The following is a 461373-nucleotide window of genomic DNA, read 5'->3' on the forward strand; positions in this document are numbered from 1 at the left end:
TTCCCGACCTATTTTTCTGGCCCTGATCCCTTCTGCGGTTTCGTCGATCCAGCGCCGGATGGCTTTGGGGTTCAGGCTACCTGCATCTCTGAGTACCGGGACATACAGACCGTGAGGGCTGTCGACCGCGATACCGATATTGACTTTATGGTGTACGCAGCGCGTCATGGTTTCGGCATCAAACCAGGCATTCAACGCCGATTCCTGTTCGCAGGCAGAAACGATGGCCTGAATAATACGGGTGGTGATGTCTTCGTCTTTCGGCCATTTATCCAGCAGCGCTTCTTCTGTGATGGTCACAGCGGCGACTTGCTGGTGGGCTTCTGTCATGCTGCCGACCATCGTCCGGCGAGCGCCCTTTAGCACTTCAGTCCCCGGAAGTTGCTGATCGCAAGCCCGATAGATGTCAGCTTCAACGATGACACCATTCGGGCCGCTTCCGTTGATTTGTTTCAGGTTTACCCCCAGTTTTTGAGCCAGCATGCGGGCGGCAGGTAAGGCGCTGATATGATCAGAGGATGGTTTTACCTGACTACCAACCCAAAACTCATCAACACTGACGCTTTGCGCATGGTGGGAGACGTTGCCCACCACTGTGGCGGCATCGGCACGCTGGTTTTTTTCCGGTTGGTTTGTGTCTTTGGTATTGGCATCGGTCGAATTTGTTTCGTCAATCTCCAGCAGCAAGCTACCAATGGAGATGACATCACCTTCATTACCGTGCCGGCTGACAATGGTGCCACTGTATGGCGCAGGGACTTCAACGGTGGCTTTGGCTGTTTCAACGGTCAGCACGACCTGGTCGACTTCCACGGTATCACCGACACTGACATGCCATTCAATAATCTCAGATTCGGCGAGTCCTTCGCCCAAATCCGGCAAGGAAAACGTCTTCATTTCCACCCCTCCACAAGTTGTTTGGCCGCAATGACAATGTCGTCTTTATTGATCATGAAATACTCTTCATTGCGGTAATAAGGCATGACGGTATCCATACCTGTGACCCGAATCGGTGGCGCTTTTAACAGGCACATTGCCTTCTCAGACACTTGTGCCAGCAATTCTGCACCGACACCGCAGGTCTTACTGGCTTCATGCACCACCAGCAAGCGACCGGTTTTTTCCAGTGAGGCAATAATGGTGTTGATGTCGATCGGTTTAATCGATGCCAGATCAATAACTTCGGCTTCAATGCCCATTTTGGAAAGTTCGTTCACGGCTTCAAGACTTTCGACAACGCAGGCCCCCCAGGTGACTACTGTTAAATCTCGCCCTTTACGCAATGTGAAACAGGTATCCAGCGGAAGCGCTTCACCGTTGTCGATGACATCGGATTTCACTGTCCGGTAGATACGTTTGGGCTCGAAGAACATCACGGGATCGTTGCTGCGGATTGCTGCGAGCAGCAGGCCATAAGCACGTTTTGGCGATGAAGGGATAACCACTTTTAAACCCGGCGTATGGGCAAAAATGGCCTCAACACTTTCTGAGTGGTGCTCCGGGGCATGAATCCCGCCGCCGAAAGGAGCGCGAAAAACGGCCGGGCAGGTAAGGCGGCCACGGGTACGGTTACGCCAGCGAGCCGCATGGCAGATCAGATGTTCAAGCGCAGGAAAAACAAATCCCTGAAACTGGAACTCAGCGACCGGGCGAAGCCCCTGGCTTGCCATCCCGATGGTGACACCACCAATCAGTGACTCAGCAAGCGGGGTGTCAATCACACGCTTTAAACCGAATTCTTTCTTCAGGCCAACAGTGGCACGAAATACACCGCCGTTATCGCCTACATCTTCCCCCAGGATGACCACATTTGGATCCCTGGCCATTTCGTGATGCAGTGCGAGGTTGACGGCTTCCAGCATGGTCATCTCAGCCATGACGGCCTCCCTGCATACGCATTGCTTTATTGATAATCGCATCCCGTTGGGAATGCATGTCATCAGTTGGTTGTTCATAAAGATAATCGAAAGCTGACTCTGGCGGCTGAGGTGCAATGGCAAGATAACGTTCTACGGCATCTTCCACGACTTTACGACAGTGCGTCAGCCATTGTTTTTCATCGTCTTCAGACCAGGCGTTTTGCGACACGAGAAACGCTTTCAGGCGTTTAACTGGCTCATACTGCCAGGCTTGTTGCAGCTCATCTTCATTTCGGTAGCGGCTGGCATCATCAGCGGTCGTGTGATCCCCTAAGCGATAACTGATTGCTTCAATTAAGGTGGCACCTTTTCCTTTTCGTGCATGATCCAGGCTTTTGATCACGATGTCATACATGGCGATGATGTCATTGCCGTCGACGGTGATGCCGGGTATGCCAGCGCCTTTGGCTTTATCGGATAACAACTCGGCGCCGCACTGCAACTTACGGGGCACGGAGATTGCCCACTGGTTATTGTTGATGACAAAGACCAGCGGGATGTTCCAGGCCCCAGCACAATTAATGGATTCTAAGAAATCGCCCTTAGAGGTTGCGCCATCACCACAGGTGACGAGTGCAGCATGATGTCCGCCCTGAATTTTCAGTGCGGCGGCAACGCCAACGGCATGGGTGCATTGCGTGGCAATCGGCACACAAAAGGGAAGATCACGGCAGGGCTGGTCGTTAAACGCAAAATCGCTGCCTCGCTCGTCACCGCCCCAATACTGGAGGTTTTTTTCCATTGCTATTCCGCGCGCCCACATTGCAGGCATGTCGCGGTAGTAAGGTATAAAGACATCGTCTTGTCTGAGGGCGCGGCCAACAGCGATACCTATCGCCTCTGATCCTAAATGGGATGGGTAGGTTCCGAGTTTACCTGTGCGCTGCAGCGCGACAGCTTTGTTGTCGTAAACTCTGGTCAGCACCATGTCCCGGTAAAAGCCTTGCAGCGTTGGGATATCCGCCCATGCCGGAAGCGGCGAGAGCAGTTGTCCCTGATAATCTAAGTAGCGGTGCATGCTTGTGGCTTGAACATTCATATCAAGCTCCTTCTGTCACTGCCCGAAACCATAAGGGCAGAAAAGTCACTGTTGTTAATTGCGTATTGCTAAGCCTGGCTATCCCTTCATCCTCAGCGTTGCAATTAGTTTCGGTGCAACCTGGCATTTTTGGGTATAGTAGGTGCATTACATACATGGAGTGGCGAACACTTCTAATTGTAATCAAAGTGTTAAAAAATGCGTTGGTCGCACATTGCCAACTTAGTAAAGAATTCGGTACAGCAGGTAATTTTCCAGTGTTTAATGCTGTATTTTTATGAGTGTCAGGGAGATGTTTGGATGAAGTTGATTGGAATCGCCAGACGTAAAGCGTCACGTGCTGTTATGGAAGAATTAAATCAAGCCAATGTAAGCTGTGAAAACGGTGTGGAAGGTGACTTTCGTGGGAAACCCGGTAAGCGACAGGTGACAGTATTGTCCCTTGATTCCTGGCAAGATGCCTGTGATGAAGTGGGGGAGACATTGCCCTGGACCCTCCGCCGGGCCAATCTGCTGGTGGAAGGAATGCGCTTTTCGGAACTTAATGTCGGTGATGTGATCTCAATTGGGCGTTTGCAGCTTCAGATTACACGAGAGACGGATCCCTGCCCCCGTATGGATGAACAATTTCAGGGCATGACTCAGGCACTCAGGCCGGAATGGCGCGGTGGAGTATGCTGTCGCGTGTTGTCTGACGGCGATATTCAGCTGGGGGACAGCGTGCAACTTGTTACTCAGGTTGAGTCTTAGTTTTCTCGGGTGTCGGTTTCTGTATCATAGGTTTCACAGACATAGTTTTCACAGACATAGTTTTCTCAATAGATAACAAGATGTCTCAGTGCTAAGAAATCGCGGTCTTTGGCCGTGTTGAACAGGGTATTTCAGGCATACTTTTCTATATATTGAAGGGCAGCAATGTGCTGACGCTGCCCGGATTCTGGAACGGGAAGTGTGTGGAATGAAGTTGTATTTTGTTGTCTTTATTGCCTGCTTTACGGCATCCGCCTGTTCTTCACAACGAGGCAGCGATAATGTCTATGCCCAGCAGGAGAGATATGTGCAGCAGGCATGTTACAGTCATTCAGCGATAGACAGCTACGCAGAGAACTTCAACCTATTCCTGACTGAGCGAAAACAGGAATTGAAAGTTCTTCGCCCTGAGTTAAGTTCGGAGAATTACCGGCAGTTGGATACAGCGTTGAATCATTTTGCCGACTATTGGAAAACGCTGAACGATGAGCGGGATCTTGCTTGTGAAGAGCAGGCGGCCTGCGAGTTCATGCAGCTGAAATCGCCCCAGATAAAAGTAGCCGATTCTGAAATGTGTGATGGCTCAGAGTTCATGTACAGTGTCAGCCGGGCAAAGATCATCTCATTTTTTAGTGATATTGAACGGCTTCAGTTGCAGCGCACTGATTTTTGAGTTTGCTGGCAGAAGCAGCGACTTGTCCCGCTCTGTGATATTGAGTTAAGTTAACGGGGCTGGCACTTGCCGTTATCCTGGTTTTTTATAAGTTGTGGTATACTGGCGAAAATTTGTATCAGATGGCCTGTCTGAACAACAAAGAACAGGCCGGGAAATAGGAAAAACATGCCAAGTTTTACTGTGAGCTGTCCGCATTGTCAGAAGGCAGTGTCTCTGCAGACCACGTCATTATCCAATACCGTTTCTTGTTCGCATTGTTCTAAAGCTGTATTGGATGGCAGCCCGGTAGAGGCAGACAGTAAGAACTTTGCTATGCTGATTCAAAGTCCCAAACCTGTGATAGTGACGTTTTGGGGCAATAATTGCCCTCCTTGTCAGGCATTTAAGCCCGTGGTTGAACAAGTCGCTAAACAGAAAAAGCAATACCGTTTTGTCAGGGTGAATGTGAATCAGCATCCGGACTTGGCAAAACGTTACAGAGTAAGAGGTGTTCCGACTGTTCTGGTTTTCAGAAAAGGGCGCCAGCAGGCTACCTTGAACACCGCATTACGAAAACCTGCGTTTTTGCAATGGCTTGAAGATGCACTTGAATGAGTGCGCACGACCAGAGCGAGTTTCGCCGGTTCATTAAATCGTCATGCTTCAATGGTTGACTGGCAATAGGTCAACCGTTTAAAGCTGATACTGATATCAACACTTTAGGAAAAAATGAGGAGGAATTTATGGCTATCAGCCGTAAAATTAGTAAGGAACGTCTGGCACTGAAAATGTCTCTTGCCGGTACGGTCCTGCTTGCCACTATGGGTATAGGTTATGGGCTGTATGTGGGATCTAGTGCGATTCTGCTCGACGGTATGTTCTCTTTTCTGAGTATGGGTATGACAGGCCTGAGTCTGTATACCGCCTACCTGGTCTCAAGACCGGACGATAACCACTTCCAGTTTGGTTACGCCCACATCGAACCTTTGATCAATGTCGTCAATGGCTTGCTCATCTTGGTAACCTGTTTGTTTGCACTCGTGAGTGGTGTGCAAACCATTGTCAACGGTGGCCATGAAGTTGTGCTGGAACATGCAATGGTATACGCAGTGTTGTCTACCATCAGTTGCTTTGGCATCTATTTCACGGAAACTCACATTGCCCGTAAGGTAGACTCCGAACTTGTTCGGGTCGACTCACAGGAATGGTTGGTCGATGGCATCTTGAGTGCCGCAATTTTAGTTGGTTTTATGCTGGTCATGGTGTTCGACAAAATAGGCTATTCACATTGGAATGCTTATGTCGATCCCATTTTGGTGTCTGCAATGGCGATTGCTGCGTCGGTCCTGCCGATTAAGGTGTTACGCCGTAACCTGCGCGAGGTGCTATTGGTCGCTCCGCATGATCAGGTGCAGAATCGGGTGGATACCGTGATTGAAGATCTGTCTAAACAGTATAACTTCGATGACTATACTCACCATTTCGCTAAAACAGGCCGTCAGTACGATCTGGAAATCAACATCCTTGTCAAAGACGATAAGTACTGGACCACAAAACGCCAGGACAAGATTCGTCAATTATTGTGGGATAAATTGAAAGGCGAACTGGGTGATACATGGCTGTCTGTTACCTTTACCGGTCAAAAACGCTGGTTGTAATGCATCAGGCAGATAGATAAATGAAATGCGGTCCACTCGGGCCGCATTTTTTATTAGTTAAACTTATATCAAAACCAAAGAATCATAAGGCAAATTTTGCTGGAACTTTGTGCAAATTAAGCGCAAAATACGTGTGGCTAAAAATTAGTCGCCGGAATGTTATAGCAAACTTTCAGTTGGAAAGCCGGATTTGAACCTTTTTCTCAGTATGCTATTGATACTGGGTCCCTTTCGGATGTGCTGCCTGAACTGATAACCGCCAAACCGGAGACGGAAGAACTACTTTTGTGTAGGTTTTAGCTGCTCTGTTTATTTTTTCTTGGCTGGTCGTTTAAGACTGCAGTGATTATCTGAATTTGGGGAAAGTTATGTTCGAGACACTACTGGTTATGGCATTTATTGTTGGCGGGATTGTGGTTGTATTAAAAGAAAAGAAAACCTGCAAGAACATTAACTACTCCAGTAAATCACTGTAAGTCGGCACAGAGATTCACGAGCACATGGCGGCATAAGCGCGCCTCCTGACACATCAATCCCTGAGCACTGCTCGGGGATTTTTTTATATTTATCAGGTAAAAAAGCAGGCGATGAATTGTACGGAAATTCACCTGTTTGGTCTCAAATGCCTGCCAGTGATTACCCCCGAGCTGGTAAGTGTGGGCATGCAGACCAAAAGTGAAACACTGGAGTTTATGTAATGAAGTGTTTTCGATATTATTGCCATGAATGCAAACTTTTACTTTTCATAAACATCAAGGATAAGTCGAGATGGCAGCTAGTTCTCGAAAAACGACAAAGGGAGAGCTTACCCGACAAAAAATCATTGAAGCAACATTGGATTTGATTGCGACGACAGGCTTAAACAGCTTGTCACACCGAAATATTGCCAATGCTGCTCAGGTTCGGTTATCACTGACCAGTTATTACTTTGAAAGCATGGATCATTTGATCCTGAGTGCATTTGAAGAATTTGCCAGACGAGAAGTGAAACAGATTCAATGGATTCAGGAGCAGGTGGACACGATTCTCAGAGAATACCTGGCAAAGGGAGTCAACGAGGATCGTGAATCATGTGTTCTGCAGCTAACCGAATTGTTAACACAGTACATTTCGACGGAGTTGACAGATGAGACGCGCCGTAAGCAGCTGACAATTCGCTGCCATTTCCTGTTTGCTCTCGGGCAGTCTGAGATGCTGGTCAAGCGAGTCAGTGAATATAAATTGCAAGTGCTGCGTTTGATCGAAAAAACGGCTGAACTGATAGGCAGTCCGTATCCGGAAATTGATGCCAACCTGGTCATTTTCACCTTCAGGGAATTTGAGTTTGCTTTGGTCAGTGGTGATCAAAACTTCAATCAGGAGATTGTATCTAAAACGTTAAAACGATTATTGTCGACACTTATTGCTACTGAATAACTCTAACTTTAGAACTGACTTTTCTCATTTCCTTTACCTTCTTCTTTTTCGTAGCTTGACCGAAAACAGCCGCTGTGTGTGATGACACAGTGGCTTCTTCACTGTATGCCGCATGTTCACTGACTTCATCAATCTGAATTGTTTGAATCATCGTCACATCTCAGGGCGATGTTTTTGTGATCAACTATCACTTACTCAAAATAATCGGACGTATGACCTATTTATTGTGGACGTTCAGCTTTGATTCAGATAACCTCATTTCGAAACAAAATAATAACGAAGTGTTAACAATCTTGTTGAGAACTTCGAAGATAAAACGACAACGGATGTCTCGTCTCACCGCAAACAGATAGCAGGGGGATTGTTAACCGTGATGGCTCACGACTGTTCTTAGTGCAGTTCAAGCGGGTTAGCAATAGGGGGAGTTACCCTTGTTATCACACTGAGGTGAGCACGGGTTCACATGTAGAGGTATTCGAACAATGAAGCTGAAGTATCAATCATTACTCGTCGCAATTTTGTCAGCAACGAGCTTTTATTCTCATGGTGCGGCCTATGAGTTTGGACGCTATAGCTACAGTAATTTGTACAGTCCCGATGATAAGGTGGCTGTCTCTTATTCCTATTTTAACTACGACATCCAGGGTAACCACCCAAATTTTGGTAACACAGGTGATATCTTCAATGATACGAACTATGTCCAGGGTGCAGTGAATTACTTTTTTACGGATAAGTTCTCAGGAAATGCGCAGTATTATCTTTCAAACAATATTGATACTCAGCACACGGGTGGTTTTTGGCAAGGTTCGAGCGCGAATGTAAAAACCCGCACCGTGGCCTTAACGGGCAAGTACCAGATGACCCCCTCGTTTTCAGCTTTTGCAGGCCCAACTATCAATCAAACTGAAATTAATGCCAACTTTAACACCAACATGAATGGTGGTTTTGGTGGTTTAGATTTGGATCTGGGTGATGATATCGGTTTCGGTTATACAGTGGGCGCGTCTTACCATATTCCTAAAATAGCGTTACGCGCCACTGTAGCGTATCAGTCGGCGGTAGAGCACTCGTTTGATACGACCGAATCCGGTGCTTTAATTGTGAATAAAACCGGGGGCAAGGCAAGCTCAGTATCAAGCCAGTCGGAAATTGAACTACCGGAGACGATAGATTTTGATTTCCAGACCGGGGTTGCAGAGAATACGTTAATGACTTTCTCAGCTCACTGGCGCAGATGGAGCGAGCATGTGATAAAAACCCAGGTGCGTGGTGAAGTTGTGACCTTTGATCGCGACAGTGTCACTTATGCGCTGGGACTGGCTCGCCAGTTTACGCCATCCTTTGGTGGTGGTATTGAACTGAATTATGCCGAAGGAGCCGGTGAGGGTAATCTGAATCCTCTGGCGCCAGGAAACGGTGCAAAGGGTGTGCAGGTCGGAGGCAAGTATTCCTTTGGTAACACCTCGCTGTTTGGGGCCGCTCAGTACAAAATGGTCAAAGACGGTAAAGATATTTCCGGCACTATCTATCAAGATAACAGCCTTTATGGCCTGACAGTCGGGGTTGAACACAAGTTTTAACTCAGCAGCATGTCCTGTCTCGAGAACAACGCCCGGTCTTCCGGGCGTTTGTGTTTAGCCGATTTGAACAGAACACCAGACAGTTAAAAACGATTAGTGCGTTTTTTCCTGCCATTCTTGTTGCAGTCGGCGAATGGCTTCAGAGCGCTGCTTCCATTCTGCCGTTCTTACCATCTCTGCATACCGTGCAAATGGCTTTTTGAGTAAGTTATTCAACACGGGAGTCTGCGTCTGCGGTAATGCTTCCAGCGCCTCAATCGCTCCACTGCGGTTATTACATAACATCACCATATCGCAGCCAGCTTGCAGAGAAGCAACAGCACGGTCGCCGTAGGAGCCCAGTACATCGGCACCTTTCATATTGAGATCATCTGAAAAGACAACCCCTTTAAAGTGAAGCTGTTGCCGAAGCACGTTCTTTAACCAGTATTCAGAGCCGCTGGCGGGTTTATCGTCGTAGGAAGGATAAATCACATGGGCTGGCATCATGGCATCCAGTAATTGTTCTTCAATTAATGCTTTAAATACCGACATATCACGAACGGCAATATCATTGCGCTCATCAACAGGGGTTTCATGATGTGAATCTGCAATAACGCCACCGTGTCCGGGAAAATGTTTACCTGTTGCTGCCATTCCCGCTTCTTTCATGCCGCGGATAAACGCACTGGCAAATTGAATGATTTGTTCGGGCTGATCTGAAAACGCACGGTCTCCAATGGCTTTACAGTCAAAGCCGATATCCAATACAGGTGCCAGGCTGAGATCGATATCCATAGCCAGTAATTCTGCGGCCATTAACCAGCCCCCCTGACGGGCAAGATTAATTCCATTGTCGGCCGTTGCAAATGCCCGGGCAGGAGGCAGTAAAGTAAAACCATCACGAAAGCGTTGGACTCGTCCGCCTTCCTGATCCACCGCAATGATCAAAGGACGCTTTGCTGCCTGACGAATGGATTGTGTCAGAGCAAACAGTTGCTCTCTGTCGTGGTAGTTGCGGGCGAAAAAAATGACTCCGCCTACTGTGGGGTGTTGAAGAATTTCACGCTCTTCGGCATCAAGTTCGAAACCTGACACATCTAGCATTAAAGGCCCCATGGTGGCACTCCGTTTTGACTGCATCTCAGAAGAAACATAGGTTTTAGAAAGCATTAAGTTATCACAAGCTGATCAGAGTCAAAACAGCATTTTTCTGATTGAATCTGGCGTCAGTTAGCTGATTACTGTGTCACTGTTCACTGTATAAAACATTGTGTTTCATTTATTTCATTTGATGTGTGATTTGCGTCAATTTATTGGGCGGGCAGAGTGATTAGACTTCTTCCTTCATCGCATCGAAGATATCAAGTTAGCGTTTTCAGAGGTCTTAACATGTCAGCATTAATCGCTATAGCAATAACAACCGGTTTGTTATCTGGTTTGTGGGGCTGGGTGGCTGTTTCACTTGGCTTATTGAGCTGGGGCGGATTTCTGGGGTGTACCACCTATTTTGCGGCACCTCAGGATGGCTTAAAGGGCGTGGGCATCAGTATGGCGACCAATTTGAGTGGTGTCGCCTGGGCAATGCTGATCATTCACGGCTCAACATGGATAGGCATGGAGCTGTTCGGCTATATTGCAACCGGCATTGTTTCATTTCTGATGTGTGTGCAGGCAAAGCGCGAGTGGCTGAGCTTTATTCCGGGGACATTTATCGGCTGTTGTGCGACATTTGCTGCCGCGGGTAACTGGCAACTGGTGATCCCTTCGCTAATGCTCGGAGTAGTGTTTGGTTATGCGATGAAAACATCGGGTTTGTGGCTGAAGGCGCAAAGTGAAAAACGTGCGCAGAAGGCAGCGTTTAAGTCTGAACTTGCACCCGCTGCTGCCCCTACAAAATAAACAGTTACAATGAGGGAAGGACCTCCCCCTATGCTGCTGACAAAAAGCAGAAAGTGATGCAGAAGTCCTTCCTTTTTTGACCAGAATACAGACGCGGACAGCCTGGCTGAGCAGGGCATCCGCTGTTTGCAACAGATTCTCCTCACTGCAAGCTTCACGATCAGCATCTCTGCGACAAAGATCAATGAAACCAGCCTGACTTGCTTCATCGGTGTAAAGCACCATTTCAGCCTGCTGCATCAGTCTTAATGCTTTCAATGTCAGCATTTCAACATCGGTACCGGTTTCTACAATACAGACTGACCCCGTCGCCTGATTGCCCTGATCCAGTAGCTGGACAAAAGCCGCTTCAAGCACCTCAACAGACTGGGCATTTTCTACCTGAGGCAAGCGGAAGAATTGTTCCCAAAAGTGTCTTCGTTTATCAACGGTATCGTAATGTTGTTTCAGGCGGTTTCTTTGTTTGCCTGCGAAATCGGCCAGCAAGGACAAATTTTGCGCGAGCTGGGTTTCCAGTTTTTCTCTGAGATAACGTACGAGTACAGGTGATGCACCGCCACTGGATATGGCGACCTGGATCGGGGAACGATCGATCATGGATGGAGTAATAAAATCGCAATGGGCAGGATCGTCGACGGCATTGACCCAAATTTTCTTCTGCTGGGCATCCTGAAAGATACGCTTGTTTAGATCGCGATCGTCTGTTGTTGCCCACACCTGATAATACCCTCCCAGACTTCCAGGCTGATAAGATTCCGCTAACCAGCGCAGCTTTTGCTGGCTGGCCAGCTTTTGTAGTACAGGATGTAAACGTGGTGAGATCAGTGTGATAGCTGCTCCGGCCCGTAATAAAAGATCGACTTTACGGCAGGCCACTTCTCCGCCACCAATGACCAGTACCGGTTTGTTGTGTAAATGGGTGAAGACTGGAAAATAGTCCATATTCGCGTCCTTGCAAAATCAGAAAAGTGCGGGCACCGAGTTCAGGGACATTAACCCGATGAACAATCGGATTCAAGCTCGGACTGCTTCTGTTTGCTGCGGCAAGTGGCTGGATTCCAGAGAAAAAGGTTTAGTCTGGTCGTATTACCTGCTATCACTATCACAATACAAAGTTGATAACCAAAGTGACTGTGATGAATATGGTTATTTGGTTTAATACAAACAGCTGAATTTCATAGGGATAGGTGATTAAGGTATGACAAAGAATGCATTACCGTCGTCTGTTGTCAGTGCTGACTGGCTGCTGGAACATGCCGATGCGGAAAATATCGTGATCCTGGATGCGAGCTGGTTCATGCCGGGAACTGGTCGTGATGCCAGGGCTGAGTGGGAGAGTGAGCGCATTCCAGGGGCTGTTTTTTTCGATTTCGATCAAGAGATATGCGATAAAGATTCCAGCCTGCCGCATATGTTGCCCGGTGCAGAGCAGTTTGCCAGTCAAGTGTCGGCATTAGGCATTAGTAATAAAGATACGCTCGTTGTGTATGATTCTCACGGACTGTTCTCTTCACCGCGCGTGTGGTGGATGTTCAAAGTAATGGGACATGACAAGGTCGCGGTGCTGGATGGCGGATTGTCCGCCTGGAAAGCAGCCGGCGGCGCTTTAGAATCAGGGAGCGTCACTGAAGCACCTGAAAACGGGCAATTTTCTGCCAATTTCAGATCCGAATGGGTGACTGATGCGCAGACACTGCTGGCAAAATTAGCCGACCCTCAGGTGGTTGTGCTGGATGCACGTCCGGCAGCGCGGTTTTATGCCCAGCAACCAGAGCCGAGAGAAGGCATTCGCAGTGGTCATATGCCAAATGCCAAAAGCCTCCCGTTTGGTCAGTTGGTGAAAGACGGCAGGTTAGTGCCGCAATCCATACTGAAACAACGTTTTGATGCGTTTTCAGAACAAGAACAGCAGCTGATTTTCAGTTGTGGATCCGGGGTAACGGCGTGCATCCTTGCGCTTGCCGCTGATGTAGCCGGCCGGAAAAATCTGACTGTCTATGACGGTTCCTGGACGGAATGGGGTGCAGGCATGAAATACCCGGTGGTATCCTGATCGAGCTGTGGCTTACCTGAGTGATCAGGTAAGCCAGAGAGAGTGTGTTGGTTAATGCACAACCGGAATGTAACCGCGATCATGCAGTAATTTCTGGCTGTTTTCAGACAGGAGATAATTGAGGAAGTCACGACCATCTGAAGTGAGCTTTTTGCTTTTATAAAGCATGATGAAAGGGCGGGAGATTTGATACTGACCCGACTCCAGGTTTGTCAGGCTGGGTAATACACCTTCGAAAGCCAGGGGTTTTACTGAATCATCAACTGAGCCAAGTGACATATAGCCAATGGCGTGCTTGTTTCTGGCAATCAGACTTTTTACCATGCCGTTGGTGTTCACCACCAGCGCCTTCGCATGGATATCAGAAACGCTTTGATCACCGATGGTGCGTGTCAGGCCCATAAAATCTTCAAAAGAAAATCGTGAGCCGGAAGCGTTCTCTCTGCTGACGACCGCAATGGGGAGGTCATCGCCACCGACTTGTTTCCAGTTGGTAATCTTCCCCTGGTAAATCTCCATCACCTGTTCTTTGCTCAGGGTGTCAATTGGGTTGTTTTTGTTGACGACCAGCGCGATACCATCATGCGCTATTAATGTGGTGGATACATCCGGACGTATCTCGTTCTCATTCAGAAATCGCGAACTCATTCCAAGCTCAGCGGCCTCTTGTTTGACTGCAGAAATACCAGCAGATGACCCTGTCCCTTGCACAGCAATGGAAGCATCGGAATGTTGCTGCTCATATTGCTCTGCTAAAACCTCAAGTATATGACTGACAGATGTAGAACCGGATACAGTCACGGTTTTGGCGTTAGCCTGAATGGGTGACAGGGTAATAATGGCTAATAAAGAAGCCAGGCGAAGCAACATTGCGTCTCTCCAAATTTGAACTACAGGGGTAGCCGCTATGGTATGACGAGGATATGACAGAATTGTGAATCTGAATCGAGGTTACTCGATGCGACTTTTTTGCTCTTTTTCCTGATACATGGCGGTATCTGCTTTAGCGAGCAGTAAGTCCGGATCACTGAGGTTGCCGGGATGAAACGGCACAAGGCCGACACTGATACCCAGTTTGAATGTCTCTCTGAGTTCTTGCGTTTGCTCATAGAGCTGGTCAAGCCATTCCTGGCTTTGACATTGGTCTTCGCTAGGCAGAAGAACAATGAATTCATCACCGCCTATGCGGTAGACCTGACTGCCGGTAGGTGAATGCCTGAAGATAATGTTCGCTATTTCAATCAGTACCAGATCGCCCTGACGATGACCAAGACGGTCATTCACTTGTTTGAAGTTATCTATATCAATGTAAGCCATAATGCCGCGATTAAGGTTAATCGCCATGTGATCAAATCGTCTGAAAAGTGATCGTCTGTTCTGCAATCTGGTCAGATCGTCTTGCAAGGCCTGCCGGCTGAGTTCCAGCTCCAGTTGACGGGATTTAGCAATTTGCTGCTTGAGCTTTTGTATTAACTCGCGGCGTTGATGCAAGAGTTTAATGAAGCAGAAACACAGTAAAAAAACACCAATATTGCTGAACACATCATCGGTGCGTGTCAGCAGCCAATGATTGGCAAGTTCCGGAATGTCATCAAGAAGATCGGCAATTACACCAATCCCGTAGGTACAGGCAGACAGAAGTAATAAAAACTTCATTTCTTTACTGGCGACTTCGCGGACCAGCAGGATAATCAGCACTAGTGTCAGGCTTGAAGTAACAGCATCCAGGTTACCTTGCATGGGGATAAAGGTGGTTATCAGTACCCCAAAACATACAAAAATTGTCAGCCCGACAGGCAATTGAGAGATCTTCTTCATAATTGACTAAAATATTATCACGATGATTTGTGTTGAGATAGCGCTATGTCGTAACAAATCGAGACATAGTCCGCATCCCGAAGCCTGCGGCACAATCCATTACACTCTGTGATCTGGTGCTCATCCTGAATGCATCAAAAATGAAATCAATGATTGACCTATGTTGGTTGGCTACCCAGTTTGATATACCCTGTTTGTAACAATTTATGTATATTAACATACTTGTAACAACGTGTTTTTTACGGCTATTCTGTGGCTAGAATGAGATTTTTAAGCGCCACCCATTTCATTGCTACATCAGACCTTTTTGCCTCGAGGAAATGACCAATATGCTATCTATGGCGGCCAATAGTCTACCCAATAAAGCGCTGCTTGCTGAGCGGGTAGAGAAACTGATTCAGGCTCTGTCAAACGGGGTCTATGAAAGAGAGCATACCATTCGACTCTGTCTGTTGGCGGCACTGTCTGGTGAGAGTGTCTTCCTGCTTGGCCCTCCTGGAATAGCAAAGAGCCTGATTGCTAAGCGACTGATTGAAGCTTTTGATGGCAGCCGCTTCTTTGATTATCTGATGACGCGGTTTTCGACCCCGGAAGAAGTGTTCGGGCCTTTATCGATTCAGGAGCTGAAAGACCACGGTAAATATGTTCGTTTGGTTGATGGCTATTTACCCACGGCCGAAGTTGTTTTCCTGGATGAAATCTGGAAAGCGGGTCCTGCCATTTTGAATACGTTACTGACTGTCGTGAACGAGCGAACGTTTAAAAATGGTCAGGAAACACTGAACGTACCAATGCGTTTGCTGATTACGGCATCTAACGAATTACCGGATGAAGACAGCGGTCTGGAAGCTTTGTACGACCGTATGCTGGTTCGTGTGTTCGTCAATCGCATCCAGGAAAAACAAAATTTCAAAGCCATGTTGCTGGGTGAAGGGCCAGAGATGGCGAGTTTGCCCGCTGAACTGAAAATTAAAGCAGAAGAATATCAGCAATGGCAGGTATTGATCGATCATATCCAGCTTGATGAGGCGACATTCGAAACCATTTATCAGCTGAAATCCATGATCGAGGAGAAAGTCGAGTCGGGCAGCAGCGAGCTTTACATCTCAGACCGGCGATGGAAAAAATCGGTCAGGCTGCTCAAAGCCAGTGCTTTCTTTAATGGTCGTGACAGTATCAACCCGCTTGATTTGCTGTTGCTGCAAGAATGTTTGTGGCACAGCCCGGAATCCAGACAGGATATCCGAGAGATCTTACGTGACTTTGCCGTCAACCAAGTCTTCGGACAGCAAGCCGCCACTCAGCAGGCCGATACTGCGCAACATCAGATAGAGGAAGTCCACCAGGCGGTTGCCAGTAAACTTTGTGTGACATTCGGGCATGACACACTGATGGGCAAGGAAAGATACAAGTACGATTTTTCCGGTGCCAAGCGGTACACGGTCAATAACAATCCGCGCATGATCAAACTGGTGATGCTGCAGCATAACCCTTCTGTTTCTGAACAGGAAACCGGCGATAGCCGCTGGGTGTATGTGGATGGCGATGAATTCGAGAAAAAGATCAAAGCAGGACAATGTGATATCTATGGCTTTGTGAATAAGAATACGCATTTATGCCGGCTGCATTTTGAGATTGATGCCACAGACCGCCTGGTGATCAAAGACATTGCCAACCGGAATGTGCTGGTCGGCATGGCCGGAGATTACGGCGTCAGTCAGGAACAGCTGGTTGGCTGGCAGCAAAAAGTTGAACAAGCCACGGATGCCATCAGTGAGGCGGCTCACTTACTGAAACTGGCACGGAGCCGTTTTCACGGGGCATTGCCGCACAATTTTGTTGATCCTGAATTTCCGGTACTGATTGAACAAAGTCTGGCGACTGCAAGTGATGAAATAGCGACGATCCAACGACATTTGGACAAGAGTGCGATGCGGTTAACCCGTCTGACCGAATATTTCGCATAGCGGGAGGGGAGCATGCCAGTCACCGAAGGGATTAACCTGGCTCTGATGCTGACTGAGTCGGGTATCATTGAAAATGCAGTGAACGAGCTGATGACCCGGCCACAGTTGATGATGGCAGCGGACTCCAGTCCGGGAATTAAATCGTCTATGAAGCTGCAGGTCAGTAAGTGGCGCAGCTATGTGCAGCATCGCATCGCAAAAGTAGATGTGGCCGAGCGGTTCAGCCAGGAGCTGGCTTTATATCAAAAGGTACGGCAATGGTCTGCGGACACGTTTATGGACAATGCAGAGCAGGTCGTCAGTGAGCTTGAAACGACGTCCGGTTTTTATTTTAAAGCGCGCCGATTGCTTGATCATGACCAGAAAAAACATAACCCAATGTTTCACAGCTACTTTTGTCATCAGTGGTATGAACATTTACAAGTAGCACTCAAGAAAGCGCAGGAATCTGAGTTAGAGCATCATAAAGAAGCACTGTTGAAAGACCTGTATCAGCGCATTGAAACCATGCAGCAAATGGAGAAAGTCGATGAAGCGGGCGATGAAAAGCGTGCTGGCCGGCTTTGGGATATGGCGAAAGCCAAACTGACCAAAACGGATGTGGAGCGTTTAAAATCGATCGCAAGATTTCTTCAAAAAAATAATGAAATTCAGGAGATTGCCGACAAATTGGGCCGAATGGCTAACGAGGTTGATGATCCGAGCCAGGCCAGGGTTCAGACGGAAGAGCTGAAAATGGTCGAAGAAAAGAGTGACAACGTCACTGATGACATCGTGGGCGTGCATCCCAGTGATGATCTGGCGCGCTTACTGCCGAACGAGGCAATGTTTCTTGCCTATCCTGAGCTGGAGGTGGTGTTCTACAAGCATCTGGTTGATAAGCGTTTAATGAATTACAGAATGCAGGGTGCCCAGCGCAAACTGCGTAAAGTGAAAGCCTACAGGAAACAGAGTAAGCAGGTAGAACAGGACAAGGGGCCGTTTATCGTGTGTATCGATGCTTCGGGTTCAATGTCCGGTTACCCAGAGCAGTGTGCGAAAGCGCTGGCTTACGGATTGATGCAAATTGCACTTGCTGATGACAGAGACTGTTATGTCATGCTGTTCTCTACCCAGCACATCACCTATGAACTGACCCGTCAGGATGGTTTGAGTGAAGTGCTGAATTTCCTTTCATACTCCTTTCATGGCGGTACGGATCTAACGCCTGTGCTGGATCAGTCACTGATGCTGATGAGCGGCGATCAATACAAGAATGCAGATCTCATCGTGCTGTCCGATTTCATCGCTCCGTCGCAATCGCCGGAAATGCAGGAGCGTGTGGCAAAACTGAAAGCACATAAGAACCGCTTCCATGCCGTTTGTCTGTCACGCTATGGTAATCCGGCTTTGATGGACATGTTTGATACACACTGGTCTCACCATCCCTCGGCGTTTGGCCGACTTTTCTCTCGTCATATTTCCTGAGTTACCAGCCGCTGTGCAGGGTGGCTTGGCTCTGCACGGCGATCAATCCTACACCGAATTCTGTGCGCTATGCTTAAGGTGGTGGAAAACCAACGCTTAAGCGTTCAGGTTTTTCTATCTGGTTCAGTCTGGTACACCTACTGGGAGCATGCGTCATGAAGCTGTTTTCCATTCTGACATTATGGTTGGCTGCGCTTTGGCCAATGTGTTCTCAGGCATCCGATGTATGGATAATTGATATCAACGGCGGAATCGGACCTGCCGTCAGTGATTTTGTATCGCGTGAAATTAATCATGCACAGGAAGAACAGGCTGCACTTATCGTGCTCAAAATGGACACACCGGGCGGTTTAGATACCTCAATGCGGGAAATCATCCGCGCGATCACCACATCTCCGGTTGCAGTGGCCAGTTGGGTTGGCCCCTCAGGCGCCAGAGCGGCCAGCGCCGGAACCTATATTCTGTATGCCAGCCACATTGCTTCGATGGCACCAGGCACAAACCTTGGTGCAGCGACCCCGGTATCACTGACAGGCGGATCGCCAGGCGGCAAAAAAGACAATCCTTTTGATGACTCAGACGAGCAGGAATCGGCTGGGAAAGATGGCGCGGCGAAACAATCAGAGCAAGGAACACAACCAAGTGAAGAAGTAAAAGCTGAAACAGCGATGGAGAAGAAAGTCATTAATGATGCCGCAGCGTATATCACCAGCCTGGCCAAATTGCATGGCAGAAATGAAGTCTGGGCAGAGAAAGCGGTGCGGGAAGCGGCAAGCTTGGATGCCGAAGGGGCATTGAAAGAAAATGTCATCGATTTTATGGCCACAGATCTGGATGATCTGGTTAACCAGATCAATGGCCGTACCGTGCTGATTAACGGGGTACAACAGACATTATCGCTTGAGAATGTCGCGTACGTAGAACGCCAACAGGACTGGCGGTTTAAGTTTCTTGCTGTCATTACCAATCCGAACGTCGCCTACATACTCATGCTGATTGGCATCTATGGTTTACTGTTAGAATTTTACAATCCCGGCGTGGGTTTACCTGGTGTGCTCGGCGGTATTTGCCTGATTCTGGCGATGTATTCGCTGCAACTTTTGCCCGTCAGTTACGCGGGACTGGGATTGATTCTCCTGGGGATCATTCTGATGGTGGCTGAAGCCTTCAGCCCCAGTTTCGGCATATTGGGGCTGGGTGGTATCGTTTCCTTTGTGATTGGGTCTGTCATGTTGATGGATACCGAAGAACCAGGGTATCAAATTGCCGTCCCTTTGATTGTAGGTCTGACAGCCACTTCCGCGCTGTTTACTTTAGTCATTCTTACCTTATTGCTAAAAACCCGCCGTAAGCCTGTTTCAACCGGGGTAGAAATGCTCCTTGGCGATCACGGTAAAGTGGTCAGTGGCTTTCCCGGAGAGGGGCGGGTGTTGGTAGAAGGTGAAATCTGGCAAGCCCGTTGTGATACGCCATTGCGAGTGGGTCAGGAAATTGTCGTTAAGCAAGTCGAAGGCTTGTGTTTGCATGTTGCGGCCAAAGAGAAGGAATAAACCATGATTACGTATTCCCTGGCAACTATCGTTGTGCTGGTGCTCGTGCTGATTATCAGCATGTTCAGAGTGCTGCGTGAGTATGAGCGTGCCGTCGTCTTTCTGTTGGGGCGCTTTTATGAAGTAAAAGGACCTGGGTTGATCATCATTATCCCAATCATTCAACAAATGGTTCGGGTTGACCTGAGAACAATTGTACTGGATGTGCCAACACAGGATCTGATCACTAAAGATAATGTCTCGGTTAAGGTTAACGCTGTGGTTTACTTTCGGGTGATTGACCCCAAAATGGCGATCATCAATGTCGAAAATTATCTTGAAGCCACCAGCCAGCTATCCCAGACAACATTACGTTCAGTGCTTGGTCAGCATGAACTGGACGAATTGTTATCGGCAAGAGATACATTGAATAAAGATTTACAGGGCATTCTTGATATGCACACTGACAACTGGGGCATCAAGATAGCTAATGTTGAAATTAAGCATGTCGATCTGGATGACAGCATGGTGCGTGCATTAGCTCGCCAGGCTGAGGCCGAACGTTCACGTCGTGCAAAAGTTATTCATGCCACGGGTGAGTTGGAAGCCTCTAAAAAGTTGATGGAGGCCGCCGAAGTGCTGAATAAAGCCCCGAATGCGATTCAACTTCGTTATCTGCAGACATTGACTGAGATTGCCAATGACAGGACATCAACCATCGTATTCCCTTTGCCGATTGACTTAGTCGACAAAGTCAAAAATATAGCTAACAGGAATACCGAGTAGGTTTCGGTATAAAAAAACATGATTACGTCAAGCGACTTCGCCCTGATTGGTTGTTTTTAACTCAATTAAAATGGGCGGATTTTTTAAAAAGTGGATTTTGAGCTAAGAAAATGTAAACAAATATCTTTTTGCCGCGTATAAATTGAAATATAGCTTTAAGTTGTTATGATTTTGGACGCATAAAAGTGATGCAAGCAATTTGTGTTAATTAAGTCTAAGGAATAACAATGAAAAAAGTATTTGCAGTGGCAGTTTTCGCGGGCATGATGCCTTTCTCTCAAGCAATGGCTGATCAGGACATCGGTTGTGGTCTGGGCTCTATGGTTTTTGCTGGCCAAGAAGGCAAAGTATTTAAAGTACTGGGTGCGACAACGAACGGTACTTCAGGTAACCAAACTTTCGGTATCACTTTCGGCACACTGGGTTGTGACGGCAACGGCGTGATCACTTCTCAAGAAAAACTGGCTATGTTTATCGATGGCAACATGGACAACCTGGCTCGTGATATCGCACGTGGCGAAGGTGAAACGCTGGCAACTCTGACTGACGTTTGGGGCATGAGCGAAGAAGCAAAAGCGGAATTTAACGCGACTGCTCGTAATAACTATGCGTCTATCTTCGCTTCTGAAAATGTTACTTCTGCAGATGTTCTGGCTAACCTGAACACTATGGTTGCTGATCAGAATACGCTGGCAGCTTACGCTCTGTAATTGATTACAGGTGTGAACCGCTCAGATACAGCGCCAAAGGGCGCTGTATCTTTTTCTAATCTGGTGCCTTGTTCATTCAACGCGCTTGACTGAACCTATTTGATCCCATCGATGTTTTCATGAAGTTCTGGTTATCTCTGCTCCCTCTCAGCGTTTTCAGCAGCACAGCTTTTGCGTATACCCAGCAAGATCTGGTGCAGCTTTCCACCTCTGATTATTGGCATACCTTGGGGCATTATCAGCCCACACTGACGGGCTCATACACAAGCCTGGTCGATTCGCCTTCTTTCTTTGTCAGCCCGCAGGGAAAAGATGATCCTCTGGCCGAGCTTAATGCCACCGTCGAGGGATTTGAACGCGAAGCGAAACAGCCCGATAGCTCACCCAATGATCAGAGCTTGAGCTGCCGGTATCCGGCCCGTTTCCATTGGTTAAAACAAAAATTAAATACAGATTGGCCCGCAGCCGTTTGCCCTGAGCAAACCCTCTGGAAGCAGGCACTGAATCCTAAAGGCCTGACACTGGTTTTCCCGACAGCATTTATGAACAGCCCATCGTCGATGTTCGGGCATACCTTGCTGCGTGTTGATGCCAAAGATCAGAATCGAAACCGCGAATTAGTGGCCTTTGCCATCAATTTTGCCGCCACGCCAGAGAGCAATGACAATGCATTTTTGTACGCGGCAAAAGGGTTGTTCGGGAATTATCCTGGCGCCTTCAGTGTCATGCCTTATTATCGAAAAGTGCGTGAATATAACGATTTAGAATCAAGGGATATTTGGGAATATGCGTTAAATCTGGACGAGGAAGAAGTTCAGCAGGTCCTGCGCCATCTCTGGGAAATGAACGGTGTTGAGTTCGACTACTATTTCATTGATGAGAACTGTTCTTATCAGTTGCTGGCACTTCTCGAAGCGGGCAGGGAAGGGTTGGATCTGACATCCGGTTTTGATTATCGGGCAATTCCATCAGACACAGTTAAGGTGCTCAGAGAAAACGGGCTACTCGACGCTGCCAAATACCGGGCCTCTTTTGGTACACGTTTAATGCATTATGCTGAGCAGCTGGATGATCAGCAGCTCTTGTCAGCACGGGCTGCCATGTCGGGCCAGTACCCGACTGAAGGCTCACTGAGTGAAAGAGCCGCCATTCTGGAAATGGCCTATGAGTGGCTCAACTTTGAATTTTATGATCAGGCGCTCGCCCGGGAAGACATTGCGCCTCAGCTACAGAAATTGTTGATTGCCAGAAGTAAACTCAATACCTCTTCGCCATTTTCTGAACCGGCAAGACCTGCCATGTCCCCCGATGAAGGCCACAATTCAAGCCGGTTTGGACTGGGATACCGTTACAGTAATCACGACGCTGATCAGGCTTTGCTGGAATGGCGCGTGGCCTATCATGATTTATTGGATAACGCAGGCGGTTACATTCCGGGGGCGCAGATCAGCTTTTTTGACCTGCAACTAGGGGTTGACCAGGATGGCGATGTGGATCTGAACCAGCTTTATCTGATCGATGCCATGTCGCTGGCGCCTGATTATCGGGTATTTGATTCTTTATCCTGGAATATCCGTGCCGGCTACGACCGACAGCCAGATACGACCGGTTTGACGGGCCGATACTTCATGCAGGGCGGGTACGGTAAATCCTGGGGAGATGCTAACCGTCTCCACGCTTATACGCTAGTGTCGTCAGAGCTGAACTATTTTGATGCTCAGGGTGAGAATCTGTCGCTGGGTTTGGGGATGGAGTCCGGCTTGGTCTGGCAGGCTAACGAAGCGCATAAGCTGGCTTTGTCGGCACAGGGGTTGTATCAGTGGGATACTATGCGCTGGCGTGCGGAATCTCAGGCAAGTTGGCACTGGGCGCTGAGCCAGCAACTGGGATTACGCACCGAAGTTACCTATCAGCAGTGGCTACGTGATGAGCTGTCCTCCACCTTGCGGCTGTTTATCTATCTGTGATTGCCTGAGTGAGATTGTCTATAGTGATAACACCTTGCGGTTATTTGCCGCACGGTGTTTTTAGTCTAATCAGCTCGTTATTTTTTGATTGATTCACTGCATGCTTCAGCTCTCAGTATGTGCGGAAACGAACTGTGAGATTGATCTGTGTCATGTGATGATTTTGCTACCATAAAATCCGTAAACCCATTATTCTTGGCGCCGCTTGATTCCCGTGTCAGTGAATACGTTCGTACAACCTGTTTTTTACTCATTTTTTGAACGTCATTTTCTGTTAAACATTGGGATGTACATACATATGATCACCGCATCAATCGCCATATTGCTGGGATTTGCTCTTTTAGTCTGGAGTGCAGATAAATTTGTCGACGGGGCTGCGGCCAGTGCCGGCCATCTGGGTATGCCACCATTGCTAATCGGCATGGTTATCGTGGGCTTTGGCACATCAGCACCTGAAATGGTGGTCTCTGCCATGGCATCGATTGACGGTAAACCGGACTTGGCCCTCGGGAATGCCCTCGGTTCCAATATTGTCAATATCGGTCTGATTCTGGGTATTACAGCAATCATTGCACCAATTGCCGTTCAGTCGAACATCATCAGAAAAGAGCTTCCGCTCCTGATCCTTATCGGTGTCCTCGCAGGCATTCTTCTTTGGGATGGCGAGTTAACGCGCATTGAAGCGGTTGTGTTGCTGACTGGGTTTTTTAGCTTGATTGGCTGGTCGATTTATTCTGCGCTGAAAGGGAAAGGTGATGCGCTGGAAGCAGAAACCGAAAGCGAGCTGAAAGCACATGACATGCCTTTAAAGAAAGCCGTGATGTGGCTGCTGATTGGTTTGGTGCTTTTGGTGGTGAGCTCCCGAATTCTGGTTTGGGGTGCGGTGACCATTGCTCAATCACTCGGTGTCAGTGATTTGATCATCGGTCTGACAATTGTGGCGTTGGGGACGTCATTACCTGAACTGGCGGCTTCTGTGGCTGCGGCACGTAAAGGCGAACACGAAATCGCTATTGGTAACGTTGTCGGATCAAATATGTTCAATATACTGGCAGTGATTGGTATCGCTGGGGTTATTTCTCCGATCAGCGGTATTGGCATTGAAGTATTTGCTCGTGACTGGACTGTCATGATGGGTCTGACAATAGCCCTGGTTGTGATGTGCATGGGCTTCCGGGGGCCTGGGCGCATCAACCGCTTTGAAGGCTTGTTGTTACTGATTGCAGTGGTTGCCTATAACTTATTTTTATTCAGCACTGTAACGGGCTGATTATTTCATCTACAGTAAAAAGAAAGGGGTATTTAAGCCCCCTTTGGTAACTCCTTCGCGTTCCTCCTTTCAAAAGTGATCTTTCTTCGGTCTTTCTGCATATGTGTTGTATGTATTCATCATAAAGTGAGAGTCTGCAGAGGATTGTTTTCAATTCTTTTCTGTCTTATTTATCATGACTTAAAAAGTCGTCCATGATTGGTTTGGATAATTTTCTATCTGAACTAAGTAAGTATCTCTTTGGGAAATCTTCATTTGAGAGAATAAGGACGTTAACAATGCGAAAAACCCTCGTTCATACGGCAATTGCATTGGTATTGGCGAGCCCAGTATCGGCCTATGCGATTGACTGTACAGCTTTTCCTGTCTGGGCAAGTGGAACTCCATATAACGGAGGGACACAAGTACAGTATCTAGATCATGCCTATCAGGCGAATTGGTGGAACCAGGATAAGGATCCCGTTCAGTATTCTGATCCCTACGAAGAATGGTCTTTGCTGGGTGTGTGTGATGCACCAGACGGTAATCAGCCCCCGACACTGACTTTGACGTCACCGTTGAATAATGCCCAGTTTGGTGTCAACGAAGCCATTGCTTTGACCGCCAATGCGGCGGACAGTGATGGTCAGGTGATTGACGTTACATTTAAAGTGGACGGCAATACCGTAGGCATTGATGATACCGCCCCATACTCAGTGCTGTGGAATACGGTAGAAGGTAGTCATTCTGTCTCCGTTGTGGCGACCGATGATAAAGGGGCGAGCCGAACTGATTCCGTGACAATCACCGTGGTGGCCGAAGGTAACAACCAACCCCCTAGTGTGGCACTGACGAATCCGACGACCGTTTCACAAATCAAGGAAGGTGACCTTGTCACTCTAAGCGCTGATGCCTCGGATCAGGATGGCGCAGTGACTTCCGTTGAATTTTATGTGGATGATCAACTGGTGGGGACAGCAAGTTCCTCGCCCTTTGAATCTGTCTGGTCTGCAACCGCGGGCAGCCACGAATTTAAATCAAAAGCCACAGACGATCATGGTACTGTGACCTGGAGCTCAGTGGTTACTGTTGCGGTTTCCGGTGCTACCGGTGGCGGCTGTGCTGGCGTACCTGTCTATCAGGCTGGCACCAGTTATCAGGTGGGTGATCTGGTTCAAAGTGCAAATTACAAATATCGCTGTGATGTGGCTGGCTGGTGTTCGTCAGATTCGGCCTGGGCCTACGAACCGGGAACCGGCCTTTATTGGACCGATGCCTGGACAGAGCAGGGAATCTGTGCGGTTGTGCCGACTGTCACCTTTAGCTCTCCGTCCGATAATGCAACCGTGCTAAATGGTGACGTTGTCACACTGACGGTGGACGCAACAGATGCCGATGGCTCGGTGTCGCAAGTGGAATTCTTTGCGGCTGGACAAAGCTTAGGCATCGATACGGCAGCGCCTTACAGTGTTACATGGACAGCAACAGGAACAGGGTCTGTCAGTTTGTCGGCTGTGGCAACAGATAATGAAGACAATCAGGGCAGCGCGGGCGTTTTGGTCAATGTCAGTGACGAGCCATTGGTGGTTACCCTGACAACGCCGGCATCAGGCACTTCTGTTGGCTTAGGTAATTCTGTTGTTGTGTCTGCAGATGCTGCATCACTGAACAGCACGGTGAGCAGTGTTGATTTCCTGGTCAATGGTGCAGTCGTTGCGACGGATACCAGCTCGCCATACAGCACCAACTGGACGCCAGGCGCTGTGGGGAATTACACCGTCTCTGCAAGGGCCACAGATGCAACCGGTTTGGCCGTCACGTCTGCTGCCTCTACCGTCAAGGTGCTTCAGCAGTCAGTGAAAACGCATAAGCTGATTGGTTACTGGCATAACTTTGTCAATGGCGCGGGTTGCCCTATCAATCTCAGTGAGATGTCAGATGCATGGGATATCATTGATATTGCCTTTGCTGAGAACGATCGCAACAGTACGGGCACTGTCCATTTCAATCTGTACAGTGGTGATATGCACAGCAGCTGTCCGGCACTGGATCCTCAGAAATTCAAGCAGGATATGGCCGCACTTCAGGCTCAGGGGAAGAAATTTGTTTTATCTCTGGGTGGCGCCGAAGGAACCATTACCCTCAATACGGATTCTGATGAGCAGCATTTTGTCAGCAGCCTGACTGCGCTGATCAACGAATGGGGATTTGATGGGCTGGACATAGACCTTGAAAGCGGCTCCAATATGGTGCACGGCTCTCAGATTCAGGCTCGTTTGCCTCGTGCGCTGAAGCAGATTGAAGCGAACATGGGTGGCGATATGTACCTGACTATGGCTCCTGAACATCCGTATGTGCAAGGAGGTATGGTGGCGTATTCCGGTATCTGGGGCGCTTACATTCCACTGATTGATGCACTGCGCGATACCTTGGATCTGCTGCATGTGCAGTTATATAACAATGGTGGTTTGCCAAACCCATATCTGTCAGGTGCGGCGCCAGAAGGCTCGGTGGACATGATGGTGGCACAGTCCAAAATGCTGATCGAAGGGTTCACGTTAGCCAATGGCGAGCAGTTTGCGCCACTGCGTGATGATCAGGTCGCCATAGGTCTGCCGTCCGGGCCCAGTTCTGCCAACTCAGGTCAGGCGCCGACTCAGAATATTCTGGATGCACTGGATTGCCTGACTGTCGGTACGCATTGCCAGACTGTGGTTCCTGCGTTTCATTACAGTAATTATGCCGGGGTCATGACCTGGTCAATTAACTGGGATAAACACGACGGTTATAACTTCTCCGGCCCGGTAGGTGCCAAGCTGGATGCGATGAACGCACAGTAACATAGGCCTTATGGCTTTAAATGAAATACGGGCTGCTGTTGGCAGCCCGTATTGTTTGTTGTCATACCTGACTCGTTCTCTATACGGCAATGTTTGTTTAGTAAGCTTTTACGTCCGTCACAAACCCTTTGGGCTTGAGGGCCAGAATGGAACATTTCGTGTTCTGGATAATGTCTTCGGCAGTATTTCCCATAATAAATCCGGGTATGCCCGATCGGGCAACTGTACCCATAATCAACAACTCAATACCTTCGCTTTCAATGATGTCGGGGATACACTTCTGCGGAAGACCTTTGGGGTGGAATTCTTTCACTGGTCCGCCAATGCCAGATAGCGTGATCAGCGCTTTCAGTCCATGAATATGTTTTTGTTCCGCTTCTTGGATGGATTGCTGAAGCTCTTGCTCAGGCACATGAATAAACGGGTTGCCGGCAATTTCTTCGTATGGGAAATCCCAGCAGGAAATGATGTTCAGGCTACCGTCACAGTTGTCTGCCAGTGACCGGGATAACTGGAGCAGCATCAGATCCAGATCTGTTTCTTCCTTGCTATCGTTTTCAGCGTCAATCGCCACGGCGACATGAACTTTCCTCTGTGCATGGGTAATGGGACGGCATAGCCAGACCGGGCAGGGGCACTGCCGGAGTAATTCCATATCAATTGCTTTCAATCCAGCTTCACTCTGATTGAAACTGGCAGATTTGATCACCATGTCATAATTGTCTCTGAGTACATGCTGAATAATTAAGGTGGAAGGTTTTTTGCTGCTTTCCGCCAGAATAATTGGCATCACGGACTGTTCAGACAGAGACAACGCTGATTTTGCCTGCGCAAGCTGCAGTTTCGTGTTCTCAATGAGTGCTTGTTCCCAATTACCCTGGTAATTCTCCAGCGACTCAGGTAATTCAGGATAAATAATCAGCACAGTCAGGGTGCTGTGGTGAGCTTGTGACAGGCTGAGCGCCTGTTTCAATCCATCCAATTCATCCTGCACACCATCACTGATAAAAAGCAAGTTTTCAAATCGACGCATACGCAAGATCTCCGGTGCTTACAAAGGATTACAGAGGTGTATTGTTAGCCTAGACCAAAGTATCGGGATTGATTACATCGGGTTGATAATAACCGACGGTATAAAAACTGTACTTTAACTACTTATGGTTATAACGAAACCTGCTTTCTTAGTGTGATTAGGTATTTTTATCTGCAGTGGTGCTTAAACAATAATGAGCATCAGGAAAGATAAAAGCAGTAATGACTCAGATGGAAAAGACAAAGAAATGGGTAGCACTGGTATTGCTGCTGACATTAGGCGCAACAGTGACAACGGGCGGCTGGAGCGCTTTGCTGAGTCTGATGGCTTTTTCGCTGCTATTTTATCAGGTTGCCACAAGAGCCTGGTCTGGCAAAAGGCGCAGCAGCGAACAAGAATCGGCACCGCAATGGGATACCGACTAAGCCTTTCAAGCCGCCCCGAGCAAAATAGCAAGCAATGAACCCAGGCCAATAATTAACCACAACAGTACACCCAGTAACAGTGGTTTAAAACCGGCCGCACGCAGTTTCTGTACTGTAATTCCTGCCCCAATCATAAATAAGCACACCACCAACAGGCGTTTTGAGAGGGCGAAGATCCCCTGATACAGTTCAGAAAATTGGGGGAGCCAGTGTGCCGTCAGCATAGCGACACAATAGAAGATGATGAACATTGGCACGGTGAGCTTTTTCTCTTTCCCCCGAAACATCAGCGCACTGAGAAATGCGAGCGGGATAATCCACAAGGCTCTGGCTAATTTGAGCGTGGTGGCTGTTTTCAACGCCTCATCGCCATAAGCCCCTGCAGCACCCACCACTGAGGAGGTGTCATGAATGGCAATCGCAGCCCAGACACCAAACTCATGTTGCGTCATATCCAGCAGATGGCCAACCGAGGGAAACAAGAAGAGTGCTGCTGAATTCAGGATGAAAACCGTCGCCAGTGCCAGCGAGGTCTGATGACTGTTAGCGCTGATTGCCGGAGAAACTGCCGCAATTGCGCTACCACCGCAAATTGCTGTGCCTGAAGCAATCAGATGTCCTGTTTTGCTGTCAATCTTCAGCCATCGGGTGAGTAACCATCCCATGGCTAAAGTCACGACAATGGAAGCCACAATGAGTCCTAAACCGGCCTTGCTCGCTGCAATGGCAACATCAAGCTGAATGCCAAAACCCAGGCCGATGATCGCCATCGACAGCAATTTCTTTGTGATGGCAGCGACCGGAATATCTGCAGGGACAAGTCCTAAGGTGGCGAGCGAGAAACCCAGAATCAGTGCCACCGGGGAGTTGATGAATGGCATCAGGCAAATCAGCGCACCGAGCCAGAAAAGGGGATAGCGCGTTAATTGTTGTTTCAGTAAGGCTGGTTGGAACGGCATCTTTCTACAGCACACAGAAAATGAGAGCTGAAGTATACCTCTTTTGATAGTGAATATGACTGAAAATTTCAGTATGAAAGGCGTGTTATCTGTTCGGGGTGACTGAATGGTATGCTGAAACTATGCTTACTTTTTGACCCACAGGCCGCTTGGGCTTTGATAAAAATGGCCGCTTTCGGTTTTTTCTATCGCTTTTTTGTAAGCGAGGCGGCTGACTTCGGGCAAAGTCAGCCCGTGTGAAACGGCGATACGCTGGTAACTTTCTTTTCGTTCACTGTTTACAGTTTGAATCAGCTGGCGTACTTCCGCTGAAGGTGACGGTGCCAAAGCGGCGATGAAGCCATTGTTTGCTTCACCGACTAAGCCTTGTGCTTTCGCTTGTTGTAAATCGAGCGCGAATGCATGTGCGCAAAACAGCAACATTGCCAGATAAGTCAGTATGCGTTTCATAACAGGCGCTCCGCCTTGTCAGAAGACATCATCGTCACTGAAAAGATCATCGATTTCCTTATCCACTTTAATCCTGATTTCATGTTCAATTTTCACGTTCAGATTGACTTCTATCGGCTTGTCAGACGCCGCAACCTGTACTGTAGGTGTGCATCCGACCAAACCAGAAATCATTAATAAGAATATCACTGCGAAACAGCCTGTCATACAGTAATACTTAAACTGAATATCCATGGGCGTCGACCTTTTCAAGTCATTTGCAATAAATTCAGCGCAAAAGTCTAATTTTCAAGACCAAGTTGCTTCACAAAAATCCGCTCAAACTGAGATGTATTGATCGTGTTGAGCGTTTTGATCAGTGCTGGTATATCATCTTCAATGTTCAGATTGATGTTGACCGATCTTCCATTCTGAAAGTGAGGATTCCGGCCTTTGAACCTGGCACTAGCATTTAATTGACCCTCTTTGGAATAGTCTATATCAACCGCAAGAGAGTCGTATTGATAATTTCTGAGAATCCTGGTGATCACTTTGAGGTTGTTTTCGCCTCCGGCGCTGACGTTATCATCGATACTTGCCCCTTCTTTATATCTCAGAACACCACCCGGACTTCTTGAAAATAAAGCACCTTTTTCAATGACGGGATTTCCGTTCACAATGCGGATCGGCAGTAATCCATCCAGTGAACCCGTCAGCTCCACATCTTCAGGGTTAAATAAATCCATTAATTTCTTAAGATTGAGACGTTGGATACGCAAGGGAATCTCGTCAATATTGGTCAAAGAATGGCTCACTACATTGCGGGTACTTAAGTGGCCATCAAGCACGTTGGCGGTTGCTCTGTGCAGTGTATAGAGAGGCTCACCGGTGTTGAAATGAATGCTGGCCGTTACATCGCTAAACAAGGTGCCGAAATGTAACCAACTGGCGTGAACTGTCAGCGGCTGACGGCTCCGGATCGTATTGTTGGTTATCGAACTGGTCAATGACACGTTCAGATCGGCAAAGTGGGTGTCTTTGATATGCCCGCTTAAATGTGTTGTGAAGATATCCAGCGTGCCAGACCAGAGAGCATTCTTATAGTTCAGATCCGCGCGGAGACTCACGCTGCCATTGTGCAGATCTGCACTGACAGGTAACGGCGCGAGATAGTGCTTCTTAAGGCTCTGCTTTGCGGAAAAAACAATGGGCTTTTGTGCTATCTGAATACGGCTGATCTGACTTTTCCATTCCTGAGTAAATGAAAAATCTAACCAGGGCTGACTTTGCGCAGTACTCAGCAGACCAGTTATTGCGAGTGCATCTGAATTGAGGGTCAGTTTTCCCTGGTTGCGGATGACTGGCAGCGCCTGATGATTCAGGCTGAGCGCCAGTTGTGTCGAATAATCGCTGGAGAGCATGCCTGCCTGTGTGTTTTTCTCTGCCCTTAAGCCGTTTAACGTGATCGTGAGATGACCATCAACTTGCTGCGCGGGGAGAGAGCGTTGATCTTTTCTCGATTCAGTGTCTGCAGTCATCGTGCGTAAACTGCTCAATGCCGCATTCAGTGTGGCTGGCGATTCACCGATCATGCGTAACCCAACTTGCGATGAATTCACTGGCGCTGATGAAAAGAGATTGTCCAGCTGAATGACTGTGTCGGGTATATTTAGGCGAACCTGACTTAACTTGTTTTGCTTTTGATCAGCATAGTCAGGCAAAGCGATCGTTTCTGCGCTGATCCGGGTGTTTTCCAGATTCAGTTTGAGTGCGTTGCCAGTGCTTTGTATGTCGATGTGCTGAGATAACTGCAGATGACTGATGTTGAGTGGGTCAAGTTCAAGAAGAGGTGCCTGCGCGGTAAGCGTATTGGTGCCGTGGCATTGAGGCAGGGCGGCCTCTGTCTGCTGCGCCGGAATTGTGAATGACGCATGGCAAGAAAGGGTATTTATCACGAGTTGTCCCTGCGCACCCGGATTGGCGATGTTTATGTCTAACTGTTCCGGGGTTGTTAATCTGAGCTGTGCCTGTTGCTGATCAAACGACAGTGCCCATGTCCAGATACCGTCATGGTTGAACGCAATGGTACTAAAATCGTTTGGCCCGCTGGGCTGATGTGAGCGGGGGAATCTGAATTGCATGCTGCCGGGCGTTTTTATCTCAATCGCATAGTGCCATACCGGCGAGTGCGAATCCGGGACGGAGGCTGAATCCGGCTGGTGATCTTTTTCCTCTGGCTGCTTTTTCTTTGGTTGCTTTTTCTCAGGTTGATTTTTTTGGGGTTGATTCGTTTCTGTTAGCTTTGCCACAAAGGCAGCCTGCTGCAAATTTGGATCAGGCAGTGCAATCGACTGGACAGCGAAATAATTCAGCACTTTAGTCACGTTGTCACTTTTACAGTTAAGCGACTGTGGCATGTCTGACGTCAATTCCCAGCTGGCATGACAGCTCACTAAATCAGCGTCAGAAGAACTTGTTTGCTCTGCATCAGTGAGCTGTACAGTAAAAACAGCCGGTTTGTTTTCAGAAGCCATCAAGTGGCTGGTTACCGGTAAGAACGTATTCTTGGCCGCTTTCACTTTCCCCGTTAATTCAAACCGTGTGTTTTCTGTCTGTCGCTGAAAAATAAATCTGGCCTGCGACAGGTAATCGACGATCGTCATCGATGCGACTTCAACGTGTTTCACCGGAGCAAGAAATAGCAGGCGGGTCATTTGTCCAATGTTGGGAAAGTTGATTGATGCAGGGGCTTGTTGTTGAGATAGCAATAGCGCGGGATTCCAGCGTAACCTTTTGATGGACAGTTCAAGTGAGTGTTGTGGTGATAATAAATCGACAGCCAGGGTTAATTGGCCGATCTCATCCCGGTCAGATTCGTCTGAAGATGCTGCTGCTGACTCGATGTGATCAATGGAGACCGAAAGCGGCAAGCTGTTATCCTCAGCCGGTAACAGCGCAAACGAAAGCGCTTTAAAAGTGACAGGGCGACTCTCTGTCGTTAAAGCAGCCAAAGCAGGTAGCTGAATCTCACCACGCCCGATCGTACCACTGAGCTGAAGTTTCGGGGTCGCTGACACGCCAATGCTGATGTTCTTTAAAGACTGCGGGTAGGTTGTCTGCGATGAAGGCGCAGCCAGTATGGCATTCGCATGATCGGCGGTAATCACGAATTGTCCTTCGGTCAGTGCGCCCTGAGTCGTCAGTTTGACTTTGTCGAAAGTAATGCGGTCAGCGATGAAGCCATTTTCAAGTAACGTTCTGCGAAGTGCCGGCGGAATGACCACGGCCAGCCTGGCAGCTTCAACTCTCCAGCCGGCAGCAAGAGAGTCCTGAGGGGAGTCCGGCATGTTCGGCTGCTGTTCCCCGGTATAGCGGTGCAACAGCAAAACATTGTTCAGCACAAACTCATTCTCTTTGATCTTGAGACTCAGTTTTTTAACCGAGATGCCTTGTTGCGACAGGCTGATGCCAGAGACAGATCCTAATTGAATCCCTTCACCGGCTAACCAGAAAGTCACACCTATGGCTAAAGTGGCTAAGGCGCAGGTGGCGAATACAAAAGCCCATAGCAGACCCCGTCGAATCCGACGCAGCACACTTGAAGAAGAGGGAGCTTGCGTGCTGTCATTGTGTTTAGCTGTTGGCATAAAGGCTCAAGCGACTATGAAAAACTGATGGTGCTTTCTTTACAAGCATAAGTCCTGTCCGGCTGGAATGGGGAATATTTGGTGTAAATCATCGTTTTATGGTGGGTCAGTGCCATGTTTTTTCAGGCTGGATCGCTAGCGTGCCTGGCAAGCAATGTTTTTTTTATCGTTTTTTTATCAAGGTTCATAAAATTTACTGATGCAAATGTTATGAGTGGGGAGTGACATATGCTTTGGATGATGGCTTTTCAGCGCTTATCACTAAATCCCCTCTAAATAGGGGATTGCACAACTTATTTAAACCTGAGACAAAGAAGCTCATTACTATAAAAAACTACACAGGACGTAATTGAATGTCAGACACAGTATCTATCCCGCCGCAATCCAGACAGGGAGGTGGCATCAAGCAGCTAATCAAATCGTTAGGTCCCGGGATCATGATGGCGTCGGCCGCAGTTGGCGGATCACACTTGGTCGCATCAACCAAAGCCGGTGCCATCTACGGCTGGCAACTGGCCGCGATTATTTTGCTGGTCAACCTTTTTAAATACCCATTTTTCAGGGCTGGCATTCAATACACAATGGGAACAGGCAAAAGCCTGGTAGAAGGTTACGATGAATTAGGACGTGGCTATCTTTGGGTCTTTTCAGGGCTGAACCTGTTATCCGGTATTGTGAACACAGCAGCTCTGTTGCTGTTCAGTGCGAGCCTGCTGGGCTATTTTATGCCGGGCAATTTACCTCTGCCGGTTCTCTCTGCCATTGTGCTTGTCGCATGTCTGGCCATATTGATGGCTGGTCACTATAAAGCACTGGACGGACTGTCAAAAGTCATTATGTCGGTGTTGGTTATCGCGACCATTTCTGCGGTTGTGATAGCCGCAGGCAATGGTAGTGCTGCCCCCGCTGAGTATCAGGGCCCTTCCGCCTGGACGTTGGCTTCTTTTGGTTTCATTGTCGTGATGATGGGCTGGATGCCGGCCCCGATAGAAATTTCATGCCTGACATCACTCTGGCTGAAAAGTCAGCGTAAGGAGCAAACAGTGACAACGCGTTCGGCGTTGTTTGACTTCAACGTAGGTTACATTGGCACGGCAATTCTGGCGGTTGTGTTTCTTTCACTAGGTGCCTTGGTGCTCTACGGAACGGGTACTGAACTGAAAGCGTCAGGAATCGGGTTCTCTCATCAGTTAGTGAGCATGTATGCGTCGACGATAGGTGAGTGGTCTCGTTACCTGATCGCGGTGATTGCATTCTTCTGTATTTTTGGCAGTACGATTACCGTTATTGACGGCTATTCTCGCGCGCTTGCTGAAGCACAACTGGTCATTCAGGAAAAACCACTGGAGCAAAACAGTTATATCAATGCCTGGATGATTGTTGTCAGCGTGTGTGCGATGGCGATCATTTTGTTCTTCACCTCTGCACTGATGCCCATGATGGACTTTGCTATGATACTGGCCTTCATGACGACACCGGTCTTTGCTTATTTGAACTATCGCTTGGTGTCTACCGCATCATTGCCAGAAGATTTGAAACTGACGAAATCAATGAAAATTCTGTCATGGGCGGGTTTAACTTATCTTTACGGTTTTCTGGCCATCTTTATCTGGTGGAAATGGTTGATGTAAGCCACATTCTTGGAATCAAGTGTCAAAGCCCTCAACCGAGGGCTTTTTCTTTTGTTATGCTTTTAAAACAATATCTTGTGATCTGGATGTAATTAAATATTTCATTGAAGCTTGTAAAATAGAGTATTTGCTCTAATATGAGCAGTCATTCTTGAGGTCATTAAGGATATATGATGAATGTAAGGCCGACTCTGGCTAAACCCATCACCCTGGCGCTGCTGATAAGTTCCGTGTGTTTTCCTGTGAAAGCAGCGACTGTCAGTTTCGACGATGCGTGGCGAATGGTTCGAAACCATAACGATGAACTTGCGGCAGAAAAAAGCAATGTCGAAAAGGCTGAATACCTGCAAGAGGCGTCTAAAGCACTGTCTTTACCCAGAGTCACGGTGTCCGCCAACTATACCTATCTGGATGGTCCTATTGAAATTGCGCCTTCTGATTTGATTGCGAGCACCCCAGCCGGGCGGAGCCACGCAAACAGTTTAGGAGGTCTTGCCCAGCTCATGGGGATGACCCCGGGGCAGTTCGACAAAATGTTTACCTCACAGCTGACCGACAGAGATATTCTGACCAGTTCAGTGCGCGCGATCTGGCCGGTATTTCTCGGGGGAAGAGTGATGGCGGCTCAGGACATCGCGAAAGGTAAAACCCAGGAAGCCAGGTATATGCTCGAGATGAAAGAGCATGCCAAATTTGAAGATCTGTCGACCTATTATTTTGGTGTGGTGCTCGCGCAACAAGTGCTGGACACGCGTTTGGAAGCAGAGCGTGGGTTGGAAAAGCATTACAACAATGCCCTGAAGCTAGAATCGCAGGGACAGATAGCCAAAGTCGAACGTTTGCAAGCACAGTCGTCTTTTGATAAAGCCCGCGTTGAGCGTCTTAAAGCCCAACGCGATCTGGAAATTGCACAAGTTGCTCTGACACGCTTACTGAAATTACAAACTCCCGCCATACCTTCAACGTCCTTGTTCGTGAATGAAGGGCTACCGGCAATGAATTCCTTTATTGATAAAACCCTGAGTGATTACCCCGGTCTGCATATTCTTGATGCAAAGAAAACACAGGCGAGCGGCGTGTTAGATGCAGAAAAGGGCAAATACTACCCGGAAGTTTTTCTGTACTGGAATTACAACCTTTATGAAGAAGATACGCTGGCAGCGAAAACAACGCCGGACTGGGCTGTAGGTGTAGGTGTCAGTATACCGCTGCTCGACTCTTCAGGCCGCTCAGACAAAGTAAAAGCGGCTCACAGTGCAATGACACAGGTGAATTACCTGCGCGCTCAGGCAGAGCAGGATCTGAGCGTACTGGTTGAGAAAACATACCGGGAAGCTTCTCAGGCACTGGAAGAATATGACGGACTGGCCTCCAGTATTGCACTGGCCGAGGAAAGTGTGGCGTTACGCGAGAAAGCATTCAGTCAGGGCCTGTCGACATCTCTGGATGTTGTCGATGCCGAATTGTATCTGGCGAGTGTAAAAACGCAGCGCTTCGCAGCGGCATATCACTATGTCACAGCATTGTCGCGATTACTGGCTGTCAGTGGTGATATCAATACCTTCGACCAATATGAAAATTACAAAGGACTTAAGGTTAACTGAAATGAGTAAGTTCAAAACTCTTGCCGTGGTATTACCCGCTGCTGCGCTGGCCACTTGGCTGGGATACCGATTCTGGAACGCGTATCAGCCTGCTGCCGAGCGTTTGCAGGGACAGATTGAAGCTCAGCAATACAATATCTCCTCGAAAGTGGCCGGCCGAATTGATCAGGTGCTGGTGCGTAAAGGGGATAAAGTCACCGAAGGGCAATTGATCTTTACCTTACTGAGCCCTGAAATTGACGCCAAACTCGAGCAGGCGAAAGCCAGTCAGCAGGCCGCCGGGGCTCTGGCAGACGAAGCGCAAAACGGCGCACGTGCTCAGGAAATCTCGGCTGCCAGCGACCAGTGGCAAAAAGCCAAAGCGGCTGCAGCGCTTGGTGAGAAAACCTATCGCCGGATCAATAACCTTTATCGTGACGGCGTTGTCGCAGAGCAGAAAAGAGATGAGGCCTACACCCAGTGGCAAGCGGCCCGCTATACAGAGCAAGCCGCTTATCAGATGTTTGAAATGGCCAAAGAAGGGGCACGGGAAGAGACCAAACGCGCCGCGCAGGAAAAGGAGCGTATGGCTGCCGGTGCTGTCGCAGAAGTCGAAGCCTATGCGGCGGATACGAAGATCGCCAGCTGGCATGATGGCGAAGTCAGTCAGATCCTGCTTCATGGTGGCGAATTAGCACCACAAGGCTTTCCGGTGGTCAGTATCATCGATATGGATGACGCTTGGGCGGTATTTCATGTCCGGGAAGACAGGCTGGCCGATTTTTCCAAGGGCACTGAGTTTGAAGCCAAGGTGCCGGCTTTGGGGGATCAAACGATTCGCTTCACTGTGACGCATGTTTCCGTCATGGGAGATTTTGCGACATGGCGGGCAACAGATACCCAACAAGGTTTCGATATGCGCACTTTTGAAGTCGAAGCGCGTCCGCTGCAGCCCGTTGACGGATTGCGTGTCGGTATGAGCGTGTTGGTTGAGCGCTGATATGTGGTTCAACACAATGCAGCGAGAGTGGCAGATCATCCGTCAGGAACCCTGGCTGAAGGCGATGCTGATCTTTTTGCCTTTAAGCCTGTTTGTGCTGATGTGGTGGATATTCTCGCAAGGGATCGCGCGCGATCTGCCTGTCGGTGTCGTTGATCTGGATCATAGCCGTTTGTCTCGCGGATTGATCCGATACTACGATGCCAGCCCGACCTTGTCGGTTGCCCGGCAATTCAGCGAGGTTGAAGCGGGCACAGCGTTCATGCGCAACGGTGAAATTTATGCGCTGGTGGTGATTCCTGATTCTCTGGAAAAGGATACATTACTCGGGCGCTCTCCGTCTGTAACTGTCTTCTATAACGCCCAGTTTATTCTGATTGCCAAGCTGATAAACAGCGCTTTCGTATCGGCGCAGACGACTTATGCTGCCAGTATCGATACGGTAAGCAATATGGTGTCTGGTACGTCAGTACCGCTACAGGCACTGGGGCAGGCATTGCCAGTCCGCAATCAGATCACCCCGTTATTTAACAGTAACTCGCACTATGGGCAGTTTCTGGTCTCGGCCGCGATTCCTGCGATGTGGCAGATCTTCATTATTGCCACAACTGTGATGGCGCTGGCTGCAGAGCAGCGGCGGCAGGGTTTACTGGCCTGGCTGGGACAACATCCGGTTCAGCAGTTAGTCTGCAAGCTGATACCTTATGCGGCTGTTTTTATTCTGCAAGGTGTGTTGTTTCTGTGGGGCATGTATTCGCTGCTGGGCTGGCCTATGCACGGTAGCTGGATCATTTTGCTGGTGGCGCAGTGTTTGATGGTCATTGCTTGTCAGAGTGTGGCCGTGCTGTTCTTTTTCCTTGCGATGGATGTCACCCGGGCAATGAGCTTCGTGGCCGGGTTTTCAGCACCGGCGTTTGCTTTTATGGGAATAACTTTTCCCGCGACAGACATGCCAGCCATTGCGACAGGCTGGCGGGCGCTGTTGCCTGTCAGTCATTACATTGAAATTCAGGTCCAGCAGGTGAACTATGGTACCGGCTTAGTGCAAGCGATGCCTCAGATGATGGCGCTTATGGTATTTCTGCTGGCTATGGGGTTAGGGGTGCTGAAAATGCTTGTCTGGCGTAAGCGCCAACCGGAGGGCGGGGTATGAGCTGGCGTCAATTGTTTCTGAGTGAATTGAAAGCCGTGTTCACCAATCCGGCGATCATTTTCACTGTGTTTGGCGGTGTATTAATGTACTCGCTCATTTATCCTTTGCCTTATTCAAACCAGCTTCCGCGCGAGCAGCAAATTGCGGTTGTTAATCTCGACAACAGTGCGGTGAGCCGTACGCTGATCCGCATGGTGGATGCGACACCTCAAGTCGCTGTGACGAAAACAGCCGCAAGTATCGAAGAAGCAAAACACTGGATTCAGGCACAAGAGGTGAAAGGGATGCTCGTGATCCCTGAGCACTTTTACCGCGATCTCCTGTTAGGCATCAGTCCGACTGTGTCTTTTGCCGGTGATGCGGCGCTGTTTCTGGTTTACGGTACCGTTATTGAAGGGCTGGCAACCGCAACAGGAACGCTCAGTGCGGAAGCAAAAGTGGCCCGTATGATTTTCGAAGGCGATAACCTGTCTTTAGCTTCGCAGCAGTACACGTCGCTCAAACTCAATATGCGGCCGGTCTTCAACCCGACAATGGGCTACATTAATTACGTTGTTCCGGCAGTGTTCGTACTGATACTCCATCAGACACTGCTGATTGGCTCTGCATTGGTTGGTGCGGCTCAGAATGAAATGCATCGTTCTTCGGGGCCGGGTTATTGGCATACCTGTTCACCCTGGCGAATGATTTTTATACGGATCTGCTTGTTTACCTTGATCTATCTGCCTCTGGCTGCTTATTACTTCGGGCTGAGCTTTGAGGGTTACGGTATCAGTCGTCAGGCTTCAATCGGCGATATGGTGATGCTGACCCTGCCGTTTCTGATTTCAGTATCAGCGTTAGGCATCGTCATTGGTGAGCTGATCCCCCGCAAGGAACTGGCAACGGTGATTGTGCTACTCAGCTCACTGCCTTTGGTTTTCTCGGCTGGTTTCGTCTGGCCCGTATCTGCACTGCCAGCACCAGTGTACTGGCTGGCACAATGGGTGCCTTCTACGCCAGCGATCAACGGATTTCTGCGGTTAAATCAGATGGGCGCGAGTTTTAGTCAGATCAGCACCTGGTGGTTTCAGCTTTGGGGGCTGGCTGTTTTGTATTCACTGACCGCTTTGGGTTTGGTGTACCGAAATCGCCGCCGTCGAGGACGGCTGTCTGAGGCGCCGGAAACAGTTTGAACCTGATGCATGGAGCGGTATGCACAAATAGGCATTTTCAGGTGAATGTGTTAAAACAGCCTCATCATAAATGGCTGTATTGGCACAGGGATTGAAAGTGAACCGGTTATTATCCTTTGAAGCATTGATGGTTTTAGATGCGATTGAGCGTCGTGGCAGTTTTGCTGCGGCCTCAGAAGAACTCGGCCGAGCGCCATCTTCCCTGAGTTACCAGGTTCAGAAACTGGAACAGGATCTGGATCTGGTGATCTTCGATCGCTCCGGCCATAAAGCTGCATTTACCAAAGCGGGCCGGCTGTTGCTGGACCGGGGGCGGTTGTTATTATCCGCAGCGGATGAAATGGTCTCTGATGCAACAGCGCTGGCACACGGCTGGGAGTTAGATCTGACCATTGCCTATGACGGCTTGATTCAGCTCGAGCTGATGTTTCCACTTGTAGATGCACTTGCGAAGAAAAGTAAGACCCGTCTGAAATTTCGGGAAGAAATTCTGGCCGGATGCTGGGAAGCGCTTGCGCAGGACAGAGCCGATATTCTGATTGCTCCGCCGCCAAGTGTCGCGCCACCGGAAGTGAAAATTCAGCCTCTTGGCAAAATGGATATCGTCTGGGTTGCTCATCCGGATCACCCGATACATAAACATGATAACCCGCTCGATCCTGTTATTCGTCAGCAATATCGCGGGATAGCAGTTGCCGATACCGCACGGAATCTGCCGCCGATAACCCACAATATTCTTGAAGAGCAGCCGTTACTCACAGTGTCCAGCATGAATGACAAGTTGAATGCCTTACGTGCCGGCCTTGGTGTTGCGACGATTCCCAGTTTTTTCATTCAGGATGATTTAGCGACAGGGAAACTGGCCATGGTGGGAGATAACCCAGTCAGAGAATTTGAACTGGTTCTGGCCTGGAATCGCAGCCGCATGGGTAAGGCAAAAACCTGGGCGATCAAACAACTTGAGCAATTATGGAAAAAGCACCTGAACTGATGCCCGTTTGTGCCAACGTTTTTCAATCAGATCGTGGACTGAACTGATTTTGAAAAAACAGGCTGACCATAAGCCACAGGTCAGCCTGTTTATTGTCACGCCTGAACCCACCCCTATGGCGGTGGTGATGGGTTAACCACCGGCAGAGCTGTCATCCTGTAACGCCAACAGAAGTTCTGCAGTTTTATCTTCAAAATGAATCTCGACCTGAAAGCCGCTCTTTCTGGCGAGTGACAACATTCCCTGGTTATTGGGCATGGTGATTCCGGTCAAGCGCTGTAAACCTCGTTGCTTACAATATTGAATGATGGTGTTAAGCAAGATGCTCCCCAGCCCTTGCCCCTTGAGATCCGAGCGAACCAACACCGCAAACTCTGCTTCTTCGTTGTTGGGGTCAGAAACCGCACGGCTGACACCAATAATGTCGGTTTCGGTGTGTGAATCAGGCGCAAGTCGCACCGCAATAAAGGCCATCTCACGGTCGTAATCAATCTGAGTGAGATTCGCCAATGCTTCGTGATTGAATTCACCGACTTCAGAGAAAAAACGGCTGTACAGGTCATCATGTGAAACCTGTGCAATAAAGGCTTTATGGCCGGGTTCATCTTCCGGACGAATCGGCCGCAGTAAAATCGGTGATCCGTCTTTGAGCGAAGTGAAAATTTCCAGCTCTTTTGGATAAGGCCGAATCGCCAGCCTTTGTTGTGTATCGCCATCAAAGGGGTGAATGGTCATGGAAGCATCAATCACTGTCATGTCTTCACCCGCCGCCAGCAAGGGGTGTATATCCAGCTCAATAATTTCCGGGCAATCAATGATCAGCTGCGACAGTTTCACCAGCAATTTGCAGAGTGCAGGGATATCCAGCCGATCCGGCAAACTGCGCTGTTTTATTTTACCTGTCTTCAGGGCGTTGATGACAAGATACCGCGCCAGCGCCATATTCAGCGGCGGAATAGCGACGGCGGCATCCCGATGAATATCCCACTCTGCAGCTTCATCACCAATTAAAATGACAGGCCCGAACACGGGATCGGTGTGAACGGCAATCCGTAACTCCTGCGCGCCGGAACGGTTAGCCATACGCTGCACCAGTAAGCCATCGATGCGGGCTTTCGGGTAATTGTAGGAAACACGATCCAAAATCGCCTGAGAGGCATTGGCCACCTCTGCGGCCGTTCGCAGATGCAGCATCACACCATGCACTTCAGATTTATGGCGAATATCAGGCGATCGCAACTTAACGGCAACCGGATAGCCGATCTGCTCGGCAATATGCGTGGCTTCTGCGGGATCTGACGCAATCCAGGTCGGCAGGGTATGAAAGCCATAGCTTTCCAATACCGGGCGCACTTCATGTGTTTCCAGATGACAGATGTTTTGATCGAGCAACTGATCCAATAATTGATGAACCAACCCAGGATTACTTTGGGTCTCACCGAAAGAGGACGGGGTTTCCATCAGCTGTTTCTGGTTGCGCCGGTATTCTACCAGGTGCATGAAGGCGGTGACAGCACTTTCCGGTGTTCGGTATGCAGGAAAGCCGGACTGTGTGAAAACTTGCCTGGCTTTCAATGCCTGATTCTCTCCGGCCCAGTTACTGAGAATGTTGAAATGCAGGGTACGGGGGTGTTGCTGTAGCACCCTGACCATGTGATCCGCTGTTTCTTTGCTCGGGGCGATGGCAGAAGGCGAGTGCATAATGAGCAGGGCATCAAAATCGTCGCTGTCTAACAGAATCTTGGTTGCCGCTTCATAACGGGCGATATCGGCATCCCCGACGATATCAATCGGGTTAGATTGAGACCAGCTTGCCGGCAATACTGCCGAAAGTTTAGCGATAGTCTCCTGGCTCAGTGTCGCGAGTTTACCGCCACGTTCACTGAGGGCATCAACGGCCATTATCGCAGGGCCACCACCATTGGTCAGAATCGCTAAACGTTCGCCTCGCAAAGGCACTGCGTGAGCCAGTGTCTCCACAGCCGCAAACAGGTCGTGGGTGTTGTGTACCCGCAGCATCCCCGATCGTTTGATAGCGGCATCATAAACGGCATCCAGGCCGATTTCTCCACCGGTATGAAGGTGAGCAGCGGCACTGCCAATTTTTGTCCGTCCACTTTTCAGCACCAGTATGCGACGGGTCCGTGCTGCCGCTCGTGCGGCGGACATGAAGCGTCGAGCATCACGGATTGAGTCGATATACAGCAAGATGGCTTGTGTTTTACTGTCACGGCATAAGGTATCTAACAGTTCAGCGAAACCAATATCGCAGGTATCTCCCAGCGAAATAAAGGTCGAAAAGCCGATATTCTTGTTCTTGGCCCAGTCCAGAATTGTGGTACAGACCGCCGCAGACTGTGAAATGAAGGCAATATTACCTTTGTTGGCGGATACTGGTGAGAAAGACGCATTGAGATTATGCCAGGGTAATATCATCCCCATACTGTTTGGACCGATAAGTCGCATCCCGTACTGTCTGGCTGTTTCATACATGCGCATGTCTTTTGTGACACCGTCACTATCGGGGTCTATGTTCATTCCAGCCGCTAATACGATGGCCAGTTTGACGCCTTTGCGGCCTAATTGATCGATAATACTGATGTTTCTGTCACTATTGGTGCACAAAATGGCCAGGTCAGGCACGCGAGGCAGACTATCGATGTCTGGATAGGCTAACACCCCTGCAACAGCGTCATATTTTGGGGTTACTGGCATGATGGGCCCATGAAAATTACCGGACAACAGGTTTTTGATAACCACATAACCGGCACGCTTGGGATTATCCGATGCGCCGATAATGGCGACAGAACGTGGCTTCAGTAGTGACTCGAGTCCTTTCATGGCATTTTCTCTCAGTATTTCGTAAAGAAGTAACACTCAGCGGCAGACAATCATTTTTCTCGCTTGGTTGCATGATGGGGTAGCTTTTCATTCACTGCTGTGAGTGTAATGGAACCCATTCGACATTGTTGGAAAAAGAAGAAGGTGCCGTACTCCATTCTGAGTACTTTTATATTGCACAATTTCATTAAAAACTGGAATTTACATAAAAAATCAATCTATTATTGAGATAACTTTGAACCTGTGACGTAACGCCAATTCTATCGCATACAGAGTGATGCAAGCTTGATTGGCATCAGGTCGGGGTGCAGAATCTTTTTAAAGACAAATTTGATCAGGCACGATGATAATGAAAAAAATTGCCTTAATGGTTGCAATTACATCAGCTTTAGCAGGCTGTGCGCTAGATAATGAACGTCAGACAATGAATGGCACTGTGGTTCCAACATTGGATGAGCAGGAACAAGCGGCAATGACCGTAGAACAGGGCGCAACGGCTGAGCCGATGGCGGTTGAGCAATTGAATGAACCCATTCCGCCGCTGAACCCAGTGGATATAGCAATTACAGATGAAGTTGTCCCCCTTGATCAGGAGATTGCCCCCGTAGACGCCCCGGCAGCTTCTCAAGAAAAATCAGTAGCTGCAATCGCACAATCTGAGCCAATGACGGGCTCTGTCGCGGCTGCTGCTCAAACCAACAAGTCACAAACGGAAAAAGTCAGCTATGAATACGTGACGGAACCTGTCTCGGGTTTCACCGTTCAGGTGCTGGGTGTCAGTAAAAACAGTGGTTTTGCTTCATACATTGCCAAGTTGCCAGGGCAGCAACCTGTGTGGGTGAATCAGAAAACCTTCCATGAAAAGCCTTGGTACACGTTACTTTACGGACACTTTGATACCGTTCAGCAAGCCCAGGCTGCCATCAAAGATTTGCCTGCAGAAATCCGTTCATTCGGTCCCTTTGTCCGTAGTCTGGCCAAGATTCATCAGTCACCTGAGCCTAAGCTGACCAAGATAAACTAATACACCCGATAAGCTCTTCCCTGGAAGAGCTTATTTTTTGCATCGTTGACCGCTTTCGCGGCAGGGAATCAGGCCAATCGCTTGATGCCTGCTAGATAAGATGCAATAGTTGATGCCCTGAAGGCTGCCGGGGGCGCTTTGTAATATCATCTTTCAGAACCGATGAAACCCGGTGGTGCAAACAAATTTCGGCCTGCCATGATCGGCAGGTTAAGTTTTACAAGGGATCAAAATGAATCCAATTCACGTTTTACTGCTTTGTGGCGGTGGCAGCGCAGAACACGAAGTGTCTTTGGTTTCTGCCAATTTCATAGAACAAAACTTGCAGGCGATTGATGGCATTCGCTATATCCGTATCGAAATGCAAAAAGACGGCTGGTTTGACAGTGATGGCCAGCGCTGGCAGTTGAACCTGGATCGCAGTATCCAGTCTGAATCTGGCGAGAAACTCCCCGTTGATTATGTCATTCCGTGTGTCCACGGCTACCCCGGCGAAACAGGCGATTTGCAATCTTTACTGGAAATCGCGGGCGTTCCTTATTTCGGATGTGGTCCTCAGGCCAGCACGAATTGTTTTAACAAGATCACGACCAAATTATGGTTTGATGCACTGGGTATTCCGAATACACCTTATGTGTTCCTGAGCGAGCAAGACGAAGAGTCGTTCCGTACAGCCGAAGACGCATTAGCCCGGTGGGGAAGTGTGTTTGTCAAAGCGGCCTGCCAGGGATCATCCGTGGGCTGCTATAAGGCAACCGACAAGGAAAGCCTGGTCGAATCACTGAACAAGGCGTTTACTTTTTCAGAGCAGGTTTTGGTTGAGAAAGCCATCAAGCCCAGAGAATTGGAAGTGGCTGCGTATCAGTATGGCGATGAATTGATTATTACCAAACCAGGGGAAGTGACTTGCCCGGACGGTAAATTCTACACTTACGAAGAAAAATACAGCACAGAAAGCCATTCGACCACAACTGTCGAAGCGTCAGGTATCACAGAAGAGCAGATCGAAGCGATTCGCAGTTATGCCAGAAAAGCGTTTGTGCATATGAAATTAAAAGATCTGTCACGGATCGATTTCTTCCTGAGTGAAGATGGTGAGATTTTGCTGAATGAAATCAATACTTTCCCGGGAATGACGCCGATATCTATGTTTCCTCAGATGCTGGCTCATCATGGACACCGTTTTACCGACTATCTTGAGCATGCGGTCAAAAGTGCTGTTCATCCAGCCAATCAGTGATTTTCCGGTTTCTAAAACGCCAGCCTGACTGGCGTTTTTTTCATTGGCTGCAATACTGACGATGAGACTCGAAAAGAACCCTATGCTGACGAACAAACAGAAAGCTGCGCGTTTTAAAGCGATGCAGAATAAGAACTACAGAGCCAGTTTAAAGCTGGAGGGCTTTGAATTCGACGGGACGCCCGGTACAGAGCCGCTACACGAACCAGCCTTGTCTGAATATGAACAAATCGCTCGGTTAAAGAAGCATTATGCGAGATAAATATGGTGTTCAGCAGGATCCTGATTGCTACCCCGGTTCTGCTGTTCTCATCAACTTACTGAATATCGAAGATGAAGATGAACTCGCTCTGGCTGAGCGGGATTTCACCCGGGTTCGGGCTGAGCATTTTGTTCCTGAGTTTGACCGGTTTGATTTAGCCTATCTGAAGCAAATACATTTCACGCTGTTTCAGGATTTATACCCTTGGGCTGGTGATATACGGCGAGTTGATATCACCAAAGGCCAGAGTCGATTTTGTCATGCCAGGAATATTGAAAGGGAGGCGGAACGTCTTTTTGCTTCACTTGCTGACGAATCGCATCTCTGTGGACTGGACTTTGATCATTTTATCCGCCGCATTGCCCATTATTACTGTGAATTGAATGTCATACACCCATTCAGGGAAGGGAATGGGCGCGTTCAGCGTATTTTCTTTGAAATTCTGGCCCTCAATGCCGGATACGAAATCTGTTGGGAAGGCATTAACCTCAAAGAGTGGGTCGACGCGAATCAGGCCGGTTATTTTGGCATCATGGCGCCTTTGCAAGGCTTGTTCGAACGAATCACACAACCGATTCATGATGTCGTTCAACCTCAGTGGGCCGCCGGGCCTGGCGGTTAAATCTTCACTCACTTCTCCCAGTCTTTTTTCTTTACGTATTTCGCAATTTCCGTATCGTGCTTATCTTTGTGACCCGCATATTGTGCCGGCATCGCTGGACTTTTCCAACGACCCTGGGATTGAATATCCGGAATGGATACGCCCGCATCGGAGAGGTCTTTGGCGGCGCCGACTCTGGGTGACTGGCCTGAAAAAACACTGTCCTGGCTGAGTCCGAGTTCTTCACCTGCGCGGCGAAACACCCTGTAGATGGATGAGTGGTCAAGCGGTTGCTCGCCAATATTGCCATGACGGTCAATTCTTCGAAAGACAACACCTGATTCAATCATGCCTACCGTCAGCCAGCGCTGCATACTACGAGATGCAATGGCACTTAATGCAATTGTGTGCTCCTGGATATGCAGATGAATCAGCCCTGAGGTATCAACCGATATATTTTCAATGGTCAGTGCTGCCAGTTCACTCCGCTTTAACATGGCTTCAAACATAACAGCCCAAATTGCCAGATCACGAATGTCTTTGGGTTTGGCAGAGAGAGAGAAAGCGTCGACCAACTGTTGCAAGTGATCATCCCTAAAGGCGTTCGCATTCTTGTAGTCGTCTTTTTTTCTACGCAATATTTATTCAGTACCAGTCTGACTTCAGTATGACGGCAAGGATCGGGCAGGGCATGACAGCGGTGCACCAGTCCGATTGTGACGATGTAACGTTTAAGACTTGCCAGTTTGCGTTTCTTAGCCATCGTATCAATAAACTGATGTACCGTTTTTACCGTTGCCGGCAAAGGAATGGCATGCTTGTCCAGGCAATATTGAAGGAAGTTATTCCAGTCATTTTTGAAAGCAAGCAACGTGTTTGGTAAATACTGCTTATGTGTTAAAACTTCCCATATTTCAATGTCTTCTATTGGAAGTGTGAAAACATTGATACTGTCTCTTTGCTTATTTTCATCTGAGATGGGTGGGATTTTCTTCATTTAATGCACTATAACTTATTTTCTGATGAGTATAACTATATACGAAGCCGCCTCAGAAACAAGACGGCATACAATAAACATACAATGCTAATCAAAAAGAAGGGGAGGCTAGTCGTCTTCATCTGACTTTTCTACATCAACCAAATAGTCACCCATCAACCAGTTTCTGCCGAGTAACAGTTTGTATTCCAGTTTACTCCGGTTTCGCAAGTTTACAGTGACTTGTTTATGTTCACCGTTCCAGCTCAAATCCATCTTTACTGCATACCGGCGTTCCACACCTTGAGCATTACGGATTTTACTGACTTTAACTATTTTTGCTTTGTGGGTGGTTGTTTCACCTTTCTCATTCTTTGTCTTAAATTCCACCATGTTGCCTAGATTTTCACGCATATCCTCACTTTTATCGCCTAATACACGGATATCGTAAGCATTGATTGAAGACGTGTTCGCGCCAGTATCAATTCGGGCTTTATATTCAAGGTCCAAATCCTTGACGTTGATGGTTTCAACCTGACCTACAATGGATTTTTTTTCGAGAGGTCGACTGTCAGCCAAGGAAGAGGGGCTGTTAAATGCAAATACAACGAACATTAACGGAATCAATGCTTTTTTCACGGAACCTCCAAGAAAAGTGCCAATAGTAAATATGATTACTATAAACATATGTCAGGTCTGTTTGTTCAGCTTAAAGTTAAAGGTCTGATGAGGTAAGCTTAGGTTCAGCTAATCAACCTTTAGTCTCAATGCTGAGCGAATCTGTTGATAACAAGCAGGTGTAGGTGAAAAACGAATGGCCGTAATGCCCAGTTTTCTTGCCGCGAGTACATTTTCCTCATTGTCATCGATAAAATACGTGTCTTCAGGACTAAGCGCGTATTTTAACATAAGTGATTGGAATATTTCAGGTTCTGGCTTCATCAATAGCTCTTTAGCTGAAACCAGACCACCATTGAACAATGCAATGAAATCATGCTTCTCGTAAAGCGTGTCGAAAAAGGCGCTACTCATATTCGTGAGATAGTACAGGTTAAAATCCTGTGCCAGTAAGTCTTCAAGTAACTTTTTCGACGCTTCGATCACAGTCAGGCTGTTTTGAATGTGATCGATGAAATCTTCCATCCTTGCCTCTGGAAAGCCGGTACGAGCAGCAAATTTGGGGATAACTTCGGCCATCAGCATCGTCCCGCGATCCAAAGCCAACCAGTCAGGGTGCTGAAGTACATGCGTCAGCAGTATGTCCTGTTCGTATGTAGACTGAGTGAAAGTAGAGACGATTTTGTGCGGGTTCCAATCAAACAGCACAGCACCAAAGTCAAAAACTACGTTATGAATCATATGCGTTTCCGTTAGAGGCCTATTTATTGATAATATTCGGGCTTAGCCTGGCCGCAAGCCTCTATATTCAACCTGATGGCCAGGTCACACTTTTAAAGCAGTTATTGGGGTCGATTTCATGAGTGATAACAGCCGATTAGTCTATTCAACAGATACAGGCAGAATTAAAGAAGAGAAAACAGCTCCGGAGCGCCAGAAAGGCGATGGCGTGGTACGAATCCAGCGTCAGACGAAAGGCCGTAAAGGAAAGGGAGTCTGTATTGTCACAGGGTTGGATATGAATGATGCTGAACTGAAGCTTGTGGCCGCTGAGTTGAAAAAAGTTTGTGGTTGCGGAGGCTCGGTAAAAGATGGAACCATAGAGATTCAGGGCGATAAGCGCGATCTCATCAAAAATACACTTGAGAAAAAAGGTCACACAGTCAAATTAGCCGGTGGTTGAGAGACTGACATCAGCCTGGTAATCCTGCTTTCAACAGTCAGCCAAGATCTAATCAACCCAATCTTGCAACGGGTGCCAAAAATGTTTGCATGCTGACAAGATTACCAGCGCACTTTTAGGAATCCCGACGAACACATCGGTGTTCGTCGACCTTAGGTAATTTCACCTGACATTGAAGGACCAGGCAAACTGAACATTTGCAGCAGGACTTAAATATAAGTGTGAATTACCTATTTTATGGTAAATCAGCGTTATGGTTAAATGACGCGTCTTAGCCAGCCAGATAGGCAGAGAGAAGGGAGCAGAAGAACTTTAATGCATCGGTTCTTATACCTCCCATACCCATCATTTAACATAATCTATGTTATGCGCACTGAGGTTGTAAGATCTAGTTAGAAATGTCAGTTTGAGCCTGATTGCTATAAATTACTTCCCTTTATCTTTTTTCTTGTTCTTATCATGGCCTTGACCTGGATTGTCATTACCTTGGACACTTCGGTTATCATTGTTTTTATTTATTTTATTTTTTGTATCGCAATCATCAGAACGAATCTTGACGTTATTGCTGTCTATCCGAATGCAGTCTCTGTTGATTTCAATGTTCTCACCTGACACAGTGACTTCTGCAACAGCCACTGAGAATGGTACCAATGCCGAAATAATATAGAGGGAAAACTTCATCGTTGTTGCTCCGAATCAATTCACAATAACAATCATATTAATGTAGACGAAGCTGTACAAAACAAGGGCTTTAACACTTTGCCACTGGTATTTCGTCCAGCATCGTGGTCCATCGGTTTGAGCGGAACGCTTGGCGCATGTGCCAATTGCTGGTTGCGATAACGGATGCTGGTTTAAGGCCATTCTTATAACGCGTATTGAGCCTGTCGGTGATGAGCATGAGATCGCGGCGTTTACTCTCTTGCAGTGCATCTCCGCTAAACATGTCTAACTGCAGTTTATTCTGACTCACTGGACTGAGCTCATTCAGCATGACGCCAATTTTTTGATATGCATAACCCGGACGATACATTTTAGCCAGTTGTGCTTGTGCGGAAATGATCAGCTTTTGTGTATCCTGAGTCGGACAAACCAAGGATTCCATGCTGCTTTTATTGTGTTGAGGTAACTGTTTATAGCGATTTGTGCGTATGTAAACCCCAACAGAGGATGCTTGACTCCCCTGTTTTCGCAGTTTTTCACCGGCACGATGGCAATGGAAAGCAAGCGCAGATTGCAATTCTTGTTGATCCGTAATACCGATACCAAAGCTTCGACTCGAGAGAATTTGCTTTTTAGCGACGTCGATATCTCCTGGATCAATACAACTGATACCCTGAAGCTCTAATACGGTACGAGTCAGGCCTACATTCCAGAGTTGACGCATAAACGCAACATCCTGATTTGCTAATTGCCACGCTGTAGTTATACCACTGGTTTTCAGTCGGGTGGCCAACCGCGCTCCAATCCCCCACACATCCTGAACATCCATTCTTTCCAGCAACCACTGCCTTTGCCGTTCTGTTTGAATATGAAGCACGCCATGCACTCTGTTTTCGTACTGTTTGGCTGCATTGTTTGCAAGTTTCGCCAGTGTCGGTGAAGTACCAATGCCAACACGCACCGCTAGACCCAGTCTCATACTGATGGCTTCAACAATACTTTTACCATAACTTGTCAGTGTTTCAGTTGCTAAACCGTCTAAGCGTATAAAGGCTTCATCAATGGAGTACTGCTCAACCTGAGGAGAAAACTGCCTCAGCTCGTCGATAAAGCGTTGGCTCATATCAGCGTACAGAGTGTAATTTGAACTGCGTACTTCGACACCAGCGCGCTTCGCTTCTCGTTCAATTTTGTACCATACTGCCCCACGTTTTATTCCTGCCGCTTTTGCCTGCGCATTAATCGCAACGCAACAGCCATCATTGTTCGAAAGCACGACAACAGGTTTGTTTGCCAATTTGGGGTCAAATAATTGCTCGCAGGCCGTGTAAAAACTCTGAACATCAACCAGTGCCCAGATCTGATTCTTGTTTCCAGATACTGTTTGAGTCATTAGCGCTCCAGTAAGTTATGAATATTACGTGTAACGACACCAAAAATCTCAGAATCCTCCGGCATCGGAAATGGCTTCATCGCCGGGTTTTCAGCTTTTAACCACCAGGCATTTTTATGCCGAATGAGACGCTTACACGTGAACTCATCGAAAATGCGGGCAATGACAATCCGGCCCGGCAGGACAGCTTCAGCACGGTCCACAACCAATAAATCGCCATCATAAATACCGGCACCTGTCATAGACTCGCCAGACGCTTTCAGTACAAAAGTGGCATTGGGATGGCGAATGAGATAATCCATCAGTTCCAGTGATTCTTCATGCCCATCAGCTGGTGAGGGAAACCCACACCGGACAGATTCAATAAACAAAGGTAATACAGCCATTGTTACCCTCTCAATAAATACTGTATATAAAAACAGTATAAAAGGTAATTGGTGTACTGAACAGAGAAAATACGCGGCATGAATCTGAAAAGTTCAGAGTGATTCTAATGCACTGAAATATTGAGATAAAATGTTCAACACTTTGTCTCACATTGTGGCGAACTTGGTTGGAACTGTTTTTATATACAGTATCGTGGTACGATGGCGACCATAGCAATCATGCTGGTATATATGTGCGAAAAAACGGGCAAGTTTGCTTTAAAAAACAACAAACTCAACGCTAATTTAGGGATTTATCCGATCGTCGGTTTATCTTATTGCTAAACTGGCCGCCTGTTGGTGACAGGGATTGGAATTGGAGAAAGAAAATGCGAAAAATCATCATGATTTTAGCACTGGCCGTGCTCAGTGGCTGTGCTTTACAGCCTGACCCGCAGTATCACACTGGGCAGTGCGTCGGAAAGATGACAACAGAAGAAGCGTACGGGCATCTGGACCCGAATCGTTACACTATTCAGGTGCTGGCTCTGAGTGAAGAACGAGATATTCGCGGCTATCTGCGTGAAATTCCAGGGCAGGATCCCATCTGGGTTAACTGGAAACACAGTTTAGGTAAGAGCTGGTACGCTGTTATTTATGGCGATTTTGCCACTAAACAAGAAGCGAAGCAGCGTATTCAAACATTGTCGCCTCGTATACTGGCGCAAGGTCCATTCGTGCGCAGTTTTGCGGAAGTACAAAGTGATAAACAAACTGACGTTTTTCGTATGCGTTAAAGAAATGCGCTCAGACTATCTGGGCGCACTTCTGACCCTTTCACATTAAAGCTTTTCGATGAGCTCAGGTAAGATCTCAAACAAGTCACCGACTAACCCATAGTCAGCGATATCAAAGATTGGTGCCTCAGGATCTTTGTTGATTGCGACAATCACCTTCGCATCTTTCATCCCAGCCAAATGCTGTATTGCGCCTGAAATACCCACAGCAATATACAGCTCTGGCGCAACAATTTTACCGGTCTGACCCACTTGCAGATCGTTTGACACGAAGCCCGCATCAACAGCAGCTCGGGAAGCCCCAACTGCGCCCCCGAGTTTATCCGCCAGCCTTTCTATCATTGCGAAATGTGCTTTATCTCCAAGACCCCGGCCACCGGAAACGACCACACGTGCAGCGGGTAATTCTGGCCGGCTACTTTGCGTAATTTCACTGGACACATATTCAGAGCTCGGCGATTCGATCACTTTTTCCAGCTCGACAATTGGTGCTGCCTCTGTGCTTGTTGCTGAAGCGGCAAATGCTGAAGCCCGCACAGTAATCAGCTTTTTACTGTCGAGTGACTTCACTTTGGCTAGTGCATTCCCAGCATATACCGGGCGGATTACGGTATCGGCAGACTCGATACTGACGATATCTGCCAGTAACCCAACTTCCAGAAGGCCGGCGACACGCGGTAATACGTTTTTTCCGGTTGTCGTGGCTGCCATCAGTAAGTGAGAATAATCAGCTGCTACCTCAGCGATAAGCGCTGATATATTTTCAGCCAGCCAATGCGTGTACACGGAATGATCAGCCAGAAGCACTTGACTCACCCCCGCAACACCAGCGGCCTGCTCCGCAACAGCCGGGCACTGATAACCTGCCACCAAGACATGACAATCACTGCCCAGTGACTGACTCGCAGTGATCACCTTGGATGTCTCAGGTGACAGCGTATGATTATCGTGTTCTGCAATGATAAGTACACTCATGAGATCACCTTGGCTTCATTTTTTAATTTATCAACCAATTCAGAGACTGACCCTACTTTTGTCCCCCCTGGCGAGCAGGTGGCGGTGACACTGCCAGTATTTCCTGATTTTGTGACAGCGTCACACCCAGGCTATCTAAGCTGATCACTTCCAGCGGTTTTTGTTTCGCCTTCATGATATTGGGCAATGAGGCATATCTGGGCTCATTTAACCGGAGATCTGTACTGACGATCGCAGGCAGACGCAATCTCAGCGTTTCCAAGCCACCATCAATTTCTCGGGTCACCTTGATAAAACCGTTTTCGACTTCAATCTTTGAGGCAAAAGTTCCCTGAGGAAAACCCGATATGGCAGATAACATTTGAGCGACTTGATTGTTATCAGAATCAATGGATTGCTTGCCCAGAATCACCAGATCAGGCGATTCGCTTTTTACAAGGGCATCAAGAATGCGGGCAATATTCAGAGGTTCAGTTTGTGCGGCACTATCAATATGAATCGCTCTGTCTGCACCAAGTGCTAAAGCAGTCCGGAGTTGCTCCTGGCAACTCATGTCACCCACGCTGACGACAACCACCTCACTGGCCGAACCAGCTTCTTTCATTCGAACGGCTTCTTCTACAGCAATTTCGCAAAAAGGATTCATGGCCATTTTTACATTATGTTGCTCAACGCCTGAGCCGTCGGATTTAACACGAATCTTCACATACGGGTCTATCACCCTTTTGATTGCGACTAACACTTTCACTGGCGGCTCCTTTGCAAATCAATATGTTAATGAAGAAATACGACAGGATGACTGATTGACAGGCTCCTAATCGGACATTCATAAGCCGAGAGATGTCTTTTGCATTGAGTGTGGTTCGGGTTTACGTTTACGTCAACTGGACTACAGTTACTTATAGTCTTAGTAAAAGGGACACGGGGCATGGAAAGAGAAAGCATGGCGTTTGATGTGGTCATTGTCGGAGCCGGTCCAGCGGGGTTATCAGCGGCATGCAGGCTGATGCAACTGGCAAAAGAAAGTGAGAAGGCTTTATCGGTTTGTGTAATCGAAAAAGGGGCGGAAGTCGGTTCGCACATTATTTCCGGTGCCCTGTTTGAACCCAGATCTTTAAATGAACTTTTTCCTGATTGGCAAAGTCGTGAGGCACCACTGAATACTCAGGTTCAAGACGATAAGGTGTATTGGCTCTCCAATCAGTACAATCAGTTCTGCCTCCCTTCAATGCTTGTTCCTTCCCCGCTTCAAAATAATGGGAATTTCATTATCAGTCTGGGCGAATTATGCCGCTGGCTGGCGCAACAGGCAGAAGCGCTGGGCGTATCCATTTTCCCGGGATTTGCTGCCGCTGAGTTAGTTTTTAACGATTCTGGTGCAGTGGCTGGGATCACGACGACGGATATGGGGCGCGACAAACAAGGTAATGAAAAACCAGGTTTTCAGCCGGGGATCATCCTTGAAGCAAAATATACCCTGATTGCTGAAGGCTCGCGCGGTCACTTAGGAAAAGCCGTCATCAATCGTTTTGAACTGGATAAAGGCAAAACACCCCAGCATTACGCCATTGGCTTGAAAGAGTTGTGGGAAGTTCCGGCTGAACAGCATCAGAAAGGCCTGGTCGTACATACTGCTGGCTGGCCACTAAGCCAAACTCACAGCTCAGGTGGGGGCTTTATGTACCATCTTGACGATAACCTTGTGTCTGTCGGATTAGTGGTCGATCTGAATTATCAACACCCTTATCTCAGCCCGTTTGATGAGTTTCAGCAAATGAAACACCATCCGGTTTTCGCCTCTGTGTTAAACGGCGGAGAACGACTTTCTTACGGGGCACGCGCTATTACAAAGGGCGGGCTGCATTCTTTGCCGGAGCAAAGCTTTCCTGGCGGAATACTGATTGGATGTGATGCGGGGACCCTTAACAGTGCAAAAATCAAAGGCTCTCATACTGCAATGAAATCTGGCATGCTCGCGGCTGAGGCAGTTTTTTCGGAGTTAGCCGTAAATCACTCGCACGCATCACCCGATTACCAGTCGTTGTTCGAAAATTCATGGCTGAAAGAGGAGCTGTTTGAAGCCAGAAACTTCACTTCGCAAGTGCATCGCCTGGGGACATTCCTTGGTGGGGCCATCGCAGCGTTAGAATACAATGTGCTGAAAAAAAGCCTGTTTTCATTTCGGGATAATAAACAAGACTATCAAACCCTGAAAACGACCAACCAGGCTGAACCGCTTTTATACCCGAAACCAGACGGAAAACTCAGTTTTGACCGGGCATCCTCTGTCTTTTTGTCGACCGTCAAACATGATGAAAACCAGCCCTGCCACTTGGTACTGCAAGATCAAGAGCTGCCAATTAAAATGCACCTGGACAAGTATGCTGAGCCGAGTCAGCGATACTGTCCGGCGGGTGTGTATGAAATTGTAGAAAATAACGGGCAGAAACGATTCCAAATCAATGCCGGAAACTGCATCCATTGCAAAACATGCGATATAAAAGATCCGTCCCAGAATATTGTATGGACCCCACCCGAAGGCGGTAGCGGGCCCAATTATCGTTCAATGTGAATGTCATCAGCTCACGGGTGCGTCTCTGCCCGCACCCAATCAAGATAGGCGTGATAACCGGCTTCAATGGGCAGGCAGATGATTTCCGGCGTTTCATAGTTATGATTCGCCAGGATATCGGCTTCGACTTCTGAATACTTGTCTTGTGTTGTTTTAATAACAACCAGCTTTTCTTTATCAGACTGGATCTTGCCTTTCCAGTGATAATAACTGTCAATACTCTGCACCTGAACGCAGGCAGCCAGATGTTTATTCAACAGAGAATGGATGATTGCCTCACCCACCTTGTCATCTGAAAACGTTGTCAGCACGACACAGTACTCTTTCGCTAACATCTGCCCACCTTAATGTTCAAACGGCTTAACGCTGCGTCAGTGCGACTTTGGCACTGAGCGCAATCAGCAAACCACCAGAGACTCCCTCAATCGCTTTCGCATACCCAGACATCTTCGGGTTACCAAAAACAAAGCTCCCCAACATGGCATACAGTAAGTTGATGCAAGTAGCTAATACACTGAACAGTAAACCAAGGATCAAAAGTTGTGTTGTGACCTGGCCGGCGCTGACATCAATAAACTGAGGCAGAAAGGACAGGAAAAACAACGCAACTTTTGGATTCAGAACACTGACAATTACGCCCTGCATAAACACATTCGATGTTGATTTTACGGTGGCGGTAGCGATCAGCTGGCTCTTCCCGCGAATACTGTTTCTGATTGACGAAATACCCAAATAGAGTAAATACGCTGCGCCTAAATATTTTATGACGCTAAATAAAAAGGCTGAGCTGAGTATAATCGTTGAAAGCCCAAGCACTGCAGCCAGTGTATGGACCAAATACCCTATCCCCAGCCCCAGAGCCGCTTGAATGCCTAATTGCATTTTTCCGCGCATCGCGTTCGACACAATATAGATAACATCTGGACCCGGTACTAAGTTGAGGCTGATTGAGGCCAGAGCAAAAAGTAAAAGCGTTTGAAATTCCATTTTTATCTTCACCTTAACGTTGTGAGTATTTGATTCCCCACACAAAGACCATAACTAAAGAAAGGTTAATGAAGTGATGATTTTTCTGATTAACGACTGAAATCACACCGAGCATAAGTGGATATAAAGCATCAAATTTCATAAAAAATCAAGAATCTCATATCTCATGCTGCAATTAGCAACGAGCCTGAATATTGACACTTCTATTGGTTATTCCTTTTAAGAACAAAAAGAGCAAAATACAAATCATCTAATAACAAATAAGTATACCTTTATGGCAACTTTGTGTTTCCTGTGAATAGATTGTGTAACATCTGTGTGTTAGTGTTTTCTGGTACTGCAATAAAAACACGAAAAAAATAGTTCGCTTGCTCAAACCTTGTAGAGGGGACCAGATATGGATGTCAATACACAGGAAGTAAGTAGCTTTGATACTGATGTTATTCATTTGTATTTGCAGGAAATCTCGCATAAATCACTACTCAGTAAAGAAGAAGAAGTTCAATACAGTCGTAAAAGTCTGGCTGGCGACCCACACGCAAAATCTGTCATGATTGAGAGTAATTTACGTTTGGTGGTCAGCATTGCTAAGAAATATCGTGGCAGCACGATGCAGCTTAGCGATTTAATTGATGAGGGAAATATTGGTTTAATCACTGCTGTGGAAAAATTTGACCCTGAACGTGGGTTCCGTTTTTCGACGTACGCAACATGGTGGATTAAACAAACCATTGAACGTGCGATCCATAATCAGGGAAGAACCATCCGGCTGCCTGTTCATGTATCGAAGGAAATCAATACCATACTTCGTACGCACAAACAGCTGATGAAAAACAGCAATCAGGAACCGACTCACGAGCAGGTTGCTGAAAAAATGCAGAAATCTGTAGATGAAATTTCGGAAGTTCTGTCTTACGACACACCTGTCGTGTCTATTGATCAGTCTTTGTCGGACGACAGCAACTCTAATTCCATTGCAGCTTTCATCGCTGATACCAATATGACAGCTCCGGATGCCTCGATGGATCAGTCAGACATTCATGCCCTCGCCCTGACTATGCTGAAAAGCCTGAATGAAAGAGACAGAGAAATATTGTGTCGCCGCTTCGGGTTACTTGGCTATGAAGCGCAGACTCTTCAGGAAGTGGCGGAAGAAGTCGGTCTTACCCGTGAACGTATTCGTCAACTGCAGGTAAGCTCGCTGAATAAGCTGAAAAATGCCCTTCAGCGTGAGAATTACAGCCTGGAGATGTTGTTTTCTGAAACAGCGTAATTGACTGATTTTACACCAACAAAGCCTGGTAATCTGCCAGGCTTTTCTCTTTTCGCAGTATTTGACAAAACTCTGACACCTTTCTCTAACCATAAAGCAAGAATCCTTACTGTCAAATTGCTTGGCAGACATTTGTATTTTACTCATAATTTGGGTTAACCCATTCAGTTAGCAGTGTAGATATCATGATATTCAGAAAACTGTGTTTCCTCGCTTCCGTCGTGTTACTGACTTCTTGTGTCAGCTATAGTATTACCGAGCAAGAAGTACAGAATTACCTTGATAAACAGGCGCGTGTTGAGCAAAAGGTAGGCTTTGGCGGATTTGTACAGGCTCATGTTTTGTTTAACGATATCAAAGTCGGCATTGGTCGTTCGGCATCGGATCGGATTAATCTCGAAGCAAACTCTAAAGCAGATATCAGTATCAAGGGTCAACCTCAGCAAAAAGTGGCTATCAACGTCAATTTCAGTGCAATCCCCTATTACGATAAAAGTGAAGGGGCGGTTTACCTGAATAATCTGAAAGTAGAATCTCTGGATATTACCCCGAATACGCTTGGTCCTTTCGCCAGCAGCCAGGTGCTTTCGCCTTTAATCGAGATCGTGGGACAATATCTGCTGAAGATACCTGTCTACAAACTACAGGAAGACGACTTTAAGCAATCGCTTCTGAAAACGGCCAGGCCGGAACTCAAAATCAAGAATCATTCTCTGGTGATTCAAATCTGATCAGCCGGTATTGATGTAATGAAAGCACTGCGGAATGTGTGTTGTCTCAGTGCTTTTATTTTGTCTCAACCAAATAAGTTATAGTGCATTAAGGCATGAGACGCCACCATTGGTGACGTCAGACAAAAGTGTTAGATAACAAAGCTGTAGCCAATAAATAGCATCGCCAGGCACCACACAGGGAACTGCCTTTTCAGTAAACCAAAGCCGATAACGATGACCAGAATCTCCCAGCCGTTCGTGATTGAAGATGTGATAACCGGGTCGACCCATGCTGCGGCTAACAAGCCAACAACAGAGGCTGTGATTGTTTTAACCGAAAGACGTAAACGGGGATGTTGTAATAAGGATTGCCAGGCAGGTAAAAAGGCAAAAAGAAGCAAACTACCCGGCAAGAAAATCGCCAGCGTTGCCAGTACACTGCCCCAAACAGCCATTTCAGGTAAAGACGCAGCACCCAGATAACTCGCCATGGTAAACATTGGGCCAGGAACAAGCTGTGCAGAGGCATAAGCGCTCAAAAATGTATTGGCATCGATCCACTGCTGGACTAAAGGTTCCAGCAAGGGAAGAACGACGTGCCCTCCTCCGAAGACAAAACTGCCCGCCTGGTAGAAATTGTTAAATACTGCCCATTCTTTTGAGATAGCAGCCAGATACGGCAGTCCCAGTAAAAGCACCAGGAAGACGGTAAGCATGACGAAATTTGGCTTTCCCGGTGAAGACGGAAGCGTCGTTTTGTCAGCCGGTTCTTTTTGCATGAAAGACAAAATGAAACCTGTGGCTGCAGCCAGGAGAATCGGTAATAACTGACCGCTTAATCCGTGAGTGAAAAAGACACTGATTGCTGTTATAGCAGCAATGCAAACGGTCAGTTTATCTGTCAGGTTTTTCTTTATCATGCTGAACAAAGCATCAGCCACAACCACGACCGCAAGCATTTTTGCTGCCTGAATCACCTGATACACCCATTCTGATTGGTCGCCTCTGCTCTCCAGAATGGCAAGCACAGTTAACAAGGCGGCAGACGGTAACGTAAAACCGATAAATGCCGCCAGTGCGCCAATATAGCCGGCTTTTCGGTACCCAATGAACATACCTAGCTGGCTGCTGGCGGGCCCGGGTAAGAACTGGCATAACGCCGTCGCCTGAGAGAATTCAGAATCTGAAAGCCACTGTTTCTTCTGTACAAATGATCGCTGGAAATAGCCGATATGGGCAATAGGCCCACCAAAGCTGCCTAATCCTAAAACAAGAAATGAGCAGAACACCTGCAATACGGGTTCAAATGAAGAAATTAACCTTCTTTTAACTGAATCTTGGATCATAACTACCGAATCAAATTGTGATTGTTTACACTAGCAAACAGTGAGACTAAGTATGACAATTTTATCTCTTCTTTATGTATGAAGTATTACAGGTAAACCCTTGATGTTAGAAAATTTGCAACAAATGGTGATCCTGGCAACGGTCAGTCACGAACAGAACTTCACGCGTGCCGCTGAACGCCTTGGCATTTCTAAATCACAGGTCAGCAAGCAAATTCGATACCTTGAAGAACGACTGGGTTGTCAATTAGTTCAGCGCAGCACGCGCACAGTTGCGCTCACTGATATTGGCTTGCAATATGCCGAATTTGGACAGCAACTGCTTGATACCGTAAAAGAAGCAGAAGCTTTGGTTGCCGGCTATCGAAATGAAATAAAAGGAGTGCTCAGAATAGGGGTCGCCCAGTCATTTGGAAACACCAATATCACACCGGCAATGGTCGCTTTTCAGCGAGCTCATCCTGAGCTTGAGCTGGAAATCAGTCTTTTTGACCATCGCCCTAACCTGCTGGAAGAAGGCTTTGACTGCTGGCTGGCTATTCACGAACACCCGCCCGAAGGCATGGTTGCGAAAAAACTCGTCGATTGCGAATTCATCGTTGTCGCTTCTCCGGACTACATCGCTCTACATGGCAAACCCAAAATTCCTGCTGATTTACGCAAACACAATTGCATTACCTATGAAAGCCGGGAGCGAAAATATGTTCAGTGGGACTTTTCTAAAGAAGGCGTAAAAGAATCAGTCCGGGTCACAGGCAGTTACCGAATCAATAATGCCCCGGCCGTTTTAGAGGCAACCAAAGCAGGAGCCGGTATCGCCTATCTGGCCACCTACCTGATCCACGATGAATTGGAAACTCAGCAGTTAACCCAAGTGTTGGCAGACTGGAAACCAGAATTAGCACTGCCCATGTACGCTGTCTATCCGCGCCATAAGTACCTGGCCCCCAAAGTAAGAGCCTTTATCGACTTTATGGCGGAATGGATGACCAGCCATCCCTTCCAGCCACATCAGTAGTCACTGTACTGCTACGTCTTAGAACTGCAGTTGAGGAACCTGACTTACTGTTCTACACCTATAGGTAGTTCTTACAGGTGAGCCGCCATGTTAACTCTTTCAGCTTACAGTCGAGATAAATGTCTTCACATCATACTTTTATCAGGGTTGCTGATCATGGCTGGCTGCGCCACTCAGGAAGAAGCTGAACCGTCTCCGGCAGTAACCAGCACACCGGCAACCGTTGAAGAAGTGACTGAGCCGCCACCGCCACCCAAAGCAATCCTAACGGAAATCCCTGAAGTCAAAGACACCGTCTTTTTTGACGAAGGCAGCTTTGAAATTCCGCAACGTGAGCAGCTGAAAATCGATCCTATTGCAGTCAGACTCAGGCAGCATCCTGACAGTAACGTCATCATCATTGGTCACAGTTCAGAGAGTGATAACGAAGAAGATAATATGGCGTTATCGTATGAACGGGCGTTCAGTGTCGCCATTTATATTGCATCTGTGTTTGGGATTGAAGAAGAGCGTATTCAGGTCGTTGCCCAGGGCAACGGTGATCCGGCCGTATCCGGGTCGAACAGCCGGGTTGAAGTCATCTCGCCCGAGACTGTGGTCAGAACATTAAATGCCTCAGATGAGGACGGAAAGTTCTGAACCACAGCTCATTGCGGGAAATGTGTCAATTTATCCCTGTTTTTTCAACGCCGGGAAGGCGTACATTTTCTTGATGATGTCTGCCACGCCTTCCGGCTGAGAAGCCAGCTTGCTGTTAAACTTCGCTTCTTCACTGTCGGTGACTGAATCGTCTTGAATGCCGGCAGCAATGTAATTTGCAGGGAATAAATGATAAATACCCGTTATCTGGCGGTCGATTTCTTCAGCCAGTTGCTCTGGAGTTTCGAACGGTTGATCGATCACATCGCCAAAGCTCACATGAACTCGTCGTTTTTGTCCGACTATGCCCTGTACAATGCTTTCGATATCTTCAAACTCGCCTTTCTCATAGCTCCCCGTTGTCTGCTTGGCATTCAGTTCGATTGCCTTCGCTAAATCGCAGGGATCATTCTCATAAGAAATGGCCACAGGCACAATATTGAGCTGAGTCATGAACTCGGGAAAAGACTGTTTGCGTTTGCGTCCTTCCATGTAAAACATTTTCAGTAACGCAGGATCCGTCTTGTCGTTCCCGTCTTTCGCACGCCCCTCTTTCTGAGCAATCCAGATCGAGTGACCTGTTTCGATAGAGTTGGCAATATAATCTGACAGCAGACCCAGTGCTTTCATCATTTCACGTGGCGCTTTTACCGAACGTTTCACAATAAAGCTTTTGTTTAAACGCATCAGCTCTGTCGCGCAGGGCTTTTTCAGAAGATTGTCGCCAATCGCGATACGGACTGTGTTCAGGTTATTGTGGTAAAGGCACCAGTTCACCATAGCCGGATCCATGGCGATATCTCTGTGATTGGAGATGAACAGATACGCTTTATTGGGATCCAGTTTATCTAAACCTGAATGCGTGACACCGTCACAAGAGTGTTCGATGGTTGCAGCCATATACTTGGCCACTTGTAGCTGAACGTCTTCTACTGTCTTAACACTTGACCATTTGCGGACAAGAAAGCGTTTAATCAATGGACGCAACAGCCAGCCAAACACACCCGATAACTGTGGAAACCGGTAGTTGAGGATAGCGTTGATGAATTCGTCATCATTGATTAAGCGTTGAATCGCACCACTGACTTCATCGTCATTGTAAGGGCGTATATCTTTATAAATATCGTTATCTGTTTGCACTATGTTGCTTCATCTAATGTTAAAATCGCGCCATTCTACGCAGATTTGATTGATTACCCAATGATCGACCCCTAACAGTTTAATGGTTGGAGGTCTGACCAGCAAACTTTCTTCCTACTGACCCGACTCTGACCGCCTTGACCCCGAAGGTAAAACCGAACACTATGTGCGGGCTTTGACTCAGAGGAACAAGATGAACCAGGCAATTGAATATACAAAGGTTGAACAGTCTCTGCTGGCCGTGGGCGCTCGCAGAAAAAATGTTACCGCATACCTGATAACTGTCAATGCAGGTGTCGCCCTGCTACGACTGGGCAAACATGAGTTCGCATTAACCACAGGCAGCGGATTTTGGGTACCCTTTGAGTGCCTTCATGCTTTAACTGTATTACCGGGCTGTCGTTATGACATCATTCATTTCTCTGCCCGCCTCCGGCAACCGTTGTGTCAGCAAGCTGGCTTTGTGACGGTAACACCACTTCTGAACGCTTTGCTGCAGGAGCTGAACCAATTTCAAGAGCAGTCTCCAACCAATGATAGCCCTATGGGAAGGATACTCGCAGTCATCGTTGATCAAACGGCAAAGTTTTCACCTGTAACGCAGCAACTTTGTCCGGCTCTGACTGACAAACAACAATCTGTGCTGAGAAACCTGCTCCAAAGGCGAACACCTGCATTTGATGAAGACCTCTCATCAATCGAAGCGAATCTGGGGATGAGCGCGCGTGAGCTTGAAGCGTGTCTTATCGTCCGTGAAGCGATCAGGCTTTCTCGTTCCGGAAGAAATGCCGAGCAGGTCGCCAGTGAACTTGAGTGCCAATTAGACCATTTACAAGCACTTGGCCAAAGTCTTGCTGACTACCAATTTTAATGCTTCGGCTTAGCTTCACAAAACACAACCAGCTACCTGGTACAGGTAGCTGGTTGCAGATAACCGAGTGAGTATAAAAACGACTGTTACTGAAGTGGAATATCAACCTGCAACATCACACCATCCCGCTCATCTTCATGCCACATGTAATCGATTCGGTATTTAGGCGATTGACCGTCTTCTGACCCAAGCCCAAAACTCATCATAACACCGTGCTTCATGACCCACTCTTTAGCATCTTGCAGCGTCATGATATCCAGGCCTTCATATTTTTTAGGTAGCCACAAGCCCAGGCCATAGAAAGCGGACGATGAGTTATCTTTCAGCATCGGACCACTGGAACCAGATTGCCAGTCATCCCAAAAGGACGCGCCTCTATCATGATGCACTTCTGCTTCATCCCAGCGCATACTGTCTCCGGCTGACGGCAACGTCTGAGTGGAATAAGCCCCCCTTTCCCCACCGTCAGGGGCTGAAAACAGGTCAGCAAGTAGGCCCCTCTGTCGTCTTCAGACAAACTTTTAAGCTGTTTCTGACTATAAAAGTGGCAAGGTAAAGCGGATGCAGAATACGAAAAAGACAACAGCCCGATCTGCAATAGAGCAACATGCAATTTTCGAATAACCCGATTCACGAAACACCCTTAATAATAAAATTTTCGTACTTTATGCTTATAGGCGACAGAAACACCAATTGGTTTATTTTTGACCATCACTCGCAACATAAAAATGCTGTGACGTTATTATTCTAACCACACCCGGGGTGGTTAAATGTGAAATCGGCCTGTTTTTGACAATATTATCACGAACATCAGTACTCCGAATGGGAACCGTTTCAGGGCAACTGAGAACCTGCCAATGACTTAAGATGTCTTTAGCGCGATAAAACTTTGAAAAGCTTAAAAAATTATCAGGTCCGACAACAAAAGTCAGCTCCGCATTCGGATGTTCATTTTGCAGGGAATGCATCACATCATAGGTCGTCACTGGTTTATCATTTTGTGAGATTGCTTCCTCTATTCGACAAAGAGATAAATTGGAAAAATTTAAATCTTCGATAAAAGCAGCAACCATAGTGCAACGAGAGTCATAATTAAGCATGACTTTTCCCCAGGCGTGAGAATAACTGGGAACCAGTAAAACGTGATCAAAATGGGACAGCCGTTCCAGCACAGATTTATGCCCTAAACTGGGCGGATTAAATGCGCTGCCAAATACTGCGATCTTTTTTGTCATACTCCTGTTGCCTCTTTCCCCTCTGTACGAAATAAAAATACCAATTTCTTTCTCAATCAGCATTGATCCTACTTAAGAGTTATCGCATGATTTCGTCAAAGGTTTAATACATTTTACCGCTTTCACCAGTATTCGGTATTGAATGTCCAGAAATTGGTCAAAGCACAGAGGATTCATGTCATGGAACAGCTTATCCGTGCAGAAATGCAGGTACTCCCAGTGATAGACGCTGAGTTTGAAGTTCAGCGTCGCGTTGCTTTTATTCAACACAAGCTAAAACAAGCGCATTGCAAAGCTTTAGTACTGGGTATCAGTGGTGGGGTCGACTCCACTACCTGTGGCCGGTTGGCTCAACTGGCAGTAGACAGCCTGAATGCTGAGTCAGCATCTGAAGACTATCAGTTCATCGCTGTTCGTTTGCCTTATGGCCAGCAACAGGATGAAGATGAAGCCCAGCTTGCCTTACAATTCATCCGCCCTACCCATTCAGTATCGGTTAATATTAAGCCAGGTGTAGATGGCACACATGCAGCCACACTGGATGCACTGAACAGTACTGGCCTGATTCCGCAAGATGATGGCAAAGTCGATTTTGTGAAGGGAAATGTGAAAGCGCGGACCCGTATGGTGGCACAGTATGAGATCGCCGGTCTGGTTGGCGGGCTTGTCCTGGGGACCGACCACTCGGCTGAAAATATTACCGGCTTTTATACCAAATGGGGCGACGGCGCTTGCGATTTAGCGCCACTGTTTGGTCTGAGCAAACGCCAGGTACGACAAATTGCGGATTACCTTGGTGCGCCGCAAGAACTTGTTCACAAAGTGCCAACTGCCGATCTTGAGTGCCTGACACCTCAAAAGACGGACGAAGAGGCGCTACAGCTAACTTACGATGAAATTGATGATTTTCTTGAAGGCAAAGCTGTTAGTGATTCTGTGAAGGAGAAGCTGATCGGTATTTATAAAGCCACGCAGCATAAACGACAGCCAATCCCGACCATCTACGACCAGGACTAAGCGAAGCAACGCTAAAAAACAAATGGGCTTTGCGTGGATGCAAAGCCCATGTTATGAGTCTGACTGTAATGATTACTGACTCTTATCCGCACTCTTACTCTGGCGAATCTGTTCTGCAACTATTTGAATCGCCTCTCCACTGCTGATGCCTTCTGCCATCAGCGCATGAATTCGCTCTGCCGCTTCTTGCTGTTCTTCGTGAGTTAAAGAAATTGACGAATCACCAAACATAACGAATCCTGTACATTGCTTGAAAGGGAGGCCATTCTAACGACTCTTAATCAACCTGTCATTGATAATTCAAAAGCCCTAGCCCGGATGCCCGTCAGCACGAGCCTGAGTGAGTATCGGCCAGAACACAAAGCAAAATATCCCAAAGGCCACCGCCCACAGTAATGCAGAGAGTATGTAAGCGTGTTGCATTAGCCCCGGAAATATCACTATCAGTAACGTTCTGACTAACACAGCCATGATCAAAATCACAAAGGCAGCCAGAATCCGCTTCCCTGTCTGCAGTGATCTTCCTGTATGCCCTAATGACACCCGGACAACCATCGCCAGGATCATGCCTCCTATACCACCGACGGTGATGACATGCAGTGCAATACTGTAAGGCAATTGCTGAGGATAAACCTGACTGACCCCTAACAGAAACACTCCCAGAACCGTAACGTAATAGGCGAAATGAAGCATCCACAACAATGGAATACCAAACGTTTTGCCTGTTCGCCAACGCACCAGCCGCGGAATTTGCGCCAATGCCGCGAACATGCATAAGCCGCCAAACCACATTGAAGGCAGCACTGGTGAGAACAGTAATAATGACAGGAATACAGCCCACATGGGCCATAAGGCTGAATGCTCACGCAAGGGTATACGTGTGATGGGTTCAGTCTGTGTGCCACGCGCCGTAAAAAATGGGATAACACGACCCCCCATGACAGTCATCAGCACAGCAATTAACAAGGTCGTTTGCAATGCCACTGTGCGCAGCGGTACATGACTCCAACCCAATACAGTTCCATGCATAAGAGCATTTAGAAACAACAGCAGAAACAACACTGGCAGAAAAAGCACATTTCGCCATTGGCGATTCCGGACGATAGGTATCGCCAGGAAAAGGATCGCCATAGCCAGCCACAGCAGGTCAAGCATCATCCAGACTGGATGGGGAGCCATAACCAGCAGCGACACTCTCGCTATCAGCCATATAGCAAACACCAGCCCCAGCTTCCAGCCGCTGATACCAGGTATCCCCGTCCAGTTTTGTACTGCAGTCAGCAAAAACCCAACAATCACTGCACCGGTAAATCCAAACAGCATTTCATGGCTGTGCCACCACACTGGGTTGCCATACATAGGGAACAGCATGAAACCAGACCAAAAGCCCGCCCAGATTAACATTGAAATAACGGAGAACAGACCGGCAGCAAGGAAAAAGGGCCGAAACGCCAAACGTAAAAACGGGGGGATCTTCAGCGCGGAAGCTTTATCAACAATTTGCATGTGCTTTCACTACTTAAAGTAAAAAAGACATCATAGACAATGATGAGAAAGACAGGTTGATGTAAAACAATAAACCAAGACACTGGGGTCTTGGTTATAGGTGCTCAAACCTGCGCTATCGTTTCAGGTTCACGCTGCGGGGTTTTACTCGGCTTGCGCTGTTAAAAATCAGGATAATCAACAGGCCGGGTTATTCTCTGAATATCCAAAATAGAGATGTCTCCCTGCCAGCGGCTTTCAACCAGCCCGACACTCAGCCAGTAGCGGCCATCCGGCACATCAATCGCCGGCAAACTTGTCGGTAGCTTGCCATCGACATCCTGAGTCCAAATCGGACTCCAGTTTGTGTCGTTCAAATCAAACAAATTCATCGACAATACAGGCGATGGGCAGGTGGAATTGGGTAAGACTTCACGTTCAATACGCCAGTTTTTACTGTCTTTCCAGCCAATTTTCTGTTTCGGATCCGGCTTGGTCAGTATGACCCAGGAGTTCCAGCTGTGCTCCTTGCCTGCCGTTATTTTCAACTGATAAAGGCCTGCAGCTAAGGGCTCATCTAAACGGCGAGATTCCGAGACAAACTGGCCATTCTCAGAAATTGAAGCCGCTGGCATGCTGAATTGCGTATCTGGCCAGCGGGAAAACGTTACTTCAAGCTGCTTAGCCTGTGTAATTCCCGTAACAGATAATCTCAGTAAGACCTGGTTCAGGTTTTGGATCACTTCACGTCGAACAGCCACTTTAGACAACCACTCAGGTAGGCTTCGCTGTTTCAGACTGAAACCGCAATCTTCTGTAATGGCCAGCTCCAGCAAATCGTTCAGGTTTGCCTGCTGCTCCTCAGAAGGCAGCTGCTGCCAGGCCTGAACCATAGTCTCGAAACTGGCAGCTGTGTTCCCTTCCAGTAAACGCTGGTGCGCGACAGTGTAGAGATCCTTACCCACAAACCATTTAGCCGATGCCTGAGGGACCATGAACAGACATGTCATGATCCCAAAGACAGGCGTTACCCACAGCGATTTCATTCTTGCGGCGCTTTCATCCGATAGCCAACACCGCGCAGCGTTTCTATCTCAATGCCAGGCAGCTTCTGACGTAACTGCAGGATATGGGTATCAACAGTACGGGTTGTCGGATAATGGTTATAGCCCCACACCTGATCAAGCAGCTCGTCTCGGGTGAATACCCGGCCTGAATGTTTTGCAAGGAAAACAAGCAGTTCAAATTCGGTGCGAGTCAGGGTGACAGAGTCCCCTTTTTGCTTCACTTCGCGGCTTTCCAGGTTGATCAGTGTTTCACCAATCGAAATAAGATTCGCGTTTTGCGATTCAGACTCACCATTTCTCAAGTGAACACGGATACGCGCCAGCAGTTCCTCTTCGGCAAAAGGTTTCGTCAGGTAATCTTTGGCGCCTGAGTCCAGCCCGATCACTTTATCATTCACGGACACCATTGCTGTTAGCAAAATAACAGGAACCGATTTCAGCTTTAACCAACCGTCAAGGTAAGTCAGCGAGTCTCCTTCGGGTAGCTGGCGGTCAAGAACAACCAGATCGGCTTGCGCCCACAAAGATTCAACATTGGTTGCACAGTCAGCATACAGGCACTCATAGCCTGCTTCTTTCAAACATTCGAGCAAACCATCAGCAAGGTTGCGGTCATCTTCAACCAGTAGCAGAGTTTGATTCACACGGTATCTCCAAAATAAAAGTGGTTGGCGGACCTATTAATTTCATCCGCCCACCCATTCGACGGATCATCGATTCAACGATTGTCAGTCCCAAACCCAAGCCCTTTTCACTCACAAAGGGTTTTCTCAGTCGGGCCCAATCCTTACTACCTAAATTTCCCTGGTCTTTCACTATGACAATCAGTTTTCCATCTTTGAACGATGATGTTAATTCAATCGGGGCCTGGCCATATTTATGAGCATTGGACAGCAAGTTATCAATACAGGTTCCAAGCCAGTACATATTGACCTTGACGCCACGGTCCTCAGAAAGTGACAAGGTCACATCATAGGGTTCTGCAATAAATTCAATCCATTCATTAAAAGACTCCAGATTCTGAACACTCAATTCTTGATGATTCGCCTGCAGGTAATCTTTACTGGCCTCAGCCAACTGCCTTAATCGGCGTGAATCTTCGGTCAATCGTCTGAACTCATCATATAGGGTTTCAGGCAAAGCATCAAAGTGACGACGAAAACCTTCCACCGTCATACTCAGACTTGCGATAGGTGTCCGCAGCTCGTGAGTCAGGATTTGCAGAACCAGCATTCTTTCCTGCATCGCACGCCGGCGGATTCGCCAGCGATACATCACCCAGCCCATGAGCAAGCCAATATTGATAACCAGCAAGCCTGCAAGCAAATATGTCGTCAGGTACGACTTATCTTCTTCCTGCCAGCAAATGTTGCCACTTTTGACTAAGCAGAAGTCAGTGGCAACCAAACGCGTGAAGTGCAGATCATGCTTTGCCAGTGCCTGCGCCCAGGTCGGCTGATCATAGACATGGTATTCATTGCCATTCCGGATCCAAAGCTCACCATTAGATATAAAGGCTTCCGCACCGGCAATAAACACGCGGATTTCTTCACTGCTCATTCGCTGTAATCGTCCCAGCACTGTACCTGTCGCCGCTAAATCACGTTCCTGAATGTGTAAGTAGCTTTCCAGTTCGTTTTTGCGGTTTGGAAACTTTTCCAGATAACGCGCCGCATAACTCCCACCGCCTGGATGAATATAACCAGAACGTACAAACCAGCCTCTTGGTAACACAACGCTGTTACACATTGCACGTGTAAAAACGACAGGATGTGTTACCAAAGGGCTGACTGGCCAAGGGCCCTTACAGGTTTCCGCATTTTGATACAGGTGCCGCAGCGCCGATAGCGGGTACTTGGCTGATTGCGGCAACAAACTGGATGGCAGCAGCAAGGGTGTCGGGTAACGACTTTGTAACTGTCGAAAATCGTATGTGGCCAAAGGTTTACTGGAAAGCAATTCAGCACGAGCCGCTGACATACGATCAGGTAAACTTTCCGTCTCCGCTTGAAGGGAGCCTGTAAACAGAAGAGAAATAATTAGCACATACTTTTTCATAGCGCGGAAGTTTAACATTCACCGATTCAGTATTGTCAGAAAATTGTCATTAGATCAGATAACTATAAATGGATTACGTATTCTCGCCATCCTAGCAGGTCAATCTGCCCCCAGATTACAGACGATTCATTCGGTTTTCTGTTGAAGCTTTCGCACCAGGCATCAAAAAGAAAAACGCCGCTCAATAAAATCAGCGGCGTTTGATGAGTGGTTTAATGTGCTAGTTACAGAAAACGGGCTATGTTCTCCACACTCTCTTTGGCATCGCCAAACAGCATCTGGGTGTTTTCTTTGAAGAACAAGGGGTTTTGAACACCTGCATAACCGGTATTCATTGAACGCTTAAATACGATTACGTGCTTCGCGTTCCACACTTCCAGAACTGGCATTCCGGCAATCGGGCTACCAGGGTCTTCCATTGCTGCCGGGTTAACCGTATCGTTAGCACCGATCACCAAGACCACGTCTGTCTCTGAGAAGTCTTCATTGATTTCGTCCATTTCCAGAACAATATCGTAGGGTACTCTCGCTTCAGCCAGCAGAACATTCATATGACCAGGTAAACGACCGGCAACCGGGTGAATCCCAAATCTGACCTCCACGCCTTTTGCCCTTAGCTTCTCTGTGATTTCGTGAACCGGGTATTGCGCCTGCGCAACCGCCATACCGTATCCCGGCGTGATGATCACTGAGCGCGCATCTTTCAGCATCTCTGCCACTTCTTCCGCTGAGGATTCATGATACTCGCCCACTTCTTCATCACCGGTAGAAACGGAGCCATCGGTACCAAAGCCACCTGCAATAACACTGACAAATGAACGATTCATTGCTTTACACATGATGTATGACAGTATCGCACCTGAAGATCCGACTAAAGCACCCGTCACAATCAGCAGATCATTCGCCAGCATAAAGCCAGCCGCTGCGGCGGCCCATCCTGAATATGAGTTCAGCATTGACACGACAACCGGCATATCCGCACCACCGATCGATGCAACCAAATGATAACCGAATGCTAAAGCGATAATTGTCACAACAATGAGTGGGAATATCGAAGGATCCGGATCCACAAACAGGGTCAGTAAAACAAGAGATACCAGAACAGCCAGCAAGTTCAGTTTATGGCGATGAGGCAACATCAAAGGCTTAGATGACATCGTGCCGCGAAGTTTACCAAAAGCCACCACTGAGCCTGTAAAGGTCACCGCACCGATGAAGACGCCGATAAAAATTTCAACCAAATGAATGGTTAACATCGCACCAGTCAGTGCTTCACCATGGTCAAGGAAAGTATTGAAACCAACCAGCACGGCAGCCATACCCACAAAACTGTGAAGAATAGCAACCAGCTCTGGCATCTGAGTCATTTCAACTTTCTTGGCGTAGTAAATACCAATCGCCCCCCACAATCATGGCCAGAATAATCCAGCCGGTTCCAGCTGATTCCGGACCAAAAATAGTAGCAATCAGTGCGATGGCCATTCCTGCCATACCAAAGTAGTTACCTGACTTTGCGGATTCCTGTTTAGAGAGTCCTGCCAACGACATGATAAAAAGGACAGCAGCAATAATGTAGGCCGCTTGAACAATTCCTGCAGACATTGATAACAACTCCCTTACTTATCTTTACGGAACATTTCAAGCATCCGCTTAGTGACGGTAAAGCCACCAAAAATATTGATACTTGCAATCAAAACAGCAATAAAGGCAAAGAAGGACACAACGCCAACTCCCTGACCAATCTGCAATAAGGCACCGACAATAATGATACCGGAGATAGCATTGGTCACTGACATCAGTGGTGTGTGCAACGCATGCGTCACGTTCCATACGACGTAGTAACCCACCACGCAGGCCAGTACAAATACCGTAAAGTGGGAAAGGAATTCAGCAGGTGCATAATTCGCGACCCAGCCAAACAATAACGCCCCCGCTGCCATCAACCCATACTTTCTGGCTGGCGACATGGGCTGTTTTTCTGGTTTCGCAACAGGTGCCGCGACGGCTTTTTCTTGCTGCGGAGCAGCAGAGACTTTAATGGGCGGTGCCGGCCAGGTGAGTTCACCTTCTTTAACCACGGTTAAACCGCGCAGCACTTCATCATCAAAGTTGATATTGATGTTGCCGTCTTTTTCTTTACACAACAGCTTCATCAAATTGACCAGGTTGGTCGCGTAGAGCTGAGAGGACTGATTCGGCAGACGGCTGACCATATCGGTGTAACCGATAATTTTGACACCGTTAGGCGTCGTGATCACTTTATCGGCTTCGGTATAGGCACAGTTTCCGCCATTGGCCGCAGCAAGGTCGACGATAACGCTGCCGGGTTTCATGGAATCAACCATTTCCTGGGTAATCAGGCGAGGAGCCGGACGGCCGGGAATCAGCGCGGTCGTAATAATGATGTCGACGTCTTTCGCCTGCTCTGCGTACAAACGCTCAGCGGCCTTGTTAAATTCGTCTGACATTTCTTTCGCGTAGCCATCTCCCGTGCTGGTGTCTTCTTTGAAATCGACTTCAAGGAACTCAGCACCCATAGACTGCACTTGTTCTTTCACTTCAGGGCGTACATCGAAGGCGCGTACAATGGCACCCAGGCTGCCCGCAGCACCAATCGCGGCCAGTCCGGCAACCCCTGCACCTGCAACCAGCACTTTCGCTGGCGGCACTTTACCGGCAGCAGTGATTTGCCCGGTAAAGAAACGACCAAACTCATGGGCAGCTTCAACGACAGCACGATAACCGGCAATGTTTGCCATAGAACTCAATGCGTCCAGAGCCTGTGCCCGTGAAATACGCGGCACCGAATCCATCGCCATGACATTGATATTTTTACTGGAGAGTTTTTTCAGCAATTCTGGATTTTGCGCCGGCCAGATAAAGCTGACCAGGCTGGCCCCTTCTTTCAGAAGAGCAATCTCATCATCACTGGGGGCATTCACTTTAAAGATCAGATCTGACTGCCACACTTCTTCCGTAGACACGACCCGAGCGCCTGCAGCTTCAAAAGCAGCATCATCAAAACTTGCGTGAATACCAGCGTCATGTTCAACAGCGACACTGAATCCCATTTTTAATAGCTGTTCGACCGTTTTCGGCGTCGCAGCCACTCGCGTTTCATTCGCGAGTATTTCTTTAGGCACACCTATCTGCATCGTTATTCCCTGAACAGTAGCAAAAATGTACACATTTAGTATCCAGTTCCCAGTATCGCAACGGCTGAGAATGGCACCAATCCAACACTCTTTACTTGAGATTAAACAACGGATGTTATTGACTTGCTTGAAGTTAATGACACCAACAATTTAGGGCAATCCCAGGATTTGTAACCCGTTTCACTTATCAGCAAAAAAACTGAAAGAGAATGAACTAAACTCCAAGATTTGCCGTTTTCTCCCAACAACAGTCAGGGTTTCCCACCAGCCATGCCAAATAATATAATGAGCAATCACCGGGGTCCGGTTCCCTGATAAATAAGTACCGGTCTCTAAACATTCATTTCAGTGCAGCGTCTTTACTCCTTCAGACAATGCACTCAATTTACCGGAACATGGTATCGCCAGTCTGATCGATGAACATCTTGGCTTTATTCACCATCAATGTTGTCGCATCCGCTTTACTTGCCAGTAGATCTGACCGTATGAAAGTGTGTGTTTTCAACTCACCTTCATATTCTTTGCAAATCCTGCCAGCAATCCGAAACTGCCCGCCTTCGGAAATAGGTTCAGGGTAAATGAGGTACCCTTTATATTCCTCAGGTGTCACTTCAAGCGTTTTCGAATCTGTCGTTTCTCTTCCAAAGAGCTTTGACCAGAAACCCACGAAAGCACTCCTTTCCGATATATTGAATGACACTATCATGCCATATGCCTATGTAAAATAAACCCAAACAGATTAAAAACTGATAATTATGATGAAAATGTTCTAACTCAGTTTTACTCACTGCTGATTTACACCACATTCACATAAGAAAAAATAACAAAAAAACGCCGGCTTTCTGGCCGGCGCTTAGAGTATCTAGCAAGTGATATTGCTTATCGGATCAGACCAATGTCTTTCTGCAGATGAACTGGCAGATGAGAAACCTGATAAGTCTTAACGGATACCTGCTGACGTGGCAGCAAAATATCCAGTGCGTGTGCAATCAATCCTTTGATGTTTAGCGAATAGGCTTTCTTCTCCATAACGTCCTGATTTGTAATGGTGTCGAAGTGCATTGCCTGTGCCATGATTGCCTCATTATTAATTGGTTAGATGTTGTTCTACAGGGCAAATACTAACCGGTTGATTTTTGAACTGAAAATGACATTTCTTTCAGGAATCCATAAAAAAATCTAATCTGTTACACAAAGGTTTCAATTTGATTGGCCGTAAAAAATATATACGCTGAAGAGATGAATAATCTGTCATGAAATGGTATCAATTAATGCCTAAATAGCGCGTTATCAGATCAACCCCGACCATAATTCACAACCAATTAACAATCACACAGGACGTAAGATGTTATCCCTGCTTGCGAGACACTCATCAGTACTTTTATTACTTGCCGCTTTAATCGGGTTTACCTTTCCAGCGATTTCTACTGCAGTTTTCCCTTATTTGCCTTACATTCTTTTCTTTTTAATGTTGTTTACTTTGATTGGGATAAAACAAAACGCTTTAATCAGCCTTTTATTTCAGCCGAAAATCTGGGTGTACGCTTTTTATCATGCTGCACTTCTGTCAATGCTCTCTACCTTCATTGCCTCTGTTTTGGGCGCTTCATCATCACTGATCCTGGCGATTTCAGCGGTTGCGGCAACCGGCTCATTATTTGCCACACCAGCCATAGCACGCTCAGTTGGGCTGGATGTGATGACCGCCATGGCGATGACAATTGCCACCACGCTGCTGATGCCTGTTGTTCTCTGTATCAATCTCTACCTTTTCAGGCATGACAGCTTCAGTCTTGATCTGATGACTTATTTCCAGCGACTGGTCATTTTCATTTTTGGTCCTATGCTGCTATCAGCACTATGTCATCGTTACGTTTCTTCCCACATTATCCAGCGAACTCACAGTAAAATTGCGCAAGTGACTATTTTACTGGTCCCTGCGTTTCCACTGGGCCTGGTGGCTGATTTTCGTGAATTTGTCGATCAGTCATGGCAGCAAGGATTACTTTACTTTGGTTACGGTATCGCAATTTGCCTGCTCTTCTTTACGAGCGGTTTTCTTCTGTTTATGCGGAAAAATATTCAGAATGGTCTTCTTGCGGGGATCACTTCTGCAAACCGGAATGTTTTACTGACTTATACCGTTGCCGGTGCCTCATTAGGCCCTGACTATCTCATTCTTGTTGGTGCGCTTCAGCTTCCGATCTATGCCATGCCTTTAGTAGTAAAGTGGATGAGCAACTTAATCAATAGCAAGAACCCAACGCAAACGTCCTCTGTCAACTGACTTGATGAGCAGAAAACAAGCAGTTGTACCGATTCCAAAGAGAATTATCCTTTAACGTGATGCCAGTCTTGCTCTTTGCGCATTGATTTCATTATTATCGACAGGAATTCTCAGGGCGGGGTGAAATTCCCCACCGGCGGTAACTGACCGAGGCAGGCAAGTAAAGTCTAGCCTGTTTCGGCAGAAGCCCGCGAGCGCTTCATCGCAATCACACTCAGTGTGGATGAAGGTCAGCAGATCTGGTGAAACTGCATGTTCAACTTCATGCAACGAGTCCAGAGCCGACGGTTATAGTCCGGATGGAAGAGAATCAGCGGATTTGTTTCTTGCTTTTACATTCTGTTCAGCGAGCTTTTGGCTTGCCTGTTCACACATACCTGTAAAGCTATTTCAGCCTGGCTGAAACGCTGTTTTTTTGCGCCCTGATTCTGGTAACGTTAATGTTAATAATGGAGTAAATACCATGAATCAGTCTCTGCTTTCCCCTTTTGGTACCGCTTTCGAGCGCGTTGAAACCGGCATCCGCGCGATTCGTGAAGGCCGTGGTGTTTTGGTGGTTGACGACGAAGATCGTGAAAACGAAGGTGATATCATTTTTGCCGCCGATTCACTCACAACAGAGCAAATGGCACTGATGATTCGCAAGTGCTCAGGCATTGTCTGCTTGTGCTTAACCCAAGAGCGCATCGATCAACTCGCGTTACCCATGATGGTCGACAAGAATACCAGCGTCAATCAAACCGGTTTCACGGTAACCATCGAGGCGGCAAAAGGAGTCACCACAGGCGTTTCTGCCGCTGATCGTGTCACCACCATCAAAGCAGCCATTGCCGATGACGCACAGCCGGAAGATTTACACAGACCTGGTCATGTTTTTCCGCTGAAAGCGAATTCTGAAGGCGTGCTGGGTCGCCGGGGTCATACAGAGGCAACCATCGATCTGATGCGCTTAGCAGGCCGCAAGCCATTCGGCGTGCTCTGCGAGCTGACCAACCCCGATGGCACTATGGCCCGTTTACCTGAAGTGATTGCATTTGGTGAACGTCATGAGATGCCGGTTTTAACCATTGAAGATCTTGCTGCCTACCGATTAGCGCATCTGTCAGCGCAGACCGGTGAGGGCCAGACGACTTCCGAAACCGTATTCGCTTAAGCATTCCTGATACGCAAAGAGGTATTCAGCTGAATACCTCTTTTGTTCCTCGCTCAGATCCCCGTCACGGGTACCCAGTATGTCAGGGCACTCCAGGCCACAATCCAAACACCGATTAAAATTGTATCCAGCCAATCCCGATTCATACCCGACTCTTGCTTGATTACCTTATCAGTGATCAGTCGACCGCAGGGTTTGCATCATTAAATAGAAAATTGGCAGATAAAAAAGCCTGACGTATTGTCAGGCCTGATATCAATAATCACGAAGAATACTGCACTTTATGCTGCGCCATGCTCGTGAACGGCATGGTCACATTCACAGGGAATGTAAGTGATCAGATCGTCTTTCGGTGCAGAAAGCTGTTGCTGATAACGCGCATAGTTTTCAAACGCTTCAGCCATTGTACAATCGAGTGATAAAGGCGCCATTTCACAGTCCAGCAACGCCTGATAACCTTCTTTCCCTGTCGCCGTATATCCGGATGACACTGAGGTATAGACAGCATCGTCTTCAAGAGGCAACCAATCCCCATCTTTGAAGTAAGCGAGCTTTTCGATCCGCTGACCTTTCGGCAAACAACAGCGATAAGTAAAACGCAGATGGGCCGTATAGGGGAAGCTGCCCGTTCCTGTGCCTTCAACGCCGTTATCGACAGCGTTGTCTATCGCACCTTCCAGTGCCTCACGCACTTTGACGCCTCTGACTTTATAAACCATCAGCCCAATGGCGAATGGCAATAAACGCCCGGCAATATCGGCAGTACTGATGGGCCCAGGGTTCAGCGAGGTTCTGACACCACCAGCATTGTGAATGCCAAAATCAACCTCAAAGCCCATCTGTCTGCCATGATGAACAAAACTTTCCACCACCAGCGGGGCGATGGCACTGGCACCATGGCTGTCTGGCACTCTGACATGTCGGAGTGATTCAGTCACCTCTGCCACTTTATTGGTCTGGCGTTCACGCACCGCCGGACGATAATCCAGATTCAGAATATGCTCAACCACCAGATCCTTAGCGCACATCGTGATATTTGGCTGTTGCTGAAGATAGTGTTTTACCACTTCGTGGCAATCCGGTTCTAAATGCTCATTGCGTGTGGCATCCAGGGTAAATTGACTGCCAAGCAGCAACTGGTTACCACCAGAGACTTGTTCAACACTGCCATCAGCCGCGAAATCGATTGAGACCTGTCCTAAAGCCAGAGCATTGCAGCCGGCCTGCACCACACAGGTTCCCTTAATCTTGACGGCATACTGATCTTTTTTGCCGTATCCGACATTGGTGAAATCCCCTTGCATGGTATGAGTATGACCGCCAATGATAAGGCCTATCCCTTCCACTTTTTCAGCCAGTTCAAGATCACGTTCATAACCAAGATGACTGAGCAACACGATTTTGTTCACGCCGTGACGGTGTAACTCTGCAATGGTTCTTTCTGCCACAGAAACGACCGACCGGAAAGAGGTATCCGGATCCGGATTGGCAATTTTATCCATATTTTCAATGGTCAGGCCAAAAAAGGCGACTGGCTCGCCCTGCACGTCTTTCAGCAGATAACGTGCACACCCTGTGTCATTGTTATAGGCCAGCAGGTTTGACTTGGGTCTCAGGGGATTACGCTTGCTTTGATCTTCCTGACTCAAATCCCAGTTACCGGCCAGCATTGGAAAGTCGACCTGATCCAGAAAATCGGCAACCAGCGCGTTGCCCATGTCCAGTTCATGATTACCCAGTGCCATCGCTTCTACACCAATCGCATTCAGCAGCCTGGCATTAGCCTGCCCTTTAAACAGAGAGAAATACAATGTGCCCTGAAAGCAATCGCCGGCATGCACAAACATAAACTCACGGCCATTTAAATACGCTTGCTTTCTTGCCTCTTTCACCGCCGTCGATACCCGCGCAAACCCACCACAACTGGCATACACAGTCGTCTCATGCGCATACTCGCCGACAGAAAGTCCTGGTGTTTGGATTAACACATGTTCAGGCAGAGTCAGCTTGATGGCAGAGGGCTCAAAGTGAGAGTGCGTATCGTTGATATGGGCGATGGTAATTCGGGCTTGAGTGTGTCGGGTCATAAAGGCTTAGTGTTCTCCGTGAAACATTTCAATCGGATATGATTCTAATCACATTGTGCATATCATCATACAGGAAAGGGTCGTATCCAGGGATGAATATCTCATCTGTCACAAAAATATCACCATAAACAGTCAAGAAAAAGCCAGAAAAGGCAGCGTTAATGCTGCCTTTTCATACACTTGTCAGTTTATATGTTAAGAATATTACTGATAGTGCCCGTGCCGCTGCAGGACTTCAATTTTGTAGCCATCCGGGTCTAAGACAAAAAAGAAACGTGCCAGTAACTGACCTTCACGAGAAAATTCTTTAATATCCAGTGGCGCATACCCCAAAGACTGTAGCTTTTCGTGTTCTGCATCCAGGTCATCCACTGCCACGGCAATGTGCCCGTATCCGCTGCCGTGAGAATAAGGCTCAGCACCCTTGTTCCAAGTCAGCTCAAGCTCCATATCATTCTCATCGTTACGCAGATAGACCAGGCTGAAGTCATCAAAATCCAGTCGGTGTGCCACATCTAAATCCAGTGCCTGTTTATAAAAAACAAGGGACTTATCCAAATCATGTACCCGCACCATGGTATGAATTATTTTTGCCATCAGCCAACTCCTGATAATTTTGGATTGATTATCCCAATAGGTGTTTGATAATCCTGAGCCATGACTCAGATTTCTGTTTGGTCCGGACTATAACAATCCCATCGATTCATCACAAGCAGCCACCGGGATTCAATTTCAATCACGATGGAAATCAACAGCTTCTGTAAATTTTGTGGGCATATACATGAACACACCGTCTCTTCATGCTATAGGCTTACAGTAAGCAAACACAGCAGGCAGGTAAAAAATGCATTTAAGCAGAATCGAAATTGCAGGTTTCAGAGGGATCAAGCGCTTGTCTCTGACGTTCAATGAGCTGACAGTACTCATCGGTGAAAACACCTGGGGTAAATCTTCCTTGCTGGATGCTCTGAGTATCGCACTCTCACCGGACGCCAAATTTCATAACTTTCATTTTTCAGACTTTCATGTTGACTACTCACTGGGCCATACCCAGGTCTCTCAGATACAAATCGTTCTGAACTGGGTTGAAGATTACCCGGGCGAGCACAAAGCGCGCCGCTACCGCTCCTTCAAACCCGTGTGGGTCAGGAACGGCAAAGACGGTAAGCAGTTTTACTATCAGATAAGCAGCGAACGTGAAGACGACAAAGTGATCACAGAACGTCATTTCCTTGATGCCGGCGGCAATATCATCGACTGCACGGATAGCGACAAGCTTGCTAAACAACTCATGGTTTTACACCCCATCGTGCGAATCCGCGATGCGAGACAGCTGCGGCTTGACACAGAGCAGCTGCAGGAAGATCTGGATCAGGAACAACGAACTGCCCTCAACACCCGAATAGAGCGACGGCTGGATAACACCTGCCGCCGCCTGCTGACCCGCCCCGGCCATGTCAGCAGCGATGAAATCAAAAGCAGTATCCGTGCACTGCGGACGCTGGTTGATCATTATTTTGCGTTTACACCACACCATAAAGCGCCCCACCGGGATCACAGGCATTTCCCTGAACGCAGCCACTTTTCCCCGAACCCCCTGGAAATGCTCGCCCGTCCGGAAATGACCAAGCAAAACAAACTGGTGTTGATGGGCCTCATCAATGCCTACATCCGTGCCCGGGGGCCAGTAGAACTGAAGCGTATATCACGCCCCATCATGATCCTTGAAGACCCGGAAGGCAGGCTTCATCCCATCATTCTTCATCAGGCCTGGGCTTTTGTCGTTAATATGCCGATGCAGAAAATTCTGACCACCAACAGTCCGGAACTGGCCTCTGTTGTCCCGTTGAACAGTATAAAAAAACTCAACAGAGAGCCCGATAAAACCCGGGTCTATAGTTTGGATAACCACAGTCTGAGCCGGGATGAACTGCGCAGAGTCGGCTTTCACGTGCGGTTACATCGCCCCGGCGCACTGTATGCACGGGCCTGGCTGCTTGTGGAAGGGGAAACAGAAGTCTGGCTGTTAAATGAGTTTGCTTACCGGTGCGGGTATAACTTTGCCTCGGAAGGCGTGCAGGTGATTGAATTTGCACAAAGTGGCCTCAAGCCAATTATCAAAATCGCTAAACTGATGGGCATTGAATGGCATGTCGTGACAGACGGCGATGCCGCCGGTAAGAAGTATGCAGAGACGGTGCGTCATATGCTTGGCAGCGAATCGGATAAACACAGGTTAACCGTCTTACCCGATCTTGATATCGAACATTTCCTGTTTCACCACGGATATGAACCGCTGTTCCGTAAGCTGGCCAGAGTGTCAGATGACCACCCGGCTCCCCCAAGAAGATCATACAAAAAGCGCTTAAGCATCATGCCAAACCTGATGTGGCCCTGGCCATGGTGGAATTTACAGACAGCGAGGAAATTGATCATATTCCAACCTTGCTGCGCTGGCTGCTCAAACGCATGGTTGCTCTGGCTCGCGCTTCAACCACCTGAGCCAGAGCATACACAGCACTAAGGTGACGGTGTCACTCAATCGGACTTTGCAAAGAAAAGCGTTACTGTACCGACATGAACGCCCCATTTACTCATTTTGGCAATGTTAAACATGCGGGTATCGTCATGCAGGAACATCCAGTCATCAAAAGCGATGTCATAGGTGGTGTCCCCGACAGGTACCCTCAGCGTGTATTGCCAGTTCAGCGCATTGCCTGAGACCTTGCCGGTGGCATTTCCTACCACATCTCCCGCCGTTCCGGAGTAAACACCTTCGGACTGACGCTGTATTGTCCAGATCCGTTGCTGTTTCTCTCCGTCATCGAACACAAAGTCTTCTTTGAGCGTCAGCGTATTGCCCTGAACGGTTCCGATAATATCAACGGAAAACCGCCGTGTCTGCTTGCCGGATCTGTCCTGAAGCATCCCCCAGGCTGTTACATTGCCATTGAAATAACTGAACAGATCCAGTTCAGGGCGGTGATATTTGTGATCCTCAACGGATGCAGAGCAGCCACTGATGAACAGCACCGCTATCAGCCCGGTCACTTTCAGCCAGTTCACCCATCCGGTGTTGTACATGTTTCTCATCCTGATTCTCCCGTCATCTCAGACCCGCCCAATGAGCCGTTTTCTCAGCTCGGGATACTGGGTTTCAGGTGATAACCAGATCCCCAGAAAAGCGTCAGCCATTTCCCTGTCCCGAACTTCGCCAATCACAGTGTTGTCCCGGTAAAATGTGCCTCCACCAGCGTGAACAACAAATATCAGCCGATCACCTTTACGGACATTCGGCCAGATATTATCGAGCACAATAAGCCATCGCTGACGTTTGGCTGCCGGTACTCCCAGCTTCTGCCATTGATCATCCGTGGCTTCCAGTAAGTCATCTTTATCGATGTCACGCTGATACTTGATCACCAGCGCGGTCGAATCCGCCATGTTGGCATTGTACCGCCCGGACGGCGTACGAAGCTGAGAGTCATAAATGACCCAGGGCCCCCATTTTAACGTGGCCTCTCCGACAACCGGCCAACTTTGCCAGGGGCCGCGGGCCAGAGCCCAGGGCGAGACCAGCAGCAAAACAGCAGTGAAAATCGTTAGCAGACGCATCTCATACCTCCTTATCGATACAGATTCGTATCCACAACAAGAGAAGTCCTGAAAAAACCAGCCAGCACACTGTGACGATCAAAAGGGTCTGTGTGTCGCCAGCAGGCCAGGACACAGCACCCAGTTGTTTTCCCGCCAGATAACTGGCTGCACCACCGATACTGCCCGCCAGCAACACCAGCAAAGTTGGATACCTTGCCAGGTTATGACGCAGGAACCACACAAAGGTGGCAAATCCTAACCAAAGCAGAATCAGCCAGGCTGGCAGGAAACTACTTTCAAACTGATAAAGTCCCGTAAAGGTCAGTAATCCATCCATCAGGCAGCCCGCCAGTGCCATAGCCAGCACCCTTTTGACCGAGGCCGGATAACACCACCAGACGACAGCCAAGATACAGCCCAGCACCGCGATCCAGTCGTTTTGCCCCAGCACCGCCAGCAGCCAGAAGCCGTTAAATATCAGACCGACGACAATTAATGCCTTGGTCGTGAGGGTTCGTGTTCCGTATCCGTCTGGCGCTTTCATGAGGTTGAACCTTCTCGTGAGTAAGCCGATTCGTTAGTGCCAATTTGGTCTGCTGGCTATCAGCTGCACTGTGCTGATCGTTTTTTCTTTGAATCCACCCTCGCAATAGCACAGGTAATAGCGCCACATACGAATGAAACGTGGATCAAAACCCTGCTTGCTGAGCTGATCGGCACTGGCATTGAACAGGCGGTGCCAGTCGGCCAGCGTGCGTGCGTAGTCCAGGCCGATGTCTTTCAGATCCCGGATAACAAAATCGCTGTATTGCGTCAGACTTTGCGCCAGCAGTGTCACAGACGGCAGGAAACCACCCGGAAAAATGTGTTTCTGGATGAAATCAACGCCTTTGCTGTAACTCTCAAACCGCTGATCAGCGATAGTGATTGCCTGAATCGCCAGCAGCCCCCCTTCTTTTAACAGCGACTGACATTGTTTGATGTAGGTCGCCAGATAGCGTTTACCGACCGCTTCGACCATTTCGACAGAAACCAGTTTGTCATATTGTCCGCTCAGATCGCGGTAATCCTTGCGCAGTAAAGTAATCCGGTCCGACAGGCCTTCCTGCTCGACACGAGACTTGGCGTATTCATACTGCGCATCAGAAATGGTTGTGGTAGTCACACGGCATCCGTACTGTCTGGCAGCATGAATCGCCAGCGCCCCCCAGCCCGTACCAATTTCCAGCAGGTGATCATCCGGCTGTAAATCCAGTTGCCGGCACAAACGATCCATTTTGTTGAACTGTGCCTGCGCTAATGATTCTGAAGGATCGTGATAGATCCCGCACGAGTACAGCATTTGCGGGTCCAGAAACGTCCGGTAAAAATCATTGCCCAGGTCATAATGCGCCAGAATATTTTGCTTTGAACCGGCTTTATTATTGCGGCGGGTAAAGTGTTGCCATCCTTCGGCCAGACGGGTCATCCAACTGGTTTTTGACTCCAGCTTATCCAGCATGGCTAAATTTCTCGCCAGCACCTGGACAACGGCAGTGATATCGGGAGAATCCCACCAGCCATCCATATAAGCCTCGCCGGCAGCGATACTGCCGCCTTGTAACAGGCGCTGGTAAAGCCCTGGCTCTCTGACCAGCACATGTGCCTGACAATCCGACGTTTCATCCCCAAACCGATGTGTTTCGCCCTGGCTGTCCACCAATGTCAATCCGGCATGGCGTAATTGCGCCAGCAAAGCAAAGACCAGACGGCGAGCCATTGTTCCTTTTTCAGCTTGAGTGCTATAGCTGCTTTTCGTTTCTGTGTTCGACATCGTCTACCTCAGCGTTCCGGTTGTTTTCTTTTGAAGGCTTGTCAGAAGTGAAGCCCTTGACTGTCTCTGTATGAAAATGCGCGTCCTTCTGGTGATCATTCGGATAACCATGAAACGGCACTTTTTTCCACCATAGCTTGATGGCCTGCCAGTAAATGCCGGTGACCACCTTGAGTGTCTGAACCGGTGTCTGCCGTAACAGACGCCAGAGTACCTGAGTGGTGAAAGCCTGTTTACGCAGTGCCATCGTGGCATCCATGACGGTGTTGCCCGTGTCGTTACCAACAATGTCCAAATGTACATATACCTGACTGACAGGCGGTTTCAGCCGCCAAAGATAATGCTGAGCCATCGGATTGAAGGGTGACACGTGAAAAGCCTTGCCCTGTAACCACGGCTTTTCATGCCAATCCGACACTGCAGGCACAGCATAGTAATGACGCTGGTTCCATGGGGTATTGCTCACTTCCGCCAACAGCCAGCGCCACTCACCCTGTTCATCAAAACAGTAATAAAGATTCAGCGGACTAAAATAGAGCCCAAAATACCGTAACTGGCACAGTTGCTTCACTTTTCCAGCGAGCCGTTCACCGGTCAGCTGAAACAGCTTGTCCTGAACCCTGAGCTTGAGCGGCCCCTCTCCTTCTGCCCGCAGATAATCTTCCCGTCGCCACCGCGCGGGGTGATACCAGCGACAGCCAAAACCCACAACCTGCTCGCTCAGTGAGGTCACTTCATCAAGATCAATCAGGGGCATAAACATGGGATAGCTGAACGCATGTTTCACCGGGGTATAACGACGATGCCTCACCTGTCCGACGCACAGGCCGCTCTGTAAATGAGACAGGGTCATGAGACTAATTCCATTCGCGGATGGCGCTTGTCATTGCCGATTGTCTCAATGGCATTGACGACATCCAGTGCACTGCGCACACCGTCTTCATGGAATCCGTTGTACCAGTAAGCACCACAGAACCAGCAGCCGTGCTGACCGTTAATCAATCCACGCTGCCCCTGTGCGGCTATCGACTGAGTATTAAACACGGGATGTGCGTAGCTGAAACGACGAATGATACTTTGAGGATCGATATCGTCAGTGCGGTTCAGCGTGACGCAAAATGTCTCGGGTGAATCGATCCCCTGCAGAATGTTCATGTTGTAAGTCACACTGGCCAGCTGGCGCTCACGACTGGCATGATCCGGCAGGTGGTAATTCCAGGCCGCCCAGGCGCGCTTAGCTTTGGGCAGCATGTTGCGATCGGTATGTAACACCACTTCATTCTGCTGGTAAGGGATGGCACCTAAGACCTGCGTTTCATTGACCGTCGGGTCAACCAGCATACGGAGCGCCTGATCACTGTGACAAGCAAAAATCACCTGATCAAAATACTGCTGTCCGCGGCCTGTGCTGACTTCTATCTTAGGGCCTAATCGCTGCACACTCAGTACCGGCTCATTGAGGTGAATCTTGTCAGCAAAATCGCGGGTCAGGCTGCGCACGTATTCTCTCGATCCCCCCGGCACCACATACCATTGCGGCCGGTTCGTGACTTCCAGCAAACCATGGTGACGAAAAAACGCACGAAGAAAGGCAACGGAAACGCCCGCATATCTGACAAGGTGGATGACCAGATAGCAGCCCCCATGGGCAAGATGTAGTTCTGACAGAAATACTCACTGAATTTGTGGGCAGCGAGAAACTCCCCTAGCGTTGTTGCTGCCAGTTCATCCAGATCCGCTTCCCTTGCCAGTTTGTTGAATCTCAGAATGTCACGGATAAAGCGGTAAAAGTCAGGACGAAAGAAGTTACGGCGCTGGGCAAACATCGACAGCGCATCATGGCCGTTGTATTCCAGTCCAATTGCGTCATTCTGCACACTGAAGCTCATCTCAGTCGGCTGACGGCCAATGCCTATCTCTTTGAGTAAGGCTTCGAACTGAGGATAGGTTCTGTTGTTAAAGACAATAAACCCGGTATCAATCGCATAACGGCCGCTGGCTGTTTCAACATCCACTGTCGCGGTATGGCCACCGATGTACTCATTGGCTTCAAACACAGTGATGTCATGCTGTTGGTGCAGTTTCCAGGCACAGGTGAGTCCCGCAATGCCGGTGCCGATAATCGCAATTTTCATTTTGTTTTCCCTGTCATTCTTTTTACGATCGCCAGCTGTAACGGCATAGGTAACAGCGACAGTAGTTTGAGGCACCCGCTGAACAGCGGCGGGAAATGCACTTCGGATTGACGCTTGGCGATCCCTTTGCGGATTTTTGTTGAGGCATAGTCCGTGGTGACTCGCATTGGCATCGCAAAATCGTTCTTGTCAGTCAGTGGTGTTTTGACAAAACCCGGCGACACCAAGGTCAATGTGACACCGTCACGGGAAAGATCCATTTTCAGCGTATTGACCAGATAACTCAGTGCGGCTTTTGAGGCACCGTAGGCCTCAGCCCGAGGCAAAGGCACATAGCTGGCCGTTGAACCGACAATGGCCAGATGGGTGGTTTCGGTAAACTTGGGCTGCAAGGCTTCGATGCAGTTCAGTACCCCGAACAGATTCACATCGAACACACGCCTGAACAGAGCCACATCCACTTTGCCCTGTTCGATGTATTCGCAGGTCCCTGCATTTAAAATGATCAGGTTTGGCCGTACCGATGACTCACCCAAAGCGTCCTGGGTTGCCTGATAATCGGTGACATCAAAGGCAAGCGGAATGATTTTCTCACTGGTATCAGCAAGGTGCTGCAGCTTTTCAAGCGAGCGTCCGCATGCAATCACCTGCCAGCCCTCTGCGGCATAATCTTTCGCTAACTGGGCGCCTATGCCAGAACTGGCGCCAGTAATCAGTACTGTCGACATCATTACAAACCTGCCTTTATCTTTTTCACCACATGGCCGAGAACCGGTATTGCTTCGTAAAGCATTTCGCCCAAATCGAAATAGTCCCTGTGTTTCACCACACGATTCTCAAGAAAGGTCAGGTGCGAGCACCCTTTCACCGCGCGAAGTTCACCCTTTGATAATTTCGGATGCGCAAACGTCATGGTCCACACCACATACCCCTGATGCGCATCACTCATGCTCTCTTCAATCGTGAAGGTACACTGGGTGACATTGGTGAACAGACGACGGAAATACGCTTCCAGCGCCGGCCAGCCTTCCACTTTGTGGGCGGGATCCTCAAACACCACACCCGGATGGTAGAGCGATTCAAGACTGGCAAGCTTGTCCTTATCTAACTTGCTGTATACACAGATAAATCTGTCCAAAACCGAGACTTCGTCAACGGGATTGCCGCTTGGTGTCTCAGTCAGTGAAGTATGTTCGCTGTCCTGCTCTTTCATGATGTGGCTTCCTTCCTGTGTGTCGAATTAACCCGCTTCTGCTGTAGCTTTTGCCTGTTTAAATGCCTCAATGGCGTGTAATCTCGCCAACTTGTGATCCACCATAGGCATGGGATACGCAAGGCTGGCTGCCCCGGGCCATTCATGGGGGATGTGAATATATTTGTCAGGCACTTTTTCGAGCTCTTTTACCCATGTACGAATGAACTCGCCGTTTGGATCAAACTTTTTTCCCTGCGTGGTCGGATTGAACACCCGAAAATAAGGCTGAGCATCAGTGCCGGTTGAAGCCGCCCATTGCCAGCCACCGTTATTGGACGCCAAATCCCCGTCGATCAGATGAGACATGAACCACCGCTCACCTGCCTGCCAATGGATCAACAAATCCTTGGTTAAGAAGCTGGCGGTAATCATCCGCAGCCTGTTATGCATCCAGCCTGTTGCATTCAGCTGGCGCATGGCGGCATCAACGATGGGAAACCCGGTTTCGCCCTGTTGCCAGCGTGCCAGTGCGGCTTTGTCTGAATGCCAGGGCACTTGCTTTGTCCAACCGACAAATGGCTGGGCCCGGCTGACCTTCGGGTAGGCTTCAATGAGATGGCGGTAAAACTCGCGCCAGATAATTTCATTGAGCCAGATAAAAGGGCCAGCATCCTGCTTCTCAAGCGCCTGCGGGTGCTCATGTAAGATCGCAGAGACACATTGCCGGGCAGATAAAGCACCAATGGCCAGATAAGGTGATAATTTGCTGGTGCCTTCCACAGCAGGAAAATCCCGCTGCTCACCGTAGTCCGCGACATGCTCGATACAAAAATGCATCAGCGCGTCGCGAATCGTGTCTTCTTCAACAGGCCAGTGACGGCTGTCTGCCAGCGGATAATCCATCCATGACTGACCGGGGTTGGTCTCAATCACAGAGCCAAAACGGTCGGCACATTCACTGGGGGAGACAGGTGGCGGCACAGGTTGTGCCAGCGCCGGGCTTTGCTGGAACTGACGTAACCATTCGCGGCGAAATGGCGTATACACCCTGAAAGGCTCGCCCTGACGGGTCAGAATCGTGCCGGCTGGCAGCACACAGGTATCTTCCAGAGCGCTGAATTTGATCCCCGCTTCTGCCAGCGCATGACCGACAGCCACGTCACGTTGGCGCTCATTCCATTCATACTGCTTGTTACAGAACACATGCTCTGCCTGCCAGTCGCGAGCCAGTGTTGTCAGGCAGTCAGGAACCGCGTTAAAGTCAGCGACTGCCTCAATGCGCAACGGAATATTGAGTTCAGCCAGCTGAGACTGGAGCACAGCTAATCGACGACGAATAAAGTCGATCTGGATGGGCGCAGCTTCGTGACTCGCCCACTGTTCAGGTGTTGCAATGAACACCGCCAGCGCAGATTGATACTTTTGACATGCCTGAATCAGGGCCGTGTTATCAACCGTTCTCAAGTCTGCCCGAAACCACATCAGGCACCGATGTCTGTTATTCGCGGCCATTGCTCAGAGCTCCTTTTAACTGCTGCACCCATTCAGCATGGATAACGGCAATACTGCCTCTCAGCGAGACCGGGCACTGAAACTCGCTGTCTACACGCGCAAGTTGCTTTAAAATCGCCTGAGGAAGCTTGCTCTCTCCAATCACAACCACAGATTCAAATGCCTGCTGCGAGACTGCCGCTTCCAGACCGTGCAATTTGCTGTTAAACGGCAGATTATTTAACAAAGTGACACTGTAACCATCATTACTCAGTGACAACGCCTCAAGCCAGATGTAATGCGTGATACCATCCTGTGCCGGTTCAAAGCTCAGCAGCATGGCTTTGCGGCTGCTCCGCTTACGTGTTTTGGCGACCAGACTGACACATTGCTCTATCAGGGTGGATTGCCACAGTGCTTGCTGAATCGCCCGCAGCGGATTTGCCGGGTCGTTCACCTGCGTGTCTACAGGCACGACCACTTTTTCGATGAACATGGGCAGCGGGTATTCTTTCATCAGCTGACTCAGCAGCTGTTCGAGTTTTTCCGCGCCGGCAATCTGATAAAGCACTCAGTATCGGTGCAATCCCATCACTGTCTTCTTGCTGACTGACGGCGTCACTCACCTGGCCTTCGAGCAAGGGTCTGACCTTGCTGATGGCAACGCCTTTCTCAAGCCAGGACAGGATCAGGCGAATCTTTTCAATGTCCGCCTGGGTGTATAAACGGTGACCTTTTTCTGTGCGCTGTGGCTTAATCAGCCCATAGCGGCGTTGCCATGCGCGTAAAGTGACGGGATTCACGCCCGTCATTTCAGATACTTCTCGGATAGCGAATAACATAACTTCAGAGGCCATAACGTAATTTCAACTCCTCCGGATACGGATTAAGGAAGGTCTGCAACTGCAGATACGGATCCGGGTATTCTTTCAGGTAATGTTTGATCAAAGCCAAAGGGACCAGAATAGGTTGATGACCCAGGCGGTAGCTTTCAATCAGGTCCAGTAATTCCTGCTTTTGTTCGCGGGTCAGGTTACGTTTGAAATAACCCTGCAAGTGCATGAGCACATTGGTGTTGTTGCTTCGACGCGCATGTTTGCTCAGGGCATCCATAAACTGCTGACGGTATTCAACGAAAAACTCAGTCAGATCCCAGTCTTTAATGCCGGCCACTAAGCGCCCCATCTCTCTGTACGCTGTCGGGCTGTGTGCCATCAGGACAAATTTATAGCGTGAATGAAATTTAACGAATGCATCCATACTCAGGCAGCTTCCCACGTTTTGATAAAAATCGTGTAAGGCATGAATACGAAACACGAAGTTTTCACGCAGTACTGGATCTTGCAGCCGCCCGTCCTCTTCGACGGGTAACCAGGGCATGGCCGCCATCAGTTTTTGGGTAAACACACCCACTGTGCCTCCCGGGACCGTGTTACCGTTCGGAATATACAACTTCACCCTTTCCATGCCGCAGGTGGGTGATTTGGCACAGACCACAAAGCCACACAGGGATTGAATGCCGCTGATGTGTTGTTCAGCAAAAGCTTGCATTTTTTCGGTGAAATCCAGCTCACCGCCATTGCTGTCGACAAGACGCTCTCCATTTTCCTGCTGTACCAGCCTGATTGTTGGCCGTGGAACAGGCAAACCGATTGCCATTTCAGGGCAAACCGGGCGGAACTGTACAAATTTTGCCAGTTCGTCCGTCACGAAGCGGTTTCTTTTGTGTCCGCCATCAAAGCGCACTTTCTCGCCAAGTACACATGCACTGATACCTACCGGGATACTCATCTCACACCTGTACAAAAAATTATCTTGTACAATGATGTTAGCTAAGCTCAGCAAGTTGTACAAGAAAATAAAATGTATAAGTTTGTAACTGCCGCGATTTCAGACACAAAAAAAGCTGCCTGATATTCACAGGCAGCTTTTTAAACTTTGAAATAAAAGGGAAATTATTCGGTTTTGGCGTCTGGCTGTTCTGTACCTGTCGAGTCATTTCCTGCTCGCCAGGCTTCATAATCATCCAAATCCTGTTGTACAAGCTTGAGACAGACGGCCAGAATCAGTGCGTCATCCGTCAGCCCCAGGAAAGGAATCACATCCGGCAGAACATCCAATGGGTTAAACACATAGAGCAAGGCCGTGACGATGGCAGCGATGGTAAACCAGGGGATCTCCCGGTACTCTCCTTTCCAGTACGCCTTCACGAGACCATACATGGATTTCACGACATTAAAATACTTCCGCAGCGAGCCACTTTTCTGCACTTTTTCTTCAATGTCCTGCTCTTTTTCCAGGACTCGCTCAATGTCTTTATCGGTCACCTTTTTTGAAGATTTTTCCAGTTTTTCTTTGGCATCCTGTTCATTCATTGACTGACTCATCCTCTTGCCTCAAACAGGCTTTCTCTGCTTCAGTTAACTATGGCTTTTCTGAGAAACATTGTCACCTCATTCCAAAGAGCCAATGACCGCAAAAAACAAGCCGGGAGTTCCCGGCCTGCAATTGTGAATGTTCATCGCGCCTCAGAGCTTTCTGCCCAGACGCTTCTCAACCTGTTTCTTCTCCCAGTCCGTGCTGAAAAAATTAAACCACTCATATGTACTTGCAGCCTGAATGGCGACCCCGATCCCCCACCCCATTGCTGGCCACCAGGCCCAGATATAAGATGGATTTGTGACGAAGTTGATGACAAACAATAAGCCGATCACCAGACAGTAAGTGATCAGATGTGAATAAAATGCCTTGATATCGCGCACATAAGCGAGCGCACGTTCTTCTTCCGTGCTCACCGCGTTTTCCTTGTCCATGCCTGGCTCCTGTTTCAGTTCAGTGATATCGATGTCGAAAACAGCCGCAAAGGACTTCAGGGTCTCCAAGCTGGCATTCCCACCGCGCTCAATTCGCTGAATGGTCCGGACACTGATGCCACTTAATTGTGCCAATTGTTCCTGAGACCAGCCACGTTGTAACCTGAGTTTCCGAATGATCATCATTCAATTCCCTTTTGCTGTTTCACTTCCAATCCTACTGAATCTGACACCTGACAGGCCACGACATGGACCCGACACTAAGCCGACAACCTTTGTTTTTCAATCAGTTAGATCGACATTAAAATTCAACCGCATCGAAATGCGCATTGGGCTGTGTTGCTTCCATGCTTGCCAGTTCATCCAGTACAACAATTTGCAACCCAAGGTTGGTTTGTAATGACAGGCACTCCTGTCTGTCACTGTTTCGGACGGTATCTTTCGCATGTCCTTCCACGAGTTGGCCATTTTTCAGGGTCAGCCTGACCGGCAGCTGATACAAGCAGGCAATTTCGATATAGTCATATTGCTGACAAGAAATCATCTTCACTCCTCCTTCGCGATTCGTCTGGGTCACGATCCGTCACAGTTATCGCATTTTACTTCTTCACCCAGTACATACCTTCCGAATTTGGCCTCGACAGTTTGAAACCAAACTTTTCATACAATTCAGGGACGTCGGCCATCAGCGATACATAAGATCGGGGAAAGGCTGCCTGGTCGAGATAGGCCATGATATGTTCCATGATTTGACGCCCGAGGCCCTTTCCCTGATGGTCGGGATCAACAGCGACATCCACAATATCAAAATTAATGGCGCCGTCACCCACCACTCTTCCCATGGCGACAGGGATGCCGTCATAAAGAATATGGATACCATAAAGGCTGTTTGGCAAGCCTTTCACTGCCGCTTCATAAGAACGGGACGATAATCCGGAGATGTCGCGTAAACGTAAAAAATCATCAGGGCCAACCACTTGCTCAATAACCTGATACATCAATATTCCTTTGTCTCAACAATTAATTTGCAGTCATTCCAAATCACCTGAGTCAGTTCACTCTTTGAGATGATTCGCACGCATCTTACTTTGATATTCAATACATTTGATATGCCATTGAAAGAATCGTGATCGTCTTCAACGGAAATAAAACCTGGTGGTTTGAAGGCAAGCACAGACGTATAAAAAACCCGCAATACTGCGGGTTTCAGGGGATCAGACTTGCTCTTCCTGTATCGGAACCGACTCCGTTTTTTCACGGGTGATCCACCAGCACAGGATAGAGGCGAAAGTCACCATCATCACCCCCTGCCAGAAAGTCGCAGTTAACGTCAGTCCCAGCAACTGCGCAGATAAAAAGGTTGAAAACACAGGAACAAAATATGACAAGGTTGCCAGCAGCACCATGTTGCCACGCAGAATGCCGATATTCCATAACGCATAACCACCGCCCATCGCCAGACCCGCCAGCAGCAGATCCCGGATCACCGGAAGATCAAACGCCATGGGCGGTTCATTCGTGAACATAAACTTCACCCAGAGTGCGACTGCAGTTGCGGCAAAAAACCAGGTGATGGCATTCTTGCCGCTGGCCATGACCCGGGTAACGTTGCAATAAATGGCCCAGATGAACGCCCCGCTCAGCGCCAGCGTATAACTGACCGGGTTACTTTGTACATTTTCGGCTAACCGGGAGACAGACAATCCGCTATCACCCGCGACCGTCCAGGCAACACCAAAGAATGACAGAATTAAGCAGGGATACAGCAGCCAACTGACTGACCGGCGTGAGAAAATAACCGCAAACAGGACCGTCAGACACGGCCAGAGGTAGTTGATCAACCCCATTTCAACCGCTTGCAATCGATCGTTTGCCATCCCCAGAGACAATGCCAGACACATTTCATAGCTGACAAACAGTAAGCCGCCGATCAGAAGGTATTTGCGGGAAAAAGAAGACAACCTGGGTAAACCCACAGTCAGCATAAGAATAAAAGTGCTGACGCTGTAAATCATAGCAGCACCGCCCACAGGGCCAAGCTGCTCGGTCACATTCCGAATCAGGGCAACCACACTGCTGAAAAGACAAATTGCGCCGCACCCGGCCAGGGTAAATTGATGACTGCGTACCACGGTTGACCCTTGAATATAAACACCTGAGAATCCATAACACTGCCTGAGAATTGCAGCGAAAACAATCCCAAACCAACTGGTTTACGGCCCCGGTGCGTACCTCAGCAGCATAACATCCCGATTCAGTCTTCTGGCATCCAGCAACATTAATCTTTGCCATACGTTGGCACCGTCAAACGCTTGCTTTCCCTGTGTGCTGATAAAAGGCTCCAGTAAAAACTGATATTCATTGATCAAATTTGCATCGGCCAGTGAGGCCGCCAAAGCAGGACTGCCAAACAGGACAACATTGCCGTGTATTCCAGACAAGAATTGCCGGGTATTTTCAGTATCCGGCCCTTTCAGAACCTCGGTATTTTGCCAGGGAAGCTCAAGTGGCCGCGTTGTCACCACTCGCTTGGGAATAGACTGTAATTCCATCGCCAGATACTGCATAAACTTGGGTAAATCCTTCCTCGTTGCTGCTTCAGGCCAGAAAGCCGCAAAAAGATCATACGTGTGGCGTCCCAGTATTAATGCTTCTGCACCATGCAGTAATTCAAGGGCGTATTCATGATGCTCCTGATCCACATCAGCATCTTCATGATAGTAGTGGCCGTTCAATGTTATGTTTAAATAATAAATCAGATTTGCCATGGCAAAACCTCTTGTCGTGAAACGCACGCAGAGCCTCTCTGCAAGACTGCTTTCATGAGTATTTGCAGAGAGACCGGGATTTGCCAGTTTTCGTATCAGAAAAAGGGTGAATACGCTTGATTATTTGTTGATAAATCAATAACTACTGTTCAGCTCGTGCTAATAACACACCCATTGAGACAAACAGAGAACCAAAGACCCGGTTCAGCGCTTTCATAGTTGCAGGACTGGCTCCCAAAATTGGCGGTCTCAGTGATAGCCGCTTTTCAGCTCGCTATCACTGTCTTACTTTATTTTTGCTCTTGAAGCGTAAAATAACTGTTCATCAAATTTCGGTAATCAGGAATCTCCCCCTAGATTCACTATGAATCAAGTCCGGGCCCCTTTCCCATAAAAAGAAAGTGGGTTTGAGAGAAGTATCGTTGCCAACTACACTCAACATCATAGCTGCAACCTTTGAGTACTGAAGACAAACAATTTTGCAGTCTGAGTGCTTGAATCTCCGTCTTGAAAAGTGCCTCAGCCACTCATCTTGTTGATCCGGATGAGCGTTAGGATTTGGTCACACCTGTTGAACCAGAGGCGCCTGGTAGTTGATTTGATAAAGGTGCGAATTATGGCTAATGACAAGCGCAATACACCACGAGGTCTCTTTGAGTTTTACGAGAAAAATCCGGAATCAGCAGATAAAAAGGTTTTTGGCCGGGTCAGTTTTCCGGACAGACGCGGATTTTTGAAAGGCGCAGGCTTAGCGACAATGGCTGCTGTGCTTGGCGGTGCGATTCCTTTTCACCGGAACATGCCCGCTGGCTTGATCCCCGCCGCTTTCGCGGAAGGCCTGGATGATGTGGTGATAGAAGGTAAAGACGGCTTAACGGTACTGAACGACAGGCCGATGAACGCAGAGACCCCACCTCACCTGCTCAATGACGACATCACGCCCACCGCGCGGCATTTTATCCGCAACAATGGTATCCCGCCGACGGAAGTGAACCCGGACGCCTGGAAATTAACGGTTGACGGTCTGGTCGACAAACCAATGACACTCACCATTGCTGATCTGAAGAAAAACTTTGAGGTCGTAGAACAGCAACTCGTGCTGGAATGCGGCGGGAATGGCCGCGCATTCTTCGAACCCAAAGCGACTGGGAATCAATGGACCTACGGCGCCGTGGGTTGTTCCGCCTGGACAGGCGTGCGACTCGCCGATGTGCTGAAAGCCGCCGGTGTGAAGGATAACGCCGTTTACACCGCGCATTACGGCGCGGATAAAGACCTGTCCGGCAAGGAAGGTAAAATCCCCATTTCCCGCGGCGTACCGATAGCCAAAGCAATGGGCAGCGAAAACCTGATTGCTTTTGCACAAAACGGCGAAGCACTGCATCCGATGAATGGTGCCCCATTACGGCTGGTTGTGCCCGGCTGGCCCGGCTCCTGCTCGCAAAAATGGCTGACACGGATTCAGATCCGGGATCAAATTCACGACGGTCCCAAAATGACAGGCACGTCGTACCGTGTGCCCAACCGTCCTGTTGCACCGGGTGAGAAAGTGGACGAAAAAGATTTTGAGATCATCGAGCGAATGCCGGTGAAATCGCTGATTACTTCGCCGCAAACCAACGCCACGGTGTCTGGCAGTGAAGTCCCGGTCCGGGGTCATGCATGGTCTGGTGATCGCAAGATAGAGAAAGTACAGGTATCCATCGACTTTGGCGCAACCTGGATGGATGCCGATCTTGCTGCCCCGGCCAATGAAGGCGCCTGGCAAACCTTCACGACCAAGGTGAAATTTCCTCAGCCCGGCTACTACGAAATCTGGGCCAAAGCCACAGACGATCAAGGCATCAGCCAGCCTTTTGCCATTGCCTGGAATCCCAAAGGTTACCTGAACAACACCTTCCACCGTGTTGCGTTAGTCGTGAACGGATAACCGCATGAATCGAGCAAGCTTCATCGAGCGGGTTATCCCGCTCTCATTTTCTCTGCTTCTGTTTGGCAGCCTGCCGCTTTCAGCCAATGAAACCCTGATTGCCGCAGGCGAACAACAAGCTTTGGTATGCAAAGCCTGTCACCAGATGGGACCTGAAGGAGTGGCAGCCATCGGGCCGCCACTCTGGGGTTTAGCCGAACGCAGTATCGCCAGTGTTGAAGGTTTCCAATACAGCGAGGCACTCAAGCAGCTTCAGGGGCAGTGGGATGCCCAAAAACTCGATGCGTTTTTGTCCTCTCCCTCAGACTTCGCACCCGGCACCAAAATGGTTTTTCCGGGCGTGAAAGATCCGGGGGCACGTACTGCGATCATTGCCTGGCTGGCAACCCAAAACCCGACGCCGCCGGATTGGATCACTGAATCGGCTGACGAGCCGGTAAAATCCCCCGGTGAAGGTATTCTTGCACCGGGAAAAGACATGGCGCTGGTGGCATCCGCCTGTTCGGCCTGCCATTCGCTTTATCTCGTTACGCAACAAGGGCTCAGCAAAGAAAGGTGGGATGCGTTACTCACCTGGATGGTTGAGGAGCAAGGCATGGATGAACTGGCGCCTGACGATCGCGAAGCGATCCTTGTGTATCTTTCGACCTATTACGGGATGTAGGTGTGATTGCCCTTCGAGCAATCGGGAGTCCAAACAGGAAGTACAATTTCAGATGTGTTGTTGGTTTGTCGCGCTTTCGTTCAGTCCCAAACTCAGCATTTTCTCATGCGATCAGAAACACCGGACTTAAGCTCAAGATATAAGAACCATCAAGGATGGTTCACAATATCTCTGCCCCGTGAAGCCTCTTCACAACGTGTTCATGCGATGCACTATCTCGCTCCTTGTTGAAGCCAGGTTATGACGAACCGAGGCTTTCCCACTCAGTCAGCAACTGCATAATTTGATAAGAATCTTGCCAGGTCGCACATGGCGCCACCAGCTCCTTTCGCCCGGCTTCTACCGCTTCACGCACTTGACGTACCTGATAGAAGAAGCCGTCGCCTTGAGCACTGACTGCGATATCACGCTTTGACGTTTCATAAATTTCTACGCTGATATGATTGTCTAAAGCCGGTAACCATGGATTCGATGCCATTGTGATACAACCTTTCGTGCCAAGCACAGTGAAATGGTGCTTCAAGCCATGATCTTCGGCGGTATGGACAAACGCCGTATTATTTTCACCAAAACTCATCAGCAGGCTCGATTCGCAGATATTGTGATCCTCTCCCCTTCGGCTCATTGCCTTCATCGTACGATTTTCAAAAGCTTGTTCACCCAACAGGGTTTTCACAACCAGATACATCAAAGATACCGGGTAGCAACCCAGATTATATAATGCCCCTTTGCTGGCAGGATTGACGAATTGCGCAATGGATGCAATATACGAAGTGTGAATAGAGCGCAGTTCACCAATCTCGCCAGATTCGAGTATCGCAACCAGCTCACGAATCAATGGATGATGCAGGTACATCAGCCCTTCGGCAAAAAACACCTGATGTTCTTTTATCGCATGCAGCGCCAGCTCAGTTTTCTCCATGTCAATGGAAAGCGACTTCTCACACAGAATCGCTTTGCCTTGTTGAGCCGCTTTCATTATAAAGTCATGGTGAAGGTGATTCGGCAAAGCAATATAAATAATATCAACCAACTCATCACTGATCAGCGCGTCATAGTCTGAAAATGTTTTCTCAACGGCGTACTGTCTGGCAAACGCCGATACATTGTCCTCTGAACGGCCCGCTACCGCATACAATTCGCTTTTATCATCACCTTTGATCGCTTCCGCCATCACTCCAGAGATAAAGCTGGTTCCGAGAATTCCCCACTTCATGATGACATCCCTCCTTTTTCCTGGGTTTCAAACGCCTGAACCAACTGAGCCACATCCGATGCAATCAACGCTCGGGTATGTGGCATGCAGAAATGTGCTTCAATAGTGACAAAAATCATTTGGCTCATCGTGACTCTCTTGATGATTCAGTCTTCATGTTCAAGGCCAACTTTAATTAACCCCGCTCAATTGATAAACTTTTCTTCAGTTAATTCTTTATGAACTTATAGTGCGCAATGGATAAGTTAACCAGTATGAAAGTGTTCGCGTATGTTGTGGAACACGGCAGCTTTCGTCGCGCAGCGCATCACTTTGCGATTTCACCCACTATGGTTGGTAAGCACGTCAGCTTCTTAGAACAAAGCTTGGGTACACAACTGATTCATCGCACCACAAGAAAACAGTCACTGACCGAGGCTGGCAAACTTTACTATCAAGAGAGCCACCGAATCACTGAAGATATAGCGAATGCAGAAAACCTGATCCAGACACTGATCAACCGCCCGCGAGGCACAGTTAAAGTGAATTGTCCGGTTACTTATGGACAGATAGTACTTGCTCCGATAGTCGCAGCCTTTCTTGCTGAATATCCTGAAATCAATGTGGAATTGATACTCGACAATCGTTTGGTCGACCCATTTCAAACCGATGCCGACGTGATCATCCGGATTGGTGAATTAGTTGATTCTTCCCTGGTCGCGAGATATTTAGGTGATTACGAAATGACATATTGTGCCGCGCCTTCTTATCTGGAAAAGAACGGACCAATTCACTCGCTGGACGATCTCAGCCATCACAGCTGTTTAGGCTTTCAATACCATCAGGGGAGAGCCAACAGGTAATCAACCTGCCATCCAACACGTTGAGTCATAGCAACACCAGGCTGACTTCAAATAATGGCGATGTATTGAAGTTTGCCTCAATTCAAGGCGCAGGCGTACTGCTTCAACCCAAGATGCTGGTAGAACATGAAATCGAATCAGGACGCTTGGTGGAAATACTCAAAGACGCAGTGCCAGAAGCCAGGCCGATCAATCTTCTTTACCGATCAAAGCACCTGTCTTTGAAGAACCGTACCTTTGTTGATTTTCTGCTTGATGCTTCAGGTTTTGAGGTGCCGCACTAAAGGGGAAATTATCAATGCCATGTTTATTGGGATAGCTTCGTCATGAGCGCCACTTCCGTTGGAGCCGCCAACCAGTTCTTGAATTTTTCAGCGACCGTTTGAGTATGTTGTTCTTGATGATGGTTATCCAACGCAGCTTTGTTCTTCCATTCTTCGTACAGATAAATATATCGACCGCAATCTGATTCATGCAATTCGAATTGGATACACCCCGCCTCATTTCTTGTGGCATCAAGCATTCCCAATAACTCACCCTTAGCGTGTTCAAAATATTCTGTCTTGGGAGTAATTTTTGCAATTACGAAAGGATGTTCATTTAACATTTTTATTCCTATATCATCTGATGTGAGCGATAACGAATGACGTGGAGGCCTCATCAGGCTTTGCCAAACATAACATCAGTATCCACGGCAAAGATCATCAAGGCAAGGTGTTGATTCACAAAATAATAACGCACACCAAAGTTCTTGAGTCGCTCGCGAATATCCCACCCGAAATTCTCGGGCTGGAAGCATGAGGTGCCACTCATTACTGGGGTCGAGCGCTGGTTAAACTCGGCCAAGCGACAGAGATCATGTAACTAACTGAAGTGATGAGTCACCCAGTTGTCACCAGAACGAAAGAGATCGGGCAAGACGCTGTGCCCGATCTTTTGGCAATGATGCACCGCCACGGCAGGCCGCAGGATATTACCCCGCAGCCAGCGCATCAATCATTGCATCAAGCTTCACCGTCCCAAGACGGCGCTCAATGCCCGAGCTGTCTTGAAAAGTGATATGACCAGAGTTAAGACCCTGAGTCATTTCGATAAATCCGTCGATGGCCGCCGCTGAAAAGCCTTGGCCAGCAATTGATTGTACCCAGTCTGATTCCGGTATAGAAACAGGCTGTATCGCTTCTCCAAATTTAAGGGATACGTACTCCGCGACATCATTCGGGGAATACTTATCGGGACCTTCCAGGTCAATGACTCGTACGCCGAGCCAGTTTTCACAGAGCGCTTCAGCCGCGATACGGCCAATATCTTCTGTTGCGATCATCGGGAACTTTTGATTCAACGGCGAAAGAAAACTGGGTAATTGGCGCTGGAGTACAGCCATCTTAACGAGCGGCCTCCAGTTTTCCATAAAGTAGGCTGCACGAAGGAATGTTACAGGCAATCCTGTATCGATGAAACTCGTCTCAAGCATACGATTCATGGCGATCCAGCCGGTTCCCTCAGCTTGTTCAGCACCGATTGATGAGAGAGCAACAATCTTGGCTAACTTCGCCTCTTTTGCTGCCGCTGCAATGGTGTGAGCCATCGCTCTAGCCTGTGAAAATAGATCCGCTGATGAATACTGAGGTGGGCTGACGATGTACGCACCGTCCGCACCAGAAAAGGCCCGGCATAGGGCTAAGTAATCTGAGAAATCAGCCACAGCGACTTCCGCTCCGAGCGTGCGCCACACATCCCCTATAGATTCATCTCGCACCACAACCCGCACACGTTTTCCGGCATCGATTAATGTTTTTGCAACAGCAGATCCTGTGCGGCCTGTCGCGCCTGTGACAACATACAATTCGTTAGTGCTCATCAATCCTCTCCTCGTTCAGAACCATAATGGATTCGATGTGAGGAATGCTATACTGCCCACCAACATATGAAAAATGCATGCAGGCTATATTGAGAATGCAAAAAGTGGATATAGGTAGAGTCGATCTCAATCTTCTCAAGTTGTTTGACGCCTTACTGAAAGAAGGCAGTGTGACAGGTGCGGGCGTACGATTAGGGCTGAGCCAGCCTGCGGCAAGTCGAGGTTTAGCACGCTTACGCCGATTATTGAACGATCGGATTTTAGTTCGAACAACCAACGGATGGGAGTTTACACAAAGAGCACTCGCATTATCGGCACCGGTGACCAAGTTATTGGATGATGCTCGCGCAATCGTCGCACCGTCGGAGTTTCATCCAAGCACCGCATCAGGGAAATTTACTGTTGCCACCGCAGATCATTTAGCCCTCTTACTAATGCCTGAGCTGGTCGCTAAACTTGCCTCGTTGGCACCCGGAATTGATCTCGTTATGCCAGCAACAGCGGGCGACAACGTTGATTTGATTGCTCAGGGTAGCGCCGATCTGGCAATTGGCTCTTTTGAAGGGCTTCCTGCAAGGTTTTACAGCAGGCGACTCTATGATGAAGATTTTGTCTGTGTGGTACGCCAAGGTCATCCGATCATCAGCGAAGAGCTGACACTCGAGAAATTTGTCTCGTTGTCGCATCTTTCGGTGATTATCACCGGCCAGGGAAGGAGTGCCGTGGATGAAGCGCTGGCGCAACACGGGCTCACCAGAAGAATTGCGGTACGAACCCCTCACTTCTTGGTTGCTCCCATGATTGTGGCCGAAAGTGATTTGATTCTGTGCATTCCGCGAAGATTGGCCCATCAGCTTGCCAAGTCGGTTGCTATAGAAGTACTTGAACTCCCAGTAGAAATACCGTCATTTACTCCATCAATTATCTGGCATGAAAGGCAACATGATGATCCTGCCCACATATGGCTTCGCAACCTGATTGTAGAAATCGCCCGGAAACTGTGAACAAAAGTCCTCGTTGTGTTTGGCTTGGTTAACATGTATCCATCTTGTTGATTGTTCCAAGAGAAACCGCAACCAGTTTTTCTTCGTTATTTGTTTTGGCGTATACCTTACATTCACAGGTAGCTTGACGCTTTCCTGAGTATAAAACGGTTGACCTTGCAATCAATCTGTCTCCGATGGCTGGCCTGACATAGTTCACTTTATATTCTGAAGTGACGCAGCTTCGCAGTACTGATGCTCCGGCAAAGGTAATACAGTTATCAGCCAGATAGCTAACGACACCACCATGTGCAAAACCATTGTTTTGCTTGAGATCATCTCTCATCTCAAGACTCAATTCAGCAGTGCCGGCCTCAAAAACTTCCAGCTTTGTCCCCAAAAGCAAACTGAAAGACTGCTGTAACAGGATCTCTTTCCCTTTCTCTAACATAGTGCTCAATTTTTATCTCCTTACCGTTCTTCCGAAAATCTCACGCTGCAACCCGCCGCGCATTTGCTTGTTAGACGTCTACCTCGACTTTCCACCATTGAGGTCTTTTGGAGATATAGGAATGACCTTTTGGAGCGAAGGCTTTAAGGTTAGGACTATCAAAGACCCCCAAAACAATAGCAATCGTTGGCGCATCATCAATCGCACCAATCGTACTACCACAGGCAGAACAAAATGCTCTGGAGGAATAGTCAGAAGATCGCCATTTTGAAGGTTCACCATCAATACCCGTCCAAATGATATTTTCTTTAGGAAATTCAACCCATGCCTGGGTTAAAGCCCCTGAATGGCGCTGGCATTGTCGACAGGAACAAGTGTGCGGTTTTAATGCAGGACCTTTGGCAGAAAACCGAATGTTCCCGCAAAGGCAACCTCCCTCATAAATTTTAATTTTCAAAAGTTAAGTCGCTCCTATAGGTTGCAGCAATATAGTCTGACGCCCACGCAAAGCAAACGAGGTAGAAACGTCGCATTTGTTATGCCTGTGCCAAGGTTTTCAATGAACTCGGGACAATCAGTTTGTGAATTGGAGCAACAAAAAACATGTACACTTTGCCAAAAAAATTATGTACATGCACCACAGTGGTTGCATGAACTATCACCTTGTCGCCTTCTACGTCCAGCAAAAACGACACTCTCACATCAAGGTGCTTGTCACTGTCCTCCAGGACGATTTCAGTATCACTGTTACTGTGTAACGTGAAAATACCAATCCGCTCACCAAGGTTCATGTTTGTTGGTTTTTTCGCTGCAACAGCATCCTGAAGCCGGCCTAAATGCTTTAATCCAAGCATTGATACAATACGATTTCTCGTTGCCATTAAGAAAGAAACCCACGCTGGCGTTTGTTTCGCTATTTCAAGATAAACATCAAGTGCGGTCTGATTTTTGTTGGGAATTTCGCGTGAAAAGCTATCAGAGAAATAAGCCCCTTTCGCATAATCAAACAACTTAGAATGTTTTGGAATTGCCATGTATTTCTCCCAAAGGTATAACGAATGACAAACAAGTTGCAGTATCCACGCAGAAGATCACCGAAGCAAGGTGTTGATCCACGAACCACTTTAAAAGAACATCAATTCTTGCGGATCATATGTCGCGCTTGAGTTCGGTGTTTTTCTCAGCACCGCTGGATGCGCGCCAGTTACTCTTTGCGGGCACAAAGCGTAACCAGAAATGCCTTTAGGTTCTCTGGTGCTGTCCGGGGTGGTTGTAGGCGCTCCCAGCGCCGACAACCTAAAAATTCGTCCTGAATTTTTCCCTGTTATTGTGGATAACGCTGGTTTATTACTCGTCATTAGACTGATCTGATCCAATGTTTTTGGACACAGCGAACAGGACAGGGAGAATGGCAACCACACCGCAAGCGGAGAAACGCACTACAACCGCAATAAAAATCATGTAACTCACTGAAGTTTTAGTCATCTAATACATTAGGCAGTTATTCTGCCTGATAAAAACAACCCGCATCACCGCACTACAGTGCTCAACCAAACTATTTCCTGAATAATGCCGCTTCGGGCTTGTCCAACACCCAGATAAAGTATCGGATGCGTGACACTTCTCGTTATTTGTTAGCAGCCTTGGGTCAACCTACATATACACGCTTAAAGTACTCTACTCGATCTAGAGTCATTCTTAGCTTACATTCTTCAACTTGAACCCCTTGCCAAGGTGACGGAGTTGAAGAAATACCTGCAAATTCACACTCGGCATCTCTGTATTTTAACCAAGCCCGTTGAGCTTTTCTGAATGGTGCCACCAGTTCGGTTTTTGACCACGTATTCCGCAATAATGATTCTTCCTCACTGATTCTATCTATTGCTTCCTGATAGGTTTTATTGAGTTCCATATCTGCGGTTTTCATTTTCTCTCCGACACACAGATAACCTGCCGTAACTCCTCCACCTTGTACATTACAGGGGTCTTCAACACTATCAGAAGCCCAAACAAACGTAGATACAAACGCCAATAGCATAATTGATTTGTTCAAATTTACCTCCAAATACCTAACGAATGACATGCCCCCCTCATCAGGCTTTGCCACACTTGGCAAATCTGACTACGAAATTACCGGAGGTCCCCTATCACAATCTATTTATGGCATTGATTTAGCAAAACATAGCTTTAGTATCCACGGTGAAGATCGCCAGGCTGGGTGTTGATTCAAAAAATAATATCAAGCCCAAAAGTTCTCTCGACATTTGACAATATCCCACCCGCCTATATCGTGACTATCAACGACTTCTGGCTGAAAGAAAACCGAAAAACGTAGCCATCATTACATGCGTCAGGAAGATGGTTGTCATCCTCAATGTGTTGCTACGGGATGGCGCCCGCTGGGAAGAAAAAATGGCGTTAATTAAATGATTGACGCCATAGTCGTTTGCTAGCGGAATTTTACTTTCGATATTTTTGGTACAAAGAATCGATAGAGAATTCAAATAGTTCTTTGATTTGGTGTTTGGCCTCTGGTATCGAAACAAACTTAAAATCTACCGAAACAGATTTGCGACCAAATATCCCAATAAAACCAGGCTTAGAAACAACTTGCAAATCCAACATTCCTCTGTCACTTTCGACTGGTGTAAATTGATATGAAGCAAACTTGCCATCCATGTCGCCTAACATGAAAAAGAACCCACCTCCTTCACCAAACTCTTCAAACAACTTCAACTCTTTTTCCCAAGGGTAATTGTCGATAGTTTCACAAGCTTCTCGATGAGATTTTAGATCTCTTTCATGATTAACAAGCTCAGTACCATTTTCTCTATGTTGATAAAAAACTTTAATTAGACTCATTGAATCATCCTTATTCTGCTAACGCCGGTCACAGCGACTGGAAAAGTGGCGCGTAATTGCGCCAGCAATTTAAGTGACACTTTTCCAGTCTGTTGCCGCCCTTGTTAAGCGTCTAGTCATATAAGTACCCTAAATGCGCTTTTTGCATGGACGATTGTGCTTGGCTTTGCTTTGCTATACGCCTTCGCAAATAACTCCCATACAACTTTCGATAGTTTTTGTAGATATGTCTATTTGGCAGTTTTGGCTAACAGCGTTTTCAATCTGAATCATCACTGTTCTGATCTTATCAATTTCAGATTGGGGAGGACGGCGATTGATATCAATGTATGTATGTTGAAACTCAGCGATGCCTTCGTAGTTAGTTCGAAAATAGTAATTTCCGTTTAAACCATTGTAGATGTAGAAAAACCTATCAATAATTTCTGGTTGCTGTACACCACCGAAAGTTAAATCTCGACTGCCTTCCTCTGTCCGGTGCTCCACATCAGAAACACCAGCAACAGATTTTGTCGCCTCTACCATACATTCAATAGGCAGCCTTACAGCGCCAACTGGGGAATATCGAGAAACACCGTATATAATGTCGCAGCCCCCTAAAATAAATAGGCTAAAAAGCTGTAAGTAGTAATTTTGCTTCTCTCATGATCTGAACTCTAAATTCGTATAACGAATGACATGAACTCCCCCTCATCAGACATTGCCACACTTAGTAGTGTCTGATTACCGAATCCCTGGAGACCACCATGTCACAATTTGTCTATGGCATTGATTTAGCCAAACATAGCTTTAGTATCCACGGTGAAGATCATCAAGGCAAGGTGTTGATTCAAAAAATAATATCAAGCTCAAAAGTTCACTCGACATTTGCCAATATCCCACCCGCCATTATCGGGATGTAAGCCTTTGGCGCCACTCATTACTGGACCAGAGATAGCTAAGTTCGGCCATCCTCCAAAGAGGATGTAAGATTCAGGCCTTTTTGCGGGAAAACATGATAATGCGGCGGGCACTTTCGATGCCTTCTAACGAATGAGGAACTTCAACCGCGCAGTGATGGCATCGATGCCAATAAACAGACCATATGTAGAGCGGCATTCCCAAACCTTGCATAATCTGACGCTATTGTTGACCGCCGAGGGAATCCATGTAGCCTCGTTATGTGCAATCCTCGTGAGTAATTCTAATATTGGTTATCGCCTTAACTCCGTTAGCCGTAACATCAATTGAAATCCACTTACCATTCGCTAACCATTCACTCAGCCCTACACTATTGCATATTTTTTCAGGCAGGATTTCCCTCGAGTTCTGGGCGATAGATTCCTTATTTGTTTCATTTATTTCCACATTTGAAATATTAACCTTTAGCGCTATGACCTTCTCTTCCATTCTTATTGAAGTAACTTTGACTTTGTTATCTTTATCAAATAGAAGACTCTGAAACTGTTCTTTTAAATCTTCTAGCTGCTGATTTTCCATAAAGCGAGGGAAATATTCTTTACCTACGATAATAACAGGCAACAAGAATAACAACACCAACTTCAAACCTTTCATTTGAACCCCTTGCGAATAAAAAACATAAATTCCCCCTCATCAGGATTTGCCACACTTGGTAAGTCTAATCCTGTAACTACAGGAGGCCACCAAATTACTTTTTGTCCTAATCACTGCTACACAAGCTCAAATTCTGGGCATGGTGTTCCTTGGTGGTATTTCATTTGCCAATTCTGCCCAGTGAACACCCAGATAGAAGAGCGCTTAGAAAAAGCTCCGATTTCACCTGTTTCTGATACCCAAGCAGATTTATACAAAAGTAACTGAGCGGAAGGCTCTAGCTGAATACAATCGTATTCTTGTGAGTGAATATAGCCACTTGAAGGCTCTTCACTTTGCATCATTTCTACGATAGAAGCATAGCCGAAAGTACGTCCAGAACGACCAACCTCCTTGAAACTCGGATGAAGTAACCTTGTTACTTCATCAAGATTTTGCCTAGTTTCATATTGATGTAAGGCTATTTCCTGCTCAATTAAAACTTCCACAATATCTCCAATCCTGAAAAACATATACGAATGACATGAACTCCCCCTCATCAGGTTTTATCACACTTGGAAAGTCTGACTACGAAATTACCGGAGGCCAACATATCACTATCTGTCTATGTCATTGATTATGCAAATCAAGCTTCAGTATCCACGGTGAGGCTCATCAAGGCAAGGTGTTGATCCATGAACCACTTTAAAAGAACATCAATTCTTGCGGATCATATGTCGCGCTTGAGTTCGGTGTTTTTCTCAGCACCGCTGGATGCACGCCAGTTACTCTTTGCTGGCACAAAGCGTAACCAGAAATGCCATTAGGTTCTCTGGTGCTGGCCGGGTCGGTTGTAGGCGTTCCCAGCGCCGACAACCTAAAAATTCGTCCTGAATTTTTCCCTGGGGGTTGTGGATAACGCTGGTTTATTACTCGTCATTGGACGCTCTGATCCAATACTTTTGGACACAGTAACAGGACAAGGATAATGACTACCACACCGCAAGCGGAGGAACGCACTACAACCGCAGTAAAACCATGTAACTCACTGAAGTTTTAGTCATCTAATACATTAGGCAGCTATTCTGCCTGATAAAAACAACCCGCATCACCGCACTACAGTGCTCACCAAACTATTTCCTGAATAATGCCGCTTCGGGCTTGTCCAACACCCGGATAAAGTATCGGATGCGTGACACTTATCGTTATTTGTTAGGCATCTTGGCATCACAAACTACTTACCCCTTTTTAACCTCACTAACTTCCTCAGTGAAAGCATGAAAATAGCCAGCGATGATACAATGTGAATCATCGGTATAGCCCTCTCGAAGAGGTAAACCTCTCCCAAATGAGAGTCGAATACTTTGCCACACAAATGATGACCTTCAATGGTTGTTTCAATTACCAAAGGTACCCAAAAATAAGTCACCAATATAGCAACTAACAAAGCAATTAAAGGGCTAATCCATATGAATACTGTATATTTACGTCTACGTTGAATCGCGACTACGATAGGTAAGAACAGTAATGAACCATATATTAGCGAAGCATAAAACCGCCCAACATCTCCCTGCGTACAAGTCCCCGCCACTGCACCAAGTGAGACCAAAAGACCATACAATACTATCAATATCGAACTGTACATTTGTAACCTTTGATGCCTAACGAATGACATGGACTGTCCCTCATCAGGCTTTGCCACACTTGGTCAGTCTGACTATGAATTACCGGAGGTAGCCCTATCACAATCTATTTATAGCATTGATTTAACAAAACATAGCTTTAGTATCCACGATAAAGATCACCAGGCAAGGTGTTGATTCAAAAAATAATATCAAGCTCAAAAGTTCACTCGACATTTGCCAATATCCCACCCGCCATTATCGGGATGTAAGCCTTTGGCACCACTCATTACTGGACCAGAGATAGCTAAAAGTTCGGCCATCATCCAAAGAGGATGTAAGATTCAGGCCTTTTTGCGGGAAAACATGATAATGCGGCGGGCACTTTCGATGCCTTCTAACGAATGAGGAACATCAACCGCGCAGTGATGGCATCGATGCCAATAAACAGACCATATGTAGAGCGGCATTCCCAAATCTTGCATAATCTGACGCTATTGTTGACCGCCGGGGGAATTCATGTAGCCTCGTTATGTGCAATCCTCGTGAGTAATTCTAACATTAGTTATCGCCTTAACTCCGTTAGCCGTAACATCAATTGAAATCCACTTACCATTCGCTAACCATTCACTCAGCCCTACACTATTGCATATTTTTTCAGGCAGGATTTTCCTCGAGCTCTGGGCGATAGATTCCTTATTTGTTTCATTTATTTCCACATTTGAAATATTAACCTTTAGCGCTATGACCTTCTCTTCCATTCTTATTGAAGTAACTTTGACTTTGTTATCTTTATCAAATAGAAGACTCTGAAACTGTTCTTTTAAATCTTCTAGCTGCTGATTTTCCATAAAGTGAGGGAAATATTCTTTACCTACGATAATAACAGGAAATAAGAATAACAACACCAACTTAAAACCTTTCATTTGAACCCCTTGCGAATAAAAAACATAAATTCCCCCTCATCAGGATTTGCCACACTTGGTAAGTCTAATCCTGTAACTACAGGAGGCCACCAAATTACTTTTTGTCCTAATCACTGCTACACAAGCTCAAATTCTGGGCATGGTGTTCCTTGGTGGTATTTCATTTGCCAATTCTGCCCAGTGAACACCCAGATAGAAGAGCGCTTAGAAAAAGCTCCGATTTCACCTGTTTCTGATACCCAAGCAGATTTATACAAAAGTAACTGAACGGAAGGCTCTAGCTGAATACAATCGTATTCCTGTGAGTGAATATAGCCACTTGAAGGCTCTTCACTTTGCATCATTTCTACGATAGAAGCATAGCCGAAAGTACGTCCAGAACGACCAACCTCCTTGAAACTCGGATGAAGTAACCTTGTTACTTCATCAAGATTTTGCCTAGTTTCATATAGATGTAAGGCTATTTCCTGCTCAATTAAAACTTCCACAATATCTCCAATCCTGAAAAACATATACGAATGACATGAACTCCCCCTCATCAGGTTTTATCACACTTGGAAAGTCTGACTACGAAATTACCGGAGGCCAACATATCACTATCTGTCTATGTCATTGATTATGCAAATCAAGCTTCAGTATCCACGGTGAGGATCATCAAGGCAAGGTGTTGATCCATGAACCACTTTAAAAGAACATCAATTCTTGCGGATCATATGTCGCGCTTGAGTTCGGTGTTTTTCTCAGCACCGCTGGATGCGCGCCAGTTACTCTTTGCTGGCACAAAGCGTAACCAGAAATGCCTTTAAGGTTCTCTGGTGCTGGCCGGGGCGGTTGTGAATAACGCTGGTTTATTACTCGTAACTGGACTGCTCTGGTCCAATACTTAAGACACCGCGAACAGGCCAAGGATAATGGCTACCACACCGCAAGCTGAAGAACACACTACAACCGACAGCAAAAATCATGTAACACACTGAAGTTATTAGCCATCCCATAGCTTAGGGGCTGACTCTGCCTGATAAAAACAGTCCACATCACCGCCCTCCGACGTTCAACCAAGTTTTTCCTTAATAATGCCGCTTCGGGCTTGTCCAACACCCGGATAAAGTGTCGGCTGCGCGACACTTATCCTTGTTTGTTAACTGCGTATCTCAAAGAGTCCCATAAAACATTCAATACTTGGAGAAATACGCCGCCAATAGACGTCATCCCACCAGATTACGGATGCTTCATGACCGTCACGAAAATCTAAACAGAAGGGCGAACCATCAGATGAATAACCAAAACAGACAATCTTAGAAAAGTCTGTAATATCACTAATTTCGCCAGGGTAACCACTTAGTTCGGAGCTACCATAGAAACCATCAGGCACAAAATTACTCTTGAGAGCGTCGGTGCAGCACTGCACTTCATCTTTAGATGAGCATATATGACCTAACTCTGTCTCTAGATGATTACCATAAGAATCAGACTCCTGCTTAAGCTGAAGACTACCAACTTCTAATTTGTAGATACGAGACCCCATAACTTCAATTAAAAAATCAGGTAGTACTAATCTCATTATTCATCCAAGCAGTCAACGCCGCGTTAAGTAGTGAGCGACGCATACAAATTCCCTAAACCATTGCGCCGTAAACGCAAAAACCAAACAAAACTGAAATTGCCAAGCGTTGCGAATCTGACTTAAACGCTTTGTATGTGTTTACTTCAACGCTCGCCATTTTTCTATAGCCTCAATAGCCAGAGTGGAGAACTGTTTAGTCACATCTCGACCTTTAAACTCAGACTGACTTCCTTTAACGATAGGTACCGAATAATGAATATCTTGAGAAAGTCGGTTGAGATACTCTCTACCTTCGGAATGATATAGATATAATTCAGTCTCGTTGAGTTCAATCATATATGTATAGCCCAAAAAACTATGATTACAGTTGGCATCTAAGTAGAGCATATTTTCATGTTCATATAAGAACCATCGCTGCTCTTCAGCATCAATTACTTTCATTGCTTTTCCTTGAACACATAACGCCGCGTTAAGGGGCGCAGACACGCAATACAAAAGTAACCGCATCACACCTTAACCACTGAACTTACCGCAAACTGAAAATGCCACGCGTGACAAGTCCCTCTTGAACGCATTGTTATGTTTTAACTATCAACCCTTGATTAACTGTCTGCTTGTCAAAGAAAGCAATCCAAGCCAAAACTCTATCCATATTTTGATATATGTTATTACCAACATTTATTTGTTGAATATAGTGAGCAATGGACATCCAAGCTTTAACATGCCGATCGCTTAATTCAGAACAAACCGGAGATAAAGCGAGTATTAGAGGTAACTCTGTCAAACATACTTCAAGCAGGTTTTCTTTAAAGGTGTCACTATGGATCTCATCTACTAGAGCATTTTTAAATTCGTTAATTGTTTCTTGATTCTTCTCATGTTCAGCTGCGTGAAATAAAAAAGTATTACCCATAGTACCATTTGGAAGCTCAACATCATCAAAGATGCGTCGAATCAAGAACCTTAACTGAGCTCTCAATCTCCGTTCTAACATAACTTGTTTGCGTAAACTTTCTAACCTGTCAGCTTCTTATTTACGAGTTCGCTCTTTACCTTGGATTGCATCGACAACAAAAAAGATAACAACTAACTCGATAATCATACCAGTTAGTTCTGGCAATAGATTTCCCGCTGCATATTCTGTTAATGTTGGTTCACTTTCTGAAGAGTATATTGACAAAGTCACGCGCAATAAAAAAACTGAGACTAAAGATACTGCAATATAAACATTCTGCATGTGACGAGTAGCGTTCGCAAAATGTTCTAACAAGGATTTCATATTAAGAACTGGTCAAAAAAAGAAATTCTAACATAAGAAGTTACTTGCTGTGCAAGTAAAACATAACATTTTATTCAACGACACCATGTCGTATAACGCTGTCATAAAACTCTTTCAATCAAAAACAATTTAAGTAATTGATTAAATTGAATTAAATGTACTCATCCGGATAAATCTATCAGTAAGACACACGACATCGGCCACTTACCCAGTTCAAAGAAACCATAGAGTCGCACTCGCTGCATGGATTTCCGACTGCGTGAGATTCAAAATAAACAATTGAATTATAATAAATTATCTAAACTTTAGCGTATATCTTTAAAGCAGGAATGAGAAGTTCGATGCTGGCCTCTCCCCAAGGGAAAAATTCAGGACGAATTTTTAGGTTGTTGGCGCCGGGAGCGCCTACAACCGCCCCGGACCACAACAAAGAACAACAAGGCATTTCTGGGTACTCTTTTTGCCTCAAAAGAGTACCTGGCGCGCATCAAACAATGTCAAATGAGTCACAGAACCCAATGCGCGACAAACCTACAAAGCCACAAGATTTGCACTTGCAGTAAAGGAATTGCACTTAATGTAAGGATCGACAAAGCAAACAGAAATTTGGGTCAGTACCAACCCAGGGAAAAATTCAGGACGAATTTTTAGGTTGTCGGCGACGGGAGCGCCTACAACCGTCCCGAACCACACCAGAGAACAAAAAGGTATTTCTGGGTACTCTTTTTGCTAGAAAAGAGTACCTGGCGCGCTGAGTACACTGCGAATGGATGCTTCAGACTCAAGCGCGACATGCAAACGAATTCAAAAGTGTTAATGCACCACTTACGTGCGATATAAAACCTTAATCACATGATACCCAAACTTGGTCTTCACCGGCCCGATCGGTTCCAGCACTTTGCCGGTGAACACGGCTTTATCGAAAGCCGGCACCATCATGCCTTTGCGAAATTCGCCCAGATCGCCGCCTCGCTTGCCGGATGGGCAAGTCGAGTATTTCTTTGCCAGGGTCTGAAATTTTGCGCCTTTCTTCAGTTGCTGCAAAATATCGTCAGCTTGTTCTTTATGCTTCACCAGAATGTGGAGTGCCGCTGCGGTAGAGGCCATAATACCCGCCTTTTTGTCTGAATCTTGATGGGCGGCAAGTGTGCGACAAATCACATCATCTGGCAAGTTTTCGCTTATTTCTGCGCGCTCAGCGCCACCAAGACTATGGCCAGAAAACCAGATTCACCATTCTGAGGATGATCGCCAGAATGACAGCGGCCACCCCGGAACGGTAAAACTTGAATTCAATAGCTGTCATACTGACGCGCTTATAGAACATCGTCATGACCCCACCCCAGTTGCGGGTGCGTTTTCCGTACTGGAGCATACTGGTTAAGATTAGGATCACGCCGCTGAGCAGCAATAGCCATTCGGCCGATTTTGATGCTATTTCCAACATACTGACTCCTTCAATAGCGTGGCAAGTCTCTTTTCTCACCACAGTGACGAAAACCCGGTACGCGAACAATTAGACTAAGGTTTGAATGCCTGATAAGCGGGAGCTGGATCACCGAATAACATGCACATAACTGCGCTTTGGTGTACACTCCTGCCCCCAATGTTTATTGCCAGTGATATCGAGTGACCATGGACTTACTAGAAGCCAGACTCAAAAAATTGACCGTCGTAATTACCGCAGCTATTCCAGCCTGCGGGGTCAGTACAACTTTGTTGATTACGATTTCTTTATCGATATCCCTCAGTCGGATCCTTTCGCGCCCGCAACCCGTGTTCGTGCACGACGCCAGTGGTCACTCACGGATCTGGCCTGGCTGAAAGACCAGTCGGCAGATTATCAGCGTGCGGCGCGTGATTTTATCGCCCGTCAGTTTGCCGATCTGGCCAAAGAAGTGAATGAGATTCAGATCGACCGTCCGGGACAGGCGGTTTTGGATCGCACTGCTGTCGTTTTCGATGACGATGCCATTGAACTGCGTTTTCGTGTTGACCTGCCTGCAGATGGCCGCACCATCATTGCCAAGAAAGCGCTCAACCTGCTGACCTTCACGCTGCCGAAAATCATCCGTCGTGCGACGATTGCGCGTGAACTGCCGATGGACGATCTGCGCCGCCATTGTGAAACCGTTGAAGATCAGGTGGCACTGCGCGCGCAGCTCAAAGAGAAGAAGCTGATTGCCTTCGTGGCCGATAACAGCGTGCTGCCACGCCTTGCCGGTAACAGCGAGCAGCCGATGCCTGATGCTGTGCCCTTCATCAGCCCGGATAGCCTGGCGGTTGAATTAAACGCACCTCACGCTGGCAAACTGCGTGGTATGGGTATCCCCACCGGCATTACCATGATTGTCGGTGGCGGCTTTCACGGCAAATCGACCCTGCTGAATGCGGTCGAGAATGCTGTGTATGATCATGTCCCGGGTGATGGCCGCGAATATGTGGTCGCCGATGAGACTGCCAGCAAAATTCGTGCAGAAGATGGCCGCTGTGTTCACAGCGTCGATTTGTCGCCCTACATCAATAATCTGCCTATGGGTAAAGACACCACCTGCTTTAGCACGCAAAATGCCTCCGGTTCGACCTCGCAGGCTGCCTGGTTGCAAGAGTCGCTGGAAGCTGGTGCGCAAACCCTGCTGATTGATGAAGACACGTCCGCTTCGAACTTTATGATCCGTGACGAGCGTATGCAGGCGCTGATTGCGAAAGAAGATGAACCGATCACACCGCTGGTCGATCGCATTGCTTTGCTGCGCAATCACCTGAATGTGTCGGTCATGCTGGTGATGGGTGGTTCCGGTGACTATCTGGATGTTGCCGATACCGTGATCCAGATGCACAACTATGAAGCGGTTGATGTCACCGCGAAAGCGAAAATCATCGTGCTGTCGCACCCGACGCAGCGCCAACCGGAAGGCAGCGATACGATTGAGCAACCGCGTGTTCGTCAGCTGAACCGCTCCGGGCTTCAAGCCCAGCTGGAAGAAGGTAAGTTCCGTATTCAGGTCAAAAACAAGCAAAGCCTGCGTTTTGGCCGTGAGTTTGTTGATCTGCAGGCCTTAGAGCAAATTGCCGATGCCAGCCAGTTGCACACCATCGGCTGGTTATGGTGTCAGCTGGCACAAATCAAAGGCTGGGAAAAACAACCCGTCACCGCTTTCCACAAGATGCTGCAAGATGAGTGGTTCCGTAGCATGCCAAACTATGGTGATTTGGCCAAACCGCGCGTTGTCGATGTGATGGCCGTCTTGAACCGGATGCGCAAAGCCGAGTTTAAATAAATCGCGCTTGTTCAACCGCAACACACTGTTTTCATCAGGCATACTCAGGTATGCCTTTTTTATTCAACGCATGCAGCTCTTTCAGTCCACTCTGATGAGCTGTTCTTGCTCCCCTTTTGATGAAAATGATTCTGAGAAAGTTTTCTGTGAGCCGATAAAAGGCGGCTTTTAGGAGAAATCATAATCTTACCCTGAGCGTGTTCATACCGCTGAACCACTAAACCAGAATGAACCGCTTTCCATTCAATCGTCAGGAAGGGTAAATGATGAATAACCAAAATTTAGCTTATATGATTCTCAATGATTCAGCACGAATCACAGAAGCCATTACAACCGGTGCTGCCTGGGAAATATGGATGCAGGTCGAACTGATTCTTCTTTTCCGTCAGGCTGGCATACAAGCCACTCGTGAAGTGCCTTATCCGCCGCCCAATGGAAACTGGCGCTTAGATGCACTGGCTCAGGATAATGACGGAAGGTATGCGATTGAGCTTAAAGTTGAAAGTGCAACGAACGCAGGTGCGGCACTCCTTGCCTCGGCTCAGCAGGACATGAATAAAATCGTACATTATCCTGCGCCGAACCCCGGTTCGAGATGGGTAGTCGCGATCGGATATAGCGCGACTGCAAGGCATGCCCTTCAGGACTATGCCAATAACCCGAATCACCACTCGATTTATCACGAACAAAACGCCATTGGCGTATTAGTGACCAACGTTTGACGGATTCAGTAGCGTGTCTGAATCATCAAAAATAAACCATGAAACTCGGCAGATTCAATTTAAAAAAATAAAGGGCATCACACGTATGCCCTTTTATTTCTTCGCGCAGCTGGCATCCAATGAAACCAGCGCTGAGCCTCGTTTTTAAACCAAGGCAGCCAGTGCTTTTTTCACTTTCTCGATGCCTTCGGCAAGGATCTCGTCTTCAATCGTCAGGGCCGGCAGGAAACGGATCACGTTTCCTTTGACGCCACAAGACAGCAGAATCACACCTTCTTCCCGCGCCTGCGCCACAAGCGATTTGGTCAGATCCGCCATGGGTGCACCTGTTTGCGGGTCGACAAACTCGACGGCGATCATCGCGCCCAGATTTCTTACCTCGCCGATCACCGGGAAATCAGATTGCAGCGAGCGGAAATGGCTGGTCATCACTTCACCAATTTTCAGGGCTTTCTCGCACAACTGCTCTTCATCAATGATTTTCAGCACTTCCAGACCCGCGGCACAGCCAAGTGGTGAACCGGCATAGGTGCCGCCCAGACCACCCGGACCGGCAGCGTCCATGATCTCGGCTTTACCCACCAGGGCTGAGATTGGGAAACCACCGGCAATCCCTTTTGCCATAGTCATCATATCCGGCTCAATACCTAAGTACTCAGTAGCGAACATTTTGCCGGTACGGGCAAAACCGGTTTGAATTTCATCGGCAATCAGCAGAATACCGTGCTTGTCACACAGTTCACGCAGCGCCAGAGCAAACGCAGGCGGCGCCTGATAAAAGCCCCCTTCGCCCTGAACCGGCTCGAAGATAATGGCGGCAACCCGTGACGGTTCGATATCGCAGGCGAACAGATCGTCAATGGCCTGCAGACTATCTTCAATGCTGATGCCATGGAACGCATTCGGATAAGGGGCATGATAAATTTCGCCCGGGAAGGGACCGAAACCCGCTTTATAAGGTGCCACTTTACCGGTTAGGCCCATGGTCATATTGGTCCGCCCGTGGAAACCGCCTTTAAACGCAATCACACCGCTGCGCTTTGTGTGCGCACGAGCCACTTTGATGGCGTTTTCGACAGCTTCCGCCCCTGTGGTCAGAAAGACGGCTTTTTTCGGCGTGTTGCCGGGTGCACGTTCAGTCAGTTGCTCCGCCAGTTCCACGAAGGACGTGTATGGCGTGACCATGGCACAGGTATGGGAAAAATTATCCAGCTGTGCTTTGACTGCTTCGACAATACGCGGGTGCGAATGACCGGTGTTGTTCACCGCGATACCCGAACCAAAATCAATATAACGATTGCCTTCGATATCCCAGATTTCGGCATTCTTTGCAGTTTCTACGTACAGCGGGTTCAGGTTACCCATGCCCTGTGCGATCACTTGTTGCTTACGTACTTGCCATGCTTGATTGCTCATCACTTGCCTTCCTTATGCTTGAATGCCGCCAAAACAGAGGTATTTAATCTCCATGTATTCGTCGATGCCCTGCTTGGCACCTTCACGTCCGATACCGGATTGTTTCACCCCGCCAAACGGGGCAACTTCGGTTGAAATCATGCCTTCGTTAATGCCCACCATGCCGTATTCGAGCGCTTCAGCCACTTTCCAGATCCGGTTGATGTTCTGGCTGTAGAAGTAAGAAGCGAGGCCATAAATGGTGTCATTCGCCATGTTGATCAGCTCGTCATCCGTGCTGAAACGAATCACAGGTGCGATCGGGCCGAAAATCTCTTCCTGCACGATATCCATGTCATGCGTGACCTCAGCCAGAATGGTCGGCTGCACGAACAGGCCGTCCAGTTGCTCTCCGCCTGTGACCAGTTTTGCCCCCTGAGCAACGGTGTGATCCGTTAAGTGCATAATCTTCTCTTTGGCCGACGCATCAATCACAGGGCCGATTGTCACCCCTTCATCCAGACCATTGCCGACTTTCAGTTTCTCAACTTCAGCTTTGAATTTGGCAACGAACGCATCATAAACTCCCTCTTGCACGTAGAAGCGGTTAGCGCACACGCAGGTTTGACCGGCATTACGGAATTTAGAGGTTACCGCGCCTTTGACCGCCAGATCGATATCGGCATCGTCAAACACGATGAAGGGCGCGTTGCCGCCCAGCTCCATCGATGTGCGCTTGATGCTGTCGGCACATTGCGCCATCAGCAGGCGGCCGACACCGGTCGAACCGGTAAAAGACAGCTTACGAATCAGCGGACTGCCGGTGAACACCTTGCCGACCATGCTGGACGAGGCATTGACCACCAACTGAAGCACGTCGCGCGGAATACCGGCCTGATAGCCTAATTCAGCCACCGCATAGGCAGACAAAGGCGTCTGATTGGCCGGTTTACAGATAAAGGTACAGCCTGCCGCCAGCGCGGGTGCGGCCTTACGGGTGATCATCGCAATCGGGAAATTCCAGGGCGTGATCGCACAGGCCACACCGATAGGCTGCTTGATCGTCACGATGCGTTTATCCGTGGTTGGACCCGGAATGGAGTCGCCATAAGTGCGTTTGGCTTCTTCTGAAAACCATTCGATAAAGCTGGCACCGTAGGCGACTTCACCTTTGGCTTCCGCCAGCGGCTTACCTTGCTCCAGCGTCATCAACCGGCCCAGATCGTCCTGGTTTTGCATGATCAGATCAAACCAGCGACGCAGGATCCCGGCACGCTCTTTAGCGCTGGTTTTTGCCCAGCTCTTTTGCGCGGTATTCGCACGTTCAATGGCAGAGACAATTTCCGCTTCATTCTGAGTCGGAATATGGCACAGCACTTCACCATCAGCCGGATTGGTCACAGCCAGTGAGGTGTCGGATGGCTCGCAAACGAATGCGAGCAGAGTACGGTTCTTAATTTGCTGCATAATAAAACCTTTTCATTTGACCAGGCTTTCAGCCTTGTTTGCTGGCAAGTGCGCCGGGGATCTGCTGCGTAATGCAATGGATATTGCCACCGCCCAGCAGCACTTCACGAGTCGGAATGCCGATAATCAGGTAGTCCGGCAAAGCCGCTTGCAGAATATCCATGGCTTGCTGATCACAAGCTGAGTCCAGCAAGGGCAAAAACACCTTTTTGTTACACATCAGGAAGTTGGCGTAGGAGCCGCCCAAGCGTTCACCGGCTTCGCGTTTCATGCCGCCTGAAGGCTCAATGCCCGCCGCTTCCTCCTGTGTTAAATATAGCGGACCCGGGATCGGCAACTTGTGCACCCGAATACGCCGTCCTTTGGCATCGGTGCTGCTCTCCAGTACATCAAGCGCCCGGCGGGAGATCGCATATTGCGGATCCTCAGGATCGTCACACCAGCTCAGGACCACTTCACCCGGCGCAATCACGTGCAGCAAATTATCAACGTGGCCATTGGTCTCATCGTTAAACAAGCCCTCCGGCAACCAGATCACCTTGCTGATGGACAGGTAATCGGCCAGATACGCTTCGATCTCTGTTTTACTGAGATGCGGATTCCGTCCGGCAGACAGCAGGCATTCTTCCGTCGTATACAGGGTGCCTTCGCCATCGGTGTGAATGGCTCCCCCTTCCAGCACGAAAGGTGCGCGATAGTAATCCAGCCCGAGGTGGTCGCAAATGGTCGCTGCCACCTGATCGTCGTCATTCCAGGGCGCATACAGGCCATCCACCTCTCCGCCCCATGCATTGAACTGCCAGCTGATCCCACGTCGCTCACCGTGATGGTTCACCACAACGGTCGGGCCGATGTCTCTCATCCAGGCGTCATTGAGCGGCATTTCAACAATCTCAATGTCTTCCGGCAACATGAGTGCTGCCGTCAGATACTGACTGGGGCTGACTGCCACGCAGACTTTGGTATGTTGGCTGATGGCCGTCGCAACCTGAGTAAAAGCGTGCTGCGCTGGCTTCGCAGACTCACGCCAGTTATCAGACCGCTCCGGCCATGCCAGCCAAACCTGTTCCTGCGGCGCAAACTCCGCAGGGAAATAATAGCCGTGCTCTGAAGGGGTGCCCTGTCGTTCCATGGCAGACTTCCTTTATTGAATCCGTGTGAATTACTTGCCCGTCAGGGAATTGATACGTGTGTACAGATCCGGACGACGGTCACGGAACAGCCCCCAGCTGTAGCGGGCTTTGGCTGTTGCTTCCAGATCGATGGTGGCATAAATGATGGTTTCTTCATCACGCCCCGCTTCGGCCAGTTTCTTGCCGGTATGATCGGTAATAAATGACGAACCATAGAAGGTGGTTTCAATGCCATCGTCGGTTTCCACACCGGTGCGGTTAGCGGCAATCACAGGCACAAGGTTGGCAGCTGAGTGCCCTTGCATGGTGCGCTGCCAGTGATCACGGGAATCCAGCGTCGGATCCTGCGGCTCAGAGCCAATCGCGGTCGGATAGAAAATCGCTTCTGCGCCTGCCAGCGCCAGACAACGTGCCAGCTCCGGGAACCACTGATCCCAGCAGATGCCTACACCGAATTTACCGAACCGGGTTTCCCAGACTTTGAAGCCGGTATCGCCAGGGCTGAAGTAGAATTTCTCGCTGTAACCCGGGCCATCAGGGATGTGTGATTTACGGTAATTGTCCATCACAGTGCCGTCAGCATCGATCATCACCAGAGAGTTAAAAAAGCTGTTACCTGAACGCTCAAAGTAACTCACCGGAATCACAACATTGAATTCACGCGCCAGCTGGCTCATGTGATCAATCAAGGGGCTGTTATCGGTTTCTTCTGCCAGATCGAAATACTTGGCGACCTGCTCTTTACAGAAATAAGGGGCAGCAAAAAGCTCCTGCAGCACCACAACGTTCGCGCCATTGTCAGCGGCTTCTTTCACCGCCTGGCTGATTTTTTTCAGGTTATTATCGATATCCCACGACATCGAAAGCTGCACTGAAGCAAAAGTCACTGTCTTTGACATTGTTCTCTTCCTTTTTCCGATCCTTAGATAGCGAGCTTGTCACGTAAGTTGTAGTAAGCGGCCCCAAGCGCCGTAAACGGCACCTGGAAATGGCGCCCGCCCGGGAAGGCGTAATGACGCAGAGACGCAAAGGCATCAAAACGCTCAGCATGTCCGGTTAACGCTTCGGCCAGCAGTTTGCCGGCAAGATGCGTACAGGTAATGCCATGGCCGCTGTATCCTTGCAGGTAGTAAATGTTGTCAGCAAAACTGCCAAATTGCGGCATCCGTGAATACGTCAGCAGGAAGTTACCGGTCCAGGCGAAATCCAGTTTCACGCCTTTGAGTTGAGGAAACACTTTTTCCATCTTCGGACGGATCAGTTTCTCTACGTTGGCCGGATCACGTGCGCCGTACACCACACCGCCGCCAAACAACATGCGGTTGTCGCCGGTAATGCGGAAGTAATCGAGCAGGTAGTTGCAGTCTTCAACGCAGTAACGTTGCGGCAGCAGCTCGTCACACAGGGCATCAGACAGTGTTTCCGTCGTCACCACCTGTGTGCCGCATGGAATGGCTTTATTACTGATGTTTGGCGCCAGCCCCCCAGATACGCATTGCCGGCCAGTACCATATATTGCGCTTTGACTGAGCCCTGGCTGGTGTGAGCAACGGGCTTGACGCCTTTTTCAATGCGGGTGACGGCTGACTGTTCAAAAATCTGCCCGCCCATCTGAATAATGGCTTCGGCTTCGCCCAGCGCCAGGTTCAGTGAATGAATGTGACCGCCACGCATATCCAGCAAACCGCCTTCGTAGACGTCCGTGCCCACCATGGTTTGCAGCTCGGCTTTATCGAGCAGAGTCAGCTCGTTATTGCCATAACGCTCCCAGTTGGCTTTGTGGTGTTTGAGCCCTTCAAACTGCTTGTTATTCACCGCAGTAAACAAGCCGCCCTGACGATGATCACAGTCAATGTTAAATTCTTCAATCAGGCCGCGAATGATATCGCCACCTTCAAAAATCATGCTGCACAGCGCATCTGAGGTCTTTTTGTCGTAACGTTTCTCGATGACATCGACATCGCGGCTGTAGCTGTTGACGATTTGGCCGCCGTTACGACCTGTTGCGCCAAAGCCCACTTTGGCACTTTCGAGAACCACCACCTTGAAGCCTTTTTTCGCCAGGTGCAGCGCCGATGACAGACCGCTGAACCCCGCCCCCACGATACACACATCGCACTCGATGTTATCGGTCAGGGTTGGAAACTCGCGCGTATAGTTTGCCGTCGCGGCGTAGAAAGAACCGGTATGATTAATCACAGTAAACTCCTTTTAGTACGACTCAAGACGAAGCCAAGTGGTTTTCACCTCTGTGAACTTCTCCAGGGCATGCAGTGATTTATCCCGACCATTGCCGCTTTGTTTAAAGCCGCCAAACGGAACTGTCATGTCACCTTCGTTGTAGTTATTAATCCAGACCGAACCTGCCTGAAGCTGACGGGCAACCCGGTGCGCGCGGTCCAGATCGGACGTCCATAACGCGGCACCCAGCCCATAGGGGGAATCGTTGGCGATCGCAATCGCTTCTTCTTCTGTGCTGAACGGGATCACGCACAACACAGGGCCAAAGATTTCTTCACGGGCCACAGCCATGTCATTGCTGACATCCCCCAGCACCACAGGGGCAACAAAGGCACCGTGTCCTGCAACATCACCGCCACAGAGCACTTTGGCGCCGGCAGCTTGTCCTTTCGCAACATAGTCCAGCACTTTGGCTTTGTGCTCCTGATCGATCAATGCACCCATTGATGAAGCCGGATCGAGCGGATCTTTCGGGGTAAAGGCTTTCGACGCTGCAATCACTTTTTCAACGAATGCATCTTGAATGCTTTCGTGCACCAGCAAGCGGGTTGCAGCAACACAGACTTCACCCTGGTTATAGAAGCAACCTGCGGCAGTTTCCGCTGCGGCCTTGTCCAGATTCTTGTAATCGGCGAACACGATGTTGGCATTTTTACCGCCCGCTTCCGCCCAGACACGTTTCATGTTGGATTCACCGGAACAAATCATCAGTTGACGGGCAACTCTGGTGGAACCTGTGAACGTAATACAATCCACATCTTCATGGCGCGCTAAAGCATCGCCCACTTCATGGCCGAATCCAGGTAACACTTGGAACACGCCATCAGGAATACCTGCTTGTTTCGCCAGTTTGCCAAGATGAATTGCGGTTAACGGCGATTTTTCTGAGGGCTTGAGGATCACGCTGTTTCCAGCCGCCAGTGCTGGTCCCAGTTTCCAGCACGCGAGCCAGAGCGGAAAGTTCCAGGGCACAATAGCCGCCACAACACCGATGGGCTGATGCGTGATATAGGCATGCACATTGACTTCCGTGGGCGCCACTTCGCCGTAAGTTTTGTCAACAGCTTCGGCGTACCAGCGAATGGCTGCGGCAGCGCCGGGAATATCAGTACTGAAACTGTGACTGATCGGTTTACCGGTATCCAGGGTTTCCAGCAGCGCCAGGGTTTCCTGCTCCTGATCAATCAGGTCAGCGAACGCCAGTAACACCTTTTTTCTCTGTGCCGGGCTCTGATCTTGCCAGTCTCCGCGGTTAAAGGCACTTCTGGCCATCTCAACAGCAATTGCTGCATCCTTTGCGTCACAGCGGGCAACATCAACCAGATGCTCATCTGTCGCCGGATTGATCACGGCAAAAGTTTGGCCGCTTTGGGCATCCTGGTATTCACCATGGATGAATGCTCTGGCTTCGATGTCTATCCGCTGCTTGAGTGCTATCCATTGCTGTTGAGTGTTCATACGCCTTCCTTTCGGGGTTGGGACGTTAGAAACTTGCCGGGGTATGTGCGCTGACAATCCGGCAAAGTTTGTCCGTTCTGTTGGTAAACTTATGAGGAATACTGGTATCAAACAGGTAACTTTCGCCTTCGCCGATGACATATGTTTTTTCACCCAGCGTCAGTTCGATTTCACCTTCCAGTACCGTACCGCTTTCCTCACCTTCGTGTTTGATACTAATCAGGCCTGTACTTGAGTGAGGCTGGTAGACCTCAATCAAAAAGCCCATTTGTCTGTCTTTGCGGCCGTCGCAGACCAGTTTCATTGACACTTGTTCGTTGCCCATTTCAATGAGCTGATCAGGTTTAATCACCACCGGACGCTCATCAAATGCCTGATCTTGTGTAAAGAATTCAGACAAGGACATATCGAACACTTTCACTATCTTATGTAACGAACTGACAGACGGACTCACCTTGCTGTTCTCGATCGACGAGATAGCGCTGTGGGTAATGTCGGCTTTTTCTGCCAGTTCACGTTGCGACAGTTTGTATTCTTTTCTTAGCTGTGCGATTTTTTTACCAATTGAGTCAGTTTCCATCATGGAGGCTCCTTCGTTTTGAAGCCGATATCATAAACTGATCAAACAAAATTCGTGAAAAATGGTTTTCAGTCGCTTGCCATTCTGGGTGCCACTGCACACCGATAAAGAATGGATGCGCTTGTAAACTAAAGGCTTCAACCAAACCATCCGGTGCAACCGCTTCCACGGTAAGACCCGGTGCTAATTGATTCACACCCTGACCGTGCAGCGAATTCACCTCAATATTGTCCAGCGGTGCCAGCCAGTCGGCGAAGGTGCCGTTGTCAGAAATATTTACCGGGTGAGCCGGTGAATACTTGATGACCATATCATTGAGCGGGCTTTCCCTGTGGTCGTTCAAGCCTTCCACTTCATGCACTTTCGGGTGCAGTGATCCACCAAGCGCAACATTCATCTCCTGAAATCCGCGGCAAATCCCGAGAATCGGCACGTTCTCTTTGATACAGGTGTCTATCAGTGCAAATGACAAGGCATCACGGCCTTCATCTTTTTTCGGTTCGTCATGTTCTGCACCGTAACGGGCTGGTGCAACGTTCGAATGGCTGCCGGTCAGCAGCACACCGTCGACTAATCCAATCAATTGCTGAATTTCTTCAGCCGTAGAACCCGACGGGAACAGCACAGGGTTGGCACCAAACTGTTTGATTGCATGGAGATAGAACTCATTCACACTTTGAATGCCATAGCCTTCCAGTGATTTTTTACAGCATACAACGCCAATTACCGGTCCAGCTTTTGTTGAGTTCATCATGGTCTCTCCTGCCATCAGTGTTCGATTTATTGAACAAACCTAGCTTAGAGCACTAAGGGAAATCAACCTTAAATTTACAAAAATGTTACTAAAATTTGATCAACGCTCGATATTTCGAACAATTTGAACACAATTATTGCCATTTTGCGTTCATCTGTTAAATATAAGTTACAGGATGTATCCACACGAGGTGTTTCGTGAATGAACGGATTTAAAGAAGAAGTTAAAAATTTTAAACAAAAGTGGCCCGAGATCAGGTTCGTTGATTTGCTCTTTACCGACATCAACGCCACCCCAAGGGGCAAGCGTATTCCAGTCGAAGCCGTTGAAAAAATAGAGAAAGGCGTTTACTTACCTCTCTCGACTATCTCGCTGAGTATTGAAGGGAATGTGGTTGAGGAAGCAGGACTCGGCGAGGCACTGGGTGAACCAGACCATATTTGTTACCCGGTGCCGGGCACACTGACCACCACCTTTAATCCTGAAGTCGGTCAGGTCATGCTGACCATGATGGATGAGTCTGGCAGCCAGCCGACAGACCTTTGTATACGGTCCGTTCTGGTGAACTTGCTTGAGCAGCTTCACCAGCGCGAGCAGTTTCCTGTGGTCGCCATTGAGCTTGAGTTTTATCTGCTGGATAAAAACCGCGGGGTGAATGGGACAATCCAGCCGCCGCTCAATCCAATCCACCATGACAGAGAGTACCGCTCAGACGTCTACAACGTCGAAAACCTGGATGATTATTCCGCGTTTTTACGTGATCTGAATGATGCTGCCGTTGCTCAGGGACTCAATACCTCAGGCGCCCTGTCTGAATCGGCACCAGGTCAGTTCGAGATCAACTTTAACCACCAGCAAGATGTCGTCAATGCCTGCGATCAGGTCATTTTCGCGAAACGCTTAATTCGCCAGGTGGCTCAGGCTCATGATTTTGATGTCACTTTCATGGCCAAGCCCTATGCTGACGAAGCCGGTAACGGCAAACACATGCATCTGAGTGTGGTCGATAAAGACGGCAAGAACCTGTTTTCCGATCAGGCAGGAGAAGCCAGTCCCTTCTATTACCAGACACTGGCCGCCATGCTGGCTATGATGCCGGACTCCATGGCGCTGCTGTGTCCGAACGTGAATTCATACCGCCGGTTCTCGGCCTCTATGTACACGCCCACTCATGCCAACTGGGGGAAAACCACCGCGGCGTTGCACTCAGGATCCCGATGAGCGACAGCCACAACCGCCGGATTGAACATCGTATCGCTGGAGCAGACGTCAACCCGTATGTGCTTGCTTCAGTCCTCTTGGCTGGCTTGCTTGCCAGCGAACGTTTTACTTTTGAGCAATGCCCACCACAACTGGCCGACAATGCGGTAGAGTTACCTCTTCGCATGCCGGACGCACTCATAAAGCTTGCATCAAGCGAGCTAATGTCGATGTACCTACCGCAATCATTTATCTCGCTTTATCTAGCATGCAAGCAACGTGAACTGGCGGACTTTGAAAAATCCGTCACGCCACTGGAAATTGAGTGGATGCTGCATTCAGCGTAACTGAAAGATAGGAAAGGAATTCTTGTATGACAGTGAAAACACCTGCATTAGATGCGCCGCAGAAACCAAATGCGAAAAGCATGTCGGTCATTCTGGCCATTGCCGGCATCATCGGCACTTTTGCCATTATTGGTAACACCCATGAAACAGGGACGCCCTATGGCTGGTACAGTTTATTACCGACCATATTCGTTCTGGCCGTGGCGTTACTGACCCACAGAACCGTCGAGGCCCTGTTCAGTGGCGCGATTGCCGGCCTGATCATGATCGATCCGCAACAGATCGTCGGGAATGTCGTCGATATGTCAATGACCGTCATGATGGATGAAACCATTGCCTGGCTGATTCTGGTCTGCGGTTTAATGGGCGGCTTGATCACCATGCTGGAAAAAGGCGGCAGTATCCTGAGTTTCAGTGAAGCTCTGGTGACTAAAGTCAAAAGCAAACGCCAGTCAATGGTGCTGACTTTCGTGCTGGGTATTCTGGTCTTCATTGATGACTACCTGAATGCAATTGCGATTTCATCATCCATGAAGCGCATTACAGACAGCTACAAAATCTCCCGTGAAAAACTGGCTTATCTGGTCGACTCCACCGCCGCACCGGTTTGTATCCTGCTACCGATTTCCACCTGGGCCATTTTCTTCAGCTCGCTGCTGGAAGATAACGACATTGCCGCATCCGGCAAAGGGATCAGTGCCTATATCGAAGCCATCCCCTATATGGCCTACGGCTGGGTCACACTATTGGTTGTCTTCCTGGTGGCAATGGGAAAAATCCCTGATCTGGGTGCGATGAAAGCGGCAGAAAAACGCGCGCAGAATGGCCAGGTGCAACCCGACGGTGGCGTTGACATTGCGCTGGGTGAAGATGTCAAAGCGCATCCTAACTCAACCATTGGTGTGCTGAACTTTGCTCTGCCGATGATCGTGCTGGTTGCCGCAAGCTGGTATTTCGATATTGATTTGCTGGCTGGTGTCTTCGTTGCCATGATTTTCACCATGTTCCTGTACGGCGTACAACGTCTGATGCCGGTGAACACCATGTTTGAGGCTGTCTATGACGGTATCAAAATCATGATGCTGCCTCTGGCAACGGTGATCGCCGGTTTCATGCTGAAAAACGTCAATGACCAGTTAGGCCTGACTCAATACGTGATCGAAACCGTGTCGCCTTACCTGTCGGCACAGATGTTCCCGGCAATCATCTTCCTTGTGATGGCAGCACTGGTCTTTGCGACCGCCTCATCCTGGGGATTGTTTGCCGTCGCCATGCCGATTGTATTCCCGCTGGGTGCACACTTGGGTGTGCCTGTCTCGATCACCATTGGGGCCCTGCTGTCAGCATCAGCGGCCGGTAGTCACTCATGCTTCTTCAGTGACTCCACGGTACTGTCCGCACAAGGCAGTGGCTGTACCGCGATGCAGCACGCACTGACTCAAATCCCTTATGCACTGATTGGTATTGCTGCAACCGCTCTGTTCTTCCTGGTTATCGCCTGATAACCATGCACGCCTGAAAACAATGCAAAACCCTAGCCCAAGAAAAACCGCCACCTTGCAAAAGGTGGCGGTTCTTTTTATGGTTCAGCGCGGTGCGAAGAACGGTACAGGAAAAGCCGGATCGTTAACTGACTTTTTCCAGCGATTTCACTTCTTCGTCATCATCCATCATTGCATCATCAATCAAATGCGGTGAGTTCTTACTGCGCGATTTTTCTTGCTTACGCTGCTGACGATGAGCACCGAGCGCCAGCATGCAAGGGGTTATCACCAGCGTCAGCACTGTTGCAAACGCCAGTCCCCCCGCCACGGCTGTGGCAAGTTGTGCCCACATTTGTGTGGACGGCGCGCCAAATTCCACTTTGCGCTGTATCAGATCCACATTCACCATCAGTACCATTGGCATCAAGCCTAAAATGGTGGTGACTGTGGTCATCATGACAGGGCGCAAGCGCTGGGCACCGGTGCGAAGAATCGCCTCAATCGGCTCCATGCCCTGGTTTCTGAGGACGTTATAGGTATCAATCAGAACGATATTGTTGTTCACCACTATGCCTGCCAGCGAGATGATCCCAATCCCGGACATCACGATGCCGAACGGCTGATTGAACACCAGCATCCCAAGCAAGACACCGACCGTTGAGAACAACACGGCTGTCAGAATCAAAAACGCCTGATAGAAAGAGTTAAACTGGGTTACCAGAATAATTGCCATCACGGCCATTGCAATCAGGAAGGCTTTACTCAGGAAAGCTGACGCTTTCTCCTGCTCTTCGTTTTCCCCTCGGAGCGTAATCTGGACCCTGGGATCCAGCCCCAATTCGGGTAAACGCGCCATGACTTCAGGAATGACTTTACTCAGATTGTAACCGGGTGCCATGTCAGCCGTTACCGACAGCGCCTGGCGTCCATCCACTTTCTTGATGGTATCCAGCTTGTTGGCGGCCTCTAAGGTACTGAAGTTACTGAGCGGAATCTGTCCCTGCGCCGTTTTCAGCCGGAGTTCTTCAAGGCGGGTAATATGCCGGTACTGTTCAGGGAACCGCACACGGATATCCATTTCATCATCAACATCATCAGCCCGGTATTCGCCGAGCGTTAACCCGGTTGTGACAAACTGGACATTGTTCCCCACCAAAGTGGCATCTGCGCCAAACCGCGCGGCATCGGCCCGATCCACTTTTATCTGCCATTCAATCCCCGGTTTAGGGCCGGTATCATCAATGTTGGTAAAAGCAGGGTTGGATTCCAGTTCCTTACGGACTTTCGCGACTGAGTCTTTCAACAGTGCAGGAAAGCGTGAGCTGATTTGCAGGTTGACATCTTTATCACCGGTTGGTGGGCCAGCCTGATCCTGCCGCACTTCAATTTCCAGCCCGGCAAGCCCGGCGGTGCGCTGCTTAATCTCTTCAATCGTTTCCGCCGCCGGACGTCTGTCTTGCCAGTCGATCAGGTTAACCCTGAGCATACCAATCCGGTCATCGCCTCCCGAGCGCGCATACAGGGTTTCTACCTCAGGCAAGTTCAATAACTGGCGTTCCACCTCTTGAATCAGATGATCTTTCTCTTCAATGGATAAATCGCCCTGAGACCGAACAACGATATTAAACCCTTCCGGCTCCACCTCAGGAAAAAATTCCGTCCCGTTACCGGCTTTGCCGTACAGCAGAATAACCGCCAGCGAGAACACTAACGCGCCGAATAACACCTTCCATGGCCGTTTGACCGCCGCTTTCAGTATCCGGACATAATGACCGGTGAATCCCGGCAGGTGCTCAATATCGCCCTCTTCAGCTTCAATCAGTTGCTGACGTTTTTCGGCAGAAATGGGCCGCGGCTTACCAAACAAGCCCCCTAGTGTCGGCACAAAGATCAGTGCCATGACCAGAGAAGCCACCAGCGTCATGATCAGCGTCAAAGGCAGGAATTTCATGAATTCGCCCATGATACCCGGCCAGAAGAGTAACGGTCCAAACGCTGCCAGCGTCGTTGCTGTGGAAGCAATAATCGGCCAGGCCATGCGCTTCGAGGCTTTTTTGTAAGCTTCATAGCGTGGCGTGCCATCACTCATTTCACGGTCGGCGTATTCAGTGACCACAATGGCACCATCAACCAGCATGCCAACGGCCATGATCAGGGCAAATAGCACCACCATGTTGACCGTATAACCCAGCACGGCCAATGCCAGAATCCCGGTGAGAAACGAGCCGGGAATCGCGATGCCCACCAGCAATGCCGTACGCGCACCCAGAATAGCGATAATCACAATGACCACCAGCAAAATGGCAGACAGCACGTTATTTTGCAGGTCGTTCAACATGGTTTTGACATGTTTGGACTGATCGCCGGTGTAATCCACCGCAATGGTTGGCGGCCAGAATTCGCGCTCTTTTTCAATCAGTGCTTTCACGCCTTCAACGGTCTGGATGATATTTTCACCCGGCCGCTTTTTGACTTCCAGCGATACAGCAGGTTTACCGTTCACCCGGGCATAAGACTCGGCATCCTGAAACGTCCGGCGAACAGTCGCGACATCACCAAAGGTAATCACTTTATCGCCGGACACCTTCACCGGCATTTCCATGACGTCTTTAATATTGTCGAAGACAGAAGGCAGCTTTATCGGGAAACGCCCCTGCCCGCTGTCGAGTGTCCCTGCCGCGACAAGCCGGTTATTACGGGATATCAGGTTATAAATATCTTGTTGATCCAGGTCATAGCTTTCCATCAGCAGTGGATCGACCAGGATCTCAATCATGTCTTCCCGATCACCGCCGATATCCACTTCCAGCACTTCGCGCATGCTTTCCAGCTTATCTTTAAGATCACGGGCGATGGTAATCAGCGCCCTCTCTGGCGCAGTGCCCGACAACATAACTGTAATAGCCGGGTTTTCAGAAGCCATGGTGACTTCATTCACCGTCGGCTCGTCTGTGCCGTCCGGCAATTTCGCCTTTGCCAGACTCACTTTCTCGCGCACATCCGCTAAGGCACTGCTCGTATCGGCCCCGGCCACAAATTCCAGTAACACCGAACCATGACCTTCACTGGCGGTTGAGGTCATTTCTTTCACACCATCGATGCCACGCAATTCCTTTTCCATCGGCCGCAGCAACAAGCGTTCAGCATCTTCCGGTGAAATACCGCTATGGGAAATCGAGACGTAAATAAAAGGAATGGTAATATCCGGTTCCGCTTCTTTAGGAATGCTCTGGTAACTCATGTAGCCGGCAACCAAAAGAAGCAGCAGTATAAGGACAACGGTACGGGTACGATGCAATGCAGCATCTATCATCCCAAGCATTCTCAGTTCTCCATCCTGATCGCTTCAACACGATCACCCGGCCGGACGAAGCCCTGACCAACGGTGATCACATCCACCATGCCTGAAAATCCACCCAGCCAGGTACCGTCACCATCACTTTTCACGACACGCACCGGAGTAAAGACCACATGATCTTTCTCTACGGTTTTCACACCGAGATTCCCGGCCTCATCCAGAGCCAGTACGGCAGGCGTGACTTTAATGGCTTCCGTTTCTTCAATCGGTACCACCAGCTCAGCGCTGGTCCCTGCCAGCAAGTTCAACTGATCATTGTCGAAAGCGACCTCAATACGGAACGTATTCGTGGTTTCATTGGCCACTTTCGAAAGGTAGCGAACCTTGCCTGTGGCAGCATGATTTCCTACCAACCTGGCCTCCGCTTCCTGACCCAAACGAATATGCTGAATATCCGTTTCAGTGACATCCGCCCGGACAATCAGTGGATCGATATCCGCAATATTGCCGACCGGATCGCCCACCTGGACATAATCGCCCACTTCGACCATCCGCTCATTCAAGATACCGCTCAGTGGTGCCCGGATCGTGGTTTTTTCCAGCTTCAGCGTCAGGGTCGCTATAGTCGTTTGCGCATCAACAAGGTCGGCTTCGGTTTGAGCTAACAGGACTCGCCCCTGAAAGCCTTTTTCATTCAGTCGCTTCGCACCGTCGTATTCAATCTGCCGCTGTTTGAGCACGGCTTTCGCCCGCTTGAGTTGCTCCGGCCAGTCATCCTGAGCCAGGCGGGCGATGATCTGTCCTTCTTTCACCAACGAGCCGCGCTGCGCAATCACCTCAACAACCCGCCCAGCCACTTCGGCCTTGATTGTCGCCTGGCGGCTGGGTTCGGTTTTACCGTATAAAGTCAGACTACGAAATACAGGCTCGGCTGCGAAGGTGGTGATTCTGACTTTAGGTACCGGCGCCTTATCCTGAGTCTGAGCCTGAACAGGCACACTGTTTTCATTACCCGACGACTGCATTGCGGCGCTGTCTTTCTGAGACTGACCACCGGACAGCATCCAGCCAAGAATCAGAACGGTAATACCAATGGCATAGATATAAGGCCTGGCCGCCAACCACCGTAACACGGTGTGTAGTCCTCTCATCATATTCTCCTTTTTTATGACGAAACGTCACCAAACGCTACCACTCAAGTCTAATGCAATTTTTCTGGATTCATTTTGTTATTGGCCCATAAAATGAAACTGCAACTGTGAGCTTTAACATTTAAAAGTAACGAATAAATCAAGCTGAATTCTACTGATGTGTGTATGAGATAAAAAGCAGAGCTTACTTGTTTCAACTGTATTGTTCTGAATATGTTAACTCTGATGAAAAACGGGATGATTAACCTGTCAGCATTGAATGAATTAACCCATTTGCAATATACCTTGTTCATAGTCGGTACACGCATATAGCAAGTCACATACCAAAAAATATTTACGCTATCATTCAATAATCTACAGAAAACCCAAACTCAGAGCATGGCGAAAACAACCAATATCTGGCGAATTGTTAACTATTTTATTCACGCGGTTATGCAACTCGCTACATCGGCGGGGGGTTAATTTATCTGCTGTTAACTCTCTATATAAGCTGACTTTTCTCTGATACACTCCGCCGAAAATACAGGTGGTGCTTTAAGGAATAAAGCGATGATCGAATGGAGTAAAGATCGGATCTGGTATCAGGATATGCCGTGGAAGCGTTATGGCGTTTCTGTTGGCTGCCGCATGACAGTGATACGGCTCGAAAACGATAATCTTCTTATTCATTCACCGGTTCAGCTCACGACTGGCATTCAGCTCGAGTTAGCTAAACTCGGCCGTGTCACAGCCATCGTGACCCCTAACCTGAATCATCATCTTTTTTTGTCCGAGTGGTGGCTCGCTTACTCCCAGGCAACCTTTTTGCCCCTCCGGGGCTTCAGCTCAAGCGCACCGATCTGGTTTTTGATGATGCACTGGGTGCGGAAACGCCTGCACTGTGGCGAGGACAATTATTGCAGACGCTGTTAAGAGGCAGCGATCGTGTTGAAGAAGTGGTGTTCTGCGATCCCGAGTCACAAACCCTGATCCTTGGCGATGCCATGGCCTGGCTGCGAAACAGTCACAACCCGGCCACCATGGCCTTAGCACTAGCCAATGGCTGCTATTTTCACCCGGCGATGCCACTTTACTGGCGTCATAGCTTCCATAACAAAACCCGGTTACGCCAGTCCTTGCAGGAAATTCTGACCTGGCCGTTTGACAGAATCCTGTTTGCCCATGGACAAGTGATCCCCGAAAACGGCAAGCATATCTTTTCTCAGGCTTTTCGCTGGGCACTGGCATAGCGCAATAACACCTTCTGTTGCAATAAAGCTGTCAGCTTTTTACGCCACTATGAACCATGATAAGTGTAGACCTCAACTCCTTGATGATGCAGGTAGGCGGCAAGCGAATGAATGTAGCCAACACCGCTGCAGCTTGAAGTAGGACAGGGATAGTGATGATGAAAACAGGGATTGAATGTGACTATTGCTGAGCGCTTGCCTGAACTGATACAACTTGAAGCACTGATTGAAAGTGAAGCGAAAATCAAACACCGCATTCGCCTGCAAGCCAGTGAGTTAATCCGGTTACCTTTCCAAGACCAGCATCTTCCCATTTATGAGTGCCGTTTAGGCAACCCTGCTTCCGGTCTGCCCTGCCTGTTTCTGGTTGGCGGCGTGCATGGCCTTGAGCGTATCGGGACTCAGGTTTTGCTTTCACTGCTGACCAGCCTGTGCCAGCGTCTGGCATGGGACAATAACCTGCAACGCACACTTGAGACGATGCAAATCGTGGCAATCCCGCTGCTGAATCCGGTGGGTATGGCCATGCAACGCCGCTCGAACGCCAGACATGTTGATCTGATGCGCAATGCCCCGGTCGAGAGCACAGAACGAACCGCGTGGCTGGTGGGTGGTCACAGAATCAGCCCCCGTCTGCCCTGGTATCGCGGTCCGGCAGGTCGTCCGATGGAAACGGAAGCTCAGCTGCTGGTTGATCGGGTGCTCAAGCAGACCCGGCAAAGCCCGTTGACCATAGCGCTGGATTGCCATTCTGGCTTCGGGCTCAGAGACAGGATCTGGTTCCCTTACGCCAAAAGTACCCGGCAGCCTGTTTCGCGACTCGGCAGTCTTTTTCGGGTGCGGGAAATGTTTTTTCAAGCCTACCCGCATCAAAACTATGTTTTCGAACCACAGACAAAGCACTACACCTGCCACGGTGACTTGTGGGACTTTTTGTATGATGAAGCGGAAGCCCAGGGAAATACGCTGCTACCACTCACGCTGGAAATGGGTTCCTGGCTTTGGGTGCGAAAAAACCCGTTACAACTCTGGCATCCGCTGGGGTTATTTCATCCCATTAAAAAGCACAGAGTGCAGCGGACACTCCGCAAACATCTCGTTCTGTTAGACTTTTTGATAAATGCGACCGAAGCTTATACCAACTGGTTCAGTCACAGCGAGGATGAGAACGACTGGCACCAGGCGATGTTACTCTGGTATTCATCAAACCATCAGGATAACTGCTCATGACTCACTGCCAACGACCTATTATCCTTTTGCGGGGATTATTGCGCGAGCAAAGACACTGGGGCATTTTCACCCAACAGTTACGTTCACATTTTCCTTTCCGTAAGGTGATCGCTTTGGATTTGGCAGGTAACGGTCAGCGGTTTCTTGAGACCTCACCCTCCACCATCAGTGCCATGGTGGATGACCTCCATCAGCAGTTACATTTTTTACACGCCCGGGAGCTCGAAACGGAAAATAAAATAGAAGCCGGCACCTATGATCTGCTGGCGATTTCTATGGGAGGGATGATTGCGCTTGAGTGGGCAAGATTGTACCCGGAAGAAGTGAAGTCACTGGTGTTGCTCAATACCAGTGATGGCAAACAATCCCCCTTTTATAAGCGATTACGGTGGCGGCAGTACCCCAATATCGCCAGATTGCTGATGAGCAAACCTGAAGAGCAGGAAAAGTACATTCTTCGTATGACCTCAAACATGTACCCCGACGATCCTGAAACACTGAAAACATGGGTTCGATGGCGCAAAGAGTGTCCTATCCAAAGGCGTAATCTGTTCAGGCAACTGAACGCGGCCTTGAGCTTCAGATATAAAGATGTTCCGGATAAACCCGTATTACTGCTTGCTTCACTGCATGACGAGCTGGTCGATGTTTCATGCAGCCGGACGCTTGCCCACCACTGGCAATGCCCGATACACATTCACCCCAGTGCCGGCCATGACTTACCACTGGATGATCCCGACTGGGTTTGCCGTTATTCGCTGGCATTCTGGCAGGATGTGAAATGAAGCCAGGTTAATGAAGCCGCTTGATTGCGAAATTTACTCAACAGCCAAGTTATTCAGCTTATTGTAAAGCCACACACTTATTCGTGGAGACAAGAAGAAGTCTGTGACGTCTCAGTGTTGATACGTCACAAAAGAAGCATTACCGATATTCTCAAAGATGACATTGCATACGTTGAGATTTATGCAGGTGCATTATCATCGTAGGAGAATTTTCATGTCTTACAATCGCAGTATTTTTATCACATCGGTTTCCGTCCTGGGCCTGATTTTACTGCAGGGCTGCAGTTCCGGTGACGATGAAACCAGCACTCAAGCCCCCACAGCTTCGCCCATTGATAAGACGATGAACATTTACTTACCGGCAAGAACGGATAAAAAACCCAACACTAAAAATCCGGTCTTCCAGTTCACGAATGTGGCCTATTTCCGCGAAAATTTAGAGTATGACAACCCTGCTCAGTTTACGATTTTTGATGATGGCACTTGGGAGTTTTATGCCGAGCGTATCATGAACAACAAAGTGACAGGTGGTGAGGACAATTCCGGCGGCGCATGGACCCAGACATTTTATGTGAAGTATTACAGTGACTGGGATCAGTATAAAAAAACCTGTGCCGGTTCGATACTCCACTCCAACAACTATGATTTAGCCACAGCTAAATACAATGTTGAGCTCAGAAATTATAAACAAAGCGGCTTTGATAATGTGCTGAAAGAAAAACTCCCTCAGATACGCTGTATCGATGCTTACCAGCAATGGCATCAATAACACCAATCGTATCCGCAGAGAACGCTAAACTTTGCCCGGCAACCCACCAGGCAAAGTTAGGCTTAAGCGCTGAGCTTACTTTGGTGAAGCGAACACCTGCGTCCAGTAAATACCGTAGGTACTGCCTGAGTTAGTATCAGACGCAGCGCCCATCTGCGTGAAGCTGCCGTTCATGATATTTCGGCAATGCCCTTCACTTTTCAGCCAGCCCTGCATGACCGCAGAGACAGTTTTCTGGCCTGCCGCAATATTCTCACCGACGGTTTTCCAGCTGTAACCCTGTTCGGTGACACGCTGGCTTGGCGACGAACCATCCAGACCTGTGTGGCTGAAATAATCATAATTGGCCATATCACTGGAGTGCAGGTATGCCGTGTGTTCTAACGTGGCATCCCATGTCAGGGGGCCAACGGCTGGCATCCAAGTGCTGCCACAAGTCTGGCCCTGTGCCCGTGCAGCATTCACGGCAGTCAACATTTCATCAGCCATGGATTGATTTGAGCTGCCAGAACCGGCCTGGTCTGAACCACCTGTGTTTGAACCCGTGCCTGAGCCTGTTGAACCTGATCCGGTAGAGCCTGATCCTGTAGAGCCTGAGCCTGAAGAACCGCCTGTCGTCTGACCGCCACCTTCTGTCGTGGGTCGCTCTGAAGAACCACCATTTGAGACTGAAGAGCCGTTATGAGAAGTCGAGCTGTTATCTGAACCACCGTCTGAACCGCCACACCCGACAAGGGCAAACATAGATAGAATCAATACTGTAAGAATTCGCATGGGTACATCCACTTAATAATAATAAGATCCTGATTTATAACGCAGAGGCCAGAGTAATCAGTAGCCAGGGATAAGTCTCTGCAATGTGCAACCTTTACAGCTGCAAAGATAAAATCAGCCAACAACGGGAGAGGAATATACTGACTGCGAACATCTGCTAGCAATAGCTGGCGTTTAAAAAATGCACATCCTGACAATCATTTGACACAAAAATATGCCAGTTTTTGAGCACACATCAGAACTTAATCTTCATGAAACAAGCAGATAAACCACCCGTACATTGTTCAAAATACACACAACTCAGATTGATTATTTTTTGTTCGATCTTAACAAAAAACGCACACAGCAAATTGGTGCAAGCAAGAGATCAACAAGAGGAATGAGAAGAAGGTTAGGACACCAAGGATTTAACTTTTCAGGCCAAATCCTGCTGGCTCAGGCTTACGCCTTTGATTTGCGCATACAGGTTATCGCCGACATGGAGGTTCAGGTCATCTGCCGCCCAGGGCGTGATATTGGCCGTCAGGATTGACGTGCCAACAGCTAACCGGAGCACCACGATATCAGCGTGATATTTATGCTGCTCGATACCTTCAACGGTTGCAGGCAGTACATTCCGTATACTGGTCTGCGCGGGTTTGATTCGGGTGACGGAAATGTCATTCGCGTGAATTCTCACCCTGACCGTTTCCCCGGCAGGCCGGCGTACTCTGCTGACCCACAGCGGAAGATCAGGTCCGATACAAAGCTGAGTCAACGGATAGGAAGGATGATGTTCAGAAACTTTTAGCTGCAACACCGAGCTTTGTTCTCTGGCGCTGAGCCAGGGCCGCATCACAGAGGAGGCCCAGACATCGGTCAGTGCACCATTTCCAATCACCTTCCCCTGATCCAGCACCACCATGTGATCTGCCAGTCGAAGAATCTCATCCAGACTGTGGCTGACATAAAGCACGGGAATGCTGACACTTTTAGCCAACGATTCCAGATAAGGCATCAGCTCCTGCTTTCGCGGTAAATCCAGCGAAGCTAAGGGCTCATCCATCAGCAGCATATCGGGTTTACTCAGTAACGCGCGACCTATAGCAACACGTTGCTTCTCGCCGCCCGATAAACTGGCAGGATAACGACTTAATAAATGCGATATATCCAGCAGTTGAACAACTTCACTGAACAATTCCGGGTCAGGCTTTGCGTGGTTGCCGTAAAGCAGATTCCCTTTCACCTTATAATGCGGAAACAGCCTGGCATCCTGAAAAACATAGCCGATACGGCGCTTTTCCGGTGGCAAATGAATGCCCTGCCAAGTATCACAAAGCACATGCTCGCCAAATGCGATATGGCCTTCATCTGGTTTACTTAAGCCGCTGACGATATTGATAAAAGAGGTTTTTCCTGCACCAGAGCGGCCAAAAATGGCAATGATGCCCGATGCAGGTAAGCGCAAGTCGACATTCAGTCGCATTTGTCCGAGTTGCTTGACAAAATTCAGCTCTAACATCAGTGACCCAGCCTGTTTCGTGCGATACGAGCCAGCCACTCTGCGATCACCAGAGACAGCAAAGCAATCATAATGGCGATCACGCACAAGCGGGCAGCTTCCACTTCGGCTCCCGGTGTCTCTATGAATGAGAACATGGCCAGCGGGATCGTTTGCGTTTCGCCCGGTATATTCGAGACAAAGGTGATGGTGGCGCCGAATTCGCCCAGCGCCCGGGCAAAGGCCAGTACGGTGCCCGTGAGTATGCCGGGTAACATCAGCGGTAATGTGATGGTAAAAAAGACTTTAACCGGGCTGGCCCCGAGCGTGCGTGCCGCCTGCTCTAATTTGGGATCGACATTTTCCAATGCAAGCCTTATTGCTCTTACCATTAAAGGAAAAGCAACCACAGCGACAGCCAGCACAGCCCCACGCCAGCTAAACCCAAACGTGATACCAAACCAATCGTACAGATAAGCGCCAATCATTCCCTGCCGTCCCATCATGACTAACAGCAGGTAGCCCACAACGACAGGAGGAAGGACAAGCGGTAAATGAACCAGGCCATCCAACAGGGATTTTCCCCAGAACTGCCCTCTTGCCAGCAACCAGGCACAGCCAATGCCTGCCGGCAGACTGACAATCACTGCAGTGAGCGCGACTTTCAAACTCAGCTGTAGTGCAGTGACTTCATAGTCAGTTAAGGTAAAGGTATCCATGGGAATACTCAGAATGACACACTTCCCGTTGGTTAATTGACAGAAAATCCATAGCGCTTGAACACCTCAGCCGCATCAGACGATTGCAGGTGCTCATAAAATCCCTGTGCCGCTTTCGATGGTATCTTCTGGGTTAACGCAACCGGATAGGTAATGGGCTGATGACTTTGTTCAGGAAACTGGGCAACAATTTTGACGTCTTGTGCTATCTGCGCATCCGTCTGGTAAACAATACCAAACTTCGCTTCTTGCCTTTCCACCAGCAAGAGCGCAGCACGAACATTGTTCGCTCTCGCCAGCAGTGGTTCGGCTTGCTGCCAAAGTCCCAGAGATTCCAAGGCTTCTTTGGCATAAATGCCTGCCGGGACATGATTGGGATCGCCAACGGCCAGTCGGCTGCCGTTTAATGCCTTAGTGATATCCCATGAGCCATTGAGCGATATTGAGTCCACCGACTCAGACTGATGCGTCACCAAGACTAACCGATTGTGCAGTAAATCTTTGCGTGATTCGCGATTGATCACTTTCTGCTCTGCCGCATAATCCATCCATTTTGTATTCGCTGACAAATACAAATCTGCTGGCGCCCCTTGCGCTAACTGGCGGGCAAGCGTTGACGATGAAGCAAACGACAACACAATCTCATTGCCGCTGGTCTGCTCATAACTTTCCGCCAACTCATTCAGTGCATTCGTGAGCGAGGATGCAGCAAAAACCAACACTTTGTCCTGCGCAATGGCCTGATGCATGGTCAACAGACACAGAGAAAATAACACGAACCAAAGCTTTTTCATTACCAGACTCCATTCCAATCAATGAGTCAGAGATAGTAAATCAGGTGACTATACCTGACAATTATTTTCTGACCAGTGAGTCAGAAAATAAAACTTATCAAAAAAGAGTCCTGGGCAATCCTGCTTACATTAAGCAGCGATTGGCCAGGACTCTCGTCCTCCGTGTTTTGCTTTACGCTGAAAACTGCCTTTGCCTTTTCGGGCTTTTTCAACTCGGCTGCGGAAGACTTTACTGGTGACGACCGCTTTCAGTGCATTGTCCATGATTGTTCCGCGACCATGCTCGGTTTCAAAACCAGTCTGTGTGGCCTGCTCTGTGTGCTGGCAGCACTTTTTCTTTGCCATGATATGCTCCTTGGTTAGTCAGTGATTAACGGCAAATTTCAAGCGAAGTGTACGCCTGACAGTTAAAAATACAAGAGATTGCCAAGATAAATTTCAGACATCAGATTTCAAAAAAGCGCTTTAATTTCCTGATGTTGCTACTTCAGCACCAGAAAGACCAGGGTCAATATACCGTTTATACAAATCCAGGAATTCCAGTACGGCTTCTCTTGCCACATCGGTTTCGCAATTGGTCAAAAAAACCATCCCTGTCTGAGTGGCCGGGTTAAAAACCATTTCTGTTCTTATCCCCTTAACCCAGCCACCGTGATGGACAAACCCGGTAATCCCCTGATAATCAAATGTTCGCCACCCTAGTCCGTAATACACATGACTCAGCTTCGCCCGGTATCGGTATTGATTGGCCCGGATCAACGGCTTATGTAGCAGAGTGAGATTATCTTCACTGAGTACTTCAGGATACTGGCCAAACTGAGCCAGCATCCACTGCGCAAGATCCTGCGCACTGGCATTGACGCCAGCCGCCGCAGGAACGCCGTAATAGTAAGGCGCAGGTTGAACTGCCGCATAGCCTGACTTGGTTCTGACATGCGGGACAACTCTGTCATCCGCATTCAGAAAGCTCTCCAGACCAAAAGTTGCACTGTGCATGTGAAGCGGAATAAAAATATGCTCTGTCACAAACTGGCTGTATTCCATACCAGATGCCAGTGAAATCATGTCAGCACTCAGGTTATAGACAATATTCTGGTATCCGTAACATTCACCGGGATCACAAACAAACTTGACTCGGTTTAATATGGAAAGAATCCGCTGATAGCTCACATCATTTTCAAGCAGATCAGAGTACGCCTGAGGCACCAGCCCTGTGGTATGAGACAGGACATTTCGCAATGTGACGACTTTCCCTAAATCCGGATCGCTGAATTTAACATTTTCAAGGTACGGGACAACGTGTGTATCCCATTCAATCAGGCCACGGTCAACCAGCAGCGCCGTTGCTGCTGAAGCAAAAGTTTTAGAAATGGACGCCAGCGGAAACACGGTTGCAGAATCAATTTTTTTATCGCCGCCCACTTTAGTGACACCGTAACCTCGCAATAAGCGAATTTCTCCATTCACGAGTACAGCCAATGACGCACCAGGGATTGAGCTTGTCACGGCTTGATTCACAAATTTATCCAGCGCAAAAACAATTTCATCACCAGGGGCAGCACATGCGGCCCGAATGCCTAAGATGAAAATACAGCACCACAACCAGGTTCGACAGCACACAACTCCACCTGACACCCTGTCCCCTGCAAAAGCAGGTAATAGGGTAGGTATAATCGAAGAAGTTAAAAACAGGTATCAATCGCACACTATTCACTTCTTTTTCCTGCGACAATCTATACTCACAGGGATGACAAAAGGGCTGTTTGCCATCAGTCAGATTAAGTGTCACTGAGCAATCGGCACCAGAACCTGCAGCCATGAAGCTAGCTGAAGTCAGGACGAATCTTCACATCACAACAAGGTGATAAAGATCACACTTTCATGCTAAAGTATGATTTGACGCACACTTTACAGTGACGGCATCAATTTGATTTATAATAATGAGAACTCATCCGATGAGTTATTTGAGATCAAGGGCACATTTTAATCCCGTTGCTGCTAAGCCAGGATTCAATATGCCGCCTCAATCATACTAAGAAAAAACGATAAAGGTTGGTAAGCATGAAAGTGGTCGACTTTCTCAAACAGAAAAGTGAAATTTTGGCCAAGCACCCATTTGAGCTGAAAGATTGGCTGTCGCCGTCAATTCGTGACTATTGGATTGAATTCCTGAATAAGGCTCATGTCTCGGGTTGGGCTAAAGCTGAGAATATTGCCTCGAATGGTGAATCTGTACAGAAAACGGCAGCGATAGAGATCCATGCTGAAGCCGCCAAGCTCATGGAAGAACTGCTCGCTTCGCTGGGTGAAGAGATTCACGTGGGTAGCTGGCTGACTGTCGATCAGGATCGCATTAATCGATTTGCCGAGGTCACGGATGATCATCAGTGGATCCACACAGATCCGGAACGCGCTGAGCTTGAGTCGCCTTTTAAAACAACAATTGCGCACGGATTTCTTACGCTGTCGCTGCTCTCTGTGCTGACAGATAGTGTCGACCCCGACAACCAGAAATTTCCGACTGCAAAAATGACGGTGAATTACGGTTTAAATCAGGTCCGTTTCCCTTACCCGGTTAAGGAAGGGAGTCGGGTGCGAGCCCGTACAAAAATCCAGTCTGTGACGCCTGTTAAACGTGGCCTGGAAATTGTGCAGGAAATTTCCGTTGAAATCGAAGGTTGCCGCCGCCCTGGCTGCGTAGCTGAATCAGTCGTTCGGCTGTATTTCTGATCACTATCTCATGCCCTACCGCTCAAACTTTCACTCAGTTTGAGCGGCATAGTACAATACCGCTGTTTTCCTTTCAGTCGCCAACGCCAGACAGTGACAAGGCAACAAGGCGGACAACACCCCCTCATTGACACATGCCTATTTCGTATATTCCCTTAATATCAGGTTTTTTTGTTGTTCAAGATCCCAACCTTAAACGCTATCTGTTTAATTTAGGTGTCATTTCCAGTTTGATGTTCGTCAGTTTGTTTGGCCATTCACGTATGAGTGGCATCCCGCATTGGGACTGATTTTTAGGGAGAGTCACCATGATTAAATCCAACCCATTTACTGACAAGGATCGCGCTGCTATCTGGGATATGCTTGTAACGCGTGATATCAAAGCTTACTGCGAGGCAGACTGGTCACAGGTTGCTGAAGACTTCGTTGAAGATGAGTTTTATGCCATCAATGCCAACAAGTCAGAAAACCCGGCAGCGTGGACTTTTGCTTTTTCCTCCCTGGCGGACTACCAGGCAGAGTGGCTGCGTCAGGCAAAGATCGCACAAGACACAGCGTACAGCGAACCATTGGAAGCGGCGGTTCATGCTGCGACCACCTTGAATGAAATTACCATCGAGAATGGACGTGCGATTGCCCGCAAGCAGTTTTTCGGCAGCATCCAACGTGCTGATGGCGGTGTCGATGAACTGTTATGGCAGTCGCTCTACTACCTGAAACACACAGATGCAGGCTGGAAAATCTGTGGCTTTACCGGTTATCTGCCCTATTCCGCATAAATGATCTGCCAGTGTTGTCGCTGCCCGCCGTGAAGCGGGTAGCTTCTCAATTCAATACCGATAATAAAATGCAGGCAAATAAAGGAAATAGACCCGATAAAAAGAAGATAAAACCAAAATGGTAGTTTGCTTTTATTTCTCTTCGCCTGTCTGCTTCTATCTCATGATCCGATAACATGGATACCGCTTTGATGGCAGCGCGATCATCATCCAATGATTGACTCTCTTTGCCGCCATTCCAGACCATGCCGGCCATTGCCCACTGAAGTGCGAACATATAAAACAGAACATCACCACTCACACTGAATGGCTGCTCGAAAAATTTATGGCCAACCCATACGGCACCAGCGGCCAGTAAATTACTCAGCAATACGTATTTCAGAAAATTCAGCATCTTCTCGTTAAATGATTCGACATGGAAAAACGGTTTATTTCGTTGCGAGCCCACTTTAATGCCTTTGTATGAATATGCAAGTGCATCCATTTGTTTACGTGGAAACAAATGCCAGTTGCTCAGCAACAAAAAAACGACGCAATGCGCCGTTTTTATTTCTGCTGCCATGTCTGGAACTTAACTGTCCGTATCACGCAATTGATTCAGATACTTAATCCAACTTTGCGACGCTTTAGTCGATTGTAAATTATCCGCTTTCTTAGCATGCACAATGGCCTGTTCAAGATTTTGTAATTTGTAATAAGCACGCACTTTAGCCAGCTCAATATCCGCTTGCTTATCTTTGATCTGGAGTTTATCCAGTTCATTGAGCGCAAGTTGGTAATGACCTTCCTGTAGCAGGAGCGTAGAAAGCTGCCAGCGATACTGCACATCTAACTCAACGGCTTTTCGCCATGTTGCTATCGCCTGATCCCACTCTTTCGCCATTTGCCAGTAGGTTGCCTGAGAGATCAATAAATCCAGATGACTGTCACTGTTTTCCAGTGATGCATAAATCCGAGCGGCTTTCTCTGGAATTCCCTCCTGGGCGTAAAGCTGGCCCAGAGTTTTCAGATCCTGCTGAGATAAAGCAACGCCCTGGCGCTTTGCCAGCGCCAACGTTTCAATGGCCTGTTTTCTTCTCTCCAACCGCATTTCAATGCCCGCCAGCTGTCGCCACCACATGACTTTTTGCGGCTCCAGCGTAATCAGGCTGCTTAAGGTCGGAAGCGCTGACTGATACTGCTGCAGCTGTAACTGAGCACCCAGCTTGAGCGATAAAGGCTGCACTTCTTTCGCTTTGTGAACACGCTCATACTGCTGAATCGCTGACAGCACCAAACGCCATTCTTCAAGCTGATAATTGGCCTGGGCGATTCTCAGCCAGAGCTCATCGGCTTTTTCCGTTGCAGGAATCGATTGACTGAGTGGATAGTAGTAGTGAAGTGCTTTTTGATATTGCGCCTGGGATAACAATATATCGGCCAGCATACGTTGTGTGGATCTCAGATACTCGTCATCAAGCTGCCCACTTTCAATGGCCTGAGTCAACCGCTGAATCGATAAAGCCGGTTTGCCGTCCTGCCAGTAATACACGCCCAGCATACGGTTAACAAACGCTTGATCATACGCACGGGAAATATCCATCTCCCTGAGCAAGACAATGGCTGCACTGACCTTATCTTCCAATTGAAGCTTCTGTGCCTGCTGCACTTTGCCGGCGGTGTACTGAGACAGTTGTGCCGACAGCGCGACAGGCGCAAACAAGATCGCCACTATAAAAGCTAATGTTTTCATCACTTACTCAGATTAAATTCCACTTTAACTTGCTGACCATGCTGGGATAGCGCTTTACCACCTTCAATCTTTGGTTGGTATTTCCAATTCTTTAAAGCACGTATCGCTTCACGGTCAAATACACGATTCGGCTGCGCGTCAACAATCTTGATATCCGTTGGCCTGCCTTGCGGGTCAATCGTAAACGACAGCACCACATATCCTTCAATGCTTCTTTTTAAGGCTCGGGCAGGATATTTGGGCTCAACGCGATAGAGCGGCATGGCCTGCTGATCCCTTCCCACATCTGAAACGGCCGGCAAGCTGATCGCCAGGCCTTTCACGGAAGCATCCATAGCAATCGACGGCATAGTCGGCGAAACCAAAGGCGTCACTGCACTTGCCTGGGCGCTTTTCGGCATGGCCTGCGGTGGCGGCTCAGGTGTTTCCGGTTTCTCAGGCACTGTGCGTTGCCGACGCTGCGCTTCACGTTCCTGCTCAACCATCACCATATTAAACGCCAGCGATTCTTTTGCTTCCGGTAACTGACGGTTGCCGTCATCAACCATCCAGGCCATAAAAGTAAACAAGCCACCCGTAATCAGCAGTGCTAACGGAGCGGCTACTATGAGCCTGAACATCAGCGTTTCTCCGCCGCCAAGGCAATATTTTTGACTCCGGCACCTTTGGCTGCATCCATAACTTTTACCACAGTACCGCTGTAGGCGTGCTCATCAGCCTGAATCACCAGAGAGGCATCAGGCTGATCAAGCAGCAAGGTTTCCAGTGTTGCCTGAACGCGTTCAACATCAACAACACGCTTATCGATATACACATCATTTGCTGAAGTGATCGCCACAAAGATGCCTGCATCTTTCTGACTGACCACATTACTGGCTTGGGGACGATTCACTTCAACGCCGGATTCACGAACAAAAGAGCTGGTCACGATGAAAAAAATCAACATGATAAACACGATATCCAGCATCGAAGTCAGATCAATCTGAGCTTCTTCCCGAGCGACAGATGGGCGACTTAACCTCATCGTTGACTCCTCATCAATTTTTCTAGTTTTTGCTCACGCATCTTGCACGCTTTTGCAAGACGAGCATGAATAAACATGCCTGCCAGTGCGGCAACCATCCCCGCCATCGTTGGCAAAGTAGCGAGCGAGATCCCCGAGGCCATCAGTTTCGGCTGGCTGCTGCCTTGGTTAGCCATCACATCAAATACTGAAATCATGCCCGTCACGGTTCCCAGCAGTCCCAGCATCGGGCATATAGCCACCAGAACTTTAATCACATTCAGGTTCTGAGATAAGGCAAGATGTGCTTCACTGAGCCAACCGGCTCGTATGGCATGCGCATACCAGGAGGTTTGATCGTCTCTGGCGTACCACATATCCAGCCAGTGTTTTTTGCTTGGGATAGGTAAACGCCAGATACAGCAAGCGCTCAGTGACCAGCAACCAGGAGATCAGCACTACACCGGCCAGCCACCAGAGGATTTGACCGCCCTGTTGCATAAACTGCTGCAGGGAGATCCACCAGGTTTCGGCAAATTCGCTACTGAACAGGGTCACATCCATTACGCCGTGCTTCCTGTTTTTTCTGCTTCAGCAGCGACAAGACTGATTCCCTGCTTCTCAAGGATGCTGCGGATCGCATCTGCCTGCGCGCTCAGCAGATTATGTGCAAGCAGCAAAGGCATTGCTGAGATCAGACCCAACACGGTTGTCACCAGTGCCATAGAGATCCCGCCCGCCATCACTTTCGGATCGCCATTACCAAACTGAGTAATCACCTGAAAGGTTTCAATCATACCGGTCACTGTTCCCAGCAGGCCCAGCATAGGTGCCAACGCCGCGAGAAGTTTCAGCATGGATAAACCACGTTCCAGCCCCTGTTGTTCATCGACAATCGTTTCCAGCAACCGCAGCTCCAACGCTTCAACAGAACGTTTTTTATCGGTGTCGTAAACACTCAGAACACGACCCAGTGGATTGTTGCCTGGGTTTTGCGGTTTCTTCAGCTGGGCATTAATTTGTTGGCGGATCCAGATCAATTTGCAGCCGCGGTACAAGGCGATGATGATGCCGATCGCCAGCAGTCCAAGAATAATTTTACCCACCACCCCGCCTTGGGACAGGCGTTCTGTCAGTGAGGGGGCGTGCGCCAACTGCTCCAGCATTTTGCCGCGAGACGGGTCAACAACAGCCATTTGTAAACCCGATTGCTGCAACGATGCGATTTGACTGGCTACCGGACCATTTTCTGGCTGCTTCAAATACGGAGTCGCCACTTGGCGAAGGCCATTCCAGGCCAGATATCCCTGCTCGCCAATCAAACCAATGCTGCCAAGACGGTAAGCATCCACAGTGGACTGATAGCCTTCTCCATTAATATAAGAGACAGACACTTTGCGCATTTCCGAGCTGGCTGTGATTTGCTCGTTCATTCCCTGCCACAGTCCGTTCAGTTGCTTCAGTGAAGGTAATGCCTTCGCATCAACGATATCGTTCACAACCGCGGTATACTGATGACGATCAGCACTGGTGACTGACGTTTCCAGCTCCGCCTGCAAGTCTTTTGCCGTCTGGCGTACTACGCCAAACAATTCGCCCAAGCTGCCAGACTCAAGCCTTAACTCTTCTTCCAGTTGCGCCAGCGATTTTTCATTTGTACTGAAAGTGCTGGTTAGATTATCAATCTCTGTATTCAGCGATTCACGCTTTGCCAGCAGCGCATCTTTCTGTGCACGTATCTCTGCTTCAGTCTGCTGAAACCCGGCTTCACGGGCTTGATTGTGGGCTTGCTCGGATTTTTGTTCCTGCCGGGTCTTTTCCACCAGGCCATCAACCGCCAGTGCGGAAGTCGACACTGAAACAAGGGTCAGTGCGAGTGCTAACGTTTTAAGTTTCATCTCAGTTCGCCTCCAGGTTGACAGATACAGGAAGAGAAATCAGACCAGGGGCAATTTGTTTTGATGCCATTGCAAAGGCTTTATCCAGCTCAGTACCAGCCTGAGATTCTAATGATTGCCATTGATGAGTACCGTCATTCCATGCCCAGTAGCGCTGACCGTCAAGGCTTCGTGCCACGAAGGCCACACGTCCGAGATACAGCAGATCGGCTTCAATATTTTCCGTGTTACTCAAGGCCAATTTACCCTGATAGACACCCAGCTTAGTGCCGTAGTCCATTTCGATCTGGTAAGCCTCAAGAATACGACGATACTTTTCGGCATCACTGATATCGGCCTGAGCCATCATGAACTCCAGTTTGGCAATCCGTGCCAACCGTTGATCACGTTTGATCGGTTTATCATCTTCTACCACGGATTTCAGGCCATCGATCATCTTATACATCAATGGTACGACACCCTGGCGAGTTTCCTGGATGCCTGAAATCTGTTCATTTAAGCTGCTTTTTTCTGATTCCTGGCTATCAACCAGACGAGCCAGATGATCCCGGTAGACAACGAGGTTTTTCACTTCCTCCTGAAGGGCTTCAATATCAGCCTTCATTGACAGCGTTGCATCTGCACTTTTATCAATCTTATTCTGGCTTTGTTCGGCAGACTGATTGATTTTGCTCTCAATATTGCGGGCCGCATCAAGTGTATTGGCCCCTGCATTTATGCTCAGACCGAGTGCGATCACGGTCAGACTGGATTTCATTATGTTCATCTTGGAGCCGTTACCTTAAGCATCCTGTTCAAAAGCAAGCTCTTGAGCCAACTTCCCATCACTAATCAATGACTCATTAAGCTGAGTGACTGGTCACACATCTTAGTTGAAAACAAATCTCATTTAAACTATAAAATCCGGAAATCTTCCTTCCGCCATTCCTATTGCAGCAGGCTCAGATCAGGCCGAATCACGCATTAAGGACAATACGAATCGAAGACAGTGACCTGAAGAAACGGGGAAGATATAATGCGCCGGATTATCAGTTATTCGGAAAGTAAAGTGTCCAATCTCTCCATTGAATCGATTCAACAACAGCTGTCTGACTTAGGCTTCCGCCCGGAAGGGATCAGAATTGTGACGGTTTCAGCGATGACTCCAGAGTTATTAGAAACTTGCACGACTCAGGAAAACGAATGTTTCTATAACTCTTACATGAATGTCATTTATGGGAAGGGTGAACGCTACGTCCTCGGCTTTCGCTGTGAGGATCCGATCGTCGATCATGCGATCATTCGTTCAGGGGATGTGTATTTCGACCCGACGTTACAGGCAAATGGCGACTTCACTTCCTATCAGTTTGCGATACTCACAGAGTTTACTGTCTTCGACATGATGCTGCATGCAAAGTCTAATAAAGACTTTCCGCCAGATGTCGACTATCTCTTCAGTAAATCAAGCAAGTTCAAAAACGTTATCGCTGCCAAATAGTATCGCGGGTTGGCCTGCTCTGATGCCGATCTCCCCTTTCCCTCTTCAGTGAATATTCAATAAAACTTTGAGCTAATGCTCAAAGTTTTATTATTCACCTGATTTTTTAACGTTAACCCATGAGATTTTGTGCGTTGTGTGGCATAAATGTGCTTTGCGGCTCAGCTGCCTGTCTCTGTGGATAGGCTAGTTTTTAGATATTTATCAACTGTTAACGATTAATAGGAAGGAATAAAGCATGAAGCCTTTGGTATACAGTCTGATCGGCTTGTCCCTGGCTGGATGTAGCAAGGGCGTACTGGTATCTATTCCTGAAAACTTACAGTCAACTGAATTACCGGATACCGGTTTTTTAGTGGGTAGCATTGGTGCATCGACTATCTGGCCATCTACGGGTGAAAACTTAAAAACAACACTGTATTTTAGTCGAGCCGACACAGAGCAAGATATCACTGTTACGAACAGCAATGATTCCAGTGATTTTCGCAGCCCGACGACGACAAGCTCTTTGTTTTCTGTGCCATTGCCGTCAGGAGACTATCTGCTTCATACGATTACCTTTATTGGCACTGACGGCCGAAAAACTGTCCACACCCAAACCGATAAACGACTGGACTTAACGTTCTCTATCCAGCCAGGTGAAGTCACTTATCTGGGTGAGTTTATTGCCAGCAGTAAAGTGTCCAGAAGCTCACTCTGGAACACTGACTACCCCAACGGAAGGGGTTATCTGACACATAGCTATGCGTTAGAAAGAGACCGTAACTTTTTCTACGAACATCACCCCGAACTCTCCGGGAAACATTTCAACACTGCAACTTTACAAGTCAGCCATTCGCAGCTGTTAAAGTTGCAGTCGCAATCCGGGCCTGAAAGCTGACCCTTGCTGAAGAGCTCTTCCCTTTTATAAAAAATTTCTTTAAATACAATGAATTATTTGTAATATCTAGCAAGTAATCAGGACAAAAAATTACCACAAAAATCCCACATTGAATGCTTGACATTGGCCAAGGCGATACAGCTTCTGGGGTCCGGCCATTTCCCACAGAGTTATACACAGCTTTTGTGGATAACGATTAGCAGATGAAGCATCAAAGACTGACAGAGCACACTTCCGAACAGAAAAAACAAAAGGCCAGACACAAGTCTGGCCTAGGACTCACCACAAATGTGGTTTATTCAATTGCTGAGCATTCTGCATCTTCAATGCTCAAATTGGAATTCAGACCAAATTGATCAAGGTACTGCACCGCTGTTGGGTAGAAGCCAGCATTGATTGCATCTTCAATACTGCTTAAATCAATTTTATACGTCTTCAGGCCAATTTCTGTCAGCTCAGTGGGAAGACAGCTGGATGTGTCGCTTTCTTTAAAACAGACTCCCGATGTTTCCGGGATTTTGGCACAACCTGAGTCAGTCACATCTCCAACAGCATTGACCAGATCATCACGAGTGCCAAAAGGCGCATTCGCAGGTAAATCTACATTGAGATCTTGCAGTTCTGCCCATGTGTGGTAACCATCAGGCACCCCAGTCAGGTTTGTCGTGCTGGCACTATGAATCGTAAAAACTTCGACCTTGCCCTCTATCAAATTTTCAATTGTCTCTTCATCACAACCAGCCAGGGCCAGTAATGAGCATAAAAGTACTGCTGCTCTTGTCATTTTATTATCCTTTGTCGTATCAGGTTGTTGCCGGGAGAGTATCTTCTACAGATGAGCGGAAATCCACTTGTAATCGCGAAACTGATAGCTGGCTGCCATTTTTACAAGGCGACTGATTTGTTACCTGAATGGATTTAAATGTTGCCTATAAGTTGTCGCTTTTATTAACCACATGTTGCTAGTACTATACTGCAATGAATATGCAACAGATTTTGTTAAGCATTAAAATCGTTCAATATCCCTGAATACCAATGTGATTTTGCAGAAAATTTGCCCCACTTCTTATGTCCGAATGATAATTTAGCTGAATATATCTCTCATCGACTTGATAAGAGTGAGCAATATTTTATGACGCGCAATAACCACGGTTCACACTGACATCTCAACTACAAGAGACGCCCTGTCGAAACAGCCAATGTCTCCCGCTTCGCTTAAATTACAATCTCCATCACGAATACCTGTTTGTTTTATGTACAGTAAATATGCTTTATTAGGCATCACTGCCAGTTTTACTATATTCTTTTGAATTAAATTCTATTGACATTTTTATCACTCACATCTTGTGGTTAGGCTGAATTTTGTTTATTTCGCTCATCAAAAAAAGGAACCTAAGATGATAAAAACGTCAGTATTAGCACTCGCATTGTCAGCTGTCTTTGCTGCACCTGCGATGGCTATTCCTGCTGCAGACCTGGACCAGCTTGGTCAGGGGTTGGATGTGACTTACACCGTTTTGGATAACACTCAGGATGACTGGGTCACCTTCCGCGCTAAAATCGATTTCACAAACCAAAGCAGTAAAACATTGCCAGCGACGGGTTGGTCAATTTACTTCAGCCATATCCGTATGGTTGAAAGTGTCTTAACCGACCAGGTGAAAATCAGCCATGTCAATGGTGATATGTTCAAGATCGAGCCAACCGCAAACTTTGTCCCTCTGGCTCCCGGACAGTCGCTTGCCATTGAGTTTGACGCTGCAAACTGGCAGGTAGCAAAAACGGACGTAATGCCGAACTGGTATTTTGTGTCTGAAGATCAGGGGCAGACCATCACGTCACTGATCACCAGTACCAGTAACCGCGTGAATGGCCTGGTCCCGACTAAACCATCAGAAGAACTCCCATTCGTGGCTGATTTTTCAACACCACAGCAATGGAAACGTTATGGAAGTGCTGCCATAACCGATTTTTACGATCCTTTTACCGCACAAGACAGATACCAGCGTAATGCGGATCTCAATATCATCAGCAATGCCAGCGGTGTTATCCCTACGCCAGCCGAAATGACGCTTGGCGCCGGTGATGTCACACTGGATTCAACCTGGGTTATCGTCTACGGCAATGGTTACGAAGATCAGGCCATGTTCCTGGCCAATCAGTTAGGTGTAACCGCAGTGCCCTGGTCGCCCACGACACAAAAACGTATCAATATGGGCTGGAGCCAGGTCAACATCAATGGCGTACAAAAATGGGAAGAGGCGTACAATCTTAACGTCGACGCCGCTAACGAGATCATCACCATAGGGGCAGCGGATGCAGCAGGGGCACTGTACGCTTCCCAGTCCTTGTTGCAATTAATTGATGGCAATCAAGTTCCGGCAGTACAGATTGCTGATGCCCCTCGCTTTGCTTACCGTGGTTTCTCGGTCGATGCAGTCCGCAATTTCCGTACTAAAGATGCGATTATCCAGTTGCTCGATCAAATGGCCGCATTCAAGCTAAACAAACTCCATCTGCGTCTGGCTGACGACGAAGGCTGGCGCATAGAAATTCCAGGTCTGCCTGAACTGACAGATGTTGGCGCAACACGCTGCCATGATCCGGAAGAAAAAACCTGTCTGTTACCTTTCCTCGGTGCGGGTCCGGCAGGTTCACCTGAATCAAACGGCTATTACACAACCGCGGACTATCAGGACATTCTTAGCCATGCCGCTGCCCTCAATATTGAAGTCGTACCAGAGATCGATATTCCAGGACACGCACACGCCGCAATCAAGGCGATGGAAGCCCGCTATGATCACTACGCGGCACAAGGAAACATGGCGGAAGCGAACAAATATCTTCTGACCGATTTCAACGATACCACTCAGTACCTGTCGGTTCAGATGTTCACAGACAACGCCATCAATGTGTGTATGGAATCGTCTTATAACTTTGTCGATGCCGTCGTGAGTGGCCTTGTCAGCCTCCATCAGGGCGTTCAGCCACTCAAAACCTTCCACTTCGGCGGTGACGAAATTGCTGGCGCGTGGGTTAACTCGCCTGCGTGTCTGGATTTCATTGCCAATAACACTGATGGTGTCAGCAGCGTCTCGGATCTGAGCCGTTACTTTGTCGAACGTATTTCTGTGATCACTGCCAACTATGGTCTGGATATGGCTGGCTGGGAAGACGGACTGATGCACGATGGTCAGGTTTACCCACGCTCCGAAATGGCAAATAGCCAGCTCTGGGGTAACGCATGGCAGAATATCTGGGAATGGGGTGTCGCTGATCGCGCTTATAACCTGGCCAATAACGACTATAAAGTCGTCTATAACCATGCGAGCCACCTGTACTTTGATCACCCGTATGAGCCCGATCCAAACGAGCGTGGCTACTACTGGGCACCACGCTTTACCGACACCCGTAAAACCTTTGGTTTCATGCCAGATGACGTGTTCGCCAATGCTGACTTCACTCGCGCCGGTGCACCCATCACCAAAGCAGAAGTGGTGGCTTTAGCGGGTGTGAAAAAGCTGCTCAAGCCTGAAAATGTTCTGGGTCTTCAGGGATCGCTCTGGGCCGAAACTGTCCGTACCGAAGACCAGTTTGAAGGGATGATCTTCCCTCGCGTACTGGGTTTGGCTGAACGCGCCTGGCACACGGCGACATGGGAAGCCAATGACAACGCAGGCATTGCGCTGGATGAAACCGGACGTAACGCCGATTACAACCAGTTTGCCAACCTGCTGGGTCAGAATGTGCTGCCCAAACTGGAGCAAGCGGGTATCGCGTTTAACCTGCCGGTTCCAGGCGGTGTGATTGAGAATGGTGTCCTTCAAGCCAATTCGACTTTCCCGGGGCTGACGATTGAGTATTCAACCGATCAAGGCGCGAGCTGGCAGTCGTACGACCATCTCAACCCACCCGCTGTCGCGGCAGGTGTCCAGCTGAGAACCATTTCAGGTCAGCGAACCAGCCGGGTGACAACGGTTCACTAAGACCATACTACCGACTCACAGAGCTCCTGCGGGAGCTCTGTTTTATTTCAATCCTGACTGGCCCTAATCTTATTCTGACCATACCGCCAGTTCATTACCGCTTGGTTCAGTGAAGTGAAAACGTCTGCCGCCCGGAAATGAAAATATCGGCTTCACAATCACCCCGCCCGCGGCGATCACCGCCTGCTCAGTCGCTTCTAAATTGTCGCTGTAAATCACAATCAGCGCGCTGCCTTTCTCAACCTGAGAAGACAATGGCGCGGCATAAAATCCCCCATCCAGCCCCTGCTCTGCAAATGCGGCGTATTCGTCACCATAGTCCATGAATGACCAGCCAAAAACGCGCTCAAAAAATGCCTTTGTCTTGGGTATGTGACTGGCCGGAAACTCAACATAGTTAATTTGATGGTGCTTATTCACTGGCTCTGCTCCTTAATGGCTGATTTCAATATGCATCAACAACAACATCTTAGCTGAGTTTGCGTCTGTCAACTCGTCTGTCATCAAATTCGTGTAATTCTTTTGCTTTCTGCGAAACAACAGGGTTAGAATGACCAGCGCGAAAAAGTGCTTAAGTATATCGCTTCAGTACATCGCATCAGATTAAGAGATACGTTAGTCGGGGAGCCGGAAGGCTGAGACCACAGAGTGGGACCCGTTGAACCTGATCCAGTTAATACTGGCGTAGGGAACTAGCAGAATGCCTGTCACCTTCTCATCCTGACCACAGGATGCTCGCGAAGTGTAACCCGGCGACTGTTCGTCACCCCTGCGCAATCAAACAATGATTTTGATAGCAAGGGATGCCGATGAACACGTCCACAATGACCAAACCTTCTCCGCTAAATCATGCTGTCCGTACCCCAATTACACTGACCATTGCCGGTTCAGACAGCGGTGGCGGCGCGGGCATTCAGGCAGACATTAAAGCGATTTCAGCGACAGGCGGCTATGCCTGTTCCGTCATCACTGCGCTGACGGCGCAAAATACGCTGGGTGTCTCCAACATTTTTCCTGTCAGTCCAGCGTTTGTTGAACAGCAATTGGATGCGGTTTTCAGTGATCTCGACATCCGGGCTGTCAAGATAGGCATGCTGAGTGATGCCGGTATCATACAAGCCGTTGCAAAAAAGCTTCGCCAGTACCAGCCTGAATTTATCGTTCTGGACCCTGTTATGGTGGCCACCAGCGGGGATCTGTTACTGAAAGAAGATGCTATCACTACGCTGAAAAATGAACTGATCCCTTTAGCCACGCTGATAACCCCCAACTTGCCCGAGGCTGTCACGCTCACGCACTCGACTGGCCGGCATATCGATCCATCAACCCTGCAGCAGAGCGATAAAGAAGAGCTTATTGAGCAACTCAAAGCTATCACCACCAATGCTGTATTGCTGAAAGGCGGACACTGGGAACAGGACACATTCAGTACCGATTATCTGATCACAAGTAGTGACACCGTCACTATTTCTGCCAAGCGAATCGCCACCCGAAACACCCATGGAACAGGATGCACCTTATCCGCCGCGATTGCTTCCTACCTCGCACAAGGGTGCCCCCTCACTGAGGCTGTCCATAAAGGTAAAGAGTACCTGACCCAGGCACTGTGTCATGCCGACCAACTCAGCATTGGTCAGGGACACGGGCCAGTCCATCACTTCTATGCACTTCATCCGTCAAGGAATCAACGATGAATACAGTGAAGTCCTCGCCCGACACTCAGCCTCATTGCTTGGGGGTCAGCGTAAAACAGCTCACATTGTCCTTTTCAGGTCAAGCTGACCCTTTATTCAGTCAGCTGGATCTAACACTTCAGGCCGGAAAATGGCATTGCATTCTTGGTCAGAGTGGCTGCGGTAAAACCACGCTGTTGCGGCTTCTCGCCGATTTGTTACCGAAAGATGTGGCATGGCAGGGCGAGCTGTCAACATCCGATGCCCGGCGTATGAGTGATCGTGTCGCCTATATGGCGCAACAGGATCTGCTGCTGCCCTGGTTAAATGTACTGGACAATGTCTGCTTCAGTTTCAGGCTTCAACAAGGGAAAGCCAGTGAAGCCGTGCAGGAGCGCGCAATTCAGCTTCTCCGGCAGGTCGGGTTAGGTGAAAAATTGCACGCCCGCCCATCGCAATTGTCAGGGGGAATGCGACAGCGTGTCGCGCTTGTGCGCACCTTAATTCAGGACAAACCCCTGGTGTTCATGGATGAACCGTTTTCCGCCCTGGACGCCGTGACAAGGTATAAACTCCAGGATCTCGCCGCTGAGTTGCTCGCTCAGCGCACTGTCCTGCTGATTACTCATGATCCTCAGGAAGCATTAAGGCTGGGTCATCACCTGTTTTTAATGCAAGGCAAACCGGCGCGGTTAAAGCATTTGCCCGTTCCCGATGGCGCACCGCCGAGAACCATCAACGCAGAACTGGCCGTCAAACAACAAGCCATTATCGAGCAACTTTCCGGCCAGGGTGAGCGCAATGTCACATGAACTCGCAGAAAAACGGGTTGTCACAACGATGAATTTTCGGCCGTTTTTTCATCATCCCCTGAGTCGTCTGGCGATCAGCTCGGTGTTTCTGATCGGTTTCTGGCAGGGTATTGTCAGCCTGTTTCAGCTTCCCGGCTTTATTCTGCCGGAGCCACTCGCCGTATTTCGTAAATTAATTCAGCGCCATGATGTCCTGCTCAGCCATGCCAGTGTCACTATCAGCGAAATTGTGCTGGGGTTAGTCTTCGGGCTTGGCATTGGTCTTATCTGCGCGCTATTCATGCTGCTTTTTAATCCGGTGAAACGCTGGCTGCTACCAATGCTGATCGCCAGTCAGGCCATTCCCGTTTTTGCGATTGCCCCTATTCTGATGCTCTGGCTGGGCTATGGCATTGCATCCAAAGTGGTGATGGCGGCCATTATCATCTTCTTTCCGGTGACAACCTGCTGCTATGACGGTTTGCGACACACCCCCCAGGGCTATTTAGATCTCGCGAAAACAATGAATGCCACAACATGGCAGATGTTATGGCATATCAGGTTGCCGGCGGCACTGCCCGCCCTGGCCTCAGGAATACGGGTTGCCGTGGTGGTCGCCCCCATTGGTGCTGTTGTCGGAGAATGGGTTGGCGCCAGTGAAGGGCTCGGCTACCTCATGCTGCAAGCCAACGCCCGGATGATGATCGATGAAATGTTTGCCGCCTTGCTGATTTTAGCCGGGCTCTCTGTGTCGCTGTATTTTGCGACAGATTATCTGCTGAAACGTGCTATCCCCTGGATGCCAGAAAATAGCCAGTCCCAATAAAATTCATAATACATAAGGAAAATGACAGATGACTTACTTACCGGCCCGAAGTGCCATTGCCCTTGCCATCGCCAGTGTTGCCAGCCAGGCCCAGGCCAAAGACATGACCTTAATGCTGGACTGGTTTGTTAACCCGAATCACGGCCCGATCATTATTGCGCAGAAAAACGGCTTGTTTGAAGAGCAAGGTTTAAACATTAAGATTCAGGAGCCCGCAGACCCTTCCATGCCGGCCAAACTGGTCGCGGCAGGAAAAGTGGATTTGGCGATCTCTTACCAAACCAGCCTGACGATTGATGTGGCTGCAGGGCTGCCGCTCATCAGGGCGTCAACATTAATCGCAACACCGCTCAACACCTTGATGGTGCTTGATAATAACAAAATCAATACCATGGCTGATTTGAAGGGCAAGACAATCGGTATCGCCATTGCCGGCAATGAAGAGGCAACCGTCGGCACGATGCTGAAAACAGCAGGCGTCAATTTCACTGACGTTAAGATTGTGAATGTCGGATGGGCGCTTTCCTCATCACTCGCCTCCGGTAAAGTTGATGCGATTTGGGGCGGATTACGCAATTTTGAATCGAACCAGCTGGCACTGGAAGGGTATAAAGCAAAATCTTTCTTCCCGGAAGAGCATGGCGTGCCTCCCTACGACGAGCTGGTAGTGGTGGCCAATAAAAACCAGTACAACGCAGACGATCTGAAAAAGTTTAATCTCGCCGTAGAGAAAGCCACACAGTACCTCATCAATCACCCGGATAAAGCCTGGCAAACTTTCATTTCCTATTCTCCCGACACATTGAATAACGAGCTAAACAAACTGGCCTGGCGCGATACGTTACCTCGTTTTGCCCTCCGCCCTGCTGCCGTGGATCAGGAACGCTACAACCAGTTCTCCGCGTTTATGTATCAACACAAAATTATCGACAATGCACCGGCAGCAAAAGACTTCGTGCCCACCTTTTGATTTCAGCACTAACCCCACGTTGACAGGGATGGAATAACAAATGAAACATCACGATTTAATTGATGCCTGCCAGGATGACTGGCAAGCATATACCCATCACCACTTTGTGACACAACTGGCGCAAGGGTCTTTGGATTCAGCAGCCTATCTGCATTACTTAAAACAGGACTTCCTGTTTCTGAAACATTATGCCCGTGCTTATGCCCTGGCCATTTATAAAGCAACAACCCTGGAAGACATGCGCCGCCCGCTGCCCAGTTTACAGGCGCTGATCGGCAGTGAAATGCATCACCATGTGACCTATTGCCAGCAATGGGGGCTAACTGAATCAGACATGGAAGCCGAAGCTGAAGATGTAGGAACCGTGGCCTATACAAGGTATGTCCTGGACACAGGTATGGCCGGTGACCTCACGGACTTATTTACTGCGCTGGCCCCATGCGCGATCGGCTATGCCATGATTGGTGAAAGGCTGATACAAGCCTCAGACACCCGTATTCAGGGCAACCCTTACGCCAGCTGGATTCAGCTCTATGGCGGCGACAGCTTCCAGCACGATGTGCAAGCAAGCATCCGGCACTTGAACGATCTGCTTGAGCCAGTGCAGCTGGCAAGTCCTCGGGGCCAGCAGCTGATCAACATTTTCCGAACGGCTACCCGGATGGAAATTGCTTTCTGGCAGCAGGGGCTGGACGCTGCTTAACCTGGCCTGTGCCGGGGGCCGGTATCGGCCCTCTTCATGCCATCGTTTGAAGGAAATTCGGTTTCGCGACAATTTTTCTTTTAAATTCAGATTACAAGACGGCTGGATTCACAGATCTGGCCTATCTTGTAAACATGCTTTGTTTCCGTAAACACACTATTTGCAGGGCAGCAGCATGGCAACAGAAAGTAAGCAAGTCGCCGTCATCGGGCTCGGTCGGTTTGGTATGGCACTTTGCCTTGAACTCAATCAGCAAGGTGCCGAAGTTCTGGCTATCGACATGAATGAAGATCTGGTGCGTAAAGCCGCAGATCATGTCACGCAGGCTATCGTCGCCGATTGCTCTAATGAAGATACGGTGTCTGAGCTCAAACTGGATGATTACGATATCGCCATGGTGGCTATTGGCGATAACGTGAACGCCAGTATTCTGACCACCCTGATCTTGAAAGAGTCAGGTGTGAAGCAGGTTTGGGTCAAAGCCAAAGACAGGTATCACGCAAAAATACTGCATAAGATTGGCGCAGATCGTGTCGTGATGCCAGAAACGGAAATGGGACAACGCATTGCCCGTATCATGCTTGATACCCGTATTTTCCATTACCTCGAACTGGGCAGCGGACTGGCCGTTGCCGAAGTGGTGGTGCTAACCACCATGATGGGAAACCCGATTTCTTCTCATCCTTGCTGTCAGGGACAACACACCCACCTTTTAGCATTAAAACGAGGACCAGAACTTCGGCCTCAGCCAGCAAAAGACACCAGAATGGAAATCGGCGATATTCTGATCATCGCTGGTCCGGAATCAGAACTCAGCGAATTGTTTAAACGCATATGAAAGGTTTCGTTGGCAAAGGCGGAATATTTCACCTGAAAACACCGCATAAGCAATCACCTTGGTCTGAACCGAAGATCATTATTGTCAGTTTCCTTTCTATTCTGTTACCTGCCTCGGTACTGCTGACCTTGCCTCTCTTTTCTCAGACAGGCTTAAGTTTTGTCGATGCGCTGTTTACCGCCACGTCAGCCATCAGTGTCACAGGGTTAGGCGTTGTCGATACCGGTACGCATTTTACGCACAGTGGAAAAGTGCTGCTGATGATTCTGATGCAGATCGGCGGGCTGGGACAGATGACATTATCAGCCGTGCTGCTTTACCTGTTTGGCGCGCGGCTCAGTCTCAAACAGCAAGCTGTCACGAAAGGTGCTTTAGGACAAGAGAGCTCGATCAATATTCGTCGTCTGGTCATCCTCATCATGCTGTTTACGTTAGTTGCTGAAACATTAGGAACCCTCATTCTTGCTGTCAGGTGGGTGCCTGAATTTGGTTGGTCCGAAGGGCTTTTTACTGCGGTATTTCATGCCATCTCTGCTTTTAACAATGCTGGCTTTTCACTGTTTTCTGACAGTATGACAAGGTATCAGGACGATACCCTGCTTCTGATGACTATCTCTTTGCTGTTTATCTGCGGCGGTCTGGGTTTCACTGTGGTTGCAGATTTGTTCAAGTGGTCAAAAACACAACATCACAAACTGCGTTTGCATTCTAAACTCATGCTGATTGCCACGCCGGTGCTGCTGTTGTCCGGTACTTTGCTGTTCTGGATACTTGAAAAGAATAATCCCGCCACACTTGGGCACTTACCACCCGGTTTGCAGTGGATGAATGCATTCTTCCAGTCCGCGACTGCCAGAACCGCCGGATTTAACTCTGTGGACATCTCGCACTTTTCGCAACCCGCGCTATTGGTCATGATGGCGTTGATGTTGATTGGCGCGGGGTCGACATCAACCGGTGGGGGGATCAAAGTATCCACTTTCGTCGTGGCAGTCCTGGCTACAGTCACCTTTTTGCGTCAGCACAATCATGTTGTGTTGTTTAAACGGACAATCGCCTGGAGCACAGTGCTCAAATGCCTGGCAATTATTGTTGTCAGCGGCTTAATACTCATACTGGCCATGTTTTTATTAATGCTGACTGAGAAGGCATCGTTCGAGCGGGTCATGTTTGAGACAATATCGGCTTTCTCAACCGCAGGGTTAAGTGCAGGACTGAGCGGATCACTGTCGGAGCCAGGTAAAATCATTATGGTGATTGTGATGATCACCGGTCGTATCGGTCCGCTTACACTGGCATATCTGCTTGCGAGACCGACGACGACCCAACTGAAGTACCCTGAAGATAACGTCTATGCTGGTTAGTGGTATTTGTTACCCGCCTGATTCTGCAATGCCAGCAGACTAAGCAGCACATCAACGCCGTTATCCACCAGTTCATACTGACGGGCTTTTCCCAGGACCCTGATACCCTGCATTTGCATGACCAGAAAATGACTGAATTGCTTCGCATCTGTGGTCAGACTCCATTCGCCCTGCTCCTGCGCGTTTTGAATCGCCGTCTGAAACCGGCCGGCCAGTGCGTGAAATAATACGCCGCCCGTCGCCAGTACACTTTCATCGCAGTGTGCGCGTTCAAGTAAAGCATTCTGCATAAAGCACCCGCAAGTCTGTTCACGCTGCAGTGACGCAAACCGTTTCAGATAAGCCACAATGTCCTCGTACCCTGCTTTCTCGTGCAGCAGTTGATGAAGAGGCGGAAATGACACTGTCTTTAAATAATAATCTAACGCTTCGCTGAATAAGCTCGCTTTATCTGTATAGGTGTTATAGAGACTGAAGCGGTTAATACCCAGACACTCCACCAGATCCGAGACCGATGTATCTGCATAACCTTTAAGCCAAAAAAGCTCCATTGCCTGAATCAGCTTTTCTTCTCTGTCAAAATTTTTGGTCCTAGCCATATTCTTATCTCTCAGGGTGCTATTTTTGTTCTGTCACACTTGACGTAAAGCACTTCAATCACTTAGATTTTATTCTAACTGATCATTCCGTTAAAGAGAAAACCATGAAAATCTACGAACTAGCTCCATCGCCAAGTGCTCGCCGTGTCAGTATCTTCCTTGCGGAAATGGGCCTGAACGTTGAACGAATTTCAATTGATATTCGCAGCGGTGAAAACTTATCAGATACTTTTCAGGCTAAAAGCCAGAACGGACTGATACCTGTTCTTGAACTCGATGACGGTACCACGATTAGCGAGTCTGTCGCTATTTGCCGGTACTTCGATGAAACTCATCCCAGTGAAAACTCTTTATTTGGGAGTACACCGCTGGAAAAATCGCAAGTGGAGATGTGGCAAAGAATCGTGGAATTCAAAGGCTTATTCGTTGCCATGCAAGCGTTCAGAAATCTGACAGGCGTCTATAAAGACAGAGAAACCTGTGTGGAATCCTGGGGAGAAGTGTCGCGTCAGCGGCTCATGGCATTTCTGCCGTCGCTGGAGAAACGACTCTCCGAATCAGCGTTTGTCGCCGGCGAGAGATTTACCATTGCTGACATTACCGCATACGTCATGTGTAATTTCATGAAAAATTTAGATATAAACCTGGATGCATCTCTACCGCACCTGCAGGCTTGGTTTGAAAAGGTCAGCCAGCGGCCATCAGTTCGTCAGTAATCCCCCTTTATCATGAGACCTTGTATTGCGATCACACAGAACGGCCACAATTTCAGCCTGTTCCGGGAAGGATGGTAATTGAAGTATGGATTAGACTCTGATCGCATTCAAAGTAATGAGTGGCGGTTTGCCACTCATTGCTCATCCGCAGATCATTCCCCGCGCTGCCACCATTGCGGCACGATTGTACAGTTGGCAGTTTCGCTCGACAGCCAGCAGTGCTCACCTTCGATGGTCAGCTGCAGCTGCATGCTTCTCTCTACCATACCCTCCAGGCATTCGAGTACGGCATCTTCAATGAACACCACGGATACATTTTTTAATTGCGCCGCCTTTGATTTCATCGACTGCCACCAGATAGGGGCAGCATTATCACCATAAGCGTAAATGACGACCTGATCTGCTTTCTGCGAGGCACGGCGAAGCCTTTTTTCATCTGGCAGTCCGAGTTCCAGCCAAAGCTCAATGCCGTCATGCAGGTTTTTTAGCCATAGATCAGGTTCATCGGTGTCACATAAGCCTTTGGTAAAAGTCAACGCCTCGTCGGCATGTAAACCCCACGCCACTAAGCGCAGCATTAAACGTTGCAGGGTTTCTGAAGGATGGCAGGCCAGCGTATGTGAACCGTCCAGATAACGACCCCGGTCGAGATCGGCGACATTGATATGTGCTTTGTAAATGGTGGCTTTCAGAGCCATATTTGGGCTTCTCAGTAAAAATCAAAATGGAATATTCAGTATCGCAATGCTGCAAAGCGTTGATTCATCGCTTCAAGGGCATTGGCAACCTGTTGACATTCCAATGTTACACGTTCATCAGAGAATTCACTAAACCCATTTACATAATATTCTTGTGAATTAGCCAGTTTCGATTGCCAGGCAATCAAATCGACTTTAGGGAGTTGCTTTTTCACCACTAACCGCCCGGCCTGAATATATTCTAAGGCAAGGCGAGAATATTCAATGTATTGATGATTAACCTGCATTCTCGTTTGTTCCATGCTGCGGGTACATGCCTGCAGCACTGCGTCTTTTAACATAAAAGTCGTGTACAAATTGATTAAACGTTGTGCATTTTCGCCCAGTGGCTGACCTGGTACCGGATGTGCTGTGATACCCGCGGCATAGGCAGGAACAGTTATGGTTGCCGTCAGCAGGCTGACGCCCAGCAATCGATGATGAATCCATGATGATTTCACGAAAATCCCCTACTTCTACGCAATGACAATAATCTCGGCACGCGCTTGATCAGAGCGCACCAACAAAGTAGTCGGGGAATAACTCAGCAATGGCGATTTGTTCAGCAGCCAGCGCCTCTTTCGTCGATTTAGGCAGTTGCTTTATTTTATATTCAAGCTGCATCGCATTGCGTTTATCCCCAACCCGTGAGCACCAGGCAAGTGTCAAGGGGCTTTTTCCTTTCAGGAAACGCGCCCCTTTCTTACCGGATTGGTGTTCGGATAAACGACGGAAAACATCCGTCGTTACTCCACAATATAGGCGATTACAGCGTGTACGTATTAAATAGACAGACCAGATTGGTGCAGGATCACGCTTATTCACATAACTCTCTGATTTTATCTTTCAGTGCTGATACTTCATCTCTCAATGCGACAACTTCGCTTTCCAGCAACGCCAGCCTGTCTTCCAAGGCATCACTGTATGAACTGTCTGACACATGATGAACGCTGTCTGCTACATCAGAAGAGATAGCCGAAAAATCATCACCGCTAAACAGATGCATATACCGGCTATCGCGCTTCCCGGCCTCACGTGGCAGCCTGAGTACAAAAGGCCCTTTACCGCCTTCAGCCAGCGCAGTGAGAACATTCTCAGCTTCCTTCACATCAGCAAAATGACATAAGCGATTCGTGCGGGTACGAATTTCTCCTGCCGTCTGCGGGCCTCTCAGCAGCAAAACACAGATAATGCCCTTTTCTTGTTCAGAGAACTGCAGTGTGCTGAATTCAGTGTTGCAAAAGCGGTGCTGGTATTTCGCCACACGGCTGCCAAACCCGGTGATTTCCTGAATGAAGCGCTTTGCTTTCAGACTCTCAAGCGTGTCCATGACCTCTGCCTCATTCAGCGACATGACAGGGTCGCGGTTACTTTTTTGATTGCAGGCAGTCGTCAGTGCATTCAGGGTTAATGGATACTGATCCGGCGTCGTGACTTCTTTTTCCAGCAGACAGCCAATCACTCGGGCTTCAATTTGGGTAAGGGACATATCCATACTTTTTGATCCTTTCTTCTTATCAATATCTGGCAACGATGCCGACAGGCATGATGTGAAGAGAGATTAGCATGGTCATATAATCCGACAAGCGGAAAAGTCCCATCAGGTCAGAAGGTGACCGAGTCAATGCATTAGCCGCTGTGTGCTCAAGTGAATTCAGCGGCAATGTAACAATTTCGGCCTTGTTCTTTTGCCTTATACAGCACCTTATCAACAATTTGATACACGTATTCAGGCGACTCCAACCCGGTTGGCGTCCAGGAAGCCATACCCTGGCTGACAGTAATTATCTTTGCTGTTGGGGAATACTGATGCGGGATTTCCAGACTTTCTATACATTTTTTCAGTCGTTCGCATTCTTTCACTGCCCGAGACTGCTCACAATAACTTAATAAAACAACAAACTCTTCACCGCCATAGCGGGCAACCAGCTCACCGGCGCGGCTAAAGTTATCTTTCAGCGCTTTCGCAACTAACTGCAGACAGCGATCGCCTTCTAAATGACCATAATGATCGTTATAAGATTTGAAATGATCGACATCAATCATAATCATAGTCAGTGGTTGATTTTTACGGCCATGTAATGCAATAAACTCTGCCAGCTTCTGATCCAGATACCGGCGATTCGCTATCTTCGTCAGCCCGTCTTCATTGACTTGTTCAGACAGTTTCTCGTTTGCCAGCTTGAGTTGCTCAGAGGCACTTTTCAGCTGATGGCGCATATTTGCAATTCGTTGCATCGCTTTGAGTTTAGAGACCAGTACCGTTTTATCGACTGGCTTCACCAGATAATCATCGCCCCCCATATCAATGGCTTTTGCAATCATTTCAGGTTCTTCATGACCACTCAAAAAAATTATCGGTACCCACTCGGTATGCTGAATACGAAGCTGCCGGACCACCTCGACACCATCCATATCAGGCATACTGATATCCATCAGTACCAGATCAGGTTCAAAAGCAGAATAACGCGCAATCGCTTCTACGCCAGACCCAACGGCTTCAACGCTATGACCAAGTCGCTGCAGCCGCATTGCCAATTGCAGGCGCTCGACCTGAACATCATCCACCAGCAATATCCGCATTGCATCCATCAGGTTATCCTATTGAATTTATTTATTATTAGCTTAATCCATTTATAGCACACAGTATTGGCTAAGTGACTTATCATTCCCCAACATCGGTCACAACCTCTCAATTTATTTCCAGCTCTCTGCTTGCCGGTTTTGGTCTGAACATCACATTGTCAATACCCCGGTCAGTATCTCTGCCTCCAACGGGGAAAAGTCATCTATATTGACTTTTGGTGCCATGTCATTAGGATTCGCTTCCTTTACTTTTTACATGCTTAGGAATTTGTATGTCTGAGATTGAAAAACAAGACCTGGATCAGGTTGAAAACACAGAATACACGCTGGATGATTGTTCACCTGAACTGCGCCAGGTTGTTGAATTCGAAAAAGTACCTGACGAGCTGCTCAACATGCTGATCAATGTGTATAAAGTCTCAGAGACGACATCACGTGAAGCGTGGGATGAGCTGCCTGGCAGCGCGCAAAACATTTTAGACAACTTTGAGCAATTTCATGCGCTTGTTGCTTTAAGTCAAAGCTATGCCGGCGTTGACTTTCTGACCGAAATGCAAGAAACACAACTGCCGGATCACATGAGTGATGAAGAGCAAAGTGAATACAAAGCAGTGCTGCTTGATAAAGTGCTGCGCAATTGTGTGAAAGACCTGTGCAAGCAATTGAAACAGGCTCGCCGTCACCCGCCAATGAAGAAAGAATTCCAGGCGATCTTTAATCAGTAACATTCAGGGGGCATCATGCTCCCTGTGCTTTCCTGTTTTCCCTGTCAGTACAAACCTGACCGCCATCTCAGCAACTTTCTCAATCGAACATTGTTTATATGAGTTCTTGAGATAACCGACTCTTTGCTTATACTGATTGCTTTTATGGCAGATATTTATCTCACATGACTGTTCATTTATTGAAACTGACTCGACGTCCGTTGTTACTCTTACTGGCATTGATCGTATCCGGTTGTGCAACGTATGCAGGATTTAATCTCGACCAGATATACGGCAAGCCAGTACCGCAGACAAGAATTCTGCCCGCTGAAGCCAGCCTGGCTCAACGGTATCTCAATGAAGTCAAACCTTTGGTGGAAAATCGCTGCGTGGTTTGTCACGCCTGTTACGATGCACCCTGCCAGTTAAAAATGTCGTCTGCCGAAGGGATAGACAGAGGCGCAAACAAAGAAAAAGTCTATCAGGGCACGCGTCTGATTGCCGCGAACACCACGCGCATGTTCGTGGACGCCCACAGCACTGAGGAGTGGCGCCAAAAGGGATTCTCTGCGGTACTGAACGAACGAGTGCAAAGCGCTGAGGCGAATACCCAGCTCAGCGTTATTTCAAGAATGCTCATGCTGAAGCAAAACCATCCTCTGCCCGATGAGAAGGTTTTGTCTGGCAACTGGGATTTCTCTCTGGACAGAAATGAGCAATGTCCGACCATTGAGGAAATGTCGGCTTACGAGCAGAGTTATTCACTATGGGGCATGCCATACGGGTTGCCTCAGCTGGCAGATGATGAAAATCAGCTCCTGATGGACTGGGTTGCCGCCGGTGCGCCGATGGCAACGCAATATGAGATACCTCAAGCCGTCAAACCTCAAATAGCAGAGTGGGAAGCATTTCTCAATGCAGATGATTTCAAACATCAGCTGACCTCCCGCTATCTGTATGAACACTGGTTTGTTTCGCATCTCTATTTTCCTGATGCAGAGCAATCATCTGAGCACACTCCATTTTTCAGGATTGTACGTTCACGCACAGCACCAGGAAAACCAGTCGATCTCATTGCCACCCGTCGTCCTTTTGATGATCCGGGCGTTCAACGGGTTTATTACCGCATTCTGCCGGTTCGGGAATCCATTACAGACAAAACCCATATGCCATTTGCTCTGACCGGCGAACGCATGGCCCGCCTGAAAGCGCACTTCATTGAACCAAATTATACGGTGAGCGCCCTGCCCGGCTATACCCCGGAGCTGGCTGCTAATCCCTTGCTCGCCTTTGAGCAACTGCCTGTTGGTGCCCGTTACCGGTATATGATCGACAATGCTCAGCACACGATTATGGGGTTCATCAAAGGACCTGTCTGCCGTGGCCAATTGGCATTGAATGTGATCAACGACAGATTCTGGGTTGTCTTTGTCGATCCAGATATCGCTGATTCACCGCAAGTGGCAGCCTTTTATGCCACTCAGGCCGATAATCTTCGCTTGCCGGCAGAGAAAAACAGCACCACCTTGCCACTGCATAACTGGGTGACATACTCAAAGCAACAAGGACGGTTTCTGAGGGCAAAAAATGCCTATCTCAATGATGCTTTCAAAAATGGCCAGCATCTGACGACCGATTTAATCTGGGATGGCGACGGCGCCAACGATAACGCTGCCCTGACTATTTTCCGTCATTTTGACAGTGCAACCGTCGTGAAAGGCTTGGTGGGTGAGCACCCCAAAACCGCTTGGGTATTAGACTATTCGTTGATTGAGCGTATCCACTACCTGCTTGTTGCGGGTTTCGATGTGTACGGCAACTTTGGTCACCAGTTGCTGACCAGAATGTATATGGATTTCCTGCGGATGGAAGGTGAGTCAAACTTCCTGTCGCTCCTCCCTCCTGCGACGCGTCATAGTGAACTTGCTAATTGGTATCAGGATTCGAACCAAAGCCTGTTGCACTACCTTGAAGGTGATATCAACGATTTCTCACAGCCGTCCGGCATTGAGTATACGACATCTAACCCCAAAGCCGAGCTGCTGGGAATGCTGCAGTCCAAGCTCAAAGATGTCGATCAGAATAACACCCGTTACTCACTGGACAATGTGCAGCTCAGTAAAGCGAGTCTCAATCAGTTACGTGCTCTAGCCCGGATACAAGGCCGCCAGGCCACGCTGTTTCCCGAATTGACCTTCATCATGATTGAGCCAACAGAGCCAAATACACCACCACAGTTGCTGACTCTGGTGCGTAATAGTGCGCACAAAAACATTTCCAGCCTGTTCGACGAGGAGAAAAACCGCCTACCGTCCAACGATGATCTGACACTGGTCAATGGCTTGCTGGGCAGTTATCCAAGCGCATTCTGGCATATCAGAGAAGCTGAACTGCCGGATGTTGTTTCGCAGGCAAAGCGAATCTACAGTGAAGCGGATTACCGGTCACTGCTGGATAACGTCGCCGTTCGTCGTACCGATCCAGCCTTCTGGGCATTCAGCGATAAGTTAAATCAAATCAATCGCCAGAACAGGCCTATTGAAAGTGGTTTGCTGGACTACAACCGCCTGGAAAACCGCTAGTTCCATACAGTTTCTGAACCGGCCCATGTGAAGCGCCCATTGTTGATAAAAAACGCAACTGGCCCACTTCACCTGGGCCGTTTTTTCTTGTTGAAGACCGAAGTGGTACACTCATACGACAGGGGCAGAGATCCCATCTAAAGCAATGTAAGCAGAGAATTATCATGCAAGGTACATTAAGTAAAATGCGTTCATCGCTTGGCGATGTCGTCAGTTATCAGCTGCTGGTTGGAGACCAAACTCTCGATCTGAACCCGCTGATTGGTCATCACCTGCAACTCACTTTCAGCGGCAATATTTTCTGTGATGCCTGCGGAAGAAAAACCAAAAAGAGCTATTCACAAGGGCATTGCTTTCCGTGTATGAAAAAACTGGCCCGTTGTGACATGTGTGTCATGAAGCCAGAAACCTGTCACTATGCGCAAGGCACATGCCGGGAGCCTGAATGGGGTGACTCACACTGCATGGTGCCCCACTATGTGTACCTGTCCAACACTTCCGGCCTGAAAGTCGGGATCACCCGCCATACCCAAATTCCGACACGCTGGATTGATCAGGGCGCCACGCAGGCTTTACCGATACTCAAAGTGAAAAACCGTCATCTTTCCGGGTTAGTTGAGGTTGCATTAGCTGAATTTATTGCCGATAAAACCAACTGGCGGGCAATGCTGAAAGGAGATGCAGAGGCGATCGATTTAGCCGCGGAAGCAGAAAAGCTGCTGCCCGCGATTGAGGAAAAGCTACAGGATTTATTGCTGCATTTTGGCGCAGATTCCATTGAACGTCTTAAAGAAGACATCGTCGAGATTACTTACCCGGTAAGTGCGTATCCTAAGAAAATACAGTCACATAATTTCGACAAAGAGCCTGTGGTTGAAGGGACACTGCTTGGCATGAAAGGTCAATATCTGATCTTCGACACTGGTGTGATCAACGTACGTAAATTCACCAGCTATGAAGTCTCGGTACAGACCAGATAAGCGGAATCACACTGAGCCAGGCAATTGTGGCTGCCTGGCTCAGTAACATTAAAATTGTGCCTTGCTGCGTATTTTCATTTCTTCTTTTTCGGCTGAACAAAGTCACGGGTCGAATCGACAATCGCCACGTCTTTGGTGAAATTTTCACCCAGCACAACATCTTTGCCTTCCACCAAGGCAAAATCGGTTAATGCATTCAGATCTCCCAGAATAGTTCTGACCTGGACAATGGCTGACTTAGCGTCCTCTTTTTCCAACCATCGGGTTACAGGGAGTTCGAAGTCCATACCGCGAGCAGTAAATTTGACCCATTCATTGCCATCACGCTCAAAGGGAACCAGTGCGGTTACACCCAATGTCGATGCTTTTTGTTCCTGGTTAATCCGTACTTTGACGAACTGTTTTGCCGGACTCAACCACACCCACTCGTGCTGACCCAGTATCAACTTTCCATCACGCGTTTTTACTTTTTCAGGCTGCGGCTTAGCAACTGGAGGAGGAGTTTGAACCGTTTGGGGCGTGGTTTCAGTAGGCGTGACAACAACCGGTACGGACGGCATCACCTTAACTGACTCAGATTGATCCTCCGGCAATGACGTGATGGCTTTATCAGCTTGAGCCACATCCTCATTCTGAGTTGAGGGCGGAGTCGAAGGAGAAGACACACATCCCGACATAAGAGATATCACAAACAAAATGAGCGTTTTTTTCATACGGATGCCACTAAAGGTCGAAAATACGCGCACATTGTAAACAATTTGACGGCATCTCTCAAAGCATCCTGCCAGCCCTTTTAGATAAGCCATGGTATTTCTGCAGTTTATAAATGAAGCTTTGCTCATCATACCAACCAATGTTCGATGCATGTTTTGCATCATCCCAAAGGCTGAAATACCAGCGCCGTATTTCATAGCCTTCAGCAAGGGGATATTTCGCCACATAACGGCCAATCAGATCCAAATCGGGACGAATATCATTTAAATGAAACACATCAAACTCTCTGTGCTTGATACCGGCATCGGCCGGATCAAGAATTGCCGCCACTTTAAACGTTTTTGCATCGAAAAGGACATTCGCTAAATGACAATCATCATGTACAAAAGATGGCTGTGCATTTATGGGGGCCAATACTGACTGACGCTCATCCCAGAGTTTTTCGAATTGATTTTTCAGCTCCGCTGAGAAAGGAGATTTGGGGTCTAAGACGTACCGTAATACCGGTTCCATCCATATTTCAAATGCAGGTGTTATCTGAGAATCATACTTATTCTCTGCTATTTCAAACCCTTCCTCATGAGGTTGATTGTGCATATTAATAAGAAGCTCTGTAAAGTGATCCGAAAATACCTTCAGCGCATGTGGTTCAGTCGGTAATTCATGCGCCGGGACACCATCCACCCACTCCATAACGATGAATTCATGTCCTTCTTCACAGCCAAAAAATAAAATTTCAGGCACTTTACAATCAATCATTGTTCTTAAACGATTGACAGAATTAATTTCCTGACTCAGCCGCCCTGCCTGACGACAAAACTTAATCACCACGCGTCGTTTTTCTGTCGCAAGAAATGCGACCCAGCCATAAAAAGTAGATTGTAGGTTACAAAAATCAGGACAACGGCTAAACAGAGTACGAAAAGCGTTCACCGCAATTCTGTTAAGTTGAGGCTCTTGCATAGATATCCTTTCTTATAGCCACATCAATACGTAGCTAATTTGCAAGCTCTAAACACATCGAAAAATCAAATATAATAATTCGATTTTGTAGAAAAATAATCAGAGATAAAAGCCATTAATCTAAACTTCGCGATATATCCCTCAAAAAAGGTCGCCGTACGTTAATCATTATAAAAAAGAAATAATCACTCATTATGATGAGAATCAATGGCAATCCCCATACAGTCCGACAGGGATTCAAGTTGTGCATCATCATCTAAATGGATTGACCATTGCACACCACTCCCGGTAGCAGTAATGATATTTGGCTGCCTTAACAAGCGGATATCATCCGCTCTCGCCTGCAAAGTCACTTTCCCCATCCCTTCGAGACGAATCACCAGCTCATGCTGATTGGCAACAATTCTGCCCTGGCTGAATGTCAGAATCATGCTTCGTCCTTCTTTTTATGTTTCAGTACCGCCATCGTTAGCCGGCTTGTACACACAAGATTGTTCCGTTCATCGGTGACAGTGATTTGCCAGACTTGTGTCGTGGCCCCTAAGTGTACAGGGCTGGCTGTTCCTTTCACAAAGCCTGTACGAACGACACGGATATGATTGGCATTAATATCAAGGCCAACGCAGTATTTATCGTCACTGACGCACATGTTGGCAGCAATCGACCCCAGCGTTTCCGCCAGAACCACAGATGCGCCGCCATGTAACATACCAAAAGGCTGGTGAGTTCTTGAATCGACTGGCATTATTGCCGTCAGGCTATTGTCATCAAAGGTACTGTATTCGATGCCGAGGTGTTGAACCAGGGTGTTCACTGAGGTTTGATTTAAGTCGTTAAGATCAAATTTCTTTCGCCAAATCGACATTGCGATTCCTTATCACAAGCTAGATTGCGCCAGCATAACATCTATATAAATGGCTGATAAGCGATGTACAACATGGCATATACTAAAAAGCAAGGAGTGAGAACTATGATAGCATTTCGCCATTTACCCATGACCAGTTTGCTGGCAAGCGCGTTACTGCTGGCTGCTTGCAGTAATTCACCCACTGGCCGGCAACAGGTACTGCTGTTCTCTGAACAGGACATGTCGCAACTGGGTGCACAGTCCTTTGAAGAGATGAAAACAAAGGAAAAGATCAATACTGATCCTCAGGTTAATGCCTATGTTCAGTGTGTCACTCGTGCTTTAACTGCATCACTTGGCCGTCAGCCTGAAGCACCAAGCTGGGAAGTGGTTGTATTCGACAGTGATCAGGTGAACGCCTTCGCGCTGCCCGGCGGAAAAATCGGCGTGTATACCGGCCTGCTGAACGTTGCAAAGAATCAGGATCAACTCGCCACAGTTATCGGCCATGAAATTGGCCATGTCCTTGCCAAACACAGCAACGAGCGCTTGTCCCGATCTCAGTTAGCCAACCTGGGTTTGCAAATTTCCAGCGTCGCCCTCGGTGGCACTGAGTATCAGGAAATGGCCATGGCCGGACTCGGGCTGGGTGTACAGTACGGCATTCTGATGCCTTATGGCAGGGCGCAGGAATCGGAGTCCGATATCATCGGGCTGCGTATGATGTCCCAAGCCGGTTTCGATCCGAATCAAAGTGTGGCGCTTTGGCAAAACATGAGCAAAGCCAGCGGCGGCGGGCAACCCCCTGAAATACTGTCGACCCACCCTTCCCATGCATCGCGCATTGATGATCTCCGGCGTGAAATCGGCCGCTTGCCTGTTTCAACAGCAACACATCCCAACTGTAAAGCGCCAGCCTGATCATCTGGACATTGGATTCTTTTGCCCTGACCAGAAAAAGCCTCCAATCAAGGAGGCTTTACTGAGTAAAACACTGAAACTACTGGCTTTTATCAGCCGCCATGCCAGGCATGTAAGCCTCAACCCGGCGGTTTTTCGCTCGACCTTCTTCCGTGTTGTTCGTTGCGATAGGATCCCGTTCGCCAAAGCCTTTAATCTCGATTCTGTCCATACCAATACTGAAGTAACCCGCCAGATAGCCTGCCACTGCTGCTGCACGTTCCTCTGACAGTTTCTGATTGTATGCTGGCGTTCCTGATGCATCGGTGTGGCCTATGACCTGAAGTTTACTGTCAGGATAATTCACCAAACGGTCGGCAATAGGTTCCAACTGCGCGACGTAGTCGTCCGTTAACTGGCTACTGTCGAAGTTAAAGGGTAATGCCACCCGAATAGGCTGAATAGTCGCAGCAGGTAAAGGTGCAGGCTCTGGCAGCGGAGCCGCCTCTTCAACAACAGCCGCTGCCGCTGGTGCTCCCCAGTGATAAACCAGGCTCAAACCATAGAAATGAATATCTGTTTTACCAGGCTCACTGCGCCCAACCTGATTGTAATATTGATATTCTAACCGTGTTGATACGTTGGGATTCATGTAAAACTCAGCCCCAACCCCTGCAGTGCCCGATGTGCCATTGCCATCGGCACCATTTACCGTGTTGTCAACATTAAAGAAAAAGCCACCGGCTTTGGCATACAGGTCAACGACATCTGTCACAGGCCATGTCAGCTTGGCAACTAAATCCAAACCATAAGCTTCAAAGCCACCACTGCCTAAATCATAATCGGCTTCACCAAGGTAAGTGTACCCGCCTTCTAAGCCAACCATAGGAGAGAACTGGTAACCCAGAAAAACACCCCCGCCCCAGTCATCTTGCCCGTAGTCACTTTTCTGGCCGTCAATTGCACCATCAAAATTATTGAAATGAGTGCCACCCACCCGGGCGCCGAAATACCACGGATTCTCTGTTGCTGCGACAACTGAACCCGACAAAAAAATCGCCAACGGTACAATTTTGATTATTCGAATCATAAAATTTTCCTTGTTATTAGTTCACCACTACCTCTAAGGGTTTAGACAGGAATAGTAATTTTGGCAAGGTAATAAGCAGGTTATAGCGCGCCGATATCTTTATTAAGACATCCATCTGGACCGATTTTTAAGCACAATCTACGACAGAGTCCGGAAATGGGATTTTCTTCGTCATTCAAGTCAAAAAAATACCACTGACAGCAGGCGGAATCGCCAGGCTTCAGGGCAGTTTTTCAATCAGCCACGCAGATTGACAACCCACCCCACATGCCCATTCAGGTGCATAATGTTTACATTGTAAATTCACACTGACAGAAAAATGAACAATCAATGCGTTTGTTTATGTTCACTGTTTCAAACGAAGCGCCAGACAAGTAAAATGTCCGGCATGAGAACTGATTACAAAAATGTTGAATTTACCGCTGATGACGACTGAAACGGGCACAAACAGACCTTTAAGCCATCTTAAAATTGGGGTTATTGGCGGAGGAATGGCAGGTTCTACCATTGCGCTTCGACTTGCCGAGCAAGGTTTCTCTGTCAGCCTTTTCGAAGAAGGGCCCAGCCTGGTGAATGGCCCTCCTATCTGCCACTTACACGCAGGCGGCAATCTGTATCGTGACATTTCAGATGAGCAGTGTCTCCAACTGCTGACACAGTCTGTCGATACGTTAAGAGTCTATAAACACAGCGCAAATATTCGCCCCACCGTCATCGCTGTTCCGATACAAGATCCCGGCCATCCCGACTTATTGCTTCCCCGGCTGACTTTGCTTGAACAGCACTACCAAGCTTTAGTTCAGGCTGATGCGGCAAATGCGGTATTGGGCGAGCCGGATGATTATTTCCGGCTCTATTATCGCGAGGATCTGGAAAGACTAGCTCAACATGAGATGCCTGAGCGTGCGACAGCGCCTGATGACTGGATGGTGCCGGTCGCAAAACACCTTAACCTTGATCATTTTAAATTCCCCATCGTCCTTGTTCAGGAGTACGGTGTCAGCGTCTTTCGCTTAGCTGCCACGGTGACTCTGGGTCTGGATGCGCTGCCCAACAGCCAGGTCAGAACACACACCAAAGTCACTCATATTGAGCAGAACAGCCAGACCCGTAAATGGCAAATTACTTACTGCTCTCCGGGTAACGACAGCAGTGATTGTGACAGTCACACTGAGGACGTGGATTATCTGATCAATGCGTGCGGTTACCGAACCGGCACCTTAGACGATATGGCGCATTATCAACGGAAACGTTTGGTCGAGTTCAAAGCGGCCTATGTCACCCGATGGGAAGACAGCCAAGCAGAATGGCCTGAAATTATTTTTCATGGTCAGCGTGGCACCCCGCAGGGAATGGCACAACTGACTCCCTATCCGGATGGCTACTTCCAGTTACACGGCATGACAGAAGACATCACGCTCTTTAAAGACGGCCTGGTTCGCAGCACTGAACAAAGCGCTCAGCCCGTTTTAAACCCGTTATACAAAAATATGCTGAGAAACGGTTGGCAACCCAGTGATATCGAACAACGAACACTCAGAGCCATCGCGCATGTTGCCAAACATCTGCCAGCATATAAAACTGCCCGTGTAGGCGGTCCGCCACTGTTTGGGGCGCAACAAATCCCGGGGACGATCCCTCACTACGTGCTGCCGATGTTTCGTTTGATGGCCACCACTATGCCCGCACAGAGATCGTCAAAGCGTCCTCCGCATTAACTGCGGCAGAGCTCATTATTCAAAAGCTGGTAGAAGACGGATTGATTAGCGCAGAACAAAGTGGCGTGACATTGCCTCTGGAGGCACGCTTTACCGTAACACAGCAACTTGACGCTGCCACGATCACCCAAAAAGCCGAGGCACTGGCGAGCGCTCGTCAGTTTCCGGTCGCTTTGGCTTTGCCGGTTGGCTAAACCTTATCTGGCAGCACAGTGAAAATCAGACAACAGCACCGGTATCCTCTTGATGCCGGTTTTATTCAGGCGGCATTGACAAGTCATTGCGGTCAGATGGAAAAAATACGGCCAGCCAAACGGTATTCTTATCGGGCACCGTCCAGCTGACCCGGTGACGGCAGTGTGCAGGAAGATAGATACTTTGGCCTTTACCGAGTCGAACGGGTAAACGGCCATCGTCAAATGCCAGCTCGGCTGCCCCCTGAATGACCATCACCCATTCATCTTCATGTTGATCGTACCACTCGTCAGGTGGTGTCTGGTGACCCCGGGAGAGAATTCGCTCAATACGTACACCAGACGTATTAATCAGAGTCTGAAACAGCTCTTCCGGCAAGTTATCCGGTATGTCTGAAAACATATCCTGAATGCCCAGGCTACCTGGTTGACACTTGTTGATCGTCATGAACATCACTCATCTTTTGGCAATGTAACATTGATTTTCTCATTCAGTTCATCAAGTTCGTTTTGAAGCGCCGTTCGTTCCACTTCCGCTTCCGCCACTTTGGATAATTTTGCTTCATAGCGATCACAATCGGCCTGAGAAACCCAGTTCCAACTCTTGCCGGATTTAAACTCGTCGCACGGCTTTTTAAACTCTTCAGCAAGACGCCGCGCTTGTTTCACATCAGCCTCTACCTGACTGAGCTGTTTTTGCAGCGCCAACTGCTGCTGGTATAACGCTTTAGAGTTGGACAGCACAGTCTGCTGTTTTTGGGTTGCTTCAGTCAGCGTCTCTACTTTGGTGTCTAGTTGTTTTTTGGTCACAGTCAGCTGCTTTTTCTGTTGCTTAATCGCAGCCATTTGTTTTGCATGATCTTCTCGTACTGAAGATAACTCCAGCATTTTCTGCTCAAGTTCTTGCTGTAACTCTTTAAATTCAATTGCTTTTTGAGTTTCCATTGACGCCATCGTTTCTAAACGCGAGCTCAGACTTTGTATTTGCTCCGCCTGTTCAGTGTTTATCTCACGAAGGTTGTCCATTTCCGCAACCGTTGGCTGATGCTGAATGTGCCCGATTGCCGATGCCAGCAGCATTCCTGCGATTAATCCGGCAACCAGAATCACTTTCCGGTTCGACATCAACTCCATTCTTTTCTCCTAACAAACGACCCAGTCCAATACGTGACTAAACGCCGATAAACAGCCCAATATACCCAAATGACTTCCAGAGGCCCGGGTAGTCAAGTAACACAGACACAAACTACCACAACCGTGACGGACCGATGTCAGAGCTATATCAGACTTGATTGCGGCTTCATACGCAAAGTCTATGATAACGATAGAAAATTAGCTATTCCGAATCACATTCCTGCCGCACTCTTCCACTTTTCCCCTCGGAATACACTCAGGATATGACAGTGTCCGGTTACTTTTTGCCCTTGTAGCCCCGGAGGAAATGAACATGAAGCAATCTGAGCTGGCGATCATCATCACCTTAATGCTGAGCCCAATCAGTTATGCCAAAGAAACACTCACCATGAGAGCCACTTCAGCTGTCTGGCAGGATGACGCGTTTCTGCTCCCAATCGGTACAAAAATGATCGATTATTGGGTCAGCGAAAAATTAGATGGTATTCGTGCCCACTGGAATGGCCATCAGTTGCAAACCCGGACAGGTCACACGATTCATGCACCACATTGGTTCACGGCAGGCTTGCCTGATGAAGTGTTGGAAGGCGAATTATGGGCCGGTAGAGATGCTTTTCATCTGGTATCACAAACAGTACTGGATTCATCGCCAAACCCTGAGCAATGGGAAAAGATTCGATTCATGGTCTTTGATGCCCCTGCACATCCTGGTTCATTTGATGAGCGCCGACGCCATGTCACCGCACTGGTCAATGCATCAAGTCATCCCTACACCCACATCATAGAGCAGCGAAAACTGCCCTCCATCGCCATGGTCAACAGCTGGCTGTCAGAAATAGAAGCCGATGGCGGTGAAGGCATCATGTTACACCTTGCTTCGCAGCCCTATATTTCAGGACGATCAGACGGCTTAGTGAAAATAAAACGCTACGAAGATACAGAAGCTGTCGTTGTCGGCTACGAGCCCGGGAAAGGGAAGTATCAGGGGTTAATGGGAGCGCTTTGGGTAAAAGTGGATGCTCTGCCCCCTTCAAAATCGGGACAGGTTTTTCAGATGCAGATCGTGCCGTTCCCCCTGAAATCGGCAGTATCGTCACCATCAGATATAACGGGTTTACACAAAACCAGATCCCTCGTTTTGCCCGATATCTGCGAACAAGACCGTCATCAACTCTGTGATACGCAGATATAAAAAGGGCTTACTCAGTGGTAAGCCCTTCGCTGTATTACTGCATCTTGAAAATCTGGTTCGCTTCAAGATTGGTCATGCGCCGGATAGAACGCCAGACGTAATAAAAGATACCGAACATCATCAGCATGGACGGAATCGCGATCATCGGATAACTCAGCAGCGTCATTTCACCCAGCTCTTCGTTAAAAGCTTCTGACCCTGCCGGGCTGGTCACTATGGTGGTGGCCAGTACGTAGTTCATGATTGAGGAGAACACGAACGTGCTGGCAAACAGATAATTAGACTGTGCCAGGCACTTGTTAAATTCACCCAGCTTACCGTTTTGCGTCAGTTTCTCTTTGATCAGCGAGAGATTCAGAACGGCATCATTGAAAATCATTTTGGTGACAACTGGATACTTCGTGAATGTAGAGACAAACACCACAAGTCCAATCAAACCGGGAATCAAGGCTTCTTTTATTGCAAGCCATTGATTATCAAGTTCAAGTAAACCTATTCCACCGGTCAGCAATACACTGACAAAGCCCAGTAACGAAATGAAATTAAACTTCTTGTGCTTGATCAGCTCATAGCCACCCAGCACAATCGGGAAAGCCAGTGCCAGTAGCAATGCATTAACAGGGCCCAGTTGTTCCTGGCCACTCAGCTTCATCAGTACCACAGACGGTACGATGACATTGAAGATAAGATCAGTAAAAGGATTCGATTTTTTTTCAGTCATGGTTTTTCAGGTACGTTTCAATATCGGCTCATTGTTCCGTCATTTACCCATAATGTAAAGATGAAACAAGTTACAAGGCTTTTCGCTTGGATCAACTTCATCAAAGTATTTTAGCTTAAGGAAGAGGCAACAGACCAAACCGGCTTGACTTTATGGTCAAATCGAACCAAGGTCAGCCCTACAAACACTGAGCAATCACCGCTAAACTTTTCATGTAAAAGCACATAACGGTGAATTTAAGATAAGGACATTCCTATGCTGGATCGCAATAAAACCGTGCTGGTGATCGTTGATGTTCAGGGAAAGCTGGCCAGCCTGATGTCAGACAGTGGCACTCTCTATCAGAACCTGTCAGTAATGACGCAAGGGGCAAAAGCCCTTCAATTACCCATTATCTGGTTAGAGCAGTTACCCGATAAGCTCGGACCCACGATTCCTCAGATTGCGGATCATCTCACCGATCAGGCCCCCATCGCCAAAAATTGCTTCAGCGGCTGCCAGTCGGTGGCATTTATGGATGCTTTAGTTTCTACAGGTTGTAAGAACGTGCTGCTGGTCGGCATAGAAGCGCACATTTGTGTCTATCAAACCGCCATGGATTTACTTCGTAAAGGCTACCATGTCGAAGTCGTTTCTGATGCTGTCTCTTCGCGGAATGCGGCAAACAAAACCGTCGCCCTGAATCGCATGCAACAGGCGGGCGCCTCTGTCTCATGCACAGAAATGGTCCTGTTTGAACTACAAGGCGTCGCTGAAGGCGAAAGCTTCAGGCAGATCTTAAGCCTCATCAAATAATTAAGTCACAAAGTTAACATTAATCTCATTGAGAAATTGATCCCGGATTCAATGCAGGCTATCTTATTTTCATAAAAAAATAAGATAGCCATAGCTTTCTCTCCTCCTCTGCATTATCGGAGTCCGGCCCATGTACGCCATAACCCACATCAGCGTGTTCGATGGCAACACGATTACTGAAGATCAAGCCATTTTTATTGACAGAGACACCATCTCTGCCGTCATGCCCATGTCGGAAGCCAAGTCCCGGCAGTTACTCCCGACCGATTGTCTGGACGGGTCAGGATTACTGGCCACCGCAGGGTTCATCGACATTCAGCTAAACGGTTGTGGCGGCGTCTTGCTCAACACTCAGATCGCCAAATCCACTCTGGATACCATGAATGCCACCAACCTTCGCCACGGGACCACCCAATATCTTCCCACTTTTATCACCAGCGAAGCCGAACCACTCAGCGAAGTCATTACGTTAATTGAAAGCATGGATAACCCGGAATCTGAAGGAGTGCTGGGGCTGCATTTAGAAGGCCCTTTCATCAACCCTCAGAAGAAAGGAGCCCATCAGGAACAATGTATCCGGGATCTTGATGACCAAACGGCTGAGTACCTCATCAGCCATGCCCGTTGCATCAAAGTCATCACCCTGGCGCCTGAGTCTTGTGAGCAATCGGTGATTCACAAACTGACAGAGGCGAACATTATCGTGTCGATGGGCCATACCAATGGCCGCTATACCGACTACACAGCCAAACACGGCATCACGATGGCGACGCATCTGTTTAATGCAATGAGTCCCCTGGACTCTCGTGAGCCAGGTGCGGTCGGCTATATCTTTGATCACAAACCGCACGCCGGCATTATCGTCGACGGCATTCATGTCAATTACGCCTCAATCAGAATCGCTCACCAGCTGTTGGGAGAGAAGCTTTTCATGGTCACAGATGCTGTGACGCCTGCGGGTACCGACCTCAAAGAATATGATATGGCAGGTACCAAGGCCTATGTCACGGACGGTAAATGCCATTATGCCGATGGCACCATTGCCGGTGCGGCCATCACCATGATTCAAGGTGTTCATAATCTGATGAATCATGTGGGTGTCAGCAAAGAAGAGGCATTGCGGATGGCAAGCCTGTACCCGGCCAAAGCACTGGGGCTGGATACACACTATGGAAGGGTCAGAACAGGATATAAAGCCAATCTGGCCTTACTGACTGCAGATCTGCAAGTCAAAGGCACGGTGCAGATGGGGTTGCGGCATCACCTTTAAAGCGACGGTATTGAATGTTCGTGGTGCAAAAAAGACAAGGGCCACTCATCTGTGGCCCTTTCTGTGTTATGCGTTGGCAAACTTAACCGTTTCAAGCCGGGTAAGCTGATATTCGCGCAGCTTAAAGTAGCCGTAAGTCGCCACAATCGAAAAGAATAGGTATGACAGAGCAAACACCAGAGGTGAGTTAATCACCTGATTTTCCAGGCCCCACATGACCCCTGCGACAGTGACACCCATCTTCGCCATTAACCCGGTTAGCAGCAGCATGAATGCCAATTGAGGATAACGTGTCGCCCGGAATGCCAGCCAATAGGCCGTACCTACCGCCAGAGATGCGATGCCAAAACCGGCCATAAATGAATGAAGATGTTCCCCTGAGAAAACACCGGCAACAACCGATACAGCGAGAATAATCAAGAACTTCATAAGAACCTCACTCAAAAACCCGAGCTTAATGACAGCGAGCGCCAACAGTTTCCCCGGAGCGCCCTTTTGCGGCTATTGTTTCAGGTTTTGTGGCGGTTTAATAGAGATTACACCTCTCAGGATTGTAACTAAAATGTTTCAATTTCAGTCATTTACATTCTGAAACATTATAAACACCTAACAGGAAACAAGTTCCGGAAAAAAGTTACAAAATCGTTAACAAATCTGACAGCAGCAGGATATCGCTACAAAGACCATATCTGAAAAATAAAATTCAGAATTTGAGTGGCACTATCATGGAAAATCAATATCATAACGTCATATTTCTCATGTAAAGCAGCATCTAATACTGAATTTTCATTTTCGAGCTCAACAAAGTGAAAAGTGTGACCAACCTGAACGGCAGCGCTAAAAAACGAGCTCGACACACGTTGCTTCCGGCACATGCCTTATGAAACTGGGATGTTGCTCTTACCTTTGTAACCTTCGTTAGGAATATTGGCTCCCTCTCTCTATAATTTGCTGAAATTCAGAACAAAAAACACATTTACGGACATTTTATGACGACCATTCTTGATGCAGTCGATCTTCGTACTCAGCTTGTTGGAGAGAACCGCCTCGAATTGCTGATTTTCCGGCTTCATTCTGCTCAATTATTTGCGATTAACGTGTTCAAAGTCCGTGAAATCGTTAAACAGCCGCATCTGCATTCGCTGCCAGGCAGTCATGCCAGTGTCTGCGGGGTCGCCAATATTCGCGGACAATCGATTCCAATCATTGATTTACGAAAGGCGATTGGTGTCAGAGCAACGGAAGAGAGCGCTGAAACCAACCTCATCATTACTGAGTACAATCGTAGTGTTCAGGGTTTTCTCGTCGGACAAGTGATGAATATTGCCAATATGACCTGGCAGGATATTCAGCCGCCACCCAGTCAGGTGGGTAAAAACAATTATCTGACCGCCATTACACGAATCAACAGAGAAGGTGTTGAGAGACTGGTCAGCATCGTCGATGTGGAAAAGGTACTGGCTCAGATTGTGTCATACAACACAGACATTTCTGACGATATTCTCGATCAGCATTTAGTCAGCCAGTTTCATGGACGCAAAATTCTGATTGTCGACGACTCTTCAACCGCAAGGGCACAAATCAGGGATACCTTGTCTCAGCTCGGCCTGGAGATCATTGAAGCCATCAATGGGCAAAAAGCACTGGAAATTCTCAAAGGCTGGTGCGATGAAGGAAAAGACGTGAATCATGAGATCCTGATGATGTTCACCGATGCTGAAATGCCGGAAATGGATGGTTATCGCCTGACTCACGAAATCCGCAATGATGAGCGGATGAAAGATCTGTACATTGCGCTGAACACCTCGCTCAGCGGAAGCTTTAATCAGGCGATGGTCGATAAAGTCGGTTGTAACCGTTTCATTTCTAAATTCCAGCCGGATCTGTTGGTTGCAGTGGTTCAGGACAGACTGAGAGAAGCCTTAAAGCAGCCCGTGTAATTTGTCACGGGCTTACTCACAAAGTTTGGTGACAACGTTTAACAGACAACAATGAATAACGCTTTATCTGTTCAGCAATACACCAGACTCAGATGCAGTAATGTCAGCTTCAGCAGTGCTCCCGGCCAGGCATCAGGGGCCAGTCCAAGCCGACTCCCCTGATGCTCAGCCAAATTACTGATTCGTTGAAATACTGTCCATATCTTGCCAGATACCATCATTGAATCCCTTCGCCTCAATCTGATGACTGACTGAGAATGTACTCTCGTCGCTTTTCATCGCTAACTGCATCGTAAACATCACCATAACCGCTATCGGTATTAAGCAACTGCTGAGCGTAAAATGGGCCGTTGATGTCATATCTCCCCCTTAATGCGACTGTGCTGTCTGAACTGGTCCCTGATGACTACGCAAGGTCACACGACGATCAAAGAAGTCATACTCCCAGCTTTCATCCATTTTGAGCGGCTCTTCTTCGCCATGAGCAATGGTGACGATTTGCAATGGGTTCGCCCCACGAGATTCCAGATAATCCCTGACGGCAGTGGCACGCTCTTCTGAAAGCGCCTGGTTACGTTCCGCGCCGCCACGACGGTCTGCATAACCTGATAATTCCCAGTTAATTTCCGGCGATTGCTTCATCAGTTCTGCGATTTCATCCAGCTGAGCCTGAAAATGGGGTTCAATCACCGCAGACCCGGTTCGGAAGTGCACATTCATGGCCAACGCCATATCATGCTTCTGTTGTGTCTCGCGCAGGCTGGCCATTTCATGTTGCATTTCCTGATAGCTGTTCAGTACAGGCTCTAACTCGGCGTTACGCTCATTCAAAGCAACAATGGTTTTTTGCTGCTCACTCAAACGCGCTGTCTGGCTGGCGATATAATCTTCCTGGCCAACGGCCGTGCCCATAATCCCGCCGACCATGGCACCAATCACGGCGCCGACCGGACCACCCACCAGGCCTCCGACTGCGGCACCGGACCCCATACCAATCCATTGCTCTTGCTGGGCAACCGGCTCAGCGTTTGCGGTACTCTGCTGGCCCGCATGAACCTGAGTGCTGGCACCCAGAATAGCTGTAGCAACCAAAAAAGAAAGCGCCTGTTTTTTCATCATGTCGTTCATCTGATTTTCCTCATCATTTCTGTGTTATCCGAAAAAGCATCTGAGGCCGTGAATGCAGCGCTCGTTTGCCGATGAGAGAATTAAAACAAAGTGTTCAGGCAATAAGAGGGAGAGAAAAAGGCAATGTGCTGATCAAATGTGGCAAGATTATGGCAATTGACTTTGAAGGTGGATTTGCACTTTTTTAGCTTGTCAGTTCAGGTATAGTCAGTCATCTCCAGGGTGAATGATGAAGCAATCAATGAAACATATAGCCATTGTTGAAGACGAAGCGGCGATTCGTGAAAACTACATGGATGTGCTGAAAAAGCACGGTTACAAGGTGCAGGGCTACGCTGACCGCCAGCAAGCCCAGCAAGCGTTCGAACTCAAACTGCCCGATCTGGCCATCATCGATATCGGCCTGGGCCATGAGATAGACGGCGGATTCGCACTGTGTCAGTCGTTACGCGCACTCTCCCCCACTGTTCCCATCATTTTTCTGACTGCGCGTGACAGCGACTTTGATACGGTATGCGGGTTACGAATGGGGGCCGATGACTATCTCACCAAAGACATCAGCCTGCCCCATTTAATGGCCAGGATTGCTGCTTTATTCCGGCGCAGTGAACTGATGTCGGCCCCTGCCACAGAAGAGACACTGCTGCACAGGGGAGCTTTGACCATTGACCAGAACAAAATGCAGATCTTCTGGCAGGAGCAGCACATAGATTTAACTGTGACTGAATTCTGGATGGTGTACGCGCTGGCAAAACGTCCGGGCCATGTCAGAAGTCGTCAGGATTTGATGGAGGATGCCCATGTCGTTGTCGATGACAGTACTATCACCTCCCACATCAAACGGATACGCAAAAAATTTGCCCAGCATGATGCCGGCTTTGATCATATTCATACTGTCTACGGAATGGGATACCGATGGGGAGCCTGACCGTACGACTTACCGCCGGTCTTCGCGTTAAGATCGTGATCATCGCCAGTCTGTTGCTCACCCTGCCCTGGTTCGGGTACCGGTTTGTTCTCGAAATGGAAAAACTGCTCCGTCAGGGACAGGAACAAACCCTGATTGGCACTGCCAGAGCCATCGCCACCGCACTGAACGAACGGCCTGCGCTGTTCAGCCAGCAAGCCAGCTTTCTGCCTCGGGTTCAGCATGGCCGCGATCTTTACGTCTACGATCTGCCCGGCTCAATCACCATTGACGGAAGCCTAACAGACTGGCCTGAGGATCTTGATGCCAAAATGCATTACTACGGGCGTCAGTATGTCCGATTCAGCCAGCGCCCTTACCAGCAGGGACAAACCGATTTCTATCTGATTACCGGGCGATACAGCCAGCAATTTTATGCTGCGATGAAAGTGAAGGACAGGCACACCGTTTTGCGCCGGGCTAACAGTCATCAGGTCGACAGGAACGATCATCTGATATTGGCACTGACAACGCCACAAGGTGAATTTGAGCGTTACCTGATAGCACTTGAAGAGAATGGCCAGACCTCGGCCTGGTTGATCACCGATGAGCTTGACGAGCCGAACCTGTTTTCCCCCACGAATCTGATTACAGCACAGTGGCAACCAAGGCAGGATGGCTACTCGCTGGAACTCAGCATGCCCTTGTCACAGCTCGGCCAACGACTCTCGGTGTCTGTTTATGATGTTAACCACGATACCCACCGCGATGTTGAGACCATCATCGGCACAGCCAATAGCAAAACGGCGGCTGATCTGGGCACTGTGCTGCTGCCCTCACCGGAAATTGAGCGCATAGTCAAAGGCATGGGGCACAGCAGTTCGCGTATCTGGGTGCTGGATCGTCATCAGCGTGTGTTGGCGCAATCCGGCGATATCCGGCATTCAGACGGAGTATGGGCAACGTCGGTTCGCTATGATGAAGAAGAGCATGGTTTAGGCTCCTGGTTGGATCAACACCTGCTGCGCCCGCTTTATTACACCTTCCTCTTATCAGAGCCTACCCCGTTTGACGACAAACCCGCCGATCCCGCACTCATCACAGGCGTGAATGTTGATCAAGCCTTGCAGGGACGCGGTTACGCCCACTGGCGGCCATCGAGTGACGGCAAAGCCATGATTCTGTCCGCGGCCTACCCCATCTGGCTGGACGACAAAGTGATGGGAGCCGTCGTTGCTGAAGAGTCGACCCAAGGTGTTCAAACCCTGAAGAACCGGGCTCTGGAACAACTCTTTAACGTGTTGCTGGCGATTATCACCATTGCTGCCATTATTCTTTTCCTGTTTGCCTCAAGCCTATCAGGCCGTATCCGGCGGTTGCGCGATCAGGCAGAGCAGTCAATCGATGCTCAGGGACGGATTCGAGAAGCGATCACTGCGTCTGCGTCAAAAGATGAAGTCGGCGATTTATCCCGCAGCCTGGCAAACATGGTGAACCGGCTCGGACAATACAACCATTACCTGGAAAATTTGTCCTCGCGGCTGTCACATGAACTGCGCACACCCGTTGCCGTCGTGCGCTCTTCGCTGGATAACCTTTCTATGTCCAGCCTCAATCCTGGAGAACAGCGCTATATCGAACGGGCACAGGAAGGTATTCGCAGGCTGAGTACGATTTTATCCAGCATGACAGAAGCCACCCGCATTGAACAAAGTCTGCAAGGAGCAGACATGGAAGCGTTTGCGCTGAATGAATTGATCAGCGGCTGTATGCAAGGTTATCAGTTCGCCTTTGCAGAGCAAGACTTCCATGTGCAGGTGCCGGAAAGCCCGGTCCGTATCACAGGAGCACCCGACTTTCTGGCTCAGCTACTGGACAAACTGATTGCTAACGCGGTTGAATTCAGCCACCCGAACAGTCAGATTGACGTCACACTGTCACAAACTGACAAACAAGCCGCACTGACTGTCAGCAATCAGGGGCCGCTTTTACCCGATGATATGGCCGACCAACTGTTGCATTCCATGGTGTCTGTGCGCAGCCAGGCACATCAGGACAAACCCCATCTTGGGCTTGGCCTGTATATCGCACGGCTGATCGTGGAGTATCACGCAGGGCAAATCGCAATCAGAAACCGCCATGATTGTCTGGGTGTCACTGTCACCGTGACCCTGCCACTGAGTCCGGCAACGAATACCTGAGTTTATTCCGGTTGCTCGGTATCTGTCTCAGGTACAGAGGACTGTGGTGCTGAAGCATCTGAGGAGGGAGCGGTATCCGGCACCTGTGTTTCCGCTTGTGCTGTTACCTCTTCCTCTTTGGCATACATCGTCAGATACTGGTTTTCGCAGACACTGATGGTTGTCCTGTCGGAGCCGTACGTTTCGGTGCACCGCTCCATATATTCGTCATAAGACATCAGTAAACCTTCCGACTGAACACTTGCGACCAATACTCCGGAAACCACCAGCGCTGATAACCTCACACTGTTCCATTTCATCTTGCTCACCTTTAATCAAGCATGAACCGTACAGGCCCATACTTTAGAGTTAAGCAAATTAGCAGCAAATCATGATCGAATCTTGAGACAATTAACCAATTGCTGACAGCGACAGGCTTCAGACAGACTCATCTGCCGTTACATTTTCCGCCTGAACTCAACAAAGTGCTCATACCGTTTTGACACTAAGTCGGTATAATGCCTTCACTTTCATAACAACTATGCCTGAATCAAATGAGTAACGTTTTTACATTTCTTAAGGGATTGGCGATGGGCGCGGCAGACGTCGTTCCCGGCGTTTCCGGCGGTACAATCGCTTTTATCACCGGTATTTACGATACACTGCTGGAAAGCATCAGACGCATCAACCCCAGCCTGATCCCGCTGTGGCGCAAACAGGGAATCCGCGCAGTGCTTACCCACATCAATGCGGGTTTTCTGATTGTGCTTCTCACCGGTATTCTCACCAGTATCCTGACACTGGCGCGAGTGATCACCTGGATGCTCCATACACACCCGATCCCGCTGTGGTCCTTTTTCTTTGGCCTGATTCTGATTTCTGCGGTTCATATGTTTAAGCAGGTTCAGCACTGGCGAATGACTCGGGTTCTGTGCATTATTGCTGGTGCAGCGTTTGCGTATGGCATCACTGTTTTACACCCTATTGATATGGCGCCGACCAGTATCAACATAGTAATAGCAGGATCCATTGCGATTTGTGCGATGATTTTGCCCGGGATCTCCGGCAGCTTTATTTTACTGTTGCTGGGCATGTATGGCCCTATCCTCGCGGCGGCTAAATCGCTGCAACTGGGGACACTGGGGCTTTTCGCTACGGGCTGTGTGCTCGGCCTGCTGTGCTTTTCTCATATTCTGTCTTGGCTGCTCAGACATTATCGCGATCTCACGCTGACCTTCCTGACAGGCCTGATGCTCGGCACACTGAATAAAGTCTGGCCGTGGAAAGAAACCATCAGCTGGCGCACCAACTCCAGCGGAGAACAAGTGCCCCTGCTTGAACACAACCTGTCGCCATTCAGCTTTGAACAGGTTACCGGCCAGCCAGCGCTCCTTAGCTATGCAGTCATTGCCATGCTACTCGGGATAGTGCTGGTGTGGGGACTGGAAAAATTTGCTGCGGACTAACCGCTGAGTGAATACAAAGGCTGCCATCTGTGGCAGCCTTTGTTTATCGCAGCTGCGAGCACCACAAAAAGCGTGATACCATATCGCAGTTAATTGATAACAAGATACTTACGCGAGAAACCGATGTCCCACAAGCTTTTCGCAACGCATTGGTCAATGCCAGTAAAGCTCATCCTGATGTTCAGCCTGGGCTTTGCAGCCTTCGAGTGGCTGCCAGCATTCTTCCGTTCAGAGTCGATTTATGACAGCGCACAGGCCTGCGAGTTGAGTCAGGCAAGCTGCCTTCAGAACAATGCCAGCATCATGCTGAGCGACAATATTGTCCACCCGCTGCAACCCACCACAATGACCATTCGCTGGCCTGAACTGCCAGAAGAGACGGATACCCTTCTTCTCACCCTGGAAGGCCATGAAATGATGATGGGACAATATCAGCTACAATTAACCCGGCAACCGGATGACAGCTTTTCTGGTGAACTCATGCTGCCTTTCTGTACACAGGATGCGATGACCTGGCAAGGCAAGATCACCTCAGATTCCGGCTCACTTACACCTCTCTACGTTTCCCTAAGGATGACACAGTGAAATTTCAATGGATAATTCTGGCCGTAGCCTTGATTGCTGGCCTGGCCACCCGTTACCTCGTTGACAGCCATGACGACAATGTCGCAGAAGCTCAGCAGTCGAGCGGCCAGCTCGAGAGCGGTAAAGAATCTGTCGACTTGTTCAATACCAGTGATAAGCGCCTGCGCGTTGTCTACTTTGGTTTCACGCATTGCCCGGATGTCTGCCCAACATCTCTGGCTATTTTGGGTGCTGCTTTGAAAGCCATCTCCCAGGATGAATTAAATAAAGTTTGGCCTGTATTTATTACTTTGGATCCAGAAAGGGATACACCTGAAAAAAGTGCTCAATACGCGCAATACTTCCATCAGAATATTACGGGTATGACGGGGACGATGGAGCAAACCCAATTACTGGCGAAGAAGTATGGCGTCCTCTTTATGAAAACCAAACAGGAAGATTCAGCATTAGAATATTCCGTCGATCACAGTTCGTACTTTTATCTGTTAAAGCCCGACGGCACCTTGTTAGAAAAAGTGCCTCACACTTTAAATCCCAATATCCTGGTAGACGCTATTGACAGGAATGAACGTCTCTTGAATGAGAATTAATGAAGAAGATTTGACATATCATTCACATAGCGTGCATTGACTCAAACGGCGAAAGGCCGCATTCTTGCTGTCGTTCACGGGCTTTTTCTCGTCTTTGAGAGAATTTTTTTGGGAAAAAAGCTTCTTGGATGAGCAATTTGAATAACATATGCCATACTAACTCTGCCGACTGATAAATTTTTACACTCGGTCTGTAGTGGCAAAACAAAGGAGAAGAAAGAAAAATGAACCGTTCATTATCTATCCTTACTGGTATCATTCTGAGTGCAACTTTGATTGGCTGTTCAAGCTCAGATGAAGTAGATCAGATGCAACAACTAACCAATAAAGTAGACATGCTTTCTGACCAAGTGGGTGCACTGCAAAGTCAGCAAGATCAGATGGCCGGCGCCGTTAACGACGCTCGTGCTTCTGCAGATGCTGCTTACCAGGAAGCAATGCGTGCTAACCAGCGTATTGACAACATGGCTAGTTCGTATCGTAAGTAATACAAACGACAAAAAGAGTGGAGCTATCAGCTCCACTCTTTTTTTATGTCTGAATTCTGGTTTCAGGAAAACAGGGGCTTTAAGACCGCTATCACACAGGCTGCCTCACAGCCCGTGTGGCGCTTTGATTAATCAATCGCGATGGGGACGCCTTCCTGCGATTGTAATGCCTGAGACAGGCGCGAAATCGCTTGTTTATCACTTTCAACAGCATTAACAAGCGCACTGCTTGGTTTGACCACTTTCGCCTGCCCTGCTTCAGACTCTGATTTAGACAGTGGCTGGTGAACCTCAACATACAGACTGCCATCCGGCTCACGGGTTTCTTTCAACGGTTGGTTGATCACCCGCACTTTCGTGCCTTTCGGGATCTGCGGGAACAACCACTCAATATCCCACGGGTTCATACGGATACACCCTGAGCTGACACGCATACCAATACCAAAGTCTTTGTTTGTACCGTGTATCAGATATTCACCGCGGCTGTGAGCAAGTCGCATCGCGTACTCACCCAGTGGGTTATCCGGGCCCGCCGGAATGACTGTAGGCAGTTCAATACCGCGTTCTTCCCGATACTCTTTGCGAATGTTCGCCGTCGGTGTCCAGGTTGGCCCCACGATTTTCTGACTGATTGACGTTGTCATCACAGGTGTTTCGCGACCAATTCGGCCAATACCGATTGGGAACACATACACAGAGTCTTTACCCGGCGGGAAATAGTACAAACGCAATTCAGCAAGGTTAATCACGATGCCTTCATGCGGTACATCAGGCAATATCAGCCTGGTCGGTATGGTCAGCATAGTGCCTGGCTCAGGCAGAAAAGGGTCAACCCCTTTATTCGCTTCCATCACAGCTAAAAAGCCCACGTCAAAGTGATTCGCTATATCAGCGATACTCTCTTTTTCATTCTCGGGAACCTGGTAATACTCCACAGCACCGACGAGCTTGCTGCCGTCAGAAGGGAGTTGGTATTCAATAGCATTCGCACCCATTGAAGCCAGGCCAATCAGAGTACAAAGTAATGAGCGATACACGAAAGCCTCCAGATCGTTGAAGTCTGTTGACATAAGCAACTGAGAGTCAGTTGATATTCCACCCAAAAAATTTGGCAACAGAACCTTAATTATTATGGCAAAGTTTGATCTTTACTCAGTAAGTGACTGTGATTTTCTTATATATGACACAAAATGTAGCTTTGATCACTTTCTGAGTTTGACAGTCAGTGTACCCAGCTCCTGCAAATACCAGGTCAGGTTTACGTCAATAAAGTGGCGGTGGGTTATACGCAATGCGAGTCATGTAGAATTATAGAGACAAAAAAAGCGGGCACTGCCCGCTTTTCTGTTCACTCAACTCAAACTCAGGCATATTGTGCTGTCAGTAATTTCCAGTCGCGCCGCTGTTGTTCCAGCCGGGCTTTGATTTCCTGATACTGTTTCACAATCTCCAGACTGTCATACTGATCGCGAAGCGCCTGTCTTTTCACCTCAAGTAATTGTTTTCGGGTCGCATAGTACTCTGAAATTTTCTGAATCAGCACGTCATACTCTGCTTCCACTTTTTGCAGTACAACCCGGCTGTCCGCCCCGGTACTCAGGCGTGTCTGAATGCGCTTCAGCATCATGGTCGCCCTCGCCTTTTCAATTTTATCTTCCGGGCAAGTGCGCAGGTTGCTGGCAAGACCGAACCAGGACAGACTTTTAATTAACCACTTCGTCGGATCAAACTGCCACCAGCGAATCCCGTTCCGGTAGTCATTTTCAAAGATGTGATGGTAGTTATGATAGCCCTCACCAAAGGTCAGGAAAGCCAGAAAACCATTGTCCCGCGCCGTATTTTTATCCGTGTAAGGTTGCGACCCCCAGATATGCGCCAGAGAGTTAATAAAGAAGGTGGTATGGTGGCTGAGCACCAGACGAACAACCCCGACTAACAGCAACGCTCCCCAGACATCTCCGTGTAAAAGGCCGAACAGCAGCGGAATACCGACATTGGTTGCCACAGCCACCGGCACGTAATACTTGTGCTGCCACATCACAATCTTGTCTTTTTGTAAATCGCGGCAGTTTGAGTAATCCGTGTAGCGATGCGCCTGGTATTCACGCAGCATCCAGCCGATATGGCTATAGAAAAAACCACGCTTGGCCGAATACGGATCAACATCATTATTGTCCACATGGCGATGGTGAATCCGGTGATCCGATGACCAGTGCAGAATACTGTTTTGCAGCGCGAATGCACCGCCAATCGCATAGATAAAACGCACAACAGCGTTTGCTTCATACGCCTTATGCGACCAGAGGCGGTGATAACCCGCGGTAATAGACAACCCACAGTAGCTGAAGGCTGCCAACAGCATCAGCCCTTGCTGCCAGTCGAACCCGACAAAGTAAGCATAAAGAGGTGCACCAATCGCAGCGATGGAAAAAGTAAGGGTGAAGATCATCAAATTGAGCCAGATGATTGGCGGCTTTGGATGTGACATGTCATTCTCTGTCTTTCGGCGTACAAGTGTTCGCTAGAATAGCAAGCATCCAGCTCAGGTCAATCGTAAAAGTCAGAGATTTACTGCTTTACATCACAGCTTGACATCTTGGGAGCAGAAATATGCACCCAGAAAAGATGTCCGCTGCGATCAATTTTCACGACACAACATAATGATACGCGCGGCAGACTTTCCGGCTGCAGTGAATTAACTACACTTTAGGAAGCAGCTTAACGCCTACGCATGGAGACGAAACCATGATGTCCAGCTCCGAGGCTCCTTTTGAGCCCATCAACATGAACCGTGATAAACGTGTTGTGATCAACACCCAGGCACAACACTGGCTGGCATCCCCGGCAACAGGCGTATGGCGTATTCCACTGGAACGGGAAGCGAAAGAGTCAGGCGAAGTCACCAGTCTTGTCCGTTATGAACCCAACACGTACTTTCCAACCCATTACCATCCAAACGGCGAAGAGATCTTTGTCGTCAGCGGTATCTTTCAGGACGAGTTTGGCCACTACCCGGCAGGCACCTATATCCGTAATCCGGCAAAAACCCGGCATGCACCTGCCAGTGACAGCGGCTGCACCCTGTATGTCAAACTGAACATGTTTCCGGAAGGCGACAGGGAACCGCTCAGGATTGATACCCATAACGCCAGATGGCAGCCCGGTCATTACCTCGGTCAATCAGTGCTCCCGCTACATGGTTACGGCTCAGACCGTACCGTCATCATGCAATGGCACGCGGGTTCGACACTACCGCCGCAAAGTTACGAAGGCGGCCTGGAAGTTTATATCCTTGCTGGCAGCTTCTATGATGAATGGGGAGAATATAGTGAAGGTTTCTGGCTTCGGATGCCGCCGGGCAGCTCCCATCAACCCGCAACCAAAGATGGCTGTCTGCTGCTTGTCAAAACAGGCCATATCGCTCAATAACAGACCGTCGGTTATCGCAAACCGCAGTAATCAGGCTTTCTGTCCATTCACATCCGTGCAAATGAAATTTTTCTGATTGATACAGGTCTTTTGTAGCATGAGTCAATTTATACCGCACAAAGGGATGCACATGCGTATCAAATCAACCCCGTCCTGGCAACTGAAGGAAAGTGATGTCACACCGGAGTCGGTTTATCACCAACGCCGCGACATTCTCAAAAAGCTGGGGATTACCCTGGCAACACTGCCATTCGCTACGCAAGCTCAGGCCAATATCTTTGATATTTTTGGTGATGACGAAAAAATACCGGATCGCCGACGGGCGCTCAAAGCCCCCGATTCCACACGTTTTCACCCGGACCTGTCTTTAACACCTGAAGACAAAGCTTTGAAATATAATAATTTTTATGAATTTGGCACTGACAAGTCTGATCCTGCGCGCCGGGCAGCGAATTTTGTGACCGATCCATGGAAAGTGGATGTCAGCGGCATGGTTGCCCGCCCTTTCACGCTCGATTACGACGACATATTTAAACGTTTCCCGATTGAAGAACGTATCTATCGTCTGCGTTGTGTCGAAGCCTGGTCGATGAACGTGCCTTGGATAGGCTTCCCGCTGGCGTCACTGCTGAGGTATGCGCAGCCAACCAGTCACGCAAAATATGTCGCTTTCGAGACATTGTATGACCCGAAACAGATGCCGGGACAGGCATCTCGCCGGCTGGGTGGCGGCATTGATTACCCGTATGTTGAAGGCCTGCGCCTGGACGAAGCGATGCATCCCCTAACCCTGATTGCTGTCGGATTATACGGGAAAACACTGGCACCGCAGAACGGTGCGCCGCTCCGCTTGGTTGTACCCTGGAAATACGGTTTCAAAAGCATCAAGTCTATCGTCAAAATTACACTGACGGATAAACAACCGCCCACAACCTGGAACCTGCTTGCGCCTCAAGAATACGGTTTTTACGCCAACGTGAATCCTCAGGTAGATCACCCAAGATGGAGCCAGGCCAGTGAACGTTTTATTGGCGAAGGCAACCTGTTCAGCAGTCGTCGTCAACCGACTCTGCCATTCAATGGTTATGGCTCTGAAGTCGCCGGGCTCTATCAAGGAATGGATTTGAGGAAGTTTTATTAATGACGTCAAGCTCATCAGCACGCCAGAAAAAATACCGTATCAGCCCGCGTCAGATCACCGCTCTGAAAGTCGTGATCCATCTGGTGTCTTTGTTTTTCTTCGTGTTACTGATTTTCCAGACGTTTCAAGGCCAGCTCGGGGCCGATCCGGTTCAGGGGCTCAGCCACTTTACCGGTAAAGCCGCCTTGAATACCTTGTTCATTACGCTGCTGATCTCCCCCTGGCCCAATGGTGGAAACAAGGGAGCCTGGTCAAAGTGCGGCGTTTACTGGGGCTTTACAGTTTCTTCTGGGCAGTGTTGCACCTGCTGGTTTATATCCTGCTTGACCTCAATCTGGACTGGGCATTACTGGCGAGCGAAATTGCCGAACGGCCTTATCTAACCGTTGGCGCTGTCTGCTGGTTGATTCTGTTTGCACTTGCCGTGACCTCAACGCAAAGTATGCAGCGCCGGCTAGGCAAGCGCTGGCAACAACTTCACAACTGGGTTTATCTGGCCGTGCTACTGGCACCGGTGCATTACTTCTGGTCGGTAAAATCCGGTGTTATTGAGCCGCTACTCTACATCGCCGGCGCCATAGTGTTACTGAGTTTCCGAAAAAAGACCTTCAAGCGTTGGATACCCAAATTGTCTCAGCGCATCCCTTCAGAAGAACGATGACGCAATATTGATTCTTCAGCCTCCCTGGATCTGGCCGCTGCTGGCAGCCAGATCTGTGGCTTTCACCCAGTCTCTCATCAAAACAGCAGAGCCGAGCAGACGCACCCGGCGCAACAGAACACAGGATCGTTTCCACTACACTTCCTGCTTCTCTCCCTACTTCGGTCGTTTCATGCCAAAAAACGGGGTTCATTTCAAACTAAGCGCATAAGTTTGATACAGGTTCAGATTATTCAGGCACATAACCCTTTTCTGCTATGCGCTCTGGCAATATCATAGAGGAGTATCCCCATTATCAATGTCGAGTCCGATCACATGAGGTTAAGCTGTTTTTGATCAGTGAGTTAGTTGCCGTCAGTATCGAACAATTTCAGGCGGACTGTTTACAGCTGTGTACGCAACATTACCCGACGGTGCATAACCGGGGTATGCGCGATCGCCATTTAGGCCGGCTAATGTGCCGGAGGATTCTGGCAACGCTGGAAAAAGAAGGCATCACAGCCTCGCTTGAACAGGTGGAATGCGATGATGTGATGATGCCACCTGTCTTTCTGATACAGACCAGCGACGCAACCCTGTGGGTCATTGCACACCGCCTTCAAAGCGCTAATCTTGCACGGCGTTCAACGCTTTTCCAGGCTATCGGCCTGACCTTAAATCAGTTGCCTCAAACCGGGGAGCATCACTTACTGCTGCTGTCTGACCATTGGTTTGACCGGAGTAAAGCCAGTAAACAGCTTCCTTCATGGTGGCTGGGTCAGATGCCGGATAATATTCAGGGCTACCTGCAGGACGGCATCAAATTACTGCCCAGCGAATTATCTCTGAGCGGGCAACTGCAGACACAATATGAACTCACCCAGGGTATTACCCAACTCCACCACCCGCTCAAACGACTGCACACGAATACCACCTTGCATCGCTACGCAGTGATGACAGCCTACTACCCTAATATTCATGCAATCAAGGCAGGCTGATCGCAGGTTCGCCTCAGCCGCAGTTGTATCAGACAAAAACGCCAGCTCACTGAGCTGGCGTTTTTGATTAGGATGAACGCATTAAATCAGGCCTAACTCTTTCAGGCGCTCCATCAGGTAGCTGTCAGCGGTATGACGCTCTGACAAGACAACATCAGGTTTCGGGTGCAGGAAAAGTGGCAGAGAAATACGCGATTTGGTTTTATCTGCACCTTCCGGATTGATCACACGGTGAGTGGTTGACGGGAAGTAGCCGCCAGACGCTTCCTGAAGCATGTCACCAATGTTAATGATCAGGTTACCGAACTCACACGGCACATCCAGCCACTCACCTGTTTTCGCTTTCACCTGCAGACCCGGCTCGTTGGCAGCTGGCAGCACAGTCAGCAAATTAATGTCTTCATGCGCACCGGCACGGATAGCCCCCAGCTCTTCTTCCCCTTTCAGAGGCGGATAATGCAGAACGCGGAGCAAGGTTTTGTCGCTGTTTTCAATCATGCTGGATAATGACTGCGAATACAGCGCTGATACTTCTGCCGGTGAGTGCTTTTCGACCCAGGACAATAAGGTCGCCGCCAGCGTATTTGCCTGGGCATAATAGTTCTGTAATTCGTCTTTCAGCGCATCAGGGCACTGGCCCCAAGGGTAATAGTGAAAGAATTCTTTGATGTCTTTCTGATCATGACCTTTCGCGGTTTCTGAGACATCTGGCGGAAAGAAGCCATCTTGCGTCTCTGCGTTAAAACGAAAAGCATGTTTCTCTTCAGAGTCGAAAAATGCTTGCCAGTGATGATAGATGGAGCTGACCAGCTCCTGCTGCAAAGGATGGTTTTTCAGGACACCAAAACCGGTTTCGCGCAGTGATTCAACGAAACGCGCTTGAGCGTCATCAGCAGTAAAGTCAATCGCTTCTAATTTCATTATATTCTTCTTTTACGGTAGGGCGTAGATTGATACGTTAATCGCATCTTGTGACAAGGATTTTAGACCTTCAATACCGCCGGAACAACCCGCAAGCCAGAGCCTGACAGAAACAGAGTGTTGATGAAACGAAACGATTGCCCAACCGATTGCGTTGACCAGGTAAACAGACGAAAAACCCTGCCAAAGCAGGGTTTATTTCGCAGAATTCGATGCTGATAATTCGTCATAGATCACGCATTAGCAACTCAAACTCATCCTCAGCAAGTTCGATCAGTTTAGCGAGCTCCCGGGCATCATCATTCGCTAAATCCACTTGCCAGCGTACACATTCATCACCGACATGATCTCGACAAACTAACTCAGTTTTTTTGCCATTTGACAGAAACGAAAGTTCTTCAAACTCAGCCAAAAACTTACCGTGTTCTTCCATGATTTCAACTTCAAGAAAACCAGTCGGTATAACTTTCACATCCAAATGGTATCCTTTACCGCCTGGTAACAGGTACTGCCGGTGTTCAGCTAACATCCTCCTTTCCTCCACTCAGTTGACTCGCAATTAAAAGTGTAGTCAAAGATTCTGTTACGCGAGTAAATTCTTCCCAAATCAGAACCGCCCTAACTTCAGGAAAAATAATACTTTTTCTTGTGCAGCCCAAAATTGATCAATTTGTATTAATCACATCAATCGGCTGAATCTGCCTCTCTTTTTAAGTCATTCTCTGCTCACTCAATACTTTGTTATCAGGCATCAATTACTTATTCAAAATAATGTTCAGCGGTACATCCGCCTTCTTGGTGCTGTACACATTTCGATGATCGACTGTCATCGTTTCTTCATATGAGTGAAGTCGTTACGATTACAGATGCGTGATACATTTTTGAGACTGTCGCCCTATATTAAAATATGGCGATAAAAATTGCCCCTTACAAAAACGAACCATTCTTATTTACGGGTTTATCAATTATTCCAAATTGCGATGAAACACATATCATCGATACATCTCTCACCCATCCGTTTGATTTTTATGCCATATCAACTGATACTGAATGTGCAAAAAGGATAATAAAACAGTCAAATCAGGCTGATATGTTATGAGTGACTTTCTGTTTCAGATGGACCGCTGCCGCTCGCAACTCATCTGGACAGAAAACCGCAATTGTTGAATTTCATGGAGTGATGTGTTGTGACCTACCCGTTTGTTTCTGCAGTAATTCCTGCCAAAGATGAATCAATGAATCTGCCAACGTTGCTGGGTGAAATTCAATCAGCGCTGACCGATCACTGCCAGTACGAGATTATCGTTGTTGATGACGGTAGCAGTGACAATACCTATGGCGTTTGTGAGGAATGGGGACAGAACCACCCCGATGTGGCGTTAACCATAGTTCGTCACCAGTGTTCTGTCGGTCAAAGTACGGCTTTATTAACCGCGATACATCAGGCCAAAGGAGAGTGGATAGTCACGCTGGATGGCGACGGGCAAAATGACCCGGCCGATATTCCGGCGTTACTGGACGCCGCAGCCAAGCAAGACAACCCGCATTTTTGTATTGCAGGCTACCGCACAAACCGGCAGGACACTGAATGGAAACGCTTTCAGTCCAGATTTGCCAATGCCATTCGTCAGGCTGTACTCAAAGATGGCGTTAAAGATACAGGCTGTGGCCTGAAACTCATTCCCCGAAACAGTTACCTTGCGCTTCCCTATTTTGACCACATGCACCGTTTTTTACCGGCTCTGATCCGTCGCTTACATGGACAGATTGACGTGGTGCCAGTCAACCACAGGGGCCGCTGGGGAGGTGTATCAAAATACAATGCACTCAACCGTGCCTGGGTTGGGTTCATTGATATGTGTGGTGTGGTATGGCTCAGTCGCCGCAGCAAAAATCCGCAAATAGAAAACATCAGCCAACAGGCAACACATGAATAAACTGTATGTCAAAGCGACGGTGACTCTGGTCTGTCTTCTGGTACTTTACCTGGTGATTCGCAATGACTGGATACCTTCATTTACCGATCATCATCTCATAGCACACTGGCTGGAGCATGCCGGACCATTGAAGTGGCTGTCGCTTTATGTTTCAGCCATTGTATTCATCGGAATTGGCGGACCGCGTCAAGCCATCGCATTCTTGTTTGGTTTTTTGTTTGGTGGGCCACTTGGCATCGCGATCGCTTTGCTGGTCACTCTGGCAGGTTCGATGGGTTGTTTCCTTCTGGCAAGGCATCTCATCGGTCCGATACTTGAACAGCGGTTTTCCAAATATCTGCGTTTGTTCGAGAAATCCTTGCTTCGTGATCCGACCAAGAAAATTCTCATTATTCGCTTGCTCCCTATCGGCAGCAACCTGTTCACCAACTTGTTTTCCGGTGCTTGTAGGCTCAAAACGAGCGCTTTCGTGACAGGCTCTCTTTTAGGCTTTTTACCGCAAACCGCTGTTTTTGCGATGGCTGGTTCAGGCGTTCGGCTGTCTGACCATAAGCAGATGACTATCAGCATTTTACTCTTTGTGCTATCCAGTGCATTAGGGATCTATCTGTACTTCAACAGGGAAAAATCGACCAGGGACGCTACGCATGCCATTAAACCAGGTTCAAAGCCATACGATCAGTGAATCAAATTTTCAGTGGGATAAACTGAGCATCCTGCTATTTTCGATAGCAATTATCCTGCTCTTCTGGGGAATTGGCTGGCGGGCCCCCTGGCCAGCTGATGAGCCACGTTTTGCCGAAGTTGCCCGTGAAATGGTCGCGACCGGACATTGGTTCTTTCCAATGCGAGGCGGCGAACTATACCCGGATAAACCGCCCGTCTTCATGTGGAGTATCGCTTTTTTTTACTGGATGACAGGTAATTTAAAAGTCTCTTTCCTGCTTCCGAACGCATTATGTGGCTTGTTAACGCTCGTGTTGGTCTGGGATATAGCCCGCAGATTATGGGATGTTAAAACCGCCAGGACCGCCCTTTTCCTGCTGTTACTGGCGCCTCAGTTTTTGATTCAGGCAAAAAATGCCCAAATCGATGCCATGGTTGCCTGCTGGATAACCGTTTCCTGCTATTGTTTAATTCGTCACTTTTTTATCTCTCCAAACTGGCGTTTCTATTTTCTGGCCTGGGTGATGATGGGGCTTGGTGTAATCACAAAAGGGGTGGGGTTTTTACCCGCCCTCATGTTCATCCCCATTGCAATCTATGCCTTTCAGAACCGTCATGCACTGCCTGCATCGTTTGCTAAAAAAGCCTGGTTTGGTCCGTTGGTCATGTTAGCCGTTATTGCTGTCTGGTTGATCCCCCTCCTTATTCTGACCGGAAGTAGCGAAGACCCGCAATTTCAGGCATATCGGGATAACATTTTGTTCAGGCAGACTGCAGAGCGCTACGCCAATTCACTGGGACATCTGCAACCCTGGCATTACTTTATTTCGTCTGTAATCCCAGCATTCTGGTTTCCACTCCCCTTCATGGTCATTGCTTTCTGGAAACCCTTACGCGATTCATGGAAACAATACCCTATTGTTTGGGTGCTCCTGAGCTGGGTTGTTCTGGTGGTTCTTTTCTTCAGCATTAGCCCCGGGAAACGCGGTGTTTACGTCCTGCCTGCTTTACCAATGCTGGCGCTCGCACTCAGCCCGGCCGTTAACCTTCTGGACAACAAGCGGTGGCTCCATTGGCTGATTATGGGTGTGTTGACCCTGATTGGCGTCGTATTGTTTATCGGCGGTATCGCGGGTATCGCTGGGCTGGAAAAAGCCGTTCGCGAGCTTGAAGAACAGACTTTACAAGCCGGTGTCATGCTGTGCATCACAGGTGGGATTTGGCTGGCGACACTCTGGTACAGGCGCGATCGTAACGCCTATCTGACCATGGGATCATTACTCGCAGTCACCTGGATGATCTTTGCCAGTTGGGGATACCATTTACTGGACCCAAACCGTACCCCAAAGGCTATGATGGCAGAGATTGCTCACAGTGTCGGCCATGATTCTGAGCTCGGCTTAGTCAATTTCAAAGAACAGCATATTCTGTTTTCACCTCAAACCGTAACTCACTTCAGCTACCTTGCCCCAATTGCCGAACAGGAACAACGTGCCTGGGCCTGGCTGCATGAGGCGCCGGATCGGTATGTGCTTATCCCGGATTCTGCGGAAGTCAGTTGCTTTGTCATGAGCAAAGGAAAAGATATGGGGCTGGCCCATCGACGTCACTGGATTCTGTTTGATCCCTCATCAGCAGAGCCTAAATGTACTTCCCCACAATCCATGCGAAAATTCGTCACTCAGCGGCCGTATCCCTGGTAATAACTTCTATGCACGGGCGAAAATATACACTATCTGATGAAAATAGCGCCTTAGGTAATATGGTGATGAGTAAAAATGTAAGAAACAGATTCATTTGCACCTGATTAACTTTTAACTATTTATGCTCAACTCAGGTGCTGCGTAGATGGCATGGGACTCACTGACCAAGCCACTTTTCATGCTATATTGAACCACTTCGTATCGGTGACGACAGCCACCTTCATCCAATACATGGAATTTCCACTATGACAGAAAGCCAATCCGCTCTAACATCTCCTGCCCGATACATCGATTTTCGTTCTGACACTGTCACACGTCCTTCTCAGTCCATGCGCCAGGCGATGGCCAACGCAGAAGTCGGCGATGATGTGTATGGTGACGACCCGACTGTCAATGCCTTCGAACGATGGGCTGCTGAACGGCATGGGTTTGAATCAGCCGTGTTTTGCAGTTCCGGTACGCAGGCAAACCTGTTGGCGCTGATGGCACACTGCGAACGTGGCGACGAATACTTGTGCGGACAACAAGCACATAATTACAAGTTTGAGGGCGGCGGCGCAGCTGTGCTGGGCTCTATTCAACCACAGCCTATCGAAAACAATCCAGATGGCACATTACCTTTTGATAAGTTGGAAGCCGCCATCAAACCTTTAGATCCCCACTTCGCACGAACCACACTGCTTAGTCTGGAAAACACCATCAATGGCAAAGTGTTACCCCTTTCTTACCTTGCCGAAGCAAGAGAATTTGTGAACAAGCATAAACTGAAGCTTCATTTGGATGGTGCCCGTGTCTACAATGCGGCTACTGCACTAGATGTTGATATTACCAAAATAGTTCAATATTTCGATTCGTTTACCATCTGCCTGTCGAAAGGATTGGGGGCACCTGTTGGTTCACTGCTGCTCGGCAGTCATGAATTGATTGCGAAAGCAAGACGCTGGCGCAAAGTGCTGGGGGGCGGTATGCGCCAAGCCGGTATACTCGCCGCTGCAGGCCAGATAGCCCTGAAAGAAAATGTATCCAGGCTAGGCGATGACCACAACAATGCCCGCTATCTTGCACAACAACTAAATACAGTGACGGGCTTCAGCACCAAGCCTGAATTTGTTGAAACCAATATTCTGTTCGCAAAAGTGGATGAAGCGATAGATCAGGCTAAGTTGCTTTCAACCCTGAAAGAAAAAGGGATTCTCCTGAGCCCGGGTAATCCGATGCGATTGGTCACCCACCTGGACATCAATCGAGATGATATTGACTCTCTGATTGCTGAATTGAAAGCAATCGTATAACCCCTGACCTGTCGCAACCCATTCGTTGCGTCAGGTCATTCATTTCGGCAAAACATTCATCGCAGCAAACCAAAGTTACTGGCTCCGTTTACCGGTTAACATGCCACGCAGATAATTATTTCCGGTCAGTTTAGTCATGATCAGCACAGCTGCAACATGCAGAATCACCGCGGCCAATGTCATGTTAACTAAGAATTCGTGTATCTCTTCAAACAATTTTTTGGCATCAAATAGTTTTTCGTGTGCAGCCCAACCTGATAAGGCACACAATAATAATGCCCCCCAAAGGAACCACACCATCATGGCCCCTAACGGGTTATGCCCATGGTGATCATCTTTTTTTGTTTGCACCAACTCATTAATATGCAGCCGCGCTTTCTGAACAGACGGTTTGAAACTGCTCAGTCTTGCAGCGCCATCAACGCTGCAGCCCCAAAGCAATCGTGCGATAATCAGTGCTGTCATAGCATAGCCTACCCATTCATGGGTCTCACCGCCTTCTTTGGTAAAAAAGAAATTGGTAAAAAACAGAGCTGCAACAGACCAATGTATAAACCTGACGAATCTATCCCATAGAATCTCATGTTGTTTTGACTTTTCCATCTTCGACCTTCCGCGTAAATCGATTCAGACTTTATACCGATGGCGTAAACTGCACACCTGAGTCACACTAGTATTAGTTCCTAATCTTAAGAACGCCTTAAGAAACGTGAATCAATAAAGATTTAGGGATGATTTTCGTATTTTCAATTTTAATCAATACATTAAAAACAGTATGAATGTAAAACCTCAGATTGAGCTGTAATCCTTCATAACCAATATGGATAAATTGTTACACTGAACACTAAGCTGCATTGGCGTGTAATGAATCTTAAGGCTTTCTTAAGAATCATAGGACACAATAATGAACTAAGTCTGTGTTCAACGTGTGTGCCTGAGATGATAGATAAAATAAAAGCGCTTCGCATTCCCATCAGCATGACCAGCTTTATTTTGCTGACTGCTTTTTATTACGCCTTTGTATTAAACCTCCCTTTAATAACAAAGATTTATCAGCTGAAATCATATCAAATGTCTTACTTTGTCATCAGTGCGCCTCTGCTGCTATTTTTCTGTTTTATCATTATTTTCTCGGTGTTATGCCTGCCATATGTTTATAAGCCAGTCACAATATTACTAATTTTATCTTCTTCAATGGCGTTTTATGCATCAATGAAGTACAGAGTCATGTTTGATTACGGCATGATAGAAAACATTTTTGAAACCAATACCAGTGAAGCGGGTTCTTACTTGAACCTAGATTCTGTCTTCTATTTCCTATTCTTCGGTGTGTTGCCGTCCATACTGATTTCATTGACTGATATTGTCTATTCTCAGTCATGGTTAAAAGAAATATTAAAACGGCTTGCCTTAGTTTTATCGGCCTTGATTGGTATCTGTATTATCGCTATTTTCTTTTATAAAGATTACGCCTCTGTGGGCAGAAACAACTCTTATTTAAACAAAATGATCAACCCGGCCCATGCATTTAACACATTTAAGTATATCAATAACACCTATTTCACTACCCCTGAGCCATACCAGACTCTTGGTAAAGATGCAAAACTCACCCCTTCAGCTAACAACAAAGAGACCCTTTTCGTTGTTGTGCTCGGTGAAACAGCACGTTCTATGAATTTTCACTACAACGGATATCAACGAAACACAAATCCTTACACAGCCGATATGGGATTGATTTCATTCCAACAAGTCTCATCTTGTGGCACGGCTACCGCAGTGTCTGTGCCCTGCATGTTTTCGAATATGAATCGTACTGACTACAAAAAGAGCAAGGCGGCGAATCAAGACAACGTCATGAATGTCATAGGTCATGCCGGCGTCAACTTACTCTGGAAAGACAATGATGGTGGCGATAAAGGAGTCGCCAGTAATTTTGACAAAATTGCTACCGATCCGACACAAGACAGTCCTCACTGCGATGGTGATACTTGCCATGATGAAGAGTTATTGGTTGCATTAGACGAAGAAATTGCTGATCGGCCGGGAAACAAACTGATTACTTTACATACCATCGGCAGCCACGGACCAACCTACTTTCAACGTTACCCAAAATCGATGAGCATATTTACACCGGCTTGTGAAAGAAAAGACATTGAAAAGTGTTCAGATACAGAAATTCGTAATACCTACGACAATACGATTGCCTATACTGATTATTTTTTATCAAAACTCATCACTCAATTAAAAACCTATCAGAACAAATATAATGTTGCCATGATGTATATTTCAGACCATGGCGAATCACTGGGTGAAAATGGTCTATATCTGCATGGGACACCGTATACCATTGCACCCGATGAACAAACAATCGTGCCCTGGTTAATGTGGATCCCAGAACAATATGCCAATGCTAAAGGTATTGATAAAAGCTGTCTTGAAAAGCTGGCCAAAAACCGTCATTTCTCTCAGGATAATTTTTTCCATACCCTGATTGGTTTATTTGGTGTCGTCACCTCAGCGAAGAATCCGTCGCTGGATATTACCGAAACCTGCAAAAGTTCCTGATAGCGGCAAAAGGGATCACTTTCTCAGTGATCCCTTTTAATATTAACCAAACTCCGCAGAATTCATCAGTAAGTGCACGACGATACTCAGTATGTAGCCCAGAGCAATCGCCGGTGTCCATTTTAAATGTCCGAAAAAAGTATATTTACCATGTGCTGCCCCCATTAATGCCACGCCGGCGGCAGAACCAATTGATAACAAACTCCCGCCGACACCGGCAGTCAAAGTTACCAGTAACCAGTTCCCCACTTCCATGTCCGGGTTCATTGTCAACACCGCGAACATGACGGGGATGTTATCAATCACTGCAGAAAGAACCCCAACGATGATATTGGCCCAGATAGGATCCCATTGTGTATACATCACATGTGACGCTACAGTGAGGTAGCCCAATAAACTCAAACCACCAACACACATTACCACACCATAGAAAAACAACAGGGTATCCCACTCTGCCATTGATATTCGTCTGAATACATCAAAGGGAACTACAGATCCAAGACGTTCCAACGCCGCGTTATCGTTATTCGCTAATGCAATAGCCCTTTTTTCTCCAGAGAACGAGGTAACGTTTTTTGTAAAAAATAGCCAAAAAGAGACAAGTAAGCTAAACCCATCATCATGCCCATAACGGGTGGATAATGAAGAAAAGTATGGAAGGCTACGGCAGTCAATATCGTTAACAAAAACAGAAGCACGATACGTCGTGCCCCACGTTTTAATTCCACAAACTCCTGAATCGTATCTGGTTTTGCAGAAGGAACGAAGAAGGACATGATCAAAGCAGGCACCATGAAATTAACCAGTGAGGGAACAAACAACTCAAAAAACTGGGAAAACCTCACCAAACCCGCTTGCCATACCATGAGCGTGGTAATATCACCAAATGGGCTGAAAGCACCGCCAGCATTGGCAGCTACCACGATATTGATACAAGTCAGATTGATAAATCGGGTGTTCTCTCCCCCACTTTCATGACCACAGCACACATCAGTAACGCCGTGGTCAGGTTGTCGGCAACCGGAGAGATAAAAAATGCCAGAAACCCTGTCAGCCAGAACAGAGATCTAAAATTGAACCCTTTACTCACCATCCAGCCTTGAAGGGCATCAAACAGCCGTCTTTCTTCCATCGCGCTGATGTATGTCATGGCCACCAGCAAGAACAGCATCAGCTCTGCATATTCCAGTAAATTATTTTCAAGAGCCAGATGTGCTGTTTCAATTGCACCTTGTTCCTTGTACGCAAAGCCTATCAATATCCAGATAATACCAGCGGCAAGCAGCATGGGTTTTGACTTACGAAGTTGAAGGTATTCTTCTGCCATCACCAAACCATACGCCACTACAAATATCAGAATGGCGAGATAACCGACTGCCGTTTGCGTTAAATCCAGACCTTTTCCATCAGAGCTGGCATTGACCAAAATGGGAAAACAAAGCAAGCCTAACAGAATGATAAAATAAGACACTGTTCTACGCATTCTCTACTCCCTGAGACAACACATTCAAGCAACAATACGCGATTGCATTGCTTATATTGTGGTTCAGGACGGTAATAATGCGATGAAATTACTAAAAAAAGTGTCATTTTTATGAGGTCACTTTGAGTACATCTCAGGTTTGGCCAATGTGATACGCCATACAGACGCACATTTACACCTCTGGTTTCACCTTTTCTGCTACACCGCAAGCACCTTATTCGAATCCAGTCGTTTTCCTCTCATAACCAGTACCAACTTGTACAGATAATTGACAGCTATGTAAAAAATATCCTCATTAAAAGCGCTTTTTACTAAGCTGAAAGTAACTCGGGGTCATCTTTGGAAGGGACACTGGATTATGACAAAAACACCGTTGCCAATCCTTTTACGCCACTGTGCGCTTTTTCTGTGCATTTTCTTTACGTCCTTGTCGCAAGCGGAAGATGGGCTGATGCCCAGCCCGCCTGAAGTCGCCGCTGATGCCTGGGTATTAATGAGCTACCAGTCTGGGCAGGTGATCGCCGGCAGTAACGAACACAAAGCGCACGCCCCGGCGAGCCTGGTCAAAATTATGACAAGCTATGTGGTCGGGACTGAACTGAAAGCGGGCCATATTCACGATGATGATAAAGTGGTGATCAGTGAAAATGCCTGGAGTCAAAAATTTCCGGGCTCATCCAAAATGTTTCTCAACGTGGGCGATGAAGTCTCCGTTGACGACCTCAATCATGGTGTGATCATTTCTTCCGGTAACGATGCCACAGTTGCACTTGCTGAACATGTGGCCGGCCACACATCAGCCTTTATCGAAATGATGAACCGCCAGGCTGAAAGACTTGGCATGAAGGACACCTATTTTGCCAATCCCCACGGTCTGGATAATGATCAGCAAGCGACAACCGCTTATGACATGGCGCTGCTGACACGTGCCTTTATTCATGATTTGCCAGAAATGTATGACCTGTTCAAAATCAAATCTTTTACTTTTAACAAGATAAAACAAGGAAACCGCAACCCACTGCTCTGGGACACCAGCCTCAATGCCGACGGGGTAAAAACTGGATATACCAAAGAAGCCGGCTATAGCCTGGTATCCTCTGCATCTCAGGATGATTTCAGGCTGATAGCCGTGGTATTAGGGACAGAAAACGTCAACGCCCGCCGCAATGAAAGCAAAAAATTACTGACCTGGGGTTTCCGTTTCTATCAGGATCTAAAACCCGATTTTGACAGTAAAACACTGAAAAAAGCCAAAGTCTGGTATGGGTCTCCGTCAAACGTTCAGGTTGAAGTGGGTGATGGCGGCGTTCTTACCGTACCGCGTCGTCAGCGGAAAAGCCTGGAGCACAAGATATTCTATAACGCCAATCTGGAAGCCCCAGTCGCCAAAGGCCAGCAGGTTGGCAAAGTCGAGTGGTATCTCGACAAGCAGCTACTGACAGTTCAGCCCATTCTTGCGGCGGAAACCTCGGAAAAAGCGCCCTGGTACAAATCAATGATAGATACAGTGTGGCGGCCAATTGGACGCTGGTTCAGTGATCAGGACTGGGATCCGAGAACCGAGAAAGCCATCACTGAAACCACGCAATAAACAACAAAGCGACCGGGTCTATTCCAGACCCGGTTTGAGCCAGACGGATTTAAAATCAAACCATCCCATAGAGTTAGGCGCCATGCCTTGTACCGGACCGGCACTGTACACCCCTAACCAGGCATGAAATAAAGGGATCACCTGCCCTGATTTGACCAGACTCGCGCCAATGTCATGGCTGGGACAGGTTCGGCCATGCTCTGAACGCCATGCTTTAACGCGCTGATTCAGTGAATCAAATTCATTGTCAGGCATTGCCCGCGAAATATGGTCGAAGCTGTAAAGCCAGGCCAGAAAAGCATCATCCCTGTGATTACTCAGGCTCATGCCGTTGAGCCAGATGTCGATTTTATCCGCGTGCTTACCCATCAGCACATCTGTGTTGCTCAGCTCCATCACTTTCAGTCTCAGTCCGTCTTCAGCAAGAACGCTCTCGATAGCCCGAGCCAGTTCATGATAAACCGGATGGTGTTGCGGAAACGCTAAGGTCACCATACGTTTGGCGGGGATAGCGGCTCTGACCGGTAGCGGATTGAGATCGGTCCAGCCGGGTAACAATCCGAAGGCATTGATCAGACGAATATCGCCTATCTCAGCCGGGTTCATCCGCGAGAGCAATTGCATTGGGTCAAACCGACTCTGAAAATACGCCTGCCATTCAGGATCGCTGGCAAGGCCATTCACCCGGTTTAACAGCAGATAGCTGCAACCTGCATCCAGGGTAAGCTGATCGTTCACGTCTTTAATCTGCTCAACAACCCTATCGGTGCCCGGCTGCAGATAACAGGCAGTGACACCGGTTAATATCCAGATCTCAACCACATCGATCAGTGCCCGAAAGCCAAAATAGTGATCGAACGCTTCCAGCGTCAAACGCTGCCTGTCATTTTGCGTGACTTTATAGGGCCCGGTGCCCACAGGAAACAAATCCGCTTCCCTGTCACTGTCCAGCTCGGCGGGCTGAATCATTGCCATAATGTTGGCCAGCAAATCAGGCAAACGGTAGTCATCATGACTCAGGCGGATATCAATGGTATTCGGAAAAGGTGATGAGATATGACTGAGGTGGCTGAACAGTTGGTGGCCTTTCAGACGCTCCAGACTCTTGACGACGTCCTGACTGTCCAGCAGACTGCCATCGTGAAACCGCACGGCCGGGCGAAGATAGAACCGCCAGTGGCGGGCAGAAAAGGCTTCCCAATGATGAGCCAGATCGCCTTCGGTTTCCTCTTTTTCCTCATTAATTCGGGTCAGTCCGTTAAAAATCTGCCGTACCAGATGCTGCTCAGAACGCCGGAGGGGACGAAGCGGATTGAGATTGGTAAAGGCGCGGTAATACGGGACGCGGACGATCTGACGTCCTTTCTGCGTGGTCAGTCCCAGCTGCTCCTGTATGAGCTGAGCAAGCTTATTGGCGTCGTGCCCCAGCGCTTCCAGAGCCGGTTCCAGTTTGCCATCGGCGACCAGCTTGCGGGCGTGATTGTACTGCAGCTCAGTATCCGTGCTATGAAAGACTAAGCGCGACTGTTTACCGCGCCCGATCGCCGGTTCCCAATCGATCCATCCCTTCTCGACCATCTTGTTGATAACCATACGTACATTTCGGCGCGTGCAAAACAGAACATCAGAAATGTCTTGTAAGTTTGTATCGCTGTCCTGACCGGAAAAATGGTGATAAAGACGCTGGAATTGCGTTTTCAGACGCTGACCACTCATAGAAAAGGGGAACCTTTTAAATTAGGATTTTCAATTTTTTCTTTCCCTATTTTAATCTACATTCTGGTGACATGAAACCGCAGTATTGAGCTTCTGTTCATGATTCTTATACAGAATGAAGCACTTAGCGTGCTGACAAGAATACGAGGTTCATTTATGGCAACCGGATAAACAGAAGACCTCCCCCAGTCTTCGGTGCCTGAGTGGTTGTCCGGTTGCCTTTTTCCTCCGCGATCAAAAAAGCGCCTTTCGGCGCTTCATGTTCACGGCATTCGATTGACCCGATATTCAGGACACGTCTGATGATTTGGTTTGTGATGCTTTCATTTGGGACGCCTGTTGGGATTGCAGCTCTTTCAGTTGCTTTTTCAGCGCATCATTCTCATTTTGCAGCGTTTTCTGTCCGGCCAGCAGCTCAGATTGCTCTTGTTTTACCCGCTTGTTTGTTTCTGCCAATTCCGCTTTCACAGCCCTGAGCTCTTCATCCAGCGATGTAACCTTCGCCGCGCTGGCGTCTAATTCGGTTTTCACTTTACGCTGGTTACGCTGTGCCGTTTGCTTGGCTTTTTGTGCTTTTTCACACTCTGCCGTCATCAGCGCCAACGCTTCTTCCAGCTCAGCCACTTGTTGTGAATTGTCTTCAGCGGCGCTTTCCTGACCCGTCATTGCCAGCCAGCCCGACAGCATATTCTCACTGGCTAACTGCATCATATCGAACGGAAATACCAGTCCCTGCTCTTTGGTTTGCTGCACTTTCTCATTCAATACCTTGTCTGCTTGTTCAATCTGTCTGACGGTATTGTCATAACTGTCGTGCGTTACCCGGGTAAACTGCTTCGCCGCAATGGCTTCCCATGCACGGTGGACCTGCATCCAGGTTGCAACGTGAGACAAGTACAGGCTAGGGTCAAACACCGGTGAAGACCATTGTTGTTGCAAAGCCTTTTGTAAACCATTTTCCATGAGTCATTCTCCTAAAGTTGGCTTCAATTTAGCAATTGTCCTTGTGATTCCCTTTCGGGATATGCCCTAAACAACATGGCACACTGTGCGCACAATGCCAGATGCGCATAGTTTACCCACCCAAAATGACAGCATAAAGAACAAAAAACAAGCAGCGCTTTGCTTTGATGATTGAATAAGTGAATGTTTAGAGAAACTTGAGAGAAACGTTTCACCGCGATGCCACTGTCTTATTGTCATGAATTTGCGATGTTGACCCGTTAGCCTCAGAGGACACATCACACTCAAAAAGCACCCATTTGCCGACTGTATGAAGAAACTTAAACGTTATCAGTACGAACGCTACGCTATTTTATGCCGGCAGGCTTATCCGGCAGACTTTGACCATACCCAGTATGGCTTTGATCCGGCAGGCCGGCGGGATATTACCGACCGATGGGGGCGCACCATTATCCGTGTACTCTGGGGAGAGCAGAATGAAGCCATCGTGGTGTTCAAAGGCTCTCAAAATCTGTGGGACTGGCTGCTTAATTTTGCATGTTTTCCCCAAAAACTGCCGGGAAGACAAAAGCCGTATCATGTCCACTGGGGCTATCACTTTCTTCTGGAGCAAAAAAGTAAAATAGGCACAAATCGCTACGCAGAAGCATTCCCGTCTATGTCGGCTTCACAAGAAATTGATTATCTGCAGGCCGCTGATGCACAGCATTTCCAGGATGAATCGCTCTATCAGCAAATTCGCTCCACTCTGTTACCTTTAATTCTAAGCGGTAAACGGGTGTCTTTTACCGGTCATTCCTCGGGTGGTGCCATGGCGGTACTGACAGTGGAGAGGCTGGGTAAAGAGTTTCCTGACGCCATCAAACGGGTTGTGACGTTCGGGCAACCGGCAGCCGGTTTCTGGAGCTTCAGGCAAGCCTACAGTTACCATCACTGTACCTACCGGATATGCTGCGATCTGGACATGGTCACCTTCCTGCCAGCCATCCCTTTGATGCACTGGCATGTCGGCAAAATGCTCTGGCTGCACAACGAAAAAATCTACGATAATATCTCGACATCGGTCAGACTGTACAAGTCACTGGTGAGCTGGATATTGCGCCCTATCACCTACCACTATATGCATAAATACATCAGGAATAAGGACTACTTTGATAAACACTGATTTCTGACTCACGCTGAAACAGCGGAATTGTAAAAATTTAACATACCCTCTTTTGCCTGTTTCATGTATCGTTGAGGCTGAATCCAGCAGAAATCGAAGATATGCATTCTCAAATCACACAGTTGCTCGCACAAAAAAATGTCTGGATGGCCAGTCATATTACGGACGCTGAGTTTCCCACGGCGCTCAGCAAGCAGGGGCTCGCCCTCTATCACACCGCGCAGAACGAACTGACAGTCAACTCAGTTCAAGCCTCTGATTTTGCTTCGCCTTCAGATCTGTTGAGTGTTTATCCGGTCGATTGCCACCCACTCACGATTCGGTTTTCTCTGGTTCATGCCAGCCAATGGCAAAATGAAGAGTCTGACGCTGTCATCGAGTTTCTGACACAAATCATGCTGGAGACCGACTGTCCGGCCCAACTGTTCGTGGGGTTCTATCAGGGGAAACCGGCAGCCTGCGGTATGCTGTTTACTGACCCAAACAGTCCGACAGACACCTTAATCAGCGACATTTGTGCGCTTCCGCTGCCAAATCATGATGAACTTGTCGCTGCGATGACAAGCTGGCTGATTCAGAAAGCGTCTGAGACATCTGAAAAGTTGTGGTTATGCTAAGCCCGTCAGTCTGTACTTTGCTTGCCGGTACAGACTGATCCACCGCGCCATTGCTGTTTCCCCCTGACACCTGCCCCACCCAGATCTTATCCCTGTAATGACGGTCAGCTAAATTTCACTTTTTCGAGTTAATTCTCAATTATCCTTATTTTTCTGTTGGTTAGCGTTAACTTTCATCTTAAAGAAACAACTTCTTAACATAAGCACACCTATCATTTCATCGGGAGAATGATTCTCTTTCATTAATCAACAAGGACACTGGCGATGAAAAAAACGATAGGGACAACTTTATTATTGTTGTCATCCTTCACTCAGGCAGAAACGTTAAATGTCATGGCGTACAACACGCTGTTACTCTCTTTCGGTGATTGGGATCAGGCCAATCGCGCCCAGCGGATACCCGCTGCGATTGCTGCCCTGGACAACGTACCCGATGTGCTGATCATCAATGAAGCCTTCAATCCAGATTCCGAAGTCATGCTGAGTGAACTGGCATCACTGTATCCCTATCAAACCCCGGTTGTGGGTTTAGATTGCAGCGGCCGGGGATGGGATGCATTAACCGGTGATTGTTCCAACTCAGTGGTGGTTGTGCGTGGCGGGGTCTCAATTTTGTCCCGCTACCCCATTGTGAGCCAGAAAGCCCATGTTTATTACGCCAGCGACAGCAGCACCTGGGATTATTATGCCAACAAAGGTTTTGCCTACGTCGAAATTGACAAAAATGGCCAGCACTTTCACCTGCTGGGGACACACCTGCAGTCAAGTACTGACAACCCGGACAAAGAACACCCGGTGCGCATGGCACAGCTGACTGAAATGCAGGATTTCATTGCAGCGCAAGCGATTCCGGCCTCAGAGCCCGTGATTATCGCAGGCGATCTGAATGTAGAGTGGAGCCGCCAGGATCAAATTGCAGACATGCTGGCAACGACACAAAGCCAGCTGTTCTTCCCCGAGCCAAGCGTCGGCAGCTTCTCTGCCAAATATAACTGGATCACAAAGTCAGGTGCATACAGAGACGGTTACTCACTCAACTACAACGATACTCTGGATTATGTGCTCTGGCACCAGGACTACCTGCAACCCTCAGTACCAGCAGCAATGACAGTGGTCAAACTGCAAGCCGATGAACAATGGTACTGGCATTACCTGAAAGGCAAATGGCCATTACCTGAAGGTGAATTCTGGCACAATGGCTACTACAGCGATCTGTCTGATCATTATCCTGTGCAGGCTGAGTTTGTGTTCCCGGACCAATAAAAAAGCGATGAAAACGCCAAGAAAAAGGAGCACCTCAGTGCTCCTTCTGTCCGGGTGAGGTGTGACTCGCCGATCAGCGGCTGACACTCAGCAAGGCTTTTGCCAGATAATCCAGCTTCTGCTCCTGCAAACCTGCAATGTTAATCCGGCCGTCGCCAACCGCGTAAATGCCGAACTCATTCCGTAACTGAATAATTTGCGCCTGGCTCAGACCTGTGACGGAAAACATCCCTTTGTGTTTTTCAATGAAATCAAACGCATCGGAGCCATTGTCCCGTACTGCCTGAGTCAAACCGGCACGCAGACGTCGCAAGCGCTGGTTCATTTCCGTCAGCTCACTTTTCCAGGTGGCAGTCAGAGCCGCATCATTGAGGACAGTCGCCACCAGCGCCGCACCGTGATCAGGTGGCATGGTATAAGACGCACGTGCCAGCTGCAGAATTCTGCCTTTTGCTTTCTGGGCTTCTTTCAGAGAATCACTGATGATAATCGCCGCACCGGTACGCTCACGGTATAAGCCAAAATTCTTGGAGCAGGAGGTGGCAACAATCATTTCTTCCACATTATCAGCCAGATGGCGTAAGCCGGCAGCATCTTGCTCCAGGCCGTCACCAAAACCCTGATAAGCGATATCAACAAAGGGCAGGAAACCATTTTTATTCGCCAGATCAGTAATGGCTTTCCAGTCATCGAATGAGATGTCCGCGCCTGTCGGGTTATGACAACACCCATGCAGCAGTACCACATCTTTCGGGCCTGCTTTCGCCAGCTCTGCCAGCATCGCTTCGCTGTTCACCTGTTTGGTGGCAGTGTCGAAATAAGGATAGAACTTCACTTTCAGGCCAGCCGCTTCCATGACAGGCTTGTGGTTGACATAGCTGGGATTCGAAATCCACACGGTCGTGTCTGGTTGAGCCAGATACATCAGATCGGCCAGCATACGCAGTGCACCACTGGCACCTGGGGTCTGTACCGCAGCGGCACGGCTATCAGCTGAAGTGTCCTTGATCAGTAAATCCATCATGGCCTGATTGAAGACTTCATCGCCCGCTAACCCCACATAAGCTTTGGTTTTCTGTGTGTCCAACAGACGCTGCTCAGCCTGAAATACCGCCTGCATGATTGGCGTTTCACCTTGGCTGTTACGGTATACACCGATACCCAAATCCATCTTCTCAGAACGGGCATCCTCGCGGAACATTTGTGTCAGGGATAAAATTGGATCGAGTTGTGCTTCAGTAAGCTGCTTGAACATCTGTGAAATTCCGTTTTGTTATTGCGACTTTCCTCAAATTATCATGCACCTTATCGAAGGTCACTACCCCAGCTCAGAAATAGTCATGCCAGTGTTTATCCAGATGAACAGCACCATGTAATTAAATTGTTACAACCGGAATTGATCTGGATTAATCAAACACCAATAAAGCTTGCAAGGGGTGGCTCAGCACCTAAATTTAAAGCATGAGGGGTACATCCAACCGGAGGCCATCATGAAAAACAGCGTTGATGTTCGTGCCTTACTAACCGCCTATGAAAAAATAAAAACACTGGGAACACCCGTCGAAAACGGCAAGCAACTCGATGATATTACCTGTACAGAGAGTTACGACGGTTACAGCGTCAGCCTGTCAGACGGTAATGTCAGTGTTGATGTTAATTTTCATAACACTTACCACTTCCATACCCTGAATGAAGATCCAGACACCGTCATTAACCAGACAACCACAGATTTTCATCACAACAACGAAACCCAGATTCAGGCTTTCTTGAATAAGTTGAACGATTTAAATACACGTTATTAATGCTTTACCTAAAGTCGCTCTGCCGGCTTTAGGTTTTACCTTTCCCTGACATTACCACGCCACAGCTTGATTAAGCTGGAAAAATAGACACAGTTGAAAGGTCTAGTGAACCGGAAAAGCTGTCACGAACTTTGTGCCCCATCCAGTAACAAAGTGCATCAGCAGCGTTTTCTGTCAATGGCTCACCCGTCACATGCGGCGAACGAGTCATCACTCAAAACAAAAAAAGAAAGAGAGAAAAGAATGAACGCTGAAATACTGAATAAGCAAGAGCAAGAGCGTGTGATCGCTGCCCTGAATGAATGTTACCGTCGATTGGAAGCTGCTGAACTGACGCCGCAGGAAATTTCGCAAGAAGGCTTCAGTCTGATGTTTACCTCGGCCTACAAAATGATTGATTGCTAAGAGTAAACACGAAACATCCTCAGTTCCCCCTGCTGATGTTTACTGCAATGAAAAAGGAGCGCATCGCGCTCCTTTTTCATTTTCTGCCAGCAGGTTCACCCTGTCTGACGCCATTCATCAGCCACGGTAGTAACGCTGTGGTACGAACGGCATTTTCTCCACTGTCATTGGCAGTTTCTTACCGCGCACTTCAGCGAAAATTTCCGTGCCAATGGCTGCAAGTTCCGTTTTTACATAGGCCATCGCAACCGGTGCTTCTTTGGTTGGGCCAAAGGTACCGCTGGTCACAATGCCGATTTCATTATCATCTGCATCAAACAGCTTGCTGCCTTCACGAACCGGCGCTTTCGACTGACCAATCAGGCCCACACGTTTACGGGCAACATCTTTGGTCTCGATTTGCTTCAAAATCAGCTCGGCACCCGGGAAGCCACCCGCACGCTCACCGTCTGCACGACGAGGCTTGCTGATGCCCCACAGCAGGCTGGCTTCTACCGGCGTAGTGGTGGTATCAATGTCATGACCATACAGGCACAAGCCACACTCCAGACGCAGTGAATCCCGTGCGCCTAGACCAATCCACTCCACTTCTGCGTAGGCCAGCAAGGTACGCGCCAGCGCTTCCGCTTTCTCTGACGGAACAGAAATTTCGTAACCGTCTTCACCTGTGTATCCAGAGCGGCTGACGTAACATTCTGCGCCCAGCAGATCCAGTTTCGTGGCGTCCATAAACAGCATATCGCTGACAGCAGGATTCAGACGCGCCAGCACTTCAGCGGCTTTCGGGCCTTGCAGAGCAAGCAGCGCACGATCATCGATAATTTCCAGCGTCACATCAGCAGGAAGATGCGCCTGCATATGCGCAATGTCTTGCGCTTTACACGCCGCGTTCACAACGACAAACAAGTGGTCCCCAAAGTTGGTCACCATCAGATCATCCAGAATGCCACCGTCTTCGTTGGTAAAGAAAGCATAGCGCTGCTTACCTTCCGGCAAATCGATGATGTCGACAGGAACCAGGGCTTCCAGGGCTTTCGCGGCGTTTTCACCGTGCAGACGCAGCTGCCCCATGTGGGAAACATCGAACAAGCCGGCAGATTCACGGCAGTGAATGTGCTCTTTACGCACACCCAGCGCATATTGCACTGGCATATCGTAACCCGCGAACGGAACCATTTTGGCGCCCATCTCAATGTGAAGGGCATGCAAAGGTGTAACCAGAAGATCCTGAGACATTGATATTTACTCCATTCACCGCACAGCGGCTGTTGCATCAATTTCTGTGACAGATTGATTGAACCTGTCACTGTATAGATGTTGCTAGCAAGTAGATAAACTGTATCTCTTGTTTCCAATAGTAGATAAAGTTTCCTATCTCTCAACCTAGCCGTTCTTAAAGTGCGACAGAGGCGGTGTTTCCCCTCTCTGCCATCTGTGTCTGTTGCCGTGCTAGTACCGTGCTAGCGCGGCAGTCATGACGCCGTCACCCAAAGGATCAGCGCGTCTTCATCGCTGACTGACACCAGCATGTGCCCCATGGTGGCATCGTAATACACTGAGTCGCCTTCACTCAGGCGTACCGGTTCATAGAACTCCGAAAAAAAGGTAATTTTCCCGGACAGCACAAGTAAAAACTCTTCGCCGTCGTGCCGGATCCAGTCTGAATAATCATCAAAATGACGGGCACGAACCCGCGACTTAAAGGGCATCATCTTTTTATTGCGTAACTGGGTCGCCAGCAATTCATGCTCATAGGTCGTGGTGGGATGCGGCTTGCCCTCACCTTGTCGCGTGATGTCTCTGCGGCCGGTGGCCACCAGTTGCTTGGGCGGCGCAAACAGTTGCGGAATATCTATCTGTAATCCGGTGGCCAGTTTCTGCATCGCCTGGAAGGTCGGCGAGATTTGTTCATTCTCAATTTTAGATAAGGTTGAGCGCGCCAATCCGGTACGCTTGCTGGCCTCTTCCAGTGTCAGGCCGTGGGCCATACGTATTTCTTTCAACCGCTTGCCTAGCTGCAACGGCTCAATATTCTCTGACTCCCGTTCCCTGGCGACAGTCAGTGATGGGTACGGATCCACTTGTTGTTCATCACTACTCATTTTGCCCTCCGAGGCACGTCTTTCAATCATTCTTACACAAGCTGTTAACAAGTGGGAAGCCAGGCAAAGACAAAACCATGACCTATACAACATATTTGAAATAAAGTTTCCAATAGGAAACACGAGAGAATATCTGACACATTTTTCTGTGCCGGACACCCGGATGTTCCACTGCCAGTATCGCGATGAGAACCACGCAAAAGGCAGCACAATCGGCCATCAGAGTGCATGAATACTGGCATCAGCCACTAAAAAGAATTAGAGCTCACACACATTTCTGCCAGATAAGTACCGAAAATTTGGTCCCTATCATAGAAATTTACATGACAAGAAGCAAACGTTTGCGTAAGATTGCGGCCACTAAAGTGAACGATAATCCACTATTGGAAATTCTGGTTTGATCCGTTATCAATAGAAACGTATGTAACGCACTTGTTAGGCAAATGCACTTCTGTGCTTCGCTTAAGCCAGGGAAGCGATAACAACGAGACATAACGACATATACCGCTCTGCGTACCGAGATACCGTACAGCACGAACCGGTTCAGAGCGCGAATTGAGGATAACGTGAAATGAAAGCTTCATACCAAAACCACGACTTGGAAATGTTCTTCTCAACCAACCTTGCCGAGGTTGATGGCGCAGTGAATGCCGGTATTGCCGCAGAGCTGAACCGCCAGAATCAGCAGATTGAGCTGATTGCCTCTGAGAACATCGTCTCCAAAGCCGTCATGCAAGCTCAGGGCACCTGCCTGACCAACAAGTACGCCGAAGGTTACGCAGGACGCCGTTACTACGGTGGCTGTGAGCATGTTGATGAAGTTGAGCGTATTGCCATTGCGCGCGCCAGACAGCTTTTCCAGTGTGAATACGCCAACGTTCAACCGCACTCAGGCGCACAGGCAAACGGCGCCGTGATGCTGGCGCTGCTGCAGCCGGGCGATACCATTCTGGGCATGTCTCTGGATGCCGGCGGCCACCTGACTCACGGTGCGCGCCCTGCCTTGTCGGGCAAATGGTTCAATGCCGTTCAGTACGGCGTCCGTCAGGGCAGCTGCGACATTGATTACGATCAGGTGCGCGAGCTGGCACTGGAGCATAAACCCAAAATGATCATTGCCGGCGGTTCTGCGATTCCGCGTCAGGTGGATTTCGAAAAATTCCGCGCCATTGCCGATGAAGTCGGCGCTTATCTGATGGTCGATATGGCGCACATCGCAGGATTAATTGCGGCCGGTGAACACCCGTCACCCCTGCCGCACGCACATGTGGTTACCACCACAACGCACAAAACCCTGCGCGGCCCTCGTGGCGGTATGATTCTGACCAACCACGAAGACATTAATAAGAAGATCAATTCTGCCGTGTTCCCTGGCCTGCAGGGCGGCCCGCTGATGCATGTCATTGCCGGTAAAGCCGTTGCTCTGGGTGAAGCGCTGGAGCCAGAATTCAAGCTGTACATCAAAAACGTGATCAATAACGCCAAGGTGCTGGCAGAGACGCTGCAGGCACGCGGTTGTGACATTGTCACTGGTGGCACGGATACCCATCTGATGCTGGTTGACCTGCGTCCGAAAGGCCTGAAAGGCAATCAGGTAGAAGAAGCGCTCGAACGTGCCGGTATCACCTGCAATAAAAACGGCATCCCGTTTGATCCTGAAAAGCCGATGGTGACATCAGGTATCCGCCTCGGTACACCGGCTGGCACCAGCCGTGGCTTTGGCGAAGCCGAGTTCAAACAAATCGGTGAGTGGATTGGCGATGTGCTGGATGGTCTGGCAGCCAACCCGGACGATAACAGCGAAACAGAACAACGCGTGAAGCAGCAGGTACAGAAACTGTGCAGCCGCTTCCCGATGTACCAGTAAATTCATTTTAATGTGACAGAAAATGGTCGGCAGGCAGCTATTTCACGCTCGCCTGCCCTCATAAATAACAAAGATGCAGAAACATTGCGCGAGGAGATTTAAATGAGCAACCTAAAGTTTACTGAAAGCCACGAGTGGGTCCGCGACAACGGCGACGGTACAATCACCATGGGTATCACTGACCACGCTCAGGGCCTGCTGGGCGACGTGGTTTTCGTAGACCTGCCAGAAGTAGGCGACAGCACTGAAGCCGGTGAGTCTTTCTCTCTGGTTGAATCTGTGAAAGCGGCCTCTGACATTTATGCCCCGGTCACCGGCGAAATCGTTGAAATCAATGAAGAGCTGAGCGACAGCCCGGAACTGATCAACGAAGCACCGTTTGAAGGTGGCTGGATTGCTAAAATCAAGATTGCTGATGTTGAAGAACTGAGCAAACTGATCGATGCTGACCAATATCAGGCAACCATCGAAGAGTAATGGAACACTGCGGCTTTCAACATGAAAGCCGTTTTTCCACCCAAGAGAATTCTCGCCATTGCCCAGACATTCACGGGCAATGTGTAGTAACTGTTCAGGAAAGAACCATGACCGACATGAACCTTTTACATGCACTCAGTGACGACAAAGCTTTTGCTGCCCGTCACAACGGCCCAAATGACGCACAGCAGGCAAAAATGCTGCAGACCATTGGCGCCGACAGCATTGACAAGTTGATTGAAGAAACTGTACCGGCTTCCATCCGTCTGAAAGAAGCGATGAAGCTGGATCAGCCACAAAGCGAAGCAGACATGCTGTCTGCACTGAAGACGGTTGCCCGTAAGAACGTCATCAACCGCAGTTTCATCGGTCAGGGTTACTACAACACCTTAACGCCGAACGTGATTCTGCGTAACGTGCTGGAAAATCCGGGCTGGTACACGGCGTACACCCCGTATCAGCCTGAAATTTCTCAGGGCCGTCTGGAATCGCTGCTGAACTACCAGCAGATGATCATGGATCTGACCGGTATGGAACTGGCGAATGCTTCCCTGCTGGATGAAGCCACTGCAGCCGCAGAAGCCATGACCCTGTGTCAGCGTGCCAGTAAGAGCAAGAGCAAAGCTTTTTTTGTCTCTACCGATCTGCACCCGCAAACCATTGACGTGGTTGTGACCCGTGCTGAATACATTGGTATTGAGATCATCCGTGGCAAAGCTGACGAGCTGGACAAACACGACGTATTCGGTGCGCTGGTTCAATACCCGGGCACAACCGGTGCGATTGCCGATCTGGCTGACATCATTGAAAAAGCACACGCCAAGAAAACCCTGGTGGCGGTTGCTTCTGATCTGCTGGCGCTGACGATTCTCAAAGCACCGGGCGAAATGGGTGCGGACGTGGTCATCGGCAGTGCACAACGCTTCGGTGTCCCAATGGGCTTTGGTGGCCCGCATGCCGGCTTCATGGCAACCAAAGATGCGCACAAACGGACCATGCCAGGCCGTGTCATTGGTGTATCAAAAGACGCCAAGGGCAATCAGGCGCTGCGTATGGCGATGCAAACGCGTGAGCAGCATATCCGCCGTGAAAAAGCGACCTCCAACATCTGTACTGCTCAGGCGCTGCTGGCCAATATGGCAGCCTTCTATGCGCTGTACCACGGTCCTGAAGGTCTGCGTAAAATCGGTCGCCGCGTGCACCATCTGACCGCAATTCTGGCCGCCGGTCTGCGTAACGCGGGTCTGGAACTGGTGAATGATACCTTCTTTGATACTGTGACCATCAACACAGGCAAACAAACCGACGCTATCTACAAGAAAGCCCTGGCTGCCGGTATCAACCTGCGCAAATACAGCGACAAGCTGGGTGTGAGCCTGGATGAAACCACCAAAGTGGCTGACGTCGAAGAACTGCTGGAAATTTTCACCGGCCAGGCACTGAAAGCCACCGCTTTCACTGACGATATTGCCGCTGACGAATTCGCGGCGATTCCGCAAAGCTGTCGCCGTACCAGTGAGTTCCTGGCTCACCCTGTGTTCAACCAGTACCACAGTGAAACGCAAATGATGCGTTACATGAAGAAACTGGAAAACAAAGACTATTCTCTGACCCACGGCATGATCCCGCTGGGCAGCTGTACCATGAAGCTGAATGCTGCAGCAGAAATGATCCCGGTGACCTGGCCTGAATTCGGTGGCTTGCATCCGTTTGCACCTGCCGATCAAACTCAGGGTTATCAGGAACTGGCAAGCAAGCTGTCTGAAATGCTGTGTGAAATCACCGGCTACGATGCTTTCTCACTGCAGCCGAACTCTGGCGCGCAGGGTGAATATGCCGGTCTGATTGCGATTCAGCGCTACCACGCGGCCAATGGCGACAGCCACCGGAACGTGTGTCTGATCCCAAGTTCTGCCCACGGCACAAACCCGGCTTCTGCTGCCATGGTGTCGATGAAAGTTGTCGTGGTTGGCTGTGACGCCAACGGCAACATCGATGTTGAAGATCTGAAAGCGAAGATTGAGAAACACCGCGATAACCTGTCGTGCATCATGATTACTTACCCGTCGACGCACGGTGTGTATGAAGAAGCGGTGCGCGAAGTGTGCGAACTGGTTCATGCTGCTGGCGGTCAGGTTTACCTGGACGGCGCCAACATGAACGCTCAGGTTGGCCTGACCAACCCTGGTTTTATCGGTTCGGACGTTTCTCACCTGAACCTCCACAAAACCTTCTGTATCCCGCATGGTGGCGGCGGTCCGGGTATGGGACCAATCGGTGTGAAATCACACCTGGCACCTTTCCTGCCTGGTCACGTTGAATCCGTGAAAGCAACCGAAGGTGCTCAGTACGCGGTTTCCGCTGCCGAACTGGGTTCAGCCTCGATTTTGCCGATTTCTTACGCTTACATCGCGATGATGGGATCGGAAGGACTGACTCAAGCCACGAAGCTGGCGATTCTGAATGCCAACTATGTGATGGAACGCCTGCGTGACCACTACCCTGTACTGTACCGCGGTACTCACGGTCGTATTGCGCACGAGTGTATTATCGACATCCGCCCGCTGAAAGAAGCCTCTGGCATCTCGGAAGAAGACGTTGCGAAGCGTTTGATGGACTATGGTTTCCACGCGCCGACTATGTCTTTCCCGGTCGCCGGCACCCTGATGATTGAACCGACCGAGTCGGAAGATCTGACCGAGCTGGATCGTTTCTGTGACGCCATGATTGCCATTCGTCAGGAAATCGCCCGCGTTCAGTCTGGCGAGTGGACGCTGGAAGACAACCCGCTGGTCAATGCACCACATACTCAGGTTGATCTGATGGATGCCGAATGGACGCACGCTTACAGCCGCGAGCTGGCGTGCTACCCATCCGCGCACAGCAAAGGTGCCAAATACTGGCCAACCGTCAACCGGGTCGACAACGTCTTCGGCGACCGGAATCTGGTCTGCTCTTGCCCGGGTATTGAGAACTATATCGAGGATTAATTGATCCTGATCACAGATAACCGAGTTGGAAACTAACTTGAATAACAAAAGGCGAACCGTTTGGTTCGCCTTTTGTTTATGTCAGATCAGGTCTGAATTAGTACACGTAAGTTCAAATGTAATTGTCCACTTCCCCTATGCTGAGACAGTCTAAACTGGAGATTTCTGCCACAAAACAAAGCGAGGCGCATGGCCTCGCTTTTTGTTTATCCCCCACATAGCAATGATTCAGGCTGCTTAGCTTCCTACCGGTTAGCTTTGTGAAGTGAGCAACAACCGGATCCCGAACACGCCGAACAGACTCGCCGTAAACCGGGATAACCATTTCTTGGTCGCGATACCAACCGATAATCGACGACTGAGCGACGCCGACATCCAAGCGATTAAATGGCACCACAACATGCCGTTCACGTTAAAAATCAGTCCCAGCACAATAAAAGCCAAGGCCTTATTTTCGCTGGATGCAGAGATGAACTGCGGCATAAATGCCAGAAAGAAAACTGCGATTTTAGGGTTAAACAGGTTGGTAATAAAACCCTGATAGTAAATTCGCTTTAACGATGCCTTTGGCTTTCGCATTACCTCAGTGTTACCGTCAGCACTGCTGCTTCTGAGCATACTGATTGCCATGTAAATAAGGTATGCCCCACCCAGTATTTTGACCACAGTAAATGCAGTCGCGGAAGAAGCCAGCACGGCGGATAAACCCAATGCCGCGGCGACAATGTGAATCATTGTTCCCGTCCCTATCCCAAGCGCAGTCGCCGAGCCTGCTTTAAACCCCTGCGTTGCCGCTCGTCCGGCAATCAGCAACGAGTCAGGGCCGGGAATCATATTCAGTAGCAAGCCGGAGACAACAAACAACCATAAATTCTCAATACCCAACACTTTCTTTCTCTCCTCGCTTTACACCCGGGAAACTGCTCAACTCAGCAACACAACTGCTGCAACCCAATGATCCGATGTCAAGATTCTCTCGGGATGACCAGAAACCCGTACACTGATTAGCCGACGCACAATATACGGAAAGAGAAACACAGAAAAAAGCACTAAATCATACCAAATCGCGACAGAACCACACTGTCATTGTATGAATCAGATCGCATAATTATTCATTCACACCGTCTACAATCTCTCCAGCCATATGAATGGAGAAGATTATGCCTGGTGCATTTGCTCATATATCAACCGTCGATAAAGCTTCTGAGAATACAGCGCTCAGGAATCTGAACGTTCCGAAGCACGTGAAGAAAACGCTGTCTCAATACAAAGCGTTTTTAGAATTTGGCTGTGTCAGCCCAGATTACCCCTATCTTGCCATCGGGAATCATGCTCAAAATAAATGGGCGGATGAGATGCACTACAACGAGGTGGGCAAGTTCATTGCGACCCTGATCGATCTCATCAAACAACTGGACGCTCCCCATCAGGAAAAAGCATTCGCGTGGCTGTGTGGGTTTGTGGCACATGTTGCCGCGGATATCACGATCCACCCGGTTGTCGAGCTGAAGGTTGGCCCCTACAGTGAGAACGCCAAAGATCACCGGATCTGTGAAATGCATCAGGATACCTATATTTGGCATAAGGTCATGAATTTAGGGAATATTGGTCTCGCAGACCGGGTCAAGGAAAATATTGGCAGTTGCGTGGATGATAACGATGACGATGCGATTGATCTCATCATTCATGATGTCTGGCAGACAGCACTGGTTGCGGTTTATCCGCATTATGCACAAGAGTGTACGCCAGACATTAACCGCTGGCATCACGGTTTTCAGACGGTGGTGAATCACGCTGAAGAATCACACAAACTGTTCGCCTGGGCGCGACACGTTGCCTCTGCTCAGGGTCTGACTTACCCGCTACCTGAGGAAGTCAACAGTGAGTTCATCGAAGGATTACAAACGCCGCATGGCATTCAACACTATGACGAGATTTTTGACCGGGCCGTGTCAACCATCCAGTTATTTTGGGAGAAAACCGCTGAAGCGGTTTTTGATAATGGTGACACAGACTTCTTTAAAAACTGGAACCTTGACACTGGCTATTGCGAAAGCGGTGTATTAACAGCATGGGTAAAAATATGAAAGGGTTAATCAAATTCGTACTCTTCATGACATTAACGTCATGCTCCGCCCAGGCAGAGTATTCCGATGAAACCATGTACGATCTGGCGTCTATCTTAAAAGATGTCGCCCAAGCAGTAGACGGTGAGATCAAATTTGGCGAGATAAACAATCTGGCGGATGAACAAATCATTGCGAAAGCCATGTCTTCCGCGCCTGACAAGCTGGCTAAACTCAGCGAGTATCAGATGATTTTAGACATTCAGGGTGATCACGCCGTGATGTTACTGTGCGACGGTGATGTGGCACTGATGGAAGATGCCGGCTGCAACGCAGCTTTTGACAATAGCTACTGGCATCAGCCACAGCACAACACGTGTAAAATTTCACTCAATGCCAGTTCGGTCTGCACTGAGTAGATGCACCTGAACGGGCCTCTCAGACGCACGACCTGAAGTGGATATCATCAGAAACCGCCCCAAAGTGAGCGGTTTCTGATGTGGCTTCTTTATAACGCCAATGACTTTCGTAATTATTTCACTTGAATCGTGACCGCATCAGACTCCGGCCATTTGATCTCGGTATCATTCAGATAGCGGTCAAAGAAAGTCCCCACACTTTGTTTCACAATCGCGTGCATCCAATTGCCCTCAATTCCTGATTGATAGCCAACCACCCAACGATTCTGATCCATAAAATCCCGGTGATTCGTATTGGCAATTGTCAGCAGATACGTCTCATGCCCGTTGTCTTCAAAGGCCTGATCAAGCACATGTTTGGGTGTTTGCAACAGCAACAATGGTTTATTGAGTGGCTGTGTACGAACATCCCCCAGCAGCAGACCATCCATGTTGACACTGGCCACACAGTCCGCCATCTGAGCACAGCTATTCATGGCTGCCGATCCGCCCAGACTGTAACCCAAAGTCCCGATACGGCTTTCATTCAGCTGATCATCAAAGCGATCCGGGTGTCCGGACAACCACTGATAAACTGCGGTGACGTCATGGGTGATTTGCGGTGCGACAACCTGATCAAAATACGCAAAGCCTTTATCCGTTCCCACGTCTTTCGCATCAGAGGGCACATAAGTGCCCACCGAACTGCCATCCTGAAAACTGGCAACTCCAGAAATGTAGGTATGATTGATAGACACCACAACATAACCGCGGCTGGCTAGGTCTTCCAAAAGCTCAGTATTATCAACCTCAAATAAAAACGCGCCATGAGAATAGAAGAGTATCGGCCAGCCCCTTCCTGAGGTTGCCTGTGCAATTGCTGCATCAGCTTGTGACCAGGAAGTGAGTTCATCCAGATCAAATTGGTTGGGGTGCACAGGCACGTTTTTCGGCCGGACACGGTCAAGGTAGCCGACCTGATGGCCCCATTGATCAAAGTAAGACTGGTATATGCCGCTTTTTTCCTGCGTGGGGTAATACACCCTGACGGGCAGACGACGCGTTTGATTCGGCATTGGACTCATGCTGTCTGGCCCGGCATCCAAGATATCAATGCTGGTCACCCCAACCCGATAAGGACCGCTTGGCGATGGGTAAACATGGGTATATGCCGTTTTTTTACTGTCATTGTCGTCTGAATCACAGCCGGTCAGCCCTGCTAACATCGTGATAAAGACTATCTTGCAAAGTTGTTTTAACATCATGGTTTTCTCCTCGTTCTGGACCTCCAGAATAAGAAGATCGGAGAATCATGCGTCCGGATACGGGAATCAGACGTCCGAATTGGCTAATTCGCACCTTGAAGCCGAGTCCTGTACTGCGATGGCGTACATTGCTGATATTTTTTAAATGCCGCATTGAATGTAGATTTTGAGTTAAAGCCCGATTCAAATGCCAGTTCCAGCAGCGCACTCGAAGGGCGCTTCTCCATCAGCGCACAAACATGTGTGATACGTCGCTGGTTGACCAGATCATAAAACTTGATTCCCATTGCCTGATTCAACACCTGTGTCAGCAAATAAGGTTTAACACCCATTTCCCCGGCCAGTGACGACAGGCTTATCTCAGGTTTCAGGTAATATTGTTTATCATCCATCAACATCAGAACCGTCTGACTCAGGGCCATCATCACATCGTCAGGCTGGCTGTCCGCTGCTTCGTCAGGTAATTCAACCATCACCTCAAAATTCATCAGCGTCGGTTGAATCAGCAGGCAACAGGTCATCACAAACAGAAGCAAAGACACCGTCAGATACGGTAAAGGGAAATGCGTCGCCAAGATAGCCTGTGGTATCACCATGACCATGGCCAAGATCAGACTGGCGCATATCCCCCACAACACCAGCAAATTCGCATTGGATAACTTAGCCTGAAACATTGCCTGCCGTGTCTGATAGCGCCACACGAGCCGGATACTTGCCAGGCAATAGCCCAGATAGAACACAATCAGCAAGATCCCAGACAACTGGTGCCTCGCCGAGATCCCTGTCTCCCCTGGCGCGACAAGCAAGTCCGCACATAACAAGCTCAGTGAAACCAGCGGTAACAAATGCACTGTATCCCGGCGAGTCAGTGATCTTTGGGTTAAACACAGACGTATAAAAAGGAAAAACAGCACCGGATAAATCAGCGGCCACATCATATTGATGCGGGATGTCAACCAGGCCTGATGCCAGGCAAGGTTGAGCGAAAGATCCAGCGCGAAGCAAAAATGGATACCCGCCAGCAACCAAAACACATGCTGCGCTTTGCTTTTCATTGCTAAATAAACGCCGAGCACAATACTCTGAATCATACCTGCCAGCAGAATCGATGCGACCATGACACTCTCACTTCAATTTATCTATTCTCTATAGAGTTATGAATAAAAATATCATGAATCATCAATAGCCTACACGAAAAAAAACAGCAGAAATACAGGCGAAAAATAATAGTAATCACTTTGCAACCGTCATTAACTTGACTTCAATAAGCTGTACAGATGGTAATTCTTGCTAACCGATTCATCTCAGAGATAAATAAACACATCAATAAACAGAGAAAAATAACAACTTAAAAAGTCACAATACACTTTTGATCCCTTACACTATTCGTTATCAAAGCGGGTCAGAAAGGGAGCAAGCATAGCATTTCTCTGATGGCTTGATGGAAAATGCCATTCTCCATATCAGTTCAACAACCACTTAAAACAATTAAAAACATAAACTTACTCACATCACATCGCACAAATACAAAACCATCAAAATACCCGTGGCGCACCGGACACCATTAAAATTTATGAATATAGATCTATCCGAAAGATCCACTTCACTTTAACTAAGTTAAATCAATCACATATAATGACAAATAAGGTAATAAGTTAAGAATTAACGTACACCATAATTTTTCCGGCGCATGTTCTAACTCTCAATAAATAAATTTGAACATCAATATCCGCTGAACTAATGTCGAAATACAAAAAATTAACTTTTTGTTTACATCACACCAACAGGGAGAGTGTTGTACCCTCTATCAACAAGGATAAATCATGTCTGACATGCCTCCTCGCATCATGCGCGATTATTTATATGATGCGCTCAACCAACTCAATATCCGCCAAATTTTTGGCGTTCCTGGCACCAATGAAATTCCCATTATCGACGGCACCTCCTACGCTGAAAATAATGTCGAGTATGTCGAATGTTTACACGAAAACATTGCGATGGGTGCCGCGATGGGTGCTGCACGCATGACCGGAGAACCCGGGGTTCTGGTGGTTCACATCACCCCGGGTATCGCACACGGTATCGGCAACCTGTTCAACGCTTATCGCTCTCATACGCCGCTGGTGATTCTTTGCTGCCAGCAACAAAACGAGCTGGTCACTCAAGAGCCGCTGCTTTCTTCCAATATCAAAGAGTTAGCCAGTCAGTATTGTAAATGGTCGCACGAACTGCGCACCCCCTACGAATTCCCGCTGGTGCTGCAAAGGGCCTTCAAAGAAGCCAAAGCGCCGGCTTGTGGCCCTGTGTTTATTTCTATTCCCTGGGAATTCATGATGGCAAAACCCTTGCCGAGCCTGCCTGAAAAGCTGCCGGGTATTACTCGTATTCCCACCAATTTTGCCGGTGATCCGGATGAAATCAGACGTTTGGCTGAGCGCTTTGCACAGGCCAAAAACCCGATCATCATTGCCGGTGATGGTGTCGGGTACGACAACGCCACAGAACAATTGCAAGTATTGGCGCAAACTGTCGGTGCGCCTGTGGCGCTGCAAACCTTCAGTAGTTTGGCAAACTTCCCGAACGATGATGATCACTGGCAAGGCGAGCTGCCCGGTAACCAGGCCATGCTGCAAGCCATTTATCAGCAACATGATGTGGCTTTTCTGGTGGGCTACAGTAATCAGGCTCAGGTCACTGTCTTTAACTACGCCGATGGGCCGCTCATCCCGGCATCCGTGGACATTTTATATCTCTCGAATAACACCTGGGACATCGGTAAAAATTACTATGGCAGCCATGCCGTGCTGGGCGGGATCAGAGCCAGCCTGGAAAAACTGAACCAAGTCATAGCTCAATTACCGGTTTCTGGCGATATTCAGCAGGAAAGAGACGCCCGCAACCTGTTACTCAGCAAGCTCAGTGAGCAGCGCCGCAAGGACTGGGATGCCTATTTACTTCAGGCCCAGCAAAACGCTTCAGGGACCATTAACCCGGCACTGATCCCGCACTATTTATCTCAGGCCATTACCCAGCAAGGGCTGGCAAACGAGTTTGTTTATGTCCATGAAGCCGTGTCTGACAGCCCAAGCTTTCAGTACCTGATGCCGCTGAATCAGGAAATGAGCAAGCCGGTAAGCTACTACTGTGTCTCCGGCGGTTCACTTGGCTGGTCAATGCCCGCATCGCTGGGGATTAAAATTCAACCCACCGCAATTCAGGGTGTCACGCCCAAACTGGTGATCAATGCGGTCGGCGATGGTTCGTCCCTGTTTTACCCGCAAGTATGGTGGAGTGCCGCCAAATATCAGCTCGCCGTGTTGTATATCATCACCAACAACCGGGAATACCATACCTTGCAAAATGGCCTCGAAGAGGTGATTGGCTCTTATGGCTGGGAACCAAAGAAAAAGCCGGTAGAGCCGGACCCTGCCGATCCAACCAGTTACCACAATTACGACGTTGATTATCTGTCGTTGCAGCATCCTCAGCTCAATTTCCACCAGATTGCCAATGCCATGGGTGCCGACATTCAGGGGCAAGTGGTCGAAAAATCAACAGAGCTGAATGCCGCTTTACAGCAAGCGATTCACTACGTGCTGAATGAAAACAAACCCTATGTGCTGGACATCCGGACTGAACACGATCCAGCCGCAGTACAACAAAGCGGGGGCCGCTCAAAACGTCACCGACGTATCGACGTCCGCCTTTGAACTATTTCCACAGGGATCTTCTGGATGAAATCAACCCGGATCATGTCAGCACTCTGGCCTGATCGACCCCATTCTGCCTACAAGGAAAAGTAATATGAGTGAACATTATGATGTCGCCATTATTGGCGCTGGCGTCTCAGGCGTTTACAGCGCCTGGCAGTTAAAAAAGAAGTTCCCCGGTAAGCGCATTGCTGTTTTTGAAGGCAGCGATCGCGTCGGTGGCCGTTTACTGTCGGTCAAGGCGCCGGATGTCAATAACATGGTCGCTGAGCTGGGTGGCATGCGCATTCTGGATGTCAAGCGGCAGCCACTGATCCACGCATTACTGAATGAAATCAACCAGTTTTCTTCGCTGCCAGATCCGATAGAAACCTACCCTTTCCCGGTCGATACACCGGCCAATATCGCCTTTTTACGCGATGTACGGCTTCGGCTGTGGGATTATCAAAATAACCCGCATGCTTTGCCATACAACTACAGTCCAGATGCTTTTGGCAAAACACCTGGCGCTTTGGTAATTGAAGCCTTAGATAAAATCGTTCCCGGCATTACCGCCATTGATCTCACTGAAAAACAGCGCCGTGAAATGGCAATGAGTGCTGAATTCAATGGCAAAATGCTGTACGAACAGGGCTTTTGGAATGTGCTGCAAGTTGTGATGAGCAGCGAAGACTACAGTTACTGCCGCGATGCCGGTGGCTATAATTCGACTTTGTCGAACTGGAATGCCGCCGATGCCATCCCCTGGTTTCTGACCGATTTCGGTGATGGGGTGGAATACCTCGGATTTAAACAGGGCTTCCAGTCTGTGCCATTAGCGCTGGCCAGAGAACTTCAGGCGATTGGTGGCGAGCTGTTACTCGGTCACAAACTGAATGGTTTTGAACAGGTGAACGGTGTATTTAGCCTCAATTTCACCAGTGAATTGGCTAATACTGCACACAGTGCTATCCAGTGTACAGCCACGCATGTTGTACTTGCGATGCCAAGACGCGCCATCGACTTACTGGAACCGAATTGTCCTGTTTTGCAGCAACCGGAAGTGAAAGCCTTAACCGGCAGTGTCACGCCAAGGCCGCTGTTTAAATTATTTACGACTTATGCGTCCCCCTGGTGGGTTGAGCAATCCGGCATTGAAGCAGGACGCAGCGTGACTGACATGCCCGTCCGGCAAACCTACTATTGGCCAACCGACGAAGGACAACCTGCGTTACACGGCCCGGCAATTCTGATGGCAAGTTATGATGACGGCGTCAATGTGGGGTTCTGGGATGGTTACAGACAAAAACGTGGTTTGGCATGGAAACAACAGCTGGAAGTCCTGCCCTTACCAGAACACAAGGCATTTACAGGACGTCGGTTGAAACAACAAAATGTCGATCCGCAATGGGAAGCGCATCAGGCACCTGCGTCTATGATTGCGGAAGTCACCCGGCAGGTGAACCTGATACATAATGTGTCTGGCACTGATGCGGCTCAAACACTGCCGCTTCAGGCGGCATTTCGCGACTGGGGTGATGACCCTTATGGCGGCGGCTGGAACAGCTGGAATATTGGTGTGCAAAGTGATGATGTGGCACAGAACATCGTCCAGCCATTAGCAAATACTCATCTTTATATCTGTGGCGAAGCTTACTCCCACAGTCAGGGCTGGGTGGAAGGTGCACTGCAGACCGCCCAGCTCATGCTGGCGAAGCTGGAGGCCCAACTAAAGGCGTAAGGGAATGAATCACAGGCCAGGTATAATCTGGCCTGTGATGTCAATGACTGACAAAGCAGTGCCTTCTGTTTAGAGAAGAACCGTCCCGTCCAAAAATTTGAGCTCACCTGCATATTCCATTCACTGCTCCTGCCATTTTGACGTCACAATATCAAACACTTTGCTTTCACTGGATAGTGAACCCACTGGCGAGTAAACTGCAATACATTGATTATGGAAAACACTGAACCGGAGCGTTAAAAATCATGTTAGACACTCGCCACGCAGCAGTCATACAGGAACGTATCGATAACAAAACCAAGCCTCTGGGCGCCTTAGGGCAACTCGAAACCACAGCCCACCAGCTTGCTTTATTACAAAGTCAGGGACAAAAAGAAGCAGTTACCCACATTGCCTTAACGCAGCCGACCATGCTGCTGTTCGCCGGTGATCATGGCATAGCCAAAGAAGGCGTCAGTATTGCCCCCAGCGAAGTGACCCAGCAAATGGTGCTCAATTTCCTTGCCGGGGGTGCAGCGATTAATCAGTTCTGCCGCATGAACAACATTGACCTGAAGGTTATTGATTGCGGCATATTGCTCCCGGTTGAAACCGATCATCCTGATTTCATCGTGCAGCGTCTGGGTGCCGGAACCCATAACCTTGCCCAGAAAGCCGCCATGAGTCAGCAGCTGGTTGCCGAGGGACTGGAATTGGGCGCTTCCATTGCCAAACAAACCATCGACGCTGGCTGTAATCTGCTGATGTTCGGAGAAATGGGCATTGCCAATACCAGCAGTTCATCCGCCTTGCTGTCGGCGCTGAGTAAGACAGACGCAGCCTATTGCGTCGGTAAAGGCACAGGGATCAGTGATGCACAACTGGGCAACAAGATCAGTCTGATTCGTCAGGGCGTGGCCAGATACAATGAAAACGGAAAACCTGATGCATTGCGAACACTCGCTGAGCTGGGTGGTTTTGAAATTGTTCAGATGGTCGGTGCGTTTCTGGCGGCCAGTGACCAGCGTATTCCTGTTCTGGTCGATGGCTTTATCGTTTCGATGGCCGCTTATATTGCCACTTTACTCAAGCCGGAAGCGCGGGATGTGATGATTTTTGCGCACCGTTCTGAAGAACAGGGACATCAAAAAGTATTAGCCCTGCTCGAAGCCCAGCCGATGCTGGATTTAGGCTTGCGGCTGGGTGAAGGCACTGGTGCGGCACTGGCCTATCCCCTGCTTCGCGCCAGTGCGGAATTTTACAATCACATGGCCAGCTTCGCCGATGCCGGAGTCACGGTGTAAATGTTCAACCTTCGTTATCAGTACCAGTTATTCTGTCTGGCGGTGTCGTTTTTCAGCCGCCTCCCCATTCCGGCATCGACGCCCTATTCCGACGAACGGATGAATCGGGCCGGGCGTTACTTTGCCCTGGTGGGGCTGATACTGGGGATCTTGTGCGCCATTGCTTACAATCTCTCCGCAGCCTTGCTGCCACCACAGTTCGCCGTCTTTATCACCATGGTGTTCAGCCTACTTCTGACCGGGGCTTTTCATGAGGATGGTCTGACCGACATGGCTGACGGCATTGGCGGTGGCATGACGACAGAACGCCGTCTGGTCATTATGAAAGACAGCCGGATCGGCACTTACGGTGCCGCCACCCTGATCATGGCCTTGCTGGGTAAATTTATCATGCTCAGCTATCTGGCTGTACACACCGAACTGGCCGTGGTCCTGCTGATTGCCTACACCCTCAGCCGTACCGTGGCGGCCTCGCTGATTTTCGACATGCCCTATGTCAGCGACACCAGTACCAGCAAAAGCAAACCGCTCGCCAATGCCCAGACCGTCCCTGAGTTACTCTTTTCAGTGGCGACCGGTATCCTCGTTTGCATTGTGTTGGCGCCCGATCTGGCGCTGGTGCTGATCGTGGCGGCTGTTCTGTTTCGGATCGGTTTCAAAGCCTGGCTGAATGCGCGGCTTGGCGGATTTACCGGTGACTGTCTGGGCGCCGCTCAGCAGCTCATGGAACTCCTGATTTACCTGATCCTTATTGCCTCAGTTCACAACCAATGGGGATAAAATGACGATGCAAGCGACAGTGAGCCTCATACTCGGCGGTGCACGATCCGGCAAGTCACGTTTTGCCGAGCAGCAGGCTAAAGAAAAAGCAACACAGGGCAAAAGACTGCATTATGTCGCCACGGCCACACCCTTTGATGATGAAATGCGCATGCGGATCAAACACCATCAGCAGCAGCGTGGGGATGACTGGGCTGAACACGAATGTGCGTTGGAACTGGCAAACCTGTTAACTCAGTTTACCGCGAACGATGTGGTGTTGATTGAGTGTTTAACCCTCTGGCTGAATAACGTGATTTTCTCTCTGGAAGAGACATGCAGTCATGAGGCGCTGGAAGCGCGCATTGCCGAACTGGTTCAGGCTGCAAAAGACAGCCAGGCCCGGTTGATCTTTGTGTCGAACGAAGTCGGCATGGGTGTGGTGCCGCTCGGTGAAGTGAGCCGCTATTTTGTCGACAACGCCGGGCGCATGAACCAGCAGTTCGCCGCCATTGCCGATGAAGTCACGCTGGTAGCAGCCGGCTTACCACTCCAATTAAAAGGGAGCGCCAGGTGAAAACCTTCACCGTCACATTCATCCGCCACGGAAAAGTCAATGGCGCACCCGCTTTGTACGGCTCTACGGATATAGCAGTGTGCCCCGAGACCAATCAGGCGATCTGCCACGCCCTCACCCAGGCAGATATCGACTATCAAACCGTCATCAGCTCTCCTTTGCGTCGCTGCATATCACTGGCTGAATTACTGGCAGGTGAACACCCTCTGGTGTGCGAACCCGCATTGAAAGAAATGCACTTTGGCCAGTTAGATGGCACACCGTTTGAGGAAATAACCAGCACGAGCGCAGAGTGGCAACAGCTTGAGCAATTCTGGCACAACCCGGCCAGCTCAGGATTACCTGAGGCCGAATCGCTGGAAAACTTCAGTATGCGAGTGACTGCCTGTTGGAGCAGGATAGTCAGCGAGCTGCGAAACGATGTCTTGATCGTAACGCACGGCGGCGTGATTCGCGCCATAGTGGCAGATGTGCTTGGCCTCGACTGGAAAAATCCTCAATGGTATTCAAATTTAACGATTCGAAATGGCAGCGTCACCCAAATCCAGGTCACGGTGACAGATAACCGGCCCTATTTTGTCGTGAAACAGATTGGCGCAACATACTAACGATTTGACCTGACTGTTGCACTGTTCAAACCTGAAGCACAGGTACTTTCGATTGGAATTCGATCTGAACAAACCGGAAACCCCGTTGGGATTTCCGGTTGTTTTCTTGGGGCTACACAGTATTACACCCCGGTATTGGCCTTTCTGACAGAGACCTGTACATCCTTCAGGCCGGCATCTTCGAGTTGATCCTGAATGCTCTTTTCCATTGTGGCGGTATTTGAGTCACCCTGAGGAAGGGCTATTTCTTCAAAATACAGCTCGCCGGTGAACTGATCTTCGGCGTAAAACTGGCCTTTAACGCGTGCTTTCTTCGGTGCCAGTACTTTGCCTAACCAATAACGGGTGTCATAAGAACCCGCCGTTTGGGCGATCCAGTTCCAGTCCCAGGTTTTGTTCATGCCCGTAATATCACGGTGATCCCACTGGAATTCCAGACTCTTTTCATTGCCGGCGAAACGGCCAATCGCAAAGCTGGTATTAAAATCGGGTCTGTCTTCCGGGTGCCACAGCAATCCGTTGCCCGACCAGCGCATGAAACCATCAAAACCCAGCTCATACGATACATCCGCGTCAAAGACGTAAGGATAAGAGATATCTGCCCGGTACACGTTCAGCAACACTTTCAGTGCGCTATTGGCCGGTACAACCGGTCTTGCCTGAATCGTTACTCGGTTACTTTCTTCACCGCCACTGGTGCTTCCCCATGCCTGAGTCGCGCCAAAAGTCACGGAAATCGATTTATCTACGCCACCTGTGACATCAGGACTTTTGAACGTGCTGGAAACTGCGATACTTTCACTGAAGCTGTAATCATTACTCTGTGACCAACTGGTGGACGTGTTGTAACTGATATCAATGACGTATTGCTGCTGAATGCTGGTTTTATTGACCGCCGTCGAGGTGATCGTATTCACCAGCTGACTATTTGAATTCACGATAGAACCGTCGATTTTAAATGAAGCCGGATCCATGGTGTATGCAAAGTTTTTCGCCTTAATGGTGGTCATATCCTGGCAGCGGTATCCGTCACACGGGCCATCATTCCCCCGAATCTTCCAGGCGCTTTCGGTACCATCCCACCAGACTCTCATGTCATCGCCAACCTGGCTTCCTTTCGGGCCACCCACCCAGGCATAGCCCATATGGTGAGCCAGATACGCGGCAGGTTTTACAAAACCGTCCTGATCATTGAGCAATGTCCATTCAACACGCTCTTTGGAGCCTTCATCAATGGAAATCGCAGGGAAAGATAAAATGTTTGTATCGGCGTTCAGAGGATAACAAGCGGTATGGCTGGCGGTTCCCTGTTTAATTTCACCCATGTAACCGGGCCCCATAATGACCCAGCCATCGGCTAAAGTCACATAAGACCACTTTCCGATTTTGTTCATGATCGAATCTCGAAAACGCAGTGCTTCTGAACGCGTCACTGGCCGGAAATCGGCTTTACAGATTTCAGGACCGAGATTGTAATGAATTTCGACTTCCTCCGGATAAAACGCACTGGTTTCCAGTGCAGCAGCGGACGCTATATGACCAAAAGGTAATAAGATTAATAAAGGCGTTATTTGTTTTTTCATTGAGACCTTCTTATAGAAATGCTGGCTTGCATCAATGCAAAATCATCTGTAGCTAATAAAAGTTGCACTCATATGCAACGCCGTTATATCAATGCATTTAATATAAAGTCAATAACTTATTTTTATGCCTCTCTTTATTCATTCAATTAAATATCCCGAATAAAAAAGACAAATAACATATCAGTAAATCGCTATATTAGGAGATATATCGCCCATCAGGATAAAAACAAAAAACCATCAAAAACAACGCAGTAAAAATAAATACAACAATGTAATCGATCTCAAAAATTAAAACCCGATTTCAGTGGCAAGCTGTCATTAACAATAAAATCTTTGGCGCTCCATTACTATTAGAGCGATACATCACTTTGTATCCATTAAAAAACATAGATAATAATGTAATAAAAATATCTATACAGTCTGGCTGTCCAGTTTCAAGCCTTGATTGTAGAATATTTACTCTAGAGATAAAAACAAAATACTGTTCACAGTATTTTTATTGCAAAAGCTTATCATCTCATTTTTTGATGGATTGATTTCAATGGTATCCCTGTTTCTTAAGTGTCTGCTGGGGGGCGTTAGCTGTACTGCTGATTGCGATACTGTCTAAGAGTAAAAGTTTTTTCATTGCAGGTTTGGTGCCCTTATTTCCAACTTTTGCCTTAATTGCCCACTATATTATTGGCACAGAGCGAACCATGCCGGATTTGAGAGTGACCACTTTGTTCAGTCTGTACTCCTTAATTCCCTATGCCGCTTATCTGATCGCCGTATACTCCTTCAGTTATCGGTTTAGCCTATTCTGGACACTGGGCCTGGCAACTCTGGTATGGGCCGGTTTCGCTGCTGGCCTGCTGCTTGGCTGGAGCCGCTTGTATACCGGCATCGCCTGACAGCGAATGCCTTATCACTATTCAACATACTGTTGATGTGATTCAATGACGAGCAACATCAAAGACAAACACCCAGTGTTGGCTAACCATTTTCAAGGAAGAAGCATGAAACTAGCGCAACTGAACATCGCCCTTGCCAAATACCCCATGGATGCACCTGAAATCAAAGATTTTGTCGATAATCTGGATCCGGTGAATGCCATTGCAGAAAACAGCGAAGGTTTTATTTGGCGACTTCAGGATGAATCCGGCGATGCAACCAGTATCCAGGCATTCGACGACCCCAATATGATAATCAACATGTCTGTCTGGGAGTCGGTGGATACGCTGAAAAACTTTATGTTCCGGACCCATCACCGCGACTTCATGCGCCGCAAGGCGGAGTGGTTTCATCGTTCAGCGGAAGATACGTATGTGCTGTGGTGGGTAGAGGATGATCATATCCCGACCATTGCAGAAGCCAAAGAACGCCTTGATTACCTGAGAAATAAGGGCGACAGCCCATTTGCTTTTACGTTTAAGAGCAATTTTACGCCAGACGATGCGTTAGCCTTTGAGCTGGAAGCCTAGTCCCGCCGAAGACGAGTCATGAATATCTGCTATCTTTTTTTCATGTCATCAAAACATTTGAAATGCATGCAATCAGAAAGGAATCAACATGACGCGAAAGCAGCCACAACACCTTGCCGGCAGTTCGATTCGGCTGAGAAACGACGCGAGTATTGAGCTACTTGAGATGAATGACACTTTCTGGCCTCGCTTAATGGCTGGCGAGCTTGGTGATTTTCATCATGAATTTCTGGTCAGTTTGCACGAATTTACGTCTGACTGGTCAAGCAGCGAAGTGCATCCTGAAGGCGATGAAATTGTCATCCTGTTATCAGGATCTGCGATCTTTCAGCTAGAAATGCCGGAAGGAATACAAGACGTCAGGTTAGAATCCCCTGGCTCATACGTGTTTGTCCCCAAAGGTATATGGCACACAGCGAAAGTAGCACACTCGGCGCACATGCTGTTTATCACAGCCGGTGAAGACACCCGGCACAGGCAACATGACCACTAGAATCTTGCGAATAAATCAGGGCACTCAATGCGTGCCCTGTTCTTAAATATCTGCTACTTCAACATCACGTGCGAATTCGCCGATAAGAGCATCTTTAATTAAGAAATTGCATATTGAACCCTAAGAAAACCTGCCAGTCCGGATAGCCAGGACCATCATCAACTACCGAAAACTGCGGCTCGACAAAGAGGTTATACACTGTGTTGCCTTTTTTAATGACCTGACCCGCACCGATTCCCAATGGCACGCTATAACTGTCGTTCTCAAAGTTATAGACCCAGATTGGCGCAGCTCTCAGATAAGTTCCGCCACCCAATTGATAAAAGGCGAACGGCTGAAAAGCGGCGGCATTGACATCCTGCCGCGCATCTTCTCCGGCAAAACTGCCCTGCCAGGTCAGCAAATAACCATATTGGAATAAAGGTGAACTGGCATTAAACAACACGTTGGCCAAACCGGCAGACCACTTTTCACTACCCAATTCGTCTTCAGTTGCTGTGGGAGCCGTAAGCTGGGGTCCAATACCGAAACTCACCGCGGGATTCCCCGTATCCATCAGGTATGCGGCAAAAACATTGAAGTCCCCCATACCGGTTTGATGACCACCGGTTGGCGTTGTCGGGTAAGTGTTTACGGGCAAAGATGCGCGCATGATCCACTTTGTTTCACCGACAGAAAACGGCTTGGCGAAGCGTACCCAAAACTGATTCGCATACTCGTCAGATTCAGTGACCTCTCCAATGTAGTAATTTTGAAAGTTAAGCGCTGTCATGTTTGCCAGAGGGTTATTCGCTTGAGCGGCAGAGCTATCTGCGGCAAGTACCCCACCGGCGTGCAGTATACCGCCCAATGCCACCCAAGATTTCAACCACTTGAATTTCATACCATTTCCTTTTAGCCGATTGCTAATATAAGACAAATGATGTCTGACAAACTCCGGGACACCAATGCACTGACATACCGTCTGCCACTAAGGCTACTTTTTCTTACAGTGATGAGAACAAAAGTAAACAGATAAGAATAAAACTAGCATAGAGATTCAATTCTGCATCTTGCTGTTACCGCACAGCATTTTCCTGCGCTTCCAACAATTGTCTGCTATTGGGTTGACGCTTCATCAGCAGATATGCATATTGTTTTTCTTGTTGCGAAACAGAAAAACAGCCTAAACCTTGCTGAGAAATATTGAGAGCATAAGGAAACGCATCAATGAGCTTGCCAGACGAAGATCAAAAGCGCTTTATTGCAATATTAAGTAAAAAAATGGATGCAGGACGAACACTGAATGTACTGGGACACCTGAGTGCCGGACTCTCTCATCTGGTTAATCAGCAAGGAACTGAATATATTGATTACTATGATGCTGATGGCAACTGCCATCCGAGTCTGTCTCATTTTCCGTTTATTGTTCTGAAAGCAGATAACTCGAACAAAATCCGCAAAGTGAGAGAGGAAGCCATCCGGCATAAAATTGCTTTTACCGATTTCACACACACCATGACTGAGGGTGGATCCATTGCTCAGCAAGCGTGGACAAAGGAAACCCCGGAAAGTGAATTAGAATACCTGGGGATCTGCCTGTTCGGTGACACAGAGACGCTGAAATCCTTTACCGGTAAATTCAGTTTGTACCGCTGAACCTGGAGCAGGAAAAATGCAATCGTACGTGTTCCTTTTACCTATTCTGACCTTGCTGACACTGGGCGCAATGACGCCCGGCCCCTCTTTTCTGCTCGTGGCTCAAACGGCCATGTCTGCATCCAGAAGGCAGGCGTTTTCTGTCGCACTGGGAATGGGAACTGGCGCTCTTATCTTTGCCTTGCTTGCGTCATTTGGCTTAGTGACATTATTCAAAACAGTGCCTGAGCTGTATCTGACCTTTAAACTACTGGGTGGCTTATATCTGTGCGTGTTGGCGTTGCGTATCTGGAAGCAAGGGGATCAACCAAATGTTCAAGCCGTGACGGCGGTTAAAACGAAAAGTGTATATTCATCCTTTCTCTTTGGTTTAACCACTCAGCTCAGTAACCCCAAAACAGCCATGGTTTTCAGCAGTGTATTTGCCGCTTTACTGCCCGCAGAGGTGCCCTCACTCACTCCACTATTGTTAAGTCTGGGTGTTTTCCTGACAAATTTTGGCTGGTATGCCATCGTCGCCGTGCTGCTTTCCACGACACGCGCCCAACGCTTATATCTCAAAGCCAAAAAAGGATTTTGCCGTGTCGCTGGCACTCTGATGGGTTTATTGGGAGCCAGGTTACTGATGTCAGCGTCAGCCGATCAATAACGGCATCGTCAAGATGCCGTTAAGTACAATCCTGCGCAGAAGTAACGTTAAGGCGTGGTCAGTGAGAGCTGCACATGATCAATATGAACATCTGCCATGCTGCCTGCTTTTTTCACTGCACGCAGTGTCAGTTTCACCTCTCGGGTCGCCACAGGTAATAACAGGGTTGAGGCGTTATTCAGCCATTCTTGTTTCTTACTCTCGGTTTTAACCACAGTCGGCTGACCAATGGCGTTTCCGTTATTGTCCATCGGTTGTAGCGTCATGACGGCATGATCGCCGTCGCCCCAGCCATTGCTGTTAAAACTGAGCCGAACAAATGCGGAAGACTGATCAATCACACTGCTGAAGGCACTGACATCCAACGTCTGACTCAAATCATCATAGGGCGCGTTACCCGCAGCGGAATCATTCGGGCGGGCGCTGAAGTAATAGTCCCCTTCTGCGGCCGTGATATTGTCGATGTCCTGCAGCACTCGCCAGTAGCCCTGCTCGACTGTCCAGCCTGAAAGATCCTGTGCTTCCGCGCCGCCATTCTGAATAGGTAATGCGGTTGTCGTCCCGGCATCAATGGCTAATGTCGCCGTGTCACTCCAGTCAGACCAGCCCAGATTGTCATTTCGCACTCTGGCACGCCAGTACCAGGTCTCTCCCGGGAATAACGTCAGTACAGGTGCCGAGCTGCCATTGAACGGGTCACGGTACGAATCATGGGAATGTTCTGACGATCGTTTCTGCCATTTGTAAGTTTCATCATTGCCCATTTTGAGCTGGCCTGAGAAATCAGCCAGATTGATTGTCGTCAGATCAACGCCCGCCTGCGTATCTGTCGGCATCCCTTGAATACTGCCATCTTGCATCGGCCAGATGTTGTGCGCCCGGGTTTGATTCCCCCAGATATCAAAAACCGCTGAATCAAACTGGCTGGCTGTGCTCAGTTGCCATTGCACTTCATAAATGGCGCCAGGATCAGGATGGCTGATTGCCAGATTCAACTGATTGAAAGCGTGATTACCGTTACCGGCCAGAACTTGTGGCGCCTCTGGCACAGCCGGACTGGCTTTCATCGTCAGGGTATCGGACACAGTAAAGGTATCATCCAGGCTGGCAAAACCGCCCCCTTTCGAGGCCACAGTGGCAGTGTAGCGAGTCAGCTGCATGGAAGGAGAATTCTGCTGATTAAACGTCAGCAGGTTAAACCCGAACTCACTCTGACTGATGGCAAAGGTATCGTAATCACGGGTATCTGTCTGGTAGTAGTTATCATCATTGATTTTTTCACGATAGCCCGCCGCAGTTGCGGCATTGAGCCAAAGGTGCCGGGTATCCATGGACTGTCCGCGCGAATACGCGTGGGTATGGCCAAATAAATGGCCCGTTATCTTGCCGCTTGATCGGGAAAAATCTTCCATTTCTGCCACCATCTCGCAACTGCCGATACTTTCGCCCGAGAGCCAGAGTTCAGACAGGCACGGATGATGGAACATGCTCAGGACATAATCGACGTGATTATCGGCTTCAGTATTGATCAGCAACTCACGCAGCCACTGGCGCTGTATCCCCAGAACCTCGGCGTTAAATTTACCGTGGTTCTTGGAAATCGGATAACTGTTCAACCCGACCAAACGTAAGTTACCGTAATCCAGTGCATACCATTGTTCTTCATAACCCGCCGAGCCATTTTCAGGTTGCTGGAAGAAATGACGATAATTGGTCAGCTCAGGATTACCGTAAAAATCATGATTACCGGGAACAGCCACCAGCGGAACATAAGGGGTGATGGCTTTCATCTGGTCAAAAAAATCACGACGCCACTGCAACATGCTGTCGCCGCTGTTGACTATGTCGCCGGAAATCGTAATCGCCGCAATCTCTGACGCACATTGCTCCGGCTGACTCTGACACACCGTTGGAATAATGCCTTTGGTAATGAGATCGTTCAACGCGCCCAGGGTGCTGTTATTCTGTGTATCACTGATGGCTACGACATGAAAAGGGGCGGGAGTTGTCCCGGCCGCCGGAAAGGTTTTGAACACATAACGCTCAGATACAGCCGACACACCTGACGGGCTGCCATCGCCACTGACCACGTAATATTCATAGCGCGTATCTGTGCTTAATCCGTTGATTGCCGCGCTGTATAAATGCGTGTTGTCCACGGCAACAGGCTCAACAAGAGTAAATTCATCTTGCGTCTCTGCCGGCCTGACCCAAACCGTCGGGGACGTGTCTTCCGTTTCAAACAACACAGCCATGCTATTTGCGGTAGGTTGCTGCAAATACGGATAAATAGTAAAAGCAACTTGCGTGAATGCGGTCGGCGGCGGAATAGCCAGCTCCTTCCCAATCTGGCCTACACCACCATTGCCATTTCCATCTTCTTTAGCGGCTTCAGTGCCCTCATTACAACCCGCTAGCAAGGTACTTGTCAGCAAGATAGCCGTAATACTGGCCAGATGCCTGGTTTTGATCGACATGTTTAATCCTTATTTTTCTCTATTCCATGAAGTAAACTGGACTAGTCCAGCTATCAGTTGATGATGCTAAATGGTCTGTATGACAGAGAATCTAAATATGGATGACACTTATCTATCAGTTTGTTGACAATGAAATATTGATCTTAGCCTTTGTACTGCCGCCGACTTCACTGCCTGGATCTTTTTGTTGCCGGGCTCACATTGAGTCATGTGCCTCTGCTCAGGAAGCAACAAACTGGCTTGCTTTACCGTTTTGGCATGATATGTTCTGGACTTCGATTCGGTGCAGCGAACCAAATGACTAAATATCAATCACTTGCTAATGATCTCAGGCAACAAATCCGCCAACAGATTTGGCGTTCCGGCGAAAAAGTGCCGTCAGTGCGAGCCAGCAGCCACCAAACCGGCTACGGTACGGCGACTGTGTTGCAGGCGTATCAATTGCTGGAAAGTGAAGGATGGCTGGTGGCAAAACCGCAGTCCGGGTATTTTGTCGCTCCTAACATTCAGGCGCTCACCACTTCGCTGCCGGAACCCCCTCAGGCGCCGGTCAAGATTAATGATTTACTGTTTGATGTCTTTCAGCGCACTAAAGACTGCGATATCGTGCCTTTCAGCTCGGCGTTTCCCGACTCCAGTCTGTTTCCACAACAGGAACTGGTCCGCAGCCTGTCCAGTGCATCGCGCAAAATGGACAACAGAAGTGCATTAACGCACCTGCCGCCCGGCAACCATGATCTGCGTCGGATCATTGCGCAAAGGTATGTACAGCAAGGACTACAGGTTGGACCGGATGACATAGTGATCACCTCCGGTGGCCTGGATGCACTGAATCTCAGCTTACAGTTTGCCACTCAACCCGGTGATTATGTCGCGGTTGAATCGACCACATTTTACGGGGCACTTCAGGCCATCGAGCGGCTGAAGCTGATCCCGGTAGAAATCAAAGCCAGTTCGGACGGCGGCCTGGATCTGAACGACTTCACCGAAAAATTATCCGCTTATCCGATCAAAGCCTGCTGGCTGATGACCAATATTCAGCACCCGCTTGGTTATACTCTCAGCCAAGCGCGCAAGCAGGCGCTGGTAGACATTCTGCGTCAGCATCAGGTGTTTCTGGTGGAAGACGATGTGTACGCAGAACTGTATTTTTCAGCGGAAAAACCTGTTCCGGCCAAAGTTTTCGATCAGCAGGATCAAGTGCTGCTGTGTGGTTCATTCTCCAAATGCCTGTCACCGGGATTCCGTATCGGCTGGGTCGTGGCAGGCAAACACAGTGAAGCCATTCAAAAGCAGCAATTTTTATCGACCATTTCCAGCAGTGTACCTGTGCAGCTCGGGATCAGCCATTACCTGCTTCATGGCGGGTATGACAACCATTTACGAAAACTGCGCAGTACGTTGCAAGACAGAAAAATCGCCATGATAGACGCGATACGGCGCTATTTTCCGGACAGTACGACTGTGACGGATCCCGCAGGTGGCTACTTTCTGTGGCTGACGTTTCCAGCTCCGTTTGATAGCCGCACATTTTATGAACTGGCACTGGAAAAGCGCATTGCAGTGGCTCCCGGGACGTTATTTAACATCCGGCAAGACGATGTCAGGCATATCCGGCTCAACTATTCGTACGAGATGAATGAAGCAAACCTGGCTGCGATGTCGACTCTCGGCCAGTTGGCTAAAGTGTGTCTCAATGGCAAAGTGCTGCCATAAACTACTGTTCGGTAAAATAGTGCATCAACTGTATCAACAGGAAAAACCGCGGCTGTGATGAAATAGTGACTCTCGCTTGTTAAAGGGTCACAGCATGGAAAGAACTACTAAGGTTAAAGACGAAGTCAAATTCATTTATATCGCCATTGTCTGCGTCTTCCTGGTCGTGTTAGGCCATTTCGTTTTGATGAAAGATATCGCTTATTCTGCCTGGGCTGAAGCGACTGCAGCAGCCATCCCCTTCCTGCTCATCGGGTTGGGCGTGGCTGCCGTTCGTCTGGCAGCAACCATTGATAAAAAAATACCCCAGCAGAATGAATCACACTGCGCTCCTCTGTATTCATTCAGGGAAGCGCAGTTTGTCAGCCAGCGTTAGCCATGGGCGGCTTCGATCTCGTTTGATTTCAGATACGACGGATGGGTCACCAACTGCTGCGCATAGGCTGCAATGTGAGGAAAATGCGCGAGTGCACCGCTGGTATGCAGGATTTCCACGATGAATGACATCATTATATCGGCCCCTGTCAGCGAATCCCCCACCAGATAACGTTTGCCGGCCAGTGACTGATCGACATACGCCATGACCTTGGCAATTTCCCCTTCTGCATACCCGGCAAGAAAGTTGGTTTCGCAGCCATCTTTGTCAACGAACATCTTCAACAGCAAAGGAAGAATGGCCGAACTTTCCGCAAAATGTATCCATTGCAGGTAAGCAACATAATCAGCAGTGCCGCGCTCAGGTGCCAGTTTCCCCTCGCCATATTTATCAATCAGGTATTCCGTAATCGCCCCGGATTCAGTGACGATCAATCCATCATCCTCAATCACCGGTGACTTACCTAATGGATGCACTGCTTTCAGCTCTGGCGGCGCAAGAAATGTTGCGCTGTCGCGTTGGTAGGGGACGATCTGATAGTCCACCCCCAGCTCTTCCAGCAACCAGATAATCCGCTTGGATCGTGATTTATTCAGGTGATGCAATGTGATCATAATGCTGTTGCCTCATGGGTCCGATTGAACTGAACTGTATATTTATTAAACACTTGAACTGTAAACATTGTTCAGACTAAACCATTACTGTGTCAGTCACCATGGCTGCTTTAGAAAATTGATAAACCTGATCCATTCACGGTCCGACGATAATCATTTCAAGCGAAGGACACAAAATGCAGATAAGCGACTTCGATTGATCTGCATCAAGCCGGTTTTTGCTGTTCGGGCTAAAGTGGAGCTCTCCATGTTTTTGGGAAATGCATGTGTACGTTTGCCCCTGACTTGCAGGGGCTTTTTTCACGCAATCCCAATCCTGTTCACTTTCCTTTGATGTCTCTTCTCTCCGGTACGGCAATGCACTGGGGTTGCAGCTATATTTATGTCATTACTGACTGCCGCAATAGCACTGATGAATGATTTAGCTGTTGTTTTGAATGGAGAATATCTTCTTGCAGTCAGGTGATTGAACACACGCTTCAGGAGGAGTAAGCTTCTGACGCCTGAAAACATAGAATGAAATAAGGACAGCTATGAGCAGTAAGCGTACCTACCCGATTGGCACTCCGGGTCAGAAATGGTCCATGAAAGAAAAAGCGGAGTGGCTGGCTCAGCTCACCATCAAGCGTTCCTATCTGGACGAAGTCGTGACAAAAATCGACGCGCTGAAAGATCGCTTTGATGTCTCTCAGTATGGCGCTCTGTCTTATGACACAGAGAAGTACCCGCTGTTCGTCATCAAATCCCGCTCCTGGAATGCACAGAAACCAACCATTCTGGTGACCGGTGGCGTGCATGGCTATGAAACCAGCGGTGTTCATGGCGCGCTGCAGTTTGTCGATGAAAAAGCCCAGCACTACAGCCAGTATTTCAACATCCTGGTTGCCCCTTGTGTCAGCCCCTGGGGTTACGAGACGATTAACCGCTGGAACCCGAATGCGATCGATCCAAACCGTTCTTTTTACGCCAACAGCCCGGCGGAAGAATCGGCAGCACTGATGAAGATGGTCAAAGACCAGGGCGTGGAGATTCTGGCTCATATCGATCTGCATGAAACCACAGACACAGACGAAACCGAATTCCGCCCGGCTCTGGCGGCGCGTGATGGTGTTGAGTACAAACCCGGCAGCATTCCTGACGGTTTTTACGTGGTGGGCGACACCGACAACCCGCATGATGCTTTCCAGAAAGCCATCATCGATGAAGTGCGTAAAGTCACCCACATTGCCCCGCCTGATGACGAAGGAAACATCATCGGTTCTCCGGTTTCTCAGGAAGGCGTGATTGATTATCCGCTGAAAAAGCTCGGCCTGTGTGCCGGTCTTTCAGACTGTCAGTACAGCTCCACCACGGAAGTGTACCCGGACAGCCCGCTCGTCACGCCAAGCGAGTGTAACAACGCCCAGGTGGCTGCCATTGTCGGCGCACTGGAGTATATTCTGAGACAGCAATAATCCGCTGAACCAACTTGTGTGGCAGCCTGTCCGGCTGCCACTATTCACGCCATCCACTCACCGTGATTCACTGAGATCGCCAGCGAATCACCTTCGGGGGCTGACCATCCGCCTGTGAGATCTCAGCCCGGAGACTCATCGCAGGCAAGGCTACAACCTGACCGTCTGCGCGAACTTGAGCCGCGTGAGGACTGAAATTTGCCACGATCTGACTGCCATCGCTGAATCTTGTCCGTTGCAAAGAGCCATCCCTGTTCAGCCAGTCAAATCCGATGAGTGCCTTATCCCAAAGAGCCTGATGCAATGGCATAAATCCCTGCTGGTAATCTTGTAATGCTCTGATTCTCGGCGACGTTACAGATTTGGCTTCATCTCGGGTTAAATGCACCATGGGCGGCGTGTTATACAGCATGCTGGTCAGATCCCGGATGCCTTTTACATCAGAAAACTTCAGGCTATCCATATGCCAGTGATGGTTGTTGATCAACTCATCATGAAACACCGCCTGATATAAAGGCACCTTAAAAGCGGGCGTGAAGAACAAGGTTCGGTACGGCTCCTTCACAATTGCCGGTTTAAAAAAGAACGCCGGTTTCTGATCCGGATACCAGGCACCCAGATAATAGGGGGACTGGCGGTTTTGTTTCATCTCTTTATCCGTCCAGCCAAACCCCGTGGTTTCCATGCCATGCGCAAACACCACGCCTTGGCTGGTGAGACTGTTACCATCTTCAGAACCCAGCAATACCCCTTGCTGACTCACCCACTCCAATCGATCATTAAATGCCTTCGCCATTGCCCGCTCAGACATGCCTCGGGTCGCCGCACTGTCATCTCCCGGTGCAGACAACGGGCTGCTGTCGGAATAATCTTCACGCACCATCCCTGTTGCATCAACGTCCAGAAACAGGCTGTTAAACTGCCCCAGCTCAAGAATGCGTGAAATACGCTGTTTCGCATAATCTGTGTCACAGCCGGGATTGAGGTAATTCCCCTGCCCACGAAACCCTGCCTGATGCTGCCCATCGCTGCGTTCAATGGCACAACGCTTTCTGATTGATTGCGGAATGTGCGCGGTTAACCAGCTCTCGTTATCCGTTATATCGATAGCCGTATTATAAGAATCATATGTCGCAACCAGATATCCCGCATCCTTTGCCTGCTTCATCACCTCAGGCTGATAAAAGGCAGGTAACCAATTGTCCAGGCCCAGCCATAATTTCTCCAGCCCGGCCTGCTTGAAGGTCTCAAGTACAGGCAAAGACAGACTTTGCCCCCATCTCTCAGGTGCAATCAGAAACCGGCCCGCATGGCGTGCTAAATACGCTTTCCTTTTTTGAACCGCCTCAAACTGACCGGTAATTTGCTCCCATGGGCCAGCATCTTGGCTAAAAGGAAACAGCGCTGCCAGAGAATGATTCACAGACTCGACCAGAAGGCGCTTTTGATAATGATTCAACATGACAGGCTGTTGGTCTGTTGTCCGTGACAATAATTGCGTTTGAGCTTCACGACTTGCGAAAGCACTCAGTTCTGACTGTTGCGCGTACCAGTGCAGCAAGCCAGTCCAGTCGGTTACATCACTTTGCGACAGTCCATCGCTACCGAAAAAGTAGACATGGCTGGCACCGATGATTTTGCTGACATCCGGATTGCGGGCCGCTTTTTCACGCAGACTGACCCTCTCCCCCTGTGCTTCCCGCCAGCGCTTGTACCGGAGGGAACCTGAGAGCATACCTTCCCCTTGATGTATTATGACCTGAAAGGGATCTTGCCAGTTGAGCGGGGTAAAATCATGGCTGGAGACCATATCAACAGCCGGTGAGCCTTCCGTCGTATTACTCGTTATCTCTTTAAATAACAATGCATTATTAAATGGATTCACGAGCAGGTAAGAAAAGTATCTGGCCGGCGCCGCAAGCTTGCTCTCGTTGTCCGGACTCACTGGGCGGTCTGTCTGTTGCCGTACTTTCTGAGTCCAGAACGGCATTTTCAGATCCTGAGTGGTGTTACTGCCTGAATATTCATCCTGCAAATACCTCGCCCAGAGCCTGTGATTCACCGGTATTCTGATCCCTTCATTCAAGGGGAGCAACAGCTCGGTGGTTGATGATTCCGGCAAATCAAACCAGTTCAATACTACAGGCTGACGCCGAGTGATACCGGCATCGGAAAGCAGCTGAAACTGGAGCTTCACATCGTCTGAAATTAATTGCGCTGTCACCCTGATATTACTGGGTTGCCACAACCATGACGCTTTATCACGCTGAGCATTTTGCCGTTGGCTGACCCCTTGTTTTTCGCCATTGACCGTGGCACTTGCCTGGTTCAGATCGTAAGTCAGCCCGTCCGTTTGCCATACAATCGCGAGGGTTTCGGGGTCAATATCGACTTGCTGATGGCCGTCATATAATGAAATCGTTTCAGCAGCCACTGTAGCAACAGGCATGCTCAACATCGCTGAAAGTAATATCGCGTTACAGGGCTGCAAGCGAACAAACGGATGCCTCACAGGCGCCGTTATCAATGAAATGGGGTTCTTCATCTTGATACCTTGGGTTAATAAACGCCGGTATTACACAAGACCCCGAACGCTAAAATGTCACCCCAATGTCTTCATTCGCGCACATGGGCAGGATGGATAATCAGTCAGCCAGAATGTACCTGACAGGCACAGTCAGCCGATGCACGTTTTCAATTTTAATCGGTCCCTGAAAATAACTGTCTGCCACGACGGCACTGAGCCAATTCGCATTTTCCGGCTTATCGTGGGGCGGCACGCCATAGCCCTGAGCATCCAATACGATGGTTTCAGCAGGAGTGGCCAGTTGATAGTCACTGTCGAACCATTGCCACTGCAATCTCTGCTTCTGACATGCATTTCTATCCGCAGAGAGATCAGGTGAAAACACGAAAACCCCGGCAGTATTCTTATCTGCCTGCTGTAATTGAATCGCTGGATCACTTTCTGTTTCCTGCCGTGAAGCCAGGATCAACGGATAATGTTTCTCACCAAGCGTTAACTGATAGTAACCGTCAGGTACGGATTGAAACCATTCCCGGCTTTCCAGTTCGCTATAGCCCGCTTCTGGCGCGGCGGTCACCCCCGAGAGCCATTGATTGCCCCGCGAATCGGTCAGGCTCACTGCCACTGATTGGCTGACACCATCAACCGCGAGTTTCAGCTGATACACCCTCTGGCTGAGATTCACTTTATCTTGTATGGACAGCGAAATACGGGGCTGGTCAACCCAGTCTGACATTGCTCCCGGAGACTCGCTCAGCCTGCGCCCACAATCCGACTGATTCATCAGTTGCTGAAAAACAGGTCGCCACAGGTCCGGGCCAACGGTTGCTTGACTGTCCTGGAGCACTATCTGTAACTCCTGCCATGCCAGTCGCAAATTTTGATCGGCCAGAGCCTGATAAACCCGCTGTAATGGCGTAGGCATAAACCAGCCACTGGCTGCTGTACTGCCTGCCTGCACCTGATCAGAGGCGAACGCAGGACGACACACAAAAACGGCGATGAACAGGGAAAAGGCCATGCCTTTAGCGCTAATAAATCGCATTGGTTATTCCCTTGTTAACCGATAGCCAATGCTGCGGACGGTATCAATTGCCAAACAGGGAAATTTCTGCCGCAAATGCAGAACATGGTTGTCGACGGTCCGGGTCGAGGGGAATGCCTGATATCCCCACACCTTGTTCAAGAGTTCATCCCTGTGATACACCCGTCCCGGATTTTGAACCAGCAGCGCAAGCAGCTGAAACTCTTTCGGTTTCAGAGGAACATTCTGCTGATTCATCATGACAGTCTGATTTGACAGGTTCACCACAAGGTTTTTATAGTGGATCTCGACTTCACCTAATGGGCGAAGTTGCGCCTGAATCCGGGCCAGGAGTTCCTGATGCGCAAAGGGTTTGATGACATAATCTTTCGCGCCGGCACTTAACCCTTCAATACGGTGATCGACATCGGTTTTCGCCGTTAACATGATCACAGGAAGAGCTTTCAGTGACAGCCAGCCAGGCAGCCATTTCACACTGTCGCCTTCCGGTAACTGGCGATCCAATACAACCAGATCAGCCTTCATCCAGTATTTGTCCACATCCGCTATTTTTTTGACCCAATCACAGCGATAACCGTTTTTGGTCAGATACATCGTAAGGCCTTCGCCCAGCAGTACATCATCCTCAACCAGCAAAATCCGGCTCATCAAAATCCGGCTCATAAAGGAAGCTCCAGAATGTACCTGGTTGGATGTCGTAAGTGAGTCAGACGTCCACCAATCCGGCGCATAATACGTTTGACGATCATCAGCCCAATTCCCATACCTTGCCCTTTCTCAGTCAGTAACCACTTTTTCCATAGTGCAGGTGAAATGCCCTGATCCTTCACTTCGATAAGCACACGGCCAGAGATCCGGGCATGAAGTGAGATCGGGGGTTTGCCATGTAACACAGCATTACGCAAAAGATTATCCAAACACACACCCAGCCAGTAATAAGGCAGCGATACCATACAGTCTCCGTCGATCCGGCATTGCACGTCATACGGGCTGGTGATGCTTTCCAGCCACTCTGAAAACAGTGCGTCTTGCGTATTGATTCCCGCTTCCTGGCGCCCGCTGAGAAACCCCTTGCTGGTTTCAGTCAGTCGGTAGAGTCTTTGGTAATCACCCAGCAGCCGGTAAAACGCATGCTGACTGTGCTCATTCAAGTGATCATATTCATCTCTGAACTGCTCCACCGTAAAGCCGAGACTGGTAATAGGGGTTCGCAGTTCGTGCGTCAGCAATTGCAAGATAAACTGCCGTTCTTTCATTTCCCGCCGCCGCTCCAGCCCCAGCCTGAATAACAGCCCTAAAATAATGACACACAAACTAATCATGCCGCTCTGCCACCAAAGCACATTGGTACGACGAGGCTCGATGCATAAGTTACTGTACTGAAAGGGACAACTCTGGTTTAGCTGCTCAGTAGACCGGGTAAGACTGATACCCACCTTTTTCGCGATGGGTTGCCATTGATCTGCGCTTAGGACGTCTATGCCCGTCAGAGTGTTGCGCCACAAGCGGCCATTTTTCGCCAGATAATAGCGCGAGCCCCCAGAATAGCCGACTGACCGGTTTCGGAAAGCGAGGCGAATACAGCATGGAACGGATGCAACGGATGGGCAAGCGTCAGGCTGTTGGCATGCTGCTGAAGAAATACGTTCACATCGCTTGCATCATGATTCGCTCTCAAGTAATTCACATATCTGTCTGCATAGCTGCCACCGGCAGGATGTCTCTCGGATAGGTGCTGACTCCATTGCGATGGAAGTTTACCCTCGCGGCACAAGATCAATTCAAATTGCACGGCTCTGCGCCAATCTGCGCCGCCACTTAACTCGTTTTCGTCTTCAGAGCAATGGTGATGAATGTGGTACAGTCTTTCTATCTGCGCCCAGCTGAACCGTTTTAAATCCGGGTACTGACTGGCAGGTAAAAGCAATTCCTGGGGAAACTGATTCAACGACTGCTGGCTGATTTGATGCCCGCCCTGCACTGGCAAAATACGATCAGAAAATGCCTGCCATTGTTGATGGACCAGATGTGATTCCGGCTGTCCGCAGACAGGCAGCGCCACGATGAACAACGGAAGCAATGCATTCCTGATCATTGAACTCTCTCAGAAAAATTAATGCGCGATCTTATACAAGGCTTGACGGGAGAATGTCTCCGCAATGTCACTGTTTGGCATGTGATACGTTCAGATGGATCCGCTACTTGTCTGTCATTGCCCGGTTAATGACTGAAATCAGATGGTCCAGAGCACACTTAGCCGGGTTATCCGGTTCATCCGGTTCGGGCAGTGCGTAACCAATATTAATCCGCAGACTGTCCCGGTACACTTCCCGCAAAGTGAAACACTCCCCCAACCGAACATCCAGTTTCGATTCGAACAACAAAGACTTCAGTTTTTCCTCATCGATACCGGGGATCTGTATCCAGAGAACCAGCCCACCAGCAGGATCGCTGATACGCGCCGTCTCGGGCAAACGTTGCTGCAAATAATCACAATACCGCCGTTTGTGGAGCAACAAATCAAACCTTTGTGTTTTCAAATGGCGGGCATACTGACCACTGTCGATAAAATCGGCTATCGATAACTGTATCGGCAACGATACGCCAAAACAGCCCGCGCCGTGTTTGCTAACATATTGCTTCAGATAGCGCCCCGGCAAACACCAACCAAGACGATAACTTGGCGCCAATGTTTTAGAGACTGAGCCGCACCAGAGGATATAGCCACTTTTGTCGTAATATTTTGCAGGCAAGGGCACTGTACTGCTGTGAGGCAATTCCATGTACACATCATCTTCAATCACAGGAATTTCATACCGGGAAGCCATCTCTGCCAGCCGTTGCTTTTGTGCCGGTGACATCGTAATCCCCTGCGGATTCATATGCGTTGTGCAAAACAGGCCAGCCTGAACCGTCCCTTGCTGCATATGATGCGCTAACTGGTCAAGATCGATTCCGCTGGCCACCGACGGAATTTCCACAATGTTTCGTGACATTTCCCGTAACAAGGTCAGCAGTCCGTTGAAACATGGCGAACTGACAGCAATGGCGTCGCCAGGACGGGTACACACGTCAATGGCCGTGCGTATGGCATCCATACACCCATGCGTGATCACCAGCTGCTCCGGTGTGAAATGAAAGCTGTAATTTGCGAAATGTGCAGACAATACACCGCGCAACATCGCATCGCCCTGCTGAGTCGGATAAAAATTCAACCTTTCACCCAGACGTCTGTTTGCACGCCGGAAACTCTGTTCCAACTGACGGGTCAGTTTCTCACTGACTTCAAAACGGGAATAACCCAGCGGACCGGCGAACTGACTGTCCGGCGTATTCCCCTTGTCCAGCGAATAGTCAGATGCCGATGCCAGCTGACTTTCAAACTGGGCCATATCCGGTAAACGCAAGGTGGAGCGCTTTGCGACGTAATACCCGGATTGTGGTTTCGCGACGATCCAGCCCTGAGATTCCAGATGCTGGTAACAATTCAGGGTGGTGGTCATGCTGACCTGATGTAATCGGGCAAACTGGCGCAAAGACGGCATACGGACCTGAGCGACCAGCAAACCTGACTGAATATCGGCAATATACTGCTCGGCTAATTGTTTATACCGCATGGCGTACCCTTTCCGGCTTGAATCATAAACTGTGCTCTTTTTATTATTTAAAATTGTATCTGCACCTTTCTGCGACGGTAATCCACAATGTTGGTTAAATCAACCATGGAGTACAACGCATGACATTTAAAGATGCCTGCCTGGGCTTATTCGTGATGTTCATTTGGGGCATCAATTTCTCTGTGATCAAACTGGGCGTCAGTCAGGCTGATCCCCTGCTGATGACGGCAATTCGATTTACTCTTGCGACAATTCCGCTGATTTTCTTCATCAAAAAACCCGACGTCGCCTGGCGCTATCTGGTGAGTTACGGCGTCTTGTTTGGCGTGGGTGTATGGGGGATGGCATCCTGGTCAATCACAGCCGGACTGTCTGCGGGCATGGCCTCAGTGTTACTGCAGACCAATGTCATTTTTGGTCTGTTCATTGGCTATCTGGTTTTTCGCGACAGGTTCACAATACACAAACTCATGGGTGCGCTGTTTGCGTTTACCGGGCTGGCTTTATCTCTGATGGCCACTGACGGCACCATCACATTCAAAGGTGTGGCTTTCGTGATGATCTCTGCATTGTGCTGGAGTCTGGTCAGTACATTAGTGAAGAAATCAGGTACCCGGCAACCCTTTGCTTTCAGTATCTGGGGGATGGCATTCGCCCCTCTGCCTTTACTGGTCTTTGCTCTGACACTAAATGGGACAGATATCATCGCCACCACCATGGACAGCTGGAATGCCTACACCACTTTTTCGGTACTTTTTCAGGCGTATCCGACCACGGTATTTGGCTATTGGATTTGGAACCGCATGCTGGTGAAGTACCCGCTCAGTACAGTCGCTCCTGTCAACTTACTGGTGTCTGTATTCGGCTTACTCGGTGGATATCTGTTTTATAACGAGCATATCGGCGCTTTACAGGTTATCTCTGCCGGGCTGATCCTGACAGGTGTGCTCATTATTCTGCTCAAGCCCGGCAACACGTTTCTGGCAGCCCGGCTGTCTCAATGGCGCGTAAGAAAAGTTACCGATCAAAAAGTCTGATTACCTAAGCCACCTGTCGCCAGGTGGCTTTTCGTGTCATCTCCAATCAACGCATCAGCAAAATTTCACCGATTGGACGTTCAAATATCTGTAGCCATGCTCAGCGAATGTTCTGGCTCTCGGTTAGACAGTGACCGCGCCAGTTTTTCAGCCTCTGAATAGGCCGCTTTCAGCGATGCCTGATGGCGGCTATCAGCAAATTCCTGGTAGCCGGCACTGATTTCATAAGTCTGTTCCACCCCCAAATAGTGACTCATCACACGGATATGCGGGCCAAGGTGGTTCATCGTTTCGCGGACTCCGCCGGCTTCAAAGCCAAATTCACCGGTCGAGCTAATGAGTACCAGTGTTTTCCCGGCTAACGTCGGCGACAAAGGAAAATCGCCACGCGCCAGATCAAATGAAAAAGTTTTATTGATGCGTATGACCTGATCAAACCAAGCTTTCAGTGCAGCAGGCAGGCCATAGTTATACATGGGTGTCGAGATCAGGATGGTGTCCGCCGCCATGACTTCTGCAATCAATTCATCAGATAATGCAAGCACTTCCCTTTGGGCAGCGGTCCGGTTTATCTCCTGAGTAAAAGCCGCTGCAATCCAGTCCTGGCTAATGAACCCGGGCGGATTGATACCAATATCTCTATGTATCACAGCAGTTTGTGGTGCATTCGTCAGCCATGCATCCATAAAAGAAGCCGCGATTTGTTTAGAAATTGAGTTATGTCCCGACACGGGATTATCCGTCCTGCGTACACTGGCATCTAAATGTAGAATTGTCATCCGGCTTATCCTTCTGTTCCATCGTCAGTTGTGGTCAGAGAATATTATTGGCCTGAAGTGACAGCGATGACAAAAGGGATATACTTTCCCACAGATGAATAAAACTCACCTATAGGAATAGTGAATGTTCGCCCATCTCCCCTCTCTCAACAGCTTTCGTGCGTTTGAGGCAGCCGCCCGTTTGAGGAGCTTTAAAGATGCCGCTACTGAGCTATATGTGACGCCAACTGCTATCTCTCATCAGATTCGGCAACTGGAAGCACAAATGGATACCCAGCTTTTTGAACGGCAAACCCGATCGGTTGTGTTAACCCGGGAAGGCGAAGAATTACTGCTTTACACCCACCGGGCGCTGAAACAGCTGCAATCAGGCGTGAATCACATACGTCGTCAGGCCAGCACAATAACCGTGAGCACGACGTCGGCCTTCGCCAGTTTGTGGCTGGTGCCCAGACTGGAAGCCTTTCGGCAACAGCATCCTGATCTGGATGTCGTTCTGAAAACCGGGGAAAGTAAAGAAGATATCGAGCACGACAAACGGTTTGATGTGGCGATTCGTTATGGTCATTGTCCGGTTTCGGATCCACAGTCTGTCCTGCTGATCAAAGAAACATTAAGCTACCTGGCCTCGCCTTCTTATTGTGAGCAGGTAAAAACAGCAGCAAATGCCACCATTTTTACTACCCGATGGCAAAATGCCGGTTTACCGGCCATTGAACCTTCACTGGAAAGCTTAACGCCGGCCGCTGCTGCATCTGTGAACATCCGGTATTTTGATCAGGAAAGTCATACGGTCCAGGCTGCATTAGCCGGTCAGGGCATCGCATTGATCAGTACGTTACTGGTACAGCAACCCCTGAGCGAAGGATGGTTGATACCACACCCTGCCTTTGCGTCATCACAAAAAACAGGGCTTGAATATTATGCTGTCATCCCTGGCAGACACAGACAAACTGCCGCAATTCAGCAGTTTGTGACCTGGCTTCAGCAGACGCTTACCTGAATTCGCTCAATTTCACTCACGGCGCGACTCAGCCACCAGCGCATCCAGGAAACTGAACAAGGCGCGATTCATTTCACTGTAATCGGCATTGCGCAGTTGCTCTGCGGTCTGGATGAATGGCTTATTCTCATGATTGTTGAGATCGTCACCAGAATGCCTGATCAGGCCTTCCACTGAGTCGCGGGTAAATTCGGGATGGCACTGGAAGCCATAGGCTAACGGGGTATAACGCACAATCTGGCGCGGGCAGCCCAGACTGGTTGCCAGCACCTGGCATTCAGGCGTCAGTCCCGGCATGTCATTATGCCAGTGGCCAACAACCAGCTCAGGCGGAAACCCTTCAAACTTGCGATCCAGTCTAGCGTGTTTGTTCAGCACAATAGGAAAGCACCCTACTTCCGGTTCCAGACTCCGGTGATGCGGCGCACCTAACGCTTCCCCGAGAAGTTGTGCCCCCAGGCAGAACCCGACCACGGGCGTTTGACTCGCAACCGCTTTTTTAATCAGCGTAATTTCCGCCGCGGCATCAAAATACGGGCACTCTTCTCTGGTGGTTGCCGGACTTTGCGGGCCACCCAATACAATCAGCAGATCCATATCATCACCGCGTTCTGGTAACACCTCGTCCAGATAAACACGCGAATAGGATGTCGAATAATTACGCTGATCAATCCACTGTAATAAAGCGCCTGGTCCTTCAAACGCTTCATGCATAACAAAATGTACTTTCATTGCTTTTCCTTTGCGTTTTGTATTTGAGTTTCAATGACACAGCCCATACTATGCGCGAAACGATCCGGTCAGGTAGCGACAATATGACAAAAAATATCGATAAAAAGACATATGCAACATCTGATGGCAATACACTGATCGCGACCTATGCGTGCCAACCGCTTCTGATCAATACCCTGAACATGGCCAAAGGCTTTCACGACAAACCGCATCAGCACCCATGGCATCAGATTATTTTTCCATCCAGGGGATTATTGAAATGCAGCACTGGCACGCATCACTTCTACATCCCGCACCACAGGGCATTGTTTATCCCGGCACACACCCAGCATGAGTCCAGGGCGCAGCAGGACACCACCTTTATCGCCGTGTACCTGAACCCTGAGTGCTTAAAGCAAGTTCCAGCGTCCAGCCAGCCGATTGAAGTGACGCCGTTTTTCCGCGAACTGATCCTGAAACTCAGGCAATCCGTTTTGCGCGCTCAAGCGCAGCCCCCGGCATCTTACGCTTGCTGGCAGTACTGGAAGATGAGTTAAACGCTGAAAAAGACAGTTCACTGGAGTTGCCTATGCCGCAAGATCGCCGCCTTGCGCCGATAGTCGATGCGCTGCTGAGTGATCCCGGCAGCACAAAAACACTGGCGCAATGGGCCCGTCAGACCGGCGCAACCGAGCGGACATTGTCCCGGGTGTTTCAAAAAGAAATCCAACTGACCTTTCCGCAATGGCGGCAGCGCCTGCGGCTCATGACGGCCATAACATTACTTGAGCAGGGTTTATCGGTGCAGAATGTAGCCCATGAGATTGGCTACCAGTCTGTTTCCGCTTTCATTGAAGCATTCCGGCTGGCCTTCAAACTGACCCCGCAGCAGTTTAAACAGCAGCGTACTATCGATTAACTGCACGCGAGTAACAGTGAGCTATTGATTGCCTTTTTCAATGAAGGCTTCATCCGTGATATGCACGATTTGTTGCTCTTCTTCCGTCAGGCGGGTCTTTTTCCAGGTCCCGCGCTTAAACCAGCAAAACGCAAATAGAGCGACCACCACATTGGTCACGGCAAAAGACCACCAGATCCCGCTATCTTGTAACGCCGTGTGTTTTGACAGCACATACGCCAAAGGAAATTGCACCATCCATTGCGACACCAGTGCCACCATCATGGCATTCTGCATATTGCCCGACGCCCGAAACGCGGAAACGACGCAAAGCTGGACGCCAATACCGCCCCAGGTCAGGCACATCGTCCGTAAAAAGTGAGCTCCTTCTTTGATCACCTCAGGATCATCGGGGATAAACACAGCAATCAGGTTTGGGGCGAAACTATAGAAAACGATGCCGATTACCGTCAGACCGAGAAAACCCCACAGCGTACCCAGCAAAGTGATTTTTTCAGCCCGCTCAATCTGGTTCGCCCCAATGTTCTGACCCACCAAGGTCGATACTGCCATCGACAGCCCCATAGCCGGAATCATCACAAACTGTAGCAGGTTGGAACCCACGCCATAAGAGGCAATTGTCACTGTGCCGAAACTCGCGACCAGAAACGACAGAATGATCATTCCTAAGGCACGGGCAGACAGTTCGACTGAACCGGGCACCCCAAGTAAAAACGCTTTTTTGATATAGGCAAAATCGGGCTTGAAGTTATGCCATTCCAGCTGTATTCCGTGCCTGCCCCGCATGAATACCGTCAGGCCCAGTATGGCAGCAATGGACTGAGTGACCAGGGTCGCCAGCGCTGCCCCCATTACACCCAGCCCTTCAAAATTCCCTAGGCCAAAAATAAACAAAGGGTCCAGAAAGAAGTTGAGGATCACAGTGCCGAAGACAATCATCAGTGGGATCTTTATCTGCCCGATTCCCCGCATCAGAGACTGAAACATGGCGAACAAAAAGACAAAAATCACCCCGATAAAGGACACGTGCATGAACTTGAGCGCATCACCATAGACCTTTTCACTCACCCCCAGCAACGTCAGGAAATAAGGTGAGAGCAGATAGCCAGTAAGCCCCAGCACCGCAGATGTGACTGCCACCATCAGCATGGTTTGGGCCGCAACATGGTTCACTTTGTCCCGGCGTCCTGCCCCCATGTATTGTGCCGATAGCGTTGCGCCCGCCATGGCTAACCCTGAACCTAACGCAATCACCAGAAAGGTCACAGGCATGCTGACAGACACCGCGGCCACTTCAGATGCCCCTAGGCGTCCGACCCAAAATGCGTCTGTCAGCTGATAAGCCGACTGAAGAATATTGGTCAGAATAATGGGCACCGCTAACGAGATAAGTGCTTTGTTGATGGGACCTTCGAGAAACCGGTTTTGCCTGCCTGTCATCGCCTTGCCTTACGTTGTTATCGTTTTGAATACGTATTGAAGGTGCGGATACTTCACTCAATATAGTAAGTCAGGCTGCGATAAGCACTCGTTATTATGGTCTTTTTGTCGCTGAATCAATGATTGTCAGCCTCTGACATGGCTTGTTACAGCAGGGTTAGTGGGATTGTCGGGCTACTGACAAACAAGTCCTGCAGGATAATGCACAGAGAAAAGCTCGCCTTCGCTCCGCCTTTCACCCCGCAATGAAATGGCATCAATAATTTTCGCCAGATCATCATGCAGCAAAGAATAACAAACTGTACACTGACTGTATTATTCCCCCCCAGAACCAAGCACATTTATTCGATAAAACACACAATAAATAATGAACACAACAAGAACAAAAATAGTAACCATTATCAACTGTGATCTCGTCACAATTGAAAATAAAATGTTTAGCCTGCTCGCCATTGTCGCAGTCAATATAAATTACAATAGGCTGAAAACATAATACGTCGCATCCTTTCTTCACTTTACGATGACTTTATTAGCCACTCCGTAGAAAAAACCAACACACGACAAGAACAAACCCTTGAACTTCATGAATTAAATAAAAAGAATACAGTCATGACTGATTATAACGACACAAAAAAAATTGAAGAATAATCACTGTCAGAAAAAATTACACCACAAAAACAAACAAGCTGAAACCAAAAAACAAGACATTCAAATCAACAACTTAACATACAGAATGAAAACGGCATGAATTTGGCATGAGTTTATCGTGAGATAATTAAATACTAATCAAGCAGGGGTATATCATGAAAATCTCATCTACATTTCGATCTGTTCGTACTGGCTTATATGTCTCTGGTCTCTTGTTATCCTCAACTTCACAAGCAGGTCTGGTCGACATATTTGCGTTTTCCAGCTACTTTTCTCCCAACAATACAGATGTTTATGTGGACACACCGCTAGACAACTACGGTATCGGCTACAGCGATGTCCCCTACGAGTTTGTCACCTCTTTTACATCTTCACTTGATGGCGATAATTACGGCACATTACAGTGGGAGATCAAAAATAACTCAGGCAATAACTTTACTGATGTCCACATTGTCGGTGTATTAGATGCAGTCATTGATTTTTATGGTGATGATGATTATGCCTATAATGCCGGCAACAGTGCCGACAGTTGGGAAATCAACGACAGTTATGACCTTTCCGGAAACTTTTACTACTACGGCTTAGCCCTCAACAATTCGGTGACTCAAGCGTTCTTTTCACATGGCCTGGCGCTGGGATTTAACATTGATGAGTTCTCAGACGGCTCTGTTTTATCCTTTACCTATACCCTGAAAGATTATGGCCCAGGATTGCATTTAACCGACCACTATGACACCGATTTGTATTTCGACGGCACGTATCAAGTTCCTGAACCCGGCTCTCTGCTTCTGTTCACGACAATTTTATTTGGGGCAAGTGTGTCACTTAGAAGACGTCTTAAAATTAACTCATAGATTTATTTAACATTAACCAATAATAAACTCTCTGAAGTAAGCATTGATTGTTGTTTATTAATGCGAGGGAAAAATAATGGGACAAAATAGAAAAGCAATGCGCTTTGGTGCGCTCTGTAGCACCATTGCTTGTTTTAGCTTAGGGGCTGTATTTTTTGCACAATCTGAAATACCTTCCGAAGAACCTGAACCAATTGAAAGTTTGATTCCTGAAGCACTCACGAATCTTCAGGTACCGCTACCTGATTTAACCGGTATTGTCAGGGACAAAAGCATGGCCATAAAACTGGGCAAAGCCCTTTTTTGGGATCAACAAGTCGGCAGTGACGGACAAGCCTGTGCCAGTTGCCACTTCAAAGCGGGTGCTGATAACAGGATCACCAATATTCTGACTCCCGGCCTGCTGCGGGTTGATGCCAACGGCAACCCCGACCCTGATACTGAGTTTGGTGGCACCGTACCGCCCAGTCCGGCGGGGACAGAGGGCTTCACCGCCAGTAACCAAGTGGCCCGGGCAAATATCACCCTCACTCCGGATGATTTCCCATTTCACCAACTGGTTGATAAGGATGACCGCAATTCAGTCATTGTTTACTCCACCAACGACTCCGCCACATCACCAGGCACCTTTGATGGTTCATTCGGCACTGTCATTCCCAGAGATCTGAATGAGTATTGTGGTGATCCGGAAGGCAGCATTTTCCATACTCAATCCAATCTGGCGACCCGCAAAGTCGAACCCAGAAACACGCCAACGGTCATCAATGCTGTTTTTAACTTCAGAAATTTTTGGGATGGCCGCGCCAACAATATCTTTAACGGTACTGACCCGTTCGGACGACGTAATGAGCAAGCGAGGGTGATGGTCCTGAACGGTCGTACCCCTGAACTTGCCCGGATCGATCTCAACAACGCCAGTCTGGCATCTCAGGCTGTCGGGCCTGCATTAAGCGACTTTGAAATGTCTTGTGCTGGCAGACAGTTTGCCGATCTTGGTCGACGCCTTGTGAGCTTGCAGCCGCTGGCGCAGCAAGATGTCGCTAACAATGACAGCCACCTGTCCGATTTGGTTCATCCCAGCGGCAAAGGTTTACGAGCCAGCTACGCTCAGTTGATCCGGATGGCATTTGATCCAAAGTACTGGGCAGCCCGTGGCAACTTTGTCATTGATAACAGTGGCAGCGAACCGGTACTGGTGAGTGACAGTCAGGGCTATACCCAAACCGAGATCAACTTTTCTCTGTTCTGGGGCATTGCCATCATGCTCTACGAAGCGGAGCTCATTTCCGATGATACGGCGTTTGACCGTTTCAGAGGATGCCATGAACCTTCTTGCTCACCGGCCATTGAACCTGATGAAAATGCGCTGTCTGAACAGGAAAAACAAGGGCTGATGGTGTTCATTGATAAAGGGAAATGCGTCAACTGTCACAAAGGCCCAGAGTTCACTTCTGCCGCGATTCACCTGCAAGCGGAGAATCAGGAAGAAGGTCTTGTCGAGCGAATGATCATGGGCGACAACCAGGTTGCACTCTACGATAACGGCTTCTACAACATTGGCGTGAGGCCAACCAAAGAGGATCTGGGTGTCGGTGCTGTTGACCCCTGGGGTAACCCGCTGTCTTTTACCCGCCAGTATTTTGATATTTTACTCGGTAATAATGCACCCGATCCCTTTGATGTCGATCCCTGCACCTTTGAGGTTCCTGTACTCCCTGATCTCCCTTGCGACTCCGCGCAGCAAACCAATGCGCTAAGAGATCGGGTCATCGCAGGTCTGGAACGTGATGCTGTCGACGGTGCCTTTAAAACGCCCGGGTTGCGGAACATCGCGCTAACCGCACCGTATTTCCACAGTGGCGGCGCTGCGACGCTGCAACAGGTTGTTGAATTCTACAACCGTGGAGGAAATCGCCGAGGTTCTGAGTCAGACAATAACTCTGGTTTTGGCGGTAATGGCTCCAATCTGGATCCGGACATCAGACCGCTGGGCTTAACCGCTCAGGAACAAGCCGATTTAGTGGCCTTCCTGAAAGCGTTAACCGATGAGCGGGTAAGATGTGCCCAAGCGCCATTCGACCACCCGAGCTTGACGGTTTCCAATGGCCATCTCGATCAGGACAGCAACAATGATAATCGCGCCGATGACATTCTGATTACCCTGCCGGCTGTCGGAGCGTCCGGTTTACCCTTCAGTCAATGCTGGGCAAATACAGGCGACTTGTTCAATCAGGGAGGACCGCTGTAACGTTTCGGCAATCAAGTTCAAAACACCAGTCAGAGCCAATACAGTTTGGCCTTGACTGGCCTTGATTCGCTCAGATGGCGGCATAAGATTCGTAACGCAATCACACTTCACACCATCAAACATGGCCAACAAACACCACACCGATAGGCAGCATGGCCTGCGCCGCAATATGGTCACAATGCTTATCTTGCTTCCGTCAGACTATACTTTACAGGTTACCTGCTCAGCACCGTCATTCGACTAAGGATAACGGTATGAAATTTGCCAGATATCTGCCTCTGGTCGTGCTTGTGGCAGCAGGGATCCCTGCTATCGTCAATGCCGATGATAAACAAGCCATGCTGGAGGATGCATTGAGTGCAGCACCTCCCACACTCAGAGATAAAGTCACCGTAATGGACTGGGATAACAATGTCTTACAAAAAGGCTCCAGTTCCTATACATGCTTTCCAACACCGCCTCAACTGAAAGGGACAGCCCCTATGTGCATGGACGGTCCGTGGATGGCATGGGCACAAGCCTGGATGAAAAAAGAACCCGTTGAAACCAAAGCCATCGGGATATCTTACATGCTGGCGGGTGACGGCGGTGCGAGTAATATTGACCCCTATGCGGAAGGTGAAACGGCAGATAATCAATGGGTGGTTGAAGGACCACATTTAATGATTATCTCCCCCGATAAAAGCTTGCTCGACTCACTTCCCACCGACCCCAACAATGGCGGGCCATATGTAATGTGGAAAGACACGCCCTATGCACACATCATGGTGCCGGTTGGGCCAAGGAAATAATCGATATCAAAGAAAAAGCGAGATAGTTATCTCGCTTTTCATTTTATTTATAGTTTCATTTTTTGCCTTTTTTCGGCGTGTTGCTGACACCTTTGTACGGCTTCGGTGCTTCCACTGTCGTGGTGTCAGTGAGTGTTTTCAGATAAGCAACGATTGCTGCTTCTTGATGGGCGGTTAATCCCAGATTACCGGTTACCCCACCAATGGTTAATAGCGGTGCATCTGGTACTTCTGGTGCAGGCCAGCAATTGTTCGCCAGCGCATCTTTTTCAGTCACGATACCCGCAGGGCAACGTGTCACACCAAAATCAGCTGCAGTCTGACCATTAACATCTGAGGTATTGTAAAAATGCACAATACTTTCCAGGCTCTTGAACCAGCCATTGTGGGCATACGCTTTGGTAAATCCTTTCCCCGGACGTTTATCTACATTGCGCAGTGTTGGCGTTTTGTGGGCACCAATAAACGCATTCTTAATCACGAATCCGGGGGAAATGGGAATGTGACATCCGGATTCAAACCCAAATTAACCAGAGTTGGATGCAGCCCGAGATCGGGTAGCGGTGAACCGGGTAACTCATAGTTTCTTGGTACGCCAATCGCATGATAGCTGTCATCGGTATACCGCTCCAGAGGATGCGTCCCATTGGCACCATTGCTGTTATGACAAATAACACACCCAGCCTGGCCATAGAACAAGTCGTGCCCTTCATTTTCAAGATCAGTAAAACCCTTCAAAGGGAATTGCTGATTGTCGTCTTCCGCAAGAGCAGTATCCCGTTTTGAATTAAACCGGTTATTGTCTTCCGACATTTGCCATGCCGCCAAAGCAACAGCAAAGCGTGCAAAGGCCGTGGCCGATTCATCGTCAGACTGGCAGGATAAACTCACACCCCATGACTCGTAGTACAGCTCTTTACCCCATTTGGTGGATTCCACCTGGAGACATACATCTTCTTTACTCTTGTGGTTTTGCTCGACAGGGTTCAAAAATGGGCTGGCAAAGGCCTGATCGGCAAGAGGACCAAGATATTTGGAGTAAATGGCTGCTTTCTGCCCGCTGGCATCGCCAGCATCAAAAACTAAATTGGTATTTTCGACAATGTCTCCATGAGCGCGTCCATTCCAGAATGCGCCGCCGCAGGGGAAAATACCACAGGGCCCCTGACCCGCAAGTTGGAGTTTTTGCAGGCCTTTCGCTTCTCCGTCATGCAAAAAGCTGACATATTGATTGGTCGGCGGTTTCAGCCCGCCGGCATTTTTCACTGTCGTTTTTTCTTGTCCCTCTTCTAAATCTTGTGGTCTTAAATGTGGCCTTGCCCCGGTAACTGCCACCTGATGTAAATTCACACCGGATACATTGTACGTCCCGCCCGTGTTTGGCGCGTGGCAAGTCGCACAAGACATTCGATTTGGATCGGAGATATTTTCAAAAAATAATCTTTTTCCTAATTCCTCTATAGGTTGTAAATCGTAGTCATTCTCATTTTTAGCTTGTGAGTTAAATGAAAACAGCATTGACATAACCAGAACGGATGTTCCGATTATTTCTCTCGGTTTTAAATATGCACTGACGTTATCAGGCTGTCTGCCTTTTAATGCTTGCATGGTCATGGTTAACCTCTTCTTTTTTTCCACGCACAAGTCAGCCACCCATAAATCAGGCAGCTATAAGAGCGTTAAGGCTTGATTAACCAACTATAACTTAAGTTTATAAATCCGAATTTCTCATAAAAGAGAAAACCATTAAAATCAACAATATAAGCAACAAAGTCTCATTTTATAAAAAATGATACGCAAAAAAACACCACCATACTTATCACGGCCGTCAATAAAACATTCTTTGTTTTCAGTGCGATGATAATCGCGACAATAGCGCCAATTAAATATGGGTTACTATAGGTGATATCAACAGTATTTTTCTCGGGCAAAAAAACAATAGGTGCCCAAATTGCGGTGAGTACAGCCGGACTTGAATAACCCAAAAAACGCTGAGTTTGATGGTTTAGTTTTATAGGCAACCGGGGTTCTAAAAATAGATAGCGGCTTGTGAAAATAATCAGCGTCATTGTCAATATAGTTAGCCAGATCATCATTTTCCTTCCTGATTTTTTTCTGATCCTTCACGATGAATTGATTTATTGCCAATCAAACGTTCAGACATATATCCGCTTAACATAGCGGTTAAACTGGCGATCATTAGCCCGCCTTCTATTTTCAGAGCGGCCATTAAAACCGACATCACCAAAGCAATCAGTACTGAAATTAATACCGGCCAGCGCTGAATACTGGGCACAACAATCGCAATAAAAGTGGCAGCAATAGCAAAATCCAGGCCCAGGCTGTCCAGATTCGGCATAAATTTCCCCGCGAAAATGCCTGCTAATGTGGCGATGTTCCAGCTGATGTAAAACCAAAGTCCGGCGCCCAGTGCATACCAGGGCTGGAAACGCTGAGGGGACTGGTTGCCACACAAGGCAAACAGCTCATCGGTCAGAAGGAAACCCAAACCCAACCGCCAGCGAAGCGGAAGCGGGCTGATCACGTTTCGCATAGTGATGCTGTACAACAAGTGCCTTGAAGTAATGAAAAAGGTGGTCAGTAAGATGGTCACAAGACCGACCCCGGCTTTCAGTAACCCGGTTGCGACCAGTTGCGCCGCCCCGGCAAACACGATCGCTGACATGGCCACACTCTGAAACACGTCCAGCCCGGCATCAATCGCAAAGGACCCGGCAAGTAACCCCCAGGGAATCACAGCCACACATAAAGGCATCACAGCAAGTGCGCCTTGTTTAAACAGACGTCGTTTCTCCTTGCCAGTCAGTAAAATGGCAGATGTTTCCTTTGATATTTCTTTTTCTTTCATTGCCTTACTACTATCCACACTCCGAAAACAGCCACTTTACGCCAAAACAAAACCTCAATCTTGTACAAATTTGTCTTAAACATGAATAAGAATATCAGTTCATAAGGTAATCACTATTTATTGATATTGTGTTGATTATTAGCACTTACTAACGTCCCAATGGTTTACTCTTCCTGACCGACAGGATAATGTGAGCGCCCATTGACATAAAAATACAACACTATTTTAACCTAACCGGTTATCTCGCATCAGATGGCGGATAGCTGGTCTTTGATGAATCATGATTGCAGATCTCTTTTCGCGTTTTTTATCTCCGACGGCACAGACCCAAGCCTTCTGGTTTCTGGTGAATATAACTTTTCACTGATTGCCATCTCTTTGCTTATCTCTGTGGGTGCCTCTTTACTGGCGCTTTCTTTAGCTGAGTCGGCCAAACAGAGCCATAGCCGCATACTGCGCCGCCTGCATATACTGACAGGTGCAGCTTCGTTAGGAGTGGGTGTATGGGCCATGCATTTCATTGGTATGCTAGCGTTCGAGTTGTGTACCACAGTGAACTACGACATCAGCACGACCCTGCTTTCCGTCATCCCCAGCTTTCTGGCATCCTGGGTCACGCTCCATTTACTGACGAAACGGGCTGTCAGTAATGCACGACTGATACTGTGTGGTATCACCGTCGGCCTGGGTATTGGCTCAATGCATTACATCGGCATGGCGGCGATGGTACTGGGCCCTGCGCTGAAATATGATCCTGTTTTATTTGCACTCTCTATCTTTGTCGCCGCCTCATTAGCCACACTGGCCTTATGGATCAGTTTCGGTCTGCGCAAACATCGCTCAATGCCTGGCTATCAGGTTCAGCTCATTGCCAGCGTTGTCATGGGACTGGCCATTGCAGGCATGCATTATACCGCGATGGAAGCGACCCGTTTTGTCGGCCAGCCCGATCCGGCATTTGTTCCTGGCAGCCAGCGACATTACCTGCTGGCGATTACGATTTCTATTGTCACCGTCTCCCTGAGCCTGATCATTGCGGCAGTCAACGCCCTGACCCGCTATCGCTCATTACTGCAGCACAGTGAAGAAACCGCTGCTGAGCTGAAAGCCACCATAGATACCGCCGTGGACGGCATTATTAAAATGTCTCAGCGCGGCATCATCCTGTCATTCAATGCTTCTGCTGAACGTATTTTTGGTTATCACGAAAGTGAAGTTATTGGCAGGAACATCAGTATGCTGATGCCAGAACCCTATCAAAGTGCGCACGATTCCTATCTGGAAAATTACCGCAACACCGGGAAAGCGCGCATCATCGGCATTGGCCGGGAAGTCACGGCATTGCACAAAAATGGCCTGATGAAGCCGATTCGTTTGTCCATCGGCGAATCCAGACTCAATGGCGTCAGCACCTTTGTCGGTGTGATCACAGACATCAGCAAGCAAAAACAAATGGAAGCCGATCTGCGCCGCTCCAAAGAAGAAGCAGAAATCGCAGCTCAGGCAAAAAGTACTTTTCTGGCCAATATGAGTCACGAATTGCGCACGCCAATGAATGCCATTATCGGTTTTTCCGAGCTCATGCTGGACGGTAAGATGAGCACTGAACAGCAAAGACACCTTGGCATTATCCGGCACTCTGCGAAAACGCTGCTCAACCTGCTGAACGATGTACTGGATTCAGCCAAGCTGGAAAGCGGCACCACACAGCTGGAATCCCGCCATTTCTCTCTTCGCCAAATCTGTGAGCAATTGATCGCGACTCAATCGCTGTTAGCCAATAAAAAAGGCATAGAGCTGACAATGCGCTATGAGCCGCAGCTCAGTGAATATTTCCAGGGTGATCCGCTCCGCGTTCAGCAAATTATCCTGAACTTACTGAGTAACGCGGTAAAGTTCACCGAGCGGGGTTATGTCAGACTGGATATTAGTTCCAGCCGCACCAAAGGCATCACCATTCTGGTTGAGGACACGGGGATTGGCATTGCGCCCGACAGACTCGATAGCATTTTTGCGCCTTTCTCGCAGGCAGACAGCACTATGTCCCGCCGTTTTGGTGGCACAGGTCTGGGGACGACGATCGCCAAACAATTGGTTGAGCTGATGGACGGTAAAATTGCCGTCTACAGCCAGCTTGGCAAAGGTTCCACCTTCCGTGTTGATCTGCCCCTGCTGGCGGGCCAATCTGCCCAGATTGATGACAGCCCGACAGACAATGTACATATTCCCCCCATGACCATACTGGTGGCTGACGATGTCGAGCAGAACCTGGAGCTGATGACAGGCTTATTAAAAAGGGATAACCATCAGTTAATCACGGCCAGAACCGGTACAGAAGCCATAGAACAATATAAGTCCAGGCACATTGATATCGTTCTCATGGATGTTCAAATGCCTGAGCTGAACGGTCTGGAAGCCAGCAAAGCCATCCGGGCATATGAAAAGGAACACAAGCTGAAACAAGTGCCGATTATCGCTTTGACGGCGAGCGTTCTGGAAAAAGACAGACGTAACGCACTCGCCGCCGGTATGAACGGATTTGCCGTCAAGCCGATCGATATCTATGCACTGAAAGCAGAAATTGCTTACCTGAAAGGGATTATCCTCCAGGCGCCGGTTCACCCTGAGAAGCAGGATGACAATCAGGATACCCTGATCGATCTGGAGAAAGGACGCCTGCTCTGGGGCAATGAACAATCGCAGCTCGCCGCCATACAGAAATTCATCAGCCAGCCGCAGCACCACCCGGATTTTCTGGCTCGTCTGCTCAGTGGCAGCCAGACAAAAGCCCTGTCTCATGTCCACCGCCTGAAAGGCGTGACTGGTAACCTGTGCATGCCGGGTATCCATCATTGCATGAAAAAGCTGGAACAAGCATTACAACGTGACGAAAATACCGTACCGCTGTTTACTCAATACCGTGAAATGTTTAATGCCATTACACTGCTGCTCACTTCGGTCGAGGACTTCTCTGCCGAGCCTGAGCATCAAACAGCGACAACCCTCAACCAGGACGATATCAGCAAAATCATTCAGCAACTGGAACAGGGCGAAATGCCGGATTGCGCTTTTTCGGCGGTTAAATCCCAACTCCCTGCAGAACTGGCAATGGATGTGGAATCGGCCATGAGCGATTTTGAATTGGATCGAGCAGCCACGCTGCTAAATAACTATCTCGTCAGCCAGCAGACTGTGGAGGCATCACATGGATGAACGTAAAACCCTTCTGGTTGTGGATGATGAACCCGCCAATTTACAAGTGCTGAAAAACATTCTGGCATCGGATTACCGCCTGCTATTTGCCAGAGACGGCAGCCGTGCTATTGCGCTGGCGAACACAGAAAAACCCGATCTGATCCTGCTGGATATTATGATGCCCGGCCTGTCCGGCTATGAAGTGATTGAGCAGCTTTCTGCGGCACCAGACACCAAACACATCCCGGTAATCTTCGTGACCGCGCTGTCCGACACCAAAGATGAAACTCAAGGTTTTGAGCTCGGTGCGGTCGATTTCATCACCAAGCCCGTCAGCCCGCCCGTTGTCCGGGCCCGGGTGAAAAATCAGCTGTCACTGGTCAAAATGGACGAGCTGAAATCAACCCGGCTTTCCGTGGTCCAGAAACTGAGCAGAGCAACAGAATATAAAGATAACGAAACCGGCCATCACGTGATTCGCATGAGCCATTATGCCCATACCATTGCAAGAACCGCCGGTTACAGCCCGGCGTGGTCGGAAACCCTGCTGCATGCAGCACCTATGCACGATATTGGCAAAATCGGTATCCCGGATCATATTCTGCAAAAGAAAGGGGCGCTGTCTGGCGAAGAGTGGCAAATCATGCAACGCCATACCCTGATAGGGGCAGAAATTCTTGGGGACGACACTTCCGAGCTGATGCAGATGGCTAAAAACATCGCCGTCTATCATCATGAGAAATGGGACGGAACGGGCTATCCCTACGGTTTACAGGCAGAGGCGATTCCGATTGAAGCACGTATCACAGCCATTGCTGATGTATTCGACGCCCTGACAAGTAAACGCCCTTACAAGCCGGCCTGGAGCATTGAAGATGCTGCTGACTATATCCGTAAACACAGCGGCACTCATTTTGATCCTGTACTTGTTGATGCCTTTCATCGCTGTGAGTCAGAATTACTTGAGTTGAAAAAAAGTGGCCTGAATAAGATCTGCAGAGAAATAAATTCATAACAACGCTTCGATGCATGCTTTGACAAAATATAAGTCGTATATCGCTATGTCATTACGTATAGAAAAAAGCCAGAAAGTATATTGCCGGGTGTAGTTACCTAAATTTAGGTAAGACTAATTTACATAAGCCTTAAATTTCATAACCTTATGTAACAGTACATTTAATTCATCAAAATGAGACTCCCACAGCATTTTCATCATTTCAAACACCATAAAAGCGAAAAACTGACATTCAAATGTTAAAGAACACGGCATTATATGAAATTATATTTGTTGGGAAATGTTGTTAACTCATGAAACTTTGCATCTGTAAATTTGTAACTACAGCTATCGCATTAAAATGCGATGCGATAAACAGGCAATTGGTGCGTCAATAATGTACTGCGTACAATGCGGTGTTCGAACGCTGGATAAACCTGACGGTACTCCGGTAGAAATGTGTAAAAAATGTACTGAGGGCGAACAATCGCAGCCTCACGATGCCCTGCACTCAAAATACTCACTTAAATTCAGGCTGGCGATAGGTTTTCATGCCCTTTACGCGATTATCTGGCTGATCTGGGGGATCGTTTCAGGGTTTCAGGCCGCCATCGACGGTATCATGAACATAGAAACCAACAATTTCTCTATGGTGCTGCTGGCTGTGTTAATGATAGTGCTTCACCTCACGGCAGGATACGGGCTATTGATCCGCCATCCCTGGGCTGAAAAAGCCACAATGTTGTTTGGCTGCATCCTCTTTTTCTTCTACCCCTGGGGAACAGTGGCTGGCTCTACACTGGTTTATTCATTGATTCAGCTTCGCTACGACTACACGCTCACGTCAAAATTCTTCCGTAAGCTTTATCGCTAGAAGCTGTTCTGCGAGACGCAATGCAATTCTCACGCTCTGCGCTTCCTTTTCTTGTCATAGGCCGAAATTTTCGTACACTGGTCGGCTTTTTAGTTGTCAGGAGGAAGTATGTACATAGGTTTCGACTACGGCACAGCCAACTGCGCTGTTGCTGTGATGGAGAATGGTCAGCCAAGGTTGCTTCCCCTGGAAGGCGAGAGCTTTTTTATTCCTTCGACGCTTGCAGCACCAAGCCGCGAGGCCGTCAGCGAGGCGCTATTTCGTCACTATGACATCAAGCCCGCGGATAAGATTGGCGAGCAATTACTGCGACGTTCGATTTCCGCCAACAGAGATGATGACATCATCGTTGATGCGCACGCCTTACAGTTTGGTCAGCAGGCGCTGGACACCTACCTCAATGATCCTGATGAAGTGTATTACGTCAAATCACCCAAGTCTTTTCTTGGCGCTTCCGGTTTACATGACATCCAGCTAAGCCTGTTTGAAGATCTGGTCTGCGCCATGATGGCGAACATCAAACACCGCAGTGAAAGCCAGTGCGGTGAAAGTATCACCCATGCCGTGATCGGGCGCCCTATCAACTTTCAGGGTACAGGCGGCAGTAAGGCCAACCAGCAGGCCGAGAGCATTCTGCGCCGGGCGGCAACGCGCGCTGGTTTCAAAGCGATAGAATTCCAGTTTGAACCTGTGGCTGCCGGTCTGGAATACGAGAGTCAGCTGCAAGAAGACAAAACCGTCCTGGTGGTCGATATTGGTGGCGGTACTACCGACTGCTCCGTGCTGCAAATGGGACCGGGCTGGTTAAATCAAGAAGACAGAACAGAAGGATTACTGGCCCACAGCGGCAGCCGCGTTGGCGGCAACGATCTGGATATCGCCCTCGCCTTCGAACGCATCATGCCTTTGTTTGGCAAGCACAGCACCAACCAGCGCGGACTGGCAGCGCCGATCAGCCAATTCTGGAACCCGGTGGCGATCAACAATGTGGCCGCACAAAGTGATTTTTACGCCAGCGCGAACTTAGCCGTGCTGCAGCAGCTCGTGCGGGATTCCGCAGAGCCTGCTTTGCTGCAAAGGTTACTGCAGGTCTATCACCATACCTTAGGTCATCAGCTGGTGCGCGAAGCCGAGCTGCTGAAAATCGCATTGTCCGATGCATCCAGTGCCAGCACTGAGATCCGCATCGGACAGGAAACACTGCCAATCAGCTGTACCAGCTCTGAGCTGGCAGAGGCGGTCAACAGCAACGCGGAGAAGATCAGCGCTCTGATCAATGAAGCTTTGTCTCAGGCTGAATGCGCACCGGACGTTATCTTTATGACAGGCGGCAGTGCCCGCTCCCCCATGCTACGCCAGCTTATCGAACAACGCCTGCCCGGTGTGCCGATCGTGGCGGGTGACTATTTTGGTTCGGTTACCGCGGGCCTGAGTCGTTGGGCTGAGTTCTGCTTTCGCTGAACAGTTGTGCCCCTGAACCTCATGTATCAAAACGAAAACGGATGATTATCAGACCAGCCACTGAGTCCGAAATGGACGCGCTGTATATGATGGGCTTTGACGCCTGGGGCGGTGGAATGCCCCAGGCGGAGTATCTTGCCGCCTGCAAAAGCAGCCCAAAATACGCCAAAGGCCAATGGTACGTGCTGGCAGAATCGGACGTGCCTGTTGCCTCTCTGATCCTGTATCGTGATCAGTTTGGCCTGAAAGACGGGCAGGCAGGTATCGGCTCGATAGCAACCTCACCAGCGCATCGCAGACAAGGCTGTGCCAGTCGGCTGATTCTCGGTGTAATCCATCATCTTTTCTCAACAACAACGGTAACAACGGTTTTTCTTCACAGCGACATCGACACCGCATTTTACGAAGCACTCGGCTTTCAGCGGATCAGCGACCAAGATGGTTGCATGTTCATCACCCGCTCCCCAGGCACTCCCCTGCGTGCTTGTCCTGCTTACTTCTGACCCCATCCGTGTGCAAAAATGATTATTTTTGTGTACAATAATTCACTTTAAACACGCATGCCTCTGTCATCACGACAGGTATACATACACGTATACTTTGACTTACTGAGACATGCACGATAGGAAAAGGAGTAAGCAATGACCTGGAATGTCTATCTTTCTGGTGAAATCCACACCGACTGGCGGGAACAAATCATTAAAGGCTGTGAGGCGAAAGATCTCGATATCGTGTTTACTTCCGCCGTGACCGATCACGACAGCAGTGATGCCGCGGGAGATGGGTTGGGTGCGGAATCGAACAGCTTCTGGCGCGACCATAAATCGGCCAAGGTCAATGCCATCCGGATACAGAAACTGATCAAACAATGCGACGTGGCCGTTATCCGTTTCGGTGATAAATACAAACAGTGGAATGCCGCGTTTGATGCCGGATACTGTGCCGCACTGGACAAACCCTACATCACACTGCACAGCGAAGATATTGTCCACCCGCTCAAAGAAGTGGATGCCAGCGCCAATGCATGGGCGACAGACCCAGCACAAGTGGTGGATATTTTAGATTATTTACTGAATCAAAAATAAAGCCTGTACCCGACGCGATTGCGTCGGGTACATCGCTTTACGAGCGCAGGCGCTGGCCTGAAATAGCAGGATGATAAATCGGTTGAACCACATTGCCTGCCGGATCGGTACAGTGAAAACTGCGCGCACCATCACTGTGATCATGCGGTGTATCCAATAACGGCACGCCTTTGGCTTTGAGAAAATCGAACCAGGCTTGCAGTTCTTCTTTGCTGTCGACAACAAAGCCAAAATGATCAAGGGACTGATTGTGATTCTCCTGCGGTTCATACGCCCGGCTCAGCGACAAATTGTCGTTACCACAGGTGAGATAAATCAGGTTCTCGCTCGCTTTTCTGAGCACTTCCATACCCAGTATGTCGGTATAGAAGCGGATACACGCCTCAAAAGGATATACCGCTAACGCTAAATGTCGTAATCCGTTCAACGGTTTGGGTCTCTCAGCCATAACCAGCCACTCCGTGTGCAATAATTTATATCATTGTATACAATATAGAGCCTGATATTCAAACGAAGAACACATTGTTCCTCAAACCGACAAAAAGGAAGTGCGCTTTATGTTTTGTATTATTGTGAAAAATTCAGTCAAAGCAGGGTTTCGAGACCAGTATCTGGCCATCATGAAGGAAAACGCCAAGGCTTCGGTAGAGAATGAAGAAGGCTGCCTGGTGTTCGATGTGCTGTCCTCTCAGGACAATGACCACGACTTCTACCTGTATGAAATCTACACCAGTGAAGACGCACTTGCGGCGCACAAACTGACACCGCATTACCTGGAAAGCCGCAAGCACTTAGCCGGCTTAATCGACGCTCAGTCTGTGATTCGCTGTGATGTGGAGCATCGTCATTTCCAGCCGTAATCCTCTCGGTGCTGACCTCGTCATCGGTCAGCACCGTCTTCCGGAGACAGCCATCGACAGTGACTGTCTCACCCACCATGATCAGATTCAACACTGCGCCAGCCAGAAAAATCGCATGCTTTCTTCATTTTGGTCGCCTTGGTAGCACGCCCCATGAACAGACAAATGACGAAGAGCAACAATAAGGTGAATTATGAAAGGCTTTACCTGTTTATCCCTCACTTTGATGTGTGGCCTGATGGTCTCAGCAGCAGCAAACGCGGGTTGCGGTGAGATGCAATCGCAATGCATCGTGTTCGAGCGTGGTGAGACAACCCCGGTCAGTTGCTCCATTTCGGTCTGTGCCAATACCAGCGATTTTGATACCTATTGGACATTGAGCAACGGTTCTGAGATCTCCCATCACATCAACGCGAGCAAAACCACCATTAAGATCAACGGTCAAACCGGATTCGCCTTACCATCAGCCATATTACAAGACAAACTGAGTTGCTACAGCGCGCCAGGGATGAGCAGCATATATTGTGCGAAAGACGTATTACTTTAACCGTCACAACCCCATAAGAACTTGAGGGCAATACCCAGAGCTTTGTGCAGTAGCCTTTGATCCTACTGACAGCCATTTGCCCGCTTTTTCAGCTGTCTTCTGTATGTTCTTATATTGCTTATCCTTATCCCTCGCTTCAACCGCCTGCTTACCTATCATTTTGTCATCACCAGTTAATGACACGTAGCGTTCTGACGCCATTAAATACTGTCATTGGTTGGGGTTACTGACCCCTTTTCATCATTATAAGAATCAAGGTGAGTATGAAAAAGGCACTTTCAATTATTCTTCTCTCATCGTTATCAGGCTGTACATCTATGGGCCAGCCAGATCCTGAGATCGGGTTTGAGTCTACAGTTAACCTGAACGGTTATTATTTTTCAGAAAGCAACGGCAATATTCTGGAAAATGGGCAACTGGTCAAAAAGAAAACCTATTCCTACATTAAATTTAATAGCTTAGAAGAAAATCAGCTGACGTACATCGTCGCCACGTCTCCGGCTGTGAACGGTATTGTTCGGGGTGATGCGATCAATACCCGAGTCACCAGCAACTACCATGTTGAGAATAACCGCGGCGACAATGGTTATCGGATCAGTTTCTACCAGCAAAAAGGGAACATGCATCTTGATTACGTGCTGAATGCAGACAGCAATGGCGTGATTGAAGATTTTACTTTCCAGCCGCTGTGATCTGACACTCTGCCAGCTTACTGCTGATAATGTGATCAACACTTTTCATTTCATGGACCAGATATGACGTTGGGGAAATATGCGCACTAAAAACTTACCAGCCTGCTTTGCTGTGATGTCTTTACTGATGAGCGCTCATGCTCAAGGGCAAACATTTTCGACATCGATTCCCCCTTCGGCGCTGGGAAAACGTACCGTTGATGACGTGCTCACCACCTACGGACACTTGTCTGAAATGCGGCTGAAGTACAGATTCCGCCAGGCTGATGTGAGTTATCCGCCACAGAGAATTGCGTTACTTGGCCTGAAAGAAGAAAAAGCACTGGAGCTATGGGCGTTTGATCAGCAGGGTCGACGCCAGTTTGTCTACAGTTACCCTGTCACGGCGGCGAGCGGTAAAGCTGGACCAAAGCTCAAGGAAGGCGACCGTCAGGTGCCGGAAGGTGTCTACAAAATTATCGGTCTTAACCCGAACAGCCGTTTCCACTTGTCGATGAAGCTCAATTATCCCAATGACTTCGATTTGAAATACGCCGCGCTTGAAGGTCGGCAATCGCCGGGGTCCAATATTTTCATTCATGGAAAAGCCGACTCCATTGGTTGTCTTGCAATCGGCGACAGCGCGGTGGAAGAATTGTTTACCCTGGTAGGGAAAATTGGCAAAGACAATGTCGAAGTAGTCATTGCACCGCATGATCCGCGGAAAAACCCGATCCGCCCGGTTCCCGACACCTCCCCGGCCTGGATATCGGAATTGTATGCATCGATTGAAAGCGAATTTTCCCGTTTTGAATATTAAACAGGCAATTAAGACTCCCTGAGCGGATCGCTATCAAAACTGTCCATGAAATCTGTTGCGCACTGGCATAAGCCACCATAAACTCCTGACGACAAATTAAAATGAAGTGGCTTATTTCAAGGATTATTATGAGCACGGAATTACGCTCTCAATGCACTCTGTCTGTCCCCGGCAACCATGAATTGTCGCCGGCCGAGATCTTCCGGCAAATGGCAGACTGGTGTCAGAACCATCAGATCAAACATGATATTTACGGTCAGGGCGATGACCTGCAGCAGTTTGAAACCAAAGTCGCCGATCTGCTGGGCTACGAAGCAGGCCTGTTCGTGATCTCAGGGACGATGACCCAACCGACCGCACTGCAACTGGCCTGTATGGCACGCAAAAACCCTGTTGTGGCCATGCATCCCTCCAGTCATATTTATCTGCATGAAGCACAGGGTTATCTGCTGCAGCATCGCTTTACTGTTCTGCCTGTCGGCAACCCGCATCAAACCTGGTCTTTGACCGATCTGCAGGCATGGCCGGACGATATTGCTGCCGTCCTGTATGAATTGCCAATGCGTGAGATTGGCGGCCAGTTACCTGAATGGGAAGATTTAAACGCAATCAAAGCCCATTGCCGCGAACAGGGAATTCATCTGCACATGGACGGCGCCAGATTGTGGGAAGCCAAAGCCTGGTATGGCCGTGAGTACAGCGAGATTGCTGACGGTTTCGATTCAGCTTATGTCTCGTTGTACAAAGGCATTGGCGGATTGGGCGGCTCAATGTTGCTGGGCGATCAAGCATTCATTGAAAAGGCTCGGCTCTGGATGCAACGCCAGGGCGGTAACGTCTACCATCGCACGCCTTATGCGGTTTCCGCTGCGATGCAGTTCGACCAGCGCCTGGCGCTGATGCCGGCCTTGTTCGAGCGGACTCAGCAGCTCTACCGCATATTGCAAGATTACCCGCTGTTGACGCCAAATCCGGCTGCACCACAAGCCAATATGCTGCATCTGTATCTGCCGGTCAGTGCGGAAAAGGCCATGGCCATTCGCGACAGACTGGCGACAGAGCAGAAAATATGGCTGGGAAATCCGCAACAAGCGGCCTTACCTGAGCAATCGTTGCTCGAATGGTATGTCGGTGACAACCTGCTTCACCTCAGCGATGAAAAACTGCGGGAAATCTTCGACTGGTTATCCGGCGAGTTAGTCAGCTGATTGGAAAGCGGCTCCCGCCCGCTGGATGGACAGTGCCGGGAGCCCCTTTGCAATCGTTGGATTATCTATTGCTGTGATCGGATAACTTTTCGTTTTGAAGATAATCCTGTGTCATTCGGGTCAGGCGCTGCTTTTCTTCAGCACTGATGAAACTGGCTTCAATCGCATTCAAAGTAAACTGGGCGATCTCTTCCCGCATCATGGGATGTGCATCGGCCACCGCCAGAAAATTATCTGTCATATAGCCGCCGAAATACGCCGGGTCATCCGAATTGATAGTGACACACAGGCCTTTGCGTAACAGCTCGACAATATTGTGGTCTTTCATCTCCTCAAACACTTTGAGTTTCAAGTTCGACAGCGGGCACACGGTTAAAGGCACCTGCTCCTGTATTAAACGCTCAACCAGCGCAGGATCTTCAACGCAACGGACGCCGTGATCCACCCGGGTCGCCCCCAGCAGATCCAGGGTATGGGTGATGTTTTTCGACGGCCCTTCCTCACCAGCGTGAGCCACAGTCAGAAACCCTTCGGCCAGCGCTTGCTGAAAAACGGCTTTGAATTTTTCCGGTGGATTGCCCTGCTCCGAGGAATCCAGCCCTACGCCCACGATTTTATCTTTATGCGGCAACGCCTGACTCAGCGTGACAAACGCAGAATCTTGATCGAGATGGCGCAGAAAACACATGATCAGCTGGCTGGAAATCCCCAGCGTTTTCCTGCCCTGCTCCAGGGCGCGGTGAATCCCATTCACCACAGTCTCAAAGGCAATGCCCCGCTCAGTATGGGTTTGCGGATCGAAGAAGATCTCTGTGTGCACCACGTTATCGGCTTTACAGCGCAACAGGTAAGCCCAGGTTAAATCGTAAAAATCCTGCTCGTGAATCAGCACGTTCGCGCCCTGGTAGTAAATATCCAGAAAAGACTGCAGGTTGTGGAACTGGTACGCAGCGCGTACTTCCTCTGGAGAGTGGAAAGGAATGGCTATCTGGTTTCTCTCGGCCAGTGCAAACATCAGCTCAGGTTCCAGTGAGCCTTCAATATGCAGGTGTAATTCTACTTTGGGTAAACCGGTAATAAAGGATGTCATCAGGTGCTCTTAATCAGATTCTCAATACGTTGACTGGGATGATTAACAGCTTTTCTGCAGTAAAGGAGAATGGGATATTCTGACCATGACAAAGAGAAAAGCGATTAATCGACTTTACTCTTCGTAATCAGAATTTTACGGATTCTGGTAGAGACCCCCACACCCTATCAGTGGGGTTATACGAAGCGGGTTGTATCGGTTTTCAGTAAACCGATGACCACAACGAGGCAAACTTTCTCATATCAGTTGCCGGCTTGCAAGACGTGACGCTCATTACCCTATCTGCAACGCCATCGAAGAAGGTACCTTTCATGGTCATCATGACTGGCAAAGCGCTTCACAGATAAAAATGCGCCCCGTTCGCAGAGGCGCAGCGCTCATGTTACTCTTTTTCTTCTTTAGAAAATTCTTCGCTGGCCTTTTGCCAGGCGTCACTCAGGCTGTCATAAGCGCCAGAAAAGCCTTCTTTGACATGCTCCCAGGCATCGGCTGAGCTGCTCTTCATGCTGCCATACCATTCAGCCAGTTTTACCCGCTGTTCCTGCATGGATTTCAGGCTTTCTCTGGATTTCTCACGGGCTGCCTGATCCATATTGTCCCAGTCTTTTTCTATCTGGGTCTGCAACTGATCGATATGTTTATCCAGGCTGTCGATACCTTCTTTCGTTGCCTTCATGGCTTCGTCTTTTTGCTCTGCGGAGTAATTTTTCAGCGACTCCAGCAATTCCTGCGTTTCTTTGTTCACCTGTTCCGCAGAGGTCACTGTTTCTTCTTTTTCGTGATGGGCCGCACTGACCATACCAGGCAACAACCCGATGGACACCACAAGGGCACACACTGAGGCATAACGACGAACTAAACTCACTTTCATATTTCCTCCAAGCGTCGTGATATGAATGAAGAATCAGACCTAAAGTATGGTCTATCCGGAATAAAATTGTGTTCACTCACTGTCAGGATACGGTTCACTGGCGAAACCTAACGGATGTTCCATACTTTATAGCACTGGTTTCAACAATGAAAAACAATAAGTTATGGATGAGAACAACAGCACTTTATTAAATCTGCGCACCATTGAGCCTTCCGACTTTAAGCAACTTGCTGCACTGGAGGATCTGGTTTTTCCTGATGTTGGCGGCGCCTGGCCAAAATCTACCATTCAGGGGCTGGTCAAACATTTTCCCGACGGGCAAATCTGCATTGAGGACAAGGGAAAAATCATCGCCGCGGCGCTGACCATTAAAGTCAGCTACAACCGTTATTCGCTGAACCACACCTACCTGGATATCGTCGATGCCAACAATGTGGCCTGCCACAACCCGAGCGGGGATGCCTTGTATGGGCTGGACGTCTTTGTCCACCCGGATTATCGCGGGCTTCGCTTGGGACGCCGCTTATACGAAGCCCGCAAGGAGCTCTGCCGGGCCAACAACCTCAAAGCCATCCTGGCTGGCGGGCGGATTCCGGGTTATCACAAGTACGCGGATGAAATGCATGTGTCTGAGTATATTGCCAAGGTCAAACGCCGTGAAATTCATGACCCGATACTCTCGTTTCAGCTTGCCAATGATTTCGACGTCAAACGCCTGATGAACCGCTATCTGCCTGAAGATGCGAAGTCCAAAGGCTACGCCACGCTGCTTGAATGGGACAATATTTTCTATGAGGAAGATATCTCAGTCCATCAAACCGAAAAAACACTGATAAGGCTGGGCATAGTGCAGTGGCACATGCGTCGGGTCGTGTCGGTCGACGACCTGATGAACCAGGCCGAGTTTTTTGTCTCTTCGCTGTCCAAATACCAGTCGGATTTTGCATTGTTCCCTGAATTTTTTAATGCGCCGCTGATGGGGTTAGCCAGAGACAAAGATTCGGTTGAGGCCATCCGCTACCTTAGCCAGTTCACGGAAGAAATCCGTCAGCGTTTCTCTCAACTGGCTGTCACGTATAACATCAACATCATTGCTGGCAGTATGCCCTATCTGAAAGGGGATAAGTTATATAACGTGTCCTACCTGCTGCACAGAGACGGGGACATAGACGAGCAATATAAAATTCACATCACGCCGCACGAGGTCAGGGACTGGGTGATAGACGGAGGCGATAAAGTCAAAGTCTTTGACACCGATGCCGGCCGCATTGGTATTCTGATTTGCTACGATGTGGAGTTTCCTGAACTGGGCCGGCTTTTGGCTGATCAGGGTTTGCAGATACTGTTCGTACCTTTCTGGACAGATACCAAAAACGGCTATCTGCGGGTCCGTATCTGTGGTCAGGCGCGGGCGATTGAAAACGAATGTTATGTCGCACTGGGGGGCAGTGTCGGCAACCTTCCCCGGGTTGATAATGTCGACATCCAATATGCCCAGTCTGCGGTGTTTTCACCCTCCGATGTGTATTTTCCACACGATGCCATCATTACGGAAGCCAATGCCAATACCGAAATGATTATTTTCGCTGATGTCGACTTATCGAAACTAAAACTGTTGCACAACGAAGGCTCTGTCACTAACCTAAAGCATCGGCGCTTGGATCTTTATAAAATGAAGACCAAAAAGCGTAATAAAAAGAAACATTAACCAATGCTTTTCACAGGAAGTGGCCATGTTACGAACGTTTCGACAGACAGTGCTCATTCTTGGGACACTGTCTGCTTTTTCCGTTGCTGCTCAGAACGATGTAAAGCCCGGCCTTTCAGGCAATGTCAGTATTAACCTGGGCTGGTTTAAAAACGATTCCCGTCTGAGTACCGAGCAATCATCCGTACTCAATTCGTTAGAAGAATCAGGCGCAAAGGAAGAAAAAACGCTGCCTTTGCCCATGTGGGATTTACAGTTGGGTGTTGCCCGAAATACCGAACTGTATTTCAAATCAGCACTGGGGGGCATGGCGAGCAGTTTTTATATGCAGGCGGGCCTTACTCAGTATCTGAGTGACGGGTCCAGCTTAGGCATTGGTGTGATTCCCGGCTTTTTTGACAACAAAGTGTGGGACGACCCTTTTCAGATCGGGTCACCAAGACAGGAAACCAAGCGCTCTATCCGAGGCGCAGTGGTGGACTATCACCGTATCGCAGGCACCAATGTGTCTCTGGAGCTTGCCGCGGGTAAACGCAAGATCGACGATGAGCGCAGCGGCTCTGCGTATAGCACGACAGCACAGGACGCCCTTGATCGTGAAGGCGATCTTTTCTATGCCGCACTGAGTCAAAAACTGGATTTAAATCGTCAGTTCGGCATCGACTGGAAAATTCACTACATCGATGACAGCGCGGAAGGTGGCGCGGTAGCGAACAATCGCTATGGTGTTGAACTGACGGCCCGGCAGAGGCTCGATCGCTATATTGTGATGCTGGGTGCCAGTGCAGCGTGGATTGACTATGACGAGGCCCATCCTATTTTTAATCAGATCCGGGATGACAACCGATACGGTTTTTCCGCAACCTTCATTTACCTTGCCCCGTTTAACTGGCGCAATGCCAGTGCGGTTGCCCGGGCGGGGTTTGATAACCTGACGTCCAACATTGATTTTTATGAAGAAACCCAGAACCTGTACAGTATAGGGCTGGCCTATTCTTTTTAACAATGGCACACGATGGCTGCGCAGGCTGCCATCGTGTGATTGTTCGTCAGCTAGCTTTTGTTGACAAACCACCCTTTCATGACCGATTTGGCTTTCGCCCATTTGATCTTATCGTGAATGTCATTGAGCGTAGTCAGTTCATTCTGGTAAGCAACCGCAATCGGCCAGCGCTGACCTTCCACTTCCAGAACCAGTGAAGGAAAGCCCGACACACCCAATGCTGCCGCATGCGCTATGTCTTCCTGAAGTAATGCGTCAACCTCAGCGCTGGTGATATCTGTCATGAAATGCGCAACGTCCAAACCCAGCTCAGCGGCCAGCTTTGCGTGAGTCTCATCGTCAGAAGGATTCATTGCCCGCAGGTAATAAGCCTGCTGAATCGCCTCTGTCATTGCCTTTTCCTGTCCCTGCTTTTTTGCGGCAATAACAGCCCGACAGGCAGGATAGGTCGACCGGCGCGGCTGGCACTGTGTCCAGAAGTCATGATTAAATACTGTCCCCAGCTGGCTGGCTATCCGGCGCCAGGTCAGCTGTAACATCTGCTGCATCTCTTCCGGCATGGGCTGATCACTGTCGGGAGCCAGACCCCCCAACACATTGCGGATTTCCACATCAACCGGTAACTGAGCTTTGAGTCGCTGAAAAGCAGGACGATAACCCCAGCACCAACTACACATAGGATCATGAACGTAATACAAAATAGCGCCCACACATTCCTCCTGACTGAGGCTTTTGAATGAATTTCTAACCGTTCATTCTAAAGATATCATGGCGCTGCGCCAGCTTTATCTGGAATTCTGCCCCTGGTCTGTGCTGCTGTTACTGCTGCTGACGTATCTTAGCCATTTGATGTGAATACAAGGTTGCAGCATCCTGCTCGGTGAGCTGTAAATTAAACTGCGTCGTCAGGAGCTGATACAGCATAGTCGCGTCACTGATCTCGGCAGTTCTCTCCTGCCCTGCCTGATCATCGTATTCAAAGTAGGTCAGGTTTCGGATCAGATACCGCCGGCTGTCAAGAATCCGGGATACCACCAGATGATTCACAAATGCCGCCTCCGGCGCCTGATGGCTATAAAAATGGCCTATATTACAGTCTGATTCCACATATTCCGCAAAATCAAACCGATACAATGTCACTGCCTCATCGCAGTTTGTTGCAATCACCATCATACCGCCGCGGTTGTCTGACTCCACACTGTAGTGGTATCTGACATCAGGCTGAGGCTGGTTGGTATTCAGAGCAATGATCTGTCTTGGGTTCATGACCCCGAATCCGGCATCAATCAGATACTGCTTATCATGCAGAGTCAGTAAGGTTAAACGGTGCGAGCGACCATTGTCCGGATTACCGTTGAGCATCACACGGCCAATCAGAGGACGGACATCAAAGCCCAGCTCTTTCAACACCAAAAAGACGACTTTGTTGTGCTCGAAACAATAACCGCCACGGCGTTGCCCCACCAGGCGCTTGAACAAAGCCTCAGGCTCGAGACTTAAATCATGCTTCAAAATGACATTCGCACTGGAAAACGGATATCGTACCAGATGGGCCGTTAACAAAGATTGCAGCCACTCCAGGCTGATTTCCGGCTCGTTAACACCCAGACTCTGCAAATATTGATCGATAAGATTTTTCATTCAATTGCTCCGTGGCATCAGAAGAGATAACGCCACGATAAAACCTCAGGTTAACTTGAGGTCAAGTGTTATTTTCATCAAAAAGATAATAAAAAAATATCTTAGGACCGCGCGGTACAAACAGCTTGATCTGTTTATTGTTCAGTTTTTCTATCACTGAATATTGCTGCATTTGCTATCCACGGGTAGCTGCTCCAGCACATGCCGTTTATTCTCGTCAACGCGGTCACTGAACTGATTCAGCAAAATGCTGAGCTTCGGGCTGATACGCATCTGACAGAATGGCTTCTGCGGATTGCTGTAAAAATAGTCCTGAATTTCATGGCGTGATGGCTCAAACGCATCAAAGCGCAGAGCCTGGGTTAAAATAGGTTGTTCGAATTCAGGTTGAAGGGCTTTGAGGCAAACCTGCGCAGCACGTTGCTGATCAGGACTGAATGCATAGACAGCAGAGCGGTATCTGTGTCGTAAGGCATGGTTCGACGTGCAGCTGTGGGTATAAAGATGAATCTGAATCAGGGTATACAGATCGATCCTGGCCGGATCAAAGCGCAATAAAATCCCTTCAGACATCGCTTCGTGCCCCTGCGCTGACAGCCAGCCCTGATCGACTTCGCCAACGCCTTTTAATGAGCGAAACACAGCTTCAGTACACCAATGGCAGCTTCCACCCAGACCGACAGTTTCCATCCAGCGCCTCCTGCTTTATCCATTCGACTTTGGTTATTGGACTCCTTCCGGCAGGAAATGGTTTCACTGGCAGTAACATCTTGCAGATTTCTCAGCGCAATTTATGTAATCAAATGTTGCATTCGCTGCCATAGACAGCCAATTTTCGCCGATAGAACAACACAAGAGTAAGCAGAAATGACTTTGGCGGGCAGCAATCAACAACCCTGTCTGAATAGGGTAAGCAGGCTGGCAAGTAAATAGGTTGCAGTACTGTGCTTGATTTGGCCGGATAGGCGCTTTATGGCCAGGCAGACCAGAGGCAGGCTTTCCCCAGGCAGGACTGCCCGGGGACGTATTCTTTTCTAACGCAATTAACGCTGTTCGCGTTGCTGCTTTTTGCGTGTCAGCTTTTCCTGACGACGGGCCTCGATAATACTTTTGGCATCGCCACCAACGTGTTGTTCACCACGTTGCGCTGCCAGTTGTACTTGCTTCTCGCGCTCGCGGAAACGGGCTTTCTGCTCGTCAGAATGTTTATCACAACATTTCGGACAGCTGACACCTTTTTCAAATTGCACACTCTGCATATCCTGCTCTGTGATCGGCAAACGGCAGGCGTTACACATGTCATAAGAGCCTTTTTCAAGCTGGTGATTTACCGTGACACGGCCATCAAAGACATAGCACTCGCCTTCCCACAAGCTCTCTTCGGCAGGGACTTCTTCAAGATATTTCAGAATGCCGCCTTCCAGGTGATAAACCTCATCAAAGCCCTGCTCTTTCAGGTAAGCGGTGGATTTTTCGCAGCGGATACCACCGGTACAGAACATCGCCACTTTCTTGTGTTTCGACGGGTCCAGGTTTTCTTTCACGTACTCCGGGAACTCGCGGAAAGTCTCTGTCTTCGGGTTGACAGCGCGTTTGAAAGTACCCACTTCAATTTCATAGTCATTACGGGTATCGACAACGAAAACCTCAGGGTCAGCAATCAGCTGGTTCCAGTCTTTTGGCTTCACATAAGTGCCGACGACATGGCGAGGGTCAATACCTTCTACACCCATGGTCACGATTTCTTTCTTCAACTTCACCTTAGAGCGGTTGAATGGTTGATGATCATCGAATGACTCTTTGTACACTATGTCTGTTAAGCGAGAATCCGTCTTAAACCAAGCCAGCAGGGCGTCAATGTTTTCGCGTTTGCCGGCGACTGTACCGTTAATACCCTCTTTAGCAAGAAGTAACGTACCGCGAACCTGATTCTCTTCCATCAGGTTTTGTAATGGCTCACGAAGGGCTTCAAAATCTTCCAGTGCAACAAACTTATACAGTGCACAAACTACGTATTGGGACATCGTTTTTCCTCAGTGCGGACTGGATCGTAAATCCAGAGCATTGTTCTATACATAAACGGGTAGCATTTGCTGGCCCTGCTACTTGTTCTCGCAGCAATACCCAGCAAGCCAGTTTCAGGCTGATACCGGTTGGCCAAAAGACTCGGCATTCACAGTTTTTACTACGATTGCACCTGCAGGCAGCATACAAAAGTGAATAAGCGCGGCATTATAGCCAAGTCTGGCCGCATTAAACACACATTTAAAATAAGGTTAATTTATGCGATGTTCTCAGGTCTATACCTTAGAGGGCGGTTTATCTTGAAATTATTGACCGATGGCCCTATCTATAAAACCACATCTAGTTAGTTGGAGAACGACATGCTCACTTGGGAAAAAGTTATTGAACACGCAACCAAAGGCGATATCGTGCCTCCCCGCCGCGTTGAAAAAAGCGAAGCAGAATGGCGCCAGCAACTGACTGACGATGAATATTACATTACGCGCCAGAAAGGCACGGAAAGACCGTTTAAGTCGGAAATGTGTGAATTGTTCGAGCCGGGGGAATACGCCTGTGTCTGTTGCGGTAACATGCTGTTTGACGCCGGGGAAAAATTTGACTCAGGTTCAGGCTGGCCATCCTTCACCCAACCGGTCAACGTCAATGCTATCAATTATCTGATGGACACCTCGCACGGTATGCAGCGAATCGAAACCGTTTGTTCCGTCTGCGATGCCCATCTGGGTCATGTGTTTCCTGACGGCCCGGCACCCAGCGGACTACGATACTGCATGAATGCCGTTGCGCTTAAAAAAGTCAGTCTGTAACTACAACTACACTTGCCCGATATCAGTCGGGCAAGTTATTTGTATTTATCCCAGGCTGCCCTGAAAGCTTTTTTCATTGAATCAAACGCTTCTTCAGCGCCCTGACGTAGTTCGCCCCACGCTTCTTCGCTGGCGTGTTTTACTTCATCCAGTTTCTTATCTGCCTCTGCTTTTTTAGCTTTTAGTTGCTGAATTTCATCGCGATATTTTTCTTTCAGCTCCGCACTGGAATGCTGCGCTTTTGCTTCCAGCTTATCGATTTCAGCATTGATCTCTTTCATCTGTGCGTTGAGTTTTTCTACAAATGCTTTTCTGTCCATCTCATATTCCCTCAAAGTGCGTGGCCTAAGTTGCGGCCAATCAATGTCGATAAATGAATTACAGATATAAGCATAGTTGCTTAGCAGCGTTCTGAAAGTGTCATTCCGGAATATAAAAAGGGAACACTTGCAGTCCCTGCCTGATAAAGCTATAACCCATCCATAGACAATCAAGGGAGAGCAAGGATGATCATCGCGCAGTTAGGCAATCCGATATTGCGCCAGCAGTCGAAAGCACTGTCTACAGAGCAATGGAAAGAATACGCGACCTTTTTTACCGACTTAGAAGCCTTGATGCGCAGCCATCAGGGTGTGGGGATTGCAGCCCCACAGGTCAGCCAATCGCTTCGTGCTTTTATTGTTGCCTCTTCTCCGAATGCCCGTTACCCGAACGCACCGGCCATGGCACCAACGCTGATGCTCAATCCTGAAATTTACCGGATGAGCGAAGAGAAAGAAAAAGACTGGGAAGGCTGCCTGAGCATCCCTGGTATACGTGCGCTGGTCCCGAGATCCACCAAAATCAGCGTCGGCTACGAGCAGCTTGATGGTCAGAAAGTCCGCTGCGAATTATCCGGCTTCATCGCACGGATATTCCAGCATGAATTAGACCACCTCAACGGTATCGTTTTTCTTGATCGGGCTGATTCACACGATTACGCCACTGAAGCCGAGTACCGTCGGCAACTGGGGCTGAACTGAAAGAAGCGGCTGAGGCCGCTTCTTTGATCTGCTCTCTTCCCGCCAAAGGCTCTGGCTTCATCAGCTATTGCCTGACAGAGACAGATTTGTTGCCTGGTTGTCCTTCCAGTGCAGCAGTAGCAGTCCGGGTTGGCTTGGCGGGTTTCTTCATGAATAGCAAGGCCATCATAATCAAGCCAATTCCCGCCCACTGCAAGAGTCCAAGGCTTTCTCCGACCAGACCAATACCCAGTAATACCGCTGTAACCGGGTTCATCAGTGAAAACATCGACATCACGTTCGGCCCCAGTTTTTTCACCGAGCGAACCCAGGCCCAGTAACCAAAGGCAGTGTTCAGCAGTACCAGCCACAGCAAGCCGGGTATGGCCTCCACAGACAAGGCAACCGGAGCACCAGCGACAAACCATGCGAATGGAATCAGCATCATCCCGCCAAGAACGAGCTGCCAGGCGGCAAAACTCAGCGCATCATTTACCGGCCAGCGTTTCATCCAGATAGCAGACTGCGAGACCAGTGCCGTGCCAGCTAAAGCGGCCAGGGTGCCAATCGGATCTAAATCTGCAGACGGGTTCAGCAGTAAACCCACTCCGATTAAACCCAGTACCGCTAACACCACTGAACGGGGGGCAGGTTTTTGCCTTCCCCCAGCCACTGCAACAGCATCATCTGCAAAGGCATAGTCGCCCCCAGAGTGCCGGCGACAGAGCCGGGTAAACGGTAAGCCGCAATGAAAAGCAATACAAAAAATGCGGCAATGTTGCAAAAGCTCAGCAAGGTCATGCGGCTCCAGCTCAACGGTGGCAACTTAGGGCGCAGCAAAAGTAATACCAGACCGGCGGGTAACGCCCGCCACACTGCAACCCAATAAGGCGACATATCTTGCAGAAACAGGCTGACGGCAGCATAGGTACTGCCCCACAGCATGGGGACTAATAACGCGAGCAGATAATTCATTTAACTTCACTCCAAGAATCTTTAATCAAAATATCTTTTGTTAAAGATAAATTAGTGGCTATTTGTCTTTTAATCAAGTATCTTTTTCAAAAAGTTAATCACCTCATGTTGACTTCATGAAGAACGGACAGGCTGAACCCTATGCAAGATCATGTCGATAAACTATTGATTCAATGGCAGGAACACCGGCCAGATTTGGATTGCTCCCCGATGGGAATCATTGGCCGTATGTATCGTGCCCAGCGAATCATGACAGACAGTATCAATGTTGTTTTCAAAAGCTACGGACTGAGCCAGGTAGAATTTGATATTCTGGCCTCTCTGCGCAGAGCCGGCGAACCCCTGACCCCCACCCAGCTTTATCACACCGTGATGCTGTCTTCCGGCGCGATGACAGCCCGACTGGATAAACTGACCGACAGAGGGCTGATCTACCGGCAGCCAAGTGATGATGACAGGCGCAGTTGTAAGGTATCGTTAACAGAAGAAGGACAGGCGTTGGTTGACCAGGCCGTCACAGCGCATGTCGCGAATGAGCATCAAATACTGACGGCCTTGGATAAAGACGAGCAGGCTCAGTTGGCGGGTTTACTGCGAAAATGGCTGTTGGCGAATGAGTCGGCGTTGAAATAACCTCAGTCGCATTGGCGCATTTCATCCTGGATCGCCTGAAATCGCTGATCAATGTCTGCCAGATCCTGCGGTTCCTCCAGACAATCCTGACTGGATCGCAGGATCATCTCGGCCTGACGACGAACTGCATCCTGCTGCTCGCCCGTTCTGCTAAAACTGGCAATCCGGGCAAGACTCTCAAGCAGCCGGATCGTCACTGCCGTATCCGACTTACCATGCTGGCGAATCTGATCAAAAGCGGCGTTGAGTATCCCGGTAAACGTCAGTGGCGGCTCTTCCAGCCGCAACTGCCCGTCATCATCATACCAGCGCGCCAAATGAAATGACCGGCCAGTCAGCGTACACAGTACCGCACTGAGCCTGTCGACGCAGGTCATGGCTGTAAAGGGATCATTGATGCCCGGTGACAAGGCTCTGACGGCCACTTCCACCAGCTGATGAACAGCAAATTCAGGATCTTGTTCCGGCGTACGCAGCTTCCCGACAATCATACAATCAATCAGCTGTGAATCCAGACCGTCTTCCGGTTCAGTGTCAGACTGCACGATGGCAATTGAACACCCTTTGACGATAAACTCTCCGGCTCTGTAGCCCAGCACAATCCGGCATTGAAACTGCTGCGCAAGCTGGCGTAAACAATGTCTGTCTACGGCTTGCAGGTAGCCTTCACTCTCCGCCGCGACCACATGATGAAACATACCAGTTGGATTGCTATCCCTCTGAACAGGTTCGGGTTCAGATTCACCCAGCTCATCAGGGAAAAAATGCTCAATGTGCTGATTCAGTTCCTCATACACACCATTCACGACGTTATCCGCCTGAATCGAAGTTGCCACATGGTGAATGAAATAAATCAGAACCGCGACATTGAACAGCGCCAGTAACAAAGCCAGATTGACCGCAATACGGGGGACAAACGAATCTCCATTGGCATGGGTCACACTGCTCAGGACCAGCAGACAATATATGAACGTTGCGATGAAAGTGCCAAGCACATACTGATTGCCCGGATCGCGCATGAAATTTCGCAGCAAACGGGGACCAAACTGAGAGGAGGCCAGTGTTAATGCCACGATGGTGATAGAAAAAGCGACCCCGGCCACGGTCACCATGGAGCCGGCAATCGTCGACAGCACGCTGCGTGCTCCCTCTGCGCCTCCCGTGAAACCGACATCAGGCAACGCCAGAGAGAAGTGCACCAGCTGATGATCCAGGGTAACGACAATCCGGGCCAACCCGATGGCGATAATCACCATCATGGCAGGGACAAACCAGAAACTGCTCCTGACCGCTTCCCAACGATTTAACCAGTGTGTTTTCATGTCTGCCCTGCCGTGAAGTCAAATCACCTGATTGACCAGACAATCTCATTCGCGTATCAGAAGCAATCTCTGAGATTGGCTGGCGATAAGGGCGGACAGATACGTCTGCCCGCTGTGATAAAGATAGCAGAGCAAAAAGTAAACCACTGATATCAGGCTTGATGTCAGTGCAGCTTACGGCAGTCCGTTACAGAGATCAGGCAGGTTTCGCCCATACGGTTCGAAAGTGTTCCAGAACCAGCACAGTGTCCTCACTCATCTCAATCGCTAATTCTTCGCACTCGGCACTGAAAAACTGCCAGTGCGCATCACGCCACCAGCGCAGCGATTTATCCCCTTCTCCTTCAGCCGCCGCGAACTCAGCAGTCACATCCTGAAACCGGGCTTCTGTCACCCGGGTAATTTGCGTGATCGCGACCGGAACGCCTTCCCAGTCAGTGACCACCTGTAAATGACCGACCTGCGGCATTGGCTCTGGCCCTTCCTTGCCACCGGTCTGATACCAGTATTTCATACTGCAGCTGGCTTTTTTTCACCTTTTCGTACCAGTTCGGCGCAAATGTCTGCATTTTCTTGGTCTGCACAAAAATAATCTGCGCTGACACTTGGAATGGCCGGTATTTCTGCTTCCGGTAAAGTCACCAGATAAGCCGACAGACAATCCGCTGCCTGAGGTGAAAGTTGAAACTGCTGTGCTAATGTTGCCGGTGCAAAATTGTTAAAAATCATGCTGCCTCTGTGGTTGTGAACGTTGCGCATGGCACGCACTTATCGTCCGGCGATTGCCGCCGCCAGGCCCATCTGATAGCCGGTATCCAACCGTTTTTTGTCTGTGGTAATGCGGCCGACATCAAACTCTGCCGGCGGTGCTATGACATGAATACGGCAGTCTTGCGGCGGATTCTCAATAAATTCGATCGCGTTATTGTAATTGTCGGCACGCTGCATCATCACCCGCGCCAGTTCAGGCGTATCCGCCAGCATGCGACGGAGGAACCAGCTCGCTTTGCTGACTTTCTTCCGGTAGCCCAGCGGGCGTGACAAAATCACCGTAATTTCTCTGGCCCCCATCGCATAGGCTTTGATGACAGGAATGGAATCGGCTACCCCGCCGTCCGTCATGGCATCGCCATTGAGCAGCGGATAATCCCGGTAGGCAACCGGCACAGAGCAAGAAGCTTTCAGCAATTGTTCAAGATTACCTGCCGTGGCCTGCGTATAAACAGCCTCGCCGGTAGAGACTCGGGTCGTGACCACGTACAAAGGCACGGGTTGCGCGGCAAAAGCATCCAGATCCAAACGGATTTCATTGATGGTGATCTGCCACAGCCAGTCAAGATCCAGCCAGTGCCCGCCGCGAATAAATTTACGTAAACTGATAAATTCAGGGCGGCAGGAATAATCCGTGATCACTTTATAATTCCGGCCATGCTGATTCGCCAGCCAGGCCGCAAGATTGGTGGAACCGGCCGAAACACCGATGCAAAAATCAAATGGCCGGTAGTCTTGCTCAAGAAAGCCATCCAGCACACCGGCAGCAAAAATACCGCGCATCGCGCCGCCTTCAACAACCAGAGCATGTGATTCTGCCGCTGTCACTCTTCTCTCCTCTCAGATCTGACTAAGCACCGCCCATAAAAACAACCAGTGCTTATGCCACAGGTCCGGATCAACCCTTGTCCTGGATGAACAAATAGAAACCAAATCCCATGGTGTCACGGCCGAACTGATGGTAATAAGCATTCCACTCGCGAACCGCATCCCGCTTTTTACGGGCTGCCTCATCTTCTGGGTTGGCCAGCGCAGCACGCTCTGCTTTCAGGCGAAAAGAACCTTCAAAGTGATCCCATTCGTCCTGATTACTGGTTGCTGCATACACAGTCGCCAAACCGTGAGATTCCGCTACCGACATATTGCCCTGGTGATCGTAATAAATGCCAATCGGTTCACCAATAAAGTCCAGATACGCCTGAGCCGGCGGTTGCTTCCAATAAGCTTCGCCAATCAGCAACTGACCCTGGGGTTTCAACCATTGCTGCATTTGAGTCAGGGCTGCCGGATAACCAGCATCCCCTTCCCCAAAAGCATGAGTCGATCCCATACAGATAGCCACATCATATTGAGTCGCTATCGGGTACGCTTTTGCGTCAGCCACTTCAAATGTCACTCTATCGGCCAATCCCATCGCCTCTGCTTTCGCATTGGCGGCAGCAATGCAGTCCTCAGAAATATCCAATCCCAGACAATGCGCGCCTGTCGCGCTGGCAAGACGAAGTAATAATTCCCCTTCCCCACAGCCAATATCAATCACACGACTGTCCGTATGCAGATTCAGTATCTCGATCAGTCGATGTGCTTTTTCTAAACTGAGCGCGCTGTTAAATATCATTCAATATCCTTATTTCACAATTTATTACCCTGAAACAGGCTGTTTCGGGGTATCCAGTATCAGCTGATAGAAATCCAGATCCAACCAGCGTTCAAATTTATAGGCCGCTTGCTTGATCGTGCCGGAATATTCGAATCCCAGTTTTTTGTGCAAGGCGATGCTGCCGATGTTTGTCGAATCGATACCGCCGACCAACACATGGTAATTCTGCTCACGGGCCGCTTGAATCAGAGCCTCCATCAGCTTTCGCCCCAAGCCTTTCCCCTGGTGCTGTGGGTGGATATAGACAGAATGTTCGACAGAATATTTAAATGCGGCCCATGCGCGAAACGTACCGTAACTGGCAAACCCCATTAACTCACCGGCATCATTTTCAATCCCAATCACAGGAAACTGATTGGCCGTTTTGGTGGCAAACCAGGTTTGCATGATATCCATCGTACGGGGCTGGTATTCATAAAGTGCGGTGGTGTTCAGAATGGCATCGTTGAATATAGCCAGAATGGCTTCGCCATGTTTTTCATAGGTACAGTGAACAAACTGCATCATCCCTCCTGATGCTCACAATACTCGGCAATCATTGCCTCCAGTCAGGCAGATACTTTACCACCATCTTTCATTAGGTTAAGCGAAAATTTCAGCAAAACAACCAAGTTGCAGGCAAAAGCCATTGCTTACACTTCAGCAACAAGATATTTCGCCGCCAGTAATAGCAGTAAAGAGATCGCAATTAACCAGGCTGAAAACACAATTTCATGATAGGCCTTGGTTAACATCGCGTTTTTATGCTGATTACTCTGATATAAGTGCTGCCATGTTTCATAACAGCGCACCACAGCCAGATGAAGGTTGTCATGCGCCCCTTGCTGTTTCATTCCTTCCAGCCAGTTTTTCGGTAAATGTACGCCATACACATCTGCTGGCCGGAGCAGACGAAACAGAAAACTCCAGGCGGAAATCAACCCCAGATAAGTGACCGTCACGGCGATAGCCGCCAGCCAGGAAACGGCATGCTGAGGCGGGACAAACAAGGAAGAAGCAATCAACACCAAAATGGTAAACCCTGCGATCACCGCGGAATGCAAGCCAAGCAGACGCGCCGCTTTTTCTTCAATATACCGGGCGCGGCACTGTTCATCTGATAACGCCGTGCGGACATGGTGATACAGCACGGCCATGTTGTCGTCTCTCATCGCAGCAAGGCTTACCTGTTGGCAGTCAATCCGTTCCTGAGAGTATAGACGCTATGGCAAGCCGCGAAGTATCAGTCACTTGCCGCCTTTCAGTATTAGCTTAATGTCTGCTGTATCCACGCCTTGCCATCGCTCATCTGCACGTTTGCAACAGCGCCATTCATTAAGGGCAGATTCGGTGCCAGATGACCAATATCCGCGTCCAGAATGACAGGTACCGCCAGGTCGCCCAGTACTTGCTGAATGACCTGTGCATGTGACAGTGATTTGCCGTGACTTAATGGTGACCCATCCCGACCGAATATGACGCCGTTAACGGCATCAAACACCCCATTGAACTTCATCGTCATCAACATGCGGGCCATCGCAGTTGGTGAGAGCTCGGCGTTTTCCAGAAACAGAATCAGGCCGTCCTGAGCATACTGTGCTTTCATCTGGGGCAGATTGAGATACTCAGTGGCTGACAGCAGCCCCACTGTATCCAGACAACCACCAATCAGGCGGCCAGAAAAATAAACCGGCTCCGCTGCATCATTTGCCGGTAAAACGGACCATTGGGTAGGCTGAGTGAACGCGAACAAGGCTTCGGGCTCCTTGCCATAATTGGCCGATGCAACTTCATAGCATAAGGATTGATCTAAGGTCAGAGATTCGCCGGCAGGCAGGCTCAGCAGAGAAAAACCGCAGTGTTGAGCGGGTCGCTCACACCCGGATGAAGCTGCATCAGGTTTGCACAATGCAGGCTGGCCCAGCCGCAGCGTGCCGTGAAGACAGACGAGATGGTGCTGATATCGGAAAAGCCAATCAGCCATTTCGGTTTGGCATGGCGCAGGATGTCCAGATCGAGCAATGGCAGCAGTTCCATCGCCAGTTCGCCACCCCAGGGTGGCAGAATGGCATCGACGCGATCATCAAGCAAAAACGCCATCAGCTCTTTGGCACGCACAGCCGCAGGTGCGCTGACATGGCCGGCATTTTCCCGCAAGCAATGTCCTTCCAGCACTTTAAACCCTCTGTCACGCAAGCCCTGGATCACTCGATCGAGACGCGCATGAAACGCATCAGGGACACCTGCCGATAATGCTGTGACAGCGATTGTACAACCAGGAACCAGTGGGGAAGGATAACGCATGGGGCCTCTCTTAACCGCATCAAATCAAAGCCCACACACTACGACAGAAGAAAAATAAATCAAGTCAATTCAATAAGTAACAAAAAGAACAATAACACTTACCCAAGATTAGGCAGATCTCAGACCACTAAAAAGCCCTGTGTTCACTTCTCACCGGCATCGCTCAGCGTGCCGGTCAAACAAACATTACGGGTGATCATGAGCAGGCGTGATCCGGGTTTGAGACAGATAGGATGACAGGCTGTGGCGCGGCTCGAAATCCGGGCTGATCGGCACGCTCACATTCATGGTTTCCACCTCCAGCACCGCTTCGCCGTATTGCTTGAGGAAACTCGGTAACGACAGACATTTCACGCCCTCTGCCCAGCCGTATTTCACCATCATGTCCGCCAGATCTTCAGGGCTGTAGCGTTTTTCCTCAGCCAGAAAATAAAACGGTGCCAGCGTATCCTGTTCAATTAAGGTCACGTGAAAAGCGGCCAGATCATCAAGATGGGCGGCATAATAAAGACCGGAAGACGGGATCAAAACAGGAATGCGAAGACTTTCACGACGGTTCAGAGAGGTATGGATCGGACACTCCTGACCACCGTACACCAGAGTCGGCACAAAAACCGGCGTCCAGCCCAGTGCTATGGCTTCTTTCAGCACAGGTACATCTTTTTCTGCCGCCGACAGGGGTTCAAACTTTAGTTCATCGGCAGAGCATTGATCCGCACAGCCAAACACTTCAATACCCGATGTAAACAGCTTTGTCGCATCCGGTTTTGCAAAACGTTCAAGGCTGTCCATCAGTTCAGAGAAATCCGGTGGCTGCTTTTCCTGCGCATAAGGTGCCATGACAGGTCTGGCACAACAGATTACGGCATCAAACTTCCCGGCCATGTATTCATCCTGCAACGCAAGCGGAATCGCCAGCGGGTTATCCTGCTCAGAGTACTGACTGAGCGCAAAAACCTGATAACCGTGATCGATCAGATGCCGGACCACATAGTATCCAAGCACCGAATTGCCCCCTGCGACTAATACCTTCATCTCTCCTCCTTGCCTGTCTGGCATGCCAAGCATGCCAGTTTACACACTCTGAAAAAAGCTGTCTGTTTTCCTGTCCTTAAGTTATAAGCATAGTCGGTTGGGTAAAGGTTTTGGCTTTGGGGTGCTGGGAGGGTTTCTCTGGATTTGATGATCTGTCTGAGTCTGAAGGTATGTCGCGCTTGAGTTTGGTGGTTCACTTAACATTGTCTGATGCGCGCCAGTTACTCTTTGTGGGTGCAAAGAGTAACCAGAAAACACCTTTTTGTTCTTTGGTGCTGTCCGGGCCGGTTGTAGGCGCTCCCGGCGCCGACAACCTAAAAATTCGTCCTGAATTTTTCCCTGGGGTTAGAGATGATTAAACCATAACGGATCGCTTCGATTCAGCGACGGACGATAGACAAGCACTTTCAGTAAGACAGAAAGTATGTCGCGCTTGAGTCCAGTGGCTCACTTAACATTGTCTGATGCGCGCCAGTTACTCTTTGTGGGTGCAAAGAGTAACCAGAAAACACCTTTTTGTTCTTTGGCGTGGTCCGGGCCGGTTGTAGGCGCTCCCGGCGCCGACAACCTAAAAATTCGTCCTGAATTTTTCCCTGAGGAAGTGTCATTCATGCACATTCTCAAGCCGTCATTTCCGCGACAGGCGAGAATCCATACAGCGAGTATGATTTCTAAGGCTGAGTAAGTATATCGCGCTCAAGTCAAGTGGCTCGCTTAACATTGTCTGGCGCGCGCCAGTTACTCTTTGTGGGTGCAAAGAGTTACCAGAAAACACCTTTTGTTCTCTGGTGTGGTCCGGGCCGGTTGTAGGCGCTCCCGGCGCCGACAACCTAAAAATTCGTCCTGAATTTTTTCCTGGGGTTGTGCCAGCCAAGTACATTCTCAAGCCTTCATTCCCGCGTCAGGCAGGAATCCATACAGCGAGTATGATTTCTAAGGCTGGGTAAGTATGTCGCGCTTGAGTTTGGTGGTTCACTTAACATTGTCTGATGCGCGCCAGTTACTCTTTGTGGGTGCAAAGAGTACCCAGAAAACACCTTTTGTTCTCTGGTGTGGTCCGGGCCGGTTGTAGGCGCTCCCGGCGCCGACAACCTAAAAATTCGTCCTGAATTTTTCCCTGGGGTTGTGCCAGCCAAGTACATTCTCAAGCCTTCATTCCCACGTCAGGCAGGAATCCATACCGCGAGTATGATTTCTGAGGCTGGGTAAGTCTGTCGCGCTTGAGTTCGGTGGTTTACTTGGCATCTTAGGAAGAAAAAACGACGTTAATTAATGAATGACGCCATAGTCGTTTGTGCATTTCCTTCTCCTAGCCAAAATTTCTATACTTAAGCCTTTTCGTACGACCCTTTAAATCATCGTCAGGGCTATTTAGATAGATAAGCCCTGAAGAAGTAACGCTTTGCTTTAATTCTCGAACTAGATAATTTTGAGGTAGTATTGCATAACGTTCAAAGCTAATACCAAAGTAAGATTCAGTTCCGATCAAAAGAATTGGGGTGTTATGTTTTATATTTTTCCAATCCTCATTGCTGATCCCACATAAAGTTTTGTTACGCAAGGTAGATTCTTTAAATGCCTCTAATTCACCTAGACATCCTTTATGAATAAAATACCCATCATTACTACGAGTGACCTGAGTCATTAACGTAACCTGATTACCGGTGAAGATATGGTATATTACAGCAATGTTACCTACAGGTCCGATCCTAAACATAGCAGCCATGACAATAGTGAAAAAAAGTAAGATAACAAAACCTTTAACGTTACTTACCTTATTTGGATCATGACGAGCGTTCCAAAATAAACATAGTGAACTAATAAGTGCGCACATCCATGAGGCGCACGATAAGACACCAGTAGAATATTCAAAATAATTTACATATCCAATATACGTAATTGTCACAAGGATATATGTAATGAAGACTACCCCAAAAATTATAATTCCTGGATAAAACAAATTTCCTCCTTTCTCTCAAAGTTAGGAAAACACATAATTCCTGCCACACATCCCCTCATCAGGCTTTGCCACACTTTGAAAGTCTGAACCCAAAATCACTGGAGAGCACCATGTCACTATCTGTCTATGACATTGATTTAGCCAAACATAACTTCAGTATCCAAGGCGAGGATCATCAAGGCAAGATGTTGATCCACAAAACAATCACATGGTCAAAAGTCCTTGAGACGTTTGCTAATATCCCACCAGCCATTATCGGGATAGAAGCCTGCGGCGCCTTTCCGGACAGGAGCCAAAAACGATCTCAATGACGCCGTCACTATTTGTACGGCTGTTACCCGTCCAACAACGCGCTTCGTCCGGATCAAATCGACCGAGTTATGGTCAGAACCATTCTGTACATGGCTATGATGTCGGCCCTGCAGTGTAATCCAGTACTCAAGAATGCTTATCAACGACTTCTGGCTGATGGAAAACCGAAAAAGTTGCCATCAATTCATGCGTCAGGAAGATATTTGTCATCCTTAATGTGATGTTTCGAGATGGCATTCGATAGGAAGAAAAACGGCGTTCATTTAATGATTGACGCCGTAGTCGTTTGTTATACGTAACTTGAAGTGCTGAGTGTCATCCAAAGCTCTGATACGGACTTCTCGTCGATACGGTAACAATCCGGAATTTCACCAATAACCTTAAAACCAGTTTTTAAATATAGGTTCTTCGCTGGAGTATTATTTGAAAGTACGTTTAAATCAAGCCACTCAATACTCTCCGATTCTTGACAAAACTTTATGGCTGATTCAATCAACTTTGCACCCAAACCTTGCTTTCGCGCACTTTCGTCCACGCCCATACCCAACATCACACGGTGGAGCTTATATTCTTCGTTATAATGACGTAAATCTATGTGACCAAGGACCTTTCCGTCAGCCTCTTTAACCAGCCAAAGTTTGCGCCAACCGGTTTCACCCACACAATGGTCAAAACCATTGCGAAACTTATCTTGAAGTAACTCAGTGACAACGGAGTGTTTTTTAGCTAATGGCTGGAAGAGCGGAGAGTCGTCGGCTGCATTATCTAAAAGCTGAACACTTAAATACTCGAAGAACGGCTCTAGATCTGATAATTTTGCTTCTACAATTTTCACAAATTCTCCTAATTACGTATAACGCCCGCATTTGCGGCTGGTTTGAAGCGCAGCGGAAAACCAGTCCGACAACATGCGCTTGTTATGCGCTGACACGATTGCATGCCTCGATTTCAATGGTTTTCAATTTTGGAAGCTGCTCTGTGCCAGCCATTGATGTAAGAAATGGACAATTGTAAAGATTTAATAGCTCAAGACTACCAAGCTGCTCAATACCCTTTAAAGACTCTAGTTTCCGGGAGGTAAGGTAGAGCTGCTTGAGCGCAACCATTGAGGTAATTGGCTCTAGGTTGCTATGTGGGTAATTTTGAATATTGAGCTTTTCTAGGGATGCTAGCTCAAGCAGTGAGCCAAGACCTTTAGACCAAGTTATTAGAGCTACCCTTAGTTTTGAAAAAGCTGATAAATCAATTTTCTGAGTTGATTTATATTGCAGGCCAAGTACTTCTAGTTGAGGGAGCAACTCAATTACTTTTATGCCTTTTGCTTCCCAGCAATAGATTTCTAGGCTTCGGAGGAAAGACAGCTCAGGAAGAAAGGATAGATCATGGCCTTTAAACCCAAAGGAATCGGTAAGCCTCAATGCTGATATTCCATTATCTCGCATGTAAGCACCTACCTCATCGGACCAAGCACCCTTTAAAATAAGGACCTTTCCGATTCCATTCTCATCTTCTCTTATTTCAAAATTGCTCATGAACTCCCTTTGGCGCATAACATTTTATTCAACGACACCATGTCCTATAACTATGTCATATAACTCCTTCAATAAAAAACCACTTAAGCATCTGATTATATTGAACTAATTTCACTTTACGATATTAATATATCAGTAAGATACACGACATTATGTCGTATATCTTACTCAATCATCTGATACTACCCAATTGATATTATTCGATTTTTTTCTATTTCATGACCAACCCCAAAAATCAGCGACGCATACGCTTGTGAGAAAAGCGACATCGGTCGCTTAGCCAGCACACAGAAGCCTCAGCATACCCACTCAGCTACAGAAACTGCACTCGTTGTATGAATTGTCGTCTGCGCGGCAATGACAGAAGTAAATAATGAATGTCTGGCCGAAAACACACTGTACAACAACCACAAGATCTAAGAAATCCACTCCCCAGGGAAAAATTCAGGACGAATTTTTAGGTTGTTGGCGCCGGGAGCGCCTACAACCGGCCCGGACCACACCAAAGAACAAAACGGCATTTCTGGGTACTCTTTGGGCTGACAAAGAGTACCTGGCGCGCATCAAACCATGCTGAATGAATCGCCAAACTCAAGCGCGACATACCCTCTGGTTACAAGAAGTAGACGTCACAAAAATTACAGCCTAACAACGAGTTAGCAACTAGCGTTACCCACTCCCCCAGGGAAAAATTCAGGACGAATTTTTAGGTTGTCGGCGCCGGGAGCGCCTACAACCGACCCGGACCACACCAAAGAACAACAAGGCATTTCTGGGTACTCTTTGGGCTGACAAAGAGTACCTGGCGCGCGCCAAACCATGCTGAATGGATCGCCAAACTCAAGCGCGACATACCCTCTGGTTACAAGAAGTAGACGGCACAAAAATTACAGCCTAATAACGAGTTAGCAACTAGCGTTACCCACTCCCCCAGGGAAAAATTCAGGACGAATTTTTAGGTTGTCGGCGCCGGGAGCGCCTACAACCGGCCCGGACCACACCAAAGAACAAAACGGCATTTCTGGGTACTCTTTGGGCTGACAAAGAGTACCTGGCGCGCATCAAACCATGCTGAATGAATCACCAAACTCAAGCGCGACATACACTCTGGTTACAAGAAGTAGACGTCACAAAAATTACAGCCTAACAACGAGTTAGCAACTAGCGTTACCCACTCCCCCAGGGAAAAATTCAGGACGAATTTTTAGGTTGTCGGCGCCGGGAGCGCCTACAACCGGCCCGGACCACACCAAAGAACAAAAAAGCATTTCTGGGTACTCTTTGGGCTAACAAAGAGTACCTGGCGCGCGTCCAACCATGCTGAATAAATCACCAAACTCAAGCGCGACATACTCACCCAGCCACCAAACGCACTCGCCGCATGGATTCCCGCCTATCACGGGAATGGCGGCTTAGTAACGTACATTGATGGGACAAAATCAGGGAAAAATTCAGGACGAATTTTTAGGTTGTCGGCGCCGGGAGCGCCTACAACCGGCCCGGACCACAGCAAAGAAACAAAAAGCATTTCTGGGTACTCTTTGGGCTAACAAAGAGTACCTGGCGCGCATCAAACCATGCTGAATGAATCACCAAACTCAAGCGCGACATACCCTCTGGTTACAAGAAGTAGACGTCACAAAAATTACAGCCTAACAACGAGTTAGCAACTAGCGTTACCCACTCCCCCAGGGAAAAATTCAGGACGAATTTTTAGGTTGTCGGCGCCGGGAGCGCCTACAACCAGCCCGGACCACACCAAAGAACAAAAAAGCATTTCTGGGTACTCTTTGGGTTAACAAAGAGTACCTGACGCGCGTCCAACCATGCTGAATAAATCACCAAACTCAAGCGCGACATACCCTCTGTTTACAAGAAATAGACGTCACAAAAAAATACTATCTAACAACGAGTTAGCAACTAGCACTACCTACTCATCCAACCACAAATATTGCACTCACTGATACTTTAGAAAAACACAAAATGTAGTAATGACCTGACAACAATACCAATCAACACACCTGGAATGGCATACTTAAAAACGCTTATGAAGCGATAACCAATACCTAAAAAAATGCCAACACCTGGTAAGTCAAAAGTATGAATTAAGAATCCTGCTGATGCGTTAACCTGTTCCACAGTAATTTTATTTTGCTGAACTAAATCCGAAACAACCCCTAAATATGCTGTACCGCCCCCCAGATACTTAGCTAATGTAGGCATAACAAACATAGATGGGATATTTATATAATTAAGGACCGGCAGCAACAGCTGCTCGATAGCGGTTACAGCTCCCGCTGCTTTAAGAATACCAACAACAGTAATGGATAACGTTAGCATAGGTATCGCCCCGACCGCTAAACGTATAGCATCATAACCCGCATCGTTAATTACTCTGACCATCCCTTGCTGGGCATTATTTTCGCTTGACTGTTTTTCCGTCGCCTTTTTATCTTCTGCTGACAGTTTACGCCCTGAGTAATACCAGGTTAGTGAAGATGCACACAACCCTCCGATAATCGAAAATGTAATGGCCGCGGACCAGTTTAAGCCTAAAGGGATCATAGGATAAAGCACATTACCTTGCCCCATGGTTAATATCATCGCTAATGTTGCAGCAAGATGCCGATCTGATATTCCTCGGTTATGCATAATAGACAGCGTAGCAAGTGGCGCAGCAAAGCTGATAAAGTTCATTTGGATCAATGCAAAGGTACTCATTCCCGTTAACCCAAAAGGCTTCAGTAACGGCGTAATTGCTCTAACAATTGCCCCCATTATTCCTTTCGCTTCCAGAACTTTCATTATGCACAACATTACAACCATAACAGGCAATAGCGTATAAAGAGCAATATCAACGGAAGATCTTCCTGAAGACATGATAATTTCAATTAGGGACATTCTATTTTCCTAATAAACAGCCCGTATCAGAAAACTCCGGATTATTAATAACAGTTAGTCTTTAATAGAAATAATGGCATCAATTTGAAGGATCATACCCAGAGGTAATGAATTCATTCCTGCGACTGATCGTGTATGGTATCCCTTGTCGCCCAACACTTCGACAAACAAATCTGAGCAACCGTTAACAACAGCAGCATGCTCTGTGAAGTTTTCCTCGCAATTAACCATTCCAGCCACTTTTACCACAGCCTCAATTCGTGATAAATCGCCTAGTACATCCTTAGCCACTGCGAGTAATTGCAATCCAGTATTTCGGGCAGCCATATAGCCTTCTTCTACTGACAGTTCATTCCCCAATCTGCCTGTTAAAAACTCGCCATTGATATTTCTTGGTCCTTGCCCTGACAAATAAAGCATATTCCCAACCAAACGGGCTGGCCGGTATTGTCCAGCAGGTTTTGGCGGCGGTGGTAACACAAGATTTAATGATGAGAGTTTTTGTTCTGGCGATATAGTCATCAAGCAGGCCTCTATGACTAACAAATGTACCAAGCGAATTTCAGTGATATCTATTAACGCAACATTTAGGGCAGCTTAGATATCATTTGGCAAAGCATCCGTCGTATAGAATTAACGAATGAGCCGTACCATTCCGGATACCCTGATGCTTGAACCGATCTGAGGTGCAATGTCAGCTTCCAGGCGTGAAGGCATTCCCATATCTTCTCCCTGGATAATGACTATTGAACCCTTATGCGGCCAGTCGATGTCCCGAAGATACCCAGCCAGAGCGGCGGCAGCAGCCCCTGTTGCAGGGTCTTCAAAAACCCCTCCGACAGGGAATGGGTTCCGTGAATGAAACAGTCTGTCCTGCTCTGCATAGATAAGACTGAATGTGACTAATCCTTCACGAACAGCCAGATCCCGGCCTTCTCTCTGGTCATATTGCATTGTTTGCAGTGTCTTTCTCTCTTTTAATGCCAGGATAAGATGATCGCCGCCACCATGAGCAATGGCAGGAGGAATCCGGGTATCCAGATCATCGAAATCAAGACCAAACAATGCAAGCGCTTCGACCAACAGATCGCTATCAATCGCGCGGCTATGGGTTGGAGGTGACTGAAACGACGCGCCCCATTCTTGTTCTGAATATCGCCCCTCTACCGTAATATCTGCGCGATTAAGCGTTAACGAAAAAGTACCCGGACCTTCAGTCTTTGCCAGAACGGCACCCAGCGCGATTGTTGCATGACCACAAAAGTCGACTTCGACTTCAGGGGAAAAATACCGCACTCGCCAGCCACTTTGATCTGGAGCTGCGAATACTGTCTCCGAATAACCAATCTCAGCTGCCAGCGTTTGCATCACATCAGTGCCTGGCATTGAGTCGCACAGAACAACCCCAGCCGGGTTACCTCCGGTTGAGCCATCAGAAAAAGCAGATATATGTTGGATAGGCATAAAATTACCCTATTTCAGTGCGTTGAGCGTTTAAAAGTAAAGTGCGTTTGATTGCAGCTGGTCGGGCTCTTAGCTAAGTGGCTCAAACGAGGCAACCAGGTCAATCTCAACAAGCGCATCTTCAATAGCCAACTGTGAAATCACCGTTGAACGACAAGGAAGGTGCTCGCCAAACGCATTCGCATACGCCAAATCAAATTTCTGAAAATTGCTGCGTTCGGTAATCCATACCCCTGCTTTTACGACGTTTTCCGGACGTAAATTATACTGAGCAAGCACTGCAAACTGGTGTTTCAGAATTAATGCGGTCTGCTCTTCGATATCGCCATGAATTTGACCTTTGTCATCGAAAGCAAGCTGGCCTGACAAAAATAACAATGAACCGGTACGTATTGCAGATGACAGATGTGGCATACAGACTTCTCCTGATAAATAACATGCAACGAACATGGCTGTTGTATGAAACAAAACCGTGACTAAACCCTAGTGAATGCGCTTAGCGTATTAAGATGATGCTGGCGCTTCGTTGCTAGTGAACAATTTGGCACACGTGCACAGCAGGATGCAATACACCTAACATGCATAACAGTGCTGCATAATTTGCATGAATAATGGCAGAGATGAAGATCAGAGAAAGTCAGGCTGCTATCGCTGCGCCCACGGCTCTATCTGAAAAAGATCTCTGGCCCAGGATACAAACGCATCAGTCCGGGCTGAGACATGTCGACGCGATGGACGCACCAAATAGATCCCGCCTTCGCCGTCAAAAGTCCATTGCGGCAGAATATGCAACAGCGTCCCTTCGGCAAGATCACGGGCTAGCAGCCACTCTCCCGCCCCTAAAATGCCAACATTTGCTCGTGCTGCTTCAAGCATCGCTATGCTGTCATTGGTATGCAGTGTCCCGCTTGTTCGCACCATTTCCATGTTTTGTCCATCGGACAAACGCCAAATAGGATAGGAGTGGAGACTTGGATTTCCTATGCAGTTATGTTCGAGTAACTGGCTGGGTTGATGGGGTATTCCGTGCTGTTCAAGGTAACCCGGTGAGGCGGTGAGGATCCGCTTATGCGTTGTCAGTTTACGTGCGACAAGACGACTGTCTGTCAAATGACCAATCCGAATCGCAGCGTCGAAACCACCCTCAATGAGATCAACAAAATCATCACTGTAGTGGATATCAAGTTCCAGTTTTGGGTACATAGCCATGAAATCAGGTATTTTTGGCGCAAGCCACAGACGTCCCATGGTCGCAGGAAATGCCAGTTTCAGTCTTCCCCGCAATTCAGCTGCATCTTCAGCGGCTTGTTGCTGGGCTTCATCAATCAGATCCGCCGCTACCCTGTATTTGTCTGCAAGGCGTCTCCCTGCATCCGTTAACTGTACTTGCCGTGTTGTTCTTTCGACTAACCGAACACCTAGCCGTACTTCCAGCGAAGCAATACGTTTCGAAATAATGGTGGGATGGCGTCCGATAGCTTTCCCCGCAGCAGCGAAAGAGTCGTTGGAGGCGACTGCCATTAGAGCCGTCATTTCATCTATATGTTGGCTGTTTATTTTAATCATCACTCCACACTCTCGCAGCATTTCTCTATCGACCAAAGCATATTGCATTCAATCACCGAGAATCTGGCAAAAAAATCCGAAGTCAAACGGCTTCGGATTTTTTGGAGCATTAAGGCTAAACGTTACTCACCGTAAATATCAAACTTAAAGTACTTCCCGGCAATCCGATCATACGTCCCATTTTCACGAATCGCCTGAATGGCTTTATTGAATTTCTCCGCCAGTGCTTTGTCCGTTTTACGCAGGGCCAGGGCTGTGCCCTCACCAATGTAGGCTTTGTCTGTGACCGCTTCACCGACAAACCCGAAATCCTTGCCCTGCGCTTTGTCCAGGAAAGCCAGCGCGAGTTGATCCGAGTTACCAAATGCGGCGTCAAGACGGCCAGTGGACAGATCCAGATACACTTCATCCTGACCGGTATAGCGCTGAATTTTCGCGACATCACCATACATGTCAGTGACATAACGGTCATGAATCGTGCCTAGCTGAACACCGATTTTTTTCCCTTCCAGACCGGCTTTATCAATGCTGATCCCAGCATCGTTACGGGCCACAAAACGGGCCGGAGTCTGATAATACTTGTCGGTAAACAACACCCGTTGCTTGCGTTCTTCTGTGATACGCATGGAAGCCATGATGGCATCTGATTTACGGGCTAACAGTGAGGGAATCAAACCGTCCCAGCTCTGCGTGACCCACACGCAATCCAGTTTCGCTTCCTGACACAGTGCATCGGCGATTTCAATATCAAACCCTTTCGGGGTGCCATTCGCATCTTTGTAGTTAAATGGCGGGTAAGTGAAATCGGAAGCTAAACGTACCGGTTTGTCCGCTGCCTGTACATTCGCCATCATTGCTGTTGCCAGGATCAGACCCAGGCCGAGTTGCTTTTTCATGGTTATCCCCTCTTACACTGTCGTGTTTATTCTTTAATTGAATGGATACGCTTTAAGCGCATCCAGTGTTTCCTGCATGCTGTTTCGGGTACCGATAGAAATACGGACACAGCGAGCCAAGCGCGGATCATGAGCCTGATTCCGGGTGACGATGCCTTTTTGCAGCAGATACTGATAGAGGCAATCGTCGGTGCCGAACTTCACCAGCACAAAATTGGTGGAGGACGGATAGACTTTCTCGACGAAAGCCAGCCCGGACACTTCCTCAGCAAACCAGTTTCGAATGGAAATCAGCTCATCTGCCTGGCGGCGCATGGCGGCAAGCCCTGCTTCCTGTAGTGCTTTTTTGGCAACCAGCGCACTGGGATCCGCAATTGGGTAAGGCGGAATCAAACGTGCAACATAATCCATCACACTCGTATCAGCCAGCAAAAATCCCACTCGGATTGAAGCCAGGCCAAACGCTTTGGACAGGGTGCGAATCACAACCAGATGCGGGTATTCGGCGATCAGGTTCACCACACTGGTGTGCGGTGCAAACTCAATATAGGCCTCATCAACCACCACCAGGGTAGAGTCTTTGCTCGCCTCCAGCAAAGCCACGATTTGCTCATGAGGAATCACGTTCCCTGTCGGGTTGTTCGGTGAACATAAAAACAGGATTTTACTGTCTTTCAGGTGAGGGGTGATCGCCGCCACATTCAGACTGAAGTCTTCTGCCAAGGGCACTTTCACCGTGTTCACGGCAATTGAATCGGCACAGAACTCATACATTGCATAGGTGGGAGGACAGACAATGATCTGATCGTTACCCGGCTGGCAGAAGGTGCGAATCAATAAATCGATCCCCTCGTCCGCCCCGCGAACCGCCAGCGACTCGCATTGCAGCGCGGCATCACCCATGGCATGTTCGCTGTATGCCAGATACGCTTCTTCAATCACGTGCGGAAGAAAATCAGGGTAGCGATTGTAACTCTCTGATTCACCGTAACGCTCACTCTGCTCCAGCTCATTGGCATTCAGCCAGATATGTCCTTTCCCGCCGATGCGGCGCGCAGACTGATAGGGTATGAGGTTTTTTACTACCTCTGGCACTAATTTCGTAGCTAGCGACGTCACAACACACCTCTTCGCAATGCATGAATAACAAAATCAATCCCAGATTTATGATTAAACATTCAACCTGAGAATCTTTATATTTTCCTTTTACATAAATTAAACAAATAAATTTGAAATAAGAATCGAAAAGTCGGCATACTAGCCATGAGAAAAACGCATGGCTTGAGAGGTTTGATTGACTGATGCGCTTACCATCCACCCGTGAACTTCAGGCTTTCCTGATAACCGCTGAATACTTAAACTTTACAACGGCCGCCAAGCATCTGAATGTCACCCAAGGTGCCGTCAGCCGCCAGATTCTGGCTTTAGAGGAACAATTGAAAGTCAGACTGTTTCAGCGCCATGCCCGCGGGCTGACGCTGACCAGCAAAGGACAGGCTTTTTTGCCCATGGTGCAGCAAGTCATGACCCAACTGCAAAAAGCGGTTGATCAGGTGTCGAATGAGAAACAGCAAATTAAGCTCAAAGCGCCCAGCTGTATTACCTCCTGGCTGCTGCCGAAACTGATGTCCTTTCAGCAGGCCCATCCTGACATTGATGTCGAATTAACTTCTGCCATCATGCACAGCGTGAATTTCTCATCCGAGCCATTCGATGCGGCGATTTGTTACGACGATCAGCCGCCCCATAAAGAAGTGAAAGCCTTTCGTCTGTTTGATGAATACTTATCCCCCATGTGCTCGCCTGCGCTGTTTCAGCACGACCAGTTGCCTGTGTCGCCGGAACAGCTCAGCCGGCATACCTGGCTGCATGCCACACCCCAGCATACCGACTGGCGGTTATGGCTGACACACATGGGCTATACAGGAAAACACGCCATCCAGAACCAGCGGTTTGCCACTCTGGATCTCACGGTCAGCGCCGCGATTCAGTGCTTTGGTATTGCGGTTGGCGATGTGGAACTGGCCCGGCAGGACTTGGATGCAGGCCGGTTAATCATGCCCAGCCCGCAAAGTGTGCCTTCGGGTAAGCGGTATTATCTGGTTCGTCCGAACGTGACCCCGAATACTTCCCTGTCCTTGCTGTTTGACTGGATTCTCTCTGACATTCCGCCCGCCTCAGTCTGAGGCGGCGGACTGCAAAAACTGCATACGCTGCTGCTCTTCTGGTGAAGGGGTGTACGGCTCATCACTCAAAAGTGATACGTCTAGGGTGCCTAAGGGCCAGAGCGGTTTCGGGCTGAAGCCATATTCCGTTTCTTCACCAGGAAAGCCCGACATTTTTTCGATCTGAAATGTTCTCAGTGCATAGTCATCCCGGCCGGACAGGACGCTGTGGTGCGCTTTCAGCGTAACCGTCTGCTCACCTGCGGAAAGCTTGTGTCTGGCCGTCAGAACGGCGACAGGCTTGCCGCTTTGTGTATAAAGGTTGGCTCTGACACGGTATATCCCATCCCGCTTGACCGACAAAGTGACCGGAATATTCATATCCGCACCTTCGGGCACCGGCCTGGCGACTGAAACAACTTCTGCGACCGGCACGTAATAGCGAAAATCTGCGGTGAGTATGTCGGAGCCGGTGGCGAAGTGAATGTTTGCTCGGGCCCGTACCTCTGACGGCCAACTCTCGTCTGGTGCAAAGACCATCTGATTGCCCGGCGCTTGTTGAGCGGCCAGCTTTTGATGGGTTTTGACATCAATCAGATCAACAGCGATCGACTCGACCGGCAAACTGCTCTGCACCGTCAGGCTCACGGGATCAGGATAAAAATACCGAAACGCATCAAGATTCAGCGAAGCTGTATGATCACCGTCCATGACGGGCACCTGCACCGCCATATACCGGTTCGGCTCAAGCCACTGGGTATCCTGAACCGAGAGCGGCCTGGAATAAGACGGATAAGCCAGTTCTGCAGCGTATACCCTTGAAATCAAAGCAAACTGCTCTGCCATATCGACAGGAAGTTTTATCACCTTCTGCTCAGGTGCGGTTTCACTGTCGTCTGAAGCTGTTGAGTGGGGGCTCACACTTGCTGGCTGGGTCGTCATCGGAACAACCTGAGTCTCGGCTGCGGGCGCTTGTCTGGCGGCAACCGGTTCAGATTCTGTATGCGGGTGCTGCGTTGGCCAAACATGATAGATGGCGAGCAGCACAGCCACTGTGCCTGCAAGCACAGCAGCGAACATCTTTTTCTTTTTCATAGCGAACCTGCTGAGTATGGCTTTGGCCTGAGCCAAAGCCATAACGCGATCATAAGAAAGAGTGCACAATTTCAGACATCGTCAGCGTGTCTGATCCATCGACGTAGCGGTAATAGGCGCCGTTCAGCCAGTACCATTCATCGGTGGAATGTACGCGAACCACTTTTCCATCCAGCAGGCTGGCCTGCCCCGCGGCTGTTGTTATCTGCCCTTCATGCTGGTTTTTGATCAGCCCGCTGTGGCTGTACCCTTCCCCCATCAATAATGGGTAGTGATAAGGCATAAACTGGCTGACACCCCGGGACTGGGTTGCCAGCTTCCCGTTATAACCCACATTGACCGAGCAACTGTTAAAGTCCCCGGCGTGACTGGCACCGCAAGAGGAATGGCTGGCTACGACCCCGTCGTCATTGCCGGGCAGATATCCAGATGTGACCCCCAGGTAGTCACTGCTGTCGCCGGTAAAGCGAATTCGGGGCACCCGGCTGTCCGGCAAAGCAGCCAACTGACGCGCACTGGCAACACGAAGATCGTTCAATACCCCCGTATTATTGCTGCTGGGGGTTTCTCCCAGCCACAAAGAGACCGCGTATTTAAGCATGCTGTTCCAGGTACCGCCGCCCTCAGCCACATTCACCGCGATGTCACCGAGTTCAGACCCGCCTCCGGCGCCCGCAAAGTCGAAGGTCGCCACAATATTGAGCGGTTCCAGACCGGCATTTTCCAGCCAGTTCGCCTGATTATCAATCAGATACCGTGTTATCAGATCGCCGGTGGAATGGGTGACAAACACGCAACCCGGTTGACACAAGCCTTGCTGTGAGAAAGCTTTGAGCTTAGGCCAGACGTAATCTGTCGCTATTTTGCCAGTAATCCGTTCCTGAGAAGGCCAGTCGATCCGTGCATCGGCACGGGATTGCCAATATTCCTGCCAGTACGAGGCGCCGTCCAGATTCACCTGCTCACTGCCGGGTTTAGATTGCAGCTGGCCTGGCTGGAAACCATGAACCAGCACGAGTTTGTAATCGCTCATCGCGGCCTGAGCAGGGCCGGCGGCAAGGAGTGCTGTAAAGGTGAGGTAGATAGAAAGTGTCTTCATAGTCATTCTTCTTCGTTATCAATAGGATGCTTACATGTGGCGCAACCATCAGTTCAGTTGCACAGCATCAAGTATTTGCGACTACGAGCATTTTTTATCTTCTTAATGTTATAAATTTGATCTAAATCATAACTTTTTTATAACAAAACCAACGAAAAACGTATGGAAATGCGCACTTCCGAAAGTGGAAATGTTTGATAACAGATAAGTTTGACTTATTTCTCAGGGAGTTAAAGAAGATGGGCTGATTGAAACGGCACTTGTCATAATTAACTGCCGAGAACAGAGAAAAGCGGGTTACTTCACTCGCATGACACGATGCTGGCTATCGCCTACGGTAAACTCAAGCACCTGAGAGCGCTTCATGCTCTCGACGTCACTCAGCATCACCTCGCTGTAACCTTTCTTGCTCATCCACTGGAGCGGGGTTGTAAAACTGTCTTCATTCACGATGAATGACTCATCCTGAAAACGGCTTTCGCGCACATGAACAACCCAGATTCGCTGCTGAAAGTCCATCACCGACTGAAAAGCCGCCGCCAGACGATGCCACAGATTGTTTCTTTGAATATTCATATGTCTTTCCACAAATAAGGTATCTATCAATAACGACCACACGTTAACGCTTGTCTGACGGATTGCAAGACTTTGTGCATTAATTCTTACTGCAGGCCAAATAAACCTGATGAATGTCTCGCAATGCTGCGATAAGACGTTAGAATTTATCAACATACAGCTATCAATCGCCTCTCGGCTGTGGCTGATTCACACAACAGGATTCACTTATGCTCCGCTCAATGACCAAACACCTGATTTTAGCGACTGTTATTGCCTCAGCGTCCGCGACGTTCACTGCTGTACAAGCCGCTGAAGCGCAATGTCCGCCGCTGCTAAACCACCAGTTCACTAAACTGAACACGACTGATGCCGTCAATTTATGCCAGCAATTCCAGGGGAAAGTTCTGCTTGTGGTGAACACCGCCAGTCAGTGTGGTTTCACCCCTCAGTATGAAGGGCTTGAAACTCTGTATCAGACTTACAAAGATCAGGGATTTGCTGTGATCGGTTTCCCGTCCAATGACTTCTTCCAGGACAGAGGGAACGAAGAAAACACGGCTAAAGTCTGCTATCTGGATTACGGGGTGACGTTTCCCATGATGAATCGCAGCGCTGTTCGGGGTAGCGACGTAAACCCTGTATTTAAGCAACTGACCGAAGATTCAGGCATCACGCCCAAATGGAACTTCTACAAATATCTGGTCGATCGCAATGGCAAAGTCTTCACCGTTTTTGCCAGTACGACCAAGCCTGACGATCCGAAGCTGACGCAAAGTATCGAACAATTACTGACGAAAGCTCAGTAATCAGACAGTCTGTTGTTGGCCTGCTGCGACTTTTTTATGACCCGACTCGCATCAGGCCAACGCGTGACCATTTTCCTGCTTATTTTTGATTTCACCCCTTGTTCTTTCACGAACAACCTGCGATCTTATCGCCATTCTTACGTTCCATCGCACCTTAACCATGTCAGGACACACCATCAAAGGCATCCCTTTCATTCAGGCTTCAGCCCTGTCTCTTATTACGCTTTCCGTTATTTACCCGTTTTCAGCCTTGGCTGACAATCGCCCGGAACTCACGACTGAACAGATGTGTTCACACGTGGGTCATCTTGAGCTGGCTGCATTAACACCGGCAGACCGGGAGGCCTATTTGCTGGCACAGGCTGATAACTCACTCTATCAAGTGTGGGAAATAGCAGAGAAAGTCTCAAGGGGTTCAACTTACAACCTGACAGAAAAAAATCAGCTGACGCTGCAGCTCATCTGCGAAGGTGGGTTTGCACCTGCAGAAGAGAAATATGCCGTGCAGGATGCGTTTGATCATTGGCAGAATCACCAGCCATTTACATTTGATTTGTGCCAATACATCACCAGCGGTGTTGGTTCGGCCTTCTGTGCCAATCGGTTTGCCGGTGAGCAACAAGTGGAGAGAAAGCAGCGGCAGGATTCAGCAATCCGTCAGTTGTCTGTTGCTCAGCAGCAGACCATCAAAAACGCGGTCAGAATGGCAGAAGACTTCTTTGAGCACAGGGCCTTGCACGAAGAGCTTCACAGTGGCAGCAGCAGTACGGCCTTTCGTATTGAATCTGTGGCGAATCAAAACGACAGATACCTGTCGCAAATTCTGGACGCGCTGGCAGGCAGCCAACCGGAAGATATTCCAGCATTAGATGAAGCCGACTCCACATTGAGCCAGACTTATGACAACCTGATTCAGCGCCTGAAAATCGGCCCGATTGAAGACTTCAGCCTGGAAGTCACGGCACAGGATGTTGAAAGCGTACAAAGAGCCTGGCTGGTGTACAGAGATCAAACCGCCATCATGCTGGCATCACTGAATCCTGACCTGACCGTTCAGGACTGGCTGGGCATACTCACTGCTGAACGCAACCGGCAATTGTCTGAGATTCTGGAATACATGGATGTCAACAAACACTAATTCTGACTAAATCGATATCCGGCGATCAGCCCCGGCATTTCTCCGGGGTTGGTGGCTGCAATGTCAGGGGGAAGTGACTACTTCACCGGAATGCAGAAACTGGTGTCACAAATATCATTTTCTTCATCAACACTGTGGTACAGCTCAAAGCACGGCCGTTCGCCATCGAACTGCAGCTGCGTCGCTGCGGCTATCTCCTGAAGCAGTTGTTGCCAGTACTTTCCGTATTGCGTCTTATCCGTGACCTGTTTACGTAACGTGGCGTAATCGCCCCCAGGTAAATGAGTCAGCGCAATCACGCCTTCCACCCGGGTACTTTCAGGCACGGTGATACCGACACGGGTGCGGCATTCTTCCGGTGGTGTATGCTCCACATCATCAAGGTAGACAAAAATACACTGCCCTCCCTGCAGCCCATGCTGCGCCGCCCAGCCAAACAAGGTCGCTAATGCAGGTTCATAATTCTCACCGTATGGCCCCTTGACTTCGACATAAGCCAGCCAGTTCGCAGACAATTTTTCCTGTTGCATTATCATTCTCCAATTCATGACCAACAAAAAAAAGCACTGTATAAATATACAAGTCGCCTCTGACCTGTCAATGTACCGAGCTGGTATATTTCTGCTTTGATGCGTATTGTTTAATCAGCGTCACATCAAACACATTACTGACTAAATCAATGATAAAAAAGGAAAACACAATGGGGCTACTGGATAAACTACTGGGCTATGCTGGCGAAATGGCGATTCCTGAAGCGACTGAAGAGCTTCAGATCATTCTGGGGCCCAATGAAAAAATTGAGCTGGCCTACAAACTCATAAGAGACATGTTAATCCTGACAGACTGCCGTTTATTGCTGATCGACAAACAAGGGATGACAGGGCGAAAAGTGGAATATCGTTCAATCCCTTATAAGTCGATTACCATGTTTCTGGTTGAATCGACGGGCAACTTTGACTTAGATGCAGAGTTAAAAATCTGGATTTCAGGCCAGCATGATCCCTTAGGGATGGAATTTGGCAGCAAAACCAATATCTACCAACTACAAGGGCTGCTCGCCAGTAAAATTGCCGGGAAATAATCCCGGCTCAGTCAGAACAATCGCAAGCCGGCGAATATGCAGGGTTAACGATCAATGTGTAAAGTGTGCTTCAGCCAGTCGGCAATATCTTTCACCTGTTGCATGCACACCTGATGTTCCATGGGATAAACCCGCCACTGAGGGTGAAAGCCCAGCGCCTGTAAATCCTCTACTGCCGCTTTTCCCATGGCTGGCAGCACGACAGGATCAAAACTGCCATGCATCACTTCAATCGGCAGCTGGCGATTCGCAGGCGCGACATCAATGCTTTTCGAGGTCGGAAAATAAGTGGACAGCGCCAGTAAACCGGCCAGCGGGTGGGGATAGGTTAATGCGGCCTGATAAGCCACTGCCCCGCCCTGAGAGAAACCGGCCAGAATGATCCGATCACTCGCTATGCCCCGGCCACGCTCACGATCAATCAGATCGGCGACTTTTTCAGCCGATTCCAGCAACTGCGCTTTGTCCAGTTTCCTGCCAATCCCCATTTCGAGAATATCGTACCAGGCCGGCATCACCATGCCGCCATTCACTGTCACAGGCAACGATGGTGCATGAGGAAAAATAAAGCGCACAGGGGAGTTCGCTGATAACTTTAATTCAGGGAGAATCGCTTCGAAATCATGGCCGTTTGACCCTAATCCATGCAGCCAGATGACAGAAGCTGTGGGTTTGACCTTTGGATTGACTTCAACACAATCTAATTGAGGCATGATAAATTCCTTATCAATCAGTTCTGTTGCCCATGGTACGCAAGTTCACGAATGCTGACCAGCTCGCATTTATCATATACAATCAGATGCAAACAATCCGAAGAGAAAATCATGAATATAGACAATCATCTTTCTGACCGTGATGACTTCCCTTTTTATAACGATAAACCTGTCGCCATCCATCCGCGTCAGTGGTTACTCCTGGTTCTGTCCGTCATCGCCGGGTTTGCCGCTCTGATTATCCCAGTTCCTTTCTTTGCCACTCAATTTGGCCAATTTATTCCCGCTATCCTATTTTTTGCCATTCCACTTTTCTGTCTCGCTCAAATAGCGCCATTTCACTGGCGGGCGATTTTCCGCCCCTTGTCGTTCACTCACTTGAAATGGATGATCGGCATTGGTTTACTCAATATCGTGGTCAGCATCCTGGTCGGTCTTGTTGTCTTCAAAGTCTTCGGTGCCAATCCCAACCAAGCCATGGCGCAATTGTCTGAGATGTCGAACGCTGAAAGAGTGCTGTTTTACCTGAAAACCTTGCCGCAATTGTTTGGCGAAGAAGTGTTTACCATTTTGCCTTTTCTGGCGCTGATGTATGTTTTTTACTCGCGCTGCCACTTATCAAGAACACACTCAATACTTCTGGCCTGGGTACTGACCGCTATCTTTTTTGGTATCGCGCATTTACCTACCTATGACTGGAACATCATCCAATGCCTGTTGGTCATCGGTACTGCCCGCTTAGTCTTGTCCCTAGCCTACCTGAAAACAAAAAGTATCTGGGTTTCTACCGGAGCCCACATTTTCAATGACTGGGTATTGTTCAGCCTGACGGTCTTTTTGGGGATGCCCGCACCGTAAAACAGCTTTTGCAAAGAAAGGTACTCACATGAAACATGACATTCTGATTTTTGATCTGGACGGCACTCTCAGCGATCCCAAAGAGGGGATCGTGAAATCATTCAATTATGCCCTCACCCATTTCGGGCTGCCTGAATTACCCGAACAAGAGATAGCCAAATACATTGGTCCGCCACTGGACAAAACCTTTATCGCGTTAACCGGCAATCATGACCCACAATTTATCGCCGCTCTGGTGGCCCGCTATCGTGAGCGATACGCAGACATCGGTTATGCTGAAAACCGGCTTTATGACGGCGTAAAAGACACCCTGATTGCCCTGCATAACCAGAAAAACCGCATGGGTATCTGCACTTCAAAACGGGCTGATTTCGCTAAACAAATTCTGACGCTGTTCGGCCTGGATAGTCTGTTCGATTTTATTAATGGCGGCGATGTCGGGATTGAAAAATGGCAGCAACTGCGAGACTTGCGGCAACGGTTCACGATCAGCCAGCATTCACTCATGATTGGTGACAGAGCGGTTGACCTGACAGCGGCCCACAAGAATGGCTTACGGTCGGCTGGTGTACTCTGGGGCTATGGCTCAAAAGAGGAGCTAAAAACAGAACATCCCGCTTATCTGTTTAAAGCGCCAGCACAATGGTTGGAACTGATTCAATAACGGGTCATCGTTCAATTCAATGTAAGGAATCATCTGTTATGACAAGGAATACAGAACGCTTTTCAGACCGGGTCGATGACTATCTGAAATATCGCCCCGGCTACCCGCAGGCCTTGATCGAGACATTAGTATCTCAAACCCATCTCAATCGCCAGTCACAAATTGCTGATATCGGTGCAGGGACCGGCATTCTGACGAAGTTGCTGCTCGATAAAGGGTATCAGGTAAGTGCGATTGAGCCCAATGATGCCATGCGAATTGCGGCTGATCAGCAGTTGGCTGAATACGCTGGTTATGCCAGTTTTGCTACGCCTGCTGAACACACAGGACTGGCTGATGCGTCGGTTGACCTGATCACCGCCGCCCAGTCTTTCCATTGGTTTTGCAATGCGAAAACCCGAACCGAGTTTCAGCGCATTGCCAGACCAGACGCGCATCTCGCGTTAATCTGGAATCAGCGCAAGCTCTCCACGCCGATCCAGCAGCACTATGATGACTTGCTGACCCAGTACGGCACGGATTACACCCGAGTCAATCACATGAATCTGACCGACGGCGATCTCCGTCATTTCTTTGCCGACGGCCAGATGCAAAAACTGGCCTTTGAATACCGGCAATATTTCGACTTGGACGGTTTTATCGGCCGAGTCCGTTCGGCATCTTATTGTCCGCCGCAAGACAGCGACACTTACCATGCGCTCACTGATGCCCTGACGACTTTATTCCATACTCATCAGGTCGACGGACAGCTGACCTTCGACTACGACACCTACCTCTATCTGGGGAAAATTCACACGCCATAAATCACCCACAGACAGCGGATCCTGTATCTGCTGTCTGTCCCGACCGCCTTCTGGCCGCTTTATCCGAGCCGTGCACCGACGGGAATATCCTGATCCGGCACCGCCAGCACGACAGAGCCATCTTCACGGTAGAATCCGGTGACCAGACATTCCGACATAAAGGGGCCGATCTGTTTGGCCGGAAAATTGACCACTGCCATCACCTTTTTACCAATCAGCGTTGATGCGTCATACAAATCGGTAATTTGCGCACTGCTTTTGCGCTGGCCTATCTCCTCACCAAAATCCAGCCAGAGCTTATACGCCGGCCGCCTTGCTTCCGGGAAAGCTTCGACGGCAATGATCTGTCCGACTCTGAGATCCACTTTTTCGAAATCCTGCCAGCAAATATCCATACGCTTTTCTGCCTCACTGATGAAAAGAGATAAGAAATTAGCGCAGAATTATTCCGCCGTTTTTGCTGAAAAGCCGGTTTAATATTGCCAGAAGCCGAACGCTCAGCGCCGGCGTATCTGTCGGGGCGTTTCGCCCCAATAAACCGAAAAACGACGGCTGAATGCTGACACATCCGTAAAGCCGACCTGCTCGGCAATCAAGGAGACGGGCAGATCTGTATGCGCCAGCAGGGCCTTCGCTTTTATCATGCGCTGAGTGAGCAAGTACTGCCCCGTGGTCATTCCCATATGCTGCTTGAACAGCAGCTTAAACTGGCTGAGGCTGAGACAGGCCAGTGCCGCCAGTTCACTAAGGGACGGTGTCCGGCTGATGTCTTCGTTCAGAAAACGTACGGCTTCACTTATCCGGCCATCTCGACAAGCGGGAATAACCTGATTCTGCAATAAGTGGAAAAACAGCGCTGACATTGACTCGATCAAACCGGGTTGTGCCGACTGTGTCAGTTGAAGATCCAGAAACTGACAATAGGCGACCAGTTCAGGAGAGCTCGCAAACACCGGTCGGGTTAATTGCTGCATGCTCTCTGGCAAATTGTCCAAATCCGCAACCAGAAAACGGCATTTTTCATCGGCTTTAAATGCATGCGTCATTTCAGCCCGGATAACGACACACTGTCCTGGCCCGACTTTTCCTGAGTAATCAGGCAATGTCAGGGTGATGTTGCCATGGAGGGGGAGCACTAACTGATGATACGTATGTAAATGGGCACGCATGACCAGGGAGTAGCTTCGAATGGATAGTCTGACCGTCATGTGTGCCATGTCTCTGTCTCAAGGGCTGCCTCACCATCAAGAAAATCTTACATCAGGTTTGGCAGGATTTTTTGGATAACCAGTTAAACAACTATGCTTTACGTTAGGTTGAGCAATTTAAAGTGTGACAGGATGACAGAAGCCCTTGCTCCAGACAAACAGCGTGGAATCAGTATTGCGATCCCCTTGTTTCCGGAATTTTGCCTGCTGGATGTCAGTGGCCCGCTGACGCTGCTGAGCGCGCTCGAAGAGGAGATCACAGTCACTTTGGTTTCTGAGAACGCCTCAGCCGTTATCAGTGAACAGGGGGTCAGTTTGATGACCGAGGCCGACTTTAATGACGATCTGTTCTGCGATCTGTTACTGGTACCGGGTGGTAAAGGCGTCAAAGCCTGCCTGAATCACCCTCCGCTGATGCAATGGATTAGCCGCCAGGGCCGCAAAGCCAGAATTCGCTGCGCCGTCTGTACCGGTTCTGCGCTGCTGGCTCAGGCCGGGCTGCTGGATCACAAAGCCGCAACCACCAGCAAACACCAGTATCATTGGGTCAGTGAACTCAACCATAACGTGAAATGGCAACCTGTCGCCAGATGGGTTCAGGATGAGAACACCTTCACCTCATCCGGGACTGCCGCGGGTCTGGACATGACGCTTGGTCTCATCGCCTTTTTAATGGGAGAGGAAGCTGCCCGTAAGGTTGCCATTGACGCAGAATACCTGTGGCGCAACGATCCGGACGACGATCCTTTCGCCCCGCTTCATCTGGTCGAGTGAATCAGTCGTCTGATTCCCACATCACCACGACCTCATCCGCGATGGCAGATTCCAGCATCTCAATCAGCGGTCTGGCTCTTGTCGCCATGCTGATCTGTGGCTCTTTATCTTCCCAGGGATCTTCTTCCGCTTCTGTTTCAGCCTGTTGAGCCGCTTCTTGTTTTTCGGCTTCTGCCAACTTACTTTGCAGGTTCAACAAGGCTTGCGGCACGTCATCGACATCAATAATACCGGGAATATTTTCGCAGTATCCCATCATATGAATCAGTTGTTTTGCCACATCGCCAAACATGGTGATATTGGCACTGGCTTGGGAGTGAAAGGTAATTAACATGCGTCGTCCTCTTATTGTTCAACATTTGCCATGGCTTTGGCTTTATCTCGCCGGGCAAACACATAACCGGCCATCACACCTGCCAGAGCGCCGGATAAATGGCTTTCGTAGCTTATCCAGCTCTGTGCGGGAATGATGCCCGCCAGCATCGGACCGTAAAAAAACATCACAATCAAAGCAATAGCCATCGACTTTAAACTCCGCCTGAGCACGGCATACACCAGCAGGTACGCCCAGAGTCCGTAGATAATACCGCTTAAGCCAATATGGTAATGCATGCGGCCAAATAACCACACACCGGCCCCGCTGACCGCCCAGCTGATCATAAAGACAGAGATCAGTCTGGCCGTACCTGAGCGGGACACCAGATAAGCCAGCGCTGAAAATGACACCATATTACTGAATAAGTGTGCCCACGAGCCATGGATAAACGGATAGGCAAACAGTCCTATCGCGTGGTTCAGGTGTCTTGGCAGCAAGCCATAATCCAACAGATAGCCATTCAGCAGTACATTGACAACTTGTACGGCAAAACAAACCACGACGACCGCGCCAATAAAATAAATAGCGTCTTTGTCACTTTGCTCCAACAGGCTCTCCTTCAGAGGGGTCTTTAGAAAGTATAAGCCTGCTGAACCGATAAACCCATGGATTTGTTACCAAAATGATTGGCGTTGCCGATAGGGCTTGTCCGCCTTGTGACGCTGCCTGTATCCGGCAATGTGAAAATTCTTCCCCAGGATCAATCTCAGCTGGCTGATGGTTTCTCTGGCCAGCAAATACCGTTCGCTGCGTGACCAGCTGCTGGTTGTGGTCGATTTGATGGCGGCAATCGCATCTGGCGACGCCTGACATAACTGCTGAGCCAGTACTTGCGCGGCCTGGCGCGGGTTATCATGAATTTCCGTGACCAGGCCAAGTTGCTGCGCGCGAGAGCCGGTGACGATTTCGCCGGTCATAGTCAGCTTCATCGCCACATCTTTTGCCACCAACTCACGCAGTGACAGCAAGCCCGCCATATCTGGCACCAGGCCCCAGCGTATCTCCATGATAGACAGTTCAGATTCCGGTGTGGCAAAACGAAAATCGGCCCCCAGCACGATCTGCATGCCACCGCCATAACAGCGGCCTTCTATCGCTGCAATGACTGGCACAGGAATTCGGCGCCAGTTGCGCGATACCCGCTGGGCGAGATTGGCATTGCCCGGCATCCATTTCTTCAGCACGCCCAAGACCTTGCTCGGTGAGGTCGCCACACTCTTAACATCCAGGCCGCTGCTGAAGTTACCGCCCTCACCGGTCAGAATGATGGCACGAATATCTTTTCGCTTACGCAAAGACCGGCTGACGCTATCCAGTTCTTTGAATAATTGGATATCCAGCGCATTCATTTTATCGGGCCGATTTAACGAGACGGTAACGATACCCGCTTCTTCAGTTACCAAAAGCCGTTGCCAGTTTGACATGTGACATCCTTGTTTGTTATCTGGTCAGATCAGTGTACCTGACTGATGGATAAAATCAGCTGGCAGATGATGAAAGTCTGCCCGGTGCCACACAGGCGCTACTTCTTTACAGCCTGATAGCCCATCACCTCAGCAAATCGCTGCCAGTCGGCCGAGTCCGGGCTGGTCATCGGCTGATAAACATGGACAACCGCTGTTTCACCTGCCGGATTGCACGTTTGCCCCATTATGGCAATGGAAGCACTGAAGAGCGGTACATCTGCCGCCTGACACCATTCCCCTGCCATACGGCCCTTTTGACGATGACAAAACGCCTCAATACGCGCTTGGTAATCTTCAACTGAAAAATCTTCGGACAAGCACCAGAGTCGCTCATACGCCACATAACCGTCACGCGGATGAAAAAGAAGGCCGGGGATCTCTGTCTGATCGACTCGCTCTGCTTTGTCTGACTCGGCATTACTTGCTCTGGTCTGATCGATAAAGTGAACCGACAAACTGATAATGTCTGTCTCGGCCCCCTCTGTCACAGGTGCCGCAGATGTCACAGGATTTTCCGCCAACAGACGGCTACCCGCAGCAACGAAAATGATTAGCACAGCAAAACAACCACCTGCGACTTTCATTACTGCTCCCGGATGAAAAATGTCATTCTCAGATGTACTGATTATAGAAGCCGCCTAAACGCTATACTCAAAGCAACCGGGATCCCATCAGCTAACGAGGGTAGATGGCATGAGAGCTTTACTACTGATATTTATTCCCAGTGTCCTGATTTTGCTGAGCGGGTGCAGCGCCAAAGTATCCACTGACTACAATGCCAACGTAGACTTCAGCCAATACAAAACCTTCCAGTTTGCTGAACCCGGAAAATCGTCGATTGTCAGTCTTGATAAAGCGCGGCTGGAAGACACCATCAAACGGGAATTAAGATACAAAGGCTTACAGCCGGTACTGACAGCAGACTCAAAAGCTGATATCACAGTGAACCCGTACATCCGGGAAATGACAGATTTTGATTCTTACGGTACCTCAGTCGGATTCGGTGTGGGGTACGGTTACAGCAGCATTGCCTATTCAGCCCCGGTCAGGTTCCGTGAATACACCTATGGTAAGCTGATCGTTGAATTAATTGATAATAAAACCAATAAAGTCATCTGGCGTTCTATTTCCCGTCGCCAGCTGACAGAAAGCATGACCCCGACAGCCAGAGACAACTTCATACAGGAACAGGTCAGCGAAATGTTCACACAGTACCCACCCGGTCAGGGCGGCTGATATCACCTCAATCGCCATACCTGAATGCAAAAAAAGCGAGAGCCCGGTCAGACTCTCGCTTTTTCAATCATCGCTGACACTGAGTGCCGGCGCCGATATCAGATCATGATTTCTGACGACGCTGCTCGACTTTCTCTGCCAGCTCACGCAACACGCTTTCAGTGTCTTCCCAGCCAATACAGGCATCTGTGATGCTCTGGCCGTAAGTGGCTACTTTGCCATCAACAATATCCTGACGACCTTCAACCAGATGACTTTCAATCATCACCCCGAAGATCGCTTTGTTACCACTGGCAATCTGCTGACCCACATCTTCAGCAACCAGAACCTGGCGCTTGTACTGCTTCAGGCTGTTGGCATGGCTGAAATCGATCATCACTTTCTGGCGATGGCCCGCATTTTCCAGCTGATCAACCACCGCATTCACATGCTCCGCACTGTAGTTTGGCTCTTTACCGCCGCGCAGAATGATGTGGCAGTCTTCATTACCCGCCGTCGATACAATCGCGGAATGACCGAACTTAGTGACTGACAGGAAATGGTGTGACGCACTGGCGGAACCGATAGCATCCGTGGCAATTTTGATATTGCCGTCTGTACCGTTTTTAAATCCCACCGGACAAGACAAACCTGAGGCCAGTTCACGATGAACCTGGGACTCAGTGGTACGCGCACCGATTGCGCCCCAACTGATGAGATCACCCATGTACTGTGGCGTGATCATATCCAGGAATTCACCGGCTGTCGGCATGCCCATATCGGTCAAATCCAGCAGCAGTTTACGGCCCATACGCAAGCCGTCATTGAGCTGAAAGCTGTCATCCATATACGGGTCGTTAATCAAGCCTTTCCAGCCCACTGTGGTACGTGGCTTTTCAAAGTAGACACGCATCACAATTTCCAGACGATCTTTCAGTTCGTCACGCAATGTTTTCAGGCGTGCGCCATACTCAATCGCCGCTTTGGTATCATGAATGGAACAAGGACCAACCACGACCAGCAAGCGATCATCTTCATCATTTAAAATGTTATGAATGGCTTTACGCGCTTCATAGACAGTTTCCGATGCGTTTTCAGTGGCCGGAAATTTTTCCAGCACGGCGACTGGTGGCAATAATTCTTTAATTTCTTTAATTCTTACGTCGTCTGTTTTGTGCATACTGCTTACTTCCAATTACATATCGTGGCCTGATATGGTCAGTATCAGGCCGATCATCTACTCCAACAGGCATTTAACTTATCGCCTTCATCCTGCATGTGCAAACGCTAATTGAAAATGAATGACAAACGGTATTCTTACACTTTCAGCCTGATTTTCATGCCATTCGCCCACACAGACCTGTGAGACGATATTTTCGGGCATTTTTCCTGTATCCCCTTCAAATACTCTGCCTTTCAATTGCTATGCAGCAGATTGCGTTTTAAGAAAAAAATTAAGCCTTGTGAAACAAATGCTTCCATTCAGGCCAAAGTGCAGCCAAATCGAGATGCTGTTCGATTTCATCCGCCAGACGTTCGATGTTTTCCGCTTTGATTTGATCCATGTCTAGCGTCCGGCAGTCCGGTAAACCCGCCCAATTCAAAATAGCGCTGCAGGCTGAAGGTTTATCAAACACGCCGTGTAAATAAGTCCCGAAAACCTGACCATCGATTCCGATTGCGCCGTCGGCAATCTGTCCGTTGTCTGTGTGTAAGTGAACCGGTGCAGAGTCCGGCGTCACACCCGATGTCACCCCGGCGTGAATTTCATAGCCGCTGACCTCAACCGAGGGCAGACCAGGCAAACCTAATATGCCCTGAGAACGTTTTAACTGCTTTTCTGGCTCCAGCACGGTCGACACAGGCAAATAACCTAACCCGCGGCTCTGACCCGGTTCCCCTTCCAGGCCGTGCGGGTCGGACACCCACTCGCCCAGCATCTGATAACCGCCGCAAATCCCCATGACCTTGCCGCCAAGGCGAATATGCCGGGCAATCTGCTGATCCCAGCCCTGCTCACGCAGATAGGCTAAATCGCTGCGTACGCTTTTACTGCCGGGCAGGATAATCAGATCCGCGGCCGGCAACGGCTCCCCTTGACCAATCAGGTGAACATTTACCTGGGGGTGCATTCGCAGGGCATCAAAATCAGTGTGATTACTGATTCGGGTGAACACAGGCACCACAACCTGCAGGGGTTTGTCTACTTTTGCCACCTGCTGAACAGAAATCGCATCTTCGGCTTCCAGCATCAGGCCATGCAGATAAGGCAATACACCCAGCACAGGCTTGCCCGTTTTCTGCTCCAGCCAGTCAAGCCCGGATTGCAATAAAGTGATGTCGCCGCGAAAACGGTTAATGACAAAACCTTTTACTCTGGCCTGCTCAGATTCAGACAAAAGTGCAAGCGTGCCGTACAGATGCGCAAAAACACCGCCGCGATCGATGTCGGCCACAATAATGACAGGCACATCGGCCGGCTCGGCAAAGCCCATATTGGCAACGTCGTTTTCGCGCAGATTGACTTCAGCCGGACTGCCGGCCCCTTCAATCACCACGGTGTCATAGTGCTGCTGCAGGCGGGCGAAAGATTCCAGAATAGAGGGCAACACAAATTGCTTGTACCCCTGAAAGCCAATGGCATCCATGTCCTCGACAGCCCTGCCCTGTACGATCACCTGAGCGGCAGTGTCCGTGTTCGGTTTGAGCAATACCGGATTCATATCCACGGTCGGTTCAATTCCGCAGGCAAAGGCCTGAACGGCCTGGGCGCGACCAATCTCACCGCCATCAGCGGTGACAGCACTGTTCAGTGCCATGTTTTGTGGTTTGAACGGCGCGACCTGAATGCCTTTTCTTGCCAGCACCCGGCACAATCCGGCAACCAGCACACTTTTTCCTGCATCAGATGTAGTCCCCTGAACCATCAGGGCACGAACGGTTGATTGCATGTCTTTACTCTCATTGAATGTCAGTGACACCGTCACTCGTCGTTTGGCGTTGTGTCGGATAAAGTCACAGAAAAGCGGTTGAATAAAAAAAGCAGCCGGTGATACTCACTGACTGCTTTTTACTGTTCTCTGCCGGTTCAGCTGGCTAGCGGATCCACACGTTGCGCCGGGGCTTTTTTAGACCAGTACGCCGCCAGCATGGAGCCTGAAATGTTATGCCAGATTGAAAACAGCGTGCCGGGTATCGCCGCCACCGGGGAGAAGAATTTCATCGCCAGCGCCGTCGCCAGACCGGAGTTTTGCAAACCAACTTCAATGGCAATCGTACGGCAGACTGTTTCATTGAATCCCAGCAGACGGCAGGAATAATATCCGGCGGCCAGGCCAATCCCATTATGGAGAATCACCGCCAGCGCAATCACAGGCCCGATTTGCGTCAGACTTTCAGCGTTAAGTGCCACCACAATCGCAATAATCATGACAATGGCAACCACAGACAGCAAAGGCAAGACAGGGACCAGACGACGGGTGAAACCCGCTGCAAAATGATTGATCACCACCCCGCCCAGCACAGGGAGCAGCACCATTTTTACCAGACTGGAGAGCATTGCCATCATGGGTACTTCGACGCTCAGGCCCGCCAGAGAACCGGTCAGCAGCGGTGTCAGAAACACACCCAGTAAGGTCGACATGGCCGTCATGGTAATGGATAGTGCAACATCTCCTTTGGCGAGATAGCAAATCACATTGGATGCCGTACCACCGGCAACGCTGCCCACCAGCACCATGCCAACGGTTTGCTCAGGGTTAAACCCCAATGCCAGGCTCAGCACGATAGCCACCAGCGGCATAACGGTAAACTGCAGCAGGACACCGACACTGACCGCACGTTTGTTCTGGACGACCGCCAGAAAGTCCGTCGTTTTCAGCGTCAGCCCCATGGTTAACATCACAAATGTCAGCAAAGGTACGATCGCGGATTTCAGCTCAACAAAAAAAGCCGGTTGAACATAGGCATAACCGGATAGCAGCACAGCCCACAGCGGAAAAAGTCTGATCACAATCCCTAGCATCTTATTCCCTCAATTACGCTTGCATCATTCCATGGTGTGCCGGAAAAAAGGCAGCAAATGACCTGTGACTTCTTCCGGTTGTTCCAGGGGGTTAAATGGCCCGACTCTGCAATCAGCTCAAGACGGCTGCCTGTGACACCATCGAGCATCAGATTCGATTCCAGCACAGAACGGATCCTGTCCTGTACGCCCACCAGCAGCAGGCATGGGAGCGCAAAGTTTTCAGCATCTTCAAAACTGTCTCGGCGACCAAACCACATACGCCCGGCCTGTGCCAGTGCACTGACCGCATCGCCCTGATATTGCGCTAAACGGGCACGAAACGGCGCAGCCAGTTCAGGCCGGTACTGTTCTGCATTCTGACCGAACTGTAAAGGGGTAAAGAAATCGATAAATGCCTGGCTGAAAGACTGAGCGGATTCTGCCTCCCGTAACAGCGCCTGATATTTCAGGTTCACCACTTCAGGTTCCAGACCGGCAAAACTGTCCAGCAGCGCCAGCGACTTCACTTTGGCCGGGGCAAGCACACCCAGTTCGATCGCCCAGCTTCCGCCCAGCGAGTGGCCAGCAATGCCCACTTGCTCTATGCCAAGATGTTCAAGTAGTTCATTGATTAAACTGGCATAATCAGCCAGTGTCGCGCTGGCGGACGGCGCGGCACCGGATTCGCCGTGCCCCCAGAAGTCCGGCACGATACAACGAAAAGACTGACTGAGCGCCGTTGTCTGATGTTGCCACATCGTGCTGTCCCACAGGTAAGCATGGCCCAGAAGGATCACCGGCCCCTGCCCAATGTCCTGATAACTGATGCTCTTAAATCGGTGCCTTTGCTGCGGGGAATTACCGTTCATTGTCGCTCCAAGTCTTCTTTTGTACTGATACCAATCTACATCAGTCTTTGATCATTCTTGCTGGTTAAAACCGCTCATGACTGCGTTTTGGATTTTGTCGTTAGAACCACTAGCGAGCTGCAATCCATGCCTTGTTCTCAGCGATTTTTCCTGCGCAATGATCTGAACACTGACGGATCCAGATTGGTATTAATTCTGCTCTGCCATGGTCTCAGGTGTGAATTTCGCGACCACTTTATGCATGCCCTGCTGGAAACACAGCCAGGCCATCAATCCGGCGGCAAGATTACCAAACATCGCCCCGATAAACAGGCCCTTTATTCCGCCAAAATGCGCACCCAGCCAGATCAACGGCAGGAAACAGGCAAATAGCCTTAAACAGGAAATCACCAATGCCCGCATCGGCATCCCCAGTGCGTTACTCACCGACACCATCAGCATACATACCCCAAGCGGGCCAAGGCTAACAGGCACCCAGCGAAGATGAACCGAGAGAAGCTGACTGACGGATGGATCACTGCTTAACACAGACGGCAGCCATACAGACAGCAGCAGTAAAATCGCGGCGAGCGCGAGCTGCCAGACCATAATAAATTTCACCGCCAGCCGTATCAGTGCGGTGATGGATGCCATGTCCTTTCGGCCCAGACAGCGGCCCACCATGGGCGGCATAGACATCGTGAGCGCCAGTACCACCACAATAGAGAAGAATTCCAGCCGGGATCCTAACGCCCAGGCGGCAACGGCAGCAGCACCGAAACCGGCAACCAGTTTTGTTGCCAGCATGGAAGCCAGCGGCGGCATCAGTTGACTGAGCATGGCGGGCGCCATAATGTTGAGGAGTTCTTTGATTGATGCCATGACATGCAAGCCTTGCCAGTTCAGCGACATCCAGTGCCGTTTAATCACGACAGGAAACATCACCAGCATACCGATAGCAAATGCCACTATGGTTGCCATTGCCGCACCGGCAAGCCCCAGATCCAAGGTGAAAATAAAGAGCGGATCCAGCACCATATTCAGAACACTGGTTACCACCATCATGATGCCGGGTAACACAGTGTTGCCATTGGCCCGGCACAAACTGTAGGCAAAATAGACCATGGCACCCAGCCAGGCGCTGCACAGCCAGTATGGCCAGTAAGTATCAATGAGTGGCCGGACATTATCCGGGGCGCTCAGCAATGAAAGGATTGGCCCTCTCAATAGCCAGATGGCAATCCCGACGACAACAACGATCAGCGCACCGGTCAGAACAACCAAGCCACCTAACTGCTTGGCACGCTGCTCGTCACCACTGCCGAGCACCCGAGAGATCACCGCAGTCGTGGCGATACCCAGACCAACCTGAAGACCGATAATGATCATCTGTATCGGCAGCGTGAAGCCCTGCGCAGCAAGAGGCAACACACCCAGCTGCCCGATGAAGGCACTGTCGACCAGCTGAAAGCTCATTAACGACAGGACGCCGAAAATCATCGGCCAGGTCATGGAAAACAACTGTCGCGACAGCGAACCTGCATGGGTGGAATCGGTGGCATTCGATCGGGGCATAATCAGAAATTCGTCAGAAAAAAGAAAAGTGTAAAGGGCTGTTACGTCAGTACGAAGACAGTGAGCGAAAGTAGTCAGAAAAATCCCCGCCTATGTGGCAGGGATCAAGCGCTGGTGAAACTCAGCAATTAGTTAGTTACTAATGTCACCAGATCGGCGGGACGATAATACACAGATTTCAGGACTTTCCCTTGGCGTATGACTTTGTCTTCCAGCTCAACATCTTTGGCACATTTAGCAATGATGTAATCGCCTTTCTGGTTCCCTGTAATTTCTACGCCCTGCTTGGCATAAAACGCCTGTGTTTCCGAAAATTCCTGCTCGTTACGGCACACCTTGCTCATATTGCTGGCATGCACTTCGTCCCAGCAGGGCACGAAATCGATATTCAGTCGTTTAGCAATTTGCAGTAACAGGTCAATCATATAGCTGATACCCAGATTGTCCTGCACCTTGTTGTTCCCCAGATGTACCAGTCGACCCATCAGGACATAGACAGTGTCCACAATGGCATCGGCCTGCTCAACCAGAGAATCGGCTTCCGCCAGTTCTGTCAGTTCTTCTACTGCCAGCGAGGTATGTAACTGGTCCATTTGCTCATTCAGCGTCGATGGATTTTCAATGTCCAGATCAAACGTAGTACGAAACTCTCTAATGTCACGATACAAGTGGTCAAACAATGCCTGATCCAGCACAGTCAGTTTCATACTAAATTCCTCATCAATCTATCGTCATCGTGCGAAGCGGAAAATCGCTGCACCCCCTGTCAATCAAGGAAGCGCCGCCAGCGACACGGTTAAAAGTCGGCGAATGGTAACACACTCATACCGAGCTTTCATTTTTCTTCTCCGAACACAAAAGCAAGATTTCACCCTCAGCTAACTGACATTTGGATAACACTCAACATTTGCATAACACTCTGCCGCATATGCAACAATAATTTGTGACATAAATCACTGAACAGATTGGCTTGAAGCATACAATACGCTCACGATCTCATAGCGAACAACTCTTATTATGTGCCCACATTGCAAAAGCAAAAGTGTTCCTCTGCGTATTCGCCGAACGATGTTAGATAAAATTTTGAACAAAAATAGCCACAAATTCCAGTGCAGCTGTTGCAGCAAACACTTTTTCATCAAACTCGGCAGTTATGTGGGAGCAGCGACAACTGAGCGCTGAACAACACCTGGACGTTTACCGTCATTGAACTGTTATAATCCTGAGGCATATTCACAGATACAGTCGTTACCTGTCTCTTTTTTCTTGATGGTACTGATCACACATGATTTCCGGACATCGCGGAGCCGCAGCGCTGGCTCCTGAAAACACCCTGGCAGGCTTGCAGGAAGCCGCTAAACATCAGATTCAGTGGGTTGAAATGGATACCCAACTCTGTGCGGATTTTATCCCGGTCATCTTTCACGACAAAAAAGTAAACCGCTGCACCAACGGTCGTGGTTATGTCCGTGAACTGAATCTGGCTGAATTGAAAGCACTTGACGCCGGTAGCTGGTTTAGCACCAACTTTGCCAACGAACGCATTCTGACGCTCGATGAAGCCCTCACTGCCTGCCGGGCAAACAATCTGAACCTTAACCTGGAAATTAAGGTTCATGATGAAAAAGAAGCTGAGTTACTGGTCAGCAAGGTTGCCGACACCATTGCGGCCAATGGTTTCCCTGCCGAATCGCTGATACTGTCGAGTTTTTCCGTGAACGCTGTCGCCTGTTGCCAGCAATTGATGCCTCATATCCGCCGGGGGTTGATCTGCGACAGCGTACCGTCAGATCTGATGGCTTTGGCAGAGAAGCTTGAACTGTTCAGCGTCCATATGGACTATCGGCTGCTGGACGAAACTCTGGCCAGCGCGATTAAACAAGCCGGGCTGGATCTCCATATCTGGACCCTGAACAAACCGGAATTAGTTGCCCGGTTTTATCAGTGGGGCGTCGATATCATCATTACTGACAACCCGCCACTGCTGCTCTCTTCTCTTTCCTGACACAAGCCGGGCTCAGCCCGGGTTGTTTCTGACCGGATATCTGTCTTTATTGCGTAATTTTTCGGCTAAAGCTCAAATCATCTGCCACAGGCTATGATTATTGCTCTATAATCCGTGGTTTTGGTCAGTCATACCAAACGGAATCCTCAGCTTAGCGTTTCGTTCGGTATACCGTCTGTAGGAATGTAACATGTCATTTGCTTCACAAAATTTTGCTCCGGAAATTGTTCGCGCTTTGGATGAATGTGGTTATGAAAAAATGACCCCCATTCAGCAAAAAGCGATCCCTGCTGCTCGTCGTGGTGAGGACATTGTGGCAAATGCCCAGACTGGTACGGGCAAAACAGCCGCTTTTTCGCTGCCGATCATTCAGAAAATTGCCGACACCCCCAAGCCAAGAAAAAGTTTTACGACGCGCGCGCTGATCCTTGCGCCGACACGTGAACTGGCAGAGCAGATTGCACGCAACATTTCAGATTACAGCCAGTATCTGGAATTGCGTGTTGCCGCTGTTTTTGGCGGAAAGAAAATGTCGAGTCAGGAAAAGCAGCTGGAAAGTGGCGTCGATATTCTGGTTGCCACGCCGGGCCGTTTAATTGAGCACCTGGATTTAGGTAATCTGTCGTTAACGAACCTGGAATTTCTGGTGTTTGACGAAGCTGACCGTATGCTGGACATGGGCTTCATTGGCGATATCCGCACGATCATGAGTGGCATTCAGGGCCATCCGCAAACCATGCTGTTCTCGGCAACATTCTCCAGCATGATGAACAAACTGGCTGGTGACATCACGAATAAGCCAAAACGTATTTCTGTGACGCCTGAAAACTCCACGGCAGAAACCGTGGCGCATGTGGTTTATCCTGTTGACGAAGAGCGCAAACGTGAGCTGCTTTCTGAGCTGATTGGTAAAAAGAACTGGCAGCAGGTGCTGGTGTTTGTCAATTACAAAGAAACCGCCAATGATCTGGTGACAGAGCTGAAACTCGACGGTATCAAAGCCGTTCTTTGCCATGGTGATAAAGCACAAAGTGCGCGTCGCCGTGCACTGGAAGAGTTTACAACAGGTAAAGCCCGGGTGATGGTAGCGACGGAAGTGGCGGCACGCGGACTGGATATTCAAGGGTTACCGCATGTTGTGAACTATGACATGCCGTTTCTGGCCGAAGATTATGTACACCGCATTGGCCGGACCGGTCGTGCCGGTCAGCAAGGCCATGCTATTTCCTTTGTCAGCCGCGAAGAAGAACTGACTTTGCTGCAAGTGGAAAAACTCATCAAGCAACGCATTCGCCGGGTCATTCTGGAAGGTTATGAACCCGCTAAGCGTGATGCACTGATTGAGAAGCTGAACACCAAAGCATCTTATCGCGATCGCAAAGGCCGGACCAATAACCCGGATCAGTCTGCGGCAGAGCGCCGGATGCGCTTACAAAAAGCAATTCGCAGTCGCAGTACTGCACCGAAGACATTGAAAAAATAATCGTGACAGAACACAACAAACCCCAGTCTCAGCGGCTGGGGTTTGTTTTTAAGCCATCAGGACTGCATCTTACTGAGATACATTCTGGAATCTGCTTTCGCCAGGATCTCGTCCAGGTTCATCATTTTACCTGCAGGCAGCGTATAAACGCCGGCACTGAAAGATAACTGATACGGGCGATTTTGCTGCACGTTGAACTCATCCACCGTTTTCTGAAAACGCTGAATCATCGTCTGTGCTTCTTCTTCCGCTACCCCTGAATACAAGACAACAAACTCATCCCCGCCGACTCGGGCAAACAAGTCTGAATAGCGAAAACTCTGACTGATCAAAAAGGCAAAATCCTTCAGCGCATCATCGCCGGCCTGATGACCCAACTTATCATTGATTTCTTTGAACTTATTCAGATCGAAAAATGCCAGTGAGAAAGGCGTCCCATGGAGATGGCTGTTTTCCAGACTTCTGGTCGCAAGTTTGATGAAACCACGTCGGTTGGATATCTGTGTCAATTCATCAATGGTTGCATCGTGCAGAGCAGACAATTCCTGCTCGGCCATTTTGGCCAGATCAACCAGATCCCTGACTTCATCTTTGTCCATCGAGTGGGGCTGATGATCAAAGATACACAAGGTCCCCAGTTTGTATTTGTTATCGTAAACCAAAGGAATACCGGCATAAAATCGGATATGCGGTGGCCCTATGACCAAAGGATTATCATGAAATCGTTTGTCCTGCGATGCATCTGAAACGATAAGCGGGCCATCGGCCAGGATTGCGTGTCCGCAAAATGACACCTCTCTGCTGGTTTCTTTCAGTTCAGCACCACAGCAGGATTTAAACCACTGTCTGTCACTATCAACCAGTGTCACCGTTGCTACCGGCACATTAAAAAGCCGCCTGGCCAAACGGGTAATCCGGTCGAACCTTTCTTCACTACCTGTATCAAGCAAAGATAGGGAACGTAAGCACTGTAAACGCTCAACTTCGTTAATGGGATTCTCTGGCACTAGCATGGTCACAGTTCCTGCACTTATTTAACGGCTCACTCTATTACCCAAAATATACCATCTTGGGATAACCGATAAAGTGTTTGCTGCGCCTTTCGCCGTATTCCTCCAGTCATAAATCTTACTTTTTCGATCAAATACCTGTTATTACAATCTGATGCATACCGAATGCACACTTTTGGCACCCTGTCATGGCAAACTCAAAAATAGGGTTCACAACCACGCCCCCAATGCCATAAAACGCTATTGGAGCTGCTTATAGAAAAATATCGTTGCATCAAACTGACCAGATGCACTCAGGGCAAAAGCGGGGATTCGTCCGGCCTCGGTATAACCCAGCTTACGATAAAGGGAAGAAGCAACATCTCCTTCACGGGTATCCAGTACAATCAGGTTGCGATTCAACTGCTGACAGCATGTCTCAGCCTTGATCATCAATGCTTTACCAACCCCTTTGCCACGGGCAGCCGCATTGACCATCAACTTTTCCACTTCTGCCCTGTGGCATCCGTTACGCTTTGACGTCAAAGCAAGCTGTACTGTGCCAATGACGGAGTCGCCCTCGCAGGCGACAAACAATTTACGCCCGTCACCGATATCATCTGCCACTCCAAGCCAGTACGCCTCAGCTTCCGCATCGCTTAGCGGAGGCAAAAACCCGATCGATGCACCGTCATCCACGCAGTTTTGCAACAGCTGAATTAACGTCGTTTTCAAGGGCGAAATGTCCTGAATCTCAATCACATCCATGTTTGGTTCCTTGATGATAAAAAAACTTTTCCTTGTTCAACCTTATCTCAATTCAAGCCCGATCAGGGAAGCTGAATCACGCAGATCGGGAAGTCTCCCGGATTTTTGCCGCCGCCCATATCCAGACACACGTCTTCATAGCGAAAACGCTCAAATTGCATACCCGCCCAGAAAACAGCCAGCAGAATAGCCAAAGCGGCAATGACTTGTATTACTTTTTTCATAACACCCTCTCTCAGGCAAACAGAACATCAGCCTGAACATCCATCCCTCACCAGGCACAATCCGCTCAGGCGAGGCTATTTCCACATCCGGGCGCAGCGAAAGACAGTCCCGTGTTTTTCCAGCGGCAGAGATCCATTTCCATGATCACAGCGTCCCACCTGCGTCCTTTAAAATCATGGTGGGCAGGCAAGCGTTGGGCTTCGATCATACCAAGACGACGGCAAAGTGCTATTGCCGCTTTATTGGCCGCCAAGGTTTCTGCATACACCCGGTGAATGCCTAAATGTTCAAAACCAAAGTTGACTAACCCTATCATTGCCTCTTCGGCAATGCCCTGCCCATGACAGGCACGCAATAAACCACAACCAACCGATGCATTCCCCTGATCATCCATGCGTAATCCTGCAGTACCGATCAAAGGAGACACGGGGTCCTTGCCTTGCGCCATGCGAATCGCTAACTGATATTTCGTCCGGGGACGTTCTCTGGACTGCGCAACAAACAGCGTGACCAGATCACGCATAGTCTTCTCATTGCAATCTTGCTCGCTGTAAAAACGCTGATACTTTTCATCTTGGGCCATCGCCAGATACGCATCTGTATCTGACGGCAGGAAATCCGTTAAGGCTAACCGTGGTGTAGGAAGTACAAACATGCGGGCGATCCTTGAATCTTTTAATAATGATCTATAAAGCGGCCCTGACGTAAGAATGCCAGAGTCTGAGCAATCACTTCGTGATTGTTCATGATAAAGGTATGGCTGACCGGCAGAACAAGGTGTGATTGCATGCCCTCGACCCGGGTACTGGCGACCGACACTTTACCGTCATGAGGCAAGGGCAACAGCCAGGAGGTCAGCAGGTTGATACTGTAATTGCCGGCAATCACGCCCAGTTCAAACTGGACCGGTCCGAGCCTGTTAGGCACACTGGCCTCATCCGTGCCGAGTTGTTGCCCTGCCGGGCCGTAAATCCACTGATACAGCGAAAAATCACGCATCGCATCCACGATTTCACTGCCTTTGTTGGGTGGCGCGAGCATCACGACCCTGCCAAGGCCTGCTATGTGATTTGCCGACAGATACTGCCGGACTAAGATGCCGCCCATTGAGTGTGTAACAAAATGAACCGGTTCATTGTGCTGGCACTGAGACAACGCTTGCGGAATGACTGACTCGGCAAGCGTCTCAATGTTTGCTTTTGTCGACGGGTAATCCATATTCACTGTCTGATACCCTGCCTGCGCCAGTGCCTTTGCCATGGGATCCATGGCGTTTGCTGTTCTGGCAAGGCCATGCAACAAAATCACACATCCCGGCGACTGTGATGACGCCGCCTGAACAGCGACAGATACCACACTCAAAACAACCAGCAGAACAACCTTCACACCTGCATTTCTCATTCGATCTCAATCCTGAAAGTAGATGCGGCCAATCTGAAAGACGCTTCAAACATCCTTTAAAAATCATCGACCTATTATGCATCAGGATGAATTTTAATGAAATGTCAGTCTGGAAAAGTCGCGAAGCAATGTATTAAAGGAAAGCGATTGAAAGAAAGGTATCAAATGCAATTACCACAAAAAACCCGCAGCCTGGCTGCGGGTTGATAAAAAGTTAAGAGACCGCTGACATCAGATGCCAATCTCTCCGCCATCATGACGACGAATCACGACTGTGGCGGCACGCGGGCGAACCGTCTGACCAGACGGTGTCTGTTCTGCCGCATTGTCGGAATACGGCCAGTTCCCCGGATGCTGAATGTTAATAAAGACAGATCGATAATCAGGACTGATCGCAAAGCCCGTCACTTCACAGCCGTTAGGACCGACAAAGAAACGTTTCAGCTGGGTTTGGTTGCTGCCGTTCACCGCTTGCTGCTGCCCCTGCTCGTCTACCATGGCTGAAGGCACAATCGCCAGCATCTGATCATTGGTATAGCTGGTGACATCCGCCGCCCCATTGTCTGTCTGCACCCACAGGATTCCGCGTTCATCAAATGCCAGGCCATCCGGGCTGGCAAACATATTCAACTCCGTCAGGCCAGAAAGGTTGGTCTCGGCATCTGCATCGGCAGGTGAACCAAACAGGAAAATGTCCCAGCTGAACGAGGTCGCATCACTGCCTTCATCCCAACGGATGATATGACCAAAGTAGTTTTTCAGGCGCGGGTTTGCGACATTGGCCTCTGTGCGGCTTGAATTGTTGGTCAGCGTCAGATACACAGTGCCTGTAAACGGATCCACTGTGGTCCACTCAGGTCTGTCCATAGGCGTCGCGCCCACAAGATCAGCCGCCCCGGCGGTATTGAGCAAAATAGCCGCTAAGGAATCAAAGGTATCGCCCAGCACCCCCCTGTGGTCGGGCTGTTCATGGTCAGGGGTAACCAGATCCCGGCGCCGTCTTCTGAAAACTTCGCCACGTACAAAGTGCCGTGATCCATATACTTATCGCCCACCGCGCGGCGGTTCGACGGATTGGCATCTGCCGGGTCCCAAACCGCGTCAGAGACAAATTTGTAGATGTATTCAAATTTAGAATCATGACCCGAATAGAAAACAATCGGCTTTCCTTCCTCCAGCTTGCCGAACGCGCAACCTTCATGACGAAAACGCCCCAGAGCGGTACGTTTGACCGCACGGGCATTCTGGCTGTAGGGATCGATTTCAACGATATAGCCAAAGCCATTGGCTTCGTTGCGATAATCGGCGGCGGCACTTGCAGCGGTTGGAGTCACATCAAACCGGGTAAATTCATCCAGTCGTTCATCCGCATCACCCGCCAGATCATCCCAGCCATAACGTGTGGCCGAGCCCGATACACCAATACGGTTCTGCTCTTCGGTCTTGGTGCCTTTATTCACAAAATAACCCGGCCAGTTCTCTTCACAGGTCAGATAGGTGCCCCAGGGGGTATAGCCGTTACCACAGTTATTGAGTGTACCGCGGGTCTGGCTGCCATCCGGAGAAAAACGGGTTTCAAGATAACTGGTGTACGCCAGCGGGCCGGCCATATCCATCACAGTGGCTGCCGTAAAACGGCGGTTCAGCGGATCGTTATCGACGATTGCCCACTGATTACCATTCAGTTTTACACGTACCACACTGACGCCGTGCGCGTTGATTTCTTTGCGGATTTCCTCAGCGCTGGTGCGCAGATTGGTGCCAGCATCTGTCGTCGGCCCGTTGGGATGTAGCGCATCCGGCTCGATATACTCATGATTAATACACAGTAAACCATCATCAGCGGCGTCGTTGAGCGGGAAAAAGTGCATGCCGTCATGATTCATTCCCATGGCATTTGCCTGATCATCCGCCGAATTATTGCCCGCGCTATCCCAGGCGCTGGCTTTATCATTTAACGGTGTGCCCCAGGGGACGAGTACCTGAGCAGAATAGCCAGCCGGAACTGCCACGGCGTCCAGTAAAGATCCGGGGATGGAGTCGAAATTCAGCACGGCTGTGCTGCGGCCAGGCACTTCAGGATTTGTCCCCGAGCCACCGTTAGATTTACCAGAGCCACTGTCGCTGCCACAACCAGCCAGACCAAAGGTACTCAATGCGGTCAGTGCACCCAGACCTAATGTGCTTTTCAGTGCGGTACGGCGGGAAAGGTGCTTATCCAGCACCTGTTGAAACGTTTCATTGCCACTCTTGTTGTAACATGTTGGATCGAATGTTGCCTTGCTCATCAGACTTCCCCAGTTAAGTTTCTTATCAGCTTTTATGTGTGAACGGGCACACATACTGAGCGCGGAGTGTTACAACTGGGTGCAATCTTAATGACGCTTCGGTTTCATTATCTTTAAAATCAGATTCTTACAAGTTTAGCATTCAAACTGGCTGACAGAGCGCTTCAGTTCAGTCGCTCAGTTCAGTGGATAGGATTCCCGACTCCTGAAACACGGTTTTTGCCACTGTCATGCCGTTGATCGCTGCCGGAAAACCGGCATAGACGGCCATCTGCAGTATCACTTCAACAATCTGCTGCGGCTGACAGCCGATATGAAGTGCGCCTTTGATATGGCTGGCCAGTTGCGGCTGGCAGTTGCCCATTGCCGTTAATGCTGAAATGGTCGCCAGCTCGCGGGTCTGGAAATCCAGCCCCTCTCTGGAAAGCACCTCACCAAAGGGAAAGCTGATAATCAAATCAGCCAGCTCAGGACAAATGGCCTGAAAGGTGTCCTTCAAATGCTGTTCTGCTCCCGGGTCCAGTTCATTGAGCCTGTCCAGCCCGGCCTGATAACGTTTTGAATCCATCATTACCTGCTTTGATAAAAAATAGTGCCAAAAAAACCGCCAGCCGGCGGTTTTCACTGAATCTTTGAAGGGGATTACAGATACTGTTTCGCCACTTCCTGCGGTTCCATTTCAGCACCTTCCAGCTCCTGGTTCCAGTTCAGGCCAACCAGGACACCTTCTTCAGAAAGCGTGATCATCCAGTCCTGTACAAACACGTCTAATGGCAGCTGAGATGGCTGAAATTCAGCCCATTCTTCCACACAATGAAATTTCGCATCCGCTTCGGTAGACCAGAACGGCATCACTTCCGACTCTTCAAACTCACTTGAGTCAACAGACAGCCAATCCCCTTCTTCATTGCACAGGCCGTACACCACATGCGTCTCTTTCGACTCAGTGAAGAACAATTCAGCATTCGCCTGTACGTCTGCAGTTAATTTCGTCATGATGATTTCTCTCTTGATTGGGGGCTCGCTGGTTCGCGGGCTTGTTGGCGCAAATAGTAGCAAAGTTTGTGCGCAATGTAAGATCAAATTCTTGATATGGCGCAACGGCTTTGACCTCTGCCCGCCTGCCGTGACCATAGATGACTGGCCTGCGAATTCGCAAGAAGCGGATGAACAAAGATTGTCGCTGTGTCTAACAATTGAACGTTGGCTTCAGCACGCGCAGCTTATACTTGAAATGACCACGAAGTGAGCATTATCGAGGTATACATGGCCACCATAGACTGGCAAACCTATCTGTTTCCATCCGCTTTGCAAGCGCCCCGTACGCACTTGGTTGAAGCACATCAATTACTGGGTGAGCGACTCAGAGGGAAAGTGGCAGTTGACTGCGGATGCGGCCATGGCAGAGATACCTTCTATCTGTTAGAGCAGCGTTACCGGGTGTATGCCTTTGACAATAATCTGGATAGCCTGAGGCAGTTATCCACCCATCCTCTTGCTGCCTCGAATCCGCTGCTGGATCTGCAGCATTGCTCCTTCAGCGAGTACCGCTTTCCTAAAGCCCATCTGGTCAATGCCAGTGCGTCATTGTTCTTCTGTCCGCGCACAGATTTTTACGGTGTATGGCAGAAAATCGTGCAGTGCCTCAATCCGGGGGGATCTTCTGCGGTCACTTCCTGGGCATGAATGGTGATGATTCTGACTTTTCAGATAAGATAATGACGCACAGCAAGCCAGAGCTGGAAAGACTGTTCAGTCAGTTCTACGTGGTGTCCTGGCAGCAACGCCATGAAGTCTCTTCACGGTTAACGGGCGAAAAACGCCAATGGCACATTCATACTTTCATCGCGATGAAAAAGTAGCAGCCATTGATTGTCATGCCTGGATCGGTTCGACTCAAAGCGGGGCTGTTGATTGGGTCGGCCCTGTTACTCATTGTTGTGACCCTGTACTGGGCACCGATCATCCAGCCAGCCAACTTTTACGATTATGCCGATAATCACCAGCGATTTGGCATCAACAATTTCACTAACGTCATTTCTAATCTGCCGTTTGCCCTGCTCGGGTTGCTGGGGATCAGGCTGCTTAGCCAGATCCCGTCGCGACAAGCCGATCAGGTTATCGAACCAGAAATATCCAGCGCGTATTTTCTGTTTTTTCAGGCCCTGCTTGCCACCAGCCTTGGCTCAGCGTTTTACCATCTCTCGCCCGATCCGTTCGGATTAATGCTGGATCGCATTCCGCTCAGCCTGGCTTTTGTTAACTTGTATTGCATCGTCTTAAGCGAGTATATCTCACCGAGGTTAGGACAGCGATTGCTGTTCCCATTGAATGTCTACGGGCTGCTTGCCGTGGTGTACTGGTATCTGATGACGACCTATCAGGGAGGCGTTGCGGATTTAAGTGCGTATATTCTGATTCAGTTGCTGCCCATTGTGCATTTGCCACTGATTCTGATCTTGTATAACGAAAGACGACCCGGTGGCAGATACTATCTGGCCGCGCTGGTGACATATGGGTTCGCTAAGTTTGCCGAACTGCAGGATACAAACATCTATCTGCTGACTGGAGCGTGGATCAGCGGCCACAGCATCAAGCATCTGTTGGCCGCTCTGGCAGGTTGGTGGATTTATCGCTTACTGCAATTGCGTACAGCAAAAAGATAAATTATTTTTCACCAATGCCGCGATGCTGTTTCGGCGCCAGCGTTATTTTGCCGAACCCCAGCTTACGGAAATGGCTGTCACGAAAGTCTCTTACTGCCTTCTCGCCACTGGACACAGCTTCTACCTGCTGCTCCATTTTCAGATATCCTGTTAAATCAATCCCTTCTGCAGCGGCAACCGCCTCATGAATGGAACGAAACTGGCTGTAGGAAAAACTGATGTGCTTTTCCTGATCTTTATAGGTGTAAATAATGGTTCGTGACATAGCAGGACTCGAGTCGTTCTTTGTTTGAATCGGGTGGCGAAGTGTACCGAAAATTCCCTGCCAAGCCCAGCACTGGTCGGTGTTTTAAGCTTGGGTTTATCCACCCCGGTATTATTCATGCACTATGTTTTCCCACAGTTATACACAGAAACAGTGGATAACTTTAGCAATTATCAATAAAAGCCATGGAAATTGAATGGGTTAATATCAACGCTGTTGATAATTGTTCATTTCGACCCATGCACCTGACGGCCCGGCTTTGCGCAATACCCGCTGGTTACTGCTGCCCCGCCAGATAAGTGATCCATGATGTAACGGCTGAATAAACGGGCCATCAATCATCACATCAATATAAGATGTCACCCGCTTTTGCGCTGCGGTCAGGTGCTCCATCAAATACCCGGTCCACAGCCAGATATCTTTATCCGGGCATTCCTGTCTGACCCGTTTCACTAATTGGCCGATGCTGTCCAGATTGGCCGGATGAAGCGGATCACCACCGGACAATGACAATCCCCGGCGCAAAATACGCGTATCCTGCAAATCAGCAATGATGGCATCTTCCATTTGCTGATCGAAATACCTGCCGCTGCTAACCGGCCAGGTCGACTGGTTGTAACAACCCCGGCACTGGTGCTCACAGCCTGAGACAAACAGGGTACAGCGTGTACCCGGCCCGTTGACCACATCGCAATTATAGTATTGATGAAAGTTCACTCTCACTCCCGAGTGTTACAGATGTTTGACACGACGACGAACTTCTTCCTGCTTGCCTGCATTGAAAGGCCGTGCATCCGGGCTGCCAAGATAGCCGCAGACCCGGCGAATCACAGACACTCTGGCCGGTTCTCCGTTGCCGCATGCAGGACAGGTAAACCCCTTGCTGGTGCAGCGAAACTCCCCTGAGAAGCCACAGTCGTAGCATTCGTCAATCGGGGTATTTGTCCCGTAATAAGGAACCCGGGAATAGCTGTAATCCCACACATTCTCAAGTGCTTCCAGATTGTGCTGCAGATTCGGATATTCACCGTAGCAGATGAATCCGCCGCTGGAGACTGCGGGGTAAGCCATTTCAAAATCGATTTTGTCATAGGGATTCACTTTCTTTTCGACATCCAGATGAAAACTGTTGGTGTAGTAACCTTTATCCGTTACCCCTTTGATTTCACCGAACTGTTTTCTGTCCAGCGCGCAAAAACGGCTGCACAGGTTTTCACTGGGCGTGGCATACAAACTGAACCCGTAACCGGTTTCCTGCTTCCAGCTATCGACGGCTTGTCGCAGAAAACGAACGATGGCCAGCGCTTTTTCCTGCCGGTTTGGGCAATCAAAAATATGCACATCACTGCCATATAGGGCATTGATGGTTTCATGTAAGCCAATATAGCCCAGGGAAATCGATGCCCGGCCGTGTCGGAACAAATCGCTGACTTCGTCTTCAGGGCCAAGCCGTACGCCACAGGCGCCTTCCATGTACAAAATGGGCGCCACTTTGGCTTTCACGCCGTTTAACGATGATATTCGGTACGCCAGTGCTTCCCTGGCGAGCTGTAAACGTGCTGACAATAACTGATAGAAGACCTCTTCCTGACCGCAGGCTTCCAGCGCAATACGGGGCAAATTCAGGCTGACGACTCCCAGATTACACCGCCCTTCATGCACGACCTTGCCATCGGTTTCAAAACGATCCAGAAAACTGCGGCACCCCATGGGCGTTTTGAACGAGCCCGTCACCGCTTCAACCTGCTCGACATTCAGAATATCGGGGTACATGCGTTTTGAGGCACACGCCAGCGCAAGCTGCTTGATATCATAATTACCGTCTTCCGGTTTATGGTTGATGCCGTCTTTCATGGCAAACACCAGTTTAGGGAATACGGCCGTTTTTCTGTTTTTTCCCAGGCCGGCAATACGGTTTTTGAGGATGGATGCCTGGATCAGACGCGACTCCCAGGACGTGCCAAGACCAAAGCCAAAGGTGACGAAAGGTGTCTGTCCGTTGGCGGTATGCAGCGTATTTACTTCATATTCCAGTGACTGAAAGGCATCAAAGCATTCTTTTTCCGTCCTCTGTCTGGCGTATGCTCTGGCATCGGGGATCTCCCACTCCCGGGCAATATCCAGGTGTTTTTGATAACTGCTGGTGACATAAGGTGCCAGCACTTCATCGATACGATTGACCGTTGTACCCCCATAAATATGGCTGGCAACCTGAGCGATGATCTGGGCAGTCACTGCCGTTGCCGTTGAAATTGACCGGGGCGTGGCTATATCCGCATTGCCCATCTTAAAACCCTGGGTCAGCATGGTCTCCAGGTCGATCAGCATGCAGTTAAACATGGGAAAGAATGGCGCATAATCCAGGTCATGAAAGTGCAGATCGCCACTGTCGTGCGCATCGGCAATATCCTGAGGCAGCAAAAATTGACGGGCATAGTGTTTTGCCACAATTCCGGCCAATAAATCCCGCTGAGTTGGAATGACTCTGCTGTCTTTGTTCGCGTTTTCATTCAACAATTCAGCATGGGTTTGTCCCATCAGTCCGCGAATATCCTGCAACATCGCTTCCAGCCTGTTGTCGCTGTCCTTGTACACTGTCACCACACACCCCACAAACACAAAATAAGCACATTGTTATTATCACAAGACACAATATGTTGTGCATTAAGCGACAGATGCCGCAGCTTTGCTTTGATCTGAATCAGGAATGTATAAATGTCGGTTACACTTTGATAAGTGTTTCATTTCAGTGCAGGAGAGCGTTTGATGGCGGCAAGAGTCATAAGGATGAACAGAGTCAGATCCAATCTTGGGATCGCGCTTATCCTGATCTTCTGTGTCAGTTTATTCAGCGTTTTCAGCCAAGCATCAGACAGCCTGTCCTCTGTTAGCCGCGAACAGCCACAACCGCAATCGCTCACTGTGATGAGCTGGAACCTGGAATGGTTTGGCACGCCCCGGGTAACCCGCACCGATGCCGATTATGCCTACTTTACTGACGTGATCCGCCGGATCTCACCGGACATTATTGCGTTTCAGGAAGCAGACAGTCAGGAAACCGTTGAGCGTATTCTGCCCAAAGGCCAGTACTCGCTCTACCTTTCCGACCGGCACGGCAAAGCCAGTGAAAGCTTCAGAGACGGCAATCAGTACACGGGTTTTGCTATCCGGCAATCTCTGACAGTCAGTGACCCGCAAGATATCGCCAGTCTGAATATCCGCACCGCGCCCAAGTCAGGCGAACGGGCCAGAAAAGGCCGCCTTCGCTACGGGACCTATGTGATTGTCCACCCTCAGTCAGGCACGCCGATACACCTGCTCAGCGTACATTTAAAGTCTGGCTGTTACACCAGCAAGATCAGCAGGCAGTCTGCGTCCTGCCGTGTCCTGAGCTATCAGGCCGGCGTACTGAAAAACTGGATTGATCAACGGCTGGTCGCTAAAGAATCGTTTTTGATCAGCGGCGACTTTAATCATCGCATGGCCGACAACGGTGACTGGCTGTATCGCTCCCTGAGCGCTTCTTCTTCAGATCGCCATTCTGTCCATTTGCTGACAAAAGACGTGAACGCCTCATGCTATGTTCGTCTGAACCGCGCCAAACGCAAGTCAGAATACCGGCGATACACCGCCCTGATCGATCACTTTGTGGCGTCAGCCGACATTGCCGGTGCCCTCAGACAGGGAAAAGTCTATCAGTATCCGTTTTCCAAACATGATGTCAGCCGTTTAACGCTGTCGGATCATTGCCCGCTGGTACTGGATATTCCTTTGCCGCCGGGCTCCGGCCTTTAATCAAAGCGGCTAATCAGGTCCCGGACTTATTTGTGGGCGATTGATTTGTGGACGACGAATTTGTGAACAAGAGTCAATGATAGCCAAACGGCTCTGCACATCGCCGCTTTGTCATGTTAATGTCATCTCAAACACCTAGTGTTTCTGGCAGACAGAGACAGAAACCAAGCTAAGTAGTAAAGCGAAGAAGTAAGGAACACAAATGGACAGTATCAACCTGGCAACACTTGTTGTGCCAACCATGGATGAGCTTATGGTTGACCAGCCTGAGTGTGTCTACACCAACACAGATTCAGATGAGCACAACGAAATTATTCTGTTGTCTCACTAAAAAATGTCATCCCGTTCTAACCGTATAAAAAAACACCCCGCACCAAAGTCCGGGGTGTTTCACTTCCTGCTTAGGATTATTCACGCATAAACGAAGAGTTATAGTGGCGTACATCAGGCACAATATTGTGCTTGTTCAGCAGCCGGTACATGGTGGCACGCGACACACCCAAATCTTTGGCCGCCGAGGCAACCTGACCCCGGTGCGTTTCCAGTACCGCCACCAGCACGTCTTTCTCTGCTTCATCCTTGATATTACGCAGGCTTTGCTTGAAGTTTGCCTTGCTGGGCAAATCAAAATGCTCAGCCCTTACTTCGTTCCCCTCCGCCAGCAACGCTGCCCGTTTGACCTGATTAATCAGCTCACGGACATTACCCGGCCAACTGTAGCGCAGCAAGAGTTGCTTGGAGTCTTCCGAGAAACTCGATGCCATGGTGCTGTACTCCTTGGCGAATTTCTGCAGAAAGGTTTCCGCTAACAAGAAAATATCTGAACCACGCTCTCGCAAGGTCGGTACTTTGATGTGGAAGACATTCAGACGATAGAACAATTCTTTGCTGAATTCGCCTTTCGCCACCAAAGCGTCCAGATCTGCACTGGTTGCCGCAATAATGCGAACATCGCAGGCCGAGTCACCGTCCAGGGAATCACTGCCGGGTGCTTGAATAAAGGACAGAAGTAATTCCTGAAATTCTTTGGTTAACTCTTCCACATTATCCAGCATGATGGTGCCGTTAAAGCCGGCGCCTTCCTCATCAAGCCTGGACACATGCCTCAGGAAGTTCATTTTTTCATCATCTTTGCTGAGTGCCCCGCAGTTAATTGTCACAAAGGGGGCATGCTTGCGTTTAGACAGATTATGAATCGATTTGGCTATCAGCTCTTTGCCCGTGCCATTCTCCCCGGTAAGAAATACGTTAACTTCTGTTAACGCCACACGACGAACCATGTCACGTAATTGTTTGATTGTTTTTGACTCACCAAACAAGCCCATTTCGTGCTGGGTGGTAATCTCGTGCCAGGAACTGGATTCAATATCCAGCATGCCCAGCTGATGACCAACGGTATCCAGCAGATGGCTGCCTGGTACGGGTACAGTGAAATAGTCGACACAAAAGTTATTGATAAACTGACATATGGCATCTGTTTTCAATTGATCTTTTTTAATCAGTGCAATCCATCTCACTTGTTTAGTTTTATTTGCCCTCAAAGATATGCTGTTTAAGCTAAAATCATTATTGCTTAAATCAACGATACAAATACATGGGCTGAATTCTTCCAGGATTGAATCAACCGTTCTTAAATCATAACAGCACTGGGTTTTCCAACCTGACTGTTCGAGAAGCGCTATCCAAGGCTCGTAGTTACATCCTATTGCCACTAGTCTGCCATTCAGTGCTTTATTTTGACATTGACCTACCATCAGAAGTCACCTTCATTTCAATGCACATTTATTATTAATGTTCATTGAAAATATAGGCAAGAAACCTCTGTTACGCGTGGTATCAATAGTAAGAATTGTCTCAAGAAACGCCTTCTCACAACATAATCAGCCAATATTCAGCAGTTTAAGATTCGAGGCAATTCTGGAACTTTTTACGACCGTATGCATGACTGGACAAAACTGCATACAAAAAAGGTACAGCAGTCTGCTGTACCTTTACACTCACAACACAAATAACAAGGAAGTTATATCAATATCCTGTATGCAAAATCGCATTCTCAAGTCGGCTTTTTAGTACACTATTCTGGATGTATCCGTTAATATCAGCATCAATGTCTATGTTTCTCTCAATACGAATGTTGCTGCCATCCAGGCTGTTTTGCACCACCTGCATGATACTGTTGGGTAATAAACTGGGCCGTTCAAAGGAGTTGTTATCCCCCACCTGCTTCAACGTGAGCATTTCGCCGCTGGAATAGGCGGAGCCTGCCGTGGTGGTAAGCAACCCGTTGCTGATAGTGAAATTCGCAATGTGTGAGCGCAGAATTTCTTCGCCGTTCAGGGCCGTGATGATACTCAGCCCTATGCTTATCAGCGAACCTTCCGCCGAGAAGCCACCTCGGATTGCAGACATTTCCGATTGGGTCATGGCAATCATGCCCGAGTCATTCAATACCAACAAACTCGATGGCTTGGTGAATGCGTTCGCGGAAGTCGTTGCCATGACAGCAGCACCTCCCAGGGTGGCTGCTACAACATAGTAAGATAGCTTGTTCATACTAGCCTCTGCCTTTTAGTAATCGTTTGTACCCGGCAATGTAATACTGAACGTTGACAGCGAGTCCCTTGCGACAGCATCAGATACTGGTGAAGGGTTGTATACACTGTAGTTTTCTTGGGTAATGAAACTCTCGCGTCCCTCTTTTACTTTGTTTTTCACCAGCAATACCGAGCCGCGATAATGAGGTTTAAATTCACTGAGCTTCATCACCATGGTGCCGCGTGACGGATCGCCCAGAATGATCTGGTCGCTGTTGATGCCTTTAATCACCACAAAGTGCATGTAACCATCGAAATTAACTATGGTGATGGCGGGTACCCCAAGGGTTTTAAATTTTTCCAGCGGCAGGCGGTAGCCATTCGCATCCAGGCCAACAGACTGCATATAGTTCTTCATATCGAACATGGAAAATCCCTGTTTCTCAATTTTTTCAGGATCTCCCTTCTCAAACATCGACTTGAATACCGTATTTTCATTGGTCTCCATACCGTAGTGATACGTCATCAGTGAAGCCACCGCCGCAGAACCACAACTAAAGTCGTACTGCTGGCGCATCACATCACCAAAGAGTTTCTCCTGATAACTTTGCACTTTTACGTTGTATGCGCCTCGGCTTGGGAAATAGTCCAGAGCACTTACGGTTGTGCTGACCATTAATCCTGCCAGTGCCAGGGTTGCCAGTTTTATTTTCATCACCACACCCTTTATTGTTATTCACCCGACGCCGCTCTTATTGTCGTCAGGCAGGAAATCATTCTTATCTATCGGAGATTCTCAAGGTTTTTGAAAAGCGCCATAGGTAAAAACAATGAAAGGGCCGCCTTGCGACGGCCCGATTTGATTAGTAGCTCGCAGAACCAGATAAGGTTGCGTTGGTGCTGGTAGATTGTTGAACCATTGAGTTATTACCCACGTTCTGACCAGCAATGCTGATACCAGACGCATCGCCAAACGAATTGGCCATAGTGTTAAAGTGTTCAACTTCAACAGTACCGGCTTTACCGTCACAGCAAGCGCCACCATAGGTCACTTCATTTTTAATCACTTCACCATCAATTTCTGAATCAGCGAGTACTTTATCCATGCTGTATGATTTTTTGAAAGTTTTGTCGATTTTCACATCAGACTCTTTCTTCACAACCCAGGAATTATCGCTGTTATTTTTGATGGTTTTGGATTTGTCGTTTCCGATATCATTCATGTAAAGAAAATCGTTATCTTCATTGAAAGAATAATCAATTTCTTTTGATTTACTGACATCTACGGTTAAGGTTCCATTCAAGGTATCATTGAAGCTACCTTCAATATTATCCGCATCTGGACTATTGCCATATGCAAACGCCATTGGCGATGCAATAATCGCTGCTAATAACAACACGTTTGATTTACGCATGATGTTACTCCAATTATGTTCCCCATAACGCATGAGATTTAAATAAATCTCATGCTGGGTAAAATGTTATAGATGTTGAAGCAATGATGTTAGCCCTGCGAAACTAAATATCAATTACTAGTAATTAAACATTCAGTTTTAATTCCGGAAAATAGTCCGGATTAGATACACTAACAGTGTTACTTCAATGTCAGGTTAACCACGGTCGCATTTTGAATTAACACATTATTACCGGTGTTTTGGACAACGTTGAATACCCCTGATGATCCGCTGAAGGCACCGCCGTCAATCACGTTATTACCAGTTGTATTACCATACGCGCCATTACCTACGACATCACCGTACATATCCGAATCTGCTTGCATGTAGTCGATGTTGAGCTCGTACTGCCCACCCCGAGTCTCATACATCGAACTATCACTCAACGTATCGGAACTTGTTAGAATATCCAACTCATCAGCAACTGCACCCCAAGATAGCAATACAGCTACGGTCAGCGTTAAATATCTCATGACGTCCTCCTGAGGGTTGTCACAGACCCCCCTCAGCTAATGTGTTATTGGCCAAGAAGTACAGCGTTAGTGCTAGCACTTTGTTGAACCAGCGAGTTGTTACCGGCGTTTTGACCTGCCAGGCTGATACCTGAAGCACCGGCAAAGGCACCTGTCATATCATTCACATGAGTCACAGTCAGTGAGCCAGCGTCACCGCCGTAACCACCACCGTTGCTGCCACCATTGCCATAACCACGATTACCGTAACCACCATCATGGCCCCAACCACTGTCTTCACAGCAAGCACCACCGTAAGTCACGTCATTACCAATGACTTCACCTTTCAGGTCAGATTGCGCCATGTAGTGGTTTTCATCAACATCGATTTTCCAGGTTTCAGTATGCTCATAATTGCTGCTGAAATTGAATTTTTTGCTATTGTCACTGTTATCTGTGTACTTAAAGCTTTTATCGTTGTTGATATCTTTCATGATCAGGTGATCATTGTCTTCGTTAAAGCTGTCTGTAATGGTTTTATCGCTGTCATAATTCAGCGTAGCTTCCAATGATGTATCATCATTATATGAATCAACAATGGACGATTCGTTATCGTAGCCACCATTATGACCGCCATAACCACCACCATAAGATGGTGACTGTGGTTGTTGTGGATAGCCACTGGCCAAAGCCAGAGGAGATGCAACTACGACTGCCACTAACAGCGCGAGATTAGATTTACGCATGATAAGACTCCAAATATGTTGAGTTTTTATTTTATTGCTCCCCCGTGTTGTCACGAGAGATAACTTAATACTAGTTTTCGCCACTTTTTAGTTTGTATTATTTTTAATAAAAACGATGGCAATAAAAATCCCCCAATCGAACTTTTTACCTTTCTTAACATGCTTATTTCTAAGAACAGATTCATCATTCTCACATCTAATAATTGTATTGAGAGTAATACTGTTTTTATCAGGATGCAGAAGTAAGACAAAAATAACCTTTTATTGATCACTTTTTATGGAATGCTTGACTATTCTTATGACAAGTCAGTGCAACTGACTGCCATTTTTGGGGTGACCTTTGCAAACAAAGTGAGGATATCGTGAGAAAGTTTAACACACACAGCCTTATAGCGCTGATAGCGATCTTTTCAACCACGGTTGCTGCAGAGGAATCTACAACAACCCAACAAAAGTCGCGTCAGGTTCAGACAGTGACCGACATTCTGGAAAGACCGGGGGTACTGACACCGAAAGGGTCGTTCGTGCTTGATTCTTCCTTAACCTATACCCAGAACTCCTCCAATACCGTTTCGGTGGTCGGTTATACCGTTCTGCCATCACTCATTGTTGGTCTGATACGGGCCAGTGATATTGACAGAACTACTATGACCTTTGGCCTCACCGGACGTTACGGGATCACCAACCGGCTAGAAGTCGAAGCCAGGATTCCCTGGGTTTACCGGAACGATTCCATCTCCGAGCGGGATATCAATGGCCCTTCCAACAGTCCCACCACGAAGACAGTTGAAGGTAACGATTTGGGAGATATAGAAGCGGCATTTAAGTACCAGTTCAATATGCTTGAAGCCCCCTACTGGATAGGCAGCCTGCGCTTCAAAAGTACCACAGGGAGCTCACCTTATGAGGTACCTATTGACAGCACCAACGATTTCAAAGAGTTACCGACTGGTTCTGGCTTTCCCAGCATAGAACCTGGCGTCACGATGATCATGCCACTGGACCCTGCTGTACTGTTTCTCAATGCCAGCTATATCTGGAACATTAAAGATGATGTCAGCATACAAATTCCTGCGACTGACCAGGCCCCAAGTACGCAAGTCAATACCATTGACCTGGGTGACACCATTTCATTGGGTGCAGGGATGGGTTTTGCCGTTAACCCTAAATTCTCATTCAGCATTGGCCTGAACCACAAAACCATACTGAAATCGAAAGTGAACGGCGGGTATCCAGACGATGCGAAATTACTGCAACTGGATACGATTTCTTTCGGTGCCAACTATGCTGTGAACAGAGAAACCACCATAAACGTAGGTGCGGCAGCAGGGTTAACGGCTGATGCCCCTGATTTCCAATTGACAGTCCGGATACCTTATACCCTGAAATAACTCAGGCTTCTCATCAGAAATGCCAGTCACTGCTGGCATTTTTTTCGCCTGGCCTTCCCCCTTTCTTCCCATCCCGCTTTCCACTATGCTTAGAGCAGTTGATTCTGGGCGATCTATCGTGCCGTTTTTCTAAATGCTGCCAATAACTCCGCCAAGTCAACAAATCATAATAATCAACATCCGAAAACAGGATCCAACTATGTCCACCACCCCTTTATCCACCGAACAAATTGACACTATTTTGCAGTACGATGCGGAAAAAAGATGTCAATACCTGCTGAAAGAAGTGACCAGTCAGGGGCAGATCTGGATTCTGACCGACGAACACGGCTGCGTCATGTTAAACAGCGAGGATGAAGACTGTGTGCCAATTTGGCCAAATCAGGAGTTCGCACAAGCCTGGGCAACCGGAGACTGGGCGGAATGTAAGCCTGAATCGATTTCAATCAACAAATGGCACAGCCGCTGGACACCAGGATTAGAAGACGACGAACTGGCGATTGTCGTGTTTCCGAATCTGGATCAGGAAGGCATTATCCTGTACCCGGAAGAGTTGGACGACGCGCTGAGACAGCAGTCCAAAAATCAGGTAAACGTTAGGCAAGACAGCAATAAACCTGAATTCACTATAGCTTTTGCATATCCGGCGCATGATACCGGATATGCAGAGCTGCTACGGGGCTGCCCCCGTTTTCCCCCAATATAACTGAAGCAGGAGAACAGCATGGATACGCTGCTCAAAACCATCAAGGAATCACCCACAAGCGTTGCTTTCGACAACGTCCTGAGTGTCATAGACCAGCACTACGACTACAGGCCGACGGCGTTCAGCAATGGTCTGGGCAATGAAACGCTTGCCAACGAAGCGGGCAGCAATGAAGGCTCATGCCGTATTTTCGCCTTTGCCCAGCAGCACAAACTCTCTGAACAGGAAACGCTAGCCTGTTTTGGGCATCACTATTTTGATGCTGTGCTGAACAACCCTGATGGCACCGATCATATGAATATACGGACATTCATGAAATATGGCTGGCGTGGTATTCGTTTTGCCGGACAGCCGCTAAAGCCGAAACATTCCGTTGCGGATTGCTAGTCCTCAGATCCAAAACAGGGAGCTCACAGCTCCCTGTTTTTTATCTGAACGTCTGATCAACACCATCGTCTGACGTGCTGGCAATATTCCTGATACTGCTGGCCAAAGGCATGTTTGAGAACTCTTTCTTCTGCCGCAATCTGCACATAATTCATGTAAATGGCAAATAGAGGAATCATGATCAGGCTGGAAATGGCTGCCAGATTCAGAAAAACAGCCACCAGCAATAACAACAACCCCAGGTAAATCGGGTTTCTTGAGATCCGGTATACGCCTGAGGTCACCAGTCGCGTTGTTTTCCGTGGATTGATTGCCGTCTTCGCACGGGCAAAGGCCATGATGCCAGCCAAGCCGAAACCCACAGCCAGCAAACTGAACACCCATTCCAACAAAGTCTTGCCTGGAAAGCTGAATCGCCACAGCGGCAGATACTGAGCAAGCAAGTACATTGCAGCTAATGTGATTAAAAATACTAATGGGGGGTAAGTCTGAATCTCATGTGATATCCCTCACTCACAGTCAACAGCTTGATATAAAAAGTATAAACACATTTGTACTGAAGCAGAAAGAATTGTTTAAAAAATGTTAAATCCATTATCCTTTCCCTTGCTCCCCTTCAGTGAAACGAAGATATACCCGGTAAAAAACAGCCCATGGCAGTGATTATCACTGACAGCCAGTCTGATCTTGGCTTACAATAGCTGCCATAGTCATTATTCGAGATATGCCATGAAAATTTTTGCCGTTGAGCTGAAAGGGAAAGAAGCCAACCTTTGTCTGCTGTCACTGAAACAAGGGATGTTTTCAATTCCTGACTGCCGATCGCAGAAACTGGTGCTTAGCGATGCCTTTGACAACCAACAAATGCGTCAATTTCAGAAAAGCTTCAAAAAGCTGGTCGAAGACTACCAGGTGGAGCACATCGTCATTAAAACCCGAGAAACGCGTGGCAAGCACGCGGGAAGCGCTGAAAGCTTCAAAATGGAAACCGCTATTCAGCTGATTGACGATCTGGATGTCACTTTTATCAGCAATGCCGATATCAAAGAAAAGCTGAAAAGAAGCCCGTTGTCAGTCGATTTCCGCGGCACAGGTCTGCGCCAGTTCCAGGAAAATGCGTTTGTGGCTGGCTATGCCTTTCTGAGTCAGTAAACACAACAGGGAGCCAGACGGCTCCCTGTTCATTTCTGATAGCTGGTATTGATCAGGCCTGCGCATCAAGGCGAAAACCTTTTAATGGCCTGATAACCTCTTCTAACCCTTCAATTTTCATTTCAAGCGTGATTGCCAGCAATCGACCAAGCTCGCCATCAGGAAAACCCTGCTTGGCAAACCAAAGCAGATACGGTTCAGGTAAATCGATAAGTACCCGGCCACTGTACTTGCCAAATGGCATTTTCATATTGGCCAGTTTGACCAAATCACGTTTCTCAAACATTAATACTTACCGCTTTCCGCTTTGGGTTTACTGATCGCCATGAAGTTAAGTACCAGAAATTAAGTGCCAGAAGTCAGGTGTCAGTCTTTTGCTGTCCAGCCAATCCTGACCAAGGTTTCCTCATGACAGGTTAATGCACCAAGAAACTCTTGCCCTGCTATCACCTGACCAACCCCTTTCGGCGTCCCGGTCATCACCACATCGCCATCCTCAAGCGGAATGACCTTCTGCACTTCTGCCAGAATAGTTTCCGGTGAGTAAAGCATCAATGTGGTGTCGCCCTTCTGAACCAGGCGGCCATCTATGTGCAGCGTTAATCCAAGCGGAGAATCAGAATCGGGCAAAGCGACGAACTCACTGAACAGCGCGGCGCCTTCGAACACCTTGCTGCGCTCCCACGGCAACCCTTTGCCTTTCAGTTTGGATTGCAAATCACGCTTGGTCAGATCCAACCCCAGCGCAGCTGCGCTGAACCGGCCGCCATGATAGAGATACGCGATCTCGGCTTCATAATGCAGCACTTCACCACCATGGGTGGCGTGTAATTCATTTCCAATTGCAGTGTTAGGCTTCATGAAAATGACCATCTCTTCGGGCATTTCATTCCCGAGCTCTTCAATGTGGGCTGCATAATTTCGGCCTATGCAGACCACTTTTCCCGGCTGAATTTGCTTACCATTGACCACCACACGCTTCATGACCATTCCCTGTATTCAATGTGAATAAGACAAGAGCATAATGAGCGGGACCGCCAAGGTCAAAATAATTCAGAGGGTTATGGCTCAGGCACAAACGCCAGATTCACAAAGACTGGGACACTTGGCAGTATGCCATTCAAATTCGCGACTTCTTGTAACGCGGTAATTCCCTTTTCCAAGCCAAAGGCTTTCGCATCAAGGATAATCGGGCTCTGGCTGCTGACCATCAAGGTGCCGTCAACCAGCCGTGTAATCCGCAAATCCGCATTGACCGGATTAATCGCACCATGCAGATTAAGCTTAAGAGACACTTGCTGAGTCAGTGTTTCTCCCGGTTTCAGATCCGCCAGCCCGGTCACATCAACCTCACCTTCCAGCATTGCTTTGGGAAAGTCCGACACATTAAACAGCATCGCTTTCATGCGTTCATCCCGGATGGGGATTTGTGTGTCTACACTGGATAAATCCAGCATCACCTGCACTTCGCCCTGATCCGTGATAGAGCCTTCGATTTCTTTAAATGAATGCTGCTCAATCACACTGTTATTTTTTACGGATAAAAATCGCAATTGCGATTGGCTGTTATCCAGTTTCCATGCCGCTGATGCACAGAGAGGAAATACCGCCAGAGCGACAAAAAAAATGTTGCGAACAGATAAAGCCATAACTATCTCCAGAAATACGATGACATGGATATAATCATAGGCAGTTTCCGTCCATTTCGCGTGTAAAATAACTGTGAAGTTACCATTTATCGAGCGAATTCACTTTTTGTCTTGAACAATGCAATCAATTACTTACTTTAGGATGAAACCAGAGTCAGGCATTCTCAGTCACAGTTAGCAGCTCATCACGGATACGTTGAAGCAAAAACAACTCGCGCTCCACGGACATTCCTTTTTTATCGCTTTTTGCGACCGTTTCTTGGTTATGAGCTATCGCGTCATGGATATTCATCCAGACAGGTTTCATGCCATTCTGGATTTCATACGCTTCCAACTGCGTTTCACCCAACTGACTGTCGATGCGGCAGGTGAAGCAGAATGATTTCATATGCATGATATCAAACTCAGGTTTGTACCATGGCCGATACTCTTCGTAGAGACCAAAAGGGACAATGTCACGGATATTACGGGCGCCGGTTTCTTCTTGCAGTTCGCGGATCAGCCCGGCCTCGATCTCTTCCCCTTCATCAATACCGCCGCCGGGTAAGCTGTAGTCGTGATACCTTGCGGTGTACAGCATCAGAATATTGTCACCGTCCAGAATGATTGCTCTGGCTGCTGCACGGTAAAACACTGAACCACTCAAATCAGGGATATCAGGATGAACCGTACGCTTGAGAAGCCGCATAAAAGGTTACTCTTCAGATAAAAAAACGGGTCGGCATTGTAACCGACCCGCTGATGATTTTCAGTCACTGTTACCAATTAAAGATCGAGCGAATAATGGTAGAGACTTTATTTTCACAGCCTTGAGACTGACGGCCGTCTTTGTCCCAGACAGGTAATTCAACCTGACCGATACAGGCCTGCGTCAGACCGCCTTGCTGATTCACCTGATAGGCAACATCCGTAATATTCTCAGGTTCCTGCAGCTTGACCGGTTCAGGATCACGGCGCTGTATGTAATCCGCATACAGGCGCAGCGGGCCTGAGGACCCTGTCAGCTTGACATTTTTATTGTCATCCCGGCCCATCCACACTGTCACGACTTCACGGCCATCAACGCCGACATACCAGGAATCCCGGCCTTCATCAGACGTACCGGTTTTACCGGCCAGCTTCAGTGACGGCAGGATTGAATCCAGATAACGGGCTGTGCCTTCAGAGACCACTTTCTGCATGGCATACATGGTCAGCCAGGCAGATTGCTTGGAGACCACCTGTTTCGCCGTCGGCAATGCCTGATAAATCATCTCACCATCACGATCAGTCACGGCACTCAGGGCTGTCAGTTCACTGCGGCGACCTTCATTGGCAATGGTCTGATACATTTGCGTCACTTCATACGGTGACAAGGTAAAGGCGCCCAGTAAGATTGCCGGAACCTGAGGGATCTGGCCGCGATCAACACCGAGATCAACCAGGGTGTCCACCACATTATCCAAGCCAACAGACATCCCCAGATTCACTGTCGGGATATTGTAGGAACGAGCCAGGGCCTGAACCAGAGGTACTTCACCACGAAACCGGCGATCATAATTTCGCGGCGACCAGGTTTTTCCCTTTTCATCGGTCAGCGTCAGTGGCTTGTCATCCAGATTGCTGGCCAGGCTGAAACGCTCCGGCCTTGCCAGTGCCGACAAATACACTGCCGGTTTCACCACGGAACCAATCTGACGGCGGGCATCCAGTGCGCGGTTGAATCCGTCAAACTCAGGACGGCTGCCGCCGACCATGGCGCGGATTTCACCGGTCTGGCGATCTGCAACGACTACTGCCGTTTCAAGCTGTTTGCCGTGCTGCTTCTTAAGTGCCGCCATTTTTGTCCGTACAACGGCCTCAGCACTGGCCTGGGAAATCGGATCCAGTGTGGTATAAACGCGTAAACCCAGACCCGGTTGATAACCCTGACTGACACGCTTGTTCAGCTCTTGCTTCAATAAGCTAAAGAATGCGGGCTGCCTGCCAGCGACATGCCCTTTTGGCTGCAAGTCTAAATCTTGCTTGATCGCTTTTTTATACGTCTCATCATCTATCTTCTGAGTATCGTGCAGCAAGCTGAGCACCAGATCCCGGCGCTCTTTCGCGCGCTCCGGATAACGCCAGGGATTATAGTAGGACGGTCCTTTGACCATACCGACCAACAGGGCCTGCTGATCAATACGCAGTTCAGACAGCGGCAAACCAAAATAGAAACGGGCACCCAGGGCAAAACCGTGCACCGCATCCGAGCCGCTTTGTGCCAGATAGACCTGATTCAGGTACGCATCAAGGATTTCATCTTTGTTGTAGCGATAATCAATGATTAACGCCATATAGGCTTCTTTGAACTTACGCCACAGACTGCGCTCACTCGATAAAAACAGGTTTTTTGCCAACTGCTGAGTGAGCGTACTGCCGCCCTGCACGGTACGTCCCGCTTTCATGTTCGCCAGAAATGCGCGACCGATGGCAACCACAGACACACCGTCATGGGTATAAAAATCACGGTCTTCTGTTGCGAGCAGTGCGTCAATCAGCGTGGAAGGCAGCTCTGATTTGGGTTTGTACAAACGCAACTCGTTGGAATCGGTCTCCAGCATTCCGAGCATTTGCGGTTCAACCGAAAAAATCCCGTATTCACGGTGCGTGTTCGCATCAACAACACGTTTGACCGAGCCGTAATTAAATTCAGCAATCACATGACGGGCTTGCTGTGAGCCACTGCGTGACTGGAAGGGGCGACGGATGAATTCCACTTTCAGACGGCTGGTGCTGTACTCCCCGACCCGGGTCGGCTTGCTGACTTTGCGGTAGTTCAGGGCTTTCAGCTCCTTCACTAAATCTTCGTATCGCACCTGTGCACCAGGTTCCAGCACCAGCTCGCGAGCATAGACCACAGACGGGAGCTGCCAAAGCTGGCCGGCAAATTTATCCGCTATCTGTTTGTTGAGCGTCCAGCCCAGCCCACCGATGGCAACCAGGCTGCCAACCAGAATAAGGGCAAGCAGAATTTTCCACTTGCTGCGGCGTGGTGGCTCGCTCCCATCAGAATTCTTACCCGGCAAATATCGGGCTGAAGTATGGGCAGATTGTTGTTCAGACTCTGTCATTACCTTCATCTTCGCTAACTGCTGAATATGCACATTCAGCATAATTTGATTACTTTGTGGCATGCAAGATAGCTAAATTTTGCTCATTTTTTGTCAATCCTGTGTCAACTAAATGACGCAAGGCCGCATGTTTCAAGGGCTCCACGGCTGTAACTGAATGACAGCGGTAGCAATTCTTCACATCATCACGCAAAATACGGGCCATTCAAAATTGCAGCCTTACCGGAGAAAGAGAGCAATGCAACGGGATTACACATTAAACTGTCTGCTCACTATGCCCCGCCACGAACTGGAAGAGTTCAGCCAGCGTATCCTCAGCCGCATGGTCCCTGAGGATGTCATGGAAGAGTTGTTCACTTTTGAGCCGGAGGAAACCCAGACCGCAGACCGCCTGCGTGCTGCCCAATTTGACGCTATGCTCAGAATGTCTGCGATTGCTCTAGGGGAAGTGTCTGGCGCCTTTTCCGGCTCTGAACAGGCGAAACAGAATACGGAGCGAATGACGCGGCTGCTGCTCTGGCATTTTTATGCCATGGCTTTCCAGATGGAAGAAGTCGTCACGCTTGAACAACATTGCCAGGAAGTTGAGCAACTGCTGAAGAACGCGCCGTCAGATACCTTCGGCTGGATTCAGTCACTGACAGAATTGCTGCACCGTTATGCCAGCCTGAGCGGACACGCGTCAGACTCATAACCTGTCCGGCGAGCCATTCTCGCGTAAGCCGCAACCAACACCGCACTGAATATAGCAACGGATATCAACAAAGAACGCCAGCGGCAAAGCTGGCGTTCTTCTGTTCAGACGGCAACAAAAAATTACCTGTCGGTCAGGCCCGTTAAACTGTTCTGATGACGCTGCACCAGTTCGTCCATACTGCTTTGAGCGCGCTGATAGGCATGTTCCAGGGTGTCGATCTGATCAATGACCTCAACCACCTCGTAGTAGCATTTCAGCTTAGGCTCAGTGCCTGAAGGGCGCACGACCACCCGGGAATCATCTTCCAGGAAATAAATCAACACATCACTGGCCGGCAGATCGATCGTCTCGACCGAGCCATCAGCCTTGTAGCGTGTGGAGGATTTCAGATCATCAATGCGCACAACTTTCCGCCCGGCAATTTCCTCCGGTGGTTGTTGACGCAGGGCGTCGCCGATGGGCGGCGAGTTTGGTGACAGGGCAATACTGACCTGTGAATTGAGATAAAGGCCGTGCTCGCGATAAATGGCTTCCAGCTGATCCCACACGGTGCGACCTTGCAAAGCCAGCTCCGCCGTCATTTGTGCAAACGCCAGCATGGCGGATAAACCGTCTTTATCCCACACCATGTTGCCCACGGTATAACCGAGCGCTTCTTCATACGCAAACAAGAAACAGCTGTCTTCACGCTGCTTCTCCATCGCAATATTGGTCAGCCATTTAAAGCCTGTGAGTGTCTGGTAGTAATCGGCACCGACTCGTGACGCCACTTTTTGCAGCAGGCTGGAAGAGACAATCGTGGTACCGACAAGGCTCGTTTCCGGATTCGCTCTGGTCAGCAAGTAATGCCCCAATAAAACACCGACCTGATCGCCGGTCAGCATTTTATACTGACCTTCAGGAGTGCGAACCGCCACCGCAAAACGATCGGCATCCGGGTCATTCGCACAGGCCAGGGTCGCCTGGTGTTTCTCCGCTTCCGCAATGACCAGATCCATGGCGCCCGGCTCTTCAGGATTAGGAAAGTTCACCGTGGGGAAGGTTCCGTCCGGCTCTCGCTGAGCGGCGACACTGTAAACGTGGGTAAATCCGGCGTCGGCCAGCAGCGTTTCTGCCATTTGTGCGCCTACACCATGCATCGCAGTGTAAGCAATACTGACCGCATCGGGTTTGGCATAATTTTGCAGTAATGCACTTTGTTTAATCGATGCTCGGTAATCGTTATAAAATTCATCATCCAGCCAAACCAGTAACCCCTGATTCTGTGCTTCATTGAGATCCATCAGATCAAGTGGCTGAATCGCCGCTTTATCAATGGCGGCAGCAATGCCTTTATCATGAGGAGGAATGATCTGCGCCCCATTGCCCCAGTACACTTTAAACCCGTTGTAAGCCGGCGGGTTATGGCTGGCTGTCACGACAATACCTGCGGCCGCCTTTAAGGCTGTGACACCGTAAGCCACCAGCGGCGTGGGCGCGACCGTGACCGTCAGGTAAACCTTGATGCCCTGTGCCGTTAATACCGATGCGGCATCATGGGCAAAGGTTTTTGAATCTGGTCGGCCATCATAACCAATCACCACGCCTTGCGATTTCGCCTGAGGCACAGTTTGCTGCAAATACTGCCCCAGCCCGGTCGCCGTTTCCTGAATCACCAACCTGTTCATCCGGTTGGGGCCCGCACCCACGATGCCCCTTAACCCCGCGGTACCAAACGCGAGACGACCAGAGAAGCGCTCGGTCAGTTCCTGTTCATTACCGGCATCAATCAGGTTCTGTAGCTCGTCCCGGGTGGCAGGATCGGGATCTCTTTTTAACCAGCGTGTTATCAACTCTTTCATTCTCTGTCTTCCTAAATAGCAGGGTCTGAAAACAAAATATCACAAATGATAGTTATTCGCATTTTAAGTGCTGATCCTGTTCGCGATTGCGCGAATTTCATACCGTCCCGACATCAAAAAGCACATCGTTATGGCGAAAAATGACCAGGCTAATCGTCGGAATGGTTTCACTCTGTCTGACAAGTATAGAGGGATACACAGCCGATGGTGTCAGATTTAAGCGAATGATAAAAAAGAAAAAGCGGCAGCCTGAATGGCGAACCGCTTGAGCTTGGAGAAAAGTTGTAACAGATGCTTAGCGCTGGAACGGGTATACCGATCCCAGAGACAGAATCTGGGTCAGTTCATCCAGTGCAGCACGGGATTCATCCAGTAACTGAGGATCCGCCAGATCGGCCTCAACCATCTGGTCACGATAATGCTTGTCAACCCACTGACTCAGGCGACCGTATAAGCCATCGTTCATCAGGGTTGAAGGATTCACTGCTCGCACTTCCTGCTCATTCAGCACAACACGCAGGCGCAAGCATGCAGGGCCGCCACCGTTGGCCATGCTTTGTTTCAGGTCAAACACTTTTACCTGATCAATACCGCGCTTATCGGCCATCAGCTGCTCAACATAGCGCCAGACATTGTCGTTTTTACGGCACTCTTCCGGCAGGACCAGCAGAGTTTCACCGTTTGGTGTTTCGATCAACTGAGAGTTAAACAGGTAGCTGGTGACAGCGTCGTCAACAGACACAGCACTGGTAGGGACTTCAATAATATTGAAACCTTCGCCCATTTTCTCTTTCAGAGAACGGTAAGTGCCCTGCTGATCCAAGAATGCCTGCTGGTGACAGAACAGGATATTCTTGTTACCCACGGCGATCACGTCATTGTGGAAGACACCCTGATCAATCACATCCGGGTTTTGCTGCGCGATGACCACTTTTGCCGGATCCAGCTGATGCAAACGGGCAACCGCTTCACACGCTTCGAACGTATGGCGGGCCGGGAACACTTTCGGTGCCGGATGGCGGGTATCGAAGGCGTAACGGCCAAAGACGAAAAACTCAACGCCGTGCTCACCGTATTCGTTACAGAAACGCGTATGGTTCGCTGCGCCTTCATCACCAAAATGTTCTACCGCTGGCAGTGCCGAGTGGTGAGAAAAGTATTCAGGGTCGGCAAAGGTACTGCGCAAAATACGGCCGGTCACTTCATGTTCAATCGAGCGGTGGAACTTATTGGTCAGATTGGCCGGTGTAAAATGGATTTTGCCGTCAGCAGTATCTGCTGATGGTGACACAGTGGCTGCATTCGCAGTCCACATGCTGGACGCCGAACAGCACGCCGCCAGCACTTTAGGCGCTTGTTTCGCAGCCTGTTCAATAATGGATTTGTCGCTGCCGGTAAAACCCAGGCGGCGCAGAGTGTGGACGTCTGGACGCTCTTGCGGTGCCAGCACACCCTGCAACATACCCATGTCGGCCAGGGCCTTCATTTTGTCCAGGCCTTGCTTGGCAGCTTGTTTCGGATTAGATGGCGCCGCCTGATTTTTGGCAGACGCAACATTACCATACGACAGACCACTGTAGTTGTGCGTAGGCCCTACCAATCCGTCAAAATTCGCTTCACGTGCTTTCATAGACTTTCCATCTCAGTTTATCTCGGGCTAAAGATAACAAAGCTTTTACATTAGCAACAAGATCCAGATAAATGTCTAACCAAATGTTATAAATTAGATATTATCACCAATTTGCAGCATGGCTATTCATCACCCTAATGCTATTTCACTCAGTATCAGCACCGAAGAATGAGAACTGTATATACAACTGACATGCCTGTGCTTTGCAGGTGCTTTTCTGATGACAACGAAATGGGTTCAGGTAAAAACAGGACATGCCGTCTCTTGCCCGGCTCCACTTCCCCCTCTCTGAGCTGTCCCCCTTAAAGGGCAACTGTTTTCACGCCAATCATGTACAACGCTGACGCAAAACGATGTGGTCAGCCTTTCATTGTTTTACAAGCATAGACTGTCTGTGGCAGGACAGTATTCAACCACAAGCCGACTAGCAGAAGCAGGAAAAAACGGCTTCAGGCGACTGCATATCGAATACATAATTACGCACTTTACACTAGTGAAAAGTGCGATATTTTTCTGATTCTTTCTTTTGATTTTGTGTGACTGATCAGGTTTATCAGCCCGGCCAGCCATGCAGATTGATACCACTCAGCAACAAATGCCACGCAATACCGGACTATCAGTGTGCTAAGGACTTGGAAAATACATTGATGATGAGTGTGCCGGCCATAATAAATGCAATGCCGATCAAGGCATACAGATCCAGTTTTTGTCCGTACCACAACCAGCTGATCAGGGCGACCAGGACAATTCCGGCACCACACCAAATGGCATAGGCCACACCAATGGGAACGACTTTTACCGTCACTGAAAGCAAAAAGAATGCAGCACCATAGCCGGTTAACACAACTAAGGTGGGCACAAGTTGAGTAAATTGCTGCGTTTTAGGCAGCATAGAGGTTGCGATCACCTCACAGACAATCGCCATAAATAATGCCAGCATAGGTGGCAACGCAGAAATCATATGCAGCATGATCGGCTCGCTTTAATAAAAAATCAACCCATTCTACACACGAATTATCTGCGTTTCATGGCATTACAAAAAAATGTTTTGCCAGACCGTCACAGGCACCTGAGCGATCGCACGGCTGTCGTTAGTTTTCCCATTCCACCACATGGCCATCGTCATACACACCATCACTGTAAGCCGGGGTGTAGTTGATGAAAATGTTGTTCTGCGCAATCGGCAAGGTATGTGACAGGCTGCTGGCTATCAGTTCCAGCATGGCTGCAATTTGCGCTTCGGTGTTGAAATTGGGTGCAACCATATCAACAAGAACAGGATGCGAATTTGATGGTTGCTGATTCGCCAGTTGTCCGCCATGCACGAAATGGCCCGCAGGTATGTACTCCCACACAATCATAATGTGCTGCTGGGGAATCAAAGTGGCGTCGGCAATGGCCTGGGATAAAATACCCAAGGCAACGTTTACTTCAACATCGCCCGCGAAGGGTAATGATTTGATACGAATGAGCGGCATACATCCCCCGGTCTCTCATGAGCCAGTCTGCTACCGACCAGCCGTGAAGGTTCAAAAAAACCAAATATACAGTCGGTTATATGACACACATATTTGGTATTTTCATTTTAAGCCTAGTGAGATCACTGCAATAAAAGAGAATCACAAATGAGACGGGAAGATAAAAAAGTACCAAAAGGCTTAACGAACTGCCCCCTCAGCGATTTGGTTTCTTCTTCTGCTGGTGCAGCTGTTCGTCCAGCGAGCAAGGGTTCACCAGTCTCTCCTCACAGGTATAAGGTTCAATATGAATCACGACATCGATGACATTGTCCATCTGGGTGAGAATGTTCTGTTTGAACCGCTCGCTTATCGCATGGGCATTTTCAATCGACATCTCAGGATCCACCAGAATATGGCAATCCAGTAACAAGCTTCCCCCCGTCTGGCGGCTGCGGATCGCGTGGATTTCACGAATGTCTTTGTCTTCTTCAGCCATGTGTACCAAGCGTTGTTCTACATCTTCACTGCCTCGTGCATCGGTCAGTTCATGCAAAGCTGGCCAGATGATCTCGAATGCCGCTTTCAGAATCATCCCCGTCACCAGTAATGCCGCAATTTGATCCAGATATTTCAGAGAAGGAAAAATGGCATTGGCAATCACAGCGACAGCAACAGGCACAGAACTGAGCGCATCACTGCGATGATGCCAGGCATTTGCCCTTAAGACCGCACTATGGATCTGCTTTGCTTCATGCATTGTCCAGCGGTACAGCAGTTCTTTCATCACAATCGCAGCAACAGCGGCATAAAATGCCAGCATGCCTGGCGCTGGCGGGGCTGTGTCGCTGAGCGTTTCAATCGAGTCCCAGCCAATACCAATGCCGACCAGTGCCAGCATCAGCCCGATAAAAACATTAGCCAGGGTTTCAAATTTGCCATGTCCATAAGGATGACCGCTGTCTGCAGGTGCCATCCAGTAGCGGGAACCCAGTAAAATGACAGCGTCTGTCATTAAATCAGTGAAGCTGTGCACACCGTCCGCCACCAGTGCCTGGCTGCCCGCCACTTTACCGATTCCGATCTTTAATACCGCCAGAAAAACATTCAAAATCGCGCCCACCAGGGTCACGGTCCGAATGGTTTTTCCCTTCACATGATGTTGATCTGATGGCTCTGGCATACTCATTCCTGCTGCTGACTCCGCACTACTACCCGACTCTCTTTTCTGTCATTTTATTGACGTTGAAAATGAAATGACACACGACATGCTTACTTGGTATTACTGTTGGCTGCTGCCTCCTGGCTCATGACGGCGCGCTCGTAACAATAACAGCTAACCAGATGATCATTCACCATTCCAACTGCCTGCATAAAGGCATAACAAATGGTTTCACCGACAAACTTAAACCCTCGCTTTTTGAGAAACTTGCTCATGGCTTTTGATTCTTCGCTGCTTGCAGGCACTTGATCCATACTGTCCCAGCGATTATTGATCGGCACACCATCGACAAACTGCCACAGCGCAGCCGACAAACTGCCGAACTCTTTTTGTAACGCCAGTGCGGCGCTGGCATTGGTAAAGACAGAATTGACCTTGCCTCTGTGCTTAATAATGTCAAACCCGGTAAGAATCGCTTCCGCTTCTTCATCGCCCCATTCTGCTAATTGCTGAATATCGAAATCTGCAAAAGCCTGCCGGTATGCATCACGACGTTTTAATATGGTATACCAGCTTAAACCAGCCTGAGCACCTTCCAAGGTGATGAATTCAAACAATATTTTGTCATCCGTTACAACCTGGCCCCACTCTGTATCATGGTATTCCCGCTCAAGAGGCTGATGCATAGCCCATGCGCATACTTTCACTTCCTCGACCATCAAATATACCCTGTAGCAATAAAAATAAACATGTGATTAAAACAACAACGAAAAATATAACCGTTTTACATTCAAGTATCGCTTGTTTTTTCGATATTATGGTTTTATTAAAAAATCAATAAAAACGATATTTCTTAGCAAGATACGTATAAAGAACACTTAATAAGAAACACTGTACATATCATTTTCTTTACCTATGACATAATAAGGCAACAAAATTTCACAAAAATATCGCTTAAGTCACAATATTAAATAAATCCCATCAAAGAATTTGAATTCCATTGCGGGTATTTCATAATAGTCGCGTCAATATTCAGATATTGACTCGACAATAAGGACTGGAAATGAAACACATCGTTGATTTCATCGAGCAACTTGAAAGAGACGAACACTCTTTCACCATTTGGGTGTATGCCCGAAATGGAAAATTTAGTCCATTTGCCGGAAAAGGAAAAACATCCACAACAAGAGCGCTTCAGAAAGCAATTGATCAGAATTTACAAGTCGTTGTTGAGCTGCATACACCAGCTGACCACAGCAGTTACTTAATTCTGACTGAAGTACACATTGTTGTGCCGGTGCTGTTCCACCAAGGACAAGTCCATTCAATGGGTAAATCCTTAGCGGCATAAACGCACCAGAATTGTGGAAAAACAAAAAGAAGAACTTGGGCTAGGTTTATTTCTTATCCACATTATTCCCGATGCGTTCTAAAACAGACCGAAAGGTCTGTTTTTTTGCCCCATATCTAACCAAACAGTAAGATATATATTTCACTCAAACAAAAAACTTAGGTAATAAATTTATTACTAGCAATGAGTCACTGCAACAATGAATATAAATCATGACTTTACGCTCCTGTGACAGAAAACAATCCAATAGATGTCACCTTGTTTTCCGTCACACAAAGTTAATATGCATTTTCCTCGGCAACTTTAGGCTCACCAGCCAGAATGTGGCTACTTTCCATCAGGCGTCGCTGACCATCGTCACACGCCGTTTTACCGTCATCCCAACCTTCGTTATAGCGGGTATCTGAATTATTCAGCGCAATATCTTTCATATATTCAGTATCCACCACACCTTTCAGACTTAATGCGCTTTCACAGCCCTGATTAAATCCAAAGTGATAAATGCTGTCATAAGGGTCTTCATTCACATAAGCCTTAGGAAATAGTGTGTACTCACCTACACCGTATTCAGAATCCATGCTGGTACAACCCGCCAATACCCATGTCCCGAACAATAGAGCAGTAAATTTTTTCATGGCCTTTCTCCTTTTCGCTCAGCCACAAGTGACCCAAACCGGTCATATGACTAAATTCTAGCCTATTTCATAAACTTACCTAAAATGTGTTCGGTAATTATCAACAGCCAGAGACAAAAAAGGCCACATCAAGTGGCCAGTCATCATGAAAAATGGGTTAACTTACTCTGCCGTCAGAGCCGCGTTCAGCCTTTCGAATCCTTTTTCCAGATCCCGGATCAGATCATCGCAATCTTCTAATCCGATATGCAGCCGTAAAATCGGGCCTGCAAAATCTTTCTTCTTCGCGGTACGCAGTTTATTGACATCTTCACTGGCCAGGATCAGGCTTTCGAAGCCTCCCCAGGAATAACCCATACTGAAATGCTCCATGCCATCCAGCAATGCGGTCAGCGCTTCGGTATTACCCCGGTTCAGAACAACGGAAAATAATCCGTTACACCCTTTAAAGTCCCGGAGATAAAACTCATGCCCTTCACAACTCGGCAGTGCCGGATGGCGAACATGATCCACTTCTGGCCGTTCCGCCAGCCAGCGGGCCACTTTCAGGCTGTTCTCCTGATGCTGACGCAAACGCACACCTAAAGTACGCAATCCCCGCATCGCCAGATACACATCATCGGGAGAGGTACACTGGCCCATCAGATAGCTGTGTTCACGTAACTGATCCCAGCAGCGCGCATTGGCCGTTGCTGTGCCTAACATCACATCCGAGTGCCCGACGATATACTTGGTCGCAGCCTGAATGGAGATATCAACCCCATGCTCAAACGGCTGAAAATTGATAGGCGAAGCCCAGGTATTATCCAGCATGACAACAATGTCGTGTTCATGTGCGATACGCGCCAGCGTAGGGACATCCTGCACTTCCATGGTAATAGAGCAAGGCGACTCTAAAAACAACACTGTGGTATTCGGGCGGATTAAATCCCGGATTTCTTCGCCAATCATCGGGTCATAATAGGTGGTTTCGACCCCCATTTTCGCAAGCACTTTGTCGCAAAAATCCCGCGTTGGCTCATAAGCGCCATCGACCATCAGAACATGATCGCCTGTTTTTACAAATGACAGAATGGCATTAGAAATCGCCGCTGTACCGCAAGGGTATAACGCACAGCCTACACCGCCTTCCAGCTCCACCATGGCATCCTGAAAAGCAAAATGCGTATTGGTGCCGCGGCGACCATAAAAAAGTGCTTTATTCGCCCGGTTGGCGGTCGCGTGTTTCATCTCTTCGACGGAATCAAACACTATGGTGGAAGCGCGGCTGACCGGAGGGTTCACTAATTGCTGAGTCCACTTTTTCGAGCGGCCGGCGGTGATGATTTTGGTATCTAATGCTTTCTTTTCTGCCATGCTGTTCCCAATGCCTGTCATTCGTCCATTTAACCGATGAAGCCATTGCAATCGCAATGGCTTCTTACATCACATGACGTTATCACACTTGCCTTGTGTTTGGGTACAGCGCAGTGGGTGTGCCAGTTATCTTATTGCTGCATAAGATATATCATTCGCGATTGGCGCGGGCGCAGCCTGCGGACGCGGTTGAGATTGAGGTTGTGGCATGATCACAGCCGCTGGATCCACCATCTCAAGATGAGCCCGGTAATTCAGGCATTCGCGCATCACTTCCTGTTCATCCGCCACTTTCGCCGTCAGTACCGTCAGCAACACCGCTTTATAGGCAAAGTGACGATGTAACTCGATGGCCAGATTGGCAGAGCAGGGTTTGTCCCCTAACGGACGCAAAACCTGCAGCGCCTGGCGTTTCGGGTAAAGCTGAAAAACATTGTGATTAATACCGTTTGCTTCCCGGATTTGGTTTCTGATTTCACACCGCGACACCGGACTGTAATAGCCGTAGTCTTCCTCGCCGGCCACACGTTTGAGATAGGCATAATGCAGATGGGTCATGGTGCCATGCAGGGCTGGCAGGCTGAGAAAGATAATGTCTTCATAGTCCTCACCCAGGGTTTGAAAAATCCCTCTCGTCTGCGATACAAAGCCATGATTCAGCAAACAGGTGATAGACTTCAGCCCCGCCATATATTGCGTCAACACCGCCAGCATCGCGGTATAAAGTTCAGGTGGTTCAGTGATATTTTCGCGGATATTTTCATGAAGTGTCTGAAGCTTATACTCCAGAAACTGTACAATCTGATGGTTCAGCTTCATCTCTGCGTCATACATAGCGCCGCCCCCATTTCTGTAATTGTCCGGATCAAACCGACCCGTGATACGCCACAGTGCTTTACAGGTAGTCCACTTCCTGTCAAATCTCAAAACCACGACAAGAATGTGATCTTTATCATGCAAATAGAGTGCCGGGTAATAACCGCGAGTGAACACGGCGGTACAGAGATGGAGGTGTAAATTTTTGTGACTTGCATCGCATTTTGCAAGGCGAAATGCAAAACACGCATCCGGTCAAGAAACTCAAAGGCGGCAGTCAGAGTTTTCGTCTGCGAATCCTGACCGGGATGGCTGCTGAACTGGCACGCGGAAGACGTCGGATAAAGATTCAACACGAAAAATTGTCAATAAACCTGACACAGCAAAACCGTTCCCCCAGTAACCGCAAACAAAAAAAGCGCCGGAAATCCAGCGCTTAATACGTATTCTTTACTCACTGACGTGTTCTGACAATCAATAAAGTGTTTAATTTTCAAACAGACGATCGGTTTTCGCGGCACAGATAAAGTCGTTTTTATGCAGCCCTTTAATTGAGTGGCTCCACCAGTTTACCGTCACTTTCCCCCACTCAAGCGTGATGGTGGGGTGATGGAATTCTTCTTCGGCCATCTCTGCCACCTGATTGGCAAACGCCCAGGCCAGCTTAAAATTCTTAAACTTATACGCCCTTTCCAGCTGCTTGATCCCCTCAACATCGAGCACCTCCCATTCTGGAATCGCTTTTGTCAGCTCAACCATTTCATGGTCTGTCACCATAGGGGCGTCAATTTGACAGGCTTCACACTTCAATTCAGTTAAATCAGACATATTCCCCAACTTGCTCCTTGTTCTTCGGTGGGTACAAAGGTGCATGCAGACCCAGAGACTGGGCCTGATGAACCATACTCATGATGTCTTGATGGGCCAGCTCAAACAGTTGCTGTATACCATCAATCTCAAAATAAATCGGCTGCATGATGTCGATACGATAAGGCGTGCGTAACACATCAACCGGATCAAACACTTTGTAAATCGGTTTATCACTGGTCATTGCATACTCGGTTTCGCCCGGTGAAGACAGAATACCGCCTCCGTAAATCCGGCGCTCACCGTGCTGGCGCATCAGACCAAACTCGACAGTGAACCAGTACAAACGTGCAAGATAAACCCGCTCTTCCTTGGACGCAGCAAAGCCTAAACGACCATAGGTATGGGTAAATTCTGCAAAGGCCGGATTGGTCAGCATCGCGCAGTGACCGAACACTTCATGGAAAAAATCAGGTTCCTGCAGGTAATCAAACTCTTCACGACTACGCAGAAATGTCGCCACCGGAAACTGTTTATTGGCCAGCAGCTTGAAAAAGCGGTCGAAATTAATCAGCGCCGGCACTTCAACGCACTGCCAGCCTGTGCTTTTCATCAGCACCTGATTCACTTCGGCCAGTTGCGGTACACGATCAACAGGCAGATTCAGCAGTTCCAGCCCCTGGATATATTCATCACAGGCCCGGCCTTTGATGCAGCCAAGCTGTCTTGTCACCAGATCATGCCAGATCTGGTGCTCATCGTCAGACCAGTGAATAAAGCCGTTTTCATCCGGCTGTTTCGATACATACTTTGTCGCTTTGCCCATAAAACAACCTTCTATGTCTCTCTGCCTTACCTTGGCAATCATCAGCTCAACGGTCTGTTTCTCCGGCTCAGGCATGGCTGAGCTGCGAATCAACATCAGATAAGTCTGGAGCTGTCCCTTCTCGTTTAAGGGTAGGCGTTTTAGGGATCGCAATGGAACCATCAGAGTGGAATCGCACAACCCATTCGGTGTAACAATAATTTTACATCCCCCTGATTACTCAGCATCTGTCAGGCCAGATTGAAAAAACGAATCAAGGCACCGACTTAGACCATCAATAAGAACATACAGTTATGTAAAAAAAACGCACACTTTGCAAAAGTGAATATTGCTTAAGGGGTTGCTTGTTAAGTCGCTCTCAACCAGAGTTAAAGCAGAAGGTTAACACGATGTTAAGCCAGATGAGCCGGGACACAACCAACAGAGTGACCCGGGCGTCTGGCACACAAGGATAGAGACAGTGGGTTTGTCACTGCTGACAAACGCAGGCTGTCATCGTCAATGAGGACCCAAAGATGCGTCACTGGTTTCAATTTCCGATTATAGAAGGTAAAGCCTCCCGTCAGGCCCACTGCGACTTGCCGGAAGGTACGTATGAACGTGAATGCGGTAAAGAAGGCTTCTTTGGCCCTGCAAGCCACATGTATCACAGCAATCCGCCGACGGGCTGGGTGGAATGGGACGGCCCCTTGCGCCCCCGCGCCATCGATACGACCCGTCTTGAGCAGCCCGGTGAATCGCCCTGGGATGCGTCATTGGTGCTGTATAACAACCAGCTGAAACTCAGAGTCTGGAATACCACCCAAAGCATGAACCATCTGGTCCGCAATGGTGATGGCGATGAAGTGCTTTTCATTCATCAGGGCTGCGGTCAGCTGTATTGTGATTATGGCCACCTGGCCTTCACGGAAGGCGATTACATCACCATTCCCCGTGCGACCAGCTGGCGTATTGAGGTCGAAGAACCTGTGTCGATGCTGCTGATTGAAGCCACCAACAGTGGTTATCAGTTGCCGGATCGCGGTCTGGCAGGCCAGCATGCTGTGTATGATCCGGCGGTGCTGGAATACGCCCGCATCGACGACGCCTTCCTGGCTCAGCAAAATAATGATCAGCGCTGGCAGGTCAGACTGAAAGCCCGCGATCAGATGAATACCATCACCTACCCCTACAACCCGCTTGATGCGCAGGGCTGGAAAGGGAATCTGACCGTCTTCAAACTGAACTGGCGTGATATTCGTCCGCTGATGAGCCATCGCTATCACTTGCCGCCGTCAGCACATACCACATTCGTCGCCAATGGTTTCGTCATCTGTACTTTCGTTCCCCGCCCAATCGAGTCTGATCCGGGCGCGCTCAAAGTGCCGTTTTATCACAACAACGATGACTACGATGAAGTGCTGTTCTACCACAAAGGCAACTTCTTCAGCCGCGACAATATTGAAGCCGGCATGATCACCCACCACCCTTGCGGCTTCTCGCATGGTCCGCATCCGAAAGCGCTGGCGGCCAGTCAGTCGCAGCCGAAGAAAGAAACCGATGAAGTGGCGGTGATGATCGACACCCGATATCCGCTGGAAGTCGCGGAGCTGCCGGAAGGCGTTGAAAACAAAGACTATGTGTATTCCTGGATCAACCGTAAGTGATCCACAGGCGAAAAAACAAGCATTAGATTTACATTGTAAAGTAAGGAGTAAAACGTGAAATTAGCTTCTTTAGACCAAGGCCGTGACGGACAACTGATTATCGTTTCACGTGATCTCACTCAAGCCGTACATGCACACGACATTGCGCCGACGCTGCAGTTTGCTTTAGATAACTGGGATCAGGTCGAGGCGGATCTGCAACACCTGTATCGCAACCTCAACGACGGCATTGCCCAAGATGTGTTCCCGTTTAACCCGGCACATTGCGCTTCTCCGCTGCCGCGGGCTTTTCAATGGGCAGACGGCAGTGCATACGTCAACCATGTCGAACTGGTTCGCAAGGCACGCGGCGCTGAAATGCCGGAAAGCTTCTGGACCGATCCCCTGATGTATCAGGGTATGTCAGATGGTTTTCTCGGCCCGCGCCAGGACATTGAAATGGCCGATGAAAGCTGGGGAATCGATTTTGAAGGTGAAATTGCGGTGATCACCAATGATGTCCCGATGGGTACACGCACCGAAGAAGTTCACGGCCATATCAAATTGCTGATGCTGGTCAATGATGTCTCGCTGCGCAATCTGATCCCTGCCGAACTGAGCAAAGGCTTTGGTTTCTTTCAGTCCAAGCCGGCTTCTGCGTTTTCACCTGTGGCCGTCACCCCGGACGAGCTGGGCGACAGCTGGCATGATTACAAAGTCCATCAGCGCCTGAGCGTGCATCTGAATGATGAGTTATTCGGTGAGCCCAATGCCGGTGTCGATATGACGTTCAACTTCGCCGAACTGGTGCAGCATGTGGCGAAATCCCGTCATCTCTGTGCGGGCACCATTATCGGTTCCGGCACGGTCTCGAACGTAGATCGTTCCAGCGGCTCCTGCTGTCTGGCTGAACGCCGGATGCTGGAAATCATCGATCAGGGACAAGCCGTCACGCCTTTCATGAAATTTGGCGACAAAGTCAGAATTGAAATGTTTGACGACAATGGCGACTCCATCTTTGGCGCGATTGAACAGACAGTGGTGAAATATCAGCACCAGTACGACCCTGCCGATCTGAACCACCATCAGCCAGACTAACAAGGAGGCCGGATGACGCTCTACGACTATTTCCGCTCATCCGCCGCCTACCGGGTGCGTATTGCGCTCAACCTGAAAGGGTTGAGCTATACCAGCCACCCGGTGTCACTGGTGGATAAAGCGCAACAATCACTGGCTTATCAGGCCATGAACCCGTCACAGCTGGTACCGACTCTGGAAACCGAGCAGGGATATCTGAGCCAGTCACTGGCCATCATTGAATATCTGGATGAATGCTATCCCGAGACCGCACTGCTGCCCCGTGATCCCTGGCAAAAAGCACTATGCCGCGAACTGGCTCTGAGTATTGCGTGTGATATTCACCCGGTGAACAACTTGCGTATTCTCAACTATTTAACGCAAGACTTGGGTGTGAGTCAGCAAGATAAGCTCACCTGGTATCATCATTGGCTGCACCAGGGCTTGTCTGCACTGGAAGCTCGAGTGGCGGCAAGGCAGGCGAACCAGCCCAGTCTCTTCTGCTGCGGCGATACGCCCTCGCTGGCCGATATTTGTCTGGTGCCTCAGCTTTATAATGCGCGCCGGTTTGAGCTTGATTTGTCCCCCTACCCGACACTGGTCAGAATCGATGCGGCCTGCCAGAAACTGGCGTCTTTCGCACAGGCTCACCCGGATAATACGCCACAATAAAAGTATTAAGGCGAAAGATAAGACGCCAGACGTAAGCCATCACGATAAGGACGATAACGATGAGCATGCAAGACCATCATCTGGAAGAAGATCAAGCACCCATTCTCTGGCAGCCGACCAAAGACAGTATTCATGACAGCTTGCTGTACCAGTTCATGGTGGATCTGAGCGAGCAGGAAGACACGCTGTTTCACGACTATCAGCAGCTTCACCATTGGTCTGTCACGCACAGTGAACAGTTCTGGGATCGGCTGTGGGACTTCTGCGGCGTCATCGGTGACAAAGGCAGCCGAGTGACGGACTGCCCCCTGGCAGCACAGAGCCGGCCAAGGACACCCTCTGGTTTCCGGATGCCCGCCTGAACTTTGCCGAAAACCTGCTGGCCTACGCCAAACAGGCACCGGAATCAGCAGCCATTGTGTTTCACTGTGAAGGACAGGCAGAACGACGCCAGCAACTGAGCTGGCAAAACTTGTATGATCAGGTTTCACAGCTCAGCCAGTACCTGCGCCAGCAAGGCATCTCACAAGGGGATGTCGTGGCCGGTTATCTGCCGAATTTGCCTCAGACGCTGATCGCCATGCTCGCCACCAGCACAATTGGCGCGATCTGGACGTCGACCTCGCCGGACTTTGGGGTCGACAGCGTAGTCGAGCGATTTGGCCAGACGTGCCCTAAACTCCTGTTCGCCGCCGATGGGTATTTTTATAACGGCAAAAGGCACAGCTGCATTGATAAAGTCAATGCCATGCTGACAGAACTGCACAGCGTCGAAAAAGTCGTACTGATCCCATTCACCGGCATGTCGCCCCCTGCATTTGAACCGTTGTCTGAGCGCTACCAGTTCTGGGATGATGCGTTGTCCGCGTATCAGCCATCGGCGATTCACTTTGAACGGGTTGAGTTCAATCATCCGCTTTATATTCTTTATTCTTCCGGCACCACGGGAAAGCCCAAGTGTATTGTTCACAGTGTCGGCGGCATTTTGCTCAATCATCTGAAAGAACACATGCTGCACAGCAACGTCAACAAAGGGGATCGCCTGTTCTACTTTACCACCTGCGGCTGGATGATGTGGAACTGGATGGCCAGCGGACTGGCGGCGGGCGCGACGCTGGTGCTCTACGATGGCTCGCCTTTCTACCCCGATGGCAATGTGCTGTGGGACATGGCCGATCAGGAAGACGTGACCTTATTCGGCACATCAGCCAAGTATCTTGAGGCGCTTGAGAAAAAGGGCTACCAGCCCAACCAGACTCATCGCCTGGCCAGCCTTCGGACCCTGTGTTCGACCGGCTCAGTGCTGGCGCCGGAACAGTTCGACTATGTGTACCGGTCTGTCAAATCTGATCTGCAACTGGCGTCGATCTCCGGCGGCACCGACATCTGTGGCTGCTTTGCCATTGGTAACCCCCTCAGCCCTGTGTACCGCGGGGAATGTCAGGGCCGCGCGTTAGGCATGGATGTGCAGGTTTATGATGATAACGGAAAGTCGGTGATCGACGCTCAGGGCGAGCTGGTTTGCTGTAACAGCTTTCCGCATCAGCCCGTTGGGTTCTGGAACGACGAAGGTGGTAAGCGTTATCACAGTGCGTACTGGGATGTCTATCCCAACACCTGGCATCATGGTGATTTTGTTCAGCTGACCCGTCACGGCGGCTTAGTCTTCTTTGGTCGCTCCGATGCGGTACTCAACCCGGGCGGTGTGCGCATCGGGACAGCGGAGATCTATCGTCAGGTCAATCCGATGGACGAGATCATCGATTCGATTGTGATCGGACAAAACTGGCAGAATGACGTGCGCGTCGTGCTCTTTGTTCAGTTGGCCGAGGGGCAGCAACTCGACGACACGCTGCAGGCCCGGATTCGCCAGCGCATCAAAGAACATTGTTCGCCACGCCATGTCCCGGCGGTGATTCTGGCTGTCACCGATATTCCGCGCACCAAATCCGGCAAACTGGTTGAGCTGGCGGTGCGGAATGTGGTGCACCAACAGCCGGTGAAAAACGTCGGCGCGCTGGCCAACCCGGAGGCGCTGGAACAGTACAAAAATCGTCCAGAGTTGCTCTCCTAAGCCCGGTATGACGGCCAATACGACACACGCCCTGTTCAGGGGCGTGTGTGTTATTAACGGGATAGTTCTGGCACACAAGATCAGTTGCCCGGAAACGCTCGCGCATTAAATAGCTGAGTGGTTTTATCCACCAGCCTGAGATGCACAGTGCCATCATGAAGCGGATTCAGCACGATGATCGACTCCAGTCCATTCGGTGTTGCCGCACTGGGGACAACCAACCCGGTATTGGTATTGCCTGTCAGCCACTGTGAGCCAATATTGCGTGTTGAAACAGGATGAGGATACACATTCCAGTCAGACGGCAACAACCCGGGATCAAGCTGATCAGCCTGTGAATCGGGCAGTTCGTAAATACCTAGCACATAATCTTTTGGGATTAATTTAGGCAACGGGAAATAATTCGCCATTTCCAGCATGGCAACAGAAGGCGACAATGAAAAATACAGCACAGAAACGCCTTTATGGTTCCATCTTGCCCCGTCCTGATAACTGGCCCCCAACCCCTGATAATTTTCAAGGTACTGCTCTGGCGTAATGCGGTAAAGCAGCATTTAGGAAAACTCGCCCCAGGCCATTTTATTCAGGGTTTCTTTCACCATCCTGCGCCCGGTGAAGGTATCCAGTAATTCAGAGGGCTTTTTATTGTTCAGCGCTGGCAAAGGGGTATTTAACAGTTCCTGTGCCAATTCCCTGTCTTCGTACAACGAAAATGCTGCATTGAAAACGCTCAGAATATCCAGCATTTCTTCAGACTGATGCTTGTCCAACGCTTTGCGTTTATACAAACGATGAAGATTACCGCTGGTCGTCCCTAATGCACTGCAGATGATTGCGCGTTGCGTCGGCAAGGTTTTCACGACGGACTCCACGACTTTGCCTGCCACACCCGCAGTGATGGTTTCAAGCAACAGATACTGATCATCAAAAATATTATTTTTCAGACCCACATCAGTGATGAATGAATGTGACATCCTGAACTCCTGTAAACCGCATGACACACTCAGTATACATCCAACTGATGTAACAACAACATCAGATTGATGTCGAATCGTTCAAAAATGACCTTATTGCCATTCCAGGCACCGAATTACAACAGCAAATCGTCATTGATAGGAAAATAGGTACTGGCCTCGTTCACCAACGAGGCTGCCGTCAAGTCAGGCACACCATACAGCTCAACCTGTTTGCCTTTATCGACTCGCAGTTTATTCAGCAACAGATCAAAATCACCATCGCCGGAAACCAGCACGACGACATCGGCGATCCCCGTGTGCTCCAATGCGTCAATGGTGATGCCAACGTCCCAATCGCCTTTGGCCGAGCCATCCGATCGCTGAATAAAAGGCTTCAGCTTGACCTCAAAACCAATGGCTCGCAAGATATTCTGAAATTCTTGCTGCTTACGATCACCCCGGTCAATGGCATACGCGAAGGCAGCCACCACTTCTCTGTCTTTGGTCACTTTGGCCCAGAAGGCATTGTAATCGAAGTTGCGCTGATACTGCTGCCTGGATGTGTAATACACGTTTTGCACATCGACAAATATGGCCACTTTTTCCATTGAATCTATCCTGGTCATTGAAGCTTTGGGATTCACGAACTCTCGTCATGCGATTCACAAAGCTAGATAAAATAATGCGTCTCTTTTATTCTCAGCAGCGACGTCAATGAATGATTCCAAGCTGCTGAATCTGTACTTCATCTGCGGGACAGGTACTGCTTTGGAGATTGACCCAGTGTTTTCTTAAAAAAGGTGATAAAAGCACTGACCGACTCGTAACCGAGATTTTCCGCCACTCGCTGGACCGGCACCTGCGAATTCAATTGTTGCAACGCGACAACAATATGTAATTGTCCGCGCCATTTTCCGAATGTCATGCCCACATGTTTCTCCACCAGCCGGGACAGAGTTCGCTCACTCATTGCATAAGCTGCTGCCCACTGACCAATCGTTCTTCTGTCGGCTGGATCTGCAACCATCGCCTTGGCTATCTGGCGCAGCTTCGGCTCTTCCGGAATCGCGAAATCAAAGCGTTCGATCGGCATTAATGACAATTGATACAGCAACACCTCAGCCAGTTTATCGGTCTCACTCCCCGCCTGATATTGCTGATCCAATGAAGCCAGATGAAGAATCATTTCTCTGAGCATCGGAGAAATGGACACTGTACACACATCATCCGGCATCGCAATGGCTGAGGGCTGAATAAACAACATACAACCTTCGCCATTCACCGAAACCCGGTTGCTGTGCGAAACATTTCCCGGAATCCACACCGCTGTCTGAGGGGGCACCATCCAAATTGCAGCCTGAATATGACTCGTTACATATCCGACCGTTGGCATCACTAACTGCCCTTTTTCATGCTGGTGGCAGGGCGATTCTCTGCTGGCGTCTTTGCCGACTTTCAGCGCCACTGCCCTTTGCGGGAAAATTGCACTGTCGTATAAAGCCTCACTGACAGGTTCTAACATGACGGTTTTTAGCAATAAATTGTCAAATTTCCTCAATTAAACATGATCCCGACTGATTAAACTAGTTTTACTTTTTAATTGTTGTCTTGAAAAACACACTATGAAATATCACACCCATCATATCCTGTTTCTGACCTCCCTCACCCTGACGGCCTTGATGCTGCGGTCACCCTTGACCAGTGTGTCGCCAATCCTGGAAGACATCAGCCAGGCTCTGTCCTTATCGTCACAGAGCGCTGGATTACTCACCACAATACCTTTACTCGCTTTTGCTTTTTCTCTCCGCTCGCTGCTCTCACTGCATCCAAGATAGGGATCGAAAAGGGCATTTTTCTGGGATTGATTGCAGTAGCTCTGGGCATCGGCTTACGGGGCGCTGGCAATACCACACTGCTTTTGGGCGGCACGGTTCTCATTGGTCTGGGGATTGCTTTCTGTAACGTGTTATTACCCGCCTTTCTGAAACGCCGATATCCGGAATCCGCGACAACCTATACGTCTTTCTATATTCTGGTCATGGGTATTGGGGCGGCCGCATCGGCTGCCCTCGTGGTGCCTGTAACGACACTTGGCGGTGGGAACAACTGGCGATTGGCGCTCATGGCTTGCCTGCCAATTGCTGTACTGGCTAACCTGACCTGGCTGTCGCAACTGCGCCACACCACCCAAACAGCAGCAGATTCAAGCAACCAGACTGTCTGGCGATCTGCTGCAGCCTGGAAGCTCACAGCCTATATGGCCATGAATTCGCTGATGAACTATGTTTTCGTCGCCTGGTATGCGGTGATCGTGCAAAACATGGGTTACAGCGCAGAGGATTCAGGTCTGTATCACGGAATCGCTCTGCTATCCGCAATGATTCCCAGCCTGCTTTTGCTCCCCCTGCTCAGTCAACTGAAAACCCCGCTTTACCCTTGTCTCGCTGCCGTTTGTTTCACGCTGACAGGCATTGCACTTCTGCTGTTCAATCAGGAAGCAGCACTGCTCGCTGGAATATTGATGGGGATGGGCACCAGTCTGGGGTTCATCATGGGGATGTCTATGCTGAATTGGTGCTCAACAGATGCCAACCACGCCTCGGCACTTTCCGGCATGGTTCAAGCGGTCAGCTATCTGGTCGCAGCAATCGGACCCGTTGTATTCGGCTATCTCCACGACTTAAGCGGCGACTGGCACTTCAGTCTGACAACCCTGCTGGCATGCTGTGTTGTCTGGGGAGGATGTACTGTTCTTGTGTCACGTCAAAAGATGAGGACTGAATCCGTGCTTCCATCAACTCAGCAAGAGAATCATTAATCTTCTCGACGCAATATTTGAGGGCACGAGATGACGTGCCCTCAATATCCCTAGCCCGGTTCAGCCAACAAATACCGGGCATGGAAACGCAGGTGATCGTCAATGAAGCTGGCGATGAAGTAATAGCTGTGGTCGTAACCGGATTGCATGCGCAATTCGAGCGGCGAATCATGCTGCTCGGCGGCGGCCTTTAGCAGTTCAGGTTTGAGCTGCTCATTCAGGAAGTTATCGGCGTCGCCCTGATCGACCAGCATTGGCAATGCGGCTTTGCCTTGCTTCAGCAGTTCGCAGGCATCGTACTGACGCCATGTTTCTTTATCACTCCCCAGATAGGCCGCAAAGGCTTTTTGTCCCCACGGACACATCATCGGATGCGTAATCGGGCTGAACGCAGAAATGGAACGATACTGCTCCGGATGCTTCAGTCCAATCGTCAGGGCGCCATGTCCGCCCATACTGTGCCCGGCAATCGACTTCACATCAGACACCGGGAAATGGGATTCAATGAGGCCAGGCAGTTCATGCACCACGTAATCATACATGCGGTAATGCGTGTCCCATGGTGGCTGGGTTGCGTTCAGATAAAAGCCTGCGCCCTGCCCCAGATCGTAATTGTCGTCATCGGCTACATCATCGCCGCGCGGGCTGGTGTCCGGCATGATCAGCGCGATCCCCAGCGACTCAGCCACTCGAAAAGCGCCGGATTTTTGCGAGAAATTTTCGTCAGTACAGGTCAGACCCGACAACCAGTACACCGCTGGCACCGGATGCTCCGCTGTGGCCGCAGAAGGCAGGAAAACTGAGAAACGCATGGTACAGTTCAGCGATTCTGACGCATGGGTATATTGTTTCAGCCAGCCGCCAAACGTTTTGTTCTGGCTGACATGCTGCAGGTTTTGGGATTCAGAAGTCATCACATCATCCTTTGAAATCGAACCACACAGCCTATGGCTGTATGGTTCATGCTTGATTGGGTTCAGTTTGGCTTTATTTGTCCATATGGACAACACTGCGGATGCTCTTACCTTCATGCATCAGATCAAACGCCTCATTGATCTCATCCAGACCCATGGTATGCGTGATGAACTCCTGCAGGCCAAATTCACCCGCCAGATACTGTTCAACAATGCCCGGCAGCTGAGAGCGGCCTTTCACACCACCAAAGGCAGAACCACGCCAGACCCGGCCGGTCACCAGCTGGAACGGACGTGTGGAGATCTCCTGGCCGGCACCGGCCACACCGATAATCACCGACTCACCCCAGCCCTTGTGGCAGCATTCCAGCGCCTGACGCATCACATTCACGTTGCCGATACACTCGAACGAGAAATCCACGCCGCCGTCAGTCATTTCAACAATCACTTCCTGAATCGGCTTGTCGAAGTGCTGCGGGTTAATGACATCGGTCGCACCCAGTTGCTGCGCCAGCGCGAACTTACTTTCATTGATATCAATCCCAATGATACGGCTGGCACCCGCCATACGCGCACCGATAATGGCCGATAAGCCAATGCCGCCCAGACCAAAAATCGCAACCGTATCACCGGATTTCACTTTCGCCGTATTGAGCACTGCGCCCATACCCGTCGTGACACCACAACCCAGCAGGCAGACTTCTTCCAGTGGTGCCGCTTTGTTCACTTTCGCCAGAGAAATCTCTGGCAGCACTGTGTATTCCGAGAACGTTGAGCAGCCCATATAGTGATAAATCGGCTCGCCATTGATTGAGAATCGCGTGGTGCCGTCCGGCATCAGACCTTTACCCTGGGTTTCACGCACGGCCTGACACAGATTGGTTTTGCCCGAGGTACAGAATTTACACTCACCACACTCCGCGGTGTAAAGCGGGATCACATGATCGCCCACTTCGACGCTGGTCACGCCTTCACCCACCATTTCAACAATACCGCCGCCTTCGTGGCCCAGAATTGCCGGGAAAATTCCTTCCGGATCATCGCCCGATAACGTAAAAGCATCCGTGTGGCAAACACCCGTCGCCACAATACGCACCAGCACTTCACCGGCTTTCGGCAGCTGAACGTCGACTTCTTCCATTTTCAGCGGTTCACCCGCAGCCCATGCGACAGCCGCTTTTGATTTGATCGAGGTTTGACCGGGTTTCAGTTCCAGCGTCATGAAATCTTCCTTATTGTTGAATGAGATACACAGCTTTCATTCAGTATATCTCTGAATATCTCAGAAATAATTACCGATTCCGGCAAATCATTTTTACGGCTGTGTAATAATCAATGCTTCAGAATCAAACACGGAACACACCATGGCAAACTGGGAAGGCGTCAGTGAATTCGTCGCTGTGGCAGAATCAAGCAGTTTCACACTGGCCGCCAAAAAACTGTCCACCTCGGTGGCTCAGGTCAGCCGCCGCGTCGCAGCGCTGGAAGACAGGCTCGCCGTCAAACTGCTCAACCGCACCACACGGAAAGTCACGCTGACGGAAGCCGGCATGCTGTATTTTCAGCAATGCAAACATCTGGTGGACGGACTGGAACAGGCGGAACTCGCCGTCACGCAGATGCAGACCACCCCAAAAGGATTGGTGCGCGTGACCGCCCCCGTGACCTACGGCGAGATGCACCTGGCGCCCCTGATCAATCAGTTTTTAGAACAATACCCGCAGGTCGACGTCGAGTTAGTGCTCACCAACCAGAAACTCGATCTCATAGAGTCTGGTGTTGATCTGGCCATACGTTTAGGCCGGCTGGAAGATTCCACCCTGCTGGCCCGCAGGCTGTCGACCCGGCAATCTTATGTCTGTGCCAGCCGGGATTATCTCGACAGGCACGGCGAACCTCATACCCTGTCGGAGCTGAGTAAACATCAGTGTTTAGTTGGCTCAGTAGATGTCTGGCGGTTCAAAGACCAACAGCAAAGCCGATCCATTCGCATCTCTGGCCGGCTCAAATGCAACAGTGGTTTTGCCCTGCGTGATGCCGCGAAACGGGGTTTGGGCCTCATCCAACTGCCCGATTATTACATTCAGCAGGATCTGGAATCCGGCGAGCTGATTGAAGTGCTGGCCCAGTACCGCGACGACAAAGAAGGCATCTGGGCGTTATTTCCATCCAGTGTCCGGCTGTCTCCGAAAGTAAGGCTGTTGGTGGATTTTCTGGTGGCGGGGTTAGCCGATGGTTCGCGTGAAAACAGCCTTTCACAACACTAAAGCTGGGTGACGCGGCGTCTGACAACTGCATCATTGAACCGCATCGGTCAGATTGGGAATGTCTGGCAACTTGTCATGAAAAGCGCCCTGAGCCGCCATAAAACCAAAAGTATAAGGGGCAACTTTCAGGCCTTCCCGTGCTCTGACATCCTGACTTTCACGCAGCAAGTTGAACATCCAGTCATCTAACTTGTGCATGACTTCCAAAAACTCCTCATGCGTCAGCTCTGCTTTTAACGTCATCAGAAAGGCCTGATTATCTTCAGCAGAAAGATCAATCACCCGCCCCTGAAGACGGTTCAGCACTGTTCGGGTGAAATAAATGGGGAACCGGGCCCCTTTTTCAAAAGACGTGTGGCTCGGGACTAATAACTGACAAGTTCGGTTCACTTTGATCTCAATCAGCTGAATGGATTCCAGTTTTCTCAGATAAAGATGGATTGAGGGCTCATTCAGGCCATAGCGTTCAGCAATCTCATTCACTGTCCGGTGTTCTGTTAACTCAGACCAGAAGGTAAAAAGCGGCGGACAGTCAAAAAAGGCCTGATCCTGCGCTGACGTGAAAACCGGAATGGTGTAGATATTTTTTTCTGCTTCTTCAAGCAACTTCGACAGTGGGAAGTTCAGCAAACGATTGATACGAATCAGCCGCTGCATCGACAGGGGCTGTGCGTGATTCAGCAGTCGCTTCACACTCACTTCAGAAATTTCCAATGCATCTGCCAAGTGCTGATAGGATATCTTCCTTTTCCTGAGCTCCTTTTTCAGCAGGGTACACACTTCTTGCGACAACCTGTCATCCATTTCGCGTTCTCCGAATCACATCCCGACACCCAAAGAATCATAATAAGATCCTTAAGGATAATAAATTGAAAAAGTGAATCATTATGAGATTCTTTTGTGACCTTCAGCATCACAGAGAACATCACCATGAGCCAAAAAGGACTGACATGCCGATTCGGGATTCAACAATGCCTCCACTGGACGATTGTGGGCATCATGATTCCGGTCCTGATACTGATTTTCCAGTCGAGAGGACTCAGCCTGATGGACATCGGGATTGTCATGGCGGTCTGGATCGGCAGCACCGCCCTGCTTGAAATCCCTCTGGGCGGCGTCGCAGATACCTACGGGCGCAGGAAGACTTACCTTATCTCGCTGCTGGTCAACATTCTGGGTTGTATCGTGCTGTACTTTGCAGACGGCCTGCCTCTCATACTGATTGCAGCCATGCTGCTGGGAACGGCAAAAGCCGTCTATTCCGGCACGCTTGACGCTTGGTTTTACGACAGCTTCCGTCGCCAACCCGGCCAGCAGTCTTTTCATTCCGCCATTGCAACTATCAATGTGTTCGTCACGCTCGGGCTGGCGGCTGGCTCCCTGATCGGTGGCTGGCTGCCCGACTTCAGCACCCGCTCATTACTGCCATCATCAACCCTCTCCGGGTTAAACATGTATGATCTGAATATCGCGCTGGTTGCCATCGCCAGTCTGGTTCTGATATTGATTACACGGGGATTGATTCATGAAGCAAGACAACCTGCACTATCACCTGAACATCAGTATCCTGCCAATGTTTTCAAGACAAGTTTGCAAGCCATCAAAACCGCTTTCCGCCATGCGATACTAAGCCGGCTGATGCAGACCACATTGGTGTTTGGTATGGTCTTGAGCGGGATTGAAAACTACTGGCAGCCTTATCTGGCTGAACTCATCCATGGTACAGATTATGGAGTCACCTTTTTCGGAGTCCTCTCTGCCCTTTATTTTCTGATGTCTGCCGGTTCGTCAATTTTGTCCGTCCGATTACTCAAAATTCTGAAAGGATCCCACAAAACCCTGATGTTCTCGACCCGCGTCACCGCGGGCATCGCGTTCATTGCCCTGGCCAATACCTCGCAGCCCATCAGCTTCGCCCTGTGTTACCTGCTGTTCTTCTTCCTGTTCACTGCTGGCAATAATTCCGAACGTGTTTTGCTTCATGAACATACGGAAACGCGTTTCCGATCGACCATGTTGTCCATCAGCGCTTTTATGATCACTTGTGGCGGCGTGTTTGCATCGCTTTTATTCGGTTTGATTTCAGAGCATTACGGCATTTCTGTCAGTTGGACCCTTGGTGGCCTGCTGCTTGTCGCATCTTCTGTGCTGTTGCTCTTGATGCCGGAGAGACTGGCGGCTGAAGCGACATGAGGTCTGCACCCTTCCGTCAGTGCGATTGAGGCACAAGCGTGCTAAGGTTTCTCCATTCCAGATTACAGTGGTACTCAAAATGAACATCGGAGAACTGTCCCGAAAGACAGGACTGGCAACATCACGCATTCGCTTCTATGAAAAGATCGGCCTGCTGAAAACGGTCAGACGAAAAGCAAACGGCTATCGCAGTTATCCGCCTGAAGCCGTGATGGTTTTAGACATGATCACCACAGGTCAGCAGGCCGGATTCACGCTTGATGAGCTGCGATTACTCTTGCCTGCAGATTTGTCGCAGTGGGATCATCACCACTTGCTCACCACGCTAAAACAAAAAGTCAGAGACTTAGAAGATATTGAGCGCAAGATTGCCGAAAATAAAGCCCGATTGCTGGCTGTGTTGCAAGAAATCGAAGCCAAACCCGACGACATGGATTGCGCCACCAATGCCGAACGGGTGATGACTCAGTTTGGCTGGCACCTGCTACCACACCGTGAAACCGGTCAAGATGATTCCTGATTTCACCCTCCGCGCTTCCTGAGCAACTGAACCACCTGTCTGGCGGTTGCTTTGGCCGATTGCGGATTCTGACCGGTGACAAGCTGACCATCGGTGACAACAAACGGCAGAAATGGCAGCAGGGCTTTCTGGTAACGTGCCCCCCGCTGTCGCATCTCCTGTTCGGCGTTGTAAGGCATCTTCTTTGCAACCCCGGCCAGTATTTCTTCGGTCCAGGAAAACCCGGTCACCTTGCGGCCGCTGACCAGCAATTCACCCGATGACAGCCGGGTATTCAGCAATCCGCAATACCCGTGGCAGACTGCACCGACAATACCACCCTGCTCGACAATCGAACGGGTCAGCATTTGCAAACCTTCACTGTCCGGGAAGTCCCACATCACGGCATGCCCACCGGTAAAATAGATTGCATCAAACGCGCTGGGATCGACGGCCTCGGGGCGTACTGTATTGCTCAGCAACGCCATGCGCTGCGGATCGGCCTGCCAGGCTTTGGCGCTCCGGTCCAGATTGGGCCATTTCAGGGAGCGGGGTTCTAACGGACACGGTCCGCCCTGCGGACTGACGATGACCTGCTGGTATCCCTGCCGTTCAAACTCATCATAGGCATGGGACAGTTCCGACAGCCATAGTCCCGTGGGTGTGGTGGTATCTGCATAGTGATCAACATTACTGACAACAAGCAGGATCTTTGGAGTCATCTGCGCTTTCCTTTCTAACATGAGTAGAACGATGCCTTCAGGCATCTTTTTTATTGCTGACCGAATCAGCCTATGTTTAAACCTTACTTGAAGGTCAAATGGAATCGCATCAGCATTGCCGGTTGACTTTAAACTTAACTTCAAGCTTAGGATGCGGCTTCACCATGACAACAGTGAATGTGGAGAAGTAGACGATGCAAACCATTCTGGGTGCAAACGGACAAATTGGACGCGAACTGGCAGTAAGCCTGAACCGTGATTTTACAAAAGACATTCGTTTGGTCAGCCGCCATCCGCAGAAGGTGAATGAGACCGACACCTTGTTTCAGGCCGATCTGCTGGACCCGGAGCAAACCCGGCGTGCCGTCCAAGGGTCTGAGATTGTTTACCTGACAGCAGGTTTACCGATGGATACGCAGCTCTGGATCGCACAGTGGCCAGTCATCATGCACAATGTCATTGCCGCCTGCGAGATTCACGGCGCAAAACTGGTGTACTTCGATAACACCTATATGTACCCGCAAACCAGTGAACCACAACGTGAAGATGCCCCATTTGTGCCGAATGGCGGAAAAGGTCAGGTTCGCGCTCAAATCACAACCCTGCTGCTCGAAGCCATGGCAAAAGGAACCATTGACGCGGTAATTTGCCGGGCACCGGAATTTTACGGGCCGGGCAAAACCCAGAGCATCACGAATTCAACCATTCTCGACAAACTTCTGGCTGGAGAAACCGCCCGCGTTTTTCTTCGTGACGATGTCAAACGCAGCCTTATTTACACCCCGGATGCCAGCCGGGCGATAGCCCTGATCGGCAATACACCGGATGCCTACGGCCAGACCTGGCACTTACCCTGTGATGATAACCGGCTGACCTACCGTGAGTTGATCACGCTTGCCGCGGCCATTTTCGGGACTCAGCCCAACTACCGCATTCTGAAACGCTGGCAGTTATGGCTGGCGGGTCGATTCAGTCTAAAGGTTCGCGATGCTGCCGAACTGCTGCCGCGTTATGAGTCAGACAATATTTTTGTCTCGGACAAATTTAAAGCGCGTTTTCCTGACTTCAAAATCACCGCTTTTGAAGAAGGATTAGAGACCATTTGGCAGGAAAGAGAACAGGCGAAGGCGAAATAACCAGAGTGCGTCGTGGATTCATCGAACAGGGAAATTCAAGACGAATCTACGACAGCACTCGACCCGCCAAAATAGCGGGTTGAGTGCTTTCAGCATGCGTCCGTTTACTTCCTGAGCAGTGATTCCAGCGGTTCAGGCGCATAAAGCGCACTCTGAAAATCCGGCACATATTCATATTTCAGCATGGCACCGATCTCCAGCGACCTGATGAAAGCTGACAGGCTGCCATTCCCCAGCGTCAGGCGGACCGCTTGATCATCAGTCGTACTGGCATATTGCATCTGCCGCGACACGGCATAACCGTAAGTCAGTTCACCCCGCTGGTTCATGTTTGTGAAACTGTTCTTCACCAGCGCGCCATCCTGAGATAAATCTGTAAGCTTATCGGCTTGAAAGACCAGATCCGGTTGGCCGGTGTGTTGATCACTGATGGTGTAAGTGACTGAGGTGTCATCTTGATGATAGTCGATCGACGTCAGCCACTTCGGCAGGTTATACCCCACCACACCCCGGACTCTTGCCAGTTCTGTATTGACCGGCAACTTGAGGACGTATCCCCAGTAATCGTCCGACATGGACTGCCCGATCAGCGTGAATGGGCCCCAATTTGATGAACCGGGTTTGTTCGTGACGATCGACAACGCAATTTCATTGTAAGCATCATTGTCGCAATAGTGATAAGCATAAGCTGTCAGCACCACCAAACCACGACCCGGCCAAATCTGAATCGGCTGGACCTGCGCCAGCACCTCCGCCGGAATCTGTGCCTTTAATCGCTCGAGATCTGCCGTAAAAACCGCCGTAATCCGCTCATTCTGGTAATAAAAGTTGGGTGAGTAAGAAGCAAACCCCATCTCCACTTTGTTTTTCTTCAGGGTTTGAAACCAGCTCAGATCCGTATCCGGCGATTCCTGCGCAATCACGGACAAGGGTGGATTGGATCGAAAGCGGTCATACAGCCCGCCAGCCTGAACGGGCACCGGATAACCGGCAATATTAATTTCCCTTGTGTCGGTTGGGACGACCGGTTGCGCCAGCACAGGAAGGCTTGCAGCCAGCCAAAGGGCTGACCCGACGATAGAATGCATGTTCATTGAGGTTCCTCAAATAATCTTTAGATGATGATTCGCATCGGACAGCGCTGCTGCAGATCCAGCAGCAGCGTCAGTCCGATGTCAGAACTCTAAGGTTGAATCAAGGTTTAAGGTCAAGATGGGCGGGGATCTTTGTTGGCTCTTGGTCTCTCGCACTATTACCAAGAGAGCAGGATTTGATTTCCAATCAGATAACGTTAGAGCAAGCGCGCTTGGTGTATTGATTGAAACTTAAGCACTTTTACCGTGTTTGTGTCGTGATACATTGAATTTGACCACGACATCCTTACCTGCCAGGCAATCAGCGACGTTGAGCTCATAAGTTGTGAACTTATTCCCTATCATCTCCGTTTGGAACACGCTTTGAGATAGTTTACGTAAGAACACATATTCAGGGCGTGTGTGCAGTAAGTGGATATAAACGACTTCATGGCCAAAATCATGAGCCCATGAGATTAGCGATCTAAAAACCATTTTCCCAATACCCCAACTGCGGTCATCAACGACGATGGCTATCTCATACCCAAGCTCTGATAATTGAATTCCACACCAACCGACTAACTCGTCATCGAGGGTAATGGCTCTCACGATACACCCTTCAAGATCATCAATGTCGAGCTTGTCACTCACCCACTTTTCTGCAAGTTCAGCATCAAACTTGTCATGAGAAATGAGGTGCTTTCTGGTACTTGCTTTATTGAGTATTGGAATGAACTTGTCTGATTCTATTTCATCAAGAGACACATACTGAAGGTTACGCATTCATCACCATTTCGCCTAAAAATGACAGCACCGCCACATCAGGCATTGCCACACACTCGCAAGTCAACTGAAAACAGTCGGTTGCGCGACTCTAATCTTTTACCTGTTACGCAATAACTGTCGACTGCGCAGAAATGAGCTGCCACTGGTTGTTTTGCTTCAGCCAAACGCGAGAGAAAGCAAAAACACCATTAGCCACAGCGCCATCATATTTCCCTTGAATGTCTGCGTTTACATGAACCAAAGCGATATTTCCTTGTGGTACGACCTGGTAATCACGCAATTCGATTGACTCAATGGTGAACAAACCAGAACGGTGCAAGGCAATATCATCTTGCTTTGATACCCGTTGGCCAAAATGATTAATAAATACCAGACTCTCGGAGAGCAAATCAGTTAATGCAACAATATCTGAGCTGAGCATTGAAGCCTTCAGTTTTTCCTCAACAGCAAAAATTTCCTGAACTACATCCCTTTCCATACGAACAACTCCCTGTTCTTTTCTTTGTATCACACAGCCAGCACACGCGGCTTTGTAGCAGAGACAAGGATTATACGTTTCACGCCGCTGTCTGATTGCTCATGTCGCACACCATATGCATAAAACAGAATATATTCAGTGAGTCGTTTCACTGAAAAAGACAATCTCTGTCTCGTTCATACCAGAGATTGAATTTTTAATTTCAGTAATCCCCCAAACCAGGGAAAAATTCAGGACGAATTTTCAGGTTGTCGGTGCCGGTAGCGCCGACAACTGTAGTGGTTTAATAAACCCGGACAACACCAGAGAAATCAAAGGCTTTTCTGGATACGCTTTGGGCCAGCAATGCGTATCTGGCACGCATCCGAAAATGGTGAGACTTTCTCCAAAACAAAGCGCGACATATCAACGCGATTCAATATCTGCACGCTCAGCCGCCAAGAGCAAAAACAATCACCACGACGCCCAAATCTCATTCAGATCAAAGCGGTATTTGTACGCCATCACCACATTGTGGCCCTGAAAGTCGTACTCTTTTTCGCTGAGTACCGGGCTGAAGTTATAGAGCTGGAACTGATGCGGCCCCTTGTTGGCTTCCAGATACACATTGATGGCCATGCCAAAGCCGCCGAAGTTCACATCACGGGTTTCGCCCCGCTGTTCTGCAATGTGGGTGATCTGATAATTGCCTTTCAGATCCAGGTAGCCTGCGCCAAAACCAATGCCGACTTTGGCATTCCAGTCAGCGCTGGCATCCCGGTTCCAGTGATAAAACAATACTGGCACCGCAGTCATGGCAAAACCTTTCACGGACGTGCCCAGATCGACCTTTTCCTGGCCGTTCTGCAGCACTTGCTGGCCCGATTTAAAAAACGACCCGTCAAGCTGAAATTGCACGCCAAAGTTCGAGTCTTCAGCAAAATAATACGGCGATGAGACCAGAGAAGCGGTTGGAAGTATATGCAGGCCACTGGTCATCACAGCGACATCTTTATCGCCATGTTCCGGGTCCTGAATATCAATATTGGTGAAGGTGCTTTGTAATCCAACAGCCAGTTCAACTGCCTGGCTGGCAGCGGAAAAGGTAATGGACAAAACCGGTAGTAAAACGCGATACATCAGCGAGTTGGGTCTGTCAGAAGAGAAAGACGAATCCTAACAGTGACTTAGAATTTGAGCAACGAGAATCATCCGGCTGCGGGGATGTCACCTCATTGCGATACACCCAGCAATACAGCGCGGGGCGGATACGCTGGAGTAACCTGCCGTTTTCTTTGATCAACCCGATGCTTTCCACATGCGAAGACTCATTTTTGTGTACATGGCTGCATATCACTTTAAGATGTGTGTCACCGATTCACCGAAAGTGAATGCACTTTCCCCAACACAAAGAAAGGAGGATATTTATGTCGCAGTGGTGTTCAATCAACCCACGCTTTTTTGGTATTGATATCCGCTCAAGAGTTTTTGATATCGCGCTGCGATAATCTCGACTTGAGCGAAAGATTCATCTCCGACCAAATGCGTCCACCCGAGTTTTCCTCATGCTCGAAGAATTATTGTCAGCTTTGACAACGGCTTTTTACGCCCTAAATTCTTGAGTTCAATATGAGTACTTTTTTAACTGCACAATCCCTGACACTCTCTTATACGTCTTCGTCTTTGTTCACCGATCTGAGCTTTACGATCCATCATGGCGATAAAATTGGCCTGATTGGCCATAACGGCTGTGGCAAAAGTTCTTTGCTGAAACTGTTAGACGGTCAACTGGAGGCTAGTTCAGGACGCATAGCCAAAGCCCAGTCCTGCCTGATGCGCTATGTTGAGCAATACATTCCACATGCCTTGCAAAGCACAACCGTGCTGTCCGCACTGGCCGAGACACTGGCTGATGATGAGCGCTGGCGCGCAGAATTACTGCTGGACGAACTCGGGTTCAGCCTTGCGGATCGGCACATGCAGGTTTCCAACTGCAGCGGCGGCCAGCAAATGCGTTTATTACTGGCCCGGGCCATCATCCACCAGCCGGATTTATTGCTGCTGGATGAACCGAGTAACCACCTGGATCTCCCCGCTTTGCTCTGGCTGGAGCAATTTCTGTCGAACTGGAAAGGAGCGTTTGTGCTCGTCTCCCATGACCAGACGTTACTCGATGCGGTGACCAACACGACCTGGATCATGCGCGATCGGGCCCTGCATCATTTTTCACTCCCCTGCAGTGCCGCCCGGCTGGCGCTGCAAGAGAAAGATGAAACCGACCAGCTGCGGCATGCCAGTGAACAGAAAGAAATCGACCGGATCGAGAAAAGTGCCAAACGTCTCGCCACATGGGGCAAGGTGTATGACAACGAAGATCTGGCCCGGAAAGCGAAAACCATGTTCGCCAGAAAGGAACGATTGGAAGAAGCGCAAACGGAACTGAGTGAAGGCACTCCCTGGTCACTCACGCTTCAGGGAGAATCCCTGCCAGCAAACCGGCTGCTGGAAATCTCGCCTTTTTCAGTGAAACCGGCCACACATGCCAGCCCCTTGTTTGAGATGGCTGACATGCGTGTCCGAAGCGGTGATCGCATCGCGGTGCTTGGCAGCAACGGCTGCGGCAAATCAACCTTGCTCAACCTGTTGTATCAAACGTACCAGACTTCAGCGCTGCCTGCGGTGACATTTCACGATCGCTGCCGATTGGGCTATTACGATCAGTCTCAGCAGCAACTGCGTGATCAGGATGCCCTGACAGATGCATTGCTGTCTTTCGCTTCGATCAGCAGTGAACAGTGTAAACGGGCGTTGATCAGTGCCGGGTTTGAATACGCCAGACACAACCAGCCTGTGGCCTCACTCAGCGGTGGCGAACGGGCCCGGCTGTTATTTGTCGGACTCACACTGGCCCGCTACCATCTGCTGTTTCTGGACGAGCCGACCAACCACCTGAGATCTGGAAGGCAAGGAAGAGCTGGCGGAAACCCTGAATCGCTTTCAGGGCGCGGCGTTACTGGTGAGTCATGACCGCAGCCTGATAGAGCAAAGCTGTAACCGGTTCTGGTTGATTCAAGGCGGGAAGATCACAGAACATCTGACGGCGGAAGCTGTGTACGCGCAAATGACGGCTCAGACGGCCCGGCACCTGAATCAATCCGGTTCTGAGGCTGATCTGCTCCCGGACCAGCCAGCCGAAACACACAACCGTTCGGCGCGAAGTGATGACGAACAGCTGCTGGCGCGTTTAATTTCGCTGGAAACCCTGCTGGACGATGATCTGAGGCGCCGACCGAAGCATCAGAAACCCAGTCTGCAACGCGCATGGCGGGAGGAGATCGCCCGGATCACGGCACAACTTGAACTGAGCTGACAAAGACTCAGCGCCCGAGGCAGCCGCAGGGCTGTCTCGGGATTCACCCTGACGACACCATGCATTCGCAACGACAAGACTTAATCCATACTACTGCGCAGATCAACCATTGACTGCTGACTGACCGTGATCAAGCCACTTTGCGGCCGGTTGAGATCGACCACCAGAGTCACCAGCACCGCGAAAGCCAGTGCCATAGGAATCACAGCAATCAGCCTTCGTTTGCCTGTGTATCCGACTTGCGTCCCTATCGCAATCATAGCCAGGGCGGTTATCGCGGCCAGTGAGATCCAGATGCTGAACGGAATACGGTTACGCAGAGCCCCCGTGATCCGTATTTCATGCATATCAATCACATCATTAATAACCTGAACCACTAAAGAAGTGGTTGGGCTGGGCTTTTCTATTGCAGCTTTAGACACCTGCTTCCAGAGCCGGTTATGAATCTCAACCGATTTAGCGATAGCTTTATCAACGCCTTTACCGCCCACGGCTTCCAGTCGGACATCAACATACTCTCTTAACAGACTTTTCACTTCATTACTGGCTGCCCCACCCAGCAAATCGGCTCTCAGATAAGCAGTCCCTATAATATTGGCCTCTTGCAGGACATTATTACGTCTGAACTCATACTGTGAAGTCGCCATAGAGAAAGTGAATGCGAGAACAAAAGCCAGCATACCCAGCAATCCACCGACCATAGGCCCTAAGCTGGACGGAGCTTCCTTATCTTGCTGTGTTCGTGCGTGTAATCCAAACTGAAAACCAACTTCACAAAAAGCAAGCATCAGCAGAGCTATCCCAATAAAGAGCCAGAATATAGGCACAGATTCAAAAAACCTGACATCCATTGACCCCTCCTATTTCATTCACTGGCTGATATCGAAAGCAACAGCACCAGAAAGTGCCGCCCATTCCTTAACCGAGAAGCATTTATTAAGCATATGCCGCCACTGATATAAAGGAAGCAAAGTTACTGAGAAACGTCTAAAATTCGCAGTTCTGCTCATTGCGATTGAGTCAAGTCAGTAAGCCACACACATTATGCTGGCCGCCCCCTTCGCTCTACCCTTCATTTCCGCCTTACAGTATGATGACCCGTAATTTAGTTATGCGGTAAGACGGATTCTCAATGACCATCAGCAAACCTATCCCGACCAATATCATCACTGGCTTTCTGGGAGCCGGTAAAACCACGGCCATACTGTCGCTGCTGGCGCGTAAACCCGCCGATGAAAAATGGGCTATTCTGATCAATGAATTTGGCAACGTGGGGGTCGACGGGGCCATGCTGGATCAGCAAGGCGCCATCGTCAAAGAAGTGCCGGGCGGCTGTATGTGCTGTGTCGCCGGACTGCCGATGTCGGTCGGTATCAATGCCCTGCTGGCGCAGAAACCCGACCGCCTGCTGCTGGAACCGACCGGTCTGGGCCATCCGAAAGAGATCATCAATAAACTGACTTCTGACAGCTATGCCAAGTACATCGATCTGAAAGCAACGATCACCCTGGTTGACCCGCGTCAGTTTTCAGACAGCCTGTATACTGATAACCAGAATTTTCAGGATCAGATTGCTTTGGCCGATGTGCTGGTTGCCAATAAAATCGATGCCTGTACCGATTACGATTTGCTGATGTTTGAGCAGTACGCCAGCGCGTGCGAACCCGCCAAACAAATGATCACCCAGGTGGAACAAGGGCAGCTTGACCTGGCGCTGCTGGAACAGCCCCGCATCGCGCGTCAAGCCGCGCACAGCCATCACCACCATCATGACGATGCAGCCGCGCCGTTGCCTGGCCTGGAGCTGGCACCGGGTGAAACCTTTATCCGCAAAGAAAACCATGGTCAGGGCTATCATAGCTGCGGCTGGTTCTTTGCGACCGATCTGCAATTTGATTTTTCCCAGCTGTTTACCCTGTTTACTAACCTCAATGCCCAGCGGGTGAAAGCCGTGGTCAACACCGAGCGCGGATGCTTTGCTTTTAATGTGGTCAATCGGGTAGTCTCAGTAAATGAACTCACGCTGGAAGGGTTTGAGTCCCGCATTGAAGTCATTGATAAGGACATGCTGCCTTGGGATGAGTTAGAAGAGATTTTGGTCTCTTTGACAAAAAAAGCCTGATACCGACTATTATTTATCAATGCTTTGGGATCAACTTGCCACCTGAATTTACGCAAGGAGCAATTATGCTAAACCCCTCAACGGCGAAAGCCGTCATCGACCATGCGCTGTTTCTCGGCGCCGATTTTGCCGAACTTTTCGTCGAGCACCACCAGTCGGGCTCTGTCGAGTTCAATGCCGGTGATGTCGATAAAATCAACGGCGGTATCGATTTTGGTATCGGTATCCGCCTCTTCTTCGGACACAAAGTGCTGTACGGTTACACCAACAGTACTGAAGAAGAAGAACTGAAACGCGTGACCAGCCTGCTGGCCGCCAAAGATAACCGCGCGCAAATCGTACAGGCATCCGCACTGAATTTCAGCCGCCTGACTGACAGACACCCTGTCCGCCAGCCGCTGTCTCAGGACGCCAATCTGGAAGCCAAAATCGCCTTCCTGCGTGCCACCGACAAAGCAGCCCGTGCAGAAAACGACAAAATTGCCCAGTTCATCGGCCGCATTCTGCAGCGTCAGCAGCAGGTGGAAATATTTAACTCCAATGGCCTGCACACCGGTGATATCCGCCACTACACCCGCATTGCTGCGACCGCTGTCGCGCAAGATGGCAGTGAGCAGTCGACAGGCTTTGAAGCACCGGGAGCACTGACCGGCTGGGAATTTAACACCCGCATCGATCCCACCTCGCTGGGCCAGCAAGTGGCAAAACAGGCGATGATCAAGCTGACGGCCGATAACTGCCCGTCGGGCGAAATGCCGGTGATCATCGGAAACGGCTTTGGCGGCGTCATTTTCCACGAAGCCTGCGGACACCTGCTTGAAACCACTTCAGTGGCTAAAAAAGCCTCGGTCTTCCATGACCAGATGGGCGAAATGATTGCCAACCCTGTGGTCAGCGCCGTGGATGACGGCACCATGGAAAATGAATGGGGTTCCATCAATATTGATGATGAAGGCATGCCAACCCAGCGCACTCAGCTGATCAAAGACGGCAAGCTCACCAGCTTTATGGTCGATCAGATGGGCGCCAAGAAAACCGGTTTTGCGCCGACAGGCTCCGGCCGCCGTGAATCTTATAAATTCGCGCCGACCTCCCGCATGCGGAACACCTTCATCGAAGCCGGTGACAGCAGTCTGGATGCCATGATCGCCAGCGTTGAAAAAGGCATTTTCGCCAAGAAAATGGGCGGCGGCTCTGTGCAGCCGGGTACCGGCGAGTTCAACTTCGCCGTGCAGGAAGCCTATTTGATCGAAAACGGCAAAATTACCCGTCCGCTGAAATCAGCCACCCTGATCAGTACCGGGCCGAAAGTGCTGAAAGAAATCAGTATGGTCGGTCAGGACTTCGAACTGGCCGCCGGTATGTGCGGGTCAGTCAGCGGCTCAGTACCAACAACAGTCGGTCAGCCGGCACTGAAAGTAGACAATATTCTGGTGGGAGGTAACTAATGGCGGATCAACAAACCCTGCAACACGCCATGGAACAGGTCCTGGAACTGGCCACCTCAGCCGGTGCCGACGCCGATGTTCTTGCCAGCAGCAGTCATAACCTGTCACTGAAAGCCAACAACGGCGAGCTGGATGAATACAAAGTCACCTCCGGTCAGGTGATTGGCGTGCGCGTTGTCAAAGATGACAAAGTCGCCACCAGCTACTCGGAATCCCTGCATCCGGACAGCCTGAAGCTCATGGTGGAACAGGCGCTGCAAAGCGCGCAGTTCACCAAAGCCGATGCCCATCAGCGGATTCAGGCCAAGAACAGCCGTTTAACCACGGATTCGCCTGAGATTTATCAGCAAGACGATGTCGAGATCGAACAAAAGATCGCACTGTCGCTGGCGCTGGAAAAAGGTGTGATTGAAAAAGGCGCCAAAAGTGCGCCTTACAATGGTTTCGGGGAATCCGACAGCCTGAGCATGCTGGCCAATACCCATGGTGCATTCTGCCAGCATCAGGAGCGTTCCACTTACTGTTACACCTATGCCCTGATTGATCAGGATGGCAAACAAGCCATGCATGGCGGAATGTCATCCGGACGCCGCTTTGCCGAGCTGGATCCGCAATACTGCATCAGTCACGGTGTCGACACCGCGCTGGCACTGCTGGACGGCGGCCCTGTTGCGACCGGCAAATACGCGGTGATCTTCAATCTGAGTGAACTGAGCAGCCTGTTTGGCGCCTTTGGCATGTGTCTGTCCGGTCAGTCAGCCATGAAAGGCATTAACCCGTGGCGCGACGCCCTGCACAAGCAGGTTGCCAGCTCACTGCTGACAGTCAGTGATATGGCCTATGTCAAAGGCGGCTCTGCCATCAAAGCCTTCGACAGCGAAGGTTTTGCCACGCAGGACACAATTTTGATCGGTGAAGGTCAGCTGCAGAGCCTGTTGCACAACAGCCATACCGCCAGCTACTTCGACATTGCCAACACGGCCAATGCTGCCCGCTCAGCCAAAGGGGGCCTGGGTGTTTCTTCCCGCCACTTGGTGATTGCCGAAGGCCAGAGCAATGACGCCGAAGTCACTGCAGGTGAATACCTGGAACTGGTTGAGCTGCAAGGCGTTCACTCAGGTGCAGATGCCATCAGCGGTGACTTTTCTTTCGGCGCCAGTGGCTTTCTGTGTCGCGACGGCAAACGCATCCAGCCGGTACGCGGCATCACAGTTGCCGGTAACTTTTACCAGATGATCAAAGCGATTGATGCGGTCGGTAATCAACTGGAAAATGACTACGAGCGTGATTTCTTCGCACCCAAAATTCGTTTCAGCGGATTGAGTATTGCGGGTAAATAATCAGACTGGCTGAAACCTTCGCCTGATCAAAAAGACCTCATCAAATTGATGAGGTCTTTTTGATGCGTAACCCGCTTTCCTGCTTTTCTCAAAGCCAGTGCTTACCTGGCCCAGTTTTACCTGACCCAGAGTTTACCTGACATATAGCGGGGCTGTACTTCAGACCATGCGGGCCACCAGACTGACCGCAGCGAAAAACATAATGATCCCAGCCCCTTTAAACAGCCAGGCCTGTGCCCGAGCGCTGGCGAGGAAACGCCGGATTTTCAGCGCACCAAAAATGAATATCGCACCGACGCAAGCAAGAACCAGTATGGTCAGCGGCACCAACAGCAGTCCCCAGGTTTGGAACGACACCGTATCCAGGGTGATCACGAGCGGCAGAATGGCCAGATAGAAAGCGATGGTTTTCGGGTTCCCCAGAGTGATCGTTAAGCCGGAAAACCAGGCTGCCGCCAACTCCCGTTTGTTCGTCCGTTGATCGATGTTGATAGCTTCCGGATGATGATTCCAAAATTGCCAGGATAACCACGCCAGATAGAGGGAGGCACACCAACTGACTGCAGTGAACAAGCCGCCGTAGCTGTGGGCGATGACTGCAAGGCCAAAGACGGCAAAAGACAGGTAAATTAAATCCCCCAGAATTAACCCGCTGAGCATAGTGAACCCGGTCACCGCGCCACCACGTACGCTGTGCGCAACCAAGGCTGTCATGCCGGGGCCAGGAATCGCTGCTGCCAGCATCAACGCTGACATATATGCCAGGATTTGCGTTGTTTCTAACATGAAAATATCCCTTTCAATCAATTCTCTTTGTCTTGATACCGTTTCAAAGATCAGCAGATGTCTGCAAAAAACTGTGTGACTCACGACGCCAGCAAACCGCCTCTCAGCCAGTTCATGCACACAGAGTGAAACAGTATGCATTTTATAATCAGAAATGTGTTACCTATATCGCTTCACATTCAGGCTTAAAAAGGTAGAGTCTTGCTCAATACCCACCTTATGAGAAAGAAATTGGCAGGCTCAATGCTGAATCAGACAGATATTAAAATCCTGACCCTTTTGCAGGACGATGCGCGTATCACCAATCAGGCACTGGCAGATAAAATCGGGCTGTCGTCTTCTCCCTGCTGGCGCAAAGTCCGTAAGCTGGAAGAGGATGACATCATTCAGGGGTACAGGGCCGTTCTGGACCGGAGGAAAATTGGCCTGGGCGTGATGGTATTCGTTCGGGTGGCCATTGACAGTCACAGCGAAGCAGAAGCCAGAAAGTTTGAGGAAGAGGTAACCGCACTGGACGATGTCGTTGCCTGTTACAGCATTGGGGGCGATGCCGACTTTCTGATCCAGGTGGTTTCCCGCGATCTCGATTCTTATGCCGACTTCGCGATGTCAACCATACGGCGTTTACCTGGCATCAAAGAAATGCAGAGTATGTTTGTACTGAAAGAGATCAAGCCATTCACCGCATTTCCAATTAAAAATTCTGAAAAAGTAAAAGGATAGACACTGTTTAACTGTCGGTTTGCGTTTCTGACCGCTGTTTTTTCATTCAACAGACAGGAAAAACAGAGAGATATTTGAAGTAAGCCGCAAAAATATCTGAACTAAATAGAAATCAAGTTGCATATCATTCATTGTGCTCAGTGTTTCTCGTTTATTGTTCTTTATTTTTTATAAAGTTTCCAATAACGCTCTGGTTAATTGAAATTAAATCAAAATAATCCACTGAAATGGGGTGATAAATGGAAAGCTTGCTCTCTCTGTTCTTTTCGGCTTATCTGGTCCTTGGAATGGCGGCAACACTGTATACCATCGGTTTCTTTTTTGTATCCGGTTTAACCCTCTTCGATCAGGGTAAAAAACGACCGATGCCCTTTCGCTTTCAGTGCAGCTATGTCTTTGTCATGTTCCTGATGATGCCAGTGTTTTATCTGATCTTTATCCAAGAGATTCTGTCACTGCCGCGACACTATCAGGCACTAAAACACACAGCAGCAAAATCGTAAATTTCTTCAGGCTGATCCTGTCATTCAGCCTGACTCATCTTGAGTACATGTTGAGCGCATAGCAGAGGCTGTTAGTTTACGACGCGCCGTACACTTTTTCGTACCACCAGTGTCGGATCCAACCGCACCACTTGCGGCTCGGAGATTTCTTTATTGATGCGTTTGAGCAAAGTCTCGACAGCGGCCTGCCCTAATCGGTATTTCGGTTGGTGAATCGTGGTCAGCGATGGGGTCATAAATTTTGCGATATGGATGTCATCGTATCCGATGAGCGAGAGATCCTCCGGGATCCGAATCCCTTTTTCATGGGCGGCATTGATGACCCCCATCGCCATCATATCGTTACAGACAAAAATCGCGCTGGGCAACGAACCGCTTGCAAAAATCTTGTTGAAAGCCTGGTAACCGCCTTCACATTCAAAATCAGACTCCACAATCCAATCATGATGAAACGCCAGTCCGGCTTCATTCATCGCCCGTTTAAAGCCTTCATAACGGATCTGCGCCTGATGCTTCATCAAAGGGCCGGTGATACAGCCGATCTCCTGGTGTCCGCAATCAATCAGGTATCGTGCGGCCAGATAACCGCCCTGGTAAGAATTGTCCTGAATTTTATCACTGGTAAAGGACATTGGGCCCCAGTCCATCACCACCACTGGAATATCAGGATAGCGGTCAAAAACGTCTATCTGCTCACCTTCCAGTGTCGAACACATCAACAAGAGCCCATCGACCCGCTTTTGCAGCAGTGTATCAATGGAGGCTTTCATGCGCTCACTGTCCCCTTCGGTGTTACACAGAATAAGGTTATAGCCTTTCTGATAACAGCTGCGTTCCACCCCTTTGACCACTTCACCGAAAAATGGGTTGGTGGAGGTTGTCACCAGCATGCCGATGGTCTGGGTGCGATTGACTTTGAGACTGCGGGCCAGCGCAGAAGGCGCATAGTTGAGTTCTTTCGCAGCCCGGTTCACGCGTTCTGCGATTTCGTCGCTGACAAAGCGGGATTTGTTAATTACATGGCTCACAGTTGAAGTCGACACGCCTGCCAGTCTTGCAATATCTTTCATCGTGGCCATGTATTTTTCCTGTGTGATTAATCAATGATGGCGAAACGCTCCGCCAGAAACGCATCCACTTCCGCACGCGTTGGAATGGACGTCTGGGCACCAAAGCGGGTGACAGAGATAGCAGCAGCGGCATGTGCAAACCGAATGGCTGATTCTAAAGACATATTTTCCAATAAACCAGTCACCAGCGCACCGTTAAAGGTATCACCGGCCGCTGTGGTATCCACGGCATCCACGCTGTACCCGGGGATGAGTTGCCCGCGACCATTCTGGCTCAGCCAGACACCTTTCGCACCAAGGGTAATCAGCACAATTTCAATGCCCTTGCGGTGCAATACGTCCGCCGCTAGCTGAGCAGACGAATTATCCGTGACCGTCACGCCGGTCAGCACTTCAGCTTCTGTCTCATTTGGGGTGATCACATCGACACACGACAGCAGGCTGTCGGGTATTTCCCGGGCAGGTGCCGGATTGAGGATCACATTCGTCTGGTGCGTTTTCGCTTCCTGAGCTGCGCTGACTATGCCGTCTAAAGGGGTTTCCAGCTGCATCAGCAGGAAATGCGCCTGACGAATCTGTTCCAAATCAGGTTCGATGCACTCTGCTGTCAACTGCGCATTGGCTTCCGGTGACAGACAAATTGTATTCTCGCCACTGTCAGCCACCTGAATCATCGCAATGCCTGTCGGGCAATCCGGCTGCATTTTTACGCCTGAGATATTGATGCCGTCATGCTGAAAGCTTTCCCGGATCTGAATGCCGAATGCATCATCACCGACGCAGGCAATAAAACCGATATCCGCATTCAGCCGCGCCGCCGCAACCGCCTGATTAGCACCTTTCCCGCCGGGGATCACCTGATAATCACGGCCATGCAGCGTTTCACCCGGACGGGGAAAAGCAGGCACCCGCAGGACATGATCCGCATTCACACTGCCTAAAACCACTAATTTATTCATCACGTTATCCTGGCCAACATTCATCCACTAAAACTCTTGTAACGTCCCTCCCCCTTTTCAAGGGGGAGGCTAGGAGGGGGTTATCGGGCACACAATCCAAACCTGTGCACATTTCACGAACCCCACCCTCACCCTCCCCTTGCCAAGGGGAGGGAATATTCCTGATGTTTACTGCTTCACAACCACTTTCAGTGGTACAGGGATGTATTTTTCTACCGGTTCGCCTTTCAGCACCTTGACTGCGGTTTCTACACCCAGGGCACCAATCTGATCCGGTTGCTGAGCGATAGTCGCTGCCAGTTTGCCACGCTTCACAGCAGCAATACCGTCGTCGGTGCCGTCAAAGCCAACCAGCATCACTTGCTTGCCAGACGCCTGAACGGCGCGCAGCGCACCCAGTGCCATTTCGTCATTCTGTGCAAACACCGCCTGCACATCCGGGTTGGCTGCCAGCAGGTTTTCCATCACGTTCAGGCCTTTAGTGCGATCGAAATCAGCAGGCTGACTGGCCAGCAGTTCCATCTGACTGCCCTTCACCGCTTTCATGAAACCTTCGCCACGCTCGCGCGCCGCCGAGGTGCCGGCAATGCCTTCCAACTGAATCACTTTGGCTTTCTCACCGATTTTTTCCATGATGTACTTGCCTGCCATTTCACCACCGGCAACGTTGTCGGACGCGATATGGCTGACTACCTCACCCCGGCTTGCGCCGCGGTCCAGCGTCAGTACCGGGATCTCAGAACGGTTTGCCATGCGGATCGCATTCGATACGGCATCCGAATCCGTCGGGTTGATCAGAATCGCCTTCACACCGCGAACCGTCAGATCTTCAACATTCGACAGCTCTTTACTCGGGTCATTTTGCGAATCCAGCACGATCAGGTCATAACCCAGTTCTTTTGCTTTGGATTCTGCACCATCTTTCATCGTCACGAAGAAAGGGTTGTTCAGCGTGGACACCACAATCGCCAGTGTGTCCTGCGCCTGTGCAGACACAGAAACGGTGGAAGTCAGCAGTGCAGCAGAGATTAACGTTGCCAGTTTTTTCATTGTTATGATCCTTTGTGTAGGGGGAGCCGGTACACGTCATCCGGCTCTCTTTTCATGGGTAAATCCAGAGGATTTACTTGTTTTTGTTGTCCACCAGCACGGCCAGCAAAATCACAACTGCTTTGGCAATCATCTGGTAGTAAGAAGAGACATCGAGCAAATTCAGAGCGTTGTTCAGGAAACCGATGATCAGCGCACCAATCAGGGTGCCCATGATGCGGCCCTTACCACCCATCAGGCTGGTGCCGCCCAGTACCACAGCGGCAATGGCATCCAGTTCGTATCCCATACCCGCCGTCGGTTGCGCCGAAGACAGACGCGAGGTGACAATGATGCCCGCCAGTGCCGCCAGCAGACCGCAAATCGCATACACGCCGATTTTGACGCGATCCACATTGATCCCGGACAGACGCGTGGCCGACTCATTCCCGCCCAGCGCGTACACATAGCGGCCAAAGCGGGTGTGATTGAGCAGGTACCAGGCTGCAGCAAACACCACCACCATCAGCCAGACCGGCACAGGGATACCAAGCACATAACCGGTGCCGAACCAGGCAAATGCATCCGCAGTATCGGTGAAGCCGGTCGAGATCGGACGACCATCGGTGTACACCATGGTCACACCGCGCAGCAGGGTCATCGTGACCAGCGTGGCGATAAAGGCCTGCACTTTGCCCTTGGCAATGATGATGCCGCTAATCGCACCAAGTGCCGCACCGGCAAACAAGGCCGTGGGCACCGCAATCAGAACCGGCACTTCCAGCGCGATCAGGCTGGCCGCAAAGGCACCGCACAGTGCCAGTACAGAGCCGACACTCAGATCAATACCCGCAGTGAGAATGACCAGTGTCATCCCGACAGCAATGATGGCGTTCACGGATGTCTGACGCAGAATATTGAGAATATTATCTACCGTGAAAAAATTGGGGTTCAGGAAAGACACCACAGCAATCAGTAACAGCAGGGCAATCAGCGATTTTTGCTCAATCAGCCAGGCTTTGCTGAACCACTTTCTCGCGCTGGCGTCGGTTGGATGATTTAACGTTTTGGTATTCATGCCGCTTCCCCGTTGATGGTTTTGCCGACAGCACAGGCCAGCAGTTTTTCCTGATCCGCATTTTTTGCGTCAAACTCGCCGCTGATGCGACCCTCGTGCATCACCAGAATACGATCACTCATACCCAGCACTTCCGGCATTTCAGACGACACCAGAATGATGCTCATGCCTTCGGCTTTAAATTGATTGATCAGTTGGTAGATTTCTTTCTTAGCGCCAACATCCACACCGCGGGTCGGTTCATCGAGGATCAGTACTTTCGGTTTAGTCATCAGCCCTTTAGCAATCGCCACTTTTTGCTGATTCCCACCGGACAGGTTGCCGATGATCTGATCGCGCCCCGGCGTTTTGATGTTGAACAGGCGGATAAAATCGTCCACCGCCATCACTTCATCGCCGTGCCTGATTTGTAACCCCTTGCTCAGCTTATCCAGGGTGCACAGCGACATGTTTTCTTTCACTGAGAGCCCGAGCACCAGGCCATCGCCTTTGCGATCTTCCGAGATATAAGCAATGCCATTGAGCAGTCCATCCTGCGGACTGACCGGGTTGATGGTTTTGCCGTTCAGGTTGATCACCCCGCGTTCGCTGGGCAGAGCACCGTATATCACCTTAACCAGCTCAGTCCGGCCTGCGCCCATCAGCCCGGAGATCCCCAGAATCTCACCGCGCTTGAGGGTAAAACTCACGTCCTCAATACCGGAACCGGTCAGGCCAATCACTTCCAGACAGGTCTCGCCGTGCTGCACCGCAATGCGCGGATACTGCTCTTCCAGTTTGCGGCCGACCATCATTTCTATCAGCTCGTCTTCTGTGGTTTCAGCCACCGCACATTCGCCGATAAACTTGCCGTCGCGCAATACGGTAATGTCATCGCAGATTTCAAAGATTTCTTTCAAACGATGTGAAATGTAAACGATCCCGCAGCCCTGTTCGCGAAGCTCGCCAATCACCTGAAACAACGAGGCCGTTTCGGTATCGGTCAGAGCATCTGTCGGCTCATCCATAATGATGACTTTCGACTCGAACGACAGTGCCTTGGCGATTTCCACCATTTGCTGCTCACCCAGACTGAGTTCGCCAAGCAAGGTTTTGGCACTGTGTTTCACATTCAGGCGGGCCAGCAGCTGATCGGCCTGATCGTACATCCGGCGCCACTGAATCTGTCCCAGCGGTCCGGTAGGCTCACGCCCCAGAAAAATGTTTTCGGCAATGGTCAGCTCAGCGATCAGGTTCAATTCCTGATGAATAATGCTGATGCCGGCCTGCTGGGAATCCCGTGGTCCCTGAAAAGTGGCGGGCTGCCCCTGATAGTGAATACTGCCGGCGTCTTTGCTGTAGATACCGGTCAGCACTTTCATCAGGGTCGATTTTCCGGCACCGTTTTCCCCCATCAGCGCCATTACCCGCCCCGGATACACATTCAGGCTGGCTTTATCCAGCGCTTTCACGCCCGGAAAGGCTTTTTCAATCTCACTTAACTGTAAAATGGCCTGCGTCATCACCCGTCCTCCTCAGAACACTACGCCAGCCTGAAAAATCACGTTCGCATAGGGCGTACACTCCCCGGTCCGGATCACCGCCCGGCTTTGATGCGTGCGTGCTTTAAAGGCCTCGTGCGACAGATAAGACACGGTAATTTCACGGCCACTGCGCATCTGCTCTTCATGCAGCGTCTCTATCATTGCCTGGTGCAGTGCAGGACTGACCTGCCGGAATTCTTCCGCCATCACCACACCTTCAATGTGCGATTCAGACAAGAAGGTACGAACGGTTGCAATAAAACCGGGCACACCATGTGTCAGAGCCAGGTCGATCCGCTGAACCGACTCCGGCACAGGGAGCCCTGCGTCGCAGATGGTCACTTCATCGGTATGTCCCAAAGTCGCGACCAGATAGGACAACTCGGCGTGCAGTAGGGTACTTTTTTTCATTCTTCAACACCTTGGTTGGCAATCACTGGCTTTACGTCATGAAAGAGCCAGAAAAATCTTCTAACGTCGTTAAAAAATCGGTTATCTACCCTGAATCGGGCAGTGATGTGTTTTCTGTTTCCTGTCTTTTTTATGATTGGGAAAACCCATCGAAACGTTTCGATGAATTCTAATCAAGTTTGATTTCTTTGCAGCAGGCGAAAAGATGAACTGTGACTAGGATCGTCAGAACTATCAGTAGGAGACACTAAAAAGGTGATCTATGTCGTGATCAGGTGAGGCAGAGATGGCAAGAAACAGCAAAACGCAGAGGCATCCGCTGTCTCTGTGCGTCTGAAGACCCGATATCAGGCATGATCAGCACAGTATTCAGCGGGGGACTCGGGGACTTTTCCGCAGGTTGCTCATTCGGTGACTGCGGCGGATATCTTGTTCAGCCGATGGCCGAATACGGATCGAGCAGGTAGTACACAGAGACGGAAGCCGAACCAAGCTCAGGTTCAAGATAATTTTGCACGCTTTCTATCGAATCCGCCTCCCAGATACAGCGGCAGCAATGATCGTCTTTATCCAATAGCGCCGTTTGTAAACGCAGGCCCGCAGGGGATGCCCCAGCGCCGGGCCGGCTTTTTGCGAAAACGTGTCCAGATCGGTGATCTTGTGTTCTGTCGCAATAAACATGAAAGACTCCTTATTCGCCCTCCTTCTGATTATAGAAGCGGAATCAGGTGTCTTTCGTTTCATTCGAAGTTATAGCTCAGATCAGGCGTTGGCGGGCAATCCCTTACGTGCTTCTATCGCTTCAATAGTTTCGCGGAGCTGAGGAGAAATTTTCGCTTTGCTGTTGTTTCTGAAATCAAACATCACAACCTGAGCTGTACCACGGGTCGTGACCGCGCCCATTTTCTGACTGAAAATTTCGTACTCCATGGTAAAACGATCTTCTTCAATTTTGGTGACGCGGGAGCCGACCAGCAAAGTATCAGGATACGTGACCGGCAGGCGATACCGGGCGCTGGTATCACTCAGTACCGGGCCGACACCGGTATCTTTGATATCATCCATCAGCGCTGCTTCTTTGAAGTAATCCAGACGGGCGGTTTCGAAGTAACGAAAATAAACCACATTATTGACGTGATTCAGGGCGTCCATCTCCCCCCAGGCGACCGGAATTTCAGTCACCACAGGGTACTGTTGAAGAATTGCGTCCATGTTGGCTCCTCAAAGGCAAAAAACGTTTTGTTAGAGCATTTAATCTAACCGTTTTGCAACATAACAACAACATCGAACCACAGAAATGAGAAGTAGACAATGACGCATCTCTGATCACACCGGTTAGCGCGACAGCTCTGCTCCCTCCCCTTGGCAAGGGGAGGGAAAGAGAATCATGCGGGACTGTTCAGAACGCCGTGTTCACAATCAGAGAAAATCCATGCCGTAGAGAATGTCGCCACAGTGCCGGCATCTGAACTTGTAGACCGCCGGGTTACCGCCTTTTTCATAGGTATCCAGGATGTCCTGCCATAAATTTGCTTTGAGCATGTGACGGCTCAGAAATGCCTGCAGCGCCTGTCCGCTTAAAGCTTTCAGCTCATCATGCTCAGCAAAGCCATGGAATTCACAGGCATCGCCACAGTGATCAAGCCAGACTTCCTGACGCCAGGACTGATAGCCAGGCGTGCGCTGGCAAACTTCAGCAATGACTTCCCGCTTCAGGCCAGCGCCGTCCAGCGGAAAATCATCAGAATACGAGGCTTTGAATTCTCTGGCTGCCGAGCCATCAGCGATGCACCATGGACACAGCCATTCAACATCGCGCTGGGAATAAATACTGCCGCTGTACAGATAACCACGCGCCTCGCCACAGCAATCGCACACTTTCATGCTTTTCACTACAGCACCAGTCGCCAGCGGATCAGGGTGATAGGTGAATTTCGGAAGAGTCACTATTTGTATTCCTTTGTCTTAACCGATGGCTTTGTAGCCATTCTTGTCATACACACCAAAGTGAAGAGCCACTCTGGCATCAATCTTATGCGGCAAGATCAGGTTAAGATTTAGCGATAAAGTGAGGTTCAGGCCTTGCGAAGCGCTAATTCCGAAGCACGATCACTTTTTAAACAACCCAGCAGGAAAGCCCTGAGCGCCGAGATGGACAAGCTTTCACCAGTTATGACAACGCTGTGCAAATTTCCGGCTCAAGACACGCACAACGCCCTTTTTCATGCCGCGTGCCCCGGATTTTCCGGTATCCTACCCCGCTCATTCATCACTCTATTTTGGGGCTGTAAGCCCTGCCGGCATTAAAACACGATTATGGTTTCAGACAACGCTCTACCCGGGACAGGCACTGTTCGTTTTCCGAAAGGCCGGTTCGCCATGTGGACGGTATACAGCTTTACCAGCGCTTCCATTCTGGCTTCCATCATTTTTTCACTGCTGCTGTTTTTGTCTATCGACGACAATCCGGTGATGCAGATCCTCTTTGGCGGTCTGGCGGTTATTTTCGAACTGGGTAAATTCTTCGCCTGGTATGAATTTGGCGAACGCCGTGCCAGACGCAGCTATACAGGGGCTGCCTGCGCGTTTGCTTTTTACTCGGTGCTGGCGGCGATCTCCATCGGCGGTTCAGTCGGAGGGATTCAAAGTGCAACCAATCAGGCGCAGAGTCATGTCACTGTGCAGCAAAGCAAAATCAATGCGTATAACATGCAGATTGAGGCCATTGAAAAGCAGATTGATCTGAACAATGAGGCGGCGCAGAAATACATCAGGATGGAGCGCATCGCCACCGGCGTCACCCGGATTCAGCGGGAGAACAGCAAGCTGCGCGAGCAGCAGCAAGCACTGGCGATGGAGCGGGACAACCTGCCTGTGGTCAGCCAGGGCTCAGTACTGGGTTTGATTGACGGTCTGGCCAAAACCCTGAAAGTCAGCAATGAAGCTGCACAACTTGGGCTGGTGATCTTTCTCTCTGTGCTGCTGGATTTCTTTGCCGCATTCTTTGTCGGCCTGATCGGTGAAGAGCTGCGTTTTCGTCAGCAATTTAACCAGCGCCATGCCATTTACGTTTCAGACACGACCGTCAGGAAATCTGCCGCCGGCCCTCACCCGGCAAAGCCAGAAACCCCGGAAAGTGGCGATGCGGACACGGCCAGTATGGCCACGCTGGCCATTGACGCTGCCCGTGAATCTCAGTCGGCAAGTGCCGATGAAGCGGCCCCGCTGTCGCCCTATGATCGTGTGGTGCAAGCCCTGGCGTCTGATGCCGTCAGTTGCTCAAAGCGGGCCATTATACGGGCGCTGAAGCTCTCGGCGGATGACGTCGATGCCGTATTCCACCGCATGATGGATGAAGGTCTGGTCAGTAAGAAGCCGAACCATCATTTCCAGTGGCACGGGCTGCAGGCTCAGACGGACACTGAAGGCCAGCAGGCCTGATGTTAGAGACCCTCGGATAAACAGCAAAGCGTTTAACCCCCACAGCATCAGACAACATCGCGGGCGCCCAGGCGCCCGCTTTCTGTTTCGCGGCCATGTTCGCGACCATGTTTACGACTCTGCTTCGCTACACAGAGCTGCGCCACACAGACCATCGCGACTCGGAATGGTCACCGGCGATCAGCTAAGGTTGTTGAAAGAACGCCTCAAACAGAAACGGTTCATCAAAATGGCGCTTGCCGATAAACGCGGTGGCATGATGGCCCAGCTGACGTTGTGTTCCCGGCGATTTCACCCCGAGCGGCCAGAGATAAAACCGCTCTGCCCGCACACTGGCCGGTAACATGCCCTGCGGGTTGAACAGGCTTTTATTCTGACTTGGGGCGGCAGGCAGACTGCGTAACTGATCGTAAGGCTGTAGGGTCAATGAACGTGCGCGGACGTCATGCCCGAGCCATTGCACATCTTTCACCATATGTTCACCAGCGGATAAGGTCACTCCTAGCTTGTCTGCCTGATGCCCGGCATAAATTTGCAGCGTAACAGGCCATTCCGCTTTATGGTCCGGCGGCGAAAAAGTGAGTGCCGGTGACAGGGCAAACACCATGTGATAACAGCCGCAATGGTGAATACTGTCCAGAATGTAAGGCTGGCCGTCAGTATCAAGCGTGAGGCGGATCAGAACCCCATCAAACTGACCCGCATACGGGTCAAACCCTGAACGTGCTGTACGGTTGGCAAACCACAAAGTGTAGTTCAGTTGCATCAGGGTCTGACCATAAAAACGGGTATAGCTGATATGGGTATACAGGGTCGGCTTTTGAGAAACGACACCAGGCTGACTGGCCGTCACATACTTCACCTGACCGGGAAAATCATCCCGCGAGCGGGTTTCAACCTCAAACACCGGCGCATAATAGTGAAGCAGACGCTGCTGCTGCCCTGCACTTAACTGCGGCCATGACAGTGCTGACTGCTCTCTTGCCCGGCGAAACCAGGCCTGTATCTGCGAGCGGTTCAGCGATGGCCTGTCATCAGACGCGTAGTGGATCGCATAACCCTCAACAGGCTGGATAAAGTGGCTGATCAGACGCCGCTTTTCTTTATCCATTGAGGGTCTGGCAAAATGTTGTGTGACCGGGTACAGCCCCAGTACCCGTTGCCAGGTAGCGTAGCCGGATGGCAACTGAGGCGGCGCAGCGAGCAACGCAGACCACAGAGCGGGCTGAGACAAGCTGCGGCTCGCCAATTGTGTCGCGCACTGATCGAGCTGGCTTAATCTATAAGCGGTGTTGTCCGGCAGATTCTGATATTCGGCCTGCCGCTGAACGGCGGCCTGATGTGACACGTAGTCCAGCCATTGGCGCTTGCTGTCGCGGCCCGTCAGCTCAAATAACCAGGACAGGCTGAACCGATCAAAAGCCAGGTGCGGAAATCTCGGATCCCAGGCCAGCTGCGCATCCTGTACACCCTGTTGCTGAACCGTGCGCTTAAAGCTGGTGAGCAGATCGACACAACCGCCCTGCGATTGCGTGTAGATTTGCTGCTGGGCCGGAATCGAATCCGGAATTGGCTCGGGCACCGTTGCGCAGGCAGTCACCCATAAGCAAACCAGCAGTGTCAGCAAACGCACCATATCCCTTTCTCCTGATGATCCCGGTGCAGGTAGAAAACGGCACCCGGTTCCTGTAAGTGAAGCAGATAAACGCCAAGCCGGATGCCCGAACCCGTTTTCAGACAAACGAAAAAAGCCCGCACCTGGCCGTGCGGGCTTGTTCATATCCTTGTTTATCTCAATCAAAGAATAACGTTAAGCGTTATCTTCCACCTGAATCACACCGCGGCGGATCTGATCCAGTTCAATCGATTCAAACAGCGCCTGGAAGTTACCTTCACCAAAGCCTTCATTGCCTTTACGCTGAATAATTTCGAAGAACACAGGGCCAATCACGGTATCAGTAAAGATTTGCAGCAGAATGCCGGTTTCATCTCCATCGATCAGGATTTTCAGATCTTTCAGTTTCGCCACATCTTCCTGATGACCCGGAATCCGCTTGTTCACCCCTTCATAATAAGTATCTGGGGTGTCCATGAAGGCCAGACCGTTCTTCTTCAGCCGTGACACCGTCTCAAAAATATTGTCCGTGCTTAACGCGATATGCTGAATGCCTTCGCCATTGTATTGATCCAGATACTCGGCAATCTGCGATTTGTCGTCGCTGGATTCATTGATAGGGATACGGATTTTGCCACATGGCGCGGTCATGGCGCGAGACAGCAGACCTGTCACTTTCCCTTTGATGTCAAAGTGGCGAATTTCGCGGAAATTGGCAATGCGCTCATAAAAGCCTGCCCACAGATCCATGTTCCCTTGCTTCACGTTGTGCGTCAGGTGATCCAGAGTATGTAAACCGGCATCCTGATTAGCCAGGCGCTCCTGATAATCCGGGTAATAGTCGAAGTCAATCTCATAGATATCGTGCTCACCATAGCGATCAACCAGATAGATCAGAGATTCACCAATCCCGTACACAGCCGGAATGTTCAGCTCCATCGGGCCGGCCTGAGCAGGACAGGGGGTCGCCCCGTTTTCCACTGCGTGTTCCAGCGCATGAGTCGAGTCTTTCACCCGAAATGCCATCGCGTTCACGCTCGCGCCGTGCACACCGGCAAAACCGGCAGCCTGCGAATGCTGTTCACCGTTAACGATAAAGTTGATATCACCCTGGCGGTATAACCAGACTGATTTATGTTTATGCTTGGCAACTTCAGCGAAGCCCATCAGCCGGAACAGGTTTTTGAGATTGGCAATCCCCTCTGGCGTCGGTGCGGTATACTCAACAAACTCGAAGCCGTCCGTGCCCATAGGATTTTTCATCATTTCACTCATCCGTATATCCTCACATATTGGTTACTTAGCTGACGCCTGTTCAGCGATTCCTTACCTATAGAATTAGCACCACAGAGATAGGTTGAGAAGCCAGTTGTAAAACTAAGGTTAACGCAATGTAAAAATAGTTTGTAAAGCCAGCTTGCCAGCCATTTCAGCGGGATGGGAGATGAATTCATCACAGGCAATGAGAACAGCGTAAGAACCTGAGACACCATGAAATCAAGCCATTTCATAAAATTGAAAAATAGTGTAGAAAGCTTTACATAGGCGTATGCGCTGGAGTACTGCGCTGAAGCAGTGGCGACAGTGAAGCAACCACTCTACGCGGCAAATCACACCCGGCGAAACTATGTTGCCGGCTCTGTCGAGATTCGAAAGATAAGCAGCCCCTGACTATGGTTATGGAGGAGGTCATCGTAATGAGCGTCAATAAAAGGGATAAACTGCGTTTACCGCAGCGGAAAAAAGCGTCAGTGGCCCTGAAGAAAGACAGCGCAATTTACTTACCAACCTATCATTTTCTGAAAAGCGAATTTCAGCATGCCCGTCGCCACGAGGCAGGGCTGATGCGCGACGACGATACAGAATTCCTGCACCAGTACCGTGTCTCACTCCGGCGCTGTCGTGCTCTGCTCAGCCTGCTCAGTGCCATTTTCCTGCCGCAGCAAAAGCAGATGATTCAGAATGCCCTGAAAACCTTAATGCAGAAAACCAATGAGTTGCGGGATCTGGATGTGTATTTAGGCAATATGGAGCCCTATTTCGATGCGCTGGATCATGAATATCATCAGGGTCTGATCCTGTTCTTTAACGACCTGCAGGACAGGCGGATCGTGTTACAAAAGCACATCAAAGAGTGGCTGAAATCTGCAGACTACCAGCAGCAATGCGCCCAGATCGTCGGGTTACTGGATGAGCTGAACGTAAAACCGACAGACGCAGGAAAAAAGCCTTGCCTGCCCTTTGCAAAAAAATGTATCTGGAAGCACTTCAATAAAACACAGAATGTCTGTCAGTCCATCGGTTACGCCAACCCTGACGAACACATTCACGAGCTCAGAATTGCCTGCAAAAAGCTCCGCTATCTGCTGGAATATTTTGCCCCGATTTTTCCGCGCAAAGTCATGAAAGAGCACATCAAGCAGCTGAAAGCGCTGCAGGATTCTCTGGGTTACTTTAATGACAGTGCGGTTCAGATCGATTTTCTGACTCAGTATCTTGAGCAGCAAAAGCCGGGCTCAAAACGCCATAACGCGATCTCGCATTTACTGACATTCAGCCGGAAGCAGCATGCCGATCATAAAATCAGCGTGATTGATCATGTGAATCAATATGCTTTTGCCGCGCCTCAGAAATCCTTTGAGAAGATCTATAAACCCTGAGCAGGCCACTGAACGGGAGATTTTGCGGCATCATGCACATTTCATCAAAGCTTCATTAAACAGCAATACAGGCTGAGAGCCCAATCACGCTTTATTTTCAGCACTTTGCTATTAATGAATGAAACATGAATGAAAGGAAGTGCGTATGAAATCAAGCAGAACAATAAAACTGACTCTCTCCTCCTTATTTGCGCTGTCTTTAACACCCCAGGTTGCAGCAGCCGATGCGCAACAAGCCTTCATGAACGACTGCCTTCGCACTTATCAAAATGAGTCCCTGTGTCTGGGTTACGCGCTGGGTGTCTTTAACACTATTTCAGCCATTCAATGCAGCCAGCCAGAGCAGCATCCGATTCATTCCTTAACAACGCAATCCGGCACAATGCAGACCGAAGGTGCTAAACGCGTTCGTCTGTCAATTGAGGCCATGCAACCGGCACTGAGCAAAATCAGCGACTGCCGGGCCAATGCTCCGACCTCAAGCTGACAATCATGCATGCCGGCCAGCCTGATACTGGCCGACAGTCAGGCTCTTTTACAAGGCGGCTTTGATATCCGCTTCCAGCGCCTCTGGTTTGGTCAGCGGCGCATAACGTTTCATCGGCTGGCCATCCCGGCCAATCAGAAACTTGGTGAAGTTCCATTTGATATTTTTTCCCAGCAGCCCGGGTAAGGCGTCGGTCAGGTAGGCAAACAGCGGATGGCTATCGGCTCCTTTCACATCCACCTTTTCAAACATCGGGAAATTCACACCATAGTTGATTTCACAAAACTCACTGATGGCATCACTGTTGCCCGGCTCCTGCTGACCAAACTGGTTGCACGGAAAACCGAGGATCACCAGGCCCTGTTCACTGTATGTATCATAGAGTGATTGCAGCCCCTGATATTGCGGCGTAAAGCCGCACTTGCTGGCGGTATTCACCACCAGAACAACTTTCCCTTTGTAAGTGCTCAATGGCACGACCTCGCCTTGCAGGCTGGTGACTGAAAAATCATAAAATGCCGCCATAACTCTGTTCCTTACCTGTCATGCATCATGGATTCGTGTGGCCAGTTTATCAGGCACAGCTGTTCAACTGGGAATTGTTCTTTAAAACCGTATACTGGCCCCCATCACATCTTTAGCCTTTACTATCGGGAGCCGCCGTGTCTTCATTGAGCCAGAAACTGACCGCTATGGGTCTCAGACGCTTAGACTTTAACGAGCCTGAAACCACAAGCTTAGACGCCCTGCTCAGCCATCTCGATACCGAGTTTGCCGCACTGCAACAGCAACGTCCGAACAGTCAAGGCGACGATCTTTTGCTGGGACTGATGACAAAAACCCATTTATCCGCCCTTGAGCAATTGCAAAGTACGGATAGCCAGAGCCACGCAATGCGTACGCTGTTCGTACAGCAACTTGGCGAGGAACATGCTGCACGGTTTGACAACCAGCATCATGGCTATTTTATGCTGGTCACACGCCTGTGGATGCTGGTGCTCGGCTATCTGCAGATTGATCTCAGCTATGCCGCCGATCATGCCCAGTCCAGCGCGAGCCTGCTGTTTCCGGACGATTCAACAGGACCCAGTCACAGCCGCGCAGAGCAACTCCGACGCCGTTTCATGCAAGCCTATTACCAAGGTCAAGCATCTGCCCGCCACAATGCGAAAAACACAACGCAGGAGAAGCCCTCTGTCAGTTTGATAAACACACTCAGAGACTGGTTTCAGCGTGTATTTCACCGGTGAGCCTGAAAACAGACAGCAGATCGCTAAAATCCGGGGGCAGTGCTGAGACAAAAAAGTGAAAAATCAGCAAATAAGTTATGCTAAATCATACAACTAACTGGCTAGCTGCATGTTTTATGTCTTAGCGGATAAAAAAGTCATTTGCCTAATGTTTTGACAGGCTTGATGTTTAACAATTGCGATACATTTTTTACAAAAGTGATCATTGCACGTTTTTTAATCACCCCTATAATACCGCCTACGCTTTAACCAAGTATGTTGTTCCTTTAAAACTCCTGCAGCAAAGATGCCCGGAACGGAAAAAGCCGCCAGGGTCTTTGACGCAGTTTGAGTTGATTTATTTCCCCGCCTGTCATGTCTGTGACAGGCGTTTTTTTTATCTGTTTTACAGGATCGGATGGAGCTGAACAGACAGATAATGCGCCAAACGTTCCTGCAACATGGCTTTCTCCTCGGGCGGCAAGAAGCTGGCCTTGATCGCGTTGGCGGTAAAGACAGCCATTTCTTCTTTCGTCACCTCAAAAGCCCCGGCAACAGCCAGAAAATTGTCCGTCATGTAACCCCCAAAATACGCCGGATCATCGGAATTGATCGTCACGCACACCCCTTTTCGCAGCAATTCAATGATGTTGTGATCCGCCATGCGATCAAACACTTTCAGTTTAACGTTCGATAAGGGACAGACAGTTAAAGGCATCTGATTGCGAACCAGCGCCTCCACCAGCGCCGGATCCTGGCTGCACTGCACGCCATGATCAATCCGGGACACCCGAAGCAGCGACATCGCATCACGAATGTGACTGGCAGGCCCTTCTTCGCCCGCGTGGGCGACGGTCAGAAATCCGGCTTCATGCGCTTGTTCAAACACACGACGGAATTTTTCAGGCGGATGACCCTGCTCAGAAGAATCCAGCCCAACGCCGATAATGTATTCCTGATACGACATCGCCTGGGCCAGAGTTTCAAACGCCGCATCCTCGCTGAGATGACGCAGAAAACACATGATGAGCCGGCTTGAAATCGACAGCTGCTGCTCCCCGTCGGCCAGTGCCCGGGTGATGCCAGCCATCACGGTCTGGAATGTCACGCCACGTTCAGTATGGGTTTGCGGATCAAAAAAGATTTCCGTGTGCATGACATGATCTTGCTGACAATGCAGCAAATAGGCCCAGGTGAGATCGTAAAAGTCCTGCTCTGTCTGCAGCACGGTGGCGCCGAGATAATACATATCCAGAAATGACTGTAGATCATCAAACTGATAAGCGGCTCGGGCTTCTTCAACACTGGCATAAGGCAAGGAAATCTGGTTGCGTTGTGCCAGCTTAAACATCAGCTCTGGCTCTAATGTCCCTTCAATATGGACATGCAATTCAACTTTCGGCAGGGTTCGGATAAAGCTTTCCATAGCACTGACCTCTTCACGCTCTACACAGGGAACTTCGATATATTGTTTAAAGTGTAGATTGCAAAATCAGTCAGATGGAGAAGAAGGGAGATTTTCCCTGCCAGTGTGACACAGTGACCAACAGGGAAAGCAGCGGTTTATTTCTGTTTTGGACGGAACACTTTAATCACGCTTTCATCGCTTTCCAGGTACGGCCCTTCCATCAGATCAATACAATACGGGATAGCCGGGAATACCGCATCCAGACATTCGCGGATAGACTTCGGCTTGCCGGGCAGATTCACAATCAGTGTATCGTCGCGCAGCCCTGCGGTTTGACGTGACAAAATCGCGGTTGGCACAAACTTAAGCGACTCGGCGCGCATCAGTTCACCAAAACCAGGCATCATGCGATCGCACACCGCTTCTGTCGCTTCGGGGGTAACATCGCGTTTCGCCGGACCAGTTCCGCCGGTTGTGACGATCAGGCAGCACTCTTCTTCATCCGCCATGCGAATTAAGGTGGACTCAATGACATCACGCTCATCAGGAATCACTTCGTAGACAGGTTCCCACGGCGAGGTCAGGTACGCTTTCAGCGTCTCAATGATCGCCTGTCCGGAAAGGTCTTCATACACACCCGCACTCGCCCTGTCACTGACGGTCACAATCCCAATCTTCGCTGTTGTCATTTTTTCTCCTCAGGCCATTGCCTTGTCATTGCGAACTGGCCACATCACGTGGCAAACAGGGGCCGCTTCGCTGTCTGCAATCACAACCGGTTGCCATCACGGCAGTCTGTCATCACAGCTGTATTTCATCACCTATAGAGAAGCGACCCCTGCGCTAGTGTAAGCAATCTTGCACGTCCGGAAAACCTTTAGGGTAAGTCAAACACCAGGGCTGTGACCGAAACATCACCCTGATTGGATACAATCAGCTCAGGCTGGTGTTTCACCTTCAGTCCGTCCCCCGGCGACAGGATCTCACCATCCACCGTCAGCTGGCCTTTGATCTGATGCAGATAAAACCGGCGTCCGGCCTGTTGTGTCAGCGCCAGAGATTCACCCGCCGGTAATATCAGCTGGCTGAGGCGGGCATCTTGTTTGATTGACAAAGTGCCGTTCTCGCCGTTCGGGGTAATGACTGGCGTCAAGCCTTCACGCTGACCAAAGTTTTTCTGCTGATAACCCGGCTTGCCACCCAGCTGATCCGGCTGAATCCAGATTTGCAGAAACTTCAGGGGGTCTTGCTGCGACGCATTGAACTCGCTGTGATAGATCCCTTTACCGGCTGACATCAGCTGAAATTCACCCGCAGGCAAACGCTTGATGTTACCGGCGCTGTCTTTATGGGCAATTTCGCCTTCCAGTACATAGCTGATAATTTCCATGTCTTTATGGCCATGGGTATCAAACCCGGCACCGGCGCGGACGGTATCATCATTGATCACCCGCAGCGCCGAAAACCCCATCTGTTTCGGATCATAATAATGGCCGAACGAGAAAGTATGACGGCTGTCAAGCCATCCGAACGAGGCTCTGCCACGATCTGCAGCACGTCTGATTTCCAACATAATGTCACCTCATAAATAATGCCGATAAAGGAATCGTCAGGCTGAGCGCGTCCTTAGCGGACGCGTTTTACCAGCAGGGAGTCCGCCGACACTTTGCCAGCCCCGGAGAACACCAGCGATACAGCGATTGCCAGCAGCGACAGGCCAAATTCATAACCGCCGTTAGACATAAACAGGCCGTTCGGTAAGTGAACGCTCACAATAGCCACAATCATAGTGATTGCCAGCACGAAGGCCGCCGGACGTGTCAGTAATCCAATCAGGATAAACAAACCACCGAAGAACTCACCGCTACCGGCCAGAAAAGCCATCAGCATACCAGGCTCCAGTCCGATGGAAGCCATCCACTGACCTGTACCTTCCAGGCCATAACCACCAAAAGCTCCAAACAGTTTTTGCGCACCATGAGCCATGAAAATGATACCGGCAGGTACACGCAGTGCCAGCGGGGCAACGCTGTCTGAAGAAGAGAGCAGGCGTTTGATAAAAGAAGTATTCATTAGGGTTTCCTCAAAAAAATTGAACAAAAAAAGGATTCAAAATTGTGATCGTTAAACAATGACTAAGCCTGTACTGATTGCTTACACACTGGCCTCAGTACTGTCTGCCTCGATTGAGAGCAAGTGTAGTAGCAGTGACCGTCAAACAACATGGGTTGCAATTGAGTAACTCATTCGAATAAATCGAACAATAGAATAATTTACTGTCTGAACAGAAAAATTACAGACAAAAATCAGGGGCTATGACACTATGAACGACCTGATAGTTCAATGGAAAATCAAAGACATGGAGTTGTCTCACGTCCGCCGTTTTTCGGCACCGATCTGGGCCGTGTTAATCGGTACGCTGCTGACCCGCGCCTCGTTTTTTATGGTCTGGCCTTATATGGCCGTGATGCTGCACCGGAAATTTGGGCTGTCTGAAATTGAAATCGGCACCATCATGAGCCTGGCAGCACTCGGCGGCGCTGTGGTCGCCCTGTATGTGGGGTATCTGTCTGATAAGCTTGGCCGGAAAAATTTACTGATCATCAGTTGCCTGGCCCATGTCGCCACATTTGTCATTCTGGCCGAGGCTGATCAGGCCTGGTTGTACGCCGCTGGCGCCCTGATGGCAGGCATCAGCCGGTCGATGCTGGAACCGCCGGCACGAGCGATGATTTCTGACTTATTGCCTGAGATCCCTGTGCGGGAAATGGCGCATCAGGTGCGGTATTACTGCATCAATCTGGGTGCGGCTTTCGGGCCGTTAGTGGGCTTACAGCTTGGCTTTACCGGTGAACAATCCTCTTTTTATCTGGTTGCGCTGGCTTACCTGATCTACAGCGTGTGTTTTATTCTGGCGTTCTGGCAGATTCGCAACACCCCGCAACCGCCCAAAAACGAGCAGAATTTCAGCCAGACCTTGAAAGTACTGGCGCGTGACAAGGCATTCATGGTGCTGATTCTGGCCAACACCCTGGTGATGTACGCCTACCTGCATCAGGAAACCTCGCTGGTGCAGTATCTCAATGGGCTGGGCGATAAAGTGGTTGAGCTTTACACCAGCATGATTTTTGTCAACGCCAGCGTCATTGTGCTGCTGCAATTTCCGCTGCTGAAACTGCTCAGTCGCTGGTCGCTGTACCGCCGTGTGTATCTGGGCGTGACCCTGTTTGCCTGCGCCTTTGTGTTGTACGCCAGTTTCCCGCTCGATGCACCCGACATTTACTGGCTGCTGGCCACCTTTGTGCTGAGCCTGGGCGAGGTGATCCTGTTCCCGACCTTCAATTTACTGATTGACAGAGCAGCGCCGGATCATCTGCGCGGGGCTTACTTCGGGGCGGGAAATCTGGCATCGATCGGCGTGAGTTTATCGCCATTGGCTGGCGGGATTATCCTGTCGCTTTACGGTGGTCCGGCGCTGTTCCTGTCCACCGCCTGTGTACTGGTTCTGGCGGGTTATCTGTACCGCTGCTCTGCCCGTTTACAGCAACAGCAAGTACACGAAATTGAATTGGCTTGATTATTGTCGCAGCCAAAATGCGATAACAACACTTCCCACCAGCCCTGCTTTCCGAATATGGAACCGAGCTCATCCAGTCTCTGCACTTACCTACAAGCATTCACTTTGCAGACGGATGAAAGCACTAGCTTGTGACAACGAACTTTCCTAATTCAGGAAAATACCTGACATCAATATGAGAGTCATCGTTGAAGTTAAGCAGTGTCGCCAGAGAGTAAACCCGGTTTGTACCCTGATCAGTAAAGTAAAGCGTTGTATCAAGAGGCGTTAACATGCTGCTTTGGGAACAACGTGCCAGACACTGTCCATATTCCACTGATAGCATTGACATAATGTTTTCAGTCGATGGCGGTAAGTAAAAAATTTCACTGCTGACAATGTTTGATGCAAGCAGTATATACACACTATCTGGTTCAGTAAAAGAGCAGTATAGGTTCTCGGTACTGTGACAGCATTGACAGGAAGCGCCAATGCATTTTGCCCATCGACCGAGATGGCTTTAAACATGCCAAAGGTTAATTGACCCTGAACATTTTTATTTATCACCCCATAATCAGCATGAGAGACAGGATTCGCATCGGGTGAGAAAGTGTTAAATTCTGATATAAGCATCTGTCCACGAACACATTGTCTCTTACTATAACTATTGATCACACCTCCGTTGATATTCGGGACAGGAGATACATATAATTCAGAATCATCATTCCAGAAATACGATTTATTTTCGGCAGGTAAGCTCACATGCCAAGCGACATTTACTTGAGTATTGATTTCGCTTGTTGGAATCACTTGTACCAAGAGGATATTTAATTGGTAACGAATAAAATCAGAAAGACATTCTTTGGGTATACTGACTGACAATGTTTTATTATTCATTGATATAAGGCAAGGTTGAATAACCTTGCCTTCCCCATATTAAGCTATTACAAACCTTCCTAATGACGAGTCGTAGCGGATAGTGATATCACTGTTATTCGTGAAATCAAGTGGTAATGCTGTGCTCGACACCTGGCTGATCACCACACCGTTGTTAAAGTTGCCTTGCAAAAATACTTCCAGTCTCTCTACAGGTGTAAAGATCGCATTCTGCCTGGAAAGCACAGACACTGCATTGAGCGGACTGGCTTCAAACACATTACCGTTTGCAACGACAGACTGTGCCAGACCGAAAGTGAACCCCTGAGAGTATCGGTTTGATATTCCATAGGAATTACTTTGCCCACCGTTTTCAGGACTGCCAAAGGTGCCATCTTCAAACGGATACATGACTTCAGTGGTCGCAGGGTTAACCGCCGATGTTTTATAAATTTGCGCCCCACTCTGAACCTGAGTACTTGACGCATATACCCCATATTTTTCAGTCCACGAGACTTCATTGTGCTCAAAAGGTGAAAATGTTACCCACGCAACTTTTGAACCTGATGAACCGCCAACAGTTTTCACTAACACAACTTTCTGTTGCGATTGATTAATGGTTCTGACATCGTTACTGTCAATATTGATATTAAGGTTATAACTAGACATGGAATCTTCCTTTTAAACCTAACCAGTTGATATTGTTTTAAATATAAAAATTCACGATATTTAATTAAACCCAATCATTTAATAAAATTAAATTATTAAACACCAACAATCAGGCTTAAAATAAAAATAGCTTATAAACATCCGTGCGTGGGATTTAAAATACATTAATGGAATATATGAAGGATGGATCTCAAAGTGGATGTAATCTGTTTCATTTCTAAAAACAGACGACATCCCTTCGAAATATTAAGCGATTTCTTTTTCAACGATTAAACTGCATATAAAAATATGGAAGTAATTGTCTAATAAAACTATTTCACCCAAACCTGCTTGGCATTCACGAACTCGTGAATGCCTTGCGGCCCCAGTTCCCGCCCGTAACCCGAGCGTTTAATGCCGCCGCTCGGCAGGCGGGGATCTGTTTTCACAATACCGTTCACGGCAATCTGGCCCGCCTGCAATTCGCGGATAAAACGCTGTGCGTGTACCGGATTGCCCGTCCAGACCCCGGCCCCCAGCCCGTAGGCCGTGTCGTTTGCCAGCCGCAGCGCATGTTCTGCATCGTCCGCTTTGACCAGCACCATCACAGGGCCAAACGTTTCTTCACGAAACGCACACATCTCTGGCGTCACGTCCGCCAGCAGAGTCACCGGATAAAAATACCCCAGCCCAGCGGCAGGTTGCCCGCCCATCAGGCACCGTGCGCCTGCATCTATTGTTGCCTGCACCTGACGGTGCAGGTTCTGACGTAAATCATCCCGGGCCAGCGGCCCGACATCTGTGTCTGGCGAAGCGGGATCGCCGACTTTCAGCAGCGTCAGCCGTCTTTCCACCAGTTGGATGAAAATGTCATACACAGGCGCTTCCACAATGATCCGTTTGGCCGCAATGCAGGACTGACCGGCGTTAATCGTACGTGACAGTGTCGCCACATCCGCGGCGGTTTCCAGATCAGCATCGGCCAGCACCACAAAAGGATCCGATCCTCCCAGCTCCAGCACGGCCGGTTTGATCTCACTGGCGGCGGTCGCGGCTACTTTTGCACCCGCGCGGTCCGAGCCGGTAAACGATACCGCCGCGATGTCCGGATGGCGGATCGCCTGCTCGGCAAGTTCATTGTCGATGGGCAGGTTGACCATAATATTGGCGGGTGCGCCCGCCAGTGAAAACATCTCTGCGATCGCGCGGGCGCAGCCTGGTACATGCGGGTCGTGCTTCATCACACAGGTGTTGCCGGCCATCAGCGCCGGTGCCAGAAAACGAAAGGCCAGCCACAGCGGTGCATTCCAGGGCAAAATGCCCAGCACTGTGCCTAAAGGCTGGTAACAGACATAACTGTGGCTGGCATCAGACGGCAGACTTTGGTCCGCCAGATAAGCTTCTGCATGCTGGGCATAATGCTCGGCACACCAGGCCGCTTTTGCCACTTCGGGACCGGCTTCCTTCACCGGCTTCCCCATTTCCAGTGTCATCAGTTCGCCCAAACGGGTTTTATGTTCCCGCAACTGTTCTGCAACGCGACGCAATACCTCAGCGCGCGCGGCAAAGGTTAAGCGCTGCCAGTCGGGCTGCGCGGCCCTCGCCGCTTGAATCTGGCTGTTCAGTGCATCCGCGTTCAGCGTCGGGTACTCCTCAATCAGGGTGCCATTGGCCGGATTGATCGCTTTTAAAGACATATTTCCCCCTTGATTGGCTATCCGTTAGCCTGTTGCTGTTTGCCTTTGCGGGCTTTGTCAATCGATGTCGCTTTGTCAGACGACACGCCGGATGTGGCGGCTTCAGGTTTGGCCGGTTTGCCCTGTTCGGGCAACACAGTGAAGTCTTTTGGCAGGGTAAAAAAAGATTCGCAACCATCTGCTGTGATTACAATGGTATCGGAAATCCCACAGGTCTTGTCGCCATCTACCCCCCACATCCAGGGAATGATGTGGAACGTCATGCCCTCTTGCAGTACGGTCGACTCGCCTTGTTTCAGGCTGACAATATAGCCTTCGTCCCAGCTGGGCGGAAACGCGATCCCAATCGAATAGCCGGATCGAGTGATCAACCTGGCCCCCACGTCATTGTGAGAAATGATATTGCGGATCAGGTTATCGGCATCCGACACTGTCATCCCGGGCTGAATATAGGCATGCAGTGATTGCAGCGCCAGCTTCATGGTTTCCTGCGCTTTGTGCATGGAATCGGTCAGCTCTCCCAAAATCACAGTGCGCATCATGGCGGTGTGATAGCGACGATAACAACCGGCCACTTCGAGAAACACATGCTCGCCCGGTTGCACCACCCGCCCTTCCCAGGTTGCATGCCCTATCATAGTTCTGGGTCCGGAGGTCACATACGGCATCACAGCCGGAGGTTCCCCGCCTGCTTTGAACATCGCCGCGCTGATGGCCGCACCGATTTCATTTTCGGTTACCCCAGCCTGACAGGCCGCAATGCCGGCTTTCATACCAGCTTCGGTGGCAACTGCTGCCCTGCGCATCAGCTCGATTTCGACCGGCGATTTACAGATACGTCCCTGTTCGACAATGCCGAAGCAGTCGAGCAGTTTCGCTTCCGTCAGCGTGGTGTGTATGGTGTCCTGCTGATAGGCCGGAAAGAAGTAGCTGTTTCTTTCGTAGCCGATGCGCTTTCTTGACAGTCCGAATTCCCGCAACGCATCCACCAGCATCTGAATCGCATCACCGGTATCGGGATAAGGCCGGGTCCGTTCAATCCAGGTCCGGGCAAAAATGTTCGACTCTTCCATCGCCCGGGTAATCATGAAGGGCTCATCTTCCAGCGGTACAACCAGCGCCTGAAAGAAGGAATAGCCGGTGGTCTGGTAATCGGTCAGGTACATGATATTTTCCGGATCCGTGATCACCACCGCATCCAGATGGCGCTGGGCAATACGCTGGCGCAACTCACCCAGACGTCGCTCATATTCCTCAAAAGGAAACGTCATATCGTCGCGTTTTTTCATATCGCCTCCCGGAGCACGTTTTGCGTCACTTCCACCAAAATAGCCAGCCCTGACTGCAAGTCCGCCTCCGGCGTTGTCAGTGGCGGGATCAGTTTGATCACCCGGCCGCCGCTGCCGCAGGCCGAGACCAGCAATCCAGCCTCGAAACAGCGTCCGACTATGGTTTTCGCCAGCTCCCCGAGGCCCACATCGACGCCGTACAGCATGCCTTTGCCGCGTACTTCCACTCCGGCCAGATCCGCCAGCGGCGCCAGCGCCGCAGACATCATCGCGCCTTTTTGCTGCACCTCTTCCATCAGGTGGCTGTCTTCGAAATAACTCAGCGCTTCGCAGCCCGCTACAAAGGACAGGCACTGCCCGCGAAAGGTGCCCGTATGCTCACCCGGTGACCAGTGCTTATCCAGCTCCGGTTTCACCAGATTCATGGCAATCGGGGTGCCCATGCCGCCCAGCCCTTTGGCCAGACAAACGATATCCGGATCGATGCCGTAATCATCGAAACTGAAAAACGAACCAGTTCGCCCCATCCCGGCCTGAATATCATCCACAATTAATAACGCACCGACCGATTTCGCCAGCGATGCCAGCCGCTGCAGCCAGGCTTTATCGGCAATGTTGACGCCCCCTTCGGCCTGCACCACTTCGACCATAAACGCGGCCGGTGGGGTGACGCCGCTTGAGCCGTCCTGATAACTGTCTTCCAGCATTTCCAGCGCCTGCAAGGCTTGCTCTGCCGTTTTGCCTTGTGCGCCGAAAGCGGTATGTGATACGTGGGTCAGCGGCACACCCGCCGCACCGCGGAAGTACTGATTCGCGGTACAGGCCAGCGCGCCTAAGGTCATCCCGTGAAAACCATGCTGAAAGGCGACAACCTCATGGCGTCCGGTGACCCGCCGCGCCAGTTTCAGCGCTGCCTCGACGGCATTGGTGCCGGTCGGGCCCATAAACTGCATCTTGTGGGGCATATTTCGCGGCTCAAGAATCACGTGGTGAAACCGCTCCATGAAGCGGCGTTTCGCGCTGGTGTGCATGTCCAGGCTGTGTGTCACCCCATTGCGCTGGAGATAGTCGATCACCGCCTGCTTCATGCGTTCGTTGTTATGACCAAAGTTCAGCACCCCGGCACCGGCGAAGAAGTCGATGTACTCTTTACCCTGCTCATCGGTCTGCCTGGCATTGAAAGCCGTATCAAAAACGACTGGATAGACCCGGCAGTAAGCCCGGATTTCGGATTCGCGCTGTTCAAAAATGCTCATCGTACATCTCCTTGTGCTTTAAAATCTCTGGTGTGAACAGGGCTGTTGCACTGTGCTGATTCACTCAGCCAGCCCTCAACAGCCCTTTGATTTTTTTAACCCTCTCTACCCTGTGTAGTTCGGTAATGGCGCCCCCGCAAGCCGGGCATACCAGCGAACCACTTTTTCGAGCAGTCGATCATTAAAATCGTAGTGGGGACTGTGGCAGGGATACTGATGGGTCGGCTCGCCATCATCGGCCCCGATCAGGGCAAAGGCACCGGGCACCTGTTGCAGGTAATAGCTGAAATCTTCCGAGGCCATCACAGGCAAAGAAATGGCATGATCCAGCTGCTGACCCTGATCGGCCAGCCAGGCATCACGGGCCTTGGCAGCAGGTTTGGCATGATTGATCGTGGCACTGTAACGTGGCTGGATCGCCACCTCGCAGTCGACGCCATAACTCATGGCAGTATGATGGCTGATCTCTTCAATCAACTGGTTGATCCGGGTTTTGGTTTGATCATCAGGCACCCGGATACTGCCGCTCAGCACCGCTTGTTGGGGGATCACCGTCAGGCCGCTGGCGGCTTCAATTGAGGTTACACTCACCACGGCAGCATGCTGGGGCGGTAAGCGACGGCTGATGATCTGCTGCAAATTGAGGGTAATCGCCGATGCCGCCAGCACAGGATCGGCGCAGAGTTCCGGCTGACTGGCATGGCCGCCGCGCCCTTTGACTGTGATGGAAAACGTGGCGTTGCCGCACATCACCAGTTGGTCCGGACAGATCATCTTGCCAAACGGGATCGCCGGCCAGTTGTGCCAGCCGTAAATTTCATCGACCCCTTCCAGTGCCCCGTCAGCAATCATTTCGCGTGCACCGTGGCCGCCCTCTTCCGCAGGCTGAAACAAAAAAGTAACCGGGCCGGACAAAGTCTCTTCATGTTGTTTCAGCCAGGCGACGGTGGCCATCAGCGCCGCCGTATGGCCGTCATGACCGCAGGCATGCATACAGCCCTGCTGCTGTGATGACCAGGTACGGCCGCTGTCTTCATGAATCGGTAAAGCATCGATATCGCCCCGCAGAGCAATGTGGTGACCGTTCGGATTGCCGGACGCAATATGCGCCAGCGTGCCGGTTTGTGCACAGGGTCGCCAGTCGATCCCCATCGCGGTCAGTCGATCACGAATGGCGGCGGCGGTATTGTGCTCCTGCCATCCCAGCTCAGGATGACGGTGTAAATCCTGCCGGAAAATTTTTGCAGTCGACAGATTTTTTTGCCAGAAGTCGGACATAGGGGTTCCTGTGTGAATACTGAAAAGACCAAAACAAATTTTATTTATTATTTCGGCACTTACCAGCAAGCCTAGTCAGGAAGAGCCGGATTCTCAATGTTGATGACTCTCTGTTGATGACTCTCTGTTAATGACCCTCTGTTGATGAGCCTGAACTGCGTGCTGTCCTCACAGGGTCACTCAGCCACGCCTGTCTTCCCGGTCTCCCCACAGGACACAGAGATGTAAACCGATTCACAGTCTGACCATTTCATGCTGTTCAGCGGACGATTTTGATTGGGTGTTCGACTGCAGTCTGGGACACTATGCGCTATAGCAAGGTTTCACTGAACAGCGATCGACAACAGATCGGGAGAACAGGAATGACTCAGGAGCTCTATATCGGTGTCATGTCAGGCACCAGCATGGACGGCGTAGACACGGCGTTAGTGTCTGTTGACGGTGACCAGATTCAATTGCTGGCCCATGATGACTATCCCATGCCAGACTCGCTCAAACAGCGGCTGCTGAATGTCTGCATCGGACAGCAAACGACGCTGGTTGAAATCGGTGAACTGGATCATTGGCTGGGTCACTTGTTTGCCGATGCCGTGAATGCCCTGCTGGACAAATCCGGTTACCGGGCCGATCAGATCCGCGCGATCGGCAATCATGGTCAGACTGTGTACCACCAGCCGGTCGGCGATGCGCCGTTCACGCTGCAAATCGGCGATGCCAATATTGTCGCCGCGAAAACCGGGATTGATACCGTGGCGGATTTCCGCCGCAAAGACATGGCATTGGGTGGACAGGGTGCGCCGCTGGTTCCGGCTTTCCACAGGACGATTTTCCAGTCGATCGATTCCAGCGTGATCGTGCTGAATATCGGCGGAATTGCCAATATTTCTGTGATGCGCCCCAACGAAAACGTCCTTGGTTTCGATACCGGCCCGGGCAATATGCTGATGGATGCCTGGTGCCAACGGCACACCGGTCAGAAATTTGACCGCAACGGCGACCTGGCCGGACAGGGCAAGGTGGATGACCCATTGTTGAATGACTTGCTCAGCGAGCCGTATTTCGCGCAGCCTGCCCCCAAAAGTACCGGCCGGGAGCTGTTCAATCTGCCCTGGCTGGATGCCAAACTGAACCATCACACTCTCAGTGCGCCAGATGTGCAGCGTACCCTGTGTGAATTCACTGCAGTGACCATTGCCAACGAGGTCAGACGCTTTAAAACCGGTCCGGCTCCCCAGTTGCTGGTGTGCGGTGGCGGTACACGAAACCCTGTGCTGATGGCGCGCCTGTCGGCCCTGCTGGGCGACTGGCAGGTCGCACCCACCAGCGACTATGGCGTCGACAGCGATTACATGGAAGCCATGGCCTTTGCCTGGCTGGCGCAGCGCCGCATTCATGGCCTGCCGAGCAATTTACCTGAAGTGACAGGCGCCAGCCGACCCGCATCACTGGGCGTGCTTTATTTCGCTTAATCTGTTGTTGAGGGTTATTTTTCAAAAAGGGGCAGCACACGTTGGCTGCCCCCTTTGATTCAGCCGAAAAGAAAATACAGCAGATTCAGAACCGCCAGCGCGATAATCGGCCAAAACGTCAACTGCATCCCCAATATCCGCCCCTTGAGGCTGTCCGCCAAAATGCCCCGGCCATGAATCACCCGGCCGGCCGTGAAAAACAGCCCAATCACCACAATCAGCCAGCCTGCTCCGCCGTTATCTTCCAGCAAAAAAAGCAAGATCAGGGTAATAGGGATATAGTTCACCGCATTTGACTGCGCAGAACAGGCCAGTTGCAGATCTTTTGCTTCGGCTCCCCCATCGCCGTAACCAATCTGATGGCGCCGGCGGGCCTTAATCACCTGCATGGATAACCAGCACAGCCACAATGCCAGCACAGCTGCAAAAAAACTTGTTGTCATACCCTGAATGCTCCCGGTTAATTACTTAAATTTTCATCATCTTACACTATGAATGTCGTTTTGCATCCCCGCTAAACCTGCACATTCTTATTCTCGCGACACCCATTTTCTCAGGCGCTAATGAAGGTCAAGCTGGACAACACTAAGCTAACAGTCAGAAAGCAATAAAAAGTGATTCTGTGCTGATACAGAGTCGCGACACCTTATTTTTGACCGCGGAGTGCGGTGCGATTGACTTGGGGGCTGCACATGATGAACAAATCATGGGAGTGCGCGTGTGGGCTGATTGGTATCAGCCTGCTGGCTGGCTGTGGCGGTGATGCCAAACAGCCTGTCGCGCCGGTAAAAACCATACCTTCCTACACGATCACCGCCATTGACGGGTATCTGCAAAGTGCACGGGCCTGGGTGGATGTGGGTCAGAACTTCCGCTTTGAATCCGGCGACCGCCAGGGCACAACCAACGCATCGGGCCAGGCATCCATCGCCCTGAACGGGCTGGAAAACCCGGCGCAGTACGCTGCTTTCGTCCTGGCGATTGCCGGACAAACCGTGGATCTCGACAACCCAGGCACGCCGGTCAGCAAAGGGTTTTTAATGTCTGCACCTATCGGCTATACCACGGTCACCCCGCTCACCAGTATTGTGCACCTGTACATGTATGAAGGGCTGGGCGAGTCGACGGCGATTTCTGCCACCGCGCAGTCGCTGGGTATCGGTGCCAGTCAGGTGATGGGCGACTACATCGCCAATGGCCTGGACGATATTGCGGTTAAAGCACGGGCCATTGTCCAGCTGGGCATATTGCTCAAACAGGAAGTGAGCCGTGAAGAAGAGCTCGCCGTCCCCATGGCGGAGTTCCGCCGCTTGCGTGATGTCTTGAAGCAGCTGGATACCCGTCATCACTTAGTGTTTGATGCCCATAACCGCGTCGTGCTCGACGGCAATAACCTGCCCATTGTGGTGGACGATGCGGCGCTGAAAACCGACAGTGACGGTGACGGCGTCATTGATGCAGCCGATCCCTTCCCGAATGATCCCAATGAAAACGCCGATTTCGATTACGACGGTCTTGGCGATAACCTTGATCCGGATGACGATAATGACGGCCTGACCGATGTGCAGGAAGAGATGCTGAAAACCGACCCGTTCAATCCCGATACCGATGGGGACGGAGTGAAAGACAGCGAAGATGCTTTCCCGACAGATAAAAACGAAACCGTCGATACCGATGGAGACGGCATCGGTGACAATGCCGATCCAGACAATGACAACGATGGCGTCAGCGATGAGTACGATGAAGATCCGCAAGATCCCACCAAGCTCAGTTGCCGGTTCGATGCCATAATTTCCAACTCGTTCGAGCTGGATGCCAGCACAATGCACAACATCATTCTGCAATGTGGCGGCTACCTGCCGCTGGGCAGTAATGATGTCAAGGCACTGACTGCGCTGCGCCACAACCGTGTGATGGAAACCGGCACCAGTTATGGCAGCCAGTCAGAGTCTGGTTCAACAGAAGCCTATGAGTTTGAAGACAATGGCACAGCCGTGCGTTATCTCAACGGCGTCGCGGCCGGGAACTACACCTGGAACATTACCGGCAGCAACGAAAAAGACGGGTTCGCTTCCGGCATGATCAAACTGTTCAACAGCAATGGTGACGCCGAAGTCTGGGCGATGCTCAACAAGACCGGCGAGCAAAACCTGTTTATCGTCTTCTCGCAATACGCCAGCAACGGCGACAACATCATTGATACCCAAGCCCTGTGGCAGATGCGCAGCCTGGATTACCGGCAGTCCGGCGATCCCGTCCCTGTGACCAGTGCAACTCTGTCCCCCTGCACGACAGATGATTCGGTGATGAGTGATGGCGCCCCTGCTGTGGCAGCCACCCGGGCCCAGTTTGATACGGCCGTTGAGACCTGCAAACAAGGCACTACCGGGGGTGATCTGACTGTGGCGCCCAGCAGCCTGGCCAGCCAGTCCTTCCTGTGGGGCAAACCGGGCGAGGATCTGAGCAGCCGCTACACCTTCCTGACCAACAGTGGCGACAACCAGGGCTTCGGCTATCGCCTGACCGGCGAAAAAGCCGAGAGCTATCAATGGGAGATCGATAACAACCTGCTGGTCATTCAGGGCCGCGATATCCCGAATGCCACCAGCTGGACGCAGACTTTCTCTCTGCTGGCGGAAGCTGAAGCCGACGGTGAAACCAGCTGGAAAACCTTTACGCTGGATGAGCAATGGGTCAAGGACAATACGCCTGACGGAATCACCGGGGAACAGGGAGCGATCGGCTCCGGTTCGCTGGTACAAAGTGCCCTGCCCGGCCGTTTACTGACCCAGTGTGATGACTTCGACACCGGCTGGAATGACAGCACGCAAAGCCCGACCGACAGCGGCGCGACTCAGGCGGAATACGATCAAGCGCTGACGGATTGCGGCACACCCTGGACGGCGCCACCGCTGGCCTTTACCGGCAACCTGCTGAGCACGGCCCTGCTGACGCTGGAGAACGGCCACAGCCTGGCATTCAACGGTGTACCGGTTCACAATGCGGACGGTCTGCTCTCGGGGAGCGGCAGCTACAATGTACCAAACCCTGATCAGCCCGATCAGCCAGTTACAGAAGCGTTCAGCTGGGTGGTGAATGCCAAAGGACAACTGGTGATCACCTTTACCGACAGCGATAAAGTCATGACCTGGCAGCTGCAGGATGGCGATGGCCTGAGCTTCTCTGCGCTGGGCTTTATGGAAAACCCGGACTGGCAGCTGAACCCGGATCATGGTGTCATTCAGCAAGTTCGCTTCACAGTATCCCGGATGTTGTAGGCGAATATTGCTGGCGATACGAAAAAACAGGTGGCGAAATTTGCCACCTGTTAGTTTTTTCAGCTAACTCTGATATCAATAAGAGACAGTGCTCAGAGTCAAATCACCGCCAACCCGCATGCAGCCTGCCCTGTACACTTTCATGCATATTGGCACGACTATTGATTAGTTCATGTCACTTTCCACAAACCGGATGTGATGATTCAATGAAACCGACCCTGAAAAAAGTGATTCTTCCTGCTTCTCTGGCTGGTATTGCGCTGTATACCGGCATCATCAATTTCAGCTTTGCCGACGAGCAGACTCGCACTGAATCTGTCCGTGCATTCAATCAGCTGTCCGTCGAAAAAGGCCTTGAGATCTATGTGCATTGCAGCGACAGCAATTATCTTGAAGCCACAGGTCCGGCTGCCGCTCTGGAGAAAATGACAGTCTCTGAACAGCAGGGCACCTTGCTGATCAGCAATCGCTCGGGTGACGATTGGGAAAGCACTGAACCACTGAGTGTCCATATTTACACATCCCAGCCCCTCCAGCGCCTCGACGCCAGATATGGCATTGATGCGACCGTGGACGGCTGCGCTGTGGCCAGCGACAGTTTCGCCGTCACAGGCAAAATGGGCAGCAAACTGGTGCTGAGTGGCAGCACAGACACCCTGCTGCTGGATCTTGCCATGGGGGCCACACTCGATCACGCCGCTCAGCCTCTGTATGTTAACCAGGCGACCGTTGAACTCGGTATGGGTGCCAGCGCCAGCCTGTGCCATGCCAAGTCGGTCTCGGGCCGTCAGTCTGCCGGCACGAAGTTGTCTGTTTCACCCGACACTCAGACCCGGATCAACAGCAGTTATGGGACGGCCTTGGTGGTTGATGAGTGTTGAGGGATGGTCATCAATCATGTTGAACACATTTGGAGTTCGAAGGTATGTCGCGCTTGAGTTCGGGGCTTATCTCAGCATCTTTATATGCGCGCCAGTGACTCTTTGCTGGCCCAAAGAGTCACCAGAAATGCCTTTGGGTTCGTTGGTGTGGCCCGGGACGGTTGTAGGCGCTCCCGGCGCCGACAACCTGAAAATTCGTCCTGAATTTTCCCCTGAAAGAGTGGATTTTTTTGGGATTACTAACTCGTTGCCAGACAGTTATCTTTGAGGCAAGTATTCATTGTGTAGTGGTTTAATAAACCCGGACACCATTTAAGGTGGTAAAGTAGCCACCAAAGAAAGAGGGGTTCAATGACCAAAAAACGACGCTCATTTAGTCCTGAGTTCAAGCGTGAAACTGCAAGTTTGGTACTCGACCAGAATTATTCAATACCTGAAGCATGCCGCTCCGTTGGCGTCGGAGAGACGGCACTTAGACGTTGGGTTGAGCAACTCAGAGCTGAGCGCGGAGGCCAAACACCAACATCGAAAGCACTCACGTCAGAACAACAAAAAATTCAGGAGCTTGAGGCACGAATCAATCGCTTAGAGCGGGAAAAAGCGATTCTAAAAAAGGCCACAGCTCTCTTAATGTCGGACGAACTCGAACGTACGCGCTGATATACCAGTTGAGGGAGCATGAATCGGTTCACTTGGTCTGCTCAGTATTCGATATTTCTTCATTCAGTTATTACGAGTACAAGCAACGACAACAACGCGTTGATGTTGAACGCATGGAACTTCGTAGCAAAGTCAATCGACTCTTTACACTCAGCCGAGGTGCTGCCGGTAGTCGTACAATCACCTGGATGATGCGTGAACGCCGTTATTTCATCGGTCGTTTCAAAGTCAGAGCGCTGATGAAAGAAGCGCAGCTTATCAGTAAGCAGCCAGGTCCACATGCTTACAGGAATGCGACCGTTGAGCGGCTGGATATTCCGAACCGTCTCAACCGAGAATTTCATGTGTGTGGCCCTAATCAGGCTTGGTGTGGTGATATCACTTACATCTGGGCTGGTAATCGGTGGTGCTATCTGGCTGCTGTGATTGACCTGTTCCGTCGTCGTGTTGTCGGTTGGGCGATATCAGATAAACCAGATGCTTCATTGGCCGCAAAGGCTCTGACCATGGCCTATGAGCAAAGAGGCTGGCCACAAGGTGTACTGTTTCATTCAGATCAAGGCTGTCAGTACACCAGTCGTCTGTTTCACCAGCATCTATGGCGTTATCGCATGACTCAAAGCATGAGTCGTCGTGGTAATTGCTGGGATAATGCACCGATGGAGCGGTTGTTTAGAAGTCTGAAATCGGAGTGGATACCAGCAACAGGCTACCCATCGTTCACAGACGCAACTAAAGATATCAGTCGTTATCTGATGGGCTATTACAACAGGGAAAGGCCACACAGCTACAATGATGGTATTCCGCCTGCAAAGGCAGAAAATCAACCTAATTTACTGTCCGGAATTCGTTGAACACTACAGTTTATCGGGGCTCTCAGGGTTCTGGTGCAGACTATCTTACCTGGCCACGGACTGAATAGCCGCACACCGTGATGAGTGCTCTTTGTCAGATGTAGGAATCATTCGTATCTGTACAACCGCGCGCTTGCGGACTTCTGGGGATTACAAGATTCTTCTTCGCATTGGCTAATTCCCTCAAGAAAGCTAGCCTGCGACTAACCGGGGTGATTCATATCTCTCGTTCAACATGTTGGCTCCATGATCGTCCAAGAAGGGCATTTATGCCTGATGTAAGCTAGGAGTGGGTTAACATTCTGTACACGACAAGCGCCCAAATGTAACAATTGTTACAATAAATTCTTTTACATATGGAATTATTGTTTTATAGTGCCAATATTCAAATTGATGCTATGTGAGCAGTTGCTTATCATTGCGGGTCACCATGCAGATATCGAATACAGACAGACATAAAGCCATCCCTGGCTCGAAGGGTCTGCTTTTGCTCACTGTTTGAGATGTAGCACTATAAGGAATACTTATTTATGCAGGCTAGAGTCTAGATAGCTGAAAGCTATTCATCCAATAACTTTGCTCATAAGGTCAAAGAGAATCTTGCGTTTTATGAGACCCCAGCATCTTGGCTTTTTAAGCTATCTTATAATATTTTAAAGAGAGTGTGGTAAAGATGAAAATCTTAAGTCTCAAATACGATTTTATATTTTCCCTGCTTCAGCAAAAAGGTTACTATTTTTTTAAAAAGCAATCAGTAAAATCAGTTGAACAGCAGAACTTTAAATTTGGAAAACGACGCATTTACCTTATTCATGATGCCGAGATGATAAGGTCGGCTTTTAAAGTCGGTAAAAGATTGCATAGAGAACCATTAAAAAAAATTATTGGCAACGGGCTTTTTTCTGAAGAAACAAATTCTGAGAGTAGAAGCAGAAGGCGAAAAATACAAGAGAAGATAAAAAGTGGCACGATTAATTATGTCAACGACTGTATTGCTAAGAACTATCAGAATTTCAAATTAACTGGACTGCAGGAAAAATCTATTGTCACAAGGTTACAACACCTAAGTATTGAAACTAATGTGGATATAGTATTATCCCCCGAAAACTATACTGAGAAGAAAGAGTTATGCGATGCAATTTCAATTATCCTCGAATATATTGAATATAAATTATTTTCAAGAATAAAAATAGGATGGGGAAAAAGAAACGATTCAATGATGCGAAAGCATATATTTCTGAATACGTGGGAAGAAAGATCTTACAACCTGAGCTAGTATCAAAAGATAGTTTATTGGGTTGTCTTCTATCACTTTACAACGAAGAAGAATTAGATGAACAACAAGTAATTGATGAGGTTCTTTCTTTCCTAGGAAGTGGCGTAGAAACAGCCGGGATAATGCTCGTCTGGATTGCCAAATGTTACCTTGATTATCCACAACAAGCAGAAGTGCTTAGAGCTGAGTTAATTGAACAACAATTGAATTGCCGCACAGCACTTTCAAACAAAAAATTTTCCAATTACGTTATGGAAGTCTTGCGACATTATCCAGCTGCCTGGGCGATGATTAGATATATCGAAGATAATCAGATTTCAGGGGTTGAAGCAGACTCATTTGTTTGGCTTTCTCCGTGCGTTACGCATTTTGACCCACGGTATTGGGAGGAGCCAGAATCATTCAAGCCAGATAGATTTGACTACCCATATAATAAGAATGCTTACTTCCCATTTTCTCAAGGTACGCATAAATGTTTTGGTGAGTATCTTGCAATGAATCAAATGAAAGCATTTGTTTATCACTGTACGACAAAACTTGACATACAAAACAGTAATATATGTGTTAAAGGGTATTCATCGAAACTTGCTTTGTCACCAAAGAAAATAACTGGAAGATTAGTGGAAAAAGCGTGAAATATTATTATATTTACTTAGCATAAACAGTAGGTAAATATTAATTCAACTCTAATAAATGGATTGGCGATAGTTGATATGCTGTTAGAAGATACATATATTTGCTCAAGAGAAGATAGCAATATCGAAAAAAATAATCTAATTAAAGATTGGATGCTTAATTATATCGGAGAACCAAGTGATCACATAAATCGTATTGGAGCAATATGCCCATTTGTAAAGAAAGCACATAACTCTGGCTCCATATACTTGGTTCAGTATGATGCAAAAAATCAAGGGTTCGAAGAGTATAGGTCAGAAATGTGTAAGTTAATCGACCTTTACAGAAAGAAAGAGTTAGAGCTACCACGTGAAAAAAAGGAATTATTTAGTATTGTCGTTATAATTAACGGCCTTTCCGAAGAGAACTATTCAAAATTCATTGATGATTTACATTATTCATGCCGACTGGAATTTATGAAAGAGGGGCTAATGCTTGGAGAGTTCCATCCTCACTCTAGAAAACCTTCCGCTAGAAATGAGAACTTTCATCCACTGATAAGTCCCATACCTTGCTTTGCACTAAGAAAAATCACCTCTCATGATATTTTATTTATCAATCATGATGGTGACGCTGTAGAAAAGCGCAAAGAAGAGCTTAATCTTTATATTGAAAAGAATGGCTTCGTTGGTAAAAAGGCAGATGTCTTTTACAAAAAAATAAAAGAATTGGGTTGAGTCAATGATAAATCATTTAACTAATAAAGTTATCCATTTGGTGAATAGGATTGGAAGTAATGTGGCTATATTTCGATTTCAACCATTCAATGGACAGACCATTAAGCTGGGTTAAATGAACTATTTCATGGAAGCATGATTGAACAAAAACCAAACGTCAAACTTAAGAAAAAAGCACTTGAATGTAAGGATGTTACGTGAGAAGAATTCCACGACAAATAAATTTTTTATTTGTATTTAATGGTCTGTCAATCCTTGGCAATGCAATAACCGAAGTAGCAATCCCCTGGCTTATTCTTGAAATATCAGGAAGTCCATTATTAGTAGCTGGAATCATGTCAGCGAAAATTTTGCCTGTGATGTTATCAGTTTTCTTTAGTGCACAACTAGTCGATAGGTATAGTGCCTACCGTGTATCCGTGATATCTGACATGGTCAATTTTGTCAGTGTTCTATTGATACCAGTGTTCTTTGTAGCTGATGTTCTGGATTTCTATCTCTTAGCGCTACTCCTGTTGTTTTCTACAATACTAGATTCCCCAGGTCGCTTGGCTAAGGATGTAATTTTAGCAAAAGAAATCTCACAAACTAAAAGTGAAAACGAGCTCATCAACGGGGTTAATAGCACAATCGAAAATGTCTGCGATCTCATAGGGCCTGTAATAGCATCGCTGATCATTGCTACTTTGGGTGTCGTAAATGCCCTTTACTTCGATGCGATTAGTTTTCTGGTTGTCGCCTTGGGCTTGATCATTTTGAAGAAGCACTTCACTTCTTGTATAGACAAAGGAACTATAGCATCTTTTCCAGGAAAGGAATATATATTTGACTCAGCGAAATACATCATAAAAAACAATGATATTCTATCAATACTTATATTGAGTGCTATTGTTAACTTGGTTGTCACCCCATTTTTATTGGTATATCTGCCTTATTTGAATAAAGTTACGTACGATTCGATACTGAGCTTAGGTATATCCATGACAGTGTTTGGTACTGGGACAACCCTAGCATCGTTGGGGTATGGAATTATAGCAAAAAGATATTCGAGTGAACGAATAATAATATTTGGTTACACACTACTTCTTGTATGCTTTATTATTTTAAATCAAATACAAAGCCAATATATTCTGTTCACAACGCTATTCTTTATCGGTATGAGTGTCGGCATGACTGGTCCAGTAGAAGTTACGATGATCCAAAAACGAGTGGATGAAAAAATGTTTAGTCGTGTAATGACAATTTTCTCTTCAGTCAGATTTTTGTTTGTGCCTGTTGGGTATCTTTTAGTTGGAGTTTCTCTAGAAACTGAACTAGCAATTGGTGTTCCCTATATCCTTGCTTGTATCGTCGGGTTAGGCTTACTTTCTTACTTATTGATATCGAGAAGAAATTTAGTAAGCTCCTCAAAGATAAATGAATTTCAGTGAAAAGTAGAATTCATCTTAATAACATTTACTAATTAAAAACTATTACCAACATGAATTTGACAGTGTTACAACGCAGAATGTGGTGGCTCAATGAACTCAACCCGAAGGCTGCGGGATTCAATATTCCTGTGCTTCTTGAGTCCTCTACGGAACCTTCGACTGATCGGCTAGAAAACTTAACGAGTACCATCGTAAGTTTAAATGTAGCCAGCTACATCCTAAAAGATTCCCCTCGCCTGGCATGGGAGAAGATACTGACCAATACCTTTGCTATCGATAGAATTATCAATGACAGTGGATGTATTGAGACATTATTGACTCGGCTAGCAAGACATCACTTTGACCTGAGGAAAGAGCCTCCACTTAAAGTCACTCTAGTGAAGACGAAAACTAAGACATATTTGATGTTTGTCTTCTGTCATATTGTTTTCGATGGCTCAGCCGCTGCAATGTTTATCAATAGTCTCGCGAAAACGACACAAAATGAACTGACTTACTTAACAGGAGCAAAGACCCAGCCTGTTGACACGCAATCTTCTTCAACAGAGAGAAATGGTTTCGAACATTGGATGGAACAATTCGCGAATCTTGAGCAAGGCCTTCTTTCTGATTATAAAACAACGGACGATGAAGTCGCTATATTTGATATACCAGACCAACTGTTCACAAAAAGTAGAGGTTTTTGTCGTAGGCGAAAGATAAGCCTGTCTACGCTATTGCTTTCAGTATGGGCAGAATGGCTTCTTTGCCAGTTAAACCAACCTTTTGTGACGATTGGCACAGCTTTCGAGAATCGGAATGCTCCACAAAAGAGGTATGCGTTAGATCTCTATGTATCTATATACCCCCTAGTAATATCTAACGCTTCAATTGACCAGCTAGAACTGCAGCTAGAAACTGCGAAGCAGATGCCTCAAGTACCATATGAACAACTTGCTGAAACAGAGGCATATTCAGGTGTCAAGCGCTGGTTTGATTGCTTTTATGGCTTTCACCATTGGCCAAAATCTGAATTGAATATTCAAGGTTCAACCTGGTCCATATGTGCCTTCACACAAGGTATCTCAAGATACCCCCTGTCATTAGATGTTTTTTTATTAGGAAAAAGAGGTTTATTCAAGATCGAAAAAAATATCAACCTCTTGGGATTAGAAGCCAGAGATATCTATGAGCAACTTCTAGAAATCTTAAAGAATAAAATTAAATCATAGAAAGCAGATATATAGGAACACACAATGATATTGAATGAATTACTGACTCGTATTAATTGCTACGAAAATAAGTTAGCCGTTATTGATGAACAAGGTCATTACACCTACAAATCTCTGAATGATCGAATCAAAAATATTGCATCGTTCATTCACGCTTTAGAACATAAACCAAAGTACATCGCTGTCTTTCTACCAGGAAGTTTCCAGTTTATAGCGGGAACACTAGCGACTGTTTTTTCAGGGATCAGTTACATACCAGTCGATCCGAATATCGGAGCGAATCGCTTAAAGCAAATTCATGAGCAAACAAATTGTTTAGTACTTACTAGTTCTAAGTTTCGCCATGTAGTACCCGAAGGTATTGAATGTATAGACATTGAAAAAACTGAAACGCCTCAGGAATGGCCTATCAGTTCAAGACAAGGTCAAGAGTGCCTATACACCATCTTTACTTCTGGTACGACCGGAAAACCAAAAGGTGCACAGGTTCATGTAAGTGGTGTTGATAATTTGATTGATTGGTACACGAAGGAGTTAAATATTACACAAGATGATGTGGTCTTGATCCCTTCATCAATTGGATTTGACCTGACGCAGAAGAATATGTTCTCCGCGTTAAGTGCTGGAGCTTTGTTGGTCTTTCCGGAGTTATCCCCTTTTGATCCTGTCTATATACGTAATTTAATTGCAGAGCACAGAGTAACTAAATTTAACTGTACACCTTCCACGCTTAGCTTGATATCAGACACTAATATAAAGGAATACTTATCCAGTCTAGATACGGTTGTATTGGGTGGAGAACAAATAGCAGTCACAGTGATTGAACACCTACACGAACTAAACCCCAATATACGTTTTATGAATTCCTATGGACCGACAGAATGTTCAGATGTTGTATGTTTTCATTGGATTACTGCCGAGTCGATTAGATCACAACAAGGCATTCCTATAGGTAAAAATATTCCGAATACTCGTTTGGAACTCGAAAATGTCTTTGAAGATGATACCGGCAGAGAGCTCGGTGAAATTGTGATTAAAGGTGAACCAGTTGGACTTGGCTATCTCGATCAAAGCCGCAACAGTAATTTTGACTTGGCATCATCCGAACGTTCTTATCGAACCGGTGATCTTGGATATTTCGAACATGGTCAACTGATTTACAAAGGCCGAATGGATAGACAAGTAAAGTTCAACGGCTGTCTCGTTAATCTAGCTGAAATTGAATACTGTCTTCTTTCTCACGAGGCAATTATCAATGCCTTTGTATCACTAGATGAATCTGGAAAAACGCTCGTCGCTTGGTACCAGTTGAAGGAAGATATCATTGTTCCACAACATCATGTAACCAAGTATCTTGAAAAAGAGCTTCCTACCTATATGCAACCGAACAAGCTCCTTTGTAAAGATTCTTTTCCGTTGAACCAAAATAACAAAGTAGATGCCACAAAGCTTCTTGAGGAACTGCATTCAGGTCTTCCGGCGAAGCAGCTTGAGACTACAAGCGCAACTGAACAGTTCATTTTTTCGACGATCAATGAGCTTACCAAGGAGCAAGTTACCTCGAAGACGCAATCGCTGTTCGATTTAGGTATGAGTTCTTTGCAAATGGTACAGCTGCTTAATCGTATTAACCGGAAATATAACCTGGCTTTAACACCAAGGGATTTATTCGGACTTCAAAATGTTGGGGATGCTATCAGTTTTATAGACTCTAAAAAAGTTGAGGATCTCGACTTGAATACTTTGATCATTTAATACGAATTAGCCAGTTAACAGAAAATGCAAGTTTTCTGCGCTTGCTTTTTCAGTTCATTTTGAAAAAGTTAGCTTATGACCACCGATTTATCCGTGACTTAAAGGGGTTTCAAATATGTTATCAAATTGGTTAAATGCGAATGAGATTATAGGCTCACTACGACGGAAAAGTCTTGATTTACGTGTCATGGCTAATGGCGATCTGAAAATCATTGGCGAAGGGAATTTGGGATCAGACGAGATTTCTGAAATCAAATCATTAAAACCTTATATTCTGGATATTCAGTCGAACATTCAGAGAAAGCAGTCTATAGATACGGAAAAATATCTGTTGGAAGACTTTGAAGACGCTTTTTATGTGACTCCACAGCAGCGACAATTGCTTTCACTAAAAAATAACTACTCCCATGACTTTTCATATTACATTCCGCTAGTCCTGAAATTCGAAAATATAGAACAAGCAGCACAGGCTCTTGATAAACTCTCTACCTATATACATCACTTGCCTGCAAGTAAGAGATGTTTTCGATCAGACGAAACAAGATACAAACTTAGAAATGATGCTGCTCAGCGACCTAAGCAGACTGATTATTCCTGTTGTCGTTCAGACTTAGAGTCATATATAGAAAAAATAATTTACCGTCCATTTGATCTTGGTGAAAGCCTTATAAGATTTGGACGAATTATGACAGAAGAAAACGACTGTTTTGTTTACTTTGTTTGCCACCATATCATTGCTGATGGTTGGTCTCTTGGGAACATGTTGGCAGCTATCTTCACGGATAGCATGTCAGCTGATCAGTCACATCACCTCAATTATGCTTTATTGAAAAACGACAGAACCGGACTGTTAAAAGGTAACCAGAAAAAATTCTGGGAAAGTTATTTAGAGCAGTCTGAAATATCATCGAATTTGCCCCTGCAACATTCGAGTCAACCTGTTATTGAGTCAACCTCAAATCAGAAGAATCTTCGTATCGAAGGTGAGATCTATCATAACCTTATCAAAAATGCTCATTCTTTGGGGGTAAGCAAATACTCTATGATGGCGTTCATACTGTCGACGTCAATTTATTACTTTACACGAAATCCTGATGTTCACTTTGTCACGACATATGCGAACCGTGAGGATTGTTTTATCGAATCAGCATTTGATTTTATCGTTGAGTCTTTCATCGTACGTAATCAGGTTGATCTTGAGAAGACCGTCGGTATGGCTATTGATGAGATAGCGAAAAACCTATCGCTAGTTCAAGAGTTCGCAGATTTTCCAATTCTCGAGGAATACAGAAAAATCGTTGGGAGTAATACTTCAAATACTGACCTAGATGTCATGTTTAGTTATCAGAATTTCCCATACGATTTATCATTAATTGGAGCTGAGTTAGTTCCAATCAAGAAGCGATATAGTAAGGCACCGATTTCGATAGAGGTGTTTGAAGGACAGAATCTGATTGATATACGTTTCGATTTTGCTGTGAGTCGTGTTAACGAAAATCATGCAAGGCAATGGGTAGACTATTGGCAGCATTGCATCGAGAAACTAGCAGCGGTAGACGACCCATTTAACCTTCGCTTGGTTGATATTTTGACGACTGGTAAAGAGCCAGAGATTGTAGGAAAGCGGCCTTCGGTAGAACAACGATATATTCAAGAGATCATTGCTGAGTCGTGTTCGACCTATGCGTCTGATGTTGCAATTGTGGATCATCATAATACTCTCACTTATGGGGATTTGTCCGGTTTGGTGAGGAAATTTAGTCCTCAACTGAAGCCTTCCGGCTACATCATTTTCTTATCAAAATCTCATCGTTTGCATGTGGCTATGCTTTCCGTTCTTGATGCGGGTGGGCATTTTGTTTGTATTGACCCAGCTGACAGTGATGAAACATTATCCTCAAAAATCAGATTGGCGTCGGATTTTGTTGTTCTCACTGAAAGGTCATTGAGCCAAAGGGTGCGCAAATGTACTTCTGAATTAGTGATATATGAATCTTTATTAGACTCAAGTGCTGCCATGGCTACCGATTGGTCAAGACGGCCTTATGCAAGAAAAATCATGTATGGTGTATTTAGCTCCGGTACGACGGGTAATCCTAAACTTTCACTCAACTACCATGATTCTTTTTTAAATTTGTTAAGGCACTTTGAAACACTAAGTCCACAAAATAAAGACACCTTTATTCTGGGCTCTCAGGCGTTCGACACTGTATTGAAGAATATCTTTCTTCCACTCCTCTCTGGGGGAAAGTTTTCATTTATGATTATCCGATCTTCGATGTACAGCAGGTATTGAATGACATCTTTAATAGTGATGTGTCCGTCCTCAATTCTGCATATTCGCTCATGAGTACTTTGTTCGATGACACACAGGCTAAACAAAAACTATCCAAAATAGAAAAAATAATCATAGGTGGTGAGATTTGGAGTCTCGACAAGATTAAAAATAATCATGTATTACCCGAGACATGCGAGGCGATTAACTCATATGGTCCATCAGAAACCGCTGATATCGTTTTAACTGGTGTCTGTAGCGCCTATTCAAGTTTAAAGACTCCACCACTGATCGAAGCACTCGCTGGTTGCAGTGTTTCGGTGGTTGATGACAATCTACAACCGATGCCGTATCACTGTAAGGGGCAGCTTCTGATCAGCGGCTTGTGCGTTGGTGCGGGGTACACTCAGTCTTCGTTGACGAAAGAGAAATTTATTGATTTTGAGGAAAAACCTTCTTATCTAAGCGGTGATGTTGCCGAAATTACCCAAGATGGTGAGGTTATCATTCATGGCAGGGTTGATGACCAGATCAAAATCAATGGGATTCGCGTTGAGCTTGCTGGCTTAGAAGTGCAAATACAGCGAGCCACTCACCCATATAAAATTGCTTTGCGAGCTTTCAACTCGCATACAATGGGTACTTACATTGTTTGTTATTATCTCTCTGCAAGCCCGTCATTGGATATTGACACAATCAAAGCCGAATTGACTAAACGTTTCTCACCGGAATTGTTACCGAGGTATTGGGTTGAATTAGATGCCTTTCCTCTCTCGGTCAATGGAAAACTAAACAGAAAAGAGCTCCCAAAACCCGACTTGGAGCCGCCTCGGACTGTAGAACCAGAAAATATCATGGGGTTCATCCAGAATGACTTGGGTATTCCAATTACCAATGAATCGGACGACTTGCTGGCACACGGCGCAGATTCAATAAAAATGAACCGCTTAAAAGCACAACTTGAGCAGCTGTACGGCCGTCAGTTTACTCTTGGAAACATGTATGACACACCAAACCTACAAGCCATTCTTGCTCATCACCTAGCGCCTTTGGAACAGAAGTTGCCGAGTCTTGATAAGACAGCACTCTCCGCTTCGGAAAAACAATTCCTGTTTTTAGAAGCAAATCAGAGCTCTAATCGATACCATATTTGTGGTGCTTTTCGGTTTTTAAAGAAATTTGAACCATCTCAAGTTAAGAGAGCACTTGCTGAATTGATAAAAGCAACGGAGACGTTACGGCAGCAATACGACGATGCCAGCCTAAGAAAGCAGGTGATAGGCCTAGATGAGGCTTTGTGGCCACAAGAGTGGTATGAATCAGGAAAGATCAATTTCAGTGACTTCTGTAATCACAAAGAGATTCACTTGAATACAGGCTTGCCCATTCGATTTTGGGTGACGGATTCTGATTGTGGGCAGTATGTCGATGAGCTGTTTATCAAGGTTCACCATATCGCTGTTGATGAGTACTCATTATCACTCATCATCGATAAGTTTGTTGCAATTTTAAGCGGGCAAGAGACTGACTTCGACGCCCTAAAGGCTTGGCCTGCTGAGACCAAAGCACAGTTGTCTAATTGGATACATCTTCAAGAAATCATGCCGATTAACTTCCAGAGGGGAGAGTATGCTGCGACGAACGTTGAATACCAACTTGACACGGTTTATGCAACAAAACTGAAGGAAATATCCTGCCAATTTGGTGTCACAGAGTTCAGCGTCATGATGAGTATATTTGGTTATGCGCTAAATATGGTCAAGGGTGTCGGTGAGTTCGCTGTTGGCACCCCTATCTCGGTGAGGGATACGACAGAGTTGCTTGATACAGCTGGTTGTTTTATCAATACACTTCCGGCACATATTAAAATCAAAGAAATCTCTGACTTTTCGACACTGGTGCTGCAAACGCATCGCGAATTGGCGAGGTTGCAACAGCTGAAATATACTCCTCTCATTGATATCAAGTCCTGCCTTAAGGCTGATCACGACCTCTTCAATGTCATGTTAGTGAGGCATCAGAGTGAGTTGATGGGAAGCCACAAAGCCAAGAGCTTGTTGGAACCCACCCATCAGTTTAGCTCTCCTCCGCGGCTCGATCTGACCTTACACTACACTCCCAGTGAGAAGGGCGTTCATTTGAATTATGAGTACAGTCATAATATCAACCCTGGCGAGATTGAAGTGATTCATCATGCGATATCCATGATATTTGATGAAATGATATTGCATGCCTCAAATAAGCAGCTGTGTGATATAAGGCTGCCAAGCAGTGCTTATTACAAGCCTATGAATCAGCCTGTCCTGGATATTGTCGATTGTATTGTTTCCCATGCGAAAAAAAACCTAACACAATTGCACTGCACAACTATCTAGAAAATCAGATGGTCAACTACCAAGAATTGTATTTTGACATGGCTGCAATTTCTTCAAGATACGATGCGCACTTCGACTCCGGTGTGATAGCGATCTTAGATTCTAATCCGATGAATGTTATTCGGTTAATGTTAGGTGCACTTTATTCAGGGAGAGGCTTTGTAGTTTTAAACCCAGAGGATCCAGCTGCACGTCGAGCCAAACTAGTTGAGCAAAGCGGATGCGTTGGTGTTGTTTCACTCAATCAATATTCTGATTGTATTCAGATAACTTATGATGAAGACACAGTCATTTCAGACCAGCCGTGTGCTCGTGAGGATAAAACAGCTTATCTGATTTTCACATCCGGCAGCACTGGTGAGCCCAAAGGCGCAGTTATCCAGTATGACACTTTATGCTTCTCGACGACGTTGCGCTACAACATGTATCAACGACAAATGCGGCGTTTTTTACTGCTAAGTCCGCTTACGTTTGACAGCGCTTATGCAGGTCTATTTGGGACTCTGGTTTCGGGTGGCACACTATTACTCCTCAACGAATCCGAACGGCGTTCTCCTCAGGCGCTGATCAACATCATGAGCAATGCCGCGCCTACGCAAACATTAATGACCCCTTCACTATATCGCTTAATGCTCGATCTACCACGCTTCTCTCATCATCTTGACTCGATCATTCTTGCGGGCGAAAGGTTGACTCAAGACTTGGTTGATAGTCACTTTGCTCGATTTGAAAGGACACAGCTATTTAATGAATATGGGCCAACCGAGAATACTATTTGGTCTTCTGTGTATGAATGTATGCCGCATGCACAGCCACAGCATGTCCCGATCGGCAAAGTACTAGATGGAATGAAAGCAGCCGTCATGGATGAAGGGATGAATGCCGTCCCCTACGGCCAAAAAGGACAGCTCTATTTAGCAGGGGCTGGTTTGTTCAAGGGGTACATAAACAGCGATGCGCAGGAATCTCTTGTATGGCTGAATTTGTTCGATGAGCCTGAAAGATTTTACGCGACGGGTGATTATGTGACCATGGACCCCAACGGGATGCTCCATTTTGACTCACGCTCGGTTGAATTTATTAAAATAAGAGGCTACCGGGTATCTCCATCAGAAATCGAGCACTGTGTTCTCGGTATTGACGGCGTGAACGATGTAAAAGTTCTCGTAGAAAATGCTTCCTTGATGGCGTTTGTTGTATCTGATTCGATTACTGCAACAACCGCAAGGGAGCACTTAAAAGCACATTTGCCTGACTATATGGTACCTCACCGCATTTATATCACCGACAGTATGCCTTTAAACCGAAACGGTAAAATCGATACGGGGCAACTGAAGGAGAAGTACCTGACTCCAGAGCATATCAATAGCGAACCTTTAGAGCCCAAGTTCAATCAGTTAGTGTCAAATGTTCTTGGTAATTACGATATTAACCCTGACCGCTCTTTCTTCGAAAATGGCGGTAACTCCTTGCAACTCATGCAGCTATCCGCTGCGCTTGATGACGAGTACCAGAAACAGTTCCCAATTACACAATTGTATCAACAACCAACCCTTCGACATATACAACAATTCATTGCTCAATTGTCGGGTGAGTCGACCATTCATGTTGCCCATGAGGTCACACAAACCAGGGCTTCAAGGCGTTCAAATAAACTAACAAAAAGAAGGATGTGAGTTAGGTTTATGATGTTTACAGAATACGATATAGCGATTTGTGGTATGGCTTTTTTACTACCCGATGGCATTAACTCTCCCAGTAAGTTTCGTGATTTACGGCAGAAAAATGCTTCTGTCATTCGGGATTACCGATCAGAGTTTGAATCTGCATCTGATCAAGAACTGTTTCATTGTGGTTTTATTGATGAGCTTTACCTCTTCCCATACAAAGAATTTGGGTTGTCAAAGAAACATGCTGCGATGATGGACCCGCAGCAGAGAATGCTTCTGAAGTTGTCAAAGCATGCTTTACTTGACGCGGGTTCTCATACAATAAATCCGGGGAATAGGACGGGCTGTTTCCTATCGAGCGGAATCAATTATTATCTGTTGGATAATATACTTAAAAATGGCACAGAACGTCTTGAGATGGATATAAGTAGTATTATGCGTCTCAATGACAGCTCTTTCACATCGACGAGAGTTGCAAATACACTTGGACTGCAGGGACCAGCAATGACCGTCCAGTCCGCCTGCTCATCATCACTGAGTGCAGTGCATTTGGGTTGCCAATCCTTGTTATCCGGTGAGTCAGATCAAGTTCTCGTTGGTGCATGCTCCTTGTTACTGCCTCAGCATCGTCGCTTTATCGCTCGAGAGGAAGATATTTTATCGAATGACGGGAGTTGCCGCCCGTTAGATATGGCTGCAACGGGAACTGTGGCTAGTTCTGGCGGCGCTGTTTTCTTGTTAAAACCGGCCTGCGTTGCAGCCGAACATGGTGACAAGATTTATGCGGTGATTAAAGCCACAAGCATGAACAATGATGGTGGCGGAAAAACAAGCTTTGGTGCGCCTTCCATTTTTGGCCAGAAAACCGTCATGGAGGAAGGGCTTGCTCTAGCAAATCTAAAAGCTAGTCAATTGAGTTATCACGAGCTTCACGGCACTGCGACATTATTAGGTGATGTGATTGAGATGGAAAGCACCTCAAGCGCATTTCAACTTTCTGAAACTGATAGCGTCGCACTGGGGGCAATCAAGTCCCAAATCGGCCATACAGATACCGCATCGGGAATGTTTGGTATTTTAAACTGTATCTACAGCCTTGCCCATCAAACCGCGCACCCGATTGCAAACTTCAGCCAATTCAATCCCAAATTGGTGTCCTTTACTTCGGGGTTTTCAGAACCGGGCAAAGAAGTATCTTTATCAAACTCTGAAGAGGATACATTGTATGGCTCGGTCAGCTCATTTGGCATTGGTGGGACGAATGGTTTTGCCGTCATCGCTGTCAACTCCCAATGCACGGGTTTTCATACAGATTATAAGCCCCAGCAGTGGTCCAATGAACAAGAATGCCTTGTTCCAATCCAACCAGCAGAAAATCAAGAGGCAAGTTCATCGGGCACTGACAAGCATGATTCTGTGAATTACCTCACTGAATCGACATTGCTTAAGATTTTGGAGGAGTTGCTAGAGGAAGAAATCACAGATGACTCCGTTGGTTTTTATGATCTCGGTGGCGATTCAATCCTCCTCTTGGATTTTATCGATATTATCAAGAAGGAAACCGGTACAAAACCAGCATTACGAGAGATGGTTGAATCACCTTCGATCAAAGACTTGCTCCAGTATGTCATCAATATTCAAAAAATAGAGCACAAGATTTCTAGCAAGGACTCAGATGGCATCGGTTCAAATGACATCGCCTCGAAGAATAGCCAAATAACACAAATGGCACTGAATGAGCAGCAAAAGCGACTCTGGCTTTATTCAAAGATGCACCCGGACTCGGATGCTATGAATATCGCAAACATCTTTGAGATTGGAAGCTGTGTATCTGCTTGTGAACTGCAGGAAATATTAGGAAATTGGATCGCACGGCACCCGATATTAAATTGTCATATTGCGGAAAACCAAGGTGAGCTTTATTGGGAAGTCAATGAGACTGCAATAGAAGCTTCCGTATCGCCTAAAGCCAGCAAGCCCGTTGCAATTGGTAAAATGAAGCGAGAGTTAATTTTACCTTTGTGCATTGATGGCAAGCTATCCAAGCTCATGTTGCATGAGATTAAAGGTGGGTGGCTCATTGGCTTTTGTATCCATCACGCAATCATTGATGGCATACAGCTGAGAAGTATGACTGCAGAACTACGCAATGATTTTGGCATCAATTAATCGATTTTGTTTTACGAGAGATTATTATGAATTTTGGAACATGCAAAAGTTACTTTCATTTGAGTGCTAACTCTCACGATAGCTACTCTATGTTTGTCAAGCTAATGACCCATGTTGCAAGTGGCATGGGTTACATTCTTGGTAAAGATGCCCCTGTGGCCGCCTACGCATTCAATAACGGTGATGACCAACAAGGAATTAATTTCTCTGTTGCGAGCCATGCAACCAAGGTCTTTGAGAGCTTTAGCGATGAATCAGTGAAAGCCGCATATGCAGCAAACAACAAAACGATGTTGATGGCTATTACTTCTCCACAGCAAGTACCACCCAGCGAAGTCGATTTTTTTATTGGCTATGAAATGAACAAGCCGCTGGAAGGCATCAAAGAACACTCGCTATTACCACGACAAGGCCAGCATAAGATAACCGTTTATTTTAGACAGCAGATTCATTCTTTAGAATTAAATATCTCTTTCGACACGAGTTTGATTCATGGCTCGCAAGTTGCTGAGTTGTTGAAATGCCTCCGGAGGTCCTTGTCTATTGCTGAGGTGGCTGAGCAAGTTGCAATACTGAATGGAGAGTTCCTAGACGAAGTATTTGCAACTGAAACCCTATCGTCACAGCTTCAACTTGCATTTGAACGATATTCAAATTGCCAAGCCTTAGTTTCTAGAAACGACGTCATCACTTATGAACAACTCAATTGCGATTCATCGCAGCTTTGCCGTTATATCAGACAGAACCAATTGTCTCAAACCGATGTACTTGCCATTGAGGCTTCCACAAAACGGAATACTGTGACCGCTATCTTATCGGCTCTGAAGCTGGGCAAACCTTTTGTCATTATTGAGGCCGACGATATCAATAAAAGGCGCAAGCATATCCTGTCAAATTTCAATACGCCTTTGATAATTAATGATGCATTGATTGACGCGGCCTATGAGAACACAGAAAAGCCATACCAACAGGAGCCGTTTTTTCCTGCTTCACCCGATGATATCGTATGTTATACCTTTACATCTGGGACAACGGGTAAACCGAAAGGGATCGCAATCAAGAGTATTTCCTTGCTGAACAATATCCTTAATCGGCATAAAGAAATCTGTATTTCACCCAAAGATACTGTATTACATAATATTTCTTTTACTTTCGATCCATCTCTCTGGCAACTTTTCGGCGCGCTGAGCTTTGGTGCGCGTCTTGTTTTGCAAGAAACATCTGAGGTTCTGGACGCATCACTTACTTTTCAGCTGATCACTGATTATCAAGTCACCATTACCGATTTTGTCCCATCGGTGCTTCTTAAGCTTGTCGACAATCAACCTGAGAATATCCGACTGGATACCCTGCGCGTACTTTATGTTGGTGGGGAAGTATTTACACCTTCTTTATTGAAAACAATCCGTGAGATTTGTGATACGAGGGTTTTTAATCAGTATGGACCTTCGGAATGTACGATTGATAGTCTTTCTAGTGAAATTAAAGTATCAGACGGAAGAATAAACATTGGTACGCCCATCGCTAATTCATTCATGATGATTGTGGATGATAATGATCAACCTGTGAAAACCGGAGATGTTGGCGAGCTTGTTATTGGTGGGATCAACCTTTGTGATGGGTATCTTGACGCCTCTCTAAACGCCACAGCGTTCTTTGACTATAACGGTGATAGATATTATCGCAGTGGTGATTATTGCCTGGTTAATGAAGATCAACAGGTTGAATTTATTGGTAGAAAAGATCGGCAAGTCAAAATTAATGGTATTCGTGTTGAGCTTGAAGAGTTAGAAAGCAGGGTGACATTACTTGAGTGTGTAGATTCTGCTTTCGCAGTTATTCATGATGATGCCCTATCGATTTACGTGAAGTTTGCGCAATCAAATCCGGATAATGATGTAATTCAACTCGTTCGAGAATCTCTGCCTAGAAATATCTCAACAGCCAAGATTAATACTTTATCTCAAGTACCATTAACGACTTCGGGTAAGCCAAATTTATCGAGGCTTGATGAGTTTGTTCTCGCTGACACGGCAACAGAGGAACAGAAAAGCGTGGCTGTGTCAGATGAGCTAGTTCAGCGAATAATGTCATTGTTTTGCCGTGTATTAAAAATCAATGCGGTACATGAACACGACAACTTTTTCGCATTAGGTGGCAGTTCTCTCCAGATTATTGATTTACTTCTTGCAATCAAATCATCGGAGGGGGCTGAAGTAAATGTTCCGGATTTTATTCATACCCCTACCCCTACTCATCTCGCACGACTATTGGCTTCGCCTAAGAAGTCCTCCACGGCATTGGAGTCTCTTCCAAAGCGACTTTCTATGAGCAATGAAATGCGGCTTCTTGAGAAAGAGTATTCACTCGATTCCCGTTTACATCGACTGTTCTTCTCAGTTTCCTGCTGTAACTCCGAGTTTGAGTCGTTTAAAGAAAGACTCACTAATCTAGTTCAACAGACCTCAATTTTTAGATATAGTCTAAGTGATGAGACTGATTCTATTCATTTGGCTTACACCAGTGAACTCTCAAATTTATCTGTAAAAGGGAAGAACATCGTAGATGAAGCAAATGACTTACTTGATAATAATTGGAGGAATGGACATGCCATACCATTATTCAGTTTAATTACTAGTAAAACAGAAGATTCCTTATTCCACTTTTATATACACAGGGGAATATTCGATGGTTATACGGCCCGTATATTCAGTGATTTTATCGCTGATAAATCCCCCATCATAAGCAATGATTATGTTAAGTATATTCAGGAAAGCACTGATTCAGGCAAGGTCATTGGCTACCGAGAGTCCGCAAGGTCTATTATTTTTGACTATCAAAATATACTTGAGAATAAGCAAAGAGCCTCAGGTTTAAAAACACTCAATGAAACTAAATTTGATTCTAGCTTACAACAGACTTTAGTTACGATTTGGGAACATTGGCAAAGAGAAAAACCCGAAGAACCATTATATGTTGGAGTGTTGACAAATAACAGGATAGATACCCAGGAAATGTCTTCTATTGGTCGTTATGTCAATATTGTACCTTTGATAATTACACAGGATTCTGATATCGAACAGGTATCTAAATATATTTCATCGTGGACTACACCCTTCTATTACTACCAAGAAGAGTTGGAGAATATAACCAAGAAAGAAATCGTTTTTGATATCTTGATTAATCAAGATATCAGCGAATTTGATTCTCAACATCAGGTTATTTCTTATTCGCAACCTCAAAATTTAAATCATCTCTCTAATGAGGTAGTATGTATTAAGTAAGCCAGTTACAGTTCCCCCCGCGATTAAGGGGGAACTGTAATAATTGTAACCCGCCCCGAAAAACATGTCGCTAGTAATTAGAGCTT

443 protein-coding genes, 25 pseudogenes and 3 riboswitches (1 of these 471 running past the window's edge) are annotated in these 461373 nt (G+C 48.8%); of the genes and pseudogenes, 199 read left to right on the plus strand and 269 right to left on the minus strand.

Annotation, left to right across the window (positions count from 1 at the left end; all coding sequences use genetic code 11):
• The 3 genes in view from P4S53_RS01090 to pdhA are tightly spaced (each overlapping or abutting the next) and all read right to left on the minus strand, a layout consistent with a single transcriptional unit that may run on beyond the window.
• Positions 1–897: the 5' portion of a dihydrolipoamide acetyltransferase family protein gene (locus P4S53_RS01090; RefSeq protein WP_337110984.1), read on the minus strand. The gene continues 261 nt to the left of window position 1, outside the view; 897 of the gene's 1158 nt are visible here — the first part of the coding sequence; it begins with the start codon at positions 895–897; its stop codon lies off the left edge, out of view.
• Positions 894–1877 carry an alpha-ketoacid dehydrogenase subunit beta gene (locus tag P4S53_RS01095; RefSeq protein ID WP_337110985.1) on the minus strand — a complete coding sequence of 328 codons (984 nt, stop codon included), beginning with the start codon at positions 1875–1877 and terminating at the stop codon, positions 894–896. The genes P4S53_RS01090 and P4S53_RS01095 overlap by 4 nt, the downstream gene beginning before the upstream one ends.
• Positions 1870–2958, minus strand: a complete 1089-nt coding sequence (pdhA, locus tag P4S53_RS01100; RefSeq protein ID WP_337110986.1) for a pyruvate dehydrogenase (acetyl-transferring) E1 component subunit alpha — start codon at positions 2956–2958, stop codon at positions 1870–1872. The genes P4S53_RS01095 and pdhA overlap by 8 nt, the downstream gene beginning before the upstream one ends.
• Before the next feature lie 300 nt (positions 2959–3258).
• Here pdhA and P4S53_RS01105 point away from each other — a divergent pair, with 300 nt between their 5' ends.
• The 6 genes from P4S53_RS01105 to P4S53_RS01130 all read left to right on the plus strand — a co-directional run bounded on the left by P4S53_RS01105 (position 3259) and on the right by P4S53_RS01130 (position 9017).
• Positions 3259–3708 carry an MOSC domain-containing protein gene (locus tag P4S53_RS01105; RefSeq protein WP_337110987.1) on the plus strand — a complete coding sequence of 150 codons (450 nt, stop codon included), beginning with the start codon at positions 3259–3261 and terminating at the stop codon, positions 3706–3708.
• A gap of 208 nt (positions 3709–3916) precedes the next feature.
• Positions 3917–4381, plus strand: a complete 465-nt coding sequence (locus tag P4S53_RS01110) for a hypothetical protein (protein WP_337110988.1) — start codon at positions 3917–3919, stop codon at positions 4379–4381.
• Positions 4382–4549: 168 nt separating this feature from the next.
• Entirely contained in the window at positions 4550–4978 is a 429-nt protein-coding gene (gene trxC / locus P4S53_RS01115) for a thioredoxin TrxC (RefSeq protein ID WP_337110989.1), read from the plus strand.
• 128 nt (positions 4979–5106) lie between these two features.
• Complete coding sequence (locus P4S53_RS01120) at positions 5107–6021, plus strand: cation diffusion facilitator family transporter (protein WP_337110990.1); 915 nt, start codon at positions 5107–5109, stop codon at positions 6019–6021.
• Between the two features lie 768 nt (positions 6022–6789).
• Positions 6790–7437 (plus strand): TetR/AcrR family transcriptional regulator, encoded by a 648-nt coding sequence (locus P4S53_RS01125; RefSeq protein WP_337110991.1) that lies wholly within the window; start codon positions 6790–6792, stop codon positions 7435–7437.
• A gap of 482 nt (positions 7438–7919) precedes the next feature.
• A complete protein-coding gene (locus P4S53_RS01130; RefSeq protein WP_337110992.1) occupies positions 7920–9017 on the plus strand; it encodes an outer membrane protein transport protein in 1098 nt (365 codons plus the stop codon).
• Between the two features lie 93 nt (positions 9018–9110).
• On the opposite strand, the gene nagZ is transcribed toward P4S53_RS01130, so the two are convergent.
• A complete protein-coding gene (gene nagZ, locus P4S53_RS01135; RefSeq protein ID WP_337110993.1) occupies positions 9111–10115 on the minus strand; it encodes a beta-N-acetylhexosaminidase in 1005 nt (334 codons plus the stop codon).
• Between the two features lie 273 nt (positions 10116–10388).
• On the opposite strand from nagZ, the gene P4S53_RS01140 reads away from it, so the two are divergent.
• On the plus strand, positions 10389–10898 hold the full coding sequence (locus P4S53_RS01140) for a DUF1097 domain-containing protein (RefSeq protein ID WP_337110994.1): 510 nt from the start codon (positions 10389–10391) through the stop codon (positions 10896–10898).
• A 51-nt stretch (positions 10899–10949) separates the two neighbouring features.
• On the opposite strand, the pseudogene P4S53_RS01145 reads toward P4S53_RS01140, so the two are convergent.
• Positions 10950–11840: pseudogene (locus tag P4S53_RS01145) on the minus strand (NAD(P)-dependent oxidoreductase); the annotation flags it as partial.
• A 256-nt stretch (positions 11841–12096) separates the two neighbouring features.
• On the opposite strand from P4S53_RS01145, the gene sseA reads away from it, so the two are divergent.
• Complete coding sequence (gene sseA / locus P4S53_RS01150) at positions 12097–12951, plus strand: 3-mercaptopyruvate sulfurtransferase (protein WP_337110995.1); 855 nt, start codon at positions 12097–12099, stop codon at positions 12949–12951.
• 51 nt (positions 12952–13002) lie between these two features.
• On the opposite strand, the gene P4S53_RS01155 is transcribed toward sseA, so the two are convergent.
• On the minus strand, positions 13003–13821 hold the full coding sequence (locus P4S53_RS01155) for a phosphate ABC transporter substrate-binding protein (RefSeq protein WP_337110996.1): 819 nt from the start codon (positions 13819–13821) through the stop codon (positions 13003–13005).
• Between the two features lie 81 nt (positions 13822–13902).
• Positions 13903–14769 carry a GGDEF domain-containing protein gene (locus P4S53_RS01160; protein ID WP_337110997.1) on the minus strand — a complete coding sequence of 289 codons (867 nt, stop codon included), beginning with the start codon at positions 14767–14769 and terminating at the stop codon, positions 13903–13905.
• 329 nt (positions 14770–15098) lie between these two features.
• Here P4S53_RS01160 and P4S53_RS01165 point away from each other — a divergent pair, with 329 nt between their 5' ends.
• The 8 genes from P4S53_RS01165 to P4S53_RS01200 all read left to right on the plus strand — a co-directional run bounded on the left by P4S53_RS01165 (position 15099) and on the right by P4S53_RS01200 (position 27284).
• Complete coding sequence (locus P4S53_RS01165) at positions 15099–16736, plus strand: ATPase RavA domain-containing protein (protein WP_337110998.1); 1638 nt, start codon at positions 15099–15101, stop codon at positions 16734–16736.
• A 12-nt stretch (positions 16737–16748) separates the two neighbouring features.
• Entirely contained in the window at positions 16749–18203 is a 1455-nt protein-coding gene (viaA, locus tag P4S53_RS01170; RefSeq protein ID WP_337110999.1) for an ATPase RavA stimulator ViaA, read from the plus strand.
• Between the two features lie 155 nt (positions 18204–18358).
• Positions 18359–19753 (plus strand): NfeD family protein, encoded by a 1395-nt coding sequence (locus tag P4S53_RS01175; protein WP_337111000.1) that lies wholly within the window; start codon positions 18359–18361, stop codon positions 19751–19753.
• Positions 19754–19756: 3 nt separating this feature from the next.
• The gene (locus tag P4S53_RS01180; RefSeq protein ID WP_337111001.1) at positions 19757–20518 is read left to right on the plus strand and encodes a slipin family protein; all 762 of its coding nucleotides are present in this window, start codon (positions 19757–19759) and stop codon (positions 20516–20518) included.
• Between the two features lie 227 nt (positions 20519–20745).
• Positions 20746–21228, plus strand: coding sequence for a DUF3015 domain-containing protein (locus P4S53_RS01185; RefSeq protein WP_027251347.1), 483 nt, complete (start codon positions 20746–20748; stop codon positions 21226–21228).
• A gap of 119 nt (positions 21229–21347) precedes the next feature.
• Positions 21348–23195: an Lnb N-terminal periplasmic domain-containing protein gene (locus tag P4S53_RS01190; protein WP_337111002.1), complete on the plus strand. Its 1848-nt coding sequence runs from the start codon at positions 21348–21350 to the stop codon at positions 23193–23195.
• A 298-nt stretch (positions 23196–23493) separates the two neighbouring features.
• Positions 23494–24465, plus strand: coding sequence for a calcium/sodium antiporter (locus tag P4S53_RS01195; protein WP_337111003.1), 972 nt, complete (start codon positions 23494–23496; stop codon positions 24463–24465).
• 278 nt (positions 24466–24743) lie between these two features.
• The gene (locus P4S53_RS01200) at positions 24744–27284 is read left to right on the plus strand and encodes an Ig-like domain-containing protein (protein WP_337111004.1); all 2541 of its coding nucleotides are present in this window, start codon (positions 24744–24746) and stop codon (positions 27282–27284) included.
• 97 nt (positions 27285–27381) lie between these two features.
• Here the strand turns inward: P4S53_RS01200 and P4S53_RS01205 are convergent, their stop codons facing one another.
• Positions 27382–28317 carry a universal stress protein gene (locus P4S53_RS01205; RefSeq protein WP_337111005.1) on the minus strand — a complete coding sequence of 312 codons (936 nt, stop codon included), beginning with the start codon at positions 28315–28317 and terminating at the stop codon, positions 27382–27384.
• Positions 28318–28547: 230 nt separating this feature from the next.
• Here P4S53_RS01205 and P4S53_RS01210 point away from each other — a divergent pair, with 230 nt between their 5' ends.
• Positions 28548–28742, plus strand: coding sequence for a hypothetical protein (locus P4S53_RS01210; RefSeq protein WP_161446550.1), 195 nt, complete (start codon positions 28548–28550; stop codon positions 28740–28742).
• A 5-nt stretch (positions 28743–28747) separates the two neighbouring features.
• On the opposite strand, the gene P4S53_RS01215 is transcribed toward P4S53_RS01210, so the two are convergent.
• From P4S53_RS01215 to P4S53_RS01230, 4 genes are all read right to left on the minus strand, one after another.
• Positions 28748–29701, minus strand: a complete 954-nt coding sequence (locus P4S53_RS01215; RefSeq protein ID WP_337111006.1) for a YeiH family protein — start codon at positions 29699–29701, stop codon at positions 28748–28750.
• 126 nt (positions 29702–29827) lie between these two features.
• On the minus strand, positions 29828–30151 hold the full coding sequence (locus P4S53_RS01220) for a YdbL family protein (protein ID WP_337111007.1): 324 nt from the start codon (positions 30149–30151) through the stop codon (positions 29828–29830).
• An 18-nt stretch (positions 30152–30169) separates the two neighbouring features.
• Positions 30170–30385 (minus strand): YnbE family lipoprotein, encoded by a 216-nt coding sequence (locus P4S53_RS01225; RefSeq protein WP_442958617.1) that lies wholly within the window; start codon positions 30383–30385, stop codon positions 30170–30172.
• A 47-nt stretch (positions 30386–30432) separates the two neighbouring features.
• Positions 30433–33777: an intermembrane phospholipid transport protein YdbH family protein gene (locus P4S53_RS01230; protein ID WP_337111008.1), complete on the minus strand. Its 3345-nt coding sequence runs from the start codon at positions 33775–33777 to the stop codon at positions 30433–30435.
• A 353-nt stretch (positions 33778–34130) separates the two neighbouring features.
• Here P4S53_RS01230 and P4S53_RS01235 point away from each other — a divergent pair, with 353 nt between their 5' ends.
• The 6 genes from P4S53_RS01235 to P4S53_RS01260 all read left to right on the plus strand — a co-directional run bounded on the left by P4S53_RS01235 (position 34131) and on the right by P4S53_RS01260 (position 41310).
• A complete protein-coding gene (locus P4S53_RS01235) occupies positions 34131–35408 on the plus strand; it encodes an NRAMP family divalent metal transporter (protein ID WP_337111009.1) in 1278 nt (425 codons plus the stop codon).
• 173 nt (positions 35409–35581) lie between these two features.
• A complete protein-coding gene (locus P4S53_RS01240; protein WP_337111010.1) occupies positions 35582–37012 on the plus strand; it encodes a TolC family protein in 1431 nt (476 codons plus the stop codon).
• Position 37013: 1 nt separating this feature from the next.
• Positions 37014–37991 carry an HlyD family secretion protein gene (locus P4S53_RS01245; RefSeq protein WP_337111011.1) on the plus strand — a complete coding sequence of 326 codons (978 nt, stop codon included), beginning with the start codon at positions 37014–37016 and terminating at the stop codon, positions 37989–37991.
• 1 nt (position 37992) lies between these two features.
• Positions 37993–39144 carry an ABC transporter permease gene (locus P4S53_RS01250; RefSeq protein ID WP_337111012.1) on the plus strand — a complete coding sequence of 384 codons (1152 nt, stop codon included), beginning with the start codon at positions 37993–37995 and terminating at the stop codon, positions 39142–39144.
• Positions 39141–40319, plus strand: coding sequence for an ABC transporter permease (locus P4S53_RS01255; protein ID WP_337111013.1), 1179 nt, complete (start codon positions 39141–39143; stop codon positions 40317–40319). The genes P4S53_RS01250 and P4S53_RS01255 overlap by 4 nt, the downstream gene beginning before the upstream one ends.
• Before the next feature lie 70 nt (positions 40320–40389).
• Complete coding sequence (locus P4S53_RS01260) at positions 40390–41310, plus strand: LysR family transcriptional regulator (RefSeq protein ID WP_337111014.1); 921 nt, start codon at positions 40390–40392, stop codon at positions 41308–41310.
• 132 nt (positions 41311–41442) lie between these two features.
• Here P4S53_RS01260 and P4S53_RS01265 read toward each other — a convergent pair whose 3' ends face one another.
• Positions 41443–44151 carry a bifunctional acetate--CoA ligase family protein/GNAT family N-acetyltransferase gene (locus P4S53_RS01265; protein ID WP_337111015.1) on the minus strand — a complete coding sequence of 903 codons (2709 nt, stop codon included), beginning with the start codon at positions 44149–44151 and terminating at the stop codon, positions 41443–41445.
• Between the two features lie 349 nt (positions 44152–44500).
• On the opposite strand from P4S53_RS01265, the gene P4S53_RS01270 reads away from it, so the two are divergent.
• The 4 genes from P4S53_RS01270 to P4S53_RS01285 all read left to right on the plus strand — a co-directional run bounded on the left by P4S53_RS01270 (position 44501) and on the right by P4S53_RS01285 (position 47299).
• Entirely contained in the window at positions 44501–45175 is a 675-nt protein-coding gene (locus P4S53_RS01270) for an SPOR domain-containing protein (RefSeq protein WP_337111016.1), read from the plus strand.
• Between the two features lie 232 nt (positions 45176–45407).
• Entirely contained in the window at positions 45408–46415 is a 1008-nt protein-coding gene (locus P4S53_RS01275; RefSeq protein ID WP_337111017.1) for a D-alanine--D-alanine ligase, read from the plus strand.
• 82 nt (positions 46416–46497) lie between these two features.
• On the plus strand, positions 46498–46677 hold the full coding sequence (locus P4S53_RS01280) for a YhfG family protein (protein ID WP_337111018.1): 180 nt from the start codon (positions 46498–46500) through the stop codon (positions 46675–46677).
• Positions 46667–47299, plus strand: coding sequence for a putative adenosine monophosphate-protein transferase Fic (locus tag P4S53_RS01285; protein WP_337111019.1), 633 nt, complete (start codon positions 46667–46669; stop codon positions 47297–47299). The genes P4S53_RS01280 and P4S53_RS01285 overlap by 11 nt, the downstream gene beginning before the upstream one ends.
• Positions 47300–47307: 8 nt before the next feature.
• On the opposite strand, the gene P4S53_RS01290 is transcribed toward P4S53_RS01285, so the two are convergent.
• From P4S53_RS01290 to P4S53_RS01305, 4 genes are all read right to left on the minus strand, one after another.
• Positions 47308–47862, minus strand: coding sequence for a tyrosine-type recombinase/integrase (locus P4S53_RS01290; protein WP_337111020.1), 555 nt, complete (start codon positions 47860–47862; stop codon positions 47308–47310).
• Complete coding sequence (locus P4S53_RS01295; RefSeq protein WP_337111021.1) at positions 47769–48275, minus strand: hypothetical protein; 507 nt, start codon at positions 48273–48275, stop codon at positions 47769–47771. Before P4S53_RS01295 ends, P4S53_RS01290 begins: the two co-directional genes overlap by 94 nt.
• 108 nt (positions 48276–48383) lie before the next feature.
• On the minus strand, positions 48384–48893 hold the full coding sequence (locus P4S53_RS01300) for an ATP-dependent zinc protease family protein (protein WP_337111022.1): 510 nt from the start codon (positions 48891–48893) through the stop codon (positions 48384–48386).
• Positions 48894–49001: 108 nt separating this feature from the next.
• Positions 49002–49613, minus strand: coding sequence for an HAD family hydrolase (locus P4S53_RS01305; RefSeq protein WP_337111023.1), 612 nt, complete (start codon positions 49611–49613; stop codon positions 49002–49004).
• Positions 49614–49731: 118 nt separating this feature from the next.
• Between P4S53_RS01305 and yciH the strand changes: the two genes are divergently transcribed.
• A complete protein-coding gene (yciH, locus tag P4S53_RS01310; RefSeq protein ID WP_337111024.1) occupies positions 49732–50055 on the plus strand; it encodes a stress response translation initiation inhibitor YciH in 324 nt (107 codons plus the stop codon).
• A gap of 426 nt (positions 50056–50481) precedes the next feature.
• Here the strand turns inward: yciH and P4S53_RS01315 are convergent, their stop codons facing one another.
• From P4S53_RS01315 to P4S53_RS01325, 3 genes are all read right to left on the minus strand, one after another.
• On the minus strand, positions 50482–50736 hold the full coding sequence (locus tag P4S53_RS01315; protein ID WP_337111025.1) for a CG2 omega domain protein: 255 nt from the start codon (positions 50734–50736) through the stop codon (positions 50482–50484).
• 70 nt (positions 50737–50806) lie between these two features.
• A complete protein-coding gene (locus P4S53_RS01320) occupies positions 50807–52111 on the minus strand; it encodes a Y-family DNA polymerase (protein ID WP_337111026.1) in 1305 nt (434 codons plus the stop codon).
• A complete protein-coding gene (locus P4S53_RS01325; protein WP_337111027.1) occupies positions 52111–52497 on the minus strand; it encodes a LexA family protein in 387 nt (128 codons plus the stop codon). Before P4S53_RS01325 ends, P4S53_RS01320 begins: the two co-directional genes overlap by 1 nt.
• Positions 52498–52865: 368 nt before the next feature.
• Between P4S53_RS01325 and P4S53_RS01330 the strand changes: the two genes are divergently transcribed.
• The gene (locus P4S53_RS01330) at positions 52866–53273 is read left to right on the plus strand and encodes an SPOR domain-containing protein (protein ID WP_027251320.1); all 408 of its coding nucleotides are present in this window, start codon (positions 52866–52868) and stop codon (positions 53271–53273) included.
• Positions 53274–53318: 45 nt separating this feature from the next.
• Here P4S53_RS01330 and P4S53_RS01335 read toward each other — a convergent pair whose 3' ends face one another.
• Together P4S53_RS01335 and P4S53_RS01340 are read right to left on the minus strand one after the other, a co-directional pair.
• Complete coding sequence (locus tag P4S53_RS01335) at positions 53319–54248, minus strand: electron transfer flavoprotein subunit alpha/FixB family protein (protein WP_337111028.1); 930 nt, start codon at positions 54246–54248, stop codon at positions 53319–53321.
• Positions 54245–54996, minus strand: a pseudogene (locus tag P4S53_RS01340) (electron transfer flavoprotein subunit beta/FixA family protein). Before P4S53_RS01340 ends, P4S53_RS01335 begins: the two are co-directional and overlap by 4 nt.
• Positions 54997–55176: 180 nt before the next feature.
• Here P4S53_RS01340 and P4S53_RS01345 point away from each other — a divergent pair.
• A complete protein-coding gene (locus tag P4S53_RS01345; protein WP_337111029.1) occupies positions 55177–56820 on the plus strand; it encodes an electron transfer flavoprotein-ubiquinone oxidoreductase in 1644 nt (547 codons plus the stop codon).
• An 11-nt stretch (positions 56821–56831) separates the two neighbouring features.
• On the opposite strand, the gene cutA is transcribed toward P4S53_RS01345, so the two are convergent.
• Both cutA and P4S53_RS01355 read right to left on the minus strand, forming a co-directional pair.
• Positions 56832–57155, minus strand: coding sequence for a divalent-cation tolerance protein CutA (cutA, locus tag P4S53_RS01350; protein WP_337111030.1), 324 nt, complete (start codon positions 57153–57155; stop codon positions 56832–56834).
• A 25-nt stretch (positions 57156–57180) separates the two neighbouring features.
• Positions 57181–57807, minus strand: coding sequence for a LysE family translocator (locus tag P4S53_RS01355; protein WP_337111031.1), 627 nt, complete (start codon positions 57805–57807; stop codon positions 57181–57183).
• A gap of 397 nt (positions 57808–58204) precedes the next feature.
• Here P4S53_RS01355 and rpoS point away from each other — a divergent pair, with 397 nt between their 5' ends.
• Complete coding sequence (rpoS, locus tag P4S53_RS01360) at positions 58205–59080, plus strand: RNA polymerase sigma factor RpoS (protein ID WP_051287881.1); 876 nt, start codon at positions 58205–58207, stop codon at positions 59078–59080.
• Positions 59081–59265: 185 nt separating this feature from the next.
• Positions 59266–59811 (plus strand): DUF1439 domain-containing protein, encoded by a 546-nt coding sequence (locus tag P4S53_RS01365; protein ID WP_337111032.1) that lies wholly within the window; start codon positions 59266–59268, stop codon positions 59809–59811.
• A gap of 131 nt (positions 59812–59942) precedes the next feature.
• Here P4S53_RS01365 and chrA read toward each other — a convergent pair whose 3' ends face one another.
• On the minus strand, positions 59943–61139 hold the full coding sequence (gene chrA / locus P4S53_RS01370) for a chromate efflux transporter (RefSeq protein ID WP_337111033.1): 1197 nt from the start codon (positions 61137–61139) through the stop codon (positions 59943–59945).
• 103 nt (positions 61140–61242) lie between these two features.
• Here chrA and P4S53_RS01375 point away from each other — a divergent pair, with 103 nt between their 5' ends.
• A complete protein-coding gene (locus tag P4S53_RS01375; RefSeq protein ID WP_337111034.1) occupies positions 61243–62157 on the plus strand; it encodes a LysR family transcriptional regulator in 915 nt (304 codons plus the stop codon).
• 156 nt (positions 62158–62313) lie between these two features.
• On the plus strand, positions 62314–62796 hold the full coding sequence (locus P4S53_RS01380) for an OmpA family protein (protein ID WP_337111035.1): 483 nt from the start codon (positions 62314–62316) through the stop codon (positions 62794–62796).
• A gap of 30 nt (positions 62797–62826) precedes the next feature.
• Here P4S53_RS01380 and P4S53_RS01385 read toward each other — a convergent pair whose 3' ends face one another.
• Complete coding sequence (locus tag P4S53_RS01385; RefSeq protein WP_337111036.1) at positions 62827–63936, minus strand: 1-acyl-sn-glycerol-3-phosphate acyltransferase; 1110 nt, start codon at positions 63934–63936, stop codon at positions 62827–62829.
• A 193-nt stretch (positions 63937–64129) separates the two neighbouring features.
• Between P4S53_RS01385 and P4S53_RS01390 the strand changes: the two genes are divergently transcribed.
• On the plus strand, positions 64130–64807 hold the full coding sequence (locus P4S53_RS01390; RefSeq protein ID WP_337111037.1) for an AraC family ligand binding domain-containing protein: 678 nt from the start codon (positions 64130–64132) through the stop codon (positions 64805–64807).
• 86 nt (positions 64808–64893) lie between these two features.
• Here P4S53_RS01390 and P4S53_RS01395 read toward each other — a convergent pair whose 3' ends face one another.
• Both P4S53_RS01395 and P4S53_RS01400 read right to left on the minus strand, forming a co-directional pair.
• A complete protein-coding gene (locus tag P4S53_RS01395) occupies positions 64894–65217 on the minus strand; it encodes a hypothetical protein (RefSeq protein WP_337111038.1) in 324 nt (107 codons plus the stop codon).
• Positions 65218–65505: 288 nt separating this feature from the next.
• Positions 65506–66042: a nicotinate-nicotinamide nucleotide adenylyltransferase gene (locus P4S53_RS01400; protein ID WP_337112035.1), complete on the minus strand. Its 537-nt coding sequence runs from the start codon at positions 66040–66042 to the stop codon at positions 65506–65508.
• Positions 66043–66222: 180 nt separating this feature from the next.
• On the opposite strand from P4S53_RS01400, the gene nadE reads away from it, so the two are divergent.
• Positions 66223–67059 (plus strand): ammonia-dependent NAD(+) synthetase, encoded by an 837-nt coding sequence (gene nadE / locus P4S53_RS01405; RefSeq protein ID WP_337111039.1) that lies wholly within the window; start codon positions 66223–66225, stop codon positions 67057–67059.
• A 72-nt stretch (positions 67060–67131) separates the two neighbouring features.
• Here the strand turns inward: nadE and P4S53_RS01410 are convergent, their stop codons facing one another.
• The 9 genes and pseudogenes from P4S53_RS01410 to P4S53_RS01450 form a co-directional block, all read right to left on the minus strand.
• Positions 67132–67290 (minus strand): YoaH family protein, encoded by a 159-nt coding sequence (locus P4S53_RS01410; RefSeq protein ID WP_337111040.1) that lies wholly within the window; start codon positions 67288–67290, stop codon positions 67132–67134.
• A gap of 78 nt (positions 67291–67368) precedes the next feature.
• On the minus strand, positions 67369–68565 hold the full coding sequence (locus P4S53_RS01415; RefSeq protein WP_337111041.1) for an NnrS family protein: 1197 nt from the start codon (positions 68563–68565) through the stop codon (positions 67369–67371).
• 161 nt (positions 68566–68726) lie between these two features.
• Entirely contained in the window at positions 68727–69590 is an 864-nt protein-coding gene (locus P4S53_RS01420) for a DUF2861 family protein (RefSeq protein ID WP_337111042.1), read from the minus strand.
• Positions 69587–70255 carry a response regulator transcription factor gene (locus P4S53_RS01425; RefSeq protein ID WP_337111043.1) on the minus strand — a complete coding sequence of 223 codons (669 nt, stop codon included), beginning with the start codon at positions 70253–70255 and terminating at the stop codon, positions 69587–69589. The genes P4S53_RS01420 and P4S53_RS01425 overlap by 4 nt, the downstream gene beginning before the upstream one ends.
• Positions 70230–71669 carry a sensor histidine kinase VxrA gene (gene vxrA / locus P4S53_RS01430; protein ID WP_337112036.1) on the minus strand — a complete coding sequence of 480 codons (1440 nt, stop codon included), beginning with the start codon at positions 71667–71669 and terminating at the stop codon, positions 70230–70232. Before vxrA ends, P4S53_RS01425 begins: the two co-directional genes overlap by 26 nt.
• Positions 71670–71893: 224 nt before the next feature.
• Positions 71894–73271 (minus strand): annotated as a pseudogene (pntB, locus tag P4S53_RS01435) (Re/Si-specific NAD(P)(+) transhydrogenase subunit beta).
• Positions 73272–73285: 14 nt separating this feature from the next.
• Positions 73286–74824 (minus strand): Re/Si-specific NAD(P)(+) transhydrogenase subunit alpha, encoded by a 1539-nt coding sequence (gene pntA / locus P4S53_RS01440; protein WP_337111044.1) that lies wholly within the window; start codon positions 74822–74824, stop codon positions 73286–73288.
• A 385-nt stretch (positions 74825–75209) separates the two neighbouring features.
• Positions 75210–75491, minus strand: coding sequence for an HlyU family transcriptional regulator (locus P4S53_RS01445; RefSeq protein ID WP_337111045.1), 282 nt, complete (start codon positions 75489–75491; stop codon positions 75210–75212).
• Positions 75492–75703: 212 nt separating this feature from the next.
• Positions 75704–75898: a hypothetical protein gene (locus P4S53_RS01450; protein WP_027251300.1), complete on the minus strand. Its 195-nt coding sequence runs from the start codon at positions 75896–75898 to the stop codon at positions 75704–75706.
• Between the two features lie 271 nt (positions 75899–76169).
• Between P4S53_RS01450 and P4S53_RS01455 the strand changes: the two genes are divergently transcribed.
• On the plus strand, positions 76170–77111 hold the full coding sequence (locus P4S53_RS01455) for a hypothetical protein (RefSeq protein ID WP_337111046.1): 942 nt from the start codon (positions 76170–76172) through the stop codon (positions 77109–77111).
• Between the two features lie 102 nt (positions 77112–77213).
• A riboswitch (FMN riboswitch) is annotated at positions 77214–77426 on the plus strand.
• 148 nt (positions 77427–77574) lie between these two features.
• Positions 77575–78264: a 3,4-dihydroxy-2-butanone-4-phosphate synthase gene (gene ribB / locus P4S53_RS01460; protein WP_337111047.1), complete on the plus strand. Its 690-nt coding sequence runs from the start codon at positions 77575–77577 to the stop codon at positions 78262–78264.
• A 281-nt stretch (positions 78265–78545) separates the two neighbouring features.
• Here the strand turns inward: ribB and P4S53_RS01465 are convergent, their stop codons facing one another.
• Positions 78546–80351: a bifunctional metallophosphatase/5'-nucleotidase gene (locus tag P4S53_RS01465; protein ID WP_337111048.1), complete on the minus strand. Its 1806-nt coding sequence runs from the start codon at positions 80349–80351 to the stop codon at positions 78546–78548.
• 204 nt (positions 80352–80555) lie between these two features.
• Positions 80556–80948, minus strand: coding sequence for a VOC family protein (locus tag P4S53_RS01470; RefSeq protein WP_337111049.1), 393 nt, complete (start codon positions 80946–80948; stop codon positions 80556–80558).
• Positions 80949–81195: 247 nt separating this feature from the next.
• On the opposite strand from P4S53_RS01470, the pseudogene P4S53_RS01475 reads away from it, so the two are divergent.
• Positions 81196–82853 (plus strand): annotated as a pseudogene (locus P4S53_RS01475) (DUF2813 domain-containing protein).
• 36 nt (positions 82854–82889) lie between these two features.
• Here the strand turns inward: P4S53_RS01475 and P4S53_RS01480 are convergent.
• The 18 genes and pseudogenes from P4S53_RS01480 to P4S53_RS01560 all read right to left on the minus strand — a co-directional run bounded on the left by P4S53_RS01480 (position 82890) and on the right by P4S53_RS01560 (position 96163).
• The gene (locus P4S53_RS01480; protein WP_337111050.1) at positions 82890–83435 is read right to left on the minus strand and encodes a DUF3833 domain-containing protein; all 546 of its coding nucleotides are present in this window, start codon (positions 83433–83435) and stop codon (positions 82890–82892) included.
• Positions 83436–83462: 27 nt separating this feature from the next.
• Positions 83463–83966 (minus strand): chalcone isomerase family protein, encoded by a 504-nt coding sequence (locus P4S53_RS01485; RefSeq protein ID WP_337111051.1) that lies wholly within the window; start codon positions 83964–83966, stop codon positions 83463–83465.
• A 1-nt stretch (position 83967) separates the two neighbouring features.
• Entirely contained in the window at positions 83968–84492 is a 525-nt protein-coding gene (locus P4S53_RS01490; RefSeq protein WP_337111052.1) for a DUF2878 domain-containing protein, read from the minus strand.
• 33 nt (positions 84493–84525) lie between these two features.
• Entirely contained in the window at positions 84526–85761 is a 1236-nt protein-coding gene (locus tag P4S53_RS01495; protein ID WP_337111053.1) for a cyclopropane-fatty-acyl-phospholipid synthase family protein, read from the minus strand.
• Complete coding sequence (locus tag P4S53_RS01500; RefSeq protein WP_337111054.1) at positions 85730–86614, minus strand: DUF1365 domain-containing protein; 885 nt, start codon at positions 86612–86614, stop codon at positions 85730–85732. The genes P4S53_RS01495 and P4S53_RS01500 overlap by 32 nt, the downstream gene beginning before the upstream one ends.
• Positions 86611–87896: pseudogene (locus tag P4S53_RS01505) on the minus strand (NAD(P)/FAD-dependent oxidoreductase). The gene P4S53_RS01500 and the pseudogene P4S53_RS01505 overlap by 4 nt, the downstream one beginning before the upstream one ends.
• On the minus strand, positions 87893–88624 hold the full coding sequence (locus P4S53_RS01510) for an SDR family NAD(P)-dependent oxidoreductase (RefSeq protein WP_337112037.1): 732 nt from the start codon (positions 88622–88624) through the stop codon (positions 87893–87895). Before P4S53_RS01510 ends, P4S53_RS01505 begins: the two are co-directional and overlap by 4 nt.
• 2 nt (positions 88625–88626) lie before the next feature.
• The gene (locus P4S53_RS01515) at positions 88627–89109 is read right to left on the minus strand and encodes a nuclear transport factor 2 family protein (protein ID WP_337111055.1); all 483 of its coding nucleotides are present in this window, start codon (positions 89107–89109) and stop codon (positions 88627–88629) included.
• Positions 89110–89136: 27 nt separating this feature from the next.
• Positions 89137–90603, minus strand: a complete 1467-nt coding sequence (gene phrB, locus P4S53_RS01520) for a deoxyribodipyrimidine photo-lyase (RefSeq protein WP_337111056.1) — start codon at positions 90601–90603, stop codon at positions 89137–89139.
• The gene (locus P4S53_RS01525) at positions 90590–91153 is read right to left on the minus strand and encodes a hypothetical protein (RefSeq protein WP_337111057.1); all 564 of its coding nucleotides are present in this window, start codon (positions 91151–91153) and stop codon (positions 90590–90592) included. Before P4S53_RS01525 ends, phrB begins: the two co-directional genes overlap by 14 nt.
• Before the next feature lie 70 nt (positions 91154–91223).
• A pseudogene (locus P4S53_RS22555) lies at positions 91224–91439 on the minus strand (MerR family transcriptional regulator); the annotation flags it as partial.
• Positions 91429–92373 carry a YbgA family protein gene (locus P4S53_RS01530; RefSeq protein WP_337111058.1) on the minus strand — a complete coding sequence of 315 codons (945 nt, stop codon included), beginning with the start codon at positions 92371–92373 and terminating at the stop codon, positions 91429–91431. The gene P4S53_RS01530 and the pseudogene P4S53_RS22555, both read right to left, overlap by 11 nt.
• Positions 92374–92537: 164 nt before the next feature.
• Entirely contained in the window at positions 92538–92969 is a 432-nt protein-coding gene (locus P4S53_RS01535; RefSeq protein WP_337111059.1) for a YkvA family protein, read from the minus strand.
• 141 nt (positions 92970–93110) lie between these two features.
• On the minus strand, positions 93111–93578 hold the full coding sequence (locus tag P4S53_RS01540; RefSeq protein ID WP_046220926.1) for a 2TM domain-containing protein: 468 nt from the start codon (positions 93576–93578) through the stop codon (positions 93111–93113).
• A gap of 118 nt (positions 93579–93696) precedes the next feature.
• Positions 93697–93939 (minus strand): Rho-binding antiterminator, encoded by a 243-nt coding sequence (locus P4S53_RS01545; protein WP_337111060.1) that lies wholly within the window; start codon positions 93937–93939, stop codon positions 93697–93699.
• A gap of 55 nt (positions 93940–93994) precedes the next feature.
• On the minus strand, positions 93995–94393 hold the full coding sequence (locus P4S53_RS01550; protein ID WP_337111061.1) for a GNAT family N-acetyltransferase: 399 nt from the start codon (positions 94391–94393) through the stop codon (positions 93995–93997).
• A 216-nt stretch (positions 94394–94609) separates the two neighbouring features.
• Positions 94610–95527 (minus strand): aromatic amino acid DMT transporter YddG, encoded by a 918-nt coding sequence (yddG, locus tag P4S53_RS01555; RefSeq protein WP_337111062.1) that lies wholly within the window; start codon positions 95525–95527, stop codon positions 94610–94612.
• An 81-nt stretch (positions 95528–95608) separates the two neighbouring features.
• Positions 95609–96163, minus strand: coding sequence for a dihydrofolate reductase family protein (locus P4S53_RS01560; protein WP_337111063.1), 555 nt, complete (start codon positions 96161–96163; stop codon positions 95609–95611).
• A 616-nt stretch (positions 96164–96779) separates the two neighbouring features.
• Here P4S53_RS01560 and P4S53_RS01565 point away from each other — a divergent pair.
• Positions 96780–98093 (plus strand): molybdopterin-dependent oxidoreductase, encoded by a 1314-nt coding sequence (locus P4S53_RS01565; protein WP_337111064.1) that lies wholly within the window; start codon positions 96780–96782, stop codon positions 98091–98093.
• 4 nt (positions 98094–98097) lie between these two features.
• Complete coding sequence (locus P4S53_RS01570) at positions 98098–98757, plus strand: c-type cytochrome (protein ID WP_337111065.1); 660 nt, start codon at positions 98098–98100, stop codon at positions 98755–98757.
• Between the two features lie 238 nt (positions 98758–98995).
• Here P4S53_RS01570 and P4S53_RS01575 read toward each other — a convergent pair whose 3' ends face one another.
• Together P4S53_RS01575 and P4S53_RS01580 are read right to left on the minus strand one after the other, a co-directional pair.
• Positions 98996–99973 carry a Gfo/Idh/MocA family protein gene (locus P4S53_RS01575; RefSeq protein ID WP_337111066.1) on the minus strand — a complete coding sequence of 326 codons (978 nt, stop codon included), beginning with the start codon at positions 99971–99973 and terminating at the stop codon, positions 98996–98998.
• Positions 99970–100077, minus strand: a pseudogene (locus P4S53_RS01580) (putative quinol monooxygenase); the annotation flags it as partial. The gene P4S53_RS01575 and the pseudogene P4S53_RS01580, both read right to left, overlap by 4 nt.
• A gap of 132 nt (positions 100078–100209) precedes the next feature.
• Here P4S53_RS01580 and P4S53_RS01585 point away from each other — a divergent pair.
• Positions 100210–101099, plus strand: a pseudogene (locus P4S53_RS01585) (LysR family transcriptional regulator).
• A gap of 23 nt (positions 101100–101122) precedes the next feature.
• Here the strand turns inward: P4S53_RS01585 and P4S53_RS01590 are convergent.
• Entirely contained in the window at positions 101123–101422 is a 300-nt protein-coding gene (locus P4S53_RS01590) for a putative quinol monooxygenase (protein ID WP_337111067.1), read from the minus strand.
• Between the two features lie 366 nt (positions 101423–101788).
• Positions 101789–102676, minus strand: coding sequence for an NmrA family NAD(P)-binding protein (locus P4S53_RS01595; protein WP_337111068.1), 888 nt, complete (start codon positions 102674–102676; stop codon positions 101789–101791).
• 95 nt (positions 102677–102771) lie between these two features.
• On the opposite strand from P4S53_RS01595, the gene P4S53_RS01600 reads away from it, so the two are divergent.
• The gene (locus tag P4S53_RS01600) at positions 102772–103680 is read left to right on the plus strand and encodes a LysR family transcriptional regulator (protein WP_337111069.1); all 909 of its coding nucleotides are present in this window, start codon (positions 102772–102774) and stop codon (positions 103678–103680) included.
• Positions 103681–103708: 28 nt separating this feature from the next.
• Here P4S53_RS01600 and P4S53_RS01605 read toward each other — a convergent pair whose 3' ends face one another.
• The 4 genes from P4S53_RS01605 to P4S53_RS01620 all read right to left on the minus strand — a co-directional run bounded on the left by P4S53_RS01605 (position 103709) and on the right by P4S53_RS01620 (position 106148).
• Positions 103709–104110 carry a PaaI family thioesterase gene (locus tag P4S53_RS01605; RefSeq protein WP_337112038.1) on the minus strand — a complete coding sequence of 134 codons (402 nt, stop codon included), beginning with the start codon at positions 104108–104110 and terminating at the stop codon, positions 103709–103711.
• Between the two features lie 70 nt (positions 104111–104180).
• Complete coding sequence (locus P4S53_RS01610) at positions 104181–104567, minus strand: GFA family protein (protein ID WP_337111070.1); 387 nt, start codon at positions 104565–104567, stop codon at positions 104181–104183.
• 79 nt (positions 104568–104646) lie between these two features.
• Positions 104647–105144, minus strand: a complete 498-nt coding sequence (locus tag P4S53_RS01615; RefSeq protein ID WP_337111071.1) for a DUF2867 domain-containing protein — start codon at positions 105142–105144, stop codon at positions 104647–104649.
• A gap of 614 nt (positions 105145–105758) precedes the next feature.
• Positions 105759–106148: a lysozyme inhibitor LprI family protein gene (locus P4S53_RS01620; protein ID WP_442958634.1), complete on the minus strand. Its 390-nt coding sequence runs from the start codon at positions 106146–106148 to the stop codon at positions 105759–105761.
• Between the two features lie 257 nt (positions 106149–106405).
• Here P4S53_RS01620 and P4S53_RS01625 point away from each other — a divergent pair.
• Positions 106406–106540 (plus strand): annotated as a pseudogene (locus tag P4S53_RS01625) (IS110 family transposase); the annotation flags it as partial.
• Positions 106541–106570: 30 nt separating this feature from the next.
• On the opposite strand, the gene P4S53_RS01630 reads toward P4S53_RS01625, so the two are convergent.
• The gene (locus P4S53_RS01630) at positions 106571–106972 is read right to left on the minus strand and encodes a hypothetical protein (RefSeq protein WP_337111073.1); all 402 of its coding nucleotides are present in this window, start codon (positions 106970–106972) and stop codon (positions 106571–106573) included.
• 174 nt (positions 106973–107146) lie between these two features.
• The gene (locus P4S53_RS01635; RefSeq protein ID WP_337111074.1) at positions 107147–107497 is read right to left on the minus strand and encodes a hypothetical protein; all 351 of its coding nucleotides are present in this window, start codon (positions 107495–107497) and stop codon (positions 107147–107149) included.
• A gap of 221 nt (positions 107498–107718) precedes the next feature.
• Here P4S53_RS01635 and P4S53_RS01640 point away from each other — a divergent pair, with 221 nt between their 5' ends.
• The gene (locus P4S53_RS01640) at positions 107719–107874 is read left to right on the plus strand and encodes a hypothetical protein (protein WP_337111075.1); all 156 of its coding nucleotides are present in this window, start codon (positions 107719–107721) and stop codon (positions 107872–107874) included.
• A gap of 256 nt (positions 107875–108130) precedes the next feature.
• Here P4S53_RS01640 and P4S53_RS01645 read toward each other — a convergent pair whose 3' ends face one another.
• The 10 genes from P4S53_RS01645 to P4S53_RS01690 form a co-directional block, all read right to left on the minus strand.
• The gene (locus P4S53_RS01645) at positions 108131–108526 is read right to left on the minus strand and encodes a hypothetical protein (protein ID WP_337111076.1); all 396 of its coding nucleotides are present in this window, start codon (positions 108524–108526) and stop codon (positions 108131–108133) included.
• A gap of 116 nt (positions 108527–108642) precedes the next feature.
• Positions 108643–109014, minus strand: a complete 372-nt coding sequence (locus P4S53_RS01650) for a nuclear transport factor 2 family protein (protein ID WP_337111077.1) — start codon at positions 109012–109014, stop codon at positions 108643–108645.
• A gap of 1643 nt (positions 109015–110657) precedes the next feature.
• Positions 110658–111053, minus strand: coding sequence for a hypothetical protein (locus P4S53_RS01655; protein ID WP_337111078.1), 396 nt, complete (start codon positions 111051–111053; stop codon positions 110658–110660).
• A gap of 116 nt (positions 111054–111169) precedes the next feature.
• A complete protein-coding gene (locus P4S53_RS01660) occupies positions 111170–111541 on the minus strand; it encodes a nuclear transport factor 2 family protein (RefSeq protein ID WP_337111079.1) in 372 nt (123 codons plus the stop codon).
• A gap of 650 nt (positions 111542–112191) precedes the next feature.
• Complete coding sequence (locus P4S53_RS01665; protein ID WP_337111080.1) at positions 112192–112614, minus strand: SMI1/KNR4 family protein; 423 nt, start codon at positions 112612–112614, stop codon at positions 112192–112194.
• Between the two features lie 141 nt (positions 112615–112755).
• On the minus strand, positions 112756–113058 hold the full coding sequence (locus tag P4S53_RS01670; RefSeq protein WP_337111081.1) for a hypothetical protein: 303 nt from the start codon (positions 113056–113058) through the stop codon (positions 112756–112758).
• Positions 113059–113194: 136 nt separating this feature from the next.
• On the minus strand, positions 113195–113611 hold the full coding sequence (locus P4S53_RS01675) for a hypothetical protein (RefSeq protein WP_337111082.1): 417 nt from the start codon (positions 113609–113611) through the stop codon (positions 113195–113197).
• 36 nt (positions 113612–113647) lie between these two features.
• Complete coding sequence (locus P4S53_RS01680) at positions 113648–113896, minus strand: hypothetical protein (RefSeq protein WP_337111083.1); 249 nt, start codon at positions 113894–113896, stop codon at positions 113648–113650.
• 825 nt (positions 113897–114721) lie between these two features.
• Complete coding sequence (gene ppiC, locus P4S53_RS01685; RefSeq protein ID WP_027251162.1) at positions 114722–115003, minus strand: peptidylprolyl isomerase PpiC; 282 nt, start codon at positions 115001–115003, stop codon at positions 114722–114724.
• Positions 115004–115106: 103 nt separating this feature from the next.
• Positions 115107–115343, minus strand: coding sequence for a hypothetical protein (locus P4S53_RS01690; RefSeq protein ID WP_337111084.1), 237 nt, complete (start codon positions 115341–115343; stop codon positions 115107–115109).
• Positions 115344–115531: 188 nt separating this feature from the next.
• Between P4S53_RS01690 and P4S53_RS01695 the strand changes: the two are divergent.
• Positions 115532–117177 (plus strand): annotated as a pseudogene (locus P4S53_RS01695) (P-loop domain-containing protein).
• A gap of 263 nt (positions 117178–117440) precedes the next feature.
• Positions 117441–117899 (plus strand): hypothetical protein, encoded by a 459-nt coding sequence (locus P4S53_RS01700; protein WP_337111086.1) that lies wholly within the window; start codon positions 117441–117443, stop codon positions 117897–117899.
• Positions 117900–118043: 144 nt separating this feature from the next.
• Here the strand turns inward: P4S53_RS01700 and gabT are convergent, their stop codons facing one another.
• The 8 genes and pseudogenes from gabT to P4S53_RS01740 form a co-directional block, all read right to left on the minus strand.
• Complete coding sequence (gabT, locus tag P4S53_RS01705; protein ID WP_337111087.1) at positions 118044–119315, minus strand: 4-aminobutyrate--2-oxoglutarate transaminase; 1272 nt, start codon at positions 119313–119315, stop codon at positions 118044–118046.
• A gap of 12 nt (positions 119316–119327) precedes the next feature.
• Entirely contained in the window at positions 119328–120761 is a 1434-nt protein-coding gene (locus tag P4S53_RS01710; protein ID WP_337111088.1) for an NAD-dependent succinate-semialdehyde dehydrogenase, read from the minus strand.
• A gap of 28 nt (positions 120762–120789) precedes the next feature.
• Positions 120790–121893 carry an agmatine deiminase gene (aguA, locus tag P4S53_RS01715; RefSeq protein WP_337111089.1) on the minus strand — a complete coding sequence of 368 codons (1104 nt, stop codon included), beginning with the start codon at positions 121891–121893 and terminating at the stop codon, positions 120790–120792.
• 30 nt (positions 121894–121923) lie between these two features.
• Entirely contained in the window at positions 121924–122793 is an 870-nt protein-coding gene (gene aguB, locus P4S53_RS01720; protein ID WP_337111090.1) for an N-carbamoylputrescine amidase, read from the minus strand.
• 224 nt (positions 122794–123017) lie between these two features.
• Positions 123018–124093 (minus strand): annotated as a pseudogene (locus tag P4S53_RS01725) (NAD(P)/FAD-dependent oxidoreductase); the annotation flags it as partial.
• 12 nt (positions 124094–124105) lie between these two features.
• Positions 124106–125593, minus strand: a complete 1488-nt coding sequence (locus P4S53_RS01730) for an aldehyde dehydrogenase (RefSeq protein WP_337111091.1) — start codon at positions 125591–125593, stop codon at positions 124106–124108.
• Between the two features lie 25 nt (positions 125594–125618).
• On the minus strand, positions 125619–126173 hold the full coding sequence (gene puuR, locus P4S53_RS01735; RefSeq protein ID WP_337112039.1) for an HTH-type transcriptional regulator PuuR: 555 nt from the start codon (positions 126171–126173) through the stop codon (positions 125619–125621).
• Positions 126163–126927 carry a gamma-glutamyl-gamma-aminobutyrate hydrolase family protein gene (locus P4S53_RS01740; RefSeq protein ID WP_337111092.1) on the minus strand — a complete coding sequence of 255 codons (765 nt, stop codon included), beginning with the start codon at positions 126925–126927 and terminating at the stop codon, positions 126163–126165. The genes puuR and P4S53_RS01740 overlap by 11 nt, the downstream gene beginning before the upstream one ends.
• Before the next feature lie 201 nt (positions 126928–127128).
• Between P4S53_RS01740 and P4S53_RS01745 the strand changes: the two are divergent.
• Together P4S53_RS01745 and P4S53_RS01750 are read left to right on the plus strand one after the other, a co-directional pair.
• Positions 127129–128474: pseudogene (locus P4S53_RS01745) on the plus strand (glutamine synthetase family protein).
• Positions 128475–128500: 26 nt separating this feature from the next.
• On the plus strand, positions 128501–129976 hold the full coding sequence (locus P4S53_RS01750) for a Na+/H+ antiporter NhaC family protein (protein WP_337111093.1): 1476 nt from the start codon (positions 128501–128503) through the stop codon (positions 129974–129976).
• A gap of 124 nt (positions 129977–130100) precedes the next feature.
• Here P4S53_RS01750 and P4S53_RS01755 read toward each other — a convergent pair whose 3' ends face one another.
• Positions 130101–133280, minus strand: a complete 3180-nt coding sequence (locus P4S53_RS01755) for an efflux RND transporter permease subunit (RefSeq protein WP_337111094.1) — start codon at positions 133278–133280, stop codon at positions 130101–130103.
• Between the two features lie 2 nt (positions 133281–133282).
• Positions 133283–134407: an efflux RND transporter periplasmic adaptor subunit gene (locus P4S53_RS01760; protein WP_337111095.1), complete on the minus strand. Its 1125-nt coding sequence runs from the start codon at positions 134405–134407 to the stop codon at positions 133283–133285.
• A 588-nt stretch (positions 134408–134995) separates the two neighbouring features.
• Here P4S53_RS01760 and P4S53_RS01765 point away from each other — a divergent pair.
• The 5 genes and pseudogenes from P4S53_RS01765 to P4S53_RS01785 form a co-directional block, all read left to right on the plus strand.
• A pseudogene (locus tag P4S53_RS01765) lies at positions 134996–135148 on the plus strand (DUF4336 domain-containing protein); the annotation flags it as partial.
• Positions 135149–135183: 35 nt separating this feature from the next.
• Positions 135184–135636: a hypothetical protein gene (locus P4S53_RS01770; RefSeq protein WP_337112080.1), complete on the plus strand. Its 453-nt coding sequence runs from the start codon at positions 135184–135186 to the stop codon at positions 135634–135636.
• Positions 135637–135813: 177 nt separating this feature from the next.
• Positions 135814–136866 carry a M14 family zinc carboxypeptidase gene (locus P4S53_RS01775; RefSeq protein WP_337111096.1) on the plus strand — a complete coding sequence of 351 codons (1053 nt, stop codon included), beginning with the start codon at positions 135814–135816 and terminating at the stop codon, positions 136864–136866.
• The gene (locus tag P4S53_RS01780; RefSeq protein ID WP_337111097.1) at positions 136863–137651 is read left to right on the plus strand and encodes an alpha/beta fold hydrolase; all 789 of its coding nucleotides are present in this window, start codon (positions 136863–136865) and stop codon (positions 137649–137651) included. Before P4S53_RS01775 ends, P4S53_RS01780 begins: the two co-directional genes overlap by 4 nt.
• Before the next feature lie 181 nt (positions 137652–137832).
• Positions 137833–138420: a hypothetical protein gene (locus P4S53_RS01785; protein WP_337111098.1), complete on the plus strand. Its 588-nt coding sequence runs from the start codon at positions 137833–137835 to the stop codon at positions 138418–138420.
• A gap of 75 nt (positions 138421–138495) precedes the next feature.
• Here the strand turns inward: P4S53_RS01785 and P4S53_RS01790 are convergent, their stop codons facing one another.
• The 6 genes and pseudogenes from P4S53_RS01790 to P4S53_RS01815 form a co-directional block, all read right to left on the minus strand.
• Positions 138496–139194: a CAP domain-containing protein gene (locus P4S53_RS01790; RefSeq protein ID WP_337111099.1), complete on the minus strand. Its 699-nt coding sequence runs from the start codon at positions 139192–139194 to the stop codon at positions 138496–138498.
• Positions 139195–139609: 415 nt separating this feature from the next.
• Positions 139610–140695 carry a molybdenum ABC transporter ATP-binding protein ModC gene (gene modC, locus P4S53_RS01795; protein ID WP_442958618.1) on the minus strand — a complete coding sequence of 362 codons (1086 nt, stop codon included), beginning with the start codon at positions 140693–140695 and terminating at the stop codon, positions 139610–139612.
• Entirely contained in the window at positions 140695–141393 is a 699-nt protein-coding gene (gene modB / locus P4S53_RS01800; protein WP_337111100.1) for a molybdate ABC transporter permease subunit, read from the minus strand. Before modB ends, modC begins: the two co-directional genes overlap by 1 nt.
• 32 nt (positions 141394–141425) lie before the next feature.
• A complete protein-coding gene (gene modA / locus P4S53_RS01805; protein WP_337111101.1) occupies positions 141426–142187 on the minus strand; it encodes a molybdate ABC transporter substrate-binding protein in 762 nt (253 codons plus the stop codon).
• 144 nt (positions 142188–142331) lie between these two features.
• Positions 142332–142532: pseudogene (locus P4S53_RS01810) on the minus strand (alternative ribosome-rescue factor A); the annotation flags it as partial.
• Positions 142533–142652: 120 nt separating this feature from the next.
• Positions 142653–143705: a serine hydrolase domain-containing protein gene (locus tag P4S53_RS01815; RefSeq protein WP_337111103.1), complete on the minus strand. Its 1053-nt coding sequence runs from the start codon at positions 143703–143705 to the stop codon at positions 142653–142655.
• A gap of 543 nt (positions 143706–144248) precedes the next feature.
• Between P4S53_RS01815 and P4S53_RS01820 the strand changes: the two genes are divergently transcribed.
• Positions 144249–144917 (plus strand): MaoC family dehydratase, encoded by a 669-nt coding sequence (locus P4S53_RS01820; RefSeq protein WP_337111104.1) that lies wholly within the window; start codon positions 144249–144251, stop codon positions 144915–144917.
• Positions 144918–145225: 308 nt separating this feature from the next.
• Positions 145226–145696 carry a hypothetical protein gene (locus tag P4S53_RS01825; protein ID WP_337111105.1) on the plus strand — a complete coding sequence of 157 codons (471 nt, stop codon included), beginning with the start codon at positions 145226–145228 and terminating at the stop codon, positions 145694–145696.
• A 46-nt stretch (positions 145697–145742) separates the two neighbouring features.
• Here P4S53_RS01825 and P4S53_RS01830 read toward each other — a convergent pair whose 3' ends face one another.
• The 7 genes and pseudogenes from P4S53_RS01830 to P4S53_RS01860 form a co-directional block, all read right to left on the minus strand.
• Positions 145743–146258, minus strand: a complete 516-nt coding sequence (locus P4S53_RS01830; protein ID WP_337111106.1) for a hypothetical protein — start codon at positions 146256–146258, stop codon at positions 145743–145745.
• Between the two features lie 9 nt (positions 146259–146267).
• Positions 146268–147428 carry a tetratricopeptide repeat protein gene (locus P4S53_RS01835; RefSeq protein WP_337111107.1) on the minus strand — a complete coding sequence of 387 codons (1161 nt, stop codon included), beginning with the start codon at positions 147426–147428 and terminating at the stop codon, positions 146268–146270.
• Positions 147428–148048: an energy transducer TonB gene (locus P4S53_RS01840; protein ID WP_311568226.1), complete on the minus strand. Its 621-nt coding sequence runs from the start codon at positions 148046–148048 to the stop codon at positions 147428–147430. Before P4S53_RS01840 ends, P4S53_RS01835 begins: the two co-directional genes overlap by 1 nt.
• Positions 148048–148452 (minus strand): ExbD/TolR family protein, encoded by a 405-nt coding sequence (locus P4S53_RS01845; protein WP_027251132.1) that lies wholly within the window; start codon positions 148450–148452, stop codon positions 148048–148050. The genes P4S53_RS01840 and P4S53_RS01845 overlap by 1 nt, the downstream gene beginning before the upstream one ends.
• Positions 148449–148995: pseudogene (locus P4S53_RS01850) on the minus strand (MotA/TolQ/ExbB proton channel family protein). Before P4S53_RS01850 ends, P4S53_RS01845 begins: the two are co-directional and overlap by 4 nt.
• Entirely contained in the window at positions 148995–150329 is a 1335-nt protein-coding gene (locus tag P4S53_RS01855; protein ID WP_337111108.1) for a MotA/TolQ/ExbB proton channel family protein, read from the minus strand. The pseudogene P4S53_RS01850 and the gene P4S53_RS01855 overlap by 1 nt, the downstream one beginning before the upstream one ends.
• A gap of 1 nt (position 150330) precedes the next feature.
• Positions 150331–151095 carry a DUF3450 domain-containing protein gene (locus tag P4S53_RS01860; protein WP_337111109.1) on the minus strand — a complete coding sequence of 255 codons (765 nt, stop codon included), beginning with the start codon at positions 151093–151095 and terminating at the stop codon, positions 150331–150333.
• A 249-nt stretch (positions 151096–151344) separates the two neighbouring features.
• Here P4S53_RS01860 and P4S53_RS01865 point away from each other — a divergent pair, with 249 nt between their 5' ends.
• Positions 151345–151806 carry a hypothetical protein gene (locus tag P4S53_RS01865; protein WP_337111110.1) on the plus strand — a complete coding sequence of 154 codons (462 nt, stop codon included), beginning with the start codon at positions 151345–151347 and terminating at the stop codon, positions 151804–151806.
• Positions 151807–152044: 238 nt separating this feature from the next.
• Positions 152045–152686 carry a hypothetical protein gene (locus tag P4S53_RS01870; RefSeq protein WP_337111111.1) on the plus strand — a complete coding sequence of 214 codons (642 nt, stop codon included), beginning with the start codon at positions 152045–152047 and terminating at the stop codon, positions 152684–152686.
• Positions 152687–152981: 295 nt separating this feature from the next.
• On the opposite strand, the gene P4S53_RS01875 is transcribed toward P4S53_RS01870, so the two are convergent.
• Positions 152982–153470: a hypothetical protein gene (locus P4S53_RS01875; RefSeq protein ID WP_337111112.1), complete on the minus strand. Its 489-nt coding sequence runs from the start codon at positions 153468–153470 to the stop codon at positions 152982–152984.
• A 613-nt stretch (positions 153471–154083) separates the two neighbouring features.
• Between P4S53_RS01875 and P4S53_RS01880 the strand changes: the two genes are divergently transcribed.
• Positions 154084–156672, plus strand: a complete 2589-nt coding sequence (locus P4S53_RS01880) for a family 20 glycosylhydrolase (RefSeq protein WP_337111113.1) — start codon at positions 154084–154086, stop codon at positions 156670–156672.
• A gap of 69 nt (positions 156673–156741) precedes the next feature.
• On the opposite strand, the gene P4S53_RS01885 is transcribed toward P4S53_RS01880, so the two are convergent.
• Positions 156742–157092, minus strand: a complete 351-nt coding sequence (locus P4S53_RS01885) for a VOC family protein (protein ID WP_337111114.1) — start codon at positions 157090–157092, stop codon at positions 156742–156744.
• Between the two features lie 190 nt (positions 157093–157282).
• Positions 157283–157380, plus strand: a riboswitch (TPP riboswitch).
• Between the two features lie 101 nt (positions 157381–157481).
• Here P4S53_RS01885 and thiD point away from each other — a divergent pair.
• The 7 genes from thiD (at position 157482) to P4S53_RS01920 (ending at position 163837) form a co-directional block, all read left to right on the plus strand.
• Positions 157482–158366, plus strand: coding sequence for a bifunctional hydroxymethylpyrimidine kinase/phosphomethylpyrimidine kinase (thiD, locus tag P4S53_RS01890; protein ID WP_337111115.1), 885 nt, complete (start codon positions 157482–157484; stop codon positions 158364–158366).
• Positions 158363–159157 (plus strand): ABC transporter ATP-binding protein, encoded by a 795-nt coding sequence (locus tag P4S53_RS01895; protein WP_337111116.1) that lies wholly within the window; start codon positions 158363–158365, stop codon positions 159155–159157. The genes thiD and P4S53_RS01895 overlap by 4 nt, the downstream gene beginning before the upstream one ends.
• Before the next feature lie 28 nt (positions 159158–159185).
• Complete coding sequence (locus P4S53_RS01900; RefSeq protein WP_442958635.1) at positions 159186–159962, plus strand: ABC transporter permease; 777 nt, start codon at positions 159186–159188, stop codon at positions 159960–159962.
• A 28-nt stretch (positions 159963–159990) separates the two neighbouring features.
• Positions 159991–160932, plus strand: coding sequence for an ABC transporter substrate-binding protein (locus tag P4S53_RS01905; protein ID WP_337111117.1), 942 nt, complete (start codon positions 159991–159993; stop codon positions 160930–160932).
• A gap of 40 nt (positions 160933–160972) precedes the next feature.
• Positions 160973–161635 (plus strand): thiaminase II, encoded by a 663-nt coding sequence (gene tenA / locus P4S53_RS01910; RefSeq protein ID WP_337111118.1) that lies wholly within the window; start codon positions 160973–160975, stop codon positions 161633–161635.
• Positions 161636–161810: 175 nt separating this feature from the next.
• On the plus strand, positions 161811–162473 hold the full coding sequence (locus P4S53_RS01915; protein ID WP_337111119.1) for a potassium channel family protein: 663 nt from the start codon (positions 161811–161813) through the stop codon (positions 162471–162473).
• Positions 162470–163837, plus strand: a complete 1368-nt coding sequence (locus tag P4S53_RS01920) for a TrkH family potassium uptake protein (RefSeq protein WP_337111120.1) — start codon at positions 162470–162472, stop codon at positions 163835–163837. The genes P4S53_RS01915 and P4S53_RS01920 overlap by 4 nt, the downstream gene beginning before the upstream one ends.
• Here the strand turns inward: P4S53_RS01920 and P4S53_RS01925 are convergent.
• Positions 163834–164436, minus strand: coding sequence for a TetR/AcrR family transcriptional regulator (locus P4S53_RS01925; protein WP_337111121.1), 603 nt, complete (start codon positions 164434–164436; stop codon positions 163834–163836). The two genes, P4S53_RS01920 and P4S53_RS01925, sit on opposite strands and share 4 nt — an antisense overlap.
• Before the next feature lie 104 nt (positions 164437–164540).
• Between P4S53_RS01925 and P4S53_RS01930 the strand changes: the two genes are divergently transcribed.
• Complete coding sequence (locus P4S53_RS01930) at positions 164541–165152, plus strand: glutathione S-transferase (RefSeq protein ID WP_337111122.1); 612 nt, start codon at positions 164541–164543, stop codon at positions 165150–165152.
• A 152-nt stretch (positions 165153–165304) separates the two neighbouring features.
• Here the strand turns inward: P4S53_RS01930 and P4S53_RS01935 are convergent, their stop codons facing one another.
• From P4S53_RS01935 to P4S53_RS01955, 5 genes are all read right to left on the minus strand, one after another.
• Positions 165305–165850 carry a YaeQ family protein gene (locus P4S53_RS01935; protein ID WP_337111123.1) on the minus strand — a complete coding sequence of 182 codons (546 nt, stop codon included), beginning with the start codon at positions 165848–165850 and terminating at the stop codon, positions 165305–165307.
• A gap of 35 nt (positions 165851–165885) precedes the next feature.
• The gene (locus tag P4S53_RS01940; RefSeq protein WP_337111124.1) at positions 165886–166350 is read right to left on the minus strand and encodes a hypothetical protein; all 465 of its coding nucleotides are present in this window, start codon (positions 166348–166350) and stop codon (positions 165886–165888) included.
• 49 nt (positions 166351–166399) lie between these two features.
• Positions 166400–166714 (minus strand): GIY-YIG nuclease family protein, encoded by a 315-nt coding sequence (locus tag P4S53_RS01945; RefSeq protein ID WP_337111125.1) that lies wholly within the window; start codon positions 166712–166714, stop codon positions 166400–166402.
• Positions 166707–167384 (minus strand): YceH family protein, encoded by a 678-nt coding sequence (locus tag P4S53_RS01950; protein ID WP_337111126.1) that lies wholly within the window; start codon positions 167382–167384, stop codon positions 166707–166709. Before P4S53_RS01950 ends, P4S53_RS01945 begins: the two co-directional genes overlap by 8 nt.
• 149 nt (positions 167385–167533) lie before the next feature.
• The gene (locus P4S53_RS01955; RefSeq protein WP_337111127.1) at positions 167534–168481 is read right to left on the minus strand and encodes a diguanylate cyclase domain-containing protein; all 948 of its coding nucleotides are present in this window, start codon (positions 168479–168481) and stop codon (positions 167534–167536) included.
• Between the two features lie 266 nt (positions 168482–168747).
• On the opposite strand from P4S53_RS01955, the gene P4S53_RS01960 reads away from it, so the two are divergent.
• From P4S53_RS01960 to P4S53_RS01970, 3 genes are all read left to right on the plus strand, one after another.
• Positions 168748–169200, plus strand: a complete 453-nt coding sequence (locus P4S53_RS01960; protein ID WP_337111128.1) for a DUF3069 domain-containing protein — start codon at positions 168748–168750, stop codon at positions 169198–169200.
• Between the two features lie 164 nt (positions 169201–169364).
• On the plus strand, positions 169365–171761 hold the full coding sequence (locus P4S53_RS01965; protein ID WP_337111129.1) for a fatty acid cis/trans isomerase: 2397 nt from the start codon (positions 169365–169367) through the stop codon (positions 171759–171761).
• Between the two features lie 164 nt (positions 171762–171925).
• Positions 171926–172741: a DUF2797 domain-containing protein gene (locus P4S53_RS01970; protein ID WP_337111130.1), complete on the plus strand. Its 816-nt coding sequence runs from the start codon at positions 171926–171928 to the stop codon at positions 172739–172741.
• A 74-nt stretch (positions 172742–172815) separates the two neighbouring features.
• Here the strand turns inward: P4S53_RS01970 and P4S53_RS01975 are convergent, their stop codons facing one another.
• From P4S53_RS01975 to P4S53_RS01990, 4 genes are all read right to left on the minus strand, one after another.
• Positions 172816–173547 (minus strand): putative ATP-dependent zinc protease, encoded by a 732-nt coding sequence (locus P4S53_RS01975; RefSeq protein ID WP_337111131.1) that lies wholly within the window; start codon positions 173545–173547, stop codon positions 172816–172818.
• Positions 173513–174418 (minus strand): phosphotransferase, encoded by a 906-nt coding sequence (locus tag P4S53_RS01980; RefSeq protein WP_337111132.1) that lies wholly within the window; start codon positions 174416–174418, stop codon positions 173513–173515. Before P4S53_RS01980 ends, P4S53_RS01975 begins: the two co-directional genes overlap by 35 nt.
• A gap of 185 nt (positions 174419–174603) precedes the next feature.
• On the minus strand, positions 174604–174849 hold the full coding sequence (locus P4S53_RS01985) for a DUF3389 domain-containing protein (protein ID WP_337111133.1): 246 nt from the start codon (positions 174847–174849) through the stop codon (positions 174604–174606).
• Positions 174846–175283 carry a hotdog fold thioesterase gene (locus P4S53_RS01990; RefSeq protein ID WP_337111134.1) on the minus strand — a complete coding sequence of 146 codons (438 nt, stop codon included), beginning with the start codon at positions 175281–175283 and terminating at the stop codon, positions 174846–174848. The genes P4S53_RS01985 and P4S53_RS01990 overlap by 4 nt, the downstream gene beginning before the upstream one ends.
• Positions 175284–175388: 105 nt before the next feature.
• Between P4S53_RS01990 and P4S53_RS01995 the strand changes: the two genes are divergently transcribed.
• Positions 175389–176186, plus strand: a complete 798-nt coding sequence (locus P4S53_RS01995) for a M48 family metallopeptidase (RefSeq protein ID WP_337111135.1) — start codon at positions 175389–175391, stop codon at positions 176184–176186.
• Between the two features lie 79 nt (positions 176187–176265).
• On the opposite strand, the gene P4S53_RS02000 is transcribed toward P4S53_RS01995, so the two are convergent.
• The gene (locus tag P4S53_RS02000) at positions 176266–177255 is read right to left on the minus strand and encodes an OmpA family protein (RefSeq protein ID WP_337111136.1); all 990 of its coding nucleotides are present in this window, start codon (positions 177253–177255) and stop codon (positions 176266–176268) included.
• A gap of 491 nt (positions 177256–177746) precedes the next feature.
• On the opposite strand from P4S53_RS02000, the gene P4S53_RS02005 reads away from it, so the two are divergent.
• Together P4S53_RS02005 and P4S53_RS02010 are read left to right on the plus strand one after the other, a co-directional pair.
• Positions 177747–178973, plus strand: a complete 1227-nt coding sequence (locus P4S53_RS02005) for an FAD-dependent oxidoreductase (protein WP_337111137.1) — start codon at positions 177747–177749, stop codon at positions 178971–178973.
• Positions 178974–179014: 41 nt separating this feature from the next.
• Complete coding sequence (locus P4S53_RS02010; RefSeq protein ID WP_337111138.1) at positions 179015–179167, plus strand: hypothetical protein; 153 nt, start codon at positions 179015–179017, stop codon at positions 179165–179167.
• Between the two features lie 61 nt (positions 179168–179228).
• Here the strand turns inward: P4S53_RS02010 and P4S53_RS02015 are convergent, their stop codons facing one another.
• Together P4S53_RS02015 and P4S53_RS02020 are read right to left on the minus strand one after the other, a co-directional pair.
• The gene (locus tag P4S53_RS02015) at positions 179229–179615 is read right to left on the minus strand and encodes a cupin domain-containing protein (protein WP_337111139.1); all 387 of its coding nucleotides are present in this window, start codon (positions 179613–179615) and stop codon (positions 179229–179231) included.
• A gap of 5 nt (positions 179616–179620) precedes the next feature.
• Positions 179621–180277 carry a chromosome segregation ATPase gene (locus P4S53_RS02020; RefSeq protein WP_337111140.1) on the minus strand — a complete coding sequence of 219 codons (657 nt, stop codon included), beginning with the start codon at positions 180275–180277 and terminating at the stop codon, positions 179621–179623.
• A gap of 337 nt (positions 180278–180614) precedes the next feature.
• On the opposite strand from P4S53_RS02020, the gene P4S53_RS02025 reads away from it, so the two are divergent.
• Entirely contained in the window at positions 180615–181493 is an 879-nt protein-coding gene (locus tag P4S53_RS02025) for a DNA ligase (RefSeq protein ID WP_337111141.1), read from the plus strand.
• A gap of 34 nt (positions 181494–181527) precedes the next feature.
• Here P4S53_RS02025 and P4S53_RS02030 read toward each other — a convergent pair whose 3' ends face one another.
• Positions 181528–182214, minus strand: a complete 687-nt coding sequence (locus P4S53_RS02030; protein ID WP_337111142.1) for a VC0807 family protein — start codon at positions 182212–182214, stop codon at positions 181528–181530.
• A gap of 255 nt (positions 182215–182469) precedes the next feature.
• Between P4S53_RS02030 and P4S53_RS02035 the strand changes: the two genes are divergently transcribed.
• Entirely contained in the window at positions 182470–183009 is a 540-nt protein-coding gene (locus P4S53_RS02035) for a hydrolase (protein WP_337111143.1), read from the plus strand.
• Positions 183010–183139: 130 nt separating this feature from the next.
• Positions 183140–184279, plus strand: a complete 1140-nt coding sequence (gene nagA / locus P4S53_RS02040) for an N-acetylglucosamine-6-phosphate deacetylase (RefSeq protein WP_337111144.1) — start codon at positions 183140–183142, stop codon at positions 184277–184279.
• A gap of 66 nt (positions 184280–184345) precedes the next feature.
• On the opposite strand, the gene P4S53_RS02045 is transcribed toward nagA, so the two are convergent.
• Positions 184346–184708, minus strand: a complete 363-nt coding sequence (locus P4S53_RS02045) for an NADH:ubiquinone oxidoreductase (RefSeq protein ID WP_337111145.1) — start codon at positions 184706–184708, stop codon at positions 184346–184348.
• 560 nt (positions 184709–185268) lie between these two features.
• Between P4S53_RS02045 and P4S53_RS02050 the strand changes: the two genes are divergently transcribed.
• Entirely contained in the window at positions 185269–186219 is a 951-nt protein-coding gene (locus tag P4S53_RS02050) for a chemotaxis protein CheV (RefSeq protein WP_337111146.1), read from the plus strand.
• A 174-nt stretch (positions 186220–186393) separates the two neighbouring features.
• Here the strand turns inward: P4S53_RS02050 and P4S53_RS02055 are convergent, their stop codons facing one another.
• Entirely contained in the window at positions 186394–186579 is a 186-nt protein-coding gene (locus P4S53_RS02055; protein ID WP_337111147.1) for a hypothetical protein, read from the minus strand.
• Positions 186580–186588: 9 nt separating this feature from the next.
• On the minus strand, positions 186589–187347 hold the full coding sequence (gene pdsO / locus P4S53_RS02060; protein ID WP_337111148.1) for a sortase-associated OmpA-like protein PdsO: 759 nt from the start codon (positions 187345–187347) through the stop codon (positions 186589–186591).
• Positions 187348–187588: 241 nt separating this feature from the next.
• Between pdsO and pdsR the strand changes: the two genes are divergently transcribed.
• Positions 187589–188275, plus strand: a complete 687-nt coding sequence (gene pdsR, locus P4S53_RS02065) for a proteobacterial dedicated sortase system response regulator (protein ID WP_337111149.1) — start codon at positions 187589–187591, stop codon at positions 188273–188275.
• Positions 188263–190455, plus strand: a complete 2193-nt coding sequence (pdsS, locus tag P4S53_RS02070) for a proteobacterial dedicated sortase system histidine kinase (protein ID WP_337111150.1) — start codon at positions 188263–188265, stop codon at positions 190453–190455. Before pdsR ends, pdsS begins: the two co-directional genes overlap by 13 nt.
• A 2-nt stretch (positions 190456–190457) precedes the next feature.
• Here the strand turns inward: pdsS and P4S53_RS02075 are convergent, their stop codons facing one another.
• Positions 190458–190754, minus strand: coding sequence for a hypothetical protein (locus tag P4S53_RS02075; protein WP_337111151.1), 297 nt, complete (start codon positions 190752–190754; stop codon positions 190458–190460).
• Positions 190755–190988: 234 nt separating this feature from the next.
• Between P4S53_RS02075 and P4S53_RS02080 the strand changes: the two genes are divergently transcribed.
• The 4 genes from P4S53_RS02080 (at position 190989) to P4S53_RS02095 (ending at position 193563) form a co-directional block, all read left to right on the plus strand.
• A complete protein-coding gene (locus P4S53_RS02080) occupies positions 190989–191900 on the plus strand; it encodes a DUF368 domain-containing protein (RefSeq protein WP_337111152.1) in 912 nt (303 codons plus the stop codon).
• Between the two features lie 156 nt (positions 191901–192056).
• A complete protein-coding gene (locus tag P4S53_RS02085) occupies positions 192057–192485 on the plus strand; it encodes a hypothetical protein (RefSeq protein ID WP_337111153.1) in 429 nt (142 codons plus the stop codon).
• Positions 192482–193075: an SCO family protein gene (locus P4S53_RS02090; protein ID WP_337111155.1), complete on the plus strand. Its 594-nt coding sequence runs from the start codon at positions 192482–192484 to the stop codon at positions 193073–193075. Before P4S53_RS02085 ends, P4S53_RS02090 begins: the two co-directional genes overlap by 4 nt.
• 224 nt (positions 193076–193299) lie before the next feature.
• On the plus strand, positions 193300–193563 hold the full coding sequence (locus P4S53_RS02095; RefSeq protein ID WP_027251090.1) for an Lpp/OprI family alanine-zipper lipoprotein: 264 nt from the start codon (positions 193300–193302) through the stop codon (positions 193561–193563).
• Between the two features lie 128 nt (positions 193564–193691).
• On the opposite strand, the gene P4S53_RS02100 is transcribed toward P4S53_RS02095, so the two are convergent.
• Positions 193692–194633 (minus strand): L,D-transpeptidase family protein, encoded by a 942-nt coding sequence (locus P4S53_RS02100; protein WP_442958636.1) that lies wholly within the window; start codon positions 194631–194633, stop codon positions 193692–193694.
• 293 nt (positions 194634–194926) lie between these two features.
• Positions 194927–196051, minus strand: coding sequence for a fatty acid desaturase (locus P4S53_RS02105; RefSeq protein WP_337111156.1), 1125 nt, complete (start codon positions 196049–196051; stop codon positions 194927–194929).
• A 257-nt stretch (positions 196052–196308) separates the two neighbouring features.
• Between P4S53_RS02105 and P4S53_RS02110 the strand changes: the two genes are divergently transcribed.
• From P4S53_RS02110 to P4S53_RS02125, 4 genes and pseudogenes are all read left to right on the plus strand, one after another.
• Positions 196309–196992 carry a cupin domain-containing protein gene (locus tag P4S53_RS02110; RefSeq protein ID WP_337111157.1) on the plus strand — a complete coding sequence of 228 codons (684 nt, stop codon included), beginning with the start codon at positions 196309–196311 and terminating at the stop codon, positions 196990–196992.
• A 130-nt stretch (positions 196993–197122) separates the two neighbouring features.
• On the plus strand, positions 197123–198133 hold the full coding sequence (msrP, locus tag P4S53_RS02115) for a protein-methionine-sulfoxide reductase catalytic subunit MsrP (protein WP_337111158.1): 1011 nt from the start codon (positions 197123–197125) through the stop codon (positions 198131–198133).
• A pseudogene (msrQ, locus tag P4S53_RS02120) lies at positions 198133–198794 on the plus strand (protein-methionine-sulfoxide reductase heme-binding subunit MsrQ). The gene msrP and the pseudogene msrQ overlap by 1 nt, the downstream one beginning before the upstream one ends.
• Before the next feature lie 332 nt (positions 198795–199126).
• Positions 199127–199771, plus strand: coding sequence for a hypothetical protein (locus tag P4S53_RS02125; protein ID WP_337111159.1), 645 nt, complete (start codon positions 199127–199129; stop codon positions 199769–199771).
• Between the two features lie 81 nt (positions 199772–199852).
• On the opposite strand, the gene P4S53_RS02130 is transcribed toward P4S53_RS02125, so the two are convergent.
• Both P4S53_RS02130 and P4S53_RS02135 read right to left on the minus strand, forming a co-directional pair.
• Entirely contained in the window at positions 199853–200692 is an 840-nt protein-coding gene (locus tag P4S53_RS02130) for an isopenicillin N synthase family dioxygenase (RefSeq protein ID WP_337111160.1), read from the minus strand.
• Between the two features lie 226 nt (positions 200693–200918).
• Positions 200919–201221 carry a hypothetical protein gene (locus tag P4S53_RS02135; protein WP_337111161.1) on the minus strand — a complete coding sequence of 101 codons (303 nt, stop codon included), beginning with the start codon at positions 201219–201221 and terminating at the stop codon, positions 200919–200921.
• Between the two features lie 658 nt (positions 201222–201879).
• Between P4S53_RS02135 and P4S53_RS02140 the strand changes: the two genes are divergently transcribed.
• From P4S53_RS02140 to ltaE, 4 genes are all read left to right on the plus strand, one after another.
• Positions 201880–202629 carry a glycosyltransferase family 2 protein gene (locus tag P4S53_RS02140; protein ID WP_337111162.1) on the plus strand — a complete coding sequence of 250 codons (750 nt, stop codon included), beginning with the start codon at positions 201880–201882 and terminating at the stop codon, positions 202627–202629.
• Between the two features lie 52 nt (positions 202630–202681).
• Positions 202682–203314 carry a TVP38/TMEM64 family protein gene (locus P4S53_RS02145; RefSeq protein WP_337111164.1) on the plus strand — a complete coding sequence of 211 codons (633 nt, stop codon included), beginning with the start codon at positions 202682–202684 and terminating at the stop codon, positions 203312–203314.
• Positions 203277–204998: an ArnT family glycosyltransferase gene (locus P4S53_RS02150; protein ID WP_337111165.1), complete on the plus strand. Its 1722-nt coding sequence runs from the start codon at positions 203277–203279 to the stop codon at positions 204996–204998. The genes P4S53_RS02145 and P4S53_RS02150 overlap by 38 nt, the downstream gene beginning before the upstream one ends.
• 287 nt (positions 204999–205285) lie before the next feature.
• Positions 205286–206290 carry a low-specificity L-threonine aldolase gene (gene ltaE, locus P4S53_RS02155; protein ID WP_337112042.1) on the plus strand — a complete coding sequence of 335 codons (1005 nt, stop codon included), beginning with the start codon at positions 205286–205288 and terminating at the stop codon, positions 206288–206290.
• A gap of 75 nt (positions 206291–206365) precedes the next feature.
• On the opposite strand, the gene P4S53_RS02160 is transcribed toward ltaE, so the two are convergent.
• Entirely contained in the window at positions 206366–206893 is a 528-nt protein-coding gene (locus P4S53_RS02160) for a cytochrome b/b6 domain-containing protein (protein WP_337111166.1), read from the minus strand.
• Between the two features lie 336 nt (positions 206894–207229).
• Here P4S53_RS02160 and P4S53_RS02165 point away from each other — a divergent pair, with 336 nt between their 5' ends.
• Positions 207230–208855: a phosphoethanolamine transferase gene (locus tag P4S53_RS02165; RefSeq protein ID WP_337112043.1), complete on the plus strand. Its 1626-nt coding sequence runs from the start codon at positions 207230–207232 to the stop codon at positions 208853–208855.
• Between the two features lie 42 nt (positions 208856–208897).
• Here P4S53_RS02165 and nhaD read toward each other — a convergent pair.
• Positions 208898–210338, minus strand: a pseudogene (nhaD, locus tag P4S53_RS22560) (sodium:proton antiporter NhaD).
• A gap of 358 nt (positions 210339–210696) precedes the next feature.
• Here nhaD and P4S53_RS02185 point away from each other — a divergent pair.
• Complete coding sequence (locus P4S53_RS02185) at positions 210697–211929, plus strand: D-alanyl-D-alanine carboxypeptidase family protein (RefSeq protein ID WP_337111169.1); 1233 nt, start codon at positions 210697–210699, stop codon at positions 211927–211929.
• Between the two features lie 18 nt (positions 211930–211947).
• Here P4S53_RS02185 and sgrR read toward each other — a convergent pair whose 3' ends face one another.
• Complete coding sequence (sgrR, locus tag P4S53_RS02190) at positions 211948–213645, minus strand: HTH-type transcriptional regulator SgrR (protein WP_337111170.1); 1698 nt, start codon at positions 213643–213645, stop codon at positions 211948–211950.
• 288 nt (positions 213646–213933) lie between these two features.
• Entirely contained in the window at positions 213934–214608 is a 675-nt protein-coding gene (locus P4S53_RS02195; RefSeq protein ID WP_337111171.1) for a hypothetical protein, read from the minus strand.
• 310 nt (positions 214609–214918) lie between these two features.
• Here P4S53_RS02195 and P4S53_RS02200 point away from each other — a divergent pair, with 310 nt between their 5' ends.
• The 3 genes from P4S53_RS02200 (at position 214919) to P4S53_RS02210 (ending at position 217653) form a co-directional block, all read left to right on the plus strand.
• On the plus strand, positions 214919–215773 hold the full coding sequence (locus P4S53_RS02200) for a lipase family protein (RefSeq protein ID WP_337111172.1): 855 nt from the start codon (positions 214919–214921) through the stop codon (positions 215771–215773).
• Positions 215774–215874: 101 nt separating this feature from the next.
• A complete protein-coding gene (locus tag P4S53_RS02205) occupies positions 215875–216390 on the plus strand; it encodes a hypothetical protein (RefSeq protein WP_337111173.1) in 516 nt (171 codons plus the stop codon).
• A 264-nt stretch (positions 216391–216654) separates the two neighbouring features.
• On the plus strand, positions 216655–217653 hold the full coding sequence (locus tag P4S53_RS02210) for a sphingomyelin phosphodiesterase (RefSeq protein ID WP_337111174.1): 999 nt from the start codon (positions 216655–216657) through the stop codon (positions 217651–217653).
• A gap of 73 nt (positions 217654–217726) precedes the next feature.
• Here P4S53_RS02210 and P4S53_RS02215 read toward each other — a convergent pair whose 3' ends face one another.
• A complete protein-coding gene (locus P4S53_RS02215; RefSeq protein WP_337111175.1) occupies positions 217727–218908 on the minus strand; it encodes an amino acid aminotransferase in 1182 nt (393 codons plus the stop codon).
• Between the two features lie 235 nt (positions 218909–219143).
• Between P4S53_RS02215 and P4S53_RS02220 the strand changes: the two genes are divergently transcribed.
• On the plus strand, positions 219144–219455 hold the full coding sequence (locus P4S53_RS02220; protein ID WP_337111176.1) for a DUF3081 family protein: 312 nt from the start codon (positions 219144–219146) through the stop codon (positions 219453–219455).
• A 243-nt stretch (positions 219456–219698) separates the two neighbouring features.
• Entirely contained in the window at positions 219699–219860 is a 162-nt protein-coding gene (locus P4S53_RS02225) for a hypothetical protein (RefSeq protein WP_169449965.1), read from the plus strand.
• 117 nt (positions 219861–219977) lie between these two features.
• Here P4S53_RS02225 and gcvT read toward each other — a convergent pair whose 3' ends face one another.
• Positions 219978–221096 carry a glycine cleavage system aminomethyltransferase GcvT gene (gcvT, locus tag P4S53_RS02230; protein ID WP_337111178.1) on the minus strand — a complete coding sequence of 373 codons (1119 nt, stop codon included), beginning with the start codon at positions 221094–221096 and terminating at the stop codon, positions 219978–219980.
• Positions 221097–221332: 236 nt separating this feature from the next.
• Positions 221333–221962: a helix-turn-helix domain-containing protein gene (locus tag P4S53_RS02235; protein WP_027251068.1), complete on the minus strand. Its 630-nt coding sequence runs from the start codon at positions 221960–221962 to the stop codon at positions 221333–221335.
• Positions 221963–222533: 571 nt separating this feature from the next.
• Here P4S53_RS02235 and P4S53_RS02240 point away from each other — a divergent pair.
• The 3 genes from P4S53_RS02240 to gcvP all read left to right on the plus strand — a co-directional run bounded on the left by P4S53_RS02240 (position 222534) and on the right by gcvP (position 227296).
• Entirely contained in the window at positions 222534–223829 is a 1296-nt protein-coding gene (locus tag P4S53_RS02240; protein WP_337111179.1) for a serine hydroxymethyltransferase, read from the plus strand.
• Positions 223830–223931: 102 nt separating this feature from the next.
• The gene (gcvH, locus tag P4S53_RS02245; RefSeq protein WP_046221130.1) at positions 223932–224306 is read left to right on the plus strand and encodes a glycine cleavage system protein GcvH; all 375 of its coding nucleotides are present in this window, start codon (positions 223932–223934) and stop codon (positions 224304–224306) included.
• 107 nt (positions 224307–224413) lie between these two features.
• On the plus strand, positions 224414–227296 hold the full coding sequence (gene gcvP / locus P4S53_RS02250; protein ID WP_337111180.1) for an aminomethyl-transferring glycine dehydrogenase: 2883 nt from the start codon (positions 224414–224416) through the stop codon (positions 227294–227296).
• 252 nt (positions 227297–227548) lie between these two features.
• On the opposite strand, the gene P4S53_RS02255 is transcribed toward gcvP, so the two are convergent.
• Complete coding sequence (locus P4S53_RS02255) at positions 227549–228184, minus strand: LysE family translocator (RefSeq protein ID WP_337111181.1); 636 nt, start codon at positions 228182–228184, stop codon at positions 227549–227551.
• A 272-nt stretch (positions 228185–228456) separates the two neighbouring features.
• Here P4S53_RS02255 and P4S53_RS02260 point away from each other — a divergent pair, with 272 nt between their 5' ends.
• Positions 228457–229383 carry a zinc dependent phospholipase C family protein gene (locus P4S53_RS02260; protein ID WP_337111182.1) on the plus strand — a complete coding sequence of 309 codons (927 nt, stop codon included), beginning with the start codon at positions 228457–228459 and terminating at the stop codon, positions 229381–229383.
• Positions 229380–229781 carry a hypothetical protein gene (locus P4S53_RS02265; RefSeq protein ID WP_337111183.1) on the plus strand — a complete coding sequence of 134 codons (402 nt, stop codon included), beginning with the start codon at positions 229380–229382 and terminating at the stop codon, positions 229779–229781. Before P4S53_RS02260 ends, P4S53_RS02265 begins: the two co-directional genes overlap by 4 nt.
• 113 nt (positions 229782–229894) lie before the next feature.
• Here the strand turns inward: P4S53_RS02265 and P4S53_RS02270 are convergent, their stop codons facing one another.
• The gene (locus P4S53_RS02270) at positions 229895–231025 is read right to left on the minus strand and encodes an alpha/beta hydrolase (protein ID WP_337111184.1); all 1131 of its coding nucleotides are present in this window, start codon (positions 231023–231025) and stop codon (positions 229895–229897) included.
• A gap of 83 nt (positions 231026–231108) precedes the next feature.
• The gene (locus P4S53_RS02275; protein WP_337111185.1) at positions 231109–232143 is read right to left on the minus strand and encodes a helix-turn-helix transcriptional regulator; all 1035 of its coding nucleotides are present in this window, start codon (positions 232141–232143) and stop codon (positions 231109–231111) included.
• 705 nt (positions 232144–232848) lie between these two features.
• Here P4S53_RS02275 and P4S53_RS02280 point away from each other — a divergent pair.
• The 6 genes from P4S53_RS02280 (at position 232849) to P4S53_RS02305 (ending at position 239682) form a co-directional block, all read left to right on the plus strand.
• Positions 232849–234735, plus strand: coding sequence for a thiamine pyrophosphate-binding protein (locus P4S53_RS02280; protein ID WP_337111186.1), 1887 nt, complete (start codon positions 232849–232851; stop codon positions 234733–234735).
• A 94-nt stretch (positions 234736–234829) separates the two neighbouring features.
• On the plus strand, positions 234830–236455 hold the full coding sequence (locus tag P4S53_RS02285) for a flavin monoamine oxidase family protein (RefSeq protein ID WP_337111187.1): 1626 nt from the start codon (positions 234830–234832) through the stop codon (positions 236453–236455).
• A gap of 245 nt (positions 236456–236700) precedes the next feature.
• A complete protein-coding gene (cobT, locus tag P4S53_RS02290; RefSeq protein WP_337111188.1) occupies positions 236701–237738 on the plus strand; it encodes a nicotinate-nucleotide--dimethylbenzimidazole phosphoribosyltransferase in 1038 nt (345 codons plus the stop codon).
• A complete protein-coding gene (locus P4S53_RS02295) occupies positions 237739–238518 on the plus strand; it encodes an adenosylcobinamide-GDP ribazoletransferase (protein WP_337111189.1) in 780 nt (259 codons plus the stop codon).
• Between the two features lies 1 nt (position 238519).
• The gene (gene cobU, locus P4S53_RS02300; RefSeq protein WP_337111190.1) at positions 238520–239074 is read left to right on the plus strand and encodes a bifunctional adenosylcobinamide kinase/adenosylcobinamide-phosphate guanylyltransferase; all 555 of its coding nucleotides are present in this window, start codon (positions 238520–238522) and stop codon (positions 239072–239074) included.
• Entirely contained in the window at positions 239071–239682 is a 612-nt protein-coding gene (locus P4S53_RS02305) for a histidine phosphatase family protein (RefSeq protein WP_337111191.1), read from the plus strand. Before cobU ends, P4S53_RS02305 begins: the two co-directional genes overlap by 4 nt.
• 122 nt (positions 239683–239804) lie before the next feature.
• Here the strand turns inward: P4S53_RS02305 and P4S53_RS02310 are convergent, their stop codons facing one another.
• Entirely contained in the window at positions 239805–241265 is a 1461-nt protein-coding gene (locus tag P4S53_RS02310) for an aerolysin family beta-barrel pore-forming toxin (protein ID WP_337111192.1), read from the minus strand.
• A gap of 541 nt (positions 241266–241806) precedes the next feature.
• Between P4S53_RS02310 and P4S53_RS02315 the strand changes: the two are divergent.
• From P4S53_RS02315 to P4S53_RS02325, 3 genes and pseudogenes are all read left to right on the plus strand, one after another.
• Positions 241807–242158, plus strand: a pseudogene (locus tag P4S53_RS02315) (GlpM family protein).
• A gap of 105 nt (positions 242159–242263) precedes the next feature.
• Positions 242264–242728 (plus strand): DUF3291 domain-containing protein, encoded by a 465-nt coding sequence (locus P4S53_RS02320; protein WP_337111193.1) that lies wholly within the window; start codon positions 242264–242266, stop codon positions 242726–242728.
• Between the two features lie 88 nt (positions 242729–242816).
• Positions 242817–243221 carry a hypothetical protein gene (locus P4S53_RS02325; protein WP_337111194.1) on the plus strand — a complete coding sequence of 135 codons (405 nt, stop codon included), beginning with the start codon at positions 242817–242819 and terminating at the stop codon, positions 243219–243221.
• Positions 243222–243315: 94 nt separating this feature from the next.
• Here P4S53_RS02325 and P4S53_RS02330 read toward each other — a convergent pair whose 3' ends face one another.
• Complete coding sequence (locus P4S53_RS02330) at positions 243316–244104, minus strand: hypothetical protein (protein WP_337111195.1); 789 nt, start codon at positions 244102–244104, stop codon at positions 243316–243318.
• 326 nt (positions 244105–244430) lie between these two features.
• Here P4S53_RS02330 and P4S53_RS02335 point away from each other — a divergent pair, with 326 nt between their 5' ends.
• A complete protein-coding gene (locus P4S53_RS02335; protein WP_337111196.1) occupies positions 244431–244859 on the plus strand; it encodes a DUF2000 domain-containing protein in 429 nt (142 codons plus the stop codon).
• A 16-nt stretch (positions 244860–244875) separates the two neighbouring features.
• A complete protein-coding gene (locus tag P4S53_RS02340; RefSeq protein WP_337111197.1) occupies positions 244876–245508 on the plus strand; it encodes a LysE family translocator in 633 nt (210 codons plus the stop codon).
• Positions 245509–245555: 47 nt separating this feature from the next.
• Here the strand turns inward: P4S53_RS02340 and P4S53_RS02345 are convergent, their stop codons facing one another.
• Positions 245556–247985: an FN3 domain-containing metallophosphoesterase family protein gene (locus P4S53_RS02345; RefSeq protein ID WP_337111198.1), complete on the minus strand. Its 2430-nt coding sequence runs from the start codon at positions 247983–247985 to the stop codon at positions 245556–245558.
• 297 nt (positions 247986–248282) lie between these two features.
• On the opposite strand from P4S53_RS02345, the gene P4S53_RS02350 reads away from it, so the two are divergent.
• Positions 248283–249701 (plus strand): aminotransferase-like domain-containing protein, encoded by a 1419-nt coding sequence (locus P4S53_RS02350; protein WP_337111199.1) that lies wholly within the window; start codon positions 248283–248285, stop codon positions 249699–249701.
• 94 nt (positions 249702–249795) lie between these two features.
• On the plus strand, positions 249796–250077 hold the full coding sequence (locus P4S53_RS02355) for a hypothetical protein (protein WP_337111200.1): 282 nt from the start codon (positions 249796–249798) through the stop codon (positions 250075–250077).
• Here the strand turns inward: P4S53_RS02355 and P4S53_RS02360 are convergent.
• On the minus strand, positions 250074–250691 hold the full coding sequence (locus P4S53_RS02360) for a glutathione S-transferase family protein (protein WP_337111201.1): 618 nt from the start codon (positions 250689–250691) through the stop codon (positions 250074–250076). The two genes, P4S53_RS02355 and P4S53_RS02360, sit on opposite strands and share 4 nt — an antisense overlap.
• A gap of 533 nt (positions 250692–251224) precedes the next feature.
• Between P4S53_RS02360 and P4S53_RS02365 the strand changes: the two genes are divergently transcribed.
• On the plus strand, positions 251225–252145 hold the full coding sequence (locus tag P4S53_RS02365; RefSeq protein ID WP_337111202.1) for a M14 family metallopeptidase: 921 nt from the start codon (positions 251225–251227) through the stop codon (positions 252143–252145).
• 67 nt (positions 252146–252212) lie between these two features.
• On the opposite strand, the gene P4S53_RS02370 is transcribed toward P4S53_RS02365, so the two are convergent.
• The 6 genes from P4S53_RS02370 to P4S53_RS02395 all read right to left on the minus strand — a co-directional run bounded on the left by P4S53_RS02370 (position 252213) and on the right by P4S53_RS02395 (position 259334).
• Entirely contained in the window at positions 252213–254594 is a 2382-nt protein-coding gene (locus P4S53_RS02370) for a glycoside hydrolase (RefSeq protein ID WP_337111203.1), read from the minus strand.
• A gap of 196 nt (positions 254595–254790) precedes the next feature.
• Complete coding sequence (locus P4S53_RS02375) at positions 254791–255717, minus strand: DUF2861 family protein (RefSeq protein WP_337111204.1); 927 nt, start codon at positions 255715–255717, stop codon at positions 254791–254793.
• Between the two features lie 3 nt (positions 255718–255720).
• Positions 255721–256365, minus strand: coding sequence for a response regulator transcription factor (locus P4S53_RS02380; protein WP_337112045.1), 645 nt, complete (start codon positions 256363–256365; stop codon positions 255721–255723).
• 11 nt (positions 256366–256376) lie between these two features.
• Positions 256377–257222, minus strand: a complete 846-nt coding sequence (locus P4S53_RS02385; protein WP_337111205.1) for an ATP-binding protein — start codon at positions 257220–257222, stop codon at positions 256377–256379.
• On the minus strand, positions 257204–257812 hold the full coding sequence (locus tag P4S53_RS02390; protein ID WP_337111206.1) for a DUF3404 domain-containing protein: 609 nt from the start codon (positions 257810–257812) through the stop codon (positions 257204–257206). The genes P4S53_RS02385 and P4S53_RS02390 overlap by 19 nt, the downstream gene beginning before the upstream one ends.
• A gap of 103 nt (positions 257813–257915) precedes the next feature.
• Positions 257916–259334: an aminotransferase-like domain-containing protein gene (locus tag P4S53_RS02395; protein WP_337111207.1), complete on the minus strand. Its 1419-nt coding sequence runs from the start codon at positions 259332–259334 to the stop codon at positions 257916–257918.
• A 119-nt stretch (positions 259335–259453) separates the two neighbouring features.
• Between P4S53_RS02395 and P4S53_RS02400 the strand changes: the two genes are divergently transcribed.
• A complete protein-coding gene (locus P4S53_RS02400; RefSeq protein WP_337111208.1) occupies positions 259454–260371 on the plus strand; it encodes an EamA family transporter in 918 nt (305 codons plus the stop codon).
• Between the two features lie 80 nt (positions 260372–260451).
• Here the strand turns inward: P4S53_RS02400 and P4S53_RS02405 are convergent, their stop codons facing one another.
• Positions 260452–261150 (minus strand): FMN-dependent NADH-azoreductase, encoded by a 699-nt coding sequence (locus P4S53_RS02405; protein ID WP_337111209.1) that lies wholly within the window; start codon positions 261148–261150, stop codon positions 260452–260454.
• 124 nt (positions 261151–261274) lie between these two features.
• On the opposite strand from P4S53_RS02405, the gene P4S53_RS02410 reads away from it, so the two are divergent.
• Positions 261275–262153: a LysR substrate-binding domain-containing protein gene (locus P4S53_RS02410; protein WP_337111210.1), complete on the plus strand. Its 879-nt coding sequence runs from the start codon at positions 261275–261277 to the stop codon at positions 262151–262153.
• A 12-nt stretch (positions 262154–262165) separates the two neighbouring features.
• Here the strand turns inward: P4S53_RS02410 and P4S53_RS02415 are convergent, their stop codons facing one another.
• On the minus strand, positions 262166–262885 hold the full coding sequence (locus P4S53_RS02415; protein WP_337111211.1) for a glutamine amidotransferase-related protein: 720 nt from the start codon (positions 262883–262885) through the stop codon (positions 262166–262168).
• 83 nt (positions 262886–262968) lie between these two features.
• Here P4S53_RS02415 and P4S53_RS02420 point away from each other — a divergent pair, with 83 nt between their 5' ends.
• Positions 262969–263421 carry an AraC family ligand binding domain-containing protein gene (locus P4S53_RS02420; RefSeq protein ID WP_337111212.1) on the plus strand — a complete coding sequence of 151 codons (453 nt, stop codon included), beginning with the start codon at positions 262969–262971 and terminating at the stop codon, positions 263419–263421.
• Positions 263422–263453: 32 nt separating this feature from the next.
• Positions 263454–263783, plus strand: coding sequence for a helix-turn-helix domain-containing protein (locus tag P4S53_RS02425; protein WP_337111213.1), 330 nt, complete (start codon positions 263454–263456; stop codon positions 263781–263783).
• Positions 263784–263804: 21 nt separating this feature from the next.
• On the opposite strand, the gene P4S53_RS02430 is transcribed toward P4S53_RS02425, so the two are convergent.
• On the minus strand, positions 263805–265223 hold the full coding sequence (locus P4S53_RS02430) for an MATE family efflux transporter (RefSeq protein WP_337111214.1): 1419 nt from the start codon (positions 265221–265223) through the stop codon (positions 263805–263807).
• Between the two features lie 803 nt (positions 265224–266026).
• Here P4S53_RS02430 and P4S53_RS02435 point away from each other — a divergent pair.
• From P4S53_RS02435 to P4S53_RS02445, 3 genes are all read left to right on the plus strand, one after another.
• On the plus strand, positions 266027–266725 hold the full coding sequence (locus P4S53_RS02435) for a PEP-CTERM sorting domain-containing protein (protein WP_337111215.1): 699 nt from the start codon (positions 266027–266029) through the stop codon (positions 266723–266725).
• Between the two features lie 274 nt (positions 266726–266999).
• Positions 267000–268973, plus strand: coding sequence for a cytochrome-c peroxidase (locus P4S53_RS02440; RefSeq protein ID WP_337111216.1), 1974 nt, complete (start codon positions 267000–267002; stop codon positions 268971–268973).
• Between the two features lie 254 nt (positions 268974–269227).
• On the plus strand, positions 269228–269764 hold the full coding sequence (locus P4S53_RS02445) for a hypothetical protein (RefSeq protein ID WP_337111217.1): 537 nt from the start codon (positions 269228–269230) through the stop codon (positions 269762–269764).
• Positions 269765–269819: 55 nt separating this feature from the next.
• On the opposite strand, the gene P4S53_RS02450 is transcribed toward P4S53_RS02445, so the two are convergent.
• The 4 genes from P4S53_RS02450 to P4S53_RS02465 all read right to left on the minus strand — a co-directional run bounded on the left by P4S53_RS02450 (position 269820) and on the right by P4S53_RS02465 (position 272633).
• Positions 269820–270245, minus strand: a complete 426-nt coding sequence (locus P4S53_RS02450) for a hypothetical protein (RefSeq protein ID WP_337111218.1) — start codon at positions 270243–270245, stop codon at positions 269820–269822.
• A complete protein-coding gene (locus P4S53_RS02455) occupies positions 270242–271378 on the minus strand; it encodes a cytochrome c peroxidase (RefSeq protein ID WP_337111219.1) in 1137 nt (378 codons plus the stop codon). The genes P4S53_RS02450 and P4S53_RS02455 overlap by 4 nt, the downstream gene beginning before the upstream one ends.
• A gap of 161 nt (positions 271379–271539) precedes the next feature.
• Positions 271540–271857, minus strand: a complete 318-nt coding sequence (locus P4S53_RS02460) for an AzlD domain-containing protein (RefSeq protein ID WP_337112046.1) — start codon at positions 271855–271857, stop codon at positions 271540–271542.
• The gene (locus tag P4S53_RS02465; RefSeq protein ID WP_337111220.1) at positions 271857–272633 is read right to left on the minus strand and encodes an AzlC family ABC transporter permease; all 777 of its coding nucleotides are present in this window, start codon (positions 272631–272633) and stop codon (positions 271857–271859) included. Before P4S53_RS02465 ends, P4S53_RS02460 begins: the two co-directional genes overlap by 1 nt.
• A 273-nt stretch (positions 272634–272906) precedes the next feature.
• Between P4S53_RS02465 and P4S53_RS02470 the strand changes: the two genes are divergently transcribed.
• The 6 genes from P4S53_RS02470 (at position 272907) to P4S53_RS02495 (ending at position 280242) form a co-directional block, all read left to right on the plus strand.
• A complete protein-coding gene (locus tag P4S53_RS02470; RefSeq protein WP_337111221.1) occupies positions 272907–275846 on the plus strand; it encodes an MHYT domain-containing protein in 2940 nt (979 codons plus the stop codon).
• Positions 275839–276843 carry an HD domain-containing phosphohydrolase gene (locus P4S53_RS02475; protein ID WP_337111222.1) on the plus strand — a complete coding sequence of 335 codons (1005 nt, stop codon included), beginning with the start codon at positions 275839–275841 and terminating at the stop codon, positions 276841–276843. The genes P4S53_RS02470 and P4S53_RS02475 overlap by 8 nt, the downstream gene beginning before the upstream one ends.
• 376 nt (positions 276844–277219) lie before the next feature.
• Positions 277220–277696: a hypothetical protein gene (locus P4S53_RS02480; RefSeq protein ID WP_337111223.1), complete on the plus strand. Its 477-nt coding sequence runs from the start codon at positions 277220–277222 to the stop codon at positions 277694–277696.
• Positions 277697–277804: 108 nt separating this feature from the next.
• Positions 277805–279157: a molecular chaperone gene (gene yegD, locus P4S53_RS02485; protein WP_337111224.1), complete on the plus strand. Its 1353-nt coding sequence runs from the start codon at positions 277805–277807 to the stop codon at positions 279155–279157.
• 41 nt (positions 279158–279198) lie between these two features.
• Positions 279199–279660, plus strand: coding sequence for a GNAT family N-acetyltransferase (locus tag P4S53_RS02490; RefSeq protein ID WP_337111225.1), 462 nt, complete (start codon positions 279199–279201; stop codon positions 279658–279660).
• Between the two features lie 138 nt (positions 279661–279798).
• A complete protein-coding gene (locus P4S53_RS02495; RefSeq protein ID WP_337111226.1) occupies positions 279799–280242 on the plus strand; it encodes a YtoQ family protein in 444 nt (147 codons plus the stop codon).
• A gap of 37 nt (positions 280243–280279) precedes the next feature.
• On the opposite strand, the gene P4S53_RS02500 is transcribed toward P4S53_RS02495, so the two are convergent.
• Positions 280280–280690 carry a VOC family protein gene (locus tag P4S53_RS02500; protein WP_337111227.1) on the minus strand — a complete coding sequence of 137 codons (411 nt, stop codon included), beginning with the start codon at positions 280688–280690 and terminating at the stop codon, positions 280280–280282.
• 109 nt (positions 280691–280799) lie between these two features.
• On the opposite strand from P4S53_RS02500, the gene P4S53_RS02505 reads away from it, so the two are divergent.
• Together P4S53_RS02505 and P4S53_RS02510 are read left to right on the plus strand one after the other, a co-directional pair.
• Positions 280800–281102 (plus strand): putative quinol monooxygenase, encoded by a 303-nt coding sequence (locus P4S53_RS02505; protein WP_337111228.1) that lies wholly within the window; start codon positions 280800–280802, stop codon positions 281100–281102.
• 193 nt (positions 281103–281295) lie between these two features.
• On the plus strand, positions 281296–281649 hold the full coding sequence (locus tag P4S53_RS02510; RefSeq protein ID WP_337111229.1) for a hypothetical protein: 354 nt from the start codon (positions 281296–281298) through the stop codon (positions 281647–281649).
• A 3-nt stretch (positions 281650–281652) separates the two neighbouring features.
• Here P4S53_RS02510 and P4S53_RS02515 read toward each other — a convergent pair whose 3' ends face one another.
• Entirely contained in the window at positions 281653–281850 is a 198-nt protein-coding gene (locus tag P4S53_RS02515; RefSeq protein ID WP_337111230.1) for a hypothetical protein, read from the minus strand.
• 62 nt (positions 281851–281912) lie between these two features.
• Between P4S53_RS02515 and P4S53_RS02520 the strand changes: the two genes are divergently transcribed.
• From P4S53_RS02520 to P4S53_RS02530, 3 genes are all read left to right on the plus strand, one after another.
• Positions 281913–282341: a hypothetical protein gene (locus P4S53_RS02520; RefSeq protein WP_337111231.1), complete on the plus strand. Its 429-nt coding sequence runs from the start codon at positions 281913–281915 to the stop codon at positions 282339–282341.
• A 79-nt stretch (positions 282342–282420) separates the two neighbouring features.
• Positions 282421–283140, plus strand: a complete 720-nt coding sequence (locus tag P4S53_RS02525) for a L,D-transpeptidase family protein (RefSeq protein WP_337111232.1) — start codon at positions 282421–282423, stop codon at positions 283138–283140.
• Positions 283141–283268: 128 nt separating this feature from the next.
• Positions 283269–284348 (plus strand): threonine aldolase family protein, encoded by a 1080-nt coding sequence (locus P4S53_RS02530; RefSeq protein ID WP_337111233.1) that lies wholly within the window; start codon positions 283269–283271, stop codon positions 284346–284348.
• Positions 284349–284409: 61 nt separating this feature from the next.
• Here P4S53_RS02530 and P4S53_RS02535 read toward each other — a convergent pair whose 3' ends face one another.
• Both P4S53_RS02535 and P4S53_RS02540 read right to left on the minus strand, forming a co-directional pair.
• A complete protein-coding gene (locus P4S53_RS02535) occupies positions 284410–285438 on the minus strand; it encodes an adenosine deaminase (RefSeq protein ID WP_337111234.1) in 1029 nt (342 codons plus the stop codon).
• A gap of 104 nt (positions 285439–285542) precedes the next feature.
• Positions 285543–285642: riboswitch (purine riboswitch) on the minus strand.
• 178 nt (positions 285643–285820) lie between these two features.
• The gene (locus P4S53_RS02540) at positions 285821–286309 is read right to left on the minus strand and encodes a hypothetical protein (RefSeq protein WP_337111235.1); all 489 of its coding nucleotides are present in this window, start codon (positions 286307–286309) and stop codon (positions 285821–285823) included.
• A 163-nt stretch (positions 286310–286472) separates the two neighbouring features.
• On the opposite strand from P4S53_RS02540, the gene P4S53_RS02545 reads away from it, so the two are divergent.
• Both P4S53_RS02545 and P4S53_RS02550 read left to right on the plus strand, forming a co-directional pair.
• On the plus strand, positions 286473–288017 hold the full coding sequence (locus P4S53_RS02545) for a bifunctional GNAT family N-acetyltransferase/carbon-nitrogen hydrolase family protein (protein WP_337111236.1): 1545 nt from the start codon (positions 286473–286475) through the stop codon (positions 288015–288017).
• Between the two features lie 25 nt (positions 288018–288042).
• Complete coding sequence (locus P4S53_RS02550) at positions 288043–289020, plus strand: DUF2860 family protein (protein ID WP_337111237.1); 978 nt, start codon at positions 288043–288045, stop codon at positions 289018–289020.
• Between the two features lie 50 nt (positions 289021–289070).
• On the opposite strand, the gene P4S53_RS02555 is transcribed toward P4S53_RS02550, so the two are convergent.
• The 4 genes from P4S53_RS02555 to trhO all read right to left on the minus strand — a co-directional run bounded on the left by P4S53_RS02555 (position 289071) and on the right by trhO (position 292685).
• On the minus strand, positions 289071–289730 hold the full coding sequence (locus P4S53_RS02555) for a DsbA family protein (protein ID WP_337111238.1): 660 nt from the start codon (positions 289728–289730) through the stop codon (positions 289071–289073).
• A 109-nt stretch (positions 289731–289839) separates the two neighbouring features.
• Complete coding sequence (locus P4S53_RS02560; RefSeq protein WP_337111239.1) at positions 289840–290661, minus strand: arylamine N-acetyltransferase family protein; 822 nt, start codon at positions 290659–290661, stop codon at positions 289840–289842.
• A 153-nt stretch (positions 290662–290814) separates the two neighbouring features.
• Positions 290815–291351 carry a peptide-methionine (S)-S-oxide reductase gene (locus tag P4S53_RS02565; protein ID WP_337111240.1) on the minus strand — a complete coding sequence of 179 codons (537 nt, stop codon included), beginning with the start codon at positions 291349–291351 and terminating at the stop codon, positions 290815–290817.
• 353 nt (positions 291352–291704) lie between these two features.
• A complete protein-coding gene (gene trhO, locus P4S53_RS02570) occupies positions 291705–292685 on the minus strand; it encodes an oxygen-dependent tRNA uridine(34) hydroxylase TrhO (RefSeq protein WP_337111241.1) in 981 nt (326 codons plus the stop codon).
• Positions 292686–293045: 360 nt separating this feature from the next.
• On the opposite strand from trhO, the gene msrB reads away from it, so the two are divergent.
• A complete protein-coding gene (gene msrB / locus P4S53_RS02575) occupies positions 293046–293492 on the plus strand; it encodes a peptide-methionine (R)-S-oxide reductase MsrB (RefSeq protein WP_337111242.1) in 447 nt (148 codons plus the stop codon).
• A 35-nt stretch (positions 293493–293527) separates the two neighbouring features.
• Here the strand turns inward: msrB and P4S53_RS02580 are convergent, their stop codons facing one another.
• Positions 293528–293773 carry a hypothetical protein gene (locus tag P4S53_RS02580; RefSeq protein ID WP_337111243.1) on the minus strand — a complete coding sequence of 82 codons (246 nt, stop codon included), beginning with the start codon at positions 293771–293773 and terminating at the stop codon, positions 293528–293530.
• 225 nt (positions 293774–293998) lie between these two features.
• Between P4S53_RS02580 and def the strand changes: the two genes are divergently transcribed.
• Complete coding sequence (def, locus tag P4S53_RS02585; RefSeq protein ID WP_337111244.1) at positions 293999–294514, plus strand: peptide deformylase; 516 nt, start codon at positions 293999–294001, stop codon at positions 294512–294514.
• 64 nt (positions 294515–294578) lie between these two features.
• Here def and P4S53_RS02590 read toward each other — a convergent pair whose 3' ends face one another.
• Together P4S53_RS02590 and P4S53_RS02595 are read right to left on the minus strand one after the other, a co-directional pair.
• Positions 294579–295127, minus strand: a complete 549-nt coding sequence (locus P4S53_RS02590) for a DMT family transporter (protein WP_337111245.1) — start codon at positions 295125–295127, stop codon at positions 294579–294581.
• Positions 295121–295468 carry a DMT family transporter gene (locus tag P4S53_RS02595; RefSeq protein ID WP_337111246.1) on the minus strand — a complete coding sequence of 116 codons (348 nt, stop codon included), beginning with the start codon at positions 295466–295468 and terminating at the stop codon, positions 295121–295123. The genes P4S53_RS02590 and P4S53_RS02595 overlap by 7 nt, the downstream gene beginning before the upstream one ends.
• Before the next feature lie 141 nt (positions 295469–295609).
• Between P4S53_RS02595 and P4S53_RS02600 the strand changes: the two genes are divergently transcribed.
• Positions 295610–296101, plus strand: coding sequence for a MarR family winged helix-turn-helix transcriptional regulator (locus P4S53_RS02600; RefSeq protein WP_337111247.1), 492 nt, complete (start codon positions 295610–295612; stop codon positions 296099–296101).
• Between the two features lie 2 nt (positions 296102–296103).
• Here the strand turns inward: P4S53_RS02600 and P4S53_RS02605 are convergent, their stop codons facing one another.
• The 10 genes and pseudogenes from P4S53_RS02605 to P4S53_RS02650 all read right to left on the minus strand — a co-directional run bounded on the left by P4S53_RS02605 (position 296104) and on the right by P4S53_RS02650 (position 304817).
• Entirely contained in the window at positions 296104–297423 is a 1320-nt protein-coding gene (locus P4S53_RS02605) for a DUF2254 domain-containing protein (RefSeq protein ID WP_337111248.1), read from the minus strand.
• A 196-nt stretch (positions 297424–297619) separates the two neighbouring features.
• Positions 297620–298152, minus strand: a pseudogene (locus tag P4S53_RS02610) (ASCH domain-containing protein).
• Positions 298153–298191: 39 nt separating this feature from the next.
• Entirely contained in the window at positions 298192–299022 is an 831-nt protein-coding gene (locus P4S53_RS02615; RefSeq protein WP_337111249.1) for a patatin-like phospholipase family protein, read from the minus strand.
• A 70-nt stretch (positions 299023–299092) separates the two neighbouring features.
• Positions 299093–299812 carry an SAM-dependent methyltransferase gene (locus P4S53_RS02620; protein WP_337111250.1) on the minus strand — a complete coding sequence of 240 codons (720 nt, stop codon included), beginning with the start codon at positions 299810–299812 and terminating at the stop codon, positions 299093–299095.
• Positions 299813–299836: 24 nt separating this feature from the next.
• Positions 299837–300358: a GNAT family N-acetyltransferase gene (locus P4S53_RS02625; RefSeq protein WP_337111251.1), complete on the minus strand. Its 522-nt coding sequence runs from the start codon at positions 300356–300358 to the stop codon at positions 299837–299839.
• 128 nt (positions 300359–300486) lie between these two features.
• Entirely contained in the window at positions 300487–301005 is a 519-nt protein-coding gene (locus tag P4S53_RS02630) for a hypothetical protein (RefSeq protein WP_337111252.1), read from the minus strand.
• A gap of 95 nt (positions 301006–301100) precedes the next feature.
• Positions 301101–301586 (minus strand): hypothetical protein, encoded by a 486-nt coding sequence (locus P4S53_RS02635; RefSeq protein ID WP_337111253.1) that lies wholly within the window; start codon positions 301584–301586, stop codon positions 301101–301103.
• 86 nt (positions 301587–301672) lie between these two features.
• Complete coding sequence (locus tag P4S53_RS02640) at positions 301673–302137, minus strand: LD-carboxypeptidase (protein ID WP_337111254.1); 465 nt, start codon at positions 302135–302137, stop codon at positions 301673–301675.
• A gap of 186 nt (positions 302138–302323) precedes the next feature.
• The gene (locus tag P4S53_RS02645; protein WP_337111255.1) at positions 302324–303172 is read right to left on the minus strand and encodes an NAD(P)-dependent oxidoreductase; all 849 of its coding nucleotides are present in this window, start codon (positions 303170–303172) and stop codon (positions 302324–302326) included.
• 1309 nt (positions 303173–304481) lie between these two features.
• Positions 304482–304817 carry a hypothetical protein gene (locus P4S53_RS02650; RefSeq protein ID WP_337111256.1) on the minus strand — a complete coding sequence of 112 codons (336 nt, stop codon included), beginning with the start codon at positions 304815–304817 and terminating at the stop codon, positions 304482–304484.
• 425 nt (positions 304818–305242) lie between these two features.
• Between P4S53_RS02650 and P4S53_RS02655 the strand changes: the two are divergent.
• Positions 305243–305510: pseudogene (locus P4S53_RS02655) on the plus strand (IS110 family transposase); the annotation flags it as partial.
• A pseudogene (locus P4S53_RS02660) lies at positions 305507–305688 on the plus strand (IS110 family transposase); the annotation flags it as partial. The pseudogenes P4S53_RS02655 and P4S53_RS02660, both read left to right, overlap by 4 nt.
• Positions 305689–305733: 45 nt before the next feature.
• Here P4S53_RS02660 and P4S53_RS02665 read toward each other — a convergent pair.
• From P4S53_RS02665 to hisC, 9 genes are all read right to left on the minus strand, one after another.
• Complete coding sequence (locus P4S53_RS02665; RefSeq protein ID WP_337111257.1) at positions 305734–306279, minus strand: GNAT family N-acetyltransferase; 546 nt, start codon at positions 306277–306279, stop codon at positions 305734–305736.
• Between the two features lie 82 nt (positions 306280–306361).
• Positions 306362–306976, minus strand: coding sequence for a hypothetical protein (locus P4S53_RS02670; protein WP_337111258.1), 615 nt, complete (start codon positions 306974–306976; stop codon positions 306362–306364).
• Positions 306977–308944: 1968 nt separating this feature from the next.
• Positions 308945–309877 (minus strand): nucleoside recognition domain-containing protein, encoded by a 933-nt coding sequence (locus P4S53_RS02675; protein ID WP_337111259.1) that lies wholly within the window; start codon positions 309875–309877, stop codon positions 308945–308947.
• A gap of 54 nt (positions 309878–309931) precedes the next feature.
• A complete protein-coding gene (locus P4S53_RS02680) occupies positions 309932–310399 on the minus strand; it encodes a RidA family protein (protein ID WP_337111260.1) in 468 nt (155 codons plus the stop codon).
• Between the two features lie 111 nt (positions 310400–310510).
• Complete coding sequence (locus P4S53_RS02685) at positions 310511–311341, minus strand: PhzF family phenazine biosynthesis protein (RefSeq protein WP_337111261.1); 831 nt, start codon at positions 311339–311341, stop codon at positions 310511–310513.
• Positions 311342–311410: 69 nt separating this feature from the next.
• Positions 311411–311755, minus strand: coding sequence for a RidA family protein (locus P4S53_RS02690; RefSeq protein ID WP_337111262.1), 345 nt, complete (start codon positions 311753–311755; stop codon positions 311411–311413).
• A 231-nt stretch (positions 311756–311986) separates the two neighbouring features.
• Complete coding sequence (locus tag P4S53_RS02695; protein ID WP_337111263.1) at positions 311987–312955, minus strand: LysR family transcriptional regulator; 969 nt, start codon at positions 312953–312955, stop codon at positions 311987–311989.
• A 74-nt stretch (positions 312956–313029) separates the two neighbouring features.
• On the minus strand, positions 313030–313803 hold the full coding sequence (locus P4S53_RS02700) for an ABC transporter substrate-binding protein (protein WP_337111264.1): 774 nt from the start codon (positions 313801–313803) through the stop codon (positions 313030–313032).
• 33 nt (positions 313804–313836) lie between these two features.
• Positions 313837–314898: a histidinol-phosphate transaminase gene (gene hisC / locus P4S53_RS02705; RefSeq protein WP_337111265.1), complete on the minus strand. Its 1062-nt coding sequence runs from the start codon at positions 314896–314898 to the stop codon at positions 313837–313839.
• 206 nt (positions 314899–315104) lie between these two features.
• Here hisC and P4S53_RS02710 point away from each other — a divergent pair, with 206 nt between their 5' ends.
• Positions 315105–315989, plus strand: coding sequence for a LysR substrate-binding domain-containing protein (locus tag P4S53_RS02710; RefSeq protein ID WP_337111266.1), 885 nt, complete (start codon positions 315105–315107; stop codon positions 315987–315989).
• Here the strand turns inward: P4S53_RS02710 and P4S53_RS02715 are convergent.
• From P4S53_RS02715 to P4S53_RS02725, 3 genes are all read right to left on the minus strand, one after another.
• Positions 315981–317063 carry a hypothetical protein gene (locus P4S53_RS02715; RefSeq protein WP_337111267.1) on the minus strand — a complete coding sequence of 361 codons (1083 nt, stop codon included), beginning with the start codon at positions 317061–317063 and terminating at the stop codon, positions 315981–315983. The genes P4S53_RS02710 and P4S53_RS02715 overlap by 9 nt on opposite strands.
• 49 nt (positions 317064–317112) lie before the next feature.
• Complete coding sequence (locus P4S53_RS02720) at positions 317113–318162, minus strand: hypothetical protein (protein ID WP_337111268.1); 1050 nt, start codon at positions 318160–318162, stop codon at positions 317113–317115.
• A gap of 297 nt (positions 318163–318459) precedes the next feature.
• A complete protein-coding gene (locus P4S53_RS02725) occupies positions 318460–318738 on the minus strand; it encodes a hypothetical protein (RefSeq protein WP_337111269.1) in 279 nt (92 codons plus the stop codon).
• Between the two features lie 209 nt (positions 318739–318947).
• Between P4S53_RS02725 and P4S53_RS02730 the strand changes: the two genes are divergently transcribed.
• Both P4S53_RS02730 and P4S53_RS02735 read left to right on the plus strand, forming a co-directional pair.
• On the plus strand, positions 318948–319526 hold the full coding sequence (locus P4S53_RS02730; protein WP_337111270.1) for a glutathione peroxidase: 579 nt from the start codon (positions 318948–318950) through the stop codon (positions 319524–319526).
• Between the two features lie 160 nt (positions 319527–319686).
• A complete protein-coding gene (locus P4S53_RS02735; protein ID WP_337111271.1) occupies positions 319687–320664 on the plus strand; it encodes a hypothetical protein in 978 nt (325 codons plus the stop codon).
• Positions 320665–320741: 77 nt separating this feature from the next.
• Here P4S53_RS02735 and P4S53_RS02740 read toward each other — a convergent pair whose 3' ends face one another.
• On the minus strand, positions 320742–321194 hold the full coding sequence (locus P4S53_RS02740; protein ID WP_337111272.1) for an AraC family transcriptional regulator: 453 nt from the start codon (positions 321192–321194) through the stop codon (positions 320742–320744).
• A 170-nt stretch (positions 321195–321364) separates the two neighbouring features.
• On the opposite strand from P4S53_RS02740, the gene P4S53_RS02745 reads away from it, so the two are divergent.
• Positions 321365–321745 (plus strand): PH domain-containing protein, encoded by a 381-nt coding sequence (locus P4S53_RS02745; protein ID WP_337111273.1) that lies wholly within the window; start codon positions 321365–321367, stop codon positions 321743–321745.
• Between the two features lie 44 nt (positions 321746–321789).
• Here the strand turns inward: P4S53_RS02745 and P4S53_RS02750 are convergent, their stop codons facing one another.
• Complete coding sequence (locus P4S53_RS02750; protein WP_337111274.1) at positions 321790–322458, minus strand: alpha/beta hydrolase; 669 nt, start codon at positions 322456–322458, stop codon at positions 321790–321792.
• A 111-nt stretch (positions 322459–322569) separates the two neighbouring features.
• Here P4S53_RS02750 and P4S53_RS02755 point away from each other — a divergent pair, with 111 nt between their 5' ends.
• Genes P4S53_RS02755 through P4S53_RS02765 form a run of 3 tightly spaced genes read left to right on the plus strand, consistent with a single transcriptional unit; the run spans position 322570 to position 324783 of the window.
• Entirely contained in the window at positions 322570–323316 is a 747-nt protein-coding gene (locus P4S53_RS02755) for a CPBP family intramembrane glutamic endopeptidase (RefSeq protein ID WP_337111275.1), read from the plus strand.
• A gap of 28 nt (positions 323317–323344) precedes the next feature.
• Complete coding sequence (locus P4S53_RS02760; RefSeq protein ID WP_337111276.1) at positions 323345–323980, plus strand: HAD hydrolase-like protein; 636 nt, start codon at positions 323345–323347, stop codon at positions 323978–323980.
• 38 nt (positions 323981–324018) lie between these two features.
• Positions 324019–324783, plus strand: coding sequence for a class I SAM-dependent methyltransferase (locus P4S53_RS02765; RefSeq protein WP_337111277.1), 765 nt, complete (start codon positions 324019–324021; stop codon positions 324781–324783).
• A gap of 59 nt (positions 324784–324842) precedes the next feature.
• Here P4S53_RS02765 and P4S53_RS02770 read toward each other — a convergent pair whose 3' ends face one another.
• Together P4S53_RS02770 and P4S53_RS02775 are read right to left on the minus strand one after the other, a co-directional pair.
• Positions 324843–325178, minus strand: a complete 336-nt coding sequence (locus P4S53_RS02770) for a tRNA-binding protein (protein WP_337111278.1) — start codon at positions 325176–325178, stop codon at positions 324843–324845.
• Positions 325179–325280: 102 nt separating this feature from the next.
• Complete coding sequence (locus tag P4S53_RS02775) at positions 325281–326000, minus strand: AraC family transcriptional regulator (RefSeq protein WP_337111279.1); 720 nt, start codon at positions 325998–326000, stop codon at positions 325281–325283.
• A 123-nt stretch (positions 326001–326123) separates the two neighbouring features.
• On the opposite strand from P4S53_RS02775, the gene P4S53_RS02780 reads away from it, so the two are divergent.
• A complete protein-coding gene (locus P4S53_RS02780) occupies positions 326124–326765 on the plus strand; it encodes a DJ-1/PfpI family protein (protein ID WP_337111280.1) in 642 nt (213 codons plus the stop codon).
• Between the two features lies 1 nt (position 326766).
• Here P4S53_RS02780 and P4S53_RS02785 read toward each other — a convergent pair whose 3' ends face one another.
• The 4 genes from P4S53_RS02785 to P4S53_RS02800 all read right to left on the minus strand — a co-directional run bounded on the left by P4S53_RS02785 (position 326767) and on the right by P4S53_RS02800 (position 329191).
• A complete protein-coding gene (locus P4S53_RS02785; protein ID WP_337111281.1) occupies positions 326767–327099 on the minus strand; it encodes a DUF1840 domain-containing protein in 333 nt (110 codons plus the stop codon).
• 11 nt (positions 327100–327110) lie between these two features.
• A complete protein-coding gene (locus P4S53_RS02790; protein ID WP_337111282.1) occupies positions 327111–327689 on the minus strand; it encodes a rhomboid family intramembrane serine protease in 579 nt (192 codons plus the stop codon).
• Between the two features lie 66 nt (positions 327690–327755).
• Complete coding sequence (locus P4S53_RS02795; protein ID WP_337111283.1) at positions 327756–328565, minus strand: crotonase/enoyl-CoA hydratase family protein; 810 nt, start codon at positions 328563–328565, stop codon at positions 327756–327758.
• A 98-nt stretch (positions 328566–328663) separates the two neighbouring features.
• Positions 328664–329191 (minus strand): hypothetical protein, encoded by a 528-nt coding sequence (locus P4S53_RS02800; protein ID WP_337111284.1) that lies wholly within the window; start codon positions 329189–329191, stop codon positions 328664–328666.
• Between the two features lie 109 nt (positions 329192–329300).
• Here P4S53_RS02800 and P4S53_RS02805 point away from each other — a divergent pair, with 109 nt between their 5' ends.
• Positions 329301–329843, plus strand: a complete 543-nt coding sequence (locus P4S53_RS02805) for a DUF4136 domain-containing protein (RefSeq protein ID WP_337111285.1) — start codon at positions 329301–329303, stop codon at positions 329841–329843.
• 103 nt (positions 329844–329946) lie between these two features.
• On the opposite strand, the gene aroG is transcribed toward P4S53_RS02805, so the two are convergent.
• From aroG to P4S53_RS02835, 6 genes are all read right to left on the minus strand, one after another.
• The gene (gene aroG, locus P4S53_RS02810) at positions 329947–331002 is read right to left on the minus strand and encodes a 3-deoxy-7-phosphoheptulonate synthase AroG (protein WP_337111286.1); all 1056 of its coding nucleotides are present in this window, start codon (positions 331000–331002) and stop codon (positions 329947–329949) included.
• A 274-nt stretch (positions 331003–331276) separates the two neighbouring features.
• Complete coding sequence (locus tag P4S53_RS02815; RefSeq protein WP_337111287.1) at positions 331277–332773, minus strand: cobyric acid synthase; 1497 nt, start codon at positions 332771–332773, stop codon at positions 331277–331279.
• Positions 332774–332910: 137 nt separating this feature from the next.
• Positions 332911–333846, minus strand: coding sequence for a bile acid:sodium symporter family protein (locus P4S53_RS02820; RefSeq protein WP_337111288.1), 936 nt, complete (start codon positions 333844–333846; stop codon positions 332911–332913).
• Positions 333840–334697: an alpha/beta fold hydrolase gene (locus tag P4S53_RS02825; protein WP_337111289.1), complete on the minus strand. Its 858-nt coding sequence runs from the start codon at positions 334695–334697 to the stop codon at positions 333840–333842. The genes P4S53_RS02820 and P4S53_RS02825 overlap by 7 nt, the downstream gene beginning before the upstream one ends.
• A 189-nt stretch (positions 334698–334886) precedes the next feature.
• Positions 334887–336251 carry an MATE family efflux transporter gene (locus P4S53_RS02830; protein WP_337111290.1) on the minus strand — a complete coding sequence of 455 codons (1365 nt, stop codon included), beginning with the start codon at positions 336249–336251 and terminating at the stop codon, positions 334887–334889.
• Between the two features lie 128 nt (positions 336252–336379).
• The gene (locus P4S53_RS02835; protein ID WP_337111291.1) at positions 336380–336958 is read right to left on the minus strand and encodes a nucleoside triphosphate pyrophosphohydrolase family protein; all 579 of its coding nucleotides are present in this window, start codon (positions 336956–336958) and stop codon (positions 336380–336382) included.
• Positions 336959–337536: 578 nt separating this feature from the next.
• Here P4S53_RS02835 and P4S53_RS02840 point away from each other — a divergent pair.
• Together P4S53_RS02840 and P4S53_RS02845 are read left to right on the plus strand one after the other, a co-directional pair.
• Positions 337537–338256, plus strand: a complete 720-nt coding sequence (locus tag P4S53_RS02840; protein WP_337111292.1) for a glycerophosphodiester phosphodiesterase family protein — start codon at positions 337537–337539, stop codon at positions 338254–338256.
• A 190-nt stretch (positions 338257–338446) separates the two neighbouring features.
• Positions 338447–339739, plus strand: a complete 1293-nt coding sequence (locus P4S53_RS02845) for a DEAD/DEAH box helicase (protein ID WP_337111293.1) — start codon at positions 338447–338449, stop codon at positions 339737–339739.
• A 56-nt stretch (positions 339740–339795) separates the two neighbouring features.
• Here the strand turns inward: P4S53_RS02845 and P4S53_RS02850 are convergent, their stop codons facing one another.
• The 8 genes and pseudogenes from P4S53_RS02850 to P4S53_RS02885 all read right to left on the minus strand — a co-directional run bounded on the left by P4S53_RS02850 (position 339796) and on the right by P4S53_RS02885 (position 346406).
• Positions 339796–340752, minus strand: a complete 957-nt coding sequence (locus P4S53_RS02850; RefSeq protein WP_337111294.1) for a sensor domain-containing diguanylate cyclase — start codon at positions 340750–340752, stop codon at positions 339796–339798.
• Between the two features lie 237 nt (positions 340753–340989).
• Positions 340990–341496: a GNAT family N-acetyltransferase gene (locus tag P4S53_RS02855; protein ID WP_337111295.1), complete on the minus strand. Its 507-nt coding sequence runs from the start codon at positions 341494–341496 to the stop codon at positions 340990–340992.
• A 62-nt stretch (positions 341497–341558) separates the two neighbouring features.
• Entirely contained in the window at positions 341559–341720 is a 162-nt protein-coding gene (locus tag P4S53_RS02860; protein ID WP_337111296.1) for a hypothetical protein, read from the minus strand.
• 65 nt (positions 341721–341785) lie between these two features.
• The gene (locus P4S53_RS02865) at positions 341786–342376 is read right to left on the minus strand and encodes a GNAT family N-acetyltransferase (protein WP_337111297.1); all 591 of its coding nucleotides are present in this window, start codon (positions 342374–342376) and stop codon (positions 341786–341788) included.
• A 20-nt stretch (positions 342377–342396) separates the two neighbouring features.
• Positions 342397–343122 carry an alpha/beta fold hydrolase gene (locus tag P4S53_RS02870; RefSeq protein WP_337111298.1) on the minus strand — a complete coding sequence of 242 codons (726 nt, stop codon included), beginning with the start codon at positions 343120–343122 and terminating at the stop codon, positions 342397–342399.
• Between the two features lie 231 nt (positions 343123–343353).
• Positions 343354–345410: pseudogene (locus P4S53_RS02875) on the minus strand (PhoX family protein).
• A 169-nt stretch (positions 345411–345579) separates the two neighbouring features.
• Entirely contained in the window at positions 345580–345978 is a 399-nt protein-coding gene (locus tag P4S53_RS02880; protein ID WP_337111299.1) for a carboxymuconolactone decarboxylase family protein, read from the minus strand.
• Positions 345979–346052: 74 nt separating this feature from the next.
• Complete coding sequence (locus P4S53_RS02885) at positions 346053–346406, minus strand: DUF2750 domain-containing protein (RefSeq protein WP_027254236.1); 354 nt, start codon at positions 346404–346406, stop codon at positions 346053–346055.
• A 249-nt stretch (positions 346407–346655) separates the two neighbouring features.
• On the opposite strand from P4S53_RS02885, the gene P4S53_RS02890 reads away from it, so the two are divergent.
• The 3 genes from P4S53_RS02890 to P4S53_RS02900 are packed head-to-tail and all read left to right on the plus strand — an operon-like array spanning position 346656 to position 348076.
• Positions 346656–347096: a class I SAM-dependent methyltransferase gene (locus P4S53_RS02890; protein ID WP_337111300.1), complete on the plus strand. Its 441-nt coding sequence runs from the start codon at positions 346656–346658 to the stop codon at positions 347094–347096.
• 32 nt (positions 347097–347128) lie between these two features.
• On the plus strand, positions 347129–347272 hold the full coding sequence (locus P4S53_RS02895; protein ID WP_337111301.1) for a hypothetical protein: 144 nt from the start codon (positions 347129–347131) through the stop codon (positions 347270–347272).
• 48 nt (positions 347273–347320) lie between these two features.
• Complete coding sequence (locus tag P4S53_RS02900) at positions 347321–348076, plus strand: ceramidase domain-containing protein (protein ID WP_337111302.1); 756 nt, start codon at positions 347321–347323, stop codon at positions 348074–348076.
• Between the two features lies 1 nt (position 348077).
• Here P4S53_RS02900 and P4S53_RS02905 read toward each other — a convergent pair whose 3' ends face one another.
• From P4S53_RS02905 to nrdD, 3 genes and pseudogenes are all read right to left on the minus strand, one after another.
• On the minus strand, positions 348078–348341 hold the full coding sequence (locus P4S53_RS02905; protein ID WP_120512255.1) for a DUF2960 domain-containing protein: 264 nt from the start codon (positions 348339–348341) through the stop codon (positions 348078–348080).
• Positions 348342–348548: 207 nt separating this feature from the next.
• A complete protein-coding gene (nrdG, locus tag P4S53_RS02910) occupies positions 348549–349058 on the minus strand; it encodes an anaerobic ribonucleoside-triphosphate reductase-activating protein (protein ID WP_337111303.1) in 510 nt (169 codons plus the stop codon).
• Between the two features lie 15 nt (positions 349059–349073).
• Positions 349074–350897, minus strand: a pseudogene (gene nrdD / locus P4S53_RS02915) (anaerobic ribonucleoside-triphosphate reductase); the annotation flags it as partial.
• A 231-nt stretch (positions 350898–351128) separates the two neighbouring features.
• On the opposite strand from nrdD, the gene P4S53_RS02920 reads away from it, so the two are divergent.
• Both P4S53_RS02920 and P4S53_RS02925 read left to right on the plus strand, forming a co-directional pair.
• Positions 351129–352136: an endonuclease/exonuclease/phosphatase family protein gene (locus P4S53_RS02920; protein WP_337111304.1), complete on the plus strand. Its 1008-nt coding sequence runs from the start codon at positions 351129–351131 to the stop codon at positions 352134–352136.
• 202 nt (positions 352137–352338) lie between these two features.
• On the plus strand, positions 352339–352467 hold the full coding sequence (locus tag P4S53_RS02925; RefSeq protein ID WP_255558089.1) for a hypothetical protein: 129 nt from the start codon (positions 352339–352341) through the stop codon (positions 352465–352467).
• Positions 352468–352543: 76 nt separating this feature from the next.
• On the opposite strand, the gene P4S53_RS02930 is transcribed toward P4S53_RS02925, so the two are convergent.
• From P4S53_RS02930 to P4S53_RS02955, 6 genes are all read right to left on the minus strand, one after another.
• Entirely contained in the window at positions 352544–353890 is a 1347-nt protein-coding gene (locus P4S53_RS02930) for a VpsR-related response regulator (protein ID WP_337111305.1), read from the minus strand.
• A 271-nt stretch (positions 353891–354161) separates the two neighbouring features.
• Complete coding sequence (locus P4S53_RS02935; protein ID WP_337111306.1) at positions 354162–354689, minus strand: hypothetical protein; 528 nt, start codon at positions 354687–354689, stop codon at positions 354162–354164.
• A gap of 15 nt (positions 354690–354704) precedes the next feature.
• Positions 354705–355385, minus strand: a complete 681-nt coding sequence (locus P4S53_RS02940; RefSeq protein ID WP_337111307.1) for a C39 family peptidase — start codon at positions 355383–355385, stop codon at positions 354705–354707.
• 148 nt (positions 355386–355533) lie between these two features.
• On the minus strand, positions 355534–356085 hold the full coding sequence (locus P4S53_RS02945) for a hypothetical protein (protein WP_337111308.1): 552 nt from the start codon (positions 356083–356085) through the stop codon (positions 355534–355536).
• A 179-nt stretch (positions 356086–356264) separates the two neighbouring features.
• Positions 356265–356597: a carbon storage regulator gene (locus P4S53_RS02950; protein ID WP_192014201.1), complete on the minus strand. Its 333-nt coding sequence runs from the start codon at positions 356595–356597 to the stop codon at positions 356265–356267.
• A gap of 44 nt (positions 356598–356641) precedes the next feature.
• Positions 356642–357322: a hypothetical protein gene (locus P4S53_RS02955; RefSeq protein WP_337111309.1), complete on the minus strand. Its 681-nt coding sequence runs from the start codon at positions 357320–357322 to the stop codon at positions 356642–356644.
• Positions 357323–357684: 362 nt separating this feature from the next.
• Here P4S53_RS02955 and P4S53_RS02960 point away from each other — a divergent pair, with 362 nt between their 5' ends.
• The 3 genes from P4S53_RS02960 to P4S53_RS02970 all read left to right on the plus strand — a co-directional run bounded on the left by P4S53_RS02960 (position 357685) and on the right by P4S53_RS02970 (position 359806).
• The gene (locus P4S53_RS02960) at positions 357685–358713 is read left to right on the plus strand and encodes a transporter (protein WP_337111310.1); all 1029 of its coding nucleotides are present in this window, start codon (positions 357685–357687) and stop codon (positions 358711–358713) included.
• Positions 358714–358912: 199 nt separating this feature from the next.
• Complete coding sequence (locus P4S53_RS02965; RefSeq protein ID WP_337111311.1) at positions 358913–359419, plus strand: DUF2750 domain-containing protein; 507 nt, start codon at positions 358913–358915, stop codon at positions 359417–359419.
• Between the two features lie 18 nt (positions 359420–359437).
• Positions 359438–359806 (plus strand): HopJ type III effector protein, encoded by a 369-nt coding sequence (locus P4S53_RS02970; protein ID WP_337111312.1) that lies wholly within the window; start codon positions 359438–359440, stop codon positions 359804–359806.
• Between the two features lie 56 nt (positions 359807–359862).
• Here the strand turns inward: P4S53_RS02970 and P4S53_RS02975 are convergent, their stop codons facing one another.
• Positions 359863–360255 (minus strand): methyltransferase family protein, encoded by a 393-nt coding sequence (locus P4S53_RS02975; RefSeq protein WP_337111313.1) that lies wholly within the window; start codon positions 360253–360255, stop codon positions 359863–359865.
• A gap of 280 nt (positions 360256–360535) precedes the next feature.
• Here P4S53_RS02975 and P4S53_RS02980 point away from each other — a divergent pair, with 280 nt between their 5' ends.
• Positions 360536–360958, plus strand: a complete 423-nt coding sequence (locus tag P4S53_RS02980; RefSeq protein ID WP_218386605.1) for a DUF3010 family protein — start codon at positions 360536–360538, stop codon at positions 360956–360958.
• A 52-nt stretch (positions 360959–361010) separates the two neighbouring features.
• Here P4S53_RS02980 and P4S53_RS02985 read toward each other — a convergent pair whose 3' ends face one another.
• The 5 genes from P4S53_RS02985 to mrcB form a co-directional block, all read right to left on the minus strand.
• Positions 361011–361244, minus strand: coding sequence for a DUF3820 family protein (locus tag P4S53_RS02985; protein WP_192014215.1), 234 nt, complete (start codon positions 361242–361244; stop codon positions 361011–361013).
• A gap of 80 nt (positions 361245–361324) precedes the next feature.
• The gene (locus P4S53_RS02990) at positions 361325–361957 is read right to left on the minus strand and encodes a fumarylacetoacetate hydrolase family protein (RefSeq protein WP_337112047.1); all 633 of its coding nucleotides are present in this window, start codon (positions 361955–361957) and stop codon (positions 361325–361327) included.
• 62 nt (positions 361958–362019) lie between these two features.
• Positions 362020–362607 carry a YceI family protein gene (locus P4S53_RS02995; RefSeq protein ID WP_337111314.1) on the minus strand — a complete coding sequence of 196 codons (588 nt, stop codon included), beginning with the start codon at positions 362605–362607 and terminating at the stop codon, positions 362020–362022.
• A 154-nt stretch (positions 362608–362761) separates the two neighbouring features.
• Positions 362762–363295, minus strand: coding sequence for an NUDIX hydrolase (locus tag P4S53_RS03000; protein ID WP_337111315.1), 534 nt, complete (start codon positions 363293–363295; stop codon positions 362762–362764).
• Positions 363296–363365: 70 nt separating this feature from the next.
• Positions 363366–365699 (minus strand): penicillin-binding protein 1B, encoded by a 2334-nt coding sequence (mrcB, locus tag P4S53_RS03005; RefSeq protein WP_337111316.1) that lies wholly within the window; start codon positions 365697–365699, stop codon positions 363366–363368.
• 238 nt (positions 365700–365937) lie between these two features.
• On the opposite strand from mrcB, the gene P4S53_RS03010 reads away from it, so the two are divergent.
• Positions 365938–366393 (plus strand): exoribonuclease R, encoded by a 456-nt coding sequence (locus P4S53_RS03010; protein WP_337111317.1) that lies wholly within the window; start codon positions 365938–365940, stop codon positions 366391–366393.
• Between the two features lie 122 nt (positions 366394–366515).
• On the opposite strand, the gene P4S53_RS03015 is transcribed toward P4S53_RS03010, so the two are convergent.
• The 6 genes from P4S53_RS03015 to P4S53_RS03040 all read right to left on the minus strand — a co-directional run bounded on the left by P4S53_RS03015 (position 366516) and on the right by P4S53_RS03040 (position 373205).
• Complete coding sequence (locus P4S53_RS03015) at positions 366516–368237, minus strand: phospho-sugar mutase (RefSeq protein WP_337111318.1); 1722 nt, start codon at positions 368235–368237, stop codon at positions 366516–366518.
• 295 nt (positions 368238–368532) lie between these two features.
• Positions 368533–369867: an N-succinylarginine dihydrolase gene (gene astB / locus P4S53_RS03020; RefSeq protein WP_337111319.1), complete on the minus strand. Its 1335-nt coding sequence runs from the start codon at positions 369865–369867 to the stop codon at positions 368533–368535.
• A gap of 616 nt (positions 369868–370483) precedes the next feature.
• Positions 370484–370828, minus strand: coding sequence for a DMT family transporter (locus P4S53_RS03025; protein ID WP_337112048.1), 345 nt, complete (start codon positions 370826–370828; stop codon positions 370484–370486).
• A 130-nt stretch (positions 370829–370958) separates the two neighbouring features.
• Positions 370959–371345 carry a hypothetical protein gene (locus P4S53_RS03030; RefSeq protein WP_337111320.1) on the minus strand — a complete coding sequence of 129 codons (387 nt, stop codon included), beginning with the start codon at positions 371343–371345 and terminating at the stop codon, positions 370959–370961.
• 196 nt (positions 371346–371541) lie between these two features.
• A complete protein-coding gene (locus tag P4S53_RS03035; RefSeq protein WP_337111321.1) occupies positions 371542–372507 on the minus strand; it encodes a cation diffusion facilitator family transporter in 966 nt (321 codons plus the stop codon).
• 89 nt (positions 372508–372596) lie between these two features.
• On the minus strand, positions 372597–373205 hold the full coding sequence (locus P4S53_RS03040; RefSeq protein WP_337111322.1) for a DNA-3-methyladenine glycosylase I: 609 nt from the start codon (positions 373203–373205) through the stop codon (positions 372597–372599).
• Positions 373206–373549: 344 nt separating this feature from the next.
• Between P4S53_RS03040 and P4S53_RS03045 the strand changes: the two genes are divergently transcribed.
• Positions 373550–373837 carry a hypothetical protein gene (locus P4S53_RS03045; RefSeq protein WP_337111323.1) on the plus strand — a complete coding sequence of 96 codons (288 nt, stop codon included), beginning with the start codon at positions 373550–373552 and terminating at the stop codon, positions 373835–373837.
• A gap of 278 nt (positions 373838–374115) precedes the next feature.
• On the opposite strand, the gene P4S53_RS03050 is transcribed toward P4S53_RS03045, so the two are convergent.
• From P4S53_RS03050 to phhA, 5 genes are all read right to left on the minus strand, one after another.
• Positions 374116–374472: a hypothetical protein gene (locus P4S53_RS03050; RefSeq protein ID WP_337111324.1), complete on the minus strand. Its 357-nt coding sequence runs from the start codon at positions 374470–374472 to the stop codon at positions 374116–374118.
• A gap of 162 nt (positions 374473–374634) precedes the next feature.
• The gene (locus P4S53_RS03055; RefSeq protein WP_337111325.1) at positions 374635–375828 is read right to left on the minus strand and encodes a cystathionine beta-lyase; all 1194 of its coding nucleotides are present in this window, start codon (positions 375826–375828) and stop codon (positions 374635–374637) included.
• A 126-nt stretch (positions 375829–375954) separates the two neighbouring features.
• Positions 375955–376662 (minus strand): hypothetical protein, encoded by a 708-nt coding sequence (locus P4S53_RS03060; RefSeq protein ID WP_337111326.1) that lies wholly within the window; start codon positions 376660–376662, stop codon positions 375955–375957.
• Positions 376663–377130: 468 nt separating this feature from the next.
• Positions 377131–377472: a 4a-hydroxytetrahydrobiopterin dehydratase gene (locus tag P4S53_RS03065; RefSeq protein ID WP_337111327.1), complete on the minus strand. Its 342-nt coding sequence runs from the start codon at positions 377470–377472 to the stop codon at positions 377131–377133.
• Positions 377465–378277, minus strand: coding sequence for a phenylalanine 4-monooxygenase (gene phhA, locus P4S53_RS03070; RefSeq protein ID WP_337112049.1), 813 nt, complete (start codon positions 378275–378277; stop codon positions 377465–377467). The genes P4S53_RS03065 and phhA overlap by 8 nt, the downstream gene beginning before the upstream one ends.
• A 515-nt stretch (positions 378278–378792) precedes the next feature.
• On the opposite strand from phhA, the gene P4S53_RS03075 reads away from it, so the two are divergent.
• From P4S53_RS03075 to P4S53_RS03090, 4 genes and pseudogenes are all read left to right on the plus strand, one after another.
• On the plus strand, positions 378793–379923 hold the full coding sequence (locus P4S53_RS03075) for a homogentisate 1,2-dioxygenase (protein WP_337111328.1): 1131 nt from the start codon (positions 378793–378795) through the stop codon (positions 379921–379923).
• Positions 379924–379977: 54 nt separating this feature from the next.
• Positions 379978–381000 carry a fumarylacetoacetate hydrolase family protein gene (locus P4S53_RS03080; protein ID WP_337111329.1) on the plus strand — a complete coding sequence of 341 codons (1023 nt, stop codon included), beginning with the start codon at positions 379978–379980 and terminating at the stop codon, positions 380998–381000.
• A 12-nt stretch (positions 381001–381012) separates the two neighbouring features.
• The gene (gene maiA / locus P4S53_RS03085) at positions 381013–381651 is read left to right on the plus strand and encodes a maleylacetoacetate isomerase (RefSeq protein WP_337111330.1); all 639 of its coding nucleotides are present in this window, start codon (positions 381013–381015) and stop codon (positions 381649–381651) included.
• 65 nt (positions 381652–381716) lie between these two features.
• Positions 381717–383725: pseudogene (locus P4S53_RS03090) on the plus strand (acetoacetate--CoA ligase).
• A gap of 80 nt (positions 383726–383805) precedes the next feature.
• Here P4S53_RS03090 and P4S53_RS03095 read toward each other — a convergent pair.
• The 4 genes from P4S53_RS03095 to P4S53_RS03110 all read right to left on the minus strand — a co-directional run bounded on the left by P4S53_RS03095 (position 383806) and on the right by P4S53_RS03110 (position 386203).
• Entirely contained in the window at positions 383806–384279 is a 474-nt protein-coding gene (locus P4S53_RS03095) for an RES family NAD+ phosphorylase (RefSeq protein WP_337111331.1), read from the minus strand.
• Positions 384280–384699 carry an antitoxin Xre/MbcA/ParS toxin-binding domain-containing protein gene (locus P4S53_RS03100; RefSeq protein ID WP_162941024.1) on the minus strand — a complete coding sequence of 140 codons (420 nt, stop codon included), beginning with the start codon at positions 384697–384699 and terminating at the stop codon, positions 384280–384282.
• A 116-nt stretch (positions 384700–384815) separates the two neighbouring features.
• Complete coding sequence (locus P4S53_RS03105) at positions 384816–385289, minus strand: NYN domain-containing protein (RefSeq protein ID WP_337111332.1); 474 nt, start codon at positions 385287–385289, stop codon at positions 384816–384818.
• 137 nt (positions 385290–385426) lie between these two features.
• Positions 385427–386203, minus strand: coding sequence for an AraC family transcriptional regulator (locus tag P4S53_RS03110; protein ID WP_337111333.1), 777 nt, complete (start codon positions 386201–386203; stop codon positions 385427–385429).
• 240 nt (positions 386204–386443) lie between these two features.
• Between P4S53_RS03110 and P4S53_RS03115 the strand changes: the two genes are divergently transcribed.
• Entirely contained in the window at positions 386444–387499 is a 1056-nt protein-coding gene (locus tag P4S53_RS03115) for an MFS transporter (RefSeq protein WP_337112050.1), read from the plus strand.
• Between the two features lie 50 nt (positions 387500–387549).
• On the opposite strand, the gene fghA is transcribed toward P4S53_RS03115, so the two are convergent.
• Positions 387550–388413, minus strand: coding sequence for an S-formylglutathione hydrolase (gene fghA, locus P4S53_RS03120; protein WP_337111334.1), 864 nt, complete (start codon positions 388411–388413; stop codon positions 387550–387552).
• Positions 388414–388486: 73 nt separating this feature from the next.
• Positions 388487–389635, minus strand: coding sequence for an S-(hydroxymethyl)glutathione dehydrogenase/class III alcohol dehydrogenase (locus P4S53_RS03125; protein WP_337111335.1), 1149 nt, complete (start codon positions 389633–389635; stop codon positions 388487–388489).
• 142 nt (positions 389636–389777) lie between these two features.
• Between P4S53_RS03125 and P4S53_RS03130 the strand changes: the two genes are divergently transcribed.
• The gene (locus P4S53_RS03130) at positions 389778–390680 is read left to right on the plus strand and encodes a LysR family transcriptional regulator (RefSeq protein WP_337111336.1); all 903 of its coding nucleotides are present in this window, start codon (positions 389778–389780) and stop codon (positions 390678–390680) included.
• Between the two features lie 30 nt (positions 390681–390710).
• On the opposite strand, the gene P4S53_RS03135 is transcribed toward P4S53_RS03130, so the two are convergent.
• The gene (locus P4S53_RS03135; protein ID WP_337111337.1) at positions 390711–391484 is read right to left on the minus strand and encodes a helix-turn-helix transcriptional regulator; all 774 of its coding nucleotides are present in this window, start codon (positions 391482–391484) and stop codon (positions 390711–390713) included.
• Between the two features lie 126 nt (positions 391485–391610).
• On the opposite strand from P4S53_RS03135, the gene P4S53_RS03140 reads away from it, so the two are divergent.
• Both P4S53_RS03140 and P4S53_RS03145 read left to right on the plus strand, forming a co-directional pair.
• Complete coding sequence (locus P4S53_RS03140; protein ID WP_337111338.1) at positions 391611–392873, plus strand: MFS transporter; 1263 nt, start codon at positions 391611–391613, stop codon at positions 392871–392873.
• Positions 392874–392952: 79 nt separating this feature from the next.
• Complete coding sequence (locus P4S53_RS03145; protein WP_303562998.1) at positions 392953–393393, plus strand: MerR family transcriptional regulator; 441 nt, start codon at positions 392953–392955, stop codon at positions 393391–393393.
• 2 nt (positions 393394–393395) lie between these two features.
• Here P4S53_RS03145 and P4S53_RS03150 read toward each other — a convergent pair whose 3' ends face one another.
• Complete coding sequence (locus tag P4S53_RS03150) at positions 393396–394094, minus strand: type 1 glutamine amidotransferase domain-containing protein (protein WP_337111339.1); 699 nt, start codon at positions 394092–394094, stop codon at positions 393396–393398.
• A 194-nt stretch (positions 394095–394288) separates the two neighbouring features.
• Here P4S53_RS03150 and P4S53_RS03155 point away from each other — a divergent pair, with 194 nt between their 5' ends.
• Entirely contained in the window at positions 394289–395230 is a 942-nt protein-coding gene (locus P4S53_RS03155; protein ID WP_337111340.1) for an SDR family oxidoreductase, read from the plus strand.
• A 104-nt stretch (positions 395231–395334) separates the two neighbouring features.
• Here P4S53_RS03155 and P4S53_RS03160 read toward each other — a convergent pair whose 3' ends face one another.
• The 4 genes from P4S53_RS03160 to P4S53_RS03175 all read right to left on the minus strand — a co-directional run bounded on the left by P4S53_RS03160 (position 395335) and on the right by P4S53_RS03175 (position 398686).
• Entirely contained in the window at positions 395335–396324 is a 990-nt protein-coding gene (locus P4S53_RS03160; RefSeq protein WP_337111341.1) for a hypothetical protein, read from the minus strand.
• Positions 396325–396555: 231 nt separating this feature from the next.
• Positions 396556–397086 carry a GNAT family N-acetyltransferase gene (locus P4S53_RS03165; protein WP_337111342.1) on the minus strand — a complete coding sequence of 177 codons (531 nt, stop codon included), beginning with the start codon at positions 397084–397086 and terminating at the stop codon, positions 396556–396558.
• Between the two features lie 106 nt (positions 397087–397192).
• Complete coding sequence (locus P4S53_RS03170; protein WP_337111343.1) at positions 397193–397567, minus strand: nuclear transport factor 2 family protein; 375 nt, start codon at positions 397565–397567, stop codon at positions 397193–397195.
• A gap of 453 nt (positions 397568–398020) precedes the next feature.
• Positions 398021–398686 (minus strand): hypothetical protein, encoded by a 666-nt coding sequence (locus P4S53_RS03175; RefSeq protein WP_337111344.1) that lies wholly within the window; start codon positions 398684–398686, stop codon positions 398021–398023.
• Between the two features lie 489 nt (positions 398687–399175).
• On the opposite strand from P4S53_RS03175, the pseudogene P4S53_RS03180 reads away from it, so the two are divergent.
• Positions 399176–400916 (plus strand): annotated as a pseudogene (locus tag P4S53_RS03180) (ABC-F family ATP-binding cassette domain-containing protein).
• An 80-nt stretch (positions 400917–400996) separates the two neighbouring features.
• Here the strand turns inward: P4S53_RS03180 and P4S53_RS03185 are convergent.
• Entirely contained in the window at positions 400997–401767 is a 771-nt protein-coding gene (locus P4S53_RS03185; protein WP_337111345.1) for a bestrophin-like domain, read from the minus strand.
• Positions 401768–402048: 281 nt separating this feature from the next.
• On the opposite strand from P4S53_RS03185, the gene P4S53_RS03190 reads away from it, so the two are divergent.
• The 3 genes from P4S53_RS03190 (at position 402049) to P4S53_RS03200 (ending at position 405826) form a co-directional block, all read left to right on the plus strand.
• Entirely contained in the window at positions 402049–403038 is a 990-nt protein-coding gene (locus tag P4S53_RS03190; RefSeq protein WP_337111346.1) for a CobW family GTP-binding protein, read from the plus strand.
• A gap of 65 nt (positions 403039–403103) precedes the next feature.
• The gene (locus P4S53_RS03195) at positions 403104–404486 is read left to right on the plus strand and encodes a TldD/PmbA family protein (RefSeq protein ID WP_337111347.1); all 1383 of its coding nucleotides are present in this window, start codon (positions 403104–403106) and stop codon (positions 404484–404486) included.
• Positions 404486–405826: a TldD/PmbA family protein gene (locus P4S53_RS03200; protein WP_337111348.1), complete on the plus strand. Its 1341-nt coding sequence runs from the start codon at positions 404486–404488 to the stop codon at positions 405824–405826. Before P4S53_RS03195 ends, P4S53_RS03200 begins: the two co-directional genes overlap by 1 nt.
• 159 nt (positions 405827–405985) lie before the next feature.
• On the opposite strand, the gene P4S53_RS03205 is transcribed toward P4S53_RS03200, so the two are convergent.
• Complete coding sequence (locus tag P4S53_RS03205; protein WP_337111349.1) at positions 405986–406612, minus strand: LysE family translocator; 627 nt, start codon at positions 406610–406612, stop codon at positions 405986–405988.
• Between the two features lie 243 nt (positions 406613–406855).
• On the opposite strand from P4S53_RS03205, the gene P4S53_RS03210 reads away from it, so the two are divergent.
• Positions 406856–407335 carry an Lrp/AsnC family transcriptional regulator gene (locus tag P4S53_RS03210; RefSeq protein ID WP_337111350.1) on the plus strand — a complete coding sequence of 160 codons (480 nt, stop codon included), beginning with the start codon at positions 406856–406858 and terminating at the stop codon, positions 407333–407335.
• Between the two features lie 239 nt (positions 407336–407574).
• Positions 407575–407838 carry a hypothetical protein gene (locus P4S53_RS03215; RefSeq protein ID WP_337111351.1) on the plus strand — a complete coding sequence of 88 codons (264 nt, stop codon included), beginning with the start codon at positions 407575–407577 and terminating at the stop codon, positions 407836–407838.
• Between the two features lie 71 nt (positions 407839–407909).
• Here the strand turns inward: P4S53_RS03215 and P4S53_RS03220 are convergent, their stop codons facing one another.
• The 9 genes from P4S53_RS03220 to P4S53_RS03260 form a co-directional block, all read right to left on the minus strand.
• On the minus strand, positions 407910–408917 hold the full coding sequence (locus tag P4S53_RS03220) for a substrate-binding domain-containing protein (RefSeq protein WP_337111352.1): 1008 nt from the start codon (positions 408915–408917) through the stop codon (positions 407910–407912).
• A gap of 17 nt (positions 408918–408934) precedes the next feature.
• Entirely contained in the window at positions 408935–409867 is a 933-nt protein-coding gene (rbsK, locus tag P4S53_RS03225; protein ID WP_337111353.1) for a ribokinase, read from the minus strand.
• Positions 409868–410035: 168 nt separating this feature from the next.
• The gene (gene rbsB, locus P4S53_RS03230) at positions 410036–410917 is read right to left on the minus strand and encodes a ribose ABC transporter substrate-binding protein RbsB (RefSeq protein WP_337111354.1); all 882 of its coding nucleotides are present in this window, start codon (positions 410915–410917) and stop codon (positions 410036–410038) included.
• 73 nt (positions 410918–410990) lie between these two features.
• Positions 410991–411974, minus strand: a complete 984-nt coding sequence (gene rbsC, locus P4S53_RS03235; protein WP_337111355.1) for a ribose ABC transporter permease — start codon at positions 411972–411974, stop codon at positions 410991–410993.
• Complete coding sequence (gene rbsA / locus P4S53_RS03240) at positions 411971–413476, minus strand: ribose ABC transporter ATP-binding protein RbsA (protein ID WP_337111356.1); 1506 nt, start codon at positions 413474–413476, stop codon at positions 411971–411973. The genes rbsC and rbsA overlap by 4 nt, the downstream gene beginning before the upstream one ends.
• Positions 413477–413488: 12 nt before the next feature.
• Positions 413489–413908: a D-ribose pyranase gene (rbsD, locus tag P4S53_RS03245; protein WP_337111357.1), complete on the minus strand. Its 420-nt coding sequence runs from the start codon at positions 413906–413908 to the stop codon at positions 413489–413491.
• Positions 413909–414430: 522 nt separating this feature from the next.
• Positions 414431–414589 carry a hypothetical protein gene (locus tag P4S53_RS03250; RefSeq protein WP_337111358.1) on the minus strand — a complete coding sequence of 53 codons (159 nt, stop codon included), beginning with the start codon at positions 414587–414589 and terminating at the stop codon, positions 414431–414433.
• 81 nt (positions 414590–414670) lie between these two features.
• Positions 414671–415120: an acyl-CoA thioesterase gene (locus P4S53_RS03255; RefSeq protein WP_337111359.1), complete on the minus strand. Its 450-nt coding sequence runs from the start codon at positions 415118–415120 to the stop codon at positions 414671–414673.
• 207 nt (positions 415121–415327) lie between these two features.
• On the minus strand, positions 415328–415855 hold the full coding sequence (locus P4S53_RS03260) for a CbrC family protein (protein WP_120512311.1): 528 nt from the start codon (positions 415853–415855) through the stop codon (positions 415328–415330).
• Positions 415856–416287: 432 nt separating this feature from the next.
• On the opposite strand from P4S53_RS03260, the gene P4S53_RS03265 reads away from it, so the two are divergent.
• Entirely contained in the window at positions 416288–417349 is a 1062-nt protein-coding gene (locus P4S53_RS03265; protein ID WP_337112051.1) for a bZIP transcription factor, read from the plus strand.
• Between the two features lie 184 nt (positions 417350–417533).
• On the opposite strand, the gene P4S53_RS03270 is transcribed toward P4S53_RS03265, so the two are convergent.
• Together P4S53_RS03270 and hppD are read right to left on the minus strand one after the other, a co-directional pair.
• Positions 417534–418985, minus strand: coding sequence for a hypothetical protein (locus tag P4S53_RS03270; protein ID WP_337111360.1), 1452 nt, complete (start codon positions 418983–418985; stop codon positions 417534–417536).
• A gap of 174 nt (positions 418986–419159) precedes the next feature.
• Entirely contained in the window at positions 419160–420239 is a 1080-nt protein-coding gene (hppD, locus tag P4S53_RS03275) for a 4-hydroxyphenylpyruvate dioxygenase (protein ID WP_337111361.1), read from the minus strand.
• A gap of 422 nt (positions 420240–420661) precedes the next feature.
• Between hppD and P4S53_RS03280 the strand changes: the two genes are divergently transcribed.
• Together P4S53_RS03280 and P4S53_RS03285 are read left to right on the plus strand one after the other, a co-directional pair.
• Positions 420662–421624, plus strand: coding sequence for a CHAD domain-containing protein (locus P4S53_RS03280; RefSeq protein ID WP_337111362.1), 963 nt, complete (start codon positions 420662–420664; stop codon positions 421622–421624).
• A gap of 145 nt (positions 421625–421769) precedes the next feature.
• On the plus strand, positions 421770–422111 hold the full coding sequence (locus P4S53_RS03285; RefSeq protein ID WP_337111363.1) for a hypothetical protein: 342 nt from the start codon (positions 421770–421772) through the stop codon (positions 422109–422111).
• A gap of 48 nt (positions 422112–422159) precedes the next feature.
• On the opposite strand, the gene P4S53_RS03290 is transcribed toward P4S53_RS03285, so the two are convergent.
• Positions 422160–422636, minus strand: coding sequence for a glutathione peroxidase (locus P4S53_RS03290; protein WP_337111364.1), 477 nt, complete (start codon positions 422634–422636; stop codon positions 422160–422162).
• 137 nt (positions 422637–422773) lie between these two features.
• On the opposite strand from P4S53_RS03290, the gene P4S53_RS03295 reads away from it, so the two are divergent.
• Positions 422774–423361 (plus strand): hypothetical protein, encoded by a 588-nt coding sequence (locus P4S53_RS03295; RefSeq protein ID WP_337111365.1) that lies wholly within the window; start codon positions 422774–422776, stop codon positions 423359–423361.
• A gap of 385 nt (positions 423362–423746) precedes the next feature.
• Here P4S53_RS03295 and P4S53_RS03300 read toward each other — a convergent pair whose 3' ends face one another.
• From P4S53_RS03300 to P4S53_RS03315, 4 genes are all read right to left on the minus strand, one after another.
• On the minus strand, positions 423747–424766 hold the full coding sequence (locus P4S53_RS03300) for an adenosine deaminase (protein WP_337111366.1): 1020 nt from the start codon (positions 424764–424766) through the stop codon (positions 423747–423749).
• Positions 424767–424903: 137 nt separating this feature from the next.
• Entirely contained in the window at positions 424904–425437 is a 534-nt protein-coding gene (mog, locus tag P4S53_RS03305; protein ID WP_192014316.1) for a molybdopterin adenylyltransferase, read from the minus strand.
• 188 nt (positions 425438–425625) lie between these two features.
• A complete protein-coding gene (locus P4S53_RS03310; protein ID WP_337111367.1) occupies positions 425626–426321 on the minus strand; it encodes a pirin family protein in 696 nt (231 codons plus the stop codon).
• A gap of 53 nt (positions 426322–426374) precedes the next feature.
• Positions 426375–426821, minus strand: coding sequence for a DoxX family protein (locus P4S53_RS03315; RefSeq protein WP_337111368.1), 447 nt, complete (start codon positions 426819–426821; stop codon positions 426375–426377).
• A gap of 250 nt (positions 426822–427071) precedes the next feature.
• Between P4S53_RS03315 and P4S53_RS03320 the strand changes: the two genes are divergently transcribed.
• The gene (locus tag P4S53_RS03320) at positions 427072–428325 is read left to right on the plus strand and encodes an MDR family MFS transporter (protein ID WP_337111369.1); all 1254 of its coding nucleotides are present in this window, start codon (positions 427072–427074) and stop codon (positions 428323–428325) included.
• A gap of 267 nt (positions 428326–428592) precedes the next feature.
• Here P4S53_RS03320 and P4S53_RS03325 read toward each other — a convergent pair whose 3' ends face one another.
• The 6 genes from P4S53_RS03325 to doeB2 form a co-directional block, all read right to left on the minus strand.
• A complete protein-coding gene (locus P4S53_RS03325; protein WP_337111370.1) occupies positions 428593–429201 on the minus strand; it encodes a hypothetical protein in 609 nt (202 codons plus the stop codon).
• A gap of 39 nt (positions 429202–429240) precedes the next feature.
• On the minus strand, positions 429241–429849 hold the full coding sequence (locus P4S53_RS03330; RefSeq protein ID WP_337111371.1) for a hypothetical protein: 609 nt from the start codon (positions 429847–429849) through the stop codon (positions 429241–429243).
• Positions 429850–430160: 311 nt separating this feature from the next.
• Complete coding sequence (locus P4S53_RS03335) at positions 430161–431525, minus strand: NAD-dependent succinate-semialdehyde dehydrogenase (protein WP_337111372.1); 1365 nt, start codon at positions 431523–431525, stop codon at positions 430161–430163.
• Positions 431526–431542: 17 nt separating this feature from the next.
• Positions 431543–432814, minus strand: a complete 1272-nt coding sequence (gene doeA / locus P4S53_RS03340; RefSeq protein WP_337111373.1) for an ectoine hydrolase — start codon at positions 432812–432814, stop codon at positions 431543–431545.
• Positions 432811–434070 (minus strand): aspartate aminotransferase family protein, encoded by a 1260-nt coding sequence (locus P4S53_RS03345; RefSeq protein WP_337111374.1) that lies wholly within the window; start codon positions 434068–434070, stop codon positions 432811–432813. Before P4S53_RS03345 ends, doeA begins: the two co-directional genes overlap by 4 nt.
• A gap of 105 nt (positions 434071–434175) precedes the next feature.
• Positions 434176–435348: a N(2)-acetyl-L-2,4-diaminobutanoate deacetylase DoeB2 gene (gene doeB2, locus P4S53_RS03350; protein ID WP_337111375.1), complete on the minus strand. Its 1173-nt coding sequence runs from the start codon at positions 435346–435348 to the stop codon at positions 434176–434178.
• Positions 435349–435710: 362 nt separating this feature from the next.
• Between doeB2 and P4S53_RS03355 the strand changes: the two genes are divergently transcribed.
• The gene (locus P4S53_RS03355) at positions 435711–436817 is read left to right on the plus strand and encodes an anhydro-N-acetylmuramic acid kinase (protein WP_337111376.1); all 1107 of its coding nucleotides are present in this window, start codon (positions 435711–435713) and stop codon (positions 436815–436817) included.
• Between the two features lie 59 nt (positions 436818–436876).
• Here the strand turns inward: P4S53_RS03355 and P4S53_RS03360 are convergent, their stop codons facing one another.
• On the minus strand, positions 436877–437260 hold the full coding sequence (locus P4S53_RS03360) for an MAPEG family protein (RefSeq protein WP_337111377.1): 384 nt from the start codon (positions 437258–437260) through the stop codon (positions 436877–436879).
• A 249-nt stretch (positions 437261–437509) separates the two neighbouring features.
• On the opposite strand from P4S53_RS03360, the gene P4S53_RS03365 reads away from it, so the two are divergent.
• The 14 genes from P4S53_RS03365 to P4S53_RS03430 all read left to right on the plus strand — a co-directional run bounded on the left by P4S53_RS03365 (position 437510) and on the right by P4S53_RS03430 (position 461287).
• Positions 437510–440095, plus strand: a complete 2586-nt coding sequence (locus P4S53_RS03365) for a hypothetical protein (RefSeq protein WP_337111378.1) — start codon at positions 437510–437512, stop codon at positions 440093–440095.
• 206 nt (positions 440096–440301) lie between these two features.
• The gene (locus tag P4S53_RS03370; RefSeq protein WP_337111379.1) at positions 440302–440976 is read left to right on the plus strand and encodes a GIN domain-containing protein; all 675 of its coding nucleotides are present in this window, start codon (positions 440302–440304) and stop codon (positions 440974–440976) included.
• Between the two features lie 351 nt (positions 440977–441327).
• A protein-coding gene (locus P4S53_RS03375; RefSeq protein WP_337111380.1) for an IS3 family transposase occupies positions 441328–442490 on the plus strand; the annotation gives its coding sequence in 2 pieces (ribosomal slippage) (positions 441328–441583 and positions 441583–442490; 1164 coding nt in all).
• Positions 442491–443163: 673 nt separating this feature from the next.
• On the plus strand, positions 443164–443766 hold the full coding sequence (locus P4S53_RS03380) for a hypothetical protein (protein ID WP_337111381.1): 603 nt from the start codon (positions 443164–443166) through the stop codon (positions 443764–443766).
• Positions 443685–444401 carry a cytochrome P450 gene (locus P4S53_RS03385; protein ID WP_337111382.1) on the plus strand — a complete coding sequence of 239 codons (717 nt, stop codon included), beginning with the start codon at positions 443685–443687 and terminating at the stop codon, positions 444399–444401. Before P4S53_RS03380 ends, P4S53_RS03385 begins: the two co-directional genes overlap by 82 nt.
• 78 nt (positions 444402–444479) lie before the next feature.
• A complete protein-coding gene (locus P4S53_RS03390; protein ID WP_337111383.1) occupies positions 444480–445118 on the plus strand; it encodes a DUF6875 domain-containing protein in 639 nt (212 codons plus the stop codon).
• 197 nt (positions 445119–445315) lie between these two features.
• Entirely contained in the window at positions 445316–446548 is a 1233-nt protein-coding gene (locus P4S53_RS03395; RefSeq protein WP_337111384.1) for an MFS transporter, read from the plus strand.
• 62 nt (positions 446549–446610) lie between these two features.
• Positions 446611–447759, plus strand: a complete 1149-nt coding sequence (locus tag P4S53_RS03400; protein ID WP_337111385.1) for a condensation domain-containing protein — start codon at positions 446611–446613, stop codon at positions 447757–447759.
• 24 nt (positions 447760–447783) lie between these two features.
• The gene (locus P4S53_RS03405) at positions 447784–449514 is read left to right on the plus strand and encodes a non-ribosomal peptide synthetase (RefSeq protein WP_337111386.1); all 1731 of its coding nucleotides are present in this window, start codon (positions 447784–447786) and stop codon (positions 449512–449514) included.
• Positions 449515–449629: 115 nt separating this feature from the next.
• Positions 449630–451810 (plus strand): condensation domain-containing protein, encoded by a 2181-nt coding sequence (locus P4S53_RS03410; RefSeq protein ID WP_442958619.1) that lies wholly within the window; start codon positions 449630–449632, stop codon positions 451808–451810.
• Between the two features lie 20 nt (positions 451811–451830).
• On the plus strand, positions 451831–454164 hold the full coding sequence (locus P4S53_RS22565) for a condensation domain-containing protein (RefSeq protein WP_442958637.1): 2334 nt from the start codon (positions 451831–451833) through the stop codon (positions 454162–454164).
• A gap of 8 nt (positions 454165–454172) precedes the next feature.
• Positions 454173–455840 (plus strand): non-ribosomal peptide synthetase, encoded by a 1668-nt coding sequence (locus P4S53_RS03420; RefSeq protein WP_337111387.1) that lies wholly within the window; start codon positions 454173–454175, stop codon positions 455838–455840.
• 9 nt (positions 455841–455849) lie between these two features.
• Positions 455850–458003 carry a beta-ketoacyl synthase N-terminal-like domain-containing protein gene (locus P4S53_RS03425; protein WP_337111388.1) on the plus strand — a complete coding sequence of 718 codons (2154 nt, stop codon included), beginning with the start codon at positions 455850–455852 and terminating at the stop codon, positions 458001–458003.
• Between the two features lie 26 nt (positions 458004–458029).
• Complete coding sequence (locus tag P4S53_RS03430) at positions 458030–461287, plus strand: non-ribosomal peptide synthetase (RefSeq protein ID WP_337111389.1); 3258 nt, start codon at positions 458030–458032, stop codon at positions 461285–461287.
• The last annotated feature ends 86 nt before the right edge of the window (positions 461288–461373 follow it).

Source organism: Photobacterium sp. Hal280 (assembly GCF_037162255.1).
Classification (GTDB): domain Bacteria; phylum Pseudomonadota; class Gammaproteobacteria; order Enterobacterales; family Vibrionaceae; genus Photobacterium.

Coding starts and splice junctions, on each gene's coding strand:
- P4S53_RS01095 (WP_337110985.1), bottom strand. CDS start 1,877: ATGGCTGAGATGACCATGCTGGAAGCCGTCAACCTCGCACTGCATCAC.
- pdhA (WP_337110986.1), bottom strand. CDS start 2,958: ATGAATGTTCAAGCCACAAGCATGCACCGCTACTTAGATTATCAGGGA.
- P4S53_RS01105 (WP_337110987.1), top strand. CDS start 3,259: ATGAAGTTGATTGGAATCGCCAGACGTAAAGCGTCACGTGCTGTTATG.
- P4S53_RS01110 (WP_337110988.1), top strand. CDS start 3,917: ATGAAGTTGTATTTTGTTGTCTTTATTGCCTGCTTTACGGCATCCGCC.
- trxC (WP_337110989.1), top strand. CDS start 4,550: ATGCCAAGTTTTACTGTGAGCTGTCCGCATTGTCAGAAGGCAGTGTCT.
- P4S53_RS01120 (WP_337110990.1), top strand. CDS start 5,107: ATGGCTATCAGCCGTAAAATTAGTAAGGAACGTCTGGCACTGAAAATG.
- P4S53_RS01125 (WP_337110991.1), top strand. CDS start 6,790: ATGGCAGCTAGTTCTCGAAAAACGACAAAGGGAGAGCTTACCCGACAA.
- P4S53_RS01130 (WP_337110992.1), top strand. CDS start 7,920: ATGAAGCTGAAGTATCAATCATTACTCGTCGCAATTTTGTCAGCAACG.
- nagZ (WP_337110993.1), bottom strand. CDS start 10,115: ATGGGGCCTTTAATGCTAGATGTGTCAGGTTTCGAACTTGATGCCGAA.
- P4S53_RS01140 (WP_337110994.1), top strand. CDS start 10,389: ATGTCAGCATTAATCGCTATAGCAATAACAACCGGTTTGTTATCTGGT.
- sseA (WP_337110995.1), top strand. CDS start 12,097: ATGACAAAGAATGCATTACCGTCGTCTGTTGTCAGTGCTGACTGGCTG.
- P4S53_RS01155 (WP_337110996.1), bottom strand. CDS start 13,821: ATGTTGCTTCGCCTGGCTTCTTTATTAGCCATTATTACCCTGTCACCC.
- P4S53_RS01160 (WP_337110997.1), bottom strand. CDS start 14,769: ATGAAGAAGATCTCTCAATTGCCTGTCGGGCTGACAATTTTTGTATGT.
- P4S53_RS01165 (WP_337110998.1), top strand. CDS start 15,099: ATGCTATCTATGGCGGCCAATAGTCTACCCAATAAAGCGCTGCTTGCT.
- viaA (WP_337110999.1), top strand. CDS start 16,749: ATGCCAGTCACCGAAGGGATTAACCTGGCTCTGATGCTGACTGAGTCG.
- P4S53_RS01175 (WP_337111000.1), top strand. CDS start 18,359: ATGAAGCTGTTTTCCATTCTGACATTATGGTTGGCTGCGCTTTGGCCA.
- P4S53_RS01180 (WP_337111001.1), top strand. CDS start 19,757: ATGATTACGTATTCCCTGGCAACTATCGTTGTGCTGGTGCTCGTGCTG.
- P4S53_RS01185 (WP_027251347.1), top strand. CDS start 20,746: ATGAAAAAAGTATTTGCAGTGGCAGTTTTCGCGGGCATGATGCCTTTC.
- P4S53_RS01190 (WP_337111002.1), top strand. CDS start 21,348: ATGAAGTTCTGGTTATCTCTGCTCCCTCTCAGCGTTTTCAGCAGCACA.
- P4S53_RS01195 (WP_337111003.1), top strand. CDS start 23,494: ATGATCACCGCATCAATCGCCATATTGCTGGGATTTGCTCTTTTAGTC.
- P4S53_RS01200 (WP_337111004.1), top strand. CDS start 24,744: ATGCGAAAAACCCTCGTTCATACGGCAATTGCATTGGTATTGGCGAGC.
- P4S53_RS01205 (WP_337111005.1), bottom strand. CDS start 28,317: ATGCGTCGATTTGAAAACTTGCTTTTTATCAGTGATGGTGTGCAGGAT.
- P4S53_RS01210 (WP_161446550.1), top strand. CDS start 28,548: ATGGAAAAGACAAAGAAATGGGTAGCACTGGTATTGCTGCTGACATTA.
- P4S53_RS01215 (WP_337111006.1), bottom strand. CDS start 29,701: ATGCCGTTCCAACCAGCCTTACTGAAACAACAATTAACGCGCTATCCC.
- P4S53_RS01220 (WP_337111007.1), bottom strand. CDS start 30,151: ATGAAACGCATACTGACTTATCTGGCAATGTTGCTGTTTTGCGCACAT.
- P4S53_RS01225 (WP_442958617.1), bottom strand. CDS start 30,385: ATGGATATTCAGTTTAAGTATTACTGTATGACAGGCTGTTTCGCAGTG.
- P4S53_RS01230 (WP_337111008.1), bottom strand. CDS start 33,777: ATGCCAACAGCTAAACACAATGACAGCACGCAAGCTCCCTCTTCTTCA.
- P4S53_RS01235 (WP_337111009.1), top strand. CDS start 34,131: ATGTCAGACACAGTATCTATCCCGCCGCAATCCAGACAGGGAGGTGGC.
- P4S53_RS01240 (WP_337111010.1), top strand. CDS start 35,582: ATGAATGTAAGGCCGACTCTGGCTAAACCCATCACCCTGGCGCTGCTG.
- P4S53_RS01245 (WP_337111011.1), top strand. CDS start 37,014: ATGAGTAAGTTCAAAACTCTTGCCGTGGTATTACCCGCTGCTGCGCTG.
- P4S53_RS01250 (WP_337111012.1), top strand. CDS start 37,993: ATGTGGTTCAACACAATGCAGCGAGAGTGGCAGATCATCCGTCAGGAA.
- P4S53_RS01255 (WP_337111013.1), top strand. CDS start 39,141: ATGAGCTGGCGTCAATTGTTTCTGAGTGAATTGAAAGCCGTGTTCACC.
- P4S53_RS01260 (WP_337111014.1), top strand. CDS start 40,390: ATGGCTGTATTGGCACAGGGATTGAAAGTGAACCGGTTATTATCCTTT.
- P4S53_RS01265 (WP_337111015.1), bottom strand. CDS start 44,151: ATGAAAGGACTCGAGTCACTACTGAAGCCACGTTCTGTCGCCATTATC.
- P4S53_RS01270 (WP_337111016.1), top strand. CDS start 44,501: ATGAAAAAAATTGCCTTAATGGTTGCAATTACATCAGCTTTAGCAGGC.
- P4S53_RS01275 (WP_337111017.1), top strand. CDS start 45,408: ATGAATCCAATTCACGTTTTACTGCTTTGTGGCGGTGGCAGCGCAGAA.
- P4S53_RS01280 (WP_337111018.1), top strand. CDS start 46,498: ATGCTGACGAACAAACAGAAAGCTGCGCGTTTTAAAGCGATGCAGAAT.
- P4S53_RS01285 (WP_337111019.1), top strand. CDS start 46,667: ATGCGAGATAAATATGGTGTTCAGCAGGATCCTGATTGCTACCCCGGT.
- P4S53_RS01295 (WP_337111021.1), bottom strand. CDS start 48,275: ATGAAGAAAATCCCACCCATCTCAGATGAAAATAAGCAAAGAGACAGT.
- P4S53_RS01305 (WP_337111023.1), bottom strand. CDS start 49,613: ATGATTCATAACGTAGTTTTTGACTTTGGTGCTGTGCTGTTTGATTGG.
- yciH (WP_337111024.1), top strand. CDS start 49,732: ATGAGTGATAACAGCCGATTAGTCTATTCAACAGATACAGGCAGAATT.
- P4S53_RS01315 (WP_337111025.1), bottom strand. CDS start 50,736: ATGAAGTTTTCCCTCTATATTATTTCGGCATTGGTACCATTCTCAGTG.
- P4S53_RS01320 (WP_337111026.1), bottom strand. CDS start 52,111: ATGACTCAAACAGTATCTGGAAACAAGAATCAGATCTGGGCACTGGTT.
- P4S53_RS01325 (WP_337111027.1), bottom strand. CDS start 52,497: ATGGCTGTATTACCTTTGTTTATTGAATCTGTCCGGTGTGGGTTTCCC.
- P4S53_RS01330 (WP_027251320.1), top strand. CDS start 52,866: ATGCGAAAAATCATCATGATTTTAGCACTGGCCGTGCTCAGTGGCTGT.
- P4S53_RS01335 (WP_337111028.1), bottom strand. CDS start 54,248: ATGAGTGTACTTATCATTGCAGAACACGATAATCATACGCTGTCACCT.
- P4S53_RS01345 (WP_337111029.1), top strand. CDS start 55,177: ATGGAAAGAGAAAGCATGGCGTTTGATGTGGTCATTGTCGGAGCCGGT.
- cutA (WP_337111030.1), bottom strand. CDS start 57,155: ATGTTAGCGAAAGAGTACTGTGTCGTGCTGACAACGTTTTCAGATGAC.
- P4S53_RS01355 (WP_337111031.1), bottom strand. CDS start 57,807: ATGGAATTTCAAACGCTTTTACTTTTTGCTCTGGCCTCAATCAGCCTC.
- rpoS (WP_051287881.1), top strand. CDS start 58,205: ATGGATGTCAATACACAGGAAGTAAGTAGCTTTGATACTGATGTTATT.
- P4S53_RS01365 (WP_337111032.1), top strand. CDS start 59,266: ATGATATTCAGAAAACTGTGTTTCCTCGCTTCCGTCGTGTTACTGACT.
- chrA (WP_337111033.1), bottom strand. CDS start 61,139: ATGATCCAAGATTCAGTTAAAAGAAGGTTAATTTCTTCATTTGAACCC.
- P4S53_RS01375 (WP_337111034.1), top strand. CDS start 61,243: ATGTTAGAAAATTTGCAACAAATGGTGATCCTGGCAACGGTCAGTCAC.
- P4S53_RS01380 (WP_337111035.1), top strand. CDS start 62,314: ATGGCTGGCTGCGCCACTCAGGAAGAAGCTGAACCGTCTCCGGCAGTA.
- P4S53_RS01390 (WP_337111037.1), top strand. CDS start 64,130: ATGAACCAGGCAATTGAATATACAAAGGTTGAACAGTCTCTGCTGGCC.
- P4S53_RS01395 (WP_337111038.1), bottom strand. CDS start 65,217: ATGCGCTGGGATGAAGCAGAAGTGCATCATGATAGAGGCGCGTCCTTT.
- P4S53_RS01400 (WP_337112035.1), bottom strand. CDS start 66,042: ATGACAAAAAAGATCGCAGTATTTGGCAGCGCATTTAATCCGCCCAGT.
- nadE (WP_337111039.1), top strand. CDS start 66,223: ATGGAACAGCTTATCCGTGCAGAAATGCAGGTACTCCCAGTGATAGAC.
- P4S53_RS01410 (WP_337111040.1), bottom strand. CDS start 67,290: ATGTTTGGTGATTCGTCAATTTCTTTAACTCACGAAGAACAGCAAGAA.
- P4S53_RS01415 (WP_337111041.1), bottom strand. CDS start 68,565: ATGCAAATTGTTGATAAAGCTTCCGCGCTGAAGATCCCCCCGTTTTTA.
- P4S53_RS01420 (WP_337111042.1), bottom strand. CDS start 69,590: ATGAAATCGCTGTGGGTAACGCCTGTCTTTGGGATCATGACATGTCTG.
- vxrA (WP_337112036.1), bottom strand. CDS start 71,669: ATGAAAAAGTATGTGCTAATTATTTCTCTTCTGTTTACAGGCTCCCTT.
- pntA (WP_337111044.1), bottom strand. CDS start 74,824: ATGCAGATAGGTGTGCCTAAAGAAATACTCGCGAATGAAACGCGAGTG.
- P4S53_RS01450 (WP_027251300.1), bottom strand. CDS start 75,898: ATGGCACAGGCAATGCACTTCGACACCATTACAAATCAGGACGTTATG.
- P4S53_RS01455 (WP_337111046.1), top strand. CDS start 76,170: ATGTTATCCCTGCTTGCGAGACACTCATCAGTACTTTTATTACTTGCC.
- ribB (WP_337111047.1), top strand. CDS start 77,575: ATGAATCAGTCTCTGCTTTCCCCTTTTGGTACCGCTTTCGAGCGCGTT.
- P4S53_RS01465 (WP_337111048.1), bottom strand. CDS start 80,351: ATGACCCGACACACTCAAGCCCGAATTACCATCGCCCATATCAACGAT.
- P4S53_RS01470 (WP_337111049.1), bottom strand. CDS start 80,948: ATGGCAAAAATAATTCATACCATGGTGCGGGTACATGATTTGGATAAG.
- P4S53_RS01480 (WP_337111050.1), bottom strand. CDS start 83,435: ATGTACAACACCGGATGGGTGAACTGGCTGAAAGTGACCGGGCTGATA.
- P4S53_RS01485 (WP_337111051.1), bottom strand. CDS start 83,966: ATGCGTCTGCTAACGATTTTCACTGCTGTTTTGCTGCTGGTCTCGCCC.
- P4S53_RS01490 (WP_337111052.1), bottom strand. CDS start 84,492: ATGAAAGCGCCAGACGGATACGGAACACGAACCCTCACGACCAAGGCA.
- P4S53_RS01495 (WP_337111053.1), bottom strand. CDS start 85,761: ATGTCGAACACAGAAACGAAAAGCAGCTATAGCACTCAAGCTGAAAAA.
- P4S53_RS01500 (WP_337111054.1), bottom strand. CDS start 86,614: ATGACCCTGTCTCATTTACAGAGCGGCCTGTGCGTCGGACAGGTGAGG.
- P4S53_RS01510 (WP_337112037.1), bottom strand. CDS start 88,624: ATGTCGACAGTACTGATTACTGGCGCCAGTTCTGGCATAGGCGCCCAG.
- P4S53_RS01515 (WP_337111055.1), bottom strand. CDS start 89,109: ATGAAAGAGCAGGACAGCGAACATACTTCACTGACTGAGACACCAAGC.
- phrB (WP_337111056.1), bottom strand. CDS start 90,603: ATGGCCGCGAATAACAGACATCGGTGCCTGATGTGGTTTCGGGCAGAC.
- P4S53_RS01530 (WP_337111058.1), bottom strand. CDS start 92,373: ATGAGTATCCCGGTAGGTATCAGTGCATGTGTACTTGGCGAGAAAGTG.
- P4S53_RS01535 (WP_337111059.1), bottom strand. CDS start 92,969: ATGAGTCAGTCAATGAATGAACAGGATGCCAAAGAAAAACTGGAAAAA.
- P4S53_RS01540 (WP_046220926.1), bottom strand. CDS start 93,578: ATGATCATTCGGAAACTCAGGTTACAACGTGGCTGGTCTCAGGAACAA.
- P4S53_RS01545 (WP_337111060.1), bottom strand. CDS start 93,939: ATGATTTCTTGTCAGCAATATGACTATATCGAAATTGCCTGCTTGTAT.
- P4S53_RS01550 (WP_337111061.1), bottom strand. CDS start 94,393: ATGTATCAGGTTATTGAGCAAGTGGTTGGCCCTGATGATTTTTTACGT.
- P4S53_RS01560 (WP_337111063.1), bottom strand. CDS start 96,163: ATGGCAAATCTGATTTATTATTTAAACATAACATTGAACGGCCACTAC.
- P4S53_RS01565 (WP_337111064.1), top strand. CDS start 96,780: ATGGCTAATGACAAGCGCAATACACCACGAGGTCTCTTTGAGTTTTAC.
- P4S53_RS01570 (WP_337111065.1), top strand. CDS start 98,098: ATGAATCGAGCAAGCTTCATCGAGCGGGTTATCCCGCTCTCATTTTCT.
- P4S53_RS01575 (WP_337111066.1), bottom strand. CDS start 99,973: ATGAAGTGGGGAATTCTCGGAACCAGCTTTATCTCTGGAGTGATGGCG.
- P4S53_RS01590 (WP_337111067.1), bottom strand. CDS start 101,422: ATGTTAAATGAACATCCTTTCGTAATTGCAAAAATTACTCCCAAGACA.
- P4S53_RS01595 (WP_337111068.1), bottom strand. CDS start 102,676: ATGAGCACTAACGAATTGTATGTTGTCACAGGCGCGACAGGCCGCACA.
- P4S53_RS01600 (WP_337111069.1), top strand. CDS start 102,772: ATGCAAAAAGTGGATATAGGTAGAGTCGATCTCAATCTTCTCAAGTTG.
- P4S53_RS01605 (WP_337112038.1), bottom strand. CDS start 104,110: ATGTTAGAGAAAGGGAAAGAGATCCTGTTACAGCAGTCTTTCAGTTTG.
- P4S53_RS01615 (WP_337111071.1), bottom strand. CDS start 105,144: ATGGCAATTCCAAAACATTCTAAGTTGTTTGATTATGCGAAAGGGGCT.
- P4S53_RS01620 (WP_442958634.1), bottom strand. CDS start 106,148: ATGCTATTGGCGTTTGTATCTACGTTTGTTTGGGCTTCTGATAGTGTT.
- P4S53_RS01630 (WP_337111073.1), bottom strand. CDS start 106,972: ATGAGTCTAATTAAAGTTTTTTATCAACATAGAGAAAATGGTACTGAG.
- P4S53_RS01635 (WP_337111074.1), bottom strand. CDS start 107,497: ATGGTAGAGGCGACAAAATCTGTTGCTGGTGTTTCTGATGTGGAGCAC.
- P4S53_RS01640 (WP_337111075.1), top strand. CDS start 107,719: ATGTCACAATTTGTCTATGGCATTGATTTAGCCAAACATAGCTTTAGT.
- P4S53_RS01645 (WP_337111076.1), bottom strand. CDS start 108,526: ATGAAAGGTTTGAAGTTGGTGTTGTTATTCTTGTTGCCTGTTATTATC.
- P4S53_RS01655 (WP_337111078.1), bottom strand. CDS start 111,053: ATGAAAGGTTTTAAGTTGGTGTTGTTATTCTTATTTCCTGTTATTATC.
- P4S53_RS01665 (WP_337111080.1), bottom strand. CDS start 112,614: ATGAGATTAGTACTACCTGATTTTTTAATTGAAGTTATGGGGTCTCGT.
- P4S53_RS01670 (WP_337111081.1), bottom strand. CDS start 113,058: ATGAAAGTAATTGATGCTGAAGAGCAGCGATGGTTCTTATATGAACAT.
- P4S53_RS01675 (WP_337111082.1), bottom strand. CDS start 113,611: ATGTTAGAACGGAGATTGAGAGCTCAGTTAAGGTTCTTGATTCGACGC.
- P4S53_RS01680 (WP_337111083.1), bottom strand. CDS start 113,896: ATGAAATCCTTGTTAGAACATTTTGCGAACGCTACTCGTCACATGCAG.
- ppiC (WP_027251162.1), bottom strand. CDS start 115,003: ATGGCCTCTACCGCAGCGGCACTCCACATTCTGGTGAAGCATAAAGAA.
- P4S53_RS01690 (WP_337111084.1), bottom strand. CDS start 115,343: ATGTTGGAAATAGCATCAAAATCGGCCGAATGGCTATTGCTGCTCAGC.
- P4S53_RS01700 (WP_337111086.1), top strand. CDS start 117,441: ATGATGAATAACCAAAATTTAGCTTATATGATTCTCAATGATTCAGCA.
- gabT (WP_337111087.1), bottom strand. CDS start 119,315: ATGAGCAATCAAGCATGGCAAGTACGTAAGCAACAAGTGATCGCACAG.
- P4S53_RS01710 (WP_337111088.1), bottom strand. CDS start 120,761: ATGCAGCAAATTAAGAACCGTACTCTGCTCGCATTCGTTTGCGAGCCA.
- aguA (WP_337111089.1), bottom strand. CDS start 121,893: ATGGAACGACAGGGCACCCCTTCAGAGCACGGCTATTATTTCCCTGCG.
- aguB (WP_337111090.1), bottom strand. CDS start 122,793: ATGTCAAAGACAGTGACTTTTGCTTCAGTGCAGCTTTCGATGTCGTGG.
- P4S53_RS01730 (WP_337111091.1), bottom strand. CDS start 125,593: ATGAACACTCAACAGCAATGGATAGCACTCAAGCAGCGGATAGACATC.
- puuR (WP_337112039.1), bottom strand. CDS start 126,173: ATGGAAACTGACTCAATTGGTAAAAAAATCGCACAGCTAAGAAAAGAA.
- P4S53_RS01740 (WP_337111092.1), bottom strand. CDS start 126,927: ATGATGAACTCAACAAAAGCTGGACCGGTAATTGGCGTTGTATGCTGT.
- P4S53_RS01750 (WP_337111093.1), top strand. CDS start 128,501: ATGACAGTGAAAACACCTGCATTAGATGCGCCGCAGAAACCAAATGCG.
- P4S53_RS01755 (WP_337111094.1), bottom strand. CDS start 133,280: ATGCTTGGGATGATAGATGCTGCATTGCATCGTACCCGTACCGTTGTC.
- P4S53_RS01760 (WP_337111095.1), bottom strand. CDS start 134,407: ATGAGAGGACTACACACCGTGTTACGGTGGTTGGCGGCCAGGCCTTAT.
- P4S53_RS01780 (WP_337111097.1), top strand. CDS start 136,863: ATGACTCACTGCCAACGACCTATTATCCTTTTGCGGGGATTATTGCGC.
- P4S53_RS01785 (WP_337111098.1), top strand. CDS start 137,833: ATGCAGGTGCATTATCATCGTAGGAGAATTTTCATGTCTTACAATCGC.
- P4S53_RS01790 (WP_337111099.1), bottom strand. CDS start 139,194: ATGCGAATTCTTACAGTATTGATTCTATCTATGTTTGCCCTTGTCGGG.
- modC (WP_442958618.1), bottom strand. CDS start 140,695: ATGTTAGAGCTGAATTTTGTCAAGCAACTCGGACAAATGCGACTGAAT.
- modB (WP_337111100.1), bottom strand. CDS start 141,393: ATGGATACCTTTACCTTAACTGACTATGAAGTCACTGCACTACAGCTG.
- modA (WP_337111101.1), bottom strand. CDS start 142,187: ATGAAAAAGCTTTGGTTCGTGTTATTTTCTCTGTGTCTGTTGACCATG.
- P4S53_RS01820 (WP_337111104.1), top strand. CDS start 144,249: ATGAAAGTGGTCGACTTTCTCAAACAGAAAAGTGAAATTTTGGCCAAG.
- P4S53_RS01825 (WP_337111105.1), top strand. CDS start 145,226: ATGATTAAATCCAACCCATTTACTGACAAGGATCGCGCTGCTATCTGG.
- P4S53_RS01830 (WP_337111106.1), bottom strand. CDS start 146,258: ATGGCAGCAGAAATAAAAACGGCGCATTGCGTCGTTTTTTTGTTGCTG.
- P4S53_RS01835 (WP_337111107.1), bottom strand. CDS start 147,428: ATGAAAACATTAGCTTTTATAGTGGCGATCTTGTTTGCGCCTGTCGCG.
- P4S53_RS01840 (WP_311568226.1), bottom strand. CDS start 148,048: ATGTTCAGGCTCATAGTAGCCGCTCCGTTAGCACTGCTGATTACGGGT.
- P4S53_RS01845 (WP_027251132.1), bottom strand. CDS start 148,452: ATGAGGTTAAGTCGCCCATCTGTCGCTCGGGAAGAAGCTCAGATTGAT.
- P4S53_RS01855 (WP_337111108.1), bottom strand. CDS start 150,329: ATGAAACTTAAAACGTTAGCACTCGCACTGACCCTTGTTTCAGTGTCG.
- P4S53_RS01860 (WP_337111109.1), bottom strand. CDS start 151,095: ATGAACATAATGAAATCCAGTCTGACCGTGATCGCACTCGGTCTGAGC.
- P4S53_RS01865 (WP_337111110.1), top strand. CDS start 151,345: ATGCGCCGGATTATCAGTTATTCGGAAAGTAAAGTGTCCAATCTCTCC.
- P4S53_RS01870 (WP_337111111.1), top strand. CDS start 152,045: ATGAAGCCTTTGGTATACAGTCTGATCGGCTTGTCCCTGGCTGGATGT.
- P4S53_RS01875 (WP_337111112.1), bottom strand. CDS start 153,470: ATGACAAGAGCAGCAGTACTTTTATGCTCATTACTGGCCCTGGCTGGT.
- P4S53_RS01880 (WP_337111113.1), top strand. CDS start 154,084: ATGATAAAAACGTCAGTATTAGCACTCGCATTGTCAGCTGTCTTTGCT.
- thiD (WP_337111115.1), top strand. CDS start 157,482: ATGAACACGTCCACAATGACCAAACCTTCTCCGCTAAATCATGCTGTC.
- P4S53_RS01895 (WP_337111116.1), top strand. CDS start 158,363: ATGAATACAGTGAAGTCCTCGCCCGACACTCAGCCTCATTGCTTGGGG.
- P4S53_RS01900 (WP_442958635.1), top strand. CDS start 159,186: ATGAATTTTCGGCCGTTTTTTCATCATCCCCTGAGTCGTCTGGCGATC.
- P4S53_RS01905 (WP_337111117.1), top strand. CDS start 159,991: ATGACTTACTTACCGGCCCGAAGTGCCATTGCCCTTGCCATCGCCAGT.
- tenA (WP_337111118.1), top strand. CDS start 160,973: ATGAAACATCACGATTTAATTGATGCCTGCCAGGATGACTGGCAAGCA.
- P4S53_RS01915 (WP_337111119.1), top strand. CDS start 161,811: ATGGCAACAGAAAGTAAGCAAGTCGCCGTCATCGGGCTCGGTCGGTTT.
- P4S53_RS01920 (WP_337111120.1), top strand. CDS start 162,470: ATGAAAGGTTTCGTTGGCAAAGGCGGAATATTTCACCTGAAAACACCG.
- P4S53_RS01925 (WP_337111121.1), bottom strand. CDS start 164,436: ATGGCTAGGACCAAAAATTTTGACAGAGAAGAAAAGCTGATTCAGGCA.
- P4S53_RS01930 (WP_337111122.1), top strand. CDS start 164,541: ATGAAAATCTACGAACTAGCTCCATCGCCAAGTGCTCGCCGTGTCAGT.
- P4S53_RS01935 (WP_337111123.1), bottom strand. CDS start 165,850: ATGGCTCTGAAAGCCACCATTTACAAAGCACATATCAATGTCGCCGAT.
- P4S53_RS01950 (WP_337111126.1), bottom strand. CDS start 167,384: ATGGATATGTCCCTTACCCAAATTGAAGCCCGAGTGATTGGCTGTCTG.
- P4S53_RS01955 (WP_337111127.1), bottom strand. CDS start 168,481: ATGGATGCAATGCGGATATTGCTGGTGGATGATGTTCAGGTCGAGCGC.
- P4S53_RS01960 (WP_337111128.1), top strand. CDS start 168,748: ATGTCTGAGATTGAAAAACAAGACCTGGATCAGGTTGAAAACACAGAA.
- P4S53_RS01965 (WP_337111129.1), top strand. CDS start 169,365: ATGACTGTTCATTTATTGAAACTGACTCGACGTCCGTTGTTACTCTTA.
- P4S53_RS01970 (WP_337111130.1), top strand. CDS start 171,926: ATGCAAGGTACATTAAGTAAAATGCGTTCATCGCTTGGCGATGTCGTC.
- P4S53_RS01975 (WP_337111131.1), bottom strand. CDS start 173,547: ATGGCTTATCTAAAAGGGCTGGCAGGATGCTTTGAGAGATGCCGTCAA.
- P4S53_RS01980 (WP_337111132.1), bottom strand. CDS start 174,418: ATGCAAGAGCCTCAACTTAACAGAATTGCGGTGAACGCTTTTCGTACT.
- P4S53_RS01985 (WP_337111133.1), bottom strand. CDS start 174,849: ATGATTCTGACATTCAGCCAGGGCAGAATTGTTGCCAATCAGCATGAG.
- P4S53_RS01990 (WP_337111134.1), bottom strand. CDS start 175,283: ATGTCGATTTGGCGAAAGAAATTTGATCTTAACGACTTAAATCAAACC.
- P4S53_RS01995 (WP_337111135.1), top strand. CDS start 175,389: ATGATAGCATTTCGCCATTTACCCATGACCAGTTTGCTGGCAAGCGCG.
- P4S53_RS02000 (WP_337111136.1), bottom strand. CDS start 177,255: ATGATTCGAATAATCAAAATTGTACCGTTGGCGATTTTTTTGTCGGGT.
- P4S53_RS02005 (WP_337111137.1), top strand. CDS start 177,747: ATGGCAGGTTCTACCATTGCGCTTCGACTTGCCGAGCAAGGTTTCTCT.
- P4S53_RS02015 (WP_337111139.1), bottom strand. CDS start 179,615: ATGACGATCAACAAGTGTCAACCAGGTAGCCTGGGCATTCAGGATATG.
- P4S53_RS02025 (WP_337111141.1), top strand. CDS start 180,615: ATGAAGCAATCTGAGCTGGCGATCATCATCACCTTAATGCTGAGCCCA.
- P4S53_RS02030 (WP_337111142.1), bottom strand. CDS start 182,214: ATGACTGAAAAAAAATCGAATCCTTTTACTGATCTTATCTTCAATGTC.
- P4S53_RS02035 (WP_337111143.1), top strand. CDS start 182,470: ATGCTGGATCGCAATAAAACCGTGCTGGTGATCGTTGATGTTCAGGGA.
- nagA (WP_337111144.1), top strand. CDS start 183,140: ATGTACGCCATAACCCACATCAGCGTGTTCGATGGCAACACGATTACT.
- P4S53_RS02045 (WP_337111145.1), bottom strand. CDS start 184,708: ATGAAGTTCTTGATTATTCTCGCTGTATCGGTTGTTGCCGGTGTTTTC.
- P4S53_RS02050 (WP_337111146.1), top strand. CDS start 185,269: ATGACGACCATTCTTGATGCAGTCGATCTTCGTACTCAGCTTGTTGGA.
- P4S53_RS02055 (WP_337111147.1), bottom strand. CDS start 186,579: ATGACATCAACGGCCCATTTTACGCTCAGCAGTTGCTTAATACCGATA.
- pdsO (WP_337111148.1), bottom strand. CDS start 187,347: ATGAACGACATGATGAAAAAACAGGCGCTTTCTTTTTTGGTTGCTACA.
- pdsR (WP_337111149.1), top strand. CDS start 187,589: ATGAAACATATAGCCATTGTTGAAGACGAAGCGGCGATTCGTGAAAAC.
- pdsS (WP_337111150.1), top strand. CDS start 188,263: ATGGGGAGCCTGACCGTACGACTTACCGCCGGTCTTCGCGTTAAGATC.
- P4S53_RS02075 (WP_337111151.1), bottom strand. CDS start 190,754: ATGAAATGGAACAGTGTGAGGTTATCAGCGCTGGTGGTTTCCGGAGTA.
- P4S53_RS02080 (WP_337111152.1), top strand. CDS start 190,989: ATGAGTAACGTTTTTACATTTCTTAAGGGATTGGCGATGGGCGCGGCA.
- P4S53_RS02085 (WP_337111153.1), top strand. CDS start 192,057: ATGCCAGTAAAGCTCATCCTGATGTTCAGCCTGGGCTTTGCAGCCTTC.
- P4S53_RS02095 (WP_027251090.1), top strand. CDS start 193,300: ATGAACCGTTCATTATCTATCCTTACTGGTATCATTCTGAGTGCAACT.
- P4S53_RS02100 (WP_442958636.1), bottom strand. CDS start 194,633: ATGTCAACAGACTTCAACGATCTGGAGGCTTTCGTGTATCGCTCATTA.
- P4S53_RS02105 (WP_337111156.1), bottom strand. CDS start 196,051: ATGTCACATCCAAAGCCGCCAATCATCTGGCTCAATTTGATGATCTTC.
- P4S53_RS02110 (WP_337111157.1), top strand. CDS start 196,309: ATGATGTCCAGCTCCGAGGCTCCTTTTGAGCCCATCAACATGAACCGT.
- msrP (WP_337111158.1), top strand. CDS start 197,123: ATGCGTATCAAATCAACCCCGTCCTGGCAACTGAAGGAAAGTGATGTC.
- P4S53_RS02130 (WP_337111160.1), bottom strand. CDS start 200,692: ATGAAATTAGAAGCGATTGACTTTACTGCTGATGACGCTCAAGCGCGT.
- P4S53_RS02135 (WP_337111161.1), bottom strand. CDS start 201,221: ATGTTAGCTGAACACCGGCAGTACCTGTTACCAGGCGGTAAAGGATAC.
- P4S53_RS02150 (WP_337111165.1), top strand. CDS start 203,277: ATGCCATTAAACCAGGTTCAAAGCCATACGATCAGTGAATCAAATTTT.
- P4S53_RS02160 (WP_337111166.1), bottom strand. CDS start 206,893: ATGGAAAAGTCAAAACAACATGAGATTCTATGGGATAGATTCGTCAGG.
- P4S53_RS02165 (WP_337112043.1), top strand. CDS start 207,230: ATGATAGATAAAATAAAAGCGCTTCGCATTCCCATCAGCATGACCAGC.
- P4S53_RS02185 (WP_337111169.1), top strand. CDS start 210,697: ATGACAAAAACACCGTTGCCAATCCTTTTACGCCACTGTGCGCTTTTT.
- sgrR (WP_337111170.1), bottom strand. CDS start 213,645: ATGAGTGGTCAGCGTCTGAAAACGCAATTCCAGCGTCTTTATCACCAT.
- P4S53_RS02195 (WP_337111171.1), bottom strand. CDS start 214,608: ATGGAAAATGGTTTACAAAAGGCTTTGCAACAACAATGGTCTTCACCG.
- P4S53_RS02200 (WP_337111172.1), top strand. CDS start 214,919: ATGAAGAAACTTAAACGTTATCAGTACGAACGCTACGCTATTTTATGC.
- P4S53_RS02205 (WP_337111173.1), top strand. CDS start 215,875: ATGCATTCTCAAATCACACAGTTGCTCGCACAAAAAAATGTCTGGATG.
- P4S53_RS02210 (WP_337111174.1), top strand. CDS start 216,655: ATGAAAAAAACGATAGGGACAACTTTATTATTGTTGTCATCCTTCACT.
- P4S53_RS02215 (WP_337111175.1), bottom strand. CDS start 218,908: ATGTTCAAGCAGCTTACTGAAGCACAACTCGATCCAATTTTATCCCTG.
- P4S53_RS02220 (WP_337111176.1), top strand. CDS start 219,144: ATGAAAAACAGCGTTGATGTTCGTGCCTTACTAACCGCCTATGAAAAA.
- P4S53_RS02225 (WP_169449965.1), top strand. CDS start 219,699: ATGAACGCTGAAATACTGAATAAGCAAGAGCAAGAGCGTGTGATCGCT.
- gcvT (WP_337111178.1), bottom strand. CDS start 221,096: ATGTCTCAGGATCTTCTGGTTACACCTTTGCATGCCCTTCACATTGAG.
- P4S53_RS02235 (WP_027251068.1), bottom strand. CDS start 221,962: ATGAGTAGTGATGAACAACAAGTGGATCCGTACCCATCACTGACTGTC.
- P4S53_RS02240 (WP_337111179.1), top strand. CDS start 222,534: ATGAAAGCTTCATACCAAAACCACGACTTGGAAATGTTCTTCTCAACC.
- gcvH (WP_046221130.1), top strand. CDS start 223,932: ATGAGCAACCTAAAGTTTACTGAAAGCCACGAGTGGGTCCGCGACAAC.
- gcvP (WP_337111180.1), top strand. CDS start 224,414: ATGACCGACATGAACCTTTTACATGCACTCAGTGACGACAAAGCTTTT.
- P4S53_RS02260 (WP_337111182.1), top strand. CDS start 228,457: ATGCCTGGTGCATTTGCTCATATATCAACCGTCGATAAAGCTTCTGAG.
- P4S53_RS02265 (WP_337111183.1), top strand. CDS start 229,380: ATGAAAGGGTTAATCAAATTCGTACTCTTCATGACATTAACGTCATGC.
- P4S53_RS02270 (WP_337111184.1), bottom strand. CDS start 231,025: ATGATGTTAAAACAACTTTGCAAGATAGTCTTTATCACGATGTTAGCA.
- P4S53_RS02275 (WP_337111185.1), bottom strand. CDS start 232,143: ATGGTCGCATCGATTCTGCTGGCAGGTATGATTCAGAGTATTGTGCTC.
- P4S53_RS02280 (WP_337111186.1), top strand. CDS start 232,849: ATGTCTGACATGCCTCCTCGCATCATGCGCGATTATTTATATGATGCG.
- P4S53_RS02285 (WP_337111187.1), top strand. CDS start 234,830: ATGAGTGAACATTATGATGTCGCCATTATTGGCGCTGGCGTCTCAGGC.
- cobT (WP_337111188.1), top strand. CDS start 236,701: ATGTTAGACACTCGCCACGCAGCAGTCATACAGGAACGTATCGATAAC.
- P4S53_RS02295 (WP_337111189.1), top strand. CDS start 237,739: ATGTTCAACCTTCGTTATCAGTACCAGTTATTCTGTCTGGCGGTGTCG.
- cobU (WP_337111190.1), top strand. CDS start 238,520: ATGACGATGCAAGCGACAGTGAGCCTCATACTCGGCGGTGCACGATCC.
- P4S53_RS02310 (WP_337111192.1), bottom strand. CDS start 241,265: ATGAAAAAACAAATAACGCCTTTATTAATCTTATTACCTTTTGGTCAT.
- P4S53_RS02320 (WP_337111193.1), top strand. CDS start 242,264: ATGAAACTAGCGCAACTGAACATCGCCCTTGCCAAATACCCCATGGAT.
- P4S53_RS02325 (WP_337111194.1), top strand. CDS start 242,817: ATGACGCGAAAGCAGCCACAACACCTTGCCGGCAGTTCGATTCGGCTG.
- P4S53_RS02330 (WP_337111195.1), bottom strand. CDS start 244,104: ATGAAATTCAAGTGGTTGAAATCTTGGGTGGCATTGGGCGGTATACTG.
- P4S53_RS02335 (WP_337111196.1), top strand. CDS start 244,431: ATGAGCTTGCCAGACGAAGATCAAAAGCGCTTTATTGCAATATTAAGT.
- P4S53_RS02340 (WP_337111197.1), top strand. CDS start 244,876: ATGCAATCGTACGTGTTCCTTTTACCTATTCTGACCTTGCTGACACTG.
- P4S53_RS02345 (WP_337111198.1), bottom strand. CDS start 247,985: ATGTCGATCAAAACCAGGCATCTGGCCAGTATTACGGCTATCTTGCTG.
- P4S53_RS02350 (WP_337111199.1), top strand. CDS start 248,283: ATGACTAAATATCAATCACTTGCTAATGATCTCAGGCAACAAATCCGC.
- P4S53_RS02355 (WP_337111200.1), top strand. CDS start 249,796: ATGGAAAGAACTACTAAGGTTAAAGACGAAGTCAAATTCATTTATATC.
- P4S53_RS02360 (WP_337111201.1), bottom strand. CDS start 250,691: ATGATCACATTGCATCACCTGAATAAATCACGATCCAAGCGGATTATC.
- P4S53_RS02365 (WP_337111202.1), top strand. CDS start 251,225: ATGAGCAGTAAGCGTACCTACCCGATTGGCACTCCGGGTCAGAAATGG.
- P4S53_RS02370 (WP_337111203.1), bottom strand. CDS start 254,594: ATGCCTGTTGCTACAGTGGCTGCTGAAACGATTTCATTATATGACGGC.
- P4S53_RS02375 (WP_337111204.1), bottom strand. CDS start 255,717: ATGCGATTTATTAGCGCTAAAGGCATGGCCTTTTCCCTGTTCATCGCC.
- P4S53_RS02380 (WP_337112045.1), bottom strand. CDS start 256,365: ATGAGCCGGATTTTGCTGGTTGAGGATGATGTACTGCTGGGCGAAGGC.
- P4S53_RS02390 (WP_337111206.1), bottom strand. CDS start 257,812: ATGATCAGGAATGCATTGCTTCCGTTGTTCATCGTGGCGCTGCCTGTC.
- P4S53_RS02395 (WP_337111207.1), bottom strand. CDS start 259,334: ATGCGGTATAAACAATTAGCCGAGCAGTATATTGCCGATATTCAGTCA.
- P4S53_RS02400 (WP_337111208.1), top strand. CDS start 259,454: ATGACATTTAAAGATGCCTGCCTGGGCTTATTCGTGATGTTCATTTGG.
- P4S53_RS02405 (WP_337111209.1), bottom strand. CDS start 261,150: ATGACAATTCTACATTTAGATGCCAGTGTACGCAGGACGGATAATCCC.
- P4S53_RS02410 (WP_337111210.1), top strand. CDS start 261,275: ATGTTCGCCCATCTCCCCTCTCTCAACAGCTTTCGTGCGTTTGAGGCA.
- P4S53_RS02415 (WP_337111211.1), bottom strand. CDS start 262,885: ATGAAAGTACATTTTGTTATGCATGAAGCGTTTGAAGGACCAGGCGCT.
- P4S53_RS02420 (WP_337111212.1), top strand. CDS start 262,969: ATGACAAAAAATATCGATAAAAAGACATATGCAACATCTGATGGCAAT.
- P4S53_RS02425 (WP_337111213.1), top strand. CDS start 263,454: ATGCCGCAAGATCGCCGCCTTGCGCCGATAGTCGATGCGCTGCTGAGT.
- P4S53_RS02430 (WP_337111214.1), bottom strand. CDS start 265,223: ATGACAGGCAGGCAAAACCGGTTTCTCGAAGGTCCCATCAACAAAGCA.
- P4S53_RS02435 (WP_337111215.1), top strand. CDS start 266,027: ATGAAAATCTCATCTACATTTCGATCTGTTCGTACTGGCTTATATGTC.
- P4S53_RS02440 (WP_337111216.1), top strand. CDS start 267,000: ATGGCCATAAAACTGGGCAAAGCCCTTTTTTGGGATCAACAAGTCGGC.
- P4S53_RS02445 (WP_337111217.1), top strand. CDS start 269,228: ATGAAATTTGCCAGATATCTGCCTCTGGTCGTGCTTGTGGCAGCAGGG.
- P4S53_RS02455 (WP_337111219.1), bottom strand. CDS start 271,378: ATGACCATGCAAGCATTAAAAGGCAGACAGCCTGATAACGTCAGTGCA.
- P4S53_RS02460 (WP_337112046.1), bottom strand. CDS start 271,857: ATGATCTGGCTAACTATATTGACAATGACGCTGATTATTTTCACAAGC.
- P4S53_RS02465 (WP_337111220.1), bottom strand. CDS start 272,633: ATGAAAGAAAAAGAAATATCAAAGGAAACATCTGCCATTTTACTGACT.
- P4S53_RS02470 (WP_337111221.1), top strand. CDS start 272,907: ATGAATCATGATTGCAGATCTCTTTTCGCGTTTTTTATCTCCGACGGC.
- P4S53_RS02475 (WP_337111222.1), top strand. CDS start 275,839: ATGGATGAACGTAAAACCCTTCTGGTTGTGGATGATGAACCCGCCAAT.
- P4S53_RS02480 (WP_337111223.1), top strand. CDS start 277,220: ATGTACTGCGTACAATGCGGTGTTCGAACGCTGGATAAACCTGACGGT.
- yegD (WP_337111224.1), top strand. CDS start 277,805: ATGTACATAGGTTTCGACTACGGCACAGCCAACTGCGCTGTTGCTGTG.
- P4S53_RS02490 (WP_337111225.1), top strand. CDS start 279,199: ATGATTATCAGACCAGCCACTGAGTCCGAAATGGACGCGCTGTATATG.
- P4S53_RS02495 (WP_337111226.1), top strand. CDS start 279,799: ATGACCTGGAATGTCTATCTTTCTGGTGAAATCCACACCGACTGGCGG.
- P4S53_RS02500 (WP_337111227.1), bottom strand. CDS start 280,690: ATGGCTGAGAGACCCAAACCGTTGAACGGATTACGACATTTAGCGTTA.
- P4S53_RS02505 (WP_337111228.1), top strand. CDS start 280,800: ATGTTTTGTATTATTGTGAAAAATTCAGTCAAAGCAGGGTTTCGAGAC.
- P4S53_RS02510 (WP_337111229.1), top strand. CDS start 281,296: ATGAAAGGCTTTACCTGTTTATCCCTCACTTTGATGTGTGGCCTGATG.
- P4S53_RS02515 (WP_337111230.1), bottom strand. CDS start 281,850: ATGGCGTCAGAACGCTACGTGTCATTAACTGGTGATGACAAAATGATA.
- P4S53_RS02520 (WP_337111231.1), top strand. CDS start 281,913: ATGAAAAAGGCACTTTCAATTATTCTTCTCTCATCGTTATCAGGCTGT.
- P4S53_RS02525 (WP_337111232.1), top strand. CDS start 282,421: ATGCGCACTAAAAACTTACCAGCCTGCTTTGCTGTGATGTCTTTACTG.
- P4S53_RS02530 (WP_337111233.1), top strand. CDS start 283,269: ATGAGCACGGAATTACGCTCTCAATGCACTCTGTCTGTCCCCGGCAAC.
- P4S53_RS02535 (WP_337111234.1), bottom strand. CDS start 285,438: ATGACATCCTTTATTACCGGTTTACCCAAAGTAGAATTACACCTGCAT.
- P4S53_RS02540 (WP_337111235.1), bottom strand. CDS start 286,309: ATGAAAGTGAGTTTAGTTCGTCGTTATGCCTCAGTGTGTGCCCTTGTG.
- P4S53_RS02545 (WP_337111236.1), top strand. CDS start 286,473: ATGGATGAGAACAACAGCACTTTATTAAATCTGCGCACCATTGAGCCT.
- P4S53_RS02550 (WP_337111237.1), top strand. CDS start 288,043: ATGTTACGAACGTTTCGACAGACAGTGCTCATTCTTGGGACACTGTCT.
- P4S53_RS02560 (WP_337111239.1), bottom strand. CDS start 290,661: ATGAAAAATCTTATCGATCAATATTTGCAGAGTCTGGGTGTTAACGAG.
- P4S53_RS02565 (WP_337111240.1), bottom strand. CDS start 291,351: ATGGAAACTGTCGGTCTGGGTGGAAGCTGCCATTGGTGTACTGAAGCT.
- trhO (WP_337111241.1), bottom strand. CDS start 292,685: ATGTCCCAATACGTAGTTTGTGCACTGTATAAGTTTGTTGCACTGGAA.
- msrB (WP_337111242.1), top strand. CDS start 293,046: ATGCTCACTTGGGAAAAAGTTATTGAACACGCAACCAAAGGCGATATC.
- P4S53_RS02580 (WP_337111243.1), bottom strand. CDS start 293,773: ATGAAAGAGATCAATGCTGAAATCGATAAGCTGGAAGCAAAAGCGCAG.
- def (WP_337111244.1), top strand. CDS start 293,999: ATGATCATCGCGCAGTTAGGCAATCCGATATTGCGCCAGCAGTCGAAA.
- P4S53_RS02595 (WP_337111246.1), bottom strand. CDS start 295,468: ATGAATTATCTGCTCGCGTTATTAGTCCCCATGCTGTGGGGCAGTACC.
- P4S53_RS02600 (WP_337111247.1), top strand. CDS start 295,610: ATGCAAGATCATGTCGATAAACTATTGATTCAATGGCAGGAACACCGG.
- P4S53_RS02605 (WP_337111248.1), bottom strand. CDS start 297,423: ATGAAAACACACTGGTTAAATCGTTGGGAAGCGGTCAGGAGCAGTTTC.
- P4S53_RS02620 (WP_337111250.1), bottom strand. CDS start 299,812: ATGATATTTAACAGCGCGCTCAGTTTAGAAAAAGCACATCGACTGATC.
- P4S53_RS02625 (WP_337111251.1), bottom strand. CDS start 300,358: ATGCAGTTTGTTCACTGTACCTATGAAAAACATGGCGAAGCCATTCTG.
- P4S53_RS02630 (WP_337111252.1), bottom strand. CDS start 301,005: ATGAGAGACGACAACATGGCCGTGCTGTATCACCATGTCCGCACGGCG.
- P4S53_RS02640 (WP_337111254.1), bottom strand. CDS start 302,137: ATGCGTTATCCTTCCCCACTGGTTCCTGGTTGTACAATCGCTGTCACA.
- P4S53_RS02645 (WP_337111255.1), bottom strand. CDS start 303,172: ATGAAGGTATTAGTCGCAGGGGGCAATTCGGTGCTTGGATACTATGTG.
- P4S53_RS02650 (WP_337111256.1), bottom strand. CDS start 304,817: ATGACTCAGGTCACTCGTAGTAATGATGGGTATTTTATTCATAAAGGA.
- P4S53_RS02670 (WP_337111258.1), bottom strand. CDS start 306,976: ATGAGCAATTTTGAAATAAGAGAAGATGAGAATGGAATCGGAAAGGTC.
- P4S53_RS02675 (WP_337111259.1), bottom strand. CDS start 309,877: ATGTCCCTAATTGAAATTATCATGTCTTCAGGAAGATCTTCCGTTGAT.
- P4S53_RS02680 (WP_337111260.1), bottom strand. CDS start 310,399: ATGACTATATCGCCAGAACAAAAACTCTCATCATTAAATCTTGTGTTA.
- P4S53_RS02685 (WP_337111261.1), bottom strand. CDS start 311,341: ATGCCTATCCAACATATATCTGCTTTTTCTGATGGCTCAACCGGAGGT.
- P4S53_RS02690 (WP_337111262.1), bottom strand. CDS start 311,755: ATGCCACATCTGTCATCTGCAATACGTACCGGTTCATTGTTATTTTTG.
- P4S53_RS02695 (WP_337111263.1), bottom strand. CDS start 312,955: ATGCAATATGCTTTGGTCGATAGAGAAATGCTGCGAGAGTGTGGAGTG.
- P4S53_RS02700 (WP_337111264.1), bottom strand. CDS start 313,803: ATGAAAAAGCAACTCGGCCTGGGTCTGATCCTGGCAACAGCAATGATG.
- P4S53_RS02710 (WP_337111266.1), top strand. CDS start 315,105: ATGCGCTTACCATCCACCCGTGAACTTCAGGCTTTCCTGATAACCGCT.
- P4S53_RS02715 (WP_337111267.1), bottom strand. CDS start 317,063: ATGAAAAAGAAAAAGATGTTCGCTGCTGTGCTTGCAGGCACAGTGGCT.
- P4S53_RS02720 (WP_337111268.1), bottom strand. CDS start 318,162: ATGAAGACACTTTCTATCTACCTCACCTTTACAGCACTCCTTGCCGCC.
- P4S53_RS02725 (WP_337111269.1), bottom strand. CDS start 318,738: ATGAATATTCAAAGAAACAATCTGTGGCATCGTCTGGCGGCGGCTTTT.
- P4S53_RS02730 (WP_337111270.1), top strand. CDS start 318,948: ATGCTCCGCTCAATGACCAAACACCTGATTTTAGCGACTGTTATTGCC.
- P4S53_RS02735 (WP_337111271.1), top strand. CDS start 319,687: ATGTCAGGACACACCATCAAAGGCATCCCTTTCATTCAGGCTTCAGCC.
- P4S53_RS02740 (WP_337111272.1), bottom strand. CDS start 321,194: ATGCAACAGGAAAAATTGTCTGCGAACTGGCTGGCTTATGTCGAAGTC.
- P4S53_RS02745 (WP_337111273.1), top strand. CDS start 321,365: ATGGGGCTACTGGATAAACTACTGGGCTATGCTGGCGAAATGGCGATT.
- P4S53_RS02750 (WP_337111274.1), bottom strand. CDS start 322,458: ATGCCTCAATTAGATTGTGTTGAAGTCAATCCAAAGGTCAAACCCACA.
- P4S53_RS02755 (WP_337111275.1), top strand. CDS start 322,570: ATGAATATAGACAATCATCTTTCTGACCGTGATGACTTCCCTTTTTAT.
- P4S53_RS02760 (WP_337111276.1), top strand. CDS start 323,345: ATGAAACATGACATTCTGATTTTTGATCTGGACGGCACTCTCAGCGAT.
- P4S53_RS02765 (WP_337111277.1), top strand. CDS start 324,019: ATGACAAGGAATACAGAACGCTTTTCAGACCGGGTCGATGACTATCTG.
- P4S53_RS02770 (WP_337111278.1), bottom strand. CDS start 325,178: ATGGATATTTGCTGGCAGGATTTCGAAAAAGTGGATCTCAGAGTCGGA.
- P4S53_RS02775 (WP_337111279.1), bottom strand. CDS start 326,000: ATGGCACACATGACGGTCAGACTATCCATTCGAAGCTACTCCCTGGTC.
- P4S53_RS02780 (WP_337111280.1), top strand. CDS start 326,124: ATGACAGAAGCCCTTGCTCCAGACAAACAGCGTGGAATCAGTATTGCG.
- P4S53_RS02785 (WP_337111281.1), bottom strand. CDS start 327,099: ATGTTAATTACCTTTCACTCCCAAGCCAGTGCCAATATCACCATGTTT.
- P4S53_RS02795 (WP_337111283.1), bottom strand. CDS start 328,565: ATGTCAAACTGGCAACGGCTTTTGGTAACTGAAGAAGCGGGTATCGTT.
- P4S53_RS02800 (WP_337111284.1), bottom strand. CDS start 329,191: ATGAAAGTCGCAGGTGGTTGTTTTGCTGTGCTAATCATTTTCGTTGCT.
- P4S53_RS02805 (WP_337111285.1), top strand. CDS start 329,301: ATGAGAGCTTTACTACTGATATTTATTCCCAGTGTCCTGATTTTGCTG.
- aroG (WP_337111286.1), bottom strand. CDS start 331,002: ATGCACAAAACAGACGACGTAAGAATTAAAGAAATTAAAGAATTATTG.
- P4S53_RS02815 (WP_337111287.1), bottom strand. CDS start 332,773: ATGCAATCAACCGTTCGTGCCCTGATGGTTCAGGGGACTACATCTGAT.
- P4S53_RS02820 (WP_337111288.1), bottom strand. CDS start 333,846: ATGCTAGGGATTGTGATCAGACTTTTTCCGCTGTGGGCTGTGCTGCTA.
- P4S53_RS02825 (WP_337111289.1), bottom strand. CDS start 334,697: ATGAACGGTAATTCCCCGCAGCAAAGGCACCGATTTAAGAGCATCAGT.
- P4S53_RS02830 (WP_337111290.1), bottom strand. CDS start 336,251: ATGCCCCGATCGAATGCCACCGATTCCACCCATGCAGGTTCGCTGTCG.
- P4S53_RS02835 (WP_337111291.1), bottom strand. CDS start 336,958: ATGAAACTGACTGTGCTGGATCAGGCATTGTTTGACCACTTGTATCGT.
- P4S53_RS02840 (WP_337111292.1), top strand. CDS start 337,537: ATGATTTCCGGACATCGCGGAGCCGCAGCGCTGGCTCCTGAAAACACC.
- P4S53_RS02845 (WP_337111293.1), top strand. CDS start 338,447: ATGTCATTTGCTTCACAAAATTTTGCTCCGGAAATTGTTCGCGCTTTG.
- P4S53_RS02850 (WP_337111294.1), bottom strand. CDS start 340,752: ATGCTAGTGCCAGAGAATCCCATTAACGAAGTTGAGCGTTTACAGTGC.
- P4S53_RS02855 (WP_337111295.1), bottom strand. CDS start 341,496: ATGGATGTGATTGAGATTCAGGACATTTCGCCCTTGAAAACGACGTTA.
- P4S53_RS02860 (WP_337111296.1), bottom strand. CDS start 341,720: ATGAAAAAAGTAATACAAGTCATTGCCGCTTTGGCTATTCTGCTGGCT.
- P4S53_RS02865 (WP_337111297.1), bottom strand. CDS start 342,376: ATGTTTGTACTTCCTACACCACGGTTAGCCTTAACGGATTTCCTGCCG.
- P4S53_RS02870 (WP_337111298.1), bottom strand. CDS start 343,122: ATGAGAAATGCAGGTGTGAAGGTTGTTCTGCTGGTTGTTTTGAGTGTG.
- P4S53_RS02880 (WP_337111299.1), bottom strand. CDS start 345,978: ATGGATTCAAAACGTTATCAGGCCGGGCTGGACAGGCTCAATGAACTG.
- P4S53_RS02885 (WP_027254236.1), bottom strand. CDS start 346,406: ATGACGAAATTAACTGCAGACGTACAGGCGAATGCTGAATTGTTCTTC.
- P4S53_RS02895 (WP_337111301.1), top strand. CDS start 347,129: ATGACGCACAGCAAGCCAGAGCTGGAAAGACTGTTCAGTCAGTTCTAC.
- P4S53_RS02905 (WP_120512255.1), bottom strand. CDS start 348,341: ATGTCACGAACCATTATTTACACCTATAAAGATCAGGAAAAGCACATC.
- P4S53_RS02920 (WP_337111304.1), top strand. CDS start 351,129: ATGAACAGAGTCAGATCCAATCTTGGGATCGCGCTTATCCTGATCTTC.
- P4S53_RS02925 (WP_255558089.1), top strand. CDS start 352,339: ATGGACAGTATCAACCTGGCAACACTTGTTGTGCCAACCATGGATGAG.
- P4S53_RS02930 (WP_337111305.1), bottom strand. CDS start 353,890: ATGGTAGGTCAATGTCAAAATAAAGCACTGAATGGCAGACTAGTGGCA.
- P4S53_RS02935 (WP_337111306.1), bottom strand. CDS start 354,689: ATGAACAAGCTATCTTACTATGTTGTAGCAGCCACCCTGGGAGGTGCT.
- P4S53_RS02940 (WP_337111307.1), bottom strand. CDS start 355,385: ATGAAAATAAAACTGGCAACCCTGGCACTGGCAGGATTAATGGTCAGC.
- P4S53_RS02945 (WP_337111308.1), bottom strand. CDS start 356,085: ATGCGTAAATCAAACGTGTTGTTATTAGCAGCGATTATTGCATCGCCA.
- P4S53_RS02950 (WP_192014201.1), bottom strand. CDS start 356,597: ATGAGATATTTAACGCTGACCGTAGCTGTATTGCTATCTTGGGGTGCA.
- P4S53_RS02955 (WP_337111309.1), bottom strand. CDS start 357,322: ATGCGTAAATCTAATCTCGCGCTGTTAGTGGCAGTCGTAGTTGCATCT.
- P4S53_RS02965 (WP_337111311.1), top strand. CDS start 358,913: ATGTCCACCACCCCTTTATCCACCGAACAAATTGACACTATTTTGCAG.
- P4S53_RS02970 (WP_337111312.1), top strand. CDS start 359,438: ATGGATACGCTGCTCAAAACCATCAAGGAATCACCCACAAGCGTTGCT.
- P4S53_RS02975 (WP_337111313.1), bottom strand. CDS start 360,255: ATGTACTTGCTTGCTCAGTATCTGCCGCTGTGGCGATTCAGCTTTCCA.
- P4S53_RS02980 (WP_218386605.1), top strand. CDS start 360,536: ATGAAAATTTTTGCCGTTGAGCTGAAAGGGAAAGAAGCCAACCTTTGT.
- P4S53_RS02985 (WP_192014215.1), bottom strand. CDS start 361,244: ATGTTTGAGAAACGTGATTTGGTCAAACTGGCCAATATGAAAATGCCA.
- P4S53_RS02995 (WP_337111314.1), bottom strand. CDS start 362,607: ATGGCTTTATCTGTTCGCAACATTTTTTTTGTCGCTCTGGCGGTATTT.
- P4S53_RS03000 (WP_337111315.1), bottom strand. CDS start 363,295: ATGCGGCTTCTCAAGCGTACGGTTCATCCTGATATCCCTGATTTGAGT.
- mrcB (WP_337111316.1), bottom strand. CDS start 365,699: ATGACAGAGTCTGAACAACAATCTGCCCATACTTCAGCCCGATATTTG.
- P4S53_RS03010 (WP_337111317.1), top strand. CDS start 365,938: ATGCAACGGGATTACACATTAAACTGTCTGCTCACTATGCCCCGCCAC.
- P4S53_RS03015 (WP_337111318.1), bottom strand. CDS start 368,237: ATGAAAGAGTTGATAACACGCTGGTTAAAAAGAGATCCCGATCCTGCC.
- astB (WP_337111319.1), bottom strand. CDS start 369,867: ATGAAAGCACGTGAAGCGAATTTTGACGGATTGGTAGGGCCTACGCAC.
- P4S53_RS03025 (WP_337112048.1), bottom strand. CDS start 370,828: ATGATTTCTGCGTTGCCACCTATGCTGGCATTATTTATGGCGATTGTC.
- P4S53_RS03030 (WP_337111320.1), bottom strand. CDS start 371,345: ATGCCGCTCATTCGTATCAAATCATTACCCTTCGCGGGCGATGTTGAA.
- P4S53_RS03035 (WP_337111321.1), bottom strand. CDS start 372,507: ATGCCAGAGCCATCAGATCAACATCATGTGAAGGGAAAAACCATTCGG.
- P4S53_RS03040 (WP_337111322.1), bottom strand. CDS start 373,205: ATGGTCGAGGAAGTGAAAGTATGCGCATGGGCTATGCATCAGCCTCTT.
- P4S53_RS03045 (WP_337111323.1), top strand. CDS start 373,550: ATGAAACACATCGTTGATTTCATCGAGCAACTTGAAAGAGACGAACAC.
- P4S53_RS03050 (WP_337111324.1), bottom strand. CDS start 374,472: ATGAAAAAATTTACTGCTCTATTGTTCGGGACATGGGTATTGGCGGGT.
- P4S53_RS03055 (WP_337111325.1), bottom strand. CDS start 375,828: ATGGCAGAAAAGAAAGCATTAGATACCAAAATCATCACCGCCGGCCGC.
- P4S53_RS03060 (WP_337111326.1), bottom strand. CDS start 376,662: ATGTATGACGCAGAGATGAAGCTGAACCATCAGATTGTACAGTTTCTG.
- P4S53_RS03065 (WP_337111327.1), bottom strand. CDS start 377,472: ATGTCTGATTTAACTGAATTGAAGTGTGAAGCCTGTCAAATTGACGCC.
- phhA (WP_337112049.1), bottom strand. CDS start 378,277: ATGGGCAAAGCGACAAAGTATGTATCGAAACAGCCGGATGAAAACGGC.
- P4S53_RS03075 (WP_337111328.1), top strand. CDS start 378,793: ATGCGTCACTGGTTTCAATTTCCGATTATAGAAGGTAAAGCCTCCCGT.
- maiA (WP_337111330.1), top strand. CDS start 381,013: ATGACGCTCTACGACTATTTCCGCTCATCCGCCGCCTACCGGGTGCGT.
- P4S53_RS03095 (WP_337111331.1), bottom strand. CDS start 384,279: ATGCTGCTTTACCGCATTACGCCAGAGCAGTACCTTGAAAATTATCAG.
- P4S53_RS03100 (WP_162941024.1), bottom strand. CDS start 384,699: ATGTCACATTCATTCATCACTGATGTGGGTCTGAAAAATAATATTTTT.
- P4S53_RS03105 (WP_337111332.1), bottom strand. CDS start 385,289: ATGGAAAAAGTGGCCATATTTGTCGATGTGCAAAACGTGTATTACACA.
- P4S53_RS03110 (WP_337111333.1), bottom strand. CDS start 386,203: ATGTTAGAACCTGTCAGTGAGGCTTTATACGACAGTGCAATTTTCCCG.
- fghA (WP_337111334.1), bottom strand. CDS start 388,413: ATGACTTCTGAATCCCAAAACCTGCAGCATGTCAGCCAGAACAAAACG.
- P4S53_RS03125 (WP_337111335.1), bottom strand. CDS start 389,635: ATGACGCTGGAACTGAAACCCGGTCAAACCTCGATCAAATCAAAAGCG.
- P4S53_RS03130 (WP_337111336.1), top strand. CDS start 389,778: ATGGCAAACTGGGAAGGCGTCAGTGAATTCGTCGCTGTGGCAGAATCA.
- P4S53_RS03135 (WP_337111337.1), bottom strand. CDS start 391,484: ATGGATGACAGGTTGTCGCAAGAAGTGTGTACCCTGCTGAAAAAGGAG.
- P4S53_RS03140 (WP_337111338.1), top strand. CDS start 391,611: ATGAGCCAAAAAGGACTGACATGCCGATTCGGGATTCAACAATGCCTC.
- P4S53_RS03145 (WP_303562998.1), top strand. CDS start 392,953: ATGAACATCGGAGAACTGTCCCGAAAGACAGGACTGGCAACATCACGC.
- P4S53_RS03150 (WP_337111339.1), bottom strand. CDS start 394,094: ATGACTCCAAAGATCCTGCTTGTTGTCAGTAATGTTGATCACTATGCA.
- P4S53_RS03155 (WP_337111340.1), top strand. CDS start 394,289: ATGCAAACCATTCTGGGTGCAAACGGACAAATTGGACGCGAACTGGCA.
- P4S53_RS03160 (WP_337111341.1), bottom strand. CDS start 396,324: ATGAACATGCATTCTATCGTCGGGTCAGCCCTTTGGCTGGCTGCAAGC.
- P4S53_RS03165 (WP_337111342.1), bottom strand. CDS start 397,086: ATGCGTAACCTTCAGTATGTGTCTCTTGATGAAATAGAATCAGACAAG.
- P4S53_RS03170 (WP_337111343.1), bottom strand. CDS start 397,567: ATGGAAAGGGATGTAGTTCAGGAAATTTTTGCTGTTGAGGAAAAACTG.
- P4S53_RS03175 (WP_337111344.1), bottom strand. CDS start 398,686: ATGTATCGCGTTTTACTACCGGTTTTGTCCATTACCTTTTCCGCTGCC.
- P4S53_RS03185 (WP_337111345.1), bottom strand. CDS start 401,767: ATGGATGTCAGGTTTTTTGAATCTGTGCCTATATTCTGGCTCTTTATT.
- P4S53_RS03190 (WP_337111346.1), top strand. CDS start 402,049: ATGACCATCAGCAAACCTATCCCGACCAATATCATCACTGGCTTTCTG.
- P4S53_RS03195 (WP_337111347.1), top strand. CDS start 403,104: ATGCTAAACCCCTCAACGGCGAAAGCCGTCATCGACCATGCGCTGTTT.
- P4S53_RS03200 (WP_337111348.1), top strand. CDS start 404,486: ATGGCGGATCAACAAACCCTGCAACACGCCATGGAACAGGTCCTGGAA.
- P4S53_RS03205 (WP_337111349.1), bottom strand. CDS start 406,612: ATGTTAGAAACAACGCAAATCCTGGCATATATGTCAGCGTTGATGCTG.
- P4S53_RS03210 (WP_337111350.1), top strand. CDS start 406,856: ATGCTGAATCAGACAGATATTAAAATCCTGACCCTTTTGCAGGACGAT.
- P4S53_RS03215 (WP_337111351.1), top strand. CDS start 407,575: ATGGAAAGCTTGCTCTCTCTGTTCTTTTCGGCTTATCTGGTCCTTGGA.
- P4S53_RS03220 (WP_337111352.1), bottom strand. CDS start 408,917: ATGGCCACGATGAAAGATATTGCAAGACTGGCAGGCGTGTCGACTTCA.
- rbsK (WP_337111353.1), bottom strand. CDS start 409,867: ATGAATAAATTAGTGGTTTTAGGCAGTGTGAATGCGGATCATGTCCTG.
- rbsB (WP_337111354.1), bottom strand. CDS start 410,917: ATGAAAAAACTGGCAACGTTAATCTCTGCTGCACTGCTGACTTCCACC.
- rbsC (WP_337111355.1), bottom strand. CDS start 411,974: ATGAATACCAAAACGTTAAATCATCCAACCGACGCCAGCGCGAGAAAG.
- rbsA (WP_337111356.1), bottom strand. CDS start 413,476: ATGACGCAGGCCATTTTACAGTTAAGTGAGATTGAAAAAGCCTTTCCG.
- rbsD (WP_337111357.1), bottom strand. CDS start 413,908: ATGAAAAAAAGTACCCTACTGCACGCCGAGTTGTCCTATCTGGTCGCG.
- P4S53_RS03250 (WP_337111358.1), bottom strand. CDS start 414,589: ATGTTTATTGCGACAGAACACAAGATCACCGATCTGGACACGTTTTCG.
- P4S53_RS03255 (WP_337111359.1), bottom strand. CDS start 415,120: ATGGACGCAATTCTTCAACAGTACCCTGTGGTGACTGAAATTCCGGTC.
- P4S53_RS03265 (WP_337112051.1), top strand. CDS start 416,288: ATGTGGACGGTATACAGCTTTACCAGCGCTTCCATTCTGGCTTCCATC.
- P4S53_RS03270 (WP_337111360.1), bottom strand. CDS start 418,985: ATGGTGCGTTTGCTGACACTGCTGGTTTGCTTATGGGTGACTGCCTGC.
- hppD (WP_337111361.1), bottom strand. CDS start 420,239: ATGAGTGAAATGATGAAAAATCCTATGGGCACGGACGGCTTCGAGTTT.
- P4S53_RS03280 (WP_337111362.1), top strand. CDS start 420,662: ATGAGCGTCAATAAAAGGGATAAACTGCGTTTACCGCAGCGGAAAAAA.
- P4S53_RS03285 (WP_337111363.1), top strand. CDS start 421,770: ATGAAATCAAGCAGAACAATAAAACTGACTCTCTCCTCCTTATTTGCG.
- P4S53_RS03290 (WP_337111364.1), bottom strand. CDS start 422,636: ATGGCGGCATTTTATGATTTTTCAGTCACCAGCCTGCAAGGCGAGGTC.
- P4S53_RS03300 (WP_337111366.1), bottom strand. CDS start 424,766: ATGGAAAGCTTTATCCGAACCCTGCCGAAAGTTGAATTGCATGTCCAT.
- mog (WP_192014316.1), bottom strand. CDS start 425,437: ATGACAACAGCGAAGATTGGGATTGTGACCGTCAGTGACAGGGCGAGT.
- P4S53_RS03310 (WP_337111367.1), bottom strand. CDS start 426,321: ATGTTGGAAATCAGACGTGCTGCAGATCGTGGCAGAGCCTCGTTCGGA.
- P4S53_RS03315 (WP_337111368.1), bottom strand. CDS start 426,821: ATGAATACTTCTTTTATCAAACGCCTGCTCTCTTCTTCAGACAGCGTT.
- P4S53_RS03320 (WP_337111369.1), top strand. CDS start 427,072: ATGAACGACCTGATAGTTCAATGGAAAATCAAAGACATGGAGTTGTCT.
- P4S53_RS03325 (WP_337111370.1), bottom strand. CDS start 429,201: ATGAATAATAAAACATTGTCAGTCAGTATACCCAAAGAATGTCTTTCT.
- P4S53_RS03330 (WP_337111371.1), bottom strand. CDS start 429,849: ATGTCTAGTTATAACCTTAATATCAATATTGACAGTAACGATGTCAGA.
- P4S53_RS03335 (WP_337111372.1), bottom strand. CDS start 431,525: ATGTCTTTAAAAGCGATCAATCCGGCCAATGGCACCCTGATTGAGGAG.
- doeA (WP_337111373.1), bottom strand. CDS start 432,814: ATGAAAAAACGCGACGATATGACGTTTCCTTTTGAGGAATATGAGCGA.
- P4S53_RS03345 (WP_337111374.1), bottom strand. CDS start 434,070: ATGAGCATTTTTGAACAGCGCGAATCCGAAATCCGGGCTTACTGCCGG.
- doeB2 (WP_337111375.1), bottom strand. CDS start 435,348: ATGTCCGACTTCTGGCAAAAAAATCTGTCGACTGCAAAAATTTTCCGG.
- P4S53_RS03355 (WP_337111376.1), top strand. CDS start 435,711: ATGACTCAGGAGCTCTATATCGGTGTCATGTCAGGCACCAGCATGGAC.
- P4S53_RS03360 (WP_337111377.1), bottom strand. CDS start 437,260: ATGACAACAAGTTTTTTTGCAGCTGTGCTGGCATTGTGGCTGTGCTGG.
- P4S53_RS03365 (WP_337111378.1), top strand. CDS start 437,510: ATGATGAACAAATCATGGGAGTGCGCGTGTGGGCTGATTGGTATCAGC.
- P4S53_RS03370 (WP_337111379.1), top strand. CDS start 440,302: ATGAAACCGACCCTGAAAAAAGTGATTCTTCCTGCTTCTCTGGCTGGT.
- P4S53_RS03380 (WP_337111381.1), top strand. CDS start 443,164: ATGAAAATCTTAAGTCTCAAATACGATTTTATATTTTCCCTGCTTCAG.
- P4S53_RS03385 (WP_337111382.1), top strand. CDS start 443,685: ATGGGGAAAAAGAAACGATTCAATGATGCGAAAGCATATATTTCTGAA.
- P4S53_RS03390 (WP_337111383.1), top strand. CDS start 444,480: ATGCTGTTAGAAGATACATATATTTGCTCAAGAGAAGATAGCAATATC.
- P4S53_RS03405 (WP_337111386.1), top strand. CDS start 447,784: ATGATATTGAATGAATTACTGACTCGTATTAATTGCTACGAAAATAAG.
- P4S53_RS03410 (WP_442958619.1), top strand. CDS start 449,630: ATGTTATCAAATTGGTTAAATGCGAATGAGATTATAGGCTCACTACGA.
- P4S53_RS03420 (WP_337111387.1), top strand. CDS start 454,173: ATGGTCAACTACCAAGAATTGTATTTTGACATGGCTGCAATTTCTTCA.
- P4S53_RS03425 (WP_337111388.1), top strand. CDS start 455,850: ATGATGTTTACAGAATACGATATAGCGATTTGTGGTATGGCTTTTTTA.
- P4S53_RS03430 (WP_337111389.1), top strand. CDS start 458,030: ATGAATTTTGGAACATGCAAAAGTTACTTTCATTTGAGTGCTAACTCT.